General features: G+C 70.5%; 410 protein-coding genes, 4 tRNA genes, 1 rRNA gene, 12 pseudogenes and 1 riboswitch (1 of these 428 running past the window's edge). Of the genes and pseudogenes, 138 read left to right on the forward strand and 289 right to left on the reverse strand.

The window, feature by feature from the left end; genetic code table 11:
* The 3 genes from AB0N16_RS08675 to AB0N16_RS08685 all read left to right on the forward strand — a co-directional run.
* On the forward strand, positions 1-60 hold the 3' end of the coding sequence (locus tag AB0N16_RS08675) for a hypothetical protein (RefSeq protein ID WP_365794516.1). The gene continues 426 nt to the left of window position 1, outside the view; 60 of the gene's 486 nt are visible here — the last part of the coding sequence; its start codon lies off the left edge, out of view; it ends in the stop codon at positions 58-60.
* A gap of 206 nt (positions 61-266) precedes the next feature.
* Entirely contained in the window at positions 267-554 is a 288-nt protein-coding gene (locus AB0N16_RS08680; RefSeq protein ID WP_365794517.1) for a hypothetical protein, read from the forward strand.
* 217 nt (positions 555-771) lie between these two features.
* Positions 772-1,062, forward strand: a complete 291-nt coding sequence (locus tag AB0N16_RS08685) for a hypothetical protein (RefSeq protein WP_365794519.1) — start codon at positions 772-774, stop codon at positions 1,060-1,062.
* A gap of 63 nt (positions 1,063-1,125) precedes the next feature.
* On the opposite strand, the gene AB0N16_RS08690 is transcribed toward AB0N16_RS08685, so the two are convergent.
* The 15 genes from AB0N16_RS08690 to AB0N16_RS08760 all read right to left on the reverse strand — a co-directional run bounded on the left by AB0N16_RS08690 (position 1,126) and on the right by AB0N16_RS08760 (position 16,360).
* On the reverse strand, positions 1,126-1,470 hold the full coding sequence (locus AB0N16_RS08690; protein ID WP_365794521.1) for a hypothetical protein: 345 nt from the start codon (positions 1,468-1,470) through the stop codon (positions 1,126-1,128).
* A gap of 297 nt (positions 1,471-1,767) precedes the next feature.
* A complete protein-coding gene (locus AB0N16_RS08695; RefSeq protein WP_365794523.1) occupies positions 1,768-2,082 on the reverse strand; it encodes a hypothetical protein in 315 nt (104 codons plus the stop codon).
* A gap of 94 nt (positions 2,083-2,176) precedes the next feature.
* Complete coding sequence (locus tag AB0N16_RS08700; protein WP_365794525.1) at positions 2,177-2,542, reverse strand: hypothetical protein; 366 nt, start codon at positions 2,540-2,542, stop codon at positions 2,177-2,179.
* Positions 2,543-2,549: 7 nt separating this feature from the next.
* On the reverse strand, positions 2,550-2,795 hold the full coding sequence (locus tag AB0N16_RS08705) for a hypothetical protein (RefSeq protein ID WP_365794527.1): 246 nt from the start codon (positions 2,793-2,795) through the stop codon (positions 2,550-2,552).
* Positions 2,796-3,022: 227 nt separating this feature from the next.
* Positions 3,023-4,435 (reverse strand): condensation domain-containing protein, encoded by a 1,413-nt coding sequence (locus AB0N16_RS08710; RefSeq protein WP_365794529.1) that lies wholly within the window; start codon positions 4,433-4,435, stop codon positions 3,023-3,025.
* Positions 4,436-4,566: 131 nt separating this feature from the next.
* The gene (locus AB0N16_RS08715; protein WP_365794531.1) at positions 4,567-5,517 is read right to left on the reverse strand and encodes an ABC transporter substrate-binding protein; all 951 of its coding nucleotides are present in this window, start codon (positions 5,515-5,517) and stop codon (positions 4,567-4,569) included.
* A 2-nt stretch (positions 5,518-5,519) separates the two neighbouring features.
* Positions 5,520-7,454, reverse strand: coding sequence for an ABC transporter permease subunit (locus AB0N16_RS08720; RefSeq protein WP_365794533.1), 1,935 nt, complete (start codon positions 7,452-7,454; stop codon positions 5,520-5,522).
* Positions 7,454-8,830 carry a betaine/proline/choline family ABC transporter ATP-binding protein gene (locus tag AB0N16_RS08725; RefSeq protein WP_365794535.1) on the reverse strand — a complete coding sequence of 459 codons (1,377 nt, stop codon included), beginning with the start codon at positions 8,828-8,830 and terminating at the stop codon, positions 7,454-7,456. Before AB0N16_RS08725 ends, AB0N16_RS08720 begins: the two co-directional genes overlap by 1 nt.
* Complete coding sequence (locus AB0N16_RS08730) at positions 8,830-10,356, reverse strand: GMC oxidoreductase (RefSeq protein WP_365794537.1); 1,527 nt, start codon at positions 10,354-10,356, stop codon at positions 8,830-8,832. The genes AB0N16_RS08725 and AB0N16_RS08730 overlap by 1 nt, the downstream gene beginning before the upstream one ends.
* Before the next feature lie 117 nt (positions 10,357-10,473).
* Positions 10,474-11,985 (reverse strand): aldehyde dehydrogenase family protein, encoded by a 1,512-nt coding sequence (locus AB0N16_RS08735; protein ID WP_365794539.1) that lies wholly within the window; start codon positions 11,983-11,985, stop codon positions 10,474-10,476.
* 163 nt (positions 11,986-12,148) lie between these two features.
* Positions 12,149-12,886, reverse strand: a complete 738-nt coding sequence (locus tag AB0N16_RS08740; protein ID WP_365794542.1) for a DUF2637 domain-containing protein — start codon at positions 12,884-12,886, stop codon at positions 12,149-12,151.
* A 23-nt stretch (positions 12,887-12,909) separates the two neighbouring features.
* The gene (locus tag AB0N16_RS08745; RefSeq protein ID WP_365794544.1) at positions 12,910-13,089 is read right to left on the reverse strand and encodes a hypothetical protein; all 180 of its coding nucleotides are present in this window, start codon (positions 13,087-13,089) and stop codon (positions 12,910-12,912) included.
* Between the two features lie 178 nt (positions 13,090-13,267).
* On the reverse strand, positions 13,268-13,921 hold the full coding sequence (locus AB0N16_RS08750; protein ID WP_365794546.1) for a hypothetical protein: 654 nt from the start codon (positions 13,919-13,921) through the stop codon (positions 13,268-13,270).
* Positions 13,922-14,253: 332 nt separating this feature from the next.
* Positions 14,254-14,604, reverse strand: a complete 351-nt coding sequence (locus AB0N16_RS08755; protein ID WP_365794548.1) for a hypothetical protein — start codon at positions 14,602-14,604, stop codon at positions 14,254-14,256.
* Entirely contained in the window at positions 14,594-16,360 is a 1,767-nt protein-coding gene (locus tag AB0N16_RS08760; RefSeq protein ID WP_365794550.1) for a hypothetical protein, read from the reverse strand. Before AB0N16_RS08760 ends, AB0N16_RS08755 begins: the two co-directional genes overlap by 11 nt.
* A 478-nt stretch (positions 16,361-16,838) precedes the next feature.
* Between AB0N16_RS08760 and AB0N16_RS08765 the strand changes: the two genes are divergently transcribed.
* Positions 16,839-17,525 carry a siderophore-interacting protein gene (locus tag AB0N16_RS08765; RefSeq protein ID WP_365795216.1) on the forward strand — a complete coding sequence of 229 codons (687 nt, stop codon included), beginning with the start codon at positions 16,839-16,841 and terminating at the stop codon, positions 17,523-17,525.
* 9 nt (positions 17,526-17,534) lie between these two features.
* Here the strand turns inward: AB0N16_RS08765 and AB0N16_RS08770 are convergent, their stop codons facing one another.
* The 7 genes and pseudogenes from AB0N16_RS08770 to AB0N16_RS08800 form a co-directional block, all read right to left on the reverse strand.
* Positions 17,535-18,071 (reverse strand): hypothetical protein, encoded by a 537-nt coding sequence (locus tag AB0N16_RS08770; RefSeq protein WP_365794552.1) that lies wholly within the window; start codon positions 18,069-18,071, stop codon positions 17,535-17,537.
* Between the two features lie 1,134 nt (positions 18,072-19,205).
* A complete protein-coding gene (locus tag AB0N16_RS08775) occupies positions 19,206-20,195 on the reverse strand; it encodes a malate dehydrogenase (RefSeq protein WP_362562976.1) in 990 nt (329 codons plus the stop codon).
* Positions 20,196-20,601: 406 nt separating this feature from the next.
* Positions 20,602-21,639, reverse strand: a complete 1,038-nt coding sequence (locus AB0N16_RS08780) for a DUF2690 domain-containing protein (protein ID WP_365794554.1) — start codon at positions 21,637-21,639, stop codon at positions 20,602-20,604.
* Between the two features lie 355 nt (positions 21,640-21,994).
* Positions 21,995-22,456, reverse strand: a complete 462-nt coding sequence (locus AB0N16_RS08785) for a helix-turn-helix transcriptional regulator (protein ID WP_365794556.1) — start codon at positions 22,454-22,456, stop codon at positions 21,995-21,997.
* Between the two features lie 286 nt (positions 22,457-22,742).
* A pseudogene (locus tag AB0N16_RS08790) lies at positions 22,743-23,020 on the reverse strand (response regulator transcription factor); the annotation flags it as partial.
* A 144-nt stretch (positions 23,021-23,164) separates the two neighbouring features.
* Positions 23,165-23,593, reverse strand: coding sequence for a DUF3017 domain-containing protein (locus AB0N16_RS08795; RefSeq protein ID WP_365794558.1), 429 nt, complete (start codon positions 23,591-23,593; stop codon positions 23,165-23,167).
* Positions 23,583-24,437 carry a bifunctional methylenetetrahydrofolate dehydrogenase/methenyltetrahydrofolate cyclohydrolase gene (locus tag AB0N16_RS08800; protein ID WP_365794560.1) on the reverse strand — a complete coding sequence of 285 codons (855 nt, stop codon included), beginning with the start codon at positions 24,435-24,437 and terminating at the stop codon, positions 23,583-23,585. The genes AB0N16_RS08795 and AB0N16_RS08800 overlap by 11 nt, the downstream gene beginning before the upstream one ends.
* 229 nt (positions 24,438-24,666) lie before the next feature.
* Here AB0N16_RS08800 and AB0N16_RS08805 point away from each other — a divergent pair, with 229 nt between their 5' ends.
* A complete protein-coding gene (locus AB0N16_RS08805) occupies positions 24,667-25,263 on the forward strand; it encodes an RDD family protein (RefSeq protein ID WP_365794562.1) in 597 nt (198 codons plus the stop codon).
* A gap of 107 nt (positions 25,264-25,370) precedes the next feature.
* Here AB0N16_RS08805 and purH read toward each other — a convergent pair whose 3' ends face one another.
* Entirely contained in the window at positions 25,371-26,996 is a 1,626-nt protein-coding gene (gene purH, locus AB0N16_RS08810) for a bifunctional phosphoribosylaminoimidazolecarboxamide formyltransferase/IMP cyclohydrolase (RefSeq protein WP_365794564.1), read from the reverse strand.
* Positions 26,993-27,622 (reverse strand): phosphoribosylglycinamide formyltransferase, encoded by a 630-nt coding sequence (purN, locus tag AB0N16_RS08815; RefSeq protein WP_365794566.1) that lies wholly within the window; start codon positions 27,620-27,622, stop codon positions 26,993-26,995. Before purN ends, purH begins: the two co-directional genes overlap by 4 nt.
* A 392-nt stretch (positions 27,623-28,014) precedes the next feature.
* Here purN and AB0N16_RS08820 point away from each other — a divergent pair, with 392 nt between their 5' ends.
* Positions 28,015-28,782, forward strand: a complete 768-nt coding sequence (locus tag AB0N16_RS08820) for a hypothetical protein (protein WP_365794568.1) — start codon at positions 28,015-28,017, stop codon at positions 28,780-28,782.
* Positions 28,783-28,988: 206 nt separating this feature from the next.
* Here the strand turns inward: AB0N16_RS08820 and AB0N16_RS08825 are convergent, their stop codons facing one another.
* Positions 28,989-30,869 carry a DUF6350 family protein gene (locus AB0N16_RS08825; RefSeq protein ID WP_365794570.1) on the reverse strand — a complete coding sequence of 627 codons (1,881 nt, stop codon included), beginning with the start codon at positions 30,867-30,869 and terminating at the stop codon, positions 28,989-28,991.
* 183 nt (positions 30,870-31,052) lie between these two features.
* Between AB0N16_RS08825 and AB0N16_RS08830 the strand changes: the two genes are divergently transcribed.
* The gene (locus tag AB0N16_RS08830) at positions 31,053-31,904 is read left to right on the forward strand and encodes a sigma factor-like helix-turn-helix DNA-binding protein (RefSeq protein ID WP_365794572.1); all 852 of its coding nucleotides are present in this window, start codon (positions 31,053-31,055) and stop codon (positions 31,902-31,904) included.
* Between the two features lie 306 nt (positions 31,905-32,210).
* Here AB0N16_RS08830 and sucD read toward each other — a convergent pair whose 3' ends face one another.
* The 7 genes from sucD to AB0N16_RS08865 form a co-directional block, all read right to left on the reverse strand.
* Positions 32,211-33,095 carry a succinate--CoA ligase subunit alpha gene (sucD, locus tag AB0N16_RS08835; RefSeq protein ID WP_351933019.1) on the reverse strand — a complete coding sequence of 295 codons (885 nt, stop codon included), beginning with the start codon at positions 33,093-33,095 and terminating at the stop codon, positions 32,211-32,213.
* A 27-nt stretch (positions 33,096-33,122) separates the two neighbouring features.
* Positions 33,123-34,301, reverse strand: coding sequence for an ADP-forming succinate--CoA ligase subunit beta (gene sucC / locus AB0N16_RS08840; protein ID WP_351693433.1), 1,179 nt, complete (start codon positions 34,299-34,301; stop codon positions 33,123-33,125).
* Positions 34,302-34,729: 428 nt separating this feature from the next.
* Entirely contained in the window at positions 34,730-35,014 is a 285-nt protein-coding gene (locus AB0N16_RS08845) for a hypothetical protein (protein WP_365794574.1), read from the reverse strand.
* A gap of 229 nt (positions 35,015-35,243) precedes the next feature.
* Positions 35,244-36,689, reverse strand: coding sequence for a pentapeptide repeat-containing protein (locus AB0N16_RS08850; protein WP_365794576.1), 1,446 nt, complete (start codon positions 36,687-36,689; stop codon positions 35,244-35,246).
* A gap of 191 nt (positions 36,690-36,880) precedes the next feature.
* Positions 36,881-38,029 (reverse strand): VWA domain-containing protein, encoded by a 1,149-nt coding sequence (locus AB0N16_RS08855; RefSeq protein WP_365795218.1) that lies wholly within the window; start codon positions 38,027-38,029, stop codon positions 36,881-36,883.
* A 59-nt stretch (positions 38,030-38,088) separates the two neighbouring features.
* Positions 38,089-40,557 (reverse strand): DUF5682 family protein, encoded by a 2,469-nt coding sequence (locus AB0N16_RS08860; RefSeq protein WP_365794578.1) that lies wholly within the window; start codon positions 40,555-40,557, stop codon positions 38,089-38,091.
* The gene (locus tag AB0N16_RS08865) at positions 40,554-41,735 is read right to left on the reverse strand and encodes an AAA family ATPase (protein WP_365794580.1); all 1,182 of its coding nucleotides are present in this window, start codon (positions 41,733-41,735) and stop codon (positions 40,554-40,556) included. The genes AB0N16_RS08860 and AB0N16_RS08865 overlap by 4 nt, the downstream gene beginning before the upstream one ends.
* 132 nt (positions 41,736-41,867) lie before the next feature.
* On the opposite strand from AB0N16_RS08865, the gene AB0N16_RS08870 reads away from it, so the two are divergent.
* Positions 41,868-43,223 (forward strand): SWIM zinc finger family protein, encoded by a 1,356-nt coding sequence (locus tag AB0N16_RS08870; protein ID WP_365794582.1) that lies wholly within the window; start codon positions 41,868-41,870, stop codon positions 43,221-43,223.
* Positions 43,224-43,449: 226 nt separating this feature from the next.
* On the forward strand, positions 43,450-45,042 hold the full coding sequence (locus AB0N16_RS08875; protein WP_365794584.1) for a DUF5691 domain-containing protein: 1,593 nt from the start codon (positions 43,450-43,452) through the stop codon (positions 45,040-45,042).
* 210 nt (positions 45,043-45,252) lie between these two features.
* Here AB0N16_RS08875 and AB0N16_RS08880 read toward each other — a convergent pair whose 3' ends face one another.
* Positions 45,253-45,669: a cobalamin B12-binding domain-containing protein gene (locus tag AB0N16_RS08880; protein WP_365794586.1), complete on the reverse strand. Its 417-nt coding sequence runs from the start codon at positions 45,667-45,669 to the stop codon at positions 45,253-45,255.
* A 316-nt stretch (positions 45,670-45,985) separates the two neighbouring features.
* Here AB0N16_RS08880 and AB0N16_RS08885 point away from each other — a divergent pair, with 316 nt between their 5' ends.
* Positions 45,986-46,840, forward strand: coding sequence for an alpha/beta fold hydrolase (locus AB0N16_RS08885; protein ID WP_365794588.1), 855 nt, complete (start codon positions 45,986-45,988; stop codon positions 46,838-46,840).
* A gap of 292 nt (positions 46,841-47,132) precedes the next feature.
* A complete protein-coding gene (locus tag AB0N16_RS08890; RefSeq protein ID WP_365794590.1) occupies positions 47,133-48,605 on the forward strand; it encodes a M23 family metallopeptidase in 1,473 nt (490 codons plus the stop codon).
* A 150-nt stretch (positions 48,606-48,755) separates the two neighbouring features.
* Here the strand turns inward: AB0N16_RS08890 and pcrA are convergent, their stop codons facing one another.
* Positions 48,756-51,242: a DNA helicase PcrA gene (pcrA, locus tag AB0N16_RS08895; protein WP_365794592.1), complete on the reverse strand. Its 2,487-nt coding sequence runs from the start codon at positions 51,240-51,242 to the stop codon at positions 48,756-48,758.
* 538 nt (positions 51,243-51,780) lie between these two features.
* On the opposite strand from pcrA, the gene AB0N16_RS08900 reads away from it, so the two are divergent.
* On the forward strand, positions 51,781-52,947 hold the full coding sequence (locus AB0N16_RS08900) for an NlpC/P60 family protein (RefSeq protein WP_365794594.1): 1,167 nt from the start codon (positions 51,781-51,783) through the stop codon (positions 52,945-52,947).
* 149 nt (positions 52,948-53,096) lie between these two features.
* Here AB0N16_RS08900 and AB0N16_RS08905 read toward each other — a convergent pair whose 3' ends face one another.
* Complete coding sequence (locus AB0N16_RS08905; RefSeq protein ID WP_365794596.1) at positions 53,097-53,450, reverse strand: hypothetical protein; 354 nt, start codon at positions 53,448-53,450, stop codon at positions 53,097-53,099.
* Between the two features lie 472 nt (positions 53,451-53,922).
* Here AB0N16_RS08905 and AB0N16_RS08910 point away from each other — a divergent pair, with 472 nt between their 5' ends.
* Positions 53,923-54,981, forward strand: coding sequence for an NlpC/P60 family protein (locus tag AB0N16_RS08910; protein WP_365794598.1), 1,059 nt, complete (start codon positions 53,923-53,925; stop codon positions 54,979-54,981).
* A 46-nt stretch (positions 54,982-55,027) separates the two neighbouring features.
* Here the strand turns inward: AB0N16_RS08910 and AB0N16_RS08915 are convergent, their stop codons facing one another.
* On the reverse strand, positions 55,028-55,741 hold the full coding sequence (locus AB0N16_RS08915; RefSeq protein WP_365794600.1) for a response regulator transcription factor: 714 nt from the start codon (positions 55,739-55,741) through the stop codon (positions 55,028-55,030).
* Entirely contained in the window at positions 55,738-57,030 is a 1,293-nt protein-coding gene (locus AB0N16_RS08920; protein ID WP_365794602.1) for a PspC domain-containing protein, read from the reverse strand. The genes AB0N16_RS08915 and AB0N16_RS08920 overlap by 4 nt, the downstream gene beginning before the upstream one ends.
* 582 nt (positions 57,031-57,612) lie before the next feature.
* On the opposite strand from AB0N16_RS08920, the gene AB0N16_RS08925 reads away from it, so the two are divergent.
* Complete coding sequence (locus tag AB0N16_RS08925) at positions 57,613-59,052, forward strand: PspC domain-containing protein (RefSeq protein WP_365794604.1); 1,440 nt, start codon at positions 57,613-57,615, stop codon at positions 59,050-59,052.
* Positions 59,039-59,248 carry a hypothetical protein gene (locus tag AB0N16_RS08930; RefSeq protein WP_365794606.1) on the forward strand — a complete coding sequence of 70 codons (210 nt, stop codon included), beginning with the start codon at positions 59,039-59,041 and terminating at the stop codon, positions 59,246-59,248. Before AB0N16_RS08925 ends, AB0N16_RS08930 begins: the two co-directional genes overlap by 14 nt.
* 22 nt (positions 59,249-59,270) lie before the next feature.
* On the opposite strand, the gene AB0N16_RS08935 is transcribed toward AB0N16_RS08930, so the two are convergent.
* Positions 59,271-59,801 (reverse strand): DoxX family protein, encoded by a 531-nt coding sequence (locus AB0N16_RS08935; RefSeq protein ID WP_365794608.1) that lies wholly within the window; start codon positions 59,799-59,801, stop codon positions 59,271-59,273.
* Between the two features lie 177 nt (positions 59,802-59,978).
* Positions 59,979-61,256: a hypothetical protein gene (locus AB0N16_RS08940; protein ID WP_365794610.1), complete on the reverse strand. Its 1,278-nt coding sequence runs from the start codon at positions 61,254-61,256 to the stop codon at positions 59,979-59,981.
* 188 nt (positions 61,257-61,444) lie between these two features.
* Here AB0N16_RS08940 and AB0N16_RS08945 point away from each other — a divergent pair, with 188 nt between their 5' ends.
* Positions 61,445-62,332, forward strand: a complete 888-nt coding sequence (locus AB0N16_RS08945) for a DUF4429 domain-containing protein (protein WP_365794612.1) — start codon at positions 61,445-61,447, stop codon at positions 62,330-62,332.
* A gap of 236 nt (positions 62,333-62,568) precedes the next feature.
* Here the strand turns inward: AB0N16_RS08945 and AB0N16_RS08950 are convergent, their stop codons facing one another.
* Complete coding sequence (locus tag AB0N16_RS08950) at positions 62,569-63,363, reverse strand: class II aldolase/adducin family protein (RefSeq protein WP_365794614.1); 795 nt, start codon at positions 63,361-63,363, stop codon at positions 62,569-62,571.
* Positions 63,364-63,502: 139 nt separating this feature from the next.
* On the opposite strand from AB0N16_RS08950, the gene AB0N16_RS08955 reads away from it, so the two are divergent.
* The gene (locus AB0N16_RS08955) at positions 63,503-64,006 is read left to right on the forward strand and encodes a pyridoxamine 5'-phosphate oxidase family protein (RefSeq protein WP_365794616.1); all 504 of its coding nucleotides are present in this window, start codon (positions 63,503-63,505) and stop codon (positions 64,004-64,006) included.
* Positions 64,007-64,017: 11 nt separating this feature from the next.
* Here AB0N16_RS08955 and guaA read toward each other — a convergent pair whose 3' ends face one another.
* Entirely contained in the window at positions 64,018-65,598 is a 1,581-nt protein-coding gene (gene guaA / locus AB0N16_RS08960) for a glutamine-hydrolyzing GMP synthase (RefSeq protein WP_365794618.1), read from the reverse strand.
* A gap of 300 nt (positions 65,599-65,898) precedes the next feature.
* On the opposite strand from guaA, the gene AB0N16_RS08965 reads away from it, so the two are divergent.
* Positions 65,899-66,207 (forward strand): chorismate mutase, encoded by a 309-nt coding sequence (locus tag AB0N16_RS08965; RefSeq protein ID WP_365794620.1) that lies wholly within the window; start codon positions 65,899-65,901, stop codon positions 66,205-66,207.
* Between the two features lie 708 nt (positions 66,208-66,915).
* Here the strand turns inward: AB0N16_RS08965 and AB0N16_RS08970 are convergent.
* Entirely contained in the window at positions 66,916-68,061 is a 1,146-nt protein-coding gene (locus AB0N16_RS08970; RefSeq protein ID WP_365794622.1) for a hypothetical protein, read from the reverse strand.
* Between the two features lie 206 nt (positions 68,062-68,267).
* On the opposite strand from AB0N16_RS08970, the gene AB0N16_RS08975 reads away from it, so the two are divergent.
* Positions 68,268-69,293 (forward strand): LAETG motif-containing sortase-dependent surface protein, encoded by a 1,026-nt coding sequence (locus AB0N16_RS08975; protein ID WP_365794624.1) that lies wholly within the window; start codon positions 68,268-68,270, stop codon positions 69,291-69,293.
* A 106-nt stretch (positions 69,294-69,399) separates the two neighbouring features.
* Here the strand turns inward: AB0N16_RS08975 and AB0N16_RS08980 are convergent, their stop codons facing one another.
* The 7 genes from AB0N16_RS08980 to AB0N16_RS09010 form a co-directional block, all read right to left on the reverse strand.
* Positions 69,400-71,175, reverse strand: coding sequence for a GMC family oxidoreductase (locus AB0N16_RS08980; protein ID WP_365794626.1), 1,776 nt, complete (start codon positions 71,173-71,175; stop codon positions 69,400-69,402).
* 108 nt (positions 71,176-71,283) lie between these two features.
* Positions 71,284-72,909: a succinic semialdehyde dehydrogenase gene (locus AB0N16_RS08985; RefSeq protein ID WP_365794627.1), complete on the reverse strand. Its 1,626-nt coding sequence runs from the start codon at positions 72,907-72,909 to the stop codon at positions 71,284-71,286.
* Positions 72,910-73,045: 136 nt separating this feature from the next.
* Positions 73,046-74,047, reverse strand: a complete 1,002-nt coding sequence (locus AB0N16_RS08990; RefSeq protein WP_365794629.1) for a serine/threonine-protein kinase — start codon at positions 74,045-74,047, stop codon at positions 73,046-73,048.
* Positions 74,048-74,155: 108 nt separating this feature from the next.
* The gene (locus AB0N16_RS08995) at positions 74,156-75,754 is read right to left on the reverse strand and encodes a serine/threonine-protein kinase (protein ID WP_365794631.1); all 1,599 of its coding nucleotides are present in this window, start codon (positions 75,752-75,754) and stop codon (positions 74,156-74,158) included.
* Positions 75,755-75,842: 88 nt separating this feature from the next.
* Positions 75,843-77,567, reverse strand: coding sequence for a serine/threonine-protein kinase (locus AB0N16_RS09000; RefSeq protein WP_365794632.1), 1,725 nt, complete (start codon positions 77,565-77,567; stop codon positions 75,843-75,845).
* A gap of 178 nt (positions 77,568-77,745) precedes the next feature.
* Complete coding sequence (locus tag AB0N16_RS09005; protein ID WP_365794634.1) at positions 77,746-80,445, reverse strand: protein kinase; 2,700 nt, start codon at positions 80,443-80,445, stop codon at positions 77,746-77,748.
* A 136-nt stretch (positions 80,446-80,581) separates the two neighbouring features.
* Positions 80,582-82,681 (reverse strand): protein kinase, encoded by a 2,100-nt coding sequence (locus AB0N16_RS09010; protein WP_365795220.1) that lies wholly within the window; start codon positions 82,679-82,681, stop codon positions 80,582-80,584.
* A gap of 170 nt (positions 82,682-82,851) precedes the next feature.
* Here AB0N16_RS09010 and AB0N16_RS09015 point away from each other — a divergent pair, with 170 nt between their 5' ends.
* A complete protein-coding gene (locus AB0N16_RS09015; protein WP_365794636.1) occupies positions 82,852-83,895 on the forward strand; it encodes a serine hydrolase domain-containing protein in 1,044 nt (347 codons plus the stop codon).
* A gap of 24 nt (positions 83,896-83,919) precedes the next feature.
* Here the strand turns inward: AB0N16_RS09015 and AB0N16_RS09020 are convergent, their stop codons facing one another.
* Positions 83,920-85,626, reverse strand: coding sequence for a glycerol-3-phosphate dehydrogenase/oxidase (locus AB0N16_RS09020; protein WP_365794638.1), 1,707 nt, complete (start codon positions 85,624-85,626; stop codon positions 83,920-83,922).
* Between the two features lie 290 nt (positions 85,627-85,916).
* On the opposite strand from AB0N16_RS09020, the gene AB0N16_RS09025 reads away from it, so the two are divergent.
* Entirely contained in the window at positions 85,917-87,125 is a 1,209-nt protein-coding gene (locus AB0N16_RS09025; RefSeq protein WP_365794640.1) for a nucleotide sugar dehydrogenase, read from the forward strand.
* Positions 87,126-87,267: 142 nt separating this feature from the next.
* On the forward strand, positions 87,268-87,819 hold the full coding sequence (locus AB0N16_RS09030; RefSeq protein WP_365794642.1) for a hypothetical protein: 552 nt from the start codon (positions 87,268-87,270) through the stop codon (positions 87,817-87,819).
* Positions 87,820-87,890: 71 nt separating this feature from the next.
* On the opposite strand, the gene AB0N16_RS09035 is transcribed toward AB0N16_RS09030, so the two are convergent.
* The 4 genes from AB0N16_RS09035 to AB0N16_RS09050 all read right to left on the reverse strand — a co-directional run bounded on the left by AB0N16_RS09035 (position 87,891) and on the right by AB0N16_RS09050 (position 92,264).
* Positions 87,891-89,015: a GuaB3 family IMP dehydrogenase-related protein gene (locus tag AB0N16_RS09035; RefSeq protein ID WP_365794644.1), complete on the reverse strand. Its 1,125-nt coding sequence runs from the start codon at positions 89,013-89,015 to the stop codon at positions 87,891-87,893.
* Between the two features lie 105 nt (positions 89,016-89,120).
* On the reverse strand, positions 89,121-90,623 hold the full coding sequence (guaB, locus tag AB0N16_RS09040) for an IMP dehydrogenase (RefSeq protein ID WP_365794646.1): 1,503 nt from the start codon (positions 90,621-90,623) through the stop codon (positions 89,121-89,123).
* Between the two features lie 164 nt (positions 90,624-90,787).
* Complete coding sequence (locus AB0N16_RS09045) at positions 90,788-91,375, reverse strand: sigma-70 family RNA polymerase sigma factor (protein WP_351693558.1); 588 nt, start codon at positions 91,373-91,375, stop codon at positions 90,788-90,790.
* A 277-nt stretch (positions 91,376-91,652) separates the two neighbouring features.
* The gene (locus AB0N16_RS09050) at positions 91,653-92,264 is read right to left on the reverse strand and encodes a response regulator transcription factor (protein ID WP_003948568.1); all 612 of its coding nucleotides are present in this window, start codon (positions 92,262-92,264) and stop codon (positions 91,653-91,655) included.
* A gap of 381 nt (positions 92,265-92,645) precedes the next feature.
* Here AB0N16_RS09050 and AB0N16_RS09055 point away from each other — a divergent pair, with 381 nt between their 5' ends.
* The gene (locus tag AB0N16_RS09055) at positions 92,646-92,975 is read left to right on the forward strand and encodes a WhiB family transcriptional regulator (RefSeq protein ID WP_351693561.1); all 330 of its coding nucleotides are present in this window, start codon (positions 92,646-92,648) and stop codon (positions 92,973-92,975) included.
* A gap of 70 nt (positions 92,976-93,045) precedes the next feature.
* On the opposite strand, the gene AB0N16_RS09060 is transcribed toward AB0N16_RS09055, so the two are convergent.
* Positions 93,046-93,945: a LysR family transcriptional regulator gene (locus tag AB0N16_RS09060; RefSeq protein WP_365794648.1), complete on the reverse strand. Its 900-nt coding sequence runs from the start codon at positions 93,943-93,945 to the stop codon at positions 93,046-93,048.
* A gap of 79 nt (positions 93,946-94,024) precedes the next feature.
* On the opposite strand from AB0N16_RS09060, the gene AB0N16_RS09065 reads away from it, so the two are divergent.
* From AB0N16_RS09065 to AB0N16_RS09075, 3 genes are all read left to right on the forward strand, one after another.
* Entirely contained in the window at positions 94,025-94,693 is a 669-nt protein-coding gene (locus tag AB0N16_RS09065; protein WP_365794650.1) for an MOSC domain-containing protein, read from the forward strand.
* Positions 94,694-94,790: 97 nt separating this feature from the next.
* Positions 94,791-95,564: an SDR family oxidoreductase gene (locus AB0N16_RS09070; RefSeq protein WP_365794652.1), complete on the forward strand. Its 774-nt coding sequence runs from the start codon at positions 94,791-94,793 to the stop codon at positions 95,562-95,564.
* Between the two features lie 75 nt (positions 95,565-95,639).
* The gene (locus tag AB0N16_RS09075) at positions 95,640-96,347 is read left to right on the forward strand and encodes an ester cyclase (RefSeq protein WP_365794654.1); all 708 of its coding nucleotides are present in this window, start codon (positions 95,640-95,642) and stop codon (positions 96,345-96,347) included.
* A 159-nt stretch (positions 96,348-96,506) separates the two neighbouring features.
* On the opposite strand, the gene groL is transcribed toward AB0N16_RS09075, so the two are convergent.
* From groL to AB0N16_RS09095, 4 genes are all read right to left on the reverse strand, one after another.
* The gene (gene groL / locus AB0N16_RS09080; protein ID WP_365794656.1) at positions 96,507-98,132 is read right to left on the reverse strand and encodes a chaperonin GroEL; all 1,626 of its coding nucleotides are present in this window, start codon (positions 98,130-98,132) and stop codon (positions 96,507-96,509) included.
* A gap of 118 nt (positions 98,133-98,250) precedes the next feature.
* The gene (gene groES, locus AB0N16_RS09085; RefSeq protein ID WP_330459340.1) at positions 98,251-98,559 is read right to left on the reverse strand and encodes a co-chaperone GroES; all 309 of its coding nucleotides are present in this window, start codon (positions 98,557-98,559) and stop codon (positions 98,251-98,253) included.
* 553 nt (positions 98,560-99,112) lie between these two features.
* On the reverse strand, positions 99,113-99,916 hold the full coding sequence (locus AB0N16_RS09090; protein ID WP_365794658.1) for a polysaccharide deacetylase family protein: 804 nt from the start codon (positions 99,914-99,916) through the stop codon (positions 99,113-99,115).
* Complete coding sequence (locus AB0N16_RS09095; protein WP_365794660.1) at positions 99,913-100,800, reverse strand: polysaccharide deacetylase family protein; 888 nt, start codon at positions 100,798-100,800, stop codon at positions 99,913-99,915. Before AB0N16_RS09095 ends, AB0N16_RS09090 begins: the two co-directional genes overlap by 4 nt.
* Before the next feature lie 91 nt (positions 100,801-100,891).
* Between AB0N16_RS09095 and AB0N16_RS09100 the strand changes: the two genes are divergently transcribed.
* Entirely contained in the window at positions 100,892-102,085 is a 1,194-nt protein-coding gene (locus tag AB0N16_RS09100) for a class I SAM-dependent methyltransferase (protein ID WP_365794662.1), read from the forward strand.
* Here the strand turns inward: AB0N16_RS09100 and AB0N16_RS09105 are convergent.
* From AB0N16_RS09105 to AB0N16_RS09130, 6 genes are all read right to left on the reverse strand, one after another.
* Positions 102,063-102,347 (reverse strand): hypothetical protein, encoded by a 285-nt coding sequence (locus AB0N16_RS09105; protein ID WP_365794664.1) that lies wholly within the window; start codon positions 102,345-102,347, stop codon positions 102,063-102,065. The genes AB0N16_RS09100 and AB0N16_RS09105 overlap by 23 nt on opposite strands.
* Positions 102,344-103,603: an RNA polymerase sigma factor gene (locus tag AB0N16_RS09110; RefSeq protein ID WP_365794666.1), complete on the reverse strand. Its 1,260-nt coding sequence runs from the start codon at positions 103,601-103,603 to the stop codon at positions 102,344-102,346. Before AB0N16_RS09110 ends, AB0N16_RS09105 begins: the two co-directional genes overlap by 4 nt.
* Positions 103,604-103,646: 43 nt before the next feature.
* A complete protein-coding gene (locus AB0N16_RS09115; RefSeq protein ID WP_365794668.1) occupies positions 103,647-104,003 on the reverse strand; it encodes a YciI family protein in 357 nt (118 codons plus the stop codon).
* 141 nt (positions 104,004-104,144) lie between these two features.
* Positions 104,145-105,200 carry an LCP family protein gene (locus AB0N16_RS09120; RefSeq protein ID WP_365794670.1) on the reverse strand — a complete coding sequence of 352 codons (1,056 nt, stop codon included), beginning with the start codon at positions 105,198-105,200 and terminating at the stop codon, positions 104,145-104,147.
* An 84-nt stretch (positions 105,201-105,284) separates the two neighbouring features.
* On the reverse strand, positions 105,285-106,616 hold the full coding sequence (locus tag AB0N16_RS09125; RefSeq protein WP_365794672.1) for an endo-1,4-beta-xylanase: 1,332 nt from the start codon (positions 106,614-106,616) through the stop codon (positions 105,285-105,287).
* A 125-nt stretch (positions 106,617-106,741) separates the two neighbouring features.
* Positions 106,742-107,773, reverse strand: coding sequence for a LacI family DNA-binding transcriptional regulator (locus AB0N16_RS09130; RefSeq protein ID WP_365794674.1), 1,032 nt, complete (start codon positions 107,771-107,773; stop codon positions 106,742-106,744).
* A 104-nt stretch (positions 107,774-107,877) separates the two neighbouring features.
* On the opposite strand from AB0N16_RS09130, the gene AB0N16_RS09135 reads away from it, so the two are divergent.
* The 3 genes from AB0N16_RS09135 (at position 107,878) to AB0N16_RS09145 (ending at position 111,620) form a co-directional block, all read left to right on the forward strand.
* Positions 107,878-110,175 (forward strand): glycoside hydrolase family 3 N-terminal domain-containing protein, encoded by a 2,298-nt coding sequence (locus AB0N16_RS09135; RefSeq protein ID WP_365794676.1) that lies wholly within the window; start codon positions 107,878-107,880, stop codon positions 110,173-110,175.
* Positions 110,176-110,313: 138 nt separating this feature from the next.
* The gene (locus tag AB0N16_RS09140) at positions 110,314-110,985 is read left to right on the forward strand and encodes a DUF998 domain-containing protein (RefSeq protein WP_365794678.1); all 672 of its coding nucleotides are present in this window, start codon (positions 110,314-110,316) and stop codon (positions 110,983-110,985) included.
* Positions 110,982-111,620 carry a TetR family transcriptional regulator gene (locus AB0N16_RS09145; RefSeq protein WP_365794680.1) on the forward strand — a complete coding sequence of 213 codons (639 nt, stop codon included), beginning with the start codon at positions 110,982-110,984 and terminating at the stop codon, positions 111,618-111,620. The genes AB0N16_RS09140 and AB0N16_RS09145 overlap by 4 nt, the downstream gene beginning before the upstream one ends.
* On the opposite strand, the gene AB0N16_RS09150 is transcribed toward AB0N16_RS09145, so the two are convergent.
* From AB0N16_RS09150 to tsaB, 4 genes are read right to left on the reverse strand one after another with little or no spacing between them, the layout of a single operon-like run.
* Positions 111,617-111,883: a hypothetical protein gene (locus tag AB0N16_RS09150; RefSeq protein WP_365794682.1), complete on the reverse strand. Its 267-nt coding sequence runs from the start codon at positions 111,881-111,883 to the stop codon at positions 111,617-111,619. The genes AB0N16_RS09145 and AB0N16_RS09150 overlap by 4 nt on opposite strands.
* Positions 111,880-112,971: a tRNA (adenosine(37)-N6)-threonylcarbamoyltransferase complex transferase subunit TsaD gene (gene tsaD / locus AB0N16_RS09155; RefSeq protein ID WP_365794684.1), complete on the reverse strand. Its 1,092-nt coding sequence runs from the start codon at positions 112,969-112,971 to the stop codon at positions 111,880-111,882. Before tsaD ends, AB0N16_RS09150 begins: the two co-directional genes overlap by 4 nt.
* Complete coding sequence (gene rimI / locus AB0N16_RS09160; protein ID WP_365795222.1) at positions 112,964-113,461, reverse strand: ribosomal protein S18-alanine N-acetyltransferase; 498 nt, start codon at positions 113,459-113,461, stop codon at positions 112,964-112,966. Before rimI ends, tsaD begins: the two co-directional genes overlap by 8 nt.
* A gap of 17 nt (positions 113,462-113,478) precedes the next feature.
* Entirely contained in the window at positions 113,479-114,135 is a 657-nt protein-coding gene (gene tsaB, locus AB0N16_RS09165) for a tRNA (adenosine(37)-N6)-threonylcarbamoyltransferase complex dimerization subunit type 1 TsaB (RefSeq protein ID WP_365794686.1), read from the reverse strand.
* 112 nt (positions 114,136-114,247) lie between these two features.
* Here tsaB and AB0N16_RS09170 point away from each other — a divergent pair, with 112 nt between their 5' ends.
* On the forward strand, positions 114,248-114,811 hold the full coding sequence (locus AB0N16_RS09170) for a hypothetical protein (protein WP_365794688.1): 564 nt from the start codon (positions 114,248-114,250) through the stop codon (positions 114,809-114,811).
* 425 nt (positions 114,812-115,236) lie between these two features.
* On the opposite strand, the gene tsaE is transcribed toward AB0N16_RS09170, so the two are convergent.
* From tsaE to glmS, 7 genes are all read right to left on the reverse strand, one after another.
* On the reverse strand, positions 115,237-115,779 hold the full coding sequence (tsaE, locus tag AB0N16_RS09175; protein ID WP_365794690.1) for a tRNA (adenosine(37)-N6)-threonylcarbamoyltransferase complex ATPase subunit type 1 TsaE: 543 nt from the start codon (positions 115,777-115,779) through the stop codon (positions 115,237-115,239).
* The gene (locus tag AB0N16_RS09180) at positions 115,745-116,998 is read right to left on the reverse strand and encodes an alpha/beta hydrolase (protein ID WP_365794692.1); all 1,254 of its coding nucleotides are present in this window, start codon (positions 116,996-116,998) and stop codon (positions 115,745-115,747) included. Before AB0N16_RS09180 ends, tsaE begins: the two co-directional genes overlap by 35 nt.
* A 131-nt stretch (positions 116,999-117,129) precedes the next feature.
* The gene (gene alr / locus AB0N16_RS09185; RefSeq protein ID WP_365794694.1) at positions 117,130-118,326 is read right to left on the reverse strand and encodes an alanine racemase; all 1,197 of its coding nucleotides are present in this window, start codon (positions 118,324-118,326) and stop codon (positions 117,130-117,132) included.
* A 105-nt stretch (positions 118,327-118,431) separates the two neighbouring features.
* Positions 118,432-119,352 (reverse strand): L,D-transpeptidase, encoded by a 921-nt coding sequence (locus AB0N16_RS09190; RefSeq protein WP_365794696.1) that lies wholly within the window; start codon positions 119,350-119,352, stop codon positions 118,432-118,434.
* A gap of 319 nt (positions 119,353-119,671) precedes the next feature.
* Positions 119,672-121,123 (reverse strand): NAD(P)H-hydrate dehydratase, encoded by a 1,452-nt coding sequence (locus AB0N16_RS09195; RefSeq protein ID WP_365794698.1) that lies wholly within the window; start codon positions 121,121-121,123, stop codon positions 119,672-119,674.
* A gap of 54 nt (positions 121,124-121,177) precedes the next feature.
* The gene (locus AB0N16_RS09200; RefSeq protein ID WP_362562811.1) at positions 121,178-121,549 is read right to left on the reverse strand and encodes a holo-ACP synthase; all 372 of its coding nucleotides are present in this window, start codon (positions 121,547-121,549) and stop codon (positions 121,178-121,180) included.
* Between the two features lie 53 nt (positions 121,550-121,602).
* The gene (gene glmS, locus AB0N16_RS09205; RefSeq protein ID WP_365794700.1) at positions 121,603-123,450 is read right to left on the reverse strand and encodes a glutamine--fructose-6-phosphate transaminase (isomerizing); all 1,848 of its coding nucleotides are present in this window, start codon (positions 123,448-123,450) and stop codon (positions 121,603-121,605) included.
* A gap of 343 nt (positions 123,451-123,793) precedes the next feature.
* Between glmS and coaA the strand changes: the two genes are divergently transcribed.
* Both coaA and AB0N16_RS09215 read left to right on the forward strand, forming a co-directional pair.
* On the forward strand, positions 123,794-124,762 hold the full coding sequence (coaA, locus tag AB0N16_RS09210; RefSeq protein ID WP_365794702.1) for a type I pantothenate kinase: 969 nt from the start codon (positions 123,794-123,796) through the stop codon (positions 124,760-124,762).
* A gap of 35 nt (positions 124,763-124,797) precedes the next feature.
* Positions 124,798-125,718, forward strand: a complete 921-nt coding sequence (locus AB0N16_RS09215; RefSeq protein ID WP_365794704.1) for a DUF389 domain-containing protein — start codon at positions 124,798-124,800, stop codon at positions 125,716-125,718.
* A gap of 130 nt (positions 125,719-125,848) precedes the next feature.
* Here AB0N16_RS09215 and glmM read toward each other — a convergent pair whose 3' ends face one another.
* The 3 genes from glmM to rplM form a co-directional block, all read right to left on the reverse strand.
* Positions 125,849-127,207, reverse strand: a complete 1,359-nt coding sequence (gene glmM / locus AB0N16_RS09220; protein WP_365794706.1) for a phosphoglucosamine mutase — start codon at positions 127,205-127,207, stop codon at positions 125,849-125,851.
* A gap of 228 nt (positions 127,208-127,435) precedes the next feature.
* Positions 127,436-127,948: a 30S ribosomal protein S9 gene (gene rpsI, locus AB0N16_RS09225; protein WP_351318187.1), complete on the reverse strand. Its 513-nt coding sequence runs from the start codon at positions 127,946-127,948 to the stop codon at positions 127,436-127,438.
* Positions 127,949-127,990: 42 nt separating this feature from the next.
* A complete protein-coding gene (gene rplM / locus AB0N16_RS09230; protein WP_123974783.1) occupies positions 127,991-128,434 on the reverse strand; it encodes a 50S ribosomal protein L13 in 444 nt (147 codons plus the stop codon).
* 332 nt (positions 128,435-128,766) lie between these two features.
* Here rplM and AB0N16_RS09235 point away from each other — a divergent pair, with 332 nt between their 5' ends.
* On the forward strand, positions 128,767-129,651 hold the full coding sequence (locus AB0N16_RS09235; protein ID WP_362562792.1) for a hypothetical protein: 885 nt from the start codon (positions 128,767-128,769) through the stop codon (positions 129,649-129,651).
* A gap of 16 nt (positions 129,652-129,667) precedes the next feature.
* Here the strand turns inward: AB0N16_RS09235 and AB0N16_RS09240 are convergent, their stop codons facing one another.
* The 7 genes and pseudogenes from AB0N16_RS09240 to AB0N16_RS09270 all read right to left on the reverse strand — a co-directional run bounded on the left by AB0N16_RS09240 (position 129,668) and on the right by AB0N16_RS09270 (position 136,964).
* Positions 129,668-130,180 carry a GtrA family protein gene (locus tag AB0N16_RS09240; RefSeq protein ID WP_365794708.1) on the reverse strand — a complete coding sequence of 171 codons (513 nt, stop codon included), beginning with the start codon at positions 130,178-130,180 and terminating at the stop codon, positions 129,668-129,670.
* Entirely contained in the window at positions 130,177-130,959 is a 783-nt protein-coding gene (locus AB0N16_RS09245) for a polyprenol monophosphomannose synthase (RefSeq protein WP_365794710.1), read from the reverse strand. The genes AB0N16_RS09240 and AB0N16_RS09245 overlap by 4 nt, the downstream gene beginning before the upstream one ends.
* Positions 130,960-131,060: 101 nt before the next feature.
* A pseudogene (locus AB0N16_RS09250) lies at positions 131,061-131,159 on the reverse strand (hypothetical protein); the annotation flags it as partial.
* Positions 131,160-131,192: 33 nt separating this feature from the next.
* The gene (locus tag AB0N16_RS09255) at positions 131,193-132,734 is read right to left on the reverse strand and encodes a glycosyltransferase family 39 protein (protein ID WP_365794712.1); all 1,542 of its coding nucleotides are present in this window, start codon (positions 132,732-132,734) and stop codon (positions 131,193-131,195) included.
* Positions 132,731-134,500: a hypothetical protein gene (locus tag AB0N16_RS09260; protein WP_365794714.1), complete on the reverse strand. Its 1,770-nt coding sequence runs from the start codon at positions 134,498-134,500 to the stop codon at positions 132,731-132,733. The genes AB0N16_RS09255 and AB0N16_RS09260 overlap by 4 nt, the downstream gene beginning before the upstream one ends.
* The gene (locus AB0N16_RS09265; protein WP_365794716.1) at positions 134,497-135,501 is read right to left on the reverse strand and encodes a glycosyl hydrolase; all 1,005 of its coding nucleotides are present in this window, start codon (positions 135,499-135,501) and stop codon (positions 134,497-134,499) included. The genes AB0N16_RS09260 and AB0N16_RS09265 overlap by 4 nt, the downstream gene beginning before the upstream one ends.
* Positions 135,498-136,964, reverse strand: a complete 1,467-nt coding sequence (locus AB0N16_RS09270; RefSeq protein WP_365794718.1) for a glycosyltransferase family 2 protein — start codon at positions 136,962-136,964, stop codon at positions 135,498-135,500. Before AB0N16_RS09270 ends, AB0N16_RS09265 begins: the two co-directional genes overlap by 4 nt.
* Positions 136,965-137,779: 815 nt before the next feature.
* Between AB0N16_RS09270 and AB0N16_RS09275 the strand changes: the two genes are divergently transcribed.
* Positions 137,780-142,126 carry a choice-of-anchor D domain-containing protein gene (locus AB0N16_RS09275; protein WP_365794720.1) on the forward strand — a complete coding sequence of 1,449 codons (4,347 nt, stop codon included), beginning with the start codon at positions 137,780-137,782 and terminating at the stop codon, positions 142,124-142,126.
* 45 nt (positions 142,127-142,171) lie between these two features.
* Here the strand turns inward: AB0N16_RS09275 and truA are convergent, their stop codons facing one another.
* From truA to rpsJ, 31 genes are all read right to left on the reverse strand, one after another.
* Positions 142,172-143,029, reverse strand: coding sequence for a tRNA pseudouridine(38-40) synthase TruA (gene truA, locus AB0N16_RS09280; RefSeq protein WP_365794722.1), 858 nt, complete (start codon positions 143,027-143,029; stop codon positions 142,172-142,174).
* A gap of 128 nt (positions 143,030-143,157) precedes the next feature.
* Positions 143,158-143,667: a 50S ribosomal protein L17 gene (gene rplQ, locus AB0N16_RS09285; RefSeq protein ID WP_365794724.1), complete on the reverse strand. Its 510-nt coding sequence runs from the start codon at positions 143,665-143,667 to the stop codon at positions 143,158-143,160.
* Positions 143,668-143,827: 160 nt separating this feature from the next.
* Positions 143,828-144,850 carry a DNA-directed RNA polymerase subunit alpha gene (locus AB0N16_RS09290; protein ID WP_019055532.1) on the reverse strand — a complete coding sequence of 341 codons (1,023 nt, stop codon included), beginning with the start codon at positions 144,848-144,850 and terminating at the stop codon, positions 143,828-143,830.
* Between the two features lie 124 nt (positions 144,851-144,974).
* On the reverse strand, positions 144,975-145,379 hold the full coding sequence (rpsK, locus tag AB0N16_RS09295) for a 30S ribosomal protein S11 (protein WP_003956432.1): 405 nt from the start codon (positions 145,377-145,379) through the stop codon (positions 144,975-144,977).
* Between the two features lie 70 nt (positions 145,380-145,449).
* Positions 145,450-145,830, reverse strand: coding sequence for a 30S ribosomal protein S13 (gene rpsM, locus AB0N16_RS09300; RefSeq protein WP_020941684.1), 381 nt, complete (start codon positions 145,828-145,830; stop codon positions 145,450-145,452).
* Between the two features lie 225 nt (positions 145,831-146,055).
* On the reverse strand, positions 146,056-146,169 hold the full coding sequence (gene rpmJ, locus AB0N16_RS09305) for a 50S ribosomal protein L36 (RefSeq protein ID WP_003998809.1): 114 nt from the start codon (positions 146,167-146,169) through the stop codon (positions 146,056-146,058).
* A gap of 61 nt (positions 146,170-146,230) precedes the next feature.
* Entirely contained in the window at positions 146,231-146,452 is a 222-nt protein-coding gene (gene infA, locus AB0N16_RS09310; RefSeq protein WP_003948620.1) for a translation initiation factor IF-1, read from the reverse strand.
* 275 nt (positions 146,453-146,727) lie between these two features.
* Positions 146,728-147,564: a type I methionyl aminopeptidase gene (gene map, locus AB0N16_RS09315; protein ID WP_365794729.1), complete on the reverse strand. Its 837-nt coding sequence runs from the start codon at positions 147,562-147,564 to the stop codon at positions 146,728-146,730.
* Between the two features lie 104 nt (positions 147,565-147,668).
* A complete protein-coding gene (locus AB0N16_RS09320; protein ID WP_365794731.1) occupies positions 147,669-148,334 on the reverse strand; it encodes an adenylate kinase in 666 nt (221 codons plus the stop codon).
* Positions 148,334-149,647 carry a preprotein translocase subunit SecY gene (gene secY / locus AB0N16_RS09325; RefSeq protein WP_365794733.1) on the reverse strand — a complete coding sequence of 438 codons (1,314 nt, stop codon included), beginning with the start codon at positions 149,645-149,647 and terminating at the stop codon, positions 148,334-148,336. The genes AB0N16_RS09320 and secY overlap by 1 nt, the downstream gene beginning before the upstream one ends.
* Positions 149,648-149,837: 190 nt before the next feature.
* On the reverse strand, positions 149,838-150,293 hold the full coding sequence (gene rplO / locus AB0N16_RS09330; protein WP_003974249.1) for a 50S ribosomal protein L15: 456 nt from the start codon (positions 150,291-150,293) through the stop codon (positions 149,838-149,840).
* A gap of 2 nt (positions 150,294-150,295) precedes the next feature.
* Positions 150,296-150,478 (reverse strand): 50S ribosomal protein L30, encoded by a 183-nt coding sequence (rpmD, locus tag AB0N16_RS09335; RefSeq protein WP_003974250.1) that lies wholly within the window; start codon positions 150,476-150,478, stop codon positions 150,296-150,298.
* A 2-nt stretch (positions 150,479-150,480) separates the two neighbouring features.
* A complete protein-coding gene (gene rpsE, locus AB0N16_RS09340) occupies positions 150,481-151,086 on the reverse strand; it encodes a 30S ribosomal protein S5 (protein WP_016645168.1) in 606 nt (201 codons plus the stop codon).
* A gap of 36 nt (positions 151,087-151,122) precedes the next feature.
* Complete coding sequence (rplR, locus tag AB0N16_RS09345; RefSeq protein ID WP_089099426.1) at positions 151,123-151,506, reverse strand: 50S ribosomal protein L18; 384 nt, start codon at positions 151,504-151,506, stop codon at positions 151,123-151,125.
* Positions 151,507-151,509: 3 nt separating this feature from the next.
* On the reverse strand, positions 151,510-152,049 hold the full coding sequence (rplF, locus tag AB0N16_RS09350) for a 50S ribosomal protein L6 (protein ID WP_365794736.1): 540 nt from the start codon (positions 152,047-152,049) through the stop codon (positions 151,510-151,512).
* A 24-nt stretch (positions 152,050-152,073) separates the two neighbouring features.
* Entirely contained in the window at positions 152,074-152,472 is a 399-nt protein-coding gene (gene rpsH, locus AB0N16_RS09355) for a 30S ribosomal protein S8 (protein ID WP_030420829.1), read from the reverse strand.
* A 238-nt stretch (positions 152,473-152,710) separates the two neighbouring features.
* The gene (locus AB0N16_RS09360) at positions 152,711-152,896 is read right to left on the reverse strand and encodes a type Z 30S ribosomal protein S14 (RefSeq protein WP_003948630.1); all 186 of its coding nucleotides are present in this window, start codon (positions 152,894-152,896) and stop codon (positions 152,711-152,713) included.
* A gap of 5 nt (positions 152,897-152,901) precedes the next feature.
* A complete protein-coding gene (gene rplE / locus AB0N16_RS09365; RefSeq protein ID WP_093499638.1) occupies positions 152,902-153,459 on the reverse strand; it encodes a 50S ribosomal protein L5 in 558 nt (185 codons plus the stop codon).
* Positions 153,459-153,782, reverse strand: a complete 324-nt coding sequence (gene rplX / locus AB0N16_RS09370) for a 50S ribosomal protein L24 (protein WP_030967306.1) — start codon at positions 153,780-153,782, stop codon at positions 153,459-153,461. Before rplX ends, rplE begins: the two co-directional genes overlap by 1 nt.
* A gap of 2 nt (positions 153,783-153,784) precedes the next feature.
* Positions 153,785-154,153 carry a 50S ribosomal protein L14 gene (gene rplN, locus AB0N16_RS09375; RefSeq protein ID WP_003998823.1) on the reverse strand — a complete coding sequence of 123 codons (369 nt, stop codon included), beginning with the start codon at positions 154,151-154,153 and terminating at the stop codon, positions 153,785-153,787.
* 103 nt (positions 154,154-154,256) lie between these two features.
* Positions 154,257-154,544 (reverse strand): 30S ribosomal protein S17, encoded by a 288-nt coding sequence (gene rpsQ, locus AB0N16_RS09380; RefSeq protein ID WP_007384073.1) that lies wholly within the window; start codon positions 154,542-154,544, stop codon positions 154,257-154,259.
* Positions 154,544-154,768: a 50S ribosomal protein L29 gene (gene rpmC, locus AB0N16_RS09385; RefSeq protein ID WP_030174543.1), complete on the reverse strand. Its 225-nt coding sequence runs from the start codon at positions 154,766-154,768 to the stop codon at positions 154,544-154,546. The genes rpsQ and rpmC overlap by 1 nt, the downstream gene beginning before the upstream one ends.
* Complete coding sequence (gene rplP, locus AB0N16_RS09390; protein WP_030788270.1) at positions 154,768-155,187, reverse strand: 50S ribosomal protein L16; 420 nt, start codon at positions 155,185-155,187, stop codon at positions 154,768-154,770. The genes rpmC and rplP overlap by 1 nt, the downstream gene beginning before the upstream one ends.
* A gap of 5 nt (positions 155,188-155,192) precedes the next feature.
* Positions 155,193-156,020, reverse strand: a complete 828-nt coding sequence (gene rpsC, locus AB0N16_RS09395; protein ID WP_093499641.1) for a 30S ribosomal protein S3 — start codon at positions 156,018-156,020, stop codon at positions 155,193-155,195.
* Positions 156,020-156,367: a 50S ribosomal protein L22 gene (rplV, locus tag AB0N16_RS09400; RefSeq protein ID WP_003974262.1), complete on the reverse strand. Its 348-nt coding sequence runs from the start codon at positions 156,365-156,367 to the stop codon at positions 156,020-156,022. The genes rpsC and rplV overlap by 1 nt, the downstream gene beginning before the upstream one ends.
* 44 nt (positions 156,368-156,411) lie before the next feature.
* The gene (gene rpsS / locus AB0N16_RS09405; protein ID WP_003992359.1) at positions 156,412-156,693 is read right to left on the reverse strand and encodes a 30S ribosomal protein S19; all 282 of its coding nucleotides are present in this window, start codon (positions 156,691-156,693) and stop codon (positions 156,412-156,414) included.
* A gap of 12 nt (positions 156,694-156,705) precedes the next feature.
* On the reverse strand, positions 156,706-157,542 hold the full coding sequence (gene rplB, locus AB0N16_RS09410) for a 50S ribosomal protein L2 (RefSeq protein WP_189268841.1): 837 nt from the start codon (positions 157,540-157,542) through the stop codon (positions 156,706-156,708).
* Between the two features lie 38 nt (positions 157,543-157,580).
* The gene (rplW, locus tag AB0N16_RS09415; RefSeq protein WP_351318163.1) at positions 157,581-158,000 is read right to left on the reverse strand and encodes a 50S ribosomal protein L23; all 420 of its coding nucleotides are present in this window, start codon (positions 157,998-158,000) and stop codon (positions 157,581-157,583) included.
* The gene (gene rplD, locus AB0N16_RS09420; RefSeq protein WP_352223083.1) at positions 158,000-158,656 is read right to left on the reverse strand and encodes a 50S ribosomal protein L4; all 657 of its coding nucleotides are present in this window, start codon (positions 158,654-158,656) and stop codon (positions 158,000-158,002) included. Before rplD ends, rplW begins: the two co-directional genes overlap by 1 nt.
* A gap of 7 nt (positions 158,657-158,663) precedes the next feature.
* Complete coding sequence (gene rplC, locus AB0N16_RS09425; RefSeq protein ID WP_062706771.1) at positions 158,664-159,308, reverse strand: 50S ribosomal protein L3; 645 nt, start codon at positions 159,306-159,308, stop codon at positions 158,664-158,666.
* A gap of 17 nt (positions 159,309-159,325) precedes the next feature.
* Positions 159,326-159,634, reverse strand: coding sequence for a 30S ribosomal protein S10 (gene rpsJ, locus AB0N16_RS09430; RefSeq protein ID WP_003948644.1), 309 nt, complete (start codon positions 159,632-159,634; stop codon positions 159,326-159,328).
* A gap of 550 nt (positions 159,635-160,184) precedes the next feature.
* On the opposite strand from rpsJ, the gene AB0N16_RS09435 reads away from it, so the two are divergent.
* Positions 160,185-161,837: an RNA ligase family protein gene (locus AB0N16_RS09435; protein WP_365794742.1), complete on the forward strand. Its 1,653-nt coding sequence runs from the start codon at positions 160,185-160,187 to the stop codon at positions 161,835-161,837.
* 3 nt (positions 161,838-161,840) lie between these two features.
* On the forward strand, positions 161,841-164,654 hold the full coding sequence (locus tag AB0N16_RS09440; RefSeq protein WP_365794743.1) for a poly(A) polymerase: 2,814 nt from the start codon (positions 161,841-161,843) through the stop codon (positions 164,652-164,654).
* Here AB0N16_RS09440 and AB0N16_RS09445 read toward each other — a convergent pair.
* The 9 genes and pseudogenes from AB0N16_RS09445 to AB0N16_RS09485 all read right to left on the reverse strand — a co-directional run bounded on the left by AB0N16_RS09445 (position 164,608) and on the right by AB0N16_RS09485 (position 170,964).
* On the reverse strand, positions 164,608-164,823 hold the full coding sequence (locus AB0N16_RS09445) for a hypothetical protein (RefSeq protein WP_365794745.1): 216 nt from the start codon (positions 164,821-164,823) through the stop codon (positions 164,608-164,610). The two genes, AB0N16_RS09440 and AB0N16_RS09445, sit on opposite strands and share 47 nt — an antisense overlap.
* A gap of 101 nt (positions 164,824-164,924) precedes the next feature.
* Entirely contained in the window at positions 164,925-165,284 is a 360-nt protein-coding gene (locus AB0N16_RS09450; protein ID WP_365794747.1) for a hypothetical protein, read from the reverse strand.
* On the reverse strand, positions 165,281-165,799 hold the full coding sequence (locus AB0N16_RS09455; RefSeq protein WP_365794749.1) for a hypothetical protein: 519 nt from the start codon (positions 165,797-165,799) through the stop codon (positions 165,281-165,283). Before AB0N16_RS09455 ends, AB0N16_RS09450 begins: the two co-directional genes overlap by 4 nt.
* A 412-nt stretch (positions 165,800-166,211) precedes the next feature.
* Complete coding sequence (locus AB0N16_RS09460) at positions 166,212-166,757, reverse strand: SMI1/KNR4 family protein (RefSeq protein ID WP_365794751.1); 546 nt, start codon at positions 166,755-166,757, stop codon at positions 166,212-166,214.
* A complete protein-coding gene (locus tag AB0N16_RS09465) occupies positions 166,754-168,520 on the reverse strand; it encodes an RHS repeat-associated core domain-containing protein (protein WP_365794753.1) in 1,767 nt (588 codons plus the stop codon). The genes AB0N16_RS09460 and AB0N16_RS09465 overlap by 4 nt, the downstream gene beginning before the upstream one ends.
* 154 nt (positions 168,521-168,674) lie before the next feature.
* Positions 168,675-169,004 (reverse strand): annotated as a pseudogene (locus tag AB0N16_RS09470) (hypothetical protein); the annotation flags it as partial.
* Between the two features lie 85 nt (positions 169,005-169,089).
* Positions 169,090-169,623, reverse strand: a pseudogene (locus AB0N16_RS09475) (putative T7SS-secreted protein); the annotation flags it as partial.
* A gap of 218 nt (positions 169,624-169,841) precedes the next feature.
* Positions 169,842-170,312, reverse strand: a complete 471-nt coding sequence (locus AB0N16_RS09480) for a hypothetical protein (RefSeq protein WP_365794755.1) — start codon at positions 170,310-170,312, stop codon at positions 169,842-169,844.
* Positions 170,313-170,316: 4 nt separating this feature from the next.
* Positions 170,317-170,964, reverse strand: coding sequence for a hypothetical protein (locus AB0N16_RS09485; RefSeq protein WP_365795224.1), 648 nt, complete (start codon positions 170,962-170,964; stop codon positions 170,317-170,319).
* A 79-nt stretch (positions 170,965-171,043) separates the two neighbouring features.
* On the opposite strand from AB0N16_RS09485, the gene AB0N16_RS09490 reads away from it, so the two are divergent.
* Both AB0N16_RS09490 and AB0N16_RS09495 read left to right on the forward strand, forming a co-directional pair.
* A complete protein-coding gene (locus AB0N16_RS09490; RefSeq protein ID WP_181802795.1) occupies positions 171,044-171,391 on the forward strand; it encodes a hypothetical protein in 348 nt (115 codons plus the stop codon).
* Between the two features lie 29 nt (positions 171,392-171,420).
* On the forward strand, positions 171,421-171,963 hold the full coding sequence (locus AB0N16_RS09495) for an isochorismatase family protein (protein ID WP_365794757.1): 543 nt from the start codon (positions 171,421-171,423) through the stop codon (positions 171,961-171,963).
* A gap of 34 nt (positions 171,964-171,997) precedes the next feature.
* Here the strand turns inward: AB0N16_RS09495 and AB0N16_RS09500 are convergent, their stop codons facing one another.
* Entirely contained in the window at positions 171,998-172,225 is a 228-nt protein-coding gene (locus AB0N16_RS09500) for a DUF397 domain-containing protein (protein ID WP_365794759.1), read from the reverse strand.
* Positions 172,222-173,097: a helix-turn-helix transcriptional regulator gene (locus AB0N16_RS09505; RefSeq protein ID WP_365794761.1), complete on the reverse strand. Its 876-nt coding sequence runs from the start codon at positions 173,095-173,097 to the stop codon at positions 172,222-172,224. The genes AB0N16_RS09500 and AB0N16_RS09505 overlap by 4 nt, the downstream gene beginning before the upstream one ends.
* A 147-nt stretch (positions 173,098-173,244) precedes the next feature.
* Between AB0N16_RS09505 and AB0N16_RS09510 the strand changes: the two genes are divergently transcribed.
* The 3 genes from AB0N16_RS09510 (at position 173,245) to AB0N16_RS09520 (ending at position 175,562) form a co-directional block, all read left to right on the forward strand.
* On the forward strand, positions 173,245-173,688 hold the full coding sequence (locus AB0N16_RS09510) for an ATP-binding protein (RefSeq protein WP_365795225.1): 444 nt from the start codon (positions 173,245-173,247) through the stop codon (positions 173,686-173,688).
* 665 nt (positions 173,689-174,353) lie between these two features.
* Positions 174,354-174,578 carry a hypothetical protein gene (locus AB0N16_RS09515; protein WP_365794763.1) on the forward strand — a complete coding sequence of 75 codons (225 nt, stop codon included), beginning with the start codon at positions 174,354-174,356 and terminating at the stop codon, positions 174,576-174,578.
* Between the two features lie 141 nt (positions 174,579-174,719).
* On the forward strand, positions 174,720-175,562 hold the full coding sequence (locus AB0N16_RS09520) for an FkbM family methyltransferase (protein WP_365794765.1): 843 nt from the start codon (positions 174,720-174,722) through the stop codon (positions 175,560-175,562).
* 70 nt (positions 175,563-175,632) lie between these two features.
* Here AB0N16_RS09520 and AB0N16_RS09525 read toward each other — a convergent pair whose 3' ends face one another.
* The 15 genes from AB0N16_RS09525 to AB0N16_RS09595 form a co-directional block, all read right to left on the reverse strand.
* Entirely contained in the window at positions 175,633-178,605 is a 2,973-nt protein-coding gene (locus tag AB0N16_RS09525) for a glycosyl hydrolase 115 family protein (protein ID WP_365794767.1), read from the reverse strand.
* 180 nt (positions 178,606-178,785) lie between these two features.
* The gene (gene tuf, locus AB0N16_RS09530) at positions 178,786-179,979 is read right to left on the reverse strand and encodes an elongation factor Tu (RefSeq protein ID WP_351693772.1); all 1,194 of its coding nucleotides are present in this window, start codon (positions 179,977-179,979) and stop codon (positions 178,786-178,788) included.
* 156 nt (positions 179,980-180,135) lie between these two features.
* Positions 180,136-182,262, reverse strand: a complete 2,127-nt coding sequence (gene fusA, locus AB0N16_RS09535; protein WP_365794769.1) for an elongation factor G — start codon at positions 182,260-182,262, stop codon at positions 180,136-180,138.
* A 39-nt stretch (positions 182,263-182,301) separates the two neighbouring features.
* Complete coding sequence (rpsG, locus tag AB0N16_RS09540) at positions 182,302-182,772, reverse strand: 30S ribosomal protein S7 (protein ID WP_007384059.1); 471 nt, start codon at positions 182,770-182,772, stop codon at positions 182,302-182,304.
* A gap of 2 nt (positions 182,773-182,774) precedes the next feature.
* The gene (gene rpsL / locus AB0N16_RS09545) at positions 182,775-183,146 is read right to left on the reverse strand and encodes a 30S ribosomal protein S12 (protein WP_003948652.1); all 372 of its coding nucleotides are present in this window, start codon (positions 183,144-183,146) and stop codon (positions 182,775-182,777) included.
* A gap of 1,309 nt (positions 183,147-184,455) precedes the next feature.
* Positions 184,456-188,355 carry a DNA-directed RNA polymerase subunit beta' gene (locus AB0N16_RS09550; RefSeq protein ID WP_365794771.1) on the reverse strand — a complete coding sequence of 1,300 codons (3,900 nt, stop codon included), beginning with the start codon at positions 188,353-188,355 and terminating at the stop codon, positions 184,456-184,458.
* Positions 188,356-188,457: 102 nt separating this feature from the next.
* Positions 188,458-191,943 carry a DNA-directed RNA polymerase subunit beta gene (gene rpoB, locus AB0N16_RS09555; protein WP_365794773.1) on the reverse strand — a complete coding sequence of 1,162 codons (3,486 nt, stop codon included), beginning with the start codon at positions 191,941-191,943 and terminating at the stop codon, positions 188,458-188,460.
* 554 nt (positions 191,944-192,497) lie between these two features.
* On the reverse strand, positions 192,498-192,881 hold the full coding sequence (gene rplL / locus AB0N16_RS09560; protein ID WP_093499670.1) for a 50S ribosomal protein L7/L12: 384 nt from the start codon (positions 192,879-192,881) through the stop codon (positions 192,498-192,500).
* Between the two features lie 135 nt (positions 192,882-193,016).
* Complete coding sequence (rplJ, locus tag AB0N16_RS09565; protein ID WP_351748947.1) at positions 193,017-193,547, reverse strand: 50S ribosomal protein L10; 531 nt, start codon at positions 193,545-193,547, stop codon at positions 193,017-193,019.
* 488 nt (positions 193,548-194,035) lie between these two features.
* On the reverse strand, positions 194,036-194,893 hold the full coding sequence (locus tag AB0N16_RS09570) for a hypothetical protein (protein ID WP_365794775.1): 858 nt from the start codon (positions 194,891-194,893) through the stop codon (positions 194,036-194,038).
* Positions 194,894-195,209: 316 nt separating this feature from the next.
* The gene (rplA, locus tag AB0N16_RS09575; protein WP_365794777.1) at positions 195,210-195,935 is read right to left on the reverse strand and encodes a 50S ribosomal protein L1; all 726 of its coding nucleotides are present in this window, start codon (positions 195,933-195,935) and stop codon (positions 195,210-195,212) included.
* An 81-nt stretch (positions 195,936-196,016) separates the two neighbouring features.
* Complete coding sequence (gene rplK / locus AB0N16_RS09580; RefSeq protein ID WP_037858373.1) at positions 196,017-196,451, reverse strand: 50S ribosomal protein L11; 435 nt, start codon at positions 196,449-196,451, stop codon at positions 196,017-196,019.
* Between the two features lie 236 nt (positions 196,452-196,687).
* A complete protein-coding gene (gene nusG, locus AB0N16_RS09585; protein ID WP_365794780.1) occupies positions 196,688-197,572 on the reverse strand; it encodes a transcription termination/antitermination protein NusG in 885 nt (294 codons plus the stop codon).
* 80 nt (positions 197,573-197,652) lie between these two features.
* The gene (gene secE / locus AB0N16_RS09590) at positions 197,653-197,940 is read right to left on the reverse strand and encodes a preprotein translocase subunit SecE (RefSeq protein ID WP_053661906.1); all 288 of its coding nucleotides are present in this window, start codon (positions 197,938-197,940) and stop codon (positions 197,653-197,655) included.
* A 108-nt stretch (positions 197,941-198,048) separates the two neighbouring features.
* Positions 198,049-198,121 (reverse strand) — tRNA-Trp (locus tag AB0N16_RS09595).
* Positions 198,122-198,383: 262 nt separating this feature from the next.
* Between AB0N16_RS09595 and AB0N16_RS09600 the strand changes: the two genes are divergently transcribed.
* The gene (locus AB0N16_RS09600; RefSeq protein WP_365794782.1) at positions 198,384-199,610 is read left to right on the forward strand and encodes a pyridoxal phosphate-dependent aminotransferase; all 1,227 of its coding nucleotides are present in this window, start codon (positions 198,384-198,386) and stop codon (positions 199,608-199,610) included.
* Between the two features lie 179 nt (positions 199,611-199,789).
* On the forward strand, positions 199,790-200,830 hold the full coding sequence (locus AB0N16_RS09605; RefSeq protein WP_365794784.1) for an adenosine deaminase: 1,041 nt from the start codon (positions 199,790-199,792) through the stop codon (positions 200,828-200,830).
* A 188-nt stretch (positions 200,831-201,018) separates the two neighbouring features.
* Here the strand turns inward: AB0N16_RS09605 and AB0N16_RS09610 are convergent, their stop codons facing one another.
* The 10 genes and pseudogenes from AB0N16_RS09610 to AB0N16_RS09655 form a co-directional block, all read right to left on the reverse strand.
* Positions 201,019-201,687, reverse strand: coding sequence for a hypothetical protein (locus tag AB0N16_RS09610; protein WP_365794786.1), 669 nt, complete (start codon positions 201,685-201,687; stop codon positions 201,019-201,021).
* 18 nt (positions 201,688-201,705) lie between these two features.
* Positions 201,706-201,882 (reverse strand): annotated as a pseudogene (locus AB0N16_RS09615) (TetR/AcrR family transcriptional regulator); the annotation flags it as partial.
* Positions 201,883-201,885: 3 nt separating this feature from the next.
* Positions 201,886-202,941 (reverse strand): UDP-N-acetylmuramate dehydrogenase, encoded by a 1,056-nt coding sequence (locus AB0N16_RS09620; RefSeq protein WP_365794788.1) that lies wholly within the window; start codon positions 202,939-202,941, stop codon positions 201,886-201,888.
* Positions 202,942-203,054: 113 nt separating this feature from the next.
* Entirely contained in the window at positions 203,055-204,503 is a 1,449-nt protein-coding gene (locus AB0N16_RS09625) for an MFS transporter (RefSeq protein WP_365794790.1), read from the reverse strand.
* A gap of 94 nt (positions 204,504-204,597) precedes the next feature.
* Entirely contained in the window at positions 204,598-205,179 is a 582-nt protein-coding gene (locus tag AB0N16_RS09630; RefSeq protein WP_365794791.1) for a TetR/AcrR family transcriptional regulator, read from the reverse strand.
* Between the two features lie 218 nt (positions 205,180-205,397).
* Entirely contained in the window at positions 205,398-205,826 is a 429-nt protein-coding gene (locus tag AB0N16_RS09635) for a MaoC family dehydratase (protein ID WP_365794793.1), read from the reverse strand.
* Between the two features lie 7 nt (positions 205,827-205,833).
* Positions 205,834-206,298: a MaoC family dehydratase N-terminal domain-containing protein gene (locus AB0N16_RS09640; RefSeq protein ID WP_365794795.1), complete on the reverse strand. Its 465-nt coding sequence runs from the start codon at positions 206,296-206,298 to the stop codon at positions 205,834-205,836.
* A gap of 117 nt (positions 206,299-206,415) precedes the next feature.
* Complete coding sequence (gene rpmG, locus AB0N16_RS09645) at positions 206,416-206,580, reverse strand: 50S ribosomal protein L33 (RefSeq protein WP_003948671.1); 165 nt, start codon at positions 206,578-206,580, stop codon at positions 206,416-206,418.
* A gap of 89 nt (positions 206,581-206,669) precedes the next feature.
* A tRNA-Met gene (locus AB0N16_RS09650) sits at positions 206,670-206,742 on the reverse strand.
* Between the two features lie 44 nt (positions 206,743-206,786).
* Positions 206,787-206,859: transfer RNA gene (locus AB0N16_RS09655), tRNA-Thr, on the reverse strand.
* Positions 206,860-207,124: 265 nt separating this feature from the next.
* Here AB0N16_RS09655 and AB0N16_RS09660 point away from each other — a divergent pair.
* Both AB0N16_RS09660 and AB0N16_RS09665 read left to right on the forward strand, forming a co-directional pair.
* The gene (locus tag AB0N16_RS09660) at positions 207,125-208,393 is read left to right on the forward strand and encodes a hydrolase (protein ID WP_365794797.1); all 1,269 of its coding nucleotides are present in this window, start codon (positions 207,125-207,127) and stop codon (positions 208,391-208,393) included.
* Between the two features lie 410 nt (positions 208,394-208,803).
* On the forward strand, positions 208,804-209,460 hold the full coding sequence (locus tag AB0N16_RS09665; protein WP_365794799.1) for an SDR family oxidoreductase: 657 nt from the start codon (positions 208,804-208,806) through the stop codon (positions 209,458-209,460).
* Between the two features lie 69 nt (positions 209,461-209,529).
* Here the strand turns inward: AB0N16_RS09665 and AB0N16_RS09670 are convergent, their stop codons facing one another.
* Together AB0N16_RS09670 and AB0N16_RS09675 are read right to left on the reverse strand one after the other, a co-directional pair.
* On the reverse strand, positions 209,530-209,742 hold the full coding sequence (locus tag AB0N16_RS09670; RefSeq protein WP_365794801.1) for a hypothetical protein: 213 nt from the start codon (positions 209,740-209,742) through the stop codon (positions 209,530-209,532).
* 617 nt (positions 209,743-210,359) lie between these two features.
* The gene (locus tag AB0N16_RS09675) at positions 210,360-210,866 is read right to left on the reverse strand and encodes a lactococcin 972 family bacteriocin (protein WP_365794803.1); all 507 of its coding nucleotides are present in this window, start codon (positions 210,864-210,866) and stop codon (positions 210,360-210,362) included.
* 1,328 nt (positions 210,867-212,194) lie between these two features.
* Here AB0N16_RS09675 and AB0N16_RS09680 point away from each other — a divergent pair.
* Positions 212,195-212,347 (forward strand): hypothetical protein, encoded by a 153-nt coding sequence (locus AB0N16_RS09680; RefSeq protein ID WP_365794805.1) that lies wholly within the window; start codon positions 212,195-212,197, stop codon positions 212,345-212,347.
* Between the two features lie 256 nt (positions 212,348-212,603).
* Here AB0N16_RS09680 and AB0N16_RS09685 read toward each other — a convergent pair.
* Positions 212,604-212,685: transfer RNA gene (locus AB0N16_RS09685), tRNA-Tyr, on the reverse strand.
* A 224-nt stretch (positions 212,686-212,909) separates the two neighbouring features.
* Here AB0N16_RS09685 and AB0N16_RS09690 point away from each other — a divergent pair.
* Complete coding sequence (locus AB0N16_RS09690) at positions 212,910-213,398, forward strand: YajQ family cyclic di-GMP-binding protein (RefSeq protein ID WP_351748076.1); 489 nt, start codon at positions 212,910-212,912, stop codon at positions 213,396-213,398.
* An 80-nt stretch (positions 213,399-213,478) separates the two neighbouring features.
* Here AB0N16_RS09690 and AB0N16_RS09695 read toward each other — a convergent pair whose 3' ends face one another.
* Positions 213,479-213,745, reverse strand: coding sequence for a GlsB/YeaQ/YmgE family stress response membrane protein (locus AB0N16_RS09695; RefSeq protein ID WP_365794807.1), 267 nt, complete (start codon positions 213,743-213,745; stop codon positions 213,479-213,481).
* Positions 213,746-213,933: 188 nt separating this feature from the next.
* Between AB0N16_RS09695 and AB0N16_RS09700 the strand changes: the two genes are divergently transcribed.
* Complete coding sequence (locus tag AB0N16_RS09700; RefSeq protein WP_365794809.1) at positions 213,934-215,178, forward strand: APC family permease; 1,245 nt, start codon at positions 213,934-213,936, stop codon at positions 215,176-215,178.
* Between the two features lie 28 nt (positions 215,179-215,206).
* Here AB0N16_RS09700 and AB0N16_RS09705 read toward each other — a convergent pair whose 3' ends face one another.
* A complete protein-coding gene (locus AB0N16_RS09705; RefSeq protein WP_365794811.1) occupies positions 215,207-215,770 on the reverse strand; it encodes an SMI1/KNR4 family protein in 564 nt (187 codons plus the stop codon).
* Between the two features lie 111 nt (positions 215,771-215,881).
* A pseudogene (locus tag AB0N16_RS09710) lies at positions 215,882-216,172 on the reverse strand (YccF domain-containing protein); the annotation flags it as partial.
* A 118-nt stretch (positions 216,173-216,290) separates the two neighbouring features.
* Between AB0N16_RS09710 and AB0N16_RS09715 the strand changes: the two are divergent.
* Complete coding sequence (locus tag AB0N16_RS09715; RefSeq protein WP_365794813.1) at positions 216,291-216,692, forward strand: YccF domain-containing protein; 402 nt, start codon at positions 216,291-216,293, stop codon at positions 216,690-216,692.
* A gap of 45 nt (positions 216,693-216,737) precedes the next feature.
* Positions 216,738-216,905, forward strand: a pseudogene (locus AB0N16_RS09720) (hypothetical protein); the annotation flags it as partial.
* A gap of 82 nt (positions 216,906-216,987) precedes the next feature.
* Here the strand turns inward: AB0N16_RS09720 and AB0N16_RS09725 are convergent.
* The 12 genes and pseudogenes from AB0N16_RS09725 to AB0N16_RS09780 all read right to left on the reverse strand — a co-directional run.
* Positions 216,988-217,119 (reverse strand): annotated as a pseudogene (locus AB0N16_RS09725) (YccF domain-containing protein); the annotation flags it as partial.
* Positions 217,116-217,979, reverse strand: a complete 864-nt coding sequence (htpX, locus tag AB0N16_RS09730) for a zinc metalloprotease HtpX (protein ID WP_365794815.1) — start codon at positions 217,977-217,979, stop codon at positions 217,116-217,118. The pseudogene AB0N16_RS09725 and the gene htpX, both read right to left, overlap by 4 nt.
* A 309-nt stretch (positions 217,980-218,288) precedes the next feature.
* Positions 218,289-219,812: an NADH-quinone oxidoreductase subunit N gene (locus AB0N16_RS09735; protein WP_365794817.1), complete on the reverse strand. Its 1,524-nt coding sequence runs from the start codon at positions 219,810-219,812 to the stop codon at positions 218,289-218,291.
* Positions 219,809-221,383 (reverse strand): NADH-quinone oxidoreductase subunit M, encoded by a 1,575-nt coding sequence (locus tag AB0N16_RS09740; protein ID WP_365794819.1) that lies wholly within the window; start codon positions 221,381-221,383, stop codon positions 219,809-219,811. The genes AB0N16_RS09735 and AB0N16_RS09740 overlap by 4 nt, the downstream gene beginning before the upstream one ends.
* A gap of 6 nt (positions 221,384-221,389) precedes the next feature.
* Positions 221,390-223,384: an NADH-quinone oxidoreductase subunit L gene (locus AB0N16_RS09745; RefSeq protein ID WP_365794821.1), complete on the reverse strand. Its 1,995-nt coding sequence runs from the start codon at positions 223,382-223,384 to the stop codon at positions 221,390-221,392.
* Positions 223,381-223,758 (reverse strand): NADH-quinone oxidoreductase subunit NuoK, encoded by a 378-nt coding sequence (gene nuoK, locus AB0N16_RS09750; RefSeq protein WP_365794823.1) that lies wholly within the window; start codon positions 223,756-223,758, stop codon positions 223,381-223,383. Before nuoK (AB0N16_RS09750) ends, AB0N16_RS09745 begins: the two co-directional genes overlap by 4 nt.
* Positions 223,758-224,420 (reverse strand): NADH-quinone oxidoreductase subunit J, encoded by a 663-nt coding sequence (locus AB0N16_RS09755; RefSeq protein ID WP_365795227.1) that lies wholly within the window; start codon positions 224,418-224,420, stop codon positions 223,758-223,760. Before AB0N16_RS09755 ends, nuoK (AB0N16_RS09750) begins: the two co-directional genes overlap by 1 nt.
* Positions 224,420-224,971: an NADH-quinone oxidoreductase subunit I gene (locus tag AB0N16_RS09760; protein ID WP_365794825.1), complete on the reverse strand. Its 552-nt coding sequence runs from the start codon at positions 224,969-224,971 to the stop codon at positions 224,420-224,422. Before AB0N16_RS09760 ends, AB0N16_RS09755 begins: the two co-directional genes overlap by 1 nt.
* 2 nt (positions 224,972-224,973) lie before the next feature.
* A complete protein-coding gene (locus AB0N16_RS09765; protein ID WP_365794827.1) occupies positions 224,974-225,942 on the reverse strand; it encodes a complex I subunit 1 family protein in 969 nt (322 codons plus the stop codon).
* A complete protein-coding gene (locus AB0N16_RS09770) occupies positions 225,942-227,669 on the reverse strand; it encodes an NADH-quinone oxidoreductase subunit C (RefSeq protein ID WP_365794829.1) in 1,728 nt (575 codons plus the stop codon). The genes AB0N16_RS09765 and AB0N16_RS09770 overlap by 1 nt, the downstream gene beginning before the upstream one ends.
* Positions 227,666-228,265 carry an NADH-quinone oxidoreductase subunit B family protein gene (locus AB0N16_RS09775; protein WP_365794831.1) on the reverse strand — a complete coding sequence of 200 codons (600 nt, stop codon included), beginning with the start codon at positions 228,263-228,265 and terminating at the stop codon, positions 227,666-227,668. The genes AB0N16_RS09770 and AB0N16_RS09775 overlap by 4 nt, the downstream gene beginning before the upstream one ends.
* Entirely contained in the window at positions 228,256-228,663 is a 408-nt protein-coding gene (locus tag AB0N16_RS09780; RefSeq protein WP_365794833.1) for an NADH-quinone oxidoreductase subunit A, read from the reverse strand. The genes AB0N16_RS09775 and AB0N16_RS09780 overlap by 10 nt, the downstream gene beginning before the upstream one ends.
* 240 nt (positions 228,664-228,903) lie before the next feature.
* Between AB0N16_RS09780 and AB0N16_RS09785 the strand changes: the two genes are divergently transcribed.
* The 5 genes from AB0N16_RS09785 to AB0N16_RS09805 all read left to right on the forward strand — a co-directional run bounded on the left by AB0N16_RS09785 (position 228,904) and on the right by AB0N16_RS09805 (position 235,809).
* Positions 228,904-230,094 carry a sensor domain-containing protein gene (locus AB0N16_RS09785; protein WP_365794835.1) on the forward strand — a complete coding sequence of 397 codons (1,191 nt, stop codon included), beginning with the start codon at positions 228,904-228,906 and terminating at the stop codon, positions 230,092-230,094.
* A 144-nt stretch (positions 230,095-230,238) separates the two neighbouring features.
* Positions 230,239-231,630, forward strand: coding sequence for a sensor domain-containing protein (locus AB0N16_RS09790; protein ID WP_365794837.1), 1,392 nt, complete (start codon positions 230,239-230,241; stop codon positions 231,628-231,630).
* A gap of 289 nt (positions 231,631-231,919) precedes the next feature.
* A complete protein-coding gene (locus AB0N16_RS09795) occupies positions 231,920-232,627 on the forward strand; it encodes a response regulator transcription factor (RefSeq protein WP_365794839.1) in 708 nt (235 codons plus the stop codon).
* Positions 232,628-232,826: 199 nt separating this feature from the next.
* Positions 232,827-234,755 (forward strand): 2-oxoacid:acceptor oxidoreductase subunit alpha, encoded by a 1,929-nt coding sequence (locus AB0N16_RS09800; protein WP_365794841.1) that lies wholly within the window; start codon positions 232,827-232,829, stop codon positions 234,753-234,755.
* Positions 234,748-235,809 (forward strand): 2-oxoacid:ferredoxin oxidoreductase subunit beta, encoded by a 1,062-nt coding sequence (locus AB0N16_RS09805; protein WP_365794843.1) that lies wholly within the window; start codon positions 234,748-234,750, stop codon positions 235,807-235,809. Before AB0N16_RS09800 ends, AB0N16_RS09805 begins: the two co-directional genes overlap by 8 nt.
* Before the next feature lie 61 nt (positions 235,810-235,870).
* Here the strand turns inward: AB0N16_RS09805 and AB0N16_RS09810 are convergent, their stop codons facing one another.
* Complete coding sequence (locus tag AB0N16_RS09810; RefSeq protein ID WP_351748143.1) at positions 235,871-236,209, reverse strand: helix-turn-helix domain-containing protein; 339 nt, start codon at positions 236,207-236,209, stop codon at positions 235,871-235,873.
* A 173-nt stretch (positions 236,210-236,382) separates the two neighbouring features.
* Here AB0N16_RS09810 and AB0N16_RS09815 point away from each other — a divergent pair, with 173 nt between their 5' ends.
* The 3 genes and pseudogenes from AB0N16_RS09815 (at position 236,383) to AB0N16_RS09825 (ending at position 238,238) form a co-directional block, all read left to right on the forward strand.
* A complete protein-coding gene (locus tag AB0N16_RS09815) occupies positions 236,383-237,234 on the forward strand; it encodes an SDR family oxidoreductase (protein ID WP_365794845.1) in 852 nt (283 codons plus the stop codon).
* 173 nt (positions 237,235-237,407) lie between these two features.
* Positions 237,408-237,742: pseudogene (locus AB0N16_RS09820) on the forward strand (EamA family transporter RarD); the annotation flags it as partial.
* 31 nt (positions 237,743-237,773) lie between these two features.
* A complete protein-coding gene (locus tag AB0N16_RS09825; protein ID WP_365794847.1) occupies positions 237,774-238,238 on the forward strand; it encodes a VOC family protein in 465 nt (154 codons plus the stop codon).
* Between the two features lie 39 nt (positions 238,239-238,277).
* On the opposite strand, the gene AB0N16_RS09830 is transcribed toward AB0N16_RS09825, so the two are convergent.
* The gene (locus tag AB0N16_RS09830) at positions 238,278-239,597 is read right to left on the reverse strand and encodes a tetratricopeptide repeat protein (protein ID WP_365794849.1); all 1,320 of its coding nucleotides are present in this window, start codon (positions 239,595-239,597) and stop codon (positions 238,278-238,280) included.
* Between the two features lie 236 nt (positions 239,598-239,833).
* Between AB0N16_RS09830 and AB0N16_RS09835 the strand changes: the two genes are divergently transcribed.
* Positions 239,834-240,439, forward strand: a complete 606-nt coding sequence (locus AB0N16_RS09835; RefSeq protein WP_365794851.1) for an NAD(P)H-dependent oxidoreductase — start codon at positions 239,834-239,836, stop codon at positions 240,437-240,439.
* On the opposite strand, the gene AB0N16_RS09840 is transcribed toward AB0N16_RS09835, so the two are convergent.
* The 4 genes from AB0N16_RS09840 to AB0N16_RS09855 all read right to left on the reverse strand — a co-directional run bounded on the left by AB0N16_RS09840 (position 240,429) and on the right by AB0N16_RS09855 (position 245,492).
* Positions 240,429-241,322, reverse strand: coding sequence for an ABC transporter permease (locus tag AB0N16_RS09840; RefSeq protein WP_365794853.1), 894 nt, complete (start codon positions 241,320-241,322; stop codon positions 240,429-240,431). The two genes, AB0N16_RS09835 and AB0N16_RS09840, sit on opposite strands and share 11 nt — an antisense overlap.
* Positions 241,309-242,334: an ABC transporter ATP-binding protein gene (locus AB0N16_RS09845; RefSeq protein WP_365794855.1), complete on the reverse strand. Its 1,026-nt coding sequence runs from the start codon at positions 242,332-242,334 to the stop codon at positions 241,309-241,311. The genes AB0N16_RS09840 and AB0N16_RS09845 overlap by 14 nt, the downstream gene beginning before the upstream one ends.
* A gap of 55 nt (positions 242,335-242,389) precedes the next feature.
* On the reverse strand, positions 242,390-243,628 hold the full coding sequence (locus AB0N16_RS09850) for a DUF2092 domain-containing protein (RefSeq protein WP_365794857.1): 1,239 nt from the start codon (positions 243,626-243,628) through the stop codon (positions 242,390-242,392).
* 856 nt (positions 243,629-244,484) lie between these two features.
* On the reverse strand, positions 244,485-245,492 hold the full coding sequence (locus AB0N16_RS09855) for a polyprenyl synthetase family protein (protein ID WP_365794859.1): 1,008 nt from the start codon (positions 245,490-245,492) through the stop codon (positions 244,485-244,487).
* A gap of 1,545 nt (positions 245,493-247,037) precedes the next feature.
* A riboswitch (cyclic di-AMP (ydaO/yuaA leader) is annotated at positions 247,038-247,233 on the forward strand.
* A 5-nt stretch (positions 247,234-247,238) separates the two neighbouring features.
* Here AB0N16_RS09855 and AB0N16_RS09860 point away from each other — a divergent pair.
* Complete coding sequence (locus AB0N16_RS09860) at positions 247,239-247,727, forward strand: transglycosylase SLT domain-containing protein (protein ID WP_365794861.1); 489 nt, start codon at positions 247,239-247,241, stop codon at positions 247,725-247,727.
* A gap of 9 nt (positions 247,728-247,736) precedes the next feature.
* Here AB0N16_RS09860 and AB0N16_RS09865 read toward each other — a convergent pair whose 3' ends face one another.
* Complete coding sequence (locus AB0N16_RS09865; protein ID WP_365794863.1) at positions 247,737-248,543, reverse strand: HAD family hydrolase; 807 nt, start codon at positions 248,541-248,543, stop codon at positions 247,737-247,739.
* 381 nt (positions 248,544-248,924) lie between these two features.
* Between AB0N16_RS09865 and AB0N16_RS09870 the strand changes: the two genes are divergently transcribed.
* Positions 248,925-249,278: a hypothetical protein gene (locus tag AB0N16_RS09870; protein ID WP_365794865.1), complete on the forward strand. Its 354-nt coding sequence runs from the start codon at positions 248,925-248,927 to the stop codon at positions 249,276-249,278.
* 149 nt (positions 249,279-249,427) lie between these two features.
* Here AB0N16_RS09870 and AB0N16_RS09875 read toward each other — a convergent pair whose 3' ends face one another.
* Positions 249,428-250,669 carry an ATP-grasp domain-containing protein gene (locus tag AB0N16_RS09875; protein ID WP_365794867.1) on the reverse strand — a complete coding sequence of 414 codons (1,242 nt, stop codon included), beginning with the start codon at positions 250,667-250,669 and terminating at the stop codon, positions 249,428-249,430.
* A 275-nt stretch (positions 250,670-250,944) separates the two neighbouring features.
* On the opposite strand from AB0N16_RS09875, the gene fahA reads away from it, so the two are divergent.
* The 9 genes from fahA to AB0N16_RS09920 all read left to right on the forward strand — a co-directional run bounded on the left by fahA (position 250,945) and on the right by AB0N16_RS09920 (position 261,344).
* Positions 250,945-252,162, forward strand: a complete 1,218-nt coding sequence (gene fahA, locus AB0N16_RS09880) for a fumarylacetoacetase (protein WP_365795229.1) — start codon at positions 250,945-250,947, stop codon at positions 252,160-252,162.
* A gap of 277 nt (positions 252,163-252,439) precedes the next feature.
* Entirely contained in the window at positions 252,440-253,378 is a 939-nt protein-coding gene (locus AB0N16_RS09885; protein WP_365794869.1) for a M56 family metallopeptidase, read from the forward strand.
* A 171-nt stretch (positions 253,379-253,549) separates the two neighbouring features.
* On the forward strand, positions 253,550-254,242 hold the full coding sequence (locus AB0N16_RS09890) for a tetratricopeptide repeat protein (RefSeq protein ID WP_365794871.1): 693 nt from the start codon (positions 253,550-253,552) through the stop codon (positions 254,240-254,242).
* Between the two features lie 240 nt (positions 254,243-254,482).
* Positions 254,483-255,274 carry a GntR family transcriptional regulator gene (locus AB0N16_RS09895; protein ID WP_365794873.1) on the forward strand — a complete coding sequence of 264 codons (792 nt, stop codon included), beginning with the start codon at positions 254,483-254,485 and terminating at the stop codon, positions 255,272-255,274.
* A gap of 34 nt (positions 255,275-255,308) precedes the next feature.
* Positions 255,309-255,536 carry a ferredoxin family protein gene (locus tag AB0N16_RS09900; protein WP_010986276.1) on the forward strand — a complete coding sequence of 76 codons (228 nt, stop codon included), beginning with the start codon at positions 255,309-255,311 and terminating at the stop codon, positions 255,534-255,536.
* A 16-nt stretch (positions 255,537-255,552) separates the two neighbouring features.
* Complete coding sequence (locus AB0N16_RS09905) at positions 255,553-256,899, forward strand: ABC transporter substrate-binding protein (protein ID WP_365794875.1); 1,347 nt, start codon at positions 255,553-255,555, stop codon at positions 256,897-256,899.
* The gene (locus AB0N16_RS09910; protein WP_365794877.1) at positions 256,896-257,807 is read left to right on the forward strand and encodes an ABC transporter permease; all 912 of its coding nucleotides are present in this window, start codon (positions 256,896-256,898) and stop codon (positions 257,805-257,807) included. Before AB0N16_RS09905 ends, AB0N16_RS09910 begins: the two co-directional genes overlap by 4 nt.
* Positions 257,791-258,561: an ABC transporter ATP-binding protein gene (locus AB0N16_RS09915; RefSeq protein WP_365794879.1), complete on the forward strand. Its 771-nt coding sequence runs from the start codon at positions 257,791-257,793 to the stop codon at positions 258,559-258,561. Before AB0N16_RS09910 ends, AB0N16_RS09915 begins: the two co-directional genes overlap by 17 nt.
* A gap of 11 nt (positions 258,562-258,572) precedes the next feature.
* A complete protein-coding gene (locus tag AB0N16_RS09920) occupies positions 258,573-261,344 on the forward strand; it encodes a fumarate reductase/succinate dehydrogenase flavoprotein subunit (protein WP_365794881.1) in 2,772 nt (923 codons plus the stop codon).
* Between the two features lie 30 nt (positions 261,345-261,374).
* Here the strand turns inward: AB0N16_RS09920 and recQ are convergent, their stop codons facing one another.
* The gene (gene recQ / locus AB0N16_RS09925; RefSeq protein ID WP_365794883.1) at positions 261,375-263,372 is read right to left on the reverse strand and encodes a DNA helicase RecQ; all 1,998 of its coding nucleotides are present in this window, start codon (positions 263,370-263,372) and stop codon (positions 261,375-261,377) included.
* A gap of 363 nt (positions 263,373-263,735) precedes the next feature.
* On the opposite strand from recQ, the gene AB0N16_RS09930 reads away from it, so the two are divergent.
* Entirely contained in the window at positions 263,736-264,257 is a 522-nt protein-coding gene (locus tag AB0N16_RS09930; protein WP_365794885.1) for a hypothetical protein, read from the forward strand.
* Between the two features lie 165 nt (positions 264,258-264,422).
* On the opposite strand, the gene nuoN is transcribed toward AB0N16_RS09930, so the two are convergent.
* Genes nuoN through AB0N16_RS10000 form a run of 14 tightly spaced genes read right to left on the reverse strand, consistent with a single transcriptional unit; the run spans position 264,423 to position 280,364 of the window.
* Positions 264,423-266,072 (reverse strand): NADH-quinone oxidoreductase subunit NuoN, encoded by a 1,650-nt coding sequence (gene nuoN, locus AB0N16_RS09935; RefSeq protein ID WP_365794887.1) that lies wholly within the window; start codon positions 266,070-266,072, stop codon positions 264,423-264,425.
* Positions 266,069-267,640, reverse strand: a complete 1,572-nt coding sequence (locus tag AB0N16_RS09940; RefSeq protein ID WP_365794889.1) for an NADH-quinone oxidoreductase subunit M — start codon at positions 267,638-267,640, stop codon at positions 266,069-266,071. The genes nuoN and AB0N16_RS09940 overlap by 4 nt, the downstream gene beginning before the upstream one ends.
* Before the next feature lie 5 nt (positions 267,641-267,645).
* Complete coding sequence (nuoL, locus tag AB0N16_RS09945) at positions 267,646-269,541, reverse strand: NADH-quinone oxidoreductase subunit L (RefSeq protein ID WP_365794891.1); 1,896 nt, start codon at positions 269,539-269,541, stop codon at positions 267,646-267,648.
* A 14-nt stretch (positions 269,542-269,555) separates the two neighbouring features.
* Positions 269,556-269,855, reverse strand: a complete 300-nt coding sequence (gene nuoK, locus AB0N16_RS09950; protein WP_046726439.1) for an NADH-quinone oxidoreductase subunit NuoK — start codon at positions 269,853-269,855, stop codon at positions 269,556-269,558.
* Complete coding sequence (locus AB0N16_RS09955; RefSeq protein WP_365795231.1) at positions 269,852-270,694, reverse strand: NADH-quinone oxidoreductase subunit J; 843 nt, start codon at positions 270,692-270,694, stop codon at positions 269,852-269,854. Before AB0N16_RS09955 ends, nuoK (AB0N16_RS09950) begins: the two co-directional genes overlap by 4 nt.
* Positions 270,694-271,296: an NADH-quinone oxidoreductase subunit NuoI gene (gene nuoI / locus AB0N16_RS09960; RefSeq protein WP_365794892.1), complete on the reverse strand. Its 603-nt coding sequence runs from the start codon at positions 271,294-271,296 to the stop codon at positions 270,694-270,696. The genes AB0N16_RS09955 and nuoI overlap by 1 nt, the downstream gene beginning before the upstream one ends.
* The gene (nuoH, locus tag AB0N16_RS09965; protein WP_365794894.1) at positions 271,289-272,662 is read right to left on the reverse strand and encodes an NADH-quinone oxidoreductase subunit NuoH; all 1,374 of its coding nucleotides are present in this window, start codon (positions 272,660-272,662) and stop codon (positions 271,289-271,291) included. The genes nuoI and nuoH overlap by 8 nt, the downstream gene beginning before the upstream one ends.
* Positions 272,659-275,163, reverse strand: a complete 2,505-nt coding sequence (locus tag AB0N16_RS09970) for an NADH-quinone oxidoreductase subunit G (RefSeq protein ID WP_365794896.1) — start codon at positions 275,161-275,163, stop codon at positions 272,659-272,661. The genes nuoH and AB0N16_RS09970 overlap by 4 nt, the downstream gene beginning before the upstream one ends.
* Positions 275,160-276,509 carry an NADH-quinone oxidoreductase subunit NuoF gene (gene nuoF / locus AB0N16_RS09975; RefSeq protein WP_365794898.1) on the reverse strand — a complete coding sequence of 450 codons (1,350 nt, stop codon included), beginning with the start codon at positions 276,507-276,509 and terminating at the stop codon, positions 275,160-275,162. Before nuoF ends, AB0N16_RS09970 begins: the two co-directional genes overlap by 4 nt.
* A complete protein-coding gene (gene nuoE / locus AB0N16_RS09980; RefSeq protein WP_365794900.1) occupies positions 276,506-277,363 on the reverse strand; it encodes an NADH-quinone oxidoreductase subunit NuoE in 858 nt (285 codons plus the stop codon). Before nuoE ends, nuoF begins: the two co-directional genes overlap by 4 nt.
* Positions 277,360-278,700, reverse strand: a complete 1,341-nt coding sequence (locus AB0N16_RS09985) for an NADH-quinone oxidoreductase subunit D (RefSeq protein ID WP_365794902.1) — start codon at positions 278,698-278,700, stop codon at positions 277,360-277,362. Before AB0N16_RS09985 ends, nuoE begins: the two co-directional genes overlap by 4 nt.
* Entirely contained in the window at positions 278,697-279,440 is a 744-nt protein-coding gene (locus AB0N16_RS09990; protein ID WP_365794904.1) for an NADH-quinone oxidoreductase subunit C, read from the reverse strand. Before AB0N16_RS09990 ends, AB0N16_RS09985 begins: the two co-directional genes overlap by 4 nt.
* Positions 279,437-279,991: an NADH-quinone oxidoreductase subunit B family protein gene (locus tag AB0N16_RS09995; protein ID WP_365794905.1), complete on the reverse strand. Its 555-nt coding sequence runs from the start codon at positions 279,989-279,991 to the stop codon at positions 279,437-279,439. Before AB0N16_RS09995 ends, AB0N16_RS09990 begins: the two co-directional genes overlap by 4 nt.
* Before the next feature lie 13 nt (positions 279,992-280,004).
* Complete coding sequence (locus tag AB0N16_RS10000) at positions 280,005-280,364, reverse strand: NADH-quinone oxidoreductase subunit A (RefSeq protein WP_086791863.1); 360 nt, start codon at positions 280,362-280,364, stop codon at positions 280,005-280,007.
* Between the two features lie 754 nt (positions 280,365-281,118).
* On the opposite strand from AB0N16_RS10000, the gene AB0N16_RS10005 reads away from it, so the two are divergent.
* On the forward strand, positions 281,119-281,925 hold the full coding sequence (locus tag AB0N16_RS10005) for a C40 family peptidase (RefSeq protein WP_365794907.1): 807 nt from the start codon (positions 281,119-281,121) through the stop codon (positions 281,923-281,925).
* 216 nt (positions 281,926-282,141) lie between these two features.
* Positions 282,142-282,516: pseudogene (locus AB0N16_RS10010) on the forward strand (peptide deformylase); the annotation flags it as partial.
* A gap of 63 nt (positions 282,517-282,579) precedes the next feature.
* Here the strand turns inward: AB0N16_RS10010 and AB0N16_RS10015 are convergent.
* Positions 282,580-283,863 (reverse strand): geranylgeranyl reductase family protein, encoded by a 1,284-nt coding sequence (locus AB0N16_RS10015; protein WP_365794909.1) that lies wholly within the window; start codon positions 283,861-283,863, stop codon positions 282,580-282,582.
* A gap of 99 nt (positions 283,864-283,962) precedes the next feature.
* Between AB0N16_RS10015 and AB0N16_RS10020 the strand changes: the two genes are divergently transcribed.
* Together AB0N16_RS10020 and AB0N16_RS10025 are read left to right on the forward strand one after the other, a co-directional pair.
* Positions 283,963-284,487: a GNAT family N-acetyltransferase gene (locus AB0N16_RS10020; RefSeq protein ID WP_365794911.1), complete on the forward strand. Its 525-nt coding sequence runs from the start codon at positions 283,963-283,965 to the stop codon at positions 284,485-284,487.
* A 110-nt stretch (positions 284,488-284,597) separates the two neighbouring features.
* The gene (locus tag AB0N16_RS10025; RefSeq protein ID WP_365794913.1) at positions 284,598-284,906 is read left to right on the forward strand and encodes a PASTA domain-containing protein; all 309 of its coding nucleotides are present in this window, start codon (positions 284,598-284,600) and stop codon (positions 284,904-284,906) included.
* 36 nt (positions 284,907-284,942) lie between these two features.
* Here the strand turns inward: AB0N16_RS10025 and AB0N16_RS10030 are convergent, their stop codons facing one another.
* From AB0N16_RS10030 to AB0N16_RS10045, 4 genes are read right to left on the reverse strand one after another with little or no spacing between them, the layout of a single operon-like run.
* Complete coding sequence (locus AB0N16_RS10030; RefSeq protein WP_365794915.1) at positions 284,943-285,638, reverse strand: demethylmenaquinone methyltransferase; 696 nt, start codon at positions 285,636-285,638, stop codon at positions 284,943-284,945.
* Positions 285,639-285,661: 23 nt separating this feature from the next.
* Complete coding sequence (locus AB0N16_RS10035) at positions 285,662-287,056, reverse strand: acyltransferase (RefSeq protein ID WP_365794917.1); 1,395 nt, start codon at positions 287,054-287,056, stop codon at positions 285,662-285,664.
* On the reverse strand, positions 287,056-289,509 hold the full coding sequence (locus tag AB0N16_RS10040) for a glycosyltransferase (RefSeq protein WP_365794919.1): 2,454 nt from the start codon (positions 289,507-289,509) through the stop codon (positions 287,056-287,058). The genes AB0N16_RS10035 and AB0N16_RS10040 overlap by 1 nt, the downstream gene beginning before the upstream one ends.
* A gap of 22 nt (positions 289,510-289,531) precedes the next feature.
* Positions 289,532-289,849 (reverse strand): hypothetical protein, encoded by a 318-nt coding sequence (locus AB0N16_RS10045; protein WP_365794920.1) that lies wholly within the window; start codon positions 289,847-289,849, stop codon positions 289,532-289,534.
* A gap of 390 nt (positions 289,850-290,239) precedes the next feature.
* Here AB0N16_RS10045 and AB0N16_RS10050 point away from each other — a divergent pair, with 390 nt between their 5' ends.
* Positions 290,240-291,304: a chitinase gene (locus tag AB0N16_RS10050; protein ID WP_365794921.1), complete on the forward strand. Its 1,065-nt coding sequence runs from the start codon at positions 290,240-290,242 to the stop codon at positions 291,302-291,304.
* Positions 291,305-291,390: 86 nt separating this feature from the next.
* Here the strand turns inward: AB0N16_RS10050 and AB0N16_RS10055 are convergent, their stop codons facing one another.
* The 5 genes from AB0N16_RS10055 to AB0N16_RS10075 form a co-directional block, all read right to left on the reverse strand.
* Entirely contained in the window at positions 291,391-291,837 is a 447-nt protein-coding gene (locus AB0N16_RS10055; RefSeq protein WP_365794923.1) for a hypothetical protein, read from the reverse strand.
* Positions 291,838-291,844: 7 nt separating this feature from the next.
* Entirely contained in the window at positions 291,845-293,044 is a 1,200-nt protein-coding gene (mqnC, locus tag AB0N16_RS10060) for a cyclic dehypoxanthinyl futalosine synthase (protein ID WP_365794925.1), read from the reverse strand.
* Between the two features lie 72 nt (positions 293,045-293,116).
* Positions 293,117-294,160, reverse strand: coding sequence for a prepilin peptidase (locus tag AB0N16_RS10065; protein ID WP_365794927.1), 1,044 nt, complete (start codon positions 294,158-294,160; stop codon positions 293,117-293,119).
* Complete coding sequence (locus tag AB0N16_RS10070; RefSeq protein ID WP_365794929.1) at positions 294,157-297,183, reverse strand: hypothetical protein; 3,027 nt, start codon at positions 297,181-297,183, stop codon at positions 294,157-294,159. The genes AB0N16_RS10065 and AB0N16_RS10070 overlap by 4 nt, the downstream gene beginning before the upstream one ends.
* Positions 297,184-297,774: 591 nt before the next feature.
* The gene (locus AB0N16_RS10075) at positions 297,775-298,125 is read right to left on the reverse strand and encodes an SsgA family sporulation/cell division regulator (protein WP_365794931.1); all 351 of its coding nucleotides are present in this window, start codon (positions 298,123-298,125) and stop codon (positions 297,775-297,777) included.
* 202 nt (positions 298,126-298,327) lie between these two features.
* Between AB0N16_RS10075 and AB0N16_RS10080 the strand changes: the two genes are divergently transcribed.
* A complete protein-coding gene (locus AB0N16_RS10080) occupies positions 298,328-299,860 on the forward strand; it encodes a sigma-70 family RNA polymerase sigma factor (protein WP_365794933.1) in 1,533 nt (510 codons plus the stop codon).
* 3 nt (positions 299,861-299,863) lie between these two features.
* On the opposite strand, the gene AB0N16_RS10085 is transcribed toward AB0N16_RS10080, so the two are convergent.
* From AB0N16_RS10085 to AB0N16_RS10150, 14 genes are all read right to left on the reverse strand, one after another.
* On the reverse strand, positions 299,864-300,319 hold the full coding sequence (locus AB0N16_RS10085) for a pilus assembly protein TadG-related protein (protein WP_351694536.1): 456 nt from the start codon (positions 300,317-300,319) through the stop codon (positions 299,864-299,866).
* Between the two features lie 2 nt (positions 300,320-300,321).
* Positions 300,322-300,738: a TadE/TadG family type IV pilus assembly protein gene (locus tag AB0N16_RS10090; RefSeq protein ID WP_351694068.1), complete on the reverse strand. Its 417-nt coding sequence runs from the start codon at positions 300,736-300,738 to the stop codon at positions 300,322-300,324.
* Positions 300,739-301,191 (reverse strand): TadE family protein, encoded by a 453-nt coding sequence (locus AB0N16_RS10095; protein WP_351694071.1) that lies wholly within the window; start codon positions 301,189-301,191, stop codon positions 300,739-300,741.
* A 29-nt stretch (positions 301,192-301,220) separates the two neighbouring features.
* Positions 301,221-301,472, reverse strand: coding sequence for a hypothetical protein (locus AB0N16_RS10100; protein ID WP_351694538.1), 252 nt, complete (start codon positions 301,470-301,472; stop codon positions 301,221-301,223).
* A gap of 73 nt (positions 301,473-301,545) precedes the next feature.
* Positions 301,546-302,466 carry a type II secretion system F family protein gene (locus AB0N16_RS10105; RefSeq protein ID WP_365794935.1) on the reverse strand — a complete coding sequence of 307 codons (921 nt, stop codon included), beginning with the start codon at positions 302,464-302,466 and terminating at the stop codon, positions 301,546-301,548.
* Positions 302,463-303,452: a type II secretion system F family protein gene (locus AB0N16_RS10110; RefSeq protein ID WP_365794937.1), complete on the reverse strand. Its 990-nt coding sequence runs from the start codon at positions 303,450-303,452 to the stop codon at positions 302,463-302,465. Before AB0N16_RS10110 ends, AB0N16_RS10105 begins: the two co-directional genes overlap by 4 nt.
* A 6-nt stretch (positions 303,453-303,458) precedes the next feature.
* Positions 303,459-304,766, reverse strand: a complete 1,308-nt coding sequence (locus AB0N16_RS10115) for an ATPase, T2SS/T4P/T4SS family (protein ID WP_365794939.1) — start codon at positions 304,764-304,766, stop codon at positions 303,459-303,461.
* Entirely contained in the window at positions 304,763-305,602 is an 840-nt protein-coding gene (locus AB0N16_RS10120) for a hypothetical protein (protein WP_365794941.1), read from the reverse strand. Before AB0N16_RS10120 ends, AB0N16_RS10115 begins: the two co-directional genes overlap by 4 nt.
* Positions 305,603-305,618: 16 nt before the next feature.
* Complete coding sequence (locus AB0N16_RS10125; protein ID WP_365794942.1) at positions 305,619-306,338, reverse strand: hypothetical protein; 720 nt, start codon at positions 306,336-306,338, stop codon at positions 305,619-305,621.
* 1,031 nt (positions 306,339-307,369) lie between these two features.
* Positions 307,370-307,969, reverse strand: coding sequence for a hypothetical protein (locus AB0N16_RS10130; protein ID WP_365794944.1), 600 nt, complete (start codon positions 307,967-307,969; stop codon positions 307,370-307,372).
* Positions 307,969-308,592 (reverse strand): hypothetical protein, encoded by a 624-nt coding sequence (locus tag AB0N16_RS10135; RefSeq protein WP_365794946.1) that lies wholly within the window; start codon positions 308,590-308,592, stop codon positions 307,969-307,971. The genes AB0N16_RS10130 and AB0N16_RS10135 overlap by 1 nt, the downstream gene beginning before the upstream one ends.
* On the reverse strand, positions 308,589-309,404 hold the full coding sequence (locus AB0N16_RS10140) for a hypothetical protein (RefSeq protein ID WP_365794948.1): 816 nt from the start codon (positions 309,402-309,404) through the stop codon (positions 308,589-308,591). The genes AB0N16_RS10135 and AB0N16_RS10140 overlap by 4 nt, the downstream gene beginning before the upstream one ends.
* Before the next feature lie 45 nt (positions 309,405-309,449).
* Positions 309,450-310,856 (reverse strand): hypothetical protein, encoded by a 1,407-nt coding sequence (locus AB0N16_RS10145; protein WP_365794950.1) that lies wholly within the window; start codon positions 310,854-310,856, stop codon positions 309,450-309,452.
* On the reverse strand, positions 310,853-311,155 hold the full coding sequence (locus tag AB0N16_RS10150) for a type VII secretion target (RefSeq protein ID WP_365794952.1): 303 nt from the start codon (positions 311,153-311,155) through the stop codon (positions 310,853-310,855). Before AB0N16_RS10150 ends, AB0N16_RS10145 begins: the two co-directional genes overlap by 4 nt.
* 255 nt (positions 311,156-311,410) lie before the next feature.
* On the opposite strand from AB0N16_RS10150, the gene AB0N16_RS10155 reads away from it, so the two are divergent.
* From AB0N16_RS10155 to AB0N16_RS10165, 3 genes are all read left to right on the forward strand, one after another.
* Positions 311,411-311,821, forward strand: coding sequence for a hypothetical protein (locus tag AB0N16_RS10155; RefSeq protein WP_365794953.1), 411 nt, complete (start codon positions 311,411-311,413; stop codon positions 311,819-311,821).
* Between the two features lie 824 nt (positions 311,822-312,645).
* Positions 312,646-313,251 (forward strand): hypothetical protein, encoded by a 606-nt coding sequence (locus AB0N16_RS10160; RefSeq protein WP_365794955.1) that lies wholly within the window; start codon positions 312,646-312,648, stop codon positions 313,249-313,251.
* 53 nt (positions 313,252-313,304) lie between these two features.
* On the forward strand, positions 313,305-313,802 hold the full coding sequence (locus tag AB0N16_RS10165) for a hypothetical protein (RefSeq protein WP_365794957.1): 498 nt from the start codon (positions 313,305-313,307) through the stop codon (positions 313,800-313,802).
* Here AB0N16_RS10165 and AB0N16_RS10170 read toward each other — a convergent pair.
* The 4 genes from AB0N16_RS10170 to AB0N16_RS10185 all read right to left on the reverse strand — a co-directional run bounded on the left by AB0N16_RS10170 (position 313,792) and on the right by AB0N16_RS10185 (position 317,468).
* On the reverse strand, positions 313,792-315,273 hold the full coding sequence (locus AB0N16_RS10170) for a putative T7SS-secreted protein (protein WP_365794959.1): 1,482 nt from the start codon (positions 315,271-315,273) through the stop codon (positions 313,792-313,794). The two genes, AB0N16_RS10165 and AB0N16_RS10170, sit on opposite strands and share 11 nt — an antisense overlap.
* 5 nt (positions 315,274-315,278) lie before the next feature.
* Complete coding sequence (locus tag AB0N16_RS10175) at positions 315,279-315,986, reverse strand: hypothetical protein (RefSeq protein WP_365794961.1); 708 nt, start codon at positions 315,984-315,986, stop codon at positions 315,279-315,281.
* Positions 315,976-316,293, reverse strand: a complete 318-nt coding sequence (locus tag AB0N16_RS10180; protein WP_365794963.1) for a hypothetical protein — start codon at positions 316,291-316,293, stop codon at positions 315,976-315,978. Before AB0N16_RS10180 ends, AB0N16_RS10175 begins: the two co-directional genes overlap by 11 nt.
* 905 nt (positions 316,294-317,198) lie before the next feature.
* Positions 317,199-317,468 (reverse strand): GntR family transcriptional regulator, encoded by a 270-nt coding sequence (locus tag AB0N16_RS10185; protein ID WP_365794965.1) that lies wholly within the window; start codon positions 317,466-317,468, stop codon positions 317,199-317,201.
* A 182-nt stretch (positions 317,469-317,650) separates the two neighbouring features.
* On the opposite strand from AB0N16_RS10185, the gene AB0N16_RS10190 reads away from it, so the two are divergent.
* Entirely contained in the window at positions 317,651-317,995 is a 345-nt protein-coding gene (locus tag AB0N16_RS10190) for a hypothetical protein (RefSeq protein ID WP_365794967.1), read from the forward strand.
* Positions 317,992-318,372, forward strand: a complete 381-nt coding sequence (locus AB0N16_RS10195) for a hypothetical protein (protein ID WP_365794968.1) — start codon at positions 317,992-317,994, stop codon at positions 318,370-318,372. The genes AB0N16_RS10190 and AB0N16_RS10195 overlap by 4 nt, the downstream gene beginning before the upstream one ends.
* Positions 318,373-318,755: 383 nt before the next feature.
* On the opposite strand, the gene AB0N16_RS10200 is transcribed toward AB0N16_RS10195, so the two are convergent.
* Positions 318,756-319,643 (reverse strand): TIGR03619 family F420-dependent LLM class oxidoreductase, encoded by an 888-nt coding sequence (locus AB0N16_RS10200; protein WP_365794970.1) that lies wholly within the window; start codon positions 319,641-319,643, stop codon positions 318,756-318,758.
* A 423-nt stretch (positions 319,644-320,066) separates the two neighbouring features.
* Between AB0N16_RS10200 and AB0N16_RS10205 the strand changes: the two genes are divergently transcribed.
* On the forward strand, positions 320,067-320,738 hold the full coding sequence (locus AB0N16_RS10205; protein WP_365794972.1) for a hypothetical protein: 672 nt from the start codon (positions 320,067-320,069) through the stop codon (positions 320,736-320,738).
* On the forward strand, positions 320,729-321,817 hold the full coding sequence (locus AB0N16_RS10210; RefSeq protein WP_365794974.1) for a hypothetical protein: 1,089 nt from the start codon (positions 320,729-320,731) through the stop codon (positions 321,815-321,817). Before AB0N16_RS10205 ends, AB0N16_RS10210 begins: the two co-directional genes overlap by 10 nt.
* A 59-nt stretch (positions 321,818-321,876) precedes the next feature.
* Here the strand turns inward: AB0N16_RS10210 and AB0N16_RS10215 are convergent, their stop codons facing one another.
* The 5 genes from AB0N16_RS10215 to AB0N16_RS10235 are packed head-to-tail and all read right to left on the reverse strand — an operon-like array spanning position 321,877 to position 325,304.
* The gene (locus tag AB0N16_RS10215) at positions 321,877-322,440 is read right to left on the reverse strand and encodes a hypothetical protein (RefSeq protein ID WP_365794976.1); all 564 of its coding nucleotides are present in this window, start codon (positions 322,438-322,440) and stop codon (positions 321,877-321,879) included.
* The gene (locus tag AB0N16_RS10220; protein ID WP_365794978.1) at positions 322,440-323,105 is read right to left on the reverse strand and encodes a hypothetical protein; all 666 of its coding nucleotides are present in this window, start codon (positions 323,103-323,105) and stop codon (positions 322,440-322,442) included. The genes AB0N16_RS10215 and AB0N16_RS10220 overlap by 1 nt, the downstream gene beginning before the upstream one ends.
* Complete coding sequence (locus AB0N16_RS10225; protein ID WP_365794980.1) at positions 323,102-323,680, reverse strand: hypothetical protein; 579 nt, start codon at positions 323,678-323,680, stop codon at positions 323,102-323,104. Before AB0N16_RS10225 ends, AB0N16_RS10220 begins: the two co-directional genes overlap by 4 nt.
* Before the next feature lie 50 nt (positions 323,681-323,730).
* Positions 323,731-325,002, reverse strand: coding sequence for a putative T7SS-secreted protein (locus AB0N16_RS10230; RefSeq protein WP_365794982.1), 1,272 nt, complete (start codon positions 325,000-325,002; stop codon positions 323,731-323,733).
* Positions 324,999-325,304: a hypothetical protein gene (locus AB0N16_RS10235; RefSeq protein WP_365794984.1), complete on the reverse strand. Its 306-nt coding sequence runs from the start codon at positions 325,302-325,304 to the stop codon at positions 324,999-325,001. The genes AB0N16_RS10230 and AB0N16_RS10235 overlap by 4 nt, the downstream gene beginning before the upstream one ends.
* A 78-nt stretch (positions 325,305-325,382) precedes the next feature.
* Between AB0N16_RS10235 and AB0N16_RS10240 the strand changes: the two genes are divergently transcribed.
* Entirely contained in the window at positions 325,383-326,075 is a 693-nt protein-coding gene (locus AB0N16_RS10240) for a hypothetical protein (RefSeq protein WP_365794986.1), read from the forward strand.
* Between the two features lie 67 nt (positions 326,076-326,142).
* Here the strand turns inward: AB0N16_RS10240 and AB0N16_RS10245 are convergent, their stop codons facing one another.
* Complete coding sequence (locus AB0N16_RS10245; protein WP_351317920.1) at positions 326,143-326,448, reverse strand: WXG100 family type VII secretion target; 306 nt, start codon at positions 326,446-326,448, stop codon at positions 326,143-326,145.
* Positions 326,449-326,685: 237 nt separating this feature from the next.
* Between AB0N16_RS10245 and AB0N16_RS10250 the strand changes: the two genes are divergently transcribed.
* The gene (locus AB0N16_RS10250; protein ID WP_365794988.1) at positions 326,686-331,260 is read left to right on the forward strand and encodes an FtsK/SpoIIIE domain-containing protein; all 4,575 of its coding nucleotides are present in this window, start codon (positions 326,686-326,688) and stop codon (positions 331,258-331,260) included.
* Between the two features lie 21 nt (positions 331,261-331,281).
* Here the strand turns inward: AB0N16_RS10250 and AB0N16_RS10255 are convergent, their stop codons facing one another.
* Positions 331,282-333,003 carry a serine/threonine-protein kinase gene (locus tag AB0N16_RS10255; RefSeq protein WP_365794990.1) on the reverse strand — a complete coding sequence of 574 codons (1,722 nt, stop codon included), beginning with the start codon at positions 333,001-333,003 and terminating at the stop codon, positions 331,282-331,284.
* A 42-nt stretch (positions 333,004-333,045) separates the two neighbouring features.
* On the reverse strand, positions 333,046-333,894 hold the full coding sequence (locus AB0N16_RS10260) for a menaquinone biosynthesis protein (protein ID WP_365794992.1): 849 nt from the start codon (positions 333,892-333,894) through the stop codon (positions 333,046-333,048).
* A gap of 318 nt (positions 333,895-334,212) precedes the next feature.
* On the opposite strand from AB0N16_RS10260, the gene AB0N16_RS10265 reads away from it, so the two are divergent.
* The 4 genes from AB0N16_RS10265 (at position 334,213) to AB0N16_RS10280 (ending at position 336,906) form a co-directional block, all read left to right on the forward strand.
* On the forward strand, positions 334,213-334,416 hold the full coding sequence (locus AB0N16_RS10265; RefSeq protein WP_003992177.1) for a cold-shock protein: 204 nt from the start codon (positions 334,213-334,215) through the stop codon (positions 334,414-334,416).
* Between the two features lie 523 nt (positions 334,417-334,939).
* Positions 334,940-335,587: a methyltransferase domain-containing protein gene (locus AB0N16_RS10270; RefSeq protein ID WP_365794994.1), complete on the forward strand. Its 648-nt coding sequence runs from the start codon at positions 334,940-334,942 to the stop codon at positions 335,585-335,587.
* Positions 335,588-335,617: 30 nt separating this feature from the next.
* Positions 335,618-336,223: a helix-turn-helix domain-containing protein gene (locus AB0N16_RS10275; protein WP_365794996.1), complete on the forward strand. Its 606-nt coding sequence runs from the start codon at positions 335,618-335,620 to the stop codon at positions 336,221-336,223.
* Positions 336,224-336,231: 8 nt separating this feature from the next.
* Positions 336,232-336,906 carry a response regulator transcription factor gene (locus AB0N16_RS10280; RefSeq protein ID WP_365794998.1) on the forward strand — a complete coding sequence of 225 codons (675 nt, stop codon included), beginning with the start codon at positions 336,232-336,234 and terminating at the stop codon, positions 336,904-336,906.
* 6 nt (positions 336,907-336,912) lie between these two features.
* Here the strand turns inward: AB0N16_RS10280 and AB0N16_RS10285 are convergent, their stop codons facing one another.
* Positions 336,913-338,118 (reverse strand): histidine kinase, encoded by a 1,206-nt coding sequence (locus AB0N16_RS10285; protein ID WP_365795000.1) that lies wholly within the window; start codon positions 338,116-338,118, stop codon positions 336,913-336,915.
* Positions 338,119-338,462: 344 nt separating this feature from the next.
* Between AB0N16_RS10285 and AB0N16_RS10290 the strand changes: the two genes are divergently transcribed.
* Together AB0N16_RS10290 and AB0N16_RS10295 are read left to right on the forward strand one after the other, a co-directional pair.
* Positions 338,463-340,664 (forward strand): MMPL family transporter, encoded by a 2,202-nt coding sequence (locus AB0N16_RS10290; RefSeq protein WP_365795002.1) that lies wholly within the window; start codon positions 338,463-338,465, stop codon positions 340,662-340,664.
* A 91-nt stretch (positions 340,665-340,755) separates the two neighbouring features.
* The gene (locus AB0N16_RS10295; RefSeq protein ID WP_365795004.1) at positions 340,756-341,070 is read left to right on the forward strand and encodes a hypothetical protein; all 315 of its coding nucleotides are present in this window, start codon (positions 340,756-340,758) and stop codon (positions 341,068-341,070) included.
* Positions 341,071-341,082: 12 nt separating this feature from the next.
* Here AB0N16_RS10295 and AB0N16_RS10300 read toward each other — a convergent pair whose 3' ends face one another.
* The gene (locus AB0N16_RS10300) at positions 341,083-342,993 is read right to left on the reverse strand and encodes an AMP-dependent synthetase/ligase (protein WP_365795233.1); all 1,911 of its coding nucleotides are present in this window, start codon (positions 342,991-342,993) and stop codon (positions 341,083-341,085) included.
* 416 nt (positions 342,994-343,409) lie between these two features.
* Here AB0N16_RS10300 and AB0N16_RS10305 point away from each other — a divergent pair, with 416 nt between their 5' ends.
* Entirely contained in the window at positions 343,410-344,303 is an 894-nt protein-coding gene (locus AB0N16_RS10305; protein WP_365795006.1) for a MaoC/PaaZ C-terminal domain-containing protein, read from the forward strand.
* A 96-nt stretch (positions 344,304-344,399) separates the two neighbouring features.
* On the opposite strand, the gene AB0N16_RS10310 is transcribed toward AB0N16_RS10305, so the two are convergent.
* The 10 genes from AB0N16_RS10310 to AB0N16_RS10355 form a co-directional block, all read right to left on the reverse strand.
* Complete coding sequence (locus AB0N16_RS10310) at positions 344,400-344,666, reverse strand: hypothetical protein (RefSeq protein WP_365795008.1); 267 nt, start codon at positions 344,664-344,666, stop codon at positions 344,400-344,402.
* A 6-nt stretch (positions 344,667-344,672) separates the two neighbouring features.
* Positions 344,673-350,765 (reverse strand): DNRLRE domain-containing protein, encoded by a 6,093-nt coding sequence (locus AB0N16_RS10315; protein WP_365795010.1) that lies wholly within the window; start codon positions 350,763-350,765, stop codon positions 344,673-344,675.
* Between the two features lie 340 nt (positions 350,766-351,105).
* The gene (locus tag AB0N16_RS10320) at positions 351,106-351,756 is read right to left on the reverse strand and encodes a TetR/AcrR family transcriptional regulator (RefSeq protein WP_365795012.1); all 651 of its coding nucleotides are present in this window, start codon (positions 351,754-351,756) and stop codon (positions 351,106-351,108) included.
* 39 nt (positions 351,757-351,795) lie between these two features.
* Positions 351,796-352,125, reverse strand: a complete 330-nt coding sequence (locus tag AB0N16_RS10325) for a DUF4229 domain-containing protein (protein WP_365795014.1) — start codon at positions 352,123-352,125, stop codon at positions 351,796-351,798.
* A 75-nt stretch (positions 352,126-352,200) separates the two neighbouring features.
* A complete protein-coding gene (locus AB0N16_RS10330; RefSeq protein WP_365795016.1) occupies positions 352,201-352,725 on the reverse strand; it encodes a GNAT family N-acetyltransferase in 525 nt (174 codons plus the stop codon).
* A gap of 215 nt (positions 352,726-352,940) precedes the next feature.
* Complete coding sequence (mqnE, locus tag AB0N16_RS10335) at positions 352,941-354,104, reverse strand: aminofutalosine synthase MqnE (protein ID WP_365795018.1); 1,164 nt, start codon at positions 354,102-354,104, stop codon at positions 352,941-352,943.
* Between the two features lie 42 nt (positions 354,105-354,146).
* Positions 354,147-354,602 (reverse strand): Lrp/AsnC family transcriptional regulator, encoded by a 456-nt coding sequence (locus tag AB0N16_RS10340; RefSeq protein ID WP_351694208.1) that lies wholly within the window; start codon positions 354,600-354,602, stop codon positions 354,147-354,149.
* A 99-nt stretch (positions 354,603-354,701) separates the two neighbouring features.
* Positions 354,702-355,346: a UbiX family flavin prenyltransferase gene (locus tag AB0N16_RS10345; protein ID WP_365795019.1), complete on the reverse strand. Its 645-nt coding sequence runs from the start codon at positions 355,344-355,346 to the stop codon at positions 354,702-354,704.
* Positions 355,347-355,431: 85 nt separating this feature from the next.
* Complete coding sequence (gene mqnP / locus AB0N16_RS10350; RefSeq protein WP_365795021.1) at positions 355,432-356,334, reverse strand: menaquinone biosynthesis prenyltransferase MqnP; 903 nt, start codon at positions 356,332-356,334, stop codon at positions 355,432-355,434.
* Positions 356,331-357,788: a menaquinone biosynthesis decarboxylase gene (locus tag AB0N16_RS10355; RefSeq protein WP_365795023.1), complete on the reverse strand. Its 1,458-nt coding sequence runs from the start codon at positions 357,786-357,788 to the stop codon at positions 356,331-356,333. Before AB0N16_RS10355 ends, mqnP begins: the two co-directional genes overlap by 4 nt.
* 76 nt (positions 357,789-357,864) lie before the next feature.
* Here AB0N16_RS10355 and AB0N16_RS10360 point away from each other — a divergent pair, with 76 nt between their 5' ends.
* Positions 357,865-358,425: a TlpA disulfide reductase family protein gene (locus tag AB0N16_RS10360; protein ID WP_365795025.1), complete on the forward strand. Its 561-nt coding sequence runs from the start codon at positions 357,865-357,867 to the stop codon at positions 358,423-358,425.
* 88 nt (positions 358,426-358,513) lie between these two features.
* Here the strand turns inward: AB0N16_RS10360 and AB0N16_RS10365 are convergent, their stop codons facing one another.
* Positions 358,514-359,002 carry a DUF3515 family protein gene (locus AB0N16_RS10365; protein ID WP_365795027.1) on the reverse strand — a complete coding sequence of 163 codons (489 nt, stop codon included), beginning with the start codon at positions 359,000-359,002 and terminating at the stop codon, positions 358,514-358,516.
* Between the two features lie 87 nt (positions 359,003-359,089).
* Here AB0N16_RS10365 and AB0N16_RS10370 point away from each other — a divergent pair, with 87 nt between their 5' ends.
* Complete coding sequence (locus AB0N16_RS10370; protein WP_365795029.1) at positions 359,090-359,356, forward strand: PLD nuclease N-terminal domain-containing protein; 267 nt, start codon at positions 359,090-359,092, stop codon at positions 359,354-359,356.
* A 14-nt stretch (positions 359,357-359,370) separates the two neighbouring features.
* Here the strand turns inward: AB0N16_RS10370 and AB0N16_RS10375 are convergent, their stop codons facing one another.
* A complete protein-coding gene (locus AB0N16_RS10375) occupies positions 359,371-359,679 on the reverse strand; it encodes a DUF397 domain-containing protein (RefSeq protein ID WP_365795031.1) in 309 nt (102 codons plus the stop codon).
* Here AB0N16_RS10375 and AB0N16_RS10380 point away from each other — a divergent pair.
* Complete coding sequence (locus tag AB0N16_RS10380; protein ID WP_365795033.1) at positions 359,647-359,907, forward strand: hypothetical protein; 261 nt, start codon at positions 359,647-359,649, stop codon at positions 359,905-359,907. The two genes, AB0N16_RS10375 and AB0N16_RS10380, sit on opposite strands and share 33 nt — an antisense overlap.
* A gap of 6 nt (positions 359,908-359,913) precedes the next feature.
* On the opposite strand, the gene AB0N16_RS10385 is transcribed toward AB0N16_RS10380, so the two are convergent.
* Complete coding sequence (locus tag AB0N16_RS10385) at positions 359,914-360,267, reverse strand: helix-turn-helix domain-containing protein (RefSeq protein WP_365795035.1); 354 nt, start codon at positions 360,265-360,267, stop codon at positions 359,914-359,916.
* A gap of 134 nt (positions 360,268-360,401) precedes the next feature.
* Between AB0N16_RS10385 and AB0N16_RS10390 the strand changes: the two genes are divergently transcribed.
* The 3 genes from AB0N16_RS10390 (at position 360,402) to AB0N16_RS10400 (ending at position 362,964) form a co-directional block, all read left to right on the forward strand.
* Positions 360,402-361,052, forward strand: coding sequence for an NAD(P)H-dependent oxidoreductase (locus AB0N16_RS10390; protein WP_365795037.1), 651 nt, complete (start codon positions 360,402-360,404; stop codon positions 361,050-361,052).
* Positions 361,053-361,123: 71 nt separating this feature from the next.
* The gene (locus AB0N16_RS10395; protein ID WP_365795039.1) at positions 361,124-361,417 is read left to right on the forward strand and encodes a chaplin; all 294 of its coding nucleotides are present in this window, start codon (positions 361,124-361,126) and stop codon (positions 361,415-361,417) included.
* 149 nt (positions 361,418-361,566) lie between these two features.
* Positions 361,567-362,964 carry a cytosine permease gene (locus AB0N16_RS10400; RefSeq protein ID WP_365795041.1) on the forward strand — a complete coding sequence of 466 codons (1,398 nt, stop codon included), beginning with the start codon at positions 361,567-361,569 and terminating at the stop codon, positions 362,962-362,964.
* 90 nt (positions 362,965-363,054) lie between these two features.
* On the opposite strand, the gene AB0N16_RS10405 is transcribed toward AB0N16_RS10400, so the two are convergent.
* Complete coding sequence (locus tag AB0N16_RS10405; RefSeq protein ID WP_365795043.1) at positions 363,055-363,969, reverse strand: CorA family divalent cation transporter; 915 nt, start codon at positions 363,967-363,969, stop codon at positions 363,055-363,057.
* Between the two features lie 170 nt (positions 363,970-364,139).
* Complete coding sequence (locus AB0N16_RS10410; RefSeq protein ID WP_365795045.1) at positions 364,140-365,465, reverse strand: PucR family transcriptional regulator; 1,326 nt, start codon at positions 365,463-365,465, stop codon at positions 364,140-364,142.
* Positions 365,466-365,576: 111 nt separating this feature from the next.
* Between AB0N16_RS10410 and AB0N16_RS10415 the strand changes: the two genes are divergently transcribed.
* From AB0N16_RS10415 to AB0N16_RS10430, 4 genes are all read left to right on the forward strand, one after another.
* Entirely contained in the window at positions 365,577-366,026 is a 450-nt protein-coding gene (locus AB0N16_RS10415; protein WP_365795046.1) for a nucleoside deaminase, read from the forward strand.
* A complete protein-coding gene (locus AB0N16_RS10420; protein WP_365795048.1) occupies positions 366,019-366,996 on the forward strand; it encodes a 2-oxoglutarate and iron-dependent oxygenase domain-containing protein in 978 nt (325 codons plus the stop codon). The genes AB0N16_RS10415 and AB0N16_RS10420 overlap by 8 nt, the downstream gene beginning before the upstream one ends.
* 156 nt (positions 366,997-367,152) lie before the next feature.
* A complete protein-coding gene (locus AB0N16_RS10425; RefSeq protein ID WP_365795050.1) occupies positions 367,153-369,249 on the forward strand; it encodes a hypothetical protein in 2,097 nt (698 codons plus the stop codon).
* Positions 369,249-370,796, forward strand: coding sequence for a hypothetical protein (locus AB0N16_RS10430; RefSeq protein WP_365795052.1), 1,548 nt, complete (start codon positions 369,249-369,251; stop codon positions 370,794-370,796). Before AB0N16_RS10425 ends, AB0N16_RS10430 begins: the two co-directional genes overlap by 1 nt.
* A gap of 157 nt (positions 370,797-370,953) precedes the next feature.
* Here AB0N16_RS10430 and AB0N16_RS10435 read toward each other — a convergent pair whose 3' ends face one another.
* From AB0N16_RS10435 to hemL, 8 genes are all read right to left on the reverse strand, one after another.
* A complete protein-coding gene (locus AB0N16_RS10435; RefSeq protein WP_365795054.1) occupies positions 370,954-371,352 on the reverse strand; it encodes an SRPBCC family protein in 399 nt (132 codons plus the stop codon).
* A 90-nt stretch (positions 371,353-371,442) separates the two neighbouring features.
* Positions 371,443-372,537: a c-type cytochrome biogenesis protein CcsB gene (ccsB, locus tag AB0N16_RS10440; protein WP_365795056.1), complete on the reverse strand. Its 1,095-nt coding sequence runs from the start codon at positions 372,535-372,537 to the stop codon at positions 371,443-371,445.
* Positions 372,534-374,237, reverse strand: coding sequence for a cytochrome c biogenesis protein ResB (locus AB0N16_RS10445; protein WP_365795058.1), 1,704 nt, complete (start codon positions 374,235-374,237; stop codon positions 372,534-372,536). Before AB0N16_RS10445 ends, ccsB begins: the two co-directional genes overlap by 4 nt.
* 3 nt (positions 374,238-374,240) lie before the next feature.
* Positions 374,241-375,014, reverse strand: coding sequence for a cytochrome c biogenesis protein CcdA (locus AB0N16_RS10450; RefSeq protein ID WP_365795060.1), 774 nt, complete (start codon positions 375,012-375,014; stop codon positions 374,241-374,243).
* A gap of 1 nt (position 375,015) precedes the next feature.
* A complete protein-coding gene (locus tag AB0N16_RS10455; protein ID WP_365795062.1) occupies positions 375,016-375,606 on the reverse strand; it encodes a TlpA disulfide reductase family protein in 591 nt (196 codons plus the stop codon).
* Between the two features lie 66 nt (positions 375,607-375,672).
* Entirely contained in the window at positions 375,673-376,932 is a 1,260-nt protein-coding gene (locus AB0N16_RS10460; protein WP_365795064.1) for a hypothetical protein, read from the reverse strand.
* Positions 376,933-377,067: 135 nt separating this feature from the next.
* Positions 377,068-377,751 (reverse strand): histidine phosphatase family protein, encoded by a 684-nt coding sequence (locus AB0N16_RS10465; protein ID WP_365795066.1) that lies wholly within the window; start codon positions 377,749-377,751, stop codon positions 377,068-377,070.
* A complete protein-coding gene (gene hemL / locus AB0N16_RS10470) occupies positions 377,748-379,076 on the reverse strand; it encodes a glutamate-1-semialdehyde 2,1-aminomutase (protein WP_365795068.1) in 1,329 nt (442 codons plus the stop codon). Before hemL ends, AB0N16_RS10465 begins: the two co-directional genes overlap by 4 nt.
* Before the next feature lie 302 nt (positions 379,077-379,378).
* Here hemL and AB0N16_RS10475 point away from each other — a divergent pair, with 302 nt between their 5' ends.
* The 3 genes from AB0N16_RS10475 to AB0N16_RS10485 all read left to right on the forward strand — a co-directional run bounded on the left by AB0N16_RS10475 (position 379,379) and on the right by AB0N16_RS10485 (position 380,954).
* Entirely contained in the window at positions 379,379-380,053 is a 675-nt protein-coding gene (locus AB0N16_RS10475) for a hypothetical protein (RefSeq protein WP_365795070.1), read from the forward strand.
* Between the two features lie 68 nt (positions 380,054-380,121).
* Positions 380,122-380,277 carry a hypothetical protein gene (locus AB0N16_RS10480; RefSeq protein WP_365795072.1) on the forward strand — a complete coding sequence of 52 codons (156 nt, stop codon included), beginning with the start codon at positions 380,122-380,124 and terminating at the stop codon, positions 380,275-380,277.
* A 143-nt stretch (positions 380,278-380,420) separates the two neighbouring features.
* Positions 380,421-380,954: a GNAT family N-acetyltransferase gene (locus tag AB0N16_RS10485; protein ID WP_365795074.1), complete on the forward strand. Its 534-nt coding sequence runs from the start codon at positions 380,421-380,423 to the stop codon at positions 380,952-380,954.
* Between the two features lie 386 nt (positions 380,955-381,340).
* Here AB0N16_RS10485 and AB0N16_RS10490 read toward each other — a convergent pair whose 3' ends face one another.
* Positions 381,341-382,129 (reverse strand): SAM-dependent methyltransferase, encoded by a 789-nt coding sequence (locus AB0N16_RS10490; protein ID WP_365795076.1) that lies wholly within the window; start codon positions 382,127-382,129, stop codon positions 381,341-381,343.
* Positions 382,130-382,348: 219 nt separating this feature from the next.
* Positions 382,349-384,022, reverse strand: a complete 1,674-nt coding sequence (locus AB0N16_RS10495; protein ID WP_365795078.1) for a phospholipid carrier-dependent glycosyltransferase — start codon at positions 384,020-384,022, stop codon at positions 382,349-382,351.
* 706 nt (positions 384,023-384,728) lie between these two features.
* Between AB0N16_RS10495 and AB0N16_RS10500 the strand changes: the two genes are divergently transcribed.
* Genes AB0N16_RS10500 through fxsT form a run of 3 tightly spaced genes read left to right on the forward strand, consistent with a single transcriptional unit; the run spans position 384,729 to position 392,213 of the window.
* Entirely contained in the window at positions 384,729-386,366 is a 1,638-nt protein-coding gene (locus tag AB0N16_RS10500; RefSeq protein WP_365795080.1) for a hypothetical protein, read from the forward strand.
* Positions 386,347-387,573, forward strand: a complete 1,227-nt coding sequence (locus tag AB0N16_RS10505) for a MoxR family ATPase (protein ID WP_365795082.1) — start codon at positions 386,347-386,349, stop codon at positions 387,571-387,573. Before AB0N16_RS10500 ends, AB0N16_RS10505 begins: the two co-directional genes overlap by 20 nt.
* Positions 387,570-392,213 carry an FxSxx-COOH system tetratricopeptide repeat protein gene (fxsT, locus tag AB0N16_RS10510; RefSeq protein ID WP_365795084.1) on the forward strand — a complete coding sequence of 1,548 codons (4,644 nt, stop codon included), beginning with the start codon at positions 387,570-387,572 and terminating at the stop codon, positions 392,211-392,213. The genes AB0N16_RS10505 and fxsT overlap by 4 nt, the downstream gene beginning before the upstream one ends.
* Here fxsT and AB0N16_RS10515 read toward each other — a convergent pair.
* Positions 392,210-394,102: an HEXXH motif-containing putative peptide modification protein gene (locus AB0N16_RS10515; protein WP_365795086.1), complete on the reverse strand. Its 1,893-nt coding sequence runs from the start codon at positions 394,100-394,102 to the stop codon at positions 392,210-392,212. The genes fxsT and AB0N16_RS10515 overlap by 4 nt on opposite strands.
* 732 nt (positions 394,103-394,834) lie before the next feature.
* On the reverse strand, positions 394,835-395,830 hold the full coding sequence (locus AB0N16_RS10520) for a cytochrome c oxidase assembly protein (protein WP_365795088.1): 996 nt from the start codon (positions 395,828-395,830) through the stop codon (positions 394,835-394,837).
* A 508-nt stretch (positions 395,831-396,338) separates the two neighbouring features.
* On the opposite strand from AB0N16_RS10520, the gene AB0N16_RS10525 reads away from it, so the two are divergent.
* The 10 genes from AB0N16_RS10525 to AB0N16_RS10570 all read left to right on the forward strand — a co-directional run bounded on the left by AB0N16_RS10525 (position 396,339) and on the right by AB0N16_RS10570 (position 410,654).
* Positions 396,339-397,016 carry a hypothetical protein gene (locus AB0N16_RS10525; RefSeq protein ID WP_365795090.1) on the forward strand — a complete coding sequence of 226 codons (678 nt, stop codon included), beginning with the start codon at positions 396,339-396,341 and terminating at the stop codon, positions 397,014-397,016.
* A gap of 276 nt (positions 397,017-397,292) precedes the next feature.
* Positions 397,293-398,267, forward strand: a complete 975-nt coding sequence (pstC, locus tag AB0N16_RS10530; RefSeq protein WP_365795092.1) for a phosphate ABC transporter permease subunit PstC — start codon at positions 397,293-397,295, stop codon at positions 398,265-398,267.
* Positions 398,268-398,269: 2 nt separating this feature from the next.
* Positions 398,270-399,826 (forward strand): phosphate ABC transporter permease PstA, encoded by a 1,557-nt coding sequence (pstA, locus tag AB0N16_RS10535; protein ID WP_365795094.1) that lies wholly within the window; start codon positions 398,270-398,272, stop codon positions 399,824-399,826.
* Positions 399,826-401,520 carry a phosphate ABC transporter substrate-binding protein PstS gene (locus AB0N16_RS10540; RefSeq protein ID WP_365795096.1) on the forward strand — a complete coding sequence of 565 codons (1,695 nt, stop codon included), beginning with the start codon at positions 399,826-399,828 and terminating at the stop codon, positions 401,518-401,520. The genes pstA and AB0N16_RS10540 overlap by 1 nt, the downstream gene beginning before the upstream one ends.
* The gene (locus AB0N16_RS10545) at positions 401,517-404,138 is read left to right on the forward strand and encodes a hypothetical protein (protein ID WP_365795098.1); all 2,622 of its coding nucleotides are present in this window, start codon (positions 401,517-401,519) and stop codon (positions 404,136-404,138) included. The genes AB0N16_RS10540 and AB0N16_RS10545 overlap by 4 nt, the downstream gene beginning before the upstream one ends.
* 112 nt (positions 404,139-404,250) lie before the next feature.
* Complete coding sequence (locus tag AB0N16_RS10550; RefSeq protein WP_365795100.1) at positions 404,251-406,227, forward strand: Ig-like domain repeat protein; 1,977 nt, start codon at positions 404,251-404,253, stop codon at positions 406,225-406,227.
* Positions 406,228-406,301: 74 nt separating this feature from the next.
* A complete protein-coding gene (locus AB0N16_RS10555; RefSeq protein WP_365795103.1) occupies positions 406,302-407,216 on the forward strand; it encodes a sortase in 915 nt (304 codons plus the stop codon).
* Positions 407,217-407,230: 14 nt separating this feature from the next.
* On the forward strand, positions 407,231-408,133 hold the full coding sequence (gene pstB, locus AB0N16_RS10560; protein WP_365795105.1) for a phosphate ABC transporter ATP-binding protein PstB: 903 nt from the start codon (positions 407,231-407,233) through the stop codon (positions 408,131-408,133).
* 317 nt (positions 408,134-408,450) lie between these two features.
* On the forward strand, positions 408,451-408,714 hold the full coding sequence (locus tag AB0N16_RS10565) for a hypothetical protein (RefSeq protein WP_351694364.1): 264 nt from the start codon (positions 408,451-408,453) through the stop codon (positions 408,712-408,714).
* 140 nt (positions 408,715-408,854) lie between these two features.
* Positions 408,855-410,654, forward strand: coding sequence for a phosphatidylglycerol lysyltransferase domain-containing protein (locus AB0N16_RS10570; RefSeq protein WP_365795107.1), 1,800 nt, complete (start codon positions 408,855-408,857; stop codon positions 410,652-410,654).
* Here AB0N16_RS10570 and AB0N16_RS10575 read toward each other — a convergent pair.
* On the reverse strand, positions 410,632-414,999 hold the full coding sequence (locus tag AB0N16_RS10575; protein WP_365795109.1) for a hypothetical protein: 4,368 nt from the start codon (positions 414,997-414,999) through the stop codon (positions 410,632-410,634). The two genes, AB0N16_RS10570 and AB0N16_RS10575, sit on opposite strands and share 23 nt — an antisense overlap.
* A 181-nt stretch (positions 415,000-415,180) precedes the next feature.
* Here AB0N16_RS10575 and AB0N16_RS10580 point away from each other — a divergent pair, with 181 nt between their 5' ends.
* On the forward strand, positions 415,181-415,351 hold the full coding sequence (locus tag AB0N16_RS10580; RefSeq protein ID WP_351741206.1) for a hypothetical protein: 171 nt from the start codon (positions 415,181-415,183) through the stop codon (positions 415,349-415,351).
* 67 nt (positions 415,352-415,418) lie between these two features.
* Here AB0N16_RS10580 and AB0N16_RS10585 read toward each other — a convergent pair whose 3' ends face one another.
* The 5 genes from AB0N16_RS10585 to AB0N16_RS10605 form a co-directional block, all read right to left on the reverse strand.
* Positions 415,419-416,864: a HAMP domain-containing sensor histidine kinase gene (locus AB0N16_RS10585; RefSeq protein ID WP_365795111.1), complete on the reverse strand. Its 1,446-nt coding sequence runs from the start codon at positions 416,862-416,864 to the stop codon at positions 415,419-415,421.
* Positions 416,865-417,602: a response regulator transcription factor gene (locus tag AB0N16_RS10590; protein WP_365795113.1), complete on the reverse strand. Its 738-nt coding sequence runs from the start codon at positions 417,600-417,602 to the stop codon at positions 416,865-416,867.
* A gap of 353 nt (positions 417,603-417,955) precedes the next feature.
* On the reverse strand, positions 417,956-418,552 hold the full coding sequence (locus AB0N16_RS10595; protein ID WP_365795115.1) for an FMN reductase: 597 nt from the start codon (positions 418,550-418,552) through the stop codon (positions 417,956-417,958).
* A complete protein-coding gene (locus AB0N16_RS10600) occupies positions 418,549-419,670 on the reverse strand; it encodes an LLM class flavin-dependent oxidoreductase (RefSeq protein ID WP_365795117.1) in 1,122 nt (373 codons plus the stop codon). The genes AB0N16_RS10595 and AB0N16_RS10600 overlap by 4 nt, the downstream gene beginning before the upstream one ends.
* An 84-nt stretch (positions 419,671-419,754) precedes the next feature.
* Positions 419,755-420,354, reverse strand: coding sequence for a TIGR03086 family metal-binding protein (locus AB0N16_RS10605; RefSeq protein WP_365795119.1), 600 nt, complete (start codon positions 420,352-420,354; stop codon positions 419,755-419,757).
* A 77-nt stretch (positions 420,355-420,431) separates the two neighbouring features.
* Here AB0N16_RS10605 and AB0N16_RS10610 point away from each other — a divergent pair, with 77 nt between their 5' ends.
* Positions 420,432-421,247 (forward strand): AraC family transcriptional regulator, encoded by an 816-nt coding sequence (locus tag AB0N16_RS10610; RefSeq protein WP_365795121.1) that lies wholly within the window; start codon positions 420,432-420,434, stop codon positions 421,245-421,247.
* Positions 421,248-421,334: 87 nt separating this feature from the next.
* Here the strand turns inward: AB0N16_RS10610 and AB0N16_RS10615 are convergent, their stop codons facing one another.
* A complete protein-coding gene (locus AB0N16_RS10615) occupies positions 421,335-423,263 on the reverse strand; it encodes a sigma-70 family RNA polymerase sigma factor (protein ID WP_365795123.1) in 1,929 nt (642 codons plus the stop codon).
* Between the two features lie 227 nt (positions 423,264-423,490).
* On the opposite strand from AB0N16_RS10615, the gene AB0N16_RS10620 reads away from it, so the two are divergent.
* A complete protein-coding gene (locus tag AB0N16_RS10620) occupies positions 423,491-424,495 on the forward strand; it encodes a thaumatin family protein (protein ID WP_365795125.1) in 1,005 nt (334 codons plus the stop codon).
* Positions 424,496-424,516: 21 nt separating this feature from the next.
* On the opposite strand, the gene AB0N16_RS10625 is transcribed toward AB0N16_RS10620, so the two are convergent.
* A complete protein-coding gene (locus AB0N16_RS10625) occupies positions 424,517-424,987 on the reverse strand; it encodes a hypothetical protein (RefSeq protein ID WP_365795127.1) in 471 nt (156 codons plus the stop codon).
* Between the two features lie 125 nt (positions 424,988-425,112).
* On the opposite strand from AB0N16_RS10625, the gene AB0N16_RS10630 reads away from it, so the two are divergent.
* The 3 genes from AB0N16_RS10630 to AB0N16_RS10640 are packed head-to-tail and all read left to right on the forward strand — an operon-like array spanning position 425,113 to position 426,454.
* A complete protein-coding gene (locus AB0N16_RS10630) occupies positions 425,113-425,451 on the forward strand; it encodes a YnfA family protein (protein ID WP_365795129.1) in 339 nt (112 codons plus the stop codon).
* Between the two features lie 53 nt (positions 425,452-425,504).
* Complete coding sequence (locus tag AB0N16_RS10635; RefSeq protein ID WP_365795131.1) at positions 425,505-426,278, forward strand: SDR family NAD(P)-dependent oxidoreductase; 774 nt, start codon at positions 425,505-425,507, stop codon at positions 426,276-426,278.
* Positions 426,278-426,454 carry a hypothetical protein gene (locus tag AB0N16_RS10640; protein ID WP_365795133.1) on the forward strand — a complete coding sequence of 59 codons (177 nt, stop codon included), beginning with the start codon at positions 426,278-426,280 and terminating at the stop codon, positions 426,452-426,454. The genes AB0N16_RS10635 and AB0N16_RS10640 overlap by 1 nt, the downstream gene beginning before the upstream one ends.
* A 36-nt stretch (positions 426,455-426,490) precedes the next feature.
* On the opposite strand, the gene AB0N16_RS10645 is transcribed toward AB0N16_RS10640, so the two are convergent.
* Positions 426,491-427,684, reverse strand: a complete 1,194-nt coding sequence (locus AB0N16_RS10645) for an RtcB family protein (protein ID WP_365795135.1) — start codon at positions 427,682-427,684, stop codon at positions 426,491-426,493.
* Positions 427,685-427,912: 228 nt separating this feature from the next.
* Between AB0N16_RS10645 and AB0N16_RS10650 the strand changes: the two genes are divergently transcribed.
* The 3 genes from AB0N16_RS10650 (at position 427,913) to AB0N16_RS10660 (ending at position 431,323) form a co-directional block, all read left to right on the forward strand.
* Positions 427,913-428,785 (forward strand): DUF3558 domain-containing protein, encoded by an 873-nt coding sequence (locus tag AB0N16_RS10650; RefSeq protein ID WP_365795137.1) that lies wholly within the window; start codon positions 427,913-427,915, stop codon positions 428,783-428,785.
* Between the two features lie 132 nt (positions 428,786-428,917).
* On the forward strand, positions 428,918-429,829 hold the full coding sequence (locus AB0N16_RS10655) for a DUF3558 domain-containing protein (protein ID WP_365795139.1): 912 nt from the start codon (positions 428,918-428,920) through the stop codon (positions 429,827-429,829).
* Between the two features lie 99 nt (positions 429,830-429,928).
* Positions 429,929-431,323: a DUF2637 domain-containing protein gene (locus tag AB0N16_RS10660; RefSeq protein ID WP_365795141.1), complete on the forward strand. Its 1,395-nt coding sequence runs from the start codon at positions 429,929-429,931 to the stop codon at positions 431,321-431,323.
* A gap of 66 nt (positions 431,324-431,389) precedes the next feature.
* Here the strand turns inward: AB0N16_RS10660 and lysS are convergent, their stop codons facing one another.
* Positions 431,390-433,132 carry a lysine--tRNA ligase gene (gene lysS, locus AB0N16_RS10665; protein WP_365795143.1) on the reverse strand — a complete coding sequence of 581 codons (1,743 nt, stop codon included), beginning with the start codon at positions 433,130-433,132 and terminating at the stop codon, positions 431,390-431,392.
* A gap of 353 nt (positions 433,133-433,485) precedes the next feature.
* Between lysS and argS the strand changes: the two genes are divergently transcribed.
* Complete coding sequence (gene argS / locus AB0N16_RS10670; protein WP_365795145.1) at positions 433,486-435,243, forward strand: arginine--tRNA ligase; 1,758 nt, start codon at positions 433,486-433,488, stop codon at positions 435,241-435,243.
* A 26-nt stretch (positions 435,244-435,269) separates the two neighbouring features.
* Here the strand turns inward: argS and AB0N16_RS10675 are convergent, their stop codons facing one another.
* Positions 435,270-435,719 (reverse strand): peptidoglycan-binding domain-containing protein, encoded by a 450-nt coding sequence (locus AB0N16_RS10675; protein WP_365795147.1) that lies wholly within the window; start codon positions 435,717-435,719, stop codon positions 435,270-435,272.
* A 222-nt stretch (positions 435,720-435,941) separates the two neighbouring features.
* On the opposite strand from AB0N16_RS10675, the pseudogene AB0N16_RS10680 reads away from it, so the two are divergent.
* The 3 genes and pseudogenes from AB0N16_RS10680 to AB0N16_RS10690 form a co-directional block, all read left to right on the forward strand.
* Positions 435,942-436,151, forward strand: a pseudogene (locus tag AB0N16_RS10680) (helix-turn-helix transcriptional regulator); the annotation flags it as partial.
* A 36-nt stretch (positions 436,152-436,187) separates the two neighbouring features.
* A pseudogene (locus tag AB0N16_RS10685) lies at positions 436,188-436,412 on the forward strand (helix-turn-helix transcriptional regulator); the annotation flags it as partial.
* Between the two features lie 89 nt (positions 436,413-436,501).
* The gene (locus AB0N16_RS10690) at positions 436,502-437,275 is read left to right on the forward strand and encodes a DUF4253 domain-containing protein (protein ID WP_365795149.1); all 774 of its coding nucleotides are present in this window, start codon (positions 436,502-436,504) and stop codon (positions 437,273-437,275) included.
* Between the two features lie 19 nt (positions 437,276-437,294).
* Here AB0N16_RS10690 and AB0N16_RS10695 read toward each other — a convergent pair whose 3' ends face one another.
* Positions 437,295-438,488: a PLP-dependent aminotransferase family protein gene (locus AB0N16_RS10695; RefSeq protein WP_365795151.1), complete on the reverse strand. Its 1,194-nt coding sequence runs from the start codon at positions 438,486-438,488 to the stop codon at positions 437,295-437,297.
* 306 nt (positions 438,489-438,794) lie between these two features.
* On the opposite strand from AB0N16_RS10695, the gene AB0N16_RS10700 reads away from it, so the two are divergent.
* Positions 438,795-438,995, forward strand: coding sequence for a hypothetical protein (locus AB0N16_RS10700; protein ID WP_365795153.1), 201 nt, complete (start codon positions 438,795-438,797; stop codon positions 438,993-438,995).
* Here the strand turns inward: AB0N16_RS10700 and AB0N16_RS10705 are convergent.
* Positions 438,941-440,338, reverse strand: coding sequence for a helix-turn-helix domain-containing protein (locus AB0N16_RS10705; protein WP_365795155.1), 1,398 nt, complete (start codon positions 440,336-440,338; stop codon positions 438,941-438,943). The two genes, AB0N16_RS10700 and AB0N16_RS10705, sit on opposite strands and share 55 nt — an antisense overlap.
* Positions 440,339-440,521: 183 nt before the next feature.
* Here AB0N16_RS10705 and AB0N16_RS10710 point away from each other — a divergent pair, with 183 nt between their 5' ends.
* On the forward strand, positions 440,522-441,241 hold the full coding sequence (locus tag AB0N16_RS10710) for a DUF4232 domain-containing protein (RefSeq protein ID WP_365795157.1): 720 nt from the start codon (positions 440,522-440,524) through the stop codon (positions 441,239-441,241).
* Between the two features lie 9 nt (positions 441,242-441,250).
* Here AB0N16_RS10710 and hemB read toward each other — a convergent pair whose 3' ends face one another.
* From hemB to AB0N16_RS10740, 6 genes are all read right to left on the reverse strand, one after another.
* A complete protein-coding gene (gene hemB, locus AB0N16_RS10715; protein ID WP_365795159.1) occupies positions 441,251-442,243 on the reverse strand; it encodes a porphobilinogen synthase in 993 nt (330 codons plus the stop codon).
* Positions 442,244-442,467: 224 nt separating this feature from the next.
* Positions 442,468-444,174, reverse strand: coding sequence for a uroporphyrinogen-III synthase (locus tag AB0N16_RS10720; RefSeq protein WP_365795161.1), 1,707 nt, complete (start codon positions 444,172-444,174; stop codon positions 442,468-442,470).
* Positions 444,171-445,130 (reverse strand): hydroxymethylbilane synthase, encoded by a 960-nt coding sequence (gene hemC, locus AB0N16_RS10725; RefSeq protein ID WP_365795163.1) that lies wholly within the window; start codon positions 445,128-445,130, stop codon positions 444,171-444,173. Before hemC ends, AB0N16_RS10720 begins: the two co-directional genes overlap by 4 nt.
* Positions 445,127-446,854 carry a glutamyl-tRNA reductase gene (locus AB0N16_RS10730; protein ID WP_365795165.1) on the reverse strand — a complete coding sequence of 576 codons (1,728 nt, stop codon included), beginning with the start codon at positions 446,852-446,854 and terminating at the stop codon, positions 445,127-445,129. Before AB0N16_RS10730 ends, hemC begins: the two co-directional genes overlap by 4 nt.
* Positions 446,851-447,606 (reverse strand): redox-sensing transcriptional repressor Rex, encoded by a 756-nt coding sequence (locus tag AB0N16_RS10735; protein ID WP_365795167.1) that lies wholly within the window; start codon positions 447,604-447,606, stop codon positions 446,851-446,853. Before AB0N16_RS10735 ends, AB0N16_RS10730 begins: the two co-directional genes overlap by 4 nt.
* 280 nt (positions 447,607-447,886) lie before the next feature.
* The gene (locus AB0N16_RS10740) at positions 447,887-448,162 is read right to left on the reverse strand and encodes a glutaredoxin family protein (RefSeq protein ID WP_365795169.1); all 276 of its coding nucleotides are present in this window, start codon (positions 448,160-448,162) and stop codon (positions 447,887-447,889) included.
* A gap of 127 nt (positions 448,163-448,289) precedes the next feature.
* On the opposite strand from AB0N16_RS10740, the gene AB0N16_RS10745 reads away from it, so the two are divergent.
* The 3 genes from AB0N16_RS10745 to AB0N16_RS10755 all read left to right on the forward strand — a co-directional run bounded on the left by AB0N16_RS10745 (position 448,290) and on the right by AB0N16_RS10755 (position 452,067).
* Positions 448,290-449,243 carry an HAD-IB family hydrolase gene (locus tag AB0N16_RS10745; RefSeq protein WP_365795171.1) on the forward strand — a complete coding sequence of 318 codons (954 nt, stop codon included), beginning with the start codon at positions 448,290-448,292 and terminating at the stop codon, positions 449,241-449,243.
* Between the two features lie 550 nt (positions 449,244-449,793).
* Positions 449,794-450,579: an ECF subfamily RNA polymerase sigma factor, BldN family gene (locus tag AB0N16_RS10750; RefSeq protein WP_351741286.1), complete on the forward strand. Its 786-nt coding sequence runs from the start codon at positions 449,794-449,796 to the stop codon at positions 450,577-450,579.
* Between the two features lie 234 nt (positions 450,580-450,813).
* Positions 450,814-452,067, forward strand: coding sequence for a DUF5667 domain-containing protein (locus AB0N16_RS10755; protein ID WP_365795173.1), 1,254 nt, complete (start codon positions 450,814-450,816; stop codon positions 452,065-452,067).
* 144 nt (positions 452,068-452,211) lie between these two features.
* Here the strand turns inward: AB0N16_RS10755 and AB0N16_RS10760 are convergent, their stop codons facing one another.
* From AB0N16_RS10760 to rrf, 10 genes are all read right to left on the reverse strand, one after another.
* Positions 452,212-453,291 carry a lysophospholipid acyltransferase family protein gene (locus AB0N16_RS10760; protein WP_365795175.1) on the reverse strand — a complete coding sequence of 360 codons (1,080 nt, stop codon included), beginning with the start codon at positions 453,289-453,291 and terminating at the stop codon, positions 452,212-452,214.
* Positions 453,292-453,304: 13 nt separating this feature from the next.
* On the reverse strand, positions 453,305-454,366 hold the full coding sequence (locus AB0N16_RS10765; RefSeq protein WP_365795177.1) for an NAD-dependent epimerase/dehydratase family protein: 1,062 nt from the start codon (positions 454,364-454,366) through the stop codon (positions 453,305-453,307).
* Between the two features lie 188 nt (positions 454,367-454,554).
* Positions 454,555-454,653 (reverse strand): AURKAIP1/COX24 domain-containing protein, encoded by a 99-nt coding sequence (locus tag AB0N16_RS10770; RefSeq protein ID WP_003948845.1) that lies wholly within the window; start codon positions 454,651-454,653, stop codon positions 454,555-454,557.
* A 129-nt stretch (positions 454,654-454,782) separates the two neighbouring features.
* Positions 454,783-454,992: a helix-turn-helix domain-containing protein gene (locus tag AB0N16_RS10775; protein WP_067299677.1), complete on the reverse strand. Its 210-nt coding sequence runs from the start codon at positions 454,990-454,992 to the stop codon at positions 454,783-454,785.
* Between the two features lie 130 nt (positions 454,993-455,122).
* On the reverse strand, positions 455,123-455,938 hold the full coding sequence (locus AB0N16_RS10780) for a phosphatase (protein ID WP_365795235.1): 816 nt from the start codon (positions 455,936-455,938) through the stop codon (positions 455,123-455,125).
* 84 nt (positions 455,939-456,022) lie between these two features.
* Positions 456,023-457,195, reverse strand: a complete 1,173-nt coding sequence (locus AB0N16_RS10785; RefSeq protein WP_365795179.1) for an acetoin utilization protein AcuC — start codon at positions 457,193-457,195, stop codon at positions 456,023-456,025.
* Positions 457,146-458,366 carry an MFS transporter gene (locus AB0N16_RS10790; RefSeq protein ID WP_365795181.1) on the reverse strand — a complete coding sequence of 407 codons (1,221 nt, stop codon included), beginning with the start codon at positions 458,364-458,366 and terminating at the stop codon, positions 457,146-457,148. Before AB0N16_RS10790 ends, AB0N16_RS10785 begins: the two co-directional genes overlap by 50 nt.
* A 191-nt stretch (positions 458,367-458,557) precedes the next feature.
* Positions 458,558-459,292 (reverse strand): VC0807 family protein, encoded by a 735-nt coding sequence (locus tag AB0N16_RS10795; RefSeq protein ID WP_365795183.1) that lies wholly within the window; start codon positions 459,290-459,292, stop codon positions 458,558-458,560.
* A gap of 92 nt (positions 459,293-459,384) precedes the next feature.
* On the reverse strand, positions 459,385-460,029 hold the full coding sequence (locus AB0N16_RS10800; protein WP_365795185.1) for an HAD family hydrolase: 645 nt from the start codon (positions 460,027-460,029) through the stop codon (positions 459,385-459,387).
* Positions 460,030-460,114: 85 nt separating this feature from the next.
* Positions 460,115-460,202, reverse strand: a 5S ribosomal RNA gene (rrf, locus tag AB0N16_RS10805); the annotation flags it as partial.

Consider the following 460,202-nt stretch of genomic DNA (forward strand, 5'->3'; position numbering starts at 1 on the left):
GTCGACTGCTCGCAGGCCAACAGCCAGTCGAACTCGCTCGCCAACGCGCACCAGGGATGACGGCCAAACGTCGGCGCGCGAAAGGGAGTTGTCGAGAATCGCGACCGACGGGTCCGTACCGACGCGATACGACTTTCGGGTGCATTCGCCTTTTGATCGCGAAATCGGCGCGCCGTCGCCGCCTTTGGCGTATTTCGTACTAATCTCCCGTAACTGTAATAAGTCGATCTCCCGCAGATCGCAACCACTCACTCCCCGGAGATGACATGCGTAAGCTTCGCAACGTTGCCGTCCTGGTCGCCGCAATCGGCAGCATCGGACTCGTCGGCGGCACGGCCCACGCCAACCAGGGTGGTAAGGGCGGCGAGCACGGTGACAAGTTCAACATCACACAGAGCTCCCACTGCAAGTCGCACGACCTGAACCTGGACGTCCTCGGCGAGGTCGGCCTGCTCAACGGCGTCCTGGGCAACGCGCTGAACGGCGAGGGCAACCCGGGCGCCCAGGCCACCGACATCGGCTCCACCATGGGCTGCAACAACAGCGCATTCTGAAAATCTGATCGGCGCAGAGTCGTCGGTTGGCCAATGGTCCCGGCGCCGGGCTGCAAGCCCGCGCCGGGACCATTTATGTCCGCGGTAAGACCGCCGAGTCGGCGAAAATTGCTCGCTTTCGGCGCGCCGCTGGATTATCTCGGTTATTTCGTATCAACCTTCATGTCAGCGGATGCCGATCTCTCACGGATCGCCTCTACCTCACCTCGGAGATGAAATGCACAAGGTACGTACGGCTGCCGTCCTCTTCGCCGCCTTCGGGAGCCTCGCGCTCCTCGGCGCCGGCGCCGCCCACGCCGACCAGGGCGGGGGCAGGAAGGGAGGCGACAGCTTCGACATCCGGCAGAGCAGCACCTGTACCTCACATGACAGCAACGTCGACATCCTCGGCGAGGTCGGCATCGGCAACGGCCTGGGCGCCAACCTGCTGAACGGCGAGGGCAACGCGGGTGCGCAGCAGAGCCACCTCGGCTCGGACATGGGCTGCAACAACAGCTTCGGCAAGTAAGGCGGAGCGACAAAGCCCGGTGCCCCGGCCGACGGCCGGGGCACCGGGCTTTGTCCATGGCGCTCAGAACGCGATGTGCGGCCTCTCGAAGCCCTTGGGCAGCTCCGCCGTGTTGGAGCAGTCCACAACGGGCCCGGCGTCCGTGGAACCGTTGCCGAGCAGTCCGTCCTCCGGATCCACCACGCCCGGCCGGTCGGTCGTCGAGCAGTCCTGCGTCTGCCTGATGACGTGGGTGCCGTCCTTGTCGGTGTGGATCTCGGACTTGCGAATGCAGACGGTGTCACCCTGCGCGTTGGTCTTGCAGTCGCTCGAGTGTCCGTCCGCGTACGCGTGTCCGGCGCCGACGCAGATCGCTGCGAGACTCCCGACGAGGCCCGTGACGGTGGCAATCTTCTGCCGAGTGAACATGTGCTGCTTTCCTTTGCAAAAGAGGCCCGGTCGCGTGCCGTTACCGGCGTGCGTCCAGGCCCGAGAAGGTCGAAACAGAGCATCCTGCGCCCGGCCGCGGTACCGACCGCTCCGACGACAGGATGGCGGCAGCCCGGACGCGCGCCCCGAGGGAGCGGTGCGTCCGGGCTGCCTTCGCCACGGGATGTCACTCAGCAAGCCGCTGAGCGAACCCCGGAGTTCGTGCGATGTCCCTCGGGCTTCCGAAGAAGGCCGGTGCGCTCGTGATGGCGCCGAGGACGAACCCTCGGTACGTCGTTACTCGCCCTCGCCGCCCTGCTGGCCGTAACCCTGCTCGGGGCCCTGCTCGGGGCCCTGCTCGGGACCCTGCTCAGGGCCCTGCTCGGGACCCTGCTCGGGACCGGCCTTCTGGTCCTCCGGCTGACCCTGCGGCTGCACCTGCGGGCCGTAGTAACCGCTGCCGACGGCAACGGCGTTGGCCGACGAGTTGGCCACGGCGGTGACGCCCTGGCCCGGCTCCTCGCCACCGGCGGCGAAGCTGGCCCCGGCCCCGACGAAGGACAGGCCGGCAATCGCCGCCGCTACGACCGCGGCACGCTGAAACTTACGCATGATTGACCCTTTCTTATCCGGGCAGGACAGCCCGGCTCGACTACGCAATGTGAGCATATACACACATTTCGTAGTCATTCAGGATCTAACTCGCTCATGTCGCGTCGTCCTCGCGTCGCGTCGCTGCCCCCCACCGCCCCGCGTGCCGGTCCTCGCGGGTGCCGGTCGATCCCCACGTCTCGGGGGAACAGGTCACCTCGGGCCCCAGCCGCGCCCTCCCGTTGCCCAGGACGGCAGGCACCGTCAGGGGCTGCACCGTCTGACAGGTGTCCTGGTGGGGCGGGAGTTCACCTTCGGGGACCTCGCCCTTGAACCGCTGGGTGCAGGAGAGGTTGCCCAGGACGTCCCGGGTGCAGGCTCCCGGGCCCGATACGGCATACGCCTGGGCGATGCCGGTACCGCTTACGACGAGGCCGCCGAGGAGTACCGAAAGAGCCGCGATCTTCTTCCTGTTGAACATGTCAGGCTCACCCTGTGAAAGCGGTGTTGTACTGACCGCAGGTGGTGTCCGTGGTGCCCGCGAGACCGAGCACACCGATCGGGACATCGTTTTCGGCGACCGTCTGCGGACTGCACTCCTGGTAGGGGCGGTAGAGGTCGGACACCTGCAGCCCGGCGTCGGAGCTGTCGGCGACCGCGGTGCCGGCGCCGAGGGCGGACAGGCCGCCGGCCGCCGCCACGGCCGCGAGCACGACCTTCTGAAGCTTGCGCATGGAAACCTCGATTCTTTGCTTGTACATCGAGACCGATTGCCTAGCGTGACCGCGCAAACACTAGCAGTAGCCGCATGCGACTTACCGCACGGCGATCCGTGTTCCCCATGGGGCATATAGGCCGACGAAATCACCAGACGAACGCCAATTGACCTCGTGGCGGCGCGGATTATCGTTCGACACCTGAGCCGCCGATACCAATACGGTCGTATCCGCGGGAAGTTGAGTCAGAGGAATTCCGGCTGCGCGGCCCGCAGGTGATCGCCCGTCGGCACGGAGACAATCAGGTCCCGCAGCCGCTCGGCATACCGCCGCACGTTCTTGTAGGCGACCTCGGTGTCCGGGTAACGGCAGGCGAACCAGAGCCCCTCGTGCAAGCGGCTGACCCAGGCACACACCTGGTCGCCGTACGACACCCGGATCAGCCCGTACGTCTTCTGCTCGGTCCAGGCGGCCGAGCCCGGCGTGAGGCGGGCATCCACGTACGAGACGATCGAGTACATGTCGGGCGAGGTCGGACGGAAGTCCGCGCCGAGCAGCCGCAGTACGCGGGCCAGCGGAATGCGCGCCAGCGACCGGTTGGCCCGCAGCTCGGCACGGACGGTGTCGAGTGCGCCGTCGAAGTCCCGTGCCGCGGGCACCTCGATGGGTGCGCCGCCGACGTACCAGCCCACGGAGTCCGACCATTCGGACTTCAGCCGGGTGTGGAACGGCACGACCGTACGGTAGACCGGCTGCCCGCCGAGTTCGTGGACGATCAGACTGGTCGCGGCCAGGATGCCCACCAGGCTGCCGCCATAGGGCCGGCAGTACGCCTCGAACGCGGCGGCGGTGTCCGCGTCGACGAGCGGCTCGCACATCAGCTTCTGGGCGGGCAGCGCGCCACCGGGTTGCAGACCGAGGTCGACGGGGAACTCCGGAAGCCTCCCGTCGCACCGGGCGATGAACTCCCGCCAGCGCCCGACGATCGCGTGTGTGTCGTCGATCCCGTCCGCGTTCGCCCGCTCGTGCCGGCAGAAGTCGACGTAACTTCCCACCGGCGTACCGGTGACGGGCCACCCCGTGACGCCCGACGTGTACAGCCCGTGGATCTCGTTCGAGGTGAGCTGGAGGGAGTAGGCGTCGACATTGGTGTGGTCGAAGGCCATGTACACGCTGGTGGAGTCGTCACGGACGACCGCCGCGTAGATGAGGTTCGGCCAGCCGAGCGCGTCCGCCGCGACGTCGAATCGGTCCTGCAGGTACCGGGTCAGCACCTCCGCGTCGGCGAAGTCGCCGACCACCTCGCGGTGCAGCGTCACGTCTTTCGCGTCGAGCGTGAACCGGTGCATGTCGTCGCCGACCCACCGGAAGCCGCTGCGCAGCGTCTCATGACGCAACGTCCAGCCGCGCAAGGCCTCTTCCAGCGCGTCGAGGTCGGCTCGGCCCGGCAGGTCGAACGCCGTGCCGAGCCAGGTCGGTACGAACAACCCGTCCTCGCGCACCGCCCGCGCCGTTCTGATGTGCGACTCCTGGATGTACGCAGGCGGCCGCGGATCCGGTGGGAGCGCTGTCGCGGCCGTGACGGTCGCCGGGCTGAACGTCCACTCGACTAGCCGTCCGGGCCGGACCTCGCAGCGCTGAATGTCAGAAATTCGCACGATGGCGTCTCCTTCACAGAAGACACCAGCTTGATCAAGTCGCCGCCGTGCGCGAGCGATGGCCGCTGTGTCGCCCGCATTTCAGCGGGACGTGTGACGCCTCGAACGGCGGAGCGATCAAGCGGTGTTGCTCAGGACAGCCACTTCTTCCACACCGAAGGGTGGCTGTCCACCCACTTCTTCGCGGCCTCCTGGGGACTCAGCTTCTGGTCGGCGATCATCAGCGAGACCTCGTTCTGGTCCTCGGTGGTCCACTTGAACTTCTTCAGGAAGGCCGCCGCGCTGCCGCCGCTCCTCGCGAAGTCCGCGTTGAGGTACTTCTGCAGGGGGGTGTGCGGATAGGCGCAGGCGACCTTGGCCGCGTCGGCGTCACAACCCTCCTGGTACGCCGGGAGCTTCACCTCGGTCATCGGCACCTTCTTGAACAGCCACTGGGGTGAGTACCAGTAGGTCAGGAAGGGCTTCTTCTCCTTGGCGAACTGCTTCATCTGGGTGATCTGGGCGGCCTCGGAACCGGCGAAGACGACCTGGTAGTCCAGCTTCAGGTTGTTCACCAGCGCCTTGTCGTTGGTGACGTACGACGGTGAGCCATCGAGGAGTTGGCCCTTGCCGCCGCTCTCCGCGGTGCGGAAGAGCGAGGCGTACTTGTTGAGGTTCTTCCAGTTCGTGATGTCGGGGTGCTGCTTGACCAGATAGGTCGGCACGAACCACCCGATGTGCCCGGTGACTCCGAGGTCCCCGGCACGGCCGATGGTCTTCTTGTCCTCGACGTACCGCTTCTCCTGGTCCGGGTGGCCCCAGTCCTCCAGGATCGCGTCGACGCGTCCCTGGCTGAGCGCGTCCCAGGCGGGCACCTCGTCCACCTGCACGGTGTCGACGCGGTAGCCGAGTTCGTGTTCGAGAAGGTACTGGGCGACGGCCACGTTGGACTGCGCGCCGACCCAGGACTGCACGGACAGGGTCACGGTCTTCGATCCCTGCGCGTTGGCGAAGGGCGAGGCCTGCTTGGTCATGTCGGCGGCGCCGCAGCCGGTCGCGAGGACCAGTACGGAGGCGGCGGCCACGAGGGTCGTACGACGCATGGTCAGGCTCCCTTCTCCGTACGGCGTTCCGTGGGCTGGGTGACGCGGTCGAGCATCAGGCCCAGGCAGACGATGGCGGCACCGGCCACCAGTCCGGTCGCCAGGTCGCCCTGGGCGAGACCGAAGGCGACGTCGTAGCCGAGAGCGCCACCGCCGACCAGGCCGCCGATGATGACGACGGCGAGGACCAGCACCACGCCCTGATTGACGGCGAGCAGCAACGCGGGCCGAGCGAGCGGCAGTTGGACCTGCCACAGCTGCTGACGGCCGGTCGCGCCGAGCGACCGCGCGGACTCCAGGGCGGCGGGGTCGACCTGCCGCAGCCCCTGTGCGGTGATCCGTACGACGGCGGGCAGCGCGTAGACGACGGCGGCCGCCACGGCCGGGGCACGGCCGACGCCGAACAGGGCGACGACCGGGATCAGGTACACGAACTGCGGCATGGTCTGGAACACGTCCAGGACCGGGCGCAGGGCGCGGTCCACGCGGTCGCTGCGGGCGGCGGCGATACCGGTCGCGAAACCGAGCACGAGGGTGACGGCGACGGCCGCGAGGACCTGGGACAGCGTGTCCAGCGACGGCTCCCAGACGCCCAGCACACCGATCGCGGCCATCGCGAGGACGGCGGTGAGCGCGGTGCGCCAGGTGCCGATCAGCCAGGCCAGGGCGGCGACGATGAGCAGCACCGACCACCAGGGCAGCCACTGCAGGCCCGACCGGACGGGGTCCAGGATCCAGGTGGTGAAGTGGGCCGCCCAGTCGGCGGTGCCGCCCACGACCGGGACGCCCGAGTACAGGTGGGCGGTCATCCAGTCGACGGCGCGGTTGACCGGTTCGGCGAAGTTCACGGTCCAGGCGGCGGGCCAGTCGAGGCCGCCGAGGAGACGGGCGACGACGGTCACGGCCACGGTCGCGGCGAGGGCGTAGAGGAGGCTGGCCGGGGAGGGACGGCTGTCGCCCCGGTCGCCCGCCGCCGCGGTGACGCGGTCCAGGACGACCGCAAGGAGCACGATCGGAATACCGGCGGCAAGGGCCGCGCCGACGTCGACCGAGGCGAGGGCCTGGTAGACGCGGTCACCGAGGCCGCCGGCGCCGATGACGGAGGCGATGACCGCCATCGACAGCGCCATCATGATCGTCTGGTTGAGACCGAGGAGGAGTTCCTTGCGGGCGAGCGGGACACGGGCGGTCAGCAGCCGCTGCCTGCGGGTGGCGCCCAGGGAGTCCACGGCCTCCAGGACCTCGGGGTCGGCGCCGCGCAGGCCGAGGGCGGTGAGCCTGGCCATGGGCGGGGCGGCGTAGACGACGGTGGCGAGCACGGCCGCGGGGACGCCGATGCCGAACACCAGGACGACCGGGAGGAGGTAGGCGAAGGCGGGCAGCACCTGCATGGTGTCGAGGACCGGCCGCAGGGCGCGGTGCAGCCGGTCGGAGAGACCGGCGCCGAGGCCGAGGACCAGGCCGACGGCGACGGACGCGAGGACGGCCACGACCATCAAGGCGAGGGTCTGCATCGTCGGCACCCACATGCCGAGGGCACCGCAGGCGAGGAAGGCGACGGCCGTCCCGACGGCGAGCCGGAGGCCGGCGACGCGGTGCGCGACGGCGGCGGCGAGCACGGTGACGCCGGGCCAGCCCGCGGCGAGGAGCGCGAGGTAGACGACACGGACGGCGAGGACGACGGCGTTGCTGAGGTAGCCGAGGAAGTAGAGGAAGAGGGGGTGGGTGTCGCGGTTGTCGATGACCCAGTTGCTGGCGGAGGTGAGGGGTGAGGAGAGGTCGACGGTGAGGGTTTGGGGCCAGGCGGCCGCGGTCCAGTGGGAGTCGGCGAGGGGGACGAGGATCGCGGCGACCACGGCGAGGGCGAGGAGCTTGCGCACGGCCTGGCTGGCGGGCAGGGCTATTCGGCGGGGGCTCGGGACAGTGATCGTCGCCATCAGACACCCTCCGGATCGGTGCGGGGGGTGGGGGGTTTCACTGGCCCGCGCTCGGGGGGAACCCCATCGGCCGGGGGACTCTGTGACGGACGGTGCGAGTCCCCACCCAGGGGCGCGGGGAACTGCGCGACCGGCCCACCGCTGCCCGCGGCCGGACGACTGCCCGCGGCTGGGTCGGCTGCGGGACCTTCCGACGGACGATCCGCATCCCCACCCAGGGGCGCGGGGCTCTGACGTGTGCGACTCTGCCGCGTGAGCGCGACCGGCACCCGCTGGGTCGCGGACGGCGTACTGGCCGCAGCCCCCTTCGCCACGACGCCGAGCAGCGTGTCCGCGTCGACCACACCGACGCACCGCTCCCCGTCCACGACCCGTGCCGAGGCGCCCGCCCCCGCCACCACGTCGATCGCCTCGGCGACCGTCGCGGCCGGGCCGACCGCGGGTCCCGCCGAGGCCTCCCCGTCCTTCGCCGGCCTCATCGCGGAGCGCACCGTCAGGACCTGCTCGCGCGGCACGTCCCGCACGAACTCGCGGACGTACTCGTCGGCCGGGGAACCCACGATCTCCTCCGGCGTCCCGAGCTGCACCACCCGGCCGTCCCGCATCAGCGCGATACGGTCGCCGAGCTTGAGCGCCTCGCTCAGATCATGCGTGATGAAGACCATCGTGCGGCCCTCCTCCTGGTGCAGGCGGACCACCTCCTCCTGCATGTCCCGCCTGATCAGCGGGTCGAGCGCGCTGAACGGCTCGTCGAAGAGGAGCACCTCGGGGTCGACGGCGAGCGCCCGCGCCAGCCCGACCCGCTGGCGCTGGCCGCCGGACAGCTGGCCGGGACGACGCTGCTCCATGCCCTCCAGGCCGACCTTGGCCACGACCTCCGCGGCCCGCCTGCGCCGCTCGGACCTGCCGAGGCCCTGGATCTCCAGGCCGTACGCGACGTTGTCCAGGACGGACCGGTGCGGCAGCAGCCCGAAGTGCTGGAAGACCATCGCCGCACGGTGCCGGCGCAGCTCCCGCAGCCGCCGCTTGTCCATCGCCCGGACGTCCTCGCCGTCGATGACGATCGTGCCGGAGGTGGGCTCGATGAGCCGCGTCAGGCACCGGACCAGCGTCGACTTCCCGGAGCCGGACAGGCCCATCACCACGAAGACCTCGCCCTTGCGCACGTCGAAGGAGACGTCACGGACGGCGGCCGTACAGCCGGTGCGAGCGCGCAGGTCGGCGGGCGCGAGCCCGGTCAGCTCGGGGTCCGCGGGAACGCGTTCGGCCTTCGGGCCGAAGACCTTCCACAGACCGTCGACGGAGAACACAGGGGGCGAGGCAGGGGGTGTGGCAGGGGTCGTCGCAGGGGTCGTCACAGGGGTCGCACTACTCATCACGCACCGCCTTTCAGCAGGTCCACGGCCCTCTCGCCGACCATCAGCACTCCGATCATCGGGTTCACGGCCGGCATGGTCGGGAAGACGGACGCGTCCGCGACACGGATGCCGTCCAGGCCGCGGATCCTCAACTCCGGGTCCACCACGGCCTGTCGGTCGTCCGCCGAGCCCATCCGGCAGGTGCCCGCCGGGTGGTACACCGTGTGCGCGACCTTGCGGGCGTACTCGCTCAGCTCGGCGTCGCCGAGGATCTCCGGCCCCGGGCACACCTCGCGCTTCAGCCAGCCGGCCAGCGGCTCGGTCTTCGCGATCTCGCGGGCGATGCGGATGCCGTCGACGAGGGTGCGGCCGTCGTAGTCGTCCTCGTCGGTGAAGTAGCGGAAGTCCAGCGCGGGCTTCACGGACGGGTCGGGGCTGGTGAGGTACAGCCGGCCGCGGCTGCGCGGCTTGGGGATGTTCGGGGTCATCGAGACGCCGAACTCCGGGCGCCGGTAGCCCAGTCGCTCCGGGTTGTCCGTGAACGGGATCTGGTAGAAGTGGAACATCAGGTCCGGGCCCGCCTGTTCGGGGTCGCGGCGCACGAACAGGCCCGCGTCGGAGTCCATCGCGGAGTTCTCCGGGATCGGGCCGTTCGTCTCCCAGACGATCACCGACTCGGGGTGGTCGAGAAGGTTCTCGCCGACGCCCGGGAGGTCCAGCACGGCCGGGATGCCGAGCGCTTCGAGGTCCTGGGCCGGGCCGATGCCCGAGTGCAGGAGCAGCCGCGGGGAGTCGACGGCGCCCGCGCACAGCACCACCTCGTTGCGGGCCCGTATCAGCAGGTCCTCGCCGTCCTTGGTGCGGACGTGGACGCCCTCGGCGCGGGTGCCGTCCAGCTCCAGCCGGTGCGCCCAGGTCTCCAGCAGGATCGTCAGGTTGGGCCGCTCGTCCATCACGGGGTGGAGGTAGGCCACCGAGGCGCTGGAGCGCTTGTTGTCCTCGGGGTGGTAAGCGAGGTCGAAGAAGCCGACGCCCTCGGTGAACGGCTTGCGGTTGAAGCCCTCCACGCGCGGCACACCCAGCGCCTCCTGCGCCGCGTCGACGAAGTCGCGGGCGATGGCGTTCCGGTCCTTCTCGTCGACCGGGACGATGTTGTTGAGGAGACGGGCGTAGTACGCCTCCATCGGGACCGCACCCCAGCCCTTGGCGCCGGCCGCCTCCCACTCGTCCCAGTCGGAGGGCAGCGGCTTGAAGGCGATGAGCGTGTTGTGCGACGAGCAGCCGCCGAGGACGCGGGCCCGGCTGTGCCGGATGTGGGAGTTGCCGCGTGGCTGCTCGGTGGTCGGGTAGTCGTAGTCCAGCTCGCCGCCGAGCAGGCCCATCCAGCGGCGCAGGGTGAGGACGTCGTCGCGGCCGACGTCGCTGGGACCGCCCTCGATCACGGCGACCGTGACGTCGGGGTTCTCGGTGAGACGGGAGGCTATGACGGAACCCGCGGTTCCGCCGCCGATGACGACGTAGTCGTAGGTGTGGGACTGGGACATGGGGGGGGGTGCTCCAAAAGCTTCCGAAGACCTCGGTGGGGCTTCTCGCGTCGCCGCTCTTCTCGTCCGGCGGCTCTTCTCGCGTCGTGGCTTCTCGGGTACGTGGGTCGGGTGGGCTCAGCCGGCGAACCAGCGCACCGGCCGTGGCGTGAGGTTCTGGTAGACGTGCTTGGTCTCGCGGTACTCGGCGAGCCCGGCGGGTCCCAGCTCGCGGCCGGTGCCGCTCTTGCCGAAGCCGCCCCACTCGGCCTGCGGGAGGTAGGGGTGGAAGTCGTTGATCCAGACGGTGCCGTGCCGCAGCCGTCCCGCGACCCGGCGGGCGCGTCCGGCGTCGGCGGTCCAGACGGCACCGGCCAGGCCGTACTCGGTGTCGTTGGCGAGGGCGACCGCCTCGTCCTCGGTGCGGAAGGTCTCGACGGTGAGGACCGGTCCGAAGACCTCCTCGCGGACGACCTTCATCTCCCGGTGGCACTGGTCGAGCACGGTCGGCTCGTAGAAGTAGCCGCCGGCGGGACGGTCGGCGGACGGTTCGGGACGCTTGCCGCCGGAACGCAGCACCGCGCCCTCCGCCAGCGCCGACGCCACGTACGCCTCGGTCTTGGCGCGCTGCTGCTCGGAGACGAGCGGCCCGCACTCGACGCCGTCCGCCGTACCGCGTCCGAGGCGGATCCGGGCGGCGCGGCGGGCGAGTTCGGCGACGAACCGTTCCCTGAGGGGCTCCTCCACGATCAGCCGGGCACCCGCCGAGCAGACCTGGCCGCTGTGGATGAAGGCGGCGTTGAGGGCCTGGTCGACGGCGGTGTCGAAGCCCTCCTCGGTGGCGCAGGAGTCGGCGAAGACGACGTTGGGGTTCTTGCCGCCGAGTTCGAGGGCGACCTTCTTGACCGACACGGCGGCCGCCTGTGCGACCTTGACCCCGCTGACCAGACCGCCGGTGAAGGAGACCAGGTCGACATCGGGGTGCTCGGCGAGGCGGGCGCCCACGCTGTGCCCGGGGCCGGTGACGAGGTTGGCGACTCCGGCCGGCAGCCCGGCCTCCGCCAGCAGCTCGATCAGCGCGACGGTCGTCAGCGGGGTGATCTCGCTCGGCTTGATCACGAAGGTGTTGCCCGCCGCCAGCGCCGGAGCGATCTTCCAGCTCGCCTGGAGCAGCGGGTAGTTCCAGGGGGTGATCAGGGCGCAGACACCGACGGGCTCGTGGACGACGACGCTGTGGATGTCGGGCGAGCCCGCGTCCACCACCCGGCCCGCGCCCTCCGCCGCCACCAGGTCCGCGAAGTATCGGAAGGCGTCGGCGACGCAGTCGATGTCGACCCGGCCCTCCTCGACGGTCTTGCCCGCGTCCCGGCTCTCCAGGAGGCCGAGCATGTCGCGGTCGCGCACGAGCAGGTCGGCCACCCGGCGCAGCAGGGCGGCGCGCTCGGGGACCGGGGTGCGGGGCCAGTCGCCGGTGTCGAAGGCACGCCGGGCGGCGGCCACCGCCGTCTCCGCGTCCTTCTCGTCACCCTCGGCGACCACGGCGAAGGACAGGCCGTCCGCGGGGTCGATGATCTCGCGTGTCGCGCCGGAGACGGCTTCCAGCCACTCGCCTCCGACATGGATGGTCGCTTGCGCCGTTCGGTCCGCCATGATCGGTATTGCCTTCCGTTCCTGGTCAGTGCCCTTGTGTGACAGAGGAGTCACACTCGGGTACCGCCAGCGCCTGCCCTCGGTCCCGGATTGCATGCGCAATCCGTGGCCGAAAGTGTGCTGCATCACTGAACAGTCGGACTAAACAGGGCAAAAAGCCTTCTCAGGGCGTGGCACTCGAGGGTTCGGCGCGCGTGGCGTGCCGGGGCCTGCTCCTGGTCGAGATCTGACCGACCAGTTCCCAGAAGCACACCAGAGCAGTCACGGGCGGAATCCCGAAGATCACTAACGACAACAGGGCATGGGACGAGTGGCTGGCACACAGCGCCACGGCCAGCAGGGAGGCGGACAGCACCACACACCAGGACCGGCGCGCACTCCGGCGCTGAGCGGTGGCCCGCAGGACGGAGAGCGCCGCCACGAACCACGGGCCGTACACCGTCAGCGGCCAGTACTGCGCCAGCCCCGCGGGCAGCACCGACGAGGCGATCCCGCGCAGCTGCCCGTAGGAGTAGCAGACGGACCAGACCAGCATGCAGACCGCGCACAGCGAGACCGTCGCGATCAGGAGCGTGATGTGCGTGACGCTCCGGCCGCCGTCGAGCAGATGGGAGTCCTGGCGGAGTCGCCGGCGGCTGCTCCTGCGCTGGGCCGGTACGTCCAGCAGGGTGGGAGCCGTGGCCGCGCCGGCCGGCGCGGACAGCATCTGGGCCAGCTCCTCGACCGGGTCCCAGTCGTTCGGTGCGGCGTCCGGCTCCGGCGCGCCCCAGGCGTGGTCGTAGAGACCCGGATGGTCATAGAGCCCGGGATGCTCGTACAGACCGGGATGGTCATGAAGACCGGGATGGTCGTAGAGACCGGGATGGTCATAGAGACCCGCATCGCGCTGAATCCCGTCCATCGATAAAACCTCCGCACCCTGCTTCAGGACGCGCCGTACAGATCGGCCAACGTCCGCCGATAATCCTTTTCCAGCGCATTGATTCTCTTCAGGAAATCATCGAGCAGGTCCGAGCATGAGGTGATATCCATACTTCCGGGCCAGCGAAGCGCTGTCGTCGGGTGGTCTTCGGCGGCGAGCCAGTCCAATCGCGTCACGGTCACCTAACGACCGCCACACAGGGTGGGGTTTGGGGCGTTCGGGGGAATTCAGTCACCCGGAAGAGAACCTATAGAATACCTGGCGCTGCACACTTGAAGAAATTGTGAATAGACAGGCAATTACATTCCGCGGATACTGGAATTAAATGAACGGCGGCGCGGGCGGCGCGGGAGCGGGCGTTCAGTCCACGCCGGGGTCCGCGTCACAGACCGTGTCCGGCGGGCAGAACCAGTCCACCGCCGTCGTCAGATGGCCCAGCTCGTCGTCCCGGCCGTCGGAGTCGGGGCCGTAGGACGCGATGGCGTAGATGTTGCCGTCGGGGGCGACGAACCGCTCGTCGACGACGTGCCAGGTGCCGATGTCCGGCTCACCGCCGATCGTGCCGGCCAGGTACTCCAGCCGGGAGCCGGTGAAGCCGACGTCGTCGAGGCTGGTCAGGCCCAGCTCCTGGAAGCCGTCCGGCTTGGGGGTCCGGTCGGAGAGGTAGAGCTCGAAGGAGGCGTCCGGGGAGCCCTCGGCGACCTGGTAGACCTGCAGCCGGTGCTCACGGTCCGGGCTGCGGTAGCTGACGACGGCGATGCCGTACGAGGAGTCGACGGTGGACCGCGACCAGCCCTCGGGGACGGCGATCCGGAAGCCCTCGGCGTCGTGCCGCACCTCGTATCCGGCGGGAGGGGCGGAGGCCGACGGGGAGGGGGCGCCGGTGTCGGAGGGCGACTCCGACACCATTCCGGCCGCCGCGGAGGGGGTCGGGCTGACGGAGGAGTCGGCCACGGCGGGCTTGCCGCCCTCCCCCTTCCCGACCACCAGGGTCAGCACCAGACTGACGGCCACGCCGACGACAGCGGCCCCGACAACGACGGACCACACGACCCTGCGCCCCGGCCATCGGCCGACCCCGGCCACCTGACCGGGCCCGGCAAGTACCCAGACCGACTCGGCGGGCGCCCAGACCGTCCCGACGGACGGCGGGCCTGACTCGGCGGACGGTGGGACCGTCCCGACGGACGGCGGGCCCGTCCCGACGGACGGCGGGCCTGACTCGGCGGACGGTGGGACCGATTCGACGGGCGGTGGGGGTGTCGTGGTGGTGGGATGAGGGTCGGCCTCCCAGCGTTGTGCGTCCTCGTTCCAGTGCCGCGCTCCCCCCTCGCTCATCGGCTCTCTCACCTCCCCAGCAGGCCGGCCAGTGTGCCCGCCGAGGCGAGGACGTTCAGGAGGGCCTGGGAGTCGGTGAGGAGTTCGCGCAGGCGTTCCCGGCGGGTGGGGCCCGCCTGGCCGGTGCGGGTGATCTCGTCCTCGGTCTCGGCGAGCGCGGTGCCCAGCGCCGCCGTCTGCTCGGTGCCCCGCACCCGTGCCAGGTCGGCGCGCAACTCCCGTACCGCCGCGAGGAGTTCCTCGTCGGCCGGAGATCCGGCGGCGCCGTGGTGGTGGCTCTCGGCGTGCGCGTGGCTGCCGATGGCGAACGTGCTCCCGGAGATGTTCCCCAGGGTGACCTGCGGCTCGTCACTTGCCATTGCTGTCGGGGCCCTTCTGCGTGGTGTGACTGGTGGCGGTGGCGTGGCTGCCGAAGGCGAACGTGGAGCCCTCGACCCGGTCGATGCTCACGTTGGTGCTGTTGTTGACGGTCTTCTGGACGAACTCGCCGGTCTCGTAACCGGCCTCGGCGAGCGCGGCCCGTACGCCGTTGGCCACCCGGTCCTGGATGCTGCGCAGGTACCGGACGACGTCCATCTCCTGGAAGTGGGAGCCGACGTCCACCGCGCCCAGTTCACGTACGGACAGCGCCGGCCCCTCGGGCAGCGCACCCGCGTGGCCGCCGGTCAGCAGCCGCCAGAGGTACACCGCGCCCCGGCCGAGCTGGCCCACCGAGCGGCCCACCGAGCCGGGGACCAGGGCGATCGCGGCGGCCGTCTTGCCGGCCCAGTTGCTGTTCCGGAACCGGTGGGCGGTGCGGTCGGCCCCCTTGAAGTCCGCGCGGACCGGGGTCAGTACATGCGGGGCGATCTCCAGCACGAGCATCCGGCCCTGGGTGTGGATGCGCACGAACACCGTGACGACCACCTCCTCCTCCCAGCCGCCGACGCGGATCCGCAGGAAGTGCCGGCGCTTCTCGGCGCCCTCCTCGACGGCCCGCGCCCGGTGTTCTTCGAAGGCCTGCGGGGTGTACGGCGCCTGGTCCCGGGTGAGCAGCCCCTCGGCCGGCAGGAACACGCACTCGTCGATCTCCAGCTGGCGCAGCCGGTCGCGGTTGCCGGGTCCGGCGTACTCGGCGGGGACGCGGAGCTGTTCGAGCAGCGGGCGGACCTTCTCCAGGATCGCCCGGTTGCTGAGCGGCTGCCGCTCCTTCTTCAGCTCGTCGGGCTTGAGTTCGACGGCGAGCACCCACGTGTCGTAGGCGGCGCCCGCCCCGCAGAACGGGTCGGCCTCGTTGTACATGATCAGCGGCGCGTGCTGTTCGATCCGGATGCGCTGCTTGAGCCGCTGGAAGCGGGGGTTCTCCGCCTTCTCGGCGGGGTCGTTCGCCGCGTCCGGGAAACGCTGCGGGGAGAGCTCGCCGGCCAGCGCCCGGCTGAACTGGGTCCGCTGGGCGTGCGCGCACAGGGCGACACCGGCGAACACGGCGAGGGTGAGCCAGGCGTGCCAGGCCTCGGCCAGGCCGCCGAAGTCGCCGAGTCCCGGGGCGAGCAGATCGCCGAGGCCGGTCGAGTCGGAGTAGCTGGAGCCGTAGTAGCCGTCGGAGCCGTATGAGTCGTACGGGTCGTACGACGGGCCGTCGTCCGAGCCGCCGCCGAACGCGACGACGAGGGTCGCGATCAGGGCGAACGCGTAGAACGACCGGCCCCACCAGCGGAGCAGGAAGGCGGCGATCACCCGGTACAGCGGCGGATGGGCGGCGCGGCCCCTGATCCAGGGCGCGACGGCGAGCGCGATGCCCGGCACCAGGAAGAGCAGGAGCAGCCCGCCGCTGAGCGGCAGCCCCACCACCCACAGGCCGAGGATCGCCCCGGCCCACAGCAGTTCCTGGCGGCGGGCGCGCAGGGCGTGGGCGAGGACCCGGGCGGCGTCGAAGCCGAGCGAGGGCGCCGCGATCCGCTGTTCGTTGAGGTGGAGTTCCTCGATGACCCGGTCCCGGTATGCGGAATCCAGATAGGTGCCCGCGCACAGCAGCCGGCCGGCCTCACTGGCGTACGGCGGTACGGGCGGCAGCGCGGGCGGTGCCCCGGCGGGCGGCCCCGGCTGTGGTTGTTGCGGCACGTAAGCGGTGCTCACGACGATCCCCCGATGCGTGTGACGTGCGGTGCTGGAAGTGCGTTGCTAGACGTCGAGTTGACAATCCATCAGCATAGGGGGACGACCGTGGCCGGTGAGACGGAATTGCCCGAAGTCACCGCTGGTCAGGAGTCGGCCGGCCGGGGCCACGGCCCGGCACCGACAACGGCTCCGGGCCCGCCGAGACCGCTCGGGCGTCAGCTCGCCGTCCAGGTACGGGGGTCCGGCCCGGGGCGTGGCCCTGGGCGTCGCGGTCACCGGGACGATCCTGTCCGCCCACACCGACCTCGCCTCTGGCATGGGCCCGGCGCTGCGCGCGGTCGCGCTGCGGGTGCTCGCGGCGACGGTGCTCGTGGTGGCCGGTCACCGCGACCGACGCCCGACGCGCACTATCGCGTCCGACCGGAAACGCGTACTATCGCGTTCAGCGGTGCCTGAGCAACTCCCCATGACCGTACGGCCCGCCGAGGAGCCACCGATGCCCGCTCTGCTGAATCCCGTCCTCGACCTGCTGACCCTGCGCGGCACCGTCACCGAGGCGGAACAGATCACCCCCCTCATACGCCGACTGCGCATCGACGGCGACCAGCTCGCCGGTCTCGACGTCCGCCCCGGCCGGCAGGTCCGGGTCCTGGTCACCGGCCTGACCCTCCGCACGTACTCCGTGTGGCACTACGACCCGTCCGGCGTCGTCGAGTTGTGCGTGCTGGACCATCCCGAGGGCGGGCCGGGGGCCCAGTGGGGGCGCACGGTCGGCGTCGGCGAGGAGGTGCGGCTGCGCAAGCCCGAGGGCACGTTCACGCTGCGCCCCGAGGCGGCTCACCATGTCTTCGTCGGCGACGAGACGGCCTCGGTCGCCTTCGGCGCGATGCTCGCGGCGCTGCCCGAGGAGGCCACCGTCTCCGGCTGCGTGGAGACGGCGACCGCGGCGGACCGGCTGCCCCTCGCGTACGCGGAACGGCTCGACTGGGTGCTGCGCGGCGAGACGGCACTGCCGGAGGCGGTACGACGGCTCGCCCCCGAGCCCGGCGGGATCGCGTATGTCGCCGGGGAGGCGCGGGCCGTGCAGGCGGTGCGGAAGGTGCTCGTCCAGGAGGCGGGGTGGGACCGGCGGGCGGTCCTCACCAAGCCGTTCTGGACGCCGGGGAAGAAGGGGATGGAGTGACGACGACGCTCAGGAACACTGGGCGTCGGCAGGGCAGAAGGAGTCGACGGCCGTGGTGAGCGGCCCCCGGACCAGCCCCGCGGCGAGGCTCCCGGGACCGCTGGAGCGGATCGCGTACAGGGTGCCGTCGGCGGCCTGGAAACGGTGGTCGATGACCTGGCGGCTGCCCTTGTCCTTGTCCTCGTAGCGGTACGACAGTTCGGCCCAGGTGTCGCCGGAGGTGCGGGCGCCGGCCTGGTAGCCGGGTTGCTTCGCGTACCCGTACCCGGGGTCGTTCTCGGCGAGTTGGAGGGACTCGGCCGGGGTGGCCTCGGAGAGCGCGAAGATCTGCAACTGGCGCCCGTCGGACGGGGAGTCGTAGTACACCACCGGCGCCTTCTCCCCCTGCTGCTGCCGCCGGGTCCACCCCTGGGGCACGTCGAGGGTGTACCCGACGGGATCACGCACGACGCGGTATCCGGCGGCGACGGAGGGGGCGGGGCTGGGGCTGGCCGTGGGCTCGGCAGACGCGGGCGCCGACGACTTGGCACTGACGCTCGCGCTCACGGACGGGGCCGCCCCGGTGCCGGAGCGTTCACCACCGTCCCGGCCGAGGTACCAGACCCCGAGCCCGGAGAGACCGGCGACAAGAACCAGACCGATCCCCGCGGCAAGCGCACGACGGGACCGCGGCCGCGGAACGTACCCGGCCGGTGGAGGCGTCGCCGCAAGCCGCCGCCCCGCCGAGGTGGGGGCACCGGACCAGGGAGGCGGGGTGTAGCTCCTCCGCGCCTCGTCCGGCGACGGGGACAGGGACGGCGCCGGATAGCGACCACCGGGCGGCGGCGGTACGGGCGGAGCGGGTGACGCGGGCAAGGAGGGCGCCGCCGAGTCAGGCAGGGTCGGAGAGGGGGGCGGTGACTGCGCCCACGAGGCGGGCAGGGTCGGGGACGGCGCCTGCGAGGCGGGCAAAGTCGGGGACGGAGACGAGAACGCGGGCGGGAGGGGAGGCAGACCGGGAGGCGGCGTCGGTGGCCACGCCGGGCGTCCCTGGTCCTCAGCCGGTTCGTGCCCGGGAGCGTACGGCTCGTCGCCACCGCCCTGCCGCTCGGGAAGCACGCCGGGTGTGGACCGCTGCGCGCGCTGCCGTTTCTCCAGAGACACCGGCCACTCGGACTGCCGCCGACTCTCCGGCGACGGGGGCCACCCAGGCTGCCGAGGACCCTCTGGCGACGGCGACCGCTCCGCATACCCGACGCTCTCCGGCGACGGCGGCCGCTCCGCGTGCCATGGGCTCTCCGGCAGCTCTGACCGGTCGTGCCGCCACGTGCTCTCCGGCGGCTCCGGCCGGTCCTGCCGCCACGGGGCCTCCGACCGGTCCTGTTCCCATGGGCTCTCGGGGAGCCCCGTGTGCCGTGGGGGTACCGTCGGCCATCTCTGGGTGCTCGGCTCCTCCGCCTCATCCTGGTGGCCCGGCACTTCCGCCTGTCGCAGGTCCTCCGGTGGCTCGCTCCGGCCGGTCGGTGCGCTGTGCCCCGTGGCTTCCTCGGGCCAACCGCCTTCGCCGGTCCCGCCGTTCCTGTCGCTCATCGCGAACCCCCCGATTCACTCCACCGCTTGCCTCTTCCGACGGTAGCGGCGGAAACGGGAACGGGCCCCGTTCCGGACGAAACCGGAGTGGGGCCCGTGGGTGCGGGAGGCTCAGATGAGGCCGAGGGCGCGGACCGCGTCGCGCTCCTCCGCCAGCTCCTGCACCGAGGCGTCGATGCGGGCGCGGGAGAACTCGCTGATCTCCAGGCCCTGCACGATCTCGTACACACCGTCCTTGGTGGTGACCGGGAAGGAGGAGATCAGGCCCTCCGGGACGCCGTAGGAGCCGTCCGACGGGATGCCCATGGAGGTCCAGTCGCCGTCGGCGGTGCCGTTGACCCAGGTGTGGACGTGGTCGATGGCGGCGTTGGCGGCGGAGGCCGCCGAGGAGGCACCGCGGGCCTCGATGATGGCCGCGCCACGCTTGGCGACGGTCGGGATGAACTCCTCGGCCAGCCACTTCTCGTCGTTCACGACCTCCGCGGCGTTCTTGCCGGCGACGGTCGCGTGGAAGATGTCGGGGTACTGGGTGGCGGAGTGGTTGCCCCAGATGGTCAGACGCTTGATGTCGGCGACCGTGGAGCCCGTCTTCTTCGCCAGCTGGGTCAGCGCGCGGTTGTGGTCGAGGCGGGTCATCGCGGTGAAGCGCTCGGCCGGTACGTCCGGCGCCGCGGCCTGCGCGATCAGCGCGTTCGTGTTGGCCGGGTTGCCGACGACCAGGACCTTGATGTCGTCCGCGGCGTGGTCGTTGATGGCCTTGCCCTGCGGCTTGAAGATGCCGCCGTTGGCCTCCAGGAGGTCACCGCGCTCCATGCCCTTGGTGCGGGGGCGGGCGCCCACGAGGAGGGCGACGTTGGCACCGTCGAAGGCTACGTTCGGGTCGTCGGAGATGTCGATGCCCTGCAGGAGCGGGAAGGCGCAGTCGTCCAGCTCCATGGCGGTGCCCTCGGCTGCCTTGAGCGCGGGGGTGATCTCCAGGAGGCGGAGCCGGACCGGCACGTCCGCGCCGAGCAGCTGGCCGGAGGCGATGCGGAAGAGCAGGGCGTAACCGATCTGGCCGGCCGCGCCGGTGACGGTGACGTTCACGGGAGTGCGGGTCATGGCGTTCTCCGTATGACAGCTGGCGGTGGGCGTCCTTGCCCTGGGGTGCGGACGTACAAATGATCGATCTCTCGGCATCAAGAGATCCACCGGTCAGGCTATCGCGCATTCCGGATGCCGGACGTGGAGGGGTCGGTGTGGCTCGCCCCACAGAGGTCACCCCACCGAGGTCACCCGACCGACGTGTCCCCACAGATGTGTCCGCACAGATGTGTCCGCACTCGGGTCCGCACAGACGTGACCCTACCGACGCCACCCCGCACGCCGCGTAAGAAAGAGGCGACCGCCCGTCCGGGAGAGGTGAGACGGGGCGGCCGCCATCCGGGGGTGCCGGAATCCGGACTCCCGTGGGGGTACGGTTCGCCTGCCCAGGAAACGCCACGGCATTCCTGAACGGTCCGGGTTTCTACGAGGTGCACCCCGTCGGCCCCGACGCCAGCGTCGCGCACGCCTTGGCCTGGGCCGCGTCCCGTACCGCCACCATCGGCGTGTAGGCGATGGTGTCGCCGGCGGCCGTGATGTCGCCGGTCTTCGTGGTGGCGCCGGCCGTGACCCGCACCGAGTCGCCCCGGGAGGCGCCGGTGATACGACCCCAGGCGGCGCCGCAGGTGCTGCTGTAGCGGACCTCCACGGTGGTCGCGCCGACCGTGGCGGTCTTGGCGGTGGTCACCAGGTCGCCGCTGCACCCCATGGCCTCCGCGTCCTTGCCGGTGCAGCCGGTGCCCGCGCACTTCACGCCGGCCGGCAGGTCGGTGCCGGCGCTGGTGGACGGGGCGGACGAGGTGGCACCGCTCCGGTTCTTCTTCCCGTCGCCGCCGTCGTTGCCGGTGAGGAAGAAGACGGCGGCGACGACCACGGCCACTCCGACCACCCCCGCGACGAACATCGTCAGCCGCCGCCGGACGCCGCCGGGGGCACCCGTCCCCACGGGCGCGGCCGGCCCGCGGGCCCCGGTCCCCTCCCGGCGGTTCGCGTCGGGTGCCGTCGGCTGGGGCGGGATCGTGGGCGAGACACCCGCCGGCCCGGCGATCCCCGGCGTCGCCACGGCACTGCCCGCCCGGCGCGGCGCCTTGCCGCCGGCCGTGGTCGTGGCCGGCGGCGCCCCGAACTCTCCCAGCGCGGCCCGCGCCTGGGAGACCCGGATCGCCTCCATCGTCATGTCGTGGCGCATCTCCGAACGACTCCAGGCCCGTTCGGCCAGCTCCCACATGGTGGTGAGATGGACGGGATCGGCGCCGGTGACCTCGGCGAGCGCGACGACCGCGCCCTTGGGCGCCAGCAAGCGCCCGCCCAGGTACCGCTCCCAGGACGTCTTGCTGTAGCCGGTGCGGTCGGAGAGTGCCGCGACGCTCAGCCCGCCGCGGTCCACGAGCCGCCGCAACTGGGTCGCGAACTCTCTTACCTGCGGATCGAGTTCATCCGGCAGAGCCTTCCAACGAGGCATTGCTTCCCCCCTCTTCCCCCGGTCCTCCCCGGTCCTTTTGTCCCCGGTTCGGCGCCGAGTCTTCCCCCGCGTTCCTCTTGCGCGTGGTGCCCCCGCGCCGGTCCCCGTTCTGGCTACCCAGCGGACCGCGGCGCCCCCGGAACCCAGTCCCCCGGCAGGGGGCGCACAGGAGCACTGCCCCGCCCACGTGCACCGTCGCACGCCTACCGCGACGCGGTCCAACGGGCCTTCGGCTCGTCCCGATTGGACACGTTAGCCCGCTTGTAGGTCGGCTTCGTGACATATCCGCGAACTTGTCAACACATCGACACACCGGTCATCCGGCCGTGACCTCGCAGGTCACAGGGGACCCGGCTCACCCGAGAAGCACGGCACCGACGACCACCGCCAGGAGCAGTCCGAGCAGCAGCAGGACCGCGGCCTGCAGCAGTCGGCCGTGCGAGCGGGGCGCCCGCTCCTCCTCCGGGCGGTCCCACCAGGGGAGGGTGGGATCGTCCTCGTACTCCCCGGCGCCGGGCGGTCGTTCCGGCACGTTCGCCGGGCGCGGCCAGGCCTGGACGGCCAGCTCCCAGCGCACGGTGTGCCGTTCGGCGTCGGCGCCGGCGAGGCCCGCGACCCGGCACAGCGCGGCGACGGCCTGCCGCGGCGGCGGCTGTACGGCGTTGAGGTACCGCTGCCAGGAGGACTTGCTGTACGCGGTGCGGGCGCCCAGCGCGACCAGGCTGAGACCGGTGTCGTCCTTGAGGAGCCGCAGTTGCTCCACGAAGTGCCGCACCTCCGCCGGGAGTCCCTCCGGCAGCGGCTGCCAGCCGCCCATCACACACCTCCACGGCTTCCCGCGTTGCCAGTTCGTTGCCAGTTCAGACCGGGTGACGACGGTCGGCGGTCCGACGGTTCCCGCAGGCTGTGGCAGTGCGGGCGGTGCGTAGCGGAACTGTCACCTGTGTGCCACAGCGCACCGACAGCCGTTGAACAGCCGACGCGCGATGGGAAGGCTGAAACCCGACGGCGGTCCGTCCTGCTCGGGGGAGGGGACGGGCCGCCTTTCGGCCGCTTTCAGCCGCCCAGGCCTCCTGGCCTCCTGGCCTCCCGGGGCCGCCCAGCCCGCCCGGCGTCACCAGTCCCGTCTCGTACGCCACCACCACCGCCTGCGCCCGGCTGCCAGGTCGAGCTTGGTCATCGTGCGGTTGAGATGGGTCTTCACGGTGGCCTCGCTGATGTTGAGGCGGTCGGCGATCTCCAGGTGGGACAGTCCGCGCGCGGTGAGCTTGAGGATCTCGACCTCACGGGAGGTCAGCACGTCGGGGTCGGGCGGCGGGCCGGCCTGCGGGTCGGGGCCGTGCTGCCGGGCGAAGGCCTCGACCAGGCGCCGGGTGACACTGAGTCAACCCCAGGAGGTACCGCGGAAGTTGTAGGGGGTTCAATCGGAGGTGGGATTCGCCGGGCAGTCCGGATCCCTACCCTGAACCAGGGAAAGGCCCGCACCCATTGGGGGAGGTGCGGGCCCTTTCAAGCGCCGAAGCCGCTAGCTCCTCATCGTGAAGTGCAGCGTGTCCTTCAGATACGGGATCACCAGCCAGGGCTTCGGCTGTGCCATCAACGCCAGCAGCACGATCGCCAGCCCCAGCACCCCGTACGTCGCGATGTCCGTGAACCGGGACCGCACCGCCAGCATCCCCACGCTCGGCAGTATCCAGCGCATCACCGCCCCCGCGAGCAGCGCCGCCCCGATCAGCAGCGCACCCACCCGGAACTGGTCCAGCGAGGTCAGCAGCAACCCCACGGCGACGGTGGCCAGCACCACCAGCAGCGGCCACTGCCGGGCCGGCGCCGGCAGGTCTCCCGACGCGGCCCTGCCGCCGCCCTCGGGGCGTGCCGTGTCCCGTGTGAACAGCGGGAACCGCCGGGTCGCCCGGCGCCCCGCCTCCGGTCCGTGACCGCCGTCAGCCGACACTGCGCTCCGCCGCCTCGACCACGTTGACGAGCAGCTGCGCCCGGGTCATCGGCCCCACACCGCCGGGGTTCGGGGAGAGCCACCCGGCGACCTCGGCGACGTCGGGGTGTACATCGCCGACGATCTTGCCGTCGGCGTTGCGGGAGACGCCGATGTCGAGGACGGCCGCGCCCGGCTTGACGTCCTCGGCGCGGATCAGGTGCGGGGACCCGGCCGCGGCGACGATGATGTCGGCGCGCTTGAGATGGGCGGACAGGTCACGCGTGCCGGTGTGGCACTGGGTCACCGTCGCGTTCTCGCTGCGCCGGGTGAGCAGCAGCGGCATCGGACGCCCGATGGTCACGCCACGGCCGACGACCACGACCTCGGCGCCCTTGATCTCGACGCCGTAGCGGCGCAGCAGGGTCAGCACGCCGTTGGGGGTGCAGGGCAGCGGCGCGGGCTCGCCGAGCACCAGCCGGCCCAGGTTCATCGGGTGCAGGCCGTCCGCGTCCTTGTGCGGGTCCATCAGCTCGAGGATGCGGTTCTCGTCGATGCCCTTGGGCAGCGGGAGCTGGACGATGTAGCCGGTGCAGGCCGGGTCGTCGTTGAGCTCGCGGACGACGGCCTCGATCTCCTCCTGGGTCGCGGTGGCGGGCAGCTCACGCTGGATGGAGGCGATGCCGACCTGCGCACAGTCACGGTGCTTGCCGGCGACGTACTTCTGACTGCCGGGGTCGTCCCCGACCAGGATCGTGCCGAGGCCGGGCGTGACGCCCTTCTCCTTCAGCGCCGCCACGCGGGCGGTCAGATCGGACTTGATCGCGGCTGCGGTGGCCTTGCCATCGAGAATCTGGGCGGTCATGGCTCCATCCTCGCGGATGCCGGTGTCCCGTTTCCAATCGGGTGTGCGGTCATGATCAATGATGTTGCACTTGCACAACACCTCGCGAATCGGACTGGACAACAACTCGCCCTTACTAAACGATGAGCGGCGCAGTATCGCGGTCCGGTTGGGGGGCAAACCGCTCAGATCATGACGTACCTCCGTCCCAATCCGCGTCGTCCCCGCAGGTCCAACGGAGGAATCGGCCATGAGTTTCGGCTCGCCCAACAACCCCTACGGTCAGCAGCCGCAGAACCCGCAGCAGGGTCAGCCCGGCTACGGCTACCCTACGCAGCAGCCCGGTTACCAGCAGGCCCCGCAGGGCGTGCCGCCGCAGCAGGGGTACGGCTACCCCCAGCAGCCCGGTTACCCGCAGCAGGGCGGCTACGGCTACCCGCAGCAGGGTTACGGCGCGACCCCGCCGTACGCGAACTGGGGCCAGCGCTTCCTCGGCACCCTCGTGGACGGCCTGGTCTTCCTGGTGCCCTACATCCTGGTGATCGTCGGCAAGAACACCCCGGTGCTGGCGGCCATTGGCGGTCTCGCCCTTCTCGGCCTGGCGATCTGGCAGCTGATCATGGAGGGCCGCACCGGCCAGACCGTCGGCAAGAAGGCGCTGGGCATCCGCCTGGTGAAGGAGGCCACCGGCCAGCCGATCGGCGTCGGCATGGCCTTCGTGCGCCGTATCGCTCACATCCTGGACAGCCTCGCCTGCTACCTGGGCTGGCTGTGGCCGGCGTGGGACTCCAAGCGCCAGACGTTCGCCGACAAGGTGTGCGGCACGATCGTGATCCGCAGCAGCTGAGCGACGACTGAGCGACCGGCCGACTCCCGCACACTCCAAGGGCCGTGTCCCCCGCACTGGGGGACACGGCCCTGGTGTTCGCTCGCGCGACCTTCGATCGCGCGACCTCAGTGGAAGAAGTGCCGCGTCCCCGTGAAGTACATCGTCACGCCCGCCTTCTCCGCGGCCTCGACGACGAGTTCGTCGCGGACCGAACCGCCCGGCTGCACCACGGCCTTCACGCCTGCCGCGGTGAGGATCTCCAGGCCGTCGGGGAAGGGGAAGAACGCGTCGGACGCGGCGTAGGAGCCGCGCGCCCGCTCCTCACCGGCCCGCTCGACGGCGAGCTTCGCGGAGTCGACGCGGTTGACCTGGCCCATGCCGACACCGACCGAGGCACCGTCCTTGGCGAGCAGGATGGCGTTGGACTTCACGGCCCGGCAGGCCTTCCAGGCGAAGGCGAGCTCCGCCAGCTCCTCGGGGCTCAGCGCCTCGCCGGTCGCGAGGGTCCAGTTCGCCGGGTCGTCGCCGTCGGCCTGGAGGCGGTCGGTGACCTGGAGGAGGGCGCCGCCGTCGATGGGCTTGATCTCGGCGATGTGCTGGGGTGCGCCCGGGGCCCTGAGCACCCGGATGTTCTTCTTCTTGGCGAGGGCCTCCACGGCCCCCTCCTCGTAGTCGGGTGCGACGATGACCTCGGTGAAGATCTCCGCGACCTGCTCGGCCAGCTCCTTGCTCACCGGCCGGTTCACGGCGATGACCCCGCCGAACGCGGACAGCGGGTCGCAGGCGTGCGCCTTGCGGTGCGCCTCGGCGACGTCCGAACCGATGGCGATGCCACAGGGGTTGGCGTGCTTGATGATCGCGACGCACGGCTCGTCGTGGTCGTACGCGGCACGGCGGGCGGCGTCCGTGTCCGTGTAGTTGTTGTACGACATCTCCTTGCCGTGCAGTTGCTCGGCGAGGGCCAGGCCGACATTGCCCGGGGCACCGGTGGGCGCGGTGTCGATGTAGAGCGCGGCGGGCTGGTGCGGGTTCTCGCCGTAGCGGAGGACGCTCTTGCGCTCCAGGGTGGCGCCGATGAAGTCGGGGAACCGCCCCGCGGCGGAGTCGCTGTCGGATCCCGCGTCTGCGGGGGCGTAGGTGCTCGCGAACCAGCCGGCGACCGCGACGTCGTACTCGGCCGTGTGCCGGAACGCCTCGGCGGCGAGCCGCTTGCGGGTGGCGAGGTCGAAGCCGCCCTCGGCGACGGCCTTGAGAACGTCGGCGTACCGGGCGGGGCTGGTGACGATCGCGACCGAGGGGTGGTTCTTGGCGGCGGCGCGCACCATCGACGGACCGCCGATGTCGATCTGCTCGACGCACTCGTCGGGCGTGGCACCGGAGGCGACGGTCTCGCGGAACGGATAGAGGTTGCTGACCACCAGGTCGAACGGCTCGATGCCGAGCTCTTCGAGCTGGCGCCGGTGGTCCTCGAGGCGCAGGTCGGCGAGGATGCCGGCGTGCACCCTGGGGTGCAGGGTCTTGACCCGGCCGTCCAGGCACTCGGGGAAGCCGGTGAGCTCCTCGACCTTGGTGACGGGGACGCCGGCGGCGGCGATGCGGGCGGCGGTCGAGCCGGTGGAGACGAGTGCGACACCGGCCTCGTGCAGCCCGCGGGCGAGCTCTTCGAGCCCGGTCTTGTCGTAGACGCTGACGAGCGCGCGACGGATGGCCCGCTTGCCGCTCTCGGCCGTGACAGTGCTCTCGGCGGTCACTGGATAACTACCTTTCGTCCCTCAATGCGATAGCCGTTGCGGGCGATCCGCCCCACGACCTCGACGAGCAGCCTTCGCTCGACGTCCTTGATGCGCTCGTGCAGAGCGCTCTCGTCGTCCTCGTCCCGGACCGCCACCACGCCCTGAGCGATGATCGGCCCGGTGTCGACGCCGTCGTCGACGAAGTGGACGGTGCAGCCGGTGACCTTGGCGCCGTACGCGAGCGCGTCCCGTACGCCGTGGGCGCCGGCGAAACTGGGCAGCAGGGCGGGGTGCGTGTTCACGGTCCGCCCGCCGAACCGCGCCAGGAACTCCTTCCCGACGATCTTCATGAACCCGGCGGAGACGACGAGGTCGGGCGCGTGGGCGGCCACCGCCTCGGCCAGCGCCCGGTCCCACTCCTCCCGGGTCCCGAAGTCCTTCACGCGGGTCACGAAGGTCGGGATCCCGGCCCGCTCGGCACGCGCGAGCCCCTCGATGCCGGCACGGTCGGCGCCTACGGCGACGACCTCGGCGCCGTAGGCCTCCACGCCGTTCTCGGCGATCGCGTCGAGGAGCGCCTGGAGGTTGGTGCCGGATCCGGAGACCAGCACGACAAGGCGCTTGGCCACGGGCTTGGCGGCCACGGTGGGGCCCTTTCTCGGGGGAGCGTCGGTACGGCGGCCGGACTCGCACACGCTTTGTACATTCGTACGAGTGCTTCGCGCCCCGGGATACGGGGAAGTCTACGAAGCGGCCGACCGTCAGCAACGATACCGGCACACCGGACGGCCCCCACGGGACGGGGGCGTGGCCGGAAGGTAGCGTCTGGGAGGTACCGAGGCGGGAACGCGTCCGGGATACGACGCGTTCACGAAGTAACCAGCCGTTTCGTCCGCTGTATCGATCAGCAGATCAGCCATCAGCTGTATCCATGCAGCCGTATCCGTGCAGTCGTATCCGTGCAGTCGTATCCGTAAGCCAGCCAGTCGTATCCATCTGCTCTGTTCATCTTGATCTAGGGGAAGACGCTCACTTGATGCCGGACCGCAGCCTGGGACTTCGTATGCTCCCCCCGCAGTCGGTGCAGGGAGGGCCGCGTTTCGCCGTGCTGTTGCGGGAGCGGCCGGCCTCGCCGCCGGAGGCACCCTCGGACCGGCCGAAGGGTGACCAGCAGGACGACAACCCCTTCGCCCCACCGCCGGAGGGCACGCCGGACAAGCCGTGGCAGCCGCGTCGCCCGGCCGGTGACGGCGACCAGGAATCGCCCTGGGGCAGCCAGTGGAGCGACCGTCAGCCCGGCCGGCAGTCCGGAGGCTTCGGTCAGCGCCCCGACGAGAGCGGCCCGGGCGGCGGCGGTCAGGGCGGCGGCGGTCAGGGCGGCCCGGGCATGCGCTTCGACCCGACGGACCCCGCTCAGCGCCGGGCGCGGTACGCCCTGCTGAGCGGCATGTGGGGCTTCCTCTTCGCCCTCTTCGGCTGGCCGTACCTGGCACTGCTGCTGGGCGCGCTGGGCATCTACTGGGGTGTCAGCGCGCTCCGCGCCAAGCCGCGCAGCCCCGAGGAGGCCGCGGCACAGGCCAACGCCAACGCCGACGCCGGCCGACCGCAGACGACGGCGGCGATCAGCGGCCTGGTCACGGCGTCGCTGGCCCTGGCCCTGGTGGCGGCGACCTTCACGGCCCAGATGGTCTACCGCGACTACTACACCTGCGTCGGCGACGCCCTCACCAGCGAGGCCAAGCACTCCTGCGACCACCTGCTCCCACAGGAGCTCCGCACCATCCTGGGCACCACGAACAACTGAGGAAGCGGGCGGGGTGTCGGCCGCGGGCGGCCGAGGGCTACTGGCGGGACGGCCGATGGCGACTAGGGGCGGCCGGGGACCGCAGACGTGACGACGGGAAGCGGCCGGGGACGGGCGAGGGCCTTGGCAAGACAGCCGAGAGCGGCCATAGCGGTCCGGACCTGCTGACCGGCGGCCGGCAGCGGTCCGGGCGCGCTGACAGGCGGTCAGGATCCGGCGGGGCCGTCCGATGGTCGGGTTCCGTGCGGGCCGTCCGATGGTCGGGGTTCGTTGGGGCCGTCCGACGGTCGGCGTTCGTTGGGGCCGTCCGACGGTCGGCGTTCGTTGGGGCCGTCCGATGGTCGGGTTCCGTGCGGGCCGTCCGATGGTCGGGGTTCGATGGGGCCGTCCGGCGGTCGGGTTCCGTGCGGGCCGTCCGACGATCGGGGTTCGTGCGGGCCGTCCGATGGTCGGGTTCCGTGCGGGCCGTCCGATGGTCGGGTTCCGTGCGGGCCGTCCGACGGTCGGGGTTCGTTGGGGCCGTCCGGCGGTCGGGTTCCGTGCGGGCCGTCCGACGGTCGGGGTTCGTTGGGGCCGTCCGATGGTTCGGATGCCTCTCGTAGTGCTGCCCAGCGGGCCTTGCGGGCCGTCTCGTCCTGCCAGGAGTCGGGCGGTGGCGGGGTGGCCGACACCATTTCGTACGGCTCGGCGGGCAGCGCCTCGTACGGCTCGAACGTATCGCCGTCGCCCTGGTCGGGCAGGAGGACGGCCACCGGGGCCGGGGTCGGGGACTCGCTCTGCTTCTCCGTCGGCGGCTCCTCCCCCGGCTTCTGCTTGCCGAAGCCCAGCCATGCCGCGAGCGAGGCCGGCCCCAGCCCTCGCCAGGCCCGCAGTGCAAGGGCCACCGGGACGCCGGCCCCGAGGAGCCAGGCGCAGGTCGCCGCGCCCGTCTGCCACCAGACCGGGCCGAAACGGGTGAGCGCCGCGACACCCAGGGGGCCGCCCGCCAGCTCGGCCAGGGCCGCGAGCAGCAGCGCGCACAGCAGGGCCGCCAGTGTCATCACCCCGGCCGTACGCCCGGCCGGCCAGCGCCGTTTGGCCGCCCTGCCCACCACGAACCACGCCATCGTCACCCCGGCCGTCACCGGCACCGCGCCGGCCAGCCAGTTCACCGGCGCCCCCGGCCCGTCCGCCGGCACGGCCGCGAGCAGCGGAAAGGGCGGCAGGAGCGGGGCCGGGTCGGCGGCCAGGGGGTTCACGACATGACCGGCGCCGAGCGCGAAGCCGGGGCCGACGGCGTACGACGCCGACCACACCGCCGCGTTCGGGATCAGCGAGACGCAGAGCAGCAGGACCGCGAACCGGCCCGTCCACCCCTCCGTCAGTTGCAGGAACGACGCCCGGGCCGCGGCACCGTGCGCCACCAGCTCCACCGCGAGCAGCACCGTCCCGCCCCCGAAAAACACGGCCACCCCGGCCAGGGAGGCGCGGACGGCCGTACCCCACCGCACCCGGGTGTCCCGGCCGAGGAGCCGTCGTCGTGCCGGCCCCGGGAGCACCACCGCCAGACTCAGCAGCGGCTCGCGTGGACGGCCGTACGCCGTCCACACCCCGGCGCCCGCCGCGCCCGCCGCGAGCAGCGGCAGACACACCGCCACCCACCCCCACTCGGGGCGCAGTTCACCGCCGGACGCGTACAACGCGGCGCAGCCGCCGACGCCGAGGTAGCCGGCCACGACCCCGGTCCAGGCCGTACGGGCCCGGACCGGCGGCGGTGCGTCGGCGCCGTCACCGTCGTGTTCCGGGGCGTCCACCGCCTCCCGCGCCCCCCGGTACACCAGCAGCACGGGCAGCACGAGCAGCAGCAACGGCGTCACCCCGACCGGGGCCGGCACCCCGGACAGGGTGTCGGTGCGGACCAGTTCGACCCCGTGGGCGAGCAGCCACAACGCCGCCGCGAGATGCAGCGCACCGCCCGGTCCGCTGTCGGGATACGGCGAACTGACCCACAGCGCCATCACCAGCACGGAGAAGCAGGCGAGTCCGAGCCCGGCTGCGATCGCGCCGCCCAGGAGGCTCGCGGCCAGCCCGGGGGAACGGTCACGCAACCGGGTGAGCAGGAGGGACAGAAGCGGCGGGCGCGACGGTCGCGACGGAGGTGCCGACGGCGGTCGGTGGGCGGGCATCCGAATCACGACGGCCATGCTCCCAACGACACGCGCTTTCCCGTCGTAACAGGCGAACCACCGAAGTGTCGCCCAATATATGTTTATGTGTTTTTTCGAAGGAAGGTGCGCCCGGTGACGCAGAGCCCTGTCCCCTCCGACGAGGCCGTACCGGCCACCGCCCTGACGCCCGCTCAGGCCTTCGACGCGCTCTACGCGTTCTGCGCCCCGGCCCTGGTACGGCAGACCTATCTGCTCACCGGGCGCCGGGAGCTGGCGCGGGAAGCCGTCGAGCGGGCCTTCCAACTCGCCTGGCAGAACTGGCCGCAGGTGGCCCGCGACCGGGACCCGGCCGGCTGGGTGCGGGCGGTGGCGCACGAGTGCGCGCTCTCCCCTTGGCACCGGTTCCGGCTGCGCTACCGCCAGCCCGAGTCCCCGCCGGCCGACGCGGCCGACCGCGCCGTGCTGGAGGCACTCCTCCAACTCCCGCCGTCGTACCGTCGCACGCTCCTGCTGTACGACGGTGTCGGCCTCGACCTGCCGGAGACGGCGGCGGAGACGGAGGCGAGTACACCGGCGGCGGCGCGGCGGCTGACCCACGCGCGGCGGGCGGTCGCCGCGCAGGTCCCCGAGCTGGCGGACCCCGCCGCGTTGCACCGGCGGCTGGCCGAACTGGCCTCGACGGAGCGTCTGCGGGCGGCCCAGCCGACCGCTGTGCGGACCTGCTCCGAACGCCGGACACGTTTCTGGACCCGGTCCGCGCTGGCCTTCACGGCGACGATCATCGCGGCGACGACGCTCACGCTGCGGACGGCGCCGACGCACTACGAGGCGCCGATCGGTCCGGCGCAGGCGATCAGCGGGGTGCCGGCGGAGGTGGGGCTGGGGCCGTTGTCGGCGAGTGAGCGGGCCTTGCAGGCGAAGCTGCGGAGGATCGCCGAGAAGGGACCGGAGAGATTGGTGCCGGTGGCGAGGTAACGCGTTCGGATGCAGGGGGGTGGGGCTGGTCGCGCCCGCGCGGCGGTAGCCGCACATCGAATACAGCCTCGCGCCCCCTACGGGGCTTTCTCAGCTGCGGGCGGCCGTGCCTCCCCCAGTACCTCAAGGGCCTGGGAGGTGCCCCCAGGCGGCACCGGGGGGGGCGATGAGGGTCCTGCCGGCTCGAGCAGAGCCGAGAGTGGGGGAGGCACCCCGCCAAGCGCGGGCGAGCGAAAACGTCGGTAGGCCCGTCCCCACCCCGGGGAACGGGCCTACCGACGTTCAGTCAGCCGGCGTCGAAAACGCTCAGCCGGCGAGCAGCTCGCGCGCCAGCTTCGCCGTCTCGGTCGGGGTCTTGCCGACCTTGACGCCCGCGGCCTCCAGGGCCTCCTTCTTCGCCTGGGCGGTGCCCGACGAACCGGAGACGATGGCGCCGGCGTGACCCATGGTCTTGCCCTCCGGCGCGGTGAAGCCCGCGACGTAGCCGACGACCGGCTTGGTCACGTTCTCCTTGATGAACGCGGCCGCACGCTCCTCGGCGTCGCCACCGATCTCACCGATCATCACGATCAGGTCGGTGTCGGGGTCGTCCTGGAACGCGGCGAGCGCGTCGATGTGCGTGGTGCCGATGATCGGGTCGCCACCGATGCCGACGGCGGTCGAGAAGCCGATGTCACGGAGCTCGTACATCATCTGGTACGTCAGCGTGCCGGACTTCGAGACCAGACCGATACGGCCCGGCTTGGTGATGTCGCCGGGGATGATGCCGACGTTCGACTGGCCCGGGGTGATGATGCCGGGGCAGTTCGGGCCGATGATCCGGGTCTTGTTGCCCTTCTTGCCGGCGTACGCCCAGAAGGCCGCCGAGTCGTGCACGGCGATGCCCTCGGTGATCACGACGGCCAGCGGGATCTCGGCGTCGATGGCCTCGTCGACCGCGGCCTTGGTGAACTTCTCCGGCACGAAGATGACGGAGACGTTGGCGCCGGTGGCCTCGATGGCCTCCTTGACGGTACCGAAGACCGGTACCTCGGTGCCGTCGAAGTCGACCTTCTGACCGGCCTTGCGCGGGTTGACGCCGCCCACGACGCTGGTGCCGTCACCCAGCATGAGCTTGGTGTGCTTCATGCCCGTGGCGCCGGTCATGCCCTGGACGATGACCTTGCTGTCCTTGTTGAGCCAGATAGCCATGGTGTGTTCTGTCCTCGTCCTGAGTGCTTACTTGGCGGCGTGGGCCAGCTCGGCGGCCTTGTCGGCCGCGCCGTCCATGGTGTCGACGCGCTGCACCAGCGGGTGGTTGGCGTCGGTGAGGATCTTGCGACCCAGTTCGGCGTTGTTGCCGTCGAGGCGGACGACCAGCGGCTTGGAGACGTTCTCGCCGCGGTCCTCCAGGAGCTTCAGGGCCTGCACGATGCCGTTGGCGACCTCGTCGCAGGCGGTGATGCCGCCGAAGACGTTGACGAACACGGACCGGACGTCCGGGTCGCCGAGGATGATCTCCAGGCCGTTCGCCATCACCTGGGCGGAGGCGCCGCCACCGATGTCGAGGAAGTTGGCGGGCTTGACGCCGCCGTGCTTCTCACCGGCGTACGCGACGACGTCCAGGGTGCTCATGACGAGACCCGCGCCGTTGCCGATGATGCCGACCTCGCCGTCGAGCTTGACGTAGTTGAGGTTCTTCTCCTTGGCGGCCGCCTCGAGCGGGTTGGCCGCGGCCTTGTCGTGCAGCTCGTCCCAGTCGTGCCGGAACTCGGCGTTGTCGTCGAGCGACACCTTGCCGTCCAGGGCGAGGACCTCACCGGAGACGACCTTCGCGAGCGGGTTGACCTCGACGAGGAGGGCGTCCGACTTGATGAAGGTGTCCCACAGCTTGACCAGGATGTCGGCGACCTGGTCGGCGACGTCGGCCGGGAACTTCGCCGCGGCGACGATCTCCTTGGCCTTGGCCAGGTCCACACCGTCGATCGCGTTGATCGGGGTCTGGGCCACGGCCTCCGGACGGGTGGCCGCCACCTCCTCGATCTCCATGCCGCCCTCGACGGAGGCGATGGAGAGGAAGGTGCGGTTCGCACGGTCGAGGAGGAAGGAGACGTAGTACTCCTCGACGATCTCCGGGGCGGTCTCGGCGATCATCACCTTGTGGACCGTGTGGCCCTTGATGTCCATGCCGAGGATGTCCGTCGCACGGGCGACGGCCTCGTCCGCGGAGGCGGCCAGCTTGACGCCACCGGCCTTGCCACGACCACCGACCTTCACCTGCGCCTTGACGACGGACTTGCCGCCCAGACGCTCGGTGATCTCGCGCGCCGCCTCAGGCGTGTCGATGACTTCACCGGCCAGCACCGGTACATCGTGCTTGGCGAAGAGGTCCCTCGCCTGGTACTCGAACAGGTCCACGCGCTTCCGTCCCTATCAGTGATCTCGCGGTTCGTTGGATGCGTGGGCGTGCCGCGAAGGGCAACGTGACGTCCGCAATGTGTCACAAGGGGGGCGCACACGGTGTCCGAGCGCGCGGCATGTCCGTCTCGCAGATTATCGCCGCTCGCTGGGGGTCTCTAAATCGGGAGTCACACCTGAGCGGTGATACCTGTCACATGATGCCGGGTATCCGGGGTTCTGGTGGCACGGCGTGCCGTTCTGCGAACGATGTGCGAGGCCTCACCGGGCTGGGGTTGGCCCGGTGAGGCCTCCGCCCCGGGGGCCTCGAGCCTCCGGGGGTGGGCCACCGCTCCCCGCCCCACTGGGGAGCGGCGGCCCGAACCGCGGGGTCCCGGTGGGGCGAACCGACGGTGTTCGGCCGCCCGCACCGAGTCACCTCCGCGGAGTCAGACGGAGTGGAACCTGGTCTGTGGGCCGAGGACGTACTCCGGGGTCATGGGGGCGGTGCCGACGCCGATCATGGTCGCCGCTCGCCGCTGCAGGGCCTGGGCGTGTGCCCGGGCGGTGGCCTGAGCCTTGGCCGTGGCCTGCGCGGCCCGTGCCGCCCGGGCACCCTGGATGGCCTGCGCGGCGCGGATCCCGGCCGCCCGGCTCGTCCCCTGCGCACCGAACCGCCGGCGTGCGGCGTGGTCGGCGGCTATGGCGAGGCTGCTGCTGATGTTCTTGTCCATGCGTGTGTCAGTCCTTCGGGGCTCCGGCGCGTGCGTCACGCGTCCGCGGAGCCGGGAGTGCCTCCGGTGGGCCGGAAGCGCGGCTGGGGACATCGCCGTCCGGAACGCTCGCAGGGGAGTCCACGGGGATCCGAAGGGGGGATCCCAGGGGTTCCGGACGGACGGGCAGACCTGTTCCGCCCCCGCGCGACAGGTCTGTGGCGGGGAGTGAGGAAAGAGGTCGGCGGTCCTAGCCGGGGAAGACGGGGATGTCCCGGTGCCTGTCCCGGGTCCCGGCCGCGTCGACGCGCGCGGCGCGACCGGGCACGAGCCGTAGCGGCGCCCGGTCGTCGAAGGTCACGGCGTAGGCGTCGCCGTGCCGGGAGGAACTGCCGTCGACCACCGACTTGCCCAGCGCCCCGTCCGGGTCTCCGGTGGGCGCGGGATGGCTCGGGGCGCCGAAGGCGTGGGCGGCACGGTGACCGCAGGTGTGCGTGTGCGCCGCCGTCCGGGAGACGGGGGCGAGGGTGACGACGGTGTCCTGCGGCCCGTACGACCCGACGGTCGCCGTCGGCTTCTTCGTACGGGATGTCTGCTGCCGGCCGCCGGCCGTCACCGGGGTCCGTGCCTCGGTGGTGCCGGGCGCCGAGGTGACCGGCACCGGGAGCGACGCACCGGGCGGCTCCGACACCGGCGGTGGGGTGGACGTACCCGGAAGCGCCGGAAGCGTGGGCAGCGTGGGCAACCGCACGGGCAACGTGGCCAGCTCCGCCGGCAACTCCGACACCTGCTGCGCCACGTCACCGAGCCCCTGGGTCACGACCCCAGTAACGGCCACGGTCACCGAGCGAACCGTTTCGCCCACCATCGGCACGACCGGGACCACGGGGGCGGTGGGCAGCGTGGAGGCGGAGGACGGCAGGGCGGGGGCAGCGGGTCGGCGCGGCAGGGTGAGGACGGGGGCACGGCGCGGCAGGGTGAGGGCGCGGGCGGGGGGTGCCGTGCGGGTCACGGGTGCGGTGGGGGCCGTGGAGAGCGCGGGTGTCGTGGAGAGCGGGGGTGCCGTGGAGAGCGCGGAGGTCGTGGAGCGCACGGGTGCCGTGGAGAGCGCGGAGGTCGTGGAGCGCACGGGTGCCGTGGAGAGCGCGGAGGTCGTGGAGCGCACGGGTGCCGTGGAGAGCGCGGGTGCCGTGGAGCGCGGGGAGCGTGCGGGGGCCGAGTGGGTGACGGACTTGTGGGGCGCGGCCTCGCGGAGCGTCGCCTGACGGGCCCGTGCCTCGCGGGCCCTCGCCTCGCGGAGCGTTGCCTCGTGGAGCGTCGCCTCGCGGAGCGTTGCCTCGCGGAGCGTTGCCTCGCGGAGCGTTGCCTCGTGAGGCGCTGTCAGGCGGGGCGATGCCGCGGGGGCGGGTGTCACGCGGGGCGATGTCACGCGGGGCGATGTCACGCGGGGCGTCGCCTTCCCCTCCTCCCGCACCGTCTCGCTGTGCGGGAGGACCTTCTCCACGCCCAGCCGACCCACCACGGCCGCCACCGACGGCGTCGACGGCGTCCCCTCGGCCGCCTGTGCCCGCCCTCCGCAGAGGAGGCCGAGCACGAGCAGTCCGCCGGTCAGCAGTGCCAGTTGCAGCGCACGTCGCCCCGCCGCCGTGCGCGACACACGCGCGGCGGAAACGAGCACGACGGCTGACGAGGTCAAGACGGGGAGGATCCTCCCGTGCGGCGGGACGAGGACGCGGAACTGGGAAGCGGCGCGAGGGCCCGGAGAAACGCGGACCGCCACGCGGGCGTCGATCCTCGCATGCTCGGCCCGCCGTTGCGCAAGGCCCCCCTTACCGACGGGTAATCATGTCCGGTTCACCAGACCTCTTTGACTTGATGCGGTCTCCTTCACAAGGTGTCCGGTACGGGAAGGGGCCGCTTCTCGATCGCCGCCGCCATCACCTCCGGGAAAAGATCGGGCGTGCAGGCGAACGCCGGTGCCCCCAGCGCGGCGAGCGCGGCCGCGTGCTCCCGGTCGTAGGCCGGCGCACCCTCGTCCGACAGCGCGAGCAGCGCCACGAACTGCACCCCCGACGCCTTCATCGCCGCGACCCGCTTCAGCATCTCGTTCCGTATCCCGCCCTCGTAGAGGTCGCTGATGAGCACGACGACGGTCTCGGTCGGCCGGGTGATCTGCGACTGGCAGTACGCGAGCGCCCGGTTGATGTCCGTACCGCCGCCGAGCTGGGTGCCGAACAGGACATCCACCGGGTCGTCGAGCTGGTCGGTGAGGTCGACCACCGCCGTGTCGAAGACGACGAGCCGGGTGTCGATGGACCGCATGGACGCCAGCACCGCCCCGAACACCGAGGCGTAGACCACCGAAGCGGCCATCGACCCGGACTGGTCGATGCAGAGCACCACTTCCTTCTTCACCGACCGTGACGCCCGCCCGTACCCGATCAGCCGCTCCGGCACGATCGTCCGGTACTCGGGCAGGTAGTGCTTGAGGTTGGCCGCGATCGTGCGGTTCCAGTCGATGTCGTGGTGGCGCGGCCGGCTGATCCGGGCACTGCGGTCGAGGGCCCCGGTGAGGGTGGCCCGGGTACGGGTGGCCAGCCGCTTCTCCAGGTCCTCGACGACCTTGCGTACGACCGCCCGTGCCGTCTCCTTCGTGGTCTCCGGCATCGCCTTGTTGAGCGAGAGCAGTGTGCCGACCAGGTGCACATCGGCCTCCACCGCCTCCAGCATCTCCGGTTCCAGCAGCAGCGCGGCCAGCCCCAGCCGGTCGATGGCGTCACGCTGCATGACCTGGACGACGGAGGACGGGAAGTACCTCCGGATGTCCCCGAGCCAGCGCGCCACCGACGGCGCCGACGCCCCCAGCCCCGCCGAACGCTCCCGCCCCGACCGCGGTCTGTCCCCTTTCCCGTAGAGCGCGGCCAGCGTCCCGTCCATCGCCGCGTCCCGCCCGGACAGCGTGCATCCGGTTCCGTCGGCGGCCTCACCTCCGAGCACCAGCCGCCAGCGCCGCAGCCGTTCCCGCGCCTCCCGCATCTCCGGCACCTCCTGTGCCGGGGTGTCGAAGCCGGTGCCGCCGTCCGTCAGATCCGCTGTCATCTCCCCGCCCCCACAAGGTCGTCGCCGTCAACCGCCGCCGTGTCGTCCAGGCCGAGCAGCAGTCGCAACACCGGCAGTACGGCGTCCGCGCGTTCGGGATCCGCTTCGGCGCCGAAACCCGGTGTCCCGCCGACCTGCCCGGCCCGCGGCCGCTCCCCCGCGCCGCGGCGCACCAGTTCGCCGAGCGTTCTGCGCACCCCGGACTCATATGCCGAGAACGTCCGCCGCAGCAGCGGCAGTACGTCCGTGAACGCCTCCGCCGGCACCCCCGTCAGCCACGCGTCGACGAGGCCGAGCAGCCGCTCGTCGTGCACGAGCAGCATCCCGCCACCGCCGCTCCCCCCGACGAACCCCTCGATCCAGGCCGCCGCGTCGGCCGGCGGAGTCCCCGGTGAGAGCACCAGTCCCATCAGCCGGGCCGCCGCCTCCGCCCCCAGCTCCCCTTCGTCCAGCAGAATCCGCACGGCCCGCCCCCGCAGCACCCCGGGCACGGTGTCCCGCCCGGAGAGCACACGCAGCACGGCCCGCCAGCGACCACGAAGGTCACGGTGGCCGGGGCCGGGGCCGGTCTCCGCGCCCGTCGCCGTCTCACTCAGCAACCCCACTGCCGTGTGCACCGCGTCCACGTGCCCCCGCATCTCCTCCGCCGCGTCCGCGTCGAGTGCGGCGCAGGCGGGTGGGAGTCCGACGAAGACCCGCTCGGCGAGGCCCGCGGCCACCTCGGCGAGCGCCCGGGTGTCGGTGCCCCGTACATCGCCGTAGCGCAGGGAACGGACCAGGGCCGGGAGAGCCTGGGCGAGTTGGCCGACGTCCGTGTCCAGCGCGGCCCGGTCGGCGAGCGCCCGCATCACCACGGGCAACGCGGCCGGCAGACCGGCGAGCAGGCAGTGCTCGGCGAGCGCGGTGACGTCGGCGAGAGCGGTGGCCTGCACCGCGTCGGCCTCGGCCCTGGCCGTCGCCGCTCCCTCGACGGTCGTCCCCCATACCCCGGCCTCGGCCACCCGCACCGACAGCTCGGGCTCCCAGCGCAGCCGCCAGCTCTCCCGGAACGTGCCCGTGCTCCCCCGCGACTTCGCCTGCTCACCCCACCCGATGCCGAGCAGCCGCAGCCGGTGCAGCAGCCGGCTGCGCCCGGCGTCGGTCTCCTTGCGCAGGTCGAGCTCCAGCTCCCGCTCCAGCGCCTCCGGCTTGAGTCTGAGCCGGCGCTGCTCCCGGACCAGGTCGCGCTGCAACGGCACCGCGGGCGCCGCCTCCGGCACCTCCCCGAGCACGTCCCCGACCACCAGCCGGTCGTGCACCAGCGCCAGCGGAACGTCCGAGCCCTCGCAGAGCACCGCCCGCATCGCGTCGGTCGTCTCGCCCAGACCGGGCAGCGGGCGGCCACGCATCACCGCGAGGGTCTCGGCCAGCCGTACCGCCTCGATGACATGGGCCGAGGAGACGATCCGGTCCTCCTCGCGCAGCAGTCCGGCCACCTTGGTGAGCCACCGCTCCACCGGCCGGTCCGGGGCCCGGAACAGGTGCCCGTACCAGCCCGGTGAGTCGATGCCCGCGCCGTATCCGCTCGCCCGCGCCAGTCGGCGGTTGGTCCACGGCACCCACGTCATGTCCGTCCTGACCTTGGGCAGCCCCTTCAGCAGCTCCTTGTCGGCCGCGACGGTGCTCCGCGCGCGCAGCGCGGGCACATGCCAGGCACCGCACACCACCGCGACATCCTCGCCGAACTCCCGTTGAGTGGAACGCAGTTGGAGCCGCATGTACGCTTCGCGCACCGGATCCCGGTCGCGCCCGCCGACCCCGTACGTCTCCCGCAGCGCCTCCATCGCCTCCGCCACCGCGGTGAACGGGGCGAGCACGTCCCGCTCCCCCTCCCCGGTCCCGCCCCGGTGCTCGACGACGTCCTCCCACCAGCGCTCGGGGTCGTCGTAACCAGCGGCCTCGGCGAGCGCGGCGAGGGGGTCGACCCGCATCCGCAGCTCGGCGTCGGATTCACCGGCCCCGGCATCGGGCGCACCGGCCTCCGTGTCGGATTCACCGGCCTCGGTGTCGGGTTCACCGGCCTCGGTGCCGGAGTCGCCGGACTCCGTGTCGGGCGGCGTGACCGCTTTCTCCTCGTCCCTCCCCCACGCCAGCGTGTGCGTGGCCGGCAGGTCGATGAAGCGGGCCGGGACCTCTCGCTCCAGGGCCCATTGGAGGGCCACCCACTCGGGGCTGAAGTCGGCCAGCGGCCAGAAGGCCGAACGGCCGGGCTCGTCCACGGCGTGGGCGAGGAGGGCGACGGGGGGCCGCATCTGCGGGTCGGCGGCCAACGGGATCAGCGCATCGGCCTCGGGCGGCCCCTCGATCAGCACGGCCTTCGGCCGGACGGCCTCCAGGGCGGCCCGCACCGCCCGCGCGGAGCCGGGCCCGTGGTGCCGTACCCCCAGGAGCAGCGGCCCGGTCCGCTGCCGCGCGGAGTCGCTCATGCGCTCGCCTCCCGGCAGGCGCGGTAGAAGTCCTTCCAGCCGTCCCGCTCGCGAACGACCGTCTCCAGGTACTCCTGCCAGATGACCCGGTCGGCGGCCGGGTCGCGAACCACCGCTCCGAGGATGCCGGCCGCGACGTCGCCGGCCCGCAGCACGCCGTCCCCGAAGTGGGCGGCCAGGGCGAGGCCACTCGTGACGACGGAGATCGCCTCGGCCGTGGAGAGCGTGCCGCTCGGCGACTTCAGCTTCGTGCGGCCGTCGGTGGTGATGCCGTCGCGCAGCTCACGGAAGACGGTGACGACCCGGCGGATCTCCTCGATGCCTTCGGGCACCGCGGGCAGGTCGAGGGAGCGGCCCATCTGGTCGACGCGCCGCGCGACGATGTCGACCTCGGCGTCCGGGCTCTCCGGCAGCGGCAGTACGACGGTGTTGAAGCGGCGGCGCAGGGCGCTGGAGAGGTCGTTGACGCCCCGGTCGCGGTCGTTGGCGGTGGCGATCAGGTTGAAGCCGCGGACCGCCTGCACCTCCTGTCCCAGCTCCGGGATCGGGAGGGTCTTCTCGGACAGGATCGTGATCAGGGTGTCCTGCACGTCGGCCGGGATCCGGGTCAGCTCCTCGACTCTCGCCGTCATCCCCTCCGCCATGGCCCGCATGACCGGGCTCGGCACCAGAGCGTGCCGGCTCGGGCCGTTGGCCAGCAGCTGGGCGTAGTTCCAGCCGTAGCGGATCGCCTCCTCCGGAGTGCCGGCCGTGCCCTGCACCAGCAGGGTCGAGTCACCGCTGACGGCGGCGGCCAGGTGCTCGGAGACCCAGGTCTTGGCGGTGCCGGGCACGCCCAGCAGGAGCAGGGCGCGGTCGGTGGCGAGGGTGGTGACGGCGACCTCGACGATCCGGCGCGGGCCGACGTACTTCGGTGTGATCACCGTGCCGTCCGGCAGGGTGCCGCCGAGGAGATAGGTGGCCACCGCCCAGGGCGACATCTTCCAGCGGGCCGGGCGGGGCCGGTCGTCCTGTGCGGCCAGCGCGGCGAGTTCGGCGGCGAAGGCGTGCTCGGCGTGCGGTCGCAGGGCGTCGGGGGCAGCGGCGGCGCTCCCGGTCACATCCCCGCCCCCGGTCGCGGAGTCGTTCTGACTCGGTACGGCGGTCGTCGGATCGGTCGGTTCCACGGACACAGTCATGGCTGAGGCCCCCTCCAGCTCGGCCGGTTCGGATCTGGTGTCCACCGTGCACCACGCCACTGACAATCGCTCTGACCTGCACAAATATGCCCGCAGGGCCGATTGTCAGTGGTGGGATCTACCTTCGATGGCATGACTCAGCAGGGGGTGCGCTGGAGCGCGGACCAGGTGCTGGCACTGGCTCCTGACGCCGCGTCACGCAAGGCGGGAAGCAAACTCGGAGCGGCGGGACCGTGGTCCGAGGCGGGGAGTTGCGAGGAGGGGACGGTATGGGGACTGTGCAAGGGCAGCGGCAGCAAGCCGTACCAGACGATCGTCGACATCGCGGACCCGGCCGGGCTCGCGTACAAGTGCAGTTGTCCCAGCCGGAAGTTCCCCTGCAAACACGCCCTCGGGCTGCTCCTGCTGTGGGCGGCCGAGGACGACACGGTGCCGACGGTGGCACAGCCGCCGGAGTGGGCCGAGCAGTGGATCGTGGGCCGGCGCAAGCGCGCGGAGGACAAACGGTCGGCCGGCGGCGGGAGTTCCCCGGCCGCCGCTGATCCCGAGGCGGCCCGGCGGCGGGCGGAGCGGCGGACCGAGCGGGTCACGGCGGGCGCCACGGAGCTGGAGCAGCGCCTGACCGACCTGCTGCGCGGCGGCCTGGCCTCGGCCGAACAGACGGGGTACGGGCTGTGGGAGGAGACGGCGGCCCGCATGGTCGACGCCCAGGCGCCCGGGCTGGCCGGGCGGGTACGGGAGTTGGGTGCGATACCGAGCTCCGGGCCCGGCTGGCCGGTGCGACTGCTGGAGGAATGCGCGCTGCTGCACCTCCTCGACCAGGGCTGGCTGCGCCGCGACCGGCTTCCGGAGGATCTGGCCGCCACGGTCCGTTCCCGCATCGGCCTGCCCGCATCGGCGGACGGCCCGCCGGTGCGCGACCGCTGGCTGGTCCTCGCCCAGTACGACACGGCGGACGCGAAGCTGACGACCCGCCGGATCTGGCTGCACGGCGCCGACTCGGGCCGTACGGCACTGCTCCTCTCCTACGGCGCGGCCGGCCGCGCCCCGGAGCTGGTGCTGCCGGTCGGTCTCGCCCTGGAGGCGGAGCTGTCCGCCTACCCCGGCGGGGGCGGACACCGGGCGGCCCTGGGCGAGCGGTTCGCCGCGCCCGCGCCGCTCTCGATCCGGCCACCCGGTATGACGACGGCCCAGGCGGCGGCCCGGTACGGGGAGGCACTGCGGGAGGACCCCTGGCTGGAGTCGGTACCGGTGACGCTGGGCCCGGTGGTACCCGTCCCGGACGGCGACTCCTGGCAACTTGCCGACGCGGACGGGGATCTGGCGCTTCCTCTCTCCCCCGCCGCCCGCTCCCGGCCCGGCCTGTGGCGGCTGGTCGCGCTCTCCGGCGGGGCTCCGGTCACGGTCTTCGGCGAGTGCGGCCACCGGGGCTTCACACCGCTGACGGCCTGGCCGGAACACGAAGGCGAGGCGGTGCCGCTGTGCTGACCCGATCGCCCCACGCAACCAGACCAATGGCAGAACCCAACCGCCTGGCAGAACCCGACCAACTCGCAGAACCCGATCGCCTCGCGCGACCCGCTGGCCTCACCCCACCAGACCGGCTGACAGAACCCCACCGCCTCACGCAACCGAAACAACTCGCACAACCCCAACCGCCTCAACCAGCCCAACCAACTCGCACAACCCAACCGCCTGGCCGAAAGGGAACCCCGTGACCGCTTGGGAAGACCTCGTCACCACCGCTCTGCTGGGCACGGACCGGCGTCCGCCCACGACCGGCGGGTCCGGGCGGGAGGCCCCGGTGGCCCTGCTGGACGAGGCGGCCGTGGCGACCGTACGACGACGGGCCGGGCTGCGGCCCGCGCGGGCCGCGCACCGTCCCGAACCGGCTCCCGAGGACCCGCGCCCCGCGCTGCCGGCCGCGGCGGCGCGCAGGCTGGTGATGCTGCTGTCCGACCGCCCCGGCACCGGGACCGGCGGTCGCCGGGGTACCTCGCCCGACCTCATGGAACTGCTGCCCCAGTGGCTCGCGGCGGCCAACGCACGCGGGTTCGCCGCCCCTCCGCAGACCCTCCCCGCGCTGCTGGACGCGGCCCGGGGCCGTACCGACCTGCGGCCCGCCGCCCTGGCCTTCGCCGGATCGCGCGCCCTGTGGCTGGCCCGGCTCAACCAGGACTGGCGGTTCGCCCTGCGCGCGGCCCCGGGCGGCGGCGCGAGCCTGCCCGGCCCCGGAGACACGGAGGCGATAGGGCGGTTGTGGCAGGAGGGGTTGTTCGCCGAACGGGTCGCGCTGCTGGCGGCGCTGCGGGCCCGTACCCCCGAGGCGGCGCGCGAACTGCTGGCCGGGACCTGGGCGACGGAGCGGGCGGAGGACCGGCTGATGTTCCTCGACTCGCTGCGCACGGGACTGGCCGCCGGAGACGAGCCGTTCCTGGAACTGGCGCTGTCGGACCGAAGCCGTAACGTGAGAACGACGGCGGCGGAGCTGCTGTCCGCACTGCCGGGCTCGGCGCTGGCGGGGCGGATGGCGGTGCGGGCCGGGGCGTGTGTGGCCGTCGATCACACGGGGGACGGCCCGGTGATCGCGGTGGAGGCACCCCCGGAGTGCGACCCGGGCATGGAGCGGGACGGAGTGGTGGCCAAACCGCCGACCGGACGCGGCGAACGGTCTTGGTGGCTGGGGCAGTTGGTGGAGGCTGCCCCGCTGACCACCTGGCCTGCACGGCTCGGCGGCCGTACGCCCGGGGAGATCGTGGCGCTGCCGGTGGCGGACGGCTGGCAGGGCGAGTTGCACGCGGCCTGGTGCCGGGCCGCCGTACGGCAGGGGGACGCCGCGTGGGCGCGAGCCCTGCTCGGGGTCCCGGCGGCGCCGGAGGCGGGCGGTCCGGGCGCGGTGTCGCTGGCCGAGCGGGCCAAGCTGCTGGGCACGCTGGAGGGAGCGGAGCGGTCCGGGTGGGTGGCCGGGTTCATCGCGTCGCACGGCCTGTCGGAGGCGTTCCAGTTGCTCGGTGTCTGCGCCGTACCGTGGTCGGCGCCGCTCGGCCGGGCCGTGGTGGACGCCCTCAACATCGCGCGGGACGCCGGGAGTTACCCCTGGAGTTTCAGCGGGGTGATGGGCCTGGCCGAGCGCTGTCTGGATCCCGCGGAGGCGGCCCGGCTGGACGCCTTGCTGGCGGTGCCGGACGAAGGAGAGGACGCGTCACCGGGTGCCGGCGGGTACTGGGCGGAGGCGTTCCAGCGGCTCGCGACGACGTTGCGGCTGCGGGCGGTGATGCGGGAGGAACTGGAGCCGGCCGACGGCTGAGCGTCCGCTGCCGCGACGACTCCCTGGCTCCTCCCAGGGGCTCCTCCCAGGGGCTGCGCCCACGAGCACCCGGCGGCGTGAACGGCCTGGCCCCGGGCGCATCCCAGCCGTCCGACCCAGTCGCCGGGGTCAGACCGGGTCGAGGCAGACTGTGTCGAGGCCGTCCGGGACGGGTCGGTCCCGGACGGTCCACCGTGCCGCGCCCGCGGGCTACGCCTCCGTGGACTGCCGGACGTTCTCCCGTACCCACTCCACGATCGACGTCGTCGTCGCCCCCGGCGTGAAGATCGCGGCGACGCCCTTGTCCTTGAGGGGGGCGATGTCGTCCTCGGGGATGATGCCGCCGCCGAATACGAGGATGTCCTCGGCGTCACGCTGCCTGAGGAGGTCGATGACCGCGGCGAACAGGGTGTTGTGGGCGCCGGAGAGGATGGAGAGGCCGATCGCGTCGGCGTCCTCCTGGATGGCCGTGTCGACGATTTGTTCCGGCGTCTGGTGGAGTCCGGTGTAGATGACCTCCATGCCCGCGTCACGCAACGCCCGCGCGATGACCTTGGCCCCGCGGTCGTGGCCGTCGAGGCCCGGTTTGGCCACCACCACGCGGATCGGACCGGCTGCCACACCCATCACTGCCTCCATGACCCTGAAACGAACACGCCAGCATGTGTGCGTACCGACAAGTACCGCACATATGGCGCGTTCCGCCACCCGTCTCGAGTGAACGAACGTTATCTCCAGCATCCCGCAACCGGCAGTTTCGCGGAGGTTACCGAGGGGGAAATCACACACAGTGGGACACGTCAGGGAGCCGCAGCGTGGTCCGCGGGGGCAACAGGGGCACGCGACGCGGCCCGTCGTCGTACCCGCGCCACCTCCGCTCGGCCTCCCATGAGGGCACACGGGGGACAGAGCCGTCCTCCGCGCGCCGACAGGAGGTCGGCCGATGAAGGTCACCGGGGTACTCGAGCCTTTTCTCCCGCTCTGCCGTCGCGTTCTTCCCGGGCGACTCGCCTGCCTGTCGCTGGCCCTCCTGAAATCGACCGCGCTGGAAGCCGCGATCCTGGCCGGGCATCTGCTGCTCTACCCGACCGGTCTCACCCCCGAGCGCCACGCCCCCGCGCAGCCCGCACAGCGTGCCGACACGGCCCTACTGCCGGTCCGGACGGCCCCGCCGGTGGTGCTGCTGCACGGGTTCATCGACAACCGCTCGGTCTTCGTCCTGCTGCGTCGCACCCTCGCCCAGCACGGCGGCCAGCGCGTCGAGTCGCTCAACTACTCGCCGCTGACCTGCGACATCCGCACCGCCGCCGGACTGCTGGGCCGGCACATAGAGGAGATCTGCCAGCGCACCGGCAGCCGCCGGGTCGACATCGTCGGGCACAGCCTCGGCGGCCTGATCGCCCGCTACTACGTGCAGCGGCTCGGCGGCGACCACCGCGTCCGCACCCTGGTGACGCTCGGCACGCCGCACTCCGGCACCCGGGTCGCGCCGCTCGCGGACGCGCACCCGATCGTGCGGCAGATGCGCCCGGGCTCGGAGGTCATCGAGGAGCTGACCCGGCCCGCACCCGGCTGCCGTACCCGGTTCGTCAGCTTCTGGAGCGACCTCGACTCGCTGATGGAGCCGGTCGAGACGGCCCGGATCGACCATCCGGACCTCATGGCGACGAATGTGCAGGTGACCGGGATCGGTCACCTCGCCCTGGCCGTCCACCCGGCGGTCGCGACCGGCATACGGCAGGCCCTCGACGAGGTGCACACGGAGGAGCGGATCGCGGACGGCCTGACGGTGGCCTGAGGACGAACCGGATGAACCGGTCGAGCCGACCAAGTCGAGCGATCCGAGCAAGTCGGTTATTCGGGTCGGTTCGGGCGGGCAACGACTGCCCGCCATCCCCGACTTGGCCCCCGAAACCTCGAACATTCCTCGAACGCAAGGCCAAACCCGCGCCCGTCGTCCCCCGAAACACGTCCGAATGCCCGTTTCCCGAAACCACGAAACCTGCTGAAGATTGTCGCGCCCGCATACCGCCGGGTACAGTCGCCGCACTGCTCTGGCAGCCCCTGTTGTCGAGGCGAAAGAGAAGTTGGTGAACGACCGTCACCCGTCGGGGACCCTGACCACCCCGGCCCCGGCTTCCGACGCCGACCAGGCGCACTACGCGCCGTACGGCACCCAGGAAGCCCAGTACGGCGACTTCACCGCGTACGGCGACCACACCGCTACCGGCACCTCGTTCCACAGCGACCCGCTCTTCGGCCATCTCCCCGGCGAGGGCCAGGCCACCGGCGCGTACGACGCCACGCAGTGGCAGACGACCGGCGACCAGACGCTGAACTACGACCCCTACGCGGCTCAGCACCACGCGGCCTACGACTCCGGTGCCTACGACAGCACCGCCTGGACCGTCCCGCCACAGGGGACGGTCACCGACGGCAGCGGCCACTGGGACGCGAACGCCTGGCTCCAGCCCGACCAGTCGAACACGGCCGGCGTGACCCAGCAGTGGGAATGGGGCACCCAGACCTTCGAGACCGGCACGTACGACGCCACGCAGTGGAACTCCGACGGCACCCCGGCGCAGCCCGCGGAGCCGGAGCACGAGCACGAGTCACGGCCCGCCGACCCCTTCGACCAGTCGGCGACCCAGATGTTCGAGCAGCTTCCCTACGACGAGCTCCAGGAGTTCACGGAGGACTCCCCGGACGCCGGGGAGTTGACCGCGACCGGTGAGCTACCTGCAGTAACGCCACTGCTGGAGGACCAGGAAGAGCTCACTCCGGCCGCTCCGTCCGCGACACGCGCCGGCGGCCGCGCGGGGGCGCGTTCCCGCCGTCGTACGCCCCCCAAGCGCTCCGCACTACTGACCGTCGCCGTGCCCTCGGCCTGTGTGATGGGGGTGGCCGGGATCGCGGCCGCCTCGGTCGGCACCCTGACCGGCGGCGACGGCCAGGACACCACCGCCTCCGCCTCGGACGTGCAGTCGGTCAAACCCTCCGCCGCCAACAGCAAGCTCGACGCCCAGCTCAGGACGCTCTCGGCGGGCGCCGACGACTTCGCCGACCGGGCCAGCCGGACCCAGGAGCGCATCGACCTCAAGGCCCAGCAGGAGGCCGAGAAGAAGAAGGCGGCGGCGGAGGCGGCCCGCAAGGAGCGGCTGCGCCCCAAGTACGCCCTCCCGGTCACGCAGCGAGGACTCAGCGCCTATTTCGGCCAGGCCGGCGTGAACTGGATGTCCGTCCATACGGGCATCGACTTCCCCGTCTCCTACGGCACGACGGTGATGGCCGCGACCGACGGCGTCGTCTCCACCAAGTGGAACAGCGCCTACGGCAACATGATGATCGTGACGGCGAAGGACGGCACGGAGACCTGGTACTGCCACCTCTCGTCGTACCGCGTCGCCTCGGGTACGACCGTCAAGGCCGGGGATCCGATCGCGTACTCCGGGAACTCCGGCAACTCGACCGGCCCGCATCTGCACTTCGAGGTCAGGCCGGCGGGCGGCTCCGCCATAGACCCGCTGCCATGGCTGCGGAGCCACGGGCTCGACCCGACCTGATCCTGGTCGACACGACCCGATCAGTGAGCCCAGATCAGTAAGCCCCGATGAGCAAGCCCCGATCAGCAAGCCCTGATCAGTGAGCCCTGATCAGTGAGCCCCGCTCGTGTCGGCGGGGCTCGGCCTTCCGTCCTCGCAGCGCCTGTGCGGTTACAGCTTCTCCACCGGCGCGTACCGCAGCAGCAGCCGCTTCGGCTTGGTGTCGCCGAAGTCGATCGTCGCCTCCGTGTTGCCGCCCGTGCCCTTCACCCCGACGACCGTACCGAGGCCGAACTGGTCGTGGGTGACCCGGTCGCCGACGGCCAGCGAGACCACCGGCTTCTCCGAGGTCCGCCGGGTGGCGAAGCCGGACGCGCCGGACGCCGAGGAGCGCGAACGGGTCGAGGAGAGCGAGGCCGCCACGCCCGACGCGGGCCCGGAGGACACCGGTGTCATCGCCCCGGTCCGCTTCCACTCCAGATACCCGGCCGGGATCTCCTCCAGGAAGCGCGAGGGCGGGTTGTACGACGGCTGTCCCCAGGCGCTGCGCATCGCCGACCGCGTGAGGTACAGCCGCTCCCGCGCGCGCGTGATGCCGACGTACGCGAGGCGCCGCTCCTCCTCCAGCTCCTTGGTCTGGCCGAGCGCGCGCATGTGCGGGAAGACGCCGTCCTCCATGCCGGTCAGGAAGACCACCGGGAATTCGAGGCCCTTGGCGGTGTGCAGGGTCATCAGGGTGATGACGCCGGAGCCGTCCTCGTCCTCGTCGGGGATCTGGTCGGAGTCGGCGACCAACGCCACCCGCTCCAGGAAGGCGGACAGCCCGGCCGGCGCCTCGCCCTCCCCCGACTCCTGCTCGAACTCCAGCGCCACGGAGGCGAGTTCCTGGAGGTTCTCGATCCGGGTCTCGTCCTGCGGATCGGTGGAGGACTGCAACTCGGCGAGATAGCCGGTGCGTTCCAGGATCGCCTCCAGGACGGTGGCCGGTCCGGCGCCGGACTCCACGACCGTACGGAGGTCCTCCATCAGGGTGTTGAACCGCTTGACCGCGTTGGTCGACCGCGCGGCCATGCCGTACGCCTCGTCCACGCGCTTGAGCGCCTGGGGGAAGCTGATCTTCTCGCGCTGGGCGAGGGCGTCGATCATCGCCTCCGCGCGGTCGCCGATACCGCGCTTGGGGACGTTGAGGATCCGGCGCAGCGGGACGGAGTCCTCGGGGTTGGCGAGGACTCGGAGGTAGGCCAGGACGTCCCGGACCTCCTTGCGCTCGTAGAAGCGGACACCGCCGACGACCTTGTAGGGCAGGCCGACACGGATGAAGATCTCCTCGAAGACACGGGACTGCGCGTTGGTGCGGTAGAAGACGGCGACATCGCCCGCCTTCGCCTCGCCCGCGTCCGTCAGACGGTCTATCTCATCGGCGACGAACTGTGCCTCGTCGTGCTCGGTGTCGGCGACGTAGCCGGTGATCTGCGCGCCCGCGCCCGCGTTGGTCCACAGGTTCTTCGGACGGCGGGACTCGTTGCGCTCGATGACCGCGTTGGCGGCGGAGAGGATCGTCTGCGTGGAGCGGTAGTTCTGCTCCAGGAGGATCGTCGTCGCGTTCGGGTAGTCCTCCTCGAACTGGAGGATGTTGCGGATCGTCGCACCCCGGAAGGCGTAGATCGACTGGTCGGCGTCGCCCACCACGCACAGTTCGGCGGGCGGGAGGTCCTGCTCGCCCGGCGGTACGTCCTCCGCGTGCGCGCCGGTGCCGACCAGCTCGCGCACGAGGGCGTACTGGGCGTGGTTGGTGTCCTGGTACTCGTCGACCAGGACGTGCCGGAAGCGGCGGCGGTAGTGCTCGGCGACGTCCGGGAAGGCGCGCAGCAGGTTGACCGTCGTCATGATCAGGTCGTCGAAGTCGAGGGCGTTCGCCTCGCGCAGCCGCGACTGGTACATGGCGTAGGCCTGGGCGAGGGTCTTCTCGAAACCGTCGCTCGCCTGGGCGGCGAAGTCCTCCTCGTCGATCAGCTCGTTCTTGAGGTTGCTGATCTTGGCGCTGAAGGACTTGGGCGGGAAGCGCTTGGGGTCGAGGTCCAGGTCGCGGCAGACGAGCGCCATCAGACGCTTGGAGTCGGCGGCGTCGTAGATCGAGAAGGAGGAGGTGAAGCCGAGCTTCTTGCTCTCCCTGCGCAGGATCCGCACGCACGCGCTGTGGAAGGTCATCACCCACATCGCGTTCGCGCGCGGGCCGACGAGGTGCTCGACGCGCTCCTTCATCTCGCCCGCGGCCTTGTTGGTGAAGGTGATCGCGAGGATCTGCCCCGGGTGCACCTGGCGCGCGCCGAGCAGGTGGGCGATGCGGTGGGTGAGCACGCGCGTCTTGCCGGAGCCGGCGCCGGCCACGATCAGCAGCGGGGAGCCGGCGTGCACGACGGCCGCGCGCTGGTTCTCGTTCAGCCCCTCCAGGAGCGTGGCCGGGTCCAGGGCCGGGCGGGCGGCGCCGTCGCGGTAGTAGGCGTCCCGGTCCGGGGGCACGTCGAACTGCCCGCCGAACAAATCGTCCGGAACCGGTTCCGGCACGTGCTCGTCCTCGGGCGGCGGCGGGGGTTCCTCCTCGTGGCCGCGCGGGGGCTGGAGGCTCGCCAGGAAGCTGTCGTCAAAGAGGCTGCTCATCGCTCTCCGAGTCTAGGGCGCCCCACTGACAACCGGTCCCCACCCCGGAAAGTCACCCCGGTCACCCGCCAGAATCGGCCCCTCACGGTCAGCGATCACACGCCGTGAGCACGGATATGCCCGTCAGCCGAGCACGCGGACCGCTCGACCGCACCGGACAAGTAACCCCATACCGTCCCCGATCAACCGATCCGGCCGAGCCGCAACACGAAGGTCACGAAAATGTATCGGGCATATCGCACATCAAATTTCACACAGAGCACACGAGTTGGCTAGCGTGCCGGGCAGGCCGTACGACCCCCACCGGCGAACGTCGCCGGGCCGCACGGCCTCCGCCGAATCCAGGGTGCCGCCGCGCATCCGGAACCGGGGACCCACACCGACCCCCGGGGTGAATCGGTCCCGACTTCCCACCGGGGAACGGACCGTAGGGCAACCCTTCCGAACCACCCGCCCGAATCCTCCGCCAGAGCCCGAAGGGCCTGGGGGTACCCCCACCGCTAACTCGGTAGGCGGAGCACGGAAGGAGTCGCCCCCGTTGGCGTCGCACCGCAAGGCACGTCCGTCCGCAACGCGCGTAGCAGGCATACGCACGCCCGCCCTGGCCACCGCCGCCCTCACCTCCGTGGCGCTGCTCTCCCAGACCGCCAACGCCGCACCCTCCGAGGACGGCAAGCCCAGCCTGGAGGAGGTCGAGAAGAAGGTCGACGCCCTCTACCGGCAGGCGGAGTCGGCGACCGAGAAGTACAACGCGGCCAAGGAGAGGACCGGCAAGCAGCGCAGGCAGGTCGACACCCTGCTCGACGACGTCGCCGAGCGCACGGACCGGCTCAACAAGGCGCGTGAGGAACTGGGGTCCTTCGCCGCGGCCCAGTACCGGACCGGGGCCAGTACGCCCGACACGGCGACCTTCCTGCTCGCGGACAGTCCCCAGGACTACTTCGACCAGACGCAACTGATGAGCCGGCTGACCTCGCGCCAGAAGGACGCGGTCGACGACTACGCCACGCAGCGGTCCGCGACCATGGCGAAGCGGCAGGAGGCCGCCGAGAGCCTGGAGACACTCACCGAGACGCAGGGCGACCTCAAGACCGCCAAGACCACCGTCCAGACGAAGCTGGCCGCCGCGCGGGAGCTGCTGTCGCAGCTCACGGCCCAGGAGAAGGCGCGGCTGGCGGAACTCGAGAAGAAGCAGCGGGCCGAGGCGGCACGCAAGGCGGCGGAACTCGCGAAGCAGCAGGCGGCGGCCGCGCAGCAGGAGGCGTCGTCTTCATCGACGTCCACTTCCAGCGGCTCCTCCTCGTCCTCGTCGTCGTCCTCGTCGTCGTCCTCCGACTCCTCCTACGGGACGAAGGCCGCCAAGGCGATCGCCTTCGCCCGCGCGCAGGTCGGCAAGCCGTACGTCTGGGGCGCCACCGGCCCCGGCTCCTACGACTGCTCCGGCCTCTCCCAGGCCGCCTGGAAGGCCGCCGGCGTCTCCCTGCCGCGCACCACGTACGACCAGGTGAACGCCGGCACCACCGTCGCCCTCGCCGACGCCCAGCCCGGCGACCTGGTCTTCTTCTACGACGACGTCAGTCACGTCGGCATCTACATCGGCAACGGCATGATGATCCACGCCCCGAAGCCCGGCGCGTACGTCCGGGAGCAGTCGATCTACTACGGGGGCGAGTCGATCATCCACAGCGTGGTACGACCGGCCTGAGAGGCGCCGGCGCGCCCAGGGGGACGCGCCGCGATGGCGTGTACGCGGAGCGCGTCCGGCGAGGGCCGGGCGCTCTCAGCTGCCGGCTGGCGGTGGCCGCCGGCGCGGTGGCGGTCACCCGCGCCGCCGTCGGGAAGGCCTCCCGAGGGTCACGTCCACAGCACGGCGATGAAGATGTTCACCATGGTCAGCAGGCCCACCAGGCCGAAGGCGCCGTTCTCCACCTTCTCGTCGTCCCGTTTCACATAGACGAGTCCGAGGATCACGATCAGCAGCGCGAGCTTCACGCCGATCTTGACGGTGTTGACGTGGTGGTCGTCGGCCTCGTTGAGGCCGACCAGGATCACACCCGTCGCGAGCATGGTGAACGCGCCGTGCAGCATCCCGGGGACGAACCGGGCCGCGCCCTGGCCCATCGCCTTCATCTGCGTGAGGAAGCCGCCGAGGAGCGCGGCGATGCCGATGATGTGCAGGCCGACGAAGAGATGGATGAGTACGCCCATGGCCCCGGAGCCTAATCAGGGTCCCCCGGAGCACCGGGCACCGGCCCCTCCCTCGGCGCCCGCCGCCACCCGCCCCACGGCATCGCATATATGCACCCCATAGCACCCCGCGCGCCCCGCTCGCCCCGGAACCGCCACTTCGGTCATCCCGCCCCGTGAAGCCGACGGCTCCGGACCGGAATCCCGGTCACATACCGTCGGGTAGCGATCCGGTCACACCAATTCCGTGCATCGCGTTACCAGGCCGACACACTCCGGCCTAGCGTCCTCCCCCAGGTGACCGACTCCCCACCGCCGCCCGGGCCAGGGGCGGCAGTCGGACACCACCGCCGAGAAAGTCCGGCGGCGGCCCGCTCCCCTGTGCGGGCCGCCGCCGGACGCGCAATCCGCACCGCCGCGGCCCGTATGCGCGCTCCCCCTGGCGTGCGTACGGACGACCCGGCGGTCGTACGAAAGGACGTGACCAGTCCAGGTGGCAGCGCACCGCAAGCCCCGACAGCGCTCGCTCAGCGGCACTACGGCCCGCACGGCCGCCACCCTCGCCCTGGCGGGCGCGGCCACCGCGACGGGCTTCGAAGGGACCGGACACGCCGAGCCGCAACTGACACCGGCGCAGGTGAAGGCCAAGGTGGACCAGCTGTACCAGGAGGCCGAGGCGGCCACCGAGAAGTACGACGGGACAAAGGAGAAGGCCGACACGGCCCAGCGACGGCTCATGGCGCTCCAGGACGAGACCGCCCGCAAGCAGGAGAAGCTCAATTCCGCGCGGGACGCCCTCGGCCTGGCAGCGGCCGCGCAGTACCGCGACGGCGGTATCGATCCGGCGTGGCAGCTGGCGCTCTCCAGCGATCCGGACCGCTACCTGGACAACGCCGCGCTCGCCGAACGGGCCGGTGCCGCGCAGGCCGGCGCGGTGGCGCGGGTGCGCCGGCAACTGCGGGAGATCGAGCAGTTGCGCGGCGCGGCGCACGTCGAGCTGGCCTCGCTGCGGTCCCGGCAGGCCGAGCTGAAGCAGCAGCAGGCCACGGTCACCGGCAAGCTCGACGAGGCCCGGCAGCTGCTGGACCGGCTCTCGCCCCGGCAGCGGGCGGCGGTCACGGCGGACGGCGCCTCTTCACGCGCGTCCCGCTCGGCCACCGAGGGCCGCGCTCCCCTGGCCGCGGGCGGTGCCACGGCCTCCGACTCCCGTGCCGCGGCCGCCGTGGCGTACGCCTACTCCAAGCTCGGCAGCCCCTACATCTGGGGCGCGACCGGCCCCGACGCCTTCGACTGCTCGGGACTCGCCCAGGCCGCCTACCGCTCCGCCGGCGTCTCCATCCCCCGCACCACCTACTCCCAGATCAACGCCGGCCGCCGCGTCTCCCGCTCCGAACTCCAACCCGGCGACCTGGTGTTCTTCTACTCGGGCATCAGCCACGTCGGCATCTACATCGGGAACGGCCAGATGATCCACGCCCCCAATCCGTCGGCCCCGGTGCGGATCGCGCCCATCGACGAGATGCCGTTCGCCGGGGCGACACGGGTCGTGTGAACCCCGTCGGGCCGGCCTCCGCGGGCATCCGAACGGCCCCGCCGCCTCAGACCAGGCGGCGCGCGGTCGCCCAGCGGGTCAGCTCATGCCGGTTGGACAGCTGCAGCTTCCGCAGTACCGCCGACACATGGGACTCGACCGTCTTGACGGAGATGAACAGCTGCTTGGCGATCTCCTTGTAGGCGTAGCCACGCGCGATCAGGCGCAGGACCTCGCGTTCGCGCTGGGTGAGGCGGTCGAGGTCCTCGTCGACCGGCGGGGCGTCGGTGGAGGCGAAGGCGTCCAGGACGAACCCGGCCAGTCGCGGGGAGAAGACGGCGTCGCCCTCCTGCACCCGGAAGATCGAGTCGACCAGGTCGGTGCCGGTGATCGTCTTGGTGACGTAGCCGCGGGCGCCGCCGCGGATCACGCCGATCACGTCCTCGGCGGCGTCCGACACGGACAGCGCGAGGAAGCGCACCGGCCGTTCGGCGTCCGCCGTCAACGCGGCGCACCGGCGCAGCACTTCGACCCCGCCGCCGCCCGGCAGGTGCACATCGAGGAGGACCACCTCGGGCCGGGTCGCGGTGATCACCGAGACCGCCTGGTCGACGTCGGCGGCCTCGCCGACCACCTCGACACCGGTCTGCTCGGTCTGGCCGATCTCGGCCTGGACACCGGTACGGAACATCCGGTGGTCGTCGACGAGGACCACGCGCACCCGACGCCCGGCCTTCTCCGTGCCTTCCGCCGGGCCGTTCGCCTCGGTCGCGTCGCTCATGACGTCTTCTCCGCCCTCTCCATCTCCAACTCGACCTCCGTGCCGCCGCCCGGCACGGACCGCAGCCGTGCCGTGCCGCCGTGCCGCTCCATACGGCCGATGATCGATTCTCTGACACCCATGCGGTCGGCGGGTATCGAGTCGAGGTCGAAGCCGGGACCGCGGTCACGGACGGACACGAAGACCGTCCTGCCCTCGACTTCGGCGTAGACCTGGACGGCGCCGCCCTCGCCACCGTACTTGGCGGCGTTGACCATCGCCTCGCGCGCGGCCTGCATCTGCGCGGCCGTCCGCTCGTCGAGCACGCAGTCGCCGACCACCACGACCTCGATGGGGACGCCGTGCTTGTCCTCGACCTCCGCGGCGCTTCGCCGGACCGCCTCCGCGAGGGTGGCGGGCTCGTCGGACTCCTCCTTGCCGCTGCCCTCGGGCTTGTAGAGCCAGGTGCGCAGGTCACGCTCCTGGGCGCGGGCGAGGCGGCGCACCTCGTTCGCGTTCTCCGCGTTGCGCTGGATCAGGGTCAGGGTGTGCAGCACGGAGTCGTGGACGTGGGCGGCGACCTCGGCGCGCTCCTGGGCGCGGATACGCATCAGCCGCTCCTCGGAGAGGTCCTGGGTCATCCGCACGAGATACGGCCCGGCGAGCAGTGTGATGCCGACGAGCACGGCGAGCGAGGCCTGGAGCACCGCCCCGATGTGCGCGGCGGAGCCCTGCATGACGAAGACGCCCGAGACGCCCGCGGTGACGAGCAGGACGCCGACGCCCGCGCGCAGCAGCGAGAGCGTGCGGCGCCGGCTGCCGACCTCGACCCACCGGGCCCGGCGGGCGTTGTCCGCCTGGCGCCAGACGAGCGCCACGCCGGCCGCGACCAGGACCGCGGGCAGGAGATAGGCCTTGGCGCCGCTGGTGAGGTTGACGCTGCCCACGAACACCATGGACACGACGACCATGAGGAGCAGCGCGACGATCTGGCCTCTGTCGGGTCTGCGTGCCACGAGTCTGCGGCGGCCGTCCGCCGAGGTCTCGGTGGTGACCAGCGAGGGCGGCTTCTGGCCGCCGACGCCGCCGACGCCGAGGGGTACGAAAAACCAGAACGCGGCATACAGCAGTGCGCCGAGGCCGTTGGCCATGAACAGGCCGACGAAGACGAGCCGCACCCACACCACGGGCAGGCCGAGATGCCCGGCGAGGCCCCGCGCCACCCCACCGAGCCAACGGCCGTCGCTGCTGCGGTAGAGCTTGCGCGGCGGCCGCGGGTCGTCGAGGGGCGCTGCTGCGGCTTCCGGCATGCCATCGATGTTCACACGCCGGAAGTCCCCGGGCATCAGGGTCGGCCCCCGAGACTCCCCTGATCTTCGGATTTCCGCGCGGATCCTGGGATTTCCCCGCGGCGGGCCCGTTCTTCCCACGACAGGCGCCCACGTCCCACGGCACGCGCCCACTTCCGCAGCGCACGCCCTCCTCCCGCGGCACCCCGCTACCCGCCCTCCCCGGACACGCGCCGTCCCCCGCGGGGTCCCCGTTTCCCGCGCTCCGCGGTAGGTCCCCTCTCTCTCCGCCGCTCCGCGGTAGGTCCCCTCCCTCCGCCGCTCCGCGGTAGGTCCCCTCCCTCCGCCGCTCCGCGGTAGGTCCCCTCTCTCCGCCGCTCCGCGGTAGGTCCCCTCTCCCCGCGGCTCCGCAGGTCCCCTCTCTCCGCGGCGAGTCCCCGGGATTCCCCGCGGCGAGTGCCGGAACCGCCGGCGGCGATCGGCCGGGGTCCGTCACCGACGTGCGGTTCGAACGCGTCCCGGCCCGGCCTCGGGGCCGATATCAGGGTTCGGCCAGGGTCATCCCGACTGCCGTTGCGGCGGCTCGGCCGTCACCATTGACTCATGACTGATCACGAGCACGCCGCGACGGGTCCGGGACCCGGCCCCGGCCCGCGGCCCGCCCCGGGCCTCGGGCCGTCGGATGCCGCGCCCGCCGCGACGGAGGCGAGCGGGACGGGCGCCACCGGGACGGAGGGCGACGCCACCGCCGCGGGCGCGGAAGCGGTCGCCGAGGCACTCCCCCGGTTCCGGCGCGACCGCCGGCACAAGATGATCGCCGGCGTGTGCGCGGGGCTCGGGCGCCATACCGACCTGGACCCGGTGATCTTCCGCATCACTCTGGCCGTGCTGGCCGCGACCGGCGGCATCGGTCTCCTCTTCTACGGCTTCGCCTGGCTCTTCGTGCCCTACGAGGACGAGGAGGAGAACGAGGTCCGCAAGCTGCTGACCGGCCGGGTCGACGGGCAGGCCCTGGCGGCCGTGCTGTTCGCGCTGGTCGGCTGCGGAGTGCTGCTGACGATGATCAGGAACGGCGGGGTGCTGGCGTTCGCCGTCGTCCTGTCCGTTCTGCTGGCGGGCGCCGGGTACTGGTCGCGGCGGCGGGACGCCCCGGACCCCGACCCGCTGGCGGCGCAGGCGGTGGCCGACGCCCCTCCCGAGGCCCAGGCACCGCCGGTCTCGATCACCTACCCGTCGTGGTGGCGCGACCCGATCGTCAAGGACGGCACGCACGTCGGAGGCACCGGCTACCTGTGGGGCCCCGGCGACGCCCGCGGCCGGGACGTCCCGGGACTCGACTTCCGGCTGAGCACCCCGTGGGTCCACGGCCAGGACACACGTGCCCGGCAGAGCGCGCCCCCAAGACCGCGCGGACCGCGCTGGATCGGCGGCTGGATCTTCCTGTTCGCCCTGCTGGCGGGCGGCCTGGGCACAGGCCTGACCTGGGACACGCATCCGCTGGGCACCAGCCTCCAGGCCGGTCTGGCCGGCGCGCTGATCGTGTTCGGCCTGGGTACGGCGGTCAGCTCGTTCCTGGGACGCACGGGGGCCGGATCGCTGTTCCTGGCACTCGCCACCGCGGGTCTCCTCGCGGCGGCGACGGCGCTGCCGTCGGACATCAGCACCCACTGGACGCGCGAGAGCTGGACCCCGGCGACGGCGGCGGAGGTGTCGTCGACGTACGACCTCGGGACGGGCGTCGCCACGCTCGACCTGACCCGTATACGCATCGCCCAGGGACAGACGGTGTCGACGGCCGCCGAGGTGGGGGCGGGCCGGCTGAAGATCGTCGTGCCGGCGGACCTGACCGTACGGATGAGCATCGACGTGGGCGTGGGCGACATCCAGTTGCCCGGGGACGACAAGAAGGACGTGGACGTGGAGCCGGGCAAGCACAAGGACGTGACGCTGCGGCCGACGGGCGGAGCGAAGAACACGGGCGCGCTCGACCTGGATCTCCAGGTCGGCGCGGGACAGGTGGAGGTGAGCCGTGCTGCGGCATGAGTTCCAGCCCGGGCGGCTGATCGTGGGCGTCTTCCTCACGGCGGCGGGAATCGCCTACGCCGGTGACGCGGGGGGCCTGTGGACGACCGAGTGGTTCGCGGTCATCCCCGTGATGGTGGTCGGCCTCTTCCTGGCAGGCGTCACCGCGGCCCTGACCCGGGCGATACGCAGGCGCCGCCGCGCACCGGAGAACTAGGGGAGTACGAGCCGACGGGGTGCTAGCGCAGGCCCCCGGACCGGTGTCGGCGCCGGGCACGCAGCATCGCGTCCAAGGAGAAGTAGGGGGCGCCGGCCAGGACCAGGGGCAGCCAGGCCATCAGGTAGGCGAGGTCGTTGCCGTAGTAGTACGGGGAGTTGGCCCAGCTGATGGTCAGCCAGAGGCTGAGCGAGATCAGCGCACCGCCGAGGGCGGCCAGGCGGGCCAGCAACCCGAAAAGGGTGCCGAGGCCTACGGCGAGTTCGCCGATGGCGATCGCGGTGCCGAAGCCGACGGGGTTCTTCAGGGCCAGGTCGACCAGGGCCGGGATCGCGGCGGAGTCGCGGACCGCGCGCATGGTGTCACCGATCGAACCGGAGCCGCCGGACTTCAGGAAGGCGCTGTCGGTCAGCTTGTCCAGGCCGGCGTAGATGAAGGTGACGCCGAGGAAGATCCGCAAGGGAAGGAGGGCATAGCGGGTGGCGGTGTCGCGCAGACCGCGATCGCCTTCGAGATACGGGGGGTGCGTGTCCGTACGAATGCCGTGAGTCATCGTCACTAGCCGCCTCTCGCCGCTGTACCCAGAGCCCCTCAACAGACCATACGTACGACAAGGACGACCCGCTCAATCCTCCTCCGGATATTTTTACGAATTTCGGTCGGTCTCCGTCACCCGCCCGCGGGCCGCCTCCCCGGCCCGCCCGCCCGCTGACCTCCTCTCCGGCGCCCCTTACTCCGTCACCTCCACCACACACCGGTTCGTGGCCGCCCCGGCCGCTGTCACCACCTGGATCTCGACGCAGCCGGGTTCCACCTCGGCGGGCACGGGGACGGTGAGGACGCTGTCCGTGGGGTTGCTGAAGCCGCCGGTGACGGGGACCAGGGGCACGTGGACGTTGACCGCGCCGACGCGGACGACCATGCGGGAGAGGCGGTCGGCGGTCTGGGCGCCGGGCGGCACGAAGCCGGTGCCGCGGATCTCGATATCGTCGCCCGTACGGATGGGCGCGTCCAGGTCACCGGCCTCGCGGGCGCGGACGACGGAGAGGATGACCGGACGGCCGCCCTCGGCGTACTTGCCGGCGAGGTAGGTCGCGGCGGAGATCAGGACCACCGTCGCGAGGCCCCAGGGGAGGTCCGGGAGCTGGTCGGGGCGGCGGGCGAGGCGTACGGCGGCGAAGACGAGGGCGACGGCGCTGATCACGACGTACTGGATGTCGGCGAAGGTGCCCCGGCCGGAGTCGTCGGTGAGCAGGTCGGCCGCGCGGGGGCGGTGCGCGCGCACCTTCTGCAGGCGCTGGCCAAGGATGCGCAGGCCGACCACCCGGCGCACCAGGACGGCGATGCCGCAGACCACGGCCAGGACGGTCACCACACCGGCGCCGCGGGCGAGATCGAGGCCTGAGATGAGGGCGTCCCGGTCGGCGGGAGAGGAGGCGACGGCCAGACGGCAGGCCAGGACGAGTACGGCGTAGGCGACGAAGAGGACCCAGGAGGCGGCCACGGTGCGGGAGGTGGACATGCGGTTGTCCTCGCCGATCACGGGGGCGAGCACTCCGCCGCGCGAGCGGTGGAACCAGGAGGCGGCGGTCAGCGTGAGGGCCACGGCCACGGCGGCGACCAGTCCGGCGGTGCGGGCGCTGGTCCAGCCGGCGCCGATCGCGGTCAGGGACTGGGCGAGCAGCATGATCACGACGGCCGCCCAGACCGTGCACGCGGTGCGCAGCCAGAGCCGGGCCAGCCAGGCCTCGCCCTCGGCCCGGCCGCGTTCGGCGACCACCTCGGCGGACTGGGAGAGTTCCTCGGAGACCCACTGGCGGGAGGCGGAGGCGGAGTGGGCCACCGCCGCGGGCAGCCCCTGTCCGGCCGCGAACTCCTCGCGTTTGACGAGGAATTCGGCGACCGCCCGCCGGTGCCCCTCGCGTGCCCCGTGCGGACAGTCCCCGCACGCGCACCCGCCCCCGTGGACACCCGAACCGGCACCCTGCCTCGCCTCCTGCACCGCCACGCCCGACGCCCGCCTTCCCCACGCCCGGGGCACGACGCGCAGGGCCCTCCCCGGGGCCGGACGACGCCGTGCAACTCCCTTGTGTCGAGAGCGAATTGTGCCCTACGCCACGCTGTTCGCGTTCAGTAGGTTGGTCACGACGGGTGAAGGTACGGCCGACCGGTTGACCCGGCTGCGAGAATTCCCCCATGGCCGAGATCATCCAGCGGGACGGGACCTGGGCCTTCGACGGCAGCACGGTCCGGATCACGCCGGGACGCCATCGCTCCGTGCCGCTGTTCCGGCAGACGTACGGGGAGATCGCCGTACCGCTGGAGGCGGTGTCGGGGGTGGTGTACGAGCCGGAGCGCAAGCGCGGGCGGCTGCGGATGCGGCTGCGCGAGGGCGCGGATCCACTGCTGCAGGCGACGGGCGGGCGACTGCCGGAAGGAGCGGATCCGTATCTGCTCACGGTGGACGGGGACCGCTCCGGGGTGGCGGAGTACGTCGTGGCGGAGATCCGGCAGTCGCTGCTGCTGGACCAGGTCCCCACGGAGCCGGCGAAGGCGTATCTGCTGCCGGGGCCGCCGGTGCCGGTGTCGGTGCGCTCCTCGGACGGCACGGTGTCGTTCGACGGCACGCAGGTGCGGATCGACTGGGCCGACACCTCCGACCGGGTCAAGCGGGCGACCGGGCCGCGCATCATCGGCATCGGCGACCTGGTGCAGGTGGAGTGGCTGCCCAACTCCGGCTACGAGGACGGCTTTCTGCGGTTCGTCACCCGGGAGACAGTGTTCTCGAAGCTGCCGGCGGAACGCGACCCCTACGCCCTGGACCTGTGGGGCAGTGTCCGCCGCGATCTGCTGACGGCGCTGGTCGCGGCGGCGGTCACGGCCCGGCTGCCGCATCCCTCGACCCGTGCGGGCGCGGAGTACGCCGACCGGGACCGGCCCCCGGCGGCCGTGCCGCGCCATTCGGCCGACCATCACGACATACTGCTGCGCAGGCTGCGGGAGTTGGGCGAGCTGCACCGGGACGGGGTCCTCACGGACGAGGAGTTCGCGCTCACGAAGGCGGCCGTGCTCAGGAGCTTCTGAGACCGCCAGGGCCTGTCTGACCATTCCCGTCGTCGCCCGGAGGGCGGCCTCGCGGCGTCAGGTGCGTGCTCTGGGGGTCCCCCGGCCGGAGGCTGGGGGAGCGCCGGGCCCAGGCCCTCGTACTGGACGTACTTGGGTCTGCGCCCGGTGCGGCGGGTGGGGGTACCTCCCACGCCCTTAAGGAAGTGGGGGGGTGCATGGCGTCGCGAGGCAGACGGGAATGGTCAGACAGGCCGCTAGCTCAGCAGGTCCGGTTCAGAGCGGCTGATGTCCTGCCACAGGGGCTGGTAGTTGATCCAGGCCACCAGGTCGCCGCCGAGCTGTTCGCGGGTGGCGACGGCGAGTTTGTGGTCGATGAGCAGCGGGCGGCCGGCGGCTTTGGCGGTCAGCTGGACCTGCGCGGACTTCTCCATCGACAGGAACCACCAGGCGGCCGCGTCCACCGAGTCGCCGACCGTCAGCAGCCCGTGGTTGCGCAGCACCAGTGCCTTGCGGGAGCCGAGGGCGCCGGCGATCCGGCGGCCCTCCTCGGCGTCCACGGCGACCCCGGTGTAGGCGTCGTAGAGGGCGTGGTCCTCGTAGAAGGCGCAGCTCTCCTGGCTGATCGGGTCGAGCAGGTCACCAAGGGCGGACAGGGCGCGGCCGTGCACGGAGTGGCAGTGGGCGACGGCGACGACGTCCGGGCGGGCCGCGTGCACCTGGGCATGGACGGTGAAGGCGGCCTGGTTGACGTGGTAGCGGCCCTCGATCACCTGGCCGTCCTGGTTGGCCAGGACGAGGTCGCTGACGGTGACGTGCTTGAACGGCATGCCGAACGGGTTGACCCAGAAACAGTTCGAGTACTCGGGGTCGCGGGCGGTGATGTGCCCGGACACCCCGTCCTCGAGCCCGGCCCGGCCGAAGATCCGCAGCGCGCCCGCGAGCCGTTCCTTGCGATGCCGGCGCTCTTCGTCGAGCGAATCGTGCATCGGCGGCATCGCGAACCGGAGCTGATCGGTGGGCAGCGGCAGGGGCGGAGTCGGCCCGTGCATAGGTCCTCCAGCACTGGGTTTGTGTTACGGGCGGAAGTTACCGTCGGTCAGCGCAGGAAAACAGAGCTGTTCTGTAAAGATGACGCGCGCGAGCAAATCACGACAGAAGATGTCGGGTATCGGCACCACACTGGCTCGTATGACACGTACAGCCGCCGCGAGCGGAACAGCCGGCACCGACTGGGCGGCCTTCGTCGCCGCCGCGCCCGACCTCGCGCGCACCGTCGAGGAACGCTTCGCCGCCCACCGCCACCACGTCCTGGCCACCCTCCGCAAGGACGGCTCCCCCCGCACCTCGGGCCTGGAGGTCCGCTTCCTGGCCGGCGAGGTCTGGTTCGGCATGATGCCGGACTCGGTGAAGGCGCTCGACCTGCTGCGCGACCCGCGGTTCGCGCTTCAGGCCAATCCGGGGACCGGCACCGACATGGGCGGCGGGGACGTACGGATCGCCGGACGGGCGTACGAGGTCGTGGATGCGGCGGTGAAGGGGGCGTACACGCAAGAGGTGGAACCGCCGGAGCCGTTCCACCTCTTCCGTACCGAGCTGACGGAGGTCGTACGGACCCGCGTCGAGGACGACACCTACCTGGTCGTCGAGATCTGGCGGCCCGGTGAGCCCCTGCGCACCGTCAGGCGCAGGTAGGGCCTACCCGCCTACTCCCACTCGATGGTGCCCGGCGGCTTCGAGGTGACGTCGAGGACGACCCGGTTGACGTCCCTGACCTCGTTGGTGATCCGGGTGGAGATCTTCGCGAGGACGTCGTACGGCAGGCGCGACCAGTCGGCCGTCATGGCGTCCTCGGAGGAGACCGGGCGCAGCACGATCGGGTGACCGTAGGTGCGGCCGTCGCCCTGGACGCCGACCGAGCGGACGTCCGCGAGCAGGACCACCGGGCACTGCCAGATGTCGCGGTCGAGGCCGGCCGCGGTCAGCTCCTCGCGGGCGATGGCGTCGGCCTCGCGGAGCAGGTCGAGGCGGTCCTTGGTCACCTCGCCGACGATCCGGATCCCGAGACCGGGGCCGGGGAACGGCTGGCGCTGGACGATCTCCTCCGGCAGGCCGAGCTCCTGGCCGACCATCCGGACCTCGTCCTTGAACAGCTTGCGGAGCGGCTCGACGAGCTTGAACTCCAGGTCCTCGGGGAGGCCGCCGACGTTGTGGTGGGACTTGATGTTCGCGGTGCCGGTGCCGCCGCCGGACTCGACGACGTCCGGGTAGAGCGTGCCCTGCACCAGGAACGCGACCTCGGGGCCCTCGTCCGCGATGATCTCGGCCTGGGCCTGCTCGAAGACCCGGATGAACTCGCGGCCGATGATCTTCCGCTTCTGCTCCGGGTCGGAGACACCGGCGAGGGCCTTCAGGAACCGGTCCTCCGCGTCCACGACCTTGAGCTGGACGCCGGTCGCGGCCACGAAGTCCTTCTCGACCTGCTCGGTCTCGCCCTTGCGCATCAGGCCGTGGTCGACGTAGACGCAGGTCAGCTGGGCGCCGATGGCCTTCTGGACGAGGGCGGCGGCCACCGCGGAGTCGACGCCGCCGGACAGACCGCAGATGGCGCGCTTGTCGCCGACCAGCTCGCGGATCGCGGTGACCTGCTCCTCGATGACGTTGCCGGTGGTCCAGGAGGGCGTGAGCCCGGCGCCGCGGTACAGGAAGTGCTCCAGGACCTGCTGGCCGTGCGTGGAGTGCATGACCTCGGGGTGGTACTGGACTCCGTAGAGCTTCTTCTCGTCGTTCTCGAAGGCGGCGACCGGGACGACGTCCGTGGACGCGGTCACGGCGAAGCCCTCGGGGGCGGCCGAGCAGGCGTCGCCGTGCGACATCCACACGTGCTGCTCGTCCGGGGTGCCCTCGAAGAGGGTGGAGGCCGGCCTGGAGACGTGCAGGTCGGTACGGCCGTACTCGCGGGCTCCGGTGTTGTCCACCGTGCCGCCGAGGGACTGGGCCATCAGCTGGAAGCCGTAGCACATGCCGAAGACGGGGACGCCGGCCTCGAAGAGCGCGCGGTCCAGGCGGGGGGCGCCCTCCTCGTACACGGACGAGGGGCCGCCGGAGAGGATGATCGCCGCCGGGTTCTTGGCGAGCATCTCGGCGACCGGCATGGTGCTCGGCACGATCTCGCTGTAGACCCGGGCCTCGCGGACGCGACGGGCGATGAGCTGGGCGTACTGCGCGCCGAAGTCGACGACCAGGACGGTGTCGGGGGTGGCGGCAGCGGGAGTCGCTGATGACACGGGGTGCCTTCCGGCGGTGGGGCGGGGGTCTGTGGTTACCAATTCTAACGGGCGGGCGCGGGACACCCCCACGAGGTGATGTGACATACTCGCCGCCATGCTCACGCAGACGACCTTCCTCTTTACCTATGGCAACCGGCCCGCCGGCTGCCATGGTCGTCACGCTTGAGCAACTGACAAGCGACTTCCCCAGGCGCCCCGGGCCGACAAGGTCCGGGGCGCCTGGTGTTTCTCCGGATCGTGTCGGCCCGGGGGGTCTCCCGAGAACGACGAGAACGACGAGAACGAGGAGCACCCGACATGACCGCCAGCCCCACCGAGCAGCACGTCAGCCCCGCCGAGAAGACCGGTGCCCGTACCGCCGAGGCCGCCGACGTGATCACCGGTGCGCGGGAGCGCATCGACGCGCTCGACGACCGGATCATCGGCCTGATCCAGGAACGGATGGCGGTCTCCGCCGTCATCCAGGAGGCCCGGATCACCTCCGGCGGCCGCCGGGTGAACCTGTCCCGCGAGATGGAGGTCCTCGGCCACTACAGCGAGGCGCTCGGCAGGCCGGGCACCTCCCTCGCCATGACACTCCTCGAACTGTGCCGCGGGCGCATCTGAGTGGTCGCATCCGCGCGGTCGCATCCGCGCGGTCGCATCCGAGTCGGGCGGATCTGAGTTCGGGGCCTTCTCACCCGTACGGCGCGTGACCGGCACGGGAACCGCTTCGTTGGTGGGGTGTCCGTGCCAGCCAGGGGCGGGCCCGAAAGAACCACGCGTGGCTCACTGGAGCGATGAGGCGTACGGATCATGCCGTGCGCCGTGGGACCTCGTTCCAGTCACGTGACCGGACGGCAGGGGACAGCAGCCCGGTCACACCAGAGACGGCCGGCTCCGGGGACGCCCGGGGCCGACCGGCGGAAAATTGCAAAAATGCACAAGGGCTGGGTCAAACGGTTGCGGAGGCCGCGTGCATCCAGCACGATGCCTAGAAGGCCCCAAGGCCTTCACAGCTTCCAAGTCCCAGTTCAGGCAACGGTATTGCCGTGTGCCGACCGTCCGTCAAAGGTCGAGACCCGCCGTACGCCCCGAGTGCGCTGGGGCGCCGACCCGGGGCACGGACGGTGGCACAGGGCACAGAGACCAGCGGCGCAACCCCCCGGCGCCGCTCCCCGGCACCGGCGCTGCCCTGACGTCGGTGCTGACGGAAGAAGGGCCCCGCGGCTCCGTCCCGCGGGGCCCTTCGCCTGCCCGCGGGCACCGGCAGGCACCCACAGGCACCCACAGGCACCCACAGGCACCCACAGGCACCCACAGGCAGGTGTACGGCTAGGTACGGCTCACCGTGCCGCACCCCTCCGGCTCGGTCCCGAGTTTCCGGCTGCGGTCGTACGGGTCGACCGACGGGCCGGTCGGGGCGGCGCTGCCCGTCGGCGCCTGGGACGGGAACTGCGGGTGCAGATAACCGTCGTAGATGTCGCAGGCCGAGTTGCCGGCGTCCTGGACGTAGCTCAGCAGGGACAGGCGGCCGGGGGTGACCTGGTAGTGCGCGGGGTCGGAGAGCTCGGTGTCGATCACCCGGCGCACGATGGTGCGGGCGACCTCGGTGGAGCCGTCGGCACGGACGACCGGGTAGACGAAGGTGAAGTCGGCGTGCACGGCCACGCCCTGGAACTTGCCCTTGGCGAAGGTGATCCGGCCGCGCGTCTTGACGACCTGGCCGGTCAGGTGCACGTCCTCGGGGTCGAAGCGGCTGAAGAGTGACAGCGGGTCGTGGGCCTTGCTCGGTGTGCGCAGTGCGGTGTTGAGGTCGTCGAGCAGGCGGGGCTGCTTGGGGTCGAGCACGGCGAGGGCGGCATCGGGATGCGCGCCCGCCACGACCTCGGGGTCGAGGTTGGCGTCGACCAGCAGCTTCTTGGTCTGCTGGAGGGCCAGTTCGACGCGGTCCCTGGGGATCGAGCCGAGTGCGGTGGCCTTCGGCAGAACGATGCCGTCCGCGCCGTCGGCCCAGCGCAGCGCAGGGGAACCGGCGAACGGGTGGGCGAGGGTGGGGGTGTCGGCGGCGACCGCGGACGGCGGCGCGGTCGGGGCTGCGGTCTCGGCGGGGAGCGGCGAGGTGGCGGTGTCGGTACCGGAGGACGAGCCGAAGGGGTCGCCGGGGATCAGCGAGGGCCGCATGGCCACGACGGCCACGGCGATCGCCACCGGCAGGCCCACGACCGCCCAGATCTTACGGCGCCGGGCGGCCCGCCCCTCCATCTCCCGCCAGGCCGGCCCGGTCCGCCAGCCCTCGGGCTCCTGGCGGCCCTTGAGCCGCTCGGTCACCTCACGGGCGCGGGCGGAGGGCTCCTTCGGAGCGGACTTGCGGATGTCGCGCTCGGTGTCGCGGATGAACTGCTCCCACACCTCATCGGGTATGGAGGAGGACGACGACGGTTCGTCCCCCGACGACTGCTCGGACCGTCTGTCAGACATGACACTCTCTCGTTCGGCCGTTCGACGGGGGCGAGAATAACCATGCGACCCGCCGTGGACATGCCCACCCCCGTGGACGCCCTGAAGTGACGACCGTCACATAAGAATCCCGTGAAGGCGGAGGCAACCATTCACAGGATTCGCGGGTCACTTCACCGGAACCAGCGGTTACATCCGTCTGCCGCACCTTAGTCACGGGGGTCCTCATGAAGCTTCGCCGCGCCATGGCCGCAGCAGCCGCCACGGCTGTCATCGCGCCGGTCGCCCTGCTGTCCGCACCGGCCGCCTTCGCGGACGACGAGCCCTCCACGCCCGCGTCCGAGTCCGCGCCGAGCGAGATACCGAGCGACTCCCCCTCCGCCTCCCCGTCGGACTCCGTCCCGCCGAGCGACAGCGCCTCGGCGTCCGCGTCCGAGTCCGCGTCGGCGTCCGCGTCCGCGTCGCCCAGCGACAGCGCGAGCGCCAGCGCGTCCGCCTCGGCCGAGCCGTCCGAGTCGGCGGAGCCCAGCGAGGACCCGTCCGACCCGGACGTCCCGTACTGCGAGGACCTCGACGAGGACTTCAGCGACGCCAAGGTGTCCGCCGACATCAAGGGCCTGCCCGGCAAGATCGTCGCGGGTGACGGCTTCCACGGCTTCAAGCTGGTCGTCACCAACGAGTCCAAGACCGACATCGAGGGTGTCGCCTTCTACGCCGAGATCGAGAACTACGAGCTCACCGAGTCGAAGTACCTCAGCCCGTACGTCGACCTCGAGTTCAAGAACCCCGACAGCGGCTCCTGGGACCGGATCGGCAGCGACGACTGGGCCGGCGACTACTTCTTCTACGTCGAGAAGCTCAAGTCCGGCGCGAGCAAGTCGGTCGACCTGCGCGTCTCCATCGACGCCAAGGCGCCCGCCGGTGACGCCTACTCCTTCGGCTCCGGCGCCTACCTCGACAAGGTCGACGGCCAGGACTGCATCGCCGAGGGCTGGGCCCAGTACGACTTCACGGTCCTCAAGGCCGGCTCGTCCAACCCGGACCCGGGCACGGCCACGCCGAGCGACGACGGCGGCAAGGACTCCGTGAAGAAGCCGCAGGGCAACGTCTCCGACCTGCCGACCGGCAACCTCGCCGAGACCGGCTCCAGCTCGGCGCTCCCGGTCATCGGCCTCGTCGGCGGGGTCGCCGTCGTGGCGGGTGCCGGCGCGGTGTTCGTGGTGCGGCGCCGGAAGGCCGGGGCGGCCGCATAGCCATGTGAACGAGGTCGCGCGGACCGTCGTCGTACGGCGGCCGCGCACACCGGACGAAGAGGGACCTGGGCTCGGAGGGGGGCGCAGGTCCCTCTTCGGCGTCCGGCTACTTTTTCGGGGGCACGGCCGGCATGCCGAGGAAGGGCAGCCGCAGCGCGCCGAACGCCTCGGCCGGGACCGCGGGGCGGTGCGGCTCGACCGGCCGCAGGCGCTCGTACGCCTCGCCCTGCCGTGGCCGCGGGTCCGCCTCACCCTTGTTGGGCCAGCACGACATCGCGCGCTCGGCCTGCGCGGTGATGGTGAGGGACGGGTTCACGCCCAGGTTCGCGGAGACGGCGGCGCCGTCCACGACCGAGATGCCCGGGTGGCCGTAGAGCCGGTGGTACGGGTCGATGACCCCGGTCTCGCGGGAGTCGCCGATCGGGCAGCCGCCGAGGAAGTGCGCGGTGAGCGGGGTGCCCATCAGCTCGCCGACGTTGCTGCCGGCGAAGCCGTTGATCTCGGCGGCGAGCACGGTGGCGGCCTCCGAGGCGGCCTTGATCTGCTTGGGGTTGGGGGCGCCGTGGCCCTGGCGGGCGGTGAGCAGGCCCTTGCCGACGCCGTCCGGTTTCAGGTACGTCGTCAGCGAGTTGTCCAGCGACTGCATCACCAGGCCGATGATGGTCCGCTCCGACCAGCGCCGGCTGGAGAGCGAGCGCAGCACGAGGAGGGGGTGGCGGGCCGCGTTCGCCAGCCAGCCGAGGACGCGGGAGGAGCCCTCCGCGTACGGCACCTGGAGGATGGACAGGCCGCCCATCGCGTTGGAGCCCTTGCCGTAGCGGACCGGCTCGATGTGCGTGTTCTCGTCCGGGTGGATGGACGAGGTGATCGCGACGCCCCTGGTGAAGTCGGCCTTCGGGGAGCCGTGGGCCCTGCGGTAGCGGCGGTCGTCGGTCTGGGCACCGACCAGGGCCTCGGAGTTGGTACGGGTGAGGTCGCCCAGCCGGTCGGAGAGGTACGGCAGTTGGCCGCCGGCCTTCATGCGGTGCAGGAGGGTCTGGGTGCCGTAGGTGCCGGCGGCGATGACGACGCGACGGGCCTTGAAGATCCGGCCCTTCGCCTTCTTGTCGTCGGTGGGGAGGGTGGCGACCGCGTAGCCGCCCTGGGAGTCGTCGGTGACGGAGACCACGGTGGTCATGGCGTGCACGACCGCGCCCGCCTGTTCGGCGAGGTGCAGGTAGTTCTCGTTCAGGGTGTTCTTCGCACCGTGCCGGCAACCGGTCATGCACTCGCCGCACTCGGTGCAGGCGTTGCGGGCGGGGCCGGCGCCGCCGAAGTAGGGGTCGGCGACCTGGTCGCCGGGCGCGGCCTTCGCCTCGCCGTCGGCGTCCCTGCCGTCGCCGAAGAAGACGCCGACGGGCGCGAGATGGAAGGTGTCGCCGACGCCGAGCTTCTCCGCCGTCGCCTTCAGGTGGACGTCGGAGGGGGTCATCGTCGGGTTGAGTCGTACGCCGAGCATGCGCTGCGCCTGGTCATAGTACGGCGTCAGCTCGTCCTGCCAGTCCGTGATGTCACGCCACTGGGGGTCGTCGAAGAAGGCCTTCGGGGGGACGTAGAGGGTGTTGGCGTAGTTGAGCGAGCCGCCGCCGACGCCTGCGCCGGCCAGCACCATGACGTTGCCGAGGAGATGGATGCGCTGGATGCCGTAGCAGCCGAGTGCGGGGGCCCAGAGGTAGTTCTTGAGGTCCCAGGAGTTCTTGGGGAGGGTGGCGCGGGTGAAGCGTCGGCCGGCTTCCAGGACGCCGACTTTGTAGCCCTTTTCTGTGAGGCGCAGGGCGGTTACGGAGCCGCCGAAGCCGGAGCCGACGACGATGACGTCGTAGTCGTAGGTGTCCTGGGGCACGGGTGCTCCTCGTTGAGTTTCGCGTGCGGGTGGATCGTGGTTGCTCGCGCCCACGCGGCGGAGCCGCACATCACATACAGCCCCGCGCCCCCGAAGGAGACGGGTCGGCTATCGCAGCCTCAGTGCCTTCATCACCCGGAGGCTGGTGGTCATGAACTGGGCGTACTTCTCGTCGTCCATGCCCAGTGAGGGGGCCATGGGAAGAAGCCGCTGCTGCGCCACGGTCTGCGCCTCGGTGTACTTGAGGATGCCCTCCGAGCCGTGCCGGCGCCCGAGGCCCGAGTCCTTCATGCCGCCCATCGGGGACTGGACGCTGCCGTAGGCGGGGGCGTAGCCCTCGTTGACGTTGACCGTGCCGGTCCGCAGGCGGGCGGCGACCTCGCGGCCGTGGCCGCCGTTCTTCGTCCAGACCGAGGAGTTCAGGCCGTACGGGGTCGCGTTGGCGTGCTCGATGGCCTCCTCCTCCGTCTTGAAGCGGTAGAGGGAGACGACCGGGCCGAAGGTCTCCTCCGTGCAGACGGCCATCGCGTCCTCGACGCCGTCGAGGATGGTCGGCTCGTAGAAGTAGGGGCCGATGTCGGGGCGGGCGGTGCCGCCGGCGACGACCGTCGCGCCCTTCTCCACGGCCTCCGCCACATGCCGCGTGACCGTCTCCAGCTGGCGCTCCCCGACCAGGGATCCCATGTCCGCGCCGTACGCGAGGGACCGGCCCAGGCGCATGGCCTTGGTGCGGGCGGCGAAGCGCTCGACGAAGGCGTCGGCTATCGACTCGTGGACGTACAGCCGCTCGATGGAGATGCAGAGCTGGCCGGCCGAGGAGAAGCAGGCACGGACCGCGCCGGCGGCCGCCTTCTCGATGTCGGCGTCCGCGAGGACCAGCATGGCGTTCTTGCCGCCGAGTTCGAGGGAGACGCCGACGAGCCGGGCGGCGGCGCCCTGGGCGACCTCGCGGCCGGTGCGGGTGGAGCCGGTGAAGGAGACGTAGTCGGCGTGCCTGACGACCTCGGGACCGACGACCGGGCCCTCGCCGAGGACGACCTGGAAGACGTCGGCGGGCAACCCGGCCTCGATGAGGATGTCGCGGGCCCACAGGGCGGTCAGGCAGGTCTCGGTGTCCGGCTTCATGACGACCGCGTTGCCCGCGACGAAGGCGGGGAGCGCGTCGCCGACGGAGAGTTCGAGGGGGTAGTTCCAGGGGGCGATCTGGCCCACCACGCCCCGCGGGTGGCGCAGTTCGGTGACCTTGGTGAGGGTGGGCATGGCGCCGGCGTGCCTCTTCGGCCTCAGGTAGGAGGGGGCCTTGCGGCCGTAGTGGCGGGCCGCGACGGCGACGGCCTGCACCTCCTCGTGCGCGTGCAGCCGGGCCTTGCCGGTCTCCAGCTGGATGAGGTCGAGGACCTCCGCCTGCCGGGCCAGGACCAGGTCGTGGAAGCGGAGCAGGACGGCCGCGCGCTGCCGTACCGGCACCTTCGCCCACACGGCCTGTGCGGCGCGGGCCGCGTCGAAGGCCTTGGCCACGTCCTCGGGGGTGGACTCCGGCAGGTCGGCCAGCTTCTCGCCGGTGAAGGGCGTGTGGTTGGCCGTGCGTCCGGAGCCGGCGACGCCCTTGGTGAGCTGGGCGACCAGCTCGGGCGTGACCACGTCGGCGGCGGTTCGGGCCCCTGCGGGGGCGGGGGCGAGCGGGTTCGTGCCGGTGGTGGCCGGTGCGGGGGCCGGGGCCTGCGAGTCCGTCATGAGCCGCAGGGTATTCGGGAGCGGGGCCTTTGGGTACCCGTGGGTAACCCGGATTCACCGAGTGCACACATCGCGCCAGTGTTCACTGGCGGGGAATGTGCTGATCAGGAGGCCGGACGGGGACGATCAGCGCCGGTCAGCCGCGTTCCGGCTTTTTGGCGAGCAGGAGGCCGAGCGCGGCGAAAGGGGTGAGGCGGCGGGGCTCGGGGGCCGCCGGGGGCGGTGCGGCCGGGGGCGGCGACTGTGCCGGCGCGGTGGGCTCCGTGACCCACTTCGGCAGGGCCTCCCCCGCGACCTCGGCGAGGACCTCGGCGGCCTCCGGGGCGGTCGGCCGGGCCTCCGGGTCGAGGGCAAGGAGTCTCTCCAGGAGTGGGCCGAGGGGACCGGCGTCCGGCCCGGTGGCCGCCCGCAGCAGCGCGCCCAGGGACCACAGGTCGGAGGCGGGACCGGCGCCGCGCCCCGCGGCACACTCGGGAGCGACGAAGCCACCGAAACCGCCGGAGCCGTCACCGCCGCCCACGCCCTCACCGTCGCCGCCGTCGCCGCCGCCGCCGTCGCCGCCGTCGCCGTCGCCGTCGCCGCCGCCGCCCTCACCGCCGCCGTCGCCGGAACCGGTGTGCCCCTGCTGCCCCGCGCCGATACCGAAGTCGGTCAGCACGACCCGCTCGCCCCCGGCCTCCAGGAGAACGTTGGACGGCTTGAGGTCACGGTGCACGATGCCGACACAGTGGGCGGCATGCAGGGCACCGAGCACGGCGAGCCCGATCCGGGCCGCTTCGGCGGGTGCCAGCGGGCCGTGCGCGGCGAGGGCCTCCTGGAGGGACTCACCCACCACCAACTCCATGACGACCCAGGGCAGTTCGCCTTCAAGGAGTACGTCGTGAATGGCGACGGCGGCCGGATGGTCGACGCGGGCGGCGGCGCGGGCCTCGTGCAGCAGGCGGTGTGCGGCGCGCTGCCGCTCCTCGTCGTCCGGCTCGCCGGTCAGACGCGGCTCCTTGACGGCGACCTGCCGCCCGTCCTGCTCGTCCCGGGCGCGCCACACGGTGCCGGACGGCCCGGAGCCGATGCGCTCGGCGAGCCGGTAGCGCCCACCGATCAGACGTTCCTCGACCGGCCGTTCGCCGTCTTCACTCATGGCACATGAGTACCTTGCGCACCATGCCCTTGTCGAAGCGGCGCGGTCAGAGGCCCACGGCCGGCGGATGTCGGCGTCATCCCGGCCGAGTTACCCCTTCCGGGCTCCTCACTCCCCCGCGAACGTGTCCACCGCGACATCGAAGTACTCCCGGGCCTCCCGCACCTTCCCGACCGGCGCGGACACCCACACGTCGTACATCCGGCCGTCCTGCTCCCAGCAGAGGTCGTAGGTGTGCCGGGGGCCCTCCGTCGCGCTGAAGCCCTTCCAGGTGAACTCCCAGAAGGCGGCGGGGTGCCCGGAGTGGGTGGTGTCGGTGACCCGGCCGTCGTGGTAACCGGGGTTCGTGCTCGGCCCGTCGGCCGCCGCCCGCCTCATCGCCGTCCCCGGTCCGCCGGTCTGCGGCTCGGAGACCTTGATGCCGAGCCGGAAGGTCTGCCCCGGCGACAGGTAGAAGACGCGCTGGCCCTGCGGGTCGCGGGTGAAGCCCTCCGGGACGGCGAGGGAGAAGCCGGCCGGGTCCCGGACGAGGCGGTAACCGGACGGCGCGGTGCGGGAGTTGGTGGCCGAGGGCGAGGGCGAAGGGGGCGGCGAGGCCGGAGTCGGGGTGGTGGGCGCCGGGTGCGACGTGGAGACGGTCGTGGTGCCCCCGGGGCCCGGGGTGCCGCCGCCTCCGCCGCCGTCGAACAGCAGCGCGGCCGCCGACACCCCGGCCCCGGCCATCGCCGCGACCAGCAGCGCGGCGACCAGCACCCCGCGGGGCGAGTACCGGGGTGGCCCGGCCGGTGCCGGGGCCGGTGGCCGCGGCAGGTCCCGCTGGGTCGGCGTGTACGCGGAGACGGCGACGCTCTCCGCCGTACTCGCGACCGCCACGGCTCCCGTCTCCAGGAAGCCGCGCAGCATCCGCTCGGCCTCCGCCGCGCCCAGCCGCCGCTCGGGATCCCGCTCCAGCAGCCCTCGTACGACCGGCAGCAGCGGCTCCGCCTGGGCGGGTGGCCGGATCTCGTCGGAGACCACGGCGTGCAGGATCCCGCCGAGCGAGTCGCGCCGGAACGGCGACTCGCCGCTGAGCGCCGCGCACAGCAGCGCGCCCAGCGACCACAGGTCGGAGGCGGGACCGGACCGGGAGCCGGACATCCGCTCGGGCGCGGTGTACTCGGGCGATCCCACGAAGGAACCGGTCTCGGTGAGCGTGGTGGCGCCCGCGACCTGGGCGATCCCGAAGTCGGTGAGCACGACACGCCCGGTGCCCGCCTCGACGAGCACGTTCGCCGGCTTGATGTCCCGGTGCAGCACCCCGGCCGTGTGCGCCGTCCGCAACGCGCTCAGCAGGGCGATCCCGATCCGCGCGGCCTCCCCGACGTCCACCGGCCCGCTCCGGGAGATCCGGTCGGCGAGCGAGCCGCCGTCGATCAACTCCATGACGATGTAGGGCCGTTCGCCCTCCTCCACCACGTCGTGCACGACGATGATGTGCGGGTGGTGCAGCTGCGCGACGGCCTGCGCCTCCCGCAGGGTGCGGTCGCGGCGCAGCCGGGCGTCGTCGTCCGGGAGGGAGTCGTCGACGGTGAGTTCCTTCACGGCGACCTGCCGGCCGAGTAACTGATCGGTCGCGCGCCATACGACACCCATCCCGCCCCGCCCGAGCCGCGTTTCCAGGCGATAACGCCCCGCGATCAGACGGACGGCTTCCCCGTCGGTCCCCATGGGCCCATGATGCCGCACCGGACGCCTGCGTTCCGGACGGTGACAGGCCAAGAAACGCGCCCGGAGCGGCGCACGGGAGCGCGCGGTGTCACCCGGACGTGCCCGGGTCCCAGCTCTGCAGCACCCACTTGAACTGTTTGCTCGCGGTCGCCCAGTCCTTCGCAGGCGACGACATGTAGATCGCGTACTCGACGCCCGCCCGCGAGTAGTAGGTCTCCTCGATCGCGCGCCGCGGCCCGGCGGCGTTCGCCCCGTCCTTCGCCAGCGCGGTCCAGGTGTACTCCCACACCGACCCGTCCCGGTCCCGGTACAGGTTCTTCTTCATGGTCACGCGGTTGTAGTCGACCAGCCGCTGCAACTGCTGCTCCAGATCCAGCTGGTGCGCGAGGGCGTCGGAGAAGTCGGGCGAGCTGTCGATGGCGATGCGGAGGAAGTGGCGGCCGTTGTCGGGCGTGTAGTCGATCTGCTTGAGGTCGCCGTCGATGCCGTAGACACTCCGCTTCCAGCCCTTGGGCAGGGAGAGCTTGAAGCCCAACGGGTCCTCCACGGACCGCCAGTCGGTGGGGATCGCGCCGTCCGGCGCCGAGGTCGAGCCGGCGGAGGAGGAACCGGACGTGGCCGGCGCGGCCACGCTGCCGGCGCCGTCCCGCTGCCCGAAGTCCCACTTCTGCAGGGCCACCGCCGCGCCACCGCCGAGCAGCGCGGCCATGGCGACGACGAGCGCGAGCGTACGCAGCCGGCGCCGCCGGGGCTGGACGGCTCCGGAGGCGGACGGCGGCCCGATGGTCGTCGCCGCGTCCCTGGTGGAGCCGCCCGACGGACTCCGCCCCTCATACGAGCCGCCGTACGAACCGCCCTGCGAGCCGCTGTACGGGCTGCCGTACGACGCCGAGTCCCGTGAGCTGTCGTACGGGCCTTCGTACGGAGTCCCGGAGTCCGGCCGTTGCACCTCGGTGAGCTGCGAGCGCGTCGGTACGTACGCCTGCGCCCCGCTCGGCCGCCGGCCCTCCGCCGCCTCGGCGAGCATCTGCTCGGTCTCCTCGGGGCCGGGCCGCTGGGCGGGTTCCTTGCGCAGCAGCGCGGTGATGACCGGCTCCAGCGGGCCCGCGTTGCTCAGCTCGGCGGCCTCGTCCTCGACGACGGCCTGCATGGTGGTCAGCGGCGAGGTGCGGCGGAACGGCGAACGCCCCTCCACCGCGGTGTACAGCGTCGCGCCCAGCGCCCACAGGTCGGAGGACGGCCCGGGATCGTGCCCGCGCACGCGCTCCGGCGCGAGGTAGTCGACGGATCCGACGACTTCCCCGGTACGGGTGATCGTGGTGTCGCCCTCGATCTGCGCGATGCCGAAGTCGGTGAGGAGGACCCGGCCGTCCCTGCCGATCAGGACGTTGCCCGGCTTGACGTCCCGGTGCAGGACCCCGGCGCTGTGCGCGGCGCGCAGCGCGCGCAGCACCCACAGCCCGATCCGCGCGGCCTCCCGCGGCTCGACGCGCCCGCGCTCCTTGACCTCGTCGGCCAGCGAGTGGCCCTCGACCAGCTCCATGACGATCCACGGACGGCCGTCGTGCTCGAGGACGTCGTGGACGGTGACGACGGCGGAGTGGTTGATGCGCGCCGCGGCCCGGGCCTCCGCCCGGGTACGGGCCAGCAGGATGGCCTGGTCGCCCTCGGAGACGTAGAGCGCGGCCGTCAACTCCTTGATGGCGACCGCCCGGTGCAGCACCTCGTCGTGGGCGCGCCACACCCGGCCCATGCCGCCGCTGCCGATGGTGTCGGCCAGCCGATAGCGGCCCGCGATGAGCAGGCCCTGCATCTGATTCACGTTGCCCCGCAATGCTCTTGTCAGGGTCAGACTAAGGACCACCCCGCGGTCATGGAACCGGTGGGGTCCCACGGAGACAGCACTGTGACGGTTTTCGCTTTCGCCACGGAAAGTGAACGGAATCCGCCCCTCGGAACGGGAACCATTCGATGGGTACGGGCGTTGTCCCTCAGCCCGTGTACTTGTACGTCGAAGACGCCTGGTCGTACAGCCGGGTGACCTCGTCCCGTTCCGACTCCGGGCCGCGGACCTGGACGATGTGGTACCGACCGTTGATCAGGAAGACCATGTTCCGTACGAACAGGTCGCCCTGCTGGCTGTCGGTCCAGGTGAACTGCCCCTCGGCGGACACCTTCTGGCCCACCGTGATGGTCCGCAGCCCGCCCGCGGTGGCCCAGCTGGAGTCCCGGTACGGCTGCAACTCCCGCTCGTTGTCCCGCTGATACGTCATCGGGTCGTTGCCGTAGGTCGCCGCGCTGTCCCGGCCGGCCACGACGATCAGCTCGAACTTCCCGTGCGAGTAGATCACCTGGCCGCTGCCGTTGCGCGGCGAACGGCTCCAGCCCTTGGCGACGGCGACCTGGAAGCCGTCCGGGTCGTCGCGCAGGGTGAAGCCGTCGGCGGCCGGGGCGTCGCCCGTCGAACCGGCGGTGGTCTGCGTCTCGGTGGACGGGGCCGTCGTCTGCGTCGGTGTCGGCGTGGGGGTCGGGCTCGGGCTCGGTGCGGGACCGGCCTCGCCGGCCGCGCCCGTGCGGTCACCGTTGGTCGCTCCGCCGTTGTCCGCGCTGTCCTTCTTGGGCAGGAAGACCATGGCGTACGCGACCACGGCGGCCAGCAGGAGCAGCACCAGCAGGAGCAGCGTACGGCCCAGTCTGCGCGGCGACTTGGCCTCCTGCCGGGCCCGTTTGTGCCGGCCGTGCGGACTGGTCGCCGGGAGTCCGGCCCGGCGCCAGCGCACCAGTTGCCCGCGCCGGCGGACGATCGGCAGCCGAGCCGGGTCGGCGGCGGGCGGGGCGGTGACGACATGTGCGCCGGCGTCCGGCTCGGGCGCGGACCGCACCAGCGAACGCAGCCAGCCGCGCAGCTCCTCGAAGTCCAGCCGCTCGGTGGGGTCCTGACGCAGCAACGACTCCACGACCGGCCTGAGCGACCCGCACTCCTCCGCGAAGGCAGGCGGCTCCGAGCACACCAGCTGCACCAGCTCGGCCGTCGACTCCTCCGGATACGGCGCATGCCCCTGCACGGCCCGGAACAGCAGCGCGCCGAGCGCCCACAGGTCGGTGGCCGGCCCGATGGGCGCCGCCAGCTGCCAGTTCTCGTGCACGGGGCCGGCCTGTTCCGGCGCCCAGCGCTCGGTCACCGGCCCGACCACGGTCATCCGCACCTGCCGCGCCCGCTCGGCGGCCAGCGCGGTGGCGGGCCCGCGCCGCCCGGTCGCGGCGGCACCCGGCTCGCCCCAACGGGGGTTCTGCGCGGGCACGACCGGTCGTGGGAGGTCGGTGCCGGGACCAACGGCGGGCAGTGCGGTGCGCTCCGCGGGAGCCGTGCCGGGGCGGGGTACGGCCCCGTGCCAGGGGGAGGGCGCACCGCTCACCCCGTACGGGTCGGCGATCTGCCCGGGCGGCCCACTGCCGCCGGGCTCCTGCACCTGCCCCTGGGCGTACGGCGGCTGCTGGGCCGCCCCGTTGGCGTGCCCCGGACCATACGGCGATGGGGCCGCCCCGTTGGCGTACGGCGGCTGTGCGGCACCGTTGGCCTGACCCGGACCGTACGGCGACCGCGGTGTGGGCGTGCCGGTGTCGGCGTCGGCCGGCGGCCGGGCGCCGGGCAGCGCGGCCCGGCCGTTCTGCTGGGCCTCCTGGACCCGGGCGGCGGCCCTGGCCCCCGCCCGGTACGCGGCGATCGCCCCGGCCCTCGCGGCCCGGACGTCCGCACCGGTCTCCAGCGCCCGCCGTTCCACCGCGCCCGTCCCGGCTCCACCCGAACCCTCGTCCGGCCCGGCCCCCGGCAGCCCGCCGGCGGCCCGGGCCTGAATGGCGGCACGCCGGGCGGCCTCGGGATCCGCTTCCGGCACGCCGGGCGCCGGCCGCGCGCCGGTCGTACCACCCGACGCACCACCCACGCTCCCGATGCCCCCGAAAGAGAGGGCTCCCGTGCCTCCGGGACCGGCCGGACCGCCGGATGTGGCGGAACCTTCCGCCTCCCCGAGCCGCGGCCGGCCGGCGGCCTCCGCGCCGCCCTCTCCCTCCGGCGCCGGCACCGGGTCGTACCCGCACAGCGCTTCTTCGGCCGCCCCGACCGCGAGGCCGGTCAGCATCACCCGGCCGTCGTCGCAGACGAGGACCGTGCGGGCGGTGATGTTGCGGTGCACCCAGCCGTGCGCGTGCAGCACCCGGAGCGCCATCAGCACGTCGGAGGCGACCTCCGCCGCCCGGTACGGCGTCAGCGGCCGCTCGGTGAGCAGGGTCGCCAGCGATCGCGCGGCCACGAACTCGCTGACGATCCACAGCGAACCGCCCTCGGCGAACACGTCGAAGACCTGGTCGAGCCGGGGATGGTCGGGGATCCGGGCGGCGGCCTGCGCGGCCTCCACGGCGCGGCGCACCGCGGGATCGCTCGGCCGGCGGGTCGCGGTACGGGCGGCCGGTGGCCGACGCGCGCCACGGTCACGCGCCGTGAACCCGTCGGGCAGCCCCTCGGCGTCGAGCACCTCCGCCTCGACGACCTCCGGCAACGGCACCTGCCGGACGTACACTTCCTGCCCGCTGTAGGTGTCGAAGGCCCGGGTCTCGGTGTGTTCGTACTCGTCGGAGGGGGGCAGGGGCAGGCGGTAGCGGTCGGCGAGTACCCGACCCGCGTAGTCGTCCACGTAGCCTCCCCCGGCCGCCCGGTGGTCAAATCCGTTCGTTTCGCGGCCCGTTCCGCACACCTACCTGGATGCGTACGGTCCGCAACCACTCACGATACGTGCCGGAGGCAAGTCGCATTGAGGGGATGCGAATTTGTCACTTCGGCTCGAAGCTCGCCGCCAGCGTCTTCCAGGTGTCCTTGCGCAGCTCACTGCTCCAGTCGGCGGCCTTCGCGGTGTACATCAGCGCGTACCCCTGCTTCGGGCTGACGACGAACCCGCGGTCGATGGTCCGGTACTTGGTGCCGCCGTCGACGTAGGTGAACTCCCAGTCAGCCGTGTTCCAGCCGCGGTAGCTCACCGCCGCTATCCGGATCTTCTGGTACTGGGAGCGCACCATGTAACGCTCCTGGTTCTTCCAGTCCGCCACCGGGTCGTCCTTGGGCGTGCTCGTCCAGGCGATCAGCAGCTTCTGCCCGTCGGGCCCGGTGAACCGGTCCCCGGCGGAGCTGCCGGTCTGGAACTTCCAGCCCTTGGGCAGTCCGATCGAGTACCCCTGGCCCCCGTGGTACGTCTGCACCACCGAGGCGCTGTCACTGCCGCTGCCACTACCGCTGCCACTGCCACTGCCGCTGTCACTGCCACTGGAGTTCGACGCCGAGGAATCGTCGTCGTCCGAAGCGCCGGTGTCGCCGGCGCTCCCCGCGGCCGCGGAGCCACCGTCCGCCTGCTTGCCGCCGCTCGTGTCCTCCTTGGTGGAGGACCCCCCGCCGGACCCCGAACCGGAACTCGCGCTCGCGCTCGCGCCCGAGCTGGCCACCGCCTTGGAACCGCCGCTCTTGCCGCTCCCCTTGTCATCCCCGTCGCCGCCGCCCAGCGTGAGGGCGAGCACGGTACCCAGCACCGCGAGCACCACCACCACGGCGATGATCACCAGGGTCCGCTTCGGCACCACGTCCGTGAGCGGAGCCCGGGGCACGGGCCGGGGAGCCAGGTCCAGATCCGGCGGCGGCACCACGGGCCAGCCGGAACTCGCCTTGCCGGCGGCGGGCTTGGCCCCCGCCGATCCACCGCCGGCACCGGAACCGGCGGCGGAACCGGTGACGGGACCGGCAGCGGGACGTGCGCCGCCCGCCGAGCCGGAGACCGGGGCCGCGCCGGAAGCGACCGAACCGCCCTTGGCGCCCCCCGCCTCCACGGCGGGGCTCTTCGTCCGGGTCGCGGACGCGGCACCCGCCGCTCCCGCGGCCTTCCGCACGGACCGCAGCGCCCCGCGCAGCTTCTCCCCGGCCTCCTCGCCCCGCCTGGCCCCGGCGCCCTTCTCCGCCTGCGGCGCGTCCGGCTGCGGGGGCAGCGGCACGACCCGCGTGGCGTCGACGGGCAGTTCCTCGGGCGCGTTGATCACCGCGTTGAGCATCGCCCGCGCGCCGGCGTCGTCCAGCCGCTGAGCCGGGTCCTTGGTGAGCAGCCCGTAGATGACGTCCCTGAGCGGGCCCGCGTTCTTGGGCTCCTCCAGCTGTTCGGTCATCACCGCGGTCAGCGTGGCGATCGCCGACCCCTTGTCGTACGGCGGGGCGCCCTCGACCGCCGCGTACAGCAGGCCGCCGAGCGACCACAGGTCGGCCGCCGGGCCGGGCTTGTGACCGCGGGCCCGCTCCGGGGAGATGTAGGAGGGGGCGCCGACGAGCATGCCGGTGGAGGTGATCGACGGGTCGCCCTCGACCTGGGCGATACCGAAGTCGGTGAGCACGACCCGGCCGTCGCCCTCGGAGATCAGCACGTTGGACGGCTTCACGTCCCGGTGCAGGATGCCCTCACGGTGCGCCGAGCGCAGCACGTCCAGGATCGCGAGCCCGACCTCGGCCGCGCGCCTGGGCTTGAGCAGGCCGTCCTCCCGGATCACCTCGGCCAGCGACTTGCCCTCGACCAGCTCCATCACGATCCAGGGCCGGTCGTCCTCCTCGACCACGTCGAAGACCGTCACCGCGCTGTTGTTGCGGATCCGGGCGATCGCCTTGGCCTCGCGCAGGGTGCGCGTGATCAGGCGCCGCTTCTCCTCCTCGTCGATGTTCGACGGGAACCGCAGTTCCTTGACGGCCACCGTCCGGCCCAGGGTCTCGTCCTCGGCCCGCCACACGGTGCCCATGCCGCCGCGGCCGAGCACTCCTCCCAGCCGGTACCGCCCGGCGAGAAGACGCTCGCTGTTGTCCTGACGAGTCTCCTGACGAGAAGTCCCCGCCCGCTCCGCCTCCGACATGCGTCCCCTCATGACAACCCGCCCTGACAGAGCCTTCATTGTCCCTCACCCGACAAGTGCCCGACGCCCAGGGGCCCCCTGACCGCGCATCGGGGCCGGCCGACCGGAACCCCCGGTGACGAGGGCGTCACCCGGGCCGGGATGATGGGCCGTGGAAGGGAGGAACCCGGATGCCGTCGCTTCGGACAATGATGGTCATACCGGCCTCCCTCGCCCTGCTGTTCGCCCCGTTGACCACCGGTTCCGCGTCCGCGGCGGACACCACGGACCCGCTCCTGTCACAGTTCGTCACCAAAGGGCGGGCCCCCGCGGCCGCCCTCCTGGACCGCGACGGCGACGACGTCCGCTACGCGGCCGCCGGCCGGGGTATCACCCGTTCCGACCACTTCCGCGCCGGCAGCATCACCAAGACCTTCGTCGCCACCGTCGTCCTGCAACTGGCCGCGGAACACCGGCTGTCCCTGTCCGACCCCGTCGAGCGGTACCTGCCGGGGCTGCTGCGCGGCCGGGGCGGCGACGGGCGGCGGATCACCCTGCGCGCCCTGCTCGGCCACACCAGCGGGCTCGCCGACTTCACCGAGCTCACCCGAGGGGCCGTCCCCCTGACCCCGCTTCAGGCCGTACGTATCGCGCTCGCCCTCCCATCGACCGGCCTCGGCCGCTACTCGTACTCCAGCACCGACTACGTCGTGCTCGGCATGGTCGTCCGCCGGGTCACCGGTCACTCGTACGCCGCCGAGGCGCGGCGCCGCATCATCACACCCCTCCGTCTCACCGGCACGTCCTTCCCGGGTGCCCGTGCCTTCCTGCCCGCGCCGCACGGCCGCGCCTACGCGGCCGACGGCTCCGACGTCACCGAGCTCGACCCGCGCGTGGCCGGCGCAGCGGGTGAGCTGGTGACCACGCTAGACGACCTGGACCGCTTCTACGCGGCGCTGCTGGGCGGCGAGCTGCTGCCCTCGCACTGGCTGCGCGAGATGCTCAGCACCCGTGCCGCACACGGGGTGTACGGCCTGGGGATCTTTCCTGTGCGGCTGCCGTGCGGGACCACGGTGTGGGGGCACAACGGCCGGATCGCGGGCAGCTATGTGCGCAGTGCCGTCTCGATCGGCGGCCGGCATGTCCTCACGTTCCGCGTGAACACGACGGCGGTCGGGGACCCTGACCTCGAACCCGCACTGCTCGCGGCCGAGTTCTGCCCTCGCGGCCGGTAGCACGGCCGGCGCGCGCCACCGCTTTCAGAGGGGTGCGATGTCCGGGGCTCCCAGGCGGGCCGCGTCGGCCGTCTGGTCGTCAGGCTGGAGTTGGGACTCCCGCTCCGCCTCCACCCGCTTCTCGTAGTGCTCGACCTCCCGCTCGATCTGGTCCTTGTCCCAGCCGAGGACCGGCGCCATCAGCTCGGCGGCCTCGCGGGCGCTGCGGGTGCCCCGGTCGAAGGTCTCGATGGAGATGCGGGTACGGCGGGTGAGGACGTCGTCGAGGTGGCGGGCGCCCTCGTGGGAGGCGGCGTAGACGACCTCGGCGCGCAGATAGTCGTCGGCGGCCGAGAGCGGCTCGCCGAGCCCCGGATCGGCGGCGATGAGCTCGAGGACCTCGTCCGCCATCGAGCCGTACCGGTTCAGCAGGTGCTCGACCCGGACCACGTGGATGCCGGTGCGGGCGGCGATCCGCGCTCGCGCGTTCCACATCGCCCGGTAGCCCTCCGCGCCGAGCAGCGGGGTGTCCTCGGTGACGCACTCCGCGACCCGCATGTCGAGCCCGTGCACCGCCTCGTCGACGGCGTCCTTGGCCATCACCCGGTACGTCGTGTACTTGCCGCCCGCGACGACCACGAGTCCCGGCACCGGATGCGCGACCGTGTGCTCGCGCGACAGCTTGCTGGTGGCGTCGGACTCGCCGGCCAGCAGCGGGCGCAGCCCCGCGTACACGCCCTGGACGTCGTCGCGCGACAGCGGCACCGCGAGCACCGAGTTGACGTGGTTCAGCAGGTAGTCGATGTCGGCGCTGGAGGCGGCCGGGTGAGCCTTGTCGAGGTCCCAGTCGGTGTCGGTCGTCCCGACGATCCAGTGCCGGCCCCAGGGGATGACGAACAGGACGGACTTCTCGGTGCGCAGGATCAGGCCGGTCGTGGAGTGGATGCGGTCCTTGGGGACGACCAGGTGGATGCCCTTGGAGGCGCGGACGTGGAACTGGCCGCGCTCGCCGACCATCGCCTGGGTGTCGTCGGTCCACACACCGGTCGCGTTGACGACCTGCTGGGCATGGATCTCGTACTCCCCGCCGCCCTCCACGTCCTGCACGCGGGCCCCGACGACGCGCTCGCCCTCGCGCAGAAACCCGGTCACGCGCGCTCGGTTGGCGGCCTTCGCGCCGTAGGACACCGCCGTGCGCACCAGGGTCGCCACATAGCGGGCGTCGTCCATCTGGGCGTCGTAGTACTGGATGGCGCCGACCAGGGCGTCCTTGCGCAGGGCGGGCGCGACGCGCAGGGCGTGACGGCGGCTCAGGTGACGGTGGGCGGGCAGGCCCCGGCCGTGCCCGCGGGCCATCGACATCGCGTCGTAGAGCGCGACGCCCGAGCCCGCGTACAGGCGCTCCCAGCCCTGGTGCTGGAGCGGGTAGAGGAACGGCACCGGCTTGACCAGGTGCGGGGCGAGACGCTCCAGCAGCAGGCCGCGCTCCTTGAGGGCCTCGCGGACCAGGGCGAAGTCGAGCATCTCCAGATAGCGCAGCCCGCCGTGGATCAGCTTGCTGGACCTGCTGGAGGTGCCGGAGGCCCAGTCACGGGCCTCGACGATGCCGGTGTTCAGGCCCCGGGTGGCCGCGTCCAGCGCGGTTCCGGCGCCCACCACCCCAGCGCCCACGACCAGCACGTCCAGCTCGCGCTCGGCCATGGCCGCCAAGGACTCCGCCCGTTGCTTCGGCCCCAGTGTCGCTGTCCTCACCGCTGCCTCCCGCTCTGCCGCCATCGGTCATGGCTCGTCGTCGGTCGTCGGTCGCATCGGCCACACCCGGCAGGCGAGGCCCATGCCCAAAGTCTGACCGCGTTCCCCGACTTCAGCCACCACGCGCCCGCAGCCTGTGGACAACCCTCACCGAACCCCCGGAAGACACACGGACACAATCCCACATAACGTTCATATTTACTCCTAGTCTGACATTGCGCTTCGCTCATCCTGTCCACAGGGCTTGCGCACCTGTCCCGCGTCGGTTACTGGGAAGGACGGCCCACGCCATGCCCGCAGACCTCGCCGTCATGGGACTCGGTCCCTACGGCCTGCCCCTCGCCCAGGCCGCCGTGGCCGCCGGCATCCCCACGATCGGGTACGCCACCGGTCCCGAGGCGGGCTCACTCAGCCCCGCCGAGCTTCGCCGGATGCTCTCGAGGGGCTTCCGGGTCGCCAAGGACCCGGCCGAGCTGGGGCGGGTGCGGACGGCCGTGATCTGCGCGCCGACCCCGCGCGACGCCGACGGCGGGCTCGACCTGAGCCGGGTGGAGGGCGCGGCCCGCACCCTGGCCGAGCGGCTGCGCCCGCACACCACGGTGATCCTGGAGTCGCCGGTCCACCCGGGGACGACGGAGGACTTCCTGCGACCCCTGCTGGAGAAGTGTTCGGGCCTGCGCGCGGGGCGCGATTTCCATCTCGCCTACTCGCCCAGCCGGGTGGATCCCGGCAGCCGCGACTTCACCCCGGCCAACACCCCGAAGGTCATCGGCGGACTCACGCCCGCCTGCACGGAGTCGGCCGCCGCGTTCTACGGCCGGCTCACCGACAAGGTGGTACGCGCGCGTGGCCCGCGCGAAGCCGAGACCGTGCAGCTCCTGGAGACCAACTTCAGGCATGTCAACATCGCCCTCGTCAACGAAATGGCCGTCCTCTGCCATGACCTGGGCGTCGACCTGTGGGACGTGATCCGCTGCGCGGAGACCAAGCCGTTCGGCTTCCAGGCCTTCCGCCCCGGCCCCGGTATCGGCGGCCACGGGGTCGCCCAGGACCTGTCCGGCGTCGCCGGTCGCGGCCTGCGCATGGTGGAACTGGCCCAGCAGGTCAACAACCGGATGCCCGGGTACGTCGTCCAGCGCGCCGCCGCGCTTCTCAACGAGCACGGCAAGTCGGCCCGCGGCGCGCGCGTGCTGCTGCTCGGCGTCACCTACAAGGCCGACCTCGCCGACCAGCAGGCCACGCCCGCCCGTGAGATCGCGATCCGGCTGATGGAACTGGGCGCCTCGGTCAGCTACCACGACCCGCACATCGCGTCCTGGAACGTCCTGGAACGCCCGGTCCCCCGCGCGGACTCCCTCTACGAGGCGGCGGCCGACGCCGATCTGACGATCCTGGTCCAGCAGCACCGGACGTACGACCTCCAGGGCCTGTCGGTGAAGGCACAGCTGCTCCTTGACACGCGCGGGGCGACACCGACGGGGGCGGCGCACCGGCTCTGAACGCTCCCGCGCGCCCGGCACGGAAAACGCCAGGAGGGTTGTCACAGGCTCCTGTTAGTCTCCCCTCACTCGTCGCACAGGTGTGCGCACGTCTCTTCACCTCGTCGTTCTCGAAGTGATCCACCAGGGGGGATTTTCTGTCATGAGCCAGTCAGCTCCACCACCGCAGCCCCAGTCGCAGCCGGAGCCGCGGCCCGCCGACGGCAACCCGTTCGCCCAGCAGCAGGCGCCCGCGCCGTACGCCGCCCAGCCCGGCGCCGTACCCCCGCCTCCGGCGCCGCCCGCGCCGCTCCGGGGCAATGTCGCCGTCGGCCTGGTCGCCGCCGCCGTCGCGGCCGTGGCCGCCGCCGCCCTCTACGGCGTGGTCATCGGCCTCACCAAGCACGAGATCGGCTGGGCGGCGGTCGGTGTCGGCTTCGTCATAGGCCTCGCGGCCGGCAGGCTCGGCGGCCGCAACCCGATGCTCGCCGTCGTCAGCGCCGTCCTCGCGCTCGGCTCCGTCTACCTGGGCCAGCTGGTCGGCGAGGCGATGATCGGCGCCGACCAGCTCGGCGTGAGCTTCTCCGAGGTGTTCTTCCAGCACTTCGGCATCGTCCAGGACGCCTGGAAGGAAGAGGCCGACCCGCTGACCTTCCTCTTCTTCGCGATCGCCGGGTGGGCGGCGTTCTCGGGCGCCAGGAAGGCGGCGGCCTGACCGGCCCGCGGCACGCGCGAAGGGCCGGTCACCCGCTTCGGGTGACCGGCCCTTCGCGCGCCCTCGGGGGGCTACCGCTTGTGCTGGCTGTCCGCCACCGTCACCTCGACGCGCTGGAACTCCTTCAGCTCGCTGTAGCCGGTCGTGGCCATCGCCCGCCGCAGCGCGCCGAAGAGGTTCATTGAGCCGTCGGGGGTGTGGGACGGGCCGGTGAGGATCTCCTCGACGGTGCCGACCGTGCCGAGGTCGACCTTCTTGCCACGCGGCAGTTCCTCGTTGACCGCCTCCATGCCCCAGTGGTGGCCCTTGCCCGGCGCGTCCGTCCCACGGGCGAGCGGGGAGCCCATCATCACGGCGTCCGCACCGCAGGCGATCGCCTTGGGGATGTCTCCGGACCAGCCGACACCACCGTCGGCGATCACGTGGACGTACCGGCCGCCGGACTCGTCCATGTAGTCACGACGAGCCGCCGCCACGTCGGCGACCGCGGTGGCCATCGGGACCTGGATGCCGAGCACGTTGCGCGTGGTGTGGGCGGCGCCGCCGCCGAAGCCGACGAGCACACCCGCGGCACCCGTGCGCATCAGGTGCAGGGCCGCCGTGTAGGTGGCGCAGCCGCCGACGATCACCGGGACGTCGAGCTCGTAGATGAACTGCTTCAGGTTGAGCGGCTCGTGCGAGGACGAGACGTGCTCCGCCGAGACCGTCGTACCGCGGATGACGAAGATGTCCACGCCCGCGTCCACCACCGCCTTGGAGAACTGGGCGGTGCGCTGCGGGGAGAGCGCGGCCGCCGTGACCACGCCGGAGTCGCGCACCTCCTTGATGCGCGCGCCGATCAGCTCCTCCTTGATGGGGGCCGCGTAGATCTCCTGGAGGCGGCGGGTGGCCTGCTCGGCGGGCAGCTCGGTGATCTCGTCGAGCAGCGGCTGCGGGTCCTCGTGCCGGGTCCAGAGACCTTCGAGGTTGAGCACGCCGAGGCCGCCGAGCTCGCCGATGCGGATGGCGGTGGCCGGGGAGACGACCGAGTCCATGGGGGCGGCCAGGAACGGCAACTCGAAGCGGTAGGCGTCGATCTGCCAGGCGATCGAGACCTCCTTCGGGTCCCGCGTACGGCGGCTGGGGACGACGGCGATGTCGTCGAAGGCGTACGCCCGGCGGCCGCGCTTGCCGCGCCCGATCTCGATCTCAGTCACGTCTGTGGCCTTTCCCTCTTCGTTTCAGCGTCTTCCAGTATCGCCGACGGGTACGGCAAGGGCGGCCCCGGTGGGTCCGGGGCCGCCCTGGAAAGGCCGTGGTGACTACTTGCGGCTGTAGTTCGGCGCCTCGACCGTCATCTGGATGTCGTGCGGGTGGCTCTCCTTGAGGCCCGCGGAGGTGATGCGGACGAACCTGCCCTTGGACTCCATCTCCTCGATGGTGGCGGCGCCCACGTAGCCCATGGTCTGGCGCAGTCCTCCGACGAGCTGGTGCAGCACGTTGGAGAGCGGGCCGCGGTAGGGCACCTGTCCCTCGACGCCCTCGGGCACGAGCTTGTCGTCGGAGGCCACCTCGGCCTGGAAGTACCGGTCCTTCGAGTACGACCGGCCCTGGCCGCGGGACTGCATCGCACCGAGCGATCCCATGCCGCGGTACGACTTGAACTGCTTGCCGTTGATGAAGAGGAGCTCGCCGGGCGACTCCTCGCAGCCGGCCAGCAGGCTGCCGAGCATCACGGTGTCGGCACCGGCCGCAAGGGCCTTGCCGATGTCACCGGAGTACTGCAGACCGCCGTCGCCGATCAGCGGGATGCCGGCCGGGCGGGCCGCGAGGGACGCCTCGTAGATGGCGGTGACCTGCGGGACACCGATGCCGGCGACCACGCGCGTGGTGCAGATGGAGCCGGGGCCCACACCCACCTTGATGCCGTCGACACCGGCGTCGATGAGCGCCTGGGCGCCGTCGCGGGTGGCGACGTTGCCGCCGATCACGTCGACGTCCACGCTCGACTTGATCTTCGCCATCCAGCTGAGGGCGTTGCTGTTGTGGCCGTGCGAGGTGTCGACGACCAGGAAGTCCGCGCCGGCCTCGGCGAGCGCCTGGGCCCGCTCCAGCGCCTCGGGGCTGGCGCCGACGGCGGCGCCGACGAGCAGGCGGCCCTCGGCGTCCTTGGCGGCGCTCGGGTACTTCTCGGCCTTGACGAAGTCCTTGACCGTGATCAGGCCCTTGAGCACGCCCTCGTCGTCGACCAGCGGCAGCTTCTCGATCTTGTGCTTGCGCAGCAGCTGGATGGCCTCGGTGCCGGAGATGCCGACCTTGCCGGTGACCAGCGGCATCGGGGTCATGACCTCGTGCACGCGGCGGGTGCGGTCGCTCTCGAAGGCCATGTCGCGGTTGGTGACGATGCCGAGCAGCTTGCCGGCCGGGTCGGTGACGGGCACACCGCTGATCCGGAACTTGGCGCACAGGGCGTCGGCCTCGGCGAGGGTCGCCTCCGGGCGCACCGTGATGGGGTCGGTGACCATGCCGGACTCGGACCGCTTGACCAGGTCGACCTGGTTGACCTGGTCCTCGACCGACAGGTTGCGGTGCAGCACGCCGACGCCGCCGAGGCGGGCCATGGCGATCGCCATGCGGGCCTCGGTGACCTTGTCCATCGCCGCCGACAGGAGCGGGATGTTGACCCGGACGTTGCGGGAGATGCGGGACGAGGTGTCGACCGCGTTCGGGAGCACCTCGGATGCGCCCGGCAGCAGCAGCACGTCGTCGTAGGTAAGCCCGAGTGTCGCGAATTTTCCGGGCACTCCGTCGACGTTGGCAGTCATGACACCTTCCCCAAATGGCCTTGAACGGTGCGGATGTCCATGCTAACGGGAAGCACAGGCCCCAAATTCCACGGTACGACTCAGCTTCAGGCTTCGTATGTTCGTACGGAAATGTGCGGCCGCCTGTTCATCGGGGGCCGGGGGGCCGTACGGCCGCTGCTCCGCTACTGCTCCGCCAGGGCGCGCAGCCGGCTCAGGGCCCGGTGCTGGGCAACCCGGACCGCGCCCGGTGACATTCCCAACATCTGGCCCGTCTCCTCGGCGGTGAGGCCCACCGCGATGCGCAGGAGAAGAAGCTCGCGCTGGTTCTCGGGGAGGTTGGCCAGGAGTTTCTTGGCCCATTCGGCGTCGCTGCTGAGCAGCGCCCGCTCCTCGGGGCCGAGGGAGTCGTCGGGGCGTTCCGGCATCTCGTCGGAGGGGACGGCCGTGGAGCCCGGATGGCGCATCGCGGCCCGCTGGAGGTCGGCGACCTTGTGGGAGGCGATGGCGAAGACGAAGGCCTCGAAGGGGCGGCCGGTGTCGCGGTAGCGGGGCAGCGCGAGGAGAACCGCCACGCAGACCTCCTGGGCCAGGTCCTCCACGAAGTGGCGGGCGTCGCCCGGAAGGCGGGACAGGCGCGTGCGGCAGTAGCGCAGCGCGAGTGGGTGAACATGGGCGAGCAGGTCGTGCGTGGCCTGCTCGTCCCCGTCGACGGCGCGATGGACGAGAGCGCCGATCGTCCCTATGGCGGTGACCGCCTCGTCGTCGCGCATCGGTCCATCGTGCCCTGCTGCCGTCGGCGGTGTGGCACCACGTCCGTCGTTGTGCACCGAAGCGTTATGAGCAGGTGCGCCGGAACTCATCCCTTGCGCCCTCCCCTTCCGCTCGAACGACTCGTCCCCGAGAGACTCCACACCTCAAGGATGCGGCATCGGCGCCGAAACGAGCAGCGGGCCTCCGGCGCTCCGTCTTGCGGACCCCGCCCACCGTGCGGTAGGCGGGGGCGCCCGGTCGGTCCGCGGTCCCGCTGCGGCGCAGCTCAGCGCCCTGCTAACGGACCAGTCCCCAGCGGAAGCCGAGGGCCACCGCGTGGGCGCGGTCGGAGGCACCGAGCTTCTTGAACAGGCGCCGGGCATGGGTCTTCACGGTGTCCTCGGAGAGGAACAGCTCGCGGCCGATCTCGGCGTTGGAGCGGCCGTGGCTCATGCCCTCCAGGACCTGGATCTCGCGCGCGGTGAGAGTGGGCGCGGCGCCCATCTCGGCCGAGCGGAGACGGCGGGGCGCCAGCCGCCAGGTGGGGTCGGCGAGCGCCTGGGTGACGGTCGCGCGCAGTTCCGCGCGCGAGGCGTCCTTGTGCAGGTAGCCGCGGGCACCGGCGGCGACGGCCAGGGCCACCCCGTCCAGGTCCTCGGCGACCGTGAGCATGATGATCCGCGCGCCGGGGTCGGCCGACAGCAGCCGGCGCACCGTCTCGACACCGCCCAGTCCGGGCATGCGCACGTCCATCAGGATCAGGTCGGAGCGGTCGGCGCCCCAGCGGCGGAGGACTTCCTCGCCGTTGGCCGCCGTGGTCACGCGCTCGACGCCGGGCACGGTCGCCACCGCGCGGCGCAGCGCCTCTCGGGCAAGCGGGGAGTCGTCGCAGACGAGGACGGATGTCATGACCGCCCTCCGCAGCTGATGCGCGTCACCTTGAGCCTCCAGGCTGGTACGGAATCGTCACCTGTGCGGTCGACCGTCTCGGACGCCTGCCCGAGCGCTTGTTGTTTCAACCGCCTCCGCACTCTCAACGACGGTCACTCGAAAGAGTTACGGGGCTGCCTGCCATCTTCGGCACTCTACGTGAGGGGACGGACACGGTGCAGACATGGACGTCAGACCCTCAACTTTTCATCACATCCAATGCCCCATTTAGACCTTTTTCTTCCCGTTTCACGGTGTCTGGAGCTAGATTCGCAATGAGTCATATTTTCATCTCTCTAGACCGGAGATGTACGGTCGTTGGCACCGTATCCGCCCAGAACGGCTACAAGGGGTCACGTAATGGCAGATTTCTCCCGCCTTCCCGGACCGAACGCGGACCTGTGGGACTGGCAGCTCCTGGCCGCCTGCCGTGGGGTCGACAGCTCGCTCTTCTTCCATCCCGAGGGCGAGCGCGGGGCGGCTCGGAGTGCCCGTGAGAACTCGGCCAAGGAGGTCTGCATGAGGTGCCCGGTCCGCGCGGAGTGCGCGGCGCACGCGCTGGCGGTCCGCGAGCCGTACGGCGTCTGGGGCGGCCTGACCGAGGACGAGCGCGAAGAGCTCATGGGGAGGGCGCGCAACAGGCTGGTGTCGGCATCGACGACCAGCGGCGACCCCCTCCCGCACACCTGAAAGAGCCGGTTACTCCCGCACACCTGAAAGAACGTTTCTTCAACCGCTGCCGAGCGGGCCGCCCGTCGCCCTACGCCCGCCGGGCCGCCCGGCGCAGCTGTTCCAGCGTCGCCGCCACCGCCGGCACCTGTGCCAGGTCGGGCAGGGTCAGGGCGACGATCTCCCGCACCACGGCGGGTTCCAGCGCCACTGTGCGCGCACCTCTCGGACGTACCGACTCGACCGCCAGCTGGGGCAGGACCGCGACGCCCAGACCGGCGCCGACCAGGCCGACCACGGCCGGGTAGTCGTCGGTGGCGAAGTCGATGCGGGGCGTGAAGCCCACGTTCTCGCACGCCTGGACGAGTTGTCCCCGGCAGCGCGGGCAGCCCGCGATCCAGGGCTCGTCGGCGAGTTCCCCGAGGGCGACCGACGCCGCGTGCGCGAGCCGGTGCCGTTCGGGCAGCAGGCCCACCAGCCGGTCCGTCAGCAGCGGCCGCACCACCAGGTCGTCCCACTCCTCGGCGCCGGCCGCGCCCTCGTAGCGGAAGGCCAGCGCGATGTCGCAGTCGCCCGCGCGCAGCAGTTCCACGGACTTCGGCGGCTCGGCTTCCTCCAGGGAGACCCGGGTGCCGGGGTGGGCCGCGCGCAGGGCGGCCAGTGCCGTCGGGACCAGGGTGGAGCTGCCGCTCGGGAAGGACACCAGGCGGACCCGGCCGGCGCGCAGGCCGGCGATCGCGGCGACCTCCTCCTCGGCGGCGGTGAGCCCGGCGAGGATCCCCGACGCGTGCCGCACGAGAGCCTCGCCCGCCTGGGTCAGGCGCATCTCGCGGCCGTTGCGCACCAGCAGGGGGGTGCCGACGGAGGTCTCCAGGGCCTTCATCTGCTGGCTGACGGCCGGCTGGGTGCAGCCCAGTTCGCGTCCCGCCGCCGAGAAGGAACCGGTGGTGGCGACGGCACGCAGGACACGAAGATGACGGGCCTCTATCACCCTGCGAGCATAAGGCGGACTTGGACAGCATGCCCAATAATGCGTCGACGCTTTGAGGATGGTCCCGTACCGTCGGACCATGGAGCTTCTCTCGGTGAACCTCGGAATCCCGACGCCGTCGCCCCACACGGACCAGAAGGACGGCGTGACCGGCATCGACAAGCGGCCCACGGACGGCCCGGTGCGGGTGCAGGCACCCGGGCCGAAGGGGGTCGCGGGCAGCGGACTGGCCGGGGACGCGGTGTGCGAGCTGCGCCACCACGGCGGCGACGACCAGGCGGTGTACGCGTTCGCGCGCGAGGACCTCGACGCCTGGGAGAAGGAGCTGGGCAGGCCGCTGCCGAACGGCTGTTTCGGTGAGAACCTCACGACAAACGGGCTGAACGTGTCGGACGCGCTGATCGGCGAGCGCTGGCGGATCGGCTCCTGGGTCGTACTGGAGGTCACCTCCGGGCGCATCCCGTGCCGTACTTTTCAGGGCCATCTGGGCGAGCGGGGATGGGTGAAGAGGTTCACGCGGAAGGGTGCGACCGGTGCCTACCTCCGGGTGATCGAACCGGGTGAGATCCGGGCCGGCGACCCGATCGAGATCGTGCACCGGCCGGCCCACGAGGTGACGGCGGCAATGGAGTTCCGCGCGACCACCACCGAGCGGGAACTGCTGCCCCGGCTCCTCGCGGCGGGCGCGGCCCTGCACCCGGAATCGCTGGCACTGGCCCGGAAGTACGTGGCGGTGCGGGCGGACTGAACGGCCGTCACCCGCGAGCCGTTCACCGGCGCTTCACCCATCGGGAGAGCTGGTGCGCGCAGCGGACGCCGTCAGTCCGGGTAACTACCCTTGGGCCATGACAACGGCTCTGATTACGGGATCGACCGCGGGGATCGGTGCCGCGTTCGCGCGGCGGCTGGCGGCGGACGGGCACAACCTCGTCCTGGTGGCCCGGGACACCAAACGGCTGCGCGAACAGGCGACCGAGCTGCACGACCGGCACGGCATCGAGGCGGAGGTGCTCACCGCCGACCTCGCCGAGGACACCGGAATCGAGTCGGTCGCCACCCGCCTCGGCGACCGCCGGAACCCCGTCGACCTGCTGATCAACAACGCCGGCTTCGGCAACAAGGGCCGCTATCTGGACGTCTCGATGGCCGACGAGCTGAAGATGCTCAAGGTGCACTGCGAGGCGGTGCTGCGGCTGACCTCGGCGGCGGCCGAGGCGATGCGGGAGCGCGGGCGCGGCGGTGTCGTCAACGTGGCCTCGGTGGCTGCCTTCGTGCCCCGGGGCACCTACGGCGCGTCGAAGGCGTGGGTCGTGCAGTTCACCCAGGGAGCGGCGCGCGACCTGGCGGGGACCGGCGTCCGGCTGATGGCGCTGGCGCCCGGTTTCGTGCGCACCGAGTTCCATCAGCGGGCCGGGATGGGCACGGACAACATCCCGGACTGGATGTGGCTGGACGCCGACAAGCTGGTCGAGGCGGCCCTCGCCGACCTCGCGCGCGGCAAGACGCTGTCGATCCCGGACCCGCGGTACAAGGTGCTGACCGGCCTGGCGAAGCTGGCCCCGCGCGGGCTGCTGGGCGGGATCACCTCGAAGACGGGACGCAAGTACGGGCCGCAGTGACGGCTGCGGTGCCACTTCTCCCGGTGGGAAAATGGGCGTGACGGTACCGGACCCAGGGGGGCCGGAGGCGGTGGCATGACGTTCGTACAGCTCATCGAGTGCAGGACCAGCCGGCCGGCCGAGATGGACCGGCTGATGGACAGGTGGGTCACGCAGAGCAAGGGGAAGCGGACGGCGACGCACGCGGTGGTCGGCAAGGACCGCTCCGACGCGTCGCACGTCGTCGAGATCGTGGAGTTCCCCTCGTACGAGGAGGCGATGCGGAACTCGAACCGGCCGGAGACCGACCAGGTCCTCGACGAGATGCTGGCACTCTGCGAGGGGATGCCGACGTTCACGGACCTGGACGTGGTGCGCGACGAGCGGTGGTACGCCGACACCGCACGGCGGTTCTTCGAGACGATCGCCGCGCCCGGTCCGTTGGTTCCGCTGGACGGCCTGATCACCGAGGACTACCACGACCACGATCCGGTCGAGGGCCAGGACACCATCGGCATGGACGCGATGCGCCGCAAGCTGGAGATGTGGCGGGAGGCCTTCGACTTCTCGTTCCTCATCGAGGACCAGATCTCCCAGGGCGACCGGGTGTGCACCAGGTGGCTCTGGACGGGTGTGCAGCAGGCGGCGTTCATGGGGGTGCCGAACACCGGCCGGCAGGTCACCATGGCCGGGACGACGATCCACCGCTTCGACGCCGACGGGAAGATGGCCGAGGGCTGGTTGCAGTACGACCGGCTCGGGCTGATGGAGCGGCTCGGAGCGCTGGACGCGCTGCAGAGATGATCGGAGCGCCGGCCCCGCCGGAGAACTGAGGCGACAGCGGCCGCGAAGTAGTACGAGCGGCGAAGTGGTACGACAGTAGGAAGTACCCGCGAGGGGCGAAGCCCCCGTTCCCGGCGGACGACCGGGGACGGGGGCTTCTTCTGCTACCGGGGCGTTGCCTCAGTGGGAGTGGCCGTGGGAGTGACCACCGGCGGCCGGCTCCTCCTCTTCCTTCTTCTCGACGACCAGGGTCTCGGTCGTCAGGAGGAGGGAGGCGATGGAGGCGGCGTTCTCCAGGGCGGAGCGGGTGACCTTGACCGGGTCGATGACGCCGGCCTTGACCAGGTCGCCGTACTCGCCGGTGGCGGCGTTGAAGCCCTGGCCCTTCTCCAGCTCGGCGACCTTGGAGGTGATGACGTAGCCCTCCAGGCCGGCGTTCTCGGCGATCCAGCGCAGCGGCTCGACGACCGCGCGGCGGACCACGGCGACACCGGTGGCCTCGTCGCCGGTCTTGCCCAGGCCGCCCTCCAGCACCTTCGCGGCGTGGACGAGCGCGGAGCCACCACCGGAGACGATGCCCTCCTCGACCGCGGCGCGGGTCGCGGAGATGGCGTCCTCCAGACGGTGCTTCTTCTCCTTCAGCTCCACCTCGGTGGCGGCGCCGACCTTGATCACGCACACGCCGCCGGCCAGCTTCGCGAGGCGCTCCTGGAGCTTCTCGCGGTCCCAGTCGGAGTCCGTGTTCTCGATCTCGGCCTTGATCTGGGCGACGCGGCCGGTGACGGCACCGGAGTCACCGGCGCCGTCGACGACCGTGGTGTCGTCCTTGGTGACCGTGACACGGCGGGCGGAGCCCAGCACGTCCAGGCCGACCTGGTCGAGCTTGAGGCCGACCTCCTCGGAGATGACCGTGGCGCCGGTGAGGACCGCCAGGTCCTCCAGCATCGCCTTGCGGCGGTCGCCGAAGCCGGGGGCCTTGACCGCGACCGCGTTGAAGGTGCCGCGGATCTTGTTGACGACGAGGGTGGAGAGCGCCTCGCCCTCGACGTCCTCGGCGATGATCAGCAGCGGGCGGGAGGCGTTGCTCTGGATGATCTTCTCGAGCAGCGGGAGCAGGTCCGCGATGGAGGAGACCTTGCCCTGGTTGATGAGGATGTAGGGGTCCTCCAGGACGGCCTCCATGCGCTCCTGGTCCGTCACGAAGTACGGCGACAGGTAGCCCTTGTCGAAGGCCATGCCCTCGGTGAAGTCCAGCTCCAGACCGAAGGTGTTGGACTCCTCGACGGTGATGACACCGTCCTTGCCGACCTTGTCCATCGCCTCGGCGATGAGCTCGCCGACCTGCTGGTCCTGGGCGGACAGCGCGGCGACGGCGGCGATGTCGGACTTCTCGTCGATCGGCCGGGCCGTCGCGAGCAGGTCCTCGGAGATGGCGGCGACGGCGGCGTCGATGCCCTTCTTCAGGGCGGCCGGGGAGGCACCCGCGGCGACGTTCTTGAGGCCCTCGCGGACCAGCGCCTGGGCCAGCACGGTGGCGGTGGTCGTACCGTCACCCGCGATGTCGTTGGTCTTGGTCGCCACCTCCTTCACCAGCTGGGCACCGAGGTTCTCGTACGGGTCCTCGATCTCGACCTCGCGGGCGATCGTGACACCGTCGTTGGTGATGGTGGGGGCGCCGAACTTCTTGTCGATGACGACGTTGCGGCCCTTGGGGCCGATCGTCACCTTGACCGTGTCGGCAAGCTTGTTGACGCCGCGCTCGAGGGCGCGACGGGCGTCCTCGTCGAACTTCAGGATCTTCGCCATGGGAGCGGTTCAGCCCTCTCGGAAAACGTGGGTGAAACGAACCGCGCCCCCGACGCCCGGCTTCATAAGGTCGCGGGGGCCAGGGGCGCAGCTCAAAGCAGAATGTGCTTGGGGTGAACTACTTCTCGATGATCGCGAGCACGTCGCGAGCCGAGAGGACGAGGTACTCGTCGCCGTTGTACTTCACCTCGGTGCCGCCGTACTTGCTGTACAGCACGATGTCGCCGACCTTGACGTCGAGCGGCAGGCGCTCGCCGTTCTCGAAGCGGCCCGGACCCACGGCGAGGACGGCGCCCTCCTGGGGCTTCTCCTTCGCGGTGTCCGGGATGACCAGGCCAGAGGCGGTGGTCTGCTCGGCGTCGAGCGGCTGGACCACAATGCGGTCCTCGAGCGGCTTGATGGCAACCTTGGAGCTGGTGGTCGTCACGATCCGACCTCCCCCTTCGGAGATCTCACGGGGTTAACTGTCTGAGGTGGCGACCAGGTGGATCCGTCGTCGCGGGTGCCGGACCTGCCCGTCGCGTTGTTGGCACTCTCATCTGCCGAGTGCCAGAGCTGAGACTATGACCGCGATTAGCACTCGGTCAAGCGGAGTGCCAATTGCGTGCGGCGCGGCGCCGGAAAAACGGTGCCCGGGGCCGCGGTGACCGTCCCTGGGGCCGCCGCCCTCGGACCCCCGCTTCCGGCCTTCGGCCTCGTCCCCGAACGCCGCACGGGCCGGGAACCCGAACGCCGCACAGCCCGGAAACCCGAACGCCGCACGGGCCGGGAACCCGAACGCCGCACGGCCTGGGAACCCGAACGCCGCACGGGCCGGGAACCCGAACGCCGCACGGCCTGGGAACCCGAACGCCGCACAGCCCGGAAACCCGAACGCCGCACAGCCCGGAAACCCGAACGCCGCACAGCCCGGGAACCCGAACGCCGCACGGCCTGGGAACCCGAACGCCGCACGGGCCGGGAAAAGGGGCCGGTCGGTCCTACAGGTAGTCCTCCAGACGGCCCACCGTCAGGCCGTCCTCCTGGACCCGGCGCAGCAGGCGGGTCGTGCGTTCGCGCAGGGGCAGGCCCGTGGCCTCGTCCGGGCCGACCAGGACGATGTCGCCGGGGCGCAACCGCTTCTCACCGTGGCGGTAGGCGATGCCGTCGGCCGTCATCGCCGCGCGCCACAGGACCACCGCCGTCATCCCGCAGTCGGCCGCCGCGCGCAGGGTGGCGCTGTCGTACGTGCCGTAGGGCGGGCGGAAGAGCCGGGGGCGGATGCCGAAGCGGGACCTGAGTTTCTCCTGCTGGCCGCAGATCTCGGCGCGCTGGCCGGCGTAGGGCAGGCCGGGCATGGCCGGGTGGTCGAGGGTGTGGTTCTGGATGCTCGCGCCGACCTCCTGGAGACGGGCGAAGTGGCCGTACCCGGGGCCGACCACGCTGTCCGTGAGGAACATGCTCACCGGGAGCCGCAGTTCACGGACCATGTCCACGAACCGGGGGTCCTTCTCGGCGCCGTCGTCGTAGGTGAGGAAGACGACCTTGTCGGTGGTGGTGACGTGATCGACGACCGGGGGGTGGGCCGTATGGAGAGCGAGCGGGTGGAGCGGTGGGTGCGGCGCCGGAAGCAGGGGCGCGGTCAGGCCCCAGTGGCGGTACGGCTGTTCGCCGGCCGGCCCGTGCGGCCGTACCCGGTCGGCCGCCTTCTTGCCCAGCCGTTCGATCGGGTCGACGGACTGCGCGCAGCCCGCCAGGAGGAGGGCGGCGGTCAGCAGCGCGGCCGTCGCCCTCGGCCGGCTCACAGGTAGTCCTCCAGGCGCGCCACCGCATAGCCCTCGCGGGTGACCTTGTTCAGAAAGCGGCGCATGTCGTCGATCATCGTGCCGTCCCAGTCGTCCTTGCCCCGGAAGTGCGTGAGCACGATGTCACCGGGGTGCAGGCCGCGGTCCCACTCGCGGTACTCCCAGTGGTCGACGAACACCTCCTCGTCCCAGATGGGCGCGTACTTGATGCCGCACGACTTGGCGGCGCGCAGGGTGTCGCCGTTGTAGTTGCCGTAGGGCGGCCGGAAGACCGTCGGCGCCTTGCCGAACTGCTTCTTCATGATCGCCTGCATGCCGCAGATCTCGTCCTTCTGCTCCTCGTAGGACAGACCGGGCAGATAGGGGTGGGTCAGGGTGTGGTTGTTGAGGGTGTGGCCCTCGGCCTGCATCGTGCGGAAGAAGCCGTAGTCGTCCTTGACCAGGTAGTTGCTGAGGAACGCGGTGTAGGGGATCCGCAGGTCGTTCATCATGCGGAGGAACCGCGGGTCCTTGTTCCAGCCGTCGTCGATGGTCAGGAAGACGACCTTCTGCCTGGTCGGGATCGTGGTGAAGACCGGGGGCAGGTCGTCCTCCTCCTGCCCGTCCACCTCGAAGCCGTCGCGCGCGGTGATGCGCGGCTTCACCTTCGGCGGGGCCGGGGGCCGCAGCGGGACCGCGTCCAGGCCCCAGCGCCTGGCGGCGGCGACCAGGGCGGCGTGGGAGTCGGGGGCGGGCGCCGCCCGGTGCGGCTGCTGGCCGGCGGCGGGACGGGCGGTGGAGCCGGTGTCCGGCCCCGCGCAGCCGGACATCAGGGCGGCCGCGGCCAGCAGGCCCACGACGCCCGCCGTCAACCCTTTTTTGTCATTTTGTACGACTACTCGCATGGCGTCGGATCCTTCCAGGCCCCTCCCCCGGAACCGGCGCCGACACCGCCGCCGGAGGCGAACCATCCACCGACTGGCCGACAATGACCCGGTGAACGACCTCCTCGCCCCCCTCCTCTCCCCCGAGGGCCGCGCCCTCCTCGCCCAGGTGCGCGGCACCGCGCCCGCCGACGAACTCGCCGTGGCCACCCGGCTGCGCCGCGAGCACCCCGCCGAACTGGTGTCGGCGGCGCTCGCCCAGGCCCGGCTGCGGCAGCGGGCGGCGGTGAAGTTCGGGGAGGCGGACGCGGACCGCATGTTCTTCACGCCGAACGGGGTTGAGCAGTCGACGCGGGCGAGTGTCGCCGCGTACCGGGCCCAGCGGCTGACGGCGCTCGGGGTGACCTCGGTCGCCGACCTGTGCTGCGGGATCGGGGGCGACGCGATCGCGCTCGCGCGGGCGGGGATCCGGGTGCTCGCCGTGGACCGGGACCCGGTGACGGCGGCCGCGGCGCGGGCGAACGCCGACGCGCTGGGGCTGGCCGGTCTGATCGAGGTCCGGGAGGCGGACGTCACGGAGGTGGACACGGCCGGCTACGACGCCGTGTTCGTCGACCCGGCCCGCCGCGGCGGCCGCGGCCGCATCTTCGACCCGGAGGCCTACTCGCCGCCCCTGTCCTGGGCGATCGAGGCGGCCCGCGGCGCCTCGCACACCGCCGCGCTGAAGATCGCACCCGGGGTCCCGCACGAGGCGGTCCCGGCGGACGCCGAGGCGGAGTGGATCTCGGACGCGGGCGACGTGAAGGAGGCGGTGCTCTGGTTCGGGACGGCGCCGGGGGCGGTCCGCGCCACCCTCCTGCCCGGCCCGCGCACACTGCTCGGCCGAGGCCTGCCCGATCCTCAGGTCCGTCCCGTGGGGCGGTACCTGTACGAGCCCGACGGCGCGGTCATCCGCGCCCATCTGGTCGCCGAGGTGGCCGAGGAACTGGACGGCGGGCTCGTCGACCCGACGATCGCGTACATCACGGCCGACGGACTGCGCGCCACCGACTGGGCGACACCGTACGAGATCACCGACCGGCTGCCCTTCAACGTGAAGAAGCTGAAGGCGCTGCTGCGGGAGCGCGAGGTCGGCACGCTGACCGTGAAGAAGCGCGGCTCGGCCGTGGAGCCGGAGGAGCTGCGCAGGAAGGTCAAACCGCAGGGGCCGAACGCGGCGACCGTGTTCCTGACCCGGGTGGCGGGGGCGCCGACCATGCTCGTCGGCGCCCCCGCGCGGCCGGCTACCGGCGCCGGGCCGTCCTGAGCGACGCCGGGTTCCGGTCGGTCGCCCGGCCGGACTCGGCCGCGGCGGGCTCACCGGAGTCCGTGCGCGGTGCGACGGTGCGCGCGGCCGAGGCGACGCCGTTGAAGTACGGCCGTAACACGGCGTCGTTGCCGCTCGCGCTGATCGACGAGCCGGCCGCGTTCAGCTCGCCCGCCGTGACCGAGCCGGTGCCGCCGAAGGCGATCACGGACGGGGCGCCGGCGGACTCGCGCAGCAGCGCGCGGCAGCGCCTCGCTGTCACTCCCGCGCCCTGGCCAGCAGCAGCTCCCGCTCCCGCTCGTTGCGCGCCAGCCGCGCCGCCCGTTCGAACTCCGCGCGGGCCTCCGCCGTACGCCCGAGGCGGGCCAGCAGGTCACCCCGCACGCTGGGCAGCAAGTGGTACTCGCGCAGGGCCGGTTCGGCCGTCAGCGGGTCCACGATCGCCAGCGCCGCCGCCGGGCCGTCCGCCATCGACACGGCCACCGCCCGGTTCAGCTCCACGACCGGCGACGGGTACCGGGTGGCCAGCAGGCCGTACAGGGTGGCGATGGACCTCCAGTCGGTCTCCTCGTAGGTGTACGCGTGCGCGTGGCAGGCCGCGATGGCCGCCTGCAGGGCGTACGGCCCCGGGGCGCCCGTCGCCGTGGCCTCCGCGCGGGCCAGCGCCCGGATGCCGCGGGCGATGAGCATGCGGTTCCAGCGGCGGCGGTTCTGGTCCCTGAGCAGGACCGGCTCGCCGTCCGGGCCGGTGCGGGCGGCCGTGCGGGCGGACTGGAACTCGAGGAGCGAGGTGAGGGCGTGCACCTCCGGCTCCTTCGGCATCAGCGAGGACAGCACGCGGGCCAGCCGCAGCGCGTCCTCGCACAGCGAGGGGCGCAGCCAGTCGTCGCCCGCCGTGGCCGCGTACCCCTCGTTGTGGATCAGGTAGATGACGTCCAGCACGGAGCCGAGCCGGGCCGCCCGGTCGGGGCCGTAGGGCACCTCGAAGGCGATGTTCCGGGTGGCGAGGGTGCGCTTGGCGCGGACGATGCGCTGGGCGATGGTCGGCTCGGGGACGAGGAAGGCGCGGGCGATCTCGCCCGTGCTCAGACCGCCGAGGAGGCGCAGGGTGAGGGCGGTGCGGGCCTCCGGCGACAGCACCGGGTGGCAGGCGGTGAAGACCAGGCGGAGCAGGTCGTCGTCGATGTCGTCCGGGTCGGCGGGCTCCTCCGGCGGGGCGGCCGTCTCCAGCCCGCGGCCGATCTCCGCGAGCTTGCAGGCGTAGTTCTCCCGGCGCCGGACCAGGTCGACGGCGCGATGGCGGGCGGTGGCCGTGAGCCAGGCGCCCGGGTTGTCGGGCACCCCGTCCCGGGGCCACTGCTCCAGGGCGGCGACCAGGGCGTCCTGCGCCAGTTCCTCCGCGATGCCGACGTCCCGGACGATCCGGGCGACGCCGGCGATCACGCGGGGCGACTCCAGGCGGAAGACGGTCTCGATGGCGTGCCGGGCGTCGGCGTCGACGGGGGGCTGTGTGCTCACAGCCCCCCATTCGACACCCCCGGACGGCGGTACGCCAGGAGGGTCAGCCCTCCGCGATCTCCCGCACCTCGCAGGTCACCGTCCAGAACTCCTCGTGCACCTTGAGGAACCGCTTGGTCCACTCCAGGGCCTCGGCCATGTCCTTGCACTGCATGATCGCGTAACCGCCGACGACCTCCTTGGACTCGGTGAACGGCCCGTCGGTGACGGAGATCTTCCCGCCCTCCCAGTGCACCCGGGTGCCCTGGGCGGTCGGCGTGAGCCCCGCGGTGTCCAGCATCACGCCGGCCTTGGTGATCTCCTCGATCAGCTCGCCCATCCGCTGCATCAGCTCCTGGCTGGGGCCTTCGGCGGGGGCTGCGGCCTCGTCGATCTTCACGAGAGACAGGTAACGGGGCATGGTGGCTCCTGGGATTCCGGTGCGGTACGGGGTCTCTCCCCGCATCTCACCCTTGCGTCGAACGCGCCGGACCCGGATCGACACGCGCACCGGAATTTCCCGGGTTTTTTTCCGCACCGGCCCAAGGAGCCCGGGACCGCCCTAGCGCAGGGACTTCCACAGGTCGCTCGCCTCGGGTTCGTTCGCGATCACCCGGTTGGGGTCGGACGGGGCCGTCACCACCGGCATCATCACCGTCTTCAGGTGGTCCGAGGTGAGGCCCTTGAGGCTCTGGCCGAGGCGCATCAGCTCGCTGAGCGAGTCCAGGCCCGTGTCGGTGGTGAGGCTGGAGGTGACCGCGTCGGCGACCTCGTAGAGCTTGGCAGGGTTGGTCAGGAGGCTGATGGAGGCCATCTGGTCCAGCAGGGCCTTGACCAGTTTCTGCTGAAGGCCTATCCGGCCGAGGTCACTGCCGTCGCCTATGCCGTGCCGGGTGCGGGCGAGCGCCAGGGCCGTGGTGCCGTCGAGGTGGTGGGTGCCCTTCTTCAGGTGCAGATGGCTGTCGTCGTCGTCGATGTCCTGGTCGGTGGTCACGGTCACCCCGCCGAGCGCGTCCACCAGCTTGGCGAAGCCGGAGAAGTCGATCTCCAGGTAGTGGTCCATGCGGACATCGGTGATCGACTCGACCGTCTTCACCGCGCACACCGCCCCGCCCACCGAGTAGGCGCTGTTGAACATCGCGCCGTAGGCGACGGACGTCGAGCCGCCGGAGGAGAGCGGGCAGGAGGGGCGGGTGACCAGGGTGTCGCGGGGGATGCTGACGACGGTGGCCGCCGTCCGGCCGGCGTCGATATGGACGACCATGGCGGTGTCGGAGCGGGCGCCCGAGCTGTCGCCGCCGCCGAGGGCCTGGTTCGCCTCGCCGCTGCGCGAGTCCGACCCCAGCACCAGGATGTTGACGGAACCGGTGGGCAGCGGGGAGGCCGACGCGGACGCGGTGGCCGTCGGTGTGGTCACCGCCTTCGCCGGACGGTCGTCGCCGAGGGCGCTGTTGATGTCGACGCTCTTGATGTTGTCGTTGAGGTGCCAGTAGACCCACCCCCCGCCCGCGACGCCCAGCGTCATGACCCCCGCCAGGGTGAGGCCGACGATCCTCAGCCCTCTCGACCGCCGGCCCACCCGTCTGCCCGCGCCGCCTTGCTCCTCGTGTCCCGTCACGAGACAGGAACGTAAGTCCGAATTATTAGGGGACTGTTAGCGCGAGCGTCGCGAGAGGGTTTTCTTCGGAAAATCTCACCCTTCTCATGCCGAACTCAGCGTGACCGTCGGCACCGGATTGCTCCCGCTCCAGGACGCGTTGAACCCGAAGGTCACCGAACCCCCGTCCGCCACGGGCCCGTTGTAGGAGGCGTTCGCGCAGGACACGGCCGCGCCCGCCTGGGTGCAGACGGCGTTCCAGGCCTGGGTGATCTGCTGCCCGGCACCGTACGTCCAGTTCACCTTCCAGGACGAGAGGGAGGCACCCGAGCAGGAGACGGTCACCTGGCCGGTGAACCCGGTGTTCCACTGGCTGCCCACGCTGTAGGCGGCCGAGCAGGCACCGGTCGGCGGCGGTGTGGTCGTGGTCCCGCCGAGCGCCTCCGCGACCCCGTAGTACGCGGGTTTCGGCGCGTAGTTCGCGTCGTACGGCGTCGCCGCCCCGTACCCCGGGAAGGTGCTGTCCACCCAGGAGTCGGAGTCGGCGAAGCCCCACACGGTGACGTTGACGCAGCGGCTCACGGCCACGCAGGCGGCGACCACCGACTTGAAGTCGGCCTTCTGCTGGGCGAGCTTGGTGCTGTCGGAGGGCAGCGCCATCCGGATGTCCAGCTCGGTGATCGCCACGTCCACGCCGAGGTCGGCGAAGCGCTGGATGTTCTGCTGGAGGGTCGAGGGCACCTGGCCGAGGATCAGGTGGGCCTGCAGCCCGACCCCGTCGATCGGGACGCCCGCCGCCTTCAGGGACCTGACCAGGTTGTACAGGGCCGTGGACTTCGCGTTGACGCCCTCGACGTTGTAGTCGTTGATGTACAGCTTGGCGGCAGGGTCGGCCGCGTGTGCCCAGGTCAGGGCGTTGGCGATGTAGTCGGCGCCGAGGCCGTTGTACCAGAGGGTGGAGCGGTAGGTGCCGTCCTCGTTGAAGGGTTCGTTGACGACGTCCCAGGCGGCGATCTTCCCCTTGTAGCGGCCGACCTCGGTGCTGATGTGGTTCTGCAGCAGGCTGCTCAGCTGGGCGGACGTCCAGGTGCCGTTCGTCAGCCAGCCGGGGTTCTGGCTGTGCCAGACCAGGGTGTGGCCGCGTACCTGCTGGTTGTGGGCCTGGGCGAAGGCGACGATCTGGTCGGCCTCGGTCCAGTTGAAGGTGCCCTGGGTGGGCTCGACCGACCCCCACTTCATGGCGTTGCCCGGGGTCAGCGAGCTGAACTGGGCGCCGGCGACGTCACCGTACGTCCCGGTGAGCTTGGAGCCGGTGACCGCGGTGCCGATGACCTTGCCCTTGGCGGCGGCCAGGTCGCGCAGCGGGGTGTCGGCGGCGTGCGCCGCGGGCGCAGTGAACAGCAGCGCGGCACCGGTGACGAGGGCCGCCAGGGACAAGCCTGTTCTCAGAGATCTCACTGCGGGTGCCTCCGAAACTTTCGGTCGTGCAACCGATTGGCTTCGGTGGAGTGTGGAGACGCCCGCACCACCCGTCAATACGTCAACTTCCGGCCAGGCCGGTCTCACCCGGTCGCGGGCGCCGCCGTGCTCGACCGCACCACCAGGCTGGTCGCCAGCTCCACCCGGGTCGCCGTGGTCGCCTCCTCCGCCCGCCCCATCTCCAGCACCAGCCGGGCCGCCGCCTCGGCCATCTCGGTGAGCGGCTGCCGTACGGTCGTCAGCGGCGGCCCCACCCAGCGGGCCACCGGCAGATCGTCGAACCCGACGACGCTCACGTCCTCGGGGATCCGCAGCCCCAGCTCGCGCGCGGCCTCGTAGAGCCCGAGCGCCTGGAGGTCGTTGCCGGTGAAGACGGCGGTGGGCCGGTCGGGCATGCGCAGCAGCTCCAGGCCGAGCCGGTAGCCGGCGTCGTGGTGGAAGTCCCCGGCCTTGACCAGACCCTGGTCGACGGGGAGCCCGGCGGTCTCCAGCGCGGCCCGGTAGCCGTCCACCCGGGCCCGGCTGCACATCATCCGGAAGGGCCCGCTGATCGCCCCGATGCGCCGGTGCCCCAGCTCGACCAGGTGCCGGGTGGCGGCCAGCCCCCCCTGCCAGTTCGTCGCCCCGATCGACGGCACGTCCGGCCCCGGGTCCCCCGCCGGGTCCATCACCACGAACGGGATCGACCGGCTCAGCAGCAGCGCCCGCTGCGACTCGTCCAGCCCCGACAGCACCAGAACCACCCCGTGCGGCCGCCGCGCCGCCACCTGGTCGGCCCAGGTCCGCCCAGGCCTCAGCCGCCCGGCGCTCTCACTCAGTACGACACTCAGCCCGGCGTCCCGGGCCACGTTCTCCACCCCCCGGATGACCTCCATCGCCCACGCGCTCTCCAACTCGTGGAAGACCAGGTCGATGAGCGGCGACCGGGAAGCCTCGGCACGCCGCCGCCGGTAGCCGTAGGCGCGCAGCAGCTCCTCGACCCGGGTGCGGGTCGCCGGGGCGACGTCGGCACGCCCGTTCAGGACCTTCGAAACAGTCGGAGCGGACACGCCGGCCTCACGGGCGATTTCGGCGAGCGTCGCCGTCTGCGTTTCTGCGGGCTTCGGAGGCGTCATGCCCGCGATCGTATCCCTGCGCTCCCCCTTGACGAAGACCTGCGTACGCCATAGGTTCCCGGAACATTCGGTGTGTTGTACGAAACATTCGTGACGGGAGTTTCATGACCACCGCTCCTTGGCGAGACCCCGCACTGCCCGCCCCGGCCCGCGTCGACGACCTGCTCCCCCGGATGACCCTGGAGGAGAAGACCGCCCAGCTCTACGGCGTGTGGGTGGGCGCCGCCACCGACGGCGACGGGGTCGCCCCGCTGCAACGCGAGATGACCGCCGACTACGACTGGGACGAGCTGGTCACCCTCGGCCTCGGCCAGCTGACCCGCTCCTTCGGCACCGCCCCCGTGGACCCGGCGCTGGGCGCGCGCGCACTGGCCCGCGCCCAGCGCCGGATCACCGCCGCCGGCCGCTTCGGCATCCCGGCGATCGCCCACGAGGAGTGCCTGGCCGGCTTCACGGCCTGGCGGGCGACGGCCTACCCGGTCCCGCTGGCCTGGGGCGCCGCCTTCGACCCGCCGCTGGTCGAGGAGCTGGGCCGGAGCATCGGCGCGGATCTGCGCTCGGTCGGCGTGCACCAGGGTCTGGCCCCCGTCCTGGACGTGGTCCGCGACCCGCGCTGGGGCCGGGTCGAGGAGACGATCGGCGAGGACCCGTATCTGGTCGGCACGATCGGCACGGCCTACGTCCGGGGCCTGGAGTCGGCCGGGATCATCGCCACGCTCAAGCACTTCGCGGGGTACGCCTCCTCGGCCGGCGCCCGCAACCTGGCCCCGGTCCGGGCGGGGGTACGGGAGTTCGCGGACGTCACCCTCCCCCCGTTCGAGATGGCGCTGCGCGAGGGCGGGGCCCGCTCGGTGATGGCGGCGTACAACGAGACGGACGGCGTTCCGGCGTCGGCGGACCCCCGCCTGCTGACCGAACTGCTCCGTGACGACTGGGACTTCACCGGAACCGTCGTCGCCGACTACTTCGGCATCGGCTTCCTGCAGACGCTGCACCGGGTGGCGGGCACGGAGGCGGAGGCGGCCCGGCTCGCGCTGGTGGCGGGCATCGACGTCGAGCTGCCGACCCTCAAGTGCTACGGCCGCCCGCTGGTGACGGCGGTGCGGGAGGGCACGATCCCCGAGTCCCTGGTGGACCGGGCGGTGCGCCGGGTGCTGCTCCAGAAGTGCGAACTGGGACTGCTGGACGCGGACTGGGATCCCGCGCCCCCGGCCTCGGTCGACCTCGACTCGACGGCCAACCGCGACCTGGCCCGGCGCCTGGCGGAGGAGTCGGTGGTCCTGCTGGACAACCCGGACGGCGTCCTGCCGCTGGCCCCCGACACCCGCATCGCGGTGGTCGGCCCGCGCGCGGCCGACGCCCTGGCCATGCTCGGCTGCTACTCCTTCCCGTCCCATGTCCTGACCCACCACCCGGAGGTCGACCTGGGCATCGCCATCCCCACCGTCCTGGAGTCGCTGCGCGCCGAACTCCCGGACGCGAAGGTGACGTTCGCCGAGGGCTGCGACGTCTCCGACCCGGACACCGCGGGCTTCGAGGAGGCGGTGGCCCGGGCGGCGGAGGCGGACGTGTGCGTGGCGGTGCTCGGCGACCGGGCGGGCCTGTTCGGGCGGGGCACGTCGGGCGAGGGCTGCGACGTCGCCGATCTGTCGCTGCCCGGCGTCCAGGCCGGCCTGCTGGACGCGCTGCTCTCGACGGGCGTCCCGGTGGTCCTGGTCCTGCTCACCGGGCGCCCGTACGCACTGGGCCGCTGGCAGGGCCGGCTCGGCGCGGTGGTGCAGGCGTTCTTCCCCGGGGAGGAGGGCGGCCCGGCGGTGGCGGGCGTGCTGTCGGGCCGCGTCAACCCGTCGGGGCGCCTGCCGGTGAGCGTCCCGCGGGTGCCCGGCGGCCAGCCCTGGACCTACCTCCAGCCCCCGCTCGGCCTGGCGGGCGAGCTCAGCAACCTGGACCCGACCCCGCTGTACCCGTTCGGACACGGCCGCTCGTACACGACGTTCGCATGGGAACTGGTGTCGCGGGGCACGGCCGGGATCGGCACGGACGGTTCGCACGACGTGACCGTGGTGGTCCGCAACACCGGCGAGCGGGCCGGCGCGGAGGTCGTACAGCTCTACCTGCACGACCCGGTGGCGTCGGTGACCCGCCCGGACGTCCGCCTGATCGGCTACCGGCGCGTGGAGCTGGCGCCTGGCGAGTCCCGCCGGCTGACGTTCCGCTTCCACACCGACCTCTCGGCGTTCACCGACCGGCAGGGGGCCCGGGTGGTGGAGCCGGGCGCCCTGGAACTGCGGGTGGGCGCCTCGAGCACGGAGGTCCGAGACGTGGTGCGGCTGCACCTGACGGGGCCGGTCAGGCGGTTGGGGCCGGACCGGATGCTGCGCTGCGAGACGGAGGTGGTGTGACCGCCGGGGCGCGGCAGACGGCTTCCTGAAGCGCGGCGGGGCACTCCGCACGGCCCGCCACCAGACTAAGCGGATGAAATTATCCGCTTAGTGTTACGGTGGTGCGTGCCGGCATGGTCCGCAACGTGAGGAGTCCCGATGTCACGCAGCCGTCGGCTGTCGCTGGGCGCCGCCGTCCTGGTGGTGAACGCCCTGCAATGGGTGATCGCCGAAGCCGTCACCGCGGCGGCCTGGAACGATCCGCCCTACAGCTACGCCACCAACTACATCAGCGACCTCGGCGTGCCGGACTGCGGCACGAAGTTCCAGGGGCGCGAGATCTGCTCCCCCGCGCACCAGTTGATGAACACCTCGTTCATGGCCCAGGGGATTCTCTTCGCGACCGGCGTGATCCTGCTGTCCGTGCTGGTCAGCGGCCGTGCGCGGCGCGTCGTGGTCGCCCTCGCCGCCACCCACGGCGTGGCGTTCGTCCTGGTCGGGCTCTTCCACGGCTCCGCGCACGGGCCGGGCTACGGCCTGGTCGTCCATGTCGTCGCGGCCGCCATCGGCATCCTGTGCGCGAACACCGTCGTGATCATGGCGGGGTCGCTGCGCGGCCTCGGCGCCCCGATGCCGTACCGCGTCTTCGGTGTCACGGTCGGTGTGCTGGGCCTGCTGAGCGAGACCCTGGTCAGCCTCTCGGCGAGCACCGCCGGGGTGTTCGAGCGCGCCGGGGTCTACTCCTGGCTGCTGTGGGGCACCGTGACCGGCGCCCTGCTCCTGGCCGGCCGGCTGCCCCGCCCGGCCGTCCTGGAGAATGTCCCGGTGTGACCCGGGAAACCCAACGCCCGCTGCGCGCGGACGCGGAACGAAACCGTCGGCTGATCATGGACACGGCCAACCGGATGATCGCGCGGCGGGGTGCCGTCGTCCCCCTCAACGAGATCGCCCACGAGGCGGGGGTCGGCGTCGGCACCGTCTACCGCCGCTTCGCCGACCTCCAGGCGCTGATCGACGCCCTGTTCACCGAGCGGTTCACCACGTTCCTGGGGCTCGCGGCGGCGGCCGAGGAGCACACCGACCCCGGGCGGGCGCTGCGCCAGTACCTGCTGGAGACGGCGCGGTGGCGGGCCGGGGACCGGGCCCTGGACGTCATCCTCGCGCACGCCGACCTCGGCACCGGGCCGCTCGCCGCGATGCGCGACGAACTCGGCGGCCATGTGGACGGCCTGGTGGCGCGGGCCGTGGCGGCGGGCGCGGTCCGCGCGGACTTCGCCAGCTCCGACGTGTACGCCTACCTGTACATGGTCGGCGCCGTCGTGGACCGCACCCACGACATCGCCCCGGACGCCTGGCTCCGCTACGCCGAGGTCCTGCTCATCGGCTTCGGCCTCGAACAGGCCCCGGCGGCCCGCACGTCCGCCATGACCGACGCCCAGATCCGCCGGACCTGGCCGAGGCCCTAGGGGATCTCCACCCCGGCCGACTCGAAGCGCCAGCGGTGCACCGGACGGGTCACCAGATCCCCGGGCGGGTCGGCGAGTTCGGGGTGGCCCGAGTCGTCGTACGACCCGTCCCACCAGGTGATCACCAGGACCCGGTCCTGCGGTGCCCGGAAGGTCTCCCGGCGCAGCGGGGGCGCGGCGAGGCCCTGCCCGCGCGCCCACGTCAGCAGTTCCGCGCCCCGGCCGGGCACCGCCCGCGCCTCCCACATCAACGCGACCGTCACGTGTACAGGTTCCCCTTGCTGACCTCGTGCACGTGGTCGTGGTGGTGGCCCGGGACGTGCGGGTCCGTCACCGGCAGAGAGCTGTCCGCAGAGAGGTCCCAGCTGGACGCGGCCCGGTTGCGCGCGACCATCTCGGCACCGAGGGCCGCCACCATCGCGCCGTTGTCCGTGCACAGCTTCGGGCGGGGGACGCGGAGCCGGATGCCCGCGGCCTCGCAGCGCTCCTGGGCCAGGGCGCGCAGCCGGGAGTTGGCGGCGACCCCGCCGCCGATCATCAGATGGTCGACGCCCTCGTCGCGGCAGGCCCGGACGGCCTTGCGGGTCAGGACGTCCACCACCGCCTCCTGGAAGGAGGCGGACACGTCGCGGACCGGCACGTCCTCGCCGGCCGCCCGCCTGGCCTCGATCCAGCGGGCCACCGCCGTCTTGAGGCCGGAGAAGGAGAAGTCGTACGCCGGGTCGCGCGGACCGGTGAGACCGCGCGGGAAGGCGATGGCCCGCGGGTCCCCCTCCTTCGCGTAGCGGTCGATGACCGGACCGCCGGGGAAGCCCAGGTTCAGCACGCGGGCGATCTTGTCGAAGGCCTCGCCGGCCGCGTCGTCGATGGTCGCGCCGAGCGGCCGTACGTCGGAGGTGATGTCCGAGGAGAGCAGCAGGGAGCTGTGCCCGCCGGACACCAGCAGGGCCATCGTCGGCTCCGGCAGCGGACCGTGTTCCAGCTGGTCGACGCAGATGTGGGAGGCGAGGTGGTTCACGCCGTACAGGGGCTTGCCGAGCGCGTACGCGTACGCCTTCGCCGCCGAGACACCCACCAGCAGCGCGCCGGCCAGGCCGGGACCGGCCGTGACCGCGATGCCGTCCAGGTCCCTTGCGCTCACGCCCGCGTCCTTCAGCGCGCGCTCGATGGTCGGGACCATCGCCTCCAGGTGCGCGCGGGACGCCACCTCGGGCACCACTCCGCCGAAGCGGGCGTGCTCATCGACGGACGAGGCGACGGCGTCGGCGAGCAGGGTGGTGCCCCGGACGATGCCGACGCCGGTCTCGTCGCAGGAGGTCTCGATCCCCAGAACCAGGGGTTCGTCAGCCATTGATCTCGGTTCCTTGTCCGGAAGTGGGGCCGTCGGCGGGGGCGCCGCCCGGTTTCGTCATCAGGCGCATGACCAGGGCGTCCACGTTCCCCGGCTGGTAGTAGCCACGTCTGAACCCGATGGCCTCGAAGCCGAACCGCTCGTAGAGCTTCTGCGCGCGGGTGTTGTCGACCCGGCACTCCAGCATGACCTCGGCGCACTCGAAGGCGGTCGCGGCCCGCAGCAGCTCGGTGAGGAGCTGTCCGCCGAGCCCGGTGCCCCAGTGGTCACGGGCGACGGCGATGGTCTGGACGTCCCCGAGTTCGCCCTGGGCGGCCAGGCCCGCGTACCCGATGACCCGCTCGTCCGCCAGGGCCACCACGTACCGCCGGGTCGCCTCCGGGCCCCTCGAGTGTGCCAGTTCGGACCAGAACATCCCCCGCGACCAGGCGTCCTCGGGGAACAGGCTCTTCTCCAGCTCCAGGACCTGGTCGATGTCCCACCAGCGCATCTCGCGCAACTGTGCCGTCACTTGGGGGTGACCACCTTGTAGTTCTTGGGCACCTGGGCGTCCGGCCGGCGCAGATACAGCGGCCGGGGCGCGGGCAGCTCCTCGCCGGCGGCCAGCCGCTCGGCGGCGAGCGAGGCGAGGGCGGCCGCGGAGACGTGCTCGGGTTCGTGCACGACGGGGAAGGTGTCCGGGTAGAGCATCGCCCCGGCTCCGACGGCGGGCATCCCGGCGACCTGCTCGGCGATGTCGGCGGGCCGGTCGACGGCCGGATCCGTGAGCCGGGTGCGCGAGTCGGCGTACGTCGCCCAGTAGACCTCCTTGCGGCGGGCGTCGGTCGCCACGACGAACGGGCCCTCCTCGACGTCGGCCGCATAGGCGAGCCCGTCGAGCGTGCACAGGCCGTGCACCGGCACGCCCAGCGCGAGCCCGAAGGTGTCCGCGGTCATCAGACCGACCCGCAGGCCGGTGTAGGGACCGGGACCGACGCCTGCGACGATCCCGGTGACGGCGTCCAGCCTGACCCCGGCCTCGGCGAGGACGCGGTCGACGGCCGGCAGCAGCAGCTCGCCGTGCCGGCGCGCGTCCACCTGGCTCGACGAGACGATGACGGCCTCACCGTCGTGCAACGCGACGGTGACGGCGGGGGTGGCGGTATCCAGAGCGAGCAAGAGCACGCGAACAGCCTACGGCTCCGACGCCGCGAGCACGGCCGCCAGGGGCGGACGGTCACTGGCTGCTACGGTCTGTACGAAGTACGACATATACGGCGAGTCAGAGGTGACGCACGTGTCAGGGACCAGCTCGGGAATCGTGGCCGGCCTCACCGCGGCGGCCGTCGGGGCGGTCGGTCTCCTCGCCTACCAGGCCTCGGCGACCGTACCGCCCGGCCTCGGCGGCAGGCCCGCCTCGAGCCCCGCACCGGGAGCGCCGGCGGCCAAGGCACCCCGCGACCAGCTCCACCCCGCCGCCCTGCCGAACAACTCCGGAACGGGTGAACGGGTGGTGTACTCGGTGGACGACGACCGGGTCTGGCTCGTCAACGAGCACGAGCGCGTGGAGCGCACCTTCACGGTGAAGCCCGGCACGATCGACCCGCCCGTGGGCGCCTACTGGGTGACGTCCCGCTCCAAGGCGGTCACGGGCACGGACGGCCTCCCCATCGAACACGTGGTCCGCTTCACCACCACGAAGGACGGCTCGGCGATCGGCTTCAGCGCGGTCACCGGCACCACCACGATCGAACCCCCCGACCCGACGGTCAGAACAGGCGGCATCCGCGAAACCCGCCCCGACGGCAACGCTATGTGGAACTTCGCAACGATCGGCGTGAAAGTGATGGTGATCCGCTGAGCGCGCCCCCGCAAGGGGCGCGGGGAACTGCGCGCTCAGCCCCCACACACCCGCACCGACCCACCAACCGGCCGGCCCCGCCTACGCACTACGCAGCCCTGCGGCCCCGCTCAACCGGCCTCACAGGCAGCTCCGGCGCTCTCGGCGGCCGAGACACCGCGTCAGCGGCCGCACAGGACGCCAGAAGCTCGCGCATGGAAATTCCGGCGACCGCGAACGGCCGCCGCTCCTTGGACGTGGACGCGGGCATGGACGCCTCCTGAGCTGCGGGGGCGGACGAAGTTAGGTACACCTAACCACGGGCTGGGTACCATGTGACCACGCCCGCGTCACGAAACGCAATATCTTGCCGACGCCTTGTCGGAATGTTCACGCGGCCCCCGGCCCACACCCACCGCGACGGCGGACCCGGTGCCGCTCGCCGGTCAGGCGGACAGCACCCCCAGATCGACCGCGGCCCATCGCTCCCCGAGCCCCGCCAGGGTCACGTGCCGCACCTCGTCGGTCGTGTCCCCGACGGCCCGGTGAATCCGTACGACGAGCCGGTCCTCGGTCAGCTCCTCGACCTTGTCCTCGCCCCACTCCACGACGATGACCGACTCGGGCAGCGAGACGTCGAGGTCCAGGTCCTCCATCTCGTCGAGGCCGCCGCCCAGGCGGTACGCGTCGACGTGGACCAGCGGCGGTCCGTCCCCGAGGGACGGATGGACGCGGGCGATCACGAAGGTCGGGGAGGTGACGGCGCCGCGCACACCGAGCCCCTCGCCCAGCCCGCGGGCCAGCGTCGTCTTGCCGGCGCCGAGTTCCCCACTGAGCATCACGAGGTCACCGGCGCGCAGCAACTTGGCCAGTCGGCGCCCCAGCTCCCCCATCTGCCCGGGAGAGTTAACGATCAACTCCGTGCCGTTGCCGGCCCCGGCCCCGGCCAGGCCGTCAGCCTGGCTGTGCCGTGCTGCTGGTGCTTCCATAGCCACTTACCGTAGCCCCTGCCGGCACGGCACCCGCGCGGGTGAGCAGATCGGCGAGGCGGTCGGTGACCACTTCCGGGTGTTCCAGCATGACCAGATGCCCGGCGTCCGGGACCAGTACCAGTTCGGCTTCGGGCAGCAGATCGGCGATGACCTCGCTGTGCTCGCTGGGGGTGACGAGATCCCGCACCCCGGCCAGCACCAGCACCGGCAGATCCTGGAAGTAGGCGAGGGCCGCGGTCTTGTCGTGGTCGGTGAAGGCCGGGTAGAACTCGGCGACCACGTCGATCGGGGTGGACTCGATCATCCGCTCGGCGAATCGCTCGACCGCCGGGTCGACGTCCCGGGACGCGAACGAGTACCGCTTGATGATCCCGGCGAACAGGTCGGCGGTGGCCCGCCGTCCCTTCTCCACCAGCGCGGCCTGGGTGCCCAGCGCCTTCAGCACTCCGGGCAGTACCCGGCGCACCGCGTTGACGCCGGCGACCGGCAGCCCGAAGTTGACCTCGCCGAGTCGCCCGGAGGACGTACCGACGAAGGCGGTGGCGACGACCCGCTCGCGGATCAGCTCGGGGAAGTGCGCGGCGAGCGCCATCACCGTCATGCCGCCCATCGAGTGCCCGACCAGCACGATCCGCCCCTCGGGGACGGCCGCGTCGAGGACGGCCTTCAGGTCCCGGCCCAGCTGGTCGATGGTGAGCGGAACGCCCCGCTCGTGCTGGTCGACGCCCCGCCCTGAGCGGCCGTGGCTGCGCTGGTCCCAGTGCACGGTGCGCACGACCCCGCGCAGGGCCGCCCGCTGGAAGTGCCAGGAGTCCTGGTTGAGGCAGTAGCCGTGGCTGAAGACGACGGTGACGGGGGCGGGGGCCTTGCGGCCGAAGAGCCGTCGGCGGCGCGGCGAGACGGCCGGGCCGAGGTCGGGCTCCACCTCGTCCACCTCGTAGTACAGCTCGGTGCCGTCGTCGGAGTGCGCCGTGCCGGGCGTGCCGCGCAGGGTGCCGTACGGGCCCGCCGAGTCCAGGGCGAGCCGGGCCCTGCGGCGCATCCCGCGGCCGACGGTCATCCGCTCCAGGGCGACCCCCGCGGCCGCCCCGGCGGCGAGCACGCCTATGGCGGCCCCGGCGATACCGGTGACCTTGAGCCACGTCCCGTCCGCCCCCGTGGCGGAAGCGACGGCCGCCGCGGCGTCCGCTACGGCCTCCGCACTGCTCTCGCTCACGTACCGCTCCTCTTCGCCGTACTGCAGTTCGCTCGTTAGGTGATACGGGTGATGCCGACGAGGTCAGTGTTGCGTCTGTTGCTGCTGTTACAGATGTAACCGGGTTCTGCCGTTGCCGAACCCCGGAAAGGTCAGTCCCCGTCCCCTGGTTCCTGCCCACTCGGTTGCCCGTTCACATAGACGCGGGGAATCCGGGTTCCGATGCGGGTGACGATTTCGTAGGCGATGGTGCCCGCGGCCTGGGCCCAGTCCTCGGCGGTGGGCTCACCCCGGTCGCCCGGACCGAACAGCACGGCCTCGGAGCCGACTTCGGGCTCGTCGCCGCCGAGGTCGACGACGAACTGGTCCATCGCGACGCGCCCGGCGACCGTCCGCCACTTGCCGCCGACCAGCACCGGTCCGGTGCCGGAGGCATGGCGCGGGATGCCGTCCGCGTAGCCGACGGGGACCAGCCCGAGGGTGGTCTCGCCGGCGGTGACGTACCGGTGCCCGTAGCTCACGCCGTGGCCGCCCGGGACATGCTTCACCAGGGCGAGGGAGGCGGAGAGGGTCATCACCGGGCGCAGCCCGAAGTCGGCCGCGCTGCCCAGCTCGGGGCTGGGCGAGATGCCGTAGAGGGCGATGCCCGTGCGGACCAGGTCGAAGTGGGACTCGGGGAGGGTGAGGGTGGCCGGCGAGTTGGCGATGTGCCGCACCTCGGGGCGCACGCCCTGCTCCTCGGCGTGGGCGAGCAGCTCGCGGAAGAGGGTGAGCTGGGCGGCGATGGAGGGATGGCCGGGCTCGTCGGCGCAGGCGAAGTGGGACCACACACCGGTGATCCGGATCAGCCCCGCCTCCTCGGCGTGCAGGGCGGCGCCGACCAGCTCGGGCCAGTCGGCGGGCTGGCAGCCGTTGCGCCCGAGGCCGGTGTCGGCCTTCAGCTGGACGCGGGCGGGGCGGCCGGCTTCCGCGGCCGCCTCGGTCACCTCCCGCAGGGCCCACATCCCGCTCACCGACACGTCGAGGTCGGCCTCGATGGCCTCCCGCCACGGCCCACCCGGGGTCCACAGCCAGCACATGATCCGCACGTCCGCGGGCAGCCCGGGGTCCGCGCGCAGCGCCAGCGCCTCCTCGGGGGTGGCCGTACCGAGCCAGCCCGCGCCCGCCCGGACGGCCGCGCGGGCACACCGGACGGCCCCGTGGCCGTACGCGTCGGACTTCACCACGGCCATCAGGGCCGCGCCCGGCGCGAGGGCGCGCAGGGTCCGCACGTTGGCCCGCAGGGCGGCCAGGTCGATCTCGGCGCGGGCGCGCAGGGGCGCGGTCGGTGCAGTAGCTGTCTCAGTCATCGCGCCCCCAGTGTCTCAGAGGCCTCTGAGAGCCCTCCGGCACAGGCCCCGGTACGGGCCCCGGCACGGGACCCGGTCACCCTCGGGTACCCGCCGGGCACCGGTTCAGGTACCTGTCCGGTGCCCCCACACGTACACCTTGTCGCCCTTCTTCAGCACGCCCCACAGCTTCTTCGCGTCGCCGAGCTTGAGGTTCACACAGCCCCAGGAGCCGACGGTGGTGTAGATGGAGCCGTAGACGGCGTGGAAGGCCTGGCCGCCGTCGAAGAACTGGGCGTACGGCATGGGCGAGTTGTACAGGGTCGACCAGTGGTTCTTGTGCCGCCAGTAGACGGAGTGCCACCCGGCCCGGGTCGCGTACCCCTTCCGTCCGCTCCGCATCTGCACCGGCCCGAAGACCACCTTGCTGCCCTTCTGCACCCAGGTGACCTGCCGGTTGAGATCGACACAGGCGACCCGGTACGACTTCACGGGGCAGTTCTTCTTGGCGTTCGGGTTCTTCTTCGCCGAGAGGAGCATCATCTGGTACCAGGTCACGGGCCCCGCGAACCCGATGGCCGGCTTGATCTTGTACTGCTTCTGGAACTTCTGGATGGCCTTGCAGTCGGCGGTGGACTGCTTCCCGTCCACCTTCAGCTTCAGCCACTGCTCGATCTGCTTCTGATACGGCCCGGTCAGCTTGGAGCAGCTCACCTTGGCGACGGCATCGCTGAGCGGCACGTACTCGACGAGGTCGTACGTCCCCGGCGGCGCGGCCTTGGGCTCGACGGCGTCCTCCTTGGCGCTGGGCGTGTACACCTTCGGCGCCAGCATCTGGTCGGGGGTGTCGACCTGCCAGGGCTTCCCGGGCCCGGGCGCGACCCCCGGCACCAGCTCCGACTCGGCGACGGCGGTGGGGGGTTCGGGGGCGGTGTCCGCGGCGACACTCCCGGCCCCGAGGCAGAGAACGAGCACGGCGGCGGCGAGGGTCCCCGCGACCCCACGAACAGAACCGCCCCGATAACGCAGGGTTCGTCCATTAATCATGCGATCAGACAACCCCGCACACCCATGAATCCGGCGAAGCCGCGCGGCCAGTTCACCCGAGGGATGCAGGAACCTCGGGCGAGACGGGCGACCCCCACACCCGGCGAAAACGGGACGTGCCTTCCGGCCCCCGCACCCGACGAAAACGGGACGCGCCTTCCGGCCCCTACGCCCAACTCCGCAGCCGGCGCGAACAGGGCACACCCCTCAGCGGCGCGGGGCCGCATCGGATGTGCGATCTACCGCCGCGTGGGCGCGATCAGCAACCGCCCACGCGCGCCCGAACCGCGGCGCGGCCCCGTGACGGTGAGGTCCTGGCCTACCGAGTCGGGCGCGTGGGTGGGAAAACCCCCCTCCACGCCGCCCCCAACGCGTCAGCCACCGCATGCGCAACCGTCGGCGCCCCCTCCGCCGCGAACCGCCCCGCGAGCCCGTGCAGATACGCCGCCACACTCCCCGCGTCCCGCCCGTCGAGGCCGCACGCCAGCAGCGACCCCGCCAGCCCCGACAGCACATCCCCGCTCCCCGCCGTGGCCAGCCACGGCGTCCCCGTCGCGTTCACCCGGACGGCCGCCCCTCCCCCCGGCTCCGCCACCAGCGTCGTCGCCCCCTTCAACAGCACCGTCGCCCGGTACGCCCCCGCCAATTCCCGCACTGCCGCGAGCCGGCCGGCCTCGACCTCCTCCCGCCGTACCCCGAGCAGCGCCGCCGCCTCCCCGGCGTGCGGCGTCATCAGCGTGGGTGCCGTACGCGCACGCACCGCGTCCCGGTCGGCGAGCCGCAGCCCGTCCGCGTCGACCAGCACCGGCACGTCCGCCTCCACCACCTCGGCGACGACGTCGGCGTGGTCCCCGGCCCCCGGCCCGACCACCCAGGCCTGCACCCGCCCGGCCTTGCGCGGCCCCCCGTCCGACACCAGCGTCTCGGGAAAGCGCGCCAGCACCTCGTCCCCGGCGGGGCCGACGTACCGTACGGCCCCAGCACCGCCCCGCAACGCTCCCGCGACGGCGAGCACCGCGGCCCCGGGATAACGGGCCGACCCGGCGGCGATCCCCACCACCCCCCGCCGGTACTTGTCGCTCTCCGCGGACGGCGTCGGCAGCAGCCGCGCCACGTCCACGTCCTGCAACGCCTCCAGCTCGGCCTCCTCGGGCAGTTCAAGCCCGATGTCGACCAGCCGCACCGAACCGGCGTACCCCCGCGCCGGATCGATCAGCAGCCCCGGCTTGTGCGTCCCGAAGGTGACGGTCAGGTCGGCCCGTACGGCCGCTCCCCGCACCTCGCCGCTGTCCGCCTCCACCCCGCTGGGCAGGTCCACGGCGACGACGACGGCCCGCGACCGCTCCACCACGGCGACCAGCGCGGCGGCCTCGGACCGCAGCCCGCCCTTCCCACCGATCCCTACGACGCCGTCCACGACGAGATCGGACCGCAGGATCAACTCCTCGGCGGCACCGGCGAGTACGGCCGTGCCGCCGGCCCGGCGCAGCGCCGCCAGGCCGCCGGTGTGGGTGCGCTCCGGCGCGAGCAGCACGGCCGCGACCCCCGCCCCTCTCCGCGCCAGCCGCGCCCCGGCGTACAGCGCGTCGCCGCCGTTGTCACCGCTGCCGACCAGCAGCACCACCCGGCTGCCGTACACCCGTCCGAGCAACTCGGCGCAGGCGGCGGCCAGCCCCGCGGCGGCCCGCTGCATCAGCGCCCCTTCCGGCAGCCGCGCCATCAACTCCCGCTCGGCCGCCCGTACCGTCTCCACGCTGTAAGCAGTCCGCATGCCCCGAGTCTCCCCCGGAACCGGTGGGGCGCGCATCCGCCCGCCCCGTCCGGGTCACCCCTCCGCGATCACCACCGCCGACGCCACCCCGGCGTCATGGCTGAGCGACACATGCCAGGACCGTACGCCGAGTTCCGCCGCACAGGCGGCCACGCTCCCCTTCACCTGCAACCGCGGCCGCCCGCTGTCCTCCACGAACACCTCCGCGTCCGTCCAGAGCAGCCCGGGCGGCGCCCCCAGCGCCTTGGCCAGCGCCTCCTTGGCCGCGAACCGCGCCGCGAGCGAGGCGATACCGCGCCGTTCCCCGCTCGGCAGCAGCAACTCCCGCTCCACGAACAGCCGCCCGGCCAGCCCGGGAGTCCGCTCCAGCGACTCCCGGAACCGGTCGATCTCGGCGACGTCGATCCCTACCCCGATGATGCTCACCCGGGCACTCTACGATCCACCCGGCCGCCGCGGGCTCGCCCGGCCCCTCCTCCTCACTCCACCGTCACGGACTTCGCCAGGTTGCGCGGCTGGTCGACCTCGTTGCCGCGGGCCGTGGCCAGTTCGCAGGCGAAGACCTGGAGGGGGACCGTGGAGACGAGGGGCTGGAGCAGGGTGGGGGTGGCCGGGATGCGGATCAGGTGGTCGGCGTACGGGACCACCGCCTCGTCCCCCTCCTCCGCGATCACAATGGTGCGCGCGCCCCGGGCCCGGATCTCCTGGATGTTGGAGACGATCTTGTCGTGGAGAACGGACCGGCCACGCGGTGACGGCACGACGACGACCACCGGCAGGTCCTCCTCGATCAGCGCGATCGGGCCGTGTTTCAGCTCGCCGGCCGCGAAGCCCTCGGCGTGCATGTAGGCCAGTTCCTTGAGCTTCAGGGCGCCTTCGAGGGCGACCGGGTAGCCGACGTGCCGGCCGAGGAACAGCACCGTCTTCTTGTCGGCGAGGGAGCGCGCGAGCGCCCGTACCGGCTCCATGGTCTCCAGGACCCGCTCGACCTCGCCGGAGATGTGCGAGAGGTCCCGGATCACGGCGCCGACCTCGTCGCCCCACTTGGTGCCCCGCACCTGACCGAGGTACAGGGCGACCAGATAGCAGGCCACCAGCTGGGTGAGGAACGCCTTGGTCGAGGCGACCGCGACCTCCGGCCCGGCGTGGGTGTAGAGCACCGCGTCCGACTCGCGCGGGATCGTCGAGCCGTTGGTGTTGCAGATCGCCAGGACCTTGGAGCCCTGTTCCCGCGCATGCCGCAGGGCCATCAGGGTGTCCATGGTCTCGCCGGACTGGGAGATGGCGATCACCAGGCTCCGCGAGTCCAGGATCGGGTCCCGGTACCGGAACTCGCTGGCCAGCTCCACCTCGCAGGGGATGCGGGTCCAGTGCTCGATGGCGTACTTGGCGATCAGGCCGGCGTGGAAGGCCGTACCGCAGGCGACGATGACGACCTTGTCCACCTCGCGCAGCTCGGTGGCGCCGATCCGGACCTCGTCGAGGGTCAGGGAGCCGGCCGCGTCGATGCGGCCCAGGAGCGTATCGGCGACCGCCTTGGGCTGCTCGGCGATCTCCTTGAGCATGAAGTAGTCATAACCCCCCTTTTCCGCCGCCGACGCGTCCCAGTCGACGTGGTAGGAGCGGACGTCCGCCGGGGCGCCGTCGAAGCCCGTCACCGTCACGCCGTCCCGGCGCAGCTCCACCACCTGGTCCTGGCCCAGCTCGATCGCCGACCGCGTGTGGGCGATGAACGCGGCGACGTCCGAGGCGAGAAAGGCCTCGCCCTCTCCAACGCCCACCACCAGCGGGGAGTTCCGGCGCGCGCCCACCACCACGTCCGGATCGTCGGCGTGCACCGCGACCAGCGTGAACGCGCCCTCCAGACGCCGGCACACCAGCCGCATCGCCTCCGCGAGATCGGCGCTGCCGGAGAACTCCTCCGCCAGCAGGTGCGCGACCACCTCGGTGTCCGTCTCGGAGGCGAGGTCGTGCCCACGCTCCGCCAACTCGGCGCGCAGGGCGGCGAAGTTCTCGATGATCCCGTTGTGGACGACGGCGACCCGGCCCGCGTTGTCGAGGTGCGGATGCGCGTTGGCGTCCGTCGGCCCGCCGTGCGTGGCCCAGCGGGTGTGCCCGATGCCGGTGGCACCGGCCGGCAGCGGCCGCTCCGTCAGCTCCTTCTCCAGGTTGACCAGTTTCCCGGCCTTCTTCGCCGAGGCCAGCCCGCCGTCCGCGAGCACGGCGACGCCCGCCGAGTCGTACCCGCGGTACTCCAGCCGCTTCAGCCCGGCGACCACCACATCGAGCGCCGACTGCGCCCCCACGTATCCCACGATTCCGCACATGAGCGGCAGCCTAAGTGCCGACGCCCGCCCGAACACGGCTCAGCGTGCCCGAAATCGGAAATAATCGCACCGATTCGCACCGATGGAAATCCAGCCAACCTCATCCGGCCGTCACCGGTCGCCGCAGATCCCACCCCACCGGCCCCGCACGCACAGTGCGCGACTTCATATGGACGATCCGGGGATCTTTGTCGCACGCGCCAAGTCGCTCGCACAGATGGCGGGCAGAAGCCTCGTCCTGGGCAGGGCTCCTTCCGGTCCCGCGCTCGGCACGTGACCGACCCCACCCCCCACCCCGTTCAAACTCCGTTAACAATGGAATGTGATCTCTCCGGTCTCCCCGATGCCCCGGAGCGCCCACCGGCACAGGCCGGAGGCGACTCCCTATGTCGACCTCACCCGTTCCGAGTGGAGCGCGCTGCGCGACAAGACGCCGTTGCCGCTCACCGCCGAGGAGGTCGAGAGGCTGCGTGGCCTCGGTGACGTCATCGACCTCGACGAGGTGCGGGACATCTACCTCCCGCTGTCCCGCCTGCTCAACCTGTACGTCGGTGCCACCGACGGACTCAGAGGCGCCCTGAACACCTTCCTCGGCGAACAGGGCTCCCAGTCCGGCACCCCGTTCGTCATAGGCGTGGCCGGCTCGGTGGCCGTCGGGAAGTCGACCGTCGCCCGGCTCCTGCAGGCACTGCTGTCCCGCTGGCCCGAGCACCCGCGCGTCGAGCTGGTGACGACGGACGGCTTCCTGCTCCCCACCAAGGAGCTCGAAGCCCGCGGTCTGATGGCCCGCAAGGGCTTCCCCGAGTCGTACGACCGCCGGGCCCTGACCCGCTTCGTCGCCGACATCAAGGCCGGCAAGGACGAGGTCACCGCCCCCGTCTACTCGCACCTGATCTACGACATCGTGCCGGACCGGAAGCTCGTCGTCCGGCGCCCGGACATCCTGATCGTCGAAGGACTCAACGTCCTCCAGCCCGCCCTCCCCGGCAAGGACGGCCGCACCCGGGTCGGCCTCGCCGACTACTTCGACTTCAGCGTGTACGTGGACGCGAGCGCCGAGGACATCGAGCGCTGGTACCTCAACCGCTTCCGCAAGCTGCGCGCGACCGCCTTCCAGAACCCGGACTCGTACTTCAGGAAGTACACCCAGGTGTCCGAGGAGGAGGCCCTGGAGTACGCCCGCGGTCTGTGGCGCACCATCAACAAGGCCAACCTGGTCGAGAACATCGCGCCCACCCGCGGCCGCGCCACCCTGGTCGTCCGCAAGGGCCCGGACCACAAGGTGCAGCGGCTGCGGCTCCGCAAGCTCTGACACCCCGCCCGCAGACCGCCTGTTAAAAAGGCGTCATGCTGCATCTGCGCCTGATCACCCCGGCGGACCGCACGGACGCCGTGGTCCGGCTGATCGAGACAACGGTCGGCACGACCCACCTCGTGGTCGTGCCGGGCGCCGCCCGCAACCCCGCAGGGGACGTCGTCATGTGCGACGTGGCCCGCGAGGCGGGTGACGAACTCATCGGTGGGCTACGGGCGTTGGATCTCGACCGCACCGGCTCGATCGCCGTCGAGGACATCGACCTGAGCCTGTCAAACCGGGCCGCCAAGGCCGAGGCGGAGGCCCCGGGCGAGGGCGCTGACGCCGTGCTGTGGGAGGGGCTGACGGACGCGACCCACGAGGAGTCGACGCTGTCGGTCACCTACGTCGCCTTCATCACCCTGGCCACGATGATCGCGGCCTGCGGTGTCGTCCTGGACAACGCGATCCTGATCGTGGGGGCGATGGCGGTGGGCCCGGAGTTCGGCCCGCTGGCCGGCATCTGCACGGCGCTGGTGCGGCGCCACCCCCGTCTGGCCCTGCGTTCCCTGACCGCGCTGCTCGTCGGCTTCGCCGTGGCGCTGCTGGTGACCGTCGGCTTCACCTACCTCATGGACGGACTGAACCTCTTCACCAAGGTGCAGCTGGAGGCGGAGCGCCCGAACACCAACTTCATCTACCGCCCCGACGCGTTCTCGTTCGTGGTGGCGGTACTGGCCGGTATCGCCGGCATACTCTCCCTGACCTCGGCGAAGTCAGGTGCCCTGGTGGGCGTGGCGATCTCCGTCACCACGGTCCCGGCAGCGGCGAACGCGGCAGTGGCCTTCGCCTTCACCGAGTACCGGCAGGCGTGGGGCTCGACGGAGCAACTGCTGCTGAACCTGCTGGGGATCGTCCTGGCGGGTACGGCGACTCTGCTGAGCCAGAAATGGCTCTGGACGAAAGCGACTTGAGGCAGAGCGCCCCGCCCCGTCAGGGATGCGGGGCTGCGACATGTGCGGCTCCGCCGCGTGGGCGCGACAGGCCACGACGAACCCGCAGCCCGCAACGCGCCCTCCCCGGCACCCCGAACCCGGAGAACAGCTACCCCAGCGCCGACTTGACGGCGTCGGCCAACCGCCCCGCCACCGACCGGGCCTGCTCGATGTCCGCGGCCTCCACCATCACCCGTACCAACGGCTCGGTACCCGAAGGGCGCAGCAGCACGCGACCGGTCTCGCCCAGCTCCCGCTCCGCCTCCGCGACCGCCGCCGCCAGGTCCCCGGAGGTCTTCACCCGGGACTTGTCGACGTCCGGCACGTTGATCAGGACCTGTGGCAGCCGCTCCATCACGCCCGCCAGCTCCCGCAGCGACCGCCCGGTCTGAGCCACCCGCGCCGCCAGCAGCAGCCCGGTCAGCGTGCCGTCACCGGTCGTCGCGTGGTCGAGGATGATCACATGCCCGGACTGCTCGCCGCCGAGGGCGTACCCGTGCTCCTTCATCTCCTCCAGGACGTACCGGTCACCGACCGCGGTCTGGACGAGGTGCAGCCCTTCCCGCTCCAGCGCCAGCTTGAAGCCGAGGTTGGACATGACGGTGGCGACGACGGTGTCCGAGCGCAGCGCACCCCGTTCCCGCATGGCCAGCGCCAGCACGGCCAGGATCTGGTCGCCGTCGATCTCCTCGCCGGTGTGGTCGACGGCGAGGCACCGGTCCGCGTCGCCGTCGTGCGCGATGCCGAAGGCGGCCCCGTGCTCGACGACCGCGGCCTTCAGCTTGTCCAGGTGGGTGGAGCCGCAGCCGTCGTTGATGTTGAGCCCGTCCGGCTCCGCGCCGATCGTGACGAGGTCCGCGCCGGCCCGGCGGAACGCCTCCGGCGAGACCCCCGCGGCCGCGCCGTGCGCTTCGTCCAGGACGATCTTCAGCCCGTCGAGCCGGTTCGGGAGGACCGACAGCAGGTGGGCGACGTACTGCTCGGAGCCCTCGTCGTAGGACCGTACCCGGCCGACGCCCGCGCCGGTGGGCCGCTCCCAGGGTTCGCCGTGGCGGTGGGAGTCGTAGACCGCCTCGATCCGGTCCTCCAGCTCGTCGGCGAGCTTGTGGCCGCCGCGGGCGAAGAACTTGATGCCGTTGTCGGGCATGGCGTTGTGGCTGGCGGAGAGCATGACGCCGAGGTCGGCGCCGAGTGCGCCGGTCAGGAACGCGACCGCCGGGGTGGGCAGCACGCCGACGCTCAGGACGTCGACGCCCGCGCTCGCCAGGCCCGCGACCACGGCCGCTTCCAGGAACTCCCCGGACGCACGCGGATCCCGTCCGACGACCGCCTTCGGCCGGTGGCCCTCGAACGTGCCCGCCTCGGCCAGCACGTGCGCCGCCGCGACCGACAGCCCGAGCGCCATCTCGGCCGTCAGGTCCGCGTTGGCGACGCCGCGCACGCCGTCCGTGCCGAAGAGTCGTCCCACTTGTCCTCCTGAAGAAGCGTCCTTGCTGCCAGGAAATGATGGCAGGCGCTTAGTCATGCGATCACACCAGCCTTTGAGCGTCTTGTGTCGTTATACGCCCTTGGCCGGGATAAACGAACGCCCCGACGGCACATGTGGCGTGCCGCCGGGGCGTTCGGAGTACGCGCCGGGCCAGAGCCCGGATACGCGGGCCAGGCCCGTCTCTGCGTACGGGCAGGCAGCGGGCGATTAACGCTTGCTGTACTGCGGAGCCTTGCGGGCCTTCTTCAGACCGGCCTTCTTGCGCTCGACCGCACGGTCGTCGCGCTTGAGGAAGCCGGCCTTCTTGAGCGGGCCGCGGTTGTTGTCGACGTCGGCCTCGTTCAGCGCGCGGGCGACACCGAGACGGAGCGCACCGGCCTGGCCGGAGACACCGCCACCGGCGATGCGGGCGACGACGTCGTAGCGGCCCTCGAGCTCCAGCACCTTGAAGGGCTCGTTGACTTCCTGCTGGTGCACCTTGTTGGGGAAGTAGTCCTCAAGGGTGCGACCGTTGATCTTCCACTTGCCGGTGCCCGGGACGATCCGGACGCGGGCGATGGCGTTCTTGCGACGGCCCAGGCCGGCGGCCGGCTGCGGGTCGCCGAAACGGGACGCGAGGGACTCGGAGGTGTACTCGCCCTCGACGGGGACGTCCGTCTCCGTGGTGTAGCTGTCGATGTCGATCTCTTCGAGCGGCTGCTCGGCAGTGGTCTCGGCCACGATGCTCCTCAGATTCTCTTCAGTCTTAGGGGGTGGCCGGAACTACTGCGCGACCTGGGTGATCTCGAACGGAACCGGCTGCTGCGCAGCGTGCGGGTGGTTCTCGCCTCGGTAGACCTTCAGCTTGGAGAGCATCTGACGGCCCAGGGTGTTCTTGGGGAGCATGCCCTTGACGGCCTTCTCGATGGCCTTCTCGGGGTTCTTGTCCAGCAGCTCGTCGTAGCGGACGGAGCGCAGACCACCCGGGTAGCCGGAGTGGCGGTACGCCATCTTCTGGGTCCGCTTGTTGCCGGACAGGTGCACCTTGTCGGCGTTGATGATGATGACGAAGTCACCGGTGTCGACGTGAGGGGCGTAGATCGGCTTGTGCTTGCCCCGCAGGAGGGACGCCGCAGTGGTGGCGAGACGGCCCAGGACGATGTCCTGGGCGTCGATGACGTGCCACTGGCGCGTCACATCGCCGGGCTTGGGGCTGTACGTACGCACGGTTCGTAGCCTTCGCTTCGAGTGAATGGTCCTGAACAGGTCACCGAAACGATCACGACAGCCTGAGCCACTGCGGCGACGCATACCGCGTACGTGGGGTTGCTGGTCATCGGCCCGGTGGACCGGTGTAAGGGCCCGTCCCGTGAGAATGAGCAAGCCAATACACAACGAAGAGTCAGAGTACCGGGGTGCCCCCTGACGGGTCAAAACGAGCTCGCGCGGACGTCGGAGGCGCGCGATGACGCCGGGATGCTCCACCCTGCCCCAAAGGTCCACTATCACCCTTCGTACTGTCACACCGGTACCCTCAGCCCCCGTCTAAGATGCGCCCCATGAGCTATGGGCAGGGGGGACCCCAGTCCCAGTGGGATCCCTGGAAACCGCAGTCGCAGCAGCCCTGGAACGGCGGAGCCGACCAGACCCCGGACTGGGCCGCGCTCGCCGAGGCCTCGGAGACGCGGAACAAGCGGCGCAGAGTGCTGTTCATCGGCGGTGGCGTGGTCGCCACGCTGGCGATCGGCACCGCCGTCGCCATGGCCGTGGTGTCCGCGAACGGCGACAACAACGCCTCCGGCACACCCAGCAACCTGCCCGCGAGCGCCTCGCTGCCGAGCGACTCGGCGGACTCGACGCCGTCCTTCGCGCCGACCAGTGCGCCGCCGCCGCTGGACCCCGAGGAGTTCATATCCAGTGTGAAGAAGGACACGGCGCCGCTCAGCGCCGAGACCCTCTTCCCGGGCACCCAGCTGACCATGGGCGAGACGGTGTACAAGAAGGGCGCCACGGCCGACACCAAGAAGTGCGCCACGGCCGCCAAGGGCACGCTCCCGAACATCCTCACCAAGAACGACTGCACCCGGCTGCTGCGCGTCACCTACTTCAAGGACGGCGCAGCGGTGACGGTGGGCGTGGCCGTCTTCGACACCGAGGCGCAGGCGGCCAAGGCCAAGACCGAGGCCGACAAGAAGGGCTTCGTCACCGCGCTGGCCGGCTCCGGGGTGAAGGCCTTCTGCGCCTCCGGCGTCTGCCGCACGACGACCAACTCCTACGGCCGGTACGCCTACTTCACCACCGCCGGCTTCCTCAACGGCAAGGACGTCACCACCAAGGACACCAAGGTCTTCCAGACCGGTGACGACCTGGCGGAGTTCACCTTCCGGCAGATCCGCAGGCGGGGCGAGGCCCAGGCGTCGGCGGCGGCCGACGCCGGCCAGTGATTTCGGACACGTCCGGTCAGGTCCGCTCCCAGGTGGCCTGGAGCACGGGCTCCTGGGGTCCGCCGCGCGCGACCGTGCGCGGCGGGGCGCCCTCGGCGGTCCTGAAGACCCACGTGCGGTAGGACCAGAAGCGGAACAGGGTGGCGATGCCGATGCCGAGGAACTTGCTCACGTTGTAGGCGAGCGTGCCCTGCCAGCCGAACCCGTAGGTGGTCGCGTAGAGCACCCCGTTCTCGATGACCAGGCCGACCGCGCTGAAGAAGAGGAAGAGCCCCAGCTCCCTCCGGCCGCTGCCGTCGTCCCGGTCCTGGTTCCGGTAGGCGAAGTAGCGCAGGCCCACGTAGTTGCCCAGTACGGCACAAGCTGTCGCGACCACGCTCGCGCGCACCGGCTGCCAGTGGACGACGGCCCTGATCAGGTTGAAGACCGCCAGGTTCACCACGAATCCGGTGAGCCCCACCAGCCCGAACTTCGCGATCTCGCGGTACAGGCTCCCCCGCCGGGAGGGGAGCGCGTGCCGCCCGCTCACCGCCCCGTTCGGCTCTGCCGGTGGCGCAGGCGCAGCCGCAGCGGCATCACCGCGGACTCGATCTGGGTCGCGAGGTTCATCTTGGACTCGCCTTCGGTCCGCTCCTCGAAGCGGATCGGTATCTCGACGGCGCTGTGGCCGGCCCGGACCGCCTTGAACTTCAGCTCGACCTGGAAGCTGTAGCCCGCGCTGTCCAGGGTCAGCAGGTCCACATCGCGCAACGTCCGCGCCGACCACAGGTTGAATCCGGCTGTGATGTCCCGGATCTCGGTGCCGAGCACGGTCCGGGCGTAGCGGTTGGCGAACCGGGAGAGCAGCACCCGGTGCCTGCCCCAGTCCTCGTCCAGTGAGCCACCGGCCACGTACCGGCTGCCGACGACCAGGCCCGCCCCCTCGGTCACGGCCGCGTCGAGCATCCGCGTGATCGCCTCGGCGGGGTGGCTGCCGTCGGCGTCCATCTGGACGACGTAGGCGGCGCCCTCCGCCAGCGCCGCGGTCATGCCCGCGACGTAGGCGCGCCCGAGGCCGTCCTTCTCGGTCCGGTGCAGCACGCTCATGCGCGGCCGCCCGGCGGGCCGGTCGGCGTTGTACTTCTCGGCGAGTTCCTCGGCGATCCGCCCGGTGCCGTCCGGGCTGGAGTCGTCGACGATCTTCAGATGAAGCCCGCCGACGGGCAGGCCGAGGACCAGCTCCGCCATCCGAGGCAGGTTCGCCGCCTCGTTGTAGGTCGGCATCACCACGGTGACCAGTGCGCCAGAGTGTCTGTCGAGCTCCGTCATCTTGTTCTCATCCCCTCCCCAGGGAGGCCCGCAGCGGGCCTTTTCGCAGCGGGCGCGGGTCTGCCCAGCGCCCGGAAATGCCAGCCCGCCGCGGTCCAGCGGTCCGCGTCGAGCACCCCCCGCGCCTCGTGACCCAGCTCCGCCATGCAGGCGGCGTGGGTGGCACCGAGGTAGCCGGTGCCGATGACAGTGAGCCGCATCCAGCAGCCTCCCTCACAACTCCGTGTCGGCCGCTACTTGCGCTCGAGAACCTGCACCACGACGTGGTTCAGCTTCACCGTGCGACCGGCCCTGAAGGACTTCTCGATCGCCGCCGCGGTCTTCTCGTTCATGCCGGTGAGCAGCGGGCGCCCGTCGCTGATGGTGGAGACCAGCCACAGCCGGTCGGTGCCCTTGAGACAGCTCGCCGGCTTGCGGCACTCGGTGGCGCCGTAGGACCCGTTCTGCTGCGGGGTGTACTCCATGAGCACGTCCTTGGGGGCCTTGCGGTCCCGCAGTTCGTACGCCATGGCCCGGCGCTCCGACATGCCGCCGTTGAAGATCATCCCGTCGCCGGACCTCTCGCCCGCCGCGACGACGTTCGCCGCGCCCCGGAAGTCCGGTTCCATCGGAAGGTCCTTCTCGGCATCGCCGATCGCCGGCCACGCCACGAAGGCGTACCCGGCCGCCACCACCGCGACCAGCAGCCCGCTCAGCACCTGCGCGCCGGTCCCCCGGCGGGCGTCGGGGTCGAGCCTGCCGACGAGCCGGGTGAGCGCGGCGGCCACCAGCAACGTCCAGGCCGGGATGGTGAACAGCAGGTACCGCGGCAGGAAGAGGTGCAGCTGGTTGGCGGTCACGAAGGTGAGCACCGGCGGCAGGACCGCCCAGGCGGCGAGCAGCACCGAGTACCGCCCGGCCACCAGCAGGCCGACCACGCCGAGGGCGATCGCCGCTCCGCCGGTGATCCACGACCCGAACAGGGTTTCCGGGAGGTGGGTCAGGTCCTTGGTCGTGGTGACGTTCCAGGCGATCTGGCCGCTCTGCCCGGTGCCCTGCGCCACCATCGGGAAGGTGATGGACAGTCCCAGCATGGCCGCGCCGGCGAAGGCGTAGTGGGCGATGCGGTCGCCCCGCTTCTTGGCCAGGAAGACGAGCCACACGTGCCCGGCGAGCACCGCCATGGCCACCAGGTGACTGAACCCCGTGGCCGCGATGGCGAGCGCGTACAGCGTCCAGTTGCGCAGGCTCGGCCTGTCCAGCGCGCGGATCAGCCACAGGGTGGCCAGCAGCGCGAACATCGTCGCGAAGGCGTACGGCCGGGCCTCCTGACCGTACCGGGTGATCATCGGCACCACCGCGAACAGCAGCCCGGCCAGCACCCCGGTGCGCACCGCGAACATCCGGCGCCCCAGCAGCCCGACCAGACCGGCCGAGACCGCCATGGCCAGCGCCTCCGGCAGCCGCAGCATCGTCGCAGAGTCCCCGGCGACGTCGATCCACAGATGCATCACCGCGTAGTACGGCGCGATCACGACATCGATGCTGCCGATCAGCCGGCCAAGGTCGTGCCACGAGATCGTGGACGCCCACCATGTGGCGTGCTCGTCGCGCCACAACTGGCGCCCGCCGAGCCCCGGCACCACACAGGCGGCGGCGACCAGGGCGGGCAGCACGAAGGCGAGCCACGCCGAGCCACGGCCGGCGCCGTCGGCGGACCGCCGGTGCTCGGAGGACGCTCCCTCCCCGGATTCCTGGGCGGCCGTCTCGTCGACCGACGGTGTGTACGCAGTCATCGCTTCACCCAGATCCGGTACGGCTCCTGTCCGCCGTCCTTGTCGGAGGGCCGCAGCACGGCCAGCAGCCGGTAGTCCGCGTTGCCGCGCAGCGCCTCGGGAACGGAGGCGGCCCGCAGCACGATCGCGTCGTAGGAGCCCTTCTTCACCTGGGCCGCCAGAGCCGCGCCCCGCTCGGCCGGGCGCCACTGGGCGGCCTTCGTCTGCGCCCGAAGGTAGTAGGCGGAGATCTCCGGGTCGTCCGTCAGGTACTGGCCCTTGGTGTCCACGACCTCGCGCAGGGCGCCGACCATGGCGGCCGAGTCCGGCGGCCGGTACAGCTCCCGGGTCTGTGCCATGCCGATGACCAGGGCGGCGACGTAGAGCATGATGCCGATCTGCGGGTACCGGAAGTGGGCGCCCATCATCCGCGAGACACCGAGACCGGCCATCGGCACCGCGAAGAGCAGTCCGAAACCGACGTGGATGTACAGCGAGCTGCCGTTGCCCAGCCATGCCTGATAGAGCGGGGCGAGCAGGGCGGTGGCACACATCGTCAGACCGAGCAACGAGCGCCGGATCGCGCCCGGTGCGCTGCCTTCGGCCCAGGGCATCTCGCCCATCCGGGCCCGTCGGATGAAGCCGACGGCACCGATCACGGCGACGAGCAGAACGACGCCGCCCCACTCGGCGCTCTCCTTGAGCAGTTCGACGGCACTGTCGGTGCCCTTCACGTTCCAACCGCTCGGTGTGCCGGCGAGCTGGATGCCTGCGAAGCACAGGGCGCCGGTGGCCACGGCGAAGATCGCGCCCCGCACGAAGGCTCCCACGCCGCGGAAGCGGTAGGCGGTCAGTACGGCGAGCACGGTCAGCGTGGGCAGATACAGGGCTGCCGAGTAGGCGGCGAACGGCGCGAGGGCCGCGAAGGGCGCCGCGAGCAGCACGGCCGCGGGGCTGGCCTGCCGGGTCCGGGCCAGCAGCCACAGGGCGGCGGCAAGCAGGAACAGCGACAGGGAGTGCAGGGAGGCGTAGCGGCCGGTGAAGGCGGTCGATTCCAGCACGGAGTACATGGCGGCGGCCGCGAGAGCGGCTCGCGCGTTGAACAGCAGCCGGGTGGCGCCGAACAGCAGCGCCGTGGCCCCCAGCGCCCACGCCAGGCTCAGCACCCGGGCCCCGGCGAGGCCGAGCTGGGAGACCAGGCCCGACAGCTCGCCGTCGGACGTCAGGAACTTCGCCTCGTGGGGGAAGGCGCTGCCGTCGAGCCGGAAGGACAGCCCGGCCTGCACGAGCAGGATCAGGAGCAGGACGCCCCGGCTGATCCACGCCGAGCGGCTGTTGTCGACCGACCAGGCCGACACCGGGACCTCGGGCAGCACATAGCCCGGCTCGGGCTCGGGCTCCGGCTCGGGGTCGAGGACGGTGTACTCAGGGACGTAGTACTCGGCGTCGGAACCGCCCGTGTAGGGACGCGCGTAGTGCTGTTGCGCGGCGGTCGGCTGCTGCGGAATGTACGGCTGCCCGGCATACGGCTGCTGATGGCCGTAACCCTGCTGATCACCGTAGGTCTGCTGTTCGCCGTAGGCCTGCTGTTCACCGTAGGTCTGCTGTTCGCCGTAGGCCTGCCGATCACCGTAGGCCTGCTGTTCGCCGTAGGCCTGCTGTTCGCCGTAGGCCTGCTGTTCGCCGTAGGCCTGGTGCTGCTGCTCGGTGTAGGGCGGGTATTGCTGCTGCCAGTCCTGCTGCTGCCCGGGCTCCGACCAGCCGCCGTCCTGCTGCTGCGTGGTCATGAACGCGGCACCTCGAATCCGAAGTCGTCGTCGGCGATGAGGCGCTTGAACTCGGCCAGGGCGAGCGGGCTGCTCTGGATGCGCCAGTCGGCCCGCTTGGCGATGTTGAACCACAGGAAGCCGATGACGTCCTTGTCCTCCTTCACGCCCCCGAGCAACGCGCGCACATCGGCGCGCCGCCGCTCCCCGGGCTCGGACGAGGTCTCGCTGATCAGCACCGGCTTGTCGGTGAACGCGTCGATCTGGCTGCGGGTCGGGCCGTAGAGGCTGTCGAAGGTGTGCGCGCCGGTCCGCGTCCAGTAGCCGACGATGCCGACCCAGTCCACGTAGGCGTCACCGGGCCAGTACGGCTTCAGCTTCACGGAGGGGACCGGGTTGATGACGTTCGGGCTCCACACCCAGATGACGTTGGTGGCGCCGACCTTCTGGAAGACGTCGTGGATGTGCCGCCACGCCTTCACGAAGGTCGCGGGGGTGGTGTCCTTGGTGCCCCACGGGTACCACTGGCCGTTCATCTCGTGGCCGAAGCTGATCGCCACGGGCACGTTCGTCTTGCGCACGCTGTCCGCGTACTTCTTGATGTACGTGTCCTGCGAGCCGTCGGCGATCTTGTCGACACCGGGCTTGAACGGCTCCCACGACACGTACATCAGGCCGCCGTCGCCGAAGACGTTCTGGGCGCCCTCGGCGTTGAAGCCGTCGCCCCACGACGAGAAGGAGCCGACCATGTTGGGCTTCTTGCCGACGGTCTTCGCGAAGGCGTCCACCGGCTTCTGCGAGCTGGGCGCGCCGTTCAGGGCCACCCCGAAGTAGTCCCTGCCGGGGTGCAGCAGCGGTTTCACGTCGTACGGAGGCTCCGCCTCCGATCCCTTCGAGGACCCGGCGGCCGGTTTCTTCGCGGCCTCGGCGGCGGGGTCGTCACCGCCGAGCACGCCGCAGCCGGCGACCGCCGCCAGCGCCATCAGCGCCGCGCACAGCGGCAGGACGGTCTTGCGGATCATGCGGGTTCACCTGCTGAGGTGTGTTCCTTGGGCTGGATGAGCGCTCGCGCGACGACCAGCGCGTAGAACAGCCCGGAGGACAGGACGAGAGCGAAGTCCGGCGGGTAACCGGTGAACAGCCGGTACACGGCCGCGCCGACCCAGACCACGGCGGTGCCCCCGCCCCAGATCCACAGGCCGAGCCAGAACCGGCGGGTCTTGTTCTTCTTCGCGCCCTTGGAGCCGGTCGGCTGCCAGCCCATGCGCTGCTTGCGCAGGATGTCCCAGATGGCGAAGACATGCGCCCAGCCGTACATCATCCGTGCCGACCATGCCTCCAGCCGGTACGGCGCCTTGTGCCACATCGGGAAGACGAGGGTGGTGTAGGCGATGCTGGGCAGCACCCAGACAAGATGCTTGACCTGCAGCATCTCGGGGCTGGTGAGCAGCAGCATGATGGGCACGAGCGGCGCGAGGAAGGTGAAGAGCGCCGTGTGGATGTAGTAGAAGAAGCCGGACATGTAGCAGAGCCGGCTGGAGAAACTGATCGGCGCGTCCCAGAACTTCTTGCTGGCGAGCAGCGACATCGAGCCGGAGCACCAGCGGTACTGCTGGTTGAAGAAGGCCCCGGCGGTGTCCGGGCACACGCCCGTGGACAGCGCGACCGGCACGTACTTCAGGTCCCAGCCGAGCCCGCGCAGGTCGAACCCGGTGTGCACGTCCTCGGAGTGCTCGATGAGGGTCGTGCCGCCGTTGGTGTCCAGCGCGGCCCGCCGGTAGATGGCGCAGGAGCCGACGCAGATGGCGCCGTCACTGTTCTGCCGGGACACCTGCACGGACCGGTAGAACAGCTCCTGCACGGCACCGGCCCCGCGCTCGATCCAGTTCTGCGAGTCCAGCACCCGGAAGTACTGCGGGGACTGCACGATCCCGATGCGTTCGTCGGCCTCCATGTACGGCAGCAGCTCCTCCAGGAGGTCGGAGCGCGGCGTGAAGTCGGCGTCGAGGATCAGGATGTACTTGCCCTCGGACTGACCGAACCCGAAGTGCAGGTTGCCCGCCTTCTTGAACCAGCCGCGGTTCTCGCGGGTGCCGTAGCGGAAGCCGAAATCCCGGGCCATGGCGGCCAGCTCGGGGCTCGCGCCGTCGTCGAGGACGAAGGGCACACAGGTGCCGGGGTAGCGGTCGGCCAGCTGCCGCACATGGGTCCAGGTGTTGTGCAGCACCTCGATGGGCTCGCCGCACACCGGCAGGAAGACGTCGACGCTGGGGTAGACGCGGGGCCGCCAGTCACGGACGAGCTGCTGGTGGTACTCGAAGTCGAAGTCGCGCGTGAAGCCGTTGACCCGCAGCGACACGAGGTAGTAGACGACGGTGAAGAACAGCGGCGGCGCGAAGATCCACATCAGTGGGCTGGCCTTGGTCAGCGCCACTTGGCTGACGGTCAGGCACCCGAAGCTGACGATCGAGGCGAGCGTCAGCACCCACAGGCGCCTCTTGACGTACGAATACTTCTCCGCATGCGACGGCGGCGCGGGCAGAAGTCCCAGGGGCGCCTGCTCGGCGCCACGCTTTCCTCCACGCCTTGTGGATCGATGCCCCCCGGCACCGGCCACTCCGGACACGCGGGCAGAGTCAATGGATGACATTCCCACCCTCCGGGCCATGTGCCCGATGTGTTCCCCACCCCAAAGAAGAACCCCTTTCGAACAAAGGGGCCAGACAGGAAACGTTATCCGAGAGGTGTGAATGACGTAAGGGCAGCATAGAGACGATTGCCCGACAAGTCCCTTTATGTACCTTATTTTTGTTGAAGAGTGGGGTAACCAACAGGTTTCAGATCCGGACGACCCGGGCAGATGCCTCTAGTTGTGCGCTTCTTGTCACACCTCTGCGGCCCTGGATACTGCTCGCCGCGGGCGGTGCCACCGCGCCTCCCCCAACAAGAGCCCCCAGTACGGCGCGCGCGCCGACAACTCGGCCTGCGTCACGGTCAGCTCGGGTCACCTTCAGGGCGTCCCGTCCTCGCGGCAGAGCGGCTCCGGCAACGCGAAGCCCATGAAGGCCACGCTCCTGGGCGCGGACCGGGAACGCGCCGTTCCCGCTGACGATGCCGAAGCGAAACGCGCCTCATAGTGCCCAAAAACCTCAACTGATGATAAGAACAACCAATTAGTCTTCACATGTGTGCCGCACCCGTGTCCACTCCGGGTGCGAACACGAGGGGGGTCACGAATTGCCCTGGTTTTCCATGCCCGCACGCGGTGGCCGTCATCGTCGCATCCGGCCGCGCACATGGTTGGTATCCGTCGCGGCCGCGGCCACCGCGGCGCTGATCGGCACGACGATCAGCCTGGTCGCGCCCTCGGCCCAGGCCGACCAGAACACCCAGGGCGTGGACAACCTGCGCACCAACTGGGATCAGGACGAGGCCTCGCTCTCCCCGGCGGTCGTCCAGTCCTCCGCCTTCGGCCGGCTCTTCGCCACCAAACTGGACGGGCAGATATACGCCCAGCCACTGGTGCTCGGTGACCAGGTGATCGCCGTCACCGAGAGCAACACCCTGTACGGCCTCGACCGCACCACCGGTGCGATCGAGTGGAGCAAGAACTACGGGCCGGCCTGGCCGGCCTCGGCGATCGGCTGCGGGGATCTCGTGCCCGACATCGGCGCGACCGCGACGCCGGTCTACGATCCGTCCACCAACTCCCTCTACTTCACCACCAAGGTCGACGACGGTACCTCCACCCACCGCCACCCCAAGTGGCTGATGCACGCGGTGGACCCCGCTTCCGGAGCCGAGCGCTCCGGGTGGCCGGTCACCATCGCCGGAAGCCCCGTCAACGACCCGAGCAGCGCCTTCGACGCCTACTACGAGCAGCAGCGCCCCGGCCTGCTGCTGATGGACGGCGTCGTCTACGCGGGCTTCGGCGCCCACTGCGACGCATGGCCGTACCGCGGCTATGTGGTCGGGGTGAGCACCACCGCGCACAGCATCACCTCGATGTGGTCCACGGTGACCGGTACCGGCACCGGTGGCGCAGGCATCTGGCAGTCGGGCGGCGGGCTGGTCTCGGACGGGCCCGGCCGGATCTTCTTCAGCACCGGCAACGGCATCAGCCCGGCGCCCGGTTCGGGCAAGACCGTGCAGGGAACCCTTGCCGAGTCCGTCGTGCGCCTCCAGGTCGGCGCGGACAACAAGCTCGGTACGGCCGACTTCTTCAGTCCGAGCAACGCCGCCACCCTGGACCTCAACGACCAGGACATCTCCTCCGGCGCCCCGATGGCGCTGCCGGACGGCTTCGGCACCAGCGAGCACCCCCACCTGCTGGTCCAGCAGGGCAAGGACGGGCGGGTGTTCCTGCTCGACCGCGACAACCTCGGTGGCATGGGCCAGGGCGTCCAGGGCGGCGACGCGGCGGTGAGCGTGTCCGGCCCCTACCAGGGCATGTGGGGGCACCCCGCGTTCTGGGGCGGCGCCGGCGGCTATGTCTACGTCGTCGGCAACCAGGGCCCGCTGCGCGCCCTCAAGTACGGCGTGCGCAACGGCGGTACGCCCACGCTCACCCTCACCGGCCAGAGCCAGGACACCTTCGGCTACACCAGCGGCTCACCCCTGGTCACGTCAAACGGCACGGACGAGTCCAGTGCCCTGGTGTGGATGACGTCCGCCGGCAACGCCTCCGGGGCCGACGGCACTCTGCGCGCCTACAGCCCCACCCCCGACGGCAACGGCCTTCTCCAGCTGCTGTGGTCGGCACCGATCGGCACCGCGACGAAGTTCAGCACGCCCACCGCCGAGGGCGGCAAGGTGTACGTCGGCACCCGGGACGGTGTGCTCTACGGCTTCGGCAGCCCGGCCCGGACGGCGCTGACCGCGGCCTCGCTGGACTTCGGCCAGGTCGGCGTGGGCAGCAGTAGCTCGGCAGGCATGAAGCTGACCGCCACGCAGGACGTCAGCATCACCGGACTGAAGGCCTCCGGCGCGTTCACGGTCGACCCGTCCGCCGTACCCACCCCCGAGGAGCCCACGGCGCTGGCGACGGACGCCACCCTCGACCTGCCGATCAGCTTCGCCCCCACCACCACCGGCGGCGTCAACGGCACGCTGACGGCGAACCTCTCCGACGGCCAGAAGCTGGTCTTCGCCCTCCACGGCGTCGGCACCAGGCCCGGCCTGGGGGCGGCACCCGCCGCCCTGGACTTCGGGGAGGTCCCCACCGGCAGCACCTCGACGCTGAACCTCCAGATCACCAACACCGGTACCGAACCGGAGACCGTCGACTCGGTCGACGCGCCCGGCGGCGCGTTCTCCGCCTCGGGGCTGCCGAGCACGGGGACGGTCGTACCGGCCGGTGGCTCGTTCGTGCTCTCGGTCACCTACACGCCGACCGCCGACCAGGTCGACGGCGACGCGCTCGTGGTCACCAGCAGCGGCGACGGTGCCACCCACACGCTGAGCGTGCCGGTAACCGCGACGGCCATCACCGGGCAGGGACACCTGGAGTTCTCCACCAGCTCACTGGAGTTCGGCCAGGTCCCGATCGGCAGCTCCAAGTCGCTGTCGTTCACCCTCACCAACACCGGCAACATCCCGGTGACGGTGACCAAGGCCAAGGCGCCGACCGGTGACTTCAACAGCCCGGTGCAGCTGTCGGAGGGGCTGATCATCGGCCCGGAGCAGACCGCCGTGCAGAGCGTGACGTTCACCCCCCGCTCGGCCGCGGACCTGAGCGCCTCCTACGAGGTCACCGGCACCGGGACCGACGCGAACGGCAACAGCCAGGGCGCCATGTACGTGCAGGTCAAGGGCACCGGCACCGGCACCGCCACGACCACCTCGGTCGCCGACGGGAAGTGGCGGACCAACGGCTCGGCGGTCCCGGCCGACGGCGGCGGGGTCCAGCTGACCCCGGCCACCGGCAACCAGGCGGGCACGGCGGTGTACACCGAGCCGCTGCGCACCGACGGTCTGCGGACCACCTTCACCGCGAAGTTCGGCCCCGGCACCGGCGGCAGGGGCATGACGCTCACGCTGCTCGACCCGGACCAGAACTCCCCCGCGGCACTGGGCGGGACCGGTGACAGCCTCGGCATCGCGGGGCGGCCGGGCACGGTGATCGCGCTCGGCAGCGGCTGGAACAACACGCTCAAGGTGCAGAACTTCGTGGGCGTCGGCCGCAGCTCGGCCGGCTCGTCGGCGATCGCCTACCAGTCGGTGGTCCCCCTCACCACCTCCCTGCGCCAGGGCACCCACCAGGTCGACATCCAGGTGGCCACCGGCCACCTGTACGTCTGGATCGACGGGAAGCCGGTGATGGACGCGACACCGACGCTGACGTCCACCGCGCTCGTGGCCTTCTCCGGTGCCACCGGCGCCACCTCCGACGTGCAGACGGTGAGCGGCCCGGTCATCAGCGAGGCGACACCGGCGACGACCTCGCTCCACCTCACCGCCCCGAGCACCGGTGTCCCCGGCCGGTCGCTGACCGTCGCCGGCACCCTGACCTCGTCCGCGGCGCTTGCCGCGGGCCAGGTCGCGCACATCACGCGGAACGGGACAGCGCTGCCCGATGCGGCGACGAAGGCGGACGGCTCCTTCACCTTCACCGACACCCCGCCTGCGGAGGGCACCTACACCTACGCCGCGAGCTACGCGGGGGACGCGACACACGGGACGGCGAGCACGACCACCCTCGTCCAGGTGTCCAAGCTGGCCACCTCGGTCAGTCTGACGGCCCCGGCCACGGCCACCCGCGCGCGGCAGCTGACCGTGTCCGGCACGCTCTCCGGCTCGCCCTTCGCCGCCGGTGGGGTCGTCAAGGTCACGAGGACCGACCTCGCACACACCTCCGGCACCGCACTCGCCGACGCGAAGGTCGCCGCGGACGGTTCGTTCACGTTCGCGGACACCCCGCAGATCGGCGGCGCCAACACCTACCAGGTGACCTACGGCGGCGACGTCTCGCACAAGCCGGGCAGCACCGACGCCACCGTCCAGATCTCCCGGGCCTCGACGTCCCTGACCATCGCCACCGACCACGCGACCTACTCGTACGGCCAGACCGCGAAGGTCACCGCTCACCTCGGCACGACGTACAACAAGCGCACGGCGGCGATCTACGCCCAGCCGTTCGGCGGCACGTCGGTCCTGGTGAATTCGGGGAAGGTGGACAGCCACGGCAATCTGACCGGGTCCTACAAGCTCGCCCGCAACACCACGTTCAGCGCGGTGTTCGCCGGCGACTACCGGTACGCCCCGAAGACCGTCGCCCGCAGTGTGCAGTCCCATGTGCGCGTCTCGGAGAAACTGTCCGGCTACTACACGAACACGCACTACGGCAGCACTCTCTACCGGGTGTACCACCACACCGCCAAGGAGCAACTGGACGTCACGGTCACACCCGACAAGGCCGGCCAGTGCGTCCTCTTCCGCGTGCAGCGCTACTACAGCGGTACCTGGCACACGCAGACCACCACTCCCTGCGCACCCCTGAGTTCCGCCAGCGCCGGCCGCCACAAGACGTCTCTGACCAACTCCGTGGGCAGCAGGTTCCGCATCGCCGCGGAGTACGTCCGGAGCAGTAGGGACAACACCAACCTCAGCACCTGGGGCGCCTGGCAGTACTTCACCGTCAGGCAGTGAGCACGAGTCCCGCCCTCGGCCGCCGGCCGAGGGCGGGACTCCCTCTCAGCATCCGCCGCACGCCGGCAGCGACCGCTTGTTCCGCGCCTCCTTGTTCCGCGCCGCCAGCAGTTCGTCCGCCGGATAGCCCACCTCTTCCAGGGTCAGCCCGTGCGGTCGTACGACGTGTACGGCCGAGTCCCTGACCCCCGCGGCCAGCACCTTCCCCGGCCACTCCGGCCCACGGTGGCCGTCCCCGACGAACAGCAGCGCGCCGATCAGGGACCGCACCATGTTGTGGCAGAAGGCGTCGGCCCGCACGGTGGCCGTGATGATCCCGTCGGTCCCCCGCCGAAGGCTCAGCTCCTGGAGCGTCCGGATGGTCGTGGCCCCCTCCCGGCGCTTGCAGTACGCGGCGAAGTCGTGCTCCCCCAGCAGCCGGCCGGCCGCCTCGTTCATGGCGTCGACGTCCAGCGGCCAGTCGTGCCACAGGACGTGGTTGCGCAGCAGGGGGTCCACTCCCCCGGGGTGGTCGGTGACCCGGTACGCGTACCGGCGCCAGATCGCGGAGAACCGGGCGTTGAAACCGTCGGGGGCCTCCGTGAGCGACCACACCCGTACGTCCTTGGGCAGCCGCCCGGCCAGCCGCTTGAGCAGCTTCTCCCCCTGCTCCGCCCACAGTTGCCCAGGCAGATCGACATGCGCCACCTGGCCGCGGGCGTGCACCCCGGCATCGGTCCGCCCGGCGACGGTCAGCTCGTACGTCGTCTCCCCCGACCGCGTCACCGTCCGCAGCGCGTCCTCGATCTCCCCCTGGACGGTCCGCTTCCCCCCGGCCTGCTTGGCCCAGCCGTGGAAGTGGGTGCCGTCGTAGGACAGGTCGAGACGGATACGGACATGGCCGGGCTGAACTTCGTCACTCACAGGAGAATCCTCTCAAGGCAAGAAAAGCGGGCCCGTCCCAGGAAAGGGACGGACCCGCTCACGCGCCCTTTCAGGGGCGCGGGGAACTGCGCGACCAGCCACCAACGGACCGGCAGCCAAAGGACGGCTTACGCCTCCTTCGACTCCTCGGCCTCGTCAGCCTTGGCGTCCTCGACGACCTCGGTCTCCTCGGCCTTGGTCTCCTCGGCCTTGACCTCGGCGTCCTTGGCGGCACGCTTCGTCGCGGCCTCGGCCTCACCCGTCGCCTGCTGCGCGACCGTCAGCGCCTCGACCAGCTCGATGACAGCCATGGGCGCGTTGTCGCCACGACGGTTACCGATCTTGGTGATACGGGTGTAGCCACCCGGACGGTTCTCGTACCGCGGGCCGATCTCGGTGAAGAGCGTGTGCACGATGCTCTTGTCCGTGATGACCTGGAGCACCTGACGGCGGTTGTGAAGGTCGCCCTTCTTCGCCTTGGTGACCAGACGCTCGGCGTACGGCCGCAGACGGCGGGCCTTCGCCTCGGTGGTGGTGATACGGCCGTGCTCGAACAGCGCCTTCGCGAGGTTCGCGAGGAGCAGCTTCTCGTGCGCGGCGCTGCCGCCCAGACGGGCACCCTTGGTGGGCTTCGGCATGGTTCTTCTCCTGTGTGTCTGCCCCGGCCGTATCAGGTACCGGAGTCAGTATCCGAGCAGACGGTCGTCTGTCGGAGACCCCGCGCCCCAAGGGGCGCGGGGAACTGCGCGACCAGCCACAACGGTCCCGCAGCCAAGAATGGGCAGTCGGTCCCGAGCCTTAGTACTGCTCGGTCTCGACGAACCCGGCGTCGACGTCGTCATCGGCCCCGAAGGCGTCAGCCGCAGCCGTCGGGTCGAATCCGGGCGGGCTGTCCTTGAGGGCCAGGCCCATGCCGGCCAGCTTCGCCTTGACCTCGTCGATGGACTTCGCACCGAAGTTGCGGATGTCCAGGAGGTCGGCCTCGGAGCGCGCCACGAGCTCACCCACGGAGTGGATGCCCTCACGCTTGAGGCAGTTGTAGGAGCGGACCGTGAGCTCCAGCTCCTCGATCGGCAGCGCCAGGTCGGCGGCCAGGGCGGCGTCCGTGGGGGACGGGCCCATGTCGATGCCCTCGGCGTCAATGTTCAGCTCGCGGGCGAGACCGAACAGCTCGACCAGGGTCTTACCGGCCGACGCCATGGCGTCACGCGGCCGCATGGCCTGCTTCGTCTCGACGTCGACGATCAGCTTGTCGAAGTCGGTGCGCTGCTCGACACGGGTCGCCTCGACCTTGTACGTGACCTTCAGAACGGGCGAGTAGATGGAGTCGACCGGGATACGGCCGATCTCCTGGCCCACCTGCTTGTTCTGCACGGCGGAGACGTAACCGCGGCCGCGCTCGACCGTCAGCTCCATCTCCAGCTTGCCCTTGCCGTTGAGCGTGGCGAGGACCAGGTCGGGGTTGTGCACCTCGACACCGGCCGGGGGCGCGATGTCGGCGGCGGTGACCAGACCCGGGCCCTGCTTGCGCAGGTACATCACGACCGGCTCGTCGTGCTCCGAGGAGACGACCAGCTGCTTGATGTTGAGGATCAGGTCGGTGACGTCCTCCTTGACGCCCGGCACGGTGGTGAACTCGTGCAGGACACCGTCGATACGGATGGACGTGACCGCCGCACCCGGGATCGAGGACAGAAGAGTCCGGCGGAGGGAGTTGCCGAGGGTGTAGCCGAAGCCCGGCTCCAGCGGCTCGATCACGAACCGGGAGCGGAACTCGTCGACGACCTCTTCGGTCAACGAGGGACGCTGAGCGATCAGCATGGTGTGGATCCTTCAGTTGCGGGCGCCCGCTATTTGACGCCCTACTGGTACTGCAAGGGTACGGGCGATACGGCCCTTTTACGGAGCCGTACCGCCCGGAAACCTCAGGCCCGAAGGCGTCGCGTCAGACGCGGCGGCGCTTCGGCGGACGGCAGCCGTTGTGCGGGGTCGGGGTGACGTCCTGGATGGAGCCGACCTCGAGGCCCGTGGCCTGCAGGGAACGGATCGCGGTCTCACGACCGGAACCCGGGCCCTTCACGAACACGTCGACCTTGCGCATGCCGTGCTCCTGGGCGCGGCGGGCAGCCGACTCGGCCGCCATCTGCGCGGCGAACGGCGTGGACTTCCGGGAGCCCTTGAAGCCGACGTGGCCGGCGGAGGCCCAGGAGATCACGTTGCCGGACGGGTCCGTGATGGAGACGATCGTGTTGTTGAACGTGCTCTTGATGTGCGCGTGGCCGTGAGCGACGTTCTTCTTTTCCTTGCGGCGCACCTTCTTGGCAGCGCCCTGACGACCCTTGGGGGGCATCTAGTAACTCCTACGGGGAGGTGGTCGGTCCTACAGCGAAGACCGCTGATGAAGCGTTGTCCGCTGAGGACTACTTCTTGCCCGGCTTCTTCTTGCCGGCGATGGCGCGACGCGGGCCCTTGCGGGTGCGGGCGTTGGTGCTGGTGCGCTGACCGCGGACGGGCAGACCGCGGCGGTGACGCAGACCCTGGTAGCAGCCGATCTCGACCTTGCGGCGGATGTCGGCCTGGATCTCGCGACGGAGGTCACCCTCGGTCTTGATGTTGTTGTCGACGTACTCACGAATCGCGACCAGCTGCTCTTCAGTCAGGTCACGGACGCGGGTGTTCGGGTCGATGCCGGTCTCGGCCAGCGTCAGCTGGGAGAGCGTACGGCCGATGCCGAACACGTAGGTGAGGGCGACTTCCACACGCTTTTCGCGCGGGATGTCAACACCGGAAACGCGTGCCACTTCAATGGCTCCTGGTGATCTTCGGAGGTCTTCCGCAGGACCGGATCCCGGCCGCCGGCCTCTTCACGCTGTTTCAAAAGATGCAGCCAAAGAGTAGGTACGACCTGGGTCCCCGGCCTCCGAACCGGGGGTGTCGAGCCGTATGAGGCTCGGGCCCTGCGTATGAACAAATTCAGCTTGCGTCGCGCGAAACTCTGCGATGGATGCAGAGGGATCGGTCGTGCGTCAGCCCTGGCGCTGCTTGTGGCGCGGGTTCTCGCAAATGACCATGACCCGACCGTGACGGCGGATCACCCTGCACTTGTCGCAGATCTTCTTGACGCTCGGCTTGACCTTCATGGGATTGAGGTTCTCCGGGTCAGTTGCCGGCAGCCCCGCTCACACGGGACCTGGGCAAGATCTACTTGTATCGGTAGACGATCCGGCCACGCGTCAGGTCGTACGGAGACAGCTCCACCACGACCCGGTCGTCAGGGAGGATGCGGATGTAGTGCATACGCATCTTGCCGCTGATGTGTGCCAGGACCTGGTGGCCGTTCTGGAGCTCGACCTTGAACATCGCGTTCGGAAGAGACTCGACGACAGTGCCCTCGATCTCGATGGCACCTTGCTTCTTGGCCACGCTTCGCCCTTCGAATCGACTACCTTGATCGACTCCCACGCTTCCCGCTCGGGATACCCCCACGGGCGCATGCGGACATGCGGGTGCACGAGAGCCGACGAGTCAGTCTACGTCAGCGCACCCGGAAAGACGAATCGGTGAAGTCTGCCCCACAGAGCAGATCGTTAAGCGCACGGGAAGGTGGCGCCCCTTCAGGGGCGCGGGGCCGTGCCGACATGCGGCTCCGCCGCGCGGGCGCGCCAAGCACCCACCGGGGCCGCAGATCCGAAAACGTGTCAGCCCAACGGATCAGGGGCGGCGGAAACGCCGTGCTCCGCCAGCTTCGCCTTGCCGCCGTCGGGAGACGTCAGCACCAGGGGACCCTCTTCGGTCAGCGCAACGCTGTGCTCCCAGTGCGAGGACCAGGTCCCGTCGGTCGTGATGACCGTCCAGTCGTCCTCCAGCACCTCGGTCCGCGGCGTCCCCAGGGACACCATCGGCTCGATGGCCAGGCAGAACCCGGGGACCAGCTTCGGCCCCTTCCCCCGTCGCCGGTCGACGTAGTTCAGCAGGTGCGGGTCCATGTGCATCTCGGTGCCGATGCCATGGCCGCCGTAGTCCTCGATGATCCCGTACCTGCCGCCGCCCGGCTTCGGCTGCCGGCGGATGTACGTCTCGATCGCCCGGGAGACGTCGACCAGCCGGTTGCCCTGCTTCATCGCCGCGATTCCGGCCCACATCGACTCCTCGGTCACCCGGGAGAGTTCGATCAGCTCCGGAGCGTGACCGGAGCCCACGAAGGCCGTGTAGGCCGCGTCACCGTGCCAGCCGTCGACGATCGCGCCGCAGTCGATGGAGATGATGTCGCCGTCCTTGAGGACGACGTTCTCCGCGGGGATGCCGTGGACGACCACGTCGTTGACGGACGTGCAGATGGTGGCCGGGAAGCCGCCGTACCCGAGGAAGTTCGACCGGGCGCCGTGCTCGGCGAGGACCTTGCGGGCCACCTCGTCCAGGTCCTTGGTGCTGGCACCGGGGACCGCCACCTCGCGGGTGGCCGCGTGGATGGCGGCTACGACCAGGCCCGCCGCCCGCATCTTGGCGATCTGCTCGGGGGACTTGATCTGCACCATGGGGGCCTGCGCTCTCCGTCACTCACGTCAACGTCAACCGGATACCTGTACAACAGTACGGCCGCGGCACCCGAGGGGGCACCGCGGCCGGAACCGCCGTGGAACTACTTCTTGTCGTCCTCGTTCTGCCCCAGCGCGTCCAGCGCCCGCCGGGTGACCTCCTCCACCGGGCCCAGCGAGGAGATCGTACGGACCAGGCCCTGCGACTTGTAGTAGTCGATGATGGGCTCGGTCTGTGTGTGGTAGACCTCCAGCCGCGTACGGACGGTGTCCTCGGAGTCGTCGTCGCGCTGGTACAGCTCGCCGCCGCAGACGTCGCAGACGCCCTCGACCTTCGGCGGGGTGTACGTGACGTGGAAGACGTGGGACGAGTCGTTGCGGCAGATGCGGCGGCCCGCGATCCGCTTGACGACCTCGTCCTCCGAGACCTCCAGGTCGAGCACGGCGTCGAGCTTGATGCCCTCGTTCTTCAGCAGCTCGTCGAGCGCCTCGGCCTGCGAGACGTTGCGCGGGAACCCGTCCAGCAGGAAACCACCGGTGGCGTCCGGCTGCTCCATGCGGTCCTTGGCCATGGCGATGGTGACCTCGTCCGGGACGAGGTTGCCGGCGTCCATGTAGGACTTCGCGAGCTTCCCGAGCTCCGTCTGCTGGCTGATGTTGGCCCGGAACAGGTCACCCGTGGAGATGTGCGGGATCTTCAGCTTCTCGGCGAGGCGAACGGCTTGCGTTCCCTTACCGGCTCCCGGCGGCCCGACGAGGACGATTCGCATCAGCGGAGGAACCCTTCGTAATTGCGCTGCTGAAGCTGGCTCTCGATCTGCTTCACCGTTTCGAGGCCCACACCCACGATGATCAGGATGCTGGTACCACCGAACGGGAAGTTCTGGCTTGCCCCAAAGCCAACCAACGCCATCGTCGGTACGAGAGCGATCAGGCCCAGATACAGCGAACCCGGCCAGGTGATCCGGTTGAGCACGTACGACAGGTACTCAGCGGTCGGTCGGCCAGCCCGGATGCCCGGGATGAAGCCACCATACTTCTTCATGTTGTCGGCTACTTCTTCGGGGTTGAAGGAGATGGCGACATAGAAGAACGCGAAGAAAACGATGAGCAAGAAGTACAGCGTGATGTAAGTCGGGTGGTTGCCCTTGGTCAGGTTCGTCTCGATCCAGGTCTTCCAGCTCGAGTTGCCACCGGCGAACTGCGCCACGAGTGCCGGGATGTAGAGCAGCGACGAGGCGAAGATGACCGGGATCACACCGGCCTGGTTCACCTTGAGCGGGATGTACGTGGACGTGCCACCGTAGGACCGGCGGCCGATCATGCGCTTCGCGTACTGGACCGGGACCCGGCGCTGCGCCTGCTCGACGAAGACCACCAGGGCGACCATGACCAGGCCGACCGCGATGACGGTGCCGAACTCGATCCAGCCGCCCGCCAGGGTGCCCTGCTTCTTGATGGCCCACAGCGCGGACGGGAACGTCGCGGCGATCGAGATGAACATCAGGATCGACATGCCGTTGCCGATGCCGCGGTCGGTGATCAGCTCACCGAGCCACATGACGACGGCCGTACCGGCGGTCATGCAGACCACCATCGTGATCGTGGTGAAGATCGCCTGGTCCGGCACGATGCTGGAGGCGACCGTGCAGCCGGAGAAGAGGGCGCCACTGCGGGCGGTGGCCACCAGGCCGGTGCCCTGCAGGATGGCGAGGGCCACCGTCAGGTAACGCGTGTACTGGGTGATCTTCGCCGTACCTGCCTGGCCCTCCTTCTTCAGGGCTTCCAGACGCGGGATGACCACGGTCAGCAGCTGAAGGATGATGCTGGCGGTGATGTACGGCATGATGCCGAGCGCGAAGATCGTGATCTGGAGCAGCGCGCCGCCGCTGAACATGTTGACGAGACCGAACAGGCCCTGGTTGCCGGAGGCCTCGTTCACACACGTCTGGACGGCTTTGTAGTTGACGCCGGGGATCGGGATATGGGTGCCGACCCGGTAGACCACGATGATGGCCAGCGTGAAGAGCAGCTTCTTGCGCAGGTCGGGCGTCCTGAACGCCCGGGCGAACGCGGTGAGCACGGTGCCTCCTGCGACCCCCGCGCAACTGCGTCAAGGGTGACGGTCTTGAGGTTCGACGAATAAGGAAAAAGAACAGCGCGGGCCACCTTACCGGCGACCACGCCCCCCTAGGAACGACCAACCGGGGATACCCCACTGTGAGGGTATCCCCGGTCGGGATCGCTTACGTCATCGATGACGTCCGAGATGCTCAGACGAGCTCGGTGACGGTGCCGCCGGCTGCGGTGATCTTCTCCTTGGCGGAGCCGGAGACGGCGTCGACCGTCACCTGCAGCGCCACGGAGATCTCACCCTGGCCGAGCACCTTGACCAGGCTGTTCTTGCGAACGGCACCCTTGGCGACGAGCCCCTCGACGGTGACCTCGCCACCCTCCGGGTACAGCGCGGCCAGCTTGTCGAGGTTCACGACCTGGAACTCGGTCTTGAACGGGTTCTTGAAGCCCTTCAGCTTCGGAAGACGCATGTGGAGGGGCATCTGGCCACCCTCGAAGCGCTCCGGAACCTGGTAACGGGCCTTCGTGCCCTTGGTACCACGACCGGCCGTCTTACCCTTCGACGCCTCACCACGACCCACACGGGTCTTGGCGGTCTTGGCGCCGGGGGCCGGACGGAGGTTGTGGATCTTGAGCGGGTTGTTCTCCGCCATGATCAGTCGACCTCCTCGACCGTCACGAGGTGGCGGACGGTGTGCACCATGCCGCGGAACTCGGGGCGGTCCTCCTTGACGACCTGCGTGTTGATGCCCTTGAGACCAAGGGAACGCAGGGTGTCACGGTGGTTCTGCTTGCTGCCGATGTAGGACTTGACCTGCGTAATCTTGAGCTGCGCCATGATTACGCACCCGCCCCGGCACGCGCACGCAGCAGAGCCGCGGGGGCGACGTCCTCGAGGGGCAGACCGCGGCGGGCCGCGATCTCCTCGGGACGCTGCAGGCCCTTGAGGGCCGCCACGGTCGCGTGCACGATGTTGATCGCGTTGTCGGAGCCCAGGGACTTCGACAGGATGTCGTGAACGCCGGCGCACTCCAGCACGGCACGCACGGGACCACCGGCGATAACACCGGTACCCGGCGAAGCCGGCTTGAGCAGGACGACGCCCGCGGCCTTCTCACCCTGGATGGGGTGCGGGATGGTGCCCTGGATACGGGGGACCTTGAAGAAGTGCTTCTTGGCCTCCTCAACACCCTTGGCGATGGCGGCCGGCACCTCCTTGGCCTTGCCGTAACCGACACCCACGGTGCCGTCACCATCGCCCACCACGACCAGCGCGGTGAAGCTGAAGCGACGACCACCCTTCACAACCTTGGCGACGCGGTTGATCGCGACAACGCGCTCAACGTACGCGGTCTTCTCGGCGGCAGCAGCGCCGCCGTCACGGCCCTTCCGGTCCCGCCGCTCGCCGCCACCGGCACCGCCACCGCGGCGCTGGGGTCCAGCCATTGGATTACCTCTCTCTTTCCGCTAGCTACAAGCGGCTCAGAACTTGAGCCCGGCTTCGCGGGCGGCGTCCGCCAGGGCAGCGATGCGCCCGGCGTACTGGTTGCCACCACGGTCGAACACCACGGCCTCGACACCGGCGGCCTTGGCACGCTCGGCGACCAGGGCGCCGACCTGCTTGGCCTGCGCGGACTTGTCACCCTCGCCACCGCGGACCGAGGTGTCCAGCGTGGACGCCGACGCCAGGGTGTGACCCTTGATGTCGTCGATCACCTGGGCCACGATGTGGCGGTTGGAGCGGGTAACGACCAGACGGGGACGCTCCGCCGTACCGGAAATGTTCTTACGGATCCGGATGTGGCGGCGCTTGATCGCGGCGCGCTTGTAGGCGTCGCCCTTGAGGATCTTCTGTCCGTATGCCATGGCTTACTTACCCGCCTTTCCGACCTTGCGGCGGATGACTTCGCCCTCGTACTTGACGCCCTTGGCCTTGTACGGGTCGGGCTTGCGCAGCTTGCGGATGTTGGCCGCGACCTCGCCGACCTTCTGCTTGTCGATGCCCTCGACCGAGAACCGGGTGGGGTTCTCGACCTTGAAGCTGATGCCCTCGGGGGCCTCGACGAGGATCGGGTGGCTGTAACCGAGCGCGAACTCGAGGTTCGAGCCCTTGGCGGTCACGCGGTAACCGACACCGCTGATCTCGAGCTTCTTCACGTAACCCTGGGTCACGCCGGTGATCATGTTCGCCACCAGCGTGCGGGACAGGCCGTGCAGGGCCTTGTTCTGACGCTCGTCGTTCGGGCGGGTCACCTGCAGGGTGCTGTCCTCGCCCTTGACGACCTCGATCGGTGCCGAGACGGTGTGGGTCAGCTCGCCCTTGGGGCCCTTGACCTTGACCGTACGGCCGTCGATGGTGACGTCCACGCCGGCGGGAACCGCGATGGGGAGCTTGCCGATGCGCGACATAGCTGTTTCCTCCGTTCCCTTCTGCTACCAGACGTAGGCGAGGACTTCCCCACCCACGCCCTTCTTGCCGGCCTGCTTGTCGGTGAGGAGCCCGTGCGACGTGGAGATGATCGCCACGCCCAGGCCGCCGAGCACCTTCGGCAGGTTGGTGGACTTCGCGTACACCCGGAGACCGGGCTTGGAGATGCGCTTGATGCCCGCGATGGAGCGCTCACGGTTGGGACCGAACTTCAGGTCCAGGACGAGGTTCTTGCCGACCTCGGCGTCCTCGACCTTCCAGCCCGTGATGAAGCCCTCCTGCTGGAGGATCTCCGCGATGTGAGACTTGATCTTGGACGCCGGCATCGTCACGGAGTCGTGGTATGCCGAGTTCGCGTTCCGCAGACGCGTAAGCATGTCTGCGATCGGATCAGTCATGGTCATGAATTGGCCTTCGGCCTCTCTCGCCGGGGTTTCCAGGTGCCCATCCCTCTCCTCGATCCGAGACGAGGCGGGTGCGGTGCGGTGGACCTACGGCGTAGTAAGCGTCTAATAGCGGGCTTTACGCCCGCGGGCGTCCGGGACGTCAGGCGCCCAACCCTCCTAGCCTAAGCCATGAAAGGGTGGGCGCCTGACACGCCCATTGCTTACCGAGAGCTTCGGGAATCCCTAAGTACCGGGATTACCAGGAGCTCTTGGTCACGCCCGGCAGCTCGCCACGGTGAGCCATCTCACGAAGGCACACGCGGCACAGGCCGAACTTGCGGTACACGGAGTGCGGGCGGCCACAACGCTGGCAGCGGGTGTAGCCACGCACACCGAACTTCGGCTTGCGAGCAGCCTTGGCAATCAGAGCCTTCTTCGCCATCTCGCTCACGCCTCCTTGAACGGGAAGCCGAGGTGACGAAGGAGCGCGCGGCCCTCAGCGTCGTTGGTCGCCGTGGTCACCACGGTGATGTCCATACCCCGGGTGCGGTCGATCTTGTCCTGGTCGATCTCGTGGAACATGACCTGCTCCGTGAGACCGAAGGTGTAGTTGCCACGGCCGTCGAACTGCTTGGGGGACAGACCACGGAAGTCGCGGATGCGCGGCAGCGCGAGCGACAGGGTGCGGTCCAGGAACTCCCACATGCGGTCGCCACGGAGCGTGACGTGGGCACCGATCGGCTGACCCTCACGCAGCTTGAACTGCGCGATGGACTTGCGGGCCTTGGTGACGGCCGGCTTCTGACCGGTGATGGTGGTCAGGTCGCGGATCGCGCCCTCGATCAGCTTCGAGTCACGGGCGGCGTCGCCGACACCCATGTTGACCACGATCTTGACGAGGCCGGGGATCTGCATGACGTTCTCGTACTTGAACTCGTCACGCAGCTTGCCCGCGATCTCCTCGCGGTACTTCAGCTTCAGACGCGGAGCAGTGGTGGTAGCCATCAGATGTCCTCACCCGTCCGCTTGGCAACGCGGATCTTGTTGCCTTCGTCGTCGAAGCGGTAACCGACACGCGTGACAACCTTGTTGCCGTCCTTCTCAACGACCAGCTGGACGTTGGAGACGTGGACGGGCGCCTCGGTCGTGACGATGCCGCCGGCCTGCGAACCGCGAGCGGTCGGACCGGCCTTGGTGTGCTTCTTGACCCGGTTGACACCCTCGACCAGGACCCGGTCCTCGCGGGGGTAGGCCGCGATGACCTTGCCCTGCTTGCCCTTGTCCTTACCGGTGATGACCTGAACCAGGTCGCCCTTCTTGATCTTCATGCTTACAGCACCTCCGGAGCCAGCGAGATGATCTTCATGAACTTCTTCTCGCGCAGCTCGCGCCCGACCGGGCCGAAGATGCGGGTGCCGCGAGGGTCGCCGTCGTTCTTCAGAATGACGGCGGCGTTCTCGTCGAAGCGGATGTACGAGCCGTCCGGGCGACGGCGCTCCTTGACGGTGCGAACGATGACCGCCTTGACGACGTCACCCTTCTTCACGTTGCCGCCGGGGATCGCGTCCTTGACGGTGGCGACGATGACGTCACCGATGCCCGCGTAGCGGCGACCGGAGCCACCGAGCACACGGATGCAAAGGATTTCCTTCGCACCAGTGTTGTCGGCGACGCGCAGTCGCGACTCCTGCTGGATCACGTCTATCTCCTGTTTGTCTGCCGGTTCCCCGGGCGGGTGCGAAGGTTACACACCCGCCCGGAGCCTGGCGGAACTGTCCTGCGAGGAATGCCCCGCAGGAGATTTACTTGGCCTTCTCGAGGATCTCGACGACGCGCCAGCGCTTGGTCGCCGACAGCGGGCGGGTCTCCGCGAGGAGGACCCGGTCGCCGACGCCGGCAGCGTTCTGCTCGTCGTGCGCCTTGAGCTTGTTGGTACGGCGGATGACCTTGCCGTACAGCGCGTGCTTGACGCGGTCCTCGACGGCGACGACGACGGTCTTGTCCATCTTGTCGCTGACGACGAGACCCTCACGGGTCTTGCGGAAGCCGCGGGCCTCTGCAGTCTGCTCAGTCACGTTGCTCTCACTCATCAGGCGCTCTCCACCGTCTCGATGCCCAGCTCGCGCTCACGCATCAGGGTGTAGATCCGCGCGATGTCCTTACGGACGGCCTTCAGCCGACCGTGGTTCTCGAGCTGACCGGTCGCCGCCTGGAAGCGGAGGTTGAACAGCTCTTCCTTGGCCTCGCGGAGCTTGCCAAGAAGCTCCTCGTTGCCCAGCTCGCGCAGCTCGGACGCCTTGGTACCGGCCGACATCACGCTTCACCTGCCTCGCGCTTGACGATCCGGCACTTCATCGGCAGCTTGTGGGCTGCGCGAGTCAGGGCCTCACGGGCGATCTTCTCGTTGGGGTAGGACAGCTCGAACATGACCCGGCCCGGGTGCACGTTCGCGATCCACCACTCGGGAGAACCCTTACCGGAACCCATGCGGGTCTCGGCAGGCTTCTTCGTCAGCGGGCGGTCCGGGTAGATGTTGATCCAGACCTTGCCGCCACGCTTGATGTGGCGGGTCATCGCGATACGAGCCGCTTCGATCTGGCGGTTGGTCACGTACGCCGGCGTGAGGGCCTGGATGCCGTACTCGCCGAACGCGACCGTGGTACCGCCCTTGGCCTCACCGCGACGCTTCGGGTGGTGCTGCTTGCGGTGCTTGACCCTACGGGGGATCAGCATGTCGGTCAGGCCTCCGTTCCGGTGCTCTCAGCAGCCGGAGCGGCAGCGGCCTCGGCCTGGGGGGCCTCGGCAGCGGGAGCCTGCTGCGGCTTGCGACCGCGCCGCTCGCCACCACGGCCACCACGGGCCGGGCGGTCACCAGCGCCACCACCACGGGCCGGGCGGTTGCCGGCGCGGGCAGCGGCGTTCTCGGCGCGGACCTCGGCGATGTTCTTGACGTCGCCCTTGTAGATCCAGACCTTCACACCGATACGGCCGAAGGTCGTCTTGGCCTCGAAGAAGCCGTAGTCCACGTTCGCGCGGAGCGTGTGCAGGGGCACACGGCCCTCGCGGTAGAACTCCGAGCGGGACATCTCGGCGCCGCCGAGGCGGCCACCGCACTGGATCTTGATGCCCTTGGCGCCGGCCTTCATCGCCGACTGCATGCTCTTACGCATGGCGCGGCGGAAGGAGACGCGGGAGGAGAGCTGCTCGGCGACGGCCTGGGCCACCAGCTGAGCGTCCGTCTCCGGGTTCTTGACCTCGAGGATGTTCAGCTGGACCTGCTTGCCGGTCAGCTTCTCCAGGTCACCGCGGATGCGGTCGGCCTCGGCGCCGCGGCGGCCGATGACGATGCCCGGACGAGCGGTGTGGATGTCCACCCGCACGCGGTCACGGGTGCGCTCGATCTCAACCTTCGAGATACCGGCGCGCTCCATGCCGGACGTCATCATCCGACGGATGGCGACGTCTTCCTTGACGTAGTCCTTGTACAGCTTGTCGGCGTACCACCGGGACTTGAAGTCCGTGGTGACACCGAGCCGGAACCCATGCGGGTTAACCTTCTGGCCCATTACCGGGTTCCTTCCTTGCTGCTGACGACCACGGTGATGTGGCTGGTCCGCTTGCGGATCCGGTAGGCACGGCCCTGGGCACGCGGCCGGAACCGCTTCAGGGTCGGACCCTCGTCGACGTACGCCTCGGAGATGAAGAGGCTGTCGGCGTCGGTGTGGTCGTAGTTGTGCGCGGCGTTGGCGATGGCGCTGTCGAGCACCTTGCCGACCGGCACGGAGGCTGCCTGCGGAGCGAATCGCAGAACAGCCTGAGCCTCCGTGGCATCCATGCCACGGATAAGGTCCACCACGCGGCGGGCCTTCATGGGCGTAACGCGGATGTACCGCGCCTGGGCCCTGGCTTCCATGGTTGTCCCTCTCAGTTACTTACGTGTCTGAATGCGATCCGCTACTAGCGGCGCTTCGACTTCCGGTCGTCCTTGACGTGGCCCCGGAAGGTGCGGGTCGGCGAGAACTCGCCGAGCTTGTGGCCGACCATCGACTCGGTGACGAACACCGGGATGTGGGTCTTGCCGTTGTGCACCGCGAGGGTGTGACCCAGCATGGCCGGGACGATCATCGAGCGGCGGGACCAGGTCTTGATGACGTTCTTGGTGCCGGCTTCGTTCTGGGCGTCCACCTTCTTGATCAGGTGGTCGTCGACGAAGGGCCCCTTCTTCAAGCTACGAGGCATCTCAACCAGTCCTTAACGCTTCTTGTTCGTCTTGCGGCGGCGGACGATGTACTTGTTCGACGCCTTCTTGGGCGAACGAGTACGACCTTCCTTCTTGCCCCACGGGGAGACGGGGTGACGACCACCGGACGTCCGGCCCTCACCACCACCGTGCGGGTGGTCGACCGGGTTCATGACGACACCACGGACGGTCGGGCGAACGCCCAGCCACCGCTTGCGGCCGGCCTTGCCCCAGTTGATGTTCGACTGCTCGGCATTGCCGACCTCACCGACGGTGGCGCGGCAGCGCGCGTCCACCATGCGGATCTCGCCGGACGGCATACGGAGGGTCGCCATGGCGCCCTCACGGGCGAGCAGCTGCACCGAGGCACCCGCGGAACGGGCGAACTTGGCGCCACCACCGGGACGGAGCTCGATCGCGTGGATCGTGGTACCGACCGGGATGTTGCGGAGGGCCAGGTTGTTGCCCGGCTTGATGTCGGCCCCGGGACCGTTCTCCACGGTGTCGCCCTGCTGCAGGTTGCGCGGGGCGAGGATGTAGCGCTTCTCGCCGTCCGCGTAGTGCAGCAGCGCGATGCGCGCGGTGCGGTTGGGGTCGTACTCGATGTGCGCGACCTTCGCCGGCACGCCGTCCTTGTCGTGACGACGGAAGTCGATCACTCGGAAGGCGCGCTTGTGTCCGCCACCCTGGTGGCGAACGGTCACACGACCGGCGTTGTTACGGCCGCCCTTGCTGTGCAGCGGGCGGACCAGCGACTTCTCCGGCGTGGACCGCGTGACCTCGACGAAGTCGGCGACGCTGGCGCCACGACGGCCCGGCGTAGTCGGCTTGTACTTGCGGATTCCCATTTCTCAGTCCTCGTCCGATATCGGACGATCCGACCCGCTTACGCGGTCGGACCGCCGAAGATGTCGATACGGTCGCCCTCGGCGAGGGTCACGATCGCGCGCTTGGAGCCCGCGCGCTGACCGAAACCGGTCTTGGTGCGCTTGCGCTTGCCCTGGCGGTTGAGGGTGTTGACCCCGGTGACCTTGACGTCGAAGACCGCCTGGACGGCCTGCTTGATCTGGGTCTTGTTGGCGCCCGGGGCGACGATGAACGTGTACTTGCCCTCGTCCAGGAGCGCGTAGCTCTTCTCCGAGACGACCGGCTTGAGCAGCACGTCACGGTGGTCCGTGAAGGACTTGCTCAGCGGGGTCTCGACGGTGTTCTTGCCCTCGGCTGCGTGGCGACGCGCCTTGGCGACGCGCGCGGCCTTGGCGGCCTTGGCAGCCTTCGAGGCGATGCTCGGGTGACGGGTAGCCATCAGACCTCGGTCCCTTCGGTGTCGTTGGCCTTCGGGCCGGCGACGAAGGACTCGAAAGCGGCCTGGGTGAAGACCACGTCGTCCGAGACGAGAACGTCGTACGTGTTCAGCTGGCCCGGCTCCAGGATGTGGACCTGGGGCAGGTTGCGGGCGGACAGCCACGCGGCCTCGTCGGCGCGGTCGACGACCAGGAGCAGGTTCTTGCGCTCCGAGATCTTGCCGAACAGCGTCCGAGCGGCCTTGGTGCTGGGGTTCTCGCCCTCGACCACGCCGGAGACGACGTGGATGCGGTTGTGGCGCGCCCGGTCGGTGAGGGCGTGACGCAGAGCGGCAGCCTTCATCTTCTTCGGGGTGCGCTGCGAGTAGTCACGCGGCTGCGGGCCGTGGACGACGCCACCGCCGGCGAACTGCGGGGCGCGGGTCGAACCCTGACGGGCGCGACCGGTGCCCTTCTGGCGGTACGGCTTCTTGCCGCCACCACGGACCTCGCCACGGGTCTTCGTCTTGTGGGTGCCCTGGCGGGCAGCGGCCAGCTGTGCGACGACGACCTGGTGAAGCAGCGGAACGCTGACCTTCTCTACGTCGAAGATCTCCGCGGGGAGTTCGACGCTACCGGCCTTCTCGCCAGCGGGCGAAAGGATGTCAACAGTGCTCATCGGTACCTCAGGCCCCCTTGGCCGCGGTGCGGACCAGGACGAGGCCGCCGTTCGGACCGGGAACCGCGCCCTTGATGAGCAGCAGACCCTTCTCCGCGTCAACGGCGTGGACGGTCAGGTTCTGGGTGGTGACACGCTCGTTGCCCATGCGACCCGCCATGCGGAGGCCCTTGAACACACGGCCCGGGGTGGCGCAGCCACCGATGGAACCGGGCGAGCGGTGCTTGCGCTGGGTGCCGTGACCGGCGCCGAGGCCCTTGAAGTTGTGACGCTTCATGACACCGGCGAAGCCCTTGCCCTTGCTCTTGCCGGTGACGTCGACCTTCACGCCGGCCTCGAAGACCTCGGCGGTGACTTCCTGACCGAGGGTGTACTCGGAGGCGTCGGCCGTACGGATCTCGACGAGGTGACGGCGGGGGGTGACGTCGGCCTTGGCGAAGTGGCCCTTGAGGGGCTTGTTCACCTTGCGCGGGTCGATCTCGCCGAAGGCGATCTGGACCGACTCGTAGCCGTCGACGTCGTTGGTACGGACCTGGGTGACGACGTTGGGGCCGGCCTTGACGACGGTGACCGGAACAACACGGTTGTTCTCGTCCCACACCTGCGTCATGCCGAGCTTCTCGCCCAGGATGCCCTTGATCTGCTTAGCCATTCTCAGCTCACCGACCCTCAGAGCTTGATCTCGATGTCGACACCGGCCGGGAGGTCGAGTCGCATCAGAGAGTCAACGGTCTTGGGGGTGGGGTCGAGGATGTCGATCAGGCGCTTGTGGGTGCGCATCTCGAAGTGCTCGCGCGAGTCCTTGTACTTGTGCGGCGACTTGATGACGCAGTACACGTTCTTCTCAGTGGGCAGCGGCACCGGGCCCGCGACCGACGCACCAGTGCGGGTCACCGTCTCGACGATCTTCTTCGCCGAGGAGTCGATGACCTCGTGGTCGTAGGCCTTGAGCCGGATGCGGATCTTCTGTCCCGCCATGGCTACTCAGTAGTCCTGTCTCTTTTTACGCTCCGGAACCCGGCGGATTCCTGCTGCTGCCTTCGTTCTCTCCGACCCACGCGGTCGGGCGTGTCGCGCTCCCGCTGACACAGATGCCCCTTGTTCGAACATCCCTGCGGGGAATGCACACGGCCCTTCCGGAACCGCAAGCCGGGGGCGGAAGGCCCACCGGGCGCCTGGTCGGTGCCGCACCACACTTCCCGAAAGATTCCCGTACGTCCGCCCCAGTGCTGCCGTATGGCAGTTAGGACGACGAGTACTGTGGGACTCGCTTCCGGTCCTCCCGGCGGGAGGCGCACAGCATCAACACTCGACCGAGCAACTCCGACAGTCTGCCATAGAGGGCAGGGGGCTGGCCAATCGGGCCGGGGAGCTTACCCCCGGAGTGACGCAGGTCAAACCCAGGCCCTCCCCAGCGGCGTTCCCGAGGGCCTCGGCCGGTCCCGGCCGCACCGTAATCCGCTCGCCCGCCGTAACCCGGCACCCCTACGCTGAACAGGCACGACGGCTGTCACGGGGGACGTTCACCATGCGTACGCACTATCCACGGACCCGGCATCTGCCCTGGTCGCCCGGAGCGACCGCCGACGACCTCCGGATCACCGACCTGTCCGGTCTGCGCGGTCGCGAGGTCGTCGTCACCGAGAAGCTGGACGGCGAGAACACCACACTTTACGCCGACGGCCTGCACGCCCGTTCGCTGGACTCGGCCCACCATCCCTCCCGTACCTGGGTCAAGGCACTCCAGGCCCGGATCGGCCACGCCGTCCCGGAGGGGTGGCGGGTGTGCGGGGAGAACATGTTCGCCCGGCACTCGATCGCGTACGACGACCTGGAGAGCTATTTCTACGGCTTCTCGGTGTGGGACGGGGAGGGCCGCTGCCTGGACTGGGACCGCACGGTGGTCTTCCTGCGCGGGCTCGGCGTTCCCGTTCCCCGGGTCTTGTGGCGGGGCGTGTTCGACGAACGGGCGCTGCGTGCTCTGCGGCTGGATCCCGGGCGGCAGGAGGGATACGTCGTCCGGGTCGCGGACGGGTTCGGCGCGCAGGAGTTCGGGGAGCGCGTGGCCAAGTGGGTGCGGGTGGGACATGTACGGACGGACACGCACTGGATGCACGCGGCCGTCGTCGAGAACGGGCTCGGGGCCGGGGCGGCCCTGTGGGCAGTGCGATCGGGAGCGGCCGTCGACGTGCGGGCGCTGGAGGAGGCCGTGGGGCTGCCCGGCGAGGGGGACCCACGGGCCGTCGGCCGCTTCGATCCGGCGGGGCGGTCCGGGGACGACCTGCTGGCCGGCGTCCTGGCCGCGCTGCTGCACGGAGTGAGGCGGGGACGGCTGGCGGCGCGGCTCGCCACGGTGGCGGGCATTCCGCTCGCCCGCCGGGTCGCCGACCTCGTGGGGCTGTACCCGGCTCTGCACCGGCCGTATCCGGACGAGGACCGACGGGCCGGTCTGGTGCGCTTGTCGTACGCGGCCGACCTGGGCCTGCTGCATGCGGTCGCCCGGGCCACCGCGCACACGGACGCGGCGCGCGAGCAGGTGGAGTGGTCGGCGCTGCACGCCGAGGACGTGCGCAGCCTCGGGCTGCGGGAGGCGTTCGCCGGGCTGCCGGCCGACACGGCCGCCCGGTGCCGGGCCGAGGCCCGGGAGGCGTACGCGCTGGGGCGGATCGGCAGTGCCGACGAGGCCGTCGCCGCGACCTGGCGCTGGCGGTCCGGTGCGTTCCCGAAGCTGATCCAGACGGTCGGCCCGGCCGGCAGCGGCAAGAGCACCTTCGCACGGGGACTCCCGGGCGTGGACGCGTATGTCTCCCTGGACGACCTGCGCGAGGCGCGCGGCGCGCGCGCCGACCAGCGGGCCAACGGCGAGGTCCTCCGCGAGGGGCTCGGCCGGCTGGACCGGGCCCTGGCCGGCGGCGGGACCGTGGTGTGGGACGCCACGTCCCTCACCAAGCAGCAGCGCTCGCTGGTGCACGGGATCGCCCACCGCCGTGACGCCCTGATCACGCACGCCATGGTCCTGGTGGACGAGGACGAGCTGGTACGGCGCAACACCCGCCGCGAGCACCCGGTGCCGCCCGACGTGCTCACCAGCCAGCTGCGGCGCTTCGTCCCGCCGTACCCCGGCGACGCTCATCGCACCTGGTACCTCGGGGCGGCCGGGACCGTCGAGGAAGAGGTGTGACGCGTGCGTACGAGCGAGGAGATCTATCACCGGGTGCGCTGGGACGCGCGTTTCGACCCCGCCCGCTTCGTCCTCGGCGTCCTCCAGCGCGGCGCCGCGCCGAAGCGTGTCCCGCTGCCCGCGTTCGTGCCCGGGGGCGAGATCCCCTGGCACCGGGTGCTGTTCATCGAGGCCGACGGCGAGGTGGTGTGGGACCGGGCCACGGGGGCGGACCGGATCGACGCGACGGAGGCGGGGCGGGTTCACGAGGCCCGGCTGCTCCGGGCGCCGTTCTTCACGGCCCGTACGCCGTACGCGTGGGACGGCGCGGACTGGGGGCCCGCGCCCGCGCGGCGCGGAGACGCGTCCGGCGGTGCTCGGCTATCCGGGGGTGTTCGGGTATCCGGCGGTGTGCGGGTACTGACCTGGAACACGCTCTGGGACCGTTACGACGCCGACCGCATCGACAGTGCCGGGCGCAGGCCTCTCCTGTTGCGGGCCCTGCGCGACGCGGACGTGGACGTGATCGCGTTGCAGGAGGTCGAGGCGGAACTCCTCGCCCTGCTGCTGGGCGAGGAGTGGGTGCGGGCGGGCTGGACCCTGGGGACGGACCCGCGAGGGCGGGACGTCGACGCGTGCGGTCTGCTGCTCCTGAGCCGGCTCCCCGTCATCGAGGCCGCGCACCACGAACTGGGCCCGCACAAGGCGGTGACCGCCCTCGTCGTGGCGGCGGGCGCACGGCCCGTCGTCATCGCGGCGACCCATCTGAGCAGCGACCACTCGGAGAACGGCGCCGACCGGCGCACGGCGGAACTCACCCGCATCGCCGAGGGCCTGGCGGGCGTGGACGCCGAGCTGGTCCTGATGGGCGACTTCAACGACGGCGGCCACACACCGCAGGTGACGGTGGGCCTGCGGGACGCGTGGAGCGAGGTGCACGGCGCCGACGACACGACCCCGACCTTCGACCCGGGCAGCAATCCGCTGGCCGCGATCTCGTCGCTGACGGGCCGGGTCTCGCGCCTGGACCGGGTGCTGCTGCGCGGGGAGGGGCTGCGGGTAGGGCGCGCCGAACTTCGCGGTAACGCGCCGTCGGCGGAGGGCACGTACATCTCCGATCACTACGGTGTCCTGGCCGAGCTCGCGTTGGGCGCTCCGGAGGCGGACGCCCTGGACTCCCTCGCCGAAGGACCGACGCCCCGGACGGCGCTGGCGTGGCTCCCGCCCGAGGAGCTGTGGGCCCCGCTGCAGGAGATCCGCCGGGACCACGACCCGCAGATCCGCCGCTGGCCCCCGCATGTGAACCTGCTCTTCGGATTCGTACCGGAGCACACCTTCGAGCGGGCGGCGGCGGTGCTCGCGACGGCCACCGCCGCTCCCTTCGACGCCCGGCTGGAGGGGGTGCAGTGGTTCGGCCACCGGGACGACGCCACCGTCTGGCTCGATCCCGCCGCCTCGGGTGATGAGCCCTGGGCCGACCTGCACCGCACGCTCCTGCGCCACTTCCCCCGCTGCGGTGGCCGCCGCACCGGCTTCACCCCTCATCTCAGCCTGGGTCGCACCACCGACCCGAACACCCTGGCCGAGGCCTGCGCGGCCCGGCTCGCCCCGATGCCGGCCAGGGTCGGCGAGCTGGCACTGCTCTCGCGGCGCGGGGACGAGCCGATGCGGGTGCGGGCCACGGTGACGCTGGGAACGGGCGAGGTGCGGTGGGCGGAGGAGGCCGCGCAGGGCGGGGCCCAGGACATGGAGCGGGTGGCCGAGGAGACCACCCGCCGCATCGAGAGCGCGTTCTCCGACGGTGTCGTCCATGTCGTCGGCTCCCGGCGTTTGGGCTGCGCGCTGCCCGGTGCGGACCTGGACCTGGTCGCGGTACTGCCCGGCACGGTCGGACTCCCCGCCGTACAGGCACGGTTGGCCGCTGCTCTCCCCGAAGCGACGGATGTGCGCGAGGTGGTCGGGGCCCGCGTACCCGGTCTGCGGTTGCGGATCGACGGGCTGGACGTGGACCTGGTCGTGGTCACCACGGACTCGACGGACCCCGCGGAGGCGGTTTCACGCCGGACCGAGCTGGGCGAGGCGGCCGCGATCGCGCTCAGCGCGGCGAGCGACGCCGAAGCGGTGCTGGCCTCGGTGGGCGGGCACGGGCCTGCCTTCGCCCGGCTGGCCACGCAGGTCAAGGCATGGGCGAGGGCCCGGGGCCTGGACTCGGCACCGTTCGGCGGCCTGCCCGGCCTGGCCTGGTCCGTCCTGGCCGCCCGCACCACGGCCGAGGCCGGCGACCTCGCGCCGGGCGATCTCCTACGGCACTTCTTCGCGACGTGGGCCGCCTGGGACTGGCGGGAGCCGGTGGGCAGGACAGCCGACCGAACCCGCCCCCACCTCCCCCTCACCATCACGACACCCTCCGCCCCCGTACGCCCCTGCACCGACCAGGTGACGGCGGGCATGCGCGACCTGGTAACCCAGGAGCTGTTCCGTGCCTGGGAGTTGCTGGAAGGAACCACGGACCCCTACCCCCGGGCCGAACTCCTCGCCCCTCCCCCGCTCCACCGCCGCCACGCGGCCTGGGCGGTCCTCACGGTGGGCCCGGACGCGGACGAGGGCCGGGTGCGGGGCAGGATGCGAGCCCTCGTCACCGACCTCTCGACGTCGGCCCCCGACTGCCACGCCTGGCCCCGCCCCTTCACCGCGAACCCCGTCCGCTACGCCATCGGCCTGGGCTCCGCCCCACCGTCCGCCGGCCGGCTCGCGGCTCTCGCGGAACGCCGACTGCGCGGTCTGACCGGGGTCACGCTGACCCGGGCGGAAGGGGGCGGGGTACCGACCTTGCGCTGACGCTCGGCGTAGAACAGGGCGCGATCAGAATCCCCAGGGGCCGGGTGCCGTCGGCGGTCAGCGCGCCCGCGAAGTTCAGCACCGGGTGCAGCCGCCACGTCCAGGCACGGTCCAGGCCGTCGATCGGCGTGGCCCGCGGGATCGCGGTGACGGTGGACTGCAGATCCATGGTTCCTTCCGGGGTGTCCGGCCCGGCCGGGAGACCGGCAGCTGGACGCGGCGGTCGAGGTGACGGCGGTGCACTGCCCCGACCGCGACAAGGAAGCACGGTCAGGCCTCAAGGGTCCAGTAGGGCGAGTCCGTCGGAGGCGCGGGGCGGACGCGCAGGGCGGACACGTCGAAGCCCTCGTCGTCGTCCTCATCACCGGTGGGCAGGTGCCCGGACTCGTTCGGGTAGTAGTACAGGCCGTACGACCAGTACTCCGGGAACTCGTGGCACATGAGATCGGGGTACGCGGAGATCTCCGCGCCGTGATATCGCTCGTTGATCCTGGCCACCGCTTCCGCCCGAGAGATACCGAACCGCGAGACCATCTCGTTCGCGATGTCGCGGAAGTACTCGGCCATGCCGTCGTCGAGATCCATCAGGAATTCCGCCCGGCAGACGCCGCCGGCCTCGGGGCCCGTCACCAGTCGTCGTCCTCGTCGTCCTCGTCGCAGGCATCCGGGGCGTCCTCGTGCAGTACGACGACGAGCTGGACGGGCGCGTCGGTGTCATCGTGCTTGACCCCGGCCAGGACGACCTTGTCCTCGACGAGCCACGCGCTGTGGTCGATGAAGTCCTCGACCCCTGTCAGATCCCTGTCCGACTCCTGGAGCCGCGGCCCGATGACTCCCGATGTCAGCTGCGAGACGACCGTCGGGAGTTCCGCCACTGCCGCGTCGTAGAGCTCTTCGATGTAGCTGTCCGGATCCGGCCGTTCGTCCTGCACGTCTCGGGACCAGAGAGTGAACCGCACCTCGACAGGTGCGTTGCCCTGGACCCATGCGCTGGCCCCGTCGCGCCGCCAGATGGTGGCCCACGCCTCCCCGGGGTTCCTGCGCTCCCCCGTCCACCCGGCGGCGGTGAGGACTCCCTCCACGGCCTGGCCGTTGAGTTCGTCAAGATCGGACAGCCGACCCACTTCCACACTTACATCAACCATTTACTTATTCCACTCACTACCCTTGCCCCAGTACATGAAAGACCTCGTATCGAGGTGTCCGGCACACGCGCCGACCGGTTGCCGTGCACACCGGCCGTCCAACGCCGCCGATTGAAGGTTCCGCCTGTCGTTGCGAAACTCGCTCCCGGCAGGGTCGCCGTTCCTCTTGGAGGCCAGCGGATGGACGCAGTGCACGACAACAGGTGGTCGGTGCTGGGCAGGGAGATCCTGCGCGGTGAGGTCGAGGTGACGGCCGCCCACTGCCCCGACTGCGACTCGCAGGCCTTGACGTGCCGGGAAGTGGGGCGGCGAACCGACATGACGGGCTACGCGGAAGTCCGTTGCAGGGACTGCGGGCACGGCATCTACGTCGTGCGCGCCTTCGGACAGGACGGTTATCCCGCCCCGCCTTTCATCGGCGACGAAGGGCGCTCGGATCGGGGTCCGGAGTGAAGACGGGGTGCGGGTGCGGGAAATCGCTGGGAAACACATCCATCCGGGTCGCCTTGGAGAGGATCGCCACCAGGAATTCCACAATGCCGCCCTCGAAGTGCGGCCACTTGGTGTTGCGCGCCCCATTCGCCGTCACGGTCCACGCGTTCGGATCTTCTTCTGGATCGGTAATCCAGTAAATCGTGTCACCATTGTCGGTCTTCCCGACGGCCAGCAGCGATCCGATCTCGTACGGGACTCTCTTCTGTAGACTCTCCGGCATTTGCTCCAATAGTTCGGCGGCACGTTCGGCAGCATCGACGAGGCGCGTCGGATAAAATCGAGAACTCGGATGAAGGATGGTCATGAACTGGTCGAAGGAGCCTGACCCGTATCGCTCCGTCAGCCATTTGTAGTCGTCTGGCAGCGAGATATCCAGCTCTTCCTCGACTCGCTCCCAATCGATGTCTGCCACCACGCCCTCCGGGGGCGGCACCAGTCGCAGCAACTCTTCTCGTGCGGTCACAGCATCTCCGTTTCTCCGAGTCCGAACATACCCGCAGGGTTCTCCAGTTCTTCGTCGAGAGTGAACCCCTTGTCCCCCCGGGCGTGGAACGTGAGTTTATGGGGGGCCACGTCGCCGGGCTCAGGATAGTGGGCGCGAACCTCGTATCTGACGGTCTCCCCACCGGACACCGCGTCATAGATCTTCTGCTCGATCTGATCCCGCATGATCGGCGTGTTGGTCGGATCCTGAGTCAAAGTCACCAGGTTCTCTTCCAGGTCACCCCGCCCGCCCAGTCGATCCGCCAGCAGGTGCCCGCGCCCCTCATTGAATTGCGTGCCGTGCCCGCTCCATCCGGAGGGGTGAATATCCTGGGCCGCGGAAGTTCCGGTGTCGAGCATGTCCTTCGAGATCACCGCGTTGACGCCCGTCGCCCGCCCCTCGGCGTCCAGCGGAAGGTAGTGGACGTTCCCGTTGTGCTCGATGACCCCGTTGCACGGTCCCAGACCGAGCGGATCCACCCATCGCCATGGGTTGTGGACATAGGCGACCGGATTGAAAGCGAACTCGATGCCGACGGGGTCCTGGGAGGCGTAGCGACCGGTCTCCGGGTCGTAGTAGCGGTGATAGTTGTAGTGGAGGCCCGTCTCCGGATCTTGGTACTGCCCGGGGAAGCTCAACGGCGTGGACGCGGTGTTCTCCCCGGCCTGGGCCGTGACTCCCCAGGTTGTCCTCCTCGATCGCCACGAGACCGTGCCGGTTTCGTCGACGAGTTCGGTGGGAGCGCCGACGACATCGGTGACGATGGCGAAGAACTGGGAGTCGATCTCCTGCCGGGTCGCCGCATCGGTGATGCGTTCCGTCTGTGTGAGCGGGTGCAGGCCGTCGTGATCCCAGGTGAGGGTGACGGGATCCGGCCGGCCGTCGGCGACCGTGGTCTGCTCAGCGAGGGTCGTGCCGTCCCAGACGAACCGTGTGACCTCGGCCGGCGTCACACCGTCGGCCGCACACCGCGTCTTCGATATCCGGCGCCCCATGGGGTCGTAGCCGTAACGCCAGACTGTCCCGTCCGGTGTGGTGACGGACGTCAGCCGGTCTTCGGCATCCCACTCGTACGTCCAGACGTCCGGCTTGCGGGACAGGCGACGCTTACGCCTGGCGGTCACCCGGCCCGCCACGTCGGAGTCGTACCGCACCGAGCTCGCACCCTGCTGCGGCCACGTCGCTTCGACCTGGTTGCCGGCCTGGTCGTAGGAGTAGGACTCAATCCAGTCATGCGCTCGCACGCCGGTGACCCGCCCGGCAGTGTCGAGATCGATCGAGATCGGCCCGGCCAGCATGTCCTCCACGCCCACGAGGTAGCCGTCCGGGCGGTACGCGTAGGCGCGCTGCTCCACGGTCTCGCGTGCGGCCGACAGCCTCTGGCCGACCAGGCGCCCTGCCGGATCCCAGTCGTGTTCCAGCAACAACGAGTCACCGATCGCGCGCGATGTCTCGCGTCCCGCCGCGGTGTGGGCGAAGTCGAGACGGTGGCCCGAGGTGGTCAGTGACGTGGTCCGGCCCGCCGCGTCGAGCGTGTACTCGGCGACCGCGCCGGTTGGTGTGGTGCGTGCCGTGCGCCTTCCCCGGGCGTCGTAGCGGAAGGAGAGCGTACGACCGTTGGTGGTCTCGGCGACGACCCGACCTGCAGTGTCCCTGTGACGGATCACATCGCAGCCCGGGCCCAGGGCCCGGCTCAGCAGGCCGTCCGCGTCGTACTCGTACGAGGTGACCTCGCCGGCCACGTCCTTCGCGATGGTCCGGCCGACCGCGTCCAGGCTGTAACGGACGGTCTGCCCGAGAGGGTTGGTGCGGGACCAGCCGACCGGCGGCGTCCCTGCCGTAGTGGACCCGACGGTCGTCGAAGTCCTTCTCGCCGATCAGCCGACCTGCCGCGTCATACGTGTACTCCCAGGTCAGCCCTCTTGGGTCGGTGACCCTGGTCAGGTTCAGGGACGGTGAATAGGAGAACTCGTAACGAACTCCATTGGGGTCGGTCCGCGCACTCAGCAAGTCGAAATGCGTGTATTCGTACGTCGTGATTCCGCCGCCCGCGTCCACGTGACGGGTGCAGTTGCCCTCTCCGTCGTACTCCCACGTCTCGGTCGCCCCCTCCGGGCCGACTCTCCGCGCGAGCTTTCCCTCGGGTGTCCACCGGTAACTGGTCACCTGCCCCTCCGGGTCCGTGACGCTGCTGATCCGGCCGAAGGCGTCGTAGGCCTTCGTCACCTGGTGGCATCTTCCGCGCGTCCTCGGCCATCTTCTTCGCCGCGTCCAGGGCGTTCTGGGCGGTGGTGACGTCCGACTGGGCCTGGGTGTGCGCGGACTTGGCGCTCTGCACGTCCCGGGTCGCGGCGCGGACCTTGCCCTCGTCGGGCTTGTCGGCGGTGGACTTGCTGCCGGTGGGGTCGTCCTTGTACTTGTCGGCTTCCTTCGTCGCCCGGATGACCCAGGAATCGGCAGAGGAGAGACGGGACTTGGCGGAGGACAGGTCCGACTGCGCCTCCTTCGCCTTGGCCAGGGCCTTGTCGGCAAGAGCCTGCGCGCGCTCCAGCTTCGGCCAGTAGTCCGCGAGCGCGTCACCGCACAGCTCGTAGGACTTCTTCAGCTTCTTCAGGTTCTTCGGGACATCCTTGAACTGCTCCTTGAACACCTCGGCCGACTTGCCCGCCCACTGCAGGAGCGTGTCCTCGCCGGCCATGCCCTTGACCAGACGCAGCGCGTCGGAGACATCGTCGGCGAAGGTGTGCAGCTGCGCGGCGAGAGTGCGGACGCGCTGCGGGTCACCGGGGGTCGGGTCCTTGTCCAGGTCGAGTGGATGCCAGTCCGCCGGTCGGTAACCCGCCATGTCCCCGCAACCCCCGTCGCGTACGCCCCGTCAACAAGCCTGTGCACACGCGAACTTACTAGGAACGGCCGTTCGAGGTGAAGCCCGGCGGGTCAGGCTCACAACGCGATCGGGCGGTAGGCCAGAGCCTGGTCCACCACTTCCTCGGCCGTGCGTTCCGGTCCGAGTAGTAGATCAAGTCGCTTACCCGGGGATGCAGGACGCTCCGCTTCAGTCCCTCAGCGAGGGCGGCGTCCACGCAGGATCCGCCGAGCGTCCTCGACCGTGTCCGTATACCGCAGCCACCAGTGCTCCAGCGCGCCGCGCACCGTCACGTACACCCACCGACTCTTGAACCACGGTGGCAGGTCCCGGAACGGCACGAAGGTGAGCGTGTCGCCGATCGCGTCCTCGGCCGTACCGACCGGCCCCTCGGCGCGCAGCGCGGCAAACAGTTCCGGGGTCAGCCGGCCGTTGAGGCGGGCCGCGGTGCCCGCCGCCGTGCAGGCGTACCCCCGCTCCTCCTGGTCCGGGAGTTTCATCGCCCTCACGATCCGGGGCGACGCCTCCTCCAGCGGGCAGTGGAACGCCAGCCCGATCACCGCCGTGCCGAGATGATCCTCGCCGCGCTCGAACGCGGCGTCCCACTCCGCAGGGTCGTCGAGCCCCAGCAGACCCTCGCCGGTCTGCCACCGCGTCTCCCACCGCAAAGGGTCAGTCCGCGAACCGGAACGTCGACGTGATCGCGTCGAAGATGTCGAAGAAGGAGTCGGCGAGGTCAAGAACCTGGCTGCTGCCGGCGACCAGGGCGACCTTGCCCTCCTGGCCGGGGACCGGGATGAAGGTCTGCATCAGGATGGCGCGGATGGTGCGGCCCAGGCTGTCCTCGGGGACCGGGATGTCCTCGATCCCGTAGGTACGGGCGGCGGGGCCGACGCCGGGGATGTCGACGGTCGTCACCTTGCGCCAGGAGTCGCCCTCCCGGTGGGCCTCCTTGGGGGCGAGCTGGGCGGCGATGGCGGCCGGGTCGTTGGAGAGCGGCGCGCCCTCGCGCGTGCGGCCGCCGACCAGCGACACCGTGACCGAGCCGGTGATGGGGGTGTCGCCGCCGAAGCTCTCCGCCATGCAGCCGCAGTACATCGCGCCCGACTTCCACGCGTCGGTCGCGGACTTGCGCAGGAAGCCGACGTACGTGTCCCGGTACGGGGCGAGCTCCGGGTACTGGGCGATGCGCTCGTTCACCATCCGCCGGATCGAGTCGTCCCGCGACTCCGGCCGCACGTCGAACTCCCACCACGACTCCGGCACCTTGATCCGGAAGCCGCCGCGCTCGATCGTGAGCGTCTCCATGTAGCGGGCCATGCTGTACGCCACCCCTCCCCCGATGATCTGATATACGGTGCGGCCCAGACTACGAGACGCGCGAACGGGGGACGGTCACGTGGGCAACGGCAAGAGCGATCTCGCCATACCGCTGAGCGAGCTTGAGGACTACGGCCGCAAGCTGCGCTCCATCAAGGAACGCCTCAACCACACCAAGAAGATGTTCGAGTCCTACAAGGACGACGTCGGCAGCGGCACGGTCTACGACGCCCTGGACGACTTCGAGTCCAACTGGCACGACGGCCGCGAGGACATCACCAAGCAGATCGACTCCCTCGCCGACATGTCCGACACCGTGGTCCGCGAGTTCAAGAAACTGGATGACGACCTCGCGAAGAAGGCGAAGGACGCGGTGCGGCCGGAGGGCCAGCAGCAACAGGGTGGTGGCGGGAACAAGGCGGAGTAGTCCGTCCGGCTCGGGGACAGACTCACGACATGCCGGACACCGCACTGCTCGTCATCGACATGCAGCGTGCCCTGTTGAAGGACGCCCACGACGGCGAAGCCTGCCTGGGGCGGGTCGCCGAGCTCGCGGATCGGGCGCGCGCGGCCGGGGTGCCGGTCGTCTATCTGCGACAGCGGTTCGCCGGCATGCCCGCCGAGTGGCTCGAAGTGCATCCGACGCTGACACCCCGGCCGGGGGACGTCGTCCTGGACAAGGACAGCGCGGACTCGTTCCTCGGCACGGCACTCGGCGAAGTCCTGGCCGAGCTGGCGGTACACCGTCTCGTCGTCACCGGCTACGCCTCCGACTACTGCGTCGACTCCACCAGCCGCAGCGCCCTCTCCCACGGCTACGACCTCGTCCTCGTCGCCGACGGCCACACCACGATGGAACGTCCGGCGGGTGACCGGCCTACCGCTGCACAGATCGTCGCGCACCACAACGGCGTCTTCTCGGTCATCCAGTACGCGGGGCGGTCGGTCACCGTGGCTCCGGCGGCGGAGGTCCGCTTCGACGCCTCACGGGTGGGGTGACCTGCCGACACCGTCCACAACTTGCGGGCCTACCTCACTCGTCGGCGGCGGCCGCGTGGGAGAGGAAGGCCGTCCAGGTGGCGGGTGGGAAGGTGAGGTGGGGGCCGCGGGACGGGGTCGCGGTGTTCTTGGAGTCGCGGATGTGGACGGTGGCGGGGCTGACGGCGACTTCGACGCAGGAGTCGCCTTCACTGCCACTGCTGTAGCTGCTCTTGAACCACGTCAGACCGGAGGCGTCCTCGGCCGTGGTCTTGCGGATCATGTCTCCCCCAGCAGTTGTTCGATGAAGGCAGTCGACTCACGTGGCGTGAGCGCCTGCGCCCGGATGATGCCGTACCGCAGTTCAAGGATACGGAGCTGCTTCGCATCGGACACCGGTCGGCCGTTGGCCACTGCTACCGAACGCCCCACCGCCGAACCGTCCTCGGTCTTCAGCACCTCGATACCGCCGTCGACCCCCGCGTGCTCCTCACGGTCCATCGGCATCACCTGAAGCTCGACGTTCCGCAACTGCGCGACCTCCAGCAGGTGTTCCAGCTGCCGACGGAGCACCGTCCGCCCGCCGAGCGGACGCCGAAGCGTCCATTCCTCCAGAACGAAGCTGAGTTCGGGCACCGGGTCCCGCTCGAAGACGGCCTTACGGGCCACGCGCGCGGCGATGAACCGCTCCACCTCGTCCCCGGTGTATGCCGGGCGACGCATCAGGAGCAGCCCGCGCGCGTACTCAGGTGTCTGCAACAACCCGTGGATGTGGAGCGGGTCGTAGAGCTGGAGCTCCACCGCTCTCGCCTCCAGCTGCGCCAGGTCCCGCACCTTCTTGGGGTACCGGACCCGCCGTACGTCCTCCTTCATCGCCGAGAGCAGCCCCTCCGCCCCCAGCACCTCGTCCGCCCTGTCCAGATACTCCGGCCGCGGAATCCGCTTCCCACCCTCGATTTTGTAGACCATGTCCTCGCCGTACCCGACCGCCACCCCGAACTCGGCGGCGCGCATCCCCACCGCCTCCCGTCGCAGCTTCAGCTGCCGCCCGACGGTCGCGATGACCGCGAGGCCCCAGTCGTCATCGGGATCCACCTCCCAACCCGGCTCGTCCGCCTCGCTCTTGAGCCGCGCCACCGCGCCGTCCACACTCATCCCGCACCCCTCCGTCGTACGACCGTGCCTCGACGACGCCCTACCCGTACGCCCGTGTCCGACAGCCCGGACAGCACCGGACAAGCAGCGGACAGTGACCGTACACAACGGCTCCGTCACTGTTCACGGTAGACACACGCGGCCACGCTGAGTGACGTGAACCAGGAAATCTCCACCCCCCTCGACTGCCCGATCCGCAACTTCAGCGTGCTGCTGTCACCCACGCGCAGAGGAGCGCGGCTGGCGCGGCTGCTGGCGACGGAGCAGCTGCGGTCGTGGGGGCTGCCGTCGGAGGACGCGGCGCACGTCGTCGCGGAACTGGCGGCCAACGCGGCGACGCACGGTCGGACGGCGGGCCGGGGTTTCCGGCTGCTGATGTACGTCGTCGGGAACACGGTCCGCGTCGAGGTGACGGACACCTGCGAGGAGCGCCACCCTCGCCTCCAACTCCCCTCCGGGGAGGACGAGAACGGCCGCGGGCTGGTGATCGTCGAGGCCCTCGCCGACCGCTGGGGCGTCTCCCTCGGACCCCGCCCCCGCAAGACCGTCTGGGCCGAACTCACCGTCACACGGTCCGCCGCGAGGCGGTGACGCCCGACGCCAAGTAGTTAAAAACCCAGGGAAATTCCCCTCCCCAACCCCACCCGCCTCCCCGGCGCCGCCCGTCACTCTCCGGAGTGAACATGGCCAACTGGGCTGGATTCGGTGCCGGTTGCCCGGCATATGCTCGCCGCGACAACACCGGGTGACCGATAGGGCAACGTACGGTCACCCGCGACGCACATACGACGGCCCCCGGCCGGGACTAGCGATCCCGATCGAGGGCCTGACCACCCAGGAAGCAGTACCTTCCCGATGGATGCAGAGCACACTAGCGCGCCCTCGCGCGCCCGGTCAGCCGTTCCCGGGTCGAACCCCTCGTACGGGGTGACCCACGTCAACGTCCGGCTCACCACGCGGTACACGGTGGTCGACAACCGCCTCCTCCAGCACCGCGAACTCTCCCTCACCGCGATCGGCCTCGCCGGCCACATCCAGTCGCTGCCGACCGGCGCCCGCGTAGACATCAAGTCGCTGACCGGGCGTTTCCCGGAGGGCGAGGTGCGGATCGCGGCGGCACTGCGCGAACTGGAGGCCCACGGCTACCTGTCCCGGACGCGCGAACGGCTGCCGAACGGCCGGGTGGTCTCGCGGACGGTGTCGTACAACCGGCCGACGGGGGCAAGACGCCGGCCGCGGACCTCTGGAGGCACCTCATGGCCGTCGACCTCTCCATCTTCCAGTCCCAGACGGCCAAGGCCCTGCGCGCCGAAGGCCTCGCCGAAGCCCTCCTCGTCGTCCTCGCCGGTCGCGGCATCGACATCAGCGACGAAGCCCGCGACCGCATCACCACCTGCGACGACCACGACACCCTCACCACCTGGCTCACCCGCGCCGCCACAGCCACCACCACGGCCGAGCTCTTCATGCAGCCCAAGTAACCAAGTAAAAGGACGGGTTAATTCCGGGTTATTCGAAATGAACAGCCTCCGGAATTTCCGCTCACAAAAACCTGCGAGTTTCCCTTCCTGATCATTTTCAAACCCTGTGACATTTTCTGACCTCGGCTTTACCATCGCCCAATGCGTATTTCGGAGGTCGAAGCCGCCAACGCCCGCATGCTGGCCCACGCACCATCGGTCAGGCCGGTCACCACCAAGGACATCATCCGCGAACACCGCAAGAAGTTCCCGTACCGCGGCTACGTCGACATCGAGTCGCCGTACTGTCCGCCGTTTGTGATGCTCTGTGTGAACGACGATGCGGTCGCCATGGACACCCTGTGGAACGGGAGGTTCGGCTACGAGCCCGGAACCCTCGGCACCTGGTCCCGGCTGGCGGCGCGGAGCGCGACGATCGCGGACGTCGGTGCCCATGTCGGCTACTTCTCGATGATCGCCGCGCACGCCAGTCCGAAAGCGAAGGTGCACTCCTTCGAGCCGGTCGACCAGATCCACTCGCGGCTGTCCGTGAACGTCCGGTCGAACGGCGTCCAGAACGTCAAGCTCTACCAGGCCGGCGTCTCCAGCAAGCCCGGCTGGGCCGACATCAGTGTCCGTTTCTCCGGGAACCTGCTGTCCACCGGTTCGACCCTGGAGGGCGTCGCCTCCGACGCCCGGCTCCAGCACATCCAGCTCGTCACGCTCGACGAGGTCTTCGCCGACACCAAGCTGGACCTCGTCAAGATCGACGTGGAGGGCCATGAGATGTCCGTGCTGCACGGGGCCCGCCAGGTGCTGAAGCGCGACCGGCCGGCCCTGGTGATCGAGGCCCTGGCCAACGCCCCCCTCGACGACCTCTTCGCGGAGTTCGAGCCGCTCGGCTACGACGCCCACTGGATCACCGAGGCCGACGGCACGCTGGTGCCCTGGTACGAGCCCCGGCCCCCGCGCACCCGGAACCTGCTCTTCGCCCCGAAGGACTGAACCGAGGCGGTCCCCCTGGCACACCTGTGTCCCGGATGGCCCGGGCCTGCCGGAATCGCAGCCTGTTCCCTCATAGCCGTCGGCTCTCCGACGGCCCCAGATACGTCGGCGTCAGCCCGCCCGTGTCGATCACCAGCCGCTGTACCACCACCGTGGGGTCAACCGCCCAGAACTGCAGGCGGTGGGTCCCGGATCCCACCGTGTGGCGAGTCGCCGTCCGGTTCACGTTGTCCGACGTGTTCCGCGCCCACACCACGTTCAGCAGGCCGTCGTCCGCGCCGGTCGTGATGTCCACCGGTACCGGGTCCGCGTCGTCGAACGACACCGCGTAATGCAGCCCGACCGTGCCCGGCAGTGCCGGATTCCGCGGGGACAGGTACGCCCACACCGTCACGTCCCCCGCCGACAGCAGGGTCACCTCGTACTCCAGCCGGGGCCACGCGTCTCCCCAGCCCCCCGTCACCGGCCACGCCGTCATTCCCGCGCCGGTCCGGCCGATGCCCTCCAGCCGGCGCCAGCCGCCGACCGCGCGGTCGTGGTGCTCCGCGTCGATCGCCACATAGCCGCCCGCCTCGACGAAGCCCCGCAGCCCCCGCGCCGACGGCTTCTCCGCGACGCATCCCACCGTCACGGACTCCCCCGCCCCGCTCACCGTCAGCGACCCCGCGGACCGCCCGGCCGGTGCCCGGGACCAGTCCACCCGCACCTCCACCCGGACCTGCCGCGCCACCCGGCCCCGAGGACGGTCCACCCGCAGCCACGGCACCGACGTCTCCACCCGGTAGTCGAAGGGGGTACGGCCCCGGTTGAACACCTCGACGTACTGCTGCGGCCGGGTCTGGTACGGGCTGAACGACGGCAGACTCGGCGCGTCCCCGTCCACCGACACCCCCAGCCCCGCCGCCTCCGGCACCTCGATCCGCCGTACCGCCGGGAACAGGACGTCCGGCAGGGCCACGTTGTCCTTCTCCGGCTGCTGCCAGGGCGCGTTGGGGCCGTACCGGTCCACGTCCCCGTAGTCGATGTGCGGCTGGGTCTGGAAACCCCGCCATTTGCCACCCGCCACAGCGGAGTCGAAGCGCTCGGCCAGGGCGAAGTCCCGCAGCAGGCCCTGCTCCGCCTCCGCCGCACGGTCGTTGGCCGCCGCTCTGCCCTCCCGGGCGTAGCGCAGGTTCGTGAACTCGGCCTCCCGCAGCGCGTACAGGTTGGCGGTCGCCGTCACCTCGTACCCGACCAGTTCGAACCACGCGTCCCTAACCGCCGCCGGCAGCCGGCGCTCGATCCGCGTCGCCCTTCTCCCCAGCTCCCGCCACTCCTCGGTCACCCGCTCCAACTCACGGTGCTCGAAGGAGAAGGGCGTCTGCTGATCGTCGTACACCACCTGGCCGTCGTCCGCGAGCGTGATCCGGCGGTTCAGCAGCTCCGGCTTGCGGCGCGCCTGCAACTGGCCGTAGGCGGCGAGCACTTCGGCGACCTCCCGGGCCGCCTCCGCGCCGAAGTTCTGGCGCGCGTACCCCCGCTCCCACTCCCCCAGCCGGTCGATGTCCCAGCGTTCCGGGTTCCAGGCGTAGTCGAGGAAGAACTGGGTCGGCAGTTCGTTGCCCTTCAGGTCGCCCACGTTGGCCACCCACAGGCCGTGGTTGCCGTAGGCGTGCGCCTGGTGGAGCTGGTCCCAGACGTTGCGCAGGTTGGCCGTGTCGACCCACTTGTAGTTGCGGCCGGCTCCGACATAGTCGAAGTGGTAGTACAGGCCGTATCCGCCGCTCCGTGGTTCCGCCGGGGACGGGTGCCTGCGGATGTTGCCCCAGTTGTCGTCCGTCAGGACCACGGTGACGTCGTCGGGCGCCCTCAGCCCTCGGTCCCAGTAGCGCTGGACCTCCTTGTAGAGCGTCCACACCTGAGGGGTCTCGGCGGCCGGCCTGCCCGTGACCTCCTCGATGATCTGCCGCTGTGCGGCGATGATCTCCTGCATCAGCTCGATGCCGTCACCGTCGGGGAGGCCGGTGTCGCCGTTGCCGCGCATGCCGAGGGTGACCACGCCCTCGAAGCCCTGGTCGGCCATCCGCTGGATGCCGGCCCGCCAGTAGGCCCTGATCGCGCTCGGGTTGCGCAGGTACGACCACTCGCCGGTGCCCCCGTAGGGGTCGGTCCCGCCGGTCGCGTGGCGGTTCCACTCCTCGATCCCCCGCATCATCGGGGCCTCGTGAGACGTGCCCATGACAACGCCGTACTCCGCGGCCCTGCGGTGGTTCTCCGGGTCGTCCTCCGCGAACGCCCGCCCCCACACCGCCGGCCAGAGGTAGTTGCCCTTCAGACGGAGCAGCACCTCGAAGACACGGGCGTAGAAGTCCGCGTTGAAGCCGCCCGGGTAGCCGGGGGCCTTGCCGGGCCCGAAGTGGCCCGGGGCCCAGGTCCCGAGCGCCGGGTTCTCGTCGTTGACGAAGAAGCCGCGGTACTTCACCGCCGGCGTGCCCTGGGTGTGGCGGCCCGGCAGCACCCACACCCGGTCGCGGTGGACCGGCGGCACGTCGTCCCACCAGTACCAGGGCGAGACCCCGATGCCGTAGGAGACGTCGTACGCCCCGAAGATCGTGCCGCGCGGGTCGCTGCCCGCGATGACGAAGGCCTTCTCCACGCCAGGGAGGGGACGGTCGACGACCGTCTGGAGCGAGGTCTCCCACCTGCCCCGCACGCCCGTCACGTCCAGCTTGCCGGACGCCACCAGGCCGTCGATCAGCGGGCTGCGGCCGATCGTGCCGACGAGCACCACGTGCCGGGCGATCGTCGAGCCCGGCCTAACGCCGGTCACGCGCTCGATGTCGGCACGGAGGTCACCCGCCACCCGTACGACTCCGGGGTGATCCCCGGCGCTCACCACGACCGGGGCGCCGACGAGCGGGAAGGCCCCACCGGTGAAGGTGATGTACGCCCCGGGGTCCGTCACCCTCGGCTCGCCGTCGCCGCCCGCCCGGGCGAGACCCGACGACAGCACCGGTACGGCGGCGGCGCCCGCGCCCAGCACGGTTCTGCGGCTCACAGACATGCCTCACCCCTCCACCTGAATTTGGTCAGCGGCATGACAAATGGTGGGGTGAGTGGCTCCCGGGAGCCAGGGGTCGTACGCCCCGAATAGTTTCGGGCCATCGGCACGCCAAAAGGCCCGTACGACCGGAGTCGTACGGGCCTTTCGGATACCTACCTGGTCAGCCCTTGCGGGCCGAGATCACTTGTTGATCTTGGTGACCTGGCCGGCGCCCACCGTGCGACCACCCTCACGGATGGCGAACTTCAGGCCCTCCTCCATGGCGATGGGCTGGATCAGCTCCACCTTCATGTCGGTGTTGTCGCCCGGCATGACCATCTCGGTGCCCTCGGGGAGGGTCACGACGCCGGTCACGTCCGTGGTACGGAAGTAGAACTGCGGGCGGTAGTTGTTGAAGAACGGCGTGTGACGGCCACCCTCGTCCTTGGACAGGATGTACGCGGTCGCCTCGAACTCGGTGTGCGGCGTGACCGAACCCGGCTTGATGATGACCTGGCCGCGCTCGACGTCCTCGCGCTTGATGCCACGGAGGAGCAGACCGACGTTCTCACCGGCCTGGCCCTCGTCGAGCAGCTTGCGGAACATCTCGATGCCGGTGACCGTGGTGGTGGTCTTCTCGGTCTTGATGCCGATGATGTCGACGGTCTCGTTGACCTTGAGGACACCACGCTCGATACGACCGGTGACGACGGTGCCACGACCGGTGATCGTGAAGACGTCCTCGATCGGCATCAGGAACGGCTTGTCGACGTCACGCTCGGGCTCCGGGATGGACTCGTCGACGGCCTTCATCAGGTCGAGGACGGACTGGGTCCACTCGGCGTCGCCCTCGAGGGCCTTGAGCGCGGAGACCTTGACGACCGGCAGGTCGTCGCCCGGGAACTCGTACTCGGAGAGGAGCTCACGGACCTCGAGCTCGACGAGCTCCAGGATCTCCTCGTCGTCCACCATGTCGGCCTTGTTCAGGGCGACGACGATGTACGGCACGCCGACCTGGCGGGCCAGGAGCACGTGCTCCTTGGTCTGCGGCATCGGACCGTCGGTGGCGGCGACGACGAGGATCGCGCCGTCCATCTGCGCGGCACCGGTGATCATGTTCTTGATGTAGTCCGCGTGACCGGGGCAGTCGACGTGGGCGTAGTGACGGGTCTCCGTCTGGTACTCGACGTGCGCGATGGAGATGGTGATACCGCGCTGACGCTCCTCGGGCGCCTTGTCGATGTTGTCGAACGCGGTGGCCTCGTTCAGGTCCGGGTACGCGTCGTGCAGCACCTTGGTAATGGCGGCCGTGAGGGTCGTCTTACCGTGGTCGATGTGACCGATGGTGCCGATGTTGACGTGCGGCTTAGTCCGCTCGAACTTCGCCTTCGCCACTGGGGTCCTCCTGGGAGTGGTTCTGTACGCCTTGATTCGATCGGCGCCAGGTGATCTTTGCTGTTGGTTCCCGGGCCCCGGGCCATTCCGCCACGAATGCGGAGGAACGGCCCGTGAGGCTCCGGGGTCAAGCCTAAAGCGTCGTAGCGCGGTGCGTTACTCGCCCTTGGCCTTCGCGATGATCTCCTCGGCGACGTTCCGCGGAACCTCGGCGTAGGAGTCGAACTGCATGGAGTAGCTGGCCCGGCCGGACGTCTTGCTGCGCAGGTCGCCGACGTAACCGAACATCTCCGAGAGGGGCACGAGGCCCTTCACGACGCGGGCACCGGCCCGCTCCTCCATGGCCTGGATCTGACCACGGCGGGAGTTGATGTCGCCGATGACCTCACCCATGTAGTCCTCGGGCGTGGTGACCTCGACGGCCATCATCGGCTCAAGGAGCACGGGGGACGCCTTGCGCGCGGCCTCCTTGAAGGCCTGCGAACCGGCGATCTTGAACGCGAGCTCGGAGGAGTCGACCTCGTGGTAGGCACCGTCGAGAAGCGTGACGCGGACGCCCGTCATCTCGTACCCGGCGAGGATGCCGAACTGCATGGCCTCCTGCGCACCGGCGTCCACCGAAGGGATGTACTCCTTCGGGATGCGGCCACCGGTCACCTTGTTCACGAACTCGTACGAGGCGTCGCCGCTCTCGATCGGCTCGATCGCGATCTGCACCTTGGCGAACTGACCGGTACCACCGGTCTGCTTCTTGTGCGTGTAGTCGACGCGCTCGACGGCCTTGCGGATCGTCTCGCGGTACGCGACCTGCGGCTTGCCGACGTTGGCCTCGACCTTGAACTCACGGCGCATACGGTCGACCAGCACCTCGAGGTGCAGCTCGCCCATACCACCGATGATGGTCTGGCCGGTCTCCTCGTCCGAGTGGACCTGGAAGGACGGGTCCTCCTCGGCCAGGCGCTGGATCGCGACGCCCAGCTTCTCCTGGTCGCCCTTCGACTTGGGCTCGATGGCGACCTGGATGACCGGCGCCGGGAAGTCCATGGACTCCAGGATCACCGGCTGCTTGTCGTCGCACAGCGTCTCACCGGTCGTGGTCTGCTTCAGACCCATGACGGCGATGATGTCGCCGGCGCCCACCGAGTCGATCTCCTCACGCTTGTTCGCGTGCATGCGGTAGATCTTGCCGATGCGCTCCTTCTTGCCCTTGACGGAGTTCAGCACGGCGGTGCCGGACTCCAGGCGGCCCGAGTAGACCCGGACGAAGGTGAGCTTGCCGAGGTGCGGGTCGCTCATGATCTTGAACGCCAGCGCGGACAGCGGCTCGTCGTCGGACGGCTTGCGCTTGACGACCTCCTCCGGGTTGTTGACGGCGTGGCCCTCGATGGCCTCGACGTCAAGCGGGGAGGGGAGGTAGCGCACGACCGCGTCGAGCAGGGGCTGGACGCCCTTGTTCTTGAACGCGGTACCACAGAACACCGGGGTGACCGTGATGTCCTTGGACTTGCCGGACGCGATGGTGATGCGACGGATCGCGGCGTACAGCTGCTCCTCGGAGGGCTCCTCGCCCTCCAGGTACAGCTCCATGATCTCTTCGTCGTTCTCGGCCACGGCCTCCAGCAGCTTGCCGCGGTACTCCTCGGCAGCCTCGGTGTGCGTGGCCGGGATGTCGACGACGTCGTACATCTCGCCCTTGGTGGCCTCTGCGGACCACACGAGCGCCTTCATGCGGACCAGGTCCACGACGCCCTGGAAGTCGGCCTCGGCACCGATCGGGAGCTGCATGACGATCGGCTGCGCGCCCAGACGGTCCTTGATCATGTCCACGCAGCGGTGGAACTCGGCCCCGGTCCGGTCGAGCTTGTTGACGAAGCAGATACGCGGCACGCCGTAGCGGTCCGCCTGACGCCAAACGGTCTCGGACTGGGGCTCGACACCAGCGACGCCGTCGAACACCGTCACGGCACCGTCGAGCACGCGGAGCGAACGCTCCACCTCGACGGTGAAGTCGACGTGGCCCGGGGTGTCGATGATGTTGATCGTGTGGTCGACGTCTTCCAGCGGCCAGTGACAGGTGGTGGCAGCAGAGGTGATCGTGATGCCACGCTCCTGCTCCTGCTCCATCCAGTCCATGGTGGCGGCGCCGTCGTGCACCTCGCCGATCTTGTACGACACACCGGTGTAGAACAGGATCCGCTCGGTAGTGGTCGTCTTGCCCGCGTCGATGTGGGCCATGATCCCGATGTTGCGGACCTTGGCCAGGTCAAGTGAAGTGGTAGCCATAAGGCTTCAGTCTTCTCTCGGTCTCGATGTGGGTAGCGACTACCAGCGGTAGTGCGCGAAGGCCTTGTTGGACTCGGCCATCTTGTGGGTGTCCTCGCGCTTCTTGACGGCCGCACCGAGGCCGTTCGAAGCGTCGAGAAGCTCGTTGAGCAGACGCTCGGTCATGGTCTTCTCGCGACGGGCGCGGGAGTAGCCGACCAGCCAGCGCAGCGCCAGGGTGTTGGCGCGGCCGGGCTTGACCTCGACCGGCACCTGGTAGGTGGCGCCACCGACACGGCGGGACTTGACCTCAAGCGTGGGCTTGATGTTCTCCAGCGCGCGCTTGAGCGTGATGACCGGGTCGTTGCTGGTCTTCTCGCGCAGGCCCTCCATGGCGCCGTACACGATGCGCTCGGCGGTGGAGCGCTTGCCGTTCAGCAGGACCTTGTTGATGAGCGAGGTGACAAGAGGAGAACCGTAGACCGGGTCGATGATGACCGGGCGCTTCGGGGCAGGGCCCTTACGAGGCATTCTTACTTCTCCTTCTTGGCGCCGTAGCGGCTGCGGGCCTGCTTGCGGTTCTTGACACCCTGGGTGTCGAGCGAGCCGCGGATGATCTTGTAGCGAACACCGGGCAGGTCCTTCACACGGCCGCCGCGCACGAGCACGATGGAGTGCTCCTGCAGGTTGTGTCCCTCACCCGGAATGTAAGCAGTGACCTCGATACCGCTGGTCAGACGCACACGCGCGACCTTACGCAGGGCCGAGTTCGGCTTCTTCGGGGTGGTCGTGAACACACGCGTGCAGACGCCACGACGCTGAGGGGAACCCTCGAGTGCGGGCGTCTTGTTCTTCTCGACCTTGTCCTGCCGGCCCTTGCGGACCAGCTGCTGGATCGTAGGCACTACTTCTCCGGTTTCTGTGTGCCGATGGTGAAGCTAACCTGGAACGTCGCCGACCCACGCGGTCGGGTGTGTCGGATTCCGCGGACTCCTGCCGAACGGCAGAAGGGGGCGCGGATCGCGGTGGCCACTTCGTCACTCCGGTGCGGTTTGAAGGCACGCACGAGGATCAGGGCACACCCCAGGCACAAGGTCTGAGCGTACCCAGCGCAATCACTTCGGTCAAAACAAAAGAAGCGGGACCGGCCGTGGAGGGGCTGAGCTGCGGTTTTGTGAGGGGTCCCGATATACCACGAAGGCGGACGACACGCGAACGGAGAGCGGTGCGGGCCGACGGCGCCCGGATTCGCGACCCGTGCGGGGCCGATCGGATCTTCCGTGCGCCGGTTCGCCTCGGCACCCCTTCGGGGATGCGGGGCCGGGTGGGGTTCACGGCTCCGCCACGTGGGCGCGACCAGCCACCACGGCCCCGGAGATGCCGGCGGCGAGGCGCAGCCCTTCCTTCGGCGTTCCTCAGGGGGCATCACGGTCGTGAGCACGGCTCAGAACGGCGCCGGGACGGCCACCGGGGACCCGCCGAGCCGCCCGCGCCCTCCGTGTGCCACCGGCCGCCCCTCGCCCGCTACGGCGCCGCCGAGCCCCCACCGGACTCCCGGCCCTCGCCCGGCTCCTTGACGCCGGCGCCGACCGCCGCAAGGACCCACGCTTCCGCGGCGGCACGCACTGGCGGAACGCCCTGTCCACCTGAACCGGCTGGTCCCTCCAGGTCGCGGAGAAGGGCCACCACCCGGGCCCCGGCAGCCCCTCGCCCCGGGCGGTCGGTTCACGGCCGCACAGAACCCGGCGCCCTTTCCTCGTCCACCCGGGTCTGATCCGAGGGGTCTCGGAGACCACCGGCGCCGGCCTCTACGGGCTCCGCGCTCCTCGTCTCGGTCCCCGCGCTTTCCGCTCCCCGTCTTTTCTCTTCTCCTGGCCCGGCGGCGGCGATAAGCCGTTCTCGGTGGCCGAGCCATTCCCTGGCGGGTGGGGTCAGGACCGGTGCGGTCGGAATTCCGGAAGGCGGTTCTCCGCGGTCGTGCTCTGCGTTTCCGCGCCCCGGTGAGACGGCACTCCAGACGGAGTCTGCGCAGGTCACAGGCCACATCATGCCGTGTTGAGCTGACGGGCCAGGTGAACAACCATTCCATCTCTCCGGCACGCTCGACAAATTCACCACTCAATGGTGAAACGTAGGCAATGAGCGGCGAGTCCGTAAACGCCGAAAGGCGGTCACCCCGTATGCAACGGGGTGGCCGCCCTTCAGAACCAACTACTACTGGTTGTACGGACCGTAGTCGTAGTCCTCCAGCGGAACGGCCTGGCCGGAGCCCGTGCCGAACGGCGAGTAGTCGATGTCGTCGTAGCCGACGGCCGAGTACATCGCGGCCTTCGCCTCCTCGGTCGGCTCAACCCGGATGTTGCGGTAGCGGGACAGACCCGTACCGGCCGGGATGAGCTTACCGATGATGACGTTCTCCTTGAGGCCGATGAGCGAGTCGGACTTGGCGTTGATCGCCGCGTCCGTGAGGACTCGCGTCGTCTCCTGGAAGGACGCCGCCGACAGCCAGGACTCCGTGGCCAGCGAGGCCTTGGTGATACCCATGAGCTGCGGACGACCGGAGGCCGGGTGACCGCCCTCCTGGACCACACGACGGTTCTCGTGCTCGAACTTCGAGCGCTCGACCAGCTCGCCGGGCAGCAGCTCGGCATCGCCGGACTCGATGATCGTCACGCGGCGGAGCATCTGCCGGATGATGATCTCGATGTGCTTGTCGTGGATCGACACACCCTGCGAGTTGTAGACCTTCTGGACCTCGCCGACCAGGTGGACCTGGACGGCACGCTGACCCAGGATGCGCAGCACGTCGTGCGGGTTGGTGGCACCCACGGTGAGCTTCTGGCCCACCTCGACGTGCTCGCCCTCGCTGACCAGGAGCCGGGCGCGCTTCGAGATCGGGAACGCCGTCTCGTCGCTGCCGTCGTCCGGGGTGATGACGAGCTTCTTGGTCTTCTCGGTCTCCTCGATCCGCACGCGGCCCTGGGCCTCGGAGATCGGGGCGACACCCTTCGGGGTACGGGCCTCGAAGAGCTCGACGACACGCGGCAGACCCTGGGTGATGTCGTCACCGGCCACACCACCGGTGTGGAAGGTACGCATCGTCAGCTGGGTACCGGGCTCACCGATGGACTGGGCGGCGATGATGCCGACCGCCTCACCGATGTCGACCAGCTTGCCGGTGGCCAGCGAACGGCCGTAGCACATGGCGCAGGTGCCGACGGCGGACTCGCAGGTCAGGACCGAGCGGGTCTTGACCTCCGAGACACCACGGGCCACCAGCTCGTCGATGAGCACGTCACCGAGGTCGGTGCCGGCCGGGGCCAGCACCTGACCGTCGACCACGATGTCCTCGGCGAGGCAGCGCGCGTACACGGACGTCTCGACGTTCTCCGCCTTGCGCAGCACGCCGTCGGCGCCGACCTCCGCGATGTGGAGCTTGAGGCCGCGGTCGGTGCCGCAGTCCTCCTCGCGGATGATGACGTCCTGGGAGACGTCGACCAGACGACGGGTGAGGTAACCCGAGTCGGCGGTACGCAGAGCGGTGTCCGCCAGACCCTTTCGAGCACCGTGGGTCGAGATGAAGTACTCCAGCACCGACAGGCCCTCACGGAAGGAGGCCTTGATCGGACGGGGGATCGTCTCGTTCTTGGCGTTCGACACCAGACCACGCATACCGGCGATCTGACGCATCTGCATCATGTTGCCTCGTGCGCCCGAGTTCACCATCATGAAGATCGGGTTGGTCTTCGGGAAGTTCTCGTTCATCGCCTCGGCGACCTCGTTGGTCGCCTGGGTCCAGATCTGGATGAGCTCCTGCGTGCGCTCTTCCTTGGTGATCAGACCGCGCTCGTACTGCTTCTGGACCTTCTCGTCCTTGGCCTCGTACCCGGCGACGATCGCCTTCTTCGCCTCGGGAACGACGACGTCGGAGATGGCCACGGTGACACCGGAACGGGTCGCCCAGAAGAAGCCGGCCGCCTTCAGGTTGTCGAGCGTCGCCGCCACGATGACCTTGGGGTAGCGCTCGGCGAGGTCGTTGACGATCTCGGAGAGCTGCTTCTTGCCGACCTCGTAGTCGACGAACGGGTAGTCCTCGGGCAGCAGCTCGTTGAAGAGCGCGCGGCCCAGGGTGGTACGCAGCCGGAAGCTGTCGCCCGTCTGGTACTCCGGCTCGCCCTCCTCGACGGCCGGCGGGGTCCAGCCGCGCGGCGGGATGGTGCCCACCGGGAAGCGGATGTCGACCTTCGACTGGAGCGACAGGTCGCCCGCGTCGAACGCCATGATCGCCTCGGCCGCGGAGCCGAAGGACCGGCCCTCGCCCTTGACGTCCCGCATCTCGCTGTCGGTGGTGAGGAAGAACAGACCGAGGACCATGTCCTGGGTCGGCATCGTCACCGGACGGCCGTCGGCGGGCTTGAGGATGTTGTTCGAGGACAGCATCAGGATGCGCGCCTCGGCCTGCGCCTCCGCGGAGAGCGGCAGGTGGACGGCCATCTGGTCACCGTCGAAGTCCGCGTTGAACGCGGTGCAGACGAGCGGGTGGATCTGGATGGCCTTGCCCTCGACCAGCTGCGGCTCGAAGGCCTGGATGCCGAGGCGGTGCAGGGTGGGCGCACGGTTCAGCAGCACCGGGTGCTCGGCGATGACCTCTTCGAGGACGTCGTACACGACGGTGCGGCCGCGCTCCACCATGCGCTTGGCGCTCTTGATGTTCTGCGCGTGGTTCAGGTCGACCAGGCGCTTCATCACGAACGGCTTGAAGAGCTCCAGCGCCATCGCCTTCGGCAGACCGCACTGGTGCAGCTTCAGCTGCGGACCGACGACGATCACGGAACGCGCGGAGTAGTCCACACGCTTGCCGAGCAGGTTCTGACGGAATCGACCCTGCTTGCCCTTCAGCATGTCGCTGAGGGACTTCAGCGGGCGGTTACCGGGGCCGGTGACCGGGCGACCACGACGACCGTTGTCGAAGAGCGCGTCCACGGCCTCCTGGAGCATGCGCTTCTCGTTGTTCACGATGATCTCGGGCGCACCGAGGTCGAGAAGGCGCTTCAGGCGGTTGTTGCGGTTGATCACACGGCGGTACAGGTCGTTCAGGTCGGAGGTCGCGAAGCGGCCACCGTCCAGCTGCACCATCGGGCGAAGGTCCGGCGGGATGACCGGGACGCAGTCCAGGACCATGCCCTTGGGGCTGTTGGAGGTCTGCAGGAACGCGGACACGACCTTCAGCCGCTTCAGGGCACGGGTCTTCTTCTGGCCCTTGCCGGTGCGGATGATCTCGCGGAGCTTCTCGGCCTCTTCGTCGAGGTCGAAGGACTCCAGGCGCTTCTGTAGCGCCGCGGCACCCATCGAGCCGTCGAAGTAGGTGCCGAAGCGGTCCCGCAGCTCGCGGTAGAGCAGCTCGTCGCCCTCGAGGTCCTGGACCTTGAGGTTCTTGAAGCGGGTCCACACCTCGTCGAGGCGGTCGATCTCGCGCTGCGAACGGTCGCGCAGCTGCTTCATCTCACGCTCGGCACCCTCGCGCACCTTGCGGCGCACGTCGGCCTTGGCACCCTCGGCCTCCAGCTCGGCCAGGTCGGCCTCGAGCTTCTTGGCGCGGGCTTCGAGGTCGGAGTCCCGGCGGTTCTCGACCTGCTGGCGCTCCACGGAGACGTGCGCCTCCAGGGAGGGCAGGTCGCGGGTGCGGCGCTCCTCGTCGACGAACGTGATCATGTACGCCGCGAAGTAGATGACCTTCTCCAGGTCCTTCGGGGCGAGGTCGAGCAGGTAGCCCAGGCGCGACGGGACACCCTTGAAGTACCAGATGTGCGTGACGGGGGCGGCGAGCTCGATGTGGCCCATCCGCTCACGGCGCACCTTGGCACGGGTCACCTCGACGCCGCAGCGCTCACAGATGATGCCCTTGAAGCGGACACGCTTGTACTTGCCGCAGTAGCACTCCCAGTCGCGGGTGGGGCCGAAGATCTTCTCGCAGAAGAGCCCGTCCTTTTCCGGCTTGAGGGTGCGGTAGTTGATCGTCTCGGGCTTCTTGACCTCGCCGTGGCTCCACTGACGGATGTCGTCAGCGGTGGCCAGGCCGATCCGGAGCTCGTCGAAGAAGTTGACGTCGAGCACTATGCGTCAATCCCTCTCAGGGTTGTGAGTCTTTGGTCTGATACGGGGGCCTGGGGGTCGGCGGGGGCCTCACACGGTGGCGAGGCCCCTACCGGACTCCCGTCAGACCTCTTCGACGCTGCTCGGCTCGCGCCGGGACAGGTCGATGCCGAGCTCCTCCGCCGCGCGGAAGACGTCCTCGTCGGTGTCACGCATCTCGATGGACATACCGTCGCTGGACAGCACCTCCACGTTCAGGCAGAGCGACTGCATCTCCTTGATGAGGACCTTGAAGGACTCGGGGATGCCGGGCTCGGGAATGTTCTCGCCCTTGACGATGGCCTCGTAGACCTTCACGCGGCCGGTGACGTCGTCGGACTTGATGGTCAGCAGCTCCTGGAGGGCGTACGCGGCGCCGTAAGCCTCCAGCGCCCACACCTCCATCTCGCCGAACCGCTGGCCACCGAACTGGGCCTTACCACCCAGCGGCTGCTGGGTGATCATCGAGTAGGGGCCGGTCGACCGGGCGTGCAGCTTGTCGTCGACCAGGTGGTGCAGCTTGAGGATGTACATGTAGCCGATGGAGATCGGGTCCGGGAACGGCTCACCGCTACGGCCGTCGAACAGCCGCGCCTTGCCGGACGGCTGCACCAGGCGGTCGCCGTCGCGGTTCGGGATGGTGTGCTGGAGCAGACCCGCCAGCTCGTCCTCACGGGCACCGTCGAACACCGGGGTGGCGACGTTGGTGCGCGGGGCGACCTGGTCGGCGCCGATGGCCTGGAGGCGCTGGGCCCAGTCGTCGGCGAGGCCGGAGACGTCCCAGCCGCGGCTGGCGAGCCAGCCGAGGTGGATCTCCAGGACCTGTCCCGGGTTCATTCGGGACGGGACACCCAGCGGGTTGAGGATGATGTCGACCGGGGTGCCGTCCTCCAGGAACGGCATGTCCTCGATCGGCAGGATCTTGGAGATGACACCCTTGTTGCCGTGCCGGCCGGCCAGCTTGTCACCGTCGGTGATCTTGCGCTTCTGGGCGACGTACACCCGGACCAGCTGGTTGACGCCGGGCGGCAGCTCGTCGCCCTCCTCGCGGTCGAAGACGCGGACGCCGATGACCTTGCCGATCTCGCCGTGCGGGACCTTCAGCGAGGTGTCACGGACCTCACGGGCCTTCTCACCGAAGATCGCGCGCAGCAGGCGCTCCTCCGGCGTCAGCTCGGTCTCACCCTTGGGCGTGACCTTGCCGACGAGGATGTCACCGGCGACGACCTCGGCACCGATCCGGATGATGCCGCGCTCGTCGAGGTCGGCGAGGACCTCCTCGGAGACGTTCGGGATGTCCCGGGTGATCTCCTCGGGGCCGAGCTTGGTGTCACGGGCGTCGACCTCGTGCTCCTCGATGTGGATCGAGGAGAGGACGTCGTCCTGCACGAGGCGCTGCGACAGGATGATCGCGTCCTCGTAGTTGTGACCCTCCCACGGCATGAACGCCACGAGCAGGTTCTTGCCGAGGGCCATCTCGCCGTTCTCGGTGGCCGGACCGTCGGCGAGCACCTGGCCCGTGATGATCCGGTCGCCCTCGTTGACGATGACCTTCTGGTTGACCGAGGTGCCCTGGTTGGACCGGGAGAACTTGGCCAGCCGGTACGTGATGTACGTGCCGTCGTCGTTGGCGGTGGTGATGTAGTCCGCGGAGACCTCCTGGACCACACCGTCCTTCTCGGCCTTGACCACGTCACCGGCGTCGACGGCGGAGCGGTACTCCATGCCGGTGCCGACGAGCGGGGACTCGCTCTTGATGAGGGGCACGGCCTGGCGCATCATGTTCGCGCCCATGAGGGCACGGTTGGCGTCGTCGTGCTCCAGGAACGGGATCATGGCGGTCGCGACCGACACCATCTGGCGCGGCGAGACGTCCATGTAGTCCACGTCTTCACCGGCGACGTAGTCGACCTCGCCGCCACGGCGGCGGACCAGGACGCGGTTCTCGGAGAAGCGCATGTCGTCGTTGAGGCCGGCGTTGGCCTGCGCGATGACGAATCGGTCCTCTTCGTCGGCGGTCAGGTAGTCCACCTCGTCGGTGACCTGGCCGTCGACGACCTTGCGGTAGGGGGTCTCGACGAAACCGAACGCGTTGACGCGGCCGTAGGAGGCGAGCGAGCCGATCAGACCGATGTTCGGGCCTTCGGGCGTCTCGATCGGGCACATACGGCCGTAGTGCGACGGGTGCACGTCACGGACCTCGAAGCCGGCCCGCTCACGGGAGAGACCACCCGGGCCAAGAGCCGACAGACGGCGCTTGTGGGTGAGGCCCGACAGCGGGTTGTTCTGGTCCATGAACTGGGACAGCTGGCTGGTGCCGAAGAACTCCTTGATGGAGGCGACGACCGGCCGGATGTTGATCAGGGTCTGCGGCGTGATCGCCTCGACGTCCTGGGTGGTCATGCGCTCACGCACGACGCGCTCCATACGGGCCAGACCCGTACGGACCTGGTTCTGGATGAGCTCGCCGACGCTGCGCAGACGACGGTTGCCGAAGTGGTCGATGTCGTCGGTCTCGACGACGATCGAGCCACCGCTGTCGCCGACCGTCTCGGTCTCGCCCGCGTGCAGCTTCACCAGGTACTTGATCGTCGAGATGATGTCCTCGACGGTCAGGATGCCGGCGTCCAGCGGGGCGTCCGCGCCCAGCTTCTTGTTGACCTTGTAGCGGCCGACCTTGGCGAGGTCGTAACGCTTCGGGTTGAAGTACAGGTTCTCCAGGAGCGTCTGCGCGGCCTCGCGCGTGGGGGGCTCGCCCGGACGCAGCTTGCGGTAGATGTCGAGCAGCGCGTCGTCCTGGCCCTGGGTGTGGTCCTTCTCCAGGGTGGCGCGCATGGACTCGTACTCGCCGAACTCCTCGAGGATCTGCTCGGTGGTCCAGCCGAGCGCCTTGAGCAGCACGGTGACCGACTGCTTGCGCTTGCGGTCGATACGGACACCGACCATGTCGCGCTTGTCGATCTCCATCTCCAGCCAGGCACCCCGGGACGGGATGATCTTGGCCGAGAAGATGTCCTTGTCGGACGTCTTGTCGATCGAGGAGTCGAAGTAGACACCCGGGGAACGGACCAGCTGCGACACCACGACACGCTCGGTGCCGTTGATGACGAAGGTGCCCTTGTTCGTCATGAGCGGGAAGTCGCCCATGAAGACCGTCTGGGACTTGATCTCACCGGTCTCGTTGTTGGTGAACTCGGCCGTGACGAAGAGCGGGGCGGCGTACGTGAAGTCGCGCTCCTTGCACTCGTCGATGCTGTTCTTCGGCGGCTCGAAACGGTGGTCGCGGAACGTCAGCGACATCGACCCGGAGAAGTCCTCGATCGGGGAGATCTCCTCGAAGATCTCCTCCAGACCGGACTTGGTGGGGACGTCCTGACCGGACTCCAGAGCCTCCTCGACCCGACTCTGCCAGGCGGTGTTGCCGAGCAGCCAGTCGAAGCTCTCGGTCTGCAGCGCGAGCAGGTTGGGAACCTCGAGAGGCTCCTTGATCTTTGCAAAGGAGATGCGCAGCGGGGCGGTGCTGGCGCCGTTGTTCGTATTCGCGTTCGAGGCAGTGCGCGAGGCGGCCAAGAGGGGGTCCTTCCGAGGGCTCGGACTCACTACGCGCTCCCCGGTCCCTTCCCGGACACAGAGACGGAAACCCCAAGTCAGAGGAGGTTCGGTCGTCGGCATTCGGGTGAGGGCAGACCCCTGGTGACGGGCAGGGGACAGCTAACAGGCAGCGCAAAGGGTCAGTGTAGCCACTTGGCACACTGATGTCCAGTCTCCATTTTCTGAGACCCTCGCCATCGTCAACGCCTGCGTCCTGCCTGCCCTCAACGCACGTTGATACTGCCCTCTTCGCCGCCGATCCATGCCTCGGATTCGGACCGTTCTGGCGACGCGTCCTGAGAATTGCGCGCTGCGTGCGGTTCGTCAAGGCCCCCCTGCGCAAACCCGGTGCGCCAGGGACACGACGAAGATCACCATACCCCCCGCCGGGGCGGGTGCAAGGTAACCGTGGTCGGCCTCCCAGGAACGCCGAAGAGCGACCACCCGGATGGATGATCGCTCTTCGCGGTCCGCGCGTTACAGCCCTGGAGGACGTGTTTCAGCGCACAGAGGTCTGGTCGACCTCAGAGGCCTTACTTGACCTCGACGGAGGCGCCGGCGCCCTTGAGGGACTCGGCGGCCTTCTCGGCGGCGTCCTTGGCGACCTTCTCGAGGACGGGCTTCGGGGCGCCGTCCACGAGGTCCTTGGCCTCCTTCAGGCCGAGCGAGGTCAGCTCACGCACGACCTTGATGACCTGGATCTTCTTGTCGCCGGCACCGGTGAGGATGACGTCGAACTCGTCCTTCTCCTCCTCGACCGGGGCGGCGGCGGCCGGACCGGCCGGGCCCGCGACGGCAACCGCGGCGGCGGCGGTGACGTCGAACTTCTCCTCGAACGCCTTCACGAACTCGGAGAGCTGGATGAGGGTCATGCCCTCGAACTCGGCGAGCAGTTCGTCCTGGGTGAGAGCCACGATGGCTTTCCTTCCACTAATTCGGCTGGTGCCGATGTACATGTCTGGCGGGCGTACGTTCGGCCCGCTAACGACCTCTGCCTCGGGCGGATCGCTTGGGACGGCGAGCCTCAGGCGGCGGTCATTTCGGGGGCCGAATTACTCGGCACCGCCCTGCTCGTCCTGCTTGGCACGGAGCGCGTCCACGGTGCGGACGAGCTTCGAGGGAAGCGCCTGGAAGAGCTGAGCAGTCTGCGTCTGCTTGCCCTTCATGGCGCCCGCCAGCTTGGCGAGCAGAACCTCGCGGGACTCGAGGTCCGCAAGCTTCTTGATCTCGTCGGCGGACAGCGCCTTGCCGTCAAGGACACCGCCCTTGATGACGAGGTTCGGGTTGTCCTTGGCGAAGTCACGAAGACCCTTCGCCGACTCCACCGGGTCACCGGTGACGAAGGCGACCGCCGTCGGACCGTTGAACAGGTCGTCGAGCGTCGAGATCCCGGCCTCGTTGGCCGCAATCTTGGTCAGCGTGTTCTTCACCACGGCGTACTGGGCGTTCTCACCGAGCGAACGGCGCAGCGTCTTGAGCTGCGCCACGGTGAGACCCCGGTACTCGGTCAGCACGGCGGCGTTCGAGCTGCGGAACTGCTCCGTCAGCTCGGCTACCGCGGCAGCCTTGTCGGGCCTTGCCATAGAGCGTCGGCCTCCTTCCGGGTGATGAGGACCGCTCAGAAGGGGCTGAGAAAACGAAACGCCCCGGCGCAGGCGCACGGGGCGTAGCTCGACCGAACACACACACCTGAGCATGTGTCCCGGGAGCATTTCCACAGTCACCTGCGCGGGTCGTCCGCGGTTCAGCGGATCCTTCGGCCACCGCACACTCTTACGAGCACACGGCAACGACCAGCGGTCTTTGGCTTCGTTAGGAGCGTACGGGACCGGTGCACTGTCAAGCAAATCGGCTCCGCCCGGGCGCTCCTGGGCGGCCCTGGAGGCTCTCTCGGCGCTCTCTTGGCGCTCTCTCGGCGCTCCTTGGCGCTCCTTGGCGCTCTCTCGGCGCTCCTTGGCGCTCCTTGGCGCTCTCTCGGCGCTCCTTGGCGCTCCTTGGCACTCCTCGGCGCTCCTTGGCGCTCCTTGGCACTCCTTGCCGCTGCTTGCCGCTGCTTGCCGGTCCTTGCCGCTCAGGAGACGGTGCCGCCTTGTTTCCTCAGCAGCGTCCGGAAGTCCTCGGTGTCGCCGGCCGGGGGCTGCTCGGCGGTGACCCGCACGCCGTAGTCGCTGTAGTAGGCGGTCTGGGTCATCGCGCCGTTCGCCGTGGCGGCCTCCTCGACCTTCTTGACCAGCAGGTCCTTGTCGTCGACCCAGATGTCGACGGTCTCGGTGCCGACGCCGGCCCGGGTGAGCTGGTTGCGCAGCTCGCTCTCGCCGCTCAGGTCGGAGACGCTCACCGTGCCCGAGTAGTGGGTGGTGTGCACGCCGGAGACCTGCTCCTCGCCCGTCCTGTGCACGTCCGCGGAGGCGAGCAGCAGCCGTACCGACTGGTCGGGCGTGGTGTTGCGCATCAGGTCGGTCACCATCGCGCCCGAGCCGCCGCCCAGGGTGGCGAGGTAGTCGTACCGGTACTTGATCCAGTGCTTGCCGCCCAGCTGCCGGGCGAAGGCGGGACCGACCTTGGCGTAGTAGGCGTCCCGGAGGTACCGGGTCTCCAGGGACGTGGAGTCGAGCCGGCGCATCAGGTCGGCGGTGCTGCCGCCGGTGTAGGTGATGCTGAGCGTGCCGGTGAGGCCGTCCGTCCAGCCGAGGGTGCCCTCGGCCCTGGTGGACATCAGGGAGCCCAGCGCCGTGGTGGAGCGGACCCGCACCGACCGGGCCCGGTGCGTGGACCGCTCGGCGGAGCGGAGGGCGGTCATGGCGCGGGCCTGGTGGGCGGTGCCGCCCTCGGCGTCCGGGGCCGCCGAGGAGGTACAGGCGGCCACCCCGGTCAGCGCGGTCGCCACCGCGAACGCCAGGGCCACCCGGCGCACACCCGACCTCGTCATCTCGGCCCACCCCCATACGAGTCCCGCACCCCCGACGCTAACCCAGGCCACTGACAGCCGCGGCCGAAGTCGGTCAAGGGAGGGGCGGCGTCCGCGGAAAGCAGGGTGGGCCCCACGACCGAAGGCCAGGCGGGACCCGCGCCCGAAGGCCAGGCGGCACCCGCACCCGAAGAGCGGGCGGGAGGGGCGCCCGAGAGCGCGGCGGACGGGTCGGGCCCGCGGCGGAAAACGGGGCGGGCCCCGCAACCCTCTCGGATTGCGGGGCCCGTCCTGTTGCTGACGCGTCCCTGACGCGGCTGCCGGACCGAGCGCGGGCTCAGACGGCGGCCGGGTCCTCCTCGGTGAGGAGGTTGCGGGTGCGGTTCGGGTCCACCGGGATGCCGGGGCCCATGGTGGTGCTGACCGCGGCCTTCTTGATGTAGCGGCCCTTGGCGGCGGACGGCTTCAGACGGAGGATCTCCTCCAGCGCGGCGCCGTAGTTCTCCACCAGCTTGTCGTCCTCGAAGGACGTCTTGCCGATGATGAAGTGCAGGTTCGAGTGCTTGTCGACGCGGAACTCGATCTTGCCGCCCTTGATCTCGGTCACAGCCTTGGCGGTGTCCGGGGTCACGGTGCCGGTCTTCGGGTTCGGCATCAGACCACGCGGGCCGAGGACGCGACCGAGGCGGCCGACCTTGCCCATGAGGTCCGGGGTGGCGACGACGGCGTCGAAGTCCAGACGGCCCTTCGCCACCTCGTCGATCAGCTCGTCGGAGCCGACGATGTCGGCGCCCGCGGCACGCGCGGCCTCGGCACGGTCACCGGTCGCGAAGACCAGGACCCGGGCGGTCTTACCGGTGCCGTGCGGGAGGTTCACGGTGCCACGGACCATCTGGTCGGCCTTGCGCGGGTCGACACCCAGGCGGAAGGCGACCTCGACGGTGCCGTCGAACTTGGTCGTGGAGGTCTCCTTGGCGAGACGGACGGCCTCGAGCGGGGCGTACAGCTTCTCCCGGTCGATCTTCTCGTCCGCAGCGCGAAGGGCCTTGCTGCGCTTGCTCACAACTTGCTCCTGTGGGTTCTGAAGGAGTCGTGGTGTACGGGCCGAGCAGGCCCTACCACGGTGGTTCTACGAAGGTGGGGTTCAGCCCTCGACCGTGATGCCCATGGAGCGGGCGGTGCCGGCGATGATCTTCGACGCGGCGTCCAGGTCGTTGGCGTTGAGGTCGGGCAGCTTGGTCTGGGCGATCTCGCGGACCTGCGCCTCGGTGATCTTGGCGACCTTGGTCTTGTGCGGCTCGCCGGAGCCCTTCTCGACACCAGCGGCCTTGAGGATCATCTTCGCGGCCGGCGGGGTCTTGGTGACGAAGGTGAAGGAACGGTCCTCGTAGACCGTGATCTCCACCGGGATGACCCAACCGCGCTGCGACTCGGTCGCGGCGTTGTAGGCCTTGCAGAACTCCATGATGTTGACGCCGTGCTGACCGAGCGCGGGGCCGACCGGCGGAGCCGGGTTCGCCGCACCGGCGTTGATCTGGAGCTTGATAAGCCCCGTGACCTTCTTCTTCTTGGGAGGCATAGCTCTCCGGGTCCTTTCCATTCGGGTCCTGCCCACACCCGGGGACCACCCGGACACAGGCATACCGCACAACGATAACGGGTATGGATGCGCGGCCAAAAACGAGGAGGTCAGGGAGCTCCCTCCGGAGCCGGCCCTGACCTGTCCTTCTTAGGGGCGCGGAGCCGCATTGATATGCGGCTCCGCCGCGCGGGCGCGAACAAGCCCCAGCGACCCGCGGTCGACGAACGACCGACTCAGTTCTTCTGAATCTGATCGAACGAAAGCTCGACAGGCGTCTCACGCCCGAAGATCTCCACCAGACCCTTGACCTTCTTGGAGTCGGGGTTGATCTCGTTGATCGTCGCCTGCAGCGTGGCGAACGGACCGTCGGTCACCGTCACCGAGTCGCCCACCTCGAAGTCCAGCACCTGGACCTCGACCTTGCGCTGCGGCGCCGGCTTGCCCTCGGCCTCCGCCGCCTCACGCGCCGCCTTCTCCTCGGCCTCCGGCGCGAGCATCTTGACGATCTCGTCCAGGGTCAGCGGGTAGGGGTCGTAGGCGTTGCCGACGAAGCCGGTGACACCCGGGGTGTTGCGGACGACACCCCAGGACTCGTTCGTCAGGTCCATGCGGACGAGCACGTAACCGGGCAGCTTGTTCTGCTTGATGGTCTTGCGGTCGCCGTTCTTGATCTGGACGACCTCTTCCTGCGGCACCTCGGCCTGGAAGATGTAGTCCTCGACGTTCAGCGAGACGGCGCGCTGCTCGAGGTTGGTCTTCACGCGGTTCTCGTAGCCGGCGTAGGTGTGGATGACGTACCACTCGCCCGGCAGCAGCCGCAGTTCCTCGCGGAGCGCCTGGACGGGGTCGACCGGCTCCGCGGGCTCTTCCTCGGCGGCCTCTTCGACCTCGTCGGTGTCTTCCGCGGCAGCCGCGTCGGCGTCTTCCGCGTCGACATCCTCGTCCTCGTCCTCGACGTGGACCGCGGCCTCCTCGGCCGGCTCCCCCAGTTCGGCCTCGGCAGCCTCGAACTCGTCCTGCTCGTCCGCGCCCTCGACGATGTCGAGCTCGTCGTCGACCGTCTCGGCCGCCTGCCCACGGGGCTCGGTGGCGTCGTCGTTCAGGTTCGGGTCAGACACGATGGCTGCTTCTTCCTGGATACATAGGGGTGGAACATGCGAAAAGGGGCGCCGGTACCACGGCGCCCTTCGCTCTGTGCTCAGCCGAAGACGTACTTGGCAGCGTGGTTGAGTCCATAGTCAATCACGGTCACCAGAGCGATCATGATGGCGACGAAGAAGATCACCACGGTGGTGTACGACGTCAGCTGGTTACGAGTCGGCCAGACGACCTTGCGGAGCTCCGCGACGATCTGGCGGTAGAAGGTGGCAAGGCGCTTCAGCGGACCCTTCTTGGCACGCTTACCGCCCTTGCGGGCCTTCTTCTTGGACTCCGACACCTCGTCCTGGGCATCAGGCGTATCGATGGAGCCCACGGCGTCCGTCATTCATCCTCACCTGATCCCGGGTCGTGGCCGTGCCGCGCCCGGTTCCTGAGCCGCACGGCGGTGCAATGCTTGTACGTACATGCGCACACATCCTGGCGGTGTGTGTAGCAGGGCCGGAGGGACTTGAACCCCCAACCGCCGGTTTTGGAGACCGGTGCTCTACCAATTGAGCTACGACCCTTTGCTGTGTCCCCCAACGTACCGCATCCGGCCGAGTGCTCGGAGTGCACCCGCTCGGTCGCGCCTGCTGAAGGCCAACGAGGAGAGAGTGTACGTGGTCCACGGCGCCGCGTCGAACAGAAAGCGGCAGTCCGGGGCGACCGCACGGAAGATCGTCCTGGCCGGGGGCGGGATCCGCACGCTTGTTCACGGTCTGGCCCGTGGTTGTTCAGTCTGTGAAACCGGCGTGCCGGGCAGGTTTCCGGTCTGAAACGATGGGCCCCATGAGCGCTGCAACCCCTCCCACCGAGCGCCGGGTCTCCGCCCGAGTCGGCGCGATCTCCGAGTCCGCCACCCTCGCCGTGGACGCCAAGGCCAAGGCCCTGAAGGCCGCCGGGCGCCCGGTGATCGGCTTCGGCGCCGGTGAGCCCGACTTCCCGACCCCGGACTACATCGTCGACGCCGCGATCGAGGCCTGCAAGAACCCGAAGTACCACCGGTACACGCCGGCCGGCGGTCTGCCCGAGCTGAAGGCCGCGATCGCCGCGAAGACGCTGCGCGACTCCGGCTACGAAGTGGACGCGAGCCAGGTCCTCGTCACCAACGGCGGCAAGCAGGCGATCTACGAGGCCTTCGCCGCGATCCTGGACCCGGGCGACGAGGTGATCGTTCCCGCCCCGTACTGGACGACGTACCCGGAGTCGATCCGTCTCGCCGGCGGTGTGCCGGTGGAGGTGGTCGCGGACGAGACGACCGGCTACCGCGTCTCCGTGGAGCAGCTGGAGGCGGCGCGCACGGAGAAGACGAAGGTCGTGCTCTTCGTCTCCCCGTCCAACCCCACCGGCGCGGTCTACAGCGAGGCCGAGACCGAGGCGATCGGCCGCTGGGCCGTCGAGCACGGCCTGTGGGTGCTGACCGACGAGATCTACGAGCACCTCGTCTACGGGGACGCGAAGTTCACCTCGCTGCCGGCGATCCTGCCCGAACTGCGCGACAAGTGCATCGTCGTCAACGGTGTCGCCAAGACGTACGCGATGACGGGCTGGCGGGTCGGCTGGGTCATCGGCCCCAAGGACGTCGTCAAGGCGGCCACCAACCTCCAGTCGCACGCCACCTCGAACGTCTCCAACGTGGCGCAGGTCGCCGCCCTGGCCGCCGTCTCCGGCGACCTGGAGGCCGTGGCGAAGATGCGCGAGGCCTTCGACCGGCGCCGCAGGACCATCGTGCGGATGCTCAACGAGATCGACGGCGTGGTCTGCCCGGAGCCCGAGGGCGCCTTCTACGTGTACCCGTCGGTCAAGGCGCTGCTCGGCAAGGAGATCCGCGGCAAGCGCCCGGCCTCCTCGGTGGAGCTGGCCGGGCTGATCCTGGAGGAGGCCGAGGTCGCGGTCGTACCCGGCGAGGCCTTCGGCACGCCCGGCTACCTGCGGCTGTCGTACGCGCTCGGTGACGAGGACCTCGCCGAGGGCGTGAGCCGGATGCAGAAGCTGCTCGCGGAAGCCCAGGACTGACGTCTTCCACGAAGGTGCGCAGCACGCGCGCGTGCGGGCCGTCTCCCTCCGGGGAGGCGGCCCGCACGCGTGTGGCCGTTCACGTGAGCCGCCTACGGATGCCCGTTCTCGTGTGCGAGCAAGGCCACTAACGGGGAATCGGCTACCGGTACGGCGGCCGCGTACGGCAGGATCCTGGAATGGAGCACGTACGTGATGTCTCTGAGCTGCCGAAGGCTCATCTGCATCTGCACTTCACCGGTTCGATGCGGCCGGCAACCGTCCTGGAGCTGGCCGACAAGTACGGCGTACGCCTCCCCGAGGCGCTCACCGATGCCCTGACCAGCGGCGAACCACCGAGACTACGGGCCACCGACGAACGCGGCTGGTTCCGTTTCCAGCGGCTGTACGACGCTGCGCGCTCCTGTCTGAGAGAGCCCGAGGACATCCGGCGCCTGGTCCGGGAGGCCGCCGAGGAGGACATCAGGGACGGCTCGGGCTGGCTGGAGATCCAGGTGGACCCGACGTCGTACGCGCCGCTCCTGGGCGGGCTGATCCCGGCGCTGGAGATCATCCTGGACGCGGTGGAGACGACGTCAAGGGAGACGGGCCTCGGGATGCGCGTCCTGGTGGCCGCGAACCGTATGAAGCACCCTCTGGACGCACGCACGCTCGCGCGGCTGGCCGTGCGGTACGCGGACCGGGGTGTGGTCGGCTTCGGGCTCTCGAACGACGAGCGGCGCGGCATGGCGCGGGACTTCGACCGGGCGTTCCACATCGCCCGCGAGGGCGGCCTGCTGGCGGCCCCGCACGGCGGCGAGCTGACCGGCCCGGCGTCGGTGCGGGACTGCCTGGACGACCTGCACGCCTCCCGGATCGGGCACGGCGTGCGGGCGGCGGAGGACCCGAGGCTGCTCAAGCGCCTCTCGGACCGGGGCATCACCTGCGAGGTGTGCCCGGCCTCCAACGTGGCGCTGGGCGTGTACGAGAAGCCCGAGGACGTCCCGTTGCGCACCCTCTTCGAGGCGGGCGTCCCGATGGCGCTCGGCGCCGACGACCCGCTCCTGTTCGGCTCCCGCCTGGCCGCCCAGTACGACATCGCGCGCGTGCATCACGGTTTCACGGACGCCGAACTCGCGGAGCTGGCCCGGCAGTCGGTACGGGGTTCGGCGGCGCCGGAGGACGTGAAGTCGAAACTGCTGGCGGGCGTCGACGAGTGGCTCACCGCGCCGGTGTCCTGATCGGGTTCTCGGGGTCTTCGAGGGTTCGGGGTCTTCGGGGGTCCGGGGTCTTCCGGGGCCGGGGTCTTCGGGGGTCCGGGGTCTTCCGGGGTCCGGGGACTTCGGGGGTCCGGGGACTGCGGGGGTCCGGGGACTTCGGGGGTCCGGGGTCTTCCGGGGCCGGGGTCTTCGGGGGTCCGGGGTCTTCGTCAGGGCCTGCGGAACTGGGTGTACGGCGGGTACGCCTTGAAGCAGACCAGCACCTCGACGGGGTGCCCGCCGCCGGGCGGCTGTCGCAGGCCCCACAGCCCCGACAGCAGTGCCGAGTGTCCCTCGGCCACCCGCTTCTGCCGGGGCCCCCAGCCGGCCGTGTAGGCCAGGGACATGGCGGCCTCGGCGAAGACGTCCCGGGTGCCGAAGAGGAAGAAGGTGTTCGCGTGGGTGGTGTGCCGTAGCTCGTCCCGGCGGTCGCGGTACCGCTGCCGTGCGCGCCAGGCGGCGGCGTCCCGCGCGGTGCGCGCCTCGTCGGTGCGGACGGTGAGCGGGCTGCCGCCCTGCCGCAGCCGCCTGCGCAGCCCGGGCCACTGCGAGGCGCGCAGGCCCAGCGAGCCGTGGGCCAGGACGAGATCGACGAGTGGTCCCTGCCCCTCGTCGGGCGGCACCCCGTCCCGCAGTGGCACATGGACGATCGTGTGCGGTGAGTGGGCGGCGAACGAGAACAGCCCGGCGAGCCGGTTGAGCCCGTCGTGGTCGCCCATGAGCGTGCCGACGGGCGCGGGCCGGCGCAGGGAGGTGTGGCGCAGGGGCTGCCGGGGCTGGACGACGCGGTGCTCGTGCGGACCGGTGCGGGGCCGGAACTCGCTGAGTCTCAGCCGCATACGGAGTGCCTCATGGCATCAGGGTCGCGGGCGGTCGGGTTCCTCGGCAACGGAGATTCCGGCGAGCAGGGTGCGGACGAGCCGGGCGGCGAACGTGTCCACCGGCGGGCGTCGGCCGGTCGGGGTGGCCTCGAAGGCGAAGACGCGCTGGGCGCAGGCGCCGAGCAGCCGGGAGGCGGCGGCGAAGGTGTACGACCGCTACAGGCTCACGCCCACGGTCACCGGCTCGTTGACGAGCGTCACACCGAACGCCTCGTGGACACCGGCGACAACCTCACGGGCCAGCGCCAGCAGATCCTCGGTCGTGGCCCCGCCCCGGTTGGTCAGCGCCAGCGTGTGCTTGGTGGAGATCCGGGCCGGCCCGCTGCCGTACCCCTTGCCGAACCCGGCCTTGTCGATCAGCCAGGCCGCCGAGGTCTTGGTACGCCCCTGGCCTGCCGGGTAGGCGGGCGGCTCGGCCTCGTCCCCGAGTCGCTCTCGCACGCGCGCGTGGAAGTCCGCGAGCTGCTCGTCCGTGAGGATCGGGTTGGTGAAGAAGGACCCCGCCGACCAGGTGTCGTGGTCCTCGGGGTCGAGCACCATGCCTTTTCCGGCGCGCAGTTCGAGCACGGCCTCGCGTACGCGGGCCAGCGGCGCCCGGTCTTCCTGCGCCACTCCGAGCGCCCGCGCGGTCTCGGCGTACCGCACCGGCGCCGACAGCCCGGCCGCGTCCTCCAGCCCGAAGCGCACGCGCAGGACGACAAAGCGCTCGGGGTCGGCCTTGAACCGGCTGTGCCGGTACGAGAACGCGCACTCCTCGTTGGCCAGCGTCACCGTCTCGCCGGCCCGCCGGTCATAGGCGACGACCTCGGTGATGGTCGAGGAGACCTCCTGGCCGTACGCCCCGACGTTCTGGATCGGCGTGGCGCCCGCGGACCCCGGGATTCCGGCGAGGCACTCGATGCCCGCGAGGCCCGCCTCGACGGTACGGGCGACCGCGTCGGTCCAGACCTCGCCGGCCGCCAGCTCCAGCGTCGTACCGCGTGCTTCGAAGCCGGTGGTGGCGATGCGCAGGGCGGTGCCGTCGAAGCCCTTGTCGCCGATGACCAGGTTCGAGCCGCCGCCGATGACCAGCAGCGGGGTGCCGCTGTCGTCGGCCTCGCGGACGGCGGCGATCACCTCGGCGTCGGTGGTCGCGGTGACCAGCCGGGTGGCGGGGCCGCCGAGCCGGAAGGTGGTGAGGGGGGCGAGGGGGGCGTCGTGGAGTTCCTGCACGCGCCCAAGACTACGAGACGTCACCGGCACTCCCTCCGTGCTGTACCCGTCACGAGCCGCACGCGCGCGTGGGGCCCCGTCCACCGGAGACGGGGCCCCACGCGCGCGTGCCGTCAGCTGCCGACGGCCTCCAGAGCCGGGGCGGGCTCCCCCTCGGTCACCGTCCGGGCGGCGCGTCGCCGGCCGGGGATGAGCAGGGCGGCGATCCCGGCGAGGGCGACCACCGCCGAGCCGGTGACCAGGGCGGGCCGCAGCCCGTCCACGAAGCTCTGGGCGCTCTCGTAGCCGCCCTGGGCGGCGAAGATGGACGACATGACGGCGATACCGAGCGCGCCGCCGACCTCGCGCAGCGCGTTGTTGGCGCCGGAGGCGATGCCCTGTTCCTGCGGGCGCACGGCGGACATCACGAGGTTGGCGGCCGGGGCGAAGTACAGCGCCATGCCGATGCCGCTGATGATCAGACCGGGCAGCTGGACACCGTAGGAGGCGTGGGCGGTGACGACCGAGGCCATGTAGCCGAGCCCGGCGGCCTGCAGGAAGAGTCCGGCGGCGGCGACCGGGCGGCCGCCTATCCGGTCGGAGAGGATCCCGGCGATCGGTGCGACGAGCATCGGCATGCCGGTCCAGGGCAGCATCCTGAGGCCCGCCTCGGTGGGCGAGTAGCCGAGGACGCCCTGCATGTACTGGCTGAGCAGGAAGATCGAGCCGAACATCCCGAGGAACATCAGCAGGCTGGCCGCGTTGATCCCGGAGAAGGCGCGGGACCGGAACAGCCGCATCGGCAGCATGGGGTTCTTGGCGCGGCTGCCGTGGATGACGAAGCCGACGAGCAGGGCGCCGCCCGCGAACAGCCCGGTGAGCACGAGGGAGCTGGTCCAGCCGTCCGCGGGGCCGCGCACCAGGCCGTAGACGATCCCGAAGAGACCGCCGCTGGCGAGCAGGGTGCCGGGGAAGTCGAGCGGGGCGCCGGTGCCGTGGGACTCGGCGAGACGGAGACGGGCGAGCGGCAGCAGGACGAGACCGAGCGGGACGTTCAGCCAGAAGATCCAATGCCAGGACACGTGTTCGGTGAGGCTGCCGCCGATGAGCGGCCCGGAGGCGACCGCGAGCCCGTTGACGGCGCCCCAGATGCCGTACGCCATCCCGCGCCTGGCCTCGGGCACGGCCGCCGTCAGCAGGGTGAGAGTCAGCGGCATCATCACGGCCGCGCCGACTCCCTGCACCGCGCGGGCGGCGATCAGTGAGTCGATGCCCGGCGCCATGGCCGCGGCGGCGGAGGCGGCGGTGAAGAGGGTGACTCCGGCGAGGAAGAGCCGGCGGCGGCCGAAGCGGTCGCCGAGGGCCGCGCCGAACATCAGCAGGACGGCGAAGGTGAGCGTGTAGGCGCTCACGGTCCATTCGAGGTCGTCCAGGGCACCACCGAGATCCTTGCGGATGGACGGCAGTGCGGTGGTGACGACGAGGTTGTCGAGGGCCGCCATGAATCCGGCGACGCTGGTGATGACGAGCGCCCATACGACGCTCCCTTTGCGTGCGGTCTGCTGTGCGGTCTGCTGTGACATCGCTCCCCCAGAGCGTGTTGCAAGAGTTGATTAGTTATGAGTCACTAACTTCTGCGCCCGCGAAAGGGCCCGGACCAGGAAGGGCGGACCCCTCTCAGCCGTCGCCGCACCCTTCCAGCCGCCCGGTGGCCCCGGCGTCCGCATACATCCCCTGCCAGACCCGGTGCCCGGGCGGAAACCCCATGGCCGCATAGGTGTTGATGAGCATTCCTTTGGCCAGGAAGGTCGTGGTGCGGTCGACGTCGGCCCCCGAGAGCAGATGGACGGTGTCCCACAGCCGCCCCCAGCCGGCCCGCACGAGCTCGCCGAACTCGTGCTCGCCTTCCGCCTCGGCCGCCGCGACCGTGATGTACGTCTGCATCTGCATCTGGAGCCGCTCCGGCCGCTCCTGGATGAGCCGCACGTACGCGTCACCCATGGCATGCAGGGCCTCTTCGCCCCGCAACCCCTCGGCAACCTTCTCGAAGAGCTCGCGCATGTCGTCGATGCAGCGCTCCGAGGCGGCGGCGAAGATCGCCTTCTTGCCCGGGAAGAGCCGGAAGAGGTAGGGCTGCGACACCCCGACCCGCTTGGCGATCGCCTCGGTGGAGGTGCCGTAGTAGCCCCTCTGCGAGAACTCCGCGATCGCCGCGCGGACGACGCTCTCGCGCCGCTCCTCAGCACTCATCCTGACCATGCGGATAAGTTAGTACTCAATCACTAACCAAGTCAAGGGGCGGGAACGCAGACCGGGAACGCGCACCGGGAACGCCCTCTCCTCGCGGGCCGTTTCGTGGGTAGGGGCCGCACACGCGTAAGGGGCGCCCCGCAACGGCGAGCGCCCCTTACCAAAGACCCGCCGGCCTCAGCCCAGCCGTACGCCGCCGGCCTCAGCCCAGCCGTACGCCGCCGGGCTCAGCCCAGCCGTACGACCGCCCGCGACATGCCCAGCACCTTCTGCCCGGCGCTGGTCGCCGTCAGGTCGACGCGCACGGTGTTGTCGTCGAGCTTGGCCGCGACCTTGCCGCTGACCTCGATCAGGGCGCCCTGGTCGTCGTTCGGGACGACGACGGGCCGGGTGAAGCGCACGCCGTACTCGGTCACCGCGCCCGGGTCGCCGGTCCAGTCGGTGACCACGCGGATCGCCTCGGCCATGGTGAACATGCCGTGCGCGATGACGTCCGGCAGGCCCACCTCCTTGGCGAACTTCTCGTTCCAGTGGATGGGGTTGAAGTCCCCGGAGGCGCCCGCGTACCGCACCAGCGTGGCACGGGTCACGGGGAAGGTCTGGGCGGGCAGTTCGGTGCCGACCTCGACGTCCTCGTACGCGATCTTCGACGTCATCGGATCCTCACGCCTCGCCTTCTGCGGCGTCCGCGGCGCGGGCCACCAGCTTGGTCAGGGCGCTCACCACGAGCTCGCCCCCCTCGTCGTGGACGTCGCCGCGGATGTCGATGACGTCGTTGCCCGCGAGGGACTTGACGGCCTCGATCGTCGAGACGACGGTCAGCCGGTCGCCGGCACGCACCGGACGCCGGTACGCGAACTTCTGGTCGCCGTGCACCACCCGGCTGTAGTCCAGGCCCAGCTGGGGGTCCTGGACGACCTGCCCGGCCGCCCGGAAAGTGATCGAGAAGACAAAGGTCGGCGGGGCGATCACATCGGAATAGCCGAGCGCCTTGGCGGCCTCCGGGTCCGAGTACACGGGGTTGGTGTCGCCGACCGCCTCGGCGAACTCACGGATCTTCTCCCGCCCCACCTCGTAGGGCTCGGTGGGTGGATAGGTCCGTCCCACGAAGGACTGGTCGAGCGCCATTGGCCCGGCACCTCCTGATGTCTGCTGTGATGCCCCACAAACTAGCGGGAAAGCCATCTGCCGAAACGCCGTGAGGCCGCCCCCGAGCCGGGGACGGCCTCACGAACGAGCCTGTTGTTATCGCGTTTCGCGGTGCGCAGTGTGCGCGTTGCAACGCGGGCAGTGCTTCTTCATCTCAAGACGGTCCGGGTTGTTACGCCGGTTCTTCTTGGTGATGTAGTTCCGCTCCTTGCACTCCACGCAGGCCAGCGTGATCTTCGGGCGGACGTCGGTGGCAGCCACGTGAGTGCTCCTAAGACGAACGGATGGACTGATTCAACACAAAAAGAGTAGCCGATCGAAGGACCGACCCCACAATCGGCTACTGTCAGTAGCGGTGACCGGACTTGAACCGGTGACACAGCGATTATGAGCCGCTTGCTCTACCGACTGAGCTACACCGCTTTGATGAGATCAGTCCCGCCTCGCGACGGGACCTCTCACACCAGAGCCCCAATACGGAATCGAACCGTAGACCTTCTCCTTACCATGGAGACGCTCTGCCGACTGAGCTATTGGGGCGAGCGATGAAGACATTACACGCTCGGCCGCCGTTCACCCAAATCCGTTTCCCACCGCCCCACCGGGCCCCTTCCGCCCGGCTCACGGCGGCCTCCCGGGCCCCTCCCGACGCTTCCCACGCGCGCGTACCGAACCGCTCCCGACCGGTCCGACGACGCCGGTACGACTATTGCGCTCCTCCCCGCCGCACGCGGCTCGCCACCCTAGGCTCGACTCACTCTGCGTGATCTTGAGTCCCCGCCCGGACCGACCTTCCTGGAGCGCGATGCCCGACAGCCAGCCGCAGCCGCACTCGTCGTCGTCCAACTCCCCGGGCTCCTCGGGACAGTCCGAGCCGACCGGGCTCCTGCTGTGCGGGGCAAGGCTCACCGACGGCCGGACCGTGGACGTACGGCTGGGCGGCGCGCGCATCGAGGCGGTCGGTACGGCCGGCAGCCTGGCTCCGGGTCCGGCCCGCGCGGGCGGCGCGCGCGTGGACCTGAGCGGCTACCTGCTCCTCCCGGCCCCGGCCGAACCCCACGGCCACGGCGACACCGCGCTCTCCGCCGATCGCGACGGCCCCGTCTCGTACGACCCCGACGACGTCCAGCGGCGCGCCACCGAGGCCGTCCTGCTGCAACTCGGCCACGGCGCGACGGCGGTACGCGCGCACGTGCGCGTGGGCGACGTCCAGGGGCTGGCCGCCCTTGCCGCCGTTCTCCAGGCGCGCCGCTCGCTGCGCGGGCTCGCGGAACTGACGGCGGTCGCGATGCCGCGCGTGCTGACCGGGGTGGCCGGCGCCGAGGGGCTCGCGATACTGCGGGACGCCGCGAAGATGGGCGCGTCCGTGCTGGGCGGCTGCCCCGACCTGGACCCCGACCCCACGGGCTACGCGGAGGCCGTTCTGGAGGTGGCCTCCGAGCACGGCTGCCCGGTCGATCTGCACACGGACGCCGTCGACCCGGCCCGGCTGGCGAGGCTCGCGGCGATGGCAGGTGGCATGCGCCCCGGCGTGACGCTCGGCCCGTGCGCCGGGCTCGCACGCCTGCCCGCCGAGGCGGCCGCCCGGGTCGCGGACCAGCTCGCCGCGGCCGGCGTCACGGTGGTGTGCCTGCCTCAGGGCGGCTGCGGCTCCGTCGACCGCCGCGGCACGGCCCCGGTACGGCTGCTGCGCGCCGCCGGGGTACGGGTCGCCGCCGGTAGCGGCGCCCTGCGCGACCTGTCGAACCCCGTCGGCCGGGGCGACCCCCTGGAGGCGGCCTACCTCCTGGCCTCCCGCCACGGCCTGCGCCCCGAGGACGCCTACGACACCGTGAGCGCCTCCTCCCGGGCCGCACTGGGCCTTCCCGAGGTCCGCGTCGAGGCCGGCTTCCCCGCCGAGCTACTCGCCGTACGCGGCGACCACCTGGCCGGCGCCCTCTCCCTCGCCTACAGCCGGATCGTGGTGCACCGGGGGCGCGTGGTGGCACGCACGAGCGCGGTCCGCGAGTACTGCAACTCGGCGGCGACAGCGGAGCTGGGCCTGCCTCGGCAGGGGCGGGGCGAGGTGTCCTGAGGGGGTGCCCGGGGCGGAGGCACGGGGCGCGTGACGAGGGAGTGCGAGCGGGCGCCGGGGCGGAGTGACGGGCTCGCGGGGGTGGCCGTGCGCGGGGGTGCGCGGCGCGGAAGCGGGCGCGGGCGGCGCGGCCGGCGCGGAAGCGGGCGCGGTCGGTGGGAGGGCTCGGTCGGTGGGAAGGGCGCGCGGCGGCGGGTGCGGGCAGGCGACGGCGCCTCGTGGGCGCTGGGGCGCGCGTTCGGGAGCGTGGGCGCCGGTGTGCGGATGAGTGCGCGGGGGCGCGCGGTGCGAAGGAGTGTGTCCGCAGAGAAGGCTCGAAGCCTGCAGGGCGCTTCTCGGGACCTACGCGGGCGCGTGGGGCGCGTGAAGTCGTGCAGCGGATGCGGGGCTTCGGGCGTACGGTCGGAAACATGCGCATTGTCATCGCTGGTGGTCATGGTCAGATCGCGCTGCGGTTGGAGCGACTGCTCTCCGCGCGTGGGGACGAGGTCGCGGGAATCATCCGGAAGGCCGAGCAGAGCGACGATCTGCGGGCGGCCGGTGCCGAACCGGTGCTGCTCGACCTGGAGTCGGCGTCGGTCGAGGATGTCGCGGCGCATCTGCAGGGAGCGGACGCAGCGGTGTTCGCGGCGGGCGCGGGCCCGGGCAGCGGCACCGCCCGCAAGGAGACGGTGGACAAGGGCGCGGCGGTGTTGTTCGTGGAGGCGGCCGTGCGCGCGGGCGTGCGCCGTTTCGTGGTCGTCTCGGCGATGGGCGCGGACCCTGCGCACCAGGGCGACGAGGTCTTCGACGTGTACCTGCGGGCCAAGGGCGAGGCCGACGCGTACGTCGCCCGGCAGAGTGCCCTGGACTGGACGATCCTGCGCCCCGGTTCGCTGACGAACGAGCCGGGCAAGGGCCTGGTGCGTCTGGAGGCACACACGGGCCCGGGTTCGGTCACGCGCGACGACGTGGCCGCCGTACTTGCGGAGTTGGTGGACACGTCGGCGACGGCAGGCCTGACCCTGGAGCTGATCGGCGGTTCGACGCCGGTCACGGTGGCCGTGAAGTCGGTGGCCGGGAACTGAACGCACCGGGACCGGCCCGCCATCCCGGCCGTTGGGACTTGTGACGGGGACGACGGCCGGGCGGGCTCCTCAGAACAGCGACAGCTGTCCGGGAAAGTCCGGCACGGTGTAGCCGTCCAAGGATGGCTGGTCCGCCCCGAGTTGGGCCTGCCGCCGCGAGCCGGAGCAGGAGACCAGGTCGCCGGTCTCCCGCGCCCCGGGCGGGTCGTGCCGCGCGAAGCGCCCCGCGACGACGGCGATTTCACGGCGGCACACCGGACAGGTTCTGCGTCGGGAGGACATGTGCCCAGTGTGCCCCGGGGCGGGGCCCACATATCGGGAGCCGTGGGGCTCCTGGAGCGCCTGATCCGAGCGTCCCCGAGGCCGGTGGTGCGGGCGCCGACGGTGCGCCCGTGACGCCCGGCCGGTTACGAGGGCCTGCTCCACGGGGCGGCGACGGCGCCGGGACGCAGGTGCGTTCAGGCGCCCTCGGTTCGACGCGCCTCCGTCTTCTCGCACGCTTTCGGAAGCGGCCACTTCGCCCCCGCTGTGGGGCACGTCACGCCTCCGCTCGACGTTGCCCATGGCACAACGAAGAGACCCCCTCCGGTCTGTGCTTCCACAGTTTGGAGGGGGTCTTTCCCAATGCGGCGGCGCCAGGATTCGAACCTGGGAAGGCGAAGCCGACAGATTTGCAGCGGCCCGATCCTGCTGTCAGTCCGGCCGGGATGCTGACACTCAGATCTTTCAACAGATAACCGCGAGTGCGCAGGAGTGCGCGATTTCTCTTCCCCATCCAGCAACTGGCTCAGAATTGGAGGGGCGCCACTCCGGCACTGCGCGGGCAGCCGGCAGAGCCGAGTGGCGCACCAACGTACCCCACTATCGAGGGGTTACCGCCTGAGTGCGGGGACCGGAACCTACTTGATGCTGTAGTAGGTTTCGCAGGTGTAGGCAGCACCCGCCGTGCGGTGGGCATTGGAGTAGTCGTTGGCTGCCACCCAACCACTGTCGACCGTCCCGCCGGCAATCTTCACCGACGACTTGTGGACCTTGTCGTGGTGGTAGTAGTTCGAGTAGCAGTACTTACCGGACGTGTTCAGGTAATAGCCGTAGCACCAATTTCCACCACTGGCAGGGACACAGGCCTCTGACATCGGCGAAACGGTGTTCGCCGAAGCCGCCACCTTGATCGTCGCCACACCCCACACAGAGGGGTTGCCCAGCTCGGCGGGCGCCTTCGTGCCGTCACCACGCTTATGGAAGGCGATCTGGCCAACCGTGGAACCATCCGCGGCAACGACAGTGCCGTGCGCGGTAACGGTCGCAGCCTGAGGGCTGTCTGCGGCGGCCGGCGTGGCAAAGCTGCATACTGCGACTACCAGACTCGCAAAGCCGAGAGCGAGCGATCTACCGGATATTCTCACGAGATTTCCTTCCTCCCCAACTCCCCCGTAGGAGTTGCTTAGTGATCTTCAGCCAGGAAATGACGGTAGTCAACAGCTCCTAAAAGGCTGTCCGAAAACACCCCGCCTGTTTCATGAGCCCTATGGGCTTAACTCCAGACTTTCACGCAATGCCACATTTCAGATGGGGATCGCCCGAAAAAGGCTGCCTGTTTTCTGAACTATGTAGATTTACCGCAGACTTGCGCGCAATGCCCTGTTTCGTGTGGTGGTCGAAACGTGATGGGCGCCCCTGGCCTGCAGCAATAGAGGTACGGGGCCAACCGAGAACGAGCCGGAAGGGTCCATCAGCTCACTGATGGACCCTTCCGGCTCGTTGGCGGCGACATGGCGGCACTTATCAGCCACAGAACCGCCATCTACCACACGATCAAGGCGCTGACCTGCGATGTAGTGGCGCGACGGACGCGGCGGATCCCCCCGAGGAGAAAGAGAACGAAAGAGTGGCCGCCTTGGCCCGCCCCAAGATGCTCAACCTCCCCGAAGTCCTCGAAGAAATCGAGATGAGCCGCGCCGCGTTCTACCGAGTGCGGCACTGGCACCCGCGAAAGTCACGGAAGAACTATGCCGACGCGCTGGCGGATATCACACCAGCACTCGTGAAGGCGAAGACCGGAATACCCACCCCGGCAGTTCTGCGACGCGCCCGCTACGGATGGGCGTACAGCCGGAACCGTCGGAACGAGGTCCCGCCGGACGATGTGGCCGGCGCCCCGCATGGTTCGCCAAGCACCCCATCCCGGTCTCCCCCCTGAAGAACCAGCGACCCTCCACCTTGGACCTGGACGCTCTCTCCCTGCGACTGAACAGGGAGGAGGCGTCACCGCCTACAGCGAAGCGAATGCGGGCGTGCCTGAGCGACGTTCAGAGACTCGGCGTCGAAGAGCAGTACTTCAGCAGTCAGTTGAGGCGAGGGACCCCGAGTGCGTCGCCAGTCCCCACCAGGTGCGAGCAGTGCCGGCGGGCGTACGCGAGCAGGGGTCAGGCCGGGCGGCATCTGGAAGTGCCACCTCCCGGGATAGGGATGGGGGATGCTCACTCCGCGCCAGGCATCGTTCGGGCAGGGGCGAAGCTGGACCAACGACGGGACAGCGCATGAGAGGCCATCTGAAGGCGCACGCCAACAAGGACTGCGGTCCGGTGCCGATCCCGCCGCACTTCGCCCGGACACTGAGGGAGCACATCGCCACGCACGGCACGGCACGTGAAGGCCGATCTTCCGGACAATCCGTGACGGCCTGCTCCAGGAGACCGGTTACGGCGAGGTACGGGCGAAGGCTTGCCGACATGTGCTGCCCGAAGCGGAGACATCCTCACCGCTCACCCGCCGCCCCTACGGCCGGCGGCATGCCAGGGCGTCGTTCTGGCTCAGTTGCGGGGTGGACGCCATGGAGTGCGCCCGGCGGGCCGGGCGCAGCATCGCGGTACTGCACAAGGTGTAGGCCAGGGTGCTTGACCAGACCGGGAACGTACCAACAGCCGGATCGATGCAGCACTTCAGGAGTGGAACCAGCCCCAGTGATCATGCTCACCCCCCGAGGGGGACACCTGGGGGACGCGCGACGATCAACAGTGGATGCGGGCGATACGAGGTGGGACACGTCCACGTCCCGTCCACGCTGAACCGAACGGGGCCGATCAACAAGAAACCCCCTCTAACCAGGCCACTAACCTGATCAGAGGGGGTCTTCCCCAAAGTGGCGGCGCCAGGATTCGAACCTGGGAAGGCGAAGCCGGCAGATTTACAGTCTGCTCCCTTTGGCCGCTCGGGCACACCGCCGGGGTTTGCCACCAAGTCGAACCGTTTTTCGGCGGTGCTCCCTGGCAACGACGTAAACAATACCCGATCCCGAGGGGTGCTCCGCCACCCGATTGATCGGCGCTCGCGAGACGTGGGGTGGCTAGGCTGGTGCGGATGCGGCCCGGTCCCCACAACCAGGCGCGGCCGCCGTCGCGCGCCGGAACGCATCCCGTTACGCCCCCAGATACAAGGAGCCACAGGACATGGCCGACTCCAGTTTCGACATCGTCTCGAAGGTCGAGCGGCAGGAGGTCGACAACGCCCTCAACCAGGCCGCCAAGGAGATCTCGCAGCGCTTTGACTTCAAGGGCGTGGGCGCCTCGATCGCCTGGTCCGGCGAGAAGATCCTGATGCAGGCGAACTCCGAGGAGCGGGTCAAGGCGATCCTCGACGTCTTCCAGTCGAAGCTGATCAAGCGCGGCATCTCGCTGAAGGCGCTGGACGCGGGCGAGCCGCAGCTCTCCGGCAAGGAGTACAAGATCTTCGCGTCGATCGAGGAGGGCATCTCTCAGGAGAACGCGAAAAAGGTCGCGAAGATCATCCGCGATGAGGGCCCCAAGGGTGTGAAGGCCCAGGTCCAGGGCGACGAACTGCGCGTCAGCTCCAAGAGCCGCGACGACCTCCAGGCCGTGATCGCGCTCCTGAAGGGCCAGGACTTCGACTTTGCTCTCCAGTTCGTGAACTACCGGTAGTCACCGCCGGCCGAGGTACGAGGAAGGGTGGGCACCCCTGGTACCCACCCTTCTCGTCTGCCGGTCTGCGGCAACGGCGCTCAGTCGCGCGAATTGCCGAACAGCAAGCGGTAGACGATCAGCAGGACCAGCGAGCCGCCGATCGCCGCCACCCAGGTGGCACCGTCGTAGAAGTTCTTGGTGATGGGGTGGTCCAGCCAGCGGGCCGATATCCAGCCACCGAGGAACGCGCCCACGATGCCGATGAGGGTCGTGCCGATGAAGCCGCCCGGGTCGCGTCCCGGCAGCAGGATCTTGGCGACGGCGCCGGCCAACAGTCCCAGGATGATCCAACTGATGATGCCCATGCCCTGAACCTGCCCTTCCGCGCTGTGTTCGCACTGTTCCGGCCCTGTGATTTCGTTCTCGGCCGGCTGTGCCGGACAGGTCGTCCGAGCCGCCCGCAGACAGCCGTCGCGCATCTGTTCGTGCCCTGTCGATGATGAGGACGCCATGGCGACTCCTCACGGTTGCAGCGATCAGTAGGGTGCGGCGCATGTCCTCCTCCTCTCCCGGTCTACGGCGCACGCTGGGCGTGCACGACGCCGTGCTCGTCGGCCTCGGCTCGATGATCGGGGCCGGCGTCTTCTCGGCCCTGGGCCCGGCGGCCCACGCGGCCGGGTCGGGTCTGCTGCCCGGGCTGGCCGTCGCCGCCCTGGTCGCCTACTGCAACGCGATGTCCTCGGCCCGCCTCGCCGCCCGCTACCCGCAGTCTGGCGGCACCTACGTGTACGGGCGGGAGCGGCTGGGCGCCTTCTGGGGATACCTCGCGGGCTGGGCGTTCGTCGTCGGCAAGACGGCGTCCTGCGCCGCGATGGCACTCACCGTGGGCGCCTACGCCTGGCCGGGGCAGGCGCACGCGGTTGCGGTCGCGGCCGTCGTGGTGCTGACCGCCGTGAACTACGGCGGCATCCAGAAGTCGGCCTGGCTGACGCGGGTGATCGTGGCCGTGGTGCTGGCGGTCCTCGCTTCCGTGGTGGTCGTGTGCCTGACGTCCGGGCGAGCGGACGCCGGGCGGCTGGACATCGGCCTGTCCTCGGGTGTGGGCGGTGTGCTTCAGGCGGCCGGCCTGCTGTTCTTCGCCTTCGCCGGGTACGCGCGGATCGCGACCCTCGGCGAAGAGGTGCGGGATCCGGCGCGCACCATCCCGCGCGCGATCCCACTGGCCCTGGGTATCGCGCTGGTGGTGTACGCGTGCGTGGCGGTGGCCGTGCTCTCCATGCTGGGCGCCGACGCCCTGGGACGGGCGGGGGCGCCGCTGGCCGACGCGGTGCGGGCGGCCGGGGTGCCGGGGCTGGTGCCCGTGGTGCGGGTGGGGGCGACGGTGGCCGCGCTCGGCTCGCTGCTGGCGCTAATCCTGGGCGTGTCACGGACCACGCTCGCCATGGCCCGTGACGGCCATCTGCCCCCGGCGCTGGCCGTCGTGCATCCGCGTTTCCAGGTCCCGCACCGCGCGGAGCTGGCCGTCGGCGTGGTGGTCGCCGTGGCGGCGGCGACGGTGGACGTCCGGGGTGCCATCGGTTTCTCCTCCTTCGGCGTACTGGCGTACTACGCAGTGGCCAACGCCTCGGCCTGGACGCTCGATCCGGCCCCGCGTGCCCGTGTGGTTCCGGTGGCCGGTCTGCTGGGCTGTGCGGCGCTGGCCTTCGCGCTGCCGCTGGCGTCGGTGGCCGCCGGGGCTGCCGTGCTGGCCGCGGGCGCGGTGGCGTACGCCGTACGACGGCCGGTGACGGCTCGGTAGCCGGCGACCGCGTTCAGAAGGCCCGGTCTCAGGAAGCCTGCTCCGGAGCCGGAGCCGTGCGTCTCCGGACGTCATCCCACGGCGCCAGATCCGTGCCCTCGTCGGTCTCCTCGTACCAGCCCGTGCCGTTCAGCCAGACGCACAGCCAGTCGGTGAGGGTGGGCGCGTCCACGAACCAGGCGCCGTCGGCGTTCGGCTCGTAGAGCAGGACCGTGGCCTGCGGGGTGCGGCAGTCCACGCAGGCGTACATACCGCAGCCCCAGTGGGATATCGGCAGGACGCCCTCCGGCCAGGGCCACTCCGGGTTCTTGCGGCCGTACTCGCGGTTGGCGAGGTACTGGGCGACGGCGGCCGGTTCACCGGAGGGGGCGGCGTCGAGCAGGGGCAGCAGGCCGTAGGACGGGCCGAAGCCTCCGTCCCCCACCTGTTCGTAGAGCGCGGCGAGGACGGGAGGCAGGGGGAAGCCCAGGGCCTCGCGGGCACGGTCGAGGGTGGCTGCGTCGACGGGCGCGGGGAGCGAAGGCCAGCCCCACGGACGGAAGTCACGGGCCTGTACGGCCACCCGTGTCAGCAACTGCTCGATCTCGGTCATGACTTCATGATGCAGGCCGCCGCTGACATTCGCGGCGGCCTGTGGACAACCCCCGGCCCGGGTGCGGGCCTGTGGACAACTCGTGGGCGGCAAGCGCCGGATGAGGTGTGGTCAGCGGGTCGCGAACGGCTGGTCCGTGGGCACGATCTCGCGTCCCAGCGGAAGCAGGGAGACCGGGATCAGCTTGAAGTTGGCGATGCCGAACGGGATCCCGATGATCGTCAGGCACATCACGACACCGGTGACGATATGGGCGAGAGCCAGCCACCAGCCCGCGAGGACCAGCCACAGGACGTTGCCGACACAGGAGGGGGCGCCGGCGTCCCGCCGTTCGACGGTCGTGTACCCGAAGGGCCACAGGGCGTAGACGCCGATACGGAACGCCGCTACGCCGAACGGGATCGTCTCGGGACGTTCCCAATCACGCTACAAAGGCGCTGCGCTTCCGCCTGGACGCCTGACCGGCTGATACTCGTGACAGCAGGCATGCCGACGGAGTGACCTGGAGAGGGTACCGACCATGAAGCTGTTCAACCTGCTGCTCAACATCCTGTGGCTCGTCTTCTGCGGCTTCTGGATGGCGCTCGGCTACCTGATCGCAGCGCTGATCTGCTTCGTCTTGATCATCACCATCCCGTTTGGCATCGCGTCCCTACGTATCGCCGGCTACGTCCTGTGGCCGTTCGGGCGGACCACAGTGGAGCGGCCGGACGCCGGCGCCGGATCCTTCATCGGCAACGTGATCTGGGTGATCTTCGCGGGGTGGTGGCTGGCTCTGGCCCACCTGATCACGAGCATCCCGCTGTTCCTGTCGATCATCGGGATCCCGTTCGGGTGGGCCAACCTGAAGCTCATCCCGATCTCACTCATGCCGCTCGGGCGTGAGGTAGTCCCGTCGGATCAGGGATTCGGCGGGCGCTGACGGTAGTCGTCGCTCAGCAGCTGCCGAGCCGCCTCGGAATGGGCCAGGGTAGCTCCCCTACTGCCCAAGGGCCGCAGGGGCACCGTCCGCCGGTCCTTGGACGCCATTTTCTACAAGGCGCGTACCGGAAAATCGTGGCCTGAAGTGATCAAGGACACCGGCGCCACAATCCAGGCTTCGAAGCACTTCAACGCCTGGACATCCGATGACACGTGGGCCCGCGTGAACGCCGCGCTGTCGGACGTGCAGCAGACCCCTCTTCCCGAACCTCAGCTCCTACCGCCGATGATCATCGAAGGGCGAGTCGACCCGAGCGCGATGCTGCACCCTGAGGGACGATCCCGAAGATCACTCCCGCCAGCAGGTAGCCGAGGAACAGCCAGAAGCCGCTCAGGACGAGCCAAATGACGTTCAGGATGGTCTTCACCGCGGGCGACCTGCCATCTTCTCTAGCCGGGCGATCCGCTCCGCCATGGGCGGATGCGTCGAGAACATCTTGGACAGTCCCTGGCCCGGACGGAAGGGGTTCGCGATCATCATGTGGCTCGCGGTCTCGATCCGGGGCTCGGGGGGCAGCGGGAGCTGCTTGGTGCCGGCCTCCAGCTTGCTCAGGGCGCTGGCGAGGGCGAGCGGGTCGCCGGTGAGCTGGGCGCCGGAGGCGTCCGCCTGGTACTCCCGGGAGCGGCTGATGGCGAGCTGGATGAGGGTCGCGGCGAGCGGGCCCAGGATCATGATCAGCAGCATGCCGAGGATGCCGGGGCCGTCGTCGTCGTCCGAGCGGCCGACCGGGATCAGCCAGGCGAAGTTGACCAGGAACATGATCACCGAGGCGAGGGCGCCGGCGACCGACGAGATGAGGATGTCGCGGTTGTAGACGTGGCTGAGCTCGTGGCCGATCACACCTCGAAGTTCGCGCTCGTCCAGGATGCGCAGGATGCCCTCGGTGCAGCACACGGCGGCGTTGCGCGGGTTGCGGCCCGTCGCGAAGGCGTTCGGGGCCTCTGTCGGGGAGATGTACAGGCGGGGCATGGGCTGGCGGGCCTGGGTGGAGAGGTCGCGGACCATTCGGTACAGGGCCGGGGCCTCGAATTCGCTCACGGGGCGTGCGCGCATCGCGCGTAGCGCCAGTTTGTCGCTGTTCCAGTACGCGTACGCGTTCGTGCCGAGGGCGACGAGGACCGCGACGATCAGACCCGTCCGGCCGAAGAAGCTGCCGATGACGATGATGAGTGCCGACAGTCCTCCGAGGAGAACTGCCGTTCTGAGTCCGTTGTGCCGGCGGTGCACGGTACGCCCTCCAAGTCGTGCGGCAGGGGAACCCTTTGCCTGCGGTGCTGCCTTCCGATCTGCGATGCCACCGGTGTCGTGGTGTCACGTCCAGTGGACCCTTCCGCACTGGTCAACGCCAAGCGACGGCCGCTAGTTCCCTTGTGTCCGCTGTGCGCCGCGTGAGCCGGCCGGGTGAAAGTCGCGCCGCGCCCGCGTCGATGGTCCGCACGCGCGTGTGAAGGGCGCCAGAACAGGCCGGTGGCGGCGAAGCGGAGCACCAGCTTCGCCGCGCCCGCGTCGGTGGTCCGCACGCGCGCGTGAAGGGCTTCAGAACAGGCCGGTGGCGGCGAAGCGGAGCACCAGCTGGGGTGCGCCGGAAAGCGCGATGCCGAGGGCGCCGGTGAGGGCGAGCGCGGCAGTGAGGGGGGCCGGGAGGCGGTGCGTGGCGGTGTCGCCTTCGGGGGCGCGGAAGAGCAGGGTCGTCCACTGGAGGTAGTAGTAGAGGGCGATCACGACGTTGACGGCCATGACGACGGCCAGCCAGCCGAGGCCGGCGTCGACGGCCGCCGAGAAGACGGTGACCTTGGCGAACAGTCCGATGATGCCGGGCGGGAGTCCGGCCAGGCACAGTAGGAAGAACGCCAGGAGCAGTGCGGTCAGCGGGTTCTTTCCGTACAGGCCGCGGTAGTCGGAGAGCCGGTTGAGTTCCTTCGTACGGCCGACCAGGGCGGCCACCGCGAAGGCGCCGAGGTTCACGGCCGCGTACATGAGGGCGTAGGCGACGGTGGAGCCGACGGCCTTCTGGGGGTTCTTGGCGTATCCGGCGGCGGCGATCGGCACGAGCAGGTAGCCGGCCTGGCCCACCGACGACCAGGCGAGCAGTCGTACCGCGCTGTACGCGCGCGTGGCCTGTTGGCGCAGGGCCGCGACGTTGCCGACGGTCATGGTGAGGGCGGCCAGGGCGGCGAGTGCGGGGCCCCAGACGTCGGCGTACGACGGGAAGGCGACGACGGTGACCAGGATCAGGCCGGAGAAGCCGACGGCTTTGCCGACGACGGACAGGTAGGCGGCGATGGGGAGCGGGGCGCCGACGTAGGTGTCGGGGACCCAGAAGTGGAAGGGGACGGCGGCTGTCTTGAACGCGAAGCCCACAAGGGTGAGGACGACACCCGTTTGGGCGAGGGTGTGCAGTTGGCCGTCGACGTGCTGGATGCGGTCGGCGACCTGGGTGAGGTAGAGGCTGCCGGTGGTGGCGTACACGAAGCTGATGCCCAGGAGGCTGACGGCGGTCGCGGTCACCGAGGAAAGGAAGAACTTCAGGGCGGCTTCGGAGGACTTCGCGTCGCCGTGCCGGATGCCGACGAGGGCGAAGGCGGGCAGGGAGGCGACCTCCAGGGCGACGATCAGGGTGGCAAGGTCGCGGGAGGCGGGCAGCAGGGCGGCGCCGGCGGCCGAGGAGAGCAGCAGGAACCAGAACTCGCCCTGGGGGTAGCGGCGGTTGCCGTCCTTCAGGGTGGTGACGGACAGCAGGGCCGTGAGCAGGCCGCCCGCGAGCACCAGGAACTGCACGACCAGGGTGAACCGGTCGGCCGTGTAGCTGCACGCGCGCGTGGCGCCCGTCAGGCAGAAGGTGCTGCGGTCGTGGTCCAGGAGCGGCAGCAGCAGGACGGTGGACGCGGCGAGTCCGGCGACCGACACCCAGCCGAGGAGGGGCTTTCTGGCCTCCGGCACGAACAGGTCGGCGACGAGGACGGCGAGGGCGACGACCGCGGTGAGGGTGGGCGGGGCGATGGCGAGCCAGTCGACGGACTGGACGAGGTTCGCGGCCAGCGGCTGGGCCAGGGCGCTCATCGGATGCCTCCTGCGAGGAGCTGCTGCACGGCCGGGTCGGTCAGCCCGAGCAGGGCCTTCGGCCACAGTCCGGCGACGACGGTGAGGGCGACGAGGGGGGTCCAGGCCGCGAACTCGTAGGTGCGGACGTCGGCGAGTTCCGGCATGTCCTGCGGTGCGGCGCCCATGCAGACGCGGCGGACCACGGCCAGCATGTACGCGGCCGTCAGCAGGGTGCCGAAGGCGGCGATCGCCATGAAGGTCAGGAAGGCGGGGCGGCTCAGGCCGGCGGCGGGTTTGAACGCGCCGAAGAGGGCCAGCATCTCGCCCCAGAACCCGGCGAGTCCGGGCAGCCCGAGCGAGGCGACGGCGGCGAACGCGAGCAGTCCGCCGAGGCGCGGTGCCTTGCCGTACAGCGCGGCACCGGTCTCTTCGGCCAGCGCGTCCAGGTCGGTCGTGCCGGTGCGGTCCTTGAGGCCGCCGACCAGGAAGAACAGCAGGCCGGTGATGAGTCCGTGGGCGATGTTGGCGAACAGGGCGCCGTTGACGCCCGTCGGGGTCATGGTGGCGATGCCGAGCAGGACGAAGCCCATGTGGCCGACGGAGGAATAGGCGATCAGGCGCTTGAGGTCGCCCTTCGCGCCCCGTTTGGCCAGGTTCAGGCAGGCCAGGGAGCCGTAGATGATCCCGACCACGGCGAAGGCGGCGAGGTACGGCGCGAAGGTGCGGAATCCGTCGGGCGCGACTGGCAGCAGGATCCGAACGAACCCGTACGTACCCATCTTCAGCAGGACGCCGGCCAGCAGGACCGAGCCGACGGTCGGCGCGGCGGTGTGGGCGTCCGGCAGCCAGCTGTGCAGGGGCCACATCGGGGTCTTGACCGCGAGCCCGATCCCGATCGCCAGGACGGCGATGACCTGCACGGATGTGGTCAGGGACCGGCCGTTGTCAGTGGCGAGTGCCACCATGTCGAATGTGCCCGCCTTGATTCCGATCAGGAGCAGGCCGAGCAGCATGACGACGGATCCGAGCAGGGTGAAGAGGATGAACTTCCAGGCGGCCTGGGTCCGCCCCGCGCCGCCCCAGCGGGCGATGAGGAAGTACATCGGGATGAGGACCATCTCGAACGCGAGGAAGAACAGCAGCAGGTCGAGGACGGCGAAGCTCGCGAGGGTGCCGGACTCGAGGACGAGCAGCAGTGCGACGAAGGCCTTCGGGGACGGGCCCGCAGGCATGTTGAAGTAGGAGTAGAGCGCGCAGAGGAAGGTCAGCAGCGCGGTCAGGACCACGAGGGGGAGGGAAATGCCGTCGACGCCGAGGTGGATGCGCACGTCGAGTGCGGGGATCCAGCTGATGTCGGTCGTGGCCTGCATCCTGGACGGATGGTCGTGGTCGAAGCCGAGCGCGAGGACGATCGCGGCGATGAGGATCGCGCCGGTCACGGTCACGCCGTGGCGGAGCACGGCCTGCCCGGGTGATTTCCCCTTCAGCCCGGGCGGGGCGGGGAGCAGAGCGGCGACGGCGCCGAGGAGCGGGCCGACGACGATCAATGCCAGAAGGAACCGCATCACGGACTCGTTGATATCGATCACGCCTGCTCACGCTCCCGTGGCGACGAGGAGGACGGCGACCGCCAGGACGACGGTGCCGGCGAGCAGCGCGCTCACATAGGTCTGGACGTTGCCGGTCTGGGCGCGCCGTACGGCGGCGCCGAGCAGCCGAGGTGCGGCGGCCGCGCTGCGGACGTAGGTGTCGACGACCTCGCGGTCGAGGAACTGGACGAGGCTCGCCGCGGCCAGGACGGGTCGGACGAACAGCGCGTCGTACACGGCGTCCAGGTGGAAGCCTTCGGCGGCGTGCCGGCGCAGCGGGCCGAGCAGCAGCCGGGCCGGGTCCGCCGGGTCGGGTGCGTAGGCGACGTCGCCGAACGCGGGCTCGTGGGCGGCGATGGCCTCGGCTTCGACCAGTCCGGCGTCACCCTCGGGGTGTGCGGCGACAGCGCCGATCGGGGCGCGGGCGGCCAGCGCCCTGGTGCGCTGCCAAGCGCCGTAGGTGGCGAGTCCGCCGACGAGCGCGAGACCGGTGCCGAGGATCGAGGTGGTGAGGGTCGGGGTGAGGTCGCGGCCGTCGAACCAGGCGGGCAGCGACCGGTAGGCGAATCCGCCGAAGGCGAGGGACGGGACGGTCAGGACCCACAGCACGACGGTCATGGACAGCGGCTGCCGCCCGTGGTCGGGGGCCTCGGTGCCCCGGCCCCGGAAGGCGAGCAGCCACAGCCGGGTCGCGTACGCGGCGGTGAGGACGGCGGTGACCAGGCCGGCGACGAGGACGATCCAGCCGGCGCTGCCGGGGGCGTGCGCGGTGTGGCCGGTGGCCGCGTGCTCGGCCGCGCCCAGGACGGACTCCTTGGAGAAGAAGCCGCTGAAGGGCGGGATCGCGGCCAGCGCGAGAAGCGCCACGGTCATCGTCCAGTAGGCGTCGGGGACGCGTTCGCGCAGTCCGGAGGTGCGGGACATGACGGCCAGCGAGTTGGTGCCGGCGGCGTGGATGATCACACCGGCCGCGAGGAACAGGAGTGCCTTGAAGGCGCCGTGGGACAGGAGGTGGAAGACGGCGGCACCTCGGTCGCCGACGGCGAGGGCGCCGGTCATGTAGCCGAGCTGGCCGATCGTCGAATAGGCGAGGACGCGCTTGATGTCGTCCTGGGCGAGGGCGGCGAGGGCCGAACCGACCATCGTGACGGCACCCATGACGGCGAGGACGACCATCACGGCCGCACTGGCCTCGAAGACCGGAAGGAGACGGGCGACGAAGTAGACACCGGCGGCGACCATCGTGGCGGCGTGGATCAGCGCGGAGACGGGAGTGGGGCCCGCCATGGCGTCGGGAAGCCAGGTATGCAGCGGGAACTGCGCCGACTTGCCCGCCACACCGCACAGGAGCAGCAGGCCGACCAGGGCCGGGTGGTGCAGTCCGCCGTTCGCGACGGTGCCGAGGATCGTGGTGATGCGGAAGGAACCGGCGTCCGTGGCGAGCGCGAACAGGCCGATCAGGAACGGCACGTCGCCGAGCTTGGTGACCAGGAAGGCCTTGACGGAGGCGGCGCGGGCCTCGGGGGTCTCCCAGTAGTGACCGACCAGGAAGTAGGAGCAGATGCCCATGACTTCCCAGCCGACCAGCAGCACGATCAGGTCGCCGGAGTAGACGACCAGCAGCATCGCGGAGGTGAAGAGGGAGACGAGGGCGGCGTACGAGGGGTAGCGCGGGTCGTCGCGCAGGTAGCCGGTCGAGTAGATCTGCACACAGGTGGCGACGAAGGCGACCAGGACGGCGACGAGGGCGGCGAAGCCGTCGATGTGCAGGGCGAGTTCGATTGGAACCGAGCCGGTCGGGGTGAGCTGGGTGTGGGCGTCGACGGCCCGGCCGCCGCCCTGGTCCACGGCGACCGTGATGGCCAGCGCGAGCGCGGCGAGGGTCGGCAGGACCGCGAGCGGGCGGACGAAGCCGGGGGCCGTGCGCCCCGTGAGCAGGCCGGCCGCGGCGGCCAGGAAGGGCAGGAGGGGGACGAGGACGGCGAGGTTGGTCGTGGTCACGCGGTGGCCTCAGCCTTCTCGTCGGCCGTCCCGTCCGTGGGCGTGCCGTGCTCGTGGGCCTCGGCGGTGTCGCGCAGCCGGTCGATGGCGGAGGTGCCGCGGTTGCGGTAGACGGCGAGGACGATCGCCAGGCCGATGCCGATCTCGGCGGCGGCGATGGCGATGGTGAACAGGGTCAGCGCCTGACCGGAGTGCAGGGTGTCCCGGGCGGCCTTGCTCAGCCACACGTCGAAGGCGACGAGGTTGAGGTTGACGGCGTTGAGCATCAGCTCGACCGACATCAGGACCAGGATCGCGTTGCGGCGGGCGAGGACGCCGTACAGGCCGGTACAGAAGAGGAGGGCGGAGAGGACGGCGGGATAGGCGAGGTGCATCAGCGGGCGCCTTCCTGCTCGGATTCCTGCTGGGTCTTTTGCTCGATCGGGTGAATCCCCGAATCTGTGACCGATGGGGAACTCTGCGTGACGGGCCGGCCGTTCACAGGGGGCGGGGCCGAGTCCGCCTTCGCCTTCCGGGACAGGACGATGGCGCCGACCAGGGCCGCGAGGAGCAGGACGGAGAGGGCCTCGAAGGGCAGGACCCAGTTCTGGAAGAGGCTCTCTCCGGTGACCTTCGTGGAACCGGCGGCAGGGCCGTCCAGGTCGATCCAGGTGGCGCGGAAGGCGTCCACGACCACCCAGACCAGGGCGGCCGTGGCGGCCACGGCGACGGCCGACGCGGCCCAGCGGTTCCCGGAGTCCGCGTCCGGGGAGCGGCCGATGGGGGCCTTGGTGAGCATCAGCCCGAAGAGAAGGAGGACGACTACGGAGCCCACATAGATGAGGACCTGCACCCAGGCGATGAACTCCGCGGTGAGCAGCAGGTATTCGACGGCGAGGCCGCCGAGGGTGACCACCAGCCACAGGGCGGCGTGTACCAGTTGGCGGGTGGTGACCGTGACGAGGGCGGCGCCGAAGGTGACCAGGCCGACGAGGAGAAAGGCGATCTCCACGCCGGTCGGGGACAGGAAGCCGTGCGGTGCCTGGGCAAGGGGGATCACGACTCCCCCTCCTGCGGCTCGGCCTGGGCGGCCGCCAGCTTCTCGGCGGTCTTCCGGGCGGCGGCGATCTCCTTCGGTTCCTCCGCGCCGGGGTCGAGGGCGGGTGGGGCCGGGACCGTCCACATCCACTCACGGAGCTTGTCGCGCTCGTGGGTGAGTTCGTGGATGTCGGTCTCGGCGTACTCGAACTCGGGGGACCAGAACAGGGCGTCGAAAGGACAGACCTCGATGCAGATACCGCAGTACATGCACAGGGAGAAGTCGATGGCGAAGCGGTCCAGGACGTTGCGGCTGCGTTCGCGGCCGCCCGGGGCCGCCGCCGGGACGGTCTCCTTGTGGGAGTCGATGTAGATGCACCAGTCGGGGCACTCACGGGCGCAGAGCATGCAGACCGTGCAGTTCTCCTCGAACAGGCCGATCACACCGCGGGTGCGGGGCGGGAGTTCGGGCAGGGCGTCCGGGTACTGCTCGGTGACCGACTTCCGGGTCATCGTGCGCAGGGTGACGGCCAGGCCCTTGGCGAGGCCACTGCCGGGAATGGGGGCCACGGTTAGGAGATCACCACCTTGACGATGCCGGTGAGGGCGATCTGGGCAAGAGAAAGGGGGACGAGAAGGGTCCAGGAGAACTTCTGCAGCTGGTCCTCACGCAGTCGGGGGTAGGTCACGCGGAGCCAGATCACGACGAAGGCGAGGAGCGCCGTCTTCAGAAGGGTCCACAGCCAGCCGAGGCCGTCGGCTCCCCACGGCCCGTGCCAGCCGCCCAGGAAGAGGACGGTGGTCAGACCGCACAAGACGACGATCCCGGCGTACTCGGCGAGCAGGAACAGGGCGAAGCGCAGGCCGGTGTACTCGGTGTACGCGCCGAAGATGATCTCCGTGTCGGCGACGGGCATGTCGAAGGGGGGTCGCTGGAGTTCCGCGAGGCCGGCGATGAAGAAGATCAGGCCGCCGGTGAGCTGCCAGGGCAGCCACCACCAGTGGAAGGCGCCGACGATGCCCGGCAGGGAGACCGTGCCGGCCGCCATCGCCACGGAGGCGGCGGCGAGCAGCATGGGGAGTTCGTAGGCGAGGAGCTGGGCGGCGGTGCGCAGGCCGCCGAGGAGGGAGAACTTGTTGGCACTGGCCCAGCCGGCCATGAGCGAGCCGAGGACGCCGACGCCCATCACGGCCAGCACGAAGAACACACCCGCGTCCAGGACCTGGCCGACGGCACCCTCGCCGGGGCCGATCGGGATGGCGAGCAGCACGAGCAGATACGGCAGGAGGGCCACCGCGGGCGCCAGCTGGAAGATACGGCGGTCCGCGCCCGCCGGGACCACGTCCTCCTTCTGCGCGAACTTCACGCCGTCGGCGACCAGCTGGGCCCAGCCGTGGAAACCACCGGCGTACATCGGGCCGAGGCGGCCCTGCATATGGGCCATCACCTTGTGCTCGGTCTGACCGACGATCAAGGGGAAGGTGAGGAAGACGACGAACACGACGAGGAGTCGCAGGACGACGTCCAGAGCGTCGTTCACTACGGGCCTCCTGGGCGGTCTTCGCGGGGGGCGGGTTGTTCGGTGGTGGCGCTGCCCGGAGGCGGGGCCGGGGCTTCGCGGCTGCGAGGAGCGTCGGGTGCGGGGGCCTCAGGAGCTGAGGCGTCGGCGGAGACAGGGGGTGAGTCAGGTCCGGCGTCCTGGGAGGCCTCGGCGTCCTCAAGGGCCTCGGGTGCGGCAGGCTCCGGCTCGCCCGGCTCCGGCTCGGCAGACTCCGGCTCGGCAGACTCCGGCTCGCCCGGCTCCGGCTCGCCTGGCTCCGGTCCAGCCGCCTTGGGTCCACCCGACTCGGGCCCGGCTGACTTCGGCGGCGCCGACTCATGTGGAGCCGACTCCGACCCCTTCGGCTCCCCCGCCTCCGGCTTCTCGGTCTCGCGCCCAGCCCGGCGTGCCTCGGTCGGCTCGGCCGGCTCGGTCGGCTCGGTCGGCTCGGTCGGCTCGGTCGGCTCGGTCGACGTAACCTGCCGTTCCTCGCCTCCCGGTTCGTCGAAGGCCGGGCGGGCGTGGTGCCACGGGGCATCGGCGCTGCGTGGGGTGGCGGGGCGGGCCGGGGTGGCCGGTGCTGCCGACGGTGGCGTCTGCTGCGCGCGCTGCGACGCGGAGCCACCCGATGCAGTACGTGCCCGGCGTGGCCGCCGGGGAGCGGCGGCCGTCGGCTCCTCCGCCGGAGTGGTCTCGTCCGCTGCGGAGGCAACCCGCTGGGAAGCGGAACCCTCACTCACGCTCCGCCCGCGGCGCGGACCCGTGGGCGACTGCACCTCAGACGCGTCCCGCTGGGAAGCAGACCCCTCCCCCGCGCTCCGCGCCCGGCGCGGACCCGCCGGCGACTGCTCCCCGGGAACCGCCCGCTGGGAAGCGGAACCCTCGGTCGCGCTTAGTGCCCGGCGCGGGGTGGACGTCGGCTGTGACTCGGCGGTCGTCGCCTCCGCAGCCGGCGTCGCCTCCGCCGCGGGCGTCGGGCCGGCTGGGTCTGCCGCCCCGGCCGTCTGGCTCGCCGAGCCTTCCGCTGCCGTGCGGGAGCGCCGTACCGGGCGTTCGCCGGGCGTGCGGGTCGGGCGTTCGCCGGGTGGGCCGGCCGGGCGTTCGCCGGTGGGGCGTCCCGCTGCCGCTCGGGCCGGGCGGGCGGGGGCTGCGGGGAGCCGGCCCTTCAGGGGGCCCCATTCGTTGGGGTCGGGGACGCCCGGGGGAAGCATCTGGCGGCGCCTGGGGCCGCCGTGGTCGGACTCGCCGGGTTCCTTGGCGCCGGGCCAAGCCTTGGCGACGCGGGCGGCCAGGACGAAGTCCTTGCGGAGGGGGTGGCCCTCGAAGGTTTCCGGGAGGAGGAGGTGGTCCAGTCCGGGGTGGCCGGAGAAGCGGACACCGAACATCTCGTGGGTCTCGCGTTCGTGCCAGCGGGCGCCCGCGTAGACGCCGACGGCGGACGGGAGTTCGGGGGCGGTGTGTGGCACGGTCGTTCGCAGGAGCAGGCGGCGGACCGGGGCGAGGGCGACGACGTGGGCGGAGACGCGGAATCCGGTGCCGGGTTCGTCGACCGCGCTCAGCCAGTCGAAGAAAGTGCAGTTCAGGGTCGTACGGGCGGTCTCCAGTGCGGCGAGCCAGGAGGCGGGAGGGACGTCGACCGTGAGGACCTCGTAGGACTCCTCGGCCGTGGCGTCCGGGCCGAAGAGTTCGTCCACGGGTGCGGGGAGCCAGCCGGTGGGGGCCGTCATCGCGCATCACCTTCGGCGGTGGGGGCCGGCGGCCGCACCAGGCCGCTCTGGAGGGCGGCGGCGGACGGGCGGGGGGTGGCGTAGCGCTCGTCCAGGGACTCCGCCGCGATCTTCTCCTGGAGTTTGAGGATGCCCTGGAGGAGGGCCTCGGGGCGCGGCGGGCACCCGGGGACGTAGACGTCGACCGGGATGATCTGGTCGACGCCCTTGGTGACGGAGTAGGAGTCCCAGTAGGGGCCGCCGCAGTTGCTGCACGCGCCGAAGGAGATGACGTACTTGGGCTCGGGCATCTGCTCGTACAGTCGCTTGACGGCCGGGGCCATCTTGTCGGTGACCGTGCCCGAGACCACCATCAGGTCGGCCTGGCGGGGACCCGGGGCGAAGGGGATCACCCCGAGGCGGATGAAGTCGTGGCGGGCCATCGACGCGGCGATGAACTCGATCGCGCAGCAGGCGAGGCCGAAGTTGAAGACCCAGAGCGAGTATCGGCGGCCCCAGTTGAGGACGACCTTCATCGGCTCGGGGGCGAGGCGGGCGAGCGCGCCCAGCCGTTTCGGTTCCGGTAGCAGCATGGGCTCCGACGGCGTCACGTCCATGTCAGGACGCCCTTCTTGTATGCGTACAGCAGGCCGATGGCGAGGAAGCCGAGGAAGACGAACATCTCCACGAGCGTGGTGGCGCCGTAGCCGGGGGCGGCGAAGACCGTCGCCCAGGGGAACAGGAAGATCGAGTCGACCGCGAAGATGACGTAGAGGAAGGCGTAGACGTAGTAGCGGACCTGGGTGTGTGCCCAGCCCTCGCCGACGGGGTCGACACCACACTCGTAGGTCAGGAGTTTCTCGGGCGTGGGGATCACGGGGCGCAGCAGCCGGCCGGCTCCGAAGGCGGCGGCGACGAAGAGCACGCCGACGAGGGCCAGCAGTCCTACGACCGAGTAGGACGCGAAGTAGCCCGCGGCGACGACCACGGTCGGCTCACCCACCGTCTCCCACATCGTCCGTCCCCTCACTCCCTCGACAGACAACGGGCCTGCCCCGGCCCCGCGTCGTAACCTCAGTCAACTCTTGATTCGACGATCTGTACGCACGGGAGTCTAGGCCCTGATAAAGACACGGTAAGCAGCCCGTCACGCGGTGAGAGGTGACACCGGGGGCGACTGGTGGGGTTTTCCCCAGGGTGGCCCGGGCGGTGAACTCCATGGCATTGCGTCACGGCACACGGCACGCTGGCGCATATGACCGCACCAGCACCCCGTTCCCGCAGCCTGGCCGACAGCGGCGAAGACCGCGACCGGCTGCCGCCCGTCCGCTTCGCCTACGACGGTCACACCTGGAAGGAGATCGCGCACCTCCTGCTGAATCTGCCGGTATCGGTGTTCGGCTTCATCTATGTGTTCACGACGGTGTGGGTGAGCGGAGTGCTCACGATCACGGTGGTCGGCATCCCGCTGCTCGCCGCCACGCTGCTGGGCGCCCGGCAGCTGGGCAAGCTGGAGCGGGCACGCGCGCGTGCGCTGCTCGGGGTGCGGGTGGAGGAGCCGACTCCGCTGCCGTTGACCAAGCGGGGTGGGGGCACTGGGCGGCTGTGGATGGCGCTGAAGGATCCGGTGGGCTGGCGGACGCTGCTGTACGACTTCATCCGGCTGCCCTGGGGCATCCTCACCTTCTGCACCGTGTTGACGTCGTTGTTCGTGCTGTGGCCGGTGCTGCCGTTCATCGCGCGCGGGCTGGCGAACGCGGACCGGGCGATGGTCCGCGGTCTGCTGTCGCCCTCCGACGAGCTGGAGCGCCGGATCGCCGAACTGGAGTCGGACCGGGGGGTCGTGGTGGACACGGCCGCCGCCGACCTGCGGCGTATCGAACGGGATCTGCACGACGGCGCCCAGGCCCGCCTCGTCAACCTCGCCATGGGGCTCGGTCTGGCGAAGGAGAAGCTGCTGGAGGACCCCGACGGGGCCGCCGCGATGGTCGAGGAGGCGCACGGCGAGGTGAAGCTGGCCCTGCAGGAGCTCAGGGACCTCGCCCGGGGCATCCACCCGGCGGTGCTGACCGACCGCGGGCTGGACGCGGCGCTGTCCTCGGTCGCCTCGCGCTGCACGGTACCGGTCCAGGTGACCGCCGACCTGCCGTCCAGACCGGCGCCGGCGATCGAGGGCATCGCCTACTTCACCGTCTCCGAGCTGCTGCAGAACATCAGCAAGCACAGCGGGGCGCGCAGCGCGTCGGTCGACGTGTGGCGCACGGACGACCGGCTGCTGATCCAGGTGACGGACGACGGCCACGGCGGCGCGAGCCTGGACGGCGGCACCGGGATGCGCGGGCTCGCCGACCGGCTGGGCGCGGTGGACGGCCTGTTCGTCGTCGACTCACCGGTCGGCGGTCCCACCACGGTCACCGCCGAGCTGCCCTGGCGCGACCGGGGGTAGGGAAAACCCCCCGTTCAAGATGCCGACGGCCTCCATGGTTCGCGGACCTGCGGCACAGCAGGGTGGAGGTACGACAGGGACAGGCCTGACGGGACGAGCTGGCACGGCTGGAACAGACAGCACAGGACGGACGGGACGGCACCGATGGCCACGGAGTACGGGCACGGGCACGGATACGGATACGGGCAGGACGACGGGTACGGGTACGGCTATGGGCAGGGCCACGGATACGGCCACGGCCCGTACGGTGAGCGTCGGCATCGGGTGCCGGCCGTGCTGCGCGCGCCGTTCGAGGCGCGCAGCTGGCGTGAGTTCGCCTATGTGCTGCTGGGCCTTCCGATCGGCGTCACGCTGTTCGTGTGGACCGTGACGATGGTGTCCCTCGGTGTCGGTCTGCTGGTCACCTTCATCGGCATTCCCCTGCTGGCCGCGGCCCTCGCCGGCTGCCGGGGCTTCGGGGCGCTGGAACGGGGGCGGGCGCGCGGGCTGCTGCGCCTGGAGGTGGCCGATCCGGAACCGTTGCGGATGCGTAAGCCCGGGGTGATGGCTTGGATCGGCGCGGTACTGAAGAGCGGCACGTCCTGGCGCCATCTGCTGTACGCGGTCCTCCAGTTCCCCTGGTCGATGTTCTCCTTCGTCGTCGCGCTCAACTTCTGGGCGTACGGCTGGGCCCTGCTGACGTATCCGCTGTGGTTCTGGGTCTTCCCGATGTACGCCGGGCAGGGCGGTCTTCAGCTGTACGGCGACGCGCATCACAGCATCTACCTCGACAACCCGTTCGAGATCACCATGACCGCGCTGGTGGGGCTGCTCTTCACGCTGGCCACGCCGTGGATCGTACGGGCGCTGACGCTGGTGGACCGGCTGATGGTGCGCGGGCTGCTCGGGCCCTCGGAGCTCGCGTCGCGGGTGGTGGAGCTGGAGTCCGACCGGGGGGTGGTCGTCGACACGGCCGCGGCGGACCTGCGGCGCATCGAGCGGGACCTGCACGACGGGGCGCAGGCCCGGCTGGTGGCGCTGGCCATGGATCTGGGGCTGGCGAAGGAGAAGCTGCGGGAGGATCCGCAGGTCGCGGCGCGGATGGTGGACGAGGCGCACGGTGAGGTGAAGACCGCGCTGCAGGAGTTGCGGGACCTGGCCCGGGGGATCCATCCCGCGGTGCTCACCGACCGGGGACTGGACGCGGCGCTGTCGGCGGTGGCCTCGCGGTGCACGGTGCCGGTGCGGGTGGAGGTCGACCTGGCGGAGCGGCCGGCGGCGGCGATCGAGGGGATCGCGTACTTCACGGTGTCCGAGTTGCTGCAGAACATCAGCAAGCACGCGCGGGCGAGCGCGGCTGCGGTGGATGTGTGGCGGAGCGAGGACCGGTTGATGTTGCAGGTCACGGACGACGGGGTGGGAGGTGCGGACACGGCGAAGGGGTCGGGGCTGGCGGGGCTGGCCGAGCGGCTGGACGCGGTCGACGGCATCGTGGTGGTGGACTCGCCGGTGGGCGGGCCCACGCGGGTGACGGCGGAGCTGCCCTGGCGGAGCTGAGGCCGCGGATCTCCGCCCCCCGCCGCCCCTACCCGTTCCCTCACCAGGGGGCTCGGCCCCCTTCGACCCCGGCACCCAGGGGCTGCCCCCAGCCCCCGCATCGGCCTGAACGGCCTCGTCGTCCGGGCGGGCGGGGCAGCGGGCTCGGACCGCCTTCTTTCCGCGTGCCGGGCGGGCTGGTAGGGGGTTGCCCGGGGGGCGGGCGGGCTGAATTTGGTTCGTCTCCTCTCAAGACCGCGCCGCGCTCCGATGCGAATGCTGGAATGCTGGTCTTTCGGAGAGGGCAGGCATGTGTGCCGGACGGGGCGCGGGGGGCCGGAAGATCGTGGAGGACAGGGTGCGGGTGGTCATCGCCGAGGATTCCGTGTTGCTCAGAGAGGGGCTGACCCGGCTGTTGACCGACCGCGGACATGACGTCGTCGCGGGCGTCGGCGACGCGGAGGCGCTGGTCAAGACCATCGCCGATCTCGACGCGCAGGGGGCGCTGCCGGACGTGGTGGTGGCGGACGTACGGATGCCGCCGACGCACACCGACGAGGGGGTGCGCGCCGCCGTACAGCTGCGGAAGGCGCATCCGCAGCTCGGGGTGCTGGTGCTGTCGCAGTACGTGGAGGAGCGCTACGCCACCGAACTGCTGGCCGGTTCCAGCCGGGGCGTGGGCTATCTGCTCAAAGACCGGGTCGCCGAGGTACGGGAGTTCGTGGACGCGGTCGTGCGGGTCGCCGAGGGCGGTACCGCGCTCGATCCCGAGGTGGTCGCGCAGCTGCTCGGACGCAGCCGTAAGCAGGACGTGCTGGCCGGGCTGACCCCGCGCGAGCGGGAGGTGCTGGGGCTGATGGCCGAGGGGCGGACGAACTCGGCGATCGCCCGGCAGCTGGTCGTGAGCGACGGAGCCGTCGAGAAGCACGTCAGCAACATCTTCCTCAAGCTGGGTCTCTCCCAGAGCGACGGGGACCACCGACGGGTTCTGGCCGTTCTGACCTATCTGAACTCCTGACGGGCCGACACCGTGTCGGAGCCGGAAGGTAGCCAGGGGGAGAGAAAATCATGACAAGTCAGGGCGACAGGTCGTCTCAAAACGCCGTCCATCATGTGAGCGGGCACGGGAAGGCGACCCTAACCGACGTAGGGTTGATTGCGGGATGGTCCGTGGGACGACCCCGCCCGGACAGCCGCCTCGAAGGAGGTCCAGTTCAGTGACCAGCCAGGTCAGCAGGACAACGGAACAGGCCGACGGAACCGTCGTGGGAGAACAGCGCAGGCCGGGCGGTGTGAAGGCCGTCCGGCGCCTCGATCGGGTGATCATCCGGTTCGCGGGGGACTCGGGTGACGGTATGCAGCTCACCGGTGACCGGTTCACGTCGGAGACCGCGTCCTTCGGCAACGATCTCTCGACCCTCCCCAATTTCCCCGCCGAGATCCGCGCCCCGGCAGGCACCCTGCCCGGGGTCTCCTCATTCCAGTTGCACTTCGCCGACCACGACATCCTCACCCCCGGGGACGCGCCGAACGTGCTGGTCGCGATGAACCCGGCCGCGCTGAAAGCCAATATCGGGGACCTGCCACGCGGCGCGGAGATCATCGTCAACACGGACGAGTTCACCAAACGGGCGATGCAGAAGATCGGCTACGACGCCTCCCCACTGGAGGACGGCTCACTGGACGGCTACAGCCTCCATCCGGTGCCGCTGACCACCCTGACGGTGGAAGCCCTCAAAGAATTCGACCTCACCCGCAAAGAGGCCGAGCGCAGCAAGAACATGTTCGCGCTCGGCCTCTTGTCATGGATGTACCACCGGCCCACCGAGGGCACGGAACGGTTCCTCAAGCAGAAGTTCGCCCGCAAACCCGAGGTCATGAACGCCAACCTGGCGGCCTTCCGCGCGGGCTGGAACTTCGGGGAGACGACCGAGGACTTCGCGGTCTCCTACGAGATCGCCCCGGCGACCACCGCGTTCCCGGTGGGCACCTACCGCAACATCTCCGGGAACCTGGCCCTGGCCTACGGCCTGGTCACCGCCTCCCGCCAGGCCGACCTGCCGCTCTTCCTCGGCTCGTACCCGATCACCCCGGCCTCCGACATCCTTCACGAACTGTCCAAGCACAAGAACTTCGGTGTACGGACCTTCCAGGCCGAGGACGAGATCGCCGGGATCGGCGCGGCACTCGGCGCGGCCTTCGGCGGCTCGCTCGCCGTCACCACCACCTCCGGCCCGGGTGTGGCGCTGAAGGCGGAGACGGTGGGGCTCGCGGTGTCGCTGGAGCTGCCGCTGCTCGTCGTCGACATCCAGCGCGGCGGCCCGTCCACCGGGTTGCCGACCAAGACCGAGCAGGCCGACCTGCTCCAGGCGATGTACGGCCGCAACGGCGAGGCCCCGGTGCCCGTGATCGCCCCCCGAACCCCGGCCGACTGCTTCGACGCGGCACTGGAGGCGGCCCGGATCGCGCTGACGTACAGAACGCCGGTGATGCTTCTGTCCGACGGCTACCTGGCCAACGGCAGCGAGCCCTGGCGCATCCCGGAGCTGGAGGAACTCCCCGACCTGCGCGTCCAGTTCGCCCAGGGCCCCAACCACACCCTCGACGACGGCACCGAGGTCTTCTGGCCGTACAAACGCGACCCGCAGACACTCGCCCGCCCGTGGGCGATCCCCGGCACGCCCGGTCTCGAACACCGTATCGGCGGCATCGAGAAGCAGGACGGCACGGGCAACATCTCCTACGACCCCGCCAACCACGACTTCATGGTCCGTACCCGGCAAGCCAAGATCGACGGCATCGACGTACCGGACATCGAGGTCGACGACCCGGACGGCGCGCGCACCCTGGTCCTGGGCTGGGGCTCGACCTACGGGCCGATCACGGCCGCGGTACGGCGGCTGCGCCGGGCCGGCGAGGCGATCGCGCAGGCGCACCTGCGCCACCTCAACCCCTTCCCCCGCAACCTGGGTGCGGTCCTGGGGCGGTACGACAAGGTGGTGATCCCCGAGATGAACCTCGGTCAGCTCGCCACCCTCATCCGGGCGAAGTACCTCGTGGACGCGCATTCGTACAACCAGGTCAACGGCATGCCGTTCAAGGCCGAGCAACTCGCCGAGGCGCTCAAGGAGGCCATCCATGACTGACACCGCCGACGGACTGCTCCAGCTCGTCCCCAAGGCCGCGGCCAAGCAGTCCATGAAGGACTTCAAGTCCGACCAGGAGGTGCGCTGGTGCCCGGGCTGCGGTGACTACGCGATCCTGGCCGCCGTGCAGGGGTTCATGCCGGAACTCGGGCTGGCGAAGGAGAACATCGTCTTCGTCTCCGGCATCGGCTGCTCCTCCCGCTTCCCGTACTACATGAACACCTACGGGATGCACTCCATCCACGGCCGCGCCCCCGCCATCGCCACCGGGCTGGCCACCTCCCGCCGGGACCTGAGCGTCTGGGTCGTCACCGGCGACGGCGACGCCCTCTCCATCGGCGGCAACCACCTCATCCACGCCCTGCGCCGCAACGTCAACCTGAAGATCCTTCTCTTCAACAACCGGATCTACGGGTTGACGAAGGGCCAGTACTCACCGACTTCCGAAGTCGGGAAAATCACCAAGTCGACACCGATGGGCTCCCTGGACGCCCCCTTCAACCCGGTGTCCCTGGCGATCGGCGCCGAGGCGTCCTTCGTGGCCCGCACCATCGACTCCGACCGCAAGCACCTCACCGACGTACTGCGCCAGGCCGCCGCCCACCCCGGCACGGCCCTGATCGAGATCTACCAGAACTGCAACATCTTCAACGACGGCGCCTTCGACGCCCTCAAGGACAAGCAGTCCGCCGAGGAAGCGGTGATCCGCCTGGAGCACGGACAGCCCATCCGCTTCGGCACCGACGGCGCGCGCGGGGTCGTACGCGACCGGCACACCGGTGATCTGACAGTGGTCGACGTGACCCCGGACAACGAGTCCGAGATCCTCGTTCACGACGCCCACTCCCCCTCCCCCACCACGGCCTTCGCCCTCTCCCGGCTGGCCGATCCGGACACCCTGCGCCACACGCCCATCGGCGTGCTCCGCTCGGTGGAACGGCCCGTCTACGACGTCCAGATGTCCGAGCAGCTGGACACGGCGGTGGAGCAGCACGGCAAGGGCGACCTGGGGGCGCTGCTGGCCGGCGGCGACACCTGGACGGTCGTCGGCTGACTCTCCTCGAGCAGGAGGTGCGAGCGGGGTCCGGACACCGTGTCCGGGCCCCGCTTCGCGTTCAGGCGCGCTTCGCCTCGTCGTACGCCTCCCGGGCCCGGGTCACGTCCGCCATCCGCCGCTCGGTCCACAGCGCCAGGTCCCGTACCTGCCGGGCCGCCTCGCGGCCGAGGTCGGTGAGGGAGTAGTCGACCCGGGGCGGGATGACGGGCTTGGCGTCCCGGTGGACCAGGCCGTCCCGTTCCAGGGTCTGGAGGGTCTGAGTAAGCATCTTCTCGCTGACCCGGCCGATGGCGCGGCGCAGTTCGCTGAAGCGGTGGGGGCGGTCGAGGAGCTCGATCAGGACCAGGACGCCCCAACGGCTGGTGACGTGCTCCAGTACCAGACGGTACGGGCACATCGCCTCGCCGACGACGTACTTGGCGGCCCTTGCGGCGGGCCCGTCGGGACGGTTCTCGACTGCGGGGGTACTTACGGCCATGCCAGTACCTTACCTCAAAGTGGGTACTTTCTTTTGGTTAGCGCACCTCCTAGGGTTAGTGACATCGGAACCCCACAAGGAGATCGCAGACCATGAGCATCGTTGTCACCGGAGCCACCGGACACCTCGGCCGTCACGTCGTGACGCAGCTGCTCGAGAAGGTCCCGGCCGAGCAGATCACCGCCGTCGTCCGCGACAAGGCCAAGGCCGCCGACTTCGCCGCCCGGGGCGTCAACATCGCCGTCGCCGACTACAACTCCCCCGAGACCTTCGGCGGCCTCTTCGCCGCCGGCGACAAGGTGCTGCTGATCTCGGGCAACGAGTTCGACAAGGGCCGCCCGCAGCAGCACAAGGTCGTCATCGACGCGGCCAAGGCGGCCGGCGTGGCCCTGCTCGCGTACACCAGCGCCCCGGCCAGCCTGAAGGCGTCGCTGGTGGACGACCACCGCGCCACCGAGGAGCTGCTGCTCGCCTCCGGCCTGCCCTACACCCTGCTGCGCAACGGCTGGTACCACGAGAACTACACCGAGAACCTCGCCCCGGTACTGGAGCACAACGCCGTCGTCGCGGCCGCGGGCGAGGGCAGGGTCTCCTCGGCCTCCCGCGCGGACTACGCGGCCGCCGCCGTCGCCGTGCTGACCGGCGAGGGCCACGAGAACCAGACGTACGAGCTGGGCGGCGACGTCGCCTGGAGCTTCGACGAGTACGCCGCGGAGATCGCGCGGCAGACCGGCAAGGAGATCGCCTACAACTCCGTGCCCGGCGAGGTGCTCCAGTCCATCCTCACCGGCGCCGGCGTGCCGGAGGCGTTCGCCACCATCCTGGTCGGCGTCGACGCGTCGATCGCCAAGGGCGAGCTGGTCGTCGACTCCGGCGACCTCTCCCGCCTGACCGGCCGCCCGACCTCCCCGATCTCCGAGGCCGTCGCGGCCGCGCTGAAGTAGACCCGCTGAAGTAGACCCTGAGCCAGGCAGGCCCTGAGCCAGGCAGGCCCCGAGAAGCCCGGAGGTGCGGGAGCTCGGGGAGGCCCGGGAGCTCGGGGAGACCCACGCCCGGTCTGTCATGACCGTATGCCGATACGGCCATGACAGACGGGAGTGCTCGACGCTTCGTCAACGACGGTGCCGGGCACGCCGCCCTGCTGGCCTCCACCGGCATCGTCACCGCGCTCCCGCTGGTCTGCTTCGGCACCGCCGCGATCCGCGTCCCGCTCTCCACGCTCGGTCTGCTGTAGTACCTGGCGCCGGTCTTCCAGTTCCTGCTCGGCATCCTCTACTTCCACGAGGCGATGCCCGCGGAGCGCGTGGCCGGCTTCGCCCTGGTCTGGGTCGCCTCACCCTGCTCACCTGGGACGCCCTGCGCACCGCCCGCCGGTCCGCGGGGGCGCTCGCGGCGGCGGCCGTATCCCGGCCGGTGACGACGGCCGCGGAGACTCCCAGAAGTCAGGTGTGAGGCCGACGGCCGTCGGCTATAAGTGGGCGGCATGACGCAGACGCCCGCACCCCTGCACTGGAAACTCGTCGTCGACGCTCGCGACCCGCACGCACAGGCCGACTTCTGGGCCGCCGCACTGCACTATGTGGCCGAGGACAACAGCGCGTTCGTCGAACGCCTGCTGGAGCTGGGCGCGCTGCACGGCGCGGCGACCGTGGAGTACCACGGGCGTGCCGCCTTCCGTGACCTGATCGCCGTACGGCATCCGGACGACCCGTTCGACCAGGAGCGCGGGACCGGGCTGGGGCGGCGGCTGTTGTTCCAGCGGGTGCCGGAAGGAAAGTCCGGCAAAAACCGGCTTCACATGGACCTGCACGCCGAGGCGGGCGAGCGGGCGGACGAGGTGGCGCGGCTGGAAGGGCTGGGCGCGACGGTGGTGCGGCATGTGTCCGAGCCGGCCGGGGAGTGGACGGTGATGGCCGACCCGGAGGGAAACGAGTTCTGCGTGCAGTGACCGACCGACTGGCCGACCCGCCCGCCGGCCGGCCGACGTTCAGGCGTTCCCGGCCGCGCGGCGGGCGCGTTCGGTGAGGCGGCCCATCCGGGCCCGGGCGGATTCCAGTTCCTCCGGGTCGTCGGCGGCCGGGCCGCCCTCCGTGGTGAGCTGCGCCCACAGGTCGATCAGGTCGCGGCCGAGGCGCAGCCCGTGCTCCGGGTCGCGCACCGCACGCCAGGCGGTGGCCGCGCTCCGCACGTTCCCGTACGCCCCCTCGGCGTCCCGGGCCTGCCGGTGCTGCCGGGCCAGGTCGAGGGAGAGGTGGAAGGCGCGCAGCGGATCGCCCGACAGGTAGGCGATGTAGGCGGTCAGCTCGCGCAGGTGCAGCACCTCGGTGTGACCGTCACCGAGGGTCGCGGAGGCGTCGGCGACGGTGCGCTCCGCGAGCTCGGCCGCCACTTCGATACGGCCCGCCCGGACGGCCTCGTTGATCCGCGACACCGGCTCGGTGAGCAGCGCGGCCCCCTCCGCGGTCACGGTCACGGGCTCGTCCCCGAGCACCTCCTCGGCGACGGCGTCGAAACCGCGGGCCGGGGTGTGCCTGGGGTCGGGGTCGAAGACACCGGCGGACCCGAGTTCCAGGAGGGGTTCTATGAGGGGCTCTACGCGGGATTCGGCACGAGGGTCGGTCCGGGGCGCCGCCGGCTGAGGCCAGGTGACGGGCTGAGCGGGTACGACGGCGGGGGCGGCCGCAACGGTGGGGGCGGTTCCGCCCATGACGGGCGGCGGGCCGAACACCCCGGTCGGCGGCTGGACCGTGCCCGGCGCCGACGGTGCCGCGACCGGCGGCTCGGCGACCGCCCGTAGCGGGAACAGGGGGGCCGTTTCCGTAACCGCCACGTCCGCAATCGCCGCCTCCGCGACCGCGGCCTTCGCGCCCGGGGTGACCGCGGTCGCGGCCTTCGCGCCCGGCGTGACCGCGGTCGGCGGTTCGTCGACGGCGTGCAGGAGGTGCGTCGGCCGGTCCCGGCCGGGCTGCTGTGCCGATCCCGGGGGAACGGGCGCGTTCGGCGTACCGGGCACGGCCATCCGTACCGGGTCGCCGGTGAAGCTGCTGGAGCCGTCCAGGTTTACCTGGAGGCGGACGACATAGCCGATGCGGCTGTCGTGAACGGTGGCGAGGACAGGAAGGCCGGTGGCGTGCGCGAGGTGCTGGAGGTGGTTGAGGACCGCCTGCTGGGGCTCCTCACCGGGCGCGGGGAACAGCGGTACGCCGTCCACGGTCGCGGCGCCGCCCGTCACGCGGACCTCGACCGGTTGCGCCGGCCGGTCGGTCTGCTGAGCTTCCCGCTTCGTCTCGCGGCTGAGTCGGGACATCGGCCCTCATTCCCCCGGCGTCACCGTCCGGTCGTACCCGTGCGTACGGTCAAGTCTGGCCGCTCCCCTCGGCCCACGCGTCACCGCGACGTCACAGCCTCGCATCAGGAAGGGGGCCATCCGGTGTTCCGGTGCTCTGCCTGTCGGCCTGGCGGGCGCCCCCTGGCCAATTTAAATGCGCACACATAAGATGCAGGCACCGTTATTCATCGCACGCCGCTCACCTGGGGGATCTCGTGACTCGCCGTTTCCTGTTCGTGCTGGGCAGTTCCCGTCTCGACGGCAACACCGAACTGCTGGCACGCCGAGCCGCCGAACAGCTGCCCGAGGACGTCGAACAGCGGTGGATCAGCCTGGCCGACCATCCACTGCCGGACTTCGTGGATCGGCGACGCGACGCCGACCATGTGCGGGCGCCCTCCGACACCAACACCGGGCTGCTGCTCGACGCGACGCTCGCCGCGACCGACATCGTGATCGTCTCGCCGGTGTACTGGTACTCGGTCTCCGGCCTCACCAAGCGCTACCTGGACTACTGGTCGGGCTGGCTGCGCACCCCCGGGCTCGACTTCAAGGCGACCCTGGCGGGGCGCACCCTGTGGGGGGTGGCCGTGCTGGCGGACCACGAGCCCTCCGTCGCCGACCCGTACGCCGGCCTGCTCCACAACTCGGCCGCCTACCTGGGCATGCGCTTCGGCGGGGTACTGCTCGGCAACGGCAGCGCGCGAGGGGATGTCCTCAAGGACACCGATGCGCTGGCGCGGGCCAAGGAGTTCTTCGCCGGTGAGGCGCCCCTGGCCCGCTTCGCGGTGGAGGAGGCTGCCCCCGCCGTTACGCCGTGATGTCCTTCGTCGTGAACCGCGCCCAGGCCGCGGACCCGAACACCGCCACGTACAGGGCCTGCAGCTCCAGGTTTCTGACCAGGTCGTCCCAGTAGACGGGGTCGCGCACCAGGTCGGCGAAGGACAGCCAGTAGTGGGAGAAGAAGTAGGGCTGGAGCGCGTGCAGCTGGGGTATCTGGTCGAGGATCTGGACGGTGATCAGCAGGCCGACGGTGGTCGCCATCGCCGCGATGCCGCTGCTGGTCAGCGTGGACACGAACAGGCCCAGCGCCGCTACGCCGGTCAGCGAAGCCGCCACCACCAGGGCGATCAGCAGAGCCCGGCCGAGGCCGTCGGTGAACGAGATCCGGGTACCGGAGATGGTGGTCAGGTCGCCGAGCGGGAAGAGGATCGCGCCGACGGCGAGGGCGGAGGCGGCCACCACCAAAGTGGCCAGCAGACAGAAGGCCATCGTCGTCGCGTACTTGGTGAGCAGCAGCCGGGTGCGGCCCGCCGGGGCGACCAGCAGATAGCGCAGGGTGCCCGCGCTCGCCTCGCCGGCGATCGCGTCCCCGGCCACCACCCCGACGGCCATCGGAAGGAAGAACGGGAGGGTCGCGGCCAGTGCCGTGAACACCAGGAACAGTCCGTTGTTGGTGATCTGCGCGATGAACGCGGGGCCACCCCCTCCGCCACCGCCTCCGCCGACCTGGCCGTCGCCGCCCGTCTCGATCTTGACGGCGACCCCGACCAGGACCGGCACCGCCGCCAGTACGCCGAGGAGCGCGAGGGTGCGCCAGCGCCGGAGGGTGATGGCCAGCTCGCTGCGGAGCAGGCCGAGGGTCCACAGCGGGTTCGGCCGTACGGCCGTTCGTTCCACGACCGCCACGTCAGCCTGCGACATCGAAGCCCTCCCCGGTCAGCGCCACGAACGCGTCCTCCAGCGAGGCCCGTTCGAGTGTGAAGCCGCGTACGCGCACGCCCGCCGCGACGAGCGCCGCGTTGACCTCGGCGAGGTCGCGTTCGGGCGGCTCGCCGGTGACCCGGTCCTCGGCGGTGACGACATCCGGGACGCCCTGTTCCTTGAGTACCCGGGCCGCCTCGCCGGTGTCCGGGGTGGTCACCACGAGCCGGCCGCGGGCCCCGGCCGCCAGGTCGGCCACCGCGCCCTGGGTGATCAGCCGGCCCTGCGCCATCACGGCGGCGTGGGTGCAGACCTGCTCGATCTCGTCGAGGAGGTGGGAGGAGAGGAAGACGGTCGTGCCGTCCCGGGCCAGCTCCCGCACCAGGGAACGGATCTCCCGCATGCCCTGTGGGTCGAGGCCGTTGGTGGGCTCGTCCAGGACCAGCAGCTTGCGCGGCTGGAGCAGTGCGGCGGCCAGCCCCAGGCGCTGCTTCACGCCCAGGGAGTAGGCCTTCGCCTTCTTCGCTGCTGCGGCCGTCAGGCCCACCCGGTCCAGCGCGGCCTCGACGCGGGTGCGCCGGGTGCGCGGGTCGGCGGTCGGGTCGGCGGCGTCGTACCGCAGCAGATTGTCGCGGCCGGAGAGGAATCCGTACAGCGCCGGGCCCTCGATGAGGGCGCCGACCTGGGGCAGTACGGTGCGGGAGGCGTGCGGCATCGGGCGGCCCAGGACGCGGGCGGTGCCGGAGGTGGGGGTGATGAGGCCCATCAGCATGCGGATGGTGGTGGTCTTGCCGGAGCCGTTCGGACCGAGGAAGCCGAAGACGCTGCCCGCCGGGACGGTCAGGTCGAGACCGTCCACGGCGAGCTGTCCGCCGCGGTAGCGCTTGGTGAGGCCGCGGGTGTCGATGACGCTCGCGCGTGCCGGGCCGTCCTGGCCCGGGCCGTCCTGGCCCGGGTCGTCGTCCCGTCCCTGGTCCTCCGACTCCGGCTCCGTGGTGGACGGTTGGTCCATCGGCTCCCTCGATTCGTCGTGCGGCACAGGGTACCGGGGTACCCGTCCGCCCTGGCTACGCCGCGTTCGCCGCCTTCAGCAGCGCCGCCTTGTCCACCGCGCCGACGTACACCTTGCCGTCGTCCGTCATCAGGGCGTTGATCAGCCGGGTGGAGAAGACCGTGCCCTTGCCGAACTTGCCGGAGACCGGGTCGCCGAGCGAGCCGAGGAAGCCGCCGAGGTCACCGCCGCCGGAGGCGGAGTCGGTGGGCAGCCCGTCCTTGCTGCCGGTGTCCAGGACCGCTATGGAGTTCCAGCCCTTGCCGAGGACGTCGAAGCCGTTCTTGCCGAGCTCCTCGGGAGTGTCCTTGCCGGGCGACTTCGTAATCTTGCCGCCCTTGTCACCCTTGTCGGCCCGGTTCGCCTTGTCGAGGCTGTCGCCCTCGGTGACCTTGGCGCCCTTGGGCGGGGTGAAGTCGAAGGTCGAGGCGGCCGGCTGGGCGAAGCTGACCTGGGTGTAGCCGGCGTCGATCACGGCCGCGCCGCCGCTCGACGGGGTGAGCGTGAACTTCAGCGGGGTACCGGTCTTGGCGTCCACCGCGATGCTGATCGCGCCGACCGTCGTCCCGGACTGCTTGGGCTTGATGACGAGCCGGTAGGCGTCCCGGCCGGCCACCTGGGCGGTGCCGTCGACCTTCACCGACGTGGTGTCGTCGACCGACTTGAGGACCTCGTCGGCGAAGTCCTTCGGTGTGGCCGGGGTTTCGTGCTGCTCGGCCTTGCCGGAGTCGGCGGCGGTGGAGTGGTAGACCTCGTTGGACTTGCTGTCGTAGCCCCACACGTCCGTGCCGTTGTGGATGAGGCTGTACTCGGAGCCGCTCTCCAGCAGCGACACCTTCTGCTTCTCGGGGCCGTCGGCGGCCACGCGCAGCGTGTGCGTGCCGGAGGCCAGCTCGGTGAGCTTGGTCGACGGGTCTGCGGACGAGCCGTCGCCGCCCTGGGCCGCGCCGGACATCAGGCCGCTCTCCAGACCGCCGAGGTCGGGCAGGCCGAGGTCGGTGCTGATCTTCACCGTGCCGGACAGCTGCTGCACGTCCGACTTGGCGATCTTGTCGATGAGTTCCTGAGCGGTGATCTTCGGCAGGTCGGGGTCGCCGGAGTCGGCGAGCGCCGGAACCAGCCCGATCGTGGCCGCGGCCACCCCCATGACCGCGACCGGGACGACGTATCGCGCGGCCTTGCGCCGCCGCTCGGCGCGCAGCTCGTCGTCGGCCTGCGCGGCCCCCGTGCTGTCCTCGGTTTCGTACGGTGCCATGTGTGCCTTACCTCCGTCGTCGGCGGCGGCTGTGCTCGCACGTGTTCCCACCCTGAGCCGCCATTCTCACCCGAATCGGTGAGTGGTGGTGATTTCCGTGGTTTCCATCTCACCAAATCAAGGCTTCTCAAGCGTCAGACCCGGGAGCCAACTCGGTGTACGCCTGCGGTATGACACAAGGGTGGAGACGCCTCCTCCGACCCGCAGGGGTCGCGCGGCGAAGGCGCCTCCTGGTCACTTGCTGTCACGTGCCCCTTCACTCAGTGTCGCTGCACGAACACGTAGTCCCCCCGGTAGGGCACGCCGACGACGGCACCCGGGGGTGCAGGAGCCGGCCGGGGCGAAGCCACCGACGATGTTTAGGCGCAGGATCTCCCCGGTGTGCGCGAGCAGACCGTGCTTCGTGCCCGACTGCGTGGCCCTGAGGTCCAGCTCGGGGATGTTGCCGTCGCCGTTCGGCGTCTTGGCCAGGACCGTCCCGGGGACCGGGCTGTCGTCGGGGGCGACCCACTGCGGGGTGCCGGAGCCGGGTGCGACGAAGGAGTGCCGGATGCCGCCGGAGCTGAGCCGGGTTGCGCTGTGGCTGGTGGCGGCGGATGCCGGGACGGCGGCACCGCCGCAGCGGTCACGGTGACCGCTGCGGCGACGAGGCTCCTGCGGCGCGTTGCGTTGATGACCGTGATTGCGCTTTCTCCCCCTGTGTCAGCTGACGCCCCCCGCGTCGGCTTCTGGGGAGGAGTACGGATCGGGTCCTGGATTGGACCCAGTCCAGGAGTGTGACGCGCATCACAAGGAATGCTGCCGGGGTTCGGCCTCCTCCCGGGAAACCGGGTCGGCAGAACAGGCAGCGGGCTAGCTAGCGCGCCCGATGCACCACCGCGTCGCACAGCTCCAGGAGCGCCACCTTCGCGTCGCATTCGGCCAGCGGGGCCAGCGCGGCCCGGGCCTCCTCCGCGTACCGGACCGCGTCCCGGCGTGCCTGCTCCAGCGCCGGATGTGCCCGCAGAGCCGTCAGGGCCTCCGCGTGCCGCGCGTCGTCCGTGAGGTCGGAGTCCAGCAGCTCGCACAGCGCGATGTCCTCGGCCAGCCCCAGCCGCGCCGCCCGCTCCCGCAGCCGAAGCACCGGAAGCGTGGGGATGCCCTCGCGGAGGTCGGTCCCCGGAGTCTTGCCGGACTCGTGGGAGTCGGAGGCGATGTCCAGGACGTCGTCGGCGAGCTGGAAGGCGACACCGAGGCGTTCGCCGTACTGGGTGAGAACGTCCACGACCCTCTCGTCGGCGCCGGACATCATCGCGCCGAAGCGGCAGGAGACCGCCACCAGCGAGCCGGTCTTGCCGCCGAGCACGTCGAGGTAGTGGTCGACCGGGTCACGCCCGTCCGACGGGCCCGCCGTCTCCAGGATCTGGCCCGTCACCAACCGTTCGAACGCGAGGGCCTGGACCCGCACCGCCTCGGGTCCGAGGTCGGCAAGGATCTGCGAGGCGCGGGCGAAGAGGAAGTCACCGGTGAGGACGGCGACCGAGTTGCCCCATCGGGTGTTGGCGCTGTCGACCCCGCGCCGCACGGCCGCCTCGTCCATGACGTCGTCGTGGTACAGCGTGGCGAGGTGGGTCAGCTCGACGACCACGGCCGACGGCACGACGCCCGGCGCGTACGGGTCACCGAACTGCGCGGCCAGCATCACCAGCAGCGGCCGGAACCGCTTCCCGCCGGCCCGCACGAGGTGCTGCGCGGCTTCCGTGATGAACGGGACCTCACTCTTGGTGGCTTCTAGCAAGCCCTCCTCGACAGCCGTCAATCCGGCCTGGACATCGGCTTCCAGAGCCTGGTCCCGCACGCTCAGCCCGAACGGCCCGACGGTCACGAGGGGTCTCCTGTCTGCTGGTGTCCACTGGCGATTACACGGTTTGTCGATAGGTCGCTGCCATCACTCAAGTCAGCGTATCCGGTCAGGTTTCGATCACCGAGGGCGCCCACCGTTACACCCCGGGCGCTATCGGATCACGACCGGTATGTTTTTGATCATCCGATACGACCTGACATCCCATGACTTAACAGGAAGTACCGACTGTTGTCCCGAACCGTGGTGTAAGCCGTGTCCCCGCCCGAGGCGTGAACCGCGTCCCGGACCAGCGCCGTCACCGGGCCCGACGCTGGACCGTCCGGCACACCACCGACCGCGGACGGTCACACCCCCTCCGTCCGACATCACCTGCCCGGAGGTACCCCTTTCGCCGCCCGCCAAAGCCGACGGGGGCATACCGCACCGATCCGCACGCGCACCCCCGTCACTTACGAGATCACGCACGAGGACCTCCGCACACCCTTCGCCGTCCGAACGCGGGCACCCACGCGCGTGTGGCGTCCAGTGACGGACGATCCCACGCACGCCCCCCGCCCCCCACCCGCGCCCCATGGGCCACGGACATGTCTCGACGGACGGGCAGGGCGGGCCCGCGACCGTCGAGCGGCCGACGGCGTGGCCCCTGTGCACCGCGAGCGTGGGCACGGTCGACACCTCTCTGAGACGGCTGCATGTCGCTCCGGACGGCGGCTCTCGCGCCCGAGCCGCTCAAGGCGGTCGCCGTGGCCCGCTCCACGGACGGCCACTGTGACAACGACGCGCGGTGCGGCGGAGGTTCCGCCCCCGCGGTGGACACGCGCGCGTGGACTGCCACCCTGGCCGTCACCCGGTCGGCGAGCCCGCCCCGGTCGGCGAGCCCGCACCCCGCCCTCCGAAGTGACCGGAATCACGTACGCCTGTCGCGTGTGAACTCCCGGCGCACTCCGGGGGCTTGGCCGCCCGATGGCCTTCGAGACGCCCGGGCGGACGAAGCCTCCGGGCGCCCGCCTCCGCACCGCGCATGATCACGGCACGCGCGCGTACCCGGGCCGTACGGAGTTCACTAGGGCGCGCCGGAGAGGCCACACGACCGGATGAACCGGAGGCACAGAACTCGGCGCCGAGCCGGACCCGCCTGGGCCCCACCGGTCCCCCCATCGAGTCGGAATTCCACCGAATAAGGCAATTCGGACAATCTCTTGAATTCCCTGTGACGTAGACCACTTCACCCATCCCCACGAGCACAATCCGCGCGAATGACCCCGAGGCGCTTTTCCACCGATGCCCGGAAAAACGGATTCCGCGAACCCCTATTGTCCGATTCGCCTTAATTGCCATTTTGTGAAGTAGGTCACGCAACCCGGAGTGTCACGACGGCGGCAGGGCCCCCTTTCTCTCCTTTTCTGTGGGCGAGTTGAGGCTTGGCGGCCGCAAAGGATCAAGTGACCCATACGACTCAGATCAAGGTCAATCGGTGTGTTGTGTGAATCAGGCACTTGTTCCGGACATGTGCTCTCGCATACGTTCCCGCTCGCCGGGCGGACGCCGAATCCTGCCGCCGCCCGTCGCGACCCATCGACGAGTCCATTCGCACGGCAGGAGCGGGGAAACCAGGTAAGTCGCCGGACCGGGCGACCGATGTCACCGACGGACGTCGAACCGGAACGGCTAGGGGTGAAGTCGCCTCGCCTTAGGGCGGGGCGGCCGGGCACTCCCCGGGCCCGAACCCGACAGCTCACCTCGCAGGCGACGGAGAGGAACCACGCCATGTCTGCTGCCGCCCAGCACCGCTGTCCCCGCCGTAACCGCATCATCCGCACGCTCGCCATCGCCGGCACCAGCGCCGCCGTTCTCGCCCTCCCGCTCATCGGGGCGACGGCCGCTTCCGCCGCCACCTCCGGCACCTCGACGGCCTCGACGACACTCGCCGGGTACCCGAACAACCTCGACGGCTGGATCCGCGAGTCGCTCGCGATCATGGCCGAGAAGAACATCCCCGGCAGCTACAACGGCATCTACCGCAACGTGATGCGTGAGTCCTCCGGCAACCCGCGGGCCATCAACCTCTGGGACTCCAACGCGGCCGCCGGCATCCCCTCCAAGGGCCTGCTCCAGGTGATCGACCCGACGTTCAAGACGTACCACGTGGACGGCACGTCGTTCGACATCTACGACCCGGTCGCGAACATCACCGCCGCCTGCAACTACGCCGCCGCGCGGTACGGCTCGATGGACAACGTGCACGGCGCGTACTGACCGGCGCCGTCAGCCGAAGAGTCCTTCGAGGACGACGGCGATGCCGTCGTCCTCGTTCGACAAGGTGATCTCGTCGGCCACCGCCTTGAGTTCGGGATGGGCGTTGGCCATGGCCACCCCGTAGGCCGCCCAGTCGAACATGGGGATGTCGTTGGGCATGTCCCCGAAGGCGATGGCCTGTTCGGGGCTCAGCCCCAGATGGCCGGCGGCCAGCGCCAGCCCGGTCGCCTTGGTCACCCCGCACGGCTGGAGCTCGACGGTCCCCGGCCCCGACATGGTGACCGTCGCCAGCGATCCCACCACCGCACGCGCGGTCGCCGCCAGTTCGTCGTCGGACAGGGTGTGGTGGCGCAGCAGCACCTTGCTGATCGGCGCGCACCACAGGTCGTCGCGCCGGCCCACGCGCAGCGCGGGCAGGGTGGGGTGGGGCATCAGATAGCCCGGCTCGATGAGCGTGAGGCCGTCCACGCCGTCCTGGTCGACCGCCGCGTACACCTGCCCGACCTCGGCCTCGATCTTGCCGAGGGCGTTCTCCGCCAGTTCCCGGTCCAGGGTGACCGACCACAGCAGCCGGTCCGCGCCGGCGTCGTACACCTGAGCGCCCTGGCCGCAGACCGCGAGACCCGTGCAGCCGAGGTCGTCCAGGAGGGGACGCACTCTCGGCGCGGGACGGCCGGTCACCACAAGATGCCGGGCACCGGCCCGGCCGGCCCGCGCGAGCGCGGCGAGCGACCGCTCCGACAGGGTGTCGTCGGCGCGCAGCAGCGTGCCGTCCAGGTCGGTGGCGATCAGTGCGTACGGGGTGGGTGCGACCATGATCAGAGAATACGGACAGCACGCCCCTGAGACTCACTGTGCGTTTCGGCCTCAAGTGGCGCCCGCCGTCGCCGTGATGGGGCGATGTCAGTGGGGCGCGTTACGTTGGCGATGGATTGATTGCACCGACCGGACGGGGGCGGCGGTGGTGCGGGGACGGACCGGCAGACTCCCGGGCGCATCCGCTGGACGCGGGCGACCGGGGTGCCGGAGCGGTTCCCGCGTGAGCACGCGGCCGCAGGCCTACGCGCTGTCGTTCGGCATCCGGCGTGTGGAGGGCGACGATCGCAGACCGTACGGGGCGATCGGCCACAACCCCGAGAACCAGTACGAGACCGAACGGAACCCGGCGGACCCGGGCGGGACGCGCTGGAACTACGCGTGCCGGCTCCTCGACGGCTTCGAGACGCTCGGCAACCGTCCCGAGGCCTGGTCGGCGTCGCGCCGTACGCCGAAAAGGTCCGGCGGCTCGGACTCTGGTTCGACGGGGACGGCGACGACGCCGAACTGGACGCGAAGCATGACCTGTTGGGGCTGCACTTCGCCGGCACGTGCATACGGCCGGCCCAGGATCTGCCTGCCGGGGGCCGCGTGGAGGTACTCGGGCGGCCGCTGCCGGTGGTGGTCTGCGACATGCACTGCCCGGGCTGGGAGGCCGAGGCCATGGAGGCGGCCAACCCGACCGAGCTGATCGAGGAGTTCCCGGCCAGGCAGCGGGCGGCCGAGGAGGCATAGCCCGCGCCAGCGACCATGGGGTCGGGTCGCCGAAGACCCGGACGGGGATGCCACGCGCCCGCAGACGGGCGGCGGTGGACAGGCCGGAGGGCCCGGCACCTATGACCGCACCGGTCGGATCACGAAGTCCCTCCCCAGGAACGTGCTGCCTACTTCGAGGAGGTGCCGCCGCGGCGGTTGGTGCGCCACAGCTGATAGAGGTGCTTCGCGCCCGGACGCACGAAACGGGCGAGCATCGTGACGAACGGCAGCGGGTCGTCACCCGCGAGCCAGGCCAGCTCGGTCCCGCTGGGCCGCTCGGGCGCGTGCGGCGTCGTATAGCCGCTGCGGCGGTAGGCGAGGAATGCGGGCAGATCGATGTTCTCCACGACGTACCGGTGTCCGGCGCGCTGCTCCCCCTCCGGAACGCGGCGCCCGGTCAGATCCAGGTGCATGGCACGGATCACATCCACCCCCGACTCGCTCTCGAAGAGCCGGAACTGGGCGCCCATGCGCGGGTTGAAGTCGAGCAGCTTGTACTGCCCGTCACGGCGGTCGAAGCGCAGGTCGAGGTCGATGATGCCGCTGAAGCCGATCTCTTTGATGAAGCGCGCGGCGAGGTCGGCGAGTTCCGGGTTGTCGACGACGTACGCGTTCGCGGTCATGCCCGCGTGCGGCGGCCACGAGCGCACCTTGACGCCGGTGAACAGGGCCCGCGGGTTCGAGTCGGCGTCGAAGTAGGCGTGCACGATCCAGTCCTCGGCGTCCTCCCTCGGGAGGTACTCCTGGAGGATGACACCCGGATGGGTTCCCCAGTCACGCGCGAGAGCGAGCAGTCCCTCGCGGGTGGCGACCTTCGTGGTGCCGTTGACGGCGGGTTGACTGCGCCGGACGAACGCCTCGCGGTTTTTGGCGACGATCGGGAAGCGGGCCTTCTCCGCGAAGTCGACGATCTCGTCGTACGACTGCGGGAACGCGGCCGCCGGACTGGGGACGCCGTGTTCCACACAGAGTTCGTGCAGCCCCTGCTTGCTGGCGAGCCGGCGGGGCAGTGCGGACTCCACGCGCGGGAAGAGGAAACGGTCGCCGAGCGCGTCCTGGTGCTCGGCGATCAGGACGGCGGCCTCCTCGTCGGTGGGTATCAGCACGGTCGGACGGCCGATGCGGCGGCCGATGCGCAGCAGTCCCTCGACCAGGTGATCCGGTGCCTCGGCGCCTGTGGTCGGCCACACGAACGCCCGTTTGAGATAACGGGAGGAGGCCGCCGGCGTGTAGGCGTCCTCGGTGATCGCGTACATGGGAACGCCCAGGCGGCCCAGACTGCGAATCGCCCCGACCCCGCCATGGTGCAGCGGATAGTCGCCGAACTTGACGATCAGGCCCGGTACGTCGCGATCCGCATCGAACGGCATGCTGACGGCATTCCTGGCCACGGGTCCCCCCACGTGTCCCCCCTACGGACCGGACCCACCCCGTCCGTGTCCCCCAAAGGACGCTAAGCCGGAATTGCCCCCTCCGACAAGGTCTATTCGGACATTGCGAACTCTTTAGACACTGCCACGACCGCCAACTCACCCGTAACGTGTGGCGCGACCACATGGAATGCCGCGCACCGTCAGAGCGACGTCACCACATAGTCCACCCGGCGCGGCACGGATGAGAGCGAGGCAGCCACCCCATGCCCCCCTTGCCCCCCTTCGAGGTCCCCGAGGGTGACCCCTTCGGCCCGCACAATCTTCCGTATGGCGTGTTCTCGACTCCCGAGAGCACGGAACGGAGGGTTGGCGTCCGCCTCGGCGACCACGTCCTCGACGCCGGTGCCACGGCTCTCGCGCTCGGCTCCCCGTACGCCTCGCTGCTGGCCCGACCGACCCTCAACCCGCTGCTGGCCGCGGGCCGCACCACCTGGTCGGACGTACGGCGCGCCCTGACCGCCTGGGTGACCGTGCCCGCGCACCGCGAGGTGATCGAACCCCTCTTCCACCCGCTGGACGCGGTGACCCTGCACCTGCCCTTCGAGGTCGCCGACTACGTCGACTTCTACGCCTCCGAGAACCACGCCCGGAACGCCGGCCGCATCTTCCGGCCCGACGCCGCCGATCCGCTCACCCCCAACTGGAAGCACCTGCCGATCGGTTACCACGGCCGCGCGGGCACGGTCGTGGTGTCGGGGACGGACGTCGTACGGCCGTCGGGCCAGCGGAAGACGTCTTCGGACCCCTCGGAGGCGCCGGTGTTCGGCCCGTCGGTCCGGCTGGACATCGAAGCCGAGGTCGGCTTCGTCGTCGGCACGCCGTCGCAGCGGGGGCGGCCGGTGGCGCTGGGGGACTTCCGTGAGCACGTGTTCGGGCTCACGCTCCTGAACGACTGGTCGGCGCGCGACATCCAGGCCTGGGAGTACGTCCCGCTCGGCCCGTTCCTCGGCAAGTCGTTCGCCACCTCGGTCTCGGCGTGGATCACCCCGCTGGACGCGCTGGAGGACGCACGAGTCGCCCCGCCGCGGCGGACGCACCCGCTGCTGCCGTACCTCGACGACTCCGCCGAGGAACCCGCGGGTTACGACCTGCGGATGTCGATCGCGATCAACGGTCAGGTGGTGTCCGAGCCGCCGTTCTCCACCATGTACTGGACGGCCGCCCAGCAACTCGCCCACCTGACCGTCAACGGCGCCTCACTGCGCACCGGCGACCTGTACGGATCCGGCACGGTGAGCGGTACGGAACCCGCGGAGCGCGGATCGCTGCTGGAGCTCACCTGGAACGGGCGGGACCCGCTCGAACTCCCGGACGGCAAGCGGGCGTACCTGGAGGACGGCGACGTGGTGACGCTGTCCGCGTGGGCGCCGGGGCCGGGCGGAAGCCGGGTGGGACTCGGCGAGGTCAGCGGGCGGATCGTGGCGGGGTGAGGGGCGGCCGGGCCGGGGAGCGCGCGCAGGAGCGGGGGTGCGCCGTCCGTCGGGGTTCGGCGAGGAGGACACCCCGGATCCTCCTCGGCACCTGACTGGGAGCCCTCCGTCCCGTCATACTGACGGGACACGCACCATACGATGCGCCCGCACGCGCACCATGCGAGGCGACGGCGCACGCATCACGTGATGCGTCGGCGCACGCACCCTGTCGTGCAACGGCGCATCACTCCCTCACCACCCGCACACCTCTCCGATCGGGAAAGGGAGCCTCGGCATGACCGTCTGCCTGCTCCTGCTGAGCGTCGTCGCCCTGACGGCCGCGGTGCCCGCGCCGCGTGCGCTGGTGCAGTCCCTGTGGCCCGAGCGGGAGCCGGTGGTCGCGCTGTGGGTGTGGCAGTGCCTGGTCGCCACCGTGCTGATGTGCTGCCTGGCCGCGCTCGTCCTGGGCGCGGCGGCCGTCTTCCACACCGTGCGCGACCGGGTGTTCGCGCCGGCGCCACCGGCGGTCACCGCGGCGTACGACCTGTCCGCCGCGCCCCTGTGGGCGGTCGCCCTTACGGTGATCCTCGCGTGCGGGGCCGCGTGGACGACGGCGATGCTCGCCCGCGAGCTGGTCGAGGCCCGGCGGCACCGCGGCCAGACCCGCGCACACCTGCGCGAACGGGCACCGGAACTGCCGGGGGGGCTGCCGGCGGCACGCGGGCCGATGCTGGTGCTGGAGGACGAATACCCGGACGCCTGGTGGATGCCCGGGCATCCATCGCAGCTGGTCGTGACGACCGGGGCACTGCATCGACTCACCGACCACCAGCTCGACGCCGTACTCACCCACGAGCGGGGTCACGCCCGCGCCCACCACGACTGGCTGCTCCACCTGTCCAGTGCGCTGGCCACGGGCTTCCCGCGCGTGCCGCTGTTCTCCCACTTCTGCGACCAGACCCACCGGCTCGTCGAACTCGCCGCGGACGACGCGGCATCCCGCCGTTGCGGCCACCTGACGACCGCTCTGGCCCTGATCGAACTGAACCAGCACCGCGGGGTCCTGTCCTGCGCGTCCAGCCGCCGACTGCTCGGCGAGCGGGTCGACCGGCTCCTGGAGCCACCACCACGGCTGCTGCGTCGCCAGCGGGCCCTGACGACGACGGTGGCCGCACTGGTACCCCTGCTACCGCTGCTGATCACGTTCGCACCGGGGCTGACAGCGCTCGGGTAGGGCATCTGTCGTTCCCTGTAAGGCAGGCGAAGGCCGCGCAGCGCAAGGGAAGGCTTACGCGCGGGCCCATGGGCGGGCTCGTGCTTCAGCCACCCGCGAAATCCCTCGGCTGCCGCCAGGGACTCGGAGATAGCCTCGGCACTGCCATCGTCCGACGGGGAGGGGCAGGACATGCTGGGCATGCAAGGGCAGGACTGGGTCGCGCACGCGGGAGAGCTTTTCGAAGCGGCGATGTTCGGCGGCGACACATCCGCGCTGGACCGTTCCGACGACGTGCTGGACGCTGTGGAGGCGCCGCTCTCCATGGCGCGGGGCAAGGTACTGCACGTGCGCTTCCTGAACGACCGCGAGGAGAACGGCCGGGAATTGGTGCTGTTCGAGCGGGCGGCCGAGCTGTACAAGCGGCTGGGGGACGCGTCGGGTGAGGCGGGCGCGTTGTTCTGGATCGGCTGCTGGCACCAGGTGGTGAAGGGCGACGGCACCACCGGCAGGCCGTACTTCGAGCAGTCGTACGCGCTGGCGAAATCCGTCGACGACCGGATGACGATGTCCTACGCGATACGCCATCTCGGCTTCGACGACCGGGACGCGGGCGACTTCGACCAGGCCCGTGAACGGTTGACCGAGTCGGTGTCGCTGCGCCGGGCGATCGGCTTCAGGTCGGGGGAAGCGGCCGGCCTGGTGGCACTGGCCTACCTCGCGGCCGAGACCGGGAACAGATCGGTCGCGCTCCAGCACCTCGACGAGGCGGAAGCGGTCGCCGAGAGCTGCGGCGCCAAGAACGTGGCGGGGTGGATCGAGCAGGCCCGCACCGCGATCCGGGCCCAGCCCTCTGACGGCACGGTAGTCCTCGTCGAGGACTGAAGTCCGGAACAGCCGGGCCTACTGGCTTTCCGTGAGACCGCCGCGCCTCACGGGCCTGATCATTCAGGATCTACCTTCGCGACAGCCCCGGGGCGCGCGAGTGAACGAACCCGCACCCTGGTGGCAGATCTTCACCACACCGCCCCGAAGCACCAGCTCAACGGCATGTCCGATGAGGTCTCAGGTGGCGCAACAATCCGGCAACACCCCATTCCCTACCTCGTAGGTATGGTTCGAGCCATGCCAGCCACCGACCGCATCCGAGACCACGCCGGTCAGGGCGCCGCCACCACGGTCGCCGCCCACCGGACGCGTCGCCGGCTGCGTGCGGACCAGGCCCGGCAGCTCGCCGATCTTCTGCGCCACCAGATCCTCGCCGACGCCTTCCCGGACGGCAGCCTCCCCCACGAGACCACTCTCGCCACCGACTACAGCGCCAGCCGAAACACCGTCCGCCAGGCCCTGGACCTGCTGCGGGCGGAAGGCCTGGTGGATCGCCTCCCCGGCGTGGGCACCGTGGTCGTCGCCCGGAAATACCCACACGGGCTCGACCGTCTGATGGGCCTCGCGGAAACCCTCCGCGAACACGGCCAGGTCACCAACGAGGTCCGCACCATGGGCCCCGCCCCGGCGCCCGCCCCCGTCGCCGAACGCCTCCGCGTCCCGCCCGGCGCCGACGTCCTCTACATCGAACGCCTGCGCCGGCTCAACGGCCTCCCGCTCTCCCTCGACCTCACCTACATCCCCCTCGACATCGGCACCGCGCTCCTCGGCGCCGACCTGGAGAACAACGACGTCTTCCGGCTCCTGGAGTCGATCACCGGCCAGCCCCTGGGCCACGCCGAGATCACCCTGGAGGCGGTGAACGCGGACGCACACTCCGCCGCCGTGCTCCAGGCCCCGCGCGGGGCGGCCGTCCTGATGCTGGAACGGCTCACCCACCTCGCCGACGGCCGGTCCGTCGACCTGGAGTTCATCCGCTTCCGCGGCGACCGCATCACCATGAGCGGCCTCCTGCGCCGCTCCCTCTGACCCCTTCCGCTTGACCCGTTTCCTGGAGACAGCCATGCCTCTGGCGCCCCAGCGGGCCGACGTGCCCGTGACCATCGACGAGTCGAAGTGCATCGACGGCTGCACGCTCTGCGTGGACATGTGCCCGCTGGACTCCCTCGCCATCGACGAGAGCAACGGCAAGGCCTACATGCACGTCGACGAGTGCTGGTACTGCGGCCCGTGCGCGGCCCGCTGCCCCACCGGAGCCGTCACGGTCAACATGCCCTATCTGCTCCGGTGAGAGGCCTACAAATCCCATGAAACGCACAGCGATCGCCGCATCCGCAGCCCTCCTTCTGCTGCCGTTGGCCGCCTGCGGCGGCAGCGCCGTGGCGGGCGACAGCAAGACGGTCACCATCACCGTCGGCTACCAGTCAAAGACCATCAACACCGTCACGGCGGGCACCCTGCTGCGTTCCCTCGGCTACTTCGAGCAGCAGCTCAACGCCCTCCATGACGGCCACACCTACAAGGTCGACTGGCAGGACTACGCCACAGGCGCACCGATCACCGCGCAGATGACCGCCGGGAAGATCGACATCGGCTCGATGGGCGACTTCCCGCTACTGCTCAACGCGGCCCGCGGCAAACAACTCGGACAGCCCACACGTCTGGTCTCCGTCACCGGCTACAACCTGCGCGGCGGCCTCAACACCGTGGTCACCGCACCCGACTCCAAGCTCACCACCCTGACGGACCTGAAGGGCAAGAAGGTCTCGACGAGCATCGGCTCCGCCGCCGACGGCACCCTCGTCCGTGCCCTCCAGCGCGCCGGCATCGACCCGAACAAAGACATCTCCAAACTAAACCAGCAGCCTGCGGTGGGCGCTTCGGCACTGACGGCGGGCAGCGTGGACGCGCTGTCGCAGTTCGTGGCCTGGCCGGGGTTGCTCGCCTACCAGGGCAAGGCGAAGGCGCTGTACGACGGCGCCAAGCTGAACCTCCCCACCTTCCACGGCGTCACCGCCCGCGAGGACTTCGCGAAGCAGCGGCCCGCCGTGCTGGAGGCGTTTCTCAAGGCGCAGGCGGAGGCCACCGACTACCTCAACGCCCACCCGGTGACCGCCGCCGAGAAAGTCGCCGATGCGACCGATCTGCCCGCCGAGGTCGTCTACCTCTACAACGGCGCGCACGGCATCGCCACGTTCGACGCCGCCGTCAAGCCCGCGCTCGTCTCCGCGCTGAAGCAGGACGTGTCAGTTCTCAAGGCCGCCGAGCTGACCGGTGACGTGGACGTGGACTCGTTCGTCGACGACCGGTACGTGAAGAAGGCCCTGGGCGGCTCCGACTACACCAAGCGTCTCGCCGCCACGCCGGCGGCGTCCGCGAGCGAGGTGTGGTCCAAGGGAAGCGAGAAAACGACGAGCTTCAACTCCCCCAAGGCGTTGCTCGCGTACGTCGCCCAGCACAGTGACGGCGTTCGTGCCGCTTACGTACCCGACGCCACCACCGGCACGCTCTGGTTCGCCGACAAGGCGGTGTGGGTGGCCGACGGTGAGCAGGTGCTGCCGTTCGTGGCCCGGGCGACCGCGCAAGCGTACGTCGACGCACACGGCGGCGCCGAGGTCGTCAGCTACGCCGACGCGCTGCGGCGGGCGTCGTGAGCCGGTACGTCCTGCGGGTGGCGTCGCTGGCCGCCGCCCTCGGGTTGTGGCAGTTGCTGACCAGCTTCAAGGTCGACCTATGGCTGCGTTTCTCGCAGTTCCCGACGGTCACCGACATCGCTCATGCTTTCGCCGACCGGGTCTCCCGCGGCGACTACTGGACGGACCTCACCGACAGCCTCACCCGGATCCTCACCGGCTTCCTGCTGGCCGCCGTCCTGGGGGTGGCGACGGGCGTGCTCGTGGCCCGCTCGCGCCTCGCCGAGGATCTGCTCGGCCCGGTCCTGGAGATGATCCGCCCGATCCCGGCGATCGCTCTCGTGCCCGTCGCGATTCTGCTGTTCCCCTCCAATGAGCAGGGCATCGTCTTCATCACCTGCACCGCCGCCTTCTTCCCGGTCCTGGTCTCCACCCGGCACGCGGTGCGCGCCCTCACCCCCGTGTGGGAGGAGGCGGTGCGCACCATGGGCGGTGGCCGGTGGCGGATCCTGGGTTCGGTCGTGCTGCCGGGTGCGCTGCCCGGCATTTTCGGTGGTCTGTCGGTCGGTATCGGTGTGTCGTGGATCTGTGTGATCTCCGCCGAGATGATCTCCGGCCAGTACGGCGTCGGTTACCGCACCTGGCAGGACTACACGATCGTCAACTACCCGGGTGTGTTCGTCGGAATGGTGACCATCGGTGTGCTCGGCTGGGTCACCTCCACGGCCGTCGAGTTCCTCGGCCGGCGTCTGACCCGCTGGCTGCCCCGCACGTCGTACGTCCCCGGCGGCCGGCCCCGCACTCCGGTGGCCGCTGTCGCCGCCCCGGTCGCAGTGGCGGCCGACGGCGAGTCCCAGAAGCAGGCCGATGCCCAGCAGCAGGGCCGCAGTGACACCGACCAGGAGGCGCGCGATGAGCACTTCGTCTGAGGTCGCCGCTCCGGCGCTAGCGCGAGGGGCCCGGCTCACCCTGGGCGCGGCCGTGCTCGGCCGACCGGACGCGGCGGTGCTGCACGCTGTCGAGCTGGATGTCCGTCCCGGCGAGATCCTCACTGTGGTGGGCCCGTCGGGATGCGGCAAGTCGACGCTGCTGCGGACGTTCGCCGGGCTGCTGTCCCCGCTGGCCGGGACGGTCGAGCAGGACGGCGAACCGTTGACGGGGCCGTCGGCCGATCGGGCGCTGGTCTTCCAGGAGGATGCGCTGCTGCCCTGGCGCACGTTGCGGGGCAATGTCGAACTGCCGCTCTCCATCGCGGGGGTTGGGCGTTCCGAGCGCCGCTCGCAGGCCGCTTCCTGGCTGGGCCGGGTCGGACTGGCAGCGCAGGCGGGGCAGTTGCCGCACCGGGTGTCCGGTGGGCAGCGCCAGCGGGCGCAGCTGGCGCGGGCGCTGGCGGGTTCGCCCCGGGCCGTGCTCATGGACGAGCCGTTCGGCGCGCTCGACGCCCAGACGCGTTCCGGCATGCAGGACCTGTTGGTGGAGGTGTTGGGCGGCACGGGTGCGACCGTCGTCTTCGTCACCCATGACGTGGACGAGGCGCTCTTCCTCGGCGACCGGGTCGCTCTGCTCGCCGCCGGCCGTGTGACCTCCGTATGTGACGTTCCGCGTCCCCGTGACCGGGGCGCCCTGGACGACCCGGCCCGCGTGGCCCTGCGCCGCGCCGTCCTCTCCTCGCTCGGCATCTGAAAGGCATCCCGGTGACCACCCCCGCGAACGCCCCCGCGCCCGCCCCCCTGGAGATTCCCGCCGTCACCGACGTCGAGGAACTGACCTGTGACGTTCTCGTCGTCGGTGGTGGCACCGCCGGCACCATGGCCGCCCTGACCGCCGCCGAGCGCGGTGCGAACGTGCTGCTCCTGGAGAAGGCCCACGTCCGGCACTCCGGGGCGCTCGCCATGGGGATGGACGGCGTCAACAACGCGGTCGTCCCGGGACGTGCCGAGCCCGACGACTACGTCGCCGAGATCACCCGTGCCAACGACGGGATCGTCGACCAGTCCACGGTCCGGCAGACGGCGACGCGTGGTTTTGCCATGGTCCAGCGCCTGGAGTCGTACGGGGTCAAGTTCGAGAAGGACGAGCATGGCGCGTACGCGGTCCGCCAGGTGCATCGCTCCGGTTCGTACGTACTGCCGATGCCGGAAGGCAAGGATGTCAAGAAGGTCCTGTACCGGCAGTTGCGGCGTCGTGAGATGCGGGAGCGGATCCGTATCGAGAACCGGGTGATGCCGATGCGGGTGCTGACGGTGCAGGGGCGCGCGGTGGGTGCGGTGGGGTTCAACACGCGCACCGGCGCGTTCGTGACCGTCCGGGCGGGTGCGGTGGTTCTTGCGACCGGTGCGGCCGGGCGGCTGGGGCTGCCCGCTTCCGGCTACCTGTACGGGACGTACGAGAATCCGACCAACGCCGGTGACGGTTACGCCATGGCCTACCACGCCGGTGCCGAGCTGACCGGGATCGAGTGTTTCCAGATCAACCCCCTGATCAAGGACTACAACGGGCCTGCCTGCGCGTACGTCGCGAACCCGTTCGGCGGTTACCAGGTCAACCGGCACGGTGAGCGGTTCGTCGACTCCGACTACTGGTCGGGGCAGATGATGGCCGAGTTCGCCGCCGAGGTCGCCTCCGACCGTGGCCCGGTCTACCTGAAGCTGAGTCATCTCCCGGAGGAGTCGGTCTCCGCCCTGGAGTCCATCCTGCACTCCACGGAGCGGCCCACCCGTGGCACGTTCCACTCCGGGCGGGGGCACGACTACCGGACCCATGACGTCGAGATGCACATTTCCGAGATCGGCCTGTGCGGCGGGCACTCCGCTTCCGGGGTCCGGGTCGACGACCATGCCCGGACGACCGTTCCCCGGCTGTACGCCGCCGGTGACCTGGCCTGCGTCCCGCACAACTACATGATCGGCGCGTTCGTCTTCGGGGATCTCGCCGGCGCGGACGCCTCCCAGTACACGGCGTACGAGGGGGAGTTGCCGGCCGATCAGGTGCGTGAGGCGCACGAGTTGATCTACCGTCCGCTGCGCAACCCGGACGGCCCGCCGCAGACCCAGGTCGAGTACAAGCTGCGCCGCTTCGTCAACGACTACGTGGCTCCGCCGAAGTCCGGGGCCCGGCTCTCGCTCGCCCTGGAGTCCTTCGAGCGGATGCGGGACGACATCGCCGCCATGGGTGCCCGCACCCCGCACGAGCTGATGCGCTGCGCCGAGGTGAGTTTCATCCGCGACTGCGCGGAGATGGCTGCTCGTGCCTCGCTGGCCCGTACGGAGTCCCGCTGGGGTCTCTACCACGACCGGCTCGATCACCCCGAGCGTGACGACGCCTCCTGGTTCCATCATCTCGATCTGCACAAGTCCCCCTCTGGTGCGATGGAGTTCACGGCTCGTCCCGTGGCTCCGTATCTGGTGCCGGTCGAGGAGTTCACCCCGGTCGGCGGTCCGTCCCGGCACATCGGCGAGGTGCGTCCGCTGGACGTGGCCACGGCCGGTGCCCGTGATGTGCCGCCGGTGGCCACGGGGCCGGTGGCGGCCGGTGCCGTCCGGCCCGTGGAGCCCGACCGGGCCGAGCCGGCCTCGCCTCGTCTTCTGGAGCTCCTCGCTCTCGCCGAGGAGGAGCCCGAACTCGCTCTTCTTGAGCCTTATTTGACTGATCTCGATGCCTCGGTCCGCCGTACCGCCGTGTCGGTGCTGACGGAGACGGCTCCGGTGGGCACCGGGCGGGCGCTGGCCGGTGCGCTGGCCGATCCCGATGCCGGGGTGCGTTCGGTCGCCGCGGCCTCGTTGCGTGAGCTGGTCGAGACGCTTCCGCCCGAACCTGCGTTGCGGGACGCCCTGGCGGGCGCGCTCGCGGTGGCCGACCCGGTCGTCCGGGCCGCGGCGCTGGACGTGCTGCGGGCGCTGCGCCTGGGTGATGCCGGTCTGTTCGCCGCCGCCCTGCCCGACGCCGATCCGGCGGTGCGGATCGAGGCGGTGCGGGCGCTGGTCTCGGTGGATGCTGCCGAGGTCTTGGCCGACGCCGTCGCCGACCCGTCCAGGGAGGTACGGGTGACGGTGGCGAAGGCCCTCGGGACAGTGGGAGCCGCCGGAGCCGCTGCTCAGGTGGACGGTGTCCTGGACGCCCTCACCGCCCTCGCCGGTGACCTCGACGTACTGGTGCGCGGCGCCGCCTACGAGGCACTGGCCGGCGTCGGCTGCCCGCCGCCGCTGGCCGGGAGTGCCGTGGCCGCGCTGGCCGACCCGGCCTGGCAGGTGCGCGTCGGTGCCGCCCGGGCGCTGGGCGCGGCCGGTGCCGCCGTGGCGGTGCCCGCCCTAGCCAAGTCGCTGGCCGATGCGAACGCCGACGTCCGCAAGGCGGCCGTCCTCGCTTTGATCCGGCATTCCGGTGCCGAGGAGGCCCGTGCGGCGCTGGCCACGGCGACGGCGGACTCGGACGCGGATGTCAGGGCGTATGCGGCGCGGGGGCTCTGAGCAGGGCACTCGCGCCGGGGCCGGATCGGGCTACATCCAGTCCTCCGGTTCCGGCTCCGCGTCCATCTCGGGCCAGTGGTCCTCGTCCTCGGTCCCGGCTCTCGCGGGGGCCGGGGCGGGGGCGGGCGAGGACGGTGTCTTTAGGGATGCCAGCACTGCGAGCACGCCCTCCCCGTAGGTGATGAGCTTCTTCTCGCCGACGCCGCCGACGGTGGCGAGTTCGGCGATCGACTCGGGCCATCGGCCGACGATCTCCCGGAGCGTGGCGTCGTGGAAGATCACGTACGCCGGTACGCCCTGTTCGCGGGCCTGTTCGGCACGCCAGGCGCGGAGTGCCTCGAATGCGGGGAGCAGGTTCTCGGGCAGTTCTGCCACAGCGGCCTTCGCCTTGCCCTTGCCGGAGGACCCGGACGTCCCGGAGGGCCGGGAGACCACGGGCTTCTTCGGCTCCTTGCGGAGCGGAACCTCCCGTTCCCGCCGCAGTACCGTGCCGCTGGCCTCGGTGAGCACCAGCGTGCCGTACTCGCCCTCGACGGCCAGCAGCCCTTGGGCGAGCAGTTGCCGGACGACGCCCCGCCATTCGCCTTCGTCCAGGTCGGTGCCGATACCGAAGACGGACAGCTGATCGTGGTCGAACTGTATGACCTTGGCGGTGCGCTTGCCGAGCAGGATGTCGACGATCTGGACGGCGCCGAACTTCTGTCCGCGTTCGCGCTGCAGTCGTACCACCGTGGAGAGGACCTTCTGGGCGGCGACGGTGCCGTCCCAGGTCTCCGGCGGGCTGAGGCAGCTGTCGCAGTTGCCGCAGCCCTCGGGGGCGGGGTCCTGGCCGAAGTACTTGAGCAGTTGCCCGCGGCGGCACTGGGCGGTCTCGCACAGGGCGAGCATGGAGTCGAGGTGCGCTTGGGCGCGGCGGCGGAACGCCTCGTCTCCCTCGCCGGACTGGATGAGTTTGCGCTGCTGTATGACGTCGTTGAGGCCGTAGGCCATCCAGGCGGTGGAGGGCAGGCCGTCGCGGCCGGCGCGGCCGGTCTCCTGGTAGTAGCCCTCGACGGACTTGGGGAGGTCGAGGTGGGCGACGAAACGGACGTCGGGTTTGTCGATGCCCATGCCGAAGGCGATGGTGGCGACCACGACCAGGCCGTCCTCGCGTAGGAAGCGGGACTGGTGGGCCGCGCGGGTGGCGGCGTCCAGGCCGGCGTGGTAGGGGACGGCCTCCACACCGTTGCGGGTCAGGAATTCGGCCGTGGATTCGACCGACTTGCGGGAGAGGCAGTAGACGATGCCCGCGTCGCCTTCGTGTTCCTGGCGGAGGAAGGTGAGCAGCTGCTTCTTGGGGTCGGCTTTGGGGACGATCCGGTACTGGATGTTGGGCCGGTCGAAGCTGGCCACGAAGTGCCGGGCGTCCGGCATGTGCAGCCGCTGGGTGATCTCCGCGTGGGTCGCGTGGGTGGCGGTGGCCGTGAGCGCGATGCGCGGGACGTCGGGCCAGCGCTCGCCGAGGAGGGAGAGCGTCAGGTAGTCGGGGCGGAAGTCGTGGCCCCACTGGGAGACGCAGTGCGCCTCGTCGATCGCGAAGACGGCGATCTTGCCGCGGGCGAGCAGGTCCAGCGTGGAGTCCAGGCGCAGCCGCTCCGGTGCCAGGTAGAGCAGGTCGAGCTCTCCGGCGAGGAACTGGGCCTCGACCACGCGTCGCTCGTCGAAGTCCTGGGTGGAGTTGACGAATCCGGCGTTCACGCCGAGGGCGCGCAGGGCGTCCACCTGGTCCTGCATGAGCGCGATGAGCGGTGAGACCACGATTCCCGTACCGGGTCTGACCAGGGCGGGGATCTGGTAGCACAGCGACTTTCCGCCGCCGGTGGGCATAAGGACGACGGCGTCTCCGCCGGCCACCACATGCTCGATGATCGATTCCTGCTCGCCCCGGAAGGCGTCGTACCCGAAAACCCTGTGCAGCGTGGCCAGTGCCTCGCTGTCCGCCGGGTCGGGCGTCTGCCGCGTTCCCGGCGGCTCGGTCGTCCCTGGCATCTCGTCGGTTCCGCCCGTCCCACCCATCGTCGTGTCCCCCGTACGTCGTCCCTCGACCACTGCCTCCACGATAGGGGCACGGACCGACAGCGCCGAGTTATCCACAGGCCCGCCGCCCCGGAAAGGGACGCGGGTACGGACGCGAGGAGGGGCACAGGGAGGGGCACAGGGAGGGGCACGGGGACGGACACGGGAGGGATCGGGGGCGAGGTCCCCCGGCGTGCGGTGTCCTCAGTCCTTTGGCCGTCCTCGCGTGGCGGCCTAGAAGCGGCGCGGGCCATGCTGCACGGGCGGGACCGGGGAGGCCCGCGTTGTACGGAGGCGCCGCACTCGCGTGCCTCTTCCGCCCCAAGGAGCATCAGGATGTCTCTCAGGTCCCGCACCGCCGGCGCCGTGCTGGCGCTGGCCGTGCCGTTCGCTCTGGCCGCGGTTCCCGCCGACGCGACTCCCGTCCCCGAGGCCGACCCGTTCGTGTGGACGGATGTGACCCCGACGTACACGGCGACCGCGGACTACCAGTACGAGCCGTTCGCGGTCACGGACGGGTACTCCCGCACCGGCGACTGCACCAAGGACACCGCGGCCGGCAAGGGAGGCGCGGGCTACCACTACGTGAACCTCGCCCATGTCGGCAGCCTCGACCCGGCCGAGCCCGCGGGTCTCCTGTACGAGACCGACAGCGACGGCGGCCGTGCCCTGGTGGGGGCTGAGTGGATCGTGCGCGCCGGCACCGCTGCGACCGCGCCGACGCTGTTCGGACAGACGTTCCAGGGTCCGGAGACGCTGCCCGGCGTCGGCTCCGTGTACACGCTGCGCGCCTGGATCTGGAAGGACAACCCGAGCGGTCTGTTCGCGCCGTGGAACCCGACGGTGACCTGCCCGTAGCCGCGGCCGGCGTGGCGACGTGCAGGTCATCCCTGCGGCCCCGTATCCCTGCGGCCCCGTATCCCTGCGGCCCCGGCCCTGTACCCCTGCGGCTCTGTGCTGGGTACGCGCGCGTGGGCCCCGGTTCCTCGCGGGGAACCGGGGCCCACGGCCGTACGGGAGGGGTCAGCGCACGAAGACTCCCGCCTGGCTCGCCAGGTCCAGGAAGTACTGCGGTGCCACACCGAGTACCAGCGTGACCGCGACGCCGACGCCGATCGTCGCCATGGTCAGCGGTGACGGGACGGCGACCGTGGGGCCGTCGGGCCTGGGCTCGCTGAAGAACATCAGCACGATCACGCGGATGTAGAAGAACGCGGCGATCGCCGACGAGATCACACCGACGACGACCAGCGGGGCCGCCCCGCCCTCCGCCGCCGCCTTGAACACGGCGAACTTTCCGGCGAAACCGGAGGTCAGCGGGATACCGGCGAAGGCCAGCAGGAACACCGCGAAGACGGCCGCGACCAGCGGTGAGCGGCGGCCGAGGCCGGCCCACTTGGACAGGTGGGTGGCCTCGCCGCCGGCGTCGCGCACCAGGGTGACCACGGCGAAGGCGCCGATGGTCACGAAGGAGTACCCGGCCAGGTAGAACAGGACGGACGACACGCCGTCCTTCGAGGTCGCGATGACACCCGCCAGGATGAATCCGGCGTGCGCGATCGACGAGTACGCGAGCAGTCGCTTGATGTCGGTCTGGGTGATCGCGACGATCGCGCCGCCGAGCATGGTGATGATCGCGACGCCCCACATGACCGGCCGCCAGTCCCAGCGCAGGCCGGGCAGGACGACGTACAGCAGGCGCAGCAGCGCGCCGAACGCGGCCACCTTGGTCGCCGCGGCCATGAAGCCGGTCACCGGGGTGGGTGCGCCCTGGTAGACGTCGGGCGTCCACATGTGGAAGGGGACCGCGCCGACCTTGAAGAGCAGGCCCATCACGACCATCGCGGTGCCGATCAGGAGCAGTGCGTCGTTGCCCATGGTGTCGGCGAGGGCGGGGTCGATGCTGGTGACGGTGCCGTCGACGACCCGGGAGATGGTGGCGTACGACACCGAGCCTGCGTAGCCGTACAGCAGGGCGATGCCGAACAGGGTGAACGCGGAAGCGAAGGCGCCGAGCAGGAAATACTTGACCGCGGCTTCCTGGGACATCAGGCGCTTGCGGCGGGCCAGGGCGCACATCAGGTAGAGCGGGAGGGAGAAGACCTCCAGGGCCACGAAGAGCGTCAGCAGGTCGTTGGCCGAGGGGAACACCAGCATGCCGGCGACCGCGAAGAGGAGCAGCGGGAAGACCTCGGTGGTGGTGAAGCCCGCCTTCACCGCGGCCTTCTCGCTGTCGCTGCCGGGCACGGAGGCGGCCTGTGCGGCGAAGGAGTCGACGCGGTTGCCGTGGGCGGCCGGGTCGAGGCGGCGTTCGGCGAAGGTGAACAGGCCGAGGAGGCCGGCCAGCAGGATCGTGCCCTGCAGGAACAGGGACGGTCCGTCGACGGCGATCGCGCCCATCGCGGCGATGTGGGCCTTGGTGGTGCCGTATCCGTCCGCGGCCAGTGCGACGACCGCGGCGAAGGCCGCGCACAGCGCGACGGCGGAGACGAAGACCTGCGCGTAGTAGCGGGATTTGCGCGGGACGAACGCTTCGACGAGCACCCCGACGATCGCCGCGCCGAGCACGATCAGGGTGGGGGACAATTGTCCGTATTCGATCTTCGGCGCGTCGATCTTCGAGATCGGCTCGGCCGCGGTTGTCCACAGGCTGTGGACGGCTGTTGCGCTCACTTGGCCGCCTCCACTGCGGGCTTGGGGTCGGTCTTGTGTACGTCCGACATGGTCTGTTTGACCGCCGGGTTGACGATGTCCGTGACCGGCTTCGGGTAGACGCCCAGGAAGATCAGCAGAACGATCAGCGGGGCGACGACCACGAGTTCACGCGCGCGCAGGTCGGGCATCGCGGAGACCTCCGGTTTCACCGGGCCCGTCATCGTCCGCTGGTAGAGGACGAGGGTGTAGAGCGCGGCGAGGACGATGCCGAGGGTGGCGATGATGCCGATCGCCGGGTAGCGCGTGAACGTGCCGACGAGGACAAGGAATTCGCTCACGAAGGGGGCGAGACCCGGTAGCGACAGGGTGGCCAGACCGCCGATCAGGAAGGTGCCGGCGAGTACCGGGGCGACCTTCTGCACACCGCCGTAGTCGGCGATGAGCCGCGAGCCGCGCCGGGAGATCAGGAAGCCGGCTACCAGCATCAGCGCGGCCGTGGAGATGCCGTGGTTGACCATGTAGAGGGTGGCGCCGGACTGGCCCTGGCTGGTCATCGCGAAGATGCCCAGGATGATGAAGCCGAAGTGCGAGATGGACGCGTAGGCGACCAGGCGCTTGATGTCCCGCTGGCCGACGGCGAGCAGCGCGCCGTAGATGATGCTGATCACGGCGAGGACGAGGATGACGGGTGTCGCCCACTTCGAGGCCTCCGGGAACAGCTGGAGGCAGAAGCGGAGCATCGCGAACGTGCCCACCTTGTCGACGACCGCCGTGATGAGCACGGCGACCGGGGCGGTGGACTCCTGCATGGCGTTGGGCAGCCAGGTGTGCAGCGGCCACAGGGGCGCCTTCACCGCGAAGGCGAAGAAGAAGCCGAGGAACAGCCAGCGTTCGGTGCTGGTCGCCATGTGCAGCGAGCCGTTCGTGCGGGCCTGTGCGATCTCCGCGAGGGAGAAGTTCCCGGCGACCACGTAGAGGCCGATCACCGCGGCCAGCATGATCAGGCCGCCGACCAGGTTGTAGAGGAGGAACTTCACGGCGGCGTACGACCGTTGGGCCGCCGCTTTCTCGTCGGAGCCCGCGTGGGCACGGTCTCCGAAGCCGCCGATGAGGAAGTACATCGGGATCAGCATGGCTTCGAAGAAGATGTAGAAGAGGAAGACGTCGGTGGCCTCGAAGGAGATGATCACCATCGCCTCGACGGCCAGGATCAGGGCGAAGAAGCCCTGGGTGGGCCGCCACCGCTTGCTGCCGGTCTCCAGTGGGTCGGCGTCGTGCCAGCCCGCCAGGATGATGAACGGGATCAGCAGGGCGGTCAGCGCGAGCAGGGCGACCGCGATGCCGTCGACGCCCAGTTCGTAGCGGACACCGAAGTCCGAGATCCAGGCGTGGGATTCGGTGAGCTGGTAGCGGGCGCCGCCCGGGTCGAAGCGGACCAGGACGACGATCGCGAGCACCAGAGTGGCGAGCGAGACCAGCAGGGCGAGCCATTTGGCGGCGGTGCGCTGTGCGGCCGGTACGGCCGCGGTGGCGACCGCGCCGACGGCGGGGAGCGCCGCCGTCGCTGTCAGCAGAGGAAAGGACATCGGTATCAGACCGCCCTCATCAGCAGGGTCGCGGCGACCAGGAGGGCAGCGCCGCCGAACATCGAGACCGCGTACGAGCGCGCGTAGCCGTTCTGGAGCTTGCGCAGTCGGCCGGACAGTCCGCCGAAGCCCGCCGCCGTGCCGTTGACGACCCCGTCGACGAGGGTGTGGTCGACGTAGACCAGGGAGCGGGTGAGGTGTTCGCCGCCGCGGACCAGGACGACGTGGTTGAAGTCGTCCTGGAGGAGGTCGCGGCGGGCCGCGCGGGTGAGCAGCGAACCGCGCGGGGCGACGGCGGGGACGGGACGGCGGCCGTACTGGAGGTAGGCGATGCCGACGCCGATGACCAGGCACACCATGGTGGCGCCGGTGACGGTGGCCGCGCTGAGCGGGGAGTCGCCCTCGCTGTGGCCGGTGACCGGCTCCAGCCAGTGCAGGAAGCGGTCGCCGATGCTGAAGAAGGCGCCGCCGAATACCGAGCCGATCGCCAGCACGATCATCGGGATGGTCATGACCTTCGGGGACTCGTGCGGATGCGGCTTGTGACCGTGCTCGTCGGGCTGCCAGCGCTTCTCGCCGAAGAACGTCATCAGCATCACGCGCGTCATGTAGAACGCGGTGATGGCCGCGCCGAGCAGAGCGCAGGCGCCGAGGATCCAGCCCTCGGTGCCGCCCTTGGCGAACGCCGCCTCGATGATCTTGTCCTTGGAGAAGAAGCCGGACAGGCCCGGGAAACCGATGATGGCGAGGTAGCCGAGACCGAAGGTGATGAAGGTGACCGGCATGTATGTGCGCAGGCCGCCGTACTTGCGCATGTCGACCTCGTCGTTCATGCCGTGCATGACGGAGCCCGCGCCGAGGAACAGCCCGGCCTTGAAGAAGCCGTGCGTCACCAGGTGCATGATCGCGAAGACGTAGCCGATCGGACCGAGGCCGGCGGCGAGCACCATGTAGCCGATCTGCGACATGGTCGAGCCGGCGAGGGCCTTCTTGATGTCGTCCTTCGCGCAACCGACGATCGCACCGAAGAGGAGGGTGACGGCGCCGACGACGGTGACGACGAGTTGGGCGTCCGGGGCCGCGTTGAAGATCGCTCCGGAGCGGACGATGAGGTAGACGCCGGCGGTCACCATGGTCGCCGCGTGGATAAGGGCCGAGACCGGGGTTGGGCCCTCCATGGCGTCCCCGAGCCAGGACTGCAGCGGTACCTGGGCGGACTTGCCGCAGGCGGCGAGCAGCAGCATCAGGCCGATCGCGGTGAGTCTGCCCTCGGAGGCGTCGGTCGCGTGGCCGAGGACCGGGCCGAAGGCGAACGTGCCGAACGTCGTGAACATCAGCATGATCGCGATCGACAGGCCCATGTCGCCGACGCGGTTGACGAGGAAGGCCTTCTTGGCCGCGGTCGCCGCGCTGGGCTTGTGCTGCCAGAAGCCGATCAGCAGGTACGAGGCGAGGCCGACGCCTTCCCAGCCGACGTACAGCAGCAGGTAGTTGTCGGCGAGGACGAGCAGCAGCATGGCCGCGAGGAACAGGTTGAGGTAGCCGAAGAAGCGGCGGCGGCGCTCGTCGTGCTCCATGTACCCGATCGAGTACAGGTGGATGAGCGAGCCGACGCCGGTGATCAGCAGGACGAACGTCATCGACAGCTGGTCGAGGCGGAAGGTGACGTCCGCCTGGAAGCCGGCCACCGGGACCCAGGTGAACAGGTGCTCCATCAGGGTGCGGTGTTCGGCGTCCTTGCCCAGCAGGTCGGCGAAGAGGATCACGCCGAACACGAACGAGGTCGTCGACAGGAGCGTGCCGATCCAGTGGCCCACGCCGTCCAGGCGGCGGCCGCCGACCAGCAGGACGGCCGCTCCGAGCAGGGGCGCCGCGATCAGCAGCGCAATCAGGTTCTCCACGATTCAGCGACCCCTTACAACTTCATCAGGCTGGCGTCGTCGACCGAGGCCGAGTGGCGGGTACGGAACAGCGACACGATGATCGCGAGCCCGACCACGACCTCCGCGGCGGCGACGACCATCGTGAAGAAGGCGATGATCTGGCCGTCGAGATTGCCGTGCATCCGGGAGAAGACGACGAACGCGAGGTTGCAGGCGTTGAGCATCAGCTCGATGCACATGAAGACGACGATCGCGTTCCGTCTGATCAGCACACCGGTGGCGCCGATCGTGAACAACAGGGCGGCGAGATAGAGGTAGTAGACCGGGTTCACTTCGACGCCTCCTCGGGCCGCTTGAGGTTCTCCGGCTCGATCGGGGTCCGCTCCAGCCGTTCCTCGGCGCGCTGTTCCAGGGCCCGCAGGTCGTTGAGGGCCTCCGCGGACACGTCACGGATCTGACCGCGGTCGCGCAGCGTCTTGTTGACCGTGAGCTCGGACGGGGTGCCGTCGGGCAGCAGGCCGGCGATGTCGACGGCGTTGTGCCGGGCGTAGACGCCGGGGGCGGGCAGCGGCGGCAGGTGCTTGCCTTCGCGGACGCGCTGTTCGGACTGCTCGCGCTGGGTCTTGGCGCGTTCGGTGCGCTCGCGGTGGGTGAGCACCATGGCGCCGACGGCCGCGGTGATGAGCAGGGCGCCGGTGATTTCGAAGGCGAAGACGTACTTGGTGAAGATGAGGGCGGCGAGGCCCTCCACATTGCCGTTGGCGTTGGCCTGGCCGATGCCGTTGAAGTTCTTGAGGGAGGCGTTGGCGATGCCCGCGAAGAGCAGGACGCCGAAGCCGGCCCCACACACAAGGGCCAGCCAGCGCTGGCCCTTGATGGTCTCGGTCAGGGAGTCGGCGGCGGTCACGCCGACCAGCATCACCACGAAGAGGAACAGCATCATGATCGCGCCGGTGTAGACGACGATCTGCACGATGCCCAGGAAGTAGGCGCCGTTGGCGAGGTAGAACACCGCCAGGACGATCATGGTGCCGGCGAGGCAGAGGGCGCTGTGCACGGCCCTCTTCATGAGGACGGTGCACAGGGCGCCGATCACGGCGACGGTGCCCAGGACCCAGAACTGGAGGGCCTCCCCGGTGGAGGTGGCGTAGGCGGCGAGCTGCGGGCCCATCATGCCTCCACCCCCTCTTCCTCCGGCTTCTCGCCCTTCGAGACGGCCACCTGCTGGACGGTCCCGGGCGCGGCCTCGGTCACCAGGCCCCGGTAGTAGTCCTGTTCGTCGGTGCCCGGGAAGATCGCGTGCGGGCTGTCGACCATGCCGTCCTCGAGGCCGGCGAGCAGCTGCTCCTTGGTGTAGATGAGGTTGGCGCGGCTGGTGTCGGCGAGTTCGAACTCGTTGGTCATCGTGAGCGCGCGCGTGGGGCACGCCTCGATGCACAGGCCGCACAGGATGCAGCGGGCGTAGTTGATCTGGTAGACGCGGCCGTAGCGCTCGCCCGGCGAGTAGCGCTCCTCGTCGGTGTTGTCGGCGCCCTCCACGTAGATGGCGTCGGCGGGGCAGGCCCAGGCGCACAGTTCGCAGCCGACGCACTTCTCCAGGCCGTCCGGATGGCGGTTGAGCTGGTGCCGTCCGTGGAACCGCGGGGCCGTGGTCTTCTTCTGCTCCGGGTACTGCTCGGTCAGCCGCTTCTTGAACATGGCCTTGAAGGTCACGCCGAAGCCGGCCACGGGGTTCAGGAAACCGGGCTCGGTCTCCTTGGGCTCCTCAGCCATCGGACGCCTCCTTTCCATCCGTAGATCCGTCACTGACAGTGTCCGGTCCACCACTGACAATCAGCTCACGCTCCCGGCGCGGGCTGCGCCGGGGCACCGGCGGCAGCTCCTGTCCGGGCAGCGGCGGTACGGGGAATCCGCCTGCCATCGGGTCGAACGCGACCGGTTCGGCGGCGGCCTGCGCGGCCTCCTTGCCCCCCTTGTCGCGGAAGATGTCGACGACGAAGGACAGGAGCAGCAGGGCGAGGACTCCGCCGCCGACGTAGAGGGCGATGTCGGCGAAGCCGTAGTTCTCGTTGCGGAGGGTCCGTACGGTGGCGACGAGCATCAGCCAGACGACCGAGACCGGGATGAGGACCTTCCAGCCCAGCTTCATCAGCTGGTCGTAGCGCACCCGCGGAAGGCTGGCGCGCAGCCAGACGAAGACGAACAGCAGCACCACGACCTTGGCGACGAACCAGAGCATCGGCCACCAGCCGTGGTTGGCGCCGGCCCAGACGGTGCTGATCGGCCAGGGGGCGCGCCAGCCGCCGAGGAACAGCGTCGTCGACACGGCGGAGACCGTCACCATGTTGACGTACTCGGCGAGCATGAACATCGCGAACTTGATCGACGAGTACTCGGTGTTGAAGCCGCCGACCAGGTCGCCCTCGGACTCCGGCATGTCGAAGGGGGCGCGGTTGGTCTCGCCGACCATGGTGACGACGTAGAGGATGAACGAGACCGGCAGCAGCAGGATGTACCAGCGGTCGTGCTGCTGGGCGACGATCGTGGACGTCGACATGGAGCCCGAGTACAGGAACACCGACGCGAACGCGGCGCCCATGGCGATCTCATAGGAGATCATCTGTGCGCACGAGCGCAGGCCGCCGAGGAGCGGGTAGGTGGATCCGGAGCTCCAGCCGGCGAGGACGATGCCGTAGATGCCGACGGAGGCGACCGCGAGGATGTAGAGCATCGCGATCGGCAAGTCGGTGAGCTGCATCGTGGTGCGGTGGCCGAAGATCGAGACCTCGTTGTCGGCCGGTCCGAACGGGATGACCGCGATGGCCATGAACGCGGGGATGGCCGCGACGATCGGCGCGAGGATGTAGACGGCCTTGTCCGCGCGTTTGACGATGAGGTCTTCCTTGAGCATCAGCTTCACGCCGTCGGCGAGCGACTGGAGCATGCCCCAGGGGCCGTGCCGGTTGGGGCCGATGCGCAACTGCATCCAGGCGATGACCTTGCGCTCCATGACGATGGAGATCAGCACGGTCACCATCAGGAAGGCGAAGCAGAAGACCGCCTTGACGACGACCAGCCACCAGGGGTCGCGGCCGAACATGGAGAGGTCTTCAGCAGCGAGGTACGGGTACGGGCTCATGCCTCCACCTCCTTGGGGGCCTCATCGGCGGTGGCCGCCGGGCCGATGCGGACGAGTGCGCCGGGCAGCGCCCCGGTGTCGGAGGCGACACCGCCGCCCACGGAGTTCAGCGGGAGCCAGACCACGCGGTCGGGCATCTCGGTGATCCTGAGCGGGAGTTCGACGGTGCCGACGGTCGAGGTGACGGCGACGAGGTCGCCGTTCGCGAGGCCGGCCTCGGCGGCGGTGGCGGCGGACAGGCGCGCGTGGGCGGCGTGCCGGGTGCCGGCGAGCGCCTCGTCGCCTTCCTGGAGGACGCCCTGGTCGAGCAGGAGCCGGTGTCCGGCCAGCACGGCCTCGCCGGCCGCCGGCCGCGGCAGCGGTCCGGCCGTCTCCAGCGGTTCGGAGGCCTTCGGCCCGTCCCAGGCGCCGAGCCGGTCGAGTTCCGCGCGCGTGGTGCGCAGGTCGGGCAGGCCGAGGTGGACGTCCATGGCGTCGGCGAGCATCTGCAGCACGCGCGCGTCGGTGGGCGCCAGCCGCCGGGTCATCTGCTCGGGCTTGAGCGCGGCCTCGAAGAACCGCACCCGGCCTTCCCAGTTGAGGAAGGTGCCGGCCTTCTCGGCGACGGCGGCGACCGGGAGGACGACATCGGCGCGCTCGGTGACCTCGCTGGGCCGCAGTTCCAGCGAGACCAGGAAGCCGACGGCCTCGAGGGCGGCACGCGCGCGCGTGGGGTCGGGCAGGTCGGTGACCTCGACGCCGGCCACCAGGAGGGCGGACAGTTCGCCGCGGGCGGCGGCCTCGATGATCTGGCCGGTGTCGCGGCCGTAGCGGAGCGGGAGTTCGGACACGCCCCAGGCGGCGGCGACCTCGTCACGCGCGCGTGGGTCGGTGGCCGGGCGGCCGCCCGGCAGCAGCGACGGCAGCGCGCCCGCCTCGATCGCGCCGCGCTCCCCGGCCCGGCGCGGGATCCACACCAGCTGTGCGCCGGTGGCGGTGGCGGCCCGTACGGCGGCGGTCAGGCCGCCGACGACCGACGCCAGCCGCTCGCCCACGACGATGACCGCGCCCTCGGCGCGCAGCGCCTCGGCGGCCTGTGTGCCCGGTTCCTCCAGGCCGACACCGCCCGCGAGGGCGTCCAGCCATTCGGTCTCGGTGCCGGGGGCGGCCGGCAGCAGGATGCCGCCCGTCTTCTCCAGGCCGCGCGTGGCGTAGGTGGCGAGGGAGAACACCTGCTGCTTGCGCTTGCGCCAGGCCTTGCGCAGCCGCAGGAAGACGCCGGGCGCCTCCTCCTCGGACTCGATGCCGACCAGCAGCACGGCCGGTGCCTTCTCCAAGGCGGTGTAGGTGACGCCCGTGCCGTCGAGATCGCGGCCGCGGCCGGCGATCCGGGCGGCCAGGAAGTCGGCCTCCTCGCTGCTGTGCACGCGCGCGCGGAAGTCGATGTCGTTGGTGTCGAGCGCCACGCGCGCGAACTTGCTGTACGCGTAGGCGTCCTCGACGGTGAGCCGGCCGCCGGTGAGCACGCCGGCCCGGGAGCGGGCGGCGGCCAGTCCCTGGGCGGCCGCGTCGAGCGCCTCCGGCCAGGAGGCGGGTTCGAGCACGCCCTGGGCGTTGCGGACCAGCGGGGTCTCCAGGCGGTCCTTCTGCTGCGCGTAGCGGAACGCGAAGCGTCCCTTGTCGCAGATCCACTCCTCGTTGACCTCGGGGTCGTTGGCGGCGAGCCGCCGCATGACCTTGCCGCGCCGGTGGTCGGTGCGGGTGGCGCAGCCGCCCGAGCAGTGCTCGCACACGGACGGCGAGGAGATCAGGTCGAAGGGGCGGGAGCGGAAGCGATACGCCGCCGAGGTCAGCGCGCCCACCGGGCAGATCTGGATGGTGTTCCCGGAGAAGTACGACTCGAACGGGTCGCCCTCGCCGGTGCCGACCTGCTGGAGCGCGCCGCGTTCCAGGAGCTCGATCATCGGGTCGCCGGCGACCTGGTTGGAGAACCGGGTGCAGCGCGCGCACAGCACGCACCGTTCGCGGTCGAGGAGCACCTGGGTGGAGATCGGGACGGGCTTCTCGAAGGTGCGCTTCTTGCCGTGGAAGCGGGACTCGCTGTTGCCGTGCGACATCGCCTGGTTCTGCAGCGGGCACTCGCCGCCCTTGTCGCAGACCGGGCAGTCCAGGGGGTGGTTGATGAGCAGCAGCTCCATCACCCCGTGCTGGGCCTTCTCGGCGACCGGGGAGGTGAGGTGGGTCTTCACGACCATGCCGTCGGTGCAGGTGATCGTGCAGGACGCCATGGGCTTGCGCTGGCCCTCGACCTCGACGATGCACTGGCGGCAGGCACCGGCCGGGTCCAGCAGGGGGTGGTCGCAGAAGCGCGGGATCTCGATGCCGAGTTGCTCGGCGGCGCGGATGACCAGGGTGCCCTTGGGCACGCTGATCTCCACGCCGTCGATCGTCAGCGTGACGAGGTCCTGCGGCGGGACCGCCGCCGTTCCCCCTGAGGAGGGGGAACTCGTGGTCACGGTCATGCGTTCACCTCCGGGCGGTCCGCCCAGGCCGTCGACTTGGCCGGGTCGAAGGGGCAGCCCCGGCCCGTGATGTGCTGTTCGTACTCCTCGCGGAAGTACTTCAGTGAGGAGAAGATGGGGGACGCGGCGCCGTCACCGAGGGCGCAGAAGGACTTGCCGTTGATGTTGTCGGCGATGTCGTTCAGCTTGTCGAGGTCGGACATCACGCCCTTGCCGGCCTCGATGTCGCGCAGCAACTGCACCAGCCAGTAGGTGCCTTCGCGGCACGGGGTGCACTTGCCGCAGGACTCGTGGGCGTAGAACTCGGTCCAGCGGGTGACGGCGCGCACGACGCAGGTGGTCTCGTCGAAGCACTGGAGGGCCTTGGTGCCGAGCATGGAACCGGCGGCCCCCACTCCTTCGTAGTCGAGAGGGACGTCGAGGTGCTCGTCGGTGAACATGGGCGTCGAGGAGCCGCCCGGGGTCCAGAACTTCAGGCGGTGGCCGGTGCGCATTCCGCCGCTCATGTCGAGGAGCTGGCGCAGGGTGATGCCGAGCGGTGCCTCGTACTGGCCGGGACTGGCGACATGGCCGCTGAGGGAGTAGAGCGTGAAGCCGGGTGACTTCTCGCTCCCCATGGACCTGAACCAGTCCTTGCCGTTTTTCAGGATGGCGGGAACCGAGGCGATGGACTCGACGTTGTTCACAACAGTCGGGCAGGCATAGAGCCCTTCGACAGCCGGGAAGGGGGGGCGCAGTCGCGGTTGACCACGGCGGCCTTCGAGTGAGTCGAGCAGTGCGGTCTCCTCACCGCAGATGTACGCGCCGGCGCCGGCGTGCACGGTGAGGTTCAGGTCGAGACCGCTGCCCAGGATGTTCTCGCCGAGGTAGCCGGCCGCGTAGGCCTCGCGCACGGCCTCGTGCAACCGCCGCAGGACGGGGACGACTTCACCACGCAGGTAGATGAAGGCATGCGACGACCGGATGGCGTAGCACGCGATCACGATGCCCTCGATGAGGCTGTGCGGGTTCGCGAAGAGGAGCGGGATGTCCTTGCAGGTCCCGGGCTCCGATTCGTCGGCGTTGACAACCAGATAGTGCGGTTTGCCGTCTCCCTGCGGAATGAACTGCCACTTCATTCCGGTCGGGAATCCCGCGCCGCCGCGGCCGCGCAGCCCGGACTCCTTGACGTAGGCGATCAGGTCGTCCGGAGACATGGCGAGCGCCTTGCGGAGCCCCTCGTATCCTTCGTGCCTTCGGTAGACGTCCAGGGACCAGGACCGATCCTCGTCCCAGAAGGCCGACAGCACGGGTGCGAGCAGCTTCTCGGGGCTGGTGTCCTTGAGGTCGGGTACCACCGTCATCACTCCCCCTCCTCGGCGGCAGGCCCTGCCGGGTGCGACGGGTCGGAGGCCGAGGTCTCCTGCGGCGCGTCATGGGAACTGAGGTGCTCGGCCGGTGACGGCTCGTGCACCGTCCGGTCCTGCGGCCCCGGCCGCGGATGGACCACGCGCGCGGGTGCGGACTCTCCCCTGGCCAGGTGGAGGCCCACCAAGGACGCGGGTCCGGCGCTTCCGCTCTCCTCGACGGCCCCGGGCCGCTCGTCGGGGAAGCCGGCCAGGATCCGCGCGGTCTCCTTGAAGGTGCACAGCCGGGCCCCGCGCGTGGGCTCGACGTCCCGGCCGGCGCGCAGGTCGTCGACCAGGCGCCGGGCGCTCGCGGGGGTCTGGTTGTCGAAGAACTCCCAGTTGACCATCACGACCGGCGCGAAGTCGCAGGCCGCGTTGCACTCGATGTGCTCCAGGGTGACGCTGCCGTCGTCGGTGGTCTCGCCGTTGCCGACGCCCAGGTGCTCCTGGAGGGTCTCGAAGATGGCGTCGCCGCCCATCACCGCGCACAGGGTGTTGGTGCAGACGCCCACCTGGTAGTCGCCGGAGGGCTTGCGCCGGTACATCGTGTAGAAGGTGGCGACCGCGGTGACCTCCGCCGTGGTCAGCTCCAGTACGTCGGCGCAGAACTGCATCCCGGTGCGCGTGACGTACCCCTCCTCCGACTGCACGAGATGCAGCAACGGCAGCAGGGCGGACCGGGAGTCGGGGTAGCGCGCGATGATCTCGCGCGCGTCCGTCTCCAGTCGGGCCCGGACGTCGTCCGGATACGCGGGCGCGGGCAGCTCGGGCATGCCCAGGCTGACGCCCCGCTCCGAAGAAGAGGTGTTCACCGGTCGACGCCTCCCAGTACCGGGTCGATGGACGCGATGACGACGATGACGTCGGCCACCTGGCCGCCCTCACACATCGCCGCGATGGCCTGCAGGTTGGCGAAGGACGGGTCGCGGAAGTGGACCCGGTAGGGGCGGGTGCCGCCGTCGGATACGACGTGCGCCCCGAGTTCGCCCTTGGGTGACTCGATGGCCGTGTAGACCTGTCCGGGCGGGACCCGGAAGCCCTCGGTGACCAGCTTGAAGTGGTGGATGAGGGCCTCCATGGAGGTGCCCATGATCTTCTTGATGTGGTCGAGGGAGTTGCCGAGTCCGTCCGGTCCCAGGGCGAGCTGCGCGGGCCAGGCGATCTTCTTGTCGGCGACCATGACCGGTCCGGGCTGGAGCCGGTCCAGGCACTGCTCGACGATCCTGAGCGACTGGCGCATCTCCTCCAGACGGATCAGGAAGCGGCCGTAGGCGTCGCAGGTCTCGGCGACGGCGACGTCGAAGTCGTAGTTCTCGTAGCCGCAGTAGGGCTGGGACTTGCGCAGGTCGTGGGGCAGGCCGGTGGCGCGCAGGATGGGGCCGGTGGCGCCGAGGGCCATGCAGCCGGCCAGGTCCAGGTAGCCGATGCCCTGCATACGGCCCTTGAAGACGGGGTTCCCGGTGGCGAGCTTGTCGTACTCGGGGAGGTTCTTCCGCATCTTCTTGATGAACTCGCGGATCTGGTCGACCGCGCCGGGCGGCAGGTCCTGGGCGAGTCCGCCGGGGCGGATGTACGCGTGGTTCATCCGCAGGCCGGTGATCAGCTCGAAGAGGTCGAGAATCATTTCACGATCACGGAATCCGTAGATCATGAGCGTGGTGGCGCCCAGCTCCATGCCGCCGGTGGCGATGGCGACCAGGTGCGAGGACATCCGGTTCAGCTCCATCAGGAGCACCCGGATGATCGTGGCGCGGTCGGGGAGCTGGTCCTCGATGCCGAGGAGTTTCTCGACGCCGAGACAGTAGGCGGTCTCGTTGAAGAAGGACGTCAGGTAGTCCATGCGCGTGACGAAGGCGGAGCCCTGCGTCCACGTGCGGTACTCGAGGTTCTTCTCGATGCCGGTGTGCAGATAGCCGACGCCGCAGCGGGTCTCGGTGACGGTCTCGCCGTCGATCTCCAGGATCAGCCGGAGCACTCCATGGGTGGAGGGGTGCTGGGGACCCATGTTGACGACGATGCGTTCGTCGTCGGCGCGGGCCGCGGACTGGACGATCTCGTCCCAGTCGCCACCGGTGACCGTGTATACGGTGCCCTCGGTGGTCTCGCGCGCCGAGGCGGTCGACGCGGCGGATGCTGACTGTGTGCTCACGAGTACGACCTCCGCTGGTCCGGAGCCGGGATCTGGGCGCCCTTGTACTCGACGGGGATGCCGCCGAGGGGGTAGTCCTTGCGCTGCGGATGGCCCTGCCAGTCGTCCGGCATGAGGATCCGGGTCAGGGCCGGGTGACCGTCGAAGACGATCCCGAAGAAGTCGTAGGTCTCGCGTTCGTGCCAGTCGTTGGTCGGATAGACGGAGACCAGGGACGGGATGTGCGGGTCGGCGTCCGGGGCGCTGACCTCCAGCCGGATCAGCCGGTTGTGGGTGATCGAGCGCAGGTGGTAGACGGCGTGCAGTTCGCGGCCCTTGTCGTGGAGGTAGTGGACGCCGCTGACGCCGGTGCACAGCTCGAACCGGAGCGCGGGGTCGTCGCGCAGGGTGCGGGCGACGCGCGGCAGGTGCTCGCGTTCGATGTGGAAGGTGAGTTCGCCGCGGTCGACGACCGTCTTCTCGATGGCGTTGCCGGGCAGCAGGCCCTGTTCCTCCAGGGCGCCCTCCAGTTCGTCGGCGACCTCGTCGAACCAGCCGCCGTACGGTCGGGTCGCCGGCCCGGGGAGCCGGACCGAGCGGACCAGACCGCCGTAGCCGGAGGTGTCGCCGCCGTTGTTGGCGCCGAACATGCCGCGCTGGACACGGATCTCCTCGCCGCCCTGGCCGCGCTGGCCGGGGAGGTTGTCGGCTGCGAGGTCCTTCTCGGGGTTGGCCCCGTGGTGGCCGTTCGCGTCGCTCACCGCAGCAGCCCCTTCATCTCGATCGTGGGCAGGGCCTTGAGCGCCGCCTCCTCCGCCTCGCGGGCCGCTTCCGCCGCGTTGACGCCGAGCTTGGAGCTCTGGATCTTCTGGTGGAGCTTGAGGATCGCGTCCATCAGCATCTCGGGGCGGGGCGGGCAGCCGGGCAGGTAGATGTCGACCGGGACGATGTGGTCGACGCCCTGGACGATGGCGTAGTTGTTGAACATGCCGCCCGAGGAGGCGCAGACGCCCATGGAGATCACCCACTTGGGGTTGGGCATCTGGTCGTAGACCTGCCGCAGGACGGGCGCCATCTTCTGGCTGACCCGGCCGGCGACGATCATCAGGTCGGCCTGGCGCGGTGAGCCGCGGAAGACCTCCATGCCGAACCGTGCCAGGTCGTACCGGCCGGCTCCCGCCGTCATCATTTCGAAGGCGCAGCAGGCGAGGCCGAAGGTGGCGGGGAAGACGGACGCCTTGCGTACCCAGCCCGCGGCCTGCTCGACGGTGGTCAGCAGGAAACCGCTCGGCAGCTTTTCTTCGAGTCCCATGACTTAAAGCCCCTCAGTCCCATTCCAGGCCGCCGCGCCGCCATACGTACGCGTACGCGACGAAGACGGTGAGCACGAAGAGCAGCATCTCCACGAGCCCGAAAACACCCAGGGCGTCGAAGGTGACGGCCCAGGGGTAGAGGAAGACGATCTCGATGTCGAAGACGATGAAGAGCATCGCCGTCAGGTAGTACTTGATCGGGAAACGCCCGCCGCCGGCCGGCGTGGGGGTCGGCTCGATTCCGCACTCGTAGGCTTCGAGCCGGGCGCGGTTGTACCGCTTCGGACCGATCAGCGTGGCCATGACCACGGAGAAGATCGCAAAGCCTGCCCCGAGGGCTCCCAGTACGAGGATGGGCGCATACGCGTTCACCGCTCCTCGCTCCTCTCAGTCGGCACTGACTGGTGGCGGTTCGACCGGGCCCACTCGCCTCATCCGTCACACGAACCCCGCGCGTCCCGGGCGAAGATCGCGAACATGTGAAGCAGGTCACAAGCCCAGCTGCCTCGCATCTTATGCCTGTCGCTCTGTGATCTGCGACACGGGGTATTACACAAGCTTTGTGATCTCCACCACCTGACGATCGATCATGAAGTCGGATGAGTGGTGATCTTCGCACCCGAAGCGTTCAGCTGATCACCAGAGGTGACATTTTCGATCGTCCCCGCAGGCGGGAGCCGGTGTCGAGCGAGCGTCTCTATATCAAGAGGGTTCCTCTGCATGCAAATTCGCGGTGGACGAACCGTCCTGATAGAGGACCGCATTCACACATGCGAGGGAGGCGCGGGTGGCGATGTGGACGCGTGCGCACGTTCACGAACTCGGGCGGGCACGACCCGCGCACGAGACGCACCCCTCCCGGTAACCGTTCCGTGACCTCCGCCACATTGATGAGAGACCCGTGAGAACCAGGCTTGGCCAATCATCTCAACCGATGGTAGGCGGGGGGCAATTCGGGCGTTATGGCGAAAGAACGTGATCACAGGCATGATCACGGGCGCCCGCAATGTCCGTTACGGCGTCAATAAAGAACGACACGCACAGCTTTCACAGCCCCGATTGAACAACTGTGGCGCAGCACACGTTTCTTGAAGATATGAAGGAGCCCCTGGTACCGGTTGTTCCCATGTCCCACACCGCTCACATACGCAGCCACCGGAAACCCCGCCGCAGCGCGACGACAAGCATCGCCGTGCGCGCCGGAGTTGCCAGTGGCGTCCTCGGCATGGCAGCGGCGGGCGCGGCCTCGGCGAGCGCCGCCGAACCCGTGACGCAGACGCTCGAACTGCCCACTCTGACGGCCGATCTGGCCACCCAGGTGGCTCAGTCCGCCGACGCCACCCAGCAGGCCGCCGCGAACTACGCACTCCAGGCCGAGCGCGACGCGGCCGCCGCAAAGGCCGCGAAGCAGGCCAAGTCGGACCTCGCTGAGGCGAAGAAGAAGGCCGAGGCCAAGAAGAAGGCCGAGGAGGCCCGCAAGGAGGCCGCTGAGCGCGCCGCCTCGCGCAGCGCCGAGCGGACCACGCTCAGCGCCACCTCCGCGAGCTCCAGCGCCTCCACGAGCACGTCCACGGCGACCGGTTCGGCCGCCGCCGTGGTCGCCTTCGTGAAGGCACAGATCGGCGACGCCTACGTCTCCGGCGGCACGGGCCCCAACTCGTGGGACTGCTCGGGTCTCGTCCAGGCCGCCTTCAAGTCGGTCGGCGTCAGCCTGCCGCGCGTCTCCCAGGACCAGTCGACGCAGGGCACCCAGGTCTCGCTGAGCAACCTCCAGCCCGGCGACATCCTCTACTGGGGCAGCGCCGGAAGCGCGTACCACGTGGCCGTGTACGTGGGCGACGGCATGTTCGTGGGCGCGCAGAACCCCTCCAGCGGCGTCGGGGAGCACCCGCTGGACTACGACCCGCCGACCGGCGCGGTGCGGGTGCTCTGACAACAAGGGCAACCCGAGACAAGCCGAGGCAACTCGGGCATCGCACAAGCACGGTAGGGCCGCAGCCGCTCGGGGGCAGCGGCCCTTCCGGCACGCCCGCCCCCTGACGGCCACATGCGGCCACCCCACGGCGGAGCCCCATGGCGGGCCGTCCGGCCGCGGGTCCCCCCACCGCAGTTCGCCCGGCCGCGGGTCACCCCACCGCGGGTCGTCCGCGAATGCCCCGATGACGACGGCGTCCGACATGTCGGACACATCGTCAACCCCGCGCTGGAGACACCGGACCCGGCCGGGCGGCGGCTGCTCGAGGACAGCGAGGGCTGCCTGTCGGTGCCGGGGGCCGTCATGGCCGTGCCGCGCCCCGACCGGGCGGTCGTGCACGGACAGGACAAGGACGGCAATCCACTCACCCTTGAGGGAACGGGGTATTTCGCCCGCTGTCTCGCGCACGAGACCGACCATGTGAACGGACGCGTGTTTCTCGACCGGCTCTCGGGGCGGGACCGGAAGGAGGCACTGCGGCAGGTGGCGGCCCGGCGGGAGGAGGTCTACGCCCGCAGAGCCGCCAACATCGAGGCGCTCACCGCCTAGCGGCGCTCGCCGCGTACCGGCACACACCCGATAGCGCTACCGGCACTCACCTCGTAGCGGCGCTCACGCCTTCGGGGCCACCTTGCTCAGGCCGTTGATGATGCGGTCCATGGCGTCGCCGCCGGTCGGGTCGGTGAGGTTCGCCAGAAGCTTCAGGGTGAACTTCATCAGCAGGGGGTGGGTCAGGCCGCGCTGGGCCGCGATCTGCATGACCTTCGGGTTGCCGATGAGCTTCACGAAGGCGCGCCCCAGCGTGTAGTAGCCGCCGTAGGTGTCCTTGAGGACCTGCGGGTAGCGCTGCAGGGCCGTCTCGCGCTGGCCGGGCGTGGCCCGTGCGTGCGCCTGGACGATGACGTCGGCGGCGATCTGGCCGGACTCCATGGCGTAGGCGATGCCCTCGCCGTTGAAGGGGTTCACCAGGCCGCCGGCGTCGCCGACGAGGAGCAGGCCGCGCGTGTAGTGGGGCTGGCGGTTGAAGGCCATGGGGAGGGCCGCGCCGCGGATCGGGCCGGTCATGTTCTCCGGGGTGTAGCCCCAGTCCGCGGGCATGGAGGCGCACCAGGCCTTGAGGACCTCGCGCCAGTCCAGTTCCTTGAAGGAGTCGGAGGTGTTCAGGACGCCCAGGCCGACGTTGGAGGTGCCGTCTCCCATGCCGAAGATCCAGCCGTAGCCGGGCAGCAGGCGGTCCTGGGGGCCGCGGCGGTCCCAGAGTTCCAGCCAGGACTCCAGGTAGTCGTCCTCGTGACGGGGGGAGGTGAAGTAGGTCCGGACGGCCACGCCCATCGGGCGGTCCTCGCGGCGGTGCAGGCCCATCGCGAGGGAGAGGCGGGTGGAGTTGCCGTCGGCGGCCACGACGAGCGGCGCGTGGAAGGTGACTTCGCGCTTCTCCTCGCCGAGCTTGGCGTGCACACCGGTGATCCGGCCGGTGCGGTCGTCGATGATCGGGGCGCCGACGTTGCAGCGCTCGAAGAGGCGGGCGCCCGCCTTCTGCGCCTGGCGGGCGAGCTGTTCGTCGAAGTCGTCGCGTTTGCGGACCAGGCCGTAGTCGGGGAAGGAGGCGAGATCCGGCCAGTCCAGCTGGAGGCGGGTGCCGCCGCCGACGATGCGCAGTCCCTTGTTGCGCAGCCAGCCGGCCTCCTCGGAGATGTCGATGCCCATGGCGACCAGTTGCTTCACCGCCCGCGGGGTGAGTCCGTCGCCGCACACCTTCTCGCGCGGGAACTCGGTCTTCTCCAGCAGGAGTACGTCCAGACCGGACTTGGCGAGGTGGTACGCCGTCGTGGAGCCGGCTGGCCCCGCGCCGACGACGATGACATCGGCGGTGTTTTCGGAGAGGGGCTCGGTCACGGCGGGGGCTCCCCAAGGCTCGAAATCTGCGTGCCGACCGGCACTGGACATGGGCAGTCTATTCAGCAGTACTGATCACCCGGCTGAAGGGCTGCCCCTGTGAACCGAGCTCTCCCCGCGGTACGGCTGCGTGTGCCCACGCACGAGGACGCGTTCGCCTGGTACCAGGTCTTCGACGACCCGGACGTCATGGAGTTCCACGGCGGCAGGTCCGCGGAGCTGTCCGTCTACGAGGAGCTCACCGCCCGGCAGCGCCGGCACGACGCGGAGCTCGGCTTCTGCCTGTGGACGATGGCCGACGAGTCCGGGCGGGTCATCGGCTTCACCGGCGCCCAGCCGTGGCCGCGGGACTGGGGGCCCAAGGGCGAAATCGAGATCGGCTGGCGGCTGGGCCGGGAGCACTGGGGCCAGGGGTACGCGACGGCGGCGGCGCTGACGACGCTGGAGCGGCTGCGGGCGGCGGGCGTGCCGAGGGTGGTGGCGATGGTGCGGCCCGGGAACGAGCGGTCGGTCGCGGTCGCCCGGCGCCTCGGGATGGAACTCGCGGAGACGTTCCCGCATCCGCGGTTCCAGGAGGACGCGCTCTGCTTCCGGCTCGACCTGCAAGTCGGTAACACAGAGTAACGATCTGTTACAGAAAGACACTCGGCGCTTCCGGGTGCCGTGCGTCGGGGGTTACCCTTCCAGTACCGCTGGGGGTGACATCTGTGCGTATAACACCCAAAACACCCGAAGTGCGCGTGCCACGGCTGGTCGGACTGATGGCCGTGGACGCGCGCGAGACCGCCCAGGCGCGGGGATTGTTCCTCAACGCGCCGGACCGGCCGGACTTCCATCTCGCGGTCGTCGACTACGTCGTACGCCAGTTCCCGCAGGCCGGCGCCGAGGTGCCGCGGGACTCGATGGTGTACGTGTGGTTCGACTTCGGTGAGGGCGAGGGCGGCGGAGGCGTGCGCGAGCCACGCATCCCACGGCCACCGACGGGCGGGCTGCAACGGGAGCTGGACCAGCCCGGTGACGCCTTCGAGGTGATCGGCGGGTGACGCCCGGGACGGGGCTCGGGCCTCCCCGGGACGGGCTCAGGCCTCCTTGAAGCCCCGGTGCAGGGCGACGACCCCGCCGGTGAGGTTGCGCCAGGCCACCTTCGCCCAGCCCGCCTCACGCAGCCGTCCGGCCAGCGTGGGCTGGTCGGGCCAGGCGCGGATGGACTCGGCGAGGTAGACGTAGGCGTCCGGGTTGGAGGAGACCGTGCGGGCGACCGGCGGCAGCGCGCGCATCAGGTACTCGGTGTAGACGGTCCGGAACGGCGCCCAGGTGGGGTGCGAGAACTCGCAGATCACCACCCGGCCGCCGGGTCGCGTCACCCGGTACATCTCCCGCAGGGCCGCGTCGGTGTCCTGGACGTTGCGCAGGCCGAAGGAGATCGTGACGGCGTCAAAGGTGTCGTCCTTGAACGGCAGCCGGGTGGCGTCCCCGGCGGTGAAGGGCATCCAGGCGGTGCGCCGCTTGCCGACCTGGAGCATGCCGAGGGAGAAGTCGCAGGGGACGACGTAGGCGCCGGCCCGGACGAACGGCTGGGAGGAGGTGCCCGTGCCGGCCGCCAGGTCGAGGATCTTCTGCGCGGGCCGCGCGTCGACCGCCCGGGCAACCTCCTTCCGCCAGTGCCGGTCCTGGCCGAGCGACAGCACGTCGTTGGTCAGGTCGTACCGTTCCGCCACGTCGTCGAACATCGAGGCGACTTCGTGCGGCTGCTTGTTCAGGGAGGCGCGGGTCACCCCGCCATTCTTGCAGCCCGCCGTCACGGCAGAAGCCGGGGCTTCTTCTTCGCCGCCACGTCCTCCACCCAGCCGCACAGCAGGATGAACACCGCGATCAGGATCCAGCCGACGCCGAACATGAACCACTGGCTGTCCAGCGGGAGCCACTTCTCGAACGCGGGCACGTTCCACATCTGGTCGATCAGCGGCACCGCCAGGATCAGCGCGATCTCGTGCCAGAGGTAGATCGTCACCGCGCGGGCGTTGAAGACGGTGACCGTGCGGTCCAGCCGCCGGAAGCGGGTCAGCCAGGCGAAGTCGATCCTGAAGTACGCCTTCGCCCACATCAGCAGCAGCACGAACCCGGCCGACCAGAAGGCCTGCGCGAGGGGATTCTCGTCCAGGTCGTAGGTCCCGAAGTCGGCCTGGTGCGAGAAGGCGTACCAGCCGCCGTACCCCATCGCGGCGAGCGAGGCGACGACCACCAGGGCCGGCTTGATCCGCTGGAGCACGCCGTCACGATGGGCGAAGCCGAGGATCCAGCAGAAGAGGTACGTCGACAGGTCCCACAGAGCGCTGCCGAGCCGGTTGTCCGGGCCGGACCAGACGAAGTTCAGGACCAGGATCGGGACGAGCGAGAGGACGAGGACCGGGACGGGCGCCTTGCGGAAGATCCACAGCAGGGCCGGGGAGAGGAGGACGAACCAGAGGTACGTCCGCAGGTACCAGAGGATCTCCCAGGCCTGCTCGCCCCACGCGTTGCCCGGCGGGTCGCCGAGCGGCACGACCCAGTAGACGATCTGCCAGCCCGGCATCCAGTCGTGGACCAGCATCGCCAGCACGACGAACAGGCCCCAGAACCAGAACGGCGGGAGGAGACGGCGCAGCCGGCTCTTGACCACCTTCAGCGCCGGACGCTCCAGGGACTTCGCCATCAGCGTGCCGGCCAGACCGAACATGATGCCCATGGAGGGGAACACCATGCCGCACCAGGCCCAGCCGAAGGTGTGGTAGGTGACGACACGGATCAGGGCGACCGCGCGAAGGGTGTCGAAGTAGCGGTCCCTGCCGGGGGTCTTGGGCTGCGGATCAAGAGCGGGTGCCGGTTCCCCGGCAGGAGACTCCGGCTTGGGCTCGGGCCCGGGCTCCGGCTTGGGCTCGCGTTCGCGTTCTGGTTTTGGTTCTGGTTCCACCGCCGGAAGCGGGGCGGTCTGCTCCACCACCGTGGCGGGTCCGTACTCGACGTACTGCTGTTGCTGCGGATACGGCTGTTGCGCGTAAGGCTGCTGGCCGTACTGCGGCTGCTGACCGTACTGCGACTGCTGGCCGTATTGCGGCTGCTGACCGTATTCGCCGTGGTCGTAGCCGTGGTCGTAGCCGCCGTGGTCGTAGTCGTAGCCCTGCTGGTACGGGTTCTGCTGCTGGTCCCAGGTCATCAGCCGCTCACTCCCGCCGGGGTGCCTACCTCGCCGGTGCGCTTGAGTTTCTGCCAGCGCAGGCGGCCGCCGGTGAGGGCGGTGATGCAGGAGTGGATGAGGACGAGGTACATCATCTGACGGTAGGCCAGTTGCTGGAGCGGCATCATCAGGAGGTAGCGGTACCGCTCCCTGTCCAGCCGGAACGCGTAGGCCGCGCAGCCCAGTTGGATGCCGAGGACGGCCAGCCAGGCCAGCAGGGCCGCCTCGAAGTCGACGAAGATCATGGAGTAGACCGTGAAGACGTCGATGAGCGGGGCGAAGACGGGCGTGACGATCTGGAAGAGCACCACCAGCGGCATGCCGACCCGGCCGAAGCGGCCCGAGGGGCCCTTGTCCGTCAGGGACTTGCGGTGCTTCCACAGGGCCTGCATGGTGCCGTACGACCAGCGGTAGCGCTGGGACCACAGCTGCTTGAGCGAAGCGGGCGCCTCGGTCCAGGCCTTGGCGTGCTCCTGGTAGACGACCCGCCAGCCCGCGCGGTGCATGGCGATGGTGATGTCGGTGTCCTCGGCGAGGGTGTCCTCGCTCATCCCGCCGACCTCCAGCACCGCCTCACGGCGGAACGCGCCGATCGCGCCGGGGATCGTCGGCATGCAGCGCAGCAGATCGTACATACGGCGGTCGAGGTTGAAGCCCATCACGTACTCGATGTGCTGCCAGGCACCGATGATCGTGTTGCGGTTGCCGACCTTGGCGTTGCCGGCGACCGCGCCGACCTCGGGGTCGGCGAAGGGCTGCACGAGGTGCCGTACCGTCTCCGGTTCGAAGACCGTGTCGCCGTCCATCATCACGACGATGTCGTAACTGGCGCTGCGGACACCGTTGTTGAGGGCGGCCGGTTTGCCGGCGTTCTCCTGGCGGATGACCCGGACGTTGGTCATGCCGAGCTTGTCGGCGGCGGCGCGGGCGATCTCCGAGGTGCCGTCCGTGGAACCGTCGTCGACGACGATGATCTCGATCGGGTGGGTGCTCTGCGCCAGCGACTCCAGGGTGTTGGCGATGCACTCCTTCTCGTTGTACGCCGGGACGATCACGCTCACCGGTCCGGTGACCGTCGGCCCCCAGCTGAACCGGCGTTTGTTGCGCAGCCGGTGGTGGCGGCGGGCGATGAGCAGCATCATGCCGAAGCGGCCCATGACCGCGACGCCGACGACGAGGAGCAGGACCGACAGCACCGGCAGCGCCCATTCGGCGATCGCGACCGCCACGAGGAGCGCCTTGCCCTCGTAGAGGGTCATGCCGGTGGCCGTGCGGTGGGCCGCCTGGAGGCCGGTGGTGAGGGGGTTGCGGTTGCTGTTGCCTGTGCCGTTGCCCGTGCCCGTACCCGTGTTCGGGGCGTTCTCGGCGTTCGGAGTGGCTGCGCCGGGCGGGGTGCCGGTGCCGTTTCCGCCGGCATTTCCGCTGCCGTTTCCGCTGCCGGAACCCGTTCCGGTGCCGGTGAGGGCGCCGGCCTCGGCGACTCCGGTGGCGGACGTGCCGCCGGTACCTCCGGTGCCGCCGGCCGTCGTGGCGGACTGCCCGTTGCCCGTGCCCTGCTTCTGGATGACACCGCTGATGGTGGTGAAGGTGTAGCCCTTCGCCTTCATCTTCTTGATGTACTGCGGCAGCGCCTTGATCGTCTGCGAGCGCTCGCCACCGGCGTCGTGGAAGAGCACCGAGGCGCCCTTGTTCTTCTTCGGCGTGGCCCAGTTGACGATCTTGGAGACGCCCGGCTTCTTCCAGTCGTCGCTGTCGGTGTCGACGAAGACGCTGGTGTAGCCCTCCTTGCCGAGCTTCTGGTAGACGGGCCAGCTGTAGTTGTCGATGGCGTCCGTCTCCGAGGAGTACGGCGCGCGGAACAGGGTCGTCGTGATCCCGGCCGCGCCCGCGAGCGCGAGCTGGGTCTGCTGCATCTCGCGGTTGATCCGGGCGTCGCTCTGGTACGACAGGTCGACGTGCGTGAAGGTGTGGATGCCCACCTCGTTGCCCTGCTCGACCATGGTCTTCACGATGCTCGGGTAGCGCGACACCATCGAGCCGACCAGGAAGAACGTGGCCGGGATGTCGTACTGGTCGAGGATCTTGAGGACCTGCGGGGTGTAGGTCGGGTTCGGGCCGTCGTCGAAGGTGAGCGCGATGGTCTTGGAGGGGACCGAGACCGTGGTCGCCTGGCCGCCCCGGAAGGTGAGGATCGGGCCGCCGTCGAGGATCTTGTCCGGCACCTTGCTGGAGCTGGCTCCGGTGCGGACCCGCTGGTCGCCGCCGACCTCTGCGCGCAGATAGCCGTCGAGCAGCATCACGCAGGTCAGCGCCAGCAGGAGCAGCAGGGCGAGGATGACACGTGGTTTCTGCAGCGCCGCGGCCCGGCCGGCCGCCCGCTCGATGCGGGAGGGGGCGCGCCTGCGGCCGCGTGCGGAGGTCGGAGTAGTCATGGGAAAAGGGCCTGCGTTCCGGTCAGTTGGCGGTGGCGGAGGCGGACACGGATGCGGATGCGGATGCGGATACCGACGGGGTGGCGGCGGTCGAGGGTGGCGCCGACGGGCGGCCGCTGGGCAGGCCGGCCTGACGGCCGATGCCGCCCTGCGGGCGCTCTCCGCCGGGGGCGTTGCCCGCGCGTGCGAAGCCGGGGATCAGCGAGTCCGGGGTGAGCGAGGTGCCCCAGCCCATGAAGGCGGCGCCGAGCACGCCCGTGTAGGCGAGGCAGACGACGCCGAGGAGAAGGCCGACGCGGCGCAGCAGCTTGGACCGGCGTCCCGAGGAGTCGACGAACACGGGCCCCTCGGCAGACCCGTTGCCTTGTTTGCGGCGGCGACCGCGCCCGACGGCGCGGCTTTCGATGGCAGGCTCGGATTGCATATCCCGAGATATTAGGGAGCCTTTATGTGACCGCCTTCGGAGTTCTTGTGAGGTGCCCATGAGAAACGCCTTAACCTGTCTTTTCACTGAGAGATTCTGTGAACACCTGCGGAGAGCACCACGGAGGGAAAACCTGCTCAACACCCCTTTTGTGGCGCACCATTCGCCCGATCCACACCTTTCATTCCATGAGTTTTCTATGTATCGATCGAACGGTTGAACACCATGTACGTGTGAGACGTTTTCCTTTCGAATCAGGGTTTGTTTCGACTCTGAGACACAAATCACGAGAGCGGGTGCATCTTAATGCGGGGTTTCCTGAGGCCAGCCGCTGGGCTTACCTGCCTGTTTGCCATGGCAGTGACGGGGTGCTCCTCGGGCTCCGACGGCACGTCGGACGCGGCGCCCGCACCGTCGAAGCGGGGTTCGGCCTCACCGAGCGCCACCGACGAGTCCAGCACATCGGATACATCAGGCACATCCGATACATCGAGTACGTCCTACGCGCCTTACGTCAGCGCGACGGAGGCCGCCGGCACGGACGACGCGGGCTCACCGTCGACGTACAACCTGGCCTTCGTGATCTCCGGCGGCAGCAGCTGCACTCCGCAGTGGAACGGGACGACCGCGATCGGCAGCTCGGCCGTGAAGTCCCGGATCTCCCAGCTGAAGCAGGACGGCGCGTCGGTCCGGGTGTCCTTCGGCGGGGCCTCCGGCAAGGAACTCGCGACGACCTGCTCCAGCGCCTCGAAGCTCGCCGCGGCGTACGGCGCAGCGCTGGACGCCGCGGGCTCCACCCAGGCCGACTTCGACATCGAGGGCGACACGCTGACCGACTCGGACTCGGTCGCCCTGCGGTCGCAGGCGATCGCGCGGCTCCAGAAGGAACGGCCGGACCTGGAGGTCTCCTTCACCCTGCCGGTGATGCCGTCGGGGCTCGACTCCGACGGCCTCGCGCTGCTGGAGTCCGCGAACAAGTACGACGTGCAGGTCTCCACGGTCGACATCATGACCATGAACTACGGCGAGTCGTACGACGGGGACATGGGCGACTACGCGGTCACCTCGGCGAAGGCCACGCACACGCAGCTGAAGAAGGTGTTCGGGCTGTCCGACGCGGGGGCGTGGGGCGGGATGGCGCTGACCTCGATGATCGGGGTGAACGACGTGGACGGGGAGACGCTCACGTTGTCGGACGCCGCCGACGTGCGGAGCTTCGCGGAGGAGAAGGGGATCGCCTGGGTCTCGATGTGGTCGACGTTCCGGGACCAGCAGTGCGAGAGCGGGAGTTCGGGTGACGACGACGCCGCGACCAACTGCAGTGGTGTCAGTCAGAGTTCGGGGGCGTTCGCGAAGGTGTTCGCGGGCTGAGTGCCGTCCGCGGGCCGGTGGGGGCTGGTCGCGCCCACGCGGCGGAGCCGCATGCTGATGCAGCCCGCGCCCCTTGCGGGGTGCCGCTACTTCCGTCGGTGGACAAGTCGCCCCGCGCACACCGTCGCGATGCACGCCCCCGCCTCGTCGAAGACGGCCAGGTCGGCTCTGGCTGTCACGACGAGCCGTGCGGGGCGCGGTGCGGAGACCACGGAGACGTCATTGCGTTCCGCCGCCGCCCGGAGTCCGGGTGAGTCGACGTACGCGTCCAGGACCACCACCGCTCCCAGCTTCAGCACGGCGTGCACGCGCTCGCGCGGGCTGGGGGCGTCCGGGAGGGGGCCGTCGTGGAGCCGGGCGGGGCCGAGGGACCCCGGCCACCGGCGCACCCGCGCCTGCGGGAACCCCTCGCACAGCTCCTCGTACGTACCCACGGCACCGATCCGGTCCTGTACGACCACCACGGCGCCGTTCTCGATCGGTTCGCAGTCCCAGGCGGCGAAGACCCGGTCCGCCGCGTGAATCGTCTCCACGGTCCGGTCAGTTGGAGGTGAGGAGCTTCAACTCCGGGTGCGCCGTCCCGCCCTCGATCGCCGTCGAGGAGATGTGGGACATCACCCGCTCGTCCACCGGGTCGTTCGCCGGGTCCTCGTGGACCACGAGGTGCTCGTACGTCGTCGCGCGCTGCGCCGGGACGCGGCCCGCCTTGCGGATCAGGTCGATGATCTCCAGGCGGTTGGAGCGGTGCTTGGCGCCGGCCGACGAGACGACGTTCTCCTCCAGCATGATCGAGCCGAGGTCGTCGGCGCCGTAGTGGAGCGAGAGCTGGCCGACCTCCTTGCCCGTGGTCAGCCAGGAGCCCTGGATGTGGGCGACGTTGTCCATGAAGAGGCGGGCGATGGCGATCATCCGCAGGTACTCGAAGAGCGTGGCCTGGGTACGGCCCTTCAGGTGGTTGTTCTCGGGCTGGTAGGTGTACGGGATGAAGGCCCGGAAGCCGCCCGTGCGGTCCTGTACGTCCCTGATCATGCGCAGGTGCTCGATGCGCTCGGCGTTGGTCTCGCCGGTGCCCATGAGCATCGTGGACGTGGACTCCACGCCCAGCCGGTGCGCGGTCTCCATGATCTCCAGCCAGCGCTCGCCGCTCTCCTTGAGGGGCGCGATGGCCTTGCGGGGGCGTGCGGGAAGGAGTTCCGCGCCGGCGCCCGCGAAGGAGTCGAGGCCGGCCTCGTGGATGCGGGTGATGGCCTCTTCGATCGTGACGCCGGAGATCCGGGCCATGTGCTCGACCTCGGACGCCCCCAGGCTGTGGATCACCAGCTGCGGGAACGCGTCCTTGATCGCCTTGAAGTGCTTCTCGTAGTACTCGACGCCATAGTCCGGGTGGTGGCCGCCCTGGAACATGATCTGGGTGCCGCCCAGTTCGACCGTCTCCGCGCACCGGCGCAGGATGTCGTCGAGGTCGCGGGTCCAGCCCTTCGCGGTGTCCTTGGGGGCCGCGTAGAAGGCGCAGAACTTGCACGCCGTGACGCACACGTTCGTGTAGTTGATGTTCCGCTCGATGATGTACGTGGCGATGTGCTCGGTACCCGCGTACCTGCGGCGGCGTACGGCGTCGGCGGCGGCGCCCAGCGCGTGCAGGGGCGCGTCGCGGTAGAGGTCGAGCGCCTCTTCCGGAGTGATCCGCCCACCGGCGGCGGCACGGTCGAGGACAGACTGGAGGTCGGCCTTCTCGGTCACCAGGGCGTCCCTTTCGTCAAGGGTTGTGGACAGACCTGGCCAGCCTACGCCAGGCCTCCGAGCGGCCCGACCTCAGGCCGTGTACGCGCCGACCAGCAGCCCCGCGAAGGCGCCCGCGATCAGGAACGGCCCGAACGCGATCGCCGTCTTGCGTCCGGCCCGCCGTACGACGACGAGCGCACCGCCGTACAGCGCGCCGAACAGGAAGCCGGCGAAGGTCCCGAGCAGCACGGTGGGCCAGCCGTACCAGCCGAGGACGGCGCCCATGCCGAGCGCGAGCTTCACGTCGCCGAAGCCCATCCCGCCGGGGTTGATGAGGAAGAGGACGAAGTAGGCGCCGCCGAGCGCGAGGGCCGCGTAGAGGGCGGTGAGCCAGTCACCGGCGTGCTCGGGGAGCAGCACGGCCCCACCGAGGAGGGCGAGTGCCGCGGCCGCGAGGGGGAGCGTGAGGGGGTCGGGGAGGCGCTGCACCCGGAAGTCGACCACCGCGAGCAGCACGCCCACCGGCGCGAGCACCAGCCAGACGGCCAGCTCGGGACGGGTACCGGTGGCGAGCGCCAGGGCTACGCAGACCAGCGCGGTGGTGACGGCTAGGGGGGTGGTGCGGGGGCCGTAGACGGCGCGGGGACGAGCGGGGGGCGTGCGCCGCTTCCCGGGCGCGGGCGGGACGGGGGGAGCGCCGGGCGCGGACCCGTCGCCAGGCGCGGGCGGGACGGGGTGGGCGCCGGGCGCGGACCCGTCCACAGGCGCGGGCGGGACGGGGTGAGCACCGGGCGCGGACCCGTCCACAGGCGCGGGCGGGACGGGGTGAGCGCCGGGCGTGGGGCTGTCGTCGGGGGCCGGTGTGGGGTGCTTGTCGGGGGGTGGCGTGGGGTCGGTCGTGTGCGCCGGTGTGAGGGGGGAGTTCTGCGCCCCCTCGTCTGTCGGGCGCTCCGTGCACTCCGCGCAGCGCGCGCGGCCCAGCCAGCCCCTGAGCGGGTGGCCCGCGGGGCAGGTGGTGCGCCACTGCTCCCCCGTCGGCGCCGAGAAGCGGTACGCGGCGCGGGGCAGCAGGGTGCCGGCCGCCGCACCCCAGAGGGCGGCGGCGGCCGGGAGGGCGAGGTCCAGGGCGGTCATCCTGTCGCGGCGGCGCCCTCGCGCCAGGTCGGCAGGAGTTCGTCGAGGAGTGCCTCGGTACGCGGGGGCAGGCCGCGCGCCCCGCTGCGGGTGACGAGGTCGGCGGCGAGGGCGCGGACGCGGTCCGGGTCGCCGGTGGCGTGGGTGGCGCGCAGCAGCTCGTTCCAGAGGCGCTCGTCGGCCGCGGCGGTCTTCAGCGCCGCGCCGAGCGCCTCGATCGCCTTCTCCGCGCGGTCCTTCTCCAGGTGGAACGCGGACAGGGCGAGGCCGATGTCGGCGACCAGCAGCGGGAGCTGGGCGTCGATGATCTCGTGGGTGAGCCAGCGGTACCGGCTCTCCGCGCGGTCGGCGAGCAACGGGCCACGGACGAGCACGAGCGCGTCGGTGAGGAGGCGGCCGCGGACGGCGCGGCTGTCGACGCCCTTGCCCTGGGTGGCCTCGTAGTAGAGGGAGCGCAGCACGTCCAGGTCGGAGACCACCGACTTGGCGAGCATGAGACGGCCGGTGGCGTCGGCGCGCAGCCGCGGGCTGCCGTCGGGGTCGGTGCCCAGCCAGGCCCGCAGCCGCTCGAGGAGCGCGTCGCGGACGTCCTCCGTCACCCCGCGCGGCCACAGCGCGGACGACAGCACGCGCGGGTGCACGCCCTCGCGGTGCAGCAGGAGGAGCGCCAGGGCCTCGTGGAGAAGCGCGCTGCGGTCCCCGTCCGGGGTGTCGAGGCCCATGATCTCGTACGGTCCCACCAGCCGCGCGTACACCGCGGGCCGCCCCTGCTCGCTGATGTCGACGAGGAACGGCGGGGCGTTGGTCGGCCCGTCCGGGTCTCGCTCGGGGTCGGCCTCCACGAACAGTTCGACGACCGCGCGCTGCTGCACGGCGGGCAGCAGCTGGGCGTCCAGTTCGAGGCCGAGGAGCGGGGCGAGGAGCTTGCCGTCCGGGGTGATCTCCATCGCCCAGGAGGCGCCCGGCAGGTCGGCGCTCTCGGTGCCGACCAGATAGCCGATGCCCAACCGGGCGGCGTCGGCGGCGAGTTCGGCGAGCCGCACCGCGTCCTCGGCGGACGGCTGGGCGGCGAGCAGCACCAGGTTCGGCGCCCAGCGGGTGTGCTGGGCCGGGCCGGTGCGGCCGGTGAGGACCGAGTCGTGGCCCGCGGCGCCGAGCGCGCCGCGCCGCTGCCGGGTCTCCGCCTCCATCGCCTCGAACAGCGCGTCCACGTCGTCGAGGTGCCGCAGCCGGTTGGGCGCGAGCGGGGTGAGATCGGCGCCGAAGCCGACCAGGGTGATGGTCATGCGGTCCGACCAGCCGTTGGTGGCGAGTTCGGCGGCGACCGAGGCGAACACGGCGGCCCGGTCGGCCTCCCGGCCGCTCAGCGAGACGATGCCGGGCACGGCCTCCAGGTTGAGCAGCAGCCGCGAGTCGTCCATGGTGCCGAGGCTGACCAGGCCGGGGTACGGCGCCGCGGCGTCGGTGTCCTCGTAGCGCTCGGCGTCGGCGCGGGTCAGCGTCCAGAACGTCTGGTCCTGGCCGAGCTGCCAGGGCGCGGGGGGCTTGCCCGCGGGCTGGGCGAGTTGCAGATGCAGATCGCCGTGGCTGAGCCAGGCCGCGTAGACCACCGGCAGCGAACGTGACTCGGCGGTGAGGGCTGCGGCGAGTCCGCGCAGGGACCGGTCGAGCAGCCGTACGCCTTCCGGGTCCGCGCCGACCAGGAGCGCGTCCTGCACGTCCTGGGCGTCGCCGGTCGGGGTCGGCGGCTCCATGCCGCGCCGGCCGCCGACGGCGCCGAGCGCCGACTGCCACAGGGCCTGCCGGCGCCGCCGACCGAGGGCGGCGAGGAGCCCGGCGGCGAGGAGCGGGGCACCGAGCAGCGCCTCGGACAGCCCGAAGGCGGACCCGAAGACCGATCCGGAAGCCGATCCGGAAGCCGATCCGGAAGCCGATCCGGAGGAGGAGTGGCCGGAGGCGTCGTGTGCATGGGCGGCCGTGCCGGCGTCACCGGCCTGGCGCTGGCTGGGCACCGAGATCTGCGCGGTGGCCCCGTCCTCGCCCGCGTGCTGCCCGCCCTGCCGCTGTTGCTGGTGCTGCTGGGCGTGGTCGCCGGTCCTGGCGTATTCGCTGATCTGCTGCTGGACGTCCGGCGAGACGTGCGCGTCGGGGTTCTCGACGAGTTCACCGCCGTGGGCGTCGCCGGGCATCTCCATGATCCAGCCGGGCCGGATGAGGCTGGCCTCGGAGAGCCGGGAGCCGTCGGGCTGGATGCGGTCTTTGTTGAGCTCGTAGATCTCCTTGTACCGGCGGCCGTCGCCGAGGTGGCGCTGCGCTATCTCCCAGAGGGAGTCGTGGTGACGGCCCTCGGGCGGCTGGATCCGGTAGTACTTCGTCGCTCCGTGCGTGGCGGCGGTGGAGCCGTGCTCGGCCTGGGCCTGGGCGGCGACATGGCCGGCCTGCTCGGCGAGGGCGGCGGCGGTGGTCTTGGCCTGCTCCTGCTGCTGGGCGAGGAGGCCTGGGGTCGCCTGGGCGGCGGCCACCGTCCCCTTCTGGTTGCCCTCCATGCTGTGGCCGAGCTGCGACAGGCCCGGGGTGAGGCTGGCGGCGGTGGCGCCGAGCAGCAGCAGGGCCGCGACCAGTTGCCGGGCGAGCAGCTGGCTGGGACCGGCGCCCGGGACACGGCTCGGCAGGCCGACGCCGGAGACGGCGGCCTTGACCTCCACCAGCACGCAGGCCGTGAACTGGGCCCAGGCCAGCCACACGATGACCGTCAGGGTGTTCAGGAACGTGTCGACGCCGATCGGCTGCGACAGCCAGTCCATCTTCGGCGCGCTGTGCGGCAGGGGCCAGCCGACGGTCACGGCGAGGGCGCCGGGGACGCCGACGACGAGCACGAGCAGCGCCACGAAGGCGAGGAAGGCCTTGACGAAGTCCCCGAACGTACGCCGTCGCACCCGCACCGGCTGCGGGGTCCGGTTCCGCGGACCCGACGGGTTCCCCGTCGGTCTTCCCGTCGAGCTTGATGTGCTGCGTCGCGCCATGGCGGGTGTCCTGGGGTCGTGTGTGGAAGGAGTGGGCCGGGGGCGCATCGAGCCTATCGAGGTCCCCCTGACGATCCTATTGACTGGCACCGACAGCGTCGAAGGGAAGAGCCGCGAACGGCGGCCCGTTTCCTCCCCTTTCGGCAAATGGGGCCCCATTGGCCGGAGTTACCGCCACCCGGCCCGCACACCGCCTCTCCACATGCCCCACACAACCCCCCACCAGCGCACAAGGGACTGTCATACCCCCCTGCCAGCTTCGTTCACAGCCGCACACATGCCGAACTCCGGGGGGACTCAACCGTGGCCAGCCGCACCCCGACCCTGCCCGTCCTGGCGGCCGGGCAGACCAAGGCGTGGATCAAGACGTACACCGGCAAGAACCTCACCGTCATCGGCGAGTTGCCCGTCTTCGACCCCAAGGTCGTCGTGGGCAGCGGCGGCAGGGGCGCGCCGTCACTTACTGCACGGACGAGAGCACGCGAACTCCCCGACGGCACCTTCGACACCACGCAGGAGATCACCGCCCAGGAGATCACCGCCCTGGAGATCACCGCCCTGGAGATCACCGCCCAGGGGAGATCCAGTCCGTCAACCGCTGACCCTCAGGGAGGACAGCAGGAAGCGGGTGAGGGCGGACGTGGCGAAGCTGATCGCCGCCACGCCCTCCTCCGCGCGGAGTTCGACGACCGTGCGGGCCGGGCCGTACGGACGTACGTGCACATTGCCGAGCGCGGCCGGACCCTCCAGGCCCTCCTCCAGCAAGGCTCGCGCGAAGCTCCAGGTGACCTCCTCGCCGTCCAGGGAGATCCACGGCGGGAAGACGAAGTGCACGGCTTGCGGGTCGGCCGAGGTGTAGCGAAGCGTCGCGGGGACCGCCACCTCCTGCTCGTCCGCGGTGAGCAGACGGGCACCGGTGGGCTGTTCGAGCGTGATGGGCACGGGATTCTCCGGGTGCGGTGCGGTGCGATGCAGGTCGTCGTAACTGTGAGAGCGCCCGGCGTCCGTTTGATTACGCGGGAAACACAAGCGAGTTGAGTGACATGTGTCACTTTTCCAGGTGCTTGAAACTTTGCTTGAAAGTTTTGCCATCTACAGTGACAAATCCTTCCCCGCCCCACGCCGGCAACTGGAGCGTTCCGCCATGCACGACGGTTCCTCTGCAGTCATCAGCACCACCGCCTACGCCCGGATCTACGAGGAACAGCAGCCACGTCTCGTCGCGTATGCCCGCTCCCTCACCAGGAACGCCTGGGTCGCCGAAGACCTCGTCGCCGAGGCGCACTTCAGGGTGTGGCGGCGACTGGCCGAGGGGCACGAGATCGACAACGTGTCGGCGTATCTGATGACGACCGTCCGGCACCTCGCGTACGCCGCCGGCGGTGCCGTCCGCGAGACGCCCCGGGATCCGCACGAGGACGAGCAGGCCGAGCCGGGCCGGCACGGCGCCGACCCGGCCGAGCAGGTCTCCTCCGTCGATCTGCTCGTGCGCGTACTGGCCCAGTTGCCCGAACGCTGGGTCAAGGTCCTGTGGCTGGCCGAGGCGGAGGGCCAGCCGCTGGCGCAGATAGGTCCGCAGCTGGGCACCAAGGAGGGCGCCACCGCCGTCCTGCTGCACCGCGCCCGCGAAGGCATGCGGCAGGCCTTCCTGCGCACGCAGACCGGCGCGCCGGACGACCCCGCCTGCCAGGTCCACTGGAGCCGGATGCCGGCCTACGTGCGGGGCACCGCGACGGAACGGCAGTCCGACCGGCTGCTCGGCCACGTGGACGCCTGCGACGACTGCCGCGCCCGCCTCGCCGCCCTGATGACCGCCAACGACCGGCTCCCGGCCCTCGTCGGCCCGGCCCTGCTGGTGTTCGCGGTCGGGGGTACGGCGGGCAAGTTCCTGCTCACCCTGACCGCCGCCGGGGCCGCGGCGGGCGGGCACGCGGGCGGGGGCGGACTCGGGGGCGGCCTGCTGCACGGCGTACGGCAGGTCACCACCGTCGGCGGTACGAAGGCGCCGGTGGCGATCGCGGCGGGCGCGATGGTGGCCGGTGCGGCGGCGCTGGTGCTCATACTCGGCCCGGGCGGGTCCGCCTCGGTCCCGGCCCTGCGGACACCGGTCGCCGACGCGCCGGTGACCCAAGTCCCGGTGACCGGGACGCCGGTGGTGCCGGAGGAGGCGCCCGCGGCGACTGGGAAGGGCGGCGGTGCGGGGGCGGCACGGGCTGAGCGTGTGGGCGGGTCCTGGGATACGGCCGAGCAGGTGCGTACGGTCGTCACCCGGCCGTCGGACACCGGTGGGGCCGCGTCGGATGCCGGCGGGGCGGCCTCGGGAGGCGAGGGGGACGGCCAGGCCGCGCCGCCCGTGACGACCGAGCCGACGCCGTCCGAGCCCACGTACCCGACTCCCCCGGCCGACCCGGCTCCACCGACGGAACCCACCGAACCGACTCCCCCGGCGGAGCCGGAAGACCCCGCTCCCCCTGCCGAGCCGACCGACCCGGCCCCCGTGGACACCCCGCCGACCGAGGACCCCGACCCGGCTCCGGCCACCCCACCGGCCGACGACTGCACACCCGGGCACGGCGACGGCAACGGCAACGGCAACGGCAACGGCAACGGCAACGGCAACGGCAAACATAACGGCCAAGTCCCGCAGCAGCAGCGGCAACAGCCGTCCGCCGGGTAGCCCTCAGCCGACCTCGTTCTCGGCGGTCGCCTGGCCGTGCACCACGATGGCGCCGCCGTAGAACATGCCCGTGAAGACCGGTTCGTAGGTCAACTGGACCTCGACCTGGACCTGTTGGGCGTCGGCAGCGACGCAGTGCGTAGCGGCGATGTCGGCGCCGGACATGTCCATCTCGCGGGCGAAGGTCTTCACCCGGGCGTCGCAGTCCTGGAAGTTGATCGGCGCGGTGCCCTGACCCTCGTACAGCTTCTCCCTGTCGATGTCCTGCGCCGCGTACCGGGCCGCCTGTTCCGCGATGTCGGCGGCGCGTTCGCGCTTGGAGATGGACAGGCCGCCGTCGATGACGAAGGCGGACAACGACAGGAACACCAGGGCGAAGATGATGACCGCGCCGGCGCCCGAGCCCCGGTCGTCGAGACGGAGCCGGCGCACGGCCCACCAGTTGCGCAGCAGCGCGATGCTCACGCCGACCTCCGGAACGGGTCCAGCGGCGAGGAGAAGCTCGCGGTGAGGGTGGTCGGGATGTCCAGGCCCAGCATGGCCAGGCCCCGCACCTCGCAGCTCACTTCGACCGTGAAGATGGTGTCGGGCTCGAAGCCCGCGCTGGTCTGGACGACGGAGACCGGGCCGGAGCAGACGTCCGACAGGTCGGCCTCGGCGGCCTTGCGGGCCTCCGACATGGCCGTGGCGTGGTCCTTCTGGATGGACCCGGCGCGGGCCGCGTCGCGCGCGGCGCCGTCGACCGCGCCCCGCCCGTCGACGAGCTGGCCGAAGGCGACCAGGACGAGAATGAAAAGGATCATGACCGGGGCGAGGATGACCACCTCGATGGTCGACAACCCCCGGTCGTCCACGGCTTTTTCCCTTACGGAGGACATCTAGTTCTTATCCTCCACGAACCGCTCGACCGGCCCCGAGGACTGCGCGTGCACCGTCAGGTCCAGGCCCGGGAACACCGTAGGGATGCGAGCCGTGATCTCGACGCCGACCGTGTTCTGTTCCGGCTGGAGCATCTTGACGTCGGGCGACAGGACCAGCTGCGGCCCGAGTTGGCTGATGTAGGAGTCGACCACGTCCTGCGCCTCGCCGCGCCAGGCGCCGGGCTCGGCGTCGGCGGTGGCACGGGCCTTGCGGGCGCCGGCCTGGGCCGCCGCCTGGGCCACGTGGTCGGCGAAGAAGTACAGCGCGAACTGCACGGTCGCGAAGATCATGAAGAAGAGGACGGGGGTGAGGAACACGAACTCGATCGCGGTCATGCCCGAGTCACCGCGCGCGGCGGCAGCCCGGCGGCGCACCCAGCCGCGCAGGCCTCTGCTCACGCCCACAGACATCCCCGTCACCCCCGTCGTCGTACGTGCGCTCAGCAGGTCCCGCTCGCGTTGGCGCCCTTGATGCAGTCGCCGACCTTCTTGGCGCCGTCGCTCAGCGCGGCGTTGATGATGGCGGCCACGACGCCGACGATCGCCACGACGACCGCGGAGATGATGACCCACTCGACGGCGGAGGCACCGCGGTCGAGTTCGCCGGAGCGGGCACGCTGCACGCGGCCCTGGAGAAAGGTGACGAGGAAGTCCATCGCCGGGATCCCGGTGCTGAAGTTCCTCCCGGTCAGGTTCCGTCCGCTCATGGTGGGTTCTCCCGTTACTTTGATCGAATCAGCAGTTGTCGAAGGTCTCTGGAACAGCTCACACCTGGAACACCCGCATCGCCGCCGGGAAGATCAGGAAAACCAGGAAGCCGGCGCACAGCAGCAGCTGGGCGACGAGCATCGACTGGGACTTCTCGCCCGCGCTGCCCTCGATCTCGGCGAGTTCGCGGTGGCGCATGGTCTCGGCGCGGGAGGCGAGGGACTCACGGACCTTGGCGCCGTCGTCCGCGACCAGTGCCAGCGAGGCCGACAGGTCCTTCAGTTCCTCGACGCCCAGCTCCTCGCCGAGCGCGCCGAGGGCCTGCCACTGGCTGACGCCGGTGATCCGGGCGTCGGAGAGGGCGTTGCGGATGCGCTGGTTGGCCCAGCCGTCGGAGATCTCGGCGGCCGCCATCAGCGCCTCGGGCAGGCCACGGCCGCCGGCGAGGCTCATCGACACCAGGTCGAGGTAAGCCCCGATGACCCGCTTGAGGTCCCGGCGCTTCTCGGCCGCGTCCCGTCGTACCTCCAGGTCGGGCAGGAAGAAGAACAGGGCCGAGCAGACCAGGGCCAGCCAGACCGGGATGACCGGGCTGTGGCCGAAGCCCATCGTGTAGACGACGGCGAACAGGAACGGCCCGAAGATCAGGCCGCCGGCCGCGAGCAGCACCTTGGTCGCCAGGAACTTCTCCCAGCTGCGGTCCAGGACGGCGAGGTCGGCCCGCAGTGAGCGCTGTTCCCAGCCCTGCTGCCGGTAGAACTCGGCGACCCGTTCGCCGACGTCGGCGCGCAGTGAGCCGATTCGGCCGGTGTCCCGGGTCCCCCGCGCCGACTCGTAGGCCGCGCCGCGCGCCCGCATCGCGTCGATACGGGCGACCTGGGCGACGGCGCTGCGCTTGGACGGCATCAGGGCCCGGATCAGGGCGTAGACGCCCAGTCCGAGGGTCACGCCGACGAGGATCGGCATCGTGAGGTTCATCGGCGTACTCCTTCCTCGGTGGGCAGCTGCTGCTGGCCCGGCTGACCGGGCTGCCCGGGCGCGGTGCGGGGCGGTCGTACGAACTGAACGGAGGACTGGTCGCGGACCAGGAACCGCTCCGGGGTCTCGATGGTGGACAGCTTGCGCAGCCACCAGAAGCCGAGCGCGAACAGAGCGCAGACCAGGGCGAGGACGAGCTGGCCGACGGCGGTGCCGTACGGCGAGACGAAGTCGCGGTTGAAGACGGCGAGGCCGAGGACGAACGCCACCGACACGGCGACCACGATCTGCACCGAGCGCCGGGTGGACGCCCGCTGGGCCATCACGCGCTGGCGCATGTCGACCTCTTCGCGCGACGACTTGGCGAGCGCGCCGAGCACCTGGCGCAGACCCGGGCCCCGGAGGCGGGCGTTGAGAATGAGCGCCGCCACGATGATGTCCGCCGACGCGTCGTTGATCTCGTCGGCGAGGTGCTGGAGCGCGTCGGGGAGCGGGGTGCGGGCGCGCAGCCGGTCGACGAGGGCGTCGAGGTGTGGGCGGAGGATCGGCGCGGCGGCGCGGGCGGAGGCCGGGATGGCCTGCTCCAGGCCGACCGCGCCGGCGATGGTGTCACGCAGCGACTCGGTCCAGGAGGCGAGCGCCTCCACGCGCTTCATGGCGGCCCGCTCCTCGGCGGCGCCGCCGAACAGCTTGTCCCAGAAGAAGACCAGGACACCGGCGGCGACACCGGCCACCGCCCAACGGGTCAGCAGCAGCACGGCGAGGCCGATGATGGCTGCGAGGGAACCGCGCTGACCGGCGAACCGGATGAGCTCGGCGGCCCGTTCGTTGGCCTTCTGCTTCTCGTGGTCGGGTTTGGCGGGCAGGCCGCGGATGGCGAGGATCAGCAGCGCGAGCCCGCCGCCGACGGCGACACCGCAGCCGAGGGCGTAGAGGACCGGGACGGAGAAGAGGCCGCCCATGGAGCCCAGGGAACCCAGGTTCATGTCACGTCACCCCCACGCCCCGTGCGGCTGGTAGCCGTAGGCCATCAGGTCCTCCAGGCAGGCTATGGGCGCATGCGGTACGACCCGGCCGTCGGGGGCCTCCGCGAACACCTCGCTGGACAGCACCCGGCCGTCCACGCCGTTGACCTCACGGACCGAGGTGACCATGCGCTGGAGGCGGCCGCCGGTCTGGTAGTTGTTGCGCCGCTGGATGAAGACGACGAAGTTCACCGCGCCCGCGATCAGCATCTGGCTGGCCTCGATGGGCAGTCGCTCGGAGGCCTGGAGCGCGTACGTCGAGATACGGTTGAACACTTCGCTGGAGCTGTTGGCGTGGATCGTGGAGAGGGACCCGTCGTTACCCTGCGACATCGCGTTGAGCATGGTGACGATCTCGTCGCCGAGGACCTCACCGACGATGACCCGGGACGGGTTCATACGCAGTGAACGGCGGACCAGCTCGGCCATCGAAATGGTGCCCTGCCCCTCGGAGTTGGGCAGCCGCTCCTCGAACGCGACGACGTTCGGGTGCAGGTCGTGGAAGGTGTCGAGGCCGAGTTCCAGCGCGCGCTCGACGGTGATGAGCCGCTCGTGCGGCGGGATCTCGTTGGCGAGGGCGCGCAGCAGCGTCGTCTTCCCGGCGTTGGTCGCCCCCGCGATCATGATGTTCTTGCGGGCGCGCACGGCGCAGGCCATGAAGTGCGCGACCTCGGGCGTCAGCGTGCCGTTGCCGACCAGGTCGGAGATGAAGACCTTGCCCATGCGGGCGCGGCGGATGGACAGCGCGGGCCGCCGGGTGACGTCCATGACGGCCGAGAGCCGGGAGCCGTCGGGGAGGCGGAGGTCGAGCTGCGGGTTGGCGGAGTCGAAGGGCCGGGAGGAAAGACCCGAGTAGGCGCCGAGCACCTGGATGAGCTCGACGAGTTCCTCGTCGGTCTCGGCGACCGGATCCCCCTTCGCCTCCCGCCCGTCGCTGTATCCCACGAACACCTGGTCGCACCCGTTGATGTCGATGTTCTCGACCTCGGGATCGTCCAGCAGCGGCTGCAGCCGCCCCACCCCGAACAGCGCCGCGTGCACGGCGGCCGCGTACTGCTCCTCGGTGTCCGCGTCCAGCGGGGTGCGCCCGGCGTTGATCTCCGTGCGGGCGTACTCCTCCAGGATCTGGGCTATGACCGCGCGGGCGTACTGCCGTTCGTCCTCGGTGGACATCGGCGTGACGCCGGACGCCTGGTCCTGGCGGCGCTGCTCGGCGATCCGGTCGCCGGCGTCCTGCCGGAACCGCTTGACCAACTGGTGGTCGACAGCGGTCATCGGCCGGCCCCCGCATGGGGCGCCGGCGTGGGTACGGACCAGGCGGCGCCGTACTGCTGGTGGAGGTCGGCGGTGACCTTGCGGGCCGAGCGGATGAGCAGGGACTTGTCGAGGCGCCCGCGCTTGCGGCCGGCCAACTGGTCGGCGCCGGCGGGGTCGTCGGCGATGGTGCCGACCACCCGGGCACCGGTCTGGGCGTGTACGAGCATGTCGTTGACCTGATTGACCAGCTTGCCGGAGCCGGCCGGGTCGGCGATCAGGACGACCCCGATCAGCGGGGTCGCGAGGGCGGCGGCACCGCGCGGGCCGCCGTGCAGCTTCTGGGCGAGCGCGGCGGCACGGTCCCGAACGCGGGCCAGGGCCTCGGGCTCGGTGCGCGAGACCAGCAGGACGAGCGCGGCGTGCGGGAGGAGTTCCACGGCGGGGGTGTCGCCGCTGATCCGACCGCAGTCGGCGATGACGTCGGCGGGCGCGTTCGGGGAGTCCGCGAGGGAGGCGAAGGCGTGCCCGAGGGTGGGCCAGAGCCCGGCGAGACCGGCGGCGTGCTCAGCGATACCGAGCCCGACGAGGACCTCGAGTCCGCCGCTCAACGGCTGGACGTGGTCCCAGAGTTGGTCGGGCACGAGCCCACGCCGGGCCGTGGCCGCTATGGAGAGCATGCCGGTGTTGGGGTTGAGCGGTCCGCCGTGCGCGGCGGCACTGCGGTAGACGAGGTCGCCGCCGGCCGGGTCGGCCTCGGCGAGCAGGACCCGGCGCGGCCAGACCGCGGCCAGCGCGACGGCAGCGGTGGTGACGCCGGGGGAACCCTTGTCGGCGGCGATTGCGATGAGCGCCATGGGGTGGGGCCGCCTTCTAGTTGCCGTTGCCGGGTACGAGGACGAGGGCGACCTCGCCGCCTGACGCGGCGTCGGCCAGCTCGGCGGCCTTGTCGCTGTCGACGGTGAGCGTGATGGCGTAGTTGGTGCTGGCGGTGAAGTCCGAGCCGCTCTTGTCCTCCGGTACGGCGCTGACCTTGGCGTCGCCCGTGATCAGCGAGTCGGTGCCGGAGGAGGACGAGGAGGACGAACCGCCGGAGGAGGAGCCGCTGACGCGGTAGGCGGCGACGGTGTCGCCCACTGCGATACCGCTCGGGTACTGACCCTCCTTGAGGGCCAGGCCAACGGTGGACTTGCCGGCGGGAAGCTTGCTGCCGCTGCCGAACATCTCGCCGACGGCGACGGCACCGGCGGGGATGGTGGTAACGGCCTTCAGCTTCTTCAGGGTCTCCAACTGGGACCACTTGACGTAGTGGATGCTGGAGTCGTCGGCGACCATGACGGAGGTCACGTTGCTTCCGTTCACGGACGAGCCGGCCGGAATCTCATCCGTGATCTTTATGACCTCGATCCGCTTGCCGGCCTGCAGTACGAGCGTCGTAGCACCCAACGCACCCAGCAGGATCAGCAGCACCGCGAGCGCGGCCAGCGCGGGCTTGCGCTCGCGCGGCGCGGTGGGAAGCCGGTCACCGACCGAAGGCTGAGCCGGACCGGCGGAACGACCGGCGCCCGCCCCCGTACGCTCCTGGATCTTCACGCAACCGCTCCCCGTTACACCCAAGACTTTGTCTGTCAAGAACTCTGAAACGCCGTCAACGCTTTCCGCACCGCGAAAGCGGACACTCCACACGAATCACCCCGACTCGGCCGATTACTCCGCCGCGGGGTGAGTGTCAAGCGATCGCACCGTATCAGCCGCACATAAGCCCCTCAAGGCGCGTTCGAACACCTTGACCGCACTGCAATCGTCGTTCCGATCTGCAACGAGGGAGACCCTTGGGCCAGTTGGGAGTAGGGGGACACGGACACGGGCCGAACTGTGCGCCGGCGAATCCCGAACCTCCTGCTCGGGCACCCTCCACGCCAGGAGCCCTCACCACGCACCCATGAGGCCTGCACGAATCACTCACGTCGGTGTGACCGACACATGCCAGGATTTTTGCCTCGCGGGTGCGGGTGCGGCGCCGGTGCCGCCTTGCGTGTGGTCTCGGTCACGGCTGGGGCGGCCGTGCCCGAACTGTCGCAGATGATACGGCGGTTGCCGACTGCAACGCCCGAATAGGATCAGCCGGCCCGGTGAAGGTTCGCCGGCATGAAGGAAGGGGAGGGTGCCGGGCCGTGATCGAGCCGTCGTACCGCCCTCACTGGAAGCCCCCCGAGGGCGAGGAGCTAGCGACGCGCGGTCGGGTGTCCTTCGCGACCGGGGCCGCGGGGCGGGTCGAGGGACGCCGCTGGTTCCGGGACACGGAACGGCCCGACATCCAGGGCAAGTTGGCGGGGTGGCCGACAGGGCCGGGGTATCGCCGACGCTCTGGTGCCGTCTGACGTCCTTGGAGGGCGAGGGACTGCTTCGGCATCTGGCCAACCGGCTGACCGGCTGACCGGCTGACCGGCTGACCGGCTGACCGGGAGGGAGATACAGCGGCAAGCGCAAACGCCGTTCGGTGGGGCCGAGTTGGGTGTTCGCCCATTATCCCAGGCTGTTGGCAGTGGGCATCGCCTCGACGCTCGCTTCTGCTGTGCTGCTCGTGTGGCTGATGGTGGTCCTGAGCCGGCGAGCCGACGCGGCTAGGACGTGACCCGAACCGTCTCCGCCAGCTCGTCGGTCAGCTCGCACAGGGCGTCCGTGTGGGCCAACGCCCGCCAGGACGTGAGCAGGACGAGCGCCCACGTCTCGTCGGCGCGGATGCCGTACGCACAGGTCTCCAGCACGGTCCCCAGTCCGTCCCGGCCGACGTCCTGGACGTACGCGTGCCGTACGCGCACCGCCGGGCCCGCGGGAAGGGTACGGAGCTCGGCCTCGGGCGGGCGGTAGGAGACCGGGGTGGGGGCGGCGAGGTAGCGCTGGAGCAGGTCGACGGTCATGACCGGGTAGGTGTCGTCGGCGACCAGCGCGGACAGCTCGATCCGGGCGAGTTCGCCGAGGCGCGGCTCGGGGACGTACGACAGCGCGGTGATGGGGCCGCGCTCGCGGGAGTCGGCGGCGGCCTCGCGCAGTTCGGCGGCGAGAGCATGGCGAAGCCGGGGTTCGTCGTCGTCCTGACCGACGCGGCGCGCGGCCGCCTCCGCGGCCCACGCGTTCAGGTCGACCCCCGCCTCGCGCACCGGCAGGGACATGGCGTCCTCGGGCACTCTCATACGCACCGTGGACGCGGCGAACTGGGGCATCAGGCCATCCATTGCAGAGTACGGGCGACGGAGTCGAAGAGGCCGACCAAGGCATCGGCGAGCGGCTCCATCGGGGTGGAGAAGGAGAGCAGCAGCCGCTGATCGCTGTGCGGGACGGCGAGATGGACGTCCAGGTGCGTGACAGCGAGCTTGTTGCCGTCGGGATCGTCGGCGGCCGGGCGACGCAGATAGCGGTGGCGTACGGCGGGGCCGGCGGGGAGATCGACGAGGGTGACGTCCTCGCCGGTACCGCGCAGGGCGAGGGAGCGGGCGATGTCCCCGAGGTCACCGGCCTCGGTGCCGGGCGGTGGCCGTAGCACGGTGACGACCAGCCCGGCGGAGACCGGGACCTGGCCGAGGATCCGGTTCATGACGTACATCTCGACACCGCCGTTGGCGTGCGCCGCCTCGGCCTGCTCCCGCATCCGCTCCGCGAGCGCGGCCTCCAGCCGCGGACCGGCCTTCGTACGCCGTAGACCGCGCTTGACCAGCTTGTCGATACGGTGCGGCCACCGGTCGGGATCGAGCACGATCCGCTCCCACCCGTCGGGGACGGCGAGCCGGTAGTCGGAGGGGGGTGCCGAACCGGCCGCATCGGCCGAACGGGTGGTCTCGCCGTTCATCCCGCTGCCCCTGCCCCGATCGCCTGGCCGTACCGGTTGCGCCGTCCCATGACCACCACCGCCACCGGTGCCAGCACGAGCACCGCGGCGGCGCCCAGGCAGAGATAGCCCTCAAGAACGCCGCCGATGTCGGACTTGGTGCCGAGGGAGGGCTTGTAGTGGCCTGCCGGGTCGACGACGGCCGTGGTCGACCGCCCGACCCGGTCGGCACAGTTCTCCTTGTTGTCGATCACCTCGTGGACGGACCCGTCGCGCAGCCGGACCCTGCAGTACGTCTCACGGGTCCCGTGCGTCCACTGATGGGTCGGGGCGGCGATGGTGACCGTCTGTTCCACCCCGCGCAGCTGCAAATACCAGGCGTTGGCGAAGTACGAGCCGACCAGAACCAGTACGAGATAGGCGGCCGCGGTGACATACCGGGCGACGGGGGCCCCGCGGGTGTCACGGGTCTTGAAGGCCACCCAGAACACCGGCAGCCCGAGCAGCAGACCGACGAACGCCGCCGCCTTGCCGATGAACAGGCTGGAGAGCAGGCAGACGGCGACTGAGGCGGCGGCCACCAGAAGCAGCCGGGCCCACGGCCACGCGGGCGTTCCGCCGCCGTACCCGTACCCGGTCCGCGCCGGCCGGGGACTGGTGGTGGACTCGGAGAACTCGGCGAGGATGGCGCGTACCCGCCGCATGCCGTCCGGGCCGGCCGCGATACGGCGCAGCTCCGGGAGCCCCATGCCCGCCTCTTCCAGCGCCCGCTGCCATTTCTCCGGCAGTTCCGCGAACAGTTCGTCGACGGACCGCTCGTCCTCGCTCGCCACGTGATCCTTGCTCTCTCCGCTCTGGGTACCTGACAGCCGATCGGGTCAGCCGCTGGTGCTCCAGTGCCAGTTGTAGAACGGTGTTCCGCCGGCCCCGATACCCGGAATCTCCTTCGCCCCCTGGAGGAAGTTCGGCCCGGTGCCCCATGGCTCGTCGGGGTGCGTGTGCGCCAGGTTCGACCAGCCGGCCAGGAGCGGCAGCACCTGGCTGCCGTAGTAGAGGGCCTTGGCCTGACCTGCCATCGTCTTGAACGAGGAGTCCGCGACCTCCGACAGCTTCGGCGCCGATTCCGCGAACGCCTCGGCCGCCCTGCGCACTGCAGGGGCATCGCGGATGTCGGTCGCGAACGCCTTGAGGTTCAGCGACTCCTTGACCACCGAGCGCATCCGCGGCAGGAGTTTCGTGGGCCCTTCGGACAGCGCCTTGCCGATCTCGCCGGGCTTGACCCCGTTGAGCGTCTCGGCGAGTTCGCGGGCCGCCGTCGGATTCAGCCCGATCTCCCGTGCCAGCTGGAGGTCCTTGACCGCAGAGGCGCCCCGGGCGGCCGTCGCCGCCTCCTTGGCCGTCGTCCCCAGGACCCGCCCGGCGCCGAAGGACAGCACGCCGACGGCGTCGATGGCGACGTCCAGCCAGGTGCCTTTGCCGTCCAGTGCCGAGATGGTGTCGCAGACCAGTGCGACGACCGAGGCGATGAGCGCCAGCGCGGCGAGCACCTCACCGAGGACCGGCACCCAGCTGAGGGCGAGGGCCAGCACGCCCAGCACCGCCGCGGCCACCCCCGCCCAGTGCCCGATGTCAGCGACCCAGTCCTTCCAGTTGTCCCACCAGTGGTGCTCGGGATCCTTCAGCCCGTCGTGGTCGATGGCGTCCCGGATCGCCTTGGCTGCGTACCCGGCCTGGGTGTCCCGGTAGTCGAGCGCGGCCCGAAGCTCCCGCTTCGCGGCGTCCAGATCCCCGTCCGAGGCCTCTTTCTGCCGCTTCAGCTTCTGCTTGTCGGGATGGCTGTCGCTACTCGACGGATGCTGGTCGATCTGCTTCTGGTAGTTGCTGCTGTCGGCATCGGCCGCGGCGGCCTTCTTCAGCGCCGAACGGACCCGGTTCTGGGCGTGGTTGAGGGCGGTGGCCCAGTTCTCCCGGACGGTGTCGGCGATGGGCTCGTACGGCACAGAGGATCCGAGGGCCGCACCCGCCGCCGCGTACCGCTGGTGCGACTGGCTGAGCAGCTTGACGGTCTCCCCGGTCTTCTTGGTGAACTCCCTGCCCGCGTCGGAGTCCCACCCGTTCCCGTCGACGAGGTTGTTCAGCTTGCCGGCCTGCTCCTCGATCAGCCTGGCGGTGTCGGAGATCCGCTTGCCGAGCCGGGCCACCTCGTACGGATCCCCCGGCGTGAACTCCCTGTCGTCGTACCGGGCCGTCTGCCAGTCGATACCGGAGAAGTCGTGATCGCTCACTTGTCCCCCGACTGGGCCTTGAGCAACGCGTCGGCGAGATGCTGATCGACCCCGTCGTAGGCCTTGGCCGCCTCGCCCGCGGTCTTCCCGAGAAACTCCAGCCCGTCGCAGAGCTGCTTCCGCTTCTTCTTCCAGTCGTCGGCGAAGTCACCGAGGGCACCGGCCACATCACCGGACCCGATCTCGGAGCCGTACGAGTCGACGAGATCCTTCGCATGCTCGAAGCTGGACTTCAACTTCGCGACCGACCGGCTGATCTCCCGCAACTCGGTCGTGGACACCCTGACGTGATCCGCCACTACTACCCCCGTGAATACCTACGTACCCGGCCGCCCCGCAGGACGCAGACGGCCAGGGTCACTGTGGGGCGGGGGTTTCAGGGGTCACAACCAACGGACCGCAAAGGGAGCTCAAAGGAGAGGGCCATCGCCCAGCTGGCCGCATCGACCCACACCAAATCCACCCGGGCTTCACAGTGATCACGCAAGTCGGTCGCTGCCTTGATCGACCTCGCACGGCATGTGTTCTGAATCGAAGAGCAAGACAGAGCCCGTATGAACCCCGCGGACCATCCCACAGCCTGGGAGCACCCTCCGACCCGGCGCGCCTGGGGCAAGCAGCTGATGATGAGCGTACTGGCTCTCCTCGCCTGGGTCGCGCTGTGGTTCGCCCTGCTGGCCGTTCTGACGGTGATCCTGGGGCCCGGATACGCGATCTTCGTCGTGCCGTTCCTGATCTACAGCTTCTACCGGGCCTTCCTGCAGCTCTTCGTCGTCTCCGCCGTCTTCCGAATGCGTCGGGTCCTGCAGGTGTACCTGTGGCAGCTGTCCCACGAAGTGCGGTACGGCCTCACCAGGCGGACCGATGCCGTCGGCAGGCAGTTCGGCTGGTTCGAGTTCCCGAACCCGGCCCAGCGGGAGGAAGCGCTGCCCATGGTGTTCGGTCGGCACTGGGGAGTCGGCTAATGGAGCCGCCGTATGCCACCCCGTGCGGCATCGGAGCTCAAGGCCCAGATCGGCGAGGTGTGGTTGGCCGGCGACCCCCGTTTCATCGGGGTGCTGGCCGCGCCCGCGTCCGACGGGTCGATGCCCCGCCGCTTCCGTTTCCTTCATCAGCAGACCGGGTCGGACAGAGGACTTCGTGCCGTCGCCGACTGGGGTGCCACCGCCGAGGACGTCGAGCGCGGTCGTCGGGCCGGCATTGTGCCCGCACCGTCCCTGAATTCCGCTGGGCCCCCTGATCGGTGAGTGCGGCGCGGGCGGTGGCGACAGCCGAACCCCATGCGCATGTCGAGTACCTGGATCTGCCCGGCGGACCGGCATCCACGGGTGAGACCGTACGCACGCCGTCCCCAACCTCGGGCTTGCAGCCGACCCCGCTGCTCCAGGTCCATGCCTACCTTCCCCACCCGGACCACGAGCGCATGGCGGTTCTCACACTGAGCTCCACCGCGGTGGTACGACGTGTCCAATACCGCGCGATCCCTCCACAGCATCGCTGAACTCACCAGTTTCGAATCGCCCTTTGGACGAAGGGCAGAAAGAGCGGTGAAGGAAGGGCGCGGGCACCCGACCTACAGGAACCCAGCGCGCGGCACTCTCCTATGGGCTCGGACTCGTGCCGGGAAGCGTGGTCGGCAAGAGCCGCACCAGTCCCACGGCCCGTTCGCCCCACTGGCGGGGCACCGTCCTCCTGATACCGTCGGCCTGAGGCGCCGAACTGCTTGCCGATTCCGTTTAGCGAACGGCAGAATCGGAACAACTAACCAACTGTCGGGAGGGTTCAGCGCATGGGGGACGTAACGTCTCGTACCGCCTTCGATGATCCGGACACATCGCGTGCGTGGCAGCGAGCGCAACGACGGTCCACCGCCGCTCTGACTTTCTGGGGCCTCTCCCTTCCCGGTTTCTTCGTACTGGGCACACTTTTGTGGGAATCGCTTGTGGGTGGGTCACTCCCCATCTATGTCATCGTTCCGCTGGTCCTTGCGTCAGCGGTCGGAATCGGCCTGTCGGAGCGCCGTCGGTCACACGTCAAGCAGATGAAGGGCATCCTGGCGGTCTACGCGTGGCAAGACCATCCGCCGCTCAAGAGCGTTCATCCAGGGGACGTCGCACACTTTCAACTCCCCGATCCGGATGCCTCGAGCAAGAAGGTCAGTGTCGTCGCACTGCGATATGGGCTCGGTAAGCAGTGGCGGGCCGCGATGACCGAGGCTCGAGCCCAGGGGTTCACACTCGCCGGCGACCCGCGCTTCGGCGTAGTGATCTCACCGCGAGGGCAGCGTAAGTTGATCGCCGTGCAGCCCAAGCACCCACCGCTCACCGGCGGACGCCCGAACGAAGTGGACGAAGCCTCTTGGCGGCAGGCGCAGGCGGCTGGAATTGCCCACTGACGGTCACGGGCCGAACAGTTCCGAGAACCCGATGACAACAAGGTGAGATTTCCATGCCTGAGTTCCTGTACTCCGCACTCGACGATCAAGACGATGTACTCGACGGCATGTTCCAGGGGCATCTCGATGTCAAGGGAAGCTCCGGGAGCGCCACTTCGCGAAACCCTCGGCACGCAGACGGCGGCATGGGGATCATTCTCTTTCCGGCGCTGGTCGATCTGCTCGACGGTGTGAGCCAGCTGCTGCGGCGTGAACGCGGTACATTCAAGTGCTCCGGAATCGGACTGCCGCTGAAGTTCAAACTCAAGGACGGGCGCATGACGATCAGTCATCGCTGGACGGTGATCGACGAATCGTCACCACAGTCCACGGCCACTGCCCTCTGGACGGCGGCCCAGCAGCTGGCAGGCAGCCTCCTCGACCGCGTCACCGAGCCCACCCATTACACCGAAACGGCCCCTGACGGAACTGATCGGTACATCGACTTCCGTGTCCAGGTGAAGGAATCACTAACGCGGTTCGAAGAATCGAAGGCGCAGATCACCTACTGAAGGCGGCCCTGGCAGACAAAATACCGGGCTTGTACCCCACGCCGCTATCGCCGTAGCCGCTAACGGTATCCAACAATACGCCGCTGGTATCAAACTTGGCACCAAAGAACGCACTGTTGACCGTGGCCTTGGTGACACTGGTGAGAAAACCCTGAGTAGCGCCCACGACGGCTTTGCCCATCGGCGTTTTTCCAGCCAAATTCATACCTAGCGCCTGATACTGCCGACGCGTCATGTTGGTCAGGCTGCTCTCGTAGATGACCTTGCCCATCTTATTGAAGCCCTTGCTCACCAGCGAGCCCGTGCTCACACCGATGGCGTTACTGACGAGGTTACCCAGAGCGTTCTTCTTGACATCGCCCCAGCCGCCGTTCAAGGCATCCTTGAGTGTGTTCTTGAATTCTCCCTTGGCGAATGCGAAACCGACCTTTCGGAAGCCCTTGAGGTCCTCGCCCATATGCCACAGCTTGATCAGACGGGCGCACGCGACCTCGGCCTTCCTGACCTTAATCGCCATACTGATCCCCTTCACAAGCCTGCCGGCCTTCGCCAACATGGCCAGCTTGCCCACCACCGGGATACAGTCCAAAACTGCGAAGAGAACATCTCCCCAACCCGCCTTACCCTGTGCGAATTTTGCGATCGTATCGGCCAGCACGATCAAGGCTGCAGCCAGGACGATCAGGGCGAAGATAGGGCCGCCGAAAAAGAGCAGCAGAATGCCGGCAACGGCAACAAAGAACTTGCAGGCGGTGACAAAGTTGTCCCAGTTGCCTGCAATCCAGTCCCCGACCTTCTCGTACCACTTCTTGTTGTGAATCCCGGTATCGGAGGCACTGTGGATGTCGTGGACGAGTTTCGCCGCGGCCTTGTCCTGGTCCTTGCCGGCGTTCTCCGCCTTCGTCCTCAGTTCGGCCAACTGCGCGTTCAGGCTGTCGACCTGGCCCTGCGCCGCCTTCTGGTGCTGGTTGGCGTGCTGGGCGTCGCGTGTCGCCTTGCGGACCTTCTCCGGGTCGGGGGCCGCCGCGTTGCCGGTGGGGTTGTTGAGCTTGTCCTGCGCGGATTTGGCGTTGTTCGCCGTAGTGGTGGCACTCGCCAGCCGGGACTGCGCCCGGGAGAGGTCGCCGCGCAACGTTCGGGCCTTCGCCAGTGCGTGGTCCGCCGTCGTCTGGGCGTGTTCCAGCTTCCCGGCGTAGGTCAGCAGGGCGCCCGAGACCATCTCGTACGAGTCGTGGAGCTTCTGCAACTGGCCGGGCAGCTTGCCGATCTGGTCCTTGAACGCGTCCATCGCCTTGCCGGCCGACTCCTTGAGGACGGAGTCCTTCGAAGCGGAGCGGATTCCGCTGAGCACCGTGGCAACGTCTTCGACGAAGGTCTTGTACCGCTGGCCCTGGAGTTTGACCTCGTGCGGATCGCCGGGCGTCGGGTCGTCGTGCAGGTCGAGGTTGTGCCAGTCGGCAGGGCGGACCATTGGGCTCAGCTCTCCGTGTCGAGGTCGGCGCGGTAGACGAAGCGGAAGGTGCTGGTGATGAGGTCGAAGAGCTCCAGCATCGGCTCGACCAGAGCCAGTTGGGGTGTGCTGGCGCTGATGACGGCGACCTTCGGGTTGCCGCCCGGGAAGGGGATGAGGGTCTGCATCATCACCGCGCGGTAGCTGCGATTGTCGTCGGGGATCTCGACGTCCTCGATGCCTTCGGTACGCGCGGCCTGGCCCGCGTCCGGCAGCTCCACGAGGCGCACGCGACGCCACGGATCGGTCGGCCGACGGCCGGGGGCGATCGGCGTCAGGACGCCCATGAGCGTGTCCAGTCCCGTGACGGCGGTCTCGCCGGTGGTCTCGTTCACCGCCGCGCTCACGCTGACCGTGAGGCTGGCCACCATCGGCTCGTCGTCGACGATCTCGCACATGGAGCCGGAGTAGACGACGTTGTTCTTGCGGGCCTCTCGGGCCACCTTCTTCAGGGTCCTGACCAGATCGGCCTGGTGCTCAGCCAGCTCGGGACGCTGCTTGATCCGCTCCGCCACCACCTCGCGGATCGAGCGGTTCACCGTGGCGGGGTGGACGTCGAACTCGTACCAGGTACTGGGGACCTGGATGTTGATGCCGATGACGTCCCCTGGGGCCGCTCCGGCGAAAGGGTCCTCGGCGGCAGGCTCTTCGGTGCGGGGAGCGTCAGTTTCCACCCTTGCCCTCCTTCTCGTGCTTTCGGACGGCGTTTCGGAGATCGGCGTCGAGCTTGGTCATCTTGTCGACGATCTCCTGCGCCATCTTCGCCACGTTCTCGAGGCCGACGTCGATCTCCTTGCGGCCGTCCTTCCAGCCGTGCATGAAGTCTTCCATCGCGTCGAGGGCCGCGCTCGAGCCCAGCTCTCCATTGCCGAGTTTCCGGTCGACCTGGCCGGTGTCGTCCATGCGCTGTTTGATCGACCGCAGTTGACCCGCCAGGTCGTCGAGGCCGGCAAGACTCAGGACGAGATCGCCCTTGGACATGTCCGGTATCCCCCAATACCTCAGATTGCGCTGCCATGGCACAAGTCGCTTTTGCAATACGGCCGTCGGAGCTTACTGCTCATCACACGCACGACGACGGCCGACCGATCCATTGCAGCACACACGTTACAAGCTGCCACCGTGTCCACTCCGGCCGCCTCGGCCGTCCTGGAGGCTGAGGAGGCCCCTTACAGGGCAGGGGGTTTGCGACTCTCACCGCACACCCGATCGAACGCAAAGCGCGACAAAGAAGCACGGATACCCTCGATCGCTCGGCCTCTGACTGTTCACGTTGGCGAACATTCGATCGCACGGTACCGCCGGCACCTTGAATAATCCTTTACCTCCAATCGATTCGGCCTTCCCTCGGCAGCCATACCGCCAGGGGCCCGCAGGGCGGCACGGCCTTCGACTGCCCCATACCCTCGATAGACTTGTCACCCGACAGCTTCTTGGCGCTCCCGCTCGCCGGTACCTCGGAGGAACGCGCCGCACGCGCCCACACCTTCCGTTGCGCCTTCACCGTGGCCGCCGCCCAGACGGATCAAACGGATCCGGGGATCGCGGGGCATCCTCGCCGCGCTGAGCAGCGATCCCCTGCGCGACGCCCGCCGGATCCCGACCGGCCCGTACACCGCCGCCTTCACCCTTCATACGGCATCCGCCGAATACTGGGGGGGAGTTCTGCGACGGAGCGGCGGCGATCCTGCGGACCATGTCCTTCCCCACCCTTGAAAACGAAACGGGCTCAGCAGGACAAGGCTGCAGCGGAGCCGACGAGTCGGCCTCGGAGAACTGAGCGCCCACGAGTCGACACACCCTTGCCGGTGTCCCAAGAAGAAGCGGGGCTGCCGCTGAGTAGCCAACAGGGCTGAACGTGCCGCGCAACGCAATGCGCGGCACCTTCAGACGTTCGATCCGTCCTCCGTAGGGGCGCCGCCATCTGACTCCGGCATCCCGATGACGTACGTCCCCTTCGCGGGCAGCGTCGCCACCAACCCTCGCTTGCGGAGTTCGACGATGGCGCGGCGCACGGTGCCGATGCTCACGCGGTACAGATCCGTCATGGCGCGCTCGCCGGGCAACGCGGCCCCCTGCGGCAGTTTTCCGGAGGCGATGTCTGCCGCGATGGCGTCGGCGAGTTTCACGTACTCATAGCGCGGAAGCTCGGTCATATCTCCACCGTGCCGCAGCCCTACGCATACCGCAGGATCAGAACGCGTCCCACCGCAGTGGGACGCGGAATATATCTCGGGGGTGCAGGGGGACGCAGTTATCGGTATGGTCGAAATGACAGGACCCCGGCGAGGTGGCTAGACCTCCCGGGGCACGGCCAACGCTTACAAGGAGCGTCGACATGCACGACCTTATCCCCCGCGCCCTCCAATGGCTGCGCCTCCTCTTCGCCCCCGGCACCGGGAAACGGCGCCGCCGTCCTCACCGCCCACCATTCCCCCACGTCCACTTCACCCTCGTACGCTGCCCCCTCACCGTCGAGGCCTCGCGCCTCCCCCACCGGTCGCCGTACGGCCTGGCCACTCTCCTCGACGGCGCCGAGTCCGCCCTTGTCCGCCCCTACCTCACCGCCCACGAGCGCGAGGCCGCCCTTCAGCAGCGTCGCCGCCTCGCCCTCGTACTCGCCGCCGACTTCGGGATCGACCTCGACCAGCACGTCATCGGCGCACCGGAGGTGGCCGCGTGAGGGAACAGCCAAACAGCCACGCGCACGCCCCGATCTCCCCCCGCCTCCTCCCCTGGCCCACCCCCGAAGGCAAACCGTGTTACCTGGTCACGGACAACGACGGCGGGTATCTCTCCCGCCTCGCCGACGACCTGGAGACCGCCCAGCTCGCCACCGGCACCGACGTCCTGGGCCGTGCCCGCCAGGTGCTGGACAACCCGATGTCGCCGTACACCGAGGTCCGCTACGCCGGCATCCGCCTCGCCGAGTGCCTCACCGACGCGCTGCGCGTCGCCGACTCCCGGGGCAGGCGCTTGGTCGTACCGGATGACGAGGAGGACCGCGAAAGCACCAACGGCCAGGCACCGCATAGCGCAGGGAGCGAACTGCGGTCGTAGCCGCGACGCATCGAAGGAGTTCACCGGTCATGACCGCCCACGTTGCCGAACCGACAGCGACCGTCCGCCCCTGACCGGCGCACTCCAACTCCTCGACTCCACCGACCGCCGCTCCCGCCTGACCCTGCGCGTCTACAAGGTCGGCGCGCAGGGTGAGGTGACCGAGGACCGCGGCAAGCTCGAGACCCTGGCCGACGGACGCGCCGAACCGGCGCCGCGGACCTCGGCACACCCGACGTGCGCCTACCCGAGATGCAAGGCACCTCGAAGTGCCCTGCCCTCATAGGTTCGCCCGCATCCGCAGCGAGAAAAGTATCCGCTGGGCCGAACGCCCCCTCGCCGCTGCGACCTGAGCACCCCGGTCGATCTTTCCGTTCACGCCATCAGGCGAGTTGTGGGGCGACCTCGGCTGCGATCCATTCCATCGCCTCCCCGACGTGCTCAGCCGTGACAGGCAGCCACATGGTGCAGGCAGTGAGTCCTGCCTCAGCGAGTCGCCCGAGGTCGTCGGTGACGCTCGCTGCGGTGGGCGTGGCGCCGCCGAGTGGCCGTCCAGGTGGCGATACGGCCGCGGGGATGCCGGGCGGGGTGAGGAACGCGGCCGAGGCGAGGATGAGGTGGTCGGCCTCCCCTGCGTCCGTTGCGAGTTCATGCAGACGGCGTCGCACGTCCGTGACCATCGCGGGGTCGGCGCCGGTGCCGTACCAGCCGTCGCCGAACCGCAGCGCGCGGCGCAGGGCGGCGTCGCTGTTGCCGCCGACCCACACGGGCGGGCCGCCAGGAGTGACCGGAGGAACTCCCAGGCGCGCGGCGCGCAGCGTTGTGAACGGCCCGTCGAAGTCGGCGGGGCGCCGGGTCCACAGGGCCCTGGCGGCAGCAAGGTGGTCGTCTGTGCGCGCGCCGCGCTCCTTGGGCGGTACGCCGACGGCGTTGAACTCGTCCGGGTTCCAGCCAGTGCCGACGCCCAGGATCAGGCGGCCGCCGGAAACGACATCCAGGGTGGCCGCCTGGTTGGCGAGCACCAGCGCCGGGTAGTACGGCGCGACGAGTACGGACGTCAGCAGCCGTAGGTGCGTCGTGGCGCCCGCGACGGCCGCCAGCAGGACGAGCGGGTCAGTGTCGAGGCCGAACCCACTGTCCAGGAGACGGTTGCCGACCGCGACGTGGTCGAAACCTAAGTCCTCGGCGTGGCGCGCAGCGCGGAGCACGCTGCCTCCGTCGTCGAGCGGCCAGCGCGGCTGGAGGGAGACGCCGAGGCGCAGCAGGGGCATGGGGTGACCTTTCGGTGGCGGTCCGGTGGCGGCGACAGGGCGAAAAATCACCTGACAGCCCTGTCGCCACACCCCAACTCCGGTACTGCCTCGACTCATCCCACTGGAAGGCATCGGTCGCCCATCGGGGCGTGCGCTGGGCCGATGCCTCAGGGCAGCTGCGGCATGCAAACAGCCCGGTGAGCCGTCCTGGCCACAGCAATAGCGAAACGGAACTCGCGCCTCACGGTGGCCGGGCACGGCGTCCCGACACATCCGGGTCGTCATCCGTTCGGGCGAGATCAGGACACAGGTCACACCTCCGCTTACCCCATCCGCCCGGAATTGTCACCATTCACAGGGAAGTTCGCTCTGGCGAAACCGAGAACCTCCCCGATAGCGTCGGGTCTCTTGAATGGACTTTTTTCTCACGGGGAGTTCACTGTGAAGCGCCGCACCTTGCCCGCCGCTGCCGCGCTGGCGGCAACCGCAGCACTGCTGTTGACCGCCTGCGGCAGTGGGGACGACAAAGCCAGCGACAACGACAAGATCGCCGGCGCCGACCAGGAAACGAAGACGCCGACGCCTTCGGCATCCACTTCGGGAGCACCAGCAGAGGACAAGCCGGACGGCGTGGATCTCTCCCTGCCCAAGGACATGAACCTGGTCTTCGACTGGGCCAAGCCGAAGGACAAGAACGAGGAGGCGGCGATGGGAGACGCCGCGAACTTCGTCCGTGCCATCTACCAAGGCATCGACAAGCGCACGACGAAGACTGCGGCCGTGACCACCTACTCCACGGGTGACGGGCTGCGTTACGCGAAGGCTCAGATCAACAGCAGGCTCGACGGCGACTGGACGGCCACCGGCACCCGCCGGCACTACGACGCCACCACCCGGTCCGCCTCCAACGGCAGTTCTGTGGAGGTCGACTTCTGTGTGGACTCCAGCAAGTTCTATACCAAAGAGGTCAAGACCGGGAAGGTGCTGACGAGCGAGCCCGGCATCGGGGACTACGACTACTTCAGGATCGTCATGGTCAAGTACCCCACGGCCGAGGGCCTGTGGCAGGCGTCGAAGGTGTACGTCCAGGCGAAGGCGGCGAAGTGCCAGTGAACAGGTCACTGCGTACGACCCTTACCACCGGCACGGCTGCCCTGACGCTGGCCTTCGGTGTCCTCGCCCTCGCGGAACCAGCCCACTCGGCAGAGTTGCCGGGCAACACCACAGGTTCCGACAAGGAAGCGGGCGGCGCCGACGACACCAGCATCTACGCCGCCGCAAAGATCCAGTACTCCGGCGCCGTCACCAAGAGCGGCGGCACCGGAAACGTGACGTCCTCCGACGTCAACTGGACGCCGCCGCCCTGCTGGTACGCCCCCTACCTCGGCGCCAAGGACTTCAAGAAGAAGATGTCCGGGCAGATCGAGAGCGCCAAGAACACGCCCGGCATGGGCGGCACCGCGGGCGCGGCGATCGGCGAGATGCAGCGTCACTACGAGGACGAGTACGGCTGGACCGACACCCCCGGCTACAAGGACTACAACGTCGACAAGGACGGCGAGGGGATGTTCTGGGCCGCCGTCGAGAATCCCGACGAACCCGACGTACTCAAGCGCAGCTCCTGCAACGACCTCCCCTTCTGGGTCGACAACGGCGACACCCCACCGGCCCAGTATGAAGAGGCCATCAAACCGGAGATCCTCGCCGCCCTCGCGTACCAGCGCATGCAACTGCCCGACACCAAGGTGACCCTCGCGCCCGAGGCCACCACCAAGGTGAACCTGCCGACTTGGGCCTGGCTCGACAAGGCGGTCTTCGACGAGGTCCAGGCCACCGCGGCCATCAACGTCCCCGGCTTCGGCATCCAGGCCACGACCACCGCGAAGCCCGTCTCCCTCAAACTCGAACCCGGCACCACGGACGCCGAGACCTTCCCCGCCTCGGGCCAGTGCGCCATCAACGCCGACAACTCCATCGGTCAGCCCTACGCCAAGGGAGACGCGGACAAAACACCGCCCTGCGGAATCAGGTACCTGCACTCCTCCGGTGACAGCGTCTTCAAGCTTCGGGCGACGATCACCTGGAAGATCTCCTGGACGGGCACCGGCGGCGCGGGCGGAGACCTGCCCGACGGCACCTTCGGAACCACCCAGGACGTCACCGTGCAGGAAATCCAAGCGGTCAATCGCTGATCAGACGCATGTGACCGCGTCGGAGTGTCCGGTCAGGAGGACCCCGAAAGCGGTGGTCCTCATGCGATCCACCGCAACGACTCCGCGATCGAGTCGCAGAGTCTGCGCATGGGGCCGGTCACTCCGCTGAGCGGCACCGCGAACGCAAGGGCCAGGTAGCCGACGCCACCGGGCATCCGGACGTACAGGTCCAGAGTCGTGGGGCTGAGGACCCGCACGGTCTCCCCTGCGGGAAGGACCGCGGTCGAGATCTCCGCGGCGGAGGCGTTCTGCCCCTGCTTCGCCTGGAGCGATTCCTGGAGATCCCGGGGGGTCAGTCCCCCGGGGCGCGGAATCAAGGAGACGATGAGCGAGGCGGGCAGGATGCCGCCGCCATCCAGTTCCGGTCTCAGGAAGAACTCCAGCGCACCTGTTCTGACCCCGGCCTCGGCGGTGTTGCGCAGGGTGGCCCAGGCCTCCTGCTTGAGCTCGGCCGGAACGTTCCTGCCCTCGGCCTGGTGGTCCACGAACGTCTTCAGCTGGGCACGCCAGCGGTCCTGGGTGAGATCGATGCGGAACCAGTCCCGGGGGACCAGGAGCCGATAGTCCCTGGGAGGTGCCGTGGCGTCGGGCTCCGCGGTCATCAGGACATCACCATCGGCTTGCCCGACTCGTTGAACAGGCGGACGCTCTTCACGACGCCGGCGAACATGGCCGAGAAGACCTCCCAGGCCTGCGGTGTGGGGGTGCCCATCTCCAGAAGCAGGACCGTCCCGTTGCTGAGCGGTATCTGGACCTGGATGAAGGAGGTCACCACCGGCTCGTCGGATCCGGACGCGGTCAGACTGCCGGGCAGACTCCCCTTCCGGGTCCCGATGCAGGACACCGCAGGGCCGCACGGCAGCTCGATCTCGGTGACCTCTCCCATGCCGAGGTGACGCATCGTCGAGCCCAGGAACCCGACGGGATGCGCGCCGGCCCTCTCGTCCAGATCGGTCATGCTGACGGAAACCGTCGCCGTGCAGCGCTCCCCGTCGACCTCTGTCATGACGAAGCCGGAGTACTGGATGCCGGCCTCGACGAAGGAGTCGTAGTGCGCGGCGACCATGACCGCCCACTCCAGTTGTACGTCGAAGGTGGCCTCCGGCATCACGGCGCCGGCCAGCGCGACGAGTTGCTCGGCGGTCTCGTCCAGGCTCTCCGAGTCCATCGGGATCTCGAAGAAGCCCTCCGGCATGATCCAGCGGACGTCGATGCCGGGTCCACCGATCGAGCCCTGAACATCCTCTTCAGCTGCTACGGCGCTCACGACAGGCCTTCTCCATCGGTGGTTTGCGGTTCGTCCGCTTCAGGGTGGAACGTGGCCGCGAAGGGATACGGCCCGTAGTAGGGATAGTGGGCAGGAATGTCCGCCCCCTCCCTGCGCGCAAGATGCGCCAACTCGCGATATCTCCGCGCCCGGGCACGGAGGTTCTGGCGGACAGGGTTGCCCCAGTGGGCCTTGGCGGCGCGTACGTACACGGCGAGCAGGATCAGTACGACGCCGGCGGCCACGGCCGCAAAGACGACACGTGCGGTGTCCGACTCCCAGTACTGGACCACGCCACCCCAGTACACCGCGGCGCCGAAGCCGGTGATCGCCAACGGAACACCGGTCTTGAACCCCGCGTTGAACATCGCGGTCTCGTCCTCGTGCCGAAGCCGCAGCATACGAAGGACCGCTCCGTCGTCCAGGAAGTCGAAGCGGAGTTCTCTGCCCGACCGTTCTGCGAGCGCCTTGGCGGCAGGGGCCGCGGCAATCACCTCACCGGGTACGAGCCGGACAGGATCCGTGCCCCTGCGGCCGACGAATTCCCCTTCGTCGAGGTCGCTCGAGTCGCTCACGTGAATCGCCTCCTCTCATGCGGTGTGTACCGTCTTCGAAACCGCCACGGCTACGCGGCGAGGGCCGCGTGGAACGGCTTCGGCGAAGGCTGGGGCGACGGGCTCGGAGTCGGGGTCGGCTTGGCCGTTTCCGGCTCCTGGTAACCAGTGGTCCCGCCGTTCTCCCCGCTGAACATCCGGTGGAGCGCGCTCGCGAGGCCGTTCCCCTTGATGACCGCGGTGATCTGCTTTCCGCCGATGGGTGCGAACTTCTCCGGCAGCCCGGCGATGTTGAGCCTCTGTCCGGCTTTGAGGCCTTGGGCAAGGACCTTGTTCGTCAAGCCCACGCTGAGGCCGTTGAGAAAGTTGTGTCCGACACCGTCGAGCCCTCGAAGGGAGGCCTCGCCCCAGGTGCCGACCTTGCCGAAGGCTTTGAGCTTGGCCAGGCCCTTGAGTTTGGACACGGCCTTGAAACCCTTGAGCGCGCCGAGCCCCGGGAGGACTCCGAGGAAGTCCGTTCCCAGCGTCAGCCAGTTGACCTTCCCACCACGCACCGTCATGTCGTAGGCGTGGCCGGCCAGGGCCGCCGCGCTGCTGAGCACCGCGAGGGTGGCGAAGATGGGCACCAGGAACTGGAGCGGCGGGATGAACGCGCAGACGACCGCGAGGACAGACAGGATCGCGGAGATGTTGGAGAACGTGTCCGCCCAGTCGGCGAGCCAGTTCATGAATCCGCCCGGGTCGCGCACCGCATCGTGGTGGACCACATCCTTGATACGGCGGGCGGCACGGTCTCCGGCGTCGTCGAAGATGTCCCTGGCGTCCTTGACTTCCTTACGCGCCTGGCCGATGCGGTGCAGCGCCTCATCGCGCTTCCTCTCCCAGCGCTCGTACTCGGGCTTGTCCGCCTCGGGTATCTGACTGACGAGGTATTTGTCCGTGAACTTCTTCACTTCCCGGTCGGCCAGATCGTGATCGGACTTGGCCTCACGGTAATCCGCCAAGGCCTTGTCGGCCTTCTTCTGAGACCGGTGCAACTCTCCGGCGAATTCCTTTGATTCACCTTCCGCCACCTTGGTACCCACGGCCTTGGACGCCTCGTCGTACCGCTCGAACGCCTTCTTCAGCCGGTCGCCGGCGCCGTCCGCGATCTCGTTGAAAGCTCGGCCGGCATCACTGTCCCAGCCCTCCACCGAGGACAGCGCCTTGATGACCCGCGCCTGTTCATCGATCATGTCGGCCATCTGCCGCAGCTTCCGCCCGAGGGCGGCGACTTCGTCAGGATCCCCCGGAGTGGGATCCTCGTCCCACAGCGGCGGCCAGTCACCGGATCGCCTGCTCACTTCTTGCCCTTCCCCGTGTTATCGGCAATTGCCTTGGCCAACTCGTGGTCGATCTCTTCGTACTTCTGGGCCGCGGCTCCGGTGTACTCGGCCAGCTTCTTCAGTTCCTTCGACAGTGTCTTCCGCGTCTTCTTCCACGTGGTACTGAACTCGTCGAAGGCGTCTTTCAGGCCACCATGCCCCAGTTCGTCCTCGTAACCGTCGGCAGGGTTCCCATGCTGATCAAACTCATTGTGGAGCTTGCCCAGCGTCCGAGAGCACCCCTTGATCATGTCGAGGTCGTACCTGATTCTGTCCGCCATTGAAAAAATCCCCCATCATGGACATGAGACACTGCCGCGAGACTTCCTTCGGCAAACGACTTGGAAGGTGGAACGGATTTGTCCACGAGCACCGACCGCACCGTACGGGACCGACTCGGCGTATCGCCCGACGCAGCAGCCTGGTGCACGATCGGCAAGATCCCCGAGCCGCCCGCCGAAGCACACAGGGCAGCAGGATCCGGGCCGTTGCGTCCTGCCTCCATACGACCGCTCGGCATGCTCGGCGTCGCTCTGGGATCGCCCCTGCTGTTCATCGGCAAGCTGCTGAGTCTCCTCGGCGCCGGTGAGGAGGCCCTCAAGCGCATGCTGTCGACCACAGGGGAACAGGAGCGCCACCGCGCCGCGAAACTCGACGAGAAGCGGCGGGATGAGGCCATCGTCGAACTCGGTCTCGACAAGACCTTCGACGGCGACTGGAACGGGGCCGCCGGCCGCTTCCTCCTGCAGTGGTACAGCCATTCCTCCCACCACCAACGCCTGGTCGCCCTCGCCGGGGACCGCATTCTGCTGGCCGCTCCGCCCACCCGCGTGTCCATCCGCCGGGACGCACTCATGCAGGTAGTCGCCGAGATTCCGGCCGGGGACGCCACCCTCGCCGACCCCCTCCCCGCGTTCGAGAACGACCGGCTGCTCCTGCGCTTCAAGGACGGTTCGTGGCTCACCCTCACGACCGAGGAGTGGCGCAGCGAGCTGCACACCTACCTGATGCGTCGTCCGCAGCCGGGCGGGACCCAGACCACCGAAGCCTGACAGCCGGGTGCGACGGAGCACTTGACGCACTCCGTCGCACCCAGTCGTTCAAAGACCTCGGACTTTACTAACCCTTGGCCTGCTTAGCCAGCTGGTCGTCCAGCTGCTCGTACGCTTCCTTGGCCTTCTTCAGGAAGTCCGAGAGCCCGTGCAGGCCCTGGATCGTCTTCGTCGCGCCCTTCGTGAAGTCCTTCATGGAGTCGTCGTACGCCCCCGAGGCCTTCTGGGTGGTGAAGCCCTCCTCCACCAGTGCCGAGACACGCTTCTCGATGTTCTTGATCTTGTCCTCGAGCTCGTGCATGTCCTTGATCAGGTCGCCGGCGACCTTCTCCATCTCGGCATAAGTAAGGTCCGTGTCTTTGCCCTTGCCCATGTCGGCATCCCTCCCGTTGTGTTGTGGCCGCCCCAGGGCTCGCCCCCGTGGCTTGCTCCGATGGATCGGCCGGTCCTGACCCGGCCGTCCCATGAGCAAAGATCCTACGGGTGGGAGGCCCGTGGCCGCAGGGGCCTCGTGCGAGGGAATCGTGAACCGGCGCAATCCCGTTGCGCCCGTGAAAGCCCGTCCGGCTAAGGTCACACCGAATGCACCGGGCCTGCGAGGAGGACGAACGTGCGCCTGAGTCTGACCGTCGTCGACCCGGTCGGCGGTGCCACCGCCGACGTCGTGCTCGACGCCGATCCCGAGTCGACGGTCGGTGACGTGGCCCGGGAGCTGGCCCGGCAGGTCGGTCTGGGCTACCCGGACCACGGCGAGGTCGCCCAGGTCATACCCATCGGCGCCCCCAGGGGTGCGGCGGCCGTCCAGACGGCCGGTCCCCTCGCCTACGTCGACGGCTACGCCCTCGACCCCGCCGCCACCGTCGTCGGCTCGCCGCTGCGCGACGGCGTGGTCGTCAGCCTGCACGACCCCGCCGGGTGTGTGCTCGGCGAGCCCACCGGCATCGTCGAGTTCCGGGTCGCGGGCGGTCCCGCCGCCGGCGCCGTGCACCGCCTCGGTGTCGGGCGGTACGACATCGGTACCGGCCCCGCCTCCCACATCCGCGTCGAGGACCCGGAGTTGCCCGCCCGGGCCGCCACCCTCACCATCGCCATCGACGGCACCTGCAAAGTACGGACACACGGCGACGGCGCCCGGCTGGACGGGGAGGAGTTCGAGGGCGAGGGCGACTGGCCGCTCGGCTCCCAGCTCGCCGTCGGCAACTCCCTGCTGGAGATCACCGGGTATGCGCCGCCCAACGCCGCCCTCAAGTGGTCCGACGACGGGGCCGGGCTCGACTACAACCGGCCCCCGCGGCTGCGCCCCGCCGAGCACCAGACGCACTTCTCGCTCCCGAACCCGCCCGGCGACTACGAGGCCCGTCCGCTGCCCTGGCTGATGGCGGTGCTGCCGCTCGTCGGTGCCGTGGTCTCGGTGTTCATGTTCCACCGCTGGTACTACCTGATCATGGCCGTGATGAGCCCGATCATGCTCTTCGGCAACTACTTCATGGACAAGAAGCACGGGCGCAAGTCCCATGCCAAGCAGCTGAAGGAGTACAAGGAGCACAAGGGCCGCATCGAGAACGACGCCCAGGACGCCCTGAAGACCGAACGCAGCGACCGCCGGGCCGCCGTGCCCGACCCCGCCGCCGTGCTGACGTTCGGCACCGGACCACGCACCCGGCTCTGGGAGCGGCGCCGCACCGACGCCGACCATCTGCTGATCCGCTTCGGCACCGGGCGCGTCCCCTCCGAGGTGGAACTCGACGACCCCGAGCAGGACGAGCACAAGCGCAAGGTCCGCTGGTACATCGAGGACGCCCCGGTCGCCCTGTCGCTGCGCGACCTCGGGGTCATCGGCGTGGCCGGGCCCGGTGACGCGGCGCATGCGCTGGGGCGTTGGGCGGTCGCCCAGACCGCCGTCCTGCACAGCCCGATGGACGTGCAGTTCTACGTCCTCACCGACAACGACGCCGGTGCCCGCTGGGACTGGGTGCGCTGGCTGCCGCACTCCCGTCCCGGCGGCGGCCAGGACGTGAACGTCCTCATCGGCACCGACTCCGAGACCGTCGCCGCCCGCGTCGGCGAGCTGACCCAGCTCCTCGACGGCCGGCAGAAGGCCCTCCAGCAGGGCGGCCGCAGCAAGGTCGACGGGCCCGCCTTCTCCGATCCGGACATCGTGATCGTGTGGGACGGGTCCCGGCGGCTGCGGTCCATGCCGGGTGTGGTGCGGCTGCTGAAGGAAGGGCCGGGGGTGGCCCTGCGCTCCATCTGTCTCGACGAGGAGGAGCGGTTCCTGCCGGGCGAGTGCCAGGGCGTCGTCGTCGCCGAGCCGCCGGCGGCCAAGAACGCCCCCGCGACGGCCGTGGCGCAGCAGGCCACCGGCGGCTTCCCCTCCTTCCAGGCCTGGCATCCACAGGCCCAGCACGACCAGCAGGGTGCGGAACAGTCCCCGCAGGACCTGGAGTTGCGGCTGCGGGTCGAGCAGAGCGGGGCGCTGCGCAAGCGCGACGTACGGCCCGACTTCGTCTCCCCCGCCTGGTGCGCCCGGCTCGCCCGCTCCCTGTCGCCGCTGCGTGACATCAGCGGGGAGTCGGAGGACTCGGCGCTGCCCGCCGCCAGCCGGCTGCTCGACGTGCTCCAGCTGGAGCCGCCCACCCGGGACGCGATCGCCGCGCGGTGGCGGATGGGCGGGCAGTCGACGATGGCGGTCATCGGGGAGTCGTACGACGGCCCGTTCGGCATCGACCTGCGGCGCGACGGGCCGCACGGGCTCATCGCCGGTACCACCGGTTCCGGCAAGTCCGAGCTGCTGCAGACCATCGTGGCCGCGCTGGCGGTGGCGAACACGCCGGAGAACATGACCTTCGTGCTCGTCGACTACAAGGGTGGCTCGGCGTTCAAGGACTGCGTCAAACTCCCGCACACCGTCGGCATGGTGACCGACCTCGACGCCCACCTCGTGGAGCGCGCGCTGGAGTCGCTGGGCGCCGAGCTGAAGCGCCGCGAGCACATCCTCGCCGCCGCCGACGCCAAGGACATCGAGGACTACCAGGATCTGGTGAGAAGGGATCCGTCCCGGCCGCCGGTGCCCCGGCTCCTCATCGTCATCGACGAGTTCGCGTCCATGGTGCGGGACCTGCCCGACTTCGTCGCGGGACTGGTCAACATCGCCCAGCGTGGCCGGTCGCTCGGGATCCATCTGCTGCTGGCCACCCAGCGGCCCTCCGGTGTGGTCTCTCCGGAGATCCGCGCCAACACCAACCTGCGGATCGCGCTGCGCGTGACCGACGCCGGTGAGTCGACGGACGTCATCGACGCGCCCGACGCCGGGCACATCGCGAAGAGCACGCCGGGACGGGCGTACGTCCGGCTCGGGCATGCCTCGCTGATCCCCTTCCAGTCGGGCCGGGTCGGTGGCCGGCGCCCCGGGGCGGCCGACCCCGCGACCCTCGCGCCCTGGGCCGGGGCGCTGTCCTGGCAGGACCTCGGGCGGGCCGCGCTGCGCAAGCCCAAGTCCGAGGCCAAGGAGGACGACGAGATCACGGACCTGAAGGTGCTGGTGGACGCCGTGCGCGAGGCCAACACCGCGCTCGCGATCCCGGCCCAGCACTCGCCGTGGCTGCCCGCCCTGGACGACATGCTGCTGCTCGACGACGTGCCGGCCGTACCGGCGCAGGGCGCGCTGCCCGCCGCCCCCTACGGTGTCGAGGACCTGCCCGCCGACCAGGCCCGCCGTGCGGTCGCCGTCGACTTCGCCAGCTTCGGGCATCTGATCATCGCCGGTGCCCCGCGCACCGGACGCTCGCAGGTGCTGCGTACCATCGCCGGTTCGCTGGCCCGCACCAACTCCTGTGCGGACGTGCACCTGTACGGCATCGACTGCGGCAACGGCGCGCTCAACGCGGTGACCCGGCTGCCGCACTGCGGTGCGGTCGTCGGCCGTAACCAGACCGAGCGCGTCGAGCGGCTGATGTCCCGGCTCTCCGGCGAGCTGAGCCGTCGTCAGGAGTTGCTGGCCGATAAGGGGTTCGCGGACATCGGCGAGCAGCGGGCCGCCGTGCCGGAGGCGGAGCGGCTGCCGCACATCGTGCTGCTTCTGGACCGCTGGGAGGGCTGGCTGCCCACCCTCGGCGAGCTGAACCACGGTGATCTCACCGACCAGATCATGGTGATGATGCGAGAGGGCGCGAGCGTCGGTATCCATCTCGTCCTCACCGGTGACCGGCAGATCCTGGCCGGGCGGATCTCCTCCCTCACCGAGGACAAGTACGGTCTGCGGCTCGCGGACCGCGCCGACTTCTCGATGCTGGACATCAACTCCCGCAAGGTTCCCGAGGAGATCCCGCCCGGTCGTGCCTTCCGCAGCGAGACGGCCGCCGAGACGCAGTTCGCGCTGCTGTCCGCGGACACCTCCGGTCAGGGGCAGGCCGCCGCGATCGTCGCGATCGGCGAGGCGGCGGCGGCCCGGGACGCCCAGGTGCCGCGCTCCCGGCGCCCGTTCCGGGTGGACGTGCTGCCCAGCCGGATCTCCTTCGAGGACGCCTGGGCGATGCGGGATCCGGCGGTGGCGGCCGCACCGCTGTGGGCCCTGGTGGGTGTCGGCGGCGACGAACTCACGGCCTTCGGGCCGGACCTGGCGCAGGGCGTGCCCGCTTTCGTGATCGGCGGTCCCGCCAAGTCCGGGCGTTCCACGACCCTGTTGGGCTTCGCCCGTTCCTACCTCGCCAACGGTGTACGGATCGTCGTCGCCGCGCCCCGGATGTCCCCGTTGCGTGACCTCGAAGGCCAGGAAGGCGTGTTGAAGGTCTTCACCGGGCGGGACATCGACGAGGACGAGCTGACGGAGGTCATCGCGTCGGCGTCGCCTGCCGAGCCGATCGTGGTCCTGGTCGACGACGCCGAGGTGCTGGACGACTGCGACGCCGAGGACGTCTTCAAGCGGATCGTCGAGAGCGGCGTAGAGGAGGGCCTCGCCGTGGTCATCGCCGGTGACGAGGACGAGATCTGCGACGGCTTCTCCGGCTGGCAGGTCGACGCCAAGAAGGCCCGCCGGGGCATCCTGCTCTCCCCGCAGGAGTCCGGCTCCGGCGAGCTGATCGGCATCCGGACGACCCGCGCGATGGTCGGCGGCCCGATCCAGCCCGGCCGGGGCATGCTGCACCTGGGCAGCGGGGAGCACGTCACGGTGACCACCCCGCAGTAGTCGTGGTCGTACGGCGGGGGCTCAGTCCCCCGTCTTCGACATCACCGCCACCGGATTTCCCTCCGCCGAGCTGTCGGACGTGTAGATCAGCTCGCCGTGGCTGGGGGTCAGGTACACGGTGACCGGGTCGGGGTCGCAGCCGTCGTGGTTGCCCTCGACGCCCTTCGATGTCGCGACGAGCTTCTCGGCGGTCACCGAGTTCAGGGTGAGGACGTCCGTGCAGACCCCGCCCAGCTGGTCGGTCTGGCGCAGCCGGCCCAGCTCCCGGCCGACCTTGGTCTGCTGGACGGTGACCCGGAAGGTCCCGATGGGCAGATTGCCGTCCAGGGCGGTGGCCGAGCCCTCCCAGGTGCCCAGGTAGGCGGCCGGGACCGAGCCGCCGCCCGACGAGGACGCCGAGGGTGATGTGGCGGCGCCGCCGCTGTCGTTGTTCGGTCCGCCGTCGCCGCCGAGGTACGGCTTCAGCAGGAACCCCGCGCCGACGGTCACCACCGCCAGCGCCCCGGCCACCGCGAGCGCGACCGTGCAGCTCACCCGGCGCCCGCGACCGCCCTCCCCCGCCGGTACGGCGGTCGCGGCGACGCTCACCGAGACCTTCCCCGGGGGTACGCCCGGCGGCACGGTGTCACGCGGCTCGGGTACGCCCGGCGGCACGGTGTCACGCGGCTCGGGTACGACCGCGGGCGGCACCGTCGGCGGCGGCCCGAACTCCCCCACCGCGGGAACGCCCGCGGGAACACCCGCGGAAGCCCCCGCGGAAGCCCCCGTGGTAACGCCCCCGGCCGCGTCCACCGAGGGCGTGCTGAAGTCCACCGGCCCGGACGCCGGCACCGCCGCTCCCGCCCCCGTCACCTCCAGGTTCAGCACCTCCACCGCGCTGCGGCTGACCCGCTCCACCAGCGCCCCCGGCAGCCACCCGCCCGTCACCAGCCGCGCGGCCCCCTCGGGAGCCAGCCACCGGGCCACCTCGCCGGGGCCCGGCCGCGCCCCCGCCTCCTTCATCAGGCAGGCCTCGGTGACCTCCCGCAACTCGCCGCTCAGCGCGCCGAGTTCGGGCTCCTCGTGGACGACCTTGTAGAGCAGGGCGGCCGAGGAGTCGCCGGGGAAGGGCGGTCGGCCGTTCGCCGCGTAGGCCAGCACCGCGCCGAGCGAGAAGACGTCCGCGGCGCCGGTGACGCCCTTGCCGAGGATCTGCTCGGGGGACATGTATCCCGGCGAGCCGATCGAGACGCCCGACGACGTCAGGGAGGCCGTGCCGTCCGTGGCCCGCGCGATGCCGAAGTCGATGAGCAGCGGACCGTCGAGGGTCAGCAGTACGTTCGACGGCTTCACGTCCCGGTGCACCAGGCCCAGTTCGTGCACGGCGGCCAGCGCCTCCGCGAGGCCGGCGCCCAGCGCCCGTACCGAATGCGCGGGCAGCGGCCCGCCGTCCACGACGGCGGCCGCCAGGGACGGGCCCGCCGCGTAGGCCGTGGCGACCCAGGGCACCGGCGCGTCCGGGTCGGCGTCCAGGACGGGTGCCGTCCAGGCGCCGCCGACCCGCCGGGCGGCGGCCACCTCGCGGCGGAAGCGGGCCCGGAACTCCTCGTCCAGGGCGAAGTGCGGGTGCACGATCTTCACGGCGACGGTCCGGCCGCCGGCCGAACGGCCCAGATAGACGCGGCCCATGCCGCCGGAGCCGAGCCGGCCGAGCAGCCGGTACGGCCCGACCGTCGTAGGTTCGTCACCCGCGAGCGGCTGCATGCCCCCACCCCCCAGTAAGTCCGGGCAGCAGCCTATTGCCTGTCAGGCCTCCAGCAGATCGACCTTCACATCCGCCGCGAACCCGGTCGTCGGGCCGACCCGGCGGGCGAACTCCGCCACCGCCGCCAGCTGCGGTGCGCCGAACCTGAAGTCGAGGGTGGTGAAGTACTGGGCCAGGGTCGCCTCGTCGAAGGCCTCCCAGCGGGCGGCCTGTTCGGCGACCTTGGCGACCTCTTCCAGGGAGAGGTTGCGGGAGTCGAGGAAGGCGCTGTGCACCTCGCGGGTGAGATGCGGCTCGCGCTCCAGGTAGTCCCGGCGGGCCGCCCACACGGCGAAGACGAACGGCAGGCCCGTCCACTCCTTCCAGAGCGCGCCGAGGTCGTGCACCTGGAGGCCGTAGCGCGGACCGTCCAGCAGGTTGGCGCGCAGGGCGGCGTCGCCGATGAGCACCGCCGCCTCCGCCTCCTGCATCATCAGGCTGAGATCGGGCGGGCAGGTGTAGTAGTCGGGCTGGACGCCGTAGCGGTCGGCGAGCAGCAGCTGGGCCAGGCGGACCGAGGTGCGCGAGGTCGAGCCGAGGGCGACCCGGCGGCCGTCCAGCTGGTCCAGCGGGACCTGCGAGACGATCACGCAGGACATCACCGGGCCGTCGCAGCCGACGGCGATGTCCGGGAAGGCGACCAGGTCGCCGGCGTTGCGCAGGAACTCGACGAGGGTGATGGGCCCGATGTCGAGGTCGCCGCGCACCAACTGCTCGCTGAGCTTCTCAGGGGTGTCCTTGGTCAGCTCGAAGTCGAGAAGGGTGCCGGTTCTCGCGAGCCCCCAGTAAAGGGGCAGGCAGTTCAGGAACTGGATGTGGCCGACGCGCGGCCGGGTGCGAGAATTGTCCACATCGCGACACTAGACCCCATGAGGTACGGTGCTGAGACCGCCCCCGCCGTCGGCACCGAAGCCACCCCGGGCGTCAACCCACTTACGAGGCCGTTCAAACGTCCGGGTGACGTGATCTTGGCCTCTGTTGCTTTCGGCTGCCCACATGCTAGGCTCGCCGCAAGTTGCAGTTTGGTTTCCCTTGCAGTACAGAGCCTGCGGAGCATGTAACCGCGGGCTCTCGTCGTTTTCAGACGTATGCAGTTGTGCGGCACTTAGTTTGTTTTCACACTTGCAGGTTCTGGAGCAGGGCAACCCTTTTGAGCCCAAGGAGGGCTTATGGCTACCGGAACCGTTAAGTGGTTCAACGCCGAAAAGGGCTTTGGCTTCATTGCCCAAGAGGGCGGCGGCCCGGACGTCTTCGTTCACTACTCCGCGATCAACGCGAGCGGCTTCCGCTCGCTCGAGGAGAACCAGCAGGTGAGCTTCGACGTCACGCAGGGTCCGAAGGGCCCGCAGGCGGAGAACGTCACCCCCGTCTGATCTCACCGATCCAGACACCCCGAAGTCTGATCTCAGACTGAGTGCAGTACCCAAGGAGCCCCGCGCCTTCCGGCGACGGGGCTCCTGCCTTTTCCCGCCGACCCGAATGAACGCCGCGTCACGCGTACGAATGCGGCGCCGGGCACCGCCCCCCTCCGCGGGAATGCGGAATATCCCCGCGACACGTCGGAAATCCCCGGGGGTTCCATTCGACGCCCTCCCCGCGTGACCCCACGTCCACCTGCCCACCGCATACGGCGCAATGCCCGTCCGGGGCCCACACGCCACGGGGGGCACACCGGGTGGCGAACGGCCGGGCGGAGAGCCGGACGACGGCTATGCCGGCCCCCTCCGACGCGCCCGGACCCCCTCCCCCCGCCGGCCCCCTCCGACGCGCCCGAACCCCCTCCCCCGCCCCGGTCACCCGGACGCCGGACACCGACGGCTCCGCCGGCCCGGCCGGTGACCTCGCGCCGCGGGCGGGCCGGGCCGTTGTCAGTGGCGGCCGTTAGGGTCCGCGGGCATGACTGCCGACTTCCTCGCCGCCACCCGTACCTTCTACGACACGGTCGCCGAGGACTACGCCGACCACTTCCGCGCGGACCTCGCCGACCGGCCGCTGGAGCGGGCCCTGTTGGCCGCGTTCGCCGGGCTGGTCGGCGACGGCGGGGAGGTGGCCGACCTGGGCTGTGGGCCCGGCCGGGTCACCGCCCGGCTGGCCGGCCTCGGGCTGTCGGTCTTCGGGCTCGACCTGTCGGAGTCGATGCTGGCCGTCGCCCGCCGGGAGAACCCCGGCCTCCGCTTCGTACCGGGCTCGATGCTGGAACTGGCGGTGGCGGACGGGGCGCTGGACGGGGTGGTGTGCTGGTACTCGTCCATCCACACGCCTGAGGACCGGCTGCCTGCGCTGTTCGGGGAGTTCCGGCGGGTGCTGCGCCCGGGGGGCCCGCTGCTGCTCGCGTTCCAGGTGGGGGACGTGGCACGGCGGCACGAGGAGCCGTGGGGGCATCCGGTGGCGCTGGACTTCGAGCGGCGGCGGCCGGAGGAGATGGCACGGCTGCTGACGGAGGCCGGCTTCACGCTCCACTCCAGCACGGTGCGGGAGGCCGACACGGCCCTCGACGAAACGTGCCCGCAGGCGTTCCTGTTCGCACGGGCCGGTAAAAAATGAGAAGACTTCTCATTCTGTTACGGTTTCCGCGTGGGGCTGAGGGAGAAGAAGGCGCAGAAGGTCCGGGCCGCGATCTACGACGCCATGATCGCGCTGGCCGAGCGGGACGGGTACGAGGCGGCCACCCTGGAGCAGGTCGCCGAGCGGGCCGAGGTGGCGGTCTCCACGGTCTACCGGTACTTCACGAACAAGGACGCCATCCTGCTCGACCCGGTCGAGCGCAGCATCGGCGCGCTCGCCGGGCATCTCCGGGCCCGGCCCGAGGGCGAGGACGTCGCCGTCTCGCTGGGCTGGGCCGCGCGCGCCGTTCTCGACCTGGGCTCGGACGAACTGGCCCGGATCCGCCGGCTGCGGGCGCAGCTGGACCGCGCGCCCGGGCCGCGGGCCCGGCTGTGGGACCTGGTGCACCGGGAGCGGCTGCTGCTCGAGGCCGCGATCGCGGAGCGCGGCGGCCGGGACCAGCTGTGGAACGCGGCAGCCGCACACCTCACGCTCATGATCGTCGGCATGGCGCACGACCATGCGCGCGACAGCCTCGACGACACGGCGCCCGCCGACTACGCCGACCGGATCATCACGATGCTGCACGAGGGCGCCGCCGCACCGATCCCGGTGCGTGCGGGGCGGGCGGGGTAGGGCCGCGCATGGCCGACGAACCGATCGACGTGGTGATCGCCGACGACCAGGAGCTGGTGCGGGCCGGTTTCGAGATGATCCTCGACGCCCAGCCGGGCATCCGGGTCGTGGGCGTGGCCCGCGACGGCGCCGAGTGCGTGGAGCTGGCCCGGCGGCTGAAGCCCCACGTCGTGCTGGTCGACGTGCGGATGCCCCGGCTGGACGGGCTGGAGGTCACCCGGACGCTGACGGCCGAACGGAACGGCGGCCACGGCCCGAACGTCGTCGTCATCACCACCTTCGACCAGGACGACTACGTACGGGACGCGCTGCGGTTCGGCGCCTGCGGGTTCCTGCTGAAGGACGCCTCGCCCGCGCTGCTGGTGGAGGCGGTTCGGGCGGCGGCGCGCGGGGACGCCCTGGTCGCGCCGGCCGTCACCGTCCGGCTGCTGCGGGAGCTGCGCACGGGCTCCGGCACCGGCCCGGGCCCGGACACGGCCGGGCTCAGTGCCCGGGAGACGGAGATCATGCGGCTGGTGGCGGTGGGCCGTACCAACCAGGAGATCGGCGAGACGCTGTTCCTGTCGCTGTCGTCGGTGAAGACCTATCTGGCCCGGATCCAGTCCAAGACCGGCGCCCGTAACCGGGTGGAGGTCGCGGCCTGGGCCTGGGAGCACGGCGTGGTCACCTCGCGGCACCACTGAGCGGGCTCATCCCGGCAGGCCGAGCGCCGGGTCCGCCGCGGAGCGGGGCACGCTGGCGCGGACCTCCCACTGGGCGGGGTCGACCGCCCCGGCCCAGAACTCGCCGTCGAGCGCCTCGATGCGTTCCCGCAGCCCTATCAGCCCGAGCCCGCTCTGCCCGCCCGCCGGACTGCCGGTACGGCGGTGGGCCAGGCTGTTGGTGATCGTGACATGGAGCCAGTCCGGGTCGGCGTCCAGCCGTACGACGACCCGCTCGCCCGGGGCGTGGCGGTGCACGTTGGTGAGGGCCTCCTGGACCACCCGGTACACGGAGGTCTCGACCTCGGGGCTGAACCTGCTGGTCCGGGCCGCCGCGCCGGCTTCGAACCGGGCGGCGGGGGCGTCGGGGCGGCGCCCGGAGAAGCCGGTGACGAGGTCGCCGAGGCCGGAGAGCAGGTCGGCGGGGCGCAGGGCCTGGTAGTTGTCCTCGCGCAGGACGCGGACCAGGCGCCGCATCGACTCCAGGGTCTCCGTCCCGGACCGGGCGATCGCCTCCAGGGCCGGATCGACCTTCTCGGGCGCCGTCGCGTGCACGGTCCGGGCCGCGTTGGCCTGCACGATGATCCCCGTCATGTGATGGGCGATGAGGTCGTGCAGGTCACGGGCGAGGGCGAGCCGCTCGGCGTACCGCACGTCCTGGACGGCGCGTTGTCTGCGGGCCTCCATGGCGCGCAGGAAGCAGCCGATGAGGACCGCCAGGGCGAGCGCGACCGTCAGCACGTACTGCCCGGCCACCAGGGTGGCCACCGTACGGCCGCGCAGCGGCAGCATCAGTACGGCGGCGACCAGTGCGGCGACGGTCCACGCCGTGGTGCGGTCGGACTCCGTCTCGGCGAGCACCCGGACGATCAGGAACAGCAACGCGAGGGTCTCCAGGAGACCCCAGTTCGCCACTCTCCCCGACACGGACAGGCAGACGCAGGTCAGTGCGGCGGACATGGCGGCAACGCCCACCGCGCGGACCGTGAGCGAGGGCGACCGGCGGGTGTCGGGCAGCGCCAGCACGGCCAGCGGGCCGGTGACGAACACCGGCAGCCAGCGGGTGGGCGCGCTCGCCCCGCCCGGCTGGAACAGCGCGACGAGGTCGACCACCCAGGTCAGGGCGAGGGCCAGCAGGGCGGCGCCGGTGATGAGCCGTCGTACCAGCGGCGAGAACGGAAGCTTCCAGTCCACGCTCTCCAGGGTAGGAAACCGGCCGGATCCGGTGGTGTCGGCCGGATGACCGACACGGCGCGGCACACCCCGGACGAACGGCCGACACGGCGGCGGGGCGGCGCGGCGCAGCATGGAGACCGGGCACAGGCGATCCCCGGCGCCGGTGCCCCCGCTCCGCCCGCCGACGACGACGGGCCGCCCGGAGCACCGTCCCGTGGCCGCCGCCTGCCGGCACCGGCCGCCCGTCCGGGCGGTCACCCGTCAGCGCGGTCACCCTGGGGCCACCGCAGGTGCCCCCTCACATCCGGTTCCCCTCTGTTCCCCTCCCTTTCACGTCCTGACCTTCGGAGTCTGTCTTCCTCATGGCTACATTCCTGCACCGGATCGGCCGGGGTGCCTTCACACGCCGCTGGCTGGTTCTGCTGCTCTGGGCGGTCGTGCTGGGCGTCGCGGGTGCCGCGGCGGCCAACAGCACCGGCAGCGGCAACTCGAACATCACCCTGCCGGGCATCGAGGCACAGAAGGCGTACGACCTGCTCGGCAAGAAGTTCCCCGCCGCCAACGCCTCGGGCGCGAGCGCCCGGGTCGTGCTGCGGGCGCCCGACGGGGAGAAGCTGACCGGCGGCGGCCCCAAGGCCGAGGTCCGCGCGCTGCTGAAGGACCTGCGTAAGTCCTCCCCGCGCGTCGCGTCGGTCACCGACCCCTTCACCGCCAAGACCGTCAGCGCCGACCGCACCACCGGCTACGCCCAGGTCACCTACCGGGCCAAGTCCACCGACCTCACGGACGCGGACCACCGGCACCTCGACGACGCCCTCGACGCGGCCCGTGCCAAGGGGCTGACCGTCGAGGCGTCCGGCGACGCGCTGGCTGCCGCGGAGGCCGGCAGTTCCTCCGAGGTGATCGGCTTCGTGCTGGCCGCGGTGATCCTGGTCATGACCTTCGGCTCGCTGGCCGCGGCCGGCCTGCCGCTGCTGACGGCCCTGATCGGCGTCGGTATCACGATGAGCTCCCTGACCGCGCTGACCAGCGCCCTCGACCTCAACAGCAGCACCTCGGCGCTGGCGACCATGCTCGGCATCGCGGTGGGCATCGACTACGCGCTGTTCATCGTCTCCCGCTACCGCTCCGAACGGGCCGCCGGACACGACGCCCGGGAGGCGGCCGCCCGTGCGAACGGCACGGCCGGCTCCGCCGTGGTCTTCGCCGGGCTGACCGTCGTCATCGCCCTGGTCGGCCTGGCCGTGGTGAACCTCCCGGTCCTCACGGCCATGGGCCTGGCCGCCGCCGGTGCGGTCGCCGTCGCCGTCCTGGTCGCCGTCACCCTGGTGCCGGCGCTGCTCGCCCTCGCCCCCGAGCGCGTCCTCGGCCGCGCCGCCCGTACGCCGCGGACGGTCGCGAAGACGCCCCTCGGCGAACGCTGGGCGGTCTTCGTGCTGCGTCGTCCCTGGAAGGTGCTGCTCGTCGCGGCCGCCGGCCTGATCCTGGTCGCCCTGCCCGCCACCAGGCTCCAGCTGGGCCTGCCCGACGACGGTTCCAAGCCCCCCGCCACCACCGAGCGCAAGGCCTACGACATGCTCGCCGAGTCGTTCGGCCCCGGCTTCAACGGCCCGCTCACGGTCGTCGTCAGCGACTCCGACGCGGCGACGGCGAAGAAGGCCGTCGGTGAACTCACCGGCACCATGGGCGGCGCGAAGGACGTGACCGCGGTCGCCCCGGCCGTCTACAACCCGGCCGGCGACACGGCGATCATCACCGTCGTCCCGAAGAGCCCCCCCTCCAGCGAGGCGACCAGGGACCTCGTCCACGCCCTCCGCGACCAGAGCGCGGACACCCGTGCCGCCACCGGTGCCCAAGCCCTGGTGACCGGCACGACCGCCCTGAACATCGACATCGCCGCGAAGTTCGCCAACGCGATCGTCCCCTACATGCTGCTCGTCGTCGGCCTGGCCTTCCTGGTCCTCATCCTCGTCTTCCGCTCCCTCCTGGTACCGCTCAAGGCGGCCCTCGGCTTCCTGCTGTCCGTCCTCGCCGCCTTCGGCGCGATGGTCGCGGTCTTCCAGTGGGGCTGGTTCAAGGACCTGTTCGGGCTGGAGACCACCGGTCCGATCATGAGCCTCGTCCCCATCCTCCTGGTCGGCATCGTCTTCGGTCTCGCCATGGACTACCAGGTCTTCCTGGTCACCCGGATCCGCGAGGCCCACGTCCACGGGGCCGGTCCGCGCGAGGCGATCGTCGAGGGCTTCCGGCACAGCGCCAAGGTCGTCACCGCGGCCGCGCTGATCATGACGTGCGTCTTCGGCGGCTTCATCGGCGGCGACGACACCATGATCAAGTCGCTGGGTCTGGGCCTGGCCGCGGCGGTCGTCTTCGACGCGTTCGTGGTCCGCATGACGATCGTCCCGGCGGTCCTCGCCCTCCTCGGCCGCCGCGCCTGGTCCCTGCCGAGCTGGATCGACCGCAGGCTGCCGCACGTCGACATCGAGGGCGAGCGCCTGACCGGCGTCACCCCCGCGGACCGTGAACCGGCGGCCAGGGAAGCCGGGTTCACCAGCGTCAACTGAGACCGGCCGAGGCGCCCGCACCCCGAGTGCGGGCGCCTCGCCGCACCACGGTCACGAACACCCGAACATCCCCGTCCCGGGAGAGCCGTCCATGCGCAAAGGTCCCGCCCTGCCGGCCCTCGCGGTCGTCGTCGCCCTGCTGGCCCTGTCCCGGCACGCCGGAAAACAGACGGCCGAACTTCCGGACCTACGCGGAATGACCCTGCGCGCGGCCCAACTGACGGCCCGCGACGCCGGGTTCCGGCGGCTCGCCGGTACGGACGCCCTCGACCGGCACCGCATCCCCATGCTGGGCTCGAACTGGCGGGTCTGTTCACAGCGGCCCTCGCCGGCCCGCCACAGCCTCACCACGCCGGTCACCGTGCGCGTCGTGAAGACGGGCGAGGCGTGCCCGAGGAGACCCTGAGCGCTCCGCCGGCTACCTCTCCTTCGCGTAGAGGCCCTCGATCTCCGTCGCGAAGTCCTTCATGACCACCTCGCGGCGCAGCTTCATCGAGGGGGTGAGATGGCCCGCCTCCTCGGTGAAGTCGACGGGGAGCATCGTGAAGCGGCGGATGGACTCGGGGCGGGAGACCAGCTTGTTGGCCTCGTCGACGGCTCGTTGCAGGATCGCCTGCAACTCCAGGTCGTCCAGGAGGAGTTCCGGCGGCACCGGGTGCTTGCCGTTCATCTGCCGCCAGTGGGTGAGGCCGTCCCGGTCGAGGGTGATCAGCGCGCTGACGTACGGCAGCCCGTCGCCGACCAGCATCACCTGGGAGATCAGCGGGTGGGAGCGGAGCCAGTTCTCCAGCGGGGCGGGGGCCACCGACTTGCCGCCGGCCGTGATCAGCATCTCCTTCTTGCGGCCGGTGATGGTGAGGTAGCCCTCGTCGTCGAGTTCGCCGAGGTCGCCGGTGGCCAGCCAGCCGTCCCGGGTCGCCGGGACGACCCCGCCGGCCTGCGGGTCCCAGTAGCCGCGCAGCACGTGGTCACCGGCGACCAGGATCTCGCCGTCGGCGGCGATCCGGACCTTCGTGCCCGGCATCGGCCAGCCGACCGTGCCCAGCCGGGGTTTGAGGGGCGGGGTGCAGGTGGTGGCGGCGGTGGTCTCGGTCAGGCCGTAGCCCTCGTAGATCTCGATGCCGGCCCCGGCGTAGAACGCGGCGAGGCGGCGGCCGAGCGGGGAGCCACCGCAGATGATGTGGCGGACCTTGCCGCCCATGGCGGTGCGGATACGGCGGTATACGAGCGGGTCGTAGAAGGAGCGGGCCGTCTTCAGGGCCCGGCCGGGGCCGCTGCCGGTGCCGGTCTGTCTGGCCTCCAGGGCCTCGCCGTACCGCTGGGCGACCCCGGTGGCCCGGTCGAAGACCGAGACCCGGCCGCCCGCCTCCGCCTTCGCCCGCGCGGTGTTGAAGACCTTCTCCAGCATGTACGGGATGGTGAGGAGACAGGTGGGTTTGAACGCGGCCAGGTCCGGGAGCAGGTCCTCGGCCTTGAGGCTGGGGGCGTGGCCGAGTCGGACCCCGGCGCGGATGCAGGCGATCGCCACCATCCGCCCGAACACGTGGGACATGGGCAGGAAGAGGAGGATGGAGACCTCGTCGTCGTCGCGGGCCTTGAAGATCGGGTAGAGGAGTTCGATCGCGTTGTCGACCTCGGCGAAGAAGTTGCCGTGCGAGAGGGCGCAGCCCTTGGGGCGGCCGGTGGTGCCCGAGGTGTAGATGAGGGTGGCGAGCGTGTCGGGGCCCAGCATGCCGCGCCGTACGGCCACTTCGGCGTCCTGGATGTGCCCGCCCGCCTCCGCGAGCCGGTCCACGTGCCCCTTCTCCATCACCCACAGATGGCGCAGGTCGGGCAGCCGGTCCAGTTCGGGGCCGAGCGCGGCGGCCTGTGCGGAGGTCTCGGTGACCAGGGCGACGGCGCCGGAGTCGTGCAGGATCCAGCGGGTCTGGAAGACCGACGAGGTCGGGTAGACCGGGACGGTCACCAGGCCGGCCGCCCAGGCGCCGAAGTCGAGGAGCGTCCACTCGTACGTGGTCCGGGCCATGACGGCGATCCGGTCGCCCGGCATCAGCCCTTCCGCGATCAGCCCTTTGGCCACCGCCAGCACCTGCGCGGCGAACTGGGCGGCCGTCACCTGCTCCCACCGGCCCTCGCCCGCCGCCGACTTGCGGCTGAGCACGATCACGCCGGGCTCGGCCTCCGCGTTCTCGAAGGGCAGGTCGGCGAGCGAGCCGTGCCGCACCGGCGGCGCGAACGGCGGTACGGAGGCCTCCCGCACCACCCCGTCCAGCCGCTGGACGAGGGGTTCGATCAGGATCGGCTTCCCGTCGTAGTCCGTGGCCTGGATCGCGGCACCCGGGGAGACGGGGGCGGCGTTCTGGAAAGAGGAAGTGGACACGGGGCGGCTCCTCGGGCGTGCAGCGGGTGAACTGCTTGCTGCATGTCGTACGCGCCTCGCACATCGAGGCGTTCACCGGGGCCGGGCCTCAGAAAGGCGTTACCGGCGGTTAGGTCTGGAGATCGTACGGGGCCGCTGTGGCGGGGTTGTGGGGTTTCGGGGATGGTCCGGGGCCGGGCCTGTGCATTCCCGGAGGTTACGTGAGGACCTCTCACATTAGGGCCCACTTCCGGACCTTGACGGCCGTGACATAGACTTACCTTCGGTAACCTTACTCCAGAGTCAGCAGTTGGGCGATCCGGGGGGACGGATATGACGGACCGCTGTTGTCGTCCGTGCCGACGGCCACGGGAAGGGCGGGCGCGGTGATCGTCCTCAGCGGTCCGCCCGCCCTCGGGCCCCTGCTCGCGCGTGGCGCGCTGCGGTCGCCCTTCAAGAGGCCGGCCGCCGACGCCCCCTTCCCCCGCACCCGCCTCGTGCTCCCCGACGTCCGCGCCGACGTCGACAGGCTCGCCGCCTACGAACGCGTCTGCGGTTTCGCCACCGGCGACGACGGACTGCCCGTCACCTACCCGCACGTCCTCGGATTTCCGCTGGCCATGCGGCTCATGAGCGCGCGGGACTTTCCGCTGCCGTTGCTGGGCCTGGTGCACACCTCGGTCGAGATCGAGCGGTACGCCGAGCTGCCCGGCGGGGGGACGTACGAACTCCGCGTCCACATCGCAAAGCTGAGCCCCCATCGGCGCGGCACCGAGGCCACCGTCGTCATCGAGGCGCGGGTCGGCGAGGACGTCGTATGGGCGTCGCGGAGCAGGTATCTGGCGCGGCACCGGACCACGGCGGTCCGCGGCGGCCCACCCCAAGAGGGCCAAGAGAACCGGGAGGGCCGGGGGAACCGGGAGGGCTGGGAGAACCGGGAGGGCCGCGAGCCGCTGCCGGTGGTCGAGGAGTGGCGGATCGCCGGGGATGTGGGCCGGCGATACGGTGCCGCCTCCGGGGACCGCAACCCCATCCACCTCCACCCGCTCACCGCGAGGCTCTTCGGTTTCCCCCGGGCCGTCGCGCACGGCATGTGGACCGTGGCCCGCTGTCTCGCCGCACACGGGGTGCCCGAACGCGCCCGGGTGGAGGCGGAGTTCCGGGCGCCGGTGCTGTTGCCCGGCACGGTGGCGTACGCGGCGGACGGCACCGGACGGTTCGAGCTGCGGGACCCGAAGCGGGTGCATGTCGAGGGACGGGTGCTGCCGCTCGCCACCTGAGGCACGCGACGGGCCCGTCGCCCCGCACGGGTGCGGGACGACGGGCCCGGAGGGCGCCTGCGGCGCCTAGTGCTGCGAACCTGTCCGGTCACAGCACTAGCGGTCGTCACCTCCTGACGGGCCGCCGTTCGGACGGCTTCCGGTGATCAGCCGTCCCGCGGCCTCTCCCGCCTTGTGCACGGGGAAGCCGATGACCGGGATGAACACCAGGAACCACACGTTGCGTGCCGTGCCGGCGGAGGCGATGGCCGAGGCCAGGGTGTAGGCGAGCAGGACGGAGAGGGCGAAGAGCAGCGCTTCGGCTCCCCTCCTCTTCCAGTCCTTCTCGCAGTCCCTCTTCGAGTCGGGCTTGGTTCCGGCCATGTCACCTCATATCTTGTTGCGCCACTTCTTGAAGATCGACCAGACCCTTTTGAAGAACTTCTGCTGCTTGCCCTTGCTGAGCCCCATCCCGGCGAGGCAGCCCACCACCGAGTACCAGATCCTCTTCTTCAGGTTGCCCGAGGTGAAGAGGAAGGTGGCGCACGCTCCCGCGATGCAATCGGCGATCTCGACCCGCCAGGGCAGCAGGTACGGCGTCCACTCGGCCACCGCCCACTCGACGAACAGCTTGACCGCTCCCGTCAGGCCGGCCTTGAGGATGTTCTTCAGCCAGCCCCAGATACGGCCGTCGATGTCGACCATGTTGACCGGGTCCGAAGGGTACCCGTAGTGGTTCGGGGAGCCCTCCGCGATCGGGTCGGTCTGCAGGAAGCGGCCCGTGGTGGGGTCGTAGAGCCGAACGCCCATGACCGTGAGGCCGGTCAGCGCGGCGCCCGCCCGCTGGCTGCCGCCGAGCCAGCCGTAGGCCGGGGCGGTGGTGCCGTCCAGGACGTTGCCGTACTCGTCGTAGTGCGTGACCGTGCCGGCCACACTCGTGTCGAGCGGCTGCTGCACGGTGACGTCGCCGTGCAGGTTGGTCAGCTCCAGGACGACGGACCCGGTGGCGGAGGTGGTGGCGCTCAGGGCGCCGCTCAGGTCCTTGACGTCACGGGTGACGCCGGTGCCGGTCGCGCTCCATGTCGGGGTGTCCGATGGGTCGCCGTAGTGGCTGGTCGTGGTGGTGGCGGTGGTCCAGGTGCCGTCGGCCGCCTGGGTCTGGGACCGCTGCACGGCGAGCCGTCCGGCGGCGTCCCGGTCCCACAGGGTGCGGCTGGTGCCGGCCGTCTGGGTGCGGGCCAGGTCGTCGGTGAAGTACGACAGGGTCGTACCGCCGTCGGCGGTGGTGCGTCCGAAGGCGTCGTAGGCGTAACCGGAGTTCACCAGACGGTCCACGCTGTCGTAGGCGTACGACGTGGCGGTGGTCGTGGTGTCGGCGGTGGCGCTGTCGCAGTCGTCGGACGTCGTGGTCAGCCCGGTCCGGTTGCTGTTCGCGTCGAAGGTGTAGGCGCGGGTGGTGCAGCCGGTCGCGGTGGTGTCGGCGGCCCGGGTGAGGTGGCCGGCGCTGTCGTAGGTGTAGTCGGACTGGGTGGTGGAGCCGGCGGTCTGGGTGTGGCCGGTCTGGCGGCCGGTCACCGCGTAGCCGGCGCTGTCGGAGGCGACGGTGGTGCCGTCCGGGGCGGTGTACTCGCGGCCGGTCTCCTGTCCGGCCGGGTCGGTGGTGACGGTCAGGGCGTAACTGCCGGGCAGGGACTCGGAGACGAGGGTGCCGTCGGCGTCGTAGGTGCCGGTGAAGGTGCCCGCGACCGAGTCGGTCAGTGTCTTGACGTCACCGGCGGTGTCGTAGGCGTAGGTCACGCTGGACGGGGCCGAGTCGGTGGTCTTCAGCGGCCGGTCCAGGATGTCGTAGGACGTACCGGCGGTGTTGCCCGCCCCGTCGTCGTACGTGGCGACCCGGCCCAGGGCGTCGTAACCGTAGGCGACGGTCTGGCCGTTGGAGGTGCGGGTCGCGATCCGGCCGTTGTCCGCGTTGTACGTGATCGAGGTGGCCGGCGTGGTCTCGCCGGTGCCGCCGGTGATCGCCGTCCGGGTCTGCCGGCCCGCCGTGTCGGTCGAGTAGGTGGTCGTCCGGGTCACGCCGTTGGCGGTCTCCGCCTTGGTCGCGGTCCGGCCCCAGCGGTCGTAGGTGTAGACGGTGGTGACCGCCTGGCCGGGGTTGGCACCGCCGCCGGTGATGTCGGCCGCGGGCGCGGTCCGGCACAGCAGCCCGGCCCACTCCACGGAGGCGCAGGTGCCGGTGGCGTCCGCGCTGTAGTAGGTGTAGCCGAGCGTGCCCGCGTCCGAGCCGGACGAGGCCATGGTGCGGGTCGAGGAGATCCGGCCGGTGCTGTCGTAGGCCGTCACCGTGTGGGTGGTGTCGTCGCCGCTGGTCGCCTTCTCGTCACCCGTGGACCAGTCGTAGGTCGTGGTGACCGCGCGGGCGTCCGCGTCGGTGCCGTAGCCCTCCACGGCCGCGCCCGTGGTGGTCGTGGTGACCAGGTCGGAGACCGCCGCGTCGGCGGGCCGGTTCTCGTCGTAGGTGTACGACGTGTGGGCCCGGGCCGGGACGACGGCGCCGGCGGCGAGCGTGGCGTCGCCGGTGGAACCGGTCAGCTGCTGGGTGAGCGTGACCTGGTGCAGCGGGCCGTACTCGTCGGTCAGGCGCCGGCCGTCCGCCGAGTAGGCGGAGACGGAGCCCAGCCGGCGGGCCCGGTCGGCGGTGGACAGGCCGGTCAGGCCGAGTCCGGCCAGTTCGTCGTCCGCGCCGGCCGACTTGCCGAGGGCCAGGGCCCGGTCGGCGGCACCGAGTTCGAAGACGGTGTTGCCGAACTCGTCGTACTGGGTCGTGGTGATCGCGCCGCCGGGCTTGGCCGTGTCGGTCTCCTGGCCGTCCGCGTCGATGTAGGTGACGGTGGCCCGGGTGTAGGCGCCCGCGGCCAGGTCACCGCCGGTGCTGGAGGAGGGGACGGAGTCCGCCGGGAAGACCGCGGTGGCGTCCGTCGGCACCTCGTCCTGGGCCCAGCCGGCCACCGTGTCCGCGTCCATCTGGTACGGGGCGGCGGAGCCGGACAGCGGCACGTCGTAGACGACCGTGGTGGTCGCCGTGCCCGACGTGGTGCTCGTGGTGCCCTGCGCCAGGGCCGGCCGGGAGGCGCTCAGCAGCATGCCGGAGCCCGCGGTCAGCGCCGAGCCGGCCCTGCCGTAGGCGAAGGTCCAGGGGAGTTCGCCGGGCTTGGTGAGGGTCGTGACACGGCCGTCGGAGTCGTAGCCGTACGCCGTCTTCAGCGCGGGGCTGACGCGCGGGTCCCACTCCTGGCGCAGGCGGCCGGAGCCGTCGTAGGCGTAGGAGGCGACGGTCTCGGCGGTGGCGGCGGAGGCACCCGGGTCGGTGGCCCACAGCCTGATCGCCTTGACCTGGCCGGCGTGGTCGCCGAAGGCGGAGTCGGTGCCGGTGGTGCCGGTGGCGTAGACGAACTCCAGCACCCGGCAGCCCTTGGTGGCCTGGGCCGCCTGGCAGGTGGCCGCCGGGACGGCGCCGGTCGGGGAGATGACGTACTTGGGGCGGGCCAGCGTCAGGTTCCCGGCGGTGACGGTCTCCGAGACGGTGGTCACCTTGGAGTCGTCGGCCGCGGTGGCGGACGAGGACAGGGGCCAGGTCGGGGCCGCGTCCGCCGCCTTGGTGAACACCGTGGTGTGCGCCTCGGTGTCGGTGAGGGTGAACGCCGAACCGGACAGCGAGCCGGTCAGGGTCAGGTTCTCGGCGCCGGTCTGCGGCTTCCAGCCGCCGCCGCTGGTCGCGGTGAACGCGATCGCGTCGCCGTTCGCGCCGAGCAGTTCCACCGAGGTGGCGGAGGTCTTCCGCAGCTGGGTGTAGTCGCTCGCCTGTCCGGTCACCGACGAGACCCAGCCGGGCCCGAAGATCTGCGCCTGGCCCTCGGTGGCGGTGGAGTTGGCACGCGAGGAGTAGGTGCGCGCCACGTTCGCCTCGAAGGCGGAGGCGTCGGTGGCCGACAGGGTGTAGTCGCCGGTGAGTTCGTTCAGCTCGCCGGGACCGACCGCGGTGGTCGGGGCGGTGCCGGCGTCGCGGTCGAGGGTGACCTCGACGGTCTGGGAGTTGCCGGTGGTGGTGCCGTCGGTGAAGGCGGCGCGCACCTGGATCACACCGTCCTCGGCCAGCGAGCCGACGGTGTTCCAGACCAGCTTGGTGGCGGTGCCCGCGGTGACGGGGACCGGCCAGGCGGACACCGCGTTGCCGCCGGCGGTGACATCGCCGACCGGCACGGTGTGCCAGCTGTCGGTCTCGCCGCGCCGGTACTGCCAGGTGACCCCGGTGTAGGTGGTCAGGCCCTTGGCCGCGAGGGTCAGGCGGCGGGCGGTGGTGTCGCCGTCGGACGGGGAGAGCACCGCGGCTCCGTCGGCGCCGACGCCGAAGGAGTACTTGGTGGTGGCCGTGGACAGGTTGCCGGCCACGTCGACCGTGCGGGCGTACAGCGTGTGCCAGCCGTTGGCCGGGTCGACGGAGACGGTGAGGGCGTCGCCGCCGTTGCCGTCGGTGGTGTCCGTCTTCCGGTTCGGCAGGCTGCTGTCGTCCAGGCCCCAGTAGTAGCCGGCGCCGTCGGTCGAGGAGGTGTCGAAGGTGCACGACACGGCGTCGTCCGCCTTCGCCGTCCAGCCGTCCTTCGCGTAGGTGTCACAGGTGACCACCGGGGCGGCGGGCAGACCGGTGTTCATCGCGAACGGGACGTACGAGGACCACGTGCCGTAGTCGGTGCCGTCGTAGGCGCGCACCCGGTACCGCAGATGGGTGCCGGCCGGCAGGGCGCTGGCCGAGGGGACGGTCAGCTTGGCCGTCCCGCCGGAGGCCACCGCCGCGGACGTGCCGGTGTAGGAGTAGGTGGTGTCCGCGAACGCCGGATCGGCCGTGATCTCGAACTGGGCCTTGGTGCTGGACCCGTCGGGGTCGGTCACCTTCGCCGCCAGCGTCGGCGTGGTCGAGGTGAGGTACCGGGTGCCGCTGTAGGTGTCGACCTGCGAGGGCGACAGGGCGAGCGAACTCGGCGTCGACGGGTACGAGTTGTAGGTAACGGTCAGCTTCGGCGCGTAGCCGGCGGTGGTGTAGTTCGCCGAGCGCCAGCGGCGCCAGGTGGTGGAGTCCTTCTCGTCCGTGCCGTAGACCATCAGCCCGTAGTTGGGCGAGCCGTCGGCCCAGGCCTGCACGATGGCATCGATGTCCCAGTTGGCCCAGTTCGCCGGGCAGGACGAGTCGTAGCCGTGCGGGATGAGGTTGACGACGGCGCCGGTCCCGGTGGAGGACGGCCGGGTCGCCCAGGTCACCGACGTGGACGACCAGGTGGAGGTGAGCCGCCGGACGGTGGTGCCGGAGCCGGTGCTCGCGCACGTCGACGAGTAGTAGTTGTACAGGGCGAAGTTGGTGTCGGTGATGTGCTTGCCGGCGAACTTCGACACGTCGAACTTCAGGAACCCGCGGGCCAGGTCGGTGCCCGAGTCGTAGGTGCCCGACTTCAGCTCCTGGGAGGAGACCTGGGAGTCCGGGTAGTCCGGGGTCTGCAGCCAGGTGTCCGTGGTCACCGCCAGCGTGGTGGTCGGGTCCACGGTCACCGGGTAGGCCGCCGAGGCCAGGAAGTCCTGGTCCGGCGTCAGCACCAGCGTCTGCGACCCGTCGGCGGCGGTCTCCACCTTCGTCGCGACCTTCTCCTGGTGCGCGGACTCACCGGACGCCTTGTCCTTGCTGGAGTCCCACATCATCGGCGCCGGCGCCTCGGCGACGAGCTTGCCGTCCGGGCCCTTGAGCAGCAGGTGGCCGGAGTCGGCCTGGGACAGCTTGAGTCCGTCCAGGTGCAGCGGGATGCGGTAGGACACCGCGTCACCGGCCGGCCGCCGGTCGAGCCGGATGTTCTCCGAGATGCCCTGGGCGAGCGCGGTGACCGAGAGGGTCTGGCCGCCGCCGAGGTCGTAGGAGGCGGTGTTGTCCTTGACGGTCGGGCTGGGCAGCTTGTCCTGCCAGCCCAGTCCGAAGGACTCCTTGCCCTTGGTCACCGAGGCGAGCCGGGTGTCACCGCCGTCGGAGACGGCGATGTCCGCGACCGCCGCGTCCGGCGTGAGGTGGGGGCCCGTGTCGGACAGCGAGGTGTCGATCGCCGTCCACCTGCCGTCCTGCTTCACACGGACCGGTCCGGCGTACGCCTCCGTCTGCAGTTCCCCGCTCGGCAGCGCGTAGGTCGTGGAGTCGGACGTCCGTTCCGACAGGACTTCGATCTTCCGGTTCTGCGTCCGGGCCATCAGCATCGCCGACGCCACCGAATCCGCCGCCGACGCGGCCGACTTGGCGGTCGACGCCGCGGCCGGCTCGGCACTCGACGCCGCGGCCCGTTCCGTCGTACCGGAACCGGCCGCGAAGGCCGTCCCGGTGCCCAGCGACAGCAGTGCCGTCTCCGCCGCCAGCACCGCGGCCACCGCGAGGGCGGTCCGTCTCAGCCGGTTCACTGTGCGTGGCGAGTCCGTCCGCCACAGCCTGTGTCTCTTCAACACCCCTCCAACACCGGACAGGGGTGCGGAGGGCACCCCTGAGTGGGATGTGAGGGAAAGGTGGCCAGATGTATTCCAGGTGAACGGGATCGCGTCCGACCAGGGGAAACGCGCCCTCAGATGTAGCTCAAGTCTCTTGCCTCACGGCCTGCTTGACCTGGCCATGGCCTACGGAGTCATGCATTCCCCCATGGGGTCACCACATGATCACCAAACGGAAACGGGCCAGAAGTCACCGATCGGACATCGTTTTCCCGCCAATCCTTCGCGACAGACACACCGAACCCGCGCGGATCCTTTAGGAAACCGTGACCGGCGGCGTCCACGGCCGGCCGTCCATCAGGTTGCCGAGGCCCGCCCACGCGAAGTTCATCAGGGTCGTCGCCGCCTCTCGCGCGGTGACACCCGGAGTGACGTTCGCCCAGGCCGCGAGGGACTCGGCGGCACCGACCAGGGCCTCGGCGAGCCCCGCCACCTCGCGCTCGGGCAGGTCGGGATCGCGGTGCGCCTCGCGGGCGGCGACCACGATGAGCTGGGTCACGAACTCCACGATCTCCGTGCGCATCGCGGCGACCTCGGAGGCGAACCGCTCGCCGTGTGTTCGCGCCTGCAGATGCAACACCGACCAGCCGTCGGGGTGTTCGGCAGTGTGCGCGAAGAACGCCTGCAGCCCGTCCCAGAGTTGGCGGTCGGCGGGCAGGTCCCGGCGCACGCCGCTGCGGACCGCCTCGGTCAGCGCCGTCGCCTCACGGCGGATGCACGCCGTGAACAGGTCGTCCTTGGAGTTGAGGTACAGATACACCAACGGCTTGGAGACACCGGCGAGTTCGGCGATCTCGTCCATCGACGCGGCCATGTAGCCGCGCTGCCCGAAGGTCCGCACGGCGGCGTCCAGCATCTGCTGCTCCCGGACCGCCCGCGGCATGCGCTTGGTCTTCACGGCACCCATGGGGCAAAGCCTACGGGGGGCCGGCGGCGCGGGAGTCGCTCAGGAAGAGGTCTGGGCCTGCGCCTGCGCCTGTCCCTGCGCCTGTCCCTGCGTCGCCTCGTCGACGGCGTCGTCCTCCTGGCTGCGGTTGGCCTCGAGGTTGGCCTTCATCCGGTCGACCCGCTGCGAGACCTGGACCGAGGCGCGGTCCCGCTCCTTGCGCAGCACGACGAAGCTGATCGGTGCCGACAGGACGAGGGAGAGCAGCAGGACCCACAGGAGGTTGGAGTCGCCGAAGCCACGCGGGAACGCGCCGGCGTAGACCAGGCCCCAGACGACGAGGAGGCAGCCCGCGAAGATACCGAGGCGCATCAGCGTGTAGCGGAGCATCTCAATCCAGTCTTCCGATGACGAAAAGGGGCAGCGTCCAGTGAAGCACGGCGTGAGACCGATCTTGCGGCGGGGTCAGACGAGCGTCAGCAGCATGGTGATGTCGTCGCGGTCGTCACCGGGGGCGACGCGGATCGCGGCGGGGACACGGCCGACCTCCTGGTAGCCGCAGGAGCCGTAGAACTTCTCCAGGCCGTGGCCGCCGCGGCAGCCGAGGCGTATCGCGGCTATGCCGTCGAAGCCGCGGGCCGCGTCGGCGGCGGCCGCGAGCAGGTCCCGGCCGTAGCCCTGCCCCTGGTGCTTGGGGTGCACCATCACCGTGTACAGCCACACCCAGTGCGTCATGAGCCGGTGCGTGTTGAAGGAGAAGAAGGCGGTGGCGGCGACGGTACCGGTGTCGTCGTGGCCGACGAGGAGCCGGTGGCGGCCCTCGGCCATGGCGACGAAGTGCTTCACCAACTCCGGGCGGATGTCCTCCGGGGTGACCGGCGCGACGAATCCGACGGCTCCACCGGCGTTGGACACGTCCGTCCAGAGGTCGAGGATGCCGTCACGGAGGGCGGGGGTGACGGCGGGATCCAGGGTGAAGGTAAGGGGCATGGGCAGATCGTATCTATTACGAGAGCCGGTGTGAGGAGCGGCTGTTCGCCGTACGGAGCAGGGTGCGATGTCGACCGCGGGCGCGTGGGGGGCTGGTCGCGCAGTTCCCCGCGCCCCTGACGGGGCGCACTGCAGCGCCCCTTCTTTTAGGGGCGCGGGGAACTGCGCGACAAGCCACGATGCACCCGCACCCGAGAACACACCCCGCGCCCCACTCAGACCCGCATCGGCTGGGGAGACTCCCGGCGCTCCGGGTCCGGGCCGTCGTACTCGCGGATGATCTCGTACCGCGTGTTCCGCTCCACCGGCCGGAAGCCGGCGTCGCGGATGAGGTCCAGCAGGTCCTCGCGGGTCAGCTTGTTGGGCGTGCCGTAGTTGTCCGCGTCATGGGTGATCTTGTACTCGACGACCGACCCGTCCATGTCGTCGGCCCCGTGCTGGAGCGCCAGCTGCGCCGTCTGCACGCCGTGCATGACCCAGAAGACCTTGACGTGCGGCACGTTGTCGAAGAGGAGCCGGGAGACCGCGAAGGTCTTCAGGGCCTCGGCGCCGGTCGCCATCTGGGTCCGCGCCTGGAGCCGGTTGCGTACCTTGCCGTCCTTCATGTCCACGAAGTCGTGCTGGTAGCGGAGCGGGATGAAGACCTGGAAGCCGTTCGTCTCGTCCTGGAGTTCGCGGAGACGGAGGACGTGGTCGACCCGGTGGCGGGGCTCCTCGATGTGGCCGTAGAGCATCGTGCAGGGCGTCTTGAGGCCCTTCTCGTGCGCCAGCCGGTGGATCCGGGACCAGTCCTCCCAGTGGGTGCGGTGGTCCACGATGTGCTGCCGGACCTCCCAGTCGAAGATCTCCGCGCCACCGCCGGTCAGGGACTCCAGCCCCGCGTCGATCAGCTCGTCGAGGATCTCCGAGGCCGACAGCCCGCTGATCGTCTCGAAGTGGTGGATCTCGGTGGCCGTGAAGGCCTTCAACGACACGTTCGGCAGGGCCGCCTTCAGTTCGCGCAGCGACCGCGGGTAGTACCGCCACGGCAGGTTCGGGTGCAGGCCGTTGACGATGTGCAGCTCGGTGAGGTTCTCGCCCTCCATCGCCTTGGCGAGCTTCACCGCCTCCTCGATGCGCATCGTGTACGCGTCCTTCTCGCCCGGCTTGCGCTGGAACGAGCAGTACGCGCACGACGCGGTGCACACGTTGGTCATGTTGAGGTGACGGTTGACGTTGAAATGGACGACGTCGCCGTTCTTCCGCGTCCGCACCTCGTGGGCGAGGCCGCCCAGCCAGGCCAGGTCGTCCGACTCGTACAGCGCGATGCCGTCCTCGCGGGTCAGCCGCTCACCGGCCCTGACCTTCTCCTCCAGCTCACGCTTGAGCCCGACATCCATGCCCACACCTTTCGTCACGACCACGACCACCCCACCGTACGGCTAGACCTCTTCGGGCAGTTCCCCGACCCGGTTCTCCCACTTCGTGGACAACACGATGGTGGTACGGGTCCGGGAGACGCCCTTGGTCCCGGACAGCCGCCGGATGGTCTTCTCCAGACCGTCGACGTTCGTCGAACGCACCTTGAGCATGAAGGAGTCGTCGCCGGCGATGAACCAGCAGTCCTCGATCTCCGGCAGGTCCCGCAGCCGCTGCGCCACGTCCTCGTGGTCGGCCGCGTCGGAGAGGGAGATGCCGATCAGGGCGATGACACCGAGGCCGAGCGAGGCCGCGTTGACGGTGGCGCGGTAGCCGGTGATGACACCGGCCGCCTCCAGCCGGTTGATGCGGTCGGTGACGCTGGGTCCCGACAGTCCGACGAGGCGCCCCAGCTCCGCGTACGAGGCCCGGCCGTTCTCCCTCAGGGCCTGGATGAGCTGCCTGTCCACGGCGTCCATGCGATCGAAGCCTTCCGCTGAAAGTTCCCGAAGTAGATGAGAGGTACTGCAGAGGTGGTGCCGGGTGGTGCCGGTGGTGCCGGTTGGTGCCGGGTTCTGCTACTTGCCGCCGCCTCCGAGGTCGCCCTCCCAGCGGCGGTACAGCCGGTGCCCCACACCGGCCGCGTCCAGCACCCGCCCGGCGACGAAGTCCACCAGGTCCTGGATGTGCGTCGCGCCCGCGTAGAACGCCGGCGAGGTGGGGACGACGACCGCCCCCAGGTCGTCCAGGGTGACGAGGTGACGCAGGGTCTGGCCGTTCAGCGGGGTCTCGCGGACGGCGACGACGAGCGGGCGCCGCTCCTTCAGGTGGACACTGGCCGCCCGCTGGAGCAGGTCCTTGGAGAGCCCGAGCGCGACCCCGGCGACGGCGGCGGTGGACGCCGGCACGATCAGCATGCCCTTGGTCCGGTACGAGCCGGAGGACGGCCCGGCGGCCAGGTCCCCGGCGTTCCAGTACCGCACCCGCGCCAGGTCCGCCTGGAAGGTCCCCGGCTTGCCGTCGGCCCCCCGGGCCAGCCACTCCCCCAGGTCGTCCCGCCAGTGCCCGTCCCGGAAGGAGATCCCGGTCTCGTCCAGCAGGGTGAGCCGCGAGGCCCGGCTGACCACCAGGTCGACGCTCTCCCCCGCGTCCAGCAGCGCACGCAGCACAGCGGCCGCGTACGGCGTACCGGACGCCCCGGACACCCCCACGATCCAAGGCACGCGCTGTGTTTCTCCTGCGTTCACACCTTGAGCGTACCGGCGCGCCCGACCGACTTCAGGACGGGGCCGCGGTGGCCGACGGTACTCAGACCGTCAGGCCCCGGACCAGCAGGTCCAGCAGGGCGCACACGAAGAGGGCAATGCCGATGAACCCGTTGACGCTGAAGAAGGCGCGGTTGAGGCGGGAGAGGTCGTGCGGGCGGACGATGGAGTGCTCGTAGGCGAAGGCCCCGGCGACGATCACCAGGCCCAGCCAGAAGAACCCGCCCGCGTCCGTCGCGACGGCGTACCAGACGAACAGGGCCGTGGTGATCAGGTGACAGGCGCGGGCGCCCCAGATCGCCGCCGGGATGCCGAAGCGGGCCGGCACCGACATGACGCCGATCTCGCGGTCCGTCGTCACGTCCTGGCAGGCGTAGATCAGGTCGAAGCCGCCGATCCAGATGCCGACCGCGAGGCCGAGGATCACCGCGTCCCAGGACCACTCGCCGGTGATCGCCAGCCAGCCGCCGATCGGGCCCATCGCCTGGGCGAGACCGAGGATGGCCTGCGGGAAGTTCGTGAACCGCTTGCCGTAGGGGTAGACCACCATCGGGATCACCGCGACGGGGGCGAGGGCCAGGCAGAGCGGGTTCAGCAGGGCCGCGGCGCCGAGGAAGACCACCACCGCGATCAGCGCGCCGGTCCAGGCGTGCTTCACGCTCATCGCGCCGGTGACCAGCTCACGGTGGGCCGTGCGCGGGTTCCGGGCGTCGATCTCGCGGTCGATGATCCGGTTCACGGCCATCGCGAAGGTGCGCAGGCCGACCATGCAGATCGTGACCAGGAGCAGCCGCGCCCAGTGGATGTTCTTGTCCAGCTCGAACATCGCCGTCAGCGCGGCGATGTACGCGAAGGGCAGGGCGAAGACCGAGTGCTCGATCATCACCAGACGGAGGAAGGCTTTCGTGCGTCCCGGCTGCGGGAGCGCTGCGGAAGCGGAGCTCACAGTCCGTACTCCTTCCAGCGGCGGTCGACCGTCGCCGCCGTATCCGGGTCCGACAGGACCATGTCCGGCCAGCCCCCGTCCCTGGTGTAGCCCTCCTCGGGCCACTTCTTCGTCGCGTCGATGCCCGCCTTGCCGCCCCAGAACTGCTGGTAGGAGGCGTGGTCGAGGTGGTCGACGGGGCCTTCCACGACCGTGAGGTCACGGGCGTAGTCGGTGTTGCCGAGGGCCCGCCAGGCGACCTCGTGCAGGTCGTGGACGTCGCAGTCGGAGTCGACGACCACGATCAGCTTGGTGAGGGACATCATGTGTGCCCCCCAGACCGCGTGCATGACCTTCTGCGCGTGCTTCGGGTACTTCTTGTCGATCGAGACGATCGCACAGTTGTGGAAACCGCCTGCCTCGGGGAGGTGGTAGTCCACGATGTCCGGGACGATGATCTTCAGCAGGGGGAGGAAGAACCGTTCCGTGGCGCGGCCGAGGGGTCCGTCCTCCGTCGGGGGGCGGCCGACCACGATCGACTGCAGGAGCGGCCGCTTCCGCATCGTCACGCAGTCGATGGTCAGCGCCGGGAACGGCTCCTGCGGGGTGTAGAAGCCGGTGTGGTCGCCGAAGGGGCCCTCGGGCAGCATCTCGCCCGGCTCCAGCCAGCCCTCCAGGACGACCTCGGCGTTGGCGGGGACCTGGAGCGGGACCGTCTTGCAGTCGACCATCTCGATCCGCCGGCCCGCGATGAACCCGGCGAACAGGTACTCGTCGATGTCACCGGGGAGCGGGGCGGTGGAGGCGTAGGTGACGGCCGGCGGGCAGCCGAAGGCGATCGCGACGGGCAGCCGCTCGCCCCTGCGGGCCGCCACCTGGTAGTGGTTGCGGCTGTCCTTGTGGATCTGCCAGTGCATGCCGATGGTGTTCCGGTCGTGCCGCTGGAGCCGGTACAGGCCCAGGTTGCGGATGCCGGACTCGGGGTCCCTGGTGTGGGTCAGGCCCAGGTTGAAGAAGGAGCCGCCGTCCTGCGGCCAGGTGAACAGGGCCGGCAGCCGGTCCAGGTCGACGTCGTCGCCGTGCAGGACGACCTCCTGGACCGGGGCGTTGTCGGACTTCACCTTCTTCGGCGGTACGTGGGCCATCGCGCCGAGCTTCCCGAAGGCCTCCCGCACACCGACGAAGCCGTGCGGGAGTTCGGGGCGCAGCAGGCCGCCGATCTTCTCGGAGATCTCGCCGTACGACTTCAGTCCGAGGGCCTTGAGCAGGCGCCGGTCGGTACCGAAGACGTTCATGGCGAGGGGCATGCTGGAGCCACGCACGTTCTCGAAGAGCAGCGCCGGTCCACCCGCCTTCTGCACCCGGTCGACGATCTCCCCGACCTCCAGATACGGGTCGACCTCGGCCTTGACACGCTTGAGGTCACCCTCGCGCTCCAGTGCCCGGAGCAGGGAGCGAAGATCGTCGTAAGCCATGCGTCCCAGTATCGGCCACCCGGGGTCCCGGCCCCGTCACCACCCCCGCCGATACCCCCTGCGATACTCGTCGGCCGTGACAGTCCACCGCCGGATCAGCCGGTTACCGCTGCTCGCCCTGCTGCTCGTGCTCGCCGCCTGTGCGCCGGGCCAGGACACCGGCGGCTCGCCGGTCTCCGCGCTGACCCGGGTCCCGGCCGCCGACCGCGCGGCCGCCCCGGACCTGTCGGGCAGCGGCCTGGACGGCAGGGCGGTACGGCTCGCCGACTACCGCGGCAAGGTCGTCGTCCTGAACGTGTGGGCGTCCTGGTGCGGGCCCTGCCGGGCCGAGGCGCCCGAACTGTCCAAGGCGCAGCAGGAGTTGTCGGCCAAGGGGGTCCAGGTGTTCGGGGTGGACACGGACGCCCGGCGGGACAATGGGCGGTCGTTCGAGCGTGCGCACGGGCTGGTCTACCCGAGTCTGCACGACCCCGGCAGCCGCAAGCTGCTCCGGCTGCCCCGGGGCTATGCGCCGCGGGCGCTGCCGTACACCCTCTTCATCGACCGGGACGGGAAGATCGCCGCGAAGTACCTGAGCCCGCTCACGGCGGCGGACGTGCGCGCGATCGTCGGGCCGCTGCTGGCCGAGAAGGCGTGACGAAGGCCTGCCGAAGGCTCGCGGAAGGCGCGCCGAAGGCCTGACGAAGGCTCACGGAAGGCGCGCCGAAGGAGTGCCGAAGGCGTGACTAACCGGCGTCGCTCGCAAGGCACTTCGCGCCCGCCCTGATGGGCGCCACCAGGTGGCTGAGGTCCAGCAGCACCGCGTCCGGGCGGGTCACCGAGTCGGCGATCGAGACCTCCACGGCGGGGTTGCGGCCGTAGGTGACCAGGTACCTGCGGCCCCCCGCCCGTTCCCGCCACACCCAGTCCACGCCGTCCACGCTGACGCACGCGTCCGTCGTCGGGGCGGGCGGGGTGAGGCCGCAGCGCAGCTCCACCGCTCCGTGGCCCCAGACCGCGAGGCCCTCGAAGGTGACCGGGTCGCGGGCGGCGCCGCCGAGGCGGTCGGGGTAGCGGTCGGCGATCCGCGCGCACGCCGGGTCCTTCGCCAGCGGCCCCTGCGCCAGACCGAACACCGGCGAACTCAGCTCGTACGCCACCAGTCCGGCGCCGACGACCACCCCGGCCGCGGCCACCCCGGCCGCCGCCCGCCCCCTGCGAGACCACCCACGCACCACCGCTGCTCCCCCCTGCGTATCGAGGGGACCCATCATGCCCACGGCCCCGTCGGCGGACGTCGCCCACCCGCTACTCTGGCCGCCATGCTCAGGTATCTGCCTCTTCTGCTGGTCCTCGCGCTGTGGATCTACGCCTTCGTGGACTGCCTGAACACCCCCGAGGACGAGGTCCGTGCCCTGCCGAAGCTGGCGTGGGTGGTGATCATCCTGCTCTTCGGCGAGGTGCTGGTCGGCCCGGTGGCCTGGCTGGTCGCGGGCAGGGCACGGCAGCCGCGGGAGCGGTGGGTGGCGCCGGACGACAACCCGGAGTTCCTGAAGTCCCTGAAGCGGGACGATCCGCGGACCGACTGACCGGGCGCTTCCCGCTAGAGCAGCGCCTTGACCTGGGCCGCGGTCAGCGCCCGCTGGAACACGGCGAGGGGACGGACACCCCACCGCCGGAGTGCCGCGGAGCCTTCTTGCCGCCACCCCCGTTGACGACGTGCGCGACCGGTACGGCGGCGAGCTGGCGGCCGCGCCCCCCGAGACGAGGAGCGCGCGACGGCTCGACCGAGGAACAGGACCGGACCGTCGGGGGACTTGCTGTCACGGACGGGGACGACGGAGGTGAACTTGGGGACGAGTCCAAGGCAGTTGCCGCCGTGCCCGTCGCTGTAGCTGCTCTCGGTCCACATCGCCGCGCTCAGCTGGTGCTGGCGCAGGACGACACCGCCGAGCCGGAGTACGACGCGTACTGCGTATCCGGGGACGGGGCGGACTGCGGGGCGGCCTCGGGTCCGTTCGCCTCACCAGCGGCCGTTGAGGAGTGGCAACGCAGGCATACCCGGGGCACCCGGCACCCGCGCTACCGCCGCAGCTTCACCGACTACGCGGTCCTGGAGCCGGAGGGTGCGCGGCCCTGACGCGGGTCAGCAGGGCGAATCGTCCGGCAGATGCGCCTTCGCCCACTCGCCGAGTTCCCTCAGTGAGGGTCCCAGCGCGGCGCCCGCCGCGGTCAGGCGGTACGAGACCCGCAGCGGCGGGCCCTCGTCGACCTCCCGCACGACGAGTCCCGCGCCGCCGAGTTCGGTGAGCCGGTCGGAGAGCATGCGTTCGCTGATGCCGGGGATGGCGCGGCGCAGGTTGGCGAAGTGGGTCGGCTGGTCCATCAGGACGGACAGGATCGGGCCGTTCCAGCGCTTTCCCAGCACCTGGAAGACGCGCGTGATGCCGGCGTCCACACCTTTGCACTGCTCCGGGTCGTGCGTCTGGTCCACCGCCATGGGATCAGGGTACAGGCCCACCACGAGACAGGGCTGAAAAAAAGTAAGTACCTGTGTTATCTATAGCTGAGTACGAATTCTCAGCCCCTCGCGTCTCGCGCCGGGCTTTGCCACCCCTGTGTCTGGAGACACCCATGGCCACCCTTCTCCACATCGACTCGTCGCTCCTGCCGGGCGAGGCGTCCGCCTCCCGTGCCGTCACGGACGCCTTCCGCACGGCATGGCAGGAGCAGCACCCCGACGGCACGGTGATCTACCGCGACCTGGCGGCCGACCCGGTGCCGCACATCACCGCGGCCGGCCACAGCGCCGGTTTCGCCGACCCCGCAACCCACACCCCCGAGCAGGCGGCGGCCTTCGCCGACCGCGTGAAGCTGGTCGAGGAGCTGGAGCGGGCGGACGCGATCCTCATAGGCGCGCCGATGTACAACTTCACGATCCCGTCGACGCTCAAGGCGTGGCTGGACAACGTGATCCTGATCGGTCGCACCGGGGGCGAGAACCCGTCCGCCAAGGGCACTCCGGTCACCGTCGTGGCCAGCCGCGGCGGTTCGTACGCGCCGGGCACCCCCCGGGAGCCGTTCGAGTACGTGCAGAACTACCTGTCCGCGGTCCTCTCCGGAGCCCTCGGCCTCGAAGTCGACTTCATCGTCCCGGAACTGACGATGGCTCCGCAGGTGCCGGCCATGGCCGAGCTCGTGCCGCTCTACGAAGCCTCCCGCGACCGCGCCCTCCAGGAGGCGGCCGACAAGGCGAAGGACCTGGCCGGACGCCTCACCGCGTAGGGCAACTCCGGGCGGGCCGATTGCGCCGATCGGCCCAGCAGCGCATGCGGTCCTGGTGGCGGGCGGTTGTGATGGACGCGTTCTCACCCCGCTACCAGGAGGCCTTCATGCGCATCCGCGCCCTCGCCGTCACCGGCGCCATCGCCGCCACCCTCGCCCTGGGCACCACCGCCGCCTACGCCGACAACGGAGGCAACGGCGGCAACGGCGCCAACGCGACCGGCACCGCAGTCAACAGCCCGGGCGTCCTGTCGGGCAACGTCGTCCAGGTGCCGATCAGCATTCCGATCAACGTGTGCGGCAACACCGTCAACGTCCTCGCCCTGCTCAACCCGGCCGTCGGCAACTCCTGCAGCAACCGCTGAACCTGGCCCGAAAGCCGTAGCGGGAGCCTCCGGAGGACGACCCACCTCCGGAAGCTCCCGCATGCGTGCAGGTTGTACGCCGGTAAGCCGTCCGAAACGGACAATGCGCCCCTGGGCCGGGCCGGGGGCGAACCCGACACTTACCTCGTATGACGACTGCTCCCGCCGGTTCCACCACCAGTATCGCGCCCGAGTACGGCGACCGGGTCATCGCCGTGGAGGCGGCGGGCTCGGAACCGATCCCCGACGCCGAACGCCACGGCAGTCCGCTCCAGCTCCTGTGGACCTGGGCGTCCCCCAACATCGAGTTCGCGACCGTCTACATCGGCGTGATCGCGGTCCTCTTCTTCGGCCTGGACTTCTGGACGGCGACCGCCGCGATCCTGCTGGGCACGGCGTTCGGCGCGGTCACGCAGGGCGTGCTGTCGCTGGACGGGCCGCGGTTCGGCGTCCCGCAGATGGTGATCGGCCGCTTCTCCTTCGGCTACCTCGGCAACATCCTGCCCTCCGCCGCCAACGGCCTGCTCGCGGGCGTCGGCTGGTTCGCGGTGAACAGCGTGAGCGCGGCCTTCGCCCTCAACACGCTGACCGGCCTGCGGCCCCTGCCCTCCCTCCTGCTCGTCGTGGTCGCCGAGATCCTGATCGGGTTCATCGGCCACAACTTCGTGCACACCTTCGAGAAGTACGCGTTCCCGGCGCTCGCGGTGATCTTCCTGCTGGCCGGGGTGTGGACCTTCAAGGACGCGGACCTCGGCGGGGGCGGCTCAGGCGGCGGTGTCGGCGGATTCCTGCTCGCGTTCAGCGCGGCCTGGGGGTACGCGGCCGGCTGGAACCCGTACGCCACGGACTACTCGCGCTATCTGCCGCGGACCGCGGACAAGGCGAAGACGGTCCTGTGGCCGGCGGTCGGCCTGTTCGTGTCGGTCTCGATCGTCGCCGTCATCGGTGCCGCCTCGGCCACGATCATCGCCCCGAAGGACGCCACACCCACGGCCGCGTTCACCGGCCACCTCCCCGGCTGGCTCGGCGACCTCGTCCTGCTCGCCATCATGCTCGGCGGGGTCTCGGCGAACGCCCTCAACGTGTACTCCGGGGCGATCTCCATCGCCTCCTTCGGCCTGAAACTCCCGACCTGGCTGAGCCGCAGCGCGCTGGTCGTGGTCTCGGGCATCGCCGGTACGGCCGCCGCCTGGGCCTCGCTGGACGACGCGGGGGCGGCGTACGAGGCGTTCCTGCTGGTCATCGCGTACTGGGTGGCGCCCTGGCTGGGGGTCGTGCTGGTGGAGCGGTGGCGCCAGGGCCGTACGGCGACGGACGAGGAACTGGCCACCCGCCTGTCCGACCGCTCCTTCACCAACTGGCCGGGGCTGGCGTCCCTGTTGATCGGCGTCGCGGTCTCCGTCCCGCTCTTCTCCAACCAGGAGGACTACGTCGGCTGGGTACCGAAGCACCACCCCGCCTTCGGCGACATCACACCGGTGGTCGGCTTCGCGGTGAGCGCGCTGCTGTACGCGGCGCTGCGGAGCCGGACCAGGCGGACGCCGTGACCCGGCCCGGGTGACCGGGCGCCTGCCACCCCCGTCGGCCCGCCCGGGTAACGGCCCGGACACACCACCCGGGTGACGGTCCGTCCGGCCTCAGTCGTCGTCCCGCAGACGCCGCCAGATACGGGTGCGGTGCAGCAGGAGGAGCGAGGCGACCACGGCGACCAGCTGGAGCCCCACGGCGAGCAGCCAGAACTCGTCCCGGGTCTCCAGCCGGTTCGTCAGGAAGGTGAAGTTCATGCCGAAGAAACCGGTCAGGAACGACAGCGGCAGGAAGATCACCGACACGATCGTCAGCCGGTTGACCACACCGTTCTGTTCGCCCGCGACCAGGGAGCCGTAGCTGGCGAAGGCCCGGCGGGTGGCGTCCTGGAGCGACTCGATGTCCGCGAGGACCAGGCGTGCCGCCCGCTGGAACTCCCGGGCGAGCCGCTGCCGTTCCGCCGGGAAGTCGGGGCTCATCATCCTGCGGGTGACCACCTCCTCGACCGCCTGGAGGTAGGGCAGCAGGGCGTGGTGCAGGAGGGCGGCCCAGCGGCGCTGCTGGGACAGCAGATAGATCTGCTCGGGCCGCCGTCCGTCGAACATGGCGTCCTCCAGCTCCTCCACCTGGAGCAGCGCCTGCACCGAGGCCCGGCGGAACGTCGCCAGCGCCTCCTGGAGCAGCAGGAACAGCGTGGCCACGGCGTCATGGGGCCGCTCCCGCCGCAGCTGCGCCCGCAGGCCCGGCGCCAGGACGGGCCGGCCCCAGTGCGCGGCCACCAGGAAGCGCTCGCCGGCCAGGGTGTGCACGTGGGTGATCCGGTCGTCCACGACCACGGGCACGACGAACCCGGCGACGTCCCCCAGGAACTCGGCCCGCGGCGACTCGTCGGGCACGCCGAACCAGTCCAGGTCCTCGTCGTCCAGCCCGAGCCGGGCGGCCACCGGTTCGTCCACCGCCTCCGAGAGTTCCACCCCGAGGATCAGGAACGGGTCCTCGGCGAGCCGCCGACGTGCCTCCGGCACGGAGATACGCGTCGTGCCCCCGTCTGGCACCGACACCCTCGTTACGATCATCACCTCACCGCTGATCCCGTCGGCCACGGTCCCAGCGTCCGTACGATCCCCGGTCCGCGCACTCGGAAGCGTCCGGATGCCGGGCGGGCCGGCCACCAACGGGTGAGAGCCCGGTTCGCTCACGCCACCGTGCGCAGCCCGCCCACCGCGACCGCCGTCCCCCGCACCACCCGGTGCGCGCAGGCCGCCGTCAGGAGTTCACCCAGCAGGTCGGGGTCGTCGATCTCCAGGTCGAGGAGGGACTCGATGCGCTCCAGGCGCTGGTAGAGGGACTGGCGGCCGATGTGCAGGAGGGCGGCCGTGCGGGTCGGGGAGCAGCCGTGGCGGAGGTGCACCTCCAGGGTGCGGACCAGGTCGCTGGCGTGGGCGGCCTCCCAGGCCAGCAGCGGGCCGAGGGTGTGCCGGACGAGCGCGGTGAGGCGTTCGCGGTTGGCGGCGATCCCGCCCCGGGTCAGCTCCCGCTCCAGGGCGAGGGCGCGGGCCGAGGTCACCGACGGGCCCTGCGCCGGGGCCGGTTCCGCGGGCGGCACGGTCAGCGCCAGTTCGAGGGTGGTGCGGGCAGCGCGCAGCGTCTCGCTCCAGAGCAGCCAGCCGCCGCCCGCGTCGACGGCGTGCCCGACGGCGACGGTGAGCCCGGCGCCGGCGACCGTGCGAAAGGCCTCCTGCACCGCGCGGACGGGGTCGCGGGAGCCGAGCCCCGCGCCGACGCCGGTGCCGGCACCCGCGCCCGTGCCGACCCGGCCCGCGCCCGCACGGCCGTCGGTGCCCGGCAGCGCGACCAGCGCGAGTACGTCACCGGGGAAGGCCGCCCGCATCGCCCCCGCTCCGCCCAGCAGCCGTACCGCCCGGTCCACGGCCCCGGTCTCCCGCGTCCCGTGCACCGACACCCCGATCAGCCGTGCCCCCGGCCCCGGATGGAACCCGGCGAGCGCCGAGCGGGCCTCCACCTCCGGCTGGTTCAGCGCGGCCCGGTCGGCCAGATCGGCCAGCAGGGCGGCCGTGTGATCGTCACCCCAGGGCCGCACCACCGCCCGCCCGGACAGTCCGCGCGCGACGATCGCCCGGTTGGCGGCCTCGGCGATCCGGACGAAGGGCACCACCCGGTGCAGGGCGAGCAGCGGCAGGTCGAGGCGGCAGGCCTCGTCGGTCACCTCCGGCGGCATGCTGGGCAGGGCCCTTCCGACCTCCACCGCGAGCCCGGCAGCACCGCGCGCCGCCAGCTCCCGCACGTACCGGCGGCGGACCTCGTCGCCGGCGTCGGTCAGCCCGAAGCCGTTGGTGAGGAGCAGTTCGCCGCCGTCGAGGAAGTTGGCGCCCTCGTAGACCTCGCTGGAGTGCACCCAGCGCACGGGGCGGTCCAGGGCGCCCTCCCCGGCGAGCAGTTCGGGGCGGGCCGCCCGCACGGGGTCGAGGGCCAGGACTTCGCGGAGGGTGAGTGCGGGCACGGCGGCCTCCAGGGGACGGGCACGGCCGCTGACATTTCGTCCGGCCGGGGGTTGCCCGGAGGGTACTTTCCGCACGTTGCCCTCGTGTTTCGGCCACAGGAGAGTGAGGACATGGATCAGCTGCAAGCACGGACCTGGCTCGCCACCGCCGTCGCCGAGGCCCGCGCCGGGCTCGCCGAGGGGGGCATCCCGATTGGCGCCGCCCTCTACGGCGCCGACGGCGCGCTGCTCGGCCGCGGGCACAACCGGCGGGTGCAGGACGGCGACCCGTCCCTGCACGCCGAGACCGCCGCCTTCCGCGCGGCGGGACGGCAGCGGTCGTACCGGGGCACCACCATGGTGACGACTCTGTCGCCCTGCTGGTACTGCTCGGGTCTGGTCCGCCAGTTCGGGATCTCCCGGGTCGTGATCGGCGAGGCGGCCACCTTCCACGGCGGCCACGACTGGCTCGCCGAGCACGGCGTGGAGATCGTCCTGCTGGACGACCCGGAGTGCGTCGACGTGATGCGCGCCTTCATCAAGAACAACCCGGCTCTGTGGAACGAGGACATCGGTGAATGACACGACCAGCAGCCCCCGTATCCCCACCGTCGACCTGCGCCCCTGGCTCGAAGGGGACGAGGCGGACCGGCGGGAGATCGCCCGGACCGTCGACGGTGCCCTGCAGACCGCCGGGTTCCTGCTCGTGACCGGGCACGGGGTCGGGGCGGAGTTGCGGAGCGGGGTGCGGGAGGCCGCACGGCGGTTCTTCGGGCTGTCCGACGAGGTGAAGCGGGCGTACGAGGCGAAGGTGGGCGGGCGCGGGTGGCTCGGGCCGGGCGCGGAGGCCAACGGCTACTCGGAGGGCACCGAGACGCCGCCCGACCTGAAGGAGTCACTGACCTTCGCGACCCACGAACCGTTCGAGGACCCGGTGGTCAACGCCGAGTGGTACGCGCCCAACGTGTGGCCGGCGGAGGTGCCGGAGCTGCGGGTGATCTGCGAGGAGTACCTGGAGCGGATGGCCGAGCTGGAGAAGGAGCTGCTGTCGCTCCTCGGGTACGCGCTCGGGCTCGAACGGGACTTCTTCTCCCGCCACATGGACCATCCGACGTACGGCTTCAACATCAACTGGTATCCGGGGACCGAGGTGCTCGGCGAGCCCGCGCCGGGGCAGTTCCGGATCGGGCCGCACACCGACTTCGGGACGGTGACCATCCTGGACCGGCAGGCGGGCAAGGGCGGGCTGCAGGTGTACACCGACGAGGGCGGGTGGGAGGACGCGCCGTACGACCCCGCCGCCTTCACCATCAACATCGGTGACCTGATGGCCCGTTGGACCGGCGACCGGTGGCGGTCGGGACGGCACCGGGTGCTGCCGCCGCCCACCGACGCGCCCGGCGAGGAGCTGATGTCCCTCGTCTACTTCGGCGAGTGCACTCCCGGCACCACCGTCGAGTCGGTCCCCGCGCCGGTCGGCCGGGTGGCGTACCCGCCGGTCGACTCGCACGTCTACCTGCGGGAGAAGCTGGACTCCATCACGGTCGGCTGACCACCACCACGGTCGCCTGACCACCACCACGGTCGCCTGACCACCATCACGACCGACGGTGTCACTACCGGTGCCGGTTTCGTAACCATACGGACATCACTCGGTCTGGCCCGAAGCAACTACCCCTTCTTACACTGGCGTTAGGGGGGAGATGCCTTGCACAGACGGTTGCACGGGCGCGGGGCGCTGTTCGACGTGGAGCCGGCCGGGCTCATACCGAGAATCGTCGGGTTACGGCCGTACCAGCACCGTGCCCATCCCCTCGAACACCCCGGGGAGCTGCCGTTCGTGGTGCTGACCGGGGCCCGGGGGCTCGGCAAGAGCGCGGTGCTCGGGGAGTTGCGGGCCGCCTACCAGGGGCACACTCCGGTCGCGCTCGTCGACTGTGCGGAGGCGCAGTTCACGGCGGCGCCCGCGGAGCGCCCCGCCGAGTCCTGGTCGCCGGTGGCGCAGGCCCTGCTGGTCGTCGCCGAACAGCTCGCGGAACCGGTGACGGGCGCCGGGCGGATCACCTTCCCGCGCCTCATGTCCGGCCTGGTCGCGGTGGCCGCCGGTGGCTGGGGCGACGCCGACTCGGAGCGGATCCGCCGCGAGGTGGAGCGGATCCTGCTGCTGAACGAGAGCGGCTCCTGGATCAGCGGGTTCGCGGGGCGGTGGGCCGGGAAGGTGGCCGCTAAGGTGGTCGCCGCCGCCACCGGCACCGGGCCACTGGTCTCCGGCGCCATCGAGGCCACCCTCGAGTCGATCGCCGAGGGCTTCGCCAGCCGCCGGCACCAGAAGGCGTCGGTCTGGTACCGCACGTACCCCAACGCGGGCGGCCACGCGCAGCGCGGGCTGATCCTGCTGTCCGGGCACTTCCGGGCCGGCGGCACCTCCCGGGAGCACGCCGAGCGCTATCTCGTACGCGCCCTGCTCGCCGACCTGACGGAGGCGTACGCGGGCGTGCTGCCGCGGATGCAGCGGCTCGGCCGCCCGCTGGTGCTGGTCGACAACGCGGGGACCGGGCCGGGTCCCGGCCTGCTGGACGCCGTGCTGCGCGACCGCGCCGACGGGGTCGCCGACCAGGTGGCGTTCGTCGCCGGGCTGCGCGGCGACGGCCGGGAGCTGCTGCGCAACGGCGTACGACGGGAGCTGGCCGAGGTCGCCCGGCGCACCGAGTGGGCACCGGACCCGGCCGTACCGTCCTCGCGAGCGCTGCTGGTGGCGTTACCGCCGCTCTCCCCCGACGACACCCTGCACCTCGTCGCCGCCCCGGCCGCACCCCAACTTCCGCATGCCGTCCACCGGTTGACCGGCGGCAATCCGCTGGGCAGCGCGGTGCTCGCGGAGGCGGCGGCCCAGCACCCGGACCGGGCCGGCGCGCTGGGCGAACTGCTCACCGCCGAGGTGCGCCTCACGGAGGACGGACCCACCGCCCCGGTCTACCGCGAACTCCTCGACCGGCTGGTCCCGCAGGACCGGCTCGACGAACTGACCGTGCTCGCCGCCGCGCACGACCACGACTCGGCGTGCGCCCTGGCCGCCGCGCTGCTCCCGGACGACTTCGGCCCGGCGGACGTACGGGCGTTGCAGAGCCGGCTGGCCGGGGAGGGGCTGCCGGTGGTGCCGGGGCAGTTCGTCGGCGACCCCTTCGTCCGGACCCTGCTGCTGCTCCGGCTGCACCTGCGGGACCCCGACCACAGCGGCTGGCGCACCGCCCACGAGACGCTGGTCGCCTCCTACACGGACGACCACCCGGACGAGCGGGCCCGCTTCCGGCTCCACCACCAACTGGCCCTGGGCCGCACCGAGTCGGCGGTCGCCCACCTCCGCGACACCTTCCCGGTGCTGGACATCCGGAGCTGGCTGCGCACCCTGCGGTTCGTCGCCTCGGCGCCCTACTTCCACGCCCATGACGCGGAGGGCCGCGACTTCGCCGGGCACGGCGACCGGCGGGCCGCGGTGGCGCTGGGCCGCACGGACGCCGGACAGCAGGTACCGGACGGCGTGGATCCCGCGCTGCATCTGCGCGTACGGCGCCTGCTGCACGCGGTGTGGCACCTGACCGATCCCCTGGTACTGCCCGACCCGAAGGTCGGCGACCGGCTCCGCTTCGAGCTGGAGCAGCTGTCCAACCTGCGGCCGGCCGGCAACGCGCTGCTGTGGCGGGCCTCCCGGGACTGGCCCACGGCCGCGCTGGCGGGCCGCCCGCCCGCCGACCCGGAGGACGACGAGGGCGACGAGGGCGACGACGAGCGGAGCGGGGTGGCGTGATGGCGCGGCGGGGCGTGGGCACGTGGTTGCGCGAAGGCGTCTGGGAGATCCCGCTGCGGCGCTACCTGGCCCTGCTGGTCACGGCGGGGCTGATCGCCGGCCTGGTCGTCGGGGTCCGGCTGGTGATCCACGACGACCGGTCCTGCGCGCCGGGGGTGGCCCGGCCCGAGGACAGCGACGAGTGCGTGGGCGTGGCGACCACGGCGTTCGACTTCGGGCATCCGCAGCTCCGCGACACCGTGCGGGCGATCGCCCGCGAGAACGCCCGGCTGAAGGCCGGGAGTTACGTGACGGTGGCGGTGATGCTGCCGTACACCGCGACGGCGGCGGCCAACCTCGCCGACATCCACCACGAACTCCAGGGCGCCTACCTGGCCCAGTACCAGGCCAACCACGACTCCAACGGGGAGTCCCCGGCGATCCGGCTGGTGCTGGCCAACCCCGGAGCGACCAGCCAGTACTGGCAGAAGATGGTCGCGCAGCTGGCGCGGATGACCGGCGGCACGGACCGGCTGCGGGCGGTGGCCGGGGTCGGGCAGAGCACCGACAACAACAAGAAGGCCGTCAAGGAGCTGAGCCGGCTGGGGATCCCGGTGGTGGGCTCGTCGATCACCGCCGACGACCTCGCCAACGGGCAGGACGGCAGGGATCCCTACCCCGGGCTGGCGCGGGTGTCCCCGACCAACACCGACGAGGCCCGCGCGCTCGCCTCCTTCGCCAAGGTCGGCGCGGGCCGGGCGCTGCTGGTGTACGACAAGCCGGGCGACCCCTACACACGGACGCTCCAGACGTCGTTCGCCGCACTGATCAAGGACTCGCCGTACGAGCCCCAGCCGTTCACGCCGCCGGCCGACCGCAGCAGGGAGGGGACGACCGCGAACACGTTCCGGCAGATCACCAACCTGATCTGCGACACCTCGCGGTCGACCGACACGATCCTGTTCGCCGGCCGGCACACGCAGCTGCGGCAGTTCATCAACGCGCTGGGCGGACGGGGCTGCCAGGACCGGAAGTTCACGGTGCTGACGGGTGACGAGGGGTCGTACCTCACCGGTGAGAAGGACCTGGACCGGGACGCCCTCCGGCACAATCTGTCGGTCCGGTACACCGCCCTCGCCCATCCGGACGCGTGGCTGAAGAACAGCCCGAAGACCGGGGGTTCGGCCGCGCAGGCGCAGACGCTGACGCGGCTGCTGAAGAGTGCGGAGAGATCGCCGGTGGGGCCGATCGGGCCGGTGGCGCTGGAGGACGGGCAGCTGATCATCGCGTACGACGCGATGCGGCTCGCCGTGCACGGCATCCGCGAGGCGGTGCCGGAGGGGCGGTCGGTGCCGACGCTGGCCGACGTGGGGTTGCAGTGGCCTCAGGTGAAGGGGTCGTTGCGGGTGGACGGGGCCAGTGGGTGGATCTGCCTTGACGTGCACGGGAACCCGTACGACAAGGCGGTACCGATCGTCGAGCTGCGCCCGGAGGGCGGGTCGCGGTTCGTGACGATCGCGTGGCCGCAGGGGAAGCCGCCCAGCAAGGAGTGTCTGCCGCCGTCCTAGCCACGACCGGAAGGAAATCCAGGTGGACCGGCGGCTCGAGGACCTGATCAACGTGTTCGTCGGCGGGGCCCTCTCGAGATCCGGCGCCTGTGGACCGGCACGCCGGGAATGCCTTCCTCCGCTCCTCCCAGGGCGACAGCCGCAGCGGGAGGCGCTGCTATGGACCACTGATAGCAATCAAACGTTCGAATCTGGTCCGCCAGCACTGTTCCATGTCGACCTCGCCCTTGAACTCGTGCGTGAAGCGCAGGGCGCTGCCCGACTCCCCGTCGCGCTCCAGGTGGAAGCGGATCCGGCCGCCGTTCTCCACCGTGTACTCGGCGACCCGGTCCACGTCCCACGCCGTGACCCGGCCCGTGCCCAGGTCACGCAGGGTGACCGTGCCGCCCAGGCGGGGTTGCAGGACGTCGGCGGGGGTGAACCACGCGGCCAGGCCCTCCGGGCTCGTCAGACTGGACCAGACCTGGTGCGGCGACCTCGGAAGCCGCACCAGGAAGTGGAGGATGTGCGTTCTCCCGTGGGCCTGACTGGTGGCCTGTTCGACGGAACCGGTCATGACACCAGCCTGACCCCGGCCCCCGGGATCCGCACCCCTGGGGGCGCTCCCCCGCCTTGTCGAGCAGGAACGCGAGCGCCGGCAACGGATCTACACGCCCGCGTAGGAGTGCTTGCCGGTGACGAAGATGTTGACGCCGTAGTAGTTGAACAGCCAGCAGCCGAAGGCGAGCATCGCCAGGTAGGCGGCCTTGCGGCCCTTCCAGCCGGCGGTGGCGCGGGCGTGCAGGTAGCAGGCGTAGGCGACCCAGGTGATGAAGGACCAGGTCTCCTTGGGGTCCCAGTTCCAGTAGCGGCCCCAGGCGCTGCCCGCCCAGATCGCGCCCGCGATGATCGTGAAGGTCCACAGGGGGAAGACCGCGGCGTTCACCCGGTAGGCGAACTTGTCCAGCGAGGCCGATGCCGGGAGGCGCTCCAGGACCGAGGCCGCGAAGCGGCCGGGGGTGCCGCCGGTCTCCAGCTTGTTCTCGTAGGAGTCCTTGAAGAGGTAGAGGATCGTCGCGACCGCGCCGACGTAGAAGACCGCGCCGCAGAAGATCGCCGTGGAGACGTGGATGTACAGCCAGTACGAGTGCAGGGCCGGGACCAGCGGCTCGCTCGCCGTGTAGAGGACGGTGACCGCGAGACCGAGGTCGAGCAGGACCGTGGTGATGAGGAAGAGGCCCATCCAGCGGACGTTCTTCTTCAGGGCCAGCAGCGCGAGGTAGAGGGCGACGGCGACCGTGGAGAACGTGATGTTGAACTCGTACATGTTGCCCCACGGCGCCCGCTGCACGGAGGCCGCCCGGGTGATCACGCCGGCCAGCTCCACGAGGAAGGCGAGGACGGTGAGGGAGATCGCGATCCGGCCGTAGAGGTCGCCCTGCTCGTCGCCGCCGTGGGCGCCGGGACCGTCCGGCACGTCGCGCGAGCCCGCCGCGGAGCGGACCACGATCTGCGGGCGTTCGAGTACGGCGGTGCCGCCGGCCTTCTTGACCGTCACCGCCGGCGCCTTCTTCGCCGTGCCCTCGGTGGTGAGCGCGTTGGCCGTACGGGCGACCCGGCTGCGGCTGCCCAGCAGCCACTCGAAGATGTAGGCGAAGAAGGCCAGTGTGTAGACGGCCATCGAGGAGTAGATGAGCGTGTTGCTCATGCTCGCGAGATGCTCGTTGGTCGCGGCGAGCGTGGTTGCGGCGGCGGAAGTCATCGCTTCTCAGCCCCTTCGGCAGGTACGGGGGATTCTGCGGAACGGTCGTCTTCGTCGGGGTCGGGAGCCCCCGGCGCCTGGTCGTAGAGGATTCCCGCGAGGTCGCCCAGCTCCTCGGGCACCTTCGCCGACTCGCTGCGGCCGAGGCCGGCCATCTCGACGACGGTGACGCCGTCGGGGCCCGGCACGGCCCGCACCCAGACGCGGCGGCGCTGGATGAACAGCGAGGCGGCGAGACCGAAGATCGCGGTGAGGGCACCGCCCAGCGCCCAGCCGCTGCCGGGCTCCTGGACGATCTCGAAACCGGCCCATTCCTTGACGTCCTTCTCGAACGTCACGGAACCGGCCCCGTTCGGCAGCTGCATGGTCTGCCCGGGCTTCAGGTTGTCCCGCAGCTGTGCCCCCTTGGAGTCCTTGAACTCCTTCATGTGGGTCTTGTCGAGCTGGTACACGCTCTGCGGAATGCCCGAGTTGACGCCGAGGTCGCCGTGGTACGGCGTCAGGTTCAGCACCGGGTTGTCCAGTGCCGGGAAGGTGGACAGGACCGAGGAGCCGCCGCCGTAGGTCGGCAGGAAGAACGCCGAGATGCCGAGCTGCTCGCCGACGCCCTGGGCGTTCTTGTAGCCGTCCAGCACCTTGACCACGCCCTGGGAGGTGATGTTGGCGTCGAGCGGGAGCAGCGGCACGGCGTCGTGGTAGACCACGTTGCCCTTGCCGTCGCGGACCGTGATGACGGGGGCGTAGCCGTGGCTGACGAGGTAGACCTTGGCGTCGTCGATGTGCAGCGGCTCGTTCACCTTGATGGTGGTCCGCTTCGGCTTGCCGTAGGCGCCCTCGATGTAGGCGATGTCCGCGGTGAAGGTGACCGGTGTGCCCTTGCTGGGGCCACTGGTCTGGTAGCTGGCGTGGAAGTTCTTCAGGTCGAAGCTGAACGGCACCAGGTCGTCGGTGCTGAACAGGGAGCCGGACTTGAAGTCGTCGTACTGGAGGATCGAGTTGGCGAACCCGCCGCCCTCGACGACCAGCTTGGTGCCGTCCGACTTGTACATCTGGCCGGAGGCGAACGCGATCAGCAGCACGATCAGCGCGATGTGGAAGGCGAGGTTGCCGAACTCGCGGACGTAGCCCTTCTCGGCGGCGACCGCGTCCCCGACGAGATGGGCGCGGAAGCGCCGCTTCTTCAGCAGCTTCAGCGCCACGTCACGGACCTCCTCGGGCTCCGCCGTGGTCCGCCAGGTCGTGTACGCGGGGAGGCGGTTCAGCCGCTTCGGGGCGCCCGGCGGACGGCCGCGCAGCTGGCCCACGAACTGCCAGGCGCGCGGGATGATGCAGCCGACGAGGGAGACGAACAGCAGGATGTAGATCGCCGAGAACCACACCGAGCTGTAGACGTGGAACAGGCCGAGCCTGTCGTAGACCGGCGACAGCGTCTTGTGGGCCTTGCGGAAGTCGTCGACCTTGGAGATGTCCGCGCCGGACTGCGGGATCAGCGACCCGGGGATCGCACCCAGCGACAGCAGCAGGAGCAGCAGCAGCGCGACCCGCATGGAGGTCAGCTGCCGCCAGAACCAGCGGGCCCAGCCGATGACCCCGATGCCGGGGACGATCGGCGGCTCGTCCTGGGAGGGCGCGGTGGACAGCTGTGAGCCGGCCGCGCCGAGTTCCTGATCGTCGGAGGCGTTCCTGGAAGTCGTACTCATCGATCAGATCCCTACAGTGAAGCCGTCGGACCAGCCCTGCATCTCCTGCACGAGACTGTCCCAGGCCCCGGTCAGCAGCAGCACACCGGTCACGATCATCATCGTGCCGCCGATGCGCATCACCCAGACATAGTGGCGCTTGACCCAGCCGAAGGCGCCGAGCGCCTTGCGGAAGGCGACCGCGGTGAGCACGAAGGGCACGCCGAGGCCGAGGCAGTACGCGACCGTCAGTATGGCGCCGCGGTCCGCGCTGCCCTGCTGGGAGGAGAGGGTCAGCACGGCGGAGAGCGTCGGGCCGATGCACGGGGTCCAGCCGATGCCGAACAGCGCGCCCAGCAGCGGCGCCCCTATCAGGCCGGTCACCGGCCGCTTGTGGAAGCGGAACTCGCGCTGGGTGAACCACGGCATCAGGCCCATGAAGAACACGCCCATGGCGATCATCAGGACGCCGAGCACCTTGCCGAGGGTGCCGGACTGCTCCTGGAGGGTCTGGCCGAAGTAGCCGAACAGCGCCCCGCCGGAGACGAACACAGCGGTGAAGCCGAGGACGAAGAGGGAGGCGCCGGTGACCATCCGGCCACGCCGGGCCTCCGCGAGGTCGGTCCCGGCGACGCCCGTGACATAGGAGAGGTATCCGGGAACCAGGGGCAGCACGCAGGGCGAGAAGAAGGAGACGAGCCCGCCGAGCAGTGCGATCGGCAGGGCCACCAGCAGAGCCCCGTTGAGGACGGTTTCGTTGCGGCCCGTCTCCGCGGCCAGCGTGAGGAGCGCGCTCACGTCACTTCTCCGCGAGAACCGGCTTGATCATCTTCAGCAGGTTCTCCTCACTGAGTGCCGCCAGCGAGCGTGCCGCTACGTTGCCCTGCCGGTCGAGGACCAGGGTGGAGGGGATGGCCTGCGGGTTGAGCGTGCCCTTCTTGAAGCGGAGCATCAGCTTGCCCGTCGGGTCGTACAGGCTCGGGTAGCCGATGCCGTTCTGCTTCTCGAAGGCGACCGCGGAACCGGTGCTGGTGTCGCGGGTGTTGATGCCGACGAACTGGACGCCCTTGCTCGCGTACGCCTTGGAGACGGAGGCGAAGTAGGGGGCTTCGGCACGGCACGGGCTGCACCAGGAGCCCCACACGTTGATGACGACGACCTTGCCCCGGTAGCTCGCGACGTCCAGCGTGCTGCCGTCGATGGTCTTGCCGGACAGGTCGGGGGCCGCCGCGCGGTGGCCCTTCGCGACCGTGTCGATGCCGTCCTTGCCGGCGACGAAGTTGGTGTTGCCACCTCCGCCGGAGGTGCCGCCGTTGCCGCACGCGGACAGGGTCAGGGCCGCGGCGGCGGCCATGGCGCCGAGCAGGACGGCGCGGCTACGGGTACTCATGTGAAAAGTTTCGCATGCCCGTTCTGGGGATCTTGCGCACCCCCCTTGGTCCGGGAAACGTCCCTTTCAGGCCGCTGCCCCCTGCTTGAGGAAGGTCTTCCAGCCGCCCGTCGGCCGCTGCCCCACGTCCAGCGTGCGGAGCTTGGCCAGGACCTCCGGCTTCTGTACGTCCATCCAGTCCACGAACTGCCGGAAGGAGACCAGCCGGACGTCGGCGCCCTTCTCCTTCTCACGGGCGATGTGCTTGAAGGCCTCCTCGACGGAGTCCATGTAGATACCGCCGTTCCACTGCTCGAAGTGGTTGCCTATGAAGAACGGCGCCCGGTTTGTCGTGTACGCCCGCTCGAATCCCGCTATGTACGACTGTGCCGACTGCTGTCGCCAGCGCGGGTAGTTGTAGGCGGGGGCCTTCGTCGAGTTGACCGACTGGTTGGCGAGCATGTTGTAGTCCATGGACAGGACCTCGAAGGAGTGACCGGGGAACGGTATCTGCTGGAGGGGCAGGTCCCAGATGCCCAGCTTCTTGTCCGGCCAGGTCTGGCGGCCGCCGGGCGAGGAGGCGTCGTAGCGCCAGCCGAGTTCGCGGGCGGTGGGCAGCAGATTGTTCTGGCCGAGGAGGCAGGGGGTGCGGCCGCCGACCAGTTCCTTGTCGTAGTCGAAGGGCAGGGACGGCAGGTCGCTCCAGCCGCTGTTGGTCCGCCACTCCTTCACGAACGCCTTGGCCTGGTCTATCTCGCTGCGCCACTGCTTGGGCGTCCAGTTGCCGACCGTGCCGTAGCCGCCGCAGAAGTGCCCGTTGAAGTGGGTGCCTATCTCATGCCCTTCGAGCCAGGCGCGGCGGACGTTGGCGAGCGTCGCCTTGATGTGCTCGTCGGTGAGGTAGCCGATGTCGGAGGCGCCCCGGGGGTTGTTCGGCGGGTTGTACAGCCGCTTCTTCGACTCGGGGAGGAGATAGAGACCCGAGAGGAAGAAGGTCATCGACGCGCCGTGTTCCCTGGCGAGGTCCAGGAAGCGCGGGAAGAGGCCGTTGCCGACCTCGCCGGCGCCGTCCCAGGAGAAGATCACGAACTGCGGCGGGGTCTGGCCGGGCTCCAGCGGCTCGGGGGCGCCGGGCTGGTGGGGCTGCTTGCCGCTGTTCGAGGTGGAGCCGTCGCCGAGGGGGCGGGCGGTGGGCTTGGGCTTGGGCTTCCCGGAGGGCTTCTCACTGGAACCGCCGGCATGGGTCGTGCCGTCCGACGGTGTGTGCGTGCCGCAGCCCGCGAGGCCGAGGCCGGCCGCGGCGCCCGCGCCGACGCCGAGTATTCCCCTTCGGGTGAAGGTCCGCATGGTTCCCCGATTCGTCGCGTCCTCTGGTGGTCACCCAGTCAGAGGGCGCGACGAACGAACGGGTTCCTTCACTTCTTCGCTGTTTCAAGCCGAATGCGACGAAGAGGCGGATAAGTACCGTATGCCGGGGGAGCGTTACGCCCCGAAGGCCTTGTCCTTCCCCTTCACCGGCTTGGCGCCGGCACGGAGGTGGGCCGGGACGAGGTCGATGGCCGGCTCGCTGTATCCGACGGAAACGATCCTGTCCCCCTCGTATGTGAAAGTCGTCAGGGAGGCGAGGGTGCACTGCCGCTTGCGCGGGTCGTGCCAGAGCCGGCGCTTCTCGACGTAGGACCGCAGGATCCAGATCGGCAGCTGGTGGCTGACCAGCACCGCCTCATGACCGCGGGCCTGGTCCCTGGCCGTGTCCAGGGCGCCCTTCATCCGGACGACCTGGTCGACGTACGGCTCACCCCAGGACGGCCGGAACGGGTTGACCAGGTACTTCCAGTTGGCGGGCTTCTTCAGCGCCCCGTCACCGACGCCGAAGGTCTTGCCCTGGAAGATGTTCTCCGCCTCGATGAGCCGCTCGTCGGTGGCGAGGTCGAGCCCGTGCGCCTTGGCGATCGGGGTGGCGGTCTCCTGCGCCCGCTCCAGCGGCGAGGCGACGACGTACGTCACGTCCCGCGCGGCGAGGTGCTCGGCGACCCGGTCGGCCATCTGCCGGCCCAGCTCGGAGAGGTGGTAGCCGGGGAGTCTGCCGTACAGCACCCCGTCGGGGTTGGCGACCTCGCCGTGCCGCATCACATGGACGACGGTGATGTCCTGCTGCTCGCTCATGCTGCCGTGGCCTCCGCGGCCGCTCGGGCCGCCGCCGGGAGGGCGTCGGCGATCTTCTGGATGGCCCGCTCGTCGTGGGCCGTGGAGACGAACCAGGACTCGAAGGACGACGGCGGCAGGTACACGCCGTCGGAGAGGAGGGAGTGGAAGAAGGCGGTGAACCGGAAGGACTCCTGGCCCCGCGCGTCCTCGTAGTTCCGCACCGGACGGTTGGTGAAGAACACGGAGAACATGTTGGAGGCGGTCTGCACCTGGTGTGCCACGCCCTCCTTGCTGAGCGCCTCGGTGACCAGGGCCTGGATCTGCGCGGAGACGGCGTCCACCTTCTCGTACGCCGCGTCGTCGAGCAGTCGCAGCTGGGCGAGTCCGGCGGCGGTGGCGACGGGGTTCCCGGAGAGGGTGCCGGCCTGGTAGACGGGCCCGGCCGGCGCGAGGTGCGCCATGACGTCCTCCCGGCCCCCGAAGGCGGCGGCCGGGAAGCCGCCCCCCATCACCTTCCCGAAGGTCATCAGGTCGGGCACCACCCCGTCGATCCCGAACCACCCGGCCCGGCTGGTCCGGAACCCGGTCATGACCTCGTCGGAGATGTACAGGGCGCCGTTCCTCTGGCAGGTGTCCCGAACGCCCTGGTTGAACCCGGGCGCGGGCGGCACGACGCCCATGTTGCCCGGCGAGGCCTCGGTGATCACACAGGCGATCTCCCCGGGGTGCCGGTGGAAGGCCTCCTGCACGGCTTCGAGATCGTTGTACGGCAGCACGATGGTGTCCCCGGCCTGGGCACCGGTGACACCCGGGGTGTCGGGCAGCGCGAAGGTCGCCACCCCCGACCCGGCCGCGGCGAGCAGCGAGTCGACGTGACCGTGGTAACACCCGGCGAACTTGATCACCTTGGTGCGCCGGGTGAACCCGCGGGCCAGCCGGATGGCGCTCATCGTGGCCTCGGTGCCGCTGCTGACGAGCCGCACCTGCTCCAGGGGCTCGATCCGGGCGACCATCTCCTCCGCGAGGGCGACCTCGCCCTCACCGGGCGTACCGAAGGAGGTACCGCGGGAGACGGCGTCCTGGACGGCGGCGATGACCTCGGGGTGGGAGTGCCCGAGGATCATCGGTCCCCAGGAACAGACGAGGTCGACGTACTCGCGGCCGTCGGCGTCGGTGAGGTAGGCCCCCTTGCCGGAGACCATGAAGCGGGGGGTGCCGCCGACGGCGCGGAAGGCGCGCACCGGGGAGTTCACGCCGCCGGGCGTGACCGCGGAGGCGCGGTCGAAGAGCGCCTGTGAGACGGGCGCGTCGTAGGGATAGGGCGTTTCGCTCTGGGCGCTCATGACGTGCGGCTTCTCCGGCTTCTCGGACTCCGGTTGCTGGGTGACCTCCTCAGGGTAGGCGGAGGACGGTGGTCTTCTCGCAGCGGAGGACGGCGGTACCCGCGCGGCGCCCGGGGCATCTGCGAGACTGTGACCCGATACACCCAGCTCATCCGGTACATAGCCGGCCGGAGGCTGTAAAGATCCTGCGGACTGATGTTTCGACGCACGTTTCGGCGGGCGGCCGTGGGGGAGGTCACTGACACGATGATCGGGTTGCGCGGCGGGGGCCACGCGTCCTAGAAAAGCAGTCGGGTGGAGATATGCATCGCGGTGGCGGACTGGGCGAGGGGACTGACGACCTGGGTCCTCGACGTGCCCGGCGGGGAAGGCACCGACGCGACGCGGAGGAAGCGGCTGAGGCAGCACGTCAGGAACAGGGCGGCGTACCGAGTGAGTCCGAGCGGCGCGACCGACGTATCGATCAGTGGGACCAGAGGGACCAGCGGATCGATCGCCGGATCGACCGACTTCAGACGGGGAGCAGGAATGGTGGTCGGGTGGGGGTGACGTACAAATACTTCGGCGCACCGGACGGCGCGACCGCGGCCCGGGTCCCGATCTCGATGCGTCCCGAGGAACTCGGCGGCGACGAGCTCGGCATGAACGGCATGTTCACGAAGATCAAGCCGGAGACCATGGCCGCGATGGTGCTGACGGGCATCGAAGGCGTACCTCTGAACAAGGTGCCACCCCTGGAGCTGGTCGTCCTGCACCCGGACTACGCGGTGGTCAAGCTCCCCATGACGGTCGTCGACCCGCTGCGCGGCATCGGCGAGGAAGCGGTGGGAGCGGCGGCCTTCATCTGGTCGACGGTCCCGGACCGGGGCGGCCCGAGGGACGCGTTCAACGTGTACCAGCTGCTGCACGAGTGGCAGGATTTCTCGCATCGGTTGCATGAGGCGGGGCATCAGCCGTACTGCCTTGTCTGGCCGTGACCTGGGTTTTCTCGACGTCATGGCAGGGCGGGGCAGGCCGCCGGTGGACGAGCTGGGCACCCTGGGGGGTGGCCCGCGTCAGCCTCGGCTCAGGCGTGGCGCAGGCCGCCTACACCGCGGCACGGCGCGCGGCGCTCGAACCGCAGGGAACCGGCGGCTACATCTCCCTCCAGCACGCCCTCGGCTACCCGGTACTCAACGGCCTGTTCGCCGAGGCTCGCTGACCGCGCCCACCAGCGTGCCTGGCGCGGACCGCATCGGCCGCGGGGCACACGACGGGCCGGCCCACGTCAGGCCGCCCCCGGAGCGGCGGCACGCGCGAGCGCCGATTACCCATGACGCCGTCGCCTTCGGCAGGATGAGCGCCATGACCGAGATCCACACACCCCGCCTGCTCCTCCGTCGCTGGCACGACGACGACCTCGCGGCCATGGCGGACATCAACGCGGACCCCCGGGTCATGCGCTGGATCGACGACGGCTCGGTGCGCGACCTGGACCACACGGCAGAAGCCATCGAGCGGTGGGAGGAGGAATGGGACGAGGAGGGCTTCGGACTCTTCGCCGTCGAACTACTGGCTTCGGGTGAGCTCGCCGGCTTCACGGGTCTGTCCGTGCCCGAATTCCTGCCGGAGGTACTGCCCGCCGTGGCGATCAGCTGGCGGCTCGGCTCACAGTTCTGGGGCCAGGGATACGCATCCGAAGCCGCCCACGCCACGCTGGAATTCGCGCTCCAGGACCGCGGCCTCGACCGCGTGATCAGCATCAGCCGTGCGGGTGACGACGCCTCCGAGAACGTCATCCGCAAGCTCGGCATGGTGCCGGAGCGGGAGACGGCACACCCGGTGTACGGCTATCCGCTGCACGTCCACACCATCGATCTCACCGAGTTCCAGGCGTGAGCCGGCCGAGCCGTCGATCATCACGAGACAGCCAACCCCGACAGGGGTGAGCCAGAGCGCCAGGAGTCCCCGTTCGGCAGCGCGGACGGACGCGATCGGGCCGAGAGACTTCCCGATCAGGACGGGTACGGCGCCTGGTGAACGCACGGACCCGTGGTCGAGTACCAAGGCGGCCTGAACGAGGACCCGGTGGCCGGCGACCCGGTGGCCGGTGACCCGGTTGGCCGGTGCCGGCGGGGCCCATCGACGGCCGCCTGGGTCGGCTCGTCGGCACACGGCGAGGAGGTCGATCCGGGCCCAGGCCGCGCGGCGCGGCGCTGCGCGAAGACGCGGTCGGCCTGCGAGCGACCGGCCGAAGCGGGACCTCGCGCCGATCGCGTGCCGGTTCAGCGGATGCGGGCCACGCCCGCGTAGATGCCGCTGCCCTCCGGCGCCGGGGCCGGTGTGGCGGCGAACCACTCCGTCGCCGTCACCAGGCCGGGTGACACGAGATCCATTCCGTCGAAGAACCGCTCCACTTCCGGGCGGGTACGGAAGGCGAGCTGGATGCCGCCCTTGGCGTACTCGGCGACGACCTGTTCGACGAGGTCCGGGTACAGGTCGGACGCGGCGTGCGACAGGATCAGGTGGCTGCCCGACGGCAGCGTGTCGACCAGGGCACGGACTATGTCGTGGGCGCCCTGCTCGTCGCTTATGAAGTGCATCAGCGCGATGAGCGACAGCGCGACCGGGCGGTCGAAATCCAGGACGTGCCGGGCGTGCCGGACGATCGCCTCCGGATCACGCACATCCGCCTGGATGTAGTCGGTCACCCCCTCGGGGCGGCTGATCAGCAGCGCCTCCGCGTGCCGCAGGACGATCGGGTCGTTGTCGGTGTAGACGACCTTGGCCGACGGCACGACGTTCTGCACGATCTGATGGAGATTCGGCTCGGTGGGAATTCCGGTGCCGATGTCCAGGAACTGATCGACGCCCTGCGTGGCGAGCCACGCGGCGGCCCGGTGCATGAACTGACGGTTCTGCCGGGCGGCGTCCCTCGCCTCGGGCGGCAGCTTCTCGCCGACGGCCTCGTCGACCGGGTAGTTGTCCTTGCCGCCGAGCAGCCAGTCATAGACCCGCGCAGGGTGTGCCCTGCTGGTGTCGACCGACGGAAACGGCTGAGGGTTGGTCGTCATGGCAACTCCATCGCGCCGATGAGAAGTACAGAGCGAGTTCGCGGTGATCGTACTCGGGCGTCTCATCTGCCTTGCACAGGGGGCGACTTGGTCAGCGCAGGGCGCGCGTGCGCCGGGTGGAGCTCGAACTCCTGGAGACCCGCGCCTTGGTTCGCCAGGGCAAGTCGGGGGGACCGCACCGGCGGCGACTCGGCGATCGCCGGCGGTGACGGGCGCCCCTCAGACCCAGCTGTCGAGCCACATCCTGGCCTGCCAGCCGGAGTACGGGATGGTCTGCCCGGTGTAGATCGGGAAGAAGTAGACGAAGTTCCAGGCGATGAGCAGGACCAGCACGCCCGCGGCCACCGCGCCCGTCTGCCGGCGGCGCTCCGTCGCGCCCGGTGGCCCCAGCATGGCTCCGATCATCATCGTCACGGCCAGGCACAGGTACGGCACGAAGACGACCGCGTAGAAGGAGAAGACCGTGCGGTCCTGGTACAGGAACCACGGCAGATAGCCGGCGGCCACCGCGCACAGGACGGCGCCGGCCCGCCAGTCGCGCCGCAGTGCCCAGCGGTAGAGGAGATAGACCAGGGCGACGCAGGCGGCCCACCATAGGACCGGGGTGCCCAGGGCGAGGACCGTGCGGGAGCAGGCGGAGGCCGTGCGGCAGCCGTCCTCTCCGGGTTGCGGCGAGTCGTAGGAGAACAGCACGGGGCGGCCGAGGACCAGCCAACTCCAGGGATTCGACTGGTACTTGTGAGGCGTGTGCAGCCCCACGTTGAACTGGTACACCAGGTACTCGTAGTGCCACAGGCTGCGCAGCGGGGCCGGGATCCACGACCAGGTGCCGCCCCGGCCGTCCGCCCAGTGGCGTCCCCAGCCGTCGTCGGACAGGAACCAGCCGGTCCAGGTCACCAGATACGTCACGACGGCGACCGGCGCGAGGGAGAGCAGCGAGGGCCCGAGGTCCCTGCGCAGCACCGCCCGGTACGGGTGCCGGGCTCCGGCCACCCGGCGTGCGCCGACGTCCCACAGCAAGGTCAGGACGATGAAGAAGGCCAGGAAGTAGAGGCCGTTCCATTTGGTCGAGGCGGCCAGGCCCAGGAAGAGGCCCGCCGCGAGCCGCCAGGGCCGCCATCCCGTTCCCGCGCGGTCACCGGTGTCGCCGTCGGGCCGTACCCGGCCGTCCGCGCCGGCCGGCAGCGCCGCCGCGAGCCGGGCCCGCGCCCGGTCCCGGTCGATCAGCAGGCAGCCGAAGGCCGCCAGGGCGAAGACCATCACGACGAGGTCCAGCAGCGCGGTACGGCTCATCACGACATGCAGGCCGTCCACCGCCAGCAGGGCGCCGGCCAGGCAGCCCAGGAAGGTGGACCGGAACAGGCGGCGCCCGATCCGGCACAGCAGCAGCACGCTCAGCGTGCCCAGCAGCGCCGTCATGAAGCGCCAGCCGAACGGGGTGAGGCCGAACAGCCCCTCGCCGAGGGCGATCACCCACTTGCCCGCAGGCGGGTGCGCGACGAAGGAACCCGCGTCGGAGAGCGGGATCACCTGCGGGTGCGCGAGGATCTCCGGGTCGGTGATCTTGCGGTCCGGCCAGGTGCCCTCGTAGCCGAGGTGCAGCAGCGACCAGGCGTCCTTGGCGTAGTAGGTCTCGTCGAAGACGACCTCCCGCGGCCGGCCGAGCCGCCAGAACCGGATCGCCCCCGCCAGCACGGCGACCAGCACCGGTCCCAGCCACTCCATCGCCCTGGCGAGGCGGTCCGCCGGCGCGGGCGCGAGCCCGACAAGCGCCCACAGACGCGGGGACGGCTCCGGAAACGGCGGGACAAGCCGCTCCCGCACATCGGCAGGGGGCCGCCCGGGAACCGCCCCCACGATCCGGCGAGCCGGGAGGCGTTTCGTTCCGTCCATTCCATCCAGCAACTGAGCCACGCCTGTTGGACGCGTTTTCCCCTGCGGAGGTTGCGGTTCCGGGGGTCTCTGGTGTCACTCGTGCATCAGCCGGCATGGCGGGGGTGGCGGTCACGGCCGGGGGAAGCGTCGGCCCGCATCGGGCGTTCGGGTCCCGCTAGTGCTGTGACCGGAAAGGTTTGCCGGGAGCTCGCGGCGTCCGGTGCGGTGCATCGCAAGGCGGAGCATCACCCGCGTACTGGATGTACTCGGGTGCGGAGCATCACCCGCGTACTGGATGTACTCGGGTGGTGCGGCAACGTGGCGAGGTGCCGTGCCGGGCGTCGCGAGCCGGTGAACCTTTCCGGTCGCAGCACTAACCGTGCATCACCGGGCGGCCCCCGCACGGCGACGACGCCGGATGGTTCACGAAAGCCCCGGCCGGTAAAACTCCGGGATGCGCACGTCGGATGTGTCAAACGCGCGCGCTCCGTACGCTGGTTCACTCGTGGAGGCGTCCGTCGACGGCTTCGCGCGGGGGAAGGGACATGACAGTGGTCAAGGGGGACACGGCAGGACGCCCGGCCTTAGGGAGAGGGCGCGTCCTGTCGCCGCAGGCAGTCGTCAGGGGCGCCGGGATCCTGGTCCTGCCCGACGTGGTGCCGGCCGGCGTCCGGCGGGCCGTGCGGCTGCCCGACGGCGGTTCGCGGACGGCGGGGGGCCGGTCATGACGGACACCCAGGGCTCCTGGGGGCCGCCCAAGGTCTTGGTCGACGCGCTGGAAGCCATCTCGTGCTTCGAGGATCCGGCGATGCTGCACGAGTGCGCGCGTCATGTGAGCCGGGCACTGCGGATCAGGATCCAGCTGCCCAGCACCGGCCGCCCACGCAACGCACTGCTGATCCTGCTGCGCGAGGTGATGCCGCACCCGGAGGGCCTGCAGGCGCTGGGCATCGTGGTCTCGGCGCTGGAGGGGGAGACCCGCCCGATGGCACGGCTGCGTGCCGCGATCGCGATCGCCGAGGTGCCGCTGTTCGACGGGAGCAGCTGGGAACGGCTGATGATCCTCCTCGGCGGCCTCGACGTGCTCGACATCGCCCGGGTCTTCCGCGCGGCCGTGGGAGACCGCCCCGAACCCCTGCCCGCGCACTACCAGGAACCCTGGTCGGCGGTGCTGTACGCCGCGAATCTCAACGCACGCCCTGGCAGGCCGTTGCCCTGCGTCCTCCTCGTCGAGCACCTGGCGCGGTACGCGAAGGGGCAGCAACGGCAGGACCTGCTGGACTGGGTGGCGGAGCACCGGGACCGTCCCGAGGCGTATCCCGCCGGCGCGGCCGGATCCGACGGGCCGTGGCCGGCCGTCGGCGGCCAGGCCTCCCCGTCTGTCCACTCCCACCCGGAGTTCGGCCCTCCGGACCGCCCCCGTCCCGAGCCGTTGCCGGGGAACGGCACGGGGAGCGTCGCGGGAAACGGCGCGGAGACCGCAGCGGGAAACGTCGCGGAGTCCGTTTGGGCCCCCTCCACCTGGTTGCTGATCCGGCTGCGCCCGCTGTTCTACGCCGAGCACGAGGGCAGGCGGCAGTTGACCTACTGGTGGCGGAACGGCGGCGACCCGAACCCGTATCCGGTCAAGGGCGGCGATCTGGAGGTCGACGAGACCGACCTGCCCGAGCGGGTGAAGTCACTGGTGCACGAGGCCGAGACAGGGTGGGCCTATCTGTGCCGCGAAGACATAGCACTGGAGTTCGTACTCTCCAAGGATCTGATGCACCTGGACGTCGAGAACTGGGCGAAGAAGGCGTTCGGCAAGGCCGAGGCCACCCTGGGGAAGGACCATCCGGTGGTGCTGCGCAGTCTCGAAAGAGTGGAAGGCAGAGCCACGCATGGACGCTGGCTCAGGCGATGGGACGCCCTCAAACCCGACAGCCAGGGACCCGTCCACTGGTTCCCCGACGAGCACCCCGACCGGCTGCTCTCCGAGCCTCACCCGGTGCTGGCGGTCCTCAGCGAACCGCCGGGCGGGCAGGGCGGCACGGGCGCGGGGAGCGACGAGCTGGACGCCTCGCTCCGGGCCGGCGTACCGATCGTGGTCTGGGACCGGCGTGGGGGAATCGACCCCGTCTTCCGCAGAGAGTTGCTAGAACTGGCCGAGGGCAAACGCATACACCGGTTACCTGACGAAGTCAGGTCGTTGCGCATTGCGGCCGGAGGCGAGGATCCTGCTATGAACGGCGTTTCATCGCTCGGCCGCTACGCGGCCGTGCTGTGGGACGACCCCTACCGCCTTCCGGGCGGGCGGGCCGAAGCGGCGGAGTCTTCCGCAGAGGGGGGAGGGGAGGGACGAGATGCTGCCAGAGGACGGTGAGAGCGAGAGGACGCGCCCGGGCGAGGACGCACCGGTGGGGGGCGGCACGACGGCTCCGGACCCGAAGAGTGCCGTCGGGCCCGATGGCGGCACTGCGGGGCCGAACGGAGCGGACCACCGCTGGTGGTTCTACCACGGCACCGGCCAGCCCCGTTACGACGATGTCAGTGACTTGCTGCCCGAGCCGCCGCCCTGGCGCCGTTTCACGGGTGGCCCCGTGGTGTCCCCGCCCCCGTCGGACGACGAGGAGATCGAGCGTCGGCTGGGGCGGATCAGCGCGTTATCCCCTGGTTCCGACCAGCTCAGGCGTGAAGTGGACATGGTGAACGCGGCCCTGGTGCTGCGTCGTCCACTGCTGGTCACCGGACGTCCGGGAACCGGCAAGTCGTCGCTCGCGTACCGGATCAGCAGGGAGCTGCGGCTGGGCCGGGTGTTGCGCTGGCACATCACCAGCCGCACCACTTTACGCAGCGGCCTGTACGAGTACGACGCGATCGGCCGCGTCCAGGACTCGGCGGCCCGGCACACCCTGCACCCGGCGGGAGGCGCCGCCGGCACCGGGGCGGAGTCGCAGGCCGGGGAACAGCTTCCCGGGATCGGCGACTACCTCCAACTCGGCCCACTGGGAACGGCCTTGCTGCCGTACGAGGTCCCGAGGGTGCTTCTGGTCGACGAACTGGACAAGAGCGACCAGGATCTGGCCAACGACTTGCTGAGCGTGTTCGAAGAGGGGCAGTTCCGGATCCCCGAACTGGTGCGGGCCCGGCGGCAGCACCGCGAGGTGACCGTCGGGATCGACGATCCCGGCCGCGACGCCGAGATCGTCGAAGGCATCGTCAAGTGCCGCGCCTTCCCCGTCGTGGTGATCACGTCCAACGGAGAGCGGGAGTTCCCGCCGGCCTTTCTGCGCCGGTGTCTGCGGCTGCAGATGCCGGATCCCGACCGGCCGCAACTTGTCGGCATGGTCGCGGCCCACCTGCAGCGGGCCGGGTCCGCGGCATCGGGGATCCCGGCAGCGGAGGGCCTGATCGACCAGTTCCTGCGCAGCAGCCGGGAACGCGGCGGCCTCGCCATCGACCAACTGCTCAACGCCGCGTTCGTGGCGACCTCGGGGCGCTTCTCCGGCGACGAGAGCGCGCTGGAGGACCTCGTGGACGCGTTGTGGCACCGGCTCGACGGGGCGGGGGCGGAATCGAGGACCGGATGACGGCGGCGTCCGCTGAGCCTCCGGCCCCCTCCGGATCGGCAGAGGGGGCATTCACCTCTGCCCCGGACCAGGACCTGCCGGACTGGTCGGAACTGGCGGACGCCCTGTACCTGGCGGCGTATCAGGATGCCGCGGTGCCGCGGTTCGACGTGCCGGGGCGGGCTGCCCTGGAGCGCGGCGAGAGGCTACGGCAGGCCGGACGCCGACGTGCCGAGCGGGTGCCCCCCGAAGGGCAGGACACCCCGCCCGAAGGGCAGGACACCCCGCCCGAAGGGCAGGACACCCCGCCCGAAGGGCAGGACACTCCGCCCGAGGAGCAGGACGGTGCACCGGGCGCCCCCGCGACAACCGGAGAACGGCGCCCGGCCGGTCCCCGCCCCGACCTGGGCGCGCACGTGCCGGAGGGGCGGCCCCCGTCCCGCCCGCTGCACACCCTGCGCCGGCAGGCGGAGACGGATCCCGGACCGTCAGGGTGGCCGGCGTCGCCCCAGCCGGCCGACGGCCTCGGGATCGTCAGATCGCTGCGTCCGCTGCGCCTGACCCGCCACTCGCCCTACGAGGTCGAACTGGACGAGGAGGCGACCGCCGAGCAGGCCGCCGCGGCAGGGGTGTGGACACCGGTGTGCCGACCGGTGTCGGAACGCCGGCTGGATCTGTTGCTGCTGGTGGATACGGGCCCCTCGATGGTCCTGTGGACCCCGGTGACGCGCCGGCTCGCCGAGCTGATGGAGCACACGGCGGCGTTCCGCACCGTGCGGACGGTCCCCTGGGACCTGGCCTCCGGTACGCCGACCGGCCTGCCGGCGGCCGAGGTCCACTCCGACGGCCGGCAGCTGCTGCTGGCCGTCACGGACGGCGGCCACAGCGCCTGGCGGACCGGGCGTGCGGCCTCGGTGCTGAACCGGCTGGGCCGGTCCTCTCCCGTCGCCGTACTGAGCCTGCTCCCCCAGCAGTTGTGGGACCTGACCCTGCCCACGGTCACCCGCACCCGGTTACAGGCCCCGTCGCCCGCCGTCCCCAACCGGGCCTACGACGCCGACTGGAAGCGCCCCGGCACGGACCCTCTGGACCCGCGGTCACCCACGCCCGGCGGGGCCGGCCGGGACAACGCGATCCCGGTGCCCGTCCTCGAGCTGCGGCCGAACGCGCTGAGCCGCTGGGCCCGTCTGGTGGCCGCGGCAAGCGGTGACGGAGGGCACTCCCTGGCGACCCTGTGGACCGCCCCCGACGGGGATCTGCGGTCCGCGACGGTCGGACCGACGACCGAGGACCTGGCCGACCTGGTGACCGAGCCCCTCGCCGGAGAGGCGGACGAGGCGCGCCCCGCCGAGTCCTCCGTGGAGCTGCGGGCGAAACGCGCTGCCGCCGCCGTGCGGCGCTTTCGGGCCACGGCCTCCCCGGCCGCCTACACCCTCGCGCAGCGGCTCGCGGCGGCCGCGCTCAGCCTCCCCGTCATGCGGCTGCTCCAGGAGCTGCAGCCCGGGTCCGAGCCCTGGAACCTCTCCGAGATCATGCTGCTGGGCCTGGTGCGCCGCGTCGACGACGCCGCCGAGACCGAGGCCGTCCATCGCGTGTCGTACGACTTCCCGGAGGGCGTGCGGGAGGAACTCCTGGCTCTCGGCTCCCGCTCCGAGACGCTGCGCGCGATGCGCCAGGTCCGCCGGTATGCCGGGCCGAGGCTGGAGGCGCTCTGGGGCGAGGGCGGGGACGCGCTCGTGGCGCCGGAGGGAGATCCCCCGGACCCCCCGATGACGGAACAGACCCGTCCGTTCGTGGCCCATCTGTACACGGCGTTGTGCTCGGTGTCAGGGCCCTATCTCGCGCGAGCCAACCAGCTTGGCCGTCTGTTGCAGCGCAGCGAGCCCGGACCGGCCGGGCAACCCGCGACTCCTGCCACCCAAGCCGCACCGCATCAAATAAAAGGATCAGGCTACAGACACTCCGAAATGCGGTCAAACTTGAATATACCCCCCGAGGGCGCGCTAGATTACGGGCCTACGCCTCAGCCCGCGCAACCAACGAACATCCGGCCCCTCGCGGGGACTTCCTCAGCAGCGCCACCGTCCATCGGTGTTTTGCCCGTACCCAACGCCCCGCGACAAGGAGGCAAAACCGTGTCCCCCGGCTCCCCCGCTGCCTCCGGTGCACAGCCCCCGAACTCCCCGCCCCGCCTCTGGGGCAACGTCCCGCAACGCAACCGGAACTTCACGGGGCGGGAGGCGCTGCTCGACCGGCTGCGGGAGCGGCTGCGTGGTGGCGTCGCCGCGGTCCTGCCCGAGGCCCTGCACGGCATGGGCGGGGTGGGTAAATCCCAGATCGCCATCGAGTTCCTCTACCGGCACAGCCGGGAATACCGGCTGGTCTGGTGGATTCCAGCGGAACAGGAAAGCCAGATCGTCCAGTCGCTGATCGAACTGGGCGAGCAGATGGGCCTGGAGGCCGGCTCCGACGTGGGGGCGGTGCCGACCGTACTGAATGCCCTGCGCGAGGGTCACCCGTACACCGACTGGCTACTGGTGTTCGATAACGCGGAAGATCCCCGCACAGTACGCAAATACTTCCCGAGCAACGGACCAGGCAGCATCGTCGTGACATCTCGCAACTCCCACTGGTCCACCGACTTCAGCTCCCTGGAAGTCGACGTCTTCACCCGTGAGGAGAGCGTGGCCCTGCTGCGCCGCCGCAGCGAGAACCTGCCCGACGACGCCGTGGACCATCTGGCCGCCGCGCTCGGCGACCTGCCCCTGGCGGTGGAGCAGGCGGCGGTCTGGCTGGCCGAGACCGGCATGCCGGTGCAGCAGTACCTGGAGGTGTACGAGCGCAACTTCACGGAGTTGATGCAGTCGGACCCTCCGAGCGACTACAACCGGTCGGTGGCGGCGGCATGGAACGTGTCGCTGGAGCGGCTGCGCGAGAGCCGGCCGGACGCCCTGCAGTTGCTGCAGGTCTGCGCGTTCTTCGCGCCCGAGCCGATCGACTGGGACCTCTTCTCGGCGGTGCGCGGCATCTCGGTTCCTCCGGAGTTGCAGGCCACACTGGACGATCCGGTCAGACTGGGCCGCGCCGTGCGCGAGATCGGGCGGTACGCCCTGGCCCGCATCGACCACCGGCAGAACACGGTCCTCATGCACCGGCTGGTACAGCGGGTGCTCATCGAGCAGATGAACCCGCAGGAACAGGAGTCGATGCGGCACGCGGCGCATCAGCTGCTGGCCCACGCGGATCCGCGCAATCCACAGCGATCCGTCTACTGGCCCCGTTACTCGTCGCTGCTCAGCCACCTGAGGGCGTCCGACGCGGTGCGGTGCAAAGACGGCTGGACACGTCTGCTGGTCCTGAACGAGGTGCGGTTCCTGCGGGCGCGCGGCGACCACGAGGGATCCCTGGCTCTGGGCGAGCAGGCAGCGGACATCTGGCGCGCGGACCTGAGCGAGGATCACGAGGAGATCCTCGCCGTCGACCAGCAGATCGCCGAGACGCTGCGGGAGCAGGAGACCGACCTGCCCCGCGCCTACGCGCTGCAGTCCCACCTCGTGGAGCGGTACCGCAGGGCCCTGGGCGAGGGACACGAGAACACGCTGCGGGCCCAGAGCTACATGGCCATCCATCACCGCACCCGGGGGAAGTTCGAAGAGGCCCGGGAGATGGACCAGCGCGTCTTCGAGACCAGCGCACGGGAATTCGGCAGGGACGACCCCGCCACCCTCCTCGCCGCGCACAACTATGCCGTGAGCCTCCGGCTGGCGGGCAACGCCGAAGACGCCCTGGCCCTCGACTACGACACCTGGCAGCGCCGGATCGAGGTGCTCGGCGAGGACCACATCAACACACTGGGCACGCGGGAGGCCTATCTCCTCGACCTGCAGGAGGTCGGTCGCTACGAGGAGGCCAACGAGGGGTACGAGGCGCTGGCCGCGGAAGTCACCGCAAGTCTCGGCGAGCAGCACCGGTTCGTGGCGCTGGTGAACCGCAACCGGTGCGTCACACTGCGCAAGATGGGCGACCATCAGGGCGCCTACGCGCTGTCCAGCAGGTACCTGGAACTGACCGCCGAAACCCTCGGCACCGCCAGCCGCCAGTACCTGCTGATCGCGGTCAGCCACGCCAACGACCTGCGACAGGTCGGCAAGCTCCAGGAATCGCGCGCCCTGAGCGAACAGATGCTGGAGATGCACCGCACCAAGTACGGCCGGGAACATCCGCACAGCTACGCCATCGCCATGAACCTCGCGGTGACACTGCGTCTGCTGGGGCAGCCCGAAGCCGCGTTGGTACTGGACACGGAATCGGTCGAGGGTCTCACCCTCGAACTCCCTTCGGGGCACCCCCGCACCCTGCTCGCCCGTATGAACCTGGCCAGCGACTACTTCGCTCTGGGGCGCATCGAAGAGGCGCACGATCTCGACGACGCCGTGGCGGAGGAGTCGAGGCGACCGCGTGAGAACCACCCGACGAACCTGGCCGTGGGACTCAACCTGAGCCATGACCTGAAGGCGTTGCGCCGGACCGAGGAGAGCGAGCGCCTGTACGCCAGGACGCTGGACCAGTACCGCGAACGCCTGGGCCCCTCGCACCCCGCCACGCTCGACGCCGAAAGGGGGCTGCGGGCCAACGGAGACATCGACCTGCTCTCCCTCTAGGAGCCGGCCCCGGCCAGCCACTGGGCGAGTTCGGCAGGGGCGGGCACGTCTCCTCCGGCCGCGGCGACCGCCCGGCGGACGCCGGCCACCGCCTCGGGACGGTCGAGCAGCAGAGCGGCACCCGGCCGTCTGGCATGCTCGGGTTGCGCCAACACCGCGCCGATCCATGCCTCGGGGTCCCCGGGGTCCTGCGCCGCCCACTCCGCGTACGCGGCCGCGGCCCGCTCGGTGTCTCCCGCGACCGCGGCGTACCCGGCCCTGAGCGCGGGCTCTCCGTCTCTGTCCTGCCGTAGCCGCCGACGGTCGAAGGTGTCCGGCGCGGAGAGCCGGAACCTGGCCAGCGGTCCGAAAGTGTCGAGACGGATCAGGTCGGGGCGCGGACGCAGCTCTGCGGGCGGCAGGGCCGGAGCAGCGGAACCGGCGATCCAGGCTTCGGCCAAACGATTCGCCATCGGAGCCGGAACCTCCAGGTGCCGTGCCCGCCACACCGCACGCCGCAACGTGCAGTAATCGCGGGCCAGTGCGGCCGGCCCGGCGGCCACCTCGTCGTCCTGCCAGGTGGCGAGCTGGTCAGCGATCTCGCCGACGAACAGTTCGCCTGCCCCCGTCAGGTTCTCGCCGGGCAACAGCGCCGCCACCGCCTCCTGCAACTGCTCCCGCAGCACGGCGAACTCGAAGTCCGCGCGCCGGGACTCCGGGCCCGTCACATGCCTGCGGTGTGCGCGCCAGAACCGCCCGACGCCGGCGAAAGCGAACAATCCGTGGATAAGGCCGTGCACCGGCCTGGGATCACTGCGCCACGGCGCGTAGTAGAGCCGCGTCCCCTTCGGCTCGCCGCCGTCCACGTCCCCCTCGGCCCCCTCGTCCCCCTCGGCCCCCTCGGCCCCCTCGGCCCCCTCGTCCTCCTCCTTCTCTGGGACGTGGACCAGGGGCACCAGGCCGAGCAGCGCGTTGAGCTGTTGATGGCGGGACTCGTGGACGAGGACGGCCGCCGTCTGGGTCTCGTCGGAGGGCAGGGACAGGGTGACCGCGCCGAAGGCGTCCAGCGAGGAGGCACTGGCCACCAGCGCTCCCCGCGCGCCTCGGAACGAGCGCGGTACGAGGGCCCGCACCAACGTCCTGAGCGCGACGGCCTCCGCCGGGCACTCCCGGTCCAGCAGGGCGTACGCGCCGGCCAGCCGGGCCTCCCAGACGCGCAGCCGCTCATCGCCCGAGCGGTCGGGCGACCGCGGGTAGCGCGTGAAGTCCCGATACGGACTCACCGTGTCCAGCCACGGCCCCGGTCCCACGGCGCCGTCCCCGGCGGGCGCGAAGCCGCGCACCGCCCGCAGCGGACGCCAGCCCGGCGCCTCGGAGGCGAGGTGCCGGGAAGCCGGCAGCCGTACCTCTGCCAGTTCCCCGACCGCGACGGCGCCCTCCCGGTCCACCCGGATCTCGGCCTCGGACCACCGGCGGCGTGCCACCGGGCCCGCCATTCCCGCGCCGGGGAGCCAGATCATCCCCCGGTGTGCGGGCACCCGCAGCACACCGGACACCCCGGAACGCAGGGCAGCCGCCGCGGCCAGCGCATGGAACTGGCCGAGATCGGCCCAGAGCGGGGCGGCGGACGCCGGGCCCTCGGCGGTGCCGCCCAGGCGGCGGAGCAGGCGCAGCGCCCACGCCATGACGGTGGGATCCGCGAGGACGGCTTCCACCGCTTCGGGAGACCGCTCCTCGGCCGCGCACAGCAGGCTCCAGGCGGTCCGGCCCGACACGACACCGGCGTGCCGGCCGCGCCGCGCCGCCTCGTCGTCGTGTTCCAGCAAGGCACGCAGCACCAACAGGAGCTGACTGCGCTGAGCCGCACGTAACAGGCGCAGGTCGGCCTCGCTCGCACGGCCCGCCGCCATGTCCCGGAGCGAGTCCCGAGACATCCGGTGGACGTCCAACGGCCCAGCGGTCACCGCCCGCACTCGTCCGGACGCCTGCCGCGGACGAATCTCATCTCGTCGCTCTGGCTGTCGCCCAACAGCGTTCCGAAGGCCAGGGCCGCCTTGGCGTTCATCTCCCTCAACGCGCGTCGCAGGGCAGGATCGTCACTCGATTGCAGCTCCGCCAGAGAGAGCCCAGACAGATCTAGAAGGTCGGAACGGAAGTCCTTCGCAGGGTCTGCCATACGTGGTTCCCCCCTGACATGGTGTTTGGCGGCTCTGGGCGCGCTTCCATGGTGGCTGCAATGCCCCTGCAGTGGAAGACGGCCGCAGGTCATCCACCGTGCGGCCCGCACAGGCGCCAGGCAGGCAGGCGAGGAGGGGGCGACATGAGGAGGTTACTGCGGTTTCCGGCGGGAGAACGGTGACGGATTCCCGGTCGGGGAGGCGACCGATGACGGGCTGGGGGCGTCAAGGTCTCCAAGTCAAGGGGCGCGGGGCACCTCAAGGCGACCGTGGCATGGCGCCCGCACGGTACCTGCGGACGGGGCGGTCGCCCCGCCGGTCACCGCGGCGAACGGGGCTTCGCCTCGCGTGCAGAACAGGGCATTGCCGTGCGGCAGTTGCGTCGGGACCGGGGGAACGGCGTCCCGGACCGACCGGATCCCGGGTGCCCTCCGCTCCGCGCCGAGCCGCCGTACGCGGAGCCCGTCACCCGTCGCCGTGCTGGCGGCGGATTCTCGCGGCCACCTCGTTCTCCTCCGTCTCCCACCAGGGGCGGACCCGTTCGGCGGACGGGGCGGTCGGGGTGGGGGCGGCGGGGGCGGCGGCGGGGGCCTCGGCGGCCTGTTGCCGGTCCAGGTGGCGGTCGAGCGCCGCCGTCTGTACCCGTTCCACCCGCGCCCACTGGAACAGGATCGTCAACAGGAACGGCAACGCGACCAGCTCGGCGATGCTCAGCATCGCGCCGCCGCCGATCTGCTGGTCGTGCCGGACGTCCGGGGACCAGGACGGGTGGTGGTGCAGGTACCAGGCACCGGCGATCAGCGTGCCGTGCGTCATGACGACCACGCCCGGGATCGCGTCGATCACCCCGTCCAGGAAGACCAGGGCCGCCCGGACCGGATGGGTGCACCAGGCCGGGAGGGTCTCCTCCCGGGTCAGCACCGGTACGACGAACAGGCATCCCGCGATCAGCAGGTGCAGGTACATCAGCTCGTGCAGCCAGCCCACCCGCAGCGCGGTGCCGAAGTAGGGGGTGAAGTAGATGGTCAGCTCGGTGGTGAGCACCAGCGCCGTGCTGACCAGGGGGAAGGTCAGCAGACGGATCAGGCGGCCGGTCATCGTGCGGCGGAGCCGTGCCGCCGCGGGCTCCGGCAGGGCCTCCACCGCGAGCCGGAGCGGGTCGCCCAGCGCCAGACCCAGGGGCGCGACCAGGTCGAGCAGGATGTTCTGGACGGCGGCCGGCCAGAACAGCACGTGGTCGTAGACGGCGAGGGCCGACATCGTCGCCACCACCAGCGCGCCCAGGCCCAGGACCGTGAAGGCGGCGGTGCGGGCCGGCGACCAGGGCTCGCCCTTCGCGCCTACCCGCAGCACGCCCCAGCCGTACAGCCCGCCCAGGGCCACGACCAGCAGCAGCGCCGGCACATCCGGCTGCCACGACGTCAGCAGCCGGCCCACGGTCAGTTCGGCCATCCGGCTCATCCTCCTTCGGTCCGGGACGAAACGGGTCAGGTCAGGTCCACTGCGCGACGCTATACCCGGGCCGCCCGGCGCCGGCAGCGGGACCGGCGGCAGACGCGCGACCCGTACCTGGTACGTCACCGGGCGGTACCGGTTCCGCACCAAGGTCCGCAGCGGCCCCGACGCCTACCGGCAGACCATGCGCACCGAGAAGCGGTGCGTGGAACTGGACGACGTGAACGGCGACAGGACGCGGGACGACGTCTGGTACCGGGTCAGCGGTTCGGTCCCCGGCGACGCCCGGACCGCGGACGGGCACGCCCGGCGGGAGTCCGTCCCGACCGGCGAGGGCTGCCGAGCCGTCCGCCCGCCACCGCGTCACAGTTCTGTGCCGGGCCGAAGTGGTCCTTGGCCACTTTCGCCGGACCGTGCTTAGGGTGATCACCGCGGTTACGGATCTTGACCGGTCCGGCTCCGCAGGACTGGTATTACGCACTGGGGGGCGTCTTTCATGGGGGAACGGTCTGTCATGCCTCGGCGTGTGCCGGCGCGGCCCGTCGCCGCGGTCCTGGCCGCCGTCGGGATCGTCGCCGGGGTGCTGGTCGGCGGGCCGGGGCTTGAGTCGGTGCCGGGGTGCGGGACGTCGGGAGACCTCTATCCGTCGCAGACCGCGCGGGACTGGGTGTCGTACGCCGATCACGTCGTCGTCGCCAGCCCGACCCGGGAGCAGGAGACCAACCGGCGGACCTACCGCAAGGGGTCGGTCGCGTACGCGATGGACCGGCTGGTGAGCTTCCGGACCGACAGCAGGCTGTGGTCCCGCAGTTCACCCCGGCACGCCATCGGGTCGGACTTCGACATGGTCGCCCCGGGCTGGCAGGTCTACCGGTCCAGTGGCACCCGCGTGGCGCAGCCGGCCACCGACGCGCCCCGGCTCGAGGTCGGCCACACCTACCTGCTCGCCCTGCGCTGGCGCGAAGGCGGCTGGGTGGTCCTCGGCGAGGGCGGATCCGTGCCCTTCGACGACGGCACCGGCGACCAGGGCGAGTGGTGCGGACGTGTGCTGAGCAAGGAGGACGTCGCCGAGGGGGAACGATTCTCCCGGCATGACGACCACAGCCTGGAGAAGGCGGTATTCGGCCAGAACGAGCAGGCCGTCAAGCGCATCCTCGACAACGCCGCTCACGACGGCGCCGGCAGCGACTGAGGCGACCGCGACCGAGCCGGGCCGCCGGGCGGCCGCCCCGGCCGAACCCAGCCCGCCTGCCCCTCCTGCACACAGGCACCCACATCTCCCCCACCGAAATGGCATGAACAGTTCACCTGTTCTCCACATTCGACGTGCTGGTGCGCAAGGAACCGGCCATTGACTCTCCCCGCGCGGCACCCCATTCGGGGCCGTGTGGGGAGAATCGTTTCGTATAGGGGGGGCACAGTGGTGTCCGCACTCGAGGGTTCCGCCGGGGCGGAATCCGAAAGACCCGTGCCCAGGCGGCTGTCCGCCGCCCGGGGGCTCGGGGACCGGATGTTCCGGTACCAGTTGACGGCCACGGGTGGCATCGTCCTCGCCATCATGGCCGCCGTAGGGCTGTTCCTGCTGCTGCGGGCCGGGCAGGCGCTGCGGGCGAGAGGCGTCTGGGCCTTCCTCACGACCGCCGAATGGCAGCCGGACGTACACAGGTTCGGCATCGCGGCCGTGCTCACCGGCACACTGCTCATCGCCGCCGTGGCCGTCACGATCAGCGTGCCACTGGCCCTCGGCACCGCCCTGTTCATCTCGGACGTGGCGCCCCGGCCCCTGCGCCGCACGCTCGTCACGATGGTGGACCTGATGGCCGCCGTGCCCTCCGTGGTCTACGGCCTGTGGGGGCTGTTCTTCCTCCAGCAGCACGTGATCGGGCTCTCCCGCTGGCTGTCGGACTGGTTCGGGTGGATCCCGTTCCTGCACGTCGACGGCGTCCAGCCGGGCGAACCCCTCTCCTCCCAGAGCGTCTACACCGCCTCCACCTTCGTCGCCGGGATCGTCGTCGCCCTGATGGTCGCGCCGATCCAGTGCTCGGTGATGCGCGAGGTGTTCGCCCAGGCGCCGGCCGGTGAACGCGAGGGCGCCTACGCGCTCGGCGCTACCCGCTGGGGCATGATCCGCGCGGTCGTACTGCCGTACGGCATGGGCGGGATCATCGGCGGCACCATGCTGGGCCTGGGCCGGGCGCTCGGCGAGACCATCGCGGTCTACCTGATCATCTCGCCGGTCTTCGTGATCCAGCCGCACATCCTGCAGACCGGCTCGAACTCGGTCTCCTCCCTCATCGCCCTGCACTACGGCGATGCCTCCACCTTCGGCATGTCGGCGCTGATGGCCGCGGGCCTGGCGCTGTTCCTGCTCACCCTGGCGGTCAACTTCACCGCCTCCTCGATCGTGGCGCGGTCACGGTCCGGCGCGCAGAGCGAGGCCTGACGATGACCGTCGTAGACCTTGAGAAGAACGTTCCGCAGGACGCCCCCCGGGAGGTCCCCGCGGACGGCTCCACGGACGACTCGGTCGCCACACTCCCCGACGTGCCGCGCCGGATCGGCGGCCTCACCCGCTCCGGGGTGCTCTCGCTGTTCGGCGCCGCCGCCTCCGGACTGTGCACCGCCATCCTCCTCTTCGGTGAACTCGCCCCGTTCTCCGGGGGGTTGGGGTTCTTCGTCACCGCATACCTTTCATTCCTAGGTATCTACGCGGTGTTGACAGGGCTCGAGGAGGACGGGCAGGCGGTACGGGACCGGGTGATGACCATCGTCCTGTGGACCGCGGGCGGGCTCATGTTCTGCGCGCTCGCCATGGTCGTCGGCTTCACCGCGTGGCGCGGCCGGGAGGCCCTGCCGCACGGCAACTTCTTCACCCAGGACATGCAGGCGGCGGGCCCGCTCGACCCGCTGACCCACGGCGGCATCGCGCACGCCATGCTCGGCACGCTCATCATGATCGCCATCGCGCTGGCGATCACGGTCCCGCTGGGCCTGGCCTGCGCGGTGTACCTCAACCAGATCCGCGGCCGCTTCTCGCGGTTCGTCCGTACGATCGTCGAGGCGATGACCGCGCTGCCGTCGATCGTGGCCGGCCTGATGGTGTACGCGGTCTGGATCCTCGGTCTCGGCATGCAGAAGTCGGGGCTGGCGGCGGGCTTCGCGATCAGCGTGATGATGCTGCCGATCGTGATCCGCGCGGCGGACGTGGTGCTGCGCCTGGTGCCGGGCAATCTGACGGAGGCGTCCGAGGCCCTCGGCGCCCCGCGCTGGCGAACGGTCTGGCACGTGGTCCTGCCGACGGCTCGCTCGGGTCTCGCCACCGCGGTCATCCTCGGCACGGCCCGCGGCATCGGCGAGACCTCCCCGGTCCTGCTGACGGCGGGCTTCACGGCAGCGCTCAACGCCGACCCGACGAGCGGCCCGATGGTCTCCCTCCCCCTCGCCGTCTTCAACTTCGTCAAGTCCCCCGAGCCGACGATGATCGCCCGCGGTTTCGGCTCGGCGGCGGTCCTGATGGCACTGGTCCTGGTCCTCTTCGCGATCGCCCGGGTGATCGGCGGCCGCGGCCCCGGCCACCAGAACAAGCGCCAGGCGAAGAGGGCGGCGCGGGCGTCCCGCCGGGACGCTACGAGATTCGCCGAACTCCACACCCCGGGACTGGAGTTGTTCGAGCCCGGTGCTTCTGAAACCGACGACCCCGGCAAGCGCCCCGAAAGGGGCGCGGGGAACGGCGCACCCGGCCCCCACACACCCGCACCCGACAACGACGGGCAGACCCCCCACACCGACACACCCGCACCCGCACCCGCACCCGACAACGACGAGCAGGCCCCCAAAGCCGACGCACCCGCACCCGACAACGACGGGCAGGCCCCCCAAGCCGACGCACCCGAGCCCGCCGACGACGAGCAGGCCCCACAGGGGCCACCCGCACCCGACGACGAAACCCGCACGGGTGGTGCGGGTGGGAACGAAGACCTCGCAACAGGAGACAGCCACTGATGTCCAGCCCTGTCATCAACGCCCTCCGCCGGCTGGGCATCCTGGCCGCACTGCTCGGCATCATCGGCACCCTCGCCGGTACGCCGGCGTCCGCCGACAGCTACACCCCCATCGCCGGCGCCGGGTCCACCTGGGCCGAGAACGCCGTCGACGAATGGCGCCGCGCCGTCAACCAGTACGGCATGCGGATCAGCTACGCCGGCACCGGCTCCTCCGACGGCCGCCGCCAGTTCCTCTCCGGCACCGTCGACTTCGCCGTCTCCGACATCCCGTTCCAGACGAACCCCACCGACGGCAGCGCGGCCGAACGCCCCGCGAGCGGCTCCTACGCCTACATGCCGATCGTCGCCGGCGGCACCGTCTTCATGTACCACCTCACCGTCAACGGCAAGCGGGTCACCAACCTCCGCCTCTCGGGCGACGTCGTCACCAAGATCTTCACCGGGGTCGTCAAGACCTGGGACGACCCGGTGATCAAGGCCGACAACCCCGGCCTCCAGCTGCCGCACCGCACCATCGTCCCGGTGGTCCGCTCGGACGGCTCCGGCTCCACCGCCCAGTTCACGATGTGGATGGCGAACCAGCACAGGTCGCTGTGGAACGCGTACTGCGCGAAGGTGGGCCGGTCCGGGTCCTGCGGCCAGACCTCGTACTACCCCACCGTCTCCGGCATGATCGCCCAGTCCGGTGACCTCGGTGTCGCCGGTTACGTCGCCCAGAACTACGGCGAGGGCGCCATCGGGTACGTCAACTACTCGTACGCGCTCAACGCGCACTACCCGGTCGCCAAGGTCCTGAACCACGCGGGCTACTACACCGAGCCCACCCCGCAGAACGTGGCGGTCTCGCTCCTCAAAGCGAAGATCAACACCAACAAGAGCTCGGCGGACTACCTCACCCAGCAGCTCGACGGCGTCTACAACGACTCCGACAAGCGCAACTACCCGCTGTCCAGCTACTCGTACATGATCCTGCCGCTGAAGGTGCAGGGCACCTTCACCAAGGTCAAGGGCAAGACGCTCGGCGCGTTCTCGTACTACTTCATGTGCCAGGGACAGCAACAGGCCCCGAAGCTCGGCTACTCGCCCCTGCCGATCAACCTCGTCCAGGCGGGCTTCGACCAGATCCGCCGGATCCCGGGTGTGCAGGCGCAGAACATCAACATCAAGAACTGCAACAACCCGACCTTCACCGCCAGCGGCCAGAACCGGCTCGCCCAGACCGCGCCCTACCCCGCCGCCTGTGACAAGAAGGGCGCCGCACCCTGCACCACGGGCACCGGCGGCACCAAGTCCGGCACCGGCAACAACAGCAGCACCTCCGGCGGCACCGGCGGCACCGGCACCGGCTCCGGCGGCGCGACCGGCACGGCCTCCGACGGCGGCGGCTCCGCAGGGGGAAGCAGTGCCACGCCCTCCGTCGACCCCGACACCGGCCAGACCATCTCCCCGGACGGCACCGGCTCCGGCGGCACCGCCTCGTCCGGCGGTACGACCGCCGGCGGCACCGTCGCCCTCGCCCAGCCGGTCGCCGTGGCCACCGGGCACGGCTGGACCGCCACCCAGACGCTGATGCTCCTGGCCGCGGTCCTGGTGTTCGGCCTGCTCCTGCTGCCCTCGGTGGTCTCCAGGCTGGTCGGCAGCAAGGCCGGCGGCAGTGGCAACAGCCGCTCCGAAGACGGGAGTTCGCGATGAGGCGCACCCGGATACGCAACGCGCTGATACGGCTTCTCGCCGGCGCCACCGTCGGCGCCCTCGCCGGACTCGCGGTCGCCCAGACCGCCCCCACCGCCACCGCGGCCACCGCGGCCACCGGCTCGGCCGTGACCGTCTCCGGGCGCGGCGAGTTCAAGGACATGAAGTTCACGGTCAGCCAGACCACCCACCTCACCAGCCAGGCCGTCACGGTCAGCTGGTCCGGCGGTGCCCCGACCACCTTCGCGGGCACGCAGTTCAACACCGACTTCGTGCAGATCATGCAGTGCTGGGGCGACGACGACGGCACGGTCCCGTCGAATCCCGGTCCGTCGCGCACCCAGTGCCAGTACGGCGCCTCGCCGACCACGGACCGCGGCAGCTGGCCCGGCAACGACTACGACGACACCCGCCGGGTCTTCTACAACGCCGACCCCACCAACTACGGCCAGGACGACCGCTTCGGCGCCGGCAACCCCAACGCCCCCGGTGAGGTTCCCTTCAAGCCGGTCAGCGGCGACACCGTCACCAGCAACACCCAGAACAACCCCTACTTCAACCACAACACCACCAACGAGGTCGACTTCGCCCGCACCGGCGCCGACGGCACCGGCAAGGAGTTCTTCGAGGTCCAGACCGCCAACGAGGCACCGCATCTGGGCTGTGGAGTGCCCGTGACGGTCGACGGCGCCACCAAGCCGCGCAGTTGCTGGCTGGTGATCGTCCCGCAGGGCCATCTCGACCTCGACGGCAAGCCGTACGCCGACCAGAGCCAGGTCAACGCGGGCTCCCCGGTCTCCTCCACCAACTGGAAGAACCGGATCGCCGTCAAGCTGGACTTCAACAGCGTGGGCACCAACTGCGCCCTGGGCGCCGACGAGCGCCCCACCGCCGGCAGCGAACTCGCCGCCGACGCCATGACCAGCTGGCAGGGCGCCCTGTGCGCGGCCGGCAAGGTCTACGGCTACACGGAGATGGGCGAGCCCGACGCCCGCACCCGGCTCGGCAACGACGGCTCCTTCGGCCTCGCCTTCACCACCCGCGCGCTGGGCTCCGACCTGGCCACGACCGCGCCCCCGGGTACGACGTCGTATGCGCCGGTCGCGCTCTCGGGAACCGTGATCGCCTTCACGATCGAACGAAGACCCAGGTCCGACGCTCCCGAGTCGGAGAACAAACTCGCCGGGACCAAGGTCGAGTCGATCGACATCACCCCGCGTCTGGCCGCCAAGCTGCTCACCGAGTCGTACCGCAACTCCACCTGGCAGGCGGTGATCAACGGCATCGCCGCCAAGGGGTACGGCTGGGCGAAGAACAACCCGGCCGGTCTCGCCACCGACCCCGAGTTCATCGAACTGAACCCGGAGTTCGCCCATCTGTCGGTCGCCGAGACCCCCGCCACCGACACCGACCTGCTCACCTCGCTCGGCCACTCCGACTCGGCCCGCGCGCTGTGGCAGTGGATCGTGTCCGACAAGGACGCCCGGCAGTTCCTCGCCGGTGTCCCGGACGACTGGGGCATGCGGATCAACCCGTACTACTCCACCAACACGGACCTCAACCCGACCGGCGTCGCCTTCGACCCGTCCCAGACGGACGACTACCCGAAGAGCGACCCCTGGTGCACCATCCCGGCCGGCAGCGGCGCCACCCAGAAGCAGTGCATGATCGACTTCCATCCCTACGTCGACGACATGCACGCCGGCGCACTGCACACCCGTCGCGCCGACGGCCTGTGGAAGTCGACCTGGGACCCGCTGGCCACCCCGCCCGCGTACAAGAGCCCCGGCCCGCAGACCGTGGGTTCCCGCTTCCTCATCACGGTCACGGACGCGGCTTCCGCCACTCGGTACGGTCTCCAGACCGCCCGTCTGCGCAACGCGGCAGGAAAGTTCGTCGGACCGACGGAGAACGCCCTGACGTCCGCCGCCGCGAGCGCCTCCGGCAAGGGACTCGCCGAGATCACCCCGTCCGGGGCGACGGCCAAGGGCGCCTACCCGCTGGCCCAGCTGGTCTACGCGGCGGTCCGCCCCGGCAAGGTGAGTAAGGCCGCCCGCCAGGACTACGCCTACCTGCTCAGGTACGCGGCGGGCAACGGCCAGATCACCGGCGCCGACCCGGGCCGGCTGCCCGCCGGCTACGCCCCGCTGCCGAAGAAGCTGCGCGGCGAGACCGACAGGGCGGCCGACGCGCTGATCCACTACACCGGCCCGAGCCCGGCCGGCGACGGCGGCCCGGCGGACGGCGGCGGCACCGACACGAGTGGCGGCGGCCCCTCCGGCACCGGCGGTCTCGACGGCGGCACCGGCGGTGGCACCGGCGGTGGCACCGGCACTCCGACCGACGGTTCCTCCGTCTCACCGAGCCCGAAGGCGTCCTTCGACGGCGGCGAGGCGCTGCAGACCACCACGGCCGGCAACACCCCGGCGGACCCGGCCAACCCGCTGCGGTACGCCGTCCCGGTCGGGGCCGCGCTCGGCGCGGTCGCCGGAGCCGGGGCACCCTTCGCGGGCGGTGGCCGGCTCAGGCTGCCGCTGCGCGTCCCGCTGCCCGGCGGCCGCACGGTGACGGTCCTTCCCGAACTTCCGCAGCGACTGCGGAGGCTGCTGCGGCCCTGAGGCCGCCCCACAGACGGCCGCCCGCCCCGAAGGACAGTCGGGGCGGACGGCCCGCACCACCCTGCCAGATCCGTTTCACTCCTCGCTCCTTCACACATCACGGAGACACTCGATGCGCAGAACGCGCTCCACAGCGGCCCTCGTCGCCGCCGCAGTGGTGGCCGGTGGCCTGGCTCTGGCGAGCCCGGCGTACGCGGACCCCACCCCCGCCGGCACCTTCCGCCAGCTCGTCGGCGTGGGCTCCGACACCACTCAGGACGTGATGAACGCCCTGGCCGGCGACACCGTCAACGGCACCTCCTACGCGTCGACGGCCCTGAAGTCGTCCACCGGCGCGGGCCTCGCCTCCTACGACGCGATCGGCTCCGCCACCATCCAGACCCGCTCCGGCGGCCCGTCCTTCAACCGCCCCAACGGCTCGGGTCCGGGCCGTACGGCGCTCAGCGACTCGCTGACCGGTGACAAGTTCAACGACACCACCGTCGCGGGTCAGGTGGACTTCGCCCGCTCTTCCGGCGGCCCGACCAACCTGGTGGGCAACGCCCTGACCTACATCCCGTTCGCGCGGGACGCGGTCGGCGTCGCGGTCCGCGGCACCGGCCTGGACACGCTGACGGTCGGGCAGCTGTTCGACATCTACAAGGCCGGCAGCACGCACACGCTGAACGGCCAGACCGTGCACCCGGTCCTGCCGCAGCTCGGTTCCGGCACCCGCAAGTTCTTCCTCGCCGCGATCGGCCTGAACGAGGGCACGGTCGACACCACCCTGCCGACCGTCCAGGAGAACCAGGCCAACGCCGCCCTCACCCAGGACGGCGCGCTCGTCCCGTTCTCCGTGGGCAGCTGGATCGCGCAGAACAACCACATCGCCCCCGACTACAGCTCCAACGCGGTCGCCGCGGGCGCGCACCTGGCGAGCATCCAGCTGCCGACGGACACCGGTGGCGTCACCAGTCCGGTGACCACGGTGGACGGCAAGCTCGCCCCGGTCTCCCACTACTACGAGAACTCCACCTTCGGCCGTGACGTCTACAACGTCGTGCCCACCCGGGCGATCGACCCGACCAGCATCTTCTTCGACAAGGACATCTACGACGTCTTCGTCACCAGTGGCGACCACGAGGCCGCCACGGCCTCGGACTCCGCCGAAGAGGTCATCGCGGACTTCGGCTTCCTGAATGAGCCGTACAACGGTTCGATCAACCAGGCGAAGCACGCCAGGGTCGGCGGTCTGGAGTCGACCACCGTGGGCAGCGCGCCCGACAAGCCCACCCTGAAGACCACGGTCGGCGACGCGAGCCTCAAGCTCAGCTGGACCCCCAGCACCATCAAGCCGGCCCTGCCGGTGACCGACTACCGGGTCACCCTGAAGGACGCGGACGGCGGCGTCATCATCACGAAGGACCTGCCGAGTACCACTACGTCGTTCTCCTTCACCGGTCTCGCCACCGGCACCTACGGCGTCACCGTCACCGCCGACAACCTGGTCGGCGCCGGCACCGAGGCCACCTGGACCGGCGCGGTCAAGTACGCCAGCACCACCAAGGCCACCACCGCCACCACCGCCTACGGCAAGACCCCGAAGGTCGCCGTCACGGTCACCGGCACGCACGGCGTCAAGCCGACCGGCAAGGTCACCGTCAAGGACGGCACCACGGTCGTCGGCACCGGCACCCTGGACTCGTCCGGCAAGGTCTCCATCGGCCTGTCGAACCACCTCAAGGTCGCCACGCACTCGCTGTCGGTCTCGTACCCGGGCACCTCCAAGCTCAACGCGTCCTCCACGACCGTCTCCCTGAAGATCACCAAGGCCACCCCGGCCGTCTCCACCTCGCACCCGACCTCGGTGAGCCACACCGCCAAGGGCAAGGTCACCGTCAAGGTCACCGCGACCGGCACCACCCCGGGCGGCACCGTCCGCATCTACCAGGGCTCCAAGGTGATCGCCACCGGCACCCTCAGCGGCGGCAAGGTCACCATCACCCTGCCGAAGCTGGCCAAGGGCAAGCACACCCTGCACGCCTTCTACGTCGGTTCCTCGACCGTGAACTCGAAGACCGGCGCCAACTTCACCATCACCTCCAAGTAACCCCCTGACGGGCCCGCCGGGAGCCGCGAGGCTCCCGGTGGCCCCGCACGCGTCTTCCGAAGGAGGCGGGCCCCGTGACCGTCGCCGTACCGACACCGAAAGCTCTGGCCGCGGCCGTGCCGCGCAGGCCCGTCCGCAGCCTCACCTTCGTGCGCCACCTCTCACGAGGCGGACTGCTCAGCCTCGCCGCCCTGCTGCTCGGCATCACCGTGCAGTTGCTGGTGGTCAGCGGAGCCCAGCAACACGCCGCGCAGCACGCCGACTTCGACCAGCTGCGGGAGCAACTCGCCCTCGGCACCGCCCCGGTGGCCCAGACCGGCCAGGACGGCAAGCTGCTGGCACCGGGCACCCCGCTCGCGATCGTCAGGATTCCGAAGCTGGGCCTGAGCCAGGTCGTCCTGGAGGGCACCGACTCCTCCGTGCTGACCGACGGCCCCGGTCACCGCCGGGACACCCCGATGCCCGGCCAGGCCGGCACCAGCGTGCTGATGGGCCGGGCGGCGGCGTACGGCGGCCCGTTCGGCAGGCTCTCCGAGCTGACCACGGGCGACACGTTCAGCGTGATCACCGGCCAGGGCAAGGCGAAGTACCTGGTCATCGACGTACGACGGGCCGGGGACCCGGCACCGACCGCGCTCGCCGCCGGCAAGAGCCGGCTGGTGCTGATCACGGCGACGGGACCGAAGTTCGTGCCCTCGGGTGTCCTGCGCGTCGACGCCGACCTGGTCTCCGACACGTTCCAGACCCCCTCGGCCGTGATCCGCGCCGGCACCCTGCCGGACTCCGAGGAACCCCTCGCCCGCCCCTCCGGGGTGCCGTGGCCGCTGGTGATGTGGCTGCAGGCGCTGCTGCTCACCGCCGTGGCCGCCGTCTGGGCCTGGCACCGCTGGGGCCGCCACCAGACGTGGATCGTCTTCGCCCCGGTCGTCGCGGTGCTCGGCCTCCAGGTCGCGACGCGGACCACCGAACTGCTGCCGAATCTGCTGTGAACCAGGTGAATGAGATGACCGAGACCGCGATGACCGACACCGCGACGACCGAGACCGCGACGACCGACACCGCCGTGACCGACACCGCCGTGACCGACACCGCCGTGCTGCCCGCCGCCCACCCGGTGGTGGACGGCCCCGCCCCCGCCACCCTCGAAGCCCGTGCGGTCTCCGCCTGGTTCGGCCCCCACCAGGTGCTCAGCCGGGTGTCGCTGACCATGCCCGCGGGCGAGGTCACCGCGCTCATCGGCCCGTCCGGCTGCGGCAAGTCGACGTTCCTGCGCACCCTCAACCGGATGCACGAGATGATCCCCTCGGCGCAGTTCGGCGGCGAGGTGCTCTTCGAGGGCGAGGACATCTACGACCCGTCGTGGCGCCTGACCGACGCCCGCCGCAGGATCGGCATGGTCTTCCAGAAGCCGAACCCGTTCCCGGCGATGTCGATCTACGACAACGTGGTGGCCGGTCTCAGGCTGACCGGTACGAAGGTGAACCGCCGGGAGCGGGACGAGCTGGTCGAGGAGTCCCTGACCCGCGCGGGCCTGTGGAAGGAGGTCCGCGACCGGCTCCGCCAGCCGGGCGGCGCCCTCTCCGGCGGCCAGCAGCAGCGTCTGTGCATCGCGCGGGCGCTGGCGGTCCGCCCCCGGGTGCTGCTGATGGACGAGCCGTGCTCGGCCCTGGACCCCACCTCCACCCGCCGCGTGGAGGAGACGATCCAGGACCTGGCCGGTCAGGTCACGATCGTGATCGTCACCCACAACATGCAGCAGGCGGCGCGCGTCTCCCAGCAGTGCGCGTTCTTCCTGGCCGAGCAGGGCACCCCGGGCGGCATCGTCGAACACGGCGCCACGGACGCCGTCTTCAACTCCCCGCAGGACCAGCGCACCGCGGACTACGTGGCGGGCCGGTTCGGCTGAGCCCCGCCGACGGGCAGAGGGTCGATCGATCGCCGGGTTTCCTCAGGGAACGGAGCCCGGCGGCGACCCGCACCGGTACGGCGACGACCGATTCGTCCCCCCGCCGTCATCCCCGCGTACGCCGCGCCGTCACCCGTACGGACCACGACGGCAGGAAGCTGTGACCGAGGACACCGAGAACACCGAGGACATCGGGCCGGGGCGCGCCGCCCCCGTGTCCACGCCGATGTGCCTACGCACGTCCTGAGCCCTTCCGGACCCTACGTATTGTAGGTTCCCATCGGCCACGACGGCTCGCCGGCTCATCGGGGGTACTCATGCAGGGCACGGACACACAGGAGGCGCGCCGCGGCCTCGCCCCCACGGTGGCGGTGCTGGTGGCGAGCCTGCTGGTCGCGGCGGTGGGCGTGTACGAGCTGTCCGGCTTCGGCCTGCACAGCCTCGACCGGCGCCCGCACCTGTTCAGCGACGGGCTGGCGACGGGCGGGGTGATCGTCGCGGCGGTGGCGGCGGGGGCGGCGATCGGGAACCTGGCGTGGGTGCTGGTGGCCCGGTGGCGGGCCGAGCGGGAGTGTCCGTAAGAGGCCCCACCCCCTCTTCACACCGTATTCCGCACCGCGGCCGGTCATTCCCCCGACTTCCCGCCGTTACCCTACAAAATGTAGGGTCACAGCTCCCTCCACCATCGTTTCCGTCCCCGTCCCCAAGGTGACCGGTCCCCATGCCCGCACAGCAGTCGACCCTGATCCCCGCGCGCGCGTCCGCCGACCGCCGCGCCCCCGCCGCCACACCCGGCGGCGCACTGCGCAGGCGGGCCGCCGACGCCACCGTCTGGTACCTGCGCCTGATCGCCGTACTGAACATAGCGGCGGTGCTGTCCCTGCCGTTCCGCCAGGAGGTCGACGAACACAACAACGGCCGCATCACCCTGCACCTCCACCGGCAGCACGCCCACCACTCCGGCCAGTTCTTCACCCCGTACCTGGCCACGGCGGGCCTGGTCTCGGCCGCCCTGGCGATCTTCCTCGTGCTGGTGATGCGGCGCCGCAAGCGAGCGGCGTGGCTGGTCAACGTGTTCCTGTCCACCCCTGTCTTCGCCCTCTACGTCCTCGCCCTCACCCAGCATGAGTACCGCGCCCACGTCTTCAACTGGGTCTCCGCCGCCCTGACCGGCCTCTTCGTGGCCGCGCTGCTGATCAGCCGGCGGGAGTTCCACGCGGTCGGCGACCCGTCGAACCCGCGGCTGGCGCTGGCGGTGGGCGTGGGCGGCGTGGCCGTCACCGGCGTCCTGGGCACGCTTCTCGTCCACGCGACGAACAAGCTCCCCGGCGCCACCCTCCCCGACGAGATCGCCTACACGCTCCTGCGGGGCGTCAGCGTCGGCCCGCTCGCCGACCACGTCACCGCGGTGCACGCCCCGCGCTGGACCGACATCGTCATCAACATCCTCCTCGCCGCCGCCTTCTGCCTGGTCCTCTACGCCGGTTTCCGCTCCCCGCGCGGCCGCCGCCTGCTCAGCCCCGAGGACGAGTCGCGGCTGCGCGGCCTGCTGGACCGGCACGGCGCCCGCGACTCCCTCGGCTACTTCGCCCTGCGCCGCGACAAGATGGCGATCTTCTCGCCCACCGGCAAGTCGGCGGTCACCTACCGCGTCGTCGGCGGCGTCAGCCTCGCCTCGGGCGACCCGATCGGCGACCCGGAGGCCTGGCCCGGCGCGATCGACGCGTGGCTGACGGAAGCGCGACGGCACGCGTGGACGCCGGCCGTCATGGGCGCGAGCGAGGAAGCGGGCACGATCTACGCCCGGCACGGCCTGGACGCCCTGGAACTGGGCGACGAGGCGATCGTGGACATCGCCGACTTCACCCTGGAGGGTCGCACGATGCGCGTGGTCCGCCAGGCCCACAACCGCGTCCGGCGGGCGGGTTACACGGTCCGCGTCCGCCGCCACGAGGACATCCCGCCCGACGAGATGTCACTGCTGATCGACCGGGCCGACCACTGGCGCGACGGCACCACGGAACGCGGCTTCTCGATGGCGCTCGGCCGCCTGGGCGACCCGGCGGACGGCCGCTGCGTCATGCTGGAGTGCCGGGACGCCGGCGGCGTCCCCCGCGCCCTCCTCAGCTTCGTCCCCTGGGGCGAACAGGGCCTCTCCCTGGACCTGATGCGCCGCGACCGCGACGCGGAGAACGGCCTGATGGAGTTCATGGTCGTAGAACTCCTCCTGAAGGCACCCGACTTGCGGGTGGACCGGGTCTCCCTGAACTTCGCGATGTTCCGCTCGGTCTTCGAACGCGGCTCCCGTCTCGGTGCCGGGCCGGTCCTCCGCCTCTGGCACGCGACCCTGACGTTCTTCTCCCGCTGGTGGCAGATCGAGTCCCTGTACCGGGCGAACGCGAAGTACCGACCGGTGTGGGAACCGCGCTACCTGCTGTTCGCGCGAAGCAGCGACATCCCGCGGATCGGCTTGGCCAGCGCCCGCGCCGAGGGCTTCCTCACGGTTCCCTGGGGGTCATGACGAGACCGGGAACCTGGGGGAGGGCGGCCCGGACGGCTTCGGTCACCTTGGAGAGGTCCACACCGAGGCGGGCGAGGCGGGGGAGGAGTTCGGGGAGGGGGAGGGGGGCGAAGCGGGCGATGTCGAGGAAGTCCGAGATCGGGTCGGACAGGTCCAGGGGGAGGCGTTTTGTGTAGCTTCCCTGCATGTGCGTGTCTCGGCAGAGACTGAGATCGGTCTGGTCCAGTTCGTCGACACCGAGGGCGGGCATACGGAACCCGAAGGCGGTCAGGCGTTCTACGACTTCCTGCTGTTCCATCAGCAGCTGCGGGCCCACCGAGACAAGATGATGCACCGGCACCGGCGCATCCCAGTCGAACTTCGTTTCGCGGCCGTAGCCGGACAATCCCGTGAGGCCGTAGTCGCTTCTGCTCGCCTTGACGGGCGGCGCCGTGAGCGGCGTGTCCAAGCCGTAGCGGGCCAGTCTGTCGACGACCGCCCTGGGCGACTGCCCCATCTCCTGCGCGGCCCTGACCACCGCCGACACCGGTACCCGCCGGTCCGGACCGAGTCGGGCCCAGCCCCCCAGAGCGTGACTCACATGGCTGAGCAACTCCACGTCACCGGCCATCACCTCGGGAAGTCCCACATCCGGTGTCCGCATTCCGTAGGCACGCAGGCGGTCCGCCACTGCCGCCGGGGGCATACCGGCTTCCTCCGCCGCGCTCACCAGATTCCCGAGGTGGACGACCTTGTCCTCCGTCGGCACCACCACGCTCAGGATCCTGGTGTCCGCCGGATCGACCCGGTCGGGCAAGTCGTCGACGCGCAATCCCAGTTCCGTCACCCGGCGGGCTGTCTCCCGCAGCGGAACGCCCGAGGCGATCGACGCTTCGGCCAGCAGGCGCAACGGCACCGGAACCGTCACCTCGAGCTCGCCCAGAGCACTGGCGTCCCAGTTCCACTCGGCGCGCTGTCGCAGCAGTTCCCGAGCCGTTCCCTCGTCCACCGAACCGAGCTCCGGACGGAAGCCGTACGCCCGTAGGGTCTCGACAACCTCCGAAAGAGGCCGGCCGGTCTGCCACATCGCGCCCAGGACGTGCCCGACCGGGACCGGGTCGTCCTGCTCCAGCCAGGGGTCATCGGAGTTCAGGAACCGGCTGAGCACGGCCAGCACCCAGTCCTCCGGGGTCTCCGTCGGCACGTGCCCGGGCAGGTCGAAGCCGATGGCCCGCATCCGGCCCAGAGCTTCTTCGAACCCGATGTTCAGCACCAGATGCGCCTTCACGAGATGCCCAGGCGGAACGACCTCGTCCACACTCCGCCAGTCGCCGGCCGGGCCGTCTCGGGGCACACCGCGAAGGTAGGCGTCGAGGAGTGCCACTCCGGTCGGGTCGACCAGGACGTCGTCCCGGGGAGGTCCCGGAGTCACCATGCCGAGCAGTTCCATGCGGGACAGCACGTCCAGATACGTCATGCCGCAGGCCTCGGCCACGGAGAGGGCATGCCCCGGGCGCGAGAGGTCATGGGTGAGAGTGCGCGGGTCGGCCCAGTGCCGCTCATTCCAGCCCCCGGCCGATGTGGTGCGCAACAGCAGGTCCGAGGGCCGGGCGACCAGAACCTTCTCCACCCGGGACAGCTCCGGTACGAGTTCGGTCAGCGCGTCCATTTCGGCGTTGGGTCGATGTGCGAGGAGGCGCCACAGCAGGGTGACGTCGTCCGGCGGGCCGCTGAGCCGGATTTCCTCGGTGTCGTCCAGGTCCGTGGGCTCATCGGCCGCCTGGTGGACGATGTCGACGTCCGAGGGAAAGAACCCGGCCGTGGCGACCGATGCGGAGTGGCCGTTCAACCCCAGCACGAACCCCGCCTCCCCCGCCGCCTCGGTCACGATGTCGGCGAGCCGGGGGCTGTGGCCCGAGACGTCCGCCAGCCACTGGGTCGTCAGCAGGGGCGGGTCGGCGGCCAGCAGGGCCGGCAGCGCGTCCCTGATGAGCCGCTCCACCTTCTCGTCCACGTCGCCGTCCAGGATCTCCGTGCGGTCCACGGACAGGTCCTTCGGCCGGGTCGCCCCGGTCAGGTTGACCACCGCGCCGCGCAGCCGCCGCGTGCCTCCCGGATCGGCCAGCACACCGCGCCGTACGCGGGGTTCGACGAAGATGCCGTCGGCCAGGATCCCGCCGCCGTGTTCACACCACACCACCTGGCCGTGGACCGCGTAGCCGCCTTGCGGGCGGCCGGCCGTCCTGCCGTGGGCCAGGAATCCGTCCGGTCCGCCGACAGGTGCCTCACGGGGTTCCAACCGGCCGGGTTCCTCCCATTTCGCCGTGCTCTTGGCGTGTTCGGCGAAGGTCGGAAACTCGGCGATGCCCAGGAACCTGCGCAGCTCCCGCACACAGGACGGGGCGTTCTTTCCGTCCCGGAGGTAGAGACGGACCGTGGTTCCCACGAACCGGCGTTCGTCACCGGGCCTGACCCGGAAGTAGTGACCGGGACCGGTGATCAGAACGGTGAGCGGCCCCGATCTGCCGCTGGCCGGGCGGGTGGTGACCCGGATCTCGTCGGCGAGCATGAAGTAGCTGAGCACTCCGATGCCGAACCTGCTGTTCGGGTAGACGGCGATCCCGTCCTTCCGCCACTCCTCGGACTCCTCCTGGAACCGGGCGTGTTCGCTGAAGCGGACGCCGGCCCGGGAGAACACCTCCGCGAGCACGGTCTCGTCCATGCCGATGCCGTTGTCCCGGCACTCCAGGAAGTACCGCTCCTCCTCCTCGTCGTAGCCCTGCTCGAACTCGATCCTTCCCTTGAAGCCGTCCTCGCCGTTCCTGGCATGCTCCCAGGCCTTGCGCAACCGACAGGCGTCCAGGGCGTTCTGGTAGAGCTCGCGGATGGCGAGGGCGCGGTCGCGGTAGAGGTTCTCGCCCATAAGGAGTTCCTGGATGCGGGCCTCGTCCAGCCGGAACCGGATCACCTCGCCGGCCTGCCGGGGCTCTCCCGCGTCGTCCACCTCGTAGACCTCATCGGCGTGCGCGTAGACGGGCAGGGCGCCGATCTCCTCCGTGGGCCGGGTGCGGCGCGCGTCCCGCAGCAGGGTGTCGACATGCTGCGCGTGGTCGACGAGCGCAGCCACGACGGCGGGGTGGTCGCAGGTCGCCTGGAGGCCCAGGGCGTCACCGCGCGGGATCCAGCGGGCCCTGTTCAGAGTGGTCAGCAACGCCTCGGCCGTCACCGGATCCGGGATGCCCACGTGCTCGACGATGTCCGGGGGCAGGGCGGTCGGCTCCAGGGCCATGGCATGGGCGATCGCGAACAACGGCCCGACCAGGTGCTCCCGGACCCCCTGCCAGTTTCCGCCGCCGACTTCGACCGGGAACGGTTCGGGCTTCAGCAGCCCGTCGCGCCCCCGGCCGTACAGCTTGCGGGGTGACACCTGGGCACAGGCCAGCAGCCGGGTCAGCAGGTGACGGTCGAGGAGCGCGCCGAGGCCGGTCTCGGGGGACTCCAGTTCGGCCAGCAGGGCGGGCAGTGAGCCCATCTCCTGTTTCGCCCACTGGTGGAAGAGCCACCAGCCGGTCTCCGGGCGCCCGTCCCCACGGTCGGGCAGCTCACGCCCGCGGTTGGCCTGGCGGACGAGCCGCTTGTGGGCGCGCAGCAGGGCGTTGTGGGTCTGCCGGTGTGCGCCGCCCGGCCGTTGGTCGTCCAGGTCCACCGGATCGATGTGGGCATGCTCGGCGAGGGTGTACGCGCCGTGCGCCTGGTAGAGGAACGGCAGCAGGGCGATCAGCGCGGCCTCGGCGGGCTTCAGCGTCGGCCGGCGCAGCCGCTCCTGTATCTCGTGCAGCAGAAGCTTCGTCGCCCGGACCATGCGCTCCCCCAGCTCCGGGTCCCGCCACGGGTCCCGCACCAGCAGCCCGCGCCGCTCGTCGTACAGCTTCGCGAGCCGTCCTACGACGTCGAGGGTCTGCTCCCGCATCGTCCCGGCCCGCTCCTGTTCGGTGGGAGCGACGAGCTGCCAGACGACGGAGCCGGACACGGCGCTCAACCAGTCCTGGCCGAAACCCTGTTGAGCGGGCGGCGAGGAGCCGGCCGTCCTCCCCTGCCGGGACGCCTCCGCGAGACGGTCCCACTGCTCCCAGGTGAGGGGGGGCACGGCACGGTGCCGCCGGGTCTGCGCGAGATCGGTCAGCACACGGAGGAAGGCGTGCCGTTTCGCCCGGTCACGAGGGACACCCTTGCCCTGGAGCCAGTCCCGGACGGTGTTGGCGTGGATGCTCAGCCCGTACTTGGCCGCGATCGCCGCGGCCACGGCCGCCGGACCGGGTCCCCCGGCGGCCCTGACCAGCCGATCCAGCTGCTCCTCGTACGTCACCGGCCGTCCCCCTCCAGGCCCCGAGTCGCACGACCCGTACGACCCGTACGACTCGCGAAATCGCAGATTACCTCCATGACCTGCGGTATCACCGGGATTCGAGCACATCGGCCGGAGCCCCGCGCAGCGCACCCGGAGCACAGTCGGCGGCGTCGTCGCTCCGGCCCTGGAAGGAACCCCGATGGCCCCCCTGCTCCTCACCGCCCTGTGCGGAGTCCTGGCGCTGCTGATCGTGGCCTGCGCCGCCGTACTGATCGTCCGTACCGCGCTCGCCGACGCCGATTCGAGGGACCGGGCCCGCATCCTCACCGCGGTGGCCGACGTCGTCCGGGCGCTGCGCGGAAAGCGGTGAGCGGTGAGCGATGAGCGGTGAGGTGAGCGGTGCGCGGTCCCGCTCCTCCGCGCGGTGCGGTACGGGCCTACACCCGTGGCAACCCGCCCGCGAGCCCTCCGCCCACCGTGAACCCGATCACCGCGCCGCCGCCCTCTCGGCGGAAGGCGAAGGGGGCTCCGCCGTGGGCCATCGCGACCTCGCGGACGATGGAGAGGCCGAGGCCGGAGCCGGGGAGGGAGCGGGCGTCCGCGGCGCGGTAGAAGCGGTCGAAGATGCGGATCAGGTCGCCCTCGGCGATCCCGGGGCCGCGGTCGAGGACCTCGACGCGGACCGTGCCGGGCCGGGCGGGGCCGGTGACGTTGATCTCGATGGGGGCCTTGCCGTCCCGGTCGAACTTGGCCGCGTTCTCGACCAGGTTGGAGACGGCCCGCTGGAGCATGCCGGGGCGGCCGTCGGTGGTCGTGTCGCCGCTCGCGCGGAGCAGGATCTCGCGGCCGGTACGACGGCGGGCCAGCCCGGCGACGTCCTCCGCGATGTCGGCCAGGTCCACCCGCTGCGGCGGCTCCGCGTCGGACTGTCCGGCCGCGAGGTCGACCAGCTCGTTGACCAGGTCGGTCAGCTCGCGGGCCTCCTGGCCGAGGTCCGCGACGAGATCGTCCCGGGTGGCCGGCGGGAGTTCGTCGATACGGCGGAGCAGGGAGATGTTCGTACGGAGCGAGGTCAGCGGGGTGCGGAGTTCGTGACCGGCGTCCTGGACCAGCCGCCGCTGGTCCTCCTCCGACTGGGCCAGCCGTCCCAGCATCCGGTCGAAGGCCCGGCCCAGCCGGCCCACCTCGTCCAGTCCCGTCACCGGGACCTGGATGCCGAGCTGCCGGGTGCGGGCCACGTCCTCCGCGGCCGAGGTGAGGATCACCAGGCGGCGGGTGATCCGGCGGGCCAGCCACCAGCCGAACAGCCCCGCGGCCACGACCACCGCCGCCATCAGTGCCAGCGTCCGCTGCTGGAGCGCCCGCAGCAGGTCCTCCGTGTCGCTGAACTCCTGCGCCACCTGCACCGCGCCCCGGCCGTCGCCGAGCGCCACCGTGGCGATCCGGAACAGGTCGTCGCCGACCCGGACGTCCTTGTGCTGGGCCGTCGTCCCGGCCTTCTCGGCCATGGCGGCCGCCCGGTCCGCGTCGGTGACGGGCAGCACCGGGCTGCCGTGGTCGACGGTCTCGCCGTGCTCGCCGAGCACCTGGACGTCGGTGCGGGGCGGCCGGACCAGGTCATGTCCCGGCTTGGAGGAGAAGAAGTCCTCCGGGACCATCCGGTGCTGCTTGACCTCGTCCTGGACGTCGGAGACGACCTGGGTGAACACCGACTGCTCGTCCACGCGGACCAGTCGGGCTGCGGCGTTGTACGACAGGATGCCGACGACGATCGTGACGGCCGCGGTGACGGCCGCGAAGGAGACGACGAACGTGGTGCGCAGGGAGACGAGCCCGGGCCGACGCCTGACCAGCACCCGACGGAGCCACCGGAGGCGGCCCACTCAGTCCTCCCGCAGCACGTAACCCACGCCCCGGACGGTGTGGATCAGCTGCGGGGCGCCGGGCTCGTCGAGCTTGCGGCGCAGGTAGCCGACGTAGACGGCGAGGTTCTTGGAGCCGGGGCCGAAGTCGTAGCCCCAGATACGGTCGTAGATCGTGGAGTGGTCCAGGACGATCCCGGCGTTGCGGGCGAGCAGTTCCAGGAGCTCGAACTCGGTTCGGGTCAGCTCCAGCTCGCGCCTGCCGCGCCAGGCCCGGCGGGCCTGGAGGTCCATCCGCAGGCCGGCCGCCTCGACCTGCCGGTCGGAGGTCTGCGGTTCCCGGCCGGGGTCGGCGACCGCGCCGCCGCCGGAGCCGCCGCCGGTGGTCACCGGGGAGGTGCGCCGCAGCAGGGCCCGCAGCCGCGCGAAGACCTCTTCGACGTCGAAGGGCTTGACGACGTAGTCGTCGGCGCCGGCGTCCAGCCCCGCGATCCGGTCGGCGGTCTCGACCAGCGCGGTCAGCATCAGGATGGGGGTGCGGTCGCCCTCGGCGCGCAGGACGCGGCAGACCTGGAGGCCGTCGATGCCGGGCATCATCACGTCGAGGACGAGGACGTCCGGCTGCTCGCGATGGGCGTGCGCCAGGGCTTCCACACCGTCCGCGACCGCCGTCACCTCATACCCCTCCAGGCTGAGGGCCCGCTCCAGGGCGTGGCGGATGGCGCGGTCGTCTTCGGCGAGCAGCACAGTCTGGGGCACGCACCCAGTCTGCCAAGGCCTCCGGCGGTTCGGCCGGGGTGAGCGGGCCTACGATCACCCTTTTTACCTGGCTCTCACCGTCACAGAGGCAACCGGGCGCGTCGCATTTCGGCCGCGGGTGCGTGGGGGCTGGTCGCGCAGTTCCTTCCCCAGCCTTCGGCCGGGGGTACCCCCAGCGCCCCTTACGGGGCCTGCCGTCGCTGCGGGCAGTCGTGCTTTCCCCAGTGCCTCAAGGGCCTGGGAGGTCCCCCCAGGCGGCACGGGTGGGCGAGGGGGTCCCCCGCTCGAGCGGAGCCGAGAGTGGGGGAGGCACCCCGGCGGTGGCGCCGGTAAGCGACACCCCCCGGCCGACCTCAGCTCGCCGCCAGCCTCGCCAGCTGTTCCTCGAACGGCACCACCACCGGCAGAGCCTCCGGCTCCGCCGGCCGCGCACCGGTCAGCCCCGTCATCAGCGCCGCCAGCTCCCCCGCCGCCCGTTCGATCCGGGCCTCCAGGCCCTCCGCGCCCCAGTCCTCCGACGCCGCGTAGACGCCCGTCGGTGCGACCACCGCCCGCAGGTACGCGAACATCGGCCGCAGCGCGTGCTCCAGCACCAGCGAGTGCCGGGCCGTGCCCCCGGTCGCCGCGATCAGCACCGGCTTGCCCACCAGCGCTTCCTTGTCCAGGACGTCGAAGAACGACTTGAACAGGCCGCTGTACGAGGCCGTGAACACCGGCGTGACCGCGATCACCCCGTCCGCCTCCGTCACCGCCTCCAGCGCGGCCGCCAGCCTGCGCCCGGGGAAGCCGTTGGTGAAGTTGTGCGCGATCTCGACCGCGAGGTCGCGCAGCTCCACCACCTCGACCTCGACATCGTCGGCCTGCCGGCCCACCGCGGCCGCCAGCCGGTCGGCCAGCAGCCGGGTGGACGACGGCACGCTCAGTCCCGCCGAGACGACGACGAGCCTCATGCCCCGACCTCCTTCTTCTCCGCGCCCGAAGCGCCCGAAGCCTCCGAAGCGGCCGCGGCGAGCAGCGACGCGTGCGTGGGCGCCTCCGGGACGTTCGCCGGACGGCCGTTCGCGAACTCCTTGCGCAGCACCGGTACGACCTCCTCGCCCAGCATGTCGATCTGCTCCAGGACCGTCTTCAGCGGCAGCCCCGCGTGGTCGACCAGGAACAGCTGGCGCTGGTAGTCACCGGCGTACTCCCGGAAGGCGAGCGTCTTCTCGATGACCTGCTCGGGCGTGCCGACGGTCAGCGGGGTCTGGTCGGTGAAGTCCTCCAGGGAGGGCCCGTGGCCGTAGACCGGCGCGTTGTCGAAGTACGGCCGGAACTCGCGCACCGCGTCCTGCGAGTTGTGGCGCATGAACACCTGGCCGCCCAGGCCGACGATCGCCTGCTCGGGCGTGCCGTGCCCGTAGTGGGCGTACCGGGCCCGGTACAGCTCGACCATCCGCTTGGTGTGGTCGGCGGGCCAGAAGATGTTGTTGTGGAAGAAGCCGTCACCGTAGTAGGCGGCCTGCTCGGCTATCTCCGGCGAGCGGATCGAGCCGTGCCAGACGAACGGGGCGATCCCGTCCAGCGGCCTCGGGGTGGAGGTGAAGCCCTGCAGCGGCGTGCGGAACTTGCCTTCCCAGTTGACGACGTCCTCGCGCCACAGGCGGTGCAGCAGGGCGTAGTTCTCGATGGCGAGGTTGATGCCCTGCCGGATGTCCTGGCCGAACCAGGGGTAGACCGGGCCGGTGTTGCCGCGGCCCATCATCAGGTCGACCCGGCCGTCGGCCAGGTGCTGGAGCATCGCGAAGTCCTCGGCGATCTTCACCGGGTCGTTCGTGGTGATCAGGGTGGTGGAGGTGGAGAGGATCAGCTTCTCCGTGCGCGCGGCGACGTAACCGAGCATGGTGGTCGGCGACGACGGCACGAACGGCGGGTTGTGGTGCTCACCGGTCGCGAAGACGTCCAGCCCGACCTCCTCGGCCTTCAGCGCGATCGCGACCATCGCCTTGATGCGCTCCCGCTCGCTCGGCGTCCGACCCGTCGTGGGGTCCGGCGTGACATCGCCGACCGTGAAGATCCCGAACTGCATGCTCGCTCACCCTCCAGGTTGTTTACGATTCAACTATACCTGCAGAACGAGACCCCACCCACCGGTATTCCCCGCGCCTCCTCCTCACGCCTTCCAGCCCGGGTCCCGCCCGGTCACCCCCAGCAGCCGCTCGAACGCCGGCGCCCCCTCCGCCACCGCCACCGGCTCCCCGAACATCCCCATCGCCCGCGCGGTCGGCGCCAGCCCCGCGACCTGCCCCGCCAGTTCCGCCACCACCGCCGGATCGGCCGACGGCTCCCGCCGGCCGGTGGCCCGCGCCAGCTCCCACCCGTGCACGGTCACATCGAGCAGGGCCATCGAGCCCAGGGTCCGCGCGGGCATGTTCATCGTCCCCGCCGTGCCCTCCTCCGCCCCGGGCACCGACCAGGCCGCCGCCAGCGCCTGTGCCGCCTGCGCGAACCGCTCCCGCCAGTCCGCGCCCTCCCCGACCCGGTCGGGGGTCCGGGTGAAGTCCACCGACCCCTTCGCGGCCAGCTTCCGGAACTCCACGACCACGTGGAAGAGGTGATTGACCAGGTCCTTCACGTCGTACTCGGCACAGGGCGTGGGCCCCGCGAGCGCCCCGTCCGGGATGGCCCGCACCACCGGCAGGACCCCGTCCACCGCCCTCCCCAGCAGCTCACCGATGCCGTACTCGCGCGCACTGTTCGTGTTCGTCTCCATGCCGACGACCGTACGAACGCGCACCGGCGCCCTTCTTGAACAAACGCGACGCGCCGCGCCGGACGTACGATCCGGCCATGGCCGCCGCCTCCGTCCACGACACCCGCGGGATCGTCGACCCCGCCGGGCTGCTGTCCCGCGTACGGTTCCGCCGCCACCGGCCCGCCGAGCCGCTGCGCCGGCACATCGAGACGTACTGGTTCATCGACTGGGACCTGCCCGAGCCGTACGTCTCGCACGTGGTCCCCCATCCGTCGGTCAACCTCACCTTCCAGTGGGACGAGGAGGAAGGGCCGCCCTACGCCGAGCTGACCGGCGTCGCGCTCGGCCTCTACGCCCGCAAGCTGACCGGCCGCGGCCGGGTGTGCGGCGCCAAGTTCCGCCCGGGCGGCTTCCGGCCGTACGCCCCGGGCCACCCGGTCTCCCACTGGACGGGCCGGGCGCTCCGGGCCGACGAGGTGTTCCCGCGGGCCACGGCGGACACGGCCCGGGACATCGTGACCCCGGCCGACGACGGCGACCGGGTGGCCGCCCTGGACGCCTTCCTCCTGTCCCTCGCCCCCACCCCCGACCCCCAGGCCGACCGCGCCATGGCCCTGGCCGACCGCATCCGCTCCGACCGCACGGTCCGCCGGGTGGCCGAGTTCGCGCAGGCGCAGGGCATCTCGACCCGCACCCTGCAACGCCTCTTCGCCGCGTACGTGGGCATCACCCCGAAGTGGGCCATCCTCCGCCACCGGATCCACGAGGCCGTGGAGCGGGCGGGCGGGGAGAAGGCCGTGGACTGGGCGGCCCTGGCCGCCGAACTCGGCTACGCCGACCAGGCCCACCTGATCCGCGCCTTCAAGGCGACGGTGGGGGTCCCCCCGACCGCGTACGCAGCCGGCATGTGAAGCGCACCCCGTGAGGCAAGCGCCCCTTCCGGGGCGCGGGGCTGTATACGACTCGTGGCTACCGCCGCGCGGGCGCGACCGGCCCGCTCAGCGCGCCGCCTGGAAGGCCCGGCCCACCGCCGTGGCCGCCGTACCGCTGGTGAACAGCCCGCTGCTCGGCTTCGACGGGTCCGCCCCCAGGCCGAACCACGCGTAACGCTGCAGGTACGGCAGCGCGTCCAGCGCCTTCGCGGACGCGGTGACGAAGTCCGCCTGCTGCTGCGCGGACGGGAAACGCGTCCCCTGCGAGAAGTCGATCAGCGCGTACTCGGTGAGCCAGATCGGCTTGTGGTACCGCGCGTACACCGAGGCCAGATACGAGGTCAGCTGCTGCACGGCCTGCGGGGTGCGGAAGTCGCCGCCGTACCAGTGCAGCGTGATGAAGTCGACCCGATAGCCCTTCGCCTTCGCCCCGGACATGAACCGGTCCAGCCAGCCACCGGCCGTGTCCGCGCCGTACGCCACCGCCGGGCTGCCCAGCACCTTGCCGGCCCCCATCAGCCTGGGCCACAGTTCCAGCGCCTGCTCGACCGTCATGTTCGACTGCTGCGCCATGTCGGGCTCGTTGAACCCCAGCAGGTACGGCCCCTGCGCTCGGGCCTGCGCGAGCGACGCGTCGGTCACGGAGGCGGCGCCCCAGACCATGGGCACGAAGGAGGCCGAGCCCGGCGTCGTCACGCCCTGGTGCTGGGTGTTCCAGGTGTAGTACCAGCTCGCCCCGCTCGCGGCCAGCGCCTGGCTCACCCCGTTGAACGACCACACACCGACACCCTTCCGGGCACTGGAGGCGACCCGCACGGGGGCCGCGATGCGCGAAGACGGAGTGGGCTTCGCGGACCGGCTCGGGGACGCACTCGGCCTGGCGGACCGGGAAGGCGACGGGGAGGGCGAGTGCGTGGGGCTCGGGGAGGCGACCGCCACCGGCGCTGACGGACGCGGAGCCGCCCGGGCCACCGGGGCCGACGGACCCGCCGTCAGCCGGGCCGCGACCAGCGCGGCCACCGCGACGACCGCGACCGCCGCCGAACCACCGATCACGGCAGGCCTGCTCACCGCACGCCGGGCCCGCCGCGCACGCCGGCCCGCATGCCCGTGCCGCCCGCGAGGAGGACCGGACGTACCGGAAGTGCCGGACGTACCGGAAGTGCCGGAAGTACCGGAAGACGCTGTGATGTGGGCGAGCACCCGCGCCGGATCGAGACCGGCCGGCACGGCCACCAGCGGCAGACCGCTCAGCAACCGGTCCATCGGCAACAGCCCCCGCTCCAGGCCCGCGCACTCCCCACAGTCCCGTATGTGACGGGCGAACCGCTTACGCCACAGGGAACCCGGCGTGCCGTCCCACGGCGCGGCGATCTCGTCCAGCCGGACACAGCGCGGCTCCGCGCCCAGCCCGCGCACCACACACCGCGCGACCTCCATCTGCTTCTTCATCCGCTGCACCCGCACCGCGGCATGCCGGTCGGACAGCCCCAGCGCACCGGCGAGTTCGGCGCGCTCCAGCTCACCGGTCTCCTCCAGCCACCACAGGGACAGCAGCTCCTGATCGTCCGGGTCGAGCCAGCGCGTCGCCTCGGCGATCTCCCGACGCTGCTCGGTCAGGCCCAGCCGCAGGATGGTCAGCCCGGCGAAGTCCAGGTCGGGGTCGGCCAGCACCTCCGCGTCCTCCAGCCGCGCCCTGCGATCGCGGTCGGTGGCCCGCACGCTCTCCCGGTTGCGCACCTGCCTGATCGTGATCGCGACCAGCCAGGACCGGAACGCCGACGGATCCCGCAGCTTCGGCAGCCCGCGCACCATGCGCAACAGCGTCTCCTGTACGACGTCGTCGACATCGGCATGACCGTTCAGGGCCCGGCCGACGATGTTGTAGACCAGCGGCAGGCAGTGGGCCACCAGCTGCTCCAGGGCCCGCCCGTCGCCCGCGCGTGCGGCCGTCACCAGGCCGGGATCGGCCCCCCTCCGATGGTTTTCGATCATGTGGGTCTGTTCCTCCGCACAGGGATCCGGCTCTTGGACCGGCCTCGGTACCGGCTGTCGGACCGGCTTGTGATGTGGAGACCCCCCGAGACACCCGAGGACAACAGAAAAACCGGCGGGCCGACGTCGAAACCTGTTCGAGTCGGCAATTTATGTTGTACGGCCGCAGCGCCCGAGGTCACCGAGAGGCAGGCACACATCCGGCACAGCCCGAGGAAGGCCCGAGGATGGCACGAGGACGCAGAAGACACGGCGCGAGACCACCGCGACGCCGCTGGTGGTACACCTCCGCGGCGGCCGCCGCCCTCGCGACGGCCGCCACCGTACTGATCACCTACGGCGCGTGGACACCGTCCCCCGGAACCGACACCGCGAGCACACCGGACCGCCGGACGGCCGCAGCCGCCCCCTCCGCACCGCCGGCCACCTCACCCCCGTCTTCCGCCGGCCACAGTGCCTCCCCCTCCCCCTCCGCGTCCCCGTCCCGCCCGGCCAAGCCGTCGGCCACGATCACCCGGAAACCGGCCGCCGCGCCGGAACAGCAGACCCCGACGCCGGCCCCGGCCGGCCGGCGTCTGATCACCGTCGTCAACCGGACCGCGCAACCGGTCTGGGCGATCGTCACCAACACCGCCGTCTACCCCGCGGGCCGCAGACTCGCCCCCGGCCAGAGCCTCTCGCTGACCGTGGCCGACAACTGGGGCGGCCGCATCTGGGGCCGTACCGGATGCACCGGCACCGCCGCGGGCCCCTGCGCCTCCGGCGACTGCACCAGCGTCTGCACCGGCCCCAACCCGCCCACCACCCTCGGCGAGTTCACCTTCGACGCGTACGCGGGCATGGACTTCTACGACGTCAGCATGGTCGACGGCGCCAACCTGCCCATGTACATCAACATCTCCCACACCACGACCACCGACCCGGTCAGCTCCACCGGCTGCTACCACGGCGCCTGCACCACGGAGATCGACTGCCCCAAGGCGATGCAGGCCCTTTCCGGCGGCCGGGAGATCGGCTGCAAGCCGCCGTGCGCGGCGTTCGGCGGCGACACGTACTGCTGCCGCGGCGCCTGGGCGGGCCGCGACAACTGCGTCCCCGCCAAGTGGCCCGTCGACTACACCCAGGTCTTCGAACGGGCCGCGCCGTACGCCTACTCGTACGCCTTCGACGACGCGGCGACCATGCCCTGCAAGGGCGCCTGCTACTACCGGGTGACCTTCGGCACGACCTAGCGTTCCGGTCAGAAGGCGCCCTCAGAAGGCGTACGGGTCCCCGGTCGCCAGCACCAGCACCCGCTGCCTGTCGTTCGTACGGTCGTGGTCCACCGCACCCCCGCCCCACACCACGTCGACCTCCAGCGTCACCTCCGACGGCCGCGCCCCCAGCCGTACCGGAACCACCAGCTGCTCGCCGGGCAGGTCCACGGCCAGCGGCCCGGTGCCGCACACCACCTCCCGGTCTCCGGAGCGGGCACAGGCGGCCGGCAGCTGCTGGGTGTCCGCCAGCGCCGCCGACCAGCTCAACCGCACGGTGGCGTCGGACACGGTGTCCGGCCCGAGGTTGCGCGGAGTCACCCGGACCTCCACCAGGTCCCCACCCATCACGACCGACCCGTGCACCTCGAGATCGGCGTCCCCGGCCCACGCGGTACCGCCCGCGCCGGCCACCAGCGCGCCCACCGTCACCACCCCGACCACCGCAAGCCCGCAACGACGCATCGCCATGCCACCCGTCCCGTCCATCCGTACGTCCCGTCCGTCTCCGGCGTTCGTACGGATGTATGCCACCCCTACCCCGCCGCAGGCGCCCTCCAACAGGTGACAGCCGGACCGCATGGCAGGCTGCGGACATGCTGATCCTCCGCTCCGCCGCCCTGTTCGTCGTCGCCGCCTTCTTCGAGATCGGCGGCGCCTGGCTGGTCTGGCAGGGCGTACGGGAGCACCGGGGCTGGCTCTGGATCGCCGGCGGGATCCTCTCCCTCGGCGCCTACGGCTTCGTCGCCACGTTCCAGCCGGACGCCCACTTCGGCCGCATCCTGGCGGCATACGGCGGAATCTTCGTCGCGGGCTCGATCCTGTGGGGCGTCGTCGCCGACGGCTACCGCCCGGACCGCTGGGACCTCACGGGCGCGGCGATCTGCCTGGCGGGCATGGCAGTGATCATGTGGGCGCCGAGGAACGGCCACTGACCCTCGCCTAGGCTGGAAGGAGCCGACGTCCACCGAGCAATCAGGAGCACCGCATGGCCACCGCACCGTCCGCCGCCTCCCGCATCGCCGTCGTCACCGGTGCGAGCAGCGGAATCGGCGCCGCGACCGCCCGCAAGCTCGCCGCCGCCGGTTACCGCGTGGTCCTCACCGCCCGCCGCGAGGACCGTATCGAGGCGCTGGCCAAGGAGATCAACGAGGCCGGCCACCAGGCCACCGCCTACCCGCTGGACGTGACGGACCGCGCGGCCGTGGACGAGTTCGCGACCGCGTTCAAGACGATCGCCGTCCTCGTGAACAACGCCGGCGGAGCCCTCGGCGCCGACCCGGTGGCCACCGGCGACCCGGCCGACTGGCGCACGATGTACGAGACGAACGTCATCGGCACCCTCAACCTCACCCAGGCCCTGCTGCCCAGGCTGGAGGCGAGCGGCGACGGCACGGTGGTCGTCGTCTCCTCCACGGCCGGCCACGGCACCTACGAGGGCGGCGCCGGCTACGTCGCCGCCAAGCACGGCGCCCACGTCCTCGCCGAGACACTCCGCCTGGAGATCGTCGGCAAGCCGGTCCGCGTCATCGAGATCGCCCCCGGCATGGTCAAGACGGACGAGTTCGCGCTGACCCGCTTCGGCGGCGACGAGGAGAAGGCGGCGAAGGTCTACCAGGGCGTCGCCGAGCCCCTGACGGCCGAGGACGTGGCCGACACGATCACCTGGTCAGTGACCCGCCCCAGCCACGTCAACATCGACCTCCTGGTGGTACGCCCCCGCGCCCAGGCCTCCAACTCCAAGGTCCACCGGGACCTGTGATGCCGGACCGCCCGGCCGACGACCCCACGGCCGCCCTGGAAAGACACCTGGAAGAAGTCCGCCTGAAGCAGGAAACCAGGAACGAACGCCAGGTCTGGTACTTCCTGGCCTACTTCCTCTTCGGCATCCACTTCCTCGCCTTCGTGATGATCTACGCGGTCCATCACGCGAAGTAGACCGGTCGGCCGACCGCGCCGTGGCACCTCCAGCTCTCAGCCCTTCACGCAGACGACCTGCTTGAGCTTCGCGACGACCTCCACCAGGTCCCGCTGCTGGTCGATGACCTGGTCGATCGACTTGTACGCGCCCGGGATCTCGTCCACGACACCGGAGTCCTTGCGGCACTCCACGCCCCGCGTCTGCTCCTCCAGGTCCTTGGTCGAGAAGCGCCGCTTCGCCGCGTTCCGGCTCATGCGCCGACCCGCGCCGTGGGACGCCGAGTTGAAGGCGTTCTCGTTACCGAGACCCTTCACTATGTACGAACCCGTGCCCATCGAGCCCGGGATGATTCCGTACTCCCCGGCCCTTGCACTGATCGCCCCCTTGCGGGTGACAAGCAGGTCCATGCCCTCGTAGCGCTCGCGGCTGACGTAGTTGTGGTGGCAGCTCACCTCAGGCTCGAAGATCACACGCACCTTCTTGAACTCCTTGCGGATCACGTCCTTGAAAAGGGCCATCATGATCGACCGGTTGTACTTCGCGTACTCCTGAGCCCAGTACAGGTCGTTCTGATACGCCGCCATCTGCGGGGTGTCCGCGACGAAAACGGCAAGGTCTCGGTCGATCAGCCCCTGGTTGTGCGGAAGCTTCTGAGCGACACCGATGTGGTGCTCAGCCAGTTCCTTGCCGATGTTCCGGGAGCCGGAGTGGAGCATGAGCCAGACCGATCCCTGATCACTTATGCAAACCTCTGCAAAATGATTTCCGGATCCGAGCGTTCCCATCTGCTTTTCTGCCCGATCATGACGGAACTTGACCGCTTCGGCCACCCCGTCGAACCGCCCCCAAAAGTCGTCCCACCCAGCCGTAGCGAACCCGTGCAGCCGCCCCGGCTCGACCGGATCGTCATGCATCCCCCGCCCCACCGGAATCGCCTGCTCGATCTTCGACCGCAGTCGCGACAGATCCCCCGGCAGGTCGTTCACGGTCAGGGACGTCTTCACCGCCGACATGCCGCAGCCGATGTCGACGCCCACCGCCGCCGGGCACACGGCCCCCTGCATGGCGATGACCGACCCGACCGTGGCGCCCTTCCCGTAGTGGACGTCCGGCATGACCGCCAGGCCCTTGATCCACGGCAGGGTCGCGACATTGCGCAGCTGCTGGAGCGCCACCTCCTCGACGGCGGCGGGGTCGGCCCACATCCGGATCGGTACCCTCGCGCCCGGCATCTCCACGTACGACATGGCTTCCTCATCCCCCCGCGGATCATCAAATAAAAAGGACAAAAGCCTTGATCAAGGCATAACGCAAATGCGTCGCCAAGGCCACCGAAATCAGACTTGGGACCGGCGTTCACGGCAGTGCGTGCGATACACATTGTCTCCAGGGGACGCCCCGTCGCGGCAAGCGATTAACCAGCGGGGACACTGGAGCAGGACCGAGCGACCCAGTGAACGGAAAGGAGCCTGACCGTGCAGCGGAAGGCGTACGTAACCGGCACCGCCGCCCTCCTCGCGGCCCTGCTGGCCGGCTGCACGAGCGGTTCCAGCGGCGGCGACGACATCAGCGACAAGAACGCGGACACCGGCACCTCCACCGTCGCCGCCCAGCCCGGCAAGTACCTCACCCTCCCCGAGCCCTGCGGCGCGGTCAGCCAGAACACCCTCGACTCGCTGCTCCCGGGCATCGCCCAGATCACGGACGAGGAGCAGCGCGACAAGGCGTACGCGGGCACGGCCACGCTCACCTACGACACGGACCGCAAGGTCGGCTGCCACTGGAAGGTCGAGTCCACCGACGCCACGGACCGGCTGTCCGTCGACTTCGAGCGCGTGGTGTCCTACGACAACGCGATCAGCGACGACAACGAGGCGCAGACCATCTACACGCGGCGGGAGACGGCGGCCGGCATCCCCCAGTCCGCGCCTCCGAGCGCCACCGAGTCGGAGTCGCCCTCCGGGTCGCCGTCCGGGTCGGCGTCCGGGACACCGACCCCGTCCCCGTCGTCCTCCACGTCCACGTCCCCCTCGGAATCCGCCGGCACCTCCGCCTCGACGTCCACGACGGCGTCCGCCTCGGCCTCCGCCTCGATCCCCCCGGCCGACCTCCAGCCGCGCACCCTCGCCGACCTCGGCGACGAGGCGTATCTCGACGACCAGCTCAGCGGCTCCGGTTCGACGGCCGAACAGCGCACGGTGACTGTGGTGTTCCGCACGTCCAACGTCGTGGTGACCATCGAGTACGAGGAGCAGCCGATGGCCACCGGGACCGTCCCGGACAGCAAGGAACTGCAGGACAGGGCCCAGAATCTGGCCGCCCGACTGGCCGAGGCCCTCAACAGCTGAGCGCTCGGGCACGCCCTGCGCACCCCGCCCGCAAAGCCCGCGAACCGAAACCGCACAGCTTCCTCACCGCGTACCGTGGCCCCTCGGACCCGATCCGACCGCAGGAACCCCGAACGTATGAGTGAAGGAACCATGCAGCGAGCAGCAGTCCAGCGAGACGACCAGCGCGACCGGAACGAGCGGAACGCACAGCGACGGGCAGGGCGCCTGCGCCGCGGCCTCGTCTGTGCGGCCGCCGTTCCCGCCGTGGCGCTGTTCGCCGCGGCCTGTTCCTCGGACTCCGACAACGCCGCGAAGGAGACGGGCGTCGGCTCCAGCCCGGCCACCGCCCCCGTCGGCTCCGACACCGGCTCCGGGGTCGCCGCTTCGCCGACCGTCCAGGCGGCCAAGTACCAGAAGCTGCCGGAGCCGTGTGCGGTGCTGTCGAAGAAGACGCTCACCGCACTCGTACCGAAGGGTGCGAAGTCGGGTAAGGAGGGCACTTCGGATGATGTGGCCACGCGGGGCAGTTGCTCTTGGAGCAGCCTGGACAACAACGGCGTCAAGGGCTCGCAGTTCCGCTGGCTCAACATCTCCTTCCTCCGCTTCGAATCGGACACCAATCGCGGCTCCGGCGAGAAGCAGGCCGAGGCGTACTACGCGAGCCAGGTGCAGGAGGCGCAGTCCGTGACCGGCGCCAAGAACACCAAGTCGGAGCCGGTGACCGGGACCGGTGACCAGGCCACCGTCGTGCACTACGATCTGAAGAAGAAGGAAGGCGCCTTCCGGCAGCAGACGGTCGTGGCACGGGTCGCGAACGTGGTCGTCACCGTCGACTACAACGGCGCGGGTCTGGCGGGTGAGAAAACCCCGGACGCGGGCACGCTCGCGAAGTCCGCGGAGAAGGCCGCCAAGGAGGCGGTTGCCTCGGTCGCGACGGCCAACGGCTCTTCCACGACTCCGAGTTCACCTGCCGCGACGCCCTCGAAGCCGGCTTCCAAGTCGCCCTCCAAATCGCCCTCCGCAAGTGCGTCGCCCTCCAAGTCGTCAACCAAGAAGGGCTGACCGGCAACACGCGCGCCGCACTGATGTGCCACCCTGTTGCGCGCAACAACATGCAAGGGGAGGGGAGTGCGGGTGGCCGCGCCAATACAGCTGACTCGGATGCACCGCGTTCTCATCGGTGTGGTCGTGACCGGCGCGATGATCATCGCCGGTATCGGCTTCGCCGGCTCGTACGCGGCCGTCCGTGAGCTGGCCATCAAGAAGGGCTTCGGGAACTTCGCCTATGTCTTCCCGATAGGCATCGACGCGGGCATCTGCGTCCTGCTCGCCCTGGACCTGCTGCTGACCTGGATCCGCATCCCCTTCCCGCTGCTGCGGCAGACGGCCTGGCTGCTGACCGTCGCGACGATCGCCTTCAACGGCGCGGCGGCCTGGCCGGACCCGCTGGGCGTGGGCATGCACGCGGTGATCCCGATCCTGTTCGTGGTCGCGGTCGAGGCCGCCCGCCACGCGATCGGCCGGATCGCGGACATCACGGCGGACAAGCACATGGAGGGCGTCCGCCTCACCCGCTGGCTGCTCTCCCCGGTGCCCACGTTCCTGCTCTGGCGCCGGATGAAGCTGTGGGAGCTGCGCTCCTACGACCAGGTGATCAAGCTGGAGCAGGAACGTCTCGTCTACCAGGCGAGGCTGCGCTCCCGCTTCGGCCGGGCATGGCGCCGCAAGGCCCCGGTGGAGTCCCTGATGCCCCTGCGGCTGGCCCGCTACGGCGTGCCCCTGGCCCAGACGGCCCCGGAGGGCCTGGCGGCGGCGGGCATAGACCTGCCGGCGCTCCTGCCGGCCCCCGCACCCGCGCCTGCCGCCGCCGCACCCGCTCCGGTTGCCGCCGCGCCCGCTCCGGCCGCCGTCCCGCAGCAGGCGGCACCTCCCGGCGAGCAGCGTCCCCAGCTGGTCCCCGGCTCCCACGCGGAGCAGCCCGCGTACGCGCCGGAGCCCGAGCCGGAACCCGACCCCCAGCTGAACCCCTGGCTGCACGCGAGGGACCCTCAGCAGATCGAGTACCACGGCGACTACGACCCGACGTTCGAGCCCCAGTACACCGAGGAGCAGTACGCGGCCTGGCAGGCTCAGCAGCAGTACGAGCAGGAGCAGTACGAGCAGGAGCAGTACCAGCGGGAGCAGTACCAGCAGCAACTGCTCGGTCAGCAACAGCAGTTCCCGCCCGCCCGGTTCGCGGAGGAGCAGTTCCCGCCGGAGCAGCAGCCGATCCCCGAGGAGTCCCCGTCGGAGACGACCGGCAGCTTTCCCATCCCCTCCGGTCCGGGCCGCACCCGTGAACTCGGCGAGGGCGGTGGCCCCCCGGAGCCGGCCGAGGAGGACTTCTACCTGGTCTTCAAGAAGTCGATAGACGGGGGCTACCCCAGTTCGGGCCAGTTCCGGGGCGACGTGGAGGCGACGTACGGCATCACCCTCCCGCAGCGCGAGGCGGAACGCATGGTCAACCGCTTCACGAACCGCCACACGGCGGAACTGCAGGAAGACCACATCGCCTAAGGCGCGCACGGCATGCGGAAGGGGCCCTCTCCGGCGGAGAGGGCCCCTTCCGCATGCCGGTGCCGCTTACTCGCCGAGCAGGACCCGCACCCGCTCCTGCCCCACGGCAAGCAGCAGCGTGGGCAGCCGGGGCCCGGTGTCGCGCCCCACCAGCAGGTGGTAGAGCAGCGCGAAGAACGTCCGCTGGGCGGTCTTGATCTCGGCCGGCAGTTCCTTGGCGGTCGCGTCGGCGGAGAACCCGGCCTGCACCTTGGGCACGCCGTAGACGAGGTGCGTCAGTCCGTCCAGCGACCAGTTCTCGGCGAGCCCGTCGAGCAGCAGCCGTACCGACTGCTGGGACGCCTCGTCGAGGGACTTCAGCAGCTCGGCGTCCGGCTCGTCCCGCACGATGGTGCGCTGGTCGGCCGGTACCTGGGTGTTGATCCAGGCCTCGGCCTTGTCGTAGCGCGGCCGTGCCTCGTCCACCGATCCCAGCGGGTTGGCCGGGTCCAGCTCACTGAGGATCCGCAGCGCCTGGTCCTCGTGCCCGGCGGTGATGTCGGCGACCGACGCCAGTGTCCGGTACGGCAGCGGCCGCGGGGTCCGCGGCAGCTCACCGGCGGCCGTGCCCACCGCACGCGCGTGCGCGGCGACGTCGCCGGGCAGCGCGGCGCCCTCGCTCACCTTCGCGTCCAGCTTGTCCCACTCGTCGTAGAGCCGCTGGATCTCCTGATCGAAGGCGATCTTGAAGGACTGGTTGGGCCGGCGGCGGGCGTAGAGCCAGCGCAGGAGCTGCGGCTCCATGATCTTCAGCGCGTCGGCGGGCGTGGGTACGCCACCGCGCGAGGACGACATCTTCGCCATCCCGCTGATGCCGACGAACGCGTACATGGGCCCGATGGGCTGCTTCCCGCCGAAGATCCCGACGATCTGCCCGCCCACCTGGAAGCTCGACCCCGGTGACGAGTGGTCGACGCCGCTCGGCTCGAAGATGACGCCCTCGTACGCCCAGCGCATCGGCCAGTCGACCTTCCAGACCAGCTTGCCCCGGTTGAACTCGCTCAGCCGGACGGTCTCGGTGAAGGCGCACGCCGTGCAGACGTAGGTCAGCTCGGTGGTGTCGTCGTCGTAGGACGTGACGGTCGTCAGATCCTTCCCGCAGCCGCCGCAGTACGGCTTGTAGGGGAAGTATCCGGCGGAGCCCGCGGAACCGTCGTCCTCGCTCGCCGCGCCCGAGCCCTCCGCCGCCTCCAGCTCGGCCTCGTCGACGGCCTTCTGCTGCTGCTTCTTCGCAGGGGCCTTCTTGGTCCGGTACTGGTCGAGGATCGCGTCGATGTCCCCGCGGTGCTTCATGGCGTGCAGGATCTGCTCCCGGTACACCCCGGAGGTGTACTGGGCGGTCTGGCTGATCCCGTCGAACTCCACGCCCAGCTCGGCCAGCGACTGGGTCATCGCGGCCTTGAAGTGCTCGGCCCAGTTCGGGTACGCGGAGCCCTTCGGGGCGGGGACGGAGGTGAGCGGCTTGCCGATGTGCTCCGCCCAGGACTCGTCGACCCCGGCGACACCGGCCGGCACCTTGCGGTAGCGGTCGTAGTCGTCCCAGGAGATCAGGTGCCGGACCTGGTGCCCGCGCCGCCGGACCTCGTCGGCGACCAGGTGCGGGGTCATGACCTCGCGCAGGTTGCCGAGGTGGATGGGGCCGGAGGGGGACAGCCCGGACGCGACGACCACAGGTTTGCCCGGGGCCCGACGCTCCGACTCCTCGATGACCTCATCCGCGAAACGGGAGACCCAGTCGGTGGTCTCGGTGCTCTGAGCCACGATCGGCACGTCCTTCTTTCTGACATGGGACAGCCGGTACGGTCGCACGGCTGACCGCTCCATTCTCCCAGCCGAGGCCGAATCCACGAAAACGGGTTACCGAGACCCTCCGGACGACCGGCACACCCCGACTGGGCCGCAGCCCCCACCTGCCGACGCAGCCCCCTTTTAGGGGCGCAGCCGCCCTTGGGGGCGCGGGACTGTATCGATATGCGGCTCCGCCGCGCGGGCGCGACCGGCCCCCCGGCGCCGCACCCGGCACCCCCACCACCCCCCGAGCTCTCACCCGCAAAAACCCCTTTACCCCCCATGAAATACTGGTCCCGTCTACCCGCACCCACGAGGAGAACGGCTCCCACCCCATGGCCTCGGTCACGTCGCTCACCGATCTCGTCAATCAGCGTCTCGCGGACGCCCTCTCGGCAACCTTGCCGGAGGCCGCCGTCGACCCGCTGCTGCGACGCAGCGACCGGGCCGACTTCCAGGCGAACGGCATCCTCGCCCTCGCCAAGAAGGCCAAGGCCAACCCCCGGGAACTGGCGACGCAGGTCGTCTCCCACATCGTCACCGGCGCGGACCTGGTCCAGGACGTCGAGGTCTCCGGCCCCGGCTTCCTCAACATCACCCTCTCCGACAAGGCGATCACCGAGAACCTGGCCGCGCGGTACGCGGACGGCGACCGGCTCGGCGTGGCGGCCAAGGCGAACCCGGGCATCACGGTCATCGACTACGCCCAGCCGAACGTGGCCAAGGAGATGCACGTCGGCCACCTGCGGTCCGCGGTGATCGGCGACGCCCTGCGCGGCATGCTCGACTTCACCGGTGAGCGGACGATCGGCCGGCATCACATCGGCGACTGGGGCACCCAGTTCGGCATGCTCATCCAGTACCTGATCGAGAACCCGGACGAGCTGTCCGCGGAGACCGACACGGACGGCGAGCAGGCCATGTCGAACCTGAACCGGGTCTACAAGGCCTCCCGGTCGGTCTTCGACGCGGACGAGGACTTCAAGGAGCGGGCCCGGAAGCGGGTGGTCGCCCTCCAGTCCGGCGACAAGGAGACCCTCGATCTCTGGCAGCGGTTCGTGGACGAGTCGAAGGTCTACTTCTACTCGGTCTTCGAAAAGCTGGACATGGAGATCCGGGACGACGAGATCGTCGGCGAGTCGGCGTACAACGACGGCATGCCGGAGACCGCCCGCCTCCTGGAGGAGAGTGGTGTCGCGGTCCGCTCCGAGGGCGCGCTCGTCGTCTTCTTCGACGACATCCGGGGCAAGGACGACCAGCCGGTCCCGCTGATCGTGCAGAAGGCGGACGGCGGTTTCGGCTACGCGGCCTCCGACCTGACGGCGATCCGCAACCGGGTCACCGACCTGCACGCCACCTCGCTGCTCTACGTCGTGGACGTGCGGCAGTCGCTGCACTTCAAGATGGTCTTCGAGACGGCGCGGCGGGCGGGCTGGCTCACCGACGACGTGACCGCGCACAACATGGGCTACGGCACGGTGCTGGGCGCGGACGGCAAGCCGTTCAAGACGCGTGCGGGCGAGACCGTACGGCTGGAGGACCTGCTCGACGAGGCGGTGCAGCGGGCCGCCGAGGTGGTGCGGGAGAAGGCGCAGGACCTCACGGAGGAGGAGATCCAGGAGCGGGCCGCCCAGGTCGGCATCGGGGCCGTGAAGTACGCGGACCTGTCGACGTCGCCGAACCGCGACTACAAGTTCGACCTGGACCAGATGGTCTCGCTGAACGGCGACACGTCCGTCTACCTCCAGTACGCGTACGCCCGTATCCAGTCGATCCTCCGCAAGGCGGGGGACGTCCGGCCCGCCGCGCACCCGGAGCTGGAACTGCACGCGGCGGAGCGGGCGCTGGGCCTGCACCTGGACGCGTTCGGCGACACGGTCTTCGAGGCGGCGGCGGAGTACGCCCCGCACAAGCTGGCCGCGTACCTGTACCAGCTGGCGTCGCTGTACACGTCGTTCTACGACAAGTGCCCGGTGCTGAAGGCCGACACCCCGGCCCAGGTGGAGAACCGTCTCCTCCTGTGCGACCTGACGGCCCGCACGCTCCACCAGGGCATGGCCCTGCTGGGCATCCGGACGCCCGAGCGGCTCTGAGAGGCCGCCCGGGTCGTCCGGGCGGCTCAGCAGTAGGCGTTGAAGTCCCAGAACGCGGCCTTGGTCGCCGGTCCCGCGACGCCGTCGACGTCGAGGTTGTACCCGTACTGGTTCAGGTAGCGCTGCAGCGCCCTGATCGTGTTCGGTCCGACCACCCCGTCGACGGTGCCGGCGCCGAGGCCCTGGTCGTTGAACATCTGCTGAGCCGCCTTCCAGCTGTTGGTGCCCAGCTGCCCGTCGATGGTGCCGGGGTTGTAGCCCCACCTGGCCAGCCAGCACTGCCAGTTCACGGCGTGGGCGGTGTCCAGGCCGAGGTTGTTCACCGCCTGGATGGCCGCGGTCCGGGAACTCACCGCCGCCTTGGCGGCCGCCTGCGAGGCCGCGAAACTCGTGCCCGCGGTCGCCAGGCCGCCGACGGCGAGCCCCGCCACTGCGGCGACACTGACGAGGGTCCTGGCCATGACGTTCGATCGCATGCGTTCCTCTTTCCGGTCGCGAGAACAGATCGACACGAGCGTGCGGGCCGGACGACGGCGGAAGCCACACCTCCCCCACAAGTGACGGCCGGGCGGGACGCCGTACCCGTTGACCTGCGCGAAAGCCGCCCGCCGCGGCGGTACGACAGGACGGCCACCGCCGGACTCATACGGGCACCGCGCCCGATCCGTCAGCCGGACAGGGACGACGATCGGGGGATCATGCCGCGTCATGGGAAAGCGCTGCCTGTCGAACTGGAGCCATGCCTACGGCAGTTGATCGTCCGGTTGCGCTGGCTGAAGGAGCGCAGCGGGCTGAGTCTGCACCGGCTGGCGTCGCACACCGGATACAGCCCGAAGTCCTGGGAGCGCTATCTGGCGGGCCGTTCGCTTCCGCCCCCGGAGGCGGTCGCGGCGCTGGCCCGGCTCGGCGGCGGCGATCCGGTGGGGCTGCTCGCGCTGCACGAGGTGGCGGCCCGGGGCGGCGGCGCGGAGGCGGTGCCCGCCGCCCTGCGCGTGTTACGGGACCGCACCGGGCTGAGTCTGGCGGGGCTGGCGGCGCGGACGACGTTCAGCAAGTCGTCCTGGCAGCGCTATCTGGGCGGCCGTGCCCTGCCGCCGCGTGCGGCCGTGGAGCAGCTGTGCGCCCTGGCCGGCGAGCCGGCGGGGCGCTGTCTGGCACTGCGGGAGGTGGTCGCGGCGCAGGGGTACGGCGGGGGTTGACCGGCCGCGTCACGTGGCCGCCAACGCCGTTGTCAGTGGCCGCCCTTACAGTCTGTGGCATGGCGACTCTTCCCAACCCGCTGCCCAAGCTGGCGACCGACCCGAGTGGTCGTTCCCTGGGGCTCCAACTCCCGCCCGGCACACTGCTGGACGAGACCCTCGACGGCCCGTGGCACCAGCCGTTGCTGTGGTACGCGGGGCAGCCCGCCAGTCCCGGCACCTGGACGGCGCTGGGCGCCCCGGCCGCCCGCGCGGGGCTGCTGCCGGTGCTCATCGACGTGACCGAGGTCGACGACTGGGAGTTCGCGCCCGAGGAGACGTCGTACCCCGGGGACCACGACGCCGACGAGGTGCTGGAGGACTACTGGGAGGAGGACCCGCCGGACGGCGAGGAGTGGCCGGGGCTGGCCCTCGCCCCGACGCTGGTCGCCGACCCGGACGCGCGGGCCGCCGATGTCGCCGACGTGCTGAGCCAGGGGCGGCCCTGGCTGAAGGAGCCGCATCTGGCGCTGGTGTCGGCCCGGCGCAGCGCGGACATACCGGCGGCCATCGGCTGGAGCGGGCCGGTGAACTACGAGGAGGACGTGGCCCGGCTGTGCGCGGTACTGCGCTCCTGGGAGGACCGCTTCGGGATACGGGTGGTCGCCCTCGGCCTGGACCATCTCGCCGTCTCGGTGGCCGCACCGCCCGCCGACCTCGACGAGGCGGAGGCGGTGGCCGCCGAGCACTTCGCGTTCTGCCCGTACCGCGTGCTGCCCGGCGCCGACGACACCCTGTCGTCGTACGCCGAGCAGCTGGTCGGCGAGCGGCTGTGGCACTTCTGGTGGGACTGACCCGCCTCAGCCGCGGGGCTCAGCCGCTGAGCCCCGCGGCCAGCCTGCGCAGCCCCTCCTCGATCTCCTCGGGTGTCTGGGTCACGAAGCACAGCCGCAGGGTGGAACGGTCGGGGTCGGCGGCGTAGAAGGGCTCACCGGGGACGTAGGCCACGTCGTGGTCCATCACCCGGCGGAGCAGGGCGGTGGTGTCGTACGGCTCCGGGAGCCGGGCCCAGAGGAACATGCCGCCCTCGGGCCGGTTCCAGGTGGAGCCGGCCGGCAGGGCGTCGGCGAGGCCGGCCAGCATGGCGTCCCGGCGCGCGCCGTACACAGCGCGCACCTTCGCGACATGGTCGTCCAGGACGTCCAGGTACCGGGCGGCGGCGAGCTGGTTGAGGGTGGGGGTGTGCAGGTCGGCCGCCTGCTTGGCCACCGCGCAGGCGCGGCGCAGGGTGCCGGGGGCACGGAGCCAGCCGAGGCGCAGGCCGGGGGCCATCACCTTGGAGAAGGAGCCGAGCAGGACCACCCGGTCCGCGGCGTCGGGGAAGGACGCGATCCAGGGGACGCGGTCGCCGTCGTAGCGCAGTTCGCCGTAGGGGTCGTCCTCGACGATCCACAGGCCGTGCCGGGCGGCGGTGGTGGCGAGGGCGGCGCGCCGGGCGGCGGACATGGTGCGGCCGGTGGGGTTCTGGAAGGTCGGGACGAGGTAGAGGAGTTTGGGCCGCTCGGCGCGGACGAGTTCCTCCAGGGCGGCCGGGTTGACGCCGTCCGCGTCGCCCGGGACGGGCAGGATCCGGGCGCCGGCCAGCCCGAAGACCTGAAGTGCCGCCAGATAGCAGGGGCTTTCGACGAGGACCGTGTCGCCGGGGTCTATCAGTGCGCTCGCCAGAAGGGAGAGGGCCTGCTGGGAGCCGGTGGTGATCAGCAGGTCGTCGGGGTCGGTGGGCAGGCCCTGTGCGGTGACGCGTGCCGCCAGCCCGGCTCGCAGGGCCGGCTCGCCCTCCGTCGTCGAGTACTGCAGGGCCCGTTCCGCCGACTCCTCCAGCACCGTCCGGAAGGCGGCCGCGATGCCCTCCCGGTCGAAGAGTTCGGGCGCCGGCAGCCCGCCCGCGAAGTTGATCACCTCGGGGCGGGCGGTCACCGCGAGGATCTCCCGCACCGGCGACCCGCCGACGGTACGGGCACGGGCCGCGAGCGGCGGCAGGGCGGCTGGTGGGCTGGTGACGGTCATGGACGGCTCCTCAGTCTGATCCTCGTCTTGGCCGGAGCCTAGAGAGGTGGATGCCGTCTACACCCTTGATTCCGCGATACGGACGAAGGGCGCCCGGGCCCTGGATCCGGATAGGCGGGCGTCCCGTCCCGCCGTCCCATGGAGTGGGATCCGTGCAGGTCGGAGGCGTGGACCGGGCTCACTCGTCCCGAATCACCGGTGAGGTCTGGCGGTCCGGGCCCTCCGCCCCACAGGCTGAGGGCATACCGAGATCGCCGACCATGCCGAGCACGCCGAGCACGCCGACGACGTCAAGGGAGCCCTCGCATGTCCGCCACGCGCCCCACCCCGGCCGCCGGCCGCCGCCGTCTCCTGGCGGTGGCCGCCCTGGCGCTGGTCGCCGCGACCGCCCTCAGCGGCTGCCGGGACGGCGAGGGCGTACGCGACGAGGGACCCTCCGCCGTGTCCCTGTCTCACCCCGCCGACGACGCGGTCCGCCAGGCCTCGCCGCCCAGCGGGAACTCGTAGGCGGGCCGCCCGTTGCTCCCGCTGGTGCGGAACGGCCGCCCCTTGTCGTCGATCCGCAGCGTCCCGTGCCGCGAGCCGCTGGACCAGGACAGCTCCAGATACCAGCCCACGGAGTACGCCGAGGCGTCGGCCCTGATGTAGAACACCTCGGGATCCGACTCGCTCACCTTGAACGGGAAGTCCCGGTGCCCCGCCTCCGGCACGACCGCCGGCCGCATCGCGTCCAGGGCGACGGTGAAGGAGCGGGTGGGTACGTTCCCGCCGCAGCCGACGCCCGGATATCCCATCGCGTAGTCGTTCCAGGCGAGCGGCGAACTCCGCTCCGCCGTACGGACCGTGAGCCCCTCCAGCACCACGGACCCGGAGCTGGTGCCCTGCACGGTCAGCGTGACGTACTGCTCCCCCGAGGAGACCGCCTGGTGCGCGGTCACCCACGCGGTCGCGTCGGACTCCAGCGGCGGCGGCGCCACGTGGTCCGGGGCCCGGTCGATCAGGTAGTGCTGGGAGCAGGGGCTTTCCCAGCTGTAGGGCTGGGTGTTGACGGCGAGCGGGGGTGCGGCCGTGCTGTCCTCCGCGGTGGGCGAGGAACCGGCCGAGGCGGTGGACTCGGCCGGACCGGCGGCCGGGGCCGAGGACGCGGCGGAGGGGGTCCGCGAGGCAGTGGACGACGTGGCCGTGGGCGCCCCGGAGGAGCGGCGCGTGCCATGCGGAGCGGCGCCGGCCGCGGCGGTGGCGCCCGCGGGCCCCGCGTTCTTCTCGTCCGTCCCGCCCGAGGGCAGCCGTACGGCGGTGACGGCGGCGCCGAGCAGGACGACGACCGCGATCCCGGCGAGGAGGGCGGGCCGCGGAGTACGACGACCACGCCCGGCGACGCCCGGCCCGACCACCACCTCCACGTCCGCCTCCGGCACCACCGCCGGTTCCGGGTCCGGCACCACCGCCGGTTCCGGGTCCGACACCGGCTCCGGCTCCGCTGTAACAACCGCCTCGGCCGGCTTCTCCGACGCGTCCGCCTTCTCCGGCTTCTCCGACGCGTCCGCCTTCTCCGGCTTCTCCGGCTTCTCCGCCTTCTCCGGCGCGTCCGCCTTCCGCCCCCGTCCCGCATCCGCCAGCACCCACTGCCGATGCAGTTCGACGAGTTCCTCGGGGCCGGCCTTGCACAGCCGGGCGAGGCGTTCCACAGGGGCGTAGTCCGCCGGTACGGCGTCCCCGTTGCAGTAGCGGTGCAGGGTCGAGGTGCTCATGTGCAGCCGCTTGGCGAGCGTGCCGTAACTCAGTCCCGAGCGGTCCTTCAGCTCCCGCAGCAACTCCGCGAAACCGCTTCCCGCAGCGTCGTCCGACACGGTTCCTCCGTCCCCCGTCCCCCACATCCCGATCCCGCGTTCCAGGGGAGGGATGTTCTCCCAGGTCAAAGCCGGTGTGACCGTTCCAGCGTCCCTGATCGTCCGGCAGCTGTGGCGGACGGGACGGAGCGGCCCGCAGGCTGTGGCCATCCAAGCACGCCACCACTCGAAAGAGGATTCGACATGCGCACCGCCCGCCGTGTCCGCCTGCTCGCCGCCACCGGCGCCGCCGTCGCCACCCTCGCCCTCACGGCCTGTGAGAACGGAACGGGCACACGAGACGAGGGAGCGTCCGGGTCGACGACGACCGCGTCGACGCCGACGGCACCCGCACCGAAGCCCTCGGCAACCGCCGACGGCGACACGAGCACCGGGACGGGTACCGGGACCGGAACCGGCAAGTCCACGTCCGCGCCCGTGAGCGACACGACCACGAAGACGCCGAGCGTCGGCGGGGACGGCGGCGGCAAGTCCGCCCCCGTCCTCTGCAACGGCTCCAACACCGCCGTCACCGTCCAGCCGCTCTCCCGCCCGCTGAACCACATGCTGATCACGGTGAAGAACACCGGCAGCAGGACCTGCTATCTGACCTACTACCCCGTGCTCCGCTTCGACGAGATGCAGTGGGTCCCGCAGGCCGCCGAGGAGACCCACCCGCAGGCGGTCACCACCCTCGCCCCGGGCGAGTCGGGGTACGCGGGCGCGCTGCTGTCCGCGGCCGACGGCAGCGGTGACGGCGGTACGACCGGCCGCAAGCTGGCCGTCGCCTTCCAGGGCATGACCCCGAACAGCAGCGGCGGTGCCTCGGCGACACCGTCGCTGCCCGCGAAGGGCGTGTACTACGACAGCTCGCTGCGGGTGACGTACTGGCAGCAGGACCGCAACGACGCCCTCGACTGGTGATCCGGGGTCTCAGCCCAGCATCCGCGCGGCCTCGACCGCCCAGTAGGTGAGGATGTTCTGTGCGCCGGCGCGCTTGATACCGGTCAGGGTCTCCAGGATGGACCGGTCGCGGTCGATCCAGCCCTTCTCGGCGGCGGCCTCGATCATCGAGTACTCGCCGGAGATCTGGTAGGCGGCGACCGGCACGTCCACTGCGTCGGCGACCCGGGCGAGGATGTCGAGGTAGGGCCCGGCCGGCTTGACCATCACCATGTCGGCGCCCTCCTCCAGGTCCAGGGCCAGTTCCCGCATGGACTCCCGCGCGTTGGCGGGGTCCTGCTGGTAGGTCTTGCGGTCGCCCTGCAGCGAGGATCCGACGGCCTCGCGGAAGGGGCCGAAGAAGGCGGAGGCGTACTTGACGGTGTAGGCGAGGATCGCGACGTCCTCGCGCCCGATCTGGTCGAGCGCGTCGCGGATGACGCCGATCTGCCCGTCCATCATCCCGCTGGGCCCGACGACATGGGCGCCGGCGTCAGCCTGTACCTGGGCCATCTCGGCGTACCGCTCCAGGGTGGCGTCGTTGTCCACGCGCCCCTCGGCGTCGAGCACCCCGCAGTGGCCGTGATCGGTCGTCTCGTCGAGACACAGGTCGGACATCACGAGCAGTTCGTCGCCGACCTCGGCCCGCACGTCCCGCAGCGCGACCTGGAGAATCCCGTCGGGGTCGGTGCCGGGGGTGCCGAGGGCGTCCTTCTTGCCCTCCTCCGGCACGCCGAACAGCATGATCCCGGAGATCCCCGCCTCGACGGCCTCCGCGGCCGCCTTCTTCAAGCTGTCCCGGGTGTGCTGGACGACGCCGGGCATGGCGGTGATCGGCACGGGCTCGGTCACGCCCTCGCGGACGAACGCCGGGAGGATGAAGTCCGCGGGGTGCAGCCGGGTCTCGGCGACCATGCGCCGCATGACGGGGGTGGTCCGCAGCCGACGCGGCCGCGTGCCGGGAAAGGAGCCGTACTTCGTCATGTCCCCTACGCTACGCCCGTCACCTGGCCGCACTTGCCGACGGGGCGTCGGTGCCTACTGGCGAACGAGGGCCGACGACGCGCCCTGATAGGGGCGCGGGGCTGTATCGATATGCGGCTACCGCCGCGGGGGCGCGACAAACCCCCACCGGGCCCGCAGTTCCCCACCCACCCACAAAAGAAGGGGGTCCGGGGGCGCAGCCCCCAGACCCCCCGCGGCCCAACTCACGTAGTGCTACGCCGCCGCCGAGCCCCCGGTCGCCGCTCACTCGGCCGCGTCACCGGATCCCCGGCCTCCAGCGCGCTCGCGCGCCGCCGCAGCCCGAACTCCGCCAGCGCCTCCGCCAGCTTCCCGACCGACGGCTCCGGAGCCATCACGTCCACCCGCAGCCCGTGTTCCTCGGCCGTCTTGGCCGTGGCCGGACCGATGCACGCGATGACCGTCACGTTGTGCGGCTTCCCGGCGATACCCACGAGGTTCCGCACGGTGGACGACGACGTGAAGAGCACCGCGTCGAAGCCGCCGCCCTTGATCGCCTCCCGGGTGTCGGCCGGCGGCGGCGACGCCCGTACGGTCCGGTAGGCCGTGACGTCGTCCACCTCCCAGCCCAGCTCGATGAGCCCGGCGACCAGCGTCTCCGTGGCGATGTCGGCGCGCGGCAGGAACACCCGGTCGATCGGGTCGAAGACCGGGTCGTAGGGCGGCCAGTCCTCGAGGAGTCCGGCGGCGGACTGCTCGCCCGACGGCACCAGGTCCGGCTTCACGCCGAAGGCGACCAGCGCCTTCGCGGTCTGTTCGCCGACCGCCGCGACCTTGATGCCCGCGAAGGCGCGTGCGTCGAGCCCGTACTCCTCGAACTTCTCCCGTACGGCCTTGACCGCGTTCACCGAGGTGAAGGCGATCCACTCGTACCGCCCGGTGACCAGACCCTTGACCGCGCGCTCCATCTGCTGGGGCGTGCGCGGCGGCTCGACGGCGATCGTCGGCACCTCGTGCGGCACGGCGCCGTACGACCGCAGTTGGTCGGAGAGGGTCGCCGCCTGCTCCTTCGTCCGCGGCACGAGTACCTTCCAGCCGAACAGCGGCTTGGACTCGAACCACGACAACTGGTCGCGCTGGGCGGCGGACGACCGCTCACCGACCACGGCTATCACCGGGCGGCCGCCGTCCGGCGAGGGCAGCGCCTTCGCCTGCTTCAGGGTCTGGGCGACCGTGCCGAGGGTGGCGGTCCAGGTCCGCTGCCGGGTGGTGGTACCGGCGACCGTGACCGTCATCGGGGTGTCGGGCTTGCGGCCGGCGGCGACCAGTTCCCCGGCGGCCGCGGCCACCGAGTCGAGGGTCGTCGACACCACGACCGTGCCGTCCGAGGCGCCGACCTCGGTCCAGCACCGGTCGGAGGCCGTACGGGCGTCCACGAAGCGGACGTCCGCGCCCTGGGCGTCCCGCAGCGGCACACCGGCGTACGCGGGTACGCCGACCGCCGCCGCGACACCGGGCACGACCTCGAAGGGCACACCGGCGGCGGCGCAGGCGAGCATTTCCTCGGTCGCGTACGTATCTAGTCCCGGGTCCCCGGACACCGCACGGACGACCCGCCTGCCGCCCCGTGCGGCCTCCATGACAAGATGAGCGGCATCCCGCGTGGGCGGGAGCGCAGCGGTTGTTGACGCTCCGTCAACAACCGTCAGTTGAGGCGTGCCTGTGCCCTGATACGGGTCCGACGAGGAACCCGGATTCATGGGTACGACGGAGACGCCCTGCCTGGCGTGGCCCCTGATCACGTCGAGCACGTCGTGCTCGGCGACCAGGACGTCCGCGCTGGACAGAGCCTCCACGGCACGCAAGGTCAGCAGTCCCGGATCCCCGGGTCCGGCACCCAGGAAGGTGACGTGCCCGTGTTCAAGGCCGGCGGGAAGGTTGGTGGGGCTCACTGTGCTCGCTCCCCCATTAGACCGGCCGCGCCCTGGGCAAGCATCTCGGAGGCGAGTTCGCGACCGAGCGCCGTCGCCTGGTCGTTTGTCTCGGGCACGGGACCGGTGGTGGACAACTGCACCATCCGTGTGCCGTCGATCGTGCCGACGACGCCACGCAGGCGCATTTCCTTGACAATCTGCCCGTCGGCCAGAAGGTCGGCAAGCGCGCCCACAGGGGCGGAGCAGCCGGCCTCCAGGGCGGCGAGCAGTGATCGCTCGGCGGTCACGGCGGCCCGCGTGAACGGGTCGTCGAGTTCCCCGAGCGCGGCGATCAGCGACGCGTTGTCCGCGGCGCATTCGATCGCCAGTGCCCCCTGGCCGGGGGCGGGCAGAACCGTGTCGACCGACAGGAAGTCGGTCACCTCGTCGATGCGGCCGATGCGGCTGAGTCCCGCCGCGGCCAGGACCACGGCGTCGAGCTCGCCGTCGTGTATGTATCCGATCCGCGTGTCGACGTTCCCGCGGACCGGGACGGTCTCGACGTCCAGGCCGTGGGTGCGTGCGTACGCGTTCAGCTGCGCCATCCGGCGCGGTGAACCGGTGCCGATGCGCGCACCGCGGGGCAGGTCGGTGAACTTCAGCGCGTCCCGGGCGACGATCACGTCACGCGGGTCCTCGCGTACCGGTACGGCGGCCAGGACCAGGTCCTCGGGCTGCGTGGTCGGGAGGTCCTTGAGCGAGTGAACCGCGAAGTCGACCTCGCCACGCAGCAGCGCGTCCCGCAGGGCGGTCACGAAGACACCCGTGCCGCCGATCTGTGCGAGGTGCTTGCGGGAGATGTCGCCGTAGGTGGTGATCTCGACGAGCTCGACGGGCCGTCCGGTCACCTGGCTCACGGCTTCCGCCACTCGCCCGGACTGGGCCAGGGCGAGTCTGGATCGCCTGGTCCCCAGTCGCAGTGGGTTGTCACTCATTCCTGTCGGTCCTTCTTGTCTGTGCTGTCCACGGCCCGCGAGACGGAGGCCACCGTCTCGGGGTCGAGGTCGAACAGGGTCCGCAGCGCGTCCGCGTACCCGGCGCCGCCGGGCTCCGCCGCCAGCTGCTTGACCCGTACCGTCGGCGCGTGCAGGAGCTTGTCGACGACCCGGTGCACGGCCTGCCGGATCTCTCCGCGCTGCCGTTCGTCCAGGTCGGGCAGGCGCCCGTCGAGCCGCGCGATCTCACCGGCCACCACGTCGGCCGCCATGGTGCGCAGGGCGACCACGGTCGGCGTGATGTGCGCGGCCCGCTGCGCCGCCCCGAAGGCGGCCACCTCGTCGGCGACGATCCGTCGCACCTGGTCCACGTCGGCCGCCATGGGGGCGTCCGCGGACGCCTCCGCCAGCGACTCGATGTCCACCAGCCGCACCCCGGCCAGCCGGTGCGCGGCCGCGTCTATGTCGCGGGGCATGGCGAGGTCGAGGAGGAAGAGCGCGGGGGCGGGCCGGGCGAGACCCGCGACCGGCTCGGGCCTGCGCAGTTCGGGGATGCGCCCCAGCCGGGTGGCGGTCGCGGCGAGCGCGCCGATCAGCTCCGCGTCGGCCTCGGGCGTACGGCGCCCGGCCTCCCGGATGTCGACGGTGCCGTTGTCCACCCAGGCCGCGTGCTGTTCCAGCTCGGCGGCGGCCATCCCGGCGACGGCGGCCTCGCCCATCACGGAGAAACCGCTCTGTTCGGCCGTGAGGTCGAGCGGGCAGTTCTCGTCGGCGGCGCCGAGGCCGGTGCCGGGGAGGCCGGTGCCGGGGAGGCCGGTGGCGGGGAGCTTCGGGGCGCCCTGCGCCGGACGGTCGTCCTCGATCTCGGCGACCGGCTCGCCGGTCCGCCCCTCGACCGCCGCGGCGACCGCCTCGGCCGTCAGCACCAGCCCGGTGGCCCCGGTACAGGAGACGGCGACGTCGGCACGTGTCAGCTCGACCGGCACCGAGTCCATCGGTACCGCGCGGGCCACCACGTCCGTGTCGTCGCTGTCGTTGAGGATCTCGGCGAGGCGCGCGGCGCGGTCGTACGTCCGGTTCGCCACGACGATCTCCGCGACGCCCGCCCGGGCCAGCGTGGCCGCGGCCAGCGAGGACATCGAGCCGGCGCCGACGACCAGCGCCTTCTTGCCCTTGGCCCAGGCCTCGACGTCGGTACCGGCGGCGAGCTGCTCCAGGCCGAAGCTGACAACGGACTGTCCGGCCCGGTCGATCCCGGTCTCGGCGTGGGCGCGTTTGCCGACCCTCAGCCCCTGCTGGAAGAGGTCGTTCATCAGCCGGCCGGCGCTGTTGAGTTCCTGCGCCAGGGCGAGCGAGTCCTTGATCTGCCCGAGGATCTGTCCTTCGCCCACGACCATCGAGTCCAGCCCGCAGGCCACCGAGAACAGATGGTGGACGGCCCGGTCCTCGTAGTGCACGTAGAGATAAGGAGTGAGCTCGTCGAGACCGACCCCGCTGTGCTGGGCGAGCAGCGTGGACAGCTCGGCGACTCCGGCGTGGAACTTGTCCACGTCGGCGTAGAGCTCGATGCGGTTGCAGGTGGCGAGCACCGCGGCCTCGCCGGCCGGTTCGGCGGCGACCGTGTCCTGGACCAGCTTGACCTGGGCGTCCGCGGCGAGCGCGGCCCGTTCCAGGACGCTGACCGGGGCGCTGCGGTGGCTCAGCCCGACGACGAGGAGACTCATGCCGGCATCACGGCGGGTACGTCCCCGTCGGGTCCCTGCTCGGTGGACTCCTGGTGGGCGGCGACGGACGCGACCGTGCCCTCGTGGTCCTCGCCGGCCTTGCGTTGCTCGTGGAAGGCGAGGATCTGCAGCTCGATGGAGAGGTCGACCTTGCGCACGTCGACGCCGTCCGGGACGGTCAGCACGGTGGGCGCGAAGTTCAGGATGGAGGTGACGCCGGCGGCCACGAGCCGGTCACAGACCTGCTGGGCGGCACCGGCGGGCGTGGCGATGACCCCGATCGACACACCGTTGTCGGTGATGATCTTCTCCAGGTCGTCCGTGTGCTGCACCGGAATACCCGCGACCGGCTTTCCTGCCATCGCCGGGTCGGCGTCTATCAGGGCCGCGACCCGGAAGCCGCGGGAGGCGAAGCCGCCGTAGTTGGCGAGAGCGGCGCCGAGGTTACCGATACCGACGATCACCACCGGCCAGTCCTGGGTCAGGCCCAGCTCACGGGAGATCTGGTAGACGAGATACTCGACGTCGTAGCCGACACCGCGCGTTCCGTACGAGCCCAGGTAGGAGAAGTCCTTGCGCAGCTTCGCGGAGTTGACCCCCGCGGCGGCCGCCAGCTCCTCGGAGGAGACCGTGGGGACCGAGCGCTCCGACAGTGCGGTCAGCGCCCGGAGGTACAGCGGAAGCCTGGCGACGGTGGCCTCGGGGATCCCTCGGCTGCGGGTCGCCGGTCGGTGAGTTCGGCCAGTTGCCACGGTGCTCCTGCGGGTAGAGCGGGGCTGCGGACGGTCACACGTTCCCAGACCGCCCCGTCGACAGCAGGCTATGTCTTTGTGAACGCGTGCACAAAGATTGTGTCCGATTTGCCCGGCCAACGTGACCGGGGTCACGCGCCCCCGGCGCAGTCGCGGGGAACCGGCGCACACACGCTCGCGCTCCATCTCGGATGGGGGCAAAACAGTACACACTCCTCACGAATCCCGCCCCCGAGACCAAGCCGCCGTCGATCCTAAGCGACTTTGGAGCCCGTTTGGACTAGTCAGTCAGTGCCTTGCGGAGGCGCTCTTCGTTCACACGCCAGAAGGTGTGCTGTTCACCGTCGACGAGTACGACCGGAATCTGCTCCCAGTACAGATCGTGCAGTTGTGAATCCTGGGTGATGTCCTTCCCTTCCCAGGGCACCCCCAGCTCGCCGCACACCTTCTCGACCACGACCTGTGCGTCATCGCACAAATGACAGCCCGGCTTACGGATCAGAGTGACCAAACGCGCACGAGACGGAGGTGCCTTGCGGCCGAAGAGAGGACTCATGCGGTCCATTCTCCCGCCCTGCCACGCCCTGTTCGACGCCTTGTTTAACGGACCGGTCGCGGAGAGTTCACACCCATCCAACTCCCGCGACTCCGGGACCACCGAACAGACTGGCTATGCTCACGACATGGCCGCTCTCGGATGGCTCACTCCCCGTAGGCGCTCCGCCACGGCGCGGAGCGTGTTGGCAGGCGAGGCCTCGGCGGAGGCCGCGCGCAAGAGCCAGGAAGCCCTGGCCGAGGACGCGTCGGCGTCGACCGGGCACACCTTGTCCAAGGACGCCGGAGAACCGGACTTCCCGGTGCTCGGCGACACCAAGGCCGCCGCGTTCTTCGACCTCGACAACACGGTCATGCAGGGCGCCGCGATCTTCCACTTCGGCCGGGGCCTGTACAAGCGGAAGTTCTTCGAGACCCGCGACCTGGCCAAGTTCGCCTGGCAGCAGGCGTGGTTCCGGCTGGCCGGCGTCGAGGACCCGCAGCACATCCAGGACGCGCGGGACTCCGCCCTCTCCATCGTCAAGGGCCACCGGGTCGCCGAACTCCAGACCATCGGCGAGGAGATCTACGACGAGTACATGGCCGAGCGCATCTGGCCCGGCACCCGCGCCCTCGCCCAGGCCCACCTGGACGCGGGCCAGAAGGTGTGGCTCGTCACAGCGGCACCGGTGGAGATCGCCGGCGTGATCGCCCGCCGCCTGGGCCTGACGGGAGCGCTCGGCACGGTCGCCGAGTCGGTGAACGGCATCTACACGGGCAAGCTGGTCGGCGAGCCCCTGCACGGTCCGGCGAAGGCCGAGGCGGTACGCGCCCTGGCCGCCGCCGAGGGCCTGGACCTGTCCCGCTGCGCGGCCTACAGCGACTCCCACAACGACATCCCGATGCTGTCCCTGGTCGGCCACCCGTACGCCATCAACCCGGACACGAAGCTGCGCAAGCACGCGCGGGAGATGGACTGGCGCCTGCGCGACTACCGCACGGGGCGCAAGGCGGCGAAGGTGGGCATCCCGGCGGCGGCCGGGGTGGGAGCGGTGGCCGGTGGCACGGCGGCGGCGATCGCACTGAGCCGACGGCGCCGGTAGCGTGCCTGGCGGAACAGCGCCGTAGAACTGCGGGCCGTGTCCCGTCCGCGGCTGGCCTGTGGCCGCTGGCGCAGTTCCCCGCACCCCTAAAGGGGCGCCGCAGCCGAGGGCGCCTTATCACTCGACCCAGCCTGCGGGCAGTCGTGCCGCTGGGGCGGCACGGGTGGGCGCAGGCGGCACCCTGCAAGCGCCGGCAAGCGAAACCCCGCACCCGCACCCGCACCCGCACCCGCACCCGCACCCGCACACCCCGGCGCCCCGAACCTCGCGCCCCAAACCTCGCGCGCCCGAATTATCGCGCCGTCATCCCAACACGCCCTCGACTCCGCCTCAACACGCATCTTTCTGATCAACAACCGATCACTCTGTGGCACTTGAACCACCCCAAATCGGTTACAGAAGCGACGCAATCGGTGATTTGAGCAACTCGGTGTAGCAGTGCCTGCACGAAGCGTTATTCTCCTCAGACGCAAACCGGTACCCCTCCGTCGCTACGACGGGTGAAAGGTTCCGTACTGCACGTGATGGAAGCTCTGCCTCTGGGAGTCCCGTGTACCCACACGTCGGGGTTGACGCCTCGGGCCTGGCTACGCTGCGCGCAACTGTCGCGACGGTCAAAGAGACGCTGCGCGGCCTTGTCCCGACCGCGTACGCCGTCCCCGCCTTCGCCACCGCCGCACCGATCGGCCCGTGCTACGCACTGGCCGACGGCACGGCGGCCGTCGGCAGACGCGGCCGTGCCACCGGCACCGCCGCGACCACCGCCCGTCGCCCGGCCGCGGACAGCGACAGCGCCCGGATGATGGACCTCGTGGAGCGCGCCCAGGCCGGCGAGTCCGACGCCTTCGGCCGCCTCTACGACCAGTACAGCGACACCGTGTACCGCTACATCTACTACCGCGTCGGCGGCAAGGCGACCGCGGAGGACCTCACCAGTGAGACGTTCCTGCGCGCCCTGCGCAGGATCGGCACCTTCACCTGGCAGGGCCGCGACTTCGGCGCCTGGCTGGTCACCATCGCCCGCAACCTGGTCGCCGACCACTTCAAGTCGAGCCGTTTCCGGCTGGAGGTCACCACCGGTGAGATGCTCGACGCCAACGAGGTCGAGCGTTCCCCGGAGGACTCCGTCCTGGAGTCCCTCTCGAACGCGGCACTCCTGGACGCCGTACGACGACTCAATCCCCAGCAGCAGGAGTGCGTGACGCTCCGCTTCCTCCAGGGCCTCTCGGTCGCCGAGACCGCCCGCGTGATGGGCAAGAACGAGGGCGCCATCAAGACCCTCCAGTACCGGGCCGTGCGCACTCTCGCCCGGCTCCTCCCGGACGACGCACGCTGAGCCGGGCACACTCGGCGATACCCAACTCACGCTCCGTGAAAGCCTGTTGCCTTTCTCAGTCGATCACCGGTCGTCCGTAACCCAAGTGCCGAGCCGCTCGTTGTGCGGGATACAGGCTCCCTGTGGTCACGTCCAGCAAGACCCTGATCACACGATCGTGTGAATTGGTCGAGGGCGTGCAACCCTCAGGACCCCCTGGGGAGTCGACCGTCATGACGAGAGGAGGTGCCGCCAGTGATCGCGAACGTATCGGCGCACCGGCGGGCGAACGCCTTCGCCCAGGCCCTGGAGGAGCAGCCCGACCGGGACCCGGCGGCCGAGCGGTCCGAGGGGCCGGCGGGCGATCCGCCGGCCACGCCGGACCGGGCCGAACGGACCGAGCCGGGCGAGCTGTTGGCCCTGGCGACAGGGCTCGCCGCACTGCCCAAGCCGGTGCTCGACCCGGAGGTCAAGGTCGTTCACCGGGCCCAGCTGGTGGCCGCGATGGAGGCCATGCTGGCGGAGGGCACCCTGGGCGGGGCGGCGGACGCGTCGCTTCCCGAGCAGCGCTCCCACCGGTCCAAGGGCGCACACCGGGCCAGCCCGCTGGGCAAACTGCGACCGCGTTCCCGGCTCACCAAGGGGCTGGCCGCGGGTGGCCTGAGCGTCGGCGTGGCTGCCGGAGCCTTCGGTGGCGTCGCCGCCGCCAGCTCCGGCGCCCTGCCCGGCGACTCGCTGTACGGCCTCAAACGCGGCATCGAGGACTTCAAGCTCAACTATCTGGCCGACGGCGACGACCAGCGCGGCCAGACCTACCTCGACCAGGCCTCGACCAGGCTGATGGAGGCCCGGCGGCTGATGGACCGTGATCGCGGCGGCCATCTCGACCACGAGTCCATCGGTGAGATCCGCCGGACCCTGTCCGGTATGCAGCACGACGTCACCGAGGGCCACCGGCTGCTGCACGAGGCCTACGAGCGCGATCCGAACTCGCTGGGCCCCATGCAGGCCCTCTCCGCCTTCGCCCAGTCCCACCGCGAGGCCTGGGGCGCGCTGCGCGACAAGCTCCCGGTCCAGCTCGGGGACGTCAGCCAGCAGGTGTCGTCGGTCTTCGACGCCATAGACGAAGAGGTCGCCCCGCTGCAGTCCCTGCTCCCCCAGCCGCCCCAGGAGACCGGCGGCGGCACCGGCAAACAGGGCACCGGCAGGGCGTCCACCGGCACCTCCGGCAGCCACCGGTCGACGGCCCCGTCGTCCTCGGGCAGTTCCTCCTCGGGCCACGAGTCCGGCACCGGCAGCCCCAGCGGCTCGGCCTCCGGCAGCGCCGACGACGGCCTGATCGGCGGCGCCGCGGGCGGCCTCCTGGACCCCCCGAAGACCGGGAGTTCGGGCGGCAGCAGCGCGTCCCCGTCAAAGAGCCCGACCAGCGAACCGGACGTCACCCTGCCCCCGCTCCTCCCCGGCCTCCTACCGGGCCTGGGCATCGACAGCGAGGACGCGTCGAACTAGCGGGTTCCCGAGGGCGCCCCTCCACACGAGGGGCGCCCTCAGCGCCCCTTTCAGGGGCGCGGGGCTGTATCTGGTACGCGGCTCCGCCGCGTGGGCGCGACCAACCCCCCACCGGTCCCGCAGGCGACACTCAGCGCATCGCGCTCAGAAGAACACCGACCGCCGCTGCACCAGCAACTTGTACAGCGTGTGCTGGATCTGCTCGCGCACCTGATCCGTCAGGTTGAACATCAGCATCGGATCCTCGGCCGCCTCCGGCGGATAGCCGTCCGTACGGATCGGCTCCCCGAACTGAATCGTCCACTTCGTCGGCAGCGGAACCGCCCCGAGCGGCCCGAGCCAGGGAAACGTCGGCGTCAGCGGAAAGTACGGGATCCCCAGCACCCGGGCCAACGTCTTCGCGTTGCCGAGCATCGGGTAGATCTCCTCGGCCCCCACGATCGAGCAGGGAATGATCGGCGTCCCCTGCCGCAGCGCGGTCGACACGAACCCGCCCCGCCCGAACCGCTGGAGCTTGTACCGCTCGCTGAACGGCTTCCCGATGCCCTTGAACCCCTCCGGCATCACCCCGACCAGCTCACCCTGCCCCAGCAGCCGCTCGGCGTCCTCCGCGCACGCGAGCGTGTGTCCGAGCTTGCGCGCCAGTTCGTTCACCACCGGCAGCACGAAGACCAGGTCGGCCGCCAGCAGCCTGAGGTGACGATTCGCCGGGTGATGGTCGTGCACGGCGACCTGCATCATCAGCCCGTCCATCGGGAGCGTCCCGGAGTGGTTGGCGACGATCAGCGCGCCGCCCTCGGCCGGGATGTTCTCCATGCCCTTCACCTCGACGCGGAAGTACTTCTCGTACACCGGCCGCAGCATGGACATCAGGACCTGGTCGGTCAGCTCCTCGTCGTACCCGAAGTCGTCGACCTCGTAGTCCCCGGTCAGGCGCCGGCGCAGAAACGCGAGACCGCGTGCGACGCGCTGCTCCAGACCGGCGTCGTCGTGCGGCTCCTCCGCGCCCGTCTCAGGGCTCTCCCGGGTCACATGGACATCTTCCTGCGCGGGGATCCGCGCGGCGAGAGGCTGGACCTCACGTACCACCCCGGACTCGCGCACCACCGCCTGCTCGCCGCCGCCCTTGCGCCGGTTCCCCGGGCCCCGGCGCCGGGCCGGCCGCTGCACGGCAGCCCCGCGGGACCGGTCGTCGTCGAACGGAATGACCTTGGCGTCCGCCATCGTGTTGCGCTCCTCAGTTGGCGCTCTGCGTCGGTGTCTTCCCGCCGCTCAGGACGGGCAGGGCGGCGATCCGGTCGACGGCGGCGGCCACCGCCTGTGGCGGCAGCAGCCCCGTGGCCTGGGCGCGCACGAAGTCCGCGAACGTCTGCGCCGTCGTGTACTTCGGCCGGAATCCCAGCGTCTCGCGCATCTGGTCGGTGGCGACCACCCGACCGTGCGTCAGCAACCGGATCTGCTCGGGCGAGAAGTCGCTCATGCCGAGCGTCCGCACCAGGGACCCGGCCCAGGTGACCGCCGGCAGCAGCAACGGCACGGTGGGCCGCCCCAGCCGCCGCGAACACTGCGAGAGCAACAGCACACCGTCGCCCGCGACATTGAACGTGCCGCTGTTCAGGGTTCCCCGCGCCGGCTCGTGCGCGGCGATCCGCAGGACGTCGATCACATCGTCCTCGTGCACGAACTGCAGCCGGGGGTCGTACCCGAAGACGGTGGGCAGCACGGGGAGCGAGAAGTAGGAGGCGAGCGGGGTATCGGCGGTCGGCCCGAGAATGTTGGCGAACCGCAGCACGCACACGGCCACGTCCGGCCGCCTTCTGGCGAACCCCCGCACGTACCCCTCCACCTCCACCGTGTCCTTGGCGAACCCGCCGCTGGGCAGCGATTTCGGCGGGGTCGTCTCCGTGAAGACGGCGGGATCCTTCGGCGCGGAGCCGTACACGTTCGTACTGGACTTGATCACCAGCCGCTTGACGCCGGGCGACTTCTGGCAGGCGCCGAGCAGCTGCATGGTCCCGATGACGTTGGTCTCTTTGACGGTGGCCCGGCTCCCGCTGCCGAGCGGCGTACCGGTCACGTCCATGTGGACGACGGTGTCGGCGCCGGTCTCGGCGAGGATGCGGGCGATGGCCGGCTGTCGGATGTCGGTCTGGACGAAGTCGGCCCCGCCCAGGTGGTGCTCCGGCGGCACCGCGTCCACGGCGACGACCCGGTCCACTTCGGGGTCACGCTGGATCCGTCGTACGAACCGGCCCCCAAGTTGACGGGCCACTCCGGTCACAAGCACGACCTTCCCCAAGATCAGCGCCCTTCTTCCGTGTTCCCGTAGTACCCGTAGTTCCCGTATGCGGGCCAACTTAGCGGGTTGATGTTGCGCTGGCATGCCCCCTGCAGGCCAGGGCGAGCCGTCGCGGCCGGAAAATGCGTGTGGCCCCCCACCGTACTGGTGGGGGGCCACATACAAGCTCTCGCGGCTCGGCGCCGTAATTACTTCTTGTTACGGCGCTGAACGCGCGTGCGCTTGAGCAGCTTGCGGTGCTTCTTCTTGGCCATCCGCTTGCGCCGCTTCTTGATAACAGAGCCCACGACTACCCTCGCTCACTTCTCATCACTCGGTGCTGGGCGCCATGGGCCCATACGACCTACGAGGGGCTAGCCTACCCGCCCGAGCGCTGAGGTCGTAATCGAGGTGCTCCGGGTATCCCGAAACCGTCGTCAGGCGGTCTCCACCCCCACATAGCTCTCGCGAAGGTACTCGTGTACCGCTTGCTCGGGGACGCGGAAGGACCGCCCCACCCGGATAGCGGGCAGATGACCGCTGTGCACCAGCCGGTACACGGTCATCTTCGACACTCGCATCACCGCGGCGACCTCCGCCACGGTAAGGAACACAACCTCGTTGAGAGGCCTCTCGCCAGCTGCCATGACACACCTGAACCTTCCGCACTCGACGGGCCACCGGCTTCCCCTTCCGGTGACTCTTCGTCGTTGCGTGCTCACTCCCCAATGTAGGGGCGGGTGATGCGAGTGGGGAAGAGGTGCACCCATCGGCGGCCTACTGTGACAGACACGCTCGATTGAGTACGTAGCGGGTAAGGGGCGTGTAGTAATCGGACCGCACGCCGTCATCAACCGGAACGGCGACGGACACGACCCCCTCGGCCTCGCCCACAAAGAGCGCGGGGTCATCCGTATCCGCCAGCCCAATGGCCTCAAACCCGAGCTGACCAGCACCGCAGACCCACCCGTGGTCCCCCACCACCAGCTCGGGCAACCGCCCGCCGCCGCCCGCCGCCGCATCCAGCGCCACCCGAACCGGCAGCGGTGAGTGCGTGTGCGTACCCGGCGCACAACCGGGGCGTTCACCTCCCGATTCCCGCACCAACCCGACACCTTGTACGTAATCGAGGTTGCACGTACGTAGACCGAACCGGGTCGTTATGTCGACACAGCGACCCTGCGCAGGGGTGAGGACCTCACACCCCGCCGCCGACAACGCGTGCGCGAGACCGGCGTAGAAGCCGATCAGCCGATGCGGATGCCCGGTCCCGAACAACACGGGCGCCCGCCGCCGGGCGGCGTGCGCCACCCGCTCCGCGAAGGAATCCAGCGCGGCGACGGTCAGCTCCGGATCGATCACATCATGCCCTGAAACACACCGAGGATCGTCCGAAACCCCACACTTGCCCGCCATCAACCGAACCAAATCCCGCTCGCTCCACCCTCCCTGCGGATCAATACCGATCAACACCCGAGGATCCCGATCCGCGAACAACCGGTAACGCCGAAGACTCCGCTCGCGGGAGGAAGCCACCACCCCCGCCAGCCCCACAGCCACCAGGTAATCCCGAAGCCCACCACCACTCGACACCCCAGAGATGGTGACGGACCCAGCCGCCCGAAAAGCCCAGAACCGGAGGAACACCCCACGGTTGGCGTAACGATCCACCCACCCCTACGCCAACAACCCCCGCAGCGGGTACACAGCCCGCCGGGTAGCCAGCACCGCCTGGTCCACGCGGTCAGCGGGGTCGTAGCCCGCCTCCCACTCCGCCCATTCCACCGGCCACCGCCCGTCCGTCATCCGACCGGGCCCCAACTGCCGAGTCCGGGCGAACACTTCCTGCCGCCACCCCTCGGGAACCAGCGCCTCAGGCGCGATCTCCCGCCCCGCGGCGATCGCCACCAGATGCGTCCACGACCGGGGCACCACATCCACCACCTCGTACCCCCCACCCCCCAACGCGACCCACTTCCCCCCGGCGTACTCGTGCGCCAGCTCATGGCAGGCGACCTGCACAGCCCGCTGCGCATCCAGTGAGACGGCGAGATGGGCCAACGGATCCTCGAAATGCGTATCGGCGCCGTGCTGGGTCACCAGCACCTGCGGCCGGAAGCCGGCGACCAGCTCCGGCACCACCGCGTGGAACGCCCGCAACCACCCCGCGTCCCCGGTCCCCGCCGGCAGCGCCACGTTCACCGCGGAGCCCTCCCCCGCCCCGGCCCCGACCTCCTGGGGCCAGCCGGTCCCCGGGAACAACGTACGGGGGTGCTCATGCAGCGAGATCGTCAGAACCCGCGGATCCTCCCAGAACGTGGCCTGCACCCCGTCCCCGTGATGCACGTCGACGTCGACATACGCGACCCGCTCGGCCCCGAGCTCCAGCAACCGGGCGATGGCCAGCGAGGCGTCGTTGTAGATGCAGAACCCGGAAGCCGTCCCCGGCATCGCGTGGTGCAACCCACCCGCGAAGTTCACGGCGTGATCGACGTCTCCCCGCCACACCGCCTCCGCCGCCCCCACCGACTGCCCCGCGATCAACGCGGACACCTCGTGCATCCGGGCGAACGCGGGATCGTCCGCCGTCCCCAGCCCGTACGACTGATCAGCCGCCGCGGGATCGGCCGAGGCCGCCTTCACCGCCTCGACATAGTCCTCCCGGTGCACCAGCCGCAGCGTCGACTCCCCGGCCGGCTTCGCCGCGACGACGTCCACCACCCGGTCGAGCCCGAACGCATCGACCAGTGTCCGGGTCAACGCCAGCCGGACCGGATCCATCGGATGACCCGGACCGAAGTCATAGCCCGTTACTGCCTCGTCCCACATCAGCTGTGCGCGGCCGCTCATGTCCGCCACCGTATCGGTCCGGTTGAGTCGCGAACGAACGGGCGTACACCAACGTCACCAGCACCAACACCATCGGCACCAGCATCGCCCCGCGATAACTCCACGCGTCGCCCAGCGCACCCACCAACGGCGAACCGATCAGGAACCCGACGTAGTTGAAGATGTTCAGCCGGGCGATGGCCGCATCCGAATCCCCCGGGAACAACCGCCCGGCCGCCGCGAAGGTCTGCGGCACCAGTACGCACAACCCCAGCCCCAGCAGAGTGAACCCGACCATCCCCACCCACGCCCCGGACGCCCCCGCCACCACCGCGAACCCGACCGCCGCCACCAGCGCCCCCAGCCGTACGACCGCCACGGCCCCGAACCGCCGTACCCCGAAGTCCCCGATGGCCCGCCCGACCAGCGTGGTGACCATGTACACGTTGTACGGCACGGTGGCCAGCTGCTCACTGCTGCCCAGCACATCCTTCAGATACTTCGCACTCCAGTTGGAGACGGTCGAGTCACCGATGTAGGCGAAGGTCATCACCAGACACAGCGGCAGCAGCAGCTTGAAGACGACACCACCGCCCGCACCGGCGCCCGCCCCGACCTCGGCGTCCTCCGCCGGCTTGCCGTCCACAAACCACCGGCTCGCCACCAGCGCGGCCGGCAACAGCACGGCGACGACCGGCAGGTACGACACCCACAGCGCGAGATGCCAGTGCGCCCCCACCCAGGCCAACGAGGCCCCCAGAATCCCACCAAGGCTGTAGGCGGCGTGGAAGCTGAGCATGATGCTGCGTCCGTACGTCCGCTGCAGGCTCACCCCGAGCATGTTCATCGAGGCGTCCAACGCCCCGACCGCCAGCCCGAACGCGGCCAGCGCGACCGCCAGCTCGGCCACCTGCCCGCCGGCCCCCACCCCGAGCAGCGCCAGCATCACCACGGGCTGGGACCAGCGCAGCAGCCGACTCGGCCGTATTCGCCTCACCAGCTGCTCGGTGGTCACACTGCCGACGCCGGCCAGGATCGGCACGGCGGCGAGAAAGACCGGCAGCAGCGCGTCGGAGACGCCGTACCGGTCCTGGATGGCGGGGATGCGCGTCACGAGCAGCGCGAAAGTGGCACCCTGCGTGAAGAAGCTGAACGCCAACGAGGCCCTACCGCGCCGCAGCACATCTGTCATGGCGGCGAGCGTAGGGCCCCGGCGTACTCGTGGGTAGATCCAGCCAAAGATGAATTTCCTTCAGCTTTACCTTCGGCAGTGCCGGTCCAGTGGTTCGGCCAGTGGTGTCTGTCCAGCTGGGTCTGTCCAGCTGGGTCTGTCCAGCTGGGTCTGTCCAGCTGGGTCTGTCCAGCTGGGTCTGTCCAGCGGTGTCAGGCGGCGACAGCCACCTGTCGCTTCACGCTGTCCTCCGCCTCCTCCGCGGCCTTCACCTCGGCGGAGATCATCCGGGCCATCGGCTCGGCGGCGAGCCCGCCGCCGACCACCATCCCGATCCCGATCGCGCTGACCAGGATGACCGTGCCGAGCCAGACCATGGTGTCCACGGGCAGCGTGTAGGCCCCCACGATCCGCACCACGCACTCGGCGAGCAGCAGCACGCCCCACACGAGAGAGTAGACCCGCTCCGACCGCCGGAACGCGGCGGATTCGGACCGCAGCCGCTCGAAGGCCGCCTCCCTGGCCGCGTCGCCCTTCAGCACGAACGGCTTGAGCCCCTCGGTCATCATCGGCCGGCCCATCACCACCGACACCAGGATCGCGATCCCGATCGCGCTGCTGACCCCGCTGTCCTTGGCGAGCATCAGCCGCGGGTCGCCGGAGACGAAGCTCAGCGCCAGCGAGACCAGGTTCACCAGCAGGATGAGCCCCGCAAACGCGTTGCCCCGGCGCTCCTTGACCACGCTCCACACCGTCCGCAGAGCCGGCACCACACTGCTCCAGGCGAGCGCCGCGAACGTGCTCATCCCGAAGGCGCCCTTGAAGAGGTAGTACGACCCGAGGGGAACCGCCACGTCCACGATCAGCGGCTTGAAGTTCTCCAGCACGCTGGGCTGCTGCTTGTCCTGGTCGCTGTTCCGGGCCCCGGTGTTCGTCGTCTTCGTCATGCCCCCAGCTTCGCGTCCGGGCGGGGGCCCCAGTAGAAACGTTCGTCCGTAGCTCGGCATGACAATTGTCAGCCCCGCCGTACTGCCCTCGGTCATTCCAGCAGGTCAGCCAATTGCCCCGGGTCGGAGAAGAGTTGCGTGGCGCCCTGCAGCCGGTCGACCGGTGTCATGGCCGTGAACCCGTACACGTCCATGCCGGCCGCGACAGCGGCCTGCACACCCAGCGGACTGTCCTCCACGACGGCACAACGCCCCGGCGCGACACCCATCCGCTCGGCCGCGTACAGGAAGAGGTCCGGTGCCGGCTTCCCCCTCCCCACGTCCTGCGAACTGAAGATCCGTGACTCGTCGAACCACCGGTCGAGCCCGGTCGTCCGATGCCCCACCCGAATCCGCTCATGACTCCCGGACGACGCCACGCAGTACGGCACCCCGTCGGCCACCAGCCGCTCAAGCACCTCCGCCACCCCGGCGACGGGCTTCAACTCGGCCTCGAAGGCGGCGAACACCCGCGCATGGAAGACGTCATCGAAGTCGTCGGGCAGCCGCTGTCCGGTGCGCTCCTGAACGAGGTCATGGATCCGGTGCATCGCGGATCCCATGTAGTCCCGTATGGAGTCCTCGTAGGAGGTGGGATGTCCCAGCTCGGTGAGGTAGGCGGCCAGGAGCCGGTTGGAGATGGGCTCGCTGTCGACGAGGACGCCGTCGTTGTCGAAGATAACCAGGTCGTAGCGCATACCACCGAGCTTAAACGCACCCACAAAAACACCCGTAAACGCAGAAAGGCCCACGCCGTAACGGCGTGGGCCTTTCCTAAAATTTGTTCGGCGGTGTCCTACTCTCCCACAGGGTCCCCCCTGCAGTACCATCGGCGCTGTAAGGCTTAGCTTCCGGGTTCGGAATGTAACCG

The organism is Streptomyces sp. NPDC051105, assembly GCF_040682795.1.
Lineage (GTDB): Bacteria > Actinomycetota > Actinomycetes > Streptomycetales > Streptomycetaceae > Streptomyces.

Coding starts and splice junctions, on each gene's coding strand:
- AB0N16_RS08945 (WP_365794612.1), top strand. CDS start 61,445: ATGGCCGAGATCATCCAGCGGGACGGGACCTGGGCCTTCGACGGCAGC.
- AB0N16_RS08735 (WP_365794539.1), bottom strand. CDS start 11,985: ATGGCGGACCGAACGGCGCAAGCGACCATCCATGTCGGAGGCGAGTGG.
- AB0N16_RS10005 (WP_365794907.1), top strand. CDS start 281,119: ATGTCCCACACCGCTCACATACGCAGCCACCGGAAACCCCGCCGCAGC.
- AB0N16_RS10795 (WP_365795183.1), bottom strand. CDS start 459,292: ATGACGAAGACGACGAACACCGGGGCCCGGAACAGCGACCAGGACAAG.
- argS (WP_365795145.1), top strand. CDS start 433,486: ATGGCCTCGGTCACGTCGCTCACCGATCTCGTCAATCAGCGTCTCGCG.
- rpmD (WP_003974250.1), bottom strand. CDS start 150,478: ATGGCGCAGCTCAAGATTACGCAGGTCAAGTCCTACATCGGCAGCAAG.
- AB0N16_RS09140 (WP_365794678.1), top strand. CDS start 110,314: ATGTCACGCAGCCGTCGGCTGTCGCTGGGCGCCGCCGTCCTGGTGGTG.
- recQ (WP_365794883.1), bottom strand. CDS start 263,372: ATGCCAGGGACGACCGAGCCGCCGGGAACGCGGCAGACGCCCGACCCG.
- AB0N16_RS09840 (WP_365794853.1), bottom strand. CDS start 241,322: ATGTCGCAGGCTGACGTGGCGGTCGTGGAACGAACGGCCGTACGGCCG.
- AB0N16_RS09215 (WP_365794704.1), top strand. CDS start 124,798: ATGCTGCATCTGCGCCTGATCACCCCGGCGGACCGCACGGACGCCGTG.
- AB0N16_RS10295 (WP_365795004.1), top strand. CDS start 340,756: ATGCGCAAAGGTCCCGCCCTGCCGGCCCTCGCGGTCGTCGTCGCCCTG.
- AB0N16_RS10565 (WP_351694364.1), top strand. CDS start 408,451: ATGCAGGGCACGGACACACAGGAGGCGCGCCGCGGCCTCGCCCCCACG.
- AB0N16_RS09635 (WP_365794793.1), bottom strand. CDS start 205,826: ATGACGTCGAAGATCGCGTACGAGGACGTCGAGGTCGGCACCGAACTG.
- groL (WP_365794656.1), bottom strand. CDS start 98,132: ATGGCGAAGATCCTGAAGTTCGACGAGGACGCCCGTCGCGCCCTCGAG.
- AB0N16_RS09670 (WP_365794801.1), bottom strand. CDS start 209,742: ATGTCCTCCCGACGCAGAACCTGTCCGGTGTGCCGCCGTGAAATCGCC.
- AB0N16_RS10065 (WP_365794927.1), bottom strand. CDS start 294,160: ATGACCGCCCTGGACCTCGCCCTCCCGGCCGCCGCCGCCCTCTGGGGT.
- AB0N16_RS09770 (WP_365794829.1), bottom strand. CDS start 227,669: ATGACGGCCCCCACCGGCTGGCTCCCCGCACCCGTGGACGAACTCTTC.
- pstB (WP_365795105.1), top strand. CDS start 407,231: ATGACCGAGACCGCGATGACCGACACCGCGACGACCGAGACCGCGACG.
- AB0N16_RS09255 (WP_365794712.1), bottom strand. CDS start 132,734: ATGACTGCGTACACACCGTCGGTCGACGAGACGGCCGCCCAGGAATCC.
- AB0N16_RS09660 (WP_365794797.1), top strand. CDS start 207,125: ATGCCCGACAGCCAGCCGCAGCCGCACTCGTCGTCGTCCAACTCCCCG.
- AB0N16_RS09850 (WP_365794857.1), bottom strand. CDS start 243,628: ATGGCACCGTACGAAACCGAGGACAGCACGGGGGCCGCGCAGGCCGAC.
- AB0N16_RS08755 (WP_365794548.1), bottom strand. CDS start 14,604: ATGGCAAGTGACGAGCCGCAGGTCACCCTGGGGAACATCTCCGGGAGC.
- rpsQ (WP_007384073.1), bottom strand. CDS start 154,544: ATGAGTGAGAGCAACGTGACTGAGCAGACTGCAGAGGCCCGCGGCTTC.
- AB0N16_RS09905 (WP_365794875.1), top strand. CDS start 255,553: ATGAAACGCACAGCGATCGCCGCATCCGCAGCCCTCCTTCTGCTGCCG.
- AB0N16_RS10745 (WP_365795171.1), top strand. CDS start 448,290: ATGGCCGCTCTCGGATGGCTCACTCCCCGTAGGCGCTCCGCCACGGCG.
- rplQ (WP_365794724.1), bottom strand. CDS start 143,667: ATGCCGAAGCCCACCAAGGGTGCCCGTCTGGGCGGCAGCGCCGCGCAC.
- AB0N16_RS09055 (WP_351693561.1), top strand. CDS start 92,646: ATGGCAGATTTCTCCCGCCTTCCCGGACCGAACGCGGACCTGTGGGAC.
- AB0N16_RS09805 (WP_365794843.1), top strand. CDS start 234,748: ATGACTGACACCGCCGACGGACTGCTCCAGCTCGTCCCCAAGGCCGCG.
- AB0N16_RS09505 (WP_365794761.1), bottom strand. CDS start 173,097: ATGAGTGTGGACGGCGCGGTGGCGCGGCTCAAGAGCGAGGCGGACGAG.
- AB0N16_RS08805 (WP_365794562.1), top strand. CDS start 24,667: ATGAGTTTCGGCTCGCCCAACAACCCCTACGGTCAGCAGCCGCAGAAC.
- AB0N16_RS10485 (WP_365795074.1), top strand. CDS start 380,421: ATGACCGAGATCCACACACCCCGCCTGCTCCTCCGTCGCTGGCACGAC.
- AB0N16_RS08865 (WP_365794580.1), bottom strand. CDS start 41,735: ATGACTGTGTCCGTGGAACCGACCGATCCGACGACCGCCGTACCGAGT.
- hemC (WP_365795163.1), bottom strand. CDS start 445,130: ATGAGTGACAACCCACTGCGACTGGGGACCAGGCGATCCAGACTCGCC.
- AB0N16_RS10570 (WP_365795107.1), top strand. CDS start 408,855: ATGCCCGCACAGCAGTCGACCCTGATCCCCGCGCGCGCGTCCGCCGAC.
- mqnE (WP_365795018.1), bottom strand. CDS start 354,104: ATGGATGTCGGGCTCAAGCGTGAGCTGGAGGAGAAGGTCAGGGCCGGT.
- AB0N16_RS10640 (WP_365795133.1), top strand. CDS start 426,278: ATGCCGGACCGCCCGGCCGACGACCCCACGGCCGCCCTGGAAAGACAC.
- AB0N16_RS08785 (WP_365794556.1), bottom strand. CDS start 22,456: ATGGGCGGCTGGCAGCCGCTGCCGGAGGGACTCCCGGCGGAGGTGCGG.
- hemL (WP_365795068.1), bottom strand. CDS start 379,076: ATGAGCGCCCAGAGCGAAACGCCCTATCCCTACGACGCGCCCGTCTCA.
- AB0N16_RS10415 (WP_365795046.1), top strand. CDS start 365,577: ATGGATCAGCTGCAAGCACGGACCTGGCTCGCCACCGCCGTCGCCGAG.
- AB0N16_RS10605 (WP_365795119.1), bottom strand. CDS start 420,354: ATGGAGACGAACACGAACAGTGCGCGCGAGTACGGCATCGGTGAGCTG.
- AB0N16_RS09790 (WP_365794837.1), top strand. CDS start 230,239: ATGGCCACGGAGTACGGGCACGGGCACGGATACGGATACGGGCAGGAC.
- AB0N16_RS09445 (WP_365794745.1), bottom strand. CDS start 164,823: ATGGATCTGCAGTCCACCGTCACCGCGATCCCGCGGGCCACGCCGATC.
- AB0N16_RS08970 (WP_365794622.1), bottom strand. CDS start 68,061: ATGTCTGACAGACGGTCCGAGCAGTCGTCGGGGGACGAACCGTCGTCG.
- AB0N16_RS10290 (WP_365795002.1), top strand. CDS start 338,463: ATGGCTACATTCCTGCACCGGATCGGCCGGGGTGCCTTCACACGCCGC.
- AB0N16_RS10165 (WP_365794957.1), top strand. CDS start 313,305: ATGCCTGAGTTCCTGTACTCCGCACTCGACGATCAAGACGATGTACTC.
- AB0N16_RS09875 (WP_365794867.1), bottom strand. CDS start 250,669: ATGCCGTTCGATGCGGATCGCGACGTACCGGGCCTGATCGTCAAGTTC.
- AB0N16_RS08880 (WP_365794586.1), bottom strand. CDS start 45,669: ATGGGTGTGGCAGCCGGTCCGATCCGCGTGGTGGTGGCCAAACCGGGC.
- AB0N16_RS09485 (WP_365795224.1), bottom strand. CDS start 170,964: ATGGCCCGCTACATGGAGACGCTCACGATCGAGCGCGGCGGCTTCCGG.
- tsaE (WP_365794690.1), bottom strand. CDS start 115,779: ATGGAAGCACCAGCAGCACGGCACAGCCAGGCTGACGGCCTGGCCGGG.
- AB0N16_RS08820 (WP_365794568.1), top strand. CDS start 28,015: ATGCCGGACCGCAGCCTGGGACTTCGTATGCTCCCCCCGCAGTCGGTG.
- pstA (WP_365795094.1), top strand. CDS start 398,270: ATGACCGTCGTAGACCTTGAGAAGAACGTTCCGCAGGACGCCCCCCGG.
- AB0N16_RS10580 (WP_351741206.1), top strand. CDS start 415,181: ATGGCCCCCCTGCTCCTCACCGCCCTGTGCGGAGTCCTGGCGCTGCTG.
- AB0N16_RS09815 (WP_365794845.1), top strand. CDS start 236,383: ATGAGCATCGTTGTCACCGGAGCCACCGGACACCTCGGCCGTCACGTC.
- AB0N16_RS09630 (WP_365794791.1), bottom strand. CDS start 205,179: ATGGTCAGGATGAGTGCTGAGGAGCGGCGCGAGAGCGTCGTCCGCGCG.
- AB0N16_RS08955 (WP_365794616.1), top strand. CDS start 63,503: ATGACACGTACAGCCGCCGCGAGCGGAACAGCCGGCACCGACTGGGCG.
- AB0N16_RS10525 (WP_365795090.1), top strand. CDS start 396,339: ATGCCTCGGCGTGTGCCGGCGCGGCCCGTCGCCGCGGTCCTGGCCGCC.
- AB0N16_RS10385 (WP_365795035.1), bottom strand. CDS start 360,267: ATGGCGGTGGACCAGACGCACGACCCGGAGCAGTGCAAAGGTGTGGAC.
- AB0N16_RS09195 (WP_365794698.1), bottom strand. CDS start 121,123: ATGCGGACTGCTTACAGCGTGGAGACGGTACGGGCGGCCGAGCGGGAG.
- AB0N16_RS09000 (WP_365794632.1), bottom strand. CDS start 77,567: ATGCAGGGCCTGCTCATCGCGGGCCGCTATCGGCTGGCCGACACCATC.
- AB0N16_RS08950 (WP_365794614.1), bottom strand. CDS start 63,363: ATGCACGGGCCGACTCCGCCCCTGCCGCTGCCCACCGATCAGCTCCGG.
- AB0N16_RS08700 (WP_365794525.1), bottom strand. CDS start 2,542: ATGTTCAACAGGAAGAAGATCGCGGCTCTTTCGGTACTCCTCGGCGGC.
- AB0N16_RS09245 (WP_365794710.1), bottom strand. CDS start 130,959: ATGACGGAGCTCGACAGACACTCTGGCGCACTGGTCACCGTGGTGATG.
- AB0N16_RS09895 (WP_365794873.1), top strand. CDS start 254,483: ATGCCAGCCACCGACCGCATCCGAGACCACGCCGGTCAGGGCGCCGCC.
- AB0N16_RS08730 (WP_365794537.1), bottom strand. CDS start 10,356: ATGTCCCAGTCCCACACCTACGACTACGTCGTCATCGGCGGCGGAACC.
- AB0N16_RS10430 (WP_365795052.1), top strand. CDS start 369,249: ATGGCGCGGCGGGGCGTGGGCACGTGGTTGCGCGAAGGCGTCTGGGAG.
- AB0N16_RS09845 (WP_365794855.1), bottom strand. CDS start 242,334: ATGGACCAACCGTCCACCACGGAGCCGGAGTCGGAGGACCAGGGACGG.
- AB0N16_RS09715 (WP_365794813.1), top strand. CDS start 216,291: ATGAAGCTGTTCAACCTGCTGCTCAACATCCTGTGGCTCGTCTTCTGC.
- AB0N16_RS09495 (WP_365794757.1), top strand. CDS start 171,421: ATGCCGGACACCGCACTGCTCGTCATCGACATGCAGCGTGCCCTGTTG.
- AB0N16_RS09955 (WP_365795231.1), bottom strand. CDS start 270,694: ATGGGCCCGCAGCTCGCCGCCTACGCCACCTCCACCGGGGAGGCCCTC.
- AB0N16_RS09830 (WP_365794849.1), bottom strand. CDS start 239,597: ATGTCCCGACTCAGCCGCGAGACGAAGCGGGAAGCTCAGCAGACCGAC.
- AB0N16_RS10235 (WP_365794984.1), bottom strand. CDS start 325,304: ATGGCGGACAGAATCAGGTACGACCTCGACATGATCAAGGGGTGCTCT.
- AB0N16_RS10340 (WP_351694208.1), bottom strand. CDS start 354,602: ATGGACGCCGTGGACAGGCAGCTCATCCAGGCCCTGAGGGAGAACGGC.
- AB0N16_RS10330 (WP_365795016.1), bottom strand. CDS start 352,725: ATGCCCCTTACCTTCACCCTGGATCCCGCCGTCACCCCCGCCCTCCGT.
- AB0N16_RS09625 (WP_365794790.1), bottom strand. CDS start 204,503: ATGTCACAGCAGACCGCACAGCAGACCGCACGCAAAGGGAGCGTCGTA.
- rpmJ (WP_003998809.1), bottom strand. CDS start 146,169: ATGAAGGTCAAGCCGAGCGTCAAGAAGATCTGCGACAAGTGCAGGGTG.
- AB0N16_RS10185 (WP_365794965.1), bottom strand. CDS start 317,468: ATGACCGAGCTTCCGCGCTATGAGTACGTGAAACTCGCCGACGCCATC.
- AB0N16_RS08775 (WP_362562976.1), bottom strand. CDS start 20,195: ATGACCCGCACTCCCGTGAACGTCACCGTCACCGGCGCGGCCGGCCAG.
- AB0N16_RS08855 (WP_365795218.1), bottom strand. CDS start 38,029: ATGCGGGAGGCGCGGGAACGGCTGCGGCGCTGGCGGCTGGTGCTCGGA.
- AB0N16_RS08870 (WP_365794582.1), top strand. CDS start 41,868: ATGACTCAGCAGGGGGTGCGCTGGAGCGCGGACCAGGTGCTGGCACTG.
- AB0N16_RS09025 (WP_365794640.1), top strand. CDS start 85,917: ATGCCCGCAGACCTCGCCGTCATGGGACTCGGTCCCTACGGCCTGCCC.
- AB0N16_RS10115 (WP_365794939.1), bottom strand. CDS start 304,766: ATGACCGCTGTCGACCACCAGTTGGTCAAGCGGTTCCGGCAGGACGCC.
- AB0N16_RS10455 (WP_365795062.1), bottom strand. CDS start 375,606: ATGAGTACCCGTAGCCGCGCCGTCCTGCTCGGCGCCATGGCCGCCGCC.
- AB0N16_RS09115 (WP_365794668.1), bottom strand. CDS start 104,003: ATGCCCCGTTACCTGTCTCTCGTGAAGATCGACGAGGCCGCAGCCCCC.
- AB0N16_RS10690 (WP_365795149.1), top strand. CDS start 436,502: ATGGCGACTCTTCCCAACCCGCTGCCCAAGCTGGCGACCGACCCGAGT.
- rpsG (WP_007384059.1), bottom strand. CDS start 182,772: ATGCCTCGTAAGGGCCCTGCCCCGAAGCGCCCGGTCATCATCGACCCG.
- AB0N16_RS09890 (WP_365794871.1), top strand. CDS start 253,550: ATGCTGGGCATGCAAGGGCAGGACTGGGTCGCGCACGCGGGAGAGCTT.
- AB0N16_RS10760 (WP_365795175.1), bottom strand. CDS start 453,291: ATGGCGGACGCCAAGGTCATTCCGTTCGACGACGACCGGTCCCGCGGG.
- AB0N16_RS08925 (WP_365794604.1), top strand. CDS start 57,613: ATGACTGATCACGAGCACGCCGCGACGGGTCCGGGACCCGGCCCCGGC.
- tsaD (WP_365794684.1), bottom strand. CDS start 112,971: ATGGCTGACGAACCCCTGGTTCTGGGGATCGAGACCTCCTGCGACGAG.
- AB0N16_RS10595 (WP_365795115.1), bottom strand. CDS start 418,552: ATGAGGCTCGTCGTCGTCTCGGCGGGACTGAGCGTGCCGTCGTCCACC.
- AB0N16_RS10730 (WP_365795165.1), bottom strand. CDS start 446,854: ATGAGTCTCCTCGTCGTCGGGCTGAGCCACCGCAGCGCCCCGGTCAGC.
- AB0N16_RS10615 (WP_365795123.1), bottom strand. CDS start 423,263: ATGATCGAAAACCATCGGAGGGGGGCCGATCCCGGCCTGGTGACGGCC.
- AB0N16_RS09695 (WP_365794807.1), bottom strand. CDS start 213,745: ATGGGCATCATCAGTTGGATCATCCTGGGACTGTTGGCCGGCGCCGTC.
- AB0N16_RS09825 (WP_365794847.1), top strand. CDS start 237,774: ATGACGCAGACGCCCGCACCCCTGCACTGGAAACTCGTCGTCGACGCT.
- AB0N16_RS09775 (WP_365794831.1), bottom strand. CDS start 228,265: ATGGACGTGACGCCGTCGGAGCCCATGCTGCTACCGGAACCGAAACGG.
- pcrA (WP_365794592.1), bottom strand. CDS start 51,242: ATGAGCAGCCTCTTTGACGACAGCTTCCTGGCGAGCCTCCAGCCCCCG.
- rplO (WP_003974249.1), bottom strand. CDS start 150,293: ATGGCGGAGAACAACCCGCTCAAGATCCACAACCTCCGTCCGGCCCCC.
- AB0N16_RS08685 (WP_365794519.1), top strand. CDS start 772: ATGCACAAGGTACGTACGGCTGCCGTCCTCTTCGCCGCCTTCGGGAGC.
- AB0N16_RS09070 (WP_365794652.1), top strand. CDS start 94,791: ATGACAACGGCTCTGATTACGGGATCGACCGCGGGGATCGGTGCCGCG.
- AB0N16_RS09435 (WP_365794742.1), top strand. CDS start 160,185: ATGCGTACGCACTATCCACGGACCCGGCATCTGCCCTGGTCGCCCGGA.
- AB0N16_RS10520 (WP_365795088.1), bottom strand. CDS start 395,830: ATGAGCCGGATGGCCGAACTGACCGTGGGCCGGCTGCTGACGTCGTGG.
- AB0N16_RS09810 (WP_351748143.1), bottom strand. CDS start 236,209: ATGTGCCCGTACCGTCTGGTACTGGAGCACGTCACCAGCCGTTGGGGC.
- AB0N16_RS09610 (WP_365794786.1), bottom strand. CDS start 201,687: ATGCGGCTGAGACTCAGCGAGTTCCGGCCCCGCACCGGTCCGCACGAG.
- AB0N16_RS10435 (WP_365795054.1), bottom strand. CDS start 371,352: ATGACCGGTTCCGTCGAACAGGCCACCAGTCAGGCCCACGGGAGAACG.
- AB0N16_RS09930 (WP_365794885.1), top strand. CDS start 263,736: ATGTCTCTCAGGTCCCGCACCGCCGGCGCCGTGCTGGCGCTGGCCGTG.
- AB0N16_RS10625 (WP_365795127.1), bottom strand. CDS start 424,987: ATGGCGATGCGTCGTTGCGGGCTTGCGGTGGTCGGGGTGGTGACGGTG.
- AB0N16_RS10545 (WP_365795098.1), top strand. CDS start 401,517: ATGAGGCGCACCCGGATACGCAACGCGCTGATACGGCTTCTCGCCGGC.
- AB0N16_RS09735 (WP_365794817.1), bottom strand. CDS start 219,812: ATGAGCGCCCTGGCCCAGCCGCTGGCCGCGAACCTCGTCCAGTCCGTC.
- AB0N16_RS10090 (WP_351694068.1), bottom strand. CDS start 300,738: ATGTCCTCCGTAAGGGAAAAAGCCGTGGACGACCGGGGGTTGTCGACC.
- AB0N16_RS10655 (WP_365795139.1), top strand. CDS start 428,918: ATGCAGCGAGCAGCAGTCCAGCGAGACGACCAGCGCGACCGGAACGAG.
- rplE (WP_093499638.1), bottom strand. CDS start 153,459: ATGGCTACCACCACTGCTCCGCGTCTGAAGCTGAAGTACCGCGAGGAG.
- AB0N16_RS10600 (WP_365795117.1), bottom strand. CDS start 419,670: ATGCAGTTCGGGATCTTCACGGTCGGCGATGTCACGCCGGACCCCACG.
- AB0N16_RS10620 (WP_365795125.1), top strand. CDS start 423,491: ATGGCACGAGGACGCAGAAGACACGGCGCGAGACCACCGCGACGCCGC.
- AB0N16_RS08860 (WP_365794578.1), bottom strand. CDS start 40,557: ATGAGCGACTCCGCGCGGCAGCGGACCGGGCCGCTGCTCCTGGGGGTA.
- AB0N16_RS10050 (WP_365794921.1), top strand. CDS start 290,240: ATGCGGGGTTTCCTGAGGCCAGCCGCTGGGCTTACCTGCCTGTTTGCC.
- AB0N16_RS09600 (WP_365794782.1), top strand. CDS start 198,384: ATGAGCGCTGCAACCCCTCCCACCGAGCGCCGGGTCTCCGCCCGAGTC.
- rplF (WP_365794736.1), bottom strand. CDS start 152,049: ATGTCGCGCATCGGCAAGCTCCCCATCGCGGTTCCCGCCGGCGTGGAC.
- AB0N16_RS10465 (WP_365795066.1), bottom strand. CDS start 377,751: ATGAGCGAGCAGCAGGACATCACCGTCGTCCATGTGATGCGGCACGGC.
- rplW (WP_351318163.1), bottom strand. CDS start 158,000: ATGGCTACCCGTCACCCGAGCATCGCCTCGAAGGCTGCCAAGGCCGCC.
- AB0N16_RS09030 (WP_365794642.1), top strand. CDS start 87,268: ATGAGCCAGTCAGCTCCACCACCGCAGCCCCAGTCGCAGCCGGAGCCG.
- AB0N16_RS08720 (WP_365794533.1), bottom strand. CDS start 7,454: ATGGCGACGATCACTGTCCCGAGCCCCCGCCGAATAGCCCTGCCCGCC.
- rplV (WP_003974262.1), bottom strand. CDS start 156,367: ATGGAAGCCAGGGCCCAGGCGCGGTACATCCGCGTTACGCCCATGAAG.
- AB0N16_RS10105 (WP_365794935.1), bottom strand. CDS start 302,466: ATGAACCTCACGATGCCGATCCTCGTCGGCGTGACCCTCGGACTGGGC.
- AB0N16_RS08845 (WP_365794574.1), bottom strand. CDS start 35,014: ATGGACAAGAACATCAGCAGCAGCCTCGCCATAGCCGCCGACCACGCC.
- AB0N16_RS09860 (WP_365794861.1), top strand. CDS start 247,239: ATGTCTGCTGCCGCCCAGCACCGCTGTCCCCGCCGTAACCGCATCATC.
- AB0N16_RS10610 (WP_365795121.1), top strand. CDS start 420,432: ATGGCCGCCGCCTCCGTCCACGACACCCGCGGGATCGTCGACCCCGCC.
- AB0N16_RS10070 (WP_365794929.1), bottom strand. CDS start 297,183: ATGGCGCGACGCAGCACATCAAGCTCGACGGGAAGACCGACGGGGAAC.
- AB0N16_RS10320 (WP_365795012.1), bottom strand. CDS start 351,756: ATGGGTGCCGTGAAGACCAAGCGCATGCCGCGGGCGGTCCGGGAGCAG.
- AB0N16_RS09605 (WP_365794784.1), top strand. CDS start 199,790: ATGGAGCACGTACGTGATGTCTCTGAGCTGCCGAAGGCTCATCTGCAT.
- ccsB (WP_365795056.1), bottom strand. CDS start 372,537: ATGACTTCCGCCGCCGCAACCACGCTCGCCGCGACCAACGAGCATCTC.
- AB0N16_RS10700 (WP_365795153.1), top strand. CDS start 438,795: ATGTCCGCCACGCGCCCCACCCCGGCCGCCGGCCGCCGCCGTCTCCTG.
- AB0N16_RS10400 (WP_365795041.1), top strand. CDS start 361,567: ATGACGACTGCTCCCGCCGGTTCCACCACCAGTATCGCGCCCGAGTAC.
- AB0N16_RS10190 (WP_365794967.1), top strand. CDS start 317,651: ATGCACGACCTTATCCCCCGCGCCCTCCAATGGCTGCGCCTCCTCTTC.
- nuoI (WP_365794892.1), bottom strand. CDS start 271,296: ATGGCTGAGGAGCCCAAGGAGACCGAGCCCGGTTTCCTGAACCCCGTG.
- rplJ (WP_351748947.1), bottom strand. CDS start 193,547: ATGGCAAGGCCCGACAAGGCTGCCGCGGTAGCCGAGCTGACGGAGCAG.
- AB0N16_RS08905 (WP_365794596.1), bottom strand. CDS start 53,450: ATGGGCGTACTCATCCATCTCTTCGTCGGCCTGCACATCATCGGCATC.
- AB0N16_RS09785 (WP_365794835.1), top strand. CDS start 228,904: ATGACCGCACCAGCACCCCGTTCCCGCAGCCTGGCCGACAGCGGCGAA.
- AB0N16_RS10325 (WP_365795014.1), bottom strand. CDS start 352,125: ATGCTCCGCTACACGCTGATGCGCCTCGGTATCTTCGCGGGCTGCCTC.
- AB0N16_RS10170 (WP_365794959.1), bottom strand. CDS start 315,273: ATGGTCCGCCCTGCCGACTGGCACAACCTCGACCTGCACGACGACCCG.
- AB0N16_RS09865 (WP_365794863.1), bottom strand. CDS start 248,543: ATGGTCGCACCCACCCCGTACGCACTGATCGCCACCGACCTGGACGGC.
- AB0N16_RS08990 (WP_365794629.1), bottom strand. CDS start 74,047: ATGAGTGAAGACGGCGAACGGCCGGTCGAGGAACGTCTGATCGGTGGG.
- AB0N16_RS10155 (WP_365794953.1), top strand. CDS start 311,411: ATGAACCCCGCGGACCATCCCACAGCCTGGGAGCACCCTCCGACCCGG.
- AB0N16_RS10310 (WP_365795008.1), bottom strand. CDS start 344,666: ATGGCCGGAACCAAGCCCGACTCGAAGAGGGACTGCGAGAAGGACTGG.
- AB0N16_RS08780 (WP_365794554.1), bottom strand. CDS start 21,639: ATGCCTCGTTGGAAGGCTCTGCCGGATGAACTCGATCCGCAGGTAAGA.
- AB0N16_RS10540 (WP_365795096.1), top strand. CDS start 399,826: ATGTCCAGCCCTGTCATCAACGCCCTCCGCCGGCTGGGCATCCTGGCC.
- AB0N16_RS10500 (WP_365795080.1), top strand. CDS start 384,729: ATGACGGACACCCAGGGCTCCTGGGGGCCGCCCAAGGTCTTGGTCGAC.
- AB0N16_RS10635 (WP_365795131.1), top strand. CDS start 425,505: ATGGCCACCGCACCGTCCGCCGCCTCCCGCATCGCCGTCGTCACCGGT.
- AB0N16_RS10375 (WP_365795031.1), bottom strand. CDS start 359,679: ATGTGGACCGAGAGCAGCTACAGCGACGGGCACGGCGGCAACTGCCTT.
- AB0N16_RS10695 (WP_365795151.1), bottom strand. CDS start 438,488: ATGACCGTCACCAGCCCACCAGCCGCCCTGCCGCCGCTCGCGGCCCGT.
- AB0N16_RS10785 (WP_365795179.1), bottom strand. CDS start 457,195: ATGAGCGGCCGCGCACAGCTGATGTGGGACGAGGCAGTAACGGGCTAT.
- AB0N16_RS09570 (WP_365794775.1), bottom strand. CDS start 194,893: ATGACGAGGTCGGGTGTGCGCCGGGTGGCCCTGGCGTTCGCGGTGGCG.
- nuoH (WP_365794894.1), bottom strand. CDS start 272,662: ATGAGCCCGTACCCGTACCTCGCTGCTGAAGACCTCTCCATGTTCGGC.
- AB0N16_RS10630 (WP_365795129.1), top strand. CDS start 425,113: ATGCTGATCCTCCGCTCCGCCGCCCTGTTCGTCGTCGCCGCCTTCTTC.
- AB0N16_RS10280 (WP_365794998.1), top strand. CDS start 336,232: ATGGCCGACGAACCGATCGACGTGGTGATCGCCGACGACCAGGAGCTG.
- AB0N16_RS10660 (WP_365795141.1), top strand. CDS start 429,929: ATGCACCGCGTTCTCATCGGTGTGGTCGTGACCGGCGCGATGATCATC.
- AB0N16_RS10255 (WP_365794990.1), bottom strand. CDS start 333,003: ATGCAGCCGCTCGCGGGTGACGAACCTACGACGGTCGGGCCGTACCGG.
- AB0N16_RS09525 (WP_365794767.1), bottom strand. CDS start 178,605: ATGTCTGTGAGCCGCAGAACCGTGCTGGGCGCGGGCGCCGCCGCCGTA.
- AB0N16_RS10740 (WP_365795169.1), bottom strand. CDS start 448,162: ATGAGTCCTCTCTTCGGCCGCAAGGCACCTCCGTCTCGTGCGCGTTTG.
- AB0N16_RS09900 (WP_010986276.1), top strand. CDS start 255,309: ATGCCTCTGGCGCCCCAGCGGGCCGACGTGCCCGTGACCATCGACGAG.
- AB0N16_RS09515 (WP_365794763.1), top strand. CDS start 174,354: ATGGCCGTCGACCTCTCCATCTTCCAGTCCCAGACGGCCAAGGCCCTG.
- AB0N16_RS09095 (WP_365794660.1), bottom strand. CDS start 100,800: ATGCGAGTAGTCGTACAAAATGACAAAAAAGGGTTGACGGCGGGCGTC.
- AB0N16_RS09050 (WP_003948568.1), bottom strand. CDS start 92,264: ATGACATCCGTCCTCGTCTGCGACGACTCCCCGCTTGCCCGAGAGGCG.
- AB0N16_RS10265 (WP_003992177.1), top strand. CDS start 334,213: ATGGCTACCGGAACCGTTAAGTGGTTCAACGCCGAAAAGGGCTTTGGC.
- AB0N16_RS08935 (WP_365794608.1), bottom strand. CDS start 59,801: ATGACTCACGGCATTCGTACGGACACGCACCCCCCGTATCTCGAAGGC.
- AB0N16_RS10790 (WP_365795181.1), bottom strand. CDS start 458,366: ATGACAGATGTGCTGCGGCGCGGTAGGGCCTCGTTGGCGTTCAGCTTC.
- AB0N16_RS09045 (WP_351693558.1), bottom strand. CDS start 91,375: ATGCGCGACGACGAGGCGGTCACCGCCATAGGGACGATCGGCGCTCTC.
- AB0N16_RS08920 (WP_365794602.1), bottom strand. CDS start 57,030: ATGCCGGAAGCCGCAGCAGCGCCCCTCGACGACCCGCGGCCGCCGCGC.
- rplK (WP_037858373.1), bottom strand. CDS start 196,451: ATGCCTCCCAAGAAGAAGAAGGTCACGGGGCTTATCAAGCTCCAGATC.
- AB0N16_RS08800 (WP_365794560.1), bottom strand. CDS start 24,437: ATGACCGCCCAGATTCTCGATGGCAAGGCCACCGCAGCCGCGATCAAG.
- AB0N16_RS09520 (WP_365794765.1), top strand. CDS start 174,720: ATGCGTATTTCGGAGGTCGAAGCCGCCAACGCCCGCATGCTGGCCCAC.
- rplB (WP_189268841.1), bottom strand. CDS start 157,542: ATGGGAATCCGCAAGTACAAGCCGACTACGCCGGGCCGTCGTGGCGCC.
- rimI (WP_365795222.1), bottom strand. CDS start 113,461: ATGCGCTGGTGGGACATCGACCAGGTCCTGGAGCTGGAGAAGAGCCTG.
- rplD (WP_352223083.1), bottom strand. CDS start 158,656: ATGAGCACTGTTGACATCCTTTCGCCCGCTGGCGAGAAGGCCGGTAGC.
- AB0N16_RS10245 (WP_351317920.1), bottom strand. CDS start 326,448: ATGGGCAAGGGCAAAGACACGGACCTTACTTATGCCGAGATGGAGAAG.
- AB0N16_RS09995 (WP_365794905.1), bottom strand. CDS start 279,991: ATGGGACTCGAAGAAAAGCTGCCGAGCGGTTTCCTGCTGACCACCGTC.
- AB0N16_RS10040 (WP_365794919.1), bottom strand. CDS start 289,509: ATGACTACTCCGACCTCCGCACGCGGCCGCAGGCGCGCCCCCTCCCGC.
- map (WP_365794729.1), bottom strand. CDS start 147,564: ATGGTGCAGATCAAGTCCCCCGAGCAGATCGCCAAGATGCGGGCGGCG.
- AB0N16_RS09265 (WP_365794716.1), bottom strand. CDS start 135,501: ATGATCCGCAAGACCGTCCTGCCGCTGTGCGCGGCGCTGATGGCGCTG.
- AB0N16_RS09665 (WP_365794799.1), top strand. CDS start 208,804: ATGCGCATTGTCATCGCTGGTGGTCATGGTCAGATCGCGCTGCGGTTG.
- AB0N16_RS10160 (WP_365794955.1), top strand. CDS start 312,646: ATGGGGGACGTAACGTCTCGTACCGCCTTCGATGATCCGGACACATCG.
- rpsK (WP_003956432.1), bottom strand. CDS start 145,379: ATGCCCCCCAAGGGTCGTCAGGGCGCTGCCAAGAAGGTGCGCCGCAAG.
- rplR (WP_089099426.1), bottom strand. CDS start 151,506: ATGGCATACGGACAGAAGATCCTCAAGGGCGACGCCTACAAGCGCGCC.
- fxsT (WP_365795084.1), top strand. CDS start 387,570: ATGACGGCGGCGTCCGCTGAGCCTCCGGCCCCCTCCGGATCGGCAGAG.
- rpsS (WP_003992359.1), bottom strand. CDS start 156,693: ATGCCTCGTAGCTTGAAGAAGGGGCCCTTCGTCGACGACCACCTGATC.
- AB0N16_RS10550 (WP_365795100.1), top strand. CDS start 404,251: ATGCGCAGAACGCGCTCCACAGCGGCCCTCGTCGCCGCCGCAGTGGTG.
- AB0N16_RS08985 (WP_365794627.1), bottom strand. CDS start 72,909: ATGACGGACTCGCAGGCCCCGGCCCCCGCACCGGCCACCACCGGCACG.
- AB0N16_RS10495 (WP_365795078.1), bottom strand. CDS start 384,022: ATGGACGGAACGAAACGCCTCCCGGCTCGCCGGATCGTGGGGGCGGTT.
- AB0N16_RS09235 (WP_362562792.1), top strand. CDS start 128,767: ATGAGCTATGGGCAGGGGGGACCCCAGTCCCAGTGGGATCCCTGGAAA.
- AB0N16_RS09455 (WP_365794749.1), bottom strand. CDS start 165,799: ATGGTTGATGTAAGTGTGGAAGTGGGTCGGCTGTCCGATCTTGACGAA.
- AB0N16_RS09690 (WP_351748076.1), top strand. CDS start 212,910: ATGGCCGACTCCAGTTTCGACATCGTCTCGAAGGTCGAGCGGCAGGAG.
- sucD (WP_351933019.1), bottom strand. CDS start 33,095: ATGGCTATCTGGCTCAACAAGGACAGCAAGGTCATCGTCCAGGGCATG.
- rpsC (WP_093499641.1), bottom strand. CDS start 156,020: ATGGGCCAGAAGGTTAACCCGCATGGGTTCCGGCTCGGTGTCACCACG.
- AB0N16_RS09130 (WP_365794674.1), bottom strand. CDS start 107,773: ATGACGCCTCCGAAGCCCGCAGAAACGCAGACGGCGACGCTCGCCGAA.
- AB0N16_RS10270 (WP_365794994.1), top strand. CDS start 334,940: ATGACTGCCGACTTCCTCGCCGCCACCCGTACCTTCTACGACACGGTC.
- AB0N16_RS10370 (WP_365795029.1), top strand. CDS start 359,090: ATGCTCAGGTATCTGCCTCTTCTGCTGGTCCTCGCGCTGTGGATCTAC.
- rpmC (WP_030174543.1), bottom strand. CDS start 154,768: ATGTCGGCCGGTACCAAGGCGTCCGAGCTGCGCGAGCTGGGCAACGAG.
- AB0N16_RS09940 (WP_365794889.1), bottom strand. CDS start 267,640: ATGTCCTTTCCTCTGCTGACAGCGACGGCGGCGCTCCCCGCCGTCGGC.
- AB0N16_RS08965 (WP_365794620.1), top strand. CDS start 65,899: ATGACCGCCAGCCCCACCGAGCAGCACGTCAGCCCCGCCGAGAAGACC.
- AB0N16_RS10475 (WP_365795070.1), top strand. CDS start 379,379: ATGCATCGCGGTGGCGGACTGGGCGAGGGGACTGACGACCTGGGTCCT.
- AB0N16_RS10200 (WP_365794970.1), bottom strand. CDS start 319,643: ATGCCCCTGCTGCGCCTCGGCGTCTCCCTCCAGCCGCGCTGGCCGCTC.
- AB0N16_RS09190 (WP_365794696.1), bottom strand. CDS start 119,352: ATGATTAATGGACGAACCCTGCGTTATCGGGGCGGTTCTGTTCGTGGG.
- AB0N16_RS10800 (WP_365795185.1), bottom strand. CDS start 460,029: ATGCGCTACGACCTGGTTATCTTCGACAACGACGGCGTCCTCGTCGAC.
- rplX (WP_030967306.1), bottom strand. CDS start 153,782: ATGAAGATCAAGAAGGGCGACCTGGTTCAGGTCATCACCGGTAAGGAC.
- AB0N16_RS10120 (WP_365794941.1), bottom strand. CDS start 305,602: ATGGCGCTCATCGCAATCGCCGCCGACAAGGGTTCCCCCGGCGTCACC.
- AB0N16_RS10180 (WP_365794963.1), bottom strand. CDS start 316,293: ATGTCCAAGGGCGATCTCGTCCTGAGTCTTGCCGGCCTCGACGACCTG.
- rpsJ (WP_003948644.1), bottom strand. CDS start 159,634: ATGGCGGGACAGAAGATCCGCATCCGGCTCAAGGCCTACGACCACGAG.
- AB0N16_RS10445 (WP_365795058.1), bottom strand. CDS start 374,237: ATGAGTACGACTTCCAGGAACGCCTCCGACGATCAGGAACTCGGCGCG.
- guaB (WP_365794646.1), bottom strand. CDS start 90,623: ATGACTGCCAACGTCGACGGAGTGCCCGGAAAATTCGCGACACTCGGG.
- AB0N16_RS08725 (WP_365794535.1), bottom strand. CDS start 8,830: ATGAGTAGTGCGACCCCTGTGACGACCCCTGCGACGACCCCTGCCACA.
- AB0N16_RS10710 (WP_365795157.1), top strand. CDS start 440,522: ATGCGCACCGCCCGCCGTGTCCGCCTGCTCGCCGCCACCGGCGCCGCC.
- AB0N16_RS10775 (WP_067299677.1), bottom strand. CDS start 454,992: ATGGCAGCTGGCGAGAGGCCTCTCAACGAGGTTGTGTTCCTTACCGTG.
- AB0N16_RS08765 (WP_365795216.1), top strand. CDS start 16,839: ATGCCCGCTCTGCTGAATCCCGTCCTCGACCTGCTGACCCTGCGCGGC.
- AB0N16_RS09705 (WP_365794811.1), bottom strand. CDS start 215,770: ATGACCGAGATCGAGCAGTTGCTGACACGGGTGGCCGTACAGGCCCGT.
- AB0N16_RS10515 (WP_365795086.1), bottom strand. CDS start 394,102: ATGGCGGCGGGCCGTGCGAGCGAGGCCGACCTGCGCCTGTTACGTGCG.
- AB0N16_RS09065 (WP_365794650.1), top strand. CDS start 94,025: ATGGAGCTTCTCTCGGTGAACCTCGGAATCCCGACGCCGTCGCCCCAC.
- AB0N16_RS08680 (WP_365794517.1), top strand. CDS start 267: ATGCGTAAGCTTCGCAACGTTGCCGTCCTGGTCGCCGCAATCGGCAGC.
- AB0N16_RS09640 (WP_365794795.1), bottom strand. CDS start 206,298: ATGGCGCTCGACCAGTCCTTCGTGGGACGGACCTATCCACCCACCGAG.
- AB0N16_RS08975 (WP_365794624.1), top strand. CDS start 68,268: ATGAAGCTTCGCCGCGCCATGGCCGCAGCAGCCGCCACGGCTGTCATC.
- AB0N16_RS09885 (WP_365794869.1), top strand. CDS start 252,440: ATGACCGTCTGCCTGCTCCTGCTGAGCGTCGTCGCCCTGACGGCCGCG.
- alr (WP_365794694.1), bottom strand. CDS start 118,326: ATGACTGAGACAGCTACTGCACCGACCGCGCCCCTGCGCGCCCGCGCC.
- AB0N16_RS09500 (WP_365794759.1), bottom strand. CDS start 172,225: ATGATCCGCAAGACCACGGCCGAGGACGCCTCCGGTCTGACGTGGTTC.
- AB0N16_RS10490 (WP_365795076.1), bottom strand. CDS start 382,129: ATGACGACCAACCCTCAGCCGTTTCCGTCGGTCGACACCAGCAGGGCA.
- AB0N16_RS09795 (WP_365794839.1), top strand. CDS start 231,920: ATGTGTGCCGGACGGGGCGCGGGGGGCCGGAAGATCGTGGAGGACAGG.
- AB0N16_RS09780 (WP_365794833.1), bottom strand. CDS start 228,663: ATGTGGGAGACGGTGGGTGAGCCGACCGTGGTCGTCGCCGCGGGCTAC.
- AB0N16_RS10215 (WP_365794976.1), bottom strand. CDS start 322,440: ATGACCGCGGAGCCCGACGCCACGGCACCTCCCAGGGACTATCGGCTC.
- AB0N16_RS08915 (WP_365794600.1), bottom strand. CDS start 55,741: ATGAGCGACGCGACCGAGGCGAACGGCCCGGCGGAAGGCACGGAGAAG.
- AB0N16_RS09970 (WP_365794896.1), bottom strand. CDS start 275,163: ATGACCGTGACCACGAGTTCCCCCTCCTCAGGGGGAACGGCGGCGGTC.
- secE (WP_053661906.1), bottom strand. CDS start 197,940: ATGACGGACGCCGTGGGCTCCATCGATACGCCTGATGCCCAGGACGAG.
- hemB (WP_365795159.1), bottom strand. CDS start 442,243: ATGACGAAGTACGGCTCCTTTCCCGGCACGCGGCCGCGTCGGCTGCGG.
- AB0N16_RS09700 (WP_365794809.1), top strand. CDS start 213,934: ATGTCCTCCTCCTCTCCCGGTCTACGGCGCACGCTGGGCGTGCACGAC.
- AB0N16_RS09320 (WP_365794731.1), bottom strand. CDS start 148,334: ATGCGAATCGTCCTCGTCGGGCCGCCGGGAGCCGGTAAGGGAACGCAA.
- nuoK (WP_365794823.1), bottom strand. CDS start 223,758: ATGCACCTCGCCTATCCCGCCGTCCTCTCCGCCCTCCTCTTCTGTACC.
- coaA (WP_365794702.1), top strand. CDS start 123,794: ATGCCCCGGAGCGCCCACCGGCACAGGCCGGAGGCGACTCCCTATGTC.
- AB0N16_RS09075 (WP_365794654.1), top strand. CDS start 95,640: ATGACGTTCGTACAGCTCATCGAGTGCAGGACCAGCCGGCCGGCCGAG.
- glmS (WP_365794700.1), bottom strand. CDS start 123,450: ATGTGCGGAATCGTGGGATACGTGGGGGCGCAGTCGGCGCTCGATGTG.
- rplP (WP_030788270.1), bottom strand. CDS start 155,187: ATGCTGATCCCCCGTAGGGTCAAGCACCGCAAGCAGCACCACCCGAAG.
- AB0N16_RS08695 (WP_365794523.1), bottom strand. CDS start 2,082: ATGCGTAAGTTTCAGCGTGCCGCGGTCGTAGCGGCGGCGATTGCCGGC.
- AB0N16_RS09015 (WP_365794636.1), top strand. CDS start 82,852: ATGCCGTCGCTTCGGACAATGATGGTCATACCGGCCTCCCTCGCCCTG.
- AB0N16_RS09915 (WP_365794879.1), top strand. CDS start 257,791: ATGAGCACTTCGTCTGAGGTCGCCGCTCCGGCGCTAGCGCGAGGGGCC.
- AB0N16_RS08740 (WP_365794542.1), bottom strand. CDS start 12,886: ATGGACGGGATTCAGCGCGATGCGGGTCTCTATGACCATCCCGGTCTC.
- AB0N16_RS10080 (WP_365794933.1), top strand. CDS start 298,328: ATGCACGACGGTTCCTCTGCAGTCATCAGCACCACCGCCTACGCCCGG.
- AB0N16_RS10460 (WP_365795064.1), bottom strand. CDS start 376,932: ATGCGGACCTTCACCCGAAGGGGAATACTCGGCGTCGGCGCGGGCGCC.
- AB0N16_RS09010 (WP_365795220.1), bottom strand. CDS start 82,681: ATGTCGGAGGCGGAGCGGGCGGGGACTTCTCGTCAGGAGACTCGTCAG.
- rplC (WP_062706771.1), bottom strand. CDS start 159,308: ATGGCTAAGCAGATCAAGGGCATCCTGGGCGAGAAGCTCGGCATGACG.
- AB0N16_RS08705 (WP_365794527.1), bottom strand. CDS start 2,795: ATGCGCAAGCTTCAGAAGGTCGTGCTCGCGGCCGTGGCGGCGGCCGGC.
- AB0N16_RS08995 (WP_365794631.1), bottom strand. CDS start 75,754: ATGGGGACCGACGGGGAAGCCGTCCGTCTGATCGCGGGGCGTTATCGC.
- rpsH (WP_030420829.1), bottom strand. CDS start 152,472: ATGACCATGACTGATCCGATCGCAGACATGCTTACGCGTCTGCGGAAC.
- AB0N16_RS10645 (WP_365795135.1), bottom strand. CDS start 427,684: ATGTCGTACGTGGAGATGCCGGGCGCGAGGGTACCGATCCGGATGTGG.
- rpsE (WP_016645168.1), bottom strand. CDS start 151,086: ATGGCTGGACCCCAGCGCCGCGGTGGCGGTGCCGGTGGCGGCGAGCGG.
- AB0N16_RS08690 (WP_365794521.1), bottom strand. CDS start 1,470: ATGTTCACTCGGCAGAAGATTGCCACCGTCACGGGCCTCGTCGGGAGT.
- AB0N16_RS10355 (WP_365795023.1), bottom strand. CDS start 357,788: ATGGCTTACGACGATCTTCGCTCCCTGCTCCGGGCACTGGAGCGCGAG.
- AB0N16_RS10095 (WP_351694071.1), bottom strand. CDS start 301,191: ATGTCTGTGGGCGTGAGCAGAGGCCTGCGCGGCTGGGTGCGCCGCCGG.
- AB0N16_RS10110 (WP_365794937.1), bottom strand. CDS start 303,452: ATGAACCTGGGTTCCCTGGGCTCCATGGGCGGCCTCTTCTCCGTCCCG.
- AB0N16_RS10505 (WP_365795082.1), top strand. CDS start 386,347: ATGCTGCCAGAGGACGGTGAGAGCGAGAGGACGCGCCCGGGCGAGGAC.
- AB0N16_RS10395 (WP_365795039.1), top strand. CDS start 361,124: ATGGACGCGTTCTCACCCCGCTACCAGGAGGCCTTCATGCGCATCCGC.
- AB0N16_RS08885 (WP_365794588.1), top strand. CDS start 45,986: ATGAAGGTCACCGGGGTACTCGAGCCTTTTCTCCCGCTCTGCCGTCGC.
- AB0N16_RS10135 (WP_365794946.1), bottom strand. CDS start 308,592: ATGAACGGCGAGACCACCCGTTCGGCCGATGCGGCCGGTTCGGCACCC.
- fusA (WP_365794769.1), bottom strand. CDS start 182,262: ATGGCTACCACTTCACTTGACCTGGCCAAGGTCCGCAACATCGGGATC.
- AB0N16_RS08715 (WP_365794531.1), bottom strand. CDS start 5,517: ATGCGTCGTACGACCCTCGTGGCCGCCGCCTCCGTACTGGTCCTCGCG.
- AB0N16_RS09360 (WP_003948630.1), bottom strand. CDS start 152,896: ATGGCGAAGAAGGCTCTGATTGCCAAGGCTGCTCGCAAGCCGAAGTTC.
- AB0N16_RS10390 (WP_365795037.1), top strand. CDS start 360,402: ATGGCCACCCTTCTCCACATCGACTCGTCGCTCCTGCCGGGCGAGGCG.
- AB0N16_RS09135 (WP_365794676.1), top strand. CDS start 107,878: ATGACCACCGCTCCTTGGCGAGACCCCGCACTGCCCGCCCCGGCCCGC.
- AB0N16_RS09290 (WP_019055532.1), bottom strand. CDS start 144,850: ATGCTGATCGCTCAGCGTCCCTCGTTGACCGAAGAGGTCGTCGACGAG.
- AB0N16_RS10675 (WP_365795147.1), bottom strand. CDS start 435,719: ATGCGATCGAACGTCATGGCCAGGACCCTCGTCAGTGTCGCCGCAGTG.
- AB0N16_RS10035 (WP_365794917.1), bottom strand. CDS start 287,056: ATGACCTGGGACCAGCAGCAGAACCCGTACCAGCAGGGCTACGACTAC.
- AB0N16_RS09260 (WP_365794714.1), bottom strand. CDS start 134,500: ATGACCACGCAGCAGCAGGACGGCGGCTGGTCGGAGCCCGGGCAGCAG.
- AB0N16_RS10130 (WP_365794944.1), bottom strand. CDS start 307,969: ATGCCCCAGTTCGCCGCGTCCACGGTGCGTATGAGAGTGCCCGAGGAC.